We start from the raw sequence: 461,373 nt of genomic DNA, 5'->3' as shown, positions 1-461,373 counted from the left end.
GCGTTTTCGACATCACCCGTTAGATTGAGTATTCTATTTTGGCTAACTTCAATAACGTCAATATTTTGTTTACATTCATTTTGAATATTTATAACTTTGTCATGAGTATGAGTTGTATTACTACTAACCTCATCAATCGTTGCGCTCATTTCAGTAATTGCGGTAGCAAATTGCGCTAAATGGGAGTTCTCTTCATTAATACCTTCAAGCATTTCGCTTGATACTTTTTCCAATTCGCTTGCTAGATTAACAAGCACTCGTCCCGAATCACTACTTCTCCCTAATATAGTCCCAACCCTTGCTTTATAGAGTTCTACGGGGTAATTAAGAATATTTGTCAGCCCTTTCCCTGAATATATAATGCGAGACGGACTATCAAACAATAGTTTAATTTTTTTAGCAGCCTTTGGAAAAGCTACTAATTCTTCGGTAAAAGTTATAAAAACCAACATAAAAGACATTAATAAGGTAATAATTGAGATGATAGAATCAACGTATATCCAGTCAACCAAGCACGCAGATATAATAATTATTGTTGCGAAAAGACGTTTTATGCTGATATTCGCTCTTATATCACTAATTGATTTACCTCGATTTAATTCGTCATAAAGTTGTTGAGCTTTTACTTTCTGATTTTCGGTTGGGCAGGTTCTTACCGATTGGTAACCTTTTATAGCGCCATTTTCATATAAAGGCGTCACATAGGCATCAACCCAATAAAAACCACCATTTTTACATCGATTTTTTACCATACCTCGCCATGAATCACCTTGTTTAAGTTTCTCCCATAAATCAGTAAACGCTGCCTTAGGCATATTAGGGTGGCGCACAATATTATGATGTTGTCCTACTAACTCCTCAAGTGCGTATCCAGCAACCTCACAAAACTCTGAGTTTGCATAAGTAATTCTGCCATCTAGATCGGTAATTGATACTAATTGGACTGTATCAGCAAACCTTACTTCATTATTATTGAAACTATTATTCATTATTATTTAATTCCTGTTGAATTGTAATATCACTAAAAATAACAAGACCATCTCTAAACTATGACTAATCCTAATTGCCATAAATCTTATTAATTAAAGTAAAAGTAGCTCGTTATGTGATTGTATGAATCATTACAATATTTATTTATCTTTGTATTAGTCATGTCATTCTGTTCAGTTAATTTTCAATCTTTTTTGAATCTAATGACATTCGAGTCTGTGTTAATAATTCATATGAAGTGTATGGTTTTGAGATAATGGGAATATCTGAATAATTGCCTTTGGAAATATTAATATAACCATCAAAGCCAGTAGCAAGTATGATGGGAATGTTAATATCCAAAGCCCTAACTTTTTCAATGAGTTGATAACCAGTTGTTTTTGGCATAATTACATCACTAATAATCAAGTCGATATTGTGTGCTGTTAGGCAAAATAGTGCATCTTCACCAGAACTTGTTTGAAAAACGGTATAGCCTTCATTTTCAAGAATAGTTTTTGCTAATAGTCCTAAGGAGAATTCGTCATCAACCACTAAAATATTTTCTTTCCCTTTTAAAGAGATATACTTACTTTTACTCAGTACATTTTTACTCAGTACATTTTTACTCTCTTTAGGTTTGCTTCTTGGTAAGTAAATGTTAATTGAGGTACCCATGTTGGTTTCTGAATAAACGTAAATGCTTCCCTGAGAAGAAGTAATAAAACCATAAACTTGTGATAAACCTAGACCAGTACCTTCATCGCCCTTAGTCGTGTAAAAAGGTTCAAATATCTGGCGTTTAACTTTATCGTTCATTCCACATCCGTTATCCGTGATGGTTAAAGAAACAAAATCTCCCGCGGTTAAATTATATCGTTCAGCTTCAATAGCTGAAAGTGTTACGTTTTGAGTTGATATTGATAATAATCCGCCATTTGACATGGCATGTTTGGCATTAATACATAAATTTAGAATCACATCATCAAACGCACTTATGTCGATTGTACTGCACCATAAATCGTCTGCTAATGTGTAATTTACGGTTACTAATACTGTAAGTGTTTTTGCTATCATTCCTTGAGTAGCCGTTAATAAATCATTAATATTACACACTGTACTTTTCTTACTTTCTTGTTTTGAAAAATCCAACAATTTACGGGTTAACTCACTACCACGCTCACTCGCAGTAATAATTTGCCTACAATATTTAGATAGCTTTGGGTCTTGTCCTAATTTTAGTTCTAATAGTTCGCCAAAACCCGACACAATGCCCAATAGATTATTAAAATCATGAGCAATGCCTCCGGTTAACTTTCCTAACGCATCCATTTTTTGTATACGCTGCAACTTGTTTTGCTGTTCAGTAAATAGGCTTAGATCATGGCAAGTGCCAACATAACGAATATTATTATTTTCATCTGGGGATAGTTCAGCAATGCCTAAGTAAATAGGAAATTCTTGCCCATTTTTTTTAATAGCTATCACTTTACGGCCAATACCTATAATTTGTGCTTCTTTCGTTTGGAGATAATTTTCTAGATAAGTGTCATGTTTAACGGCTGTTGATTTTGGCATTAATAACTTAATATTTTCCCCCAATAGTTCATCAACCGAATAACCAAACATTTTTTCAGTCGCGGCATTTACACTTAAAATAATTCCTTTACTATTGATGGTAATAACAGCGTCAATTATTGCGTTTATAATCTCTCGTTTTTCTGTTTCTTTTTGAGCTAAACGTTTTAGTTGCTGTCGCTCTTGAGTGATGTCTTTAACAATGGAAATAACACCTATAGCAGCTCCAGAATCATCTTTAATGAGTGAGTTATGCCATTCAGTTAAAATAATATTCCCATTTTGTTTAATTAACGAATTAAAGCCATGTTCGCCTCCTTCGTTAACCAGTAAATCAGAACATGTCTTGTTAACTCTTTTTTGTTCATTAATAGGCACTAAGGCTGAGATAAAGTCACACTGTTTTAGCTCATCTTCGGTATAATTTAGCATGCTGATTGCTGATTGATTACACTCAAGTAAATTAAACCCCAAATCCCATTTAAATAACGCTAGGGGTGCTTGTTCACTATATAATTTTAAATGTTGTTGCGCTTCATAATGGGTGTTATGAAGAGTTAGGTGTTTTAATTCACTAGAGATTTTTCCGGAAAAAATCTTTAAAAGATCCTCCCAATATGTATTCTTATTAATATCTTTGGTGAACAATAAAATCAATCCGCCAATAGTTTTCTTATTAATGTCGAAAATTGGCATTCCGATATAACTTTTAATCTTTTTTTCTATAAAGAATGAATCTTTTGGGAATAACGTTTGAACATCTTGATAGACATAACAAGCATTACCATTTATATCTTTTACAATATTTGCACATGGGGTATGTTTAAGGTTATAGGTGAAATTTTCAATTATTTGGTTGTAGCAACAATAGGACACTGTTTTCATTTTCAAGCCATCATCAAAATTATTCAATCCAATAAAAACATGCGCTGCTTCAAATAATTCAGCAATTTTTAGCGTGACATTATCAAAGAAACTAGTGTCATCATCAGAAAATATCAAGTTAGCGGTATCTGATATATTCTTGAGTAAATAATGCTGTTCGGTTACATCGTTCATTGAAACGGTAACGAGTCTTTTAGATCTATATTTAAATTCAGATATATCATAGCTAATCGTTAATTCATTACCCTGATGATTTTCGAACTGGACAATATGATTTTTTAGTGTTTTGTTCTCTTTTAAACGCTCAATGACAAATAAGAATTTATCTTTACCAAGCCATGTGCAATCTTCAAATACACTTTTAGCCATTAAATTATCTTTAGTATCACCTAGCAGAACACAGGCTGTTTGATTGATTTTTTCCCGCATACCCGTTTCTAAATCAATGATTTGTATACCTATAGGGCTAGAGTCAAATACAGCCGAGACTAAGCTGTCATTTTCAGGTGATTTAAACATTGGTTTCACTGTTGATTTGAAAAAGTAATATAAATATGTCAAACACTATCGAGACACCGAACAAGTTATCATCAGTGACTCAAAAAAAACGATTATAAACGATAATTACATGCATGCAATCGATAAAATCGATATTTAGTATTGATGTGGAAAATGATAAGATTAAAAAAATTAATAGATTTGACAGAAATCAATAATTAAATTTAGATACATGCTATAAATGTATTCGTTAATAAACTATTACGTAGCTAATTACTTTAGTATTTTTGAGAATTAAAAGTTGAATAAACTAGAAAAATTACTTACTCCAGCCCAAGTTGGGAAACTGTTAAGCGTATCTCCTATAACTGTTAGGTTCTGGGCTAAAGAGGGGCGTTTAAAGTTTACTACAACCCCAGGAGGTCATCGCCGATTTGAACTCTCTGAAGTAGAAAACTTAGTTGGAAGTAAACTTGTTGCTAAAAAAGATAAAACTATCATCATAGTCGAAGATGACAAACAACATGCCGATTTATTAGTTGAATTTATTGAAGTTCTATATCCAAAGTTTGAGGTTAAAGTTGCCTATAGTGGCTTTGAAGCAGGAAGCATGATAGAAAAGATCAAGCCAAGTATTATCTTTCTTGACTTAGTTATGCCTGATATTGATGGTTTTGCTGTGTGTAAACATATCAGATCAAATGAAGCCTCTAAAAATACTCCCATTATCGCTATGTCCGGCCTTTCTCAACAAGAAAATATAGAAAAGGTTATTGCATCAGGTGCTAATACCTTTTTAATGAAACCAATAAGATTATCAGTATTAAAGCAAGCTGTAGACTCGTTTATAGTAGACTAACTTTTATAAACCTCTACAGCTTTAACAGAATAGATAAAAACAACGCGTTATCCTATTTTTATTGGAGTGAGACAATAAATAATCGATAAGACATTAGTTATAAAAGTCAGACTAGAGCACATCATGTATATTCCCCCCCCCTGAACCACCATTCCGACATATTGAACCACTAAGGTCAATTTTGGGGGAGCAGTAAAACATCTAGATTGGAGCACGGTGAATTTCCTAGAGAAGTACAGAGGGTAATGCTCACTTTTGGCTATCAGTTGACCTAAAGAACAACCAGTAGCTAACGTCAGCAAAGCGCACCAACTTGTCGTTAGGATGTTTTTGAAATATTGAATTTCTAAAGTAAAACTTAATGTTTATGTACTGGACTGATCTAAGGGCAGTAGCTGCCACAAACCCGACCTAAATTATCACTCGAATTAACCTCACCTAAGCGACAGTTAAGAGCGATTGTCAGGCATTCATTCTAATCATGGCAGATTCGCCATAATTAGAATCGCTTATACAAGGTATTCAAACATTACCTAGAAAACAATAGGTCAACAAGCTGTTGACTAATTTAAAAGTGCAACAGCTTGTTGCACAATATATAACAACTAGGAATACCCGATTGTCCAACAGCCTGTTGGACAATCGAATTCGATACAATTAAAGTCCTGACCTAAACTGGTCGAATTCGACCAGTTTAAATTAAAAATCACAAATTTGATCTCAAGTTCCGCTTATGGCTATCAGTTGACCTAAAGATCAACCCATAGTTAATGTCAGGAATGCGCACGAAAAAGTCGTTCGCTTAGCTTTGCATTGGTTGACTTCAAAGTGCCAAACACCAGAAATGGAGTAATCATAAACTCAGTTCAGGTTACCCCCACATAGTAAAGGTTTTACTATTATTTTTAGTAAAGAGTAGTAATAGGTCATATTGAAACATTGGACTTTAGGATGCATACAAGATAATCATGTTGTTCGCTAACTATTCATCAGGAAACAAATGATGGAGATTATCGAAATCTGGAATCTTACTTTTAATGGGTCTGACAGCTAACTCCAACCCAAGACCATTTATGTATTTTTCATATACTCTAAGAGAGCCACTGAACTTTCCATTCTCTATTTGAGAAATAATGGATTTGTTTACATTAGTCTCTTCAGCTAAGACCTTTTGTGTTTTGCCTAGCTCCTTTCTTTTTTGAGCAATGATTTTACCACTTTCAATTCGTGCAAACATAATGCCTCCTTATAACCCCTCTTTACTGTTTACCATATAGTAAACATCCGTTGTCATCAAAGTGTTATTTACTATATAGTAAACTATTGAGGTTGCTAGACTTGTTTCTACTCCCAAACTTTAGATGAAACCTAAAAATGGGTAACTCCATACGATTTATCGTAGTCACTCTAAAGTCGCTCAGTCTTTAGCTAGCTTAGTAAATATCCTATATCTAAACCTACTTATACTTGTATGTATTATTAATACCAAAACGCCTTAACTGTATTAACTGATGAACATTAATTATGGGAACGAATGAAAATGTCTAAAAACATCCAGAATCGAATGAAAAAAGACAAAAGTGGTGAATCCTTAACTCACTGAAAGATAGGAAACAGTAATGAACCATATTATGGCGATGAAAGGAAATTCACATACATGTGAAATTTCTTTCATCCACATAATATGAATCAAGGAAGGTTAGTTAAAAGCTATTTAGCTTCTGTTAGCGTTTATTGGCTTAATATTTCTTTAAAATAAGCTCGGATTGTTTATTTATCATTTTTTTGTCGAAAAGTACTTGGCGTATTACCGAAAAACTTTTTAAAGGCTTTCTTAAAAGCACTGTCAGAAGCATAGCCAACTTCTTCAGATATTATGTTTAACGTTGATTCTGTTTCTTCAATTTTTTGTTTTGCCACTTCCATTCGACAAGTATGCAAATAACGCATGGGAGTTTCGCCAATATAATTATGGAAATGCTCGGAGAAGCGAGACCGAGACATACCGATTGCTTTAGCCAAGCTTTCAACCGTCCAGTTTTTGTCCGACTCTGTATGCATAAGTTGTAATGCTTCCGAAAGAGTTCTGTCACTTAACGCTGAGAAAATATTCTCTTCATTTCCATTAATATTTATATAAACACGCATTATTTGCACGAACAATAACTCGGTAACTCTATCAATCAAAATTTCTCTGCCGAGATTTTTCATTTTTGTTTCTTGCGTAATGAAAGAAAGTGCATTATCTAAAAACGAAAAATGGGTTCTATGTTCTTGTGTTAGATGTATTACATCAGGTAATGCATTTAAAAAATAACTAGGTGTCGAGTTATTAAAATTAAAATAACCACACAGGATATCAATATCTTGACTATGCCCGACTCCCTCAAAAGGGTTAATGCCATCAATCAAACCAGGAACTACCCCTGTAGCATTAACGCGCACTGAAGATGGGTCATCAAAAAGTTGGTGAGCTGTTCCATGAGGCAGAATAATAATATCTCCCCCTTGTAGCTGCTCTTTTTTATCACCTAGCTGCAAATAACATGCTCCACGGATAATTAGGTGGAAATAGGCTCGTTGGTTCTGGTCTAAATCCAGTCCCCATGGGGAAGCAAAGCAGGCATTAAAGTATACACTGCCTTGTAATCGAACACTTTTAAGAATGGAGCTAAGGGAATCCACATAACCTCCGTATTAATACAAAATAACATATTGTAAATACGATATGGCTTTTGACGTCACACAGTCACAATATCGATACGAAATAGCATTTTTTTGGTACACATAAGCACGGAGTATATTTGATTTTTAAGCAATACTTATATGGTAAGTTCCACTATCCAGGAGGATTACTATGAAACTTTCAGTAAAACAAACATTAAGTATATTAGCTTTTTCAGGAATAGCTATGATCAGTATTAATGCAAATGCAGATTTACCTGACCCAGGTGTTGTGTTAACAAAGGGCAATACGGCAATTGTTATTACAGATCCTCAGAACGATTTCTTGAGTCCAGACGGTGTTACTTGGGGATTAGTAGGCAAGAGTGTTACAGAAAATAATACCGTAGAGAATATTCATACATTATTTAAAATCGCGGATAAAAAAGGTATTCCAGTTTTCGTATCTCCACATTATTACTATCCTCAAGAGCATAAATGGGAGCATGGTGGCGCACTTGAAAAAGCAATGCACGGGATGGGAATGTTTGATCGTGTAGGTCAGTTAACAACAAAAGATTTTAAAGATTCTGGTGCTGATTGGCTTAAATTATACAAACCCTATATCAACAATGGTGAAACGGTCATAGCAAGCCCGCATAAAGTTTACGGTCCTGAGACCAATGACATGGTATTGCAATTGAGAAAGCGTGGGATAGACAAAATTATTCTGGCCGGAATGTCTGCCAATTTATGTACCGAAGCGCACATGCGTGAATTTATGGAGCAAGGGTTCGAGGTGCAAGTAGTTTCTGATGCTACAGCTGCTGCGCAGATGCCCGGTTTAGATGGGTATGCTGCGGCAATGACAAATGTTCGAATGATTGCCAACTCTGTACGTACAACGGCTCAGACCACCAAGCAATTAGAAAAAGAATATAAATAGTGGCGGACTTACTGCGTAAACCAGTGGGTAATGCATTATTTTATCTAATACACTTAAATTAATTGGGATAATTGTTATGAATATTAAATCAATCGCACTCAATGTACTACTCCTTACATTCGGCCTAACGTTGAATGTTAATGCACAAAATAATGGTGGAGGAAAGCATTTTGTGCTTAATCTCATTGGCACCGGTCATCAATATCAAAGCACAGTACCAGACATAGATGGCGATGGCGTAGATGATGATGCAATCTGTTTTGATGTTGCTTTAGTCAATATAAAGAACCAACAGATAATCGGCAGTGCAACGGATTGTCTGGCATCAATTACGCCAGGTGACACAGGTCTTGCGTTGGTAGGTACTTCCTATTTCAATTTACCTAGCGGAACTCTAATAACTCGTGGTAATACGACAGTTTCACCTGTGTTACACGATACAATCACACCAAAAGGACAAAAAATGACACACATTACTGGTGCTTCTGGTGAAGGTAATGCAATCATTGGGGGCACAGGCCGTTTTGAATATGCCACCGGTACAGCTCGATTGTCAGGCATGGTGGACATGACAAACTTTAGTGGAGTTGATGGAGACCCAATCAGTTTCGATTGTATCTTTGTTATTGACTTAGATTAGACTTTGCTTGAATTAACTCATCTATACCCAAGCCACATGAATATTCAGGTTACAGCTAGAATTATAAACGCCTTGAGACAAGGCATTGATTGAAGGCAATAGTTATTACTACTGTCGAAATCAATAACGTAGCATAAAGTGTTTATAAGACAGTCCTGCGGGGCATCTGAGAAACTCATGAGTACTAAAAATCGCATCGACAAGTGATTCGGATATCCAATTAGATGCAATAGATAAACCTCGTTACCATAGACAACGTGGTGGCGGGGTTTGGTTTCAATTAAACCTTTATTAGCCTGTTTAATGGACTAATAAAGGTTGTTTGAAATTTACCGATTTAGCCAAAAATAGCTCTCATCAACCCAATAACGTGTTCAACACTCTTACCAGCTTTAACTTGCTTAAGAATGGTATCACGCTTAGTTTGAATGTACTCAGGTACACCCTCTTCAGCTAAAGCTTGATCAACAACTTCTTCTGCTGTTAGCTTGATACGACCGCGACGGCCTGACTTGTAGCTACTTTCAACGCTATTCAACTTCTTATCACGAATACGTAAATAATTAGAGGTAAAAGCAAAGTCTTCATCAGCAAACATAAATAAGTCGACTAAAATTGCGCGAACTTTCCAAAGTTTTAACTCTCGTTCATCTTCAGGTGCATCTTGATGCCACCAAGCAAAAGTTCTTAAAGTGCCGATCATATCCTGCCAGTAATTTTCAAAATCAAAAGCATTAAACTTAGCAATCGAAAGACCTTGGCAAAATACATCTATTTTTGCATTGGTTAAGGCAATAAATTGATCTGGACGTTTCATTGCTAATAAACGAGTAGCTGCTGCCAGCGGTGCTTTTTCACCTGCTTCTTTATCAACAGTGTAATCATTAAATATTTTTTTGTAGCTATCAACAAATTGCTGATATTGCTTTGGTGTTACATCACCAGTATCGGGAATATGGCTTAAGGCTAGATCAAAACTTTCTGGCTGTTGTGCTAATAAAGTATGAAAAACTTTAGCGCCTTTGGTTGAAGCAAACCACTCTACATCAAAGTTATACTGTGTATGGCAATGCTGACTGGTATGTTTACCACTAAAGGCAAGACGCTCTACTTCAGTCATTTCTTTTAAAGGTTTAACTTTTATTCTTTCGATATAATCGAGTAACGCTAATCTTTCTTCCAATGCATGTAACGTTGCTTGTTGTTCAACAAAAAGTGTAAATATTGGCCAAGGAGCGATACGTGCCATTTTAAATTGACTAACACTTGCACCAAGCACAAGTACTTGTTCTAGCTTTTTTAAACTAGGTAGCTGATGCTCTTCTAGCAGCGCCATATTAATTCGATTACGACAGACATCGATTAACTCTTTACACCAACCCAGAAAATCTTCAGGTCTATTTTCCACTTTAACCGCAATAAGGTTTAAGCTTATTTCAGTAATGTATTTTAAAGAATTTTGGTATGAAGCATTTTCGGCATCACTTAGTGCCATTTTTACAGGGGAAGATAACAACTTTCTCATTAGAGAATAAAACTCCAGAATTACATCAGTACAAATAGACGATTGCAGATAGGCGATTAGCAGTAAAATCGCAGTGAAAATTAGATATTCAGAAAAGCAAAAAGCCCGACTCTTTCGAATCGGGCTTCTTTAAATAGAAGTTTAGCAATGTCCTACTCTCACATGGGAACTCCCACACTACCATCGGCGCAACTGCGTTTCACTTCTGAGTTCGGAAAGGGATCAGGTGGGACCACAGCGCTATTGTCGCTAAACAAAAAAGGTACAATCTTAGAAAGCTTTGCTCAATGAGCTATAAATATCGTTTTTAGTTTCAAGTAACACGTAAGTACGTGATTTTACATTTTATGTATTTGTCAGTCTTCACACAATTCACTTCAATAGTCAAAAAACTACTTGGGTGTTGTATGGTTAAGCCTCACGGGTAATTAGTATCAGTTAGCTCAATGCCTCGCAGCACTTACACACCTGACCTATCAACGTTGTAGTCTCCAACGACCCTTTAGGGGACTTAAAGTCCCAGTGAGAACTCATCTCAAAGCCTGCTTCCCGCTTAGATGCTTTCAGCGGTTATCAGTTCCGAACGTAGCTACCGGGCAATGCCATTGGCATGACAACCCGAACACCAGTGGTTCGTCCACTCCGGTCCTCTCGTACTAGGAGCAGCCCTCTTCAATTCTCAAACGCCCACGGCAGATAGGGACCGAACTGTCTCACGACGTTCTAAACCCAGCTCGCGTACCACTTTAAATGGCGAACAGCCATACCCTTGGGACCGACTTCAGCCCCAGGATGTGATGAGCCGACATCGAGGTGCCAAACACCGCCGTCGATATGAACTCTTGGGCGGTATCAGCCTGTTATCCCCGGAGTACCTTTTATCCGTTGAGCGATGGCCCTTCCATACAGAACCACCGGATCACTATGACCTACTTTCGTACCTGCTCGACGTGTCTGTCTCGCAGTTAAGCTGGCTTATGCCATTGCACTAACCGTACGATGTCCGACCGTACTTAGCCAACCTTCGTGCTCCTCCGTTACTCTTTGGGAGGAGACCGCCCCAGTCAAACTACCCACCAGACAGTGTCCCCAAGCCCGATAAGGGCCCTAGGTTAGAACATCACGCATACAAGGGTGGTATTTCAAGATTGGCTCCACCACATCTAGCGACATGGTTTCAAAGCCTCCCACCTATCCTACACATGTAGGAGCAATGTTCACTGTCAAGCTATAGTAAAGGTTCACGGGGTCTTTCCGTCTAGCCGCGGGTATACGGCATCTTAACCGCAAATTCAATTTCACTGAGTCTCGGGTGGAGACAGTGTGGCCATGATTACGCCATTCGTGCAGGTCGGAACTTACCCGACAAGGAATTTCGCTACCTTAGGACCGTTATAGTTACGGCCGCCGTTTACCGGGGCTTCGATCATCAGCTTCGTCCGAGGACTAACCGAATCAATTAACCTTCCGGCACCGGGCAGGCGTCACACCGTATACGTCATCTTTCGATTTTGCACAGTGCTGTGTTTTTAATAAACAGTTCCAGCCACCTGGTTACTTCGACTACTCTTCGCTTACACCGCAAGGGTTTAACGTTGAGCAGCGTACCTTCTCCCGAAGTTACGGTACTATTTTGCCTAGTTCCTTCACCCGAGTTCTCTCAAGCGCCTTAGTATTCTCTACCTAACCACCTGTGTCGGTTTGGGGTACGGTTCCTATATATCTGAAGCTTAGAAGCTTTTCCTGGAAGCATGGCATCAACAACTTCAACTCCGTAGAGTCTCGTCTCGTATCTCAGTGTTAATGAAGACCCGGATTTACCTAAGTCAACCACCTACATACTTTCACACGGACTACCAACGCCGTGCTTGTTTAGCCTACTCCGTCCCTCCTTCGCAATATATAGAAGTACAGAAATATTAATCTGTTTCCCATCGACTACGCGTTTCCGCCTCGCCTTAGGGGCCGACTTACCCTGCCCTGATTAACATGGGACAGGAAACCTTGGTCTTTCGGCGGGGGAGTTTTTCACTCCCCTTATCGTTACTCATGTCAGCATTCGCACTTCTGATACCTCCAGCAAACTTCTCAATTCACCTTCAACGGCTTACAGAACGCTCCCCTACCACTTGAACCTAAGTTCAAATCCGCAGCTTCGGTGACTAGTTTAGCCCCGTTACATCTTCCGCGCAGACCGACTCGACTAGTGAGCTATTACGCTTTCTTTAAAGGATGGCTGCTTCTAAGCCAACCTCCTAGCTGTCTATGCCTTTCCACATCGTTTCCCACTTAACTAGTACTTTGGGACCTTAGCTGGCGGTCTGGGTTGTTTCCCTCTTCACAACGGACGTTAGCACCCGCAGTGTGTCTCCCGCATATCACTCATTGGTATTCGGAGTTTGCAAAGGGTTGGTAAGTCGGGATGACCCCCTAGCCTTAACAGTGCTCTACCCCCAATGGTGTTCGTGCGAGGCTCTACCTAAATAGATTTCGGGGAGAACCAGCTATCTCCCGGCTTGATTAGCCTTTCACTCCGACCCACAAGTCATCACCGCATTTTTCAACATACGTGTGTTCGGTCCTCCAGTTGATGTTACTCAACCTTCAACCTGCCCATGGGTAGATCGCCGGGTTTCGGGTCTATACCCTGCAACTAAACGCGCAGTTAACACTCGCTTTCGCTACGGCTCCCCTAATCGGTTAACCTTGCTACAGAATATAAGTCGCTGACCCATTATACAAAAGGTACGCAGTCACCCGACTAAATCGGGCTCCCACTGCTTGTACGTATGCGGTTTCAGGTTCTATTTCACTCCCCTCACAGGGGTTCTTTTCGCCTTTCCCTCACGGTACTGGTTCACTATCGGTCAGTTAGTAGTATTTAGCCTTGGAGGATGGTCCCCCCATATTCAGACAAAGTTTCACGTGCTCCGTCCTACTCGATTTCACTTAAAGGTTGCTTTTGTATACGGGACTATCACCCTGTATCGTTGTCCTTTCCAGAACATTCTACTAGCACCCTATAAGCTTAAGGGCTGATTCGCGTTCGCTCGCCGCTACTAACGAAATCTCGGTTGATTTCTTTTCCTCGGGGTACTTAGATGTTTCAGTTCTCCCGGTTCGCTTCGTTACGCTATGTATTCACGTAACGATACCTAGCTTATGCTAAGTGGGTTTCCCCATTCGGACATCTTTGGCTATAACGGTTTTTATCACCTCACCAAAGCTTTTCGCAGATTAACACGTCCTTCATCGCCTCTAACTGCCAAGGCATCCACCACATACGCTTAGTCACTTAACCATACAACCCTAAGTAGTCTCATCCGAAGATTTGAAAACGAAGTACACCTCGGAGACTAATCCAAGGCAATTGTAAAGTCTGACATTTTCACGTACTCAATAAATCCTAAGATTTAAGATGAGTTACTTGATAAGAGCTCACAACACACGCTACGAATAGCCTATGTCATTAACAATTCGATAATACATCCTTGGGGGGATGCACTATCACCATTATCACATTCACGATAAGAGAATATGATAACAGCTTGGTATTTATAACGTTACAAACAACAGCGCGACACCGTGTTTACCTTATAAATACCGATATTTATATCAGCTTTCCAGATTGTTAAAGAATTCATTCTTAACACGCATTCGGTTAAAAAAGTGGTTTAAAAAACCAAACTTAAAATGTTCATCGGAACAACTTAAGTTTGGTCTCTTTCTTTATAGAAGAATCTACCAATTACTTTAGTTAAGTAAATTGGTAGGTCTGGGCAGACTTGAACTGCCGACCTCACCCTTATCAGGGGTGCGCTCTAACCAGCTGAGCTACAGACCTATCGTTTCTTCTAATTTGTTATCATGTAATTTGTGTGAACACTCGTGAAATACAATCCGAAAACTGATTTCCATTAAGCAATTTTACTTCAAGATAAGGAGGTGATCCAACCCCAGGTTCCCCTAGGGTTACCTTGTTACGACTTCACCCCAGTCATGAAACACAAAGTGGTGACCGTCCTCCCCGAAGGGTTAAACTAGCCACTTCTTTTGCATCCCACTCCCATGGTGTGACGGGCGGTGTGTACAAGGCCCGGGAACGTATTCACCGTAGCATTCTGATCTACGATTACTAGCGATTCCGACTTCATGGAGTCGAGTTGCAGACTCCAATCCGGACTACGACAAGCTTTGTGGGATTCGCTCCACCTCGCGGTATTGCTGCCCTCTGTACCTGCCATTGTAGCACGTGTGTAGCCCATCCCGTAAGGGCCATGATGACTTGACGTCGTCCCCACCTTCCTCCGGTTTATCACCGGCAGTCTCCTTAGAGTTCCCGCCATAACGCGCTGGCAAATAAGGATAGGGGTTGCGCTCGTTGCGGGACTTAACCCAACATTTCACAACACGAGCTGACGACAGCCATGCAGCACCTGTCACAGAGTTCCCGAAGGCACAAGTCTATCTCTAGTCTCTTCTCTGGATGTCAAGGGATGGTAAGGTTCTTCGCGTTGCATCGAATTAAACCACATGCTCCACCGCTTGTGCGGGCCCCCGTCAATTCATTTGAGTTTTAACCTTGCGGCCGTACTCCCCAGGCGGTCAACTTAGTGCGTTAGCTGCGCCACTCACGGATCAAGTCCACAAACGGCTAGTTGACATCGTTTACGGCGTGGACTACCAGGGTATCTAATCCTGTTCGCTCCCCACGCTTTCGTTCCTCAGCGTCAGTATCTGTCCAGGTGGCCGCCTTCGCCACTGATGTTCCTTCCAATCTCTACGCATTTCACCGCTACACTGGAAATTCCACCACCCTCTACAGTACTCTAGTCTACCAGTTCAAAATGCAGTTCCAAGGTTGAGCCCTGGGCTTTCACATCTTGCTTAATAGACCGCCTACGAACGCTTTACGCCCAGTAATTCCGATTAACGCTTGCACCCCTCGTATTACCGCGGCTGCTGGCACGAAGTTAGCCGGTGCTTCTTCTGTTGTTAACGTCACAGAATGCAGCTATTAACTACACTCCTTTCCTCACAACTGAAAGTGCTTTACAACCCGAAGGCCTTCTTCACACACGCGGCATGGCTGCATCAGGCTTTCGCCCATTGTGCAATATTCCCCACTGCTGCCTCCCGTAGGAGTCTGGGCCGTGTCTCAGTCCCAGTGTGGCTGATCATCCTCTCAAACCAGCTAGAGATCGTCGCCTTGGTGAGCCATTACCTCACCAACTAGCTAATCTCACTTGGGCTAATCAAATGGCGAGAGGTCCGAAGATCCCCCCCTTTGGTCCGTAGACGTTATGCGGTATTAGCAGTCGTTTCCAACTGTTGTCCCCCACCATAAGGCATATTCCCAAGCATTACTCACCCGTCCGCCGCTCGTCAGCAGATAGCAAGCTATCTCTGTTACCGCTCGACTTGCATGTGTTAAGCCTGCCGCCAGCGTTCAATCTGAGCCATGATCAAACTCTTCAATTAAAAATCGTTTGTGATGTATCCGAAGATAACATCTGCTCAATGAATTCTGTCGTGATACCAACTCCCTCTAAAGGAAACTGATATCGCATTACATAGTCGCTACCTATCTAACTAAAGATAAATAACTATATTTATTTGCATGAACAGCATTCATTAAGCGTTTTTTGTTCCTACCTAGTAAAAGATAGAGAACTATGTAAAACAACATAATGTGAGTGCTCACACAAATTGCATGATAACTAATTGTTAAAGAAGAACTTCTCAAGGTAAATTAAGAAGTAGATGAGAGTCGCATTCGCTCTTCACCTTAGCTACATTAAGTAGCGTTGTTCGTTGCTATTGCCCCGAACTGGATGCGTATAATACGCTTCCAAGTTTTGATGTCAACGTTTAATTTAATTTAATTTGAAAACTTATTTTCTAATTAAAAACTTCACGTTAAGTTAACTAATCGACCTTAATAAGGTAATAGGTAACTTATCAAAACGTCCTCTTGGTTAAGGTTTTTGCCTGAACCCCTTGGAACTGGAGCGCATTGTAGAGAGTTTTTAGTTTTGATCAAGTGTTTTTTCACGCAATTATCAACTTTTCGTTCGATCGATTAATTATCAAACAAAAGTATTCCCTAATGAGTCAAATCGGTCAATAAAAGCGCGTAGAAACACATTGTCTGCCTAAAATAAACGCTACATACAAAGGCCACCATCTATTTCTATGACGCGCCCAGTGAAGAATTCATTTTCGAAGATGTATTTTGCTGTGTGGGCAATTTCTTCTGCTTCACCTAAACGCCCAACGGGTTTCATTTTCTCTAACCTGTCTTTCATCTCAGGTTTCATTGCATCTGTCATTGCAGTTCGTATGACTCCTGGTGCAATAGCGCCAACACGAATACCATGTCGACCAAGCTCTCTTGCCCATGTTGTTGTCATTGCTACAACACCCGCTTTTGCAGCAGCATAATTGGTTTGACCTATATTGCCACCACGGGCAATTGAGGACATATTGATAATGACACCTGATTTACCACCTTCAATCATATGAACAGCTGCTTCTCTACCACATAAAAAAACACCTGTTAAATTGACATCAATGACAGATTGAAAGCTTTCTAACGACATTTTCTTACTGACAACACCATCTTTGGCTTTAACAAACATACCATCTCGTAATATTCCGGCATTATTCACTAAGCCATCAATACCGTTAAAGTCTTTATTAATTTGTTGGAACGTTTCTTCAACTTCAATCTCTTTGCTTACATTCGCAAGGTAATACGCTACTTTTATTCCTTCAACGCCAGCTAATTCAATTTGCTTTACGCTTTCTTGAAGTTGCTTTTCATTTAAATCGATCAGTGCGATATTCGCACCCGATTGTGCAAAGCTGGTGGCCATAGTTAAACCTAGGCCTTGACCACCACCGGTGATGACGATTGTTTTATCTTGTAATTTCATTATTATCTACTTTCTGTTTGTTAAATATATTTATGATTCTGTAGGAGTCTTCCTACCTTACACTTTGTTAGATACATTGTTAAAGAAGATTAGTAACTGTAGAAGTTTTCACTGCTGGTATTAAACCTTTAGCTATAAGCAAGCCTTGGCTTTAATTCGAGTAATATAACTCAAGATAATTACGTCAACTTAGCCAGCGGATGTTCTGATTCTGACCACGTAGATTCAAAAAACCAATTAAGTACCTTAGCATCAATTAACTCCACCGATGAATAACGCCATTTAGGGCTATTATCTTTATCGATTAATAAGGCTCTGACTCCCTCTAGGAACTCACCGAAATGACCACATTTCACGGCTAAATTTAGTTCCATACGAAAACAATCAGCCAATGACATGCCCTTCCCTTTGGCTAATTGTGAATAAGCTAGCTGTGCACTTAAGGCGCTTCCATTTCTTAATGATTTTTGTGCGCGGCTAAGCCACTTATCTTCAGTCTCAACACCTAAAATTTCTGCTAAAACCTCTGTTAACTCTTGTTTTTCAACAAACGTACTTATTAACGGTTGATGCTCTTTTAAAGGTGACATTGGTAACTTACTTGCCGAGCTTCGTTCAAACTCTTGTAACAGTTGTGAGGTTTTGTCATGATTTAATGGGATTGTCTCTCCCCAATTAATCATTTTAAGTTGGATTAGCAGATCATCTTTGTGTTGTTGCTCAACGAAATAATCGGCAATTCGACAATATTTGGCATCTGCAGCGTTGATAGATGCTCCTGTTAACGCTAAGAACAAACCACAACCGGAAGGCATTTTATTTAAAAAGTAACTAGCACCCACATCAGGGAATAAACCAATACTGATTTCTGGCATCGCTATACGTGAACTTTCAGTTACCACTCGATGACTTCCAGCAACAAGCATGCCTAGCCCACCACCCATGACAATACCGCTACCCCAAACAATAAAAGGTTTGCTAAAGGTGTGAATTAAAAAATCTAATTGGTATTCTTGAGTAAAATAATCTTCAATTTCTGGTGCAAATTTATTGCCTGCATTTAAATTATCAACTGAATTTCCATTACTGCTATTACTTTTCATAGTACTGTTTTTCATAGCGCTATATAGATGTACGATATCTCCGCCGGCACAAAATGCTTTCTCGCCTTCGCCTTGCAAGAATACTGCAGCGATATTTTGTTGCTGCTGCCATGTAATCAACTGTGGATAAAGCAGCGCTACCATATCGCCACTTAAGGCATTCAGTGATTTAGGAGAATTAAGGGTGATTAAGCCAACCTTTTTACCGTTGTCACAATCAAGCTCTTGAAAAATAACTACATCTGTCATGATTTTTCCTTTATTAATCCTGTTTGATTTTAAATGTCTAATGACTTATTTAGCCAAACAGGTTTACGCTTATTTAGAAAAGCGGTTACGTATTCTCATTTGTCTTCAGGGTTAAATAACTCAATAAAACCCCGAAGTGCGCTCACCACATAAGAGCATGCGCTTAGTTCACGCTTTATGATGCTATTAAAAGAAAAAAGTACTCAATGATGATAATCAATGAGTACTTTTAATAGTTAAATTGAGCTATTGTGCAATCAAATGTGTAATTACAACATTTCTAATGCGATTGCTGTCGCTTCACCGCCACCAATACAAAGAGAAGCAACACCTTTTGACAAACCTTTATTCTTCAATGCATGAATAAGGGTTACCATAATACGCGCTCCACTTGCGCCTAATGGGTGACCTAAGGCACAAGCACCACCATTAACATTAACTTTATTGATATCTAAATCCATTTCTTTAACAGCAAGCATAGTGACCATAGCAAATGCTTCATTGATTTCGAATAAATCAACATCTCTTGCAGTCCAACCTGCTTTATCTAGTAATTTATTCATAGCGCCTACTGGTGCTGCGGTAAATTCTGCCGGTGCTTGTGCATGTGTAGCATGAGCTACAATTTTACAAAGTGGTGTTAAACCACGTTTTTCAGCTTCTGATAATTTCATCATCACAAGCGCTGCTGCGCCATCTGAAATTGAACTTGAATTAGCTGCGGTGATGGTGCCGTCTTTTTTAAATGCTGCGCGTAATGATGGGATCTTATCTGGACGAGCATTTCCTGGCTGTTCATCGGTATCAATAATCGTTTCTTTACGTCGATTAACTACCGTAACGGCTGCAATTTCATTTTTAAAAGCGCCCGAATCAATCGCTTGGTTTGCACGACTCAATGAACGAATCGCGAAATCATCCATCGCTTCACGAGTAAAGCTAGATTCATCGGCAGTATCTTGGGCAAAACACCCCATAGAAATTCCGTCATAGGCATTTTCTAAACCGTCTTGCATCATATGATCTATAACTTGACCATGGCCCATGCGTAAACCTGTTCTTACTTTCGGCAAAATATATGGCGCATTACTCATGCTTTCCATACCACCAGCAACGGCAACATCGATAGATCCTGCAAGTAATGAGTCATGCGCCTGCATAGCCGCTTTCATTCCTGAGCCACATACTTTATTGATTGTGGTACACACAGTAGATAAAGATAATTCAGCAGCAATTGCTGCTTGTCTTGCTGGCGCTTGCTTTAAACCTGCAGGTAAGACACAGCCCATAATGAGTTCATCAACTTGATCATTGGCTAAATTTGCTCGAGTAATAGCGGCTTTTATTGCGGTAGCACCTAAATCTGGCGTAGTTACCGGCGACAAACAACCACCAAAACCACCCATAGGCGTTCTTACAGCGGAAACAATAACAATAGGATCTGATAATGACATTGAACTCTCCAGTTTCTAAATGATGATAAATATAAATAAATTCGAAAAAATTGATAGCTTAGCCTAACCTAACATTTAAGTTTACGTCAACGGAACTTTAGTCTTAGGTTTGGCTAACGTAGATTAGATTGCATAAGACTTGTTGATAGTAAGGAAAATTATATATTCTTTTAACCAAATAAATATAGTTGTAAAACTCTCCTTAAAACTTACCCTTTACGTTAACGTAAACTTAATATAAGATAAATCAATAAATAGTTTTCAAGATTAGATACACGAGTAGATAAATGACCCAAAAAATTAGCCAAGCAAAATACTCTATCAGTGACTTATCAAAAGAATTTGATATCACCACTCGCAGCATCCGTTTTTATGAAGATCAAGGGCTAATCTTTCCGGCACGTAAAGGACAAACAAGAGTTTACAATCAAAGGGATAAGGTTCGTCTGAAGTTAATTCTACGTGGTAAACGACTAGGATTTTCATTAGCAGAAACAGGTCGTTTGTTTGAGCTTTATGATGTTGATAAAACCAGTGCCACCCAATTGAATACCATTATGACTTTAATCAGTGATAAGAAAAAAGATTTAAAACAACAACTTGAAGATATCAACGCGATATTAATTGAACTAGATGACTTAGAGGATAATTGTAAAACTACCCTCAAAGCACTTGAAAACGGTTAATAGCACCGTAAAGATTTATTAATAATATAAGTATAACTAAACCCATTTAATCGTTCTAACTCACCACTGCTAAGCGGGACTGAGTTTCACAAAAAGGATAAAGCATGATTTCAAAATACAGCTCACTTAACTATAACTTAGGCGAAACCGTGGATATGATCCGCGAGACTGTAAACGCTTTTGCCCGTGATGAAATTGCTCCACGCGCTGAACAAATTGATATTGATAATGAATTCCCAGCTGATTTATGGAAAAAATTTGGTGATATGGGTCTTTTAGGTATGACCGTTGAAGAAGAATATGGCGGTTCAGGTTTAGGCTATTTAGAACATATCGTTGCTATGCAAGAGATCAGCAGAGCTTCGGCATCTGTGGGTTTGAGTTATGGCGCGATGTCAAACTTATGTTTAAACCAGTTACGTAAAAATGGCTCTCATGAGCAAAAACTAAAATACTTACCAAAGCTTTGTACTGGTGAACATGTTGGTGCACTAGCAATGAGTGAGCCAAATGCCGGTTCAGATGTTGTAAGCATGAAGCTTCGCGCTGATAAAAAAGGTGATAAGTACATTCTTAATGGTAATAAAATGTGGATAACCAATGGTCCAGATGCTGATGTTTTTGTCATTTATGCCAAAACAGATACCAGTGCAGGTTCAAAAGGTATTACCGCCTTTATTGTTGAACGTGATTACCCTGGATTTTCTCGCCATCAGAAATTAGACAAGTTAGGTATGCGTGGTTCAAATACCTGTGAGTTAGTTTTTCAGGATTGTGAAGTACCAGCAGAAAACATTTTAGGTGCTGAAGGAAAAGGCGTCCGTGTCTTAATGTCAGGACTAGATTACGAGCGTGTTGTTTTATCTGGTGGTTCTTTAGGCATCATGGATGCTTGTATGGATTTAGTCGTACCTTATATTCATGACAGAAAACAATTTGGCCAATCTATTGGTGAGTTTCAATTAGTACAAGGCAAAGTAGCCGATATGTACACTCAAATGAATGCAGCTAAATCTTATGCCTACATGGTTGCTCAAGCGTGTGACCGTGGTGAAACTACTCGAAAAGATTCAGCCGCTGTTATTCTTTATGCCGCTGAATTAGCGACTAAAATGGCACTTGATACCATTCAGTTACTTGGTGGTAATGGTTATATCAATGAATTCCCAGCAGGTCGTTTACTCCGTGACGCCAAATTGTATGAAATTGGTGCTGGAACCTCAGAGATTCGTCGCATGCTGATAGGTCGTGAATTATTCAACGAATCTAACTAGTCATTCATCTGGTTGCTGTACCGCCTAATTAATTCGTCAAAAGTACTCATTGATAACTTTTTTGAAAGTTATCAACTCCATGCTTTTTCCTTTTAATTAAACCCTACAGCTTAAAGTTGAATCACTACTACTTCAGTGACAAAAAAGTAACTTCTGTAATAAGTAATTAAACAAATATTGAGTTAACCAGTAATTGTTTAGTTTGCAGCGGTTTAATTCAAATACAAAGTAAAAAAGCAGAGTTGACGTTAGTCAATGAGCATTTTTAAACGCAGTAGTTGAGTTAAACCGCAATAAAATAAATGATTACTATCAAATAAAAGGCTCTCTCCCGTGGCAAAAATAATAAGTAAGATAAACACTCGCAGCCAAGACTTTCTTGATAATGCTGCTCATATGCAAACCCAAGTTGATGATTTACGAGAAAAACTCGGTGAAATAAAACTTGGCGGTGGCGAACGATCTCGAGAGCGACATATCGGACGTGGTAAGTTATTACCAAGAGATAGAGTCAATGCTTTACTAGACGATGGCTCAGCATTTTTAGAGTTCTCGCAACTTGCCGCTTACCAGGTTTATGATGATAACGTGCCTAGTGCCGGTATTATCACAGGTATAGGCCGAGTGGCTGGTCAAGAGTGTGTTATTGTTGCCAATGATGCCACGGTTAAAGGGGGTACTTATTACCCACTCACAGTAAAGAAACACCTTCGCGCACAATCTATTGCAAAAGAAAACAACCTACCTTGTATTTATTTAGTCGACTCTGGTGGCGCAAACTTACCAAACCAAGATGATGTGTTTCCAGATAAAGAGCACTTTGGTCGAATTTTCTTTAACCAAGCGAATATGTCAGCCAATAACATTCCTCAAATTGCTGTTGTTATGGGCTCTTGTACTGCGGGTGGTGCATATGTTCCTGCAATGGCTGATGAGTCAATTATTGTTAAAGAGCAAGGCACTATATTCCTAGCGGGACCTCCACTAGTTAAAGCAGCGACAGGTGAAGTTGTGAGCGCTGAAGATCTTGGTGGTGCGGATGTACATTGTCGTACTTCAGGTGTTACCGATCATTATGCACAAAACGATCACCATGCTCTTGAAATAGCACGTTCTGCTGTTAAAAACTTAAACCGAGTAAAACCGGTAACAATAGATTTCAAACAAGTTGTTGAACCCGAATATCCAACTGACGATATTTACGGCATTATTCCTAAAGATACTCGTCAGCCTTATGATATACGTGAAGTTATTGCTCGTATTGTTGATGGCAGTGAATTCGACGAATTTAAAGCCCTTTATGGCAATACCTTAGTTTGTGGTTTTGCCAATATTTATGGCTATCCTGTTGGTATTGTCGCCAATAATGGGGTGTTATTTGGTGAGTCTGCTGAAAAAGGTGCACATTTTATTCAACTATGTGCACAACGAAAAATTCCTCTAGTATTCCTACAAAACATCACTGGCTTCATGGTGGGTAAGCAGTACGAATCAGGCGGTATAGCTAAACATGGTGCCAAAATGGTTACCGCTGTAGCTACGGCGCAAGTACCTAAGTTTACCATTTTAATTGGTGGTAGTTTTGGCGCAGGAAACTATGGCATGTGTGGTCGAGCTTATGATCCACGCTTCTTATTTATGTGGCCAAATTCACGTATATCTGTGATGGGTGGCGAGCAAGCAGCTGGCGTTATGGCGCAAGTAACACGTGATAAAAAAGAAAAACTCGGTGAAAGCTGGAGCGAAGCCGAAGAGCAAAGCTTTAAACAACCTATCATCGATAACTATGAACACCAAGGTCATCCTTATTACGCCTCGGCGCGTTTATGGGATGATGGCATTATCGACCCTGCTGACACTAGACAAGTTTTAGGTTTAGCTATTTCAGCCTCATTAAACAAAACAATTGAAGAGACCAAGTTTGGCATCTTCCGTATGTAATACCAGTTTCATTAATTAAGTGGTCTATTTTATACGCAGGAAAAACAACCAAATACAAGGAGTTTATTTTAATAACTAGTTGTTCTAATTATTAAATAAATAACGAAGTAGTTGATTATTTTAACTAGTAGAAATAGTCACATAGTTACTGAGATCGGTATAGCTGTATAAATAAAAGGTGAAACGTACTTATTATGAATACCAACAACGACAAGGTTTTGTTAGAAGTTAATGAGCAAGGTATTGCCACAGTTACTTTGAACAATCCTGATAAACACAATGCTTTTGACGATGCCATCATTAAACAGCTAACTGAGATTTTTAACGACATCAGTAAACGCGATGACATTAGCGTTATGATTTTAGCCTCAAACGGCAAGAGTTTTAGTGCCGGTGCTGACTTAGGTTGGATGAAGCGCATGGCAAGTTATTCGTATGAAGATAACTTGAAAGATGCCAACGCTTTAGCGCAAATGTTAAAAGCGTTAAACTTTTTGCCACAAACAACTATTGCCAAAATTCAAGGCGCCGCTTTTGGCGGTGCTGTTGGTTTAGCGAGCTGTTGTGACATTGTTATCGCGAGCACCAAAGCAAGCTTTTGTTTAAGTGAAGTTAAATTGGGCTTAATACCCGCAACCATTAGCCCTTATGTAGTAGATACCATTGGTTTAAAAGCGAGTCGCCGTTACTTTCAAACTGCCGAACGTTTCTTTAGCGATAAAGCACAGTCACTTGGTTTAGTAGATGAAGTAGTCTCGCCTGAGCTGCTAACTGATGAAGTCAATAGTATGGTCGCCAAGTTATTAGTTAATGGTAGTCAAGCGAGACGACAGGCAAAAAAACTTAGCCAAGATGTCGCCTTTCAACCAATTGATGAAAACTTACTCAGAGACACTAGTGAGCGTATAGCAGCTATTCGCGTATCAACTGAAGGACAAGAAGGTTTAACCGCCTTTTTTGAAAAACGAGCGCCTAATTGGTAAGAGTAAGCGTCAAGTTCTCAGTTGCTAGTGATATTAAGTGATACTAAAAGAATAAAAGGATAAAAAAATGTTCAGTAAAATTTTAATTGCCAACCGTGGTGAAATTGCCTGCCGCATTATTAAAACAGCCAAGAAAATGGGTGTATTAACCGTTGCCGTTTATTCAGATGCCGATAAAGATGCTTTGCATGTTCATATGGCCGATGAAGCCGTTTACATAGGCCCTTCGCCATCACGCGAAAGTTACTTGTTAGGTGATAAAGTTATCGCTGCCGCCAAACAGACAGGCGCTCAAGCAATTCATCCTGGTTATGGATTTTTGTCTGAAAATGCTGGTTTTTGTCGTAACTGTGCCGCTGAGAACATCACTTTTATCGGCCCTCCTGTCGCCGCCATTGAAGCGATGGGTTCAAAGTCTGCCGCTAAAAACATTATGGAAAAAGCCGATGTGCCATTAGTGCCCGGCTATCATGGTGACGATCAGTCACGTGATATTATCAAAAAAGCCGCTGACGACATGGGCTATCCGGTACTACTAAAAGCCACAGCAGGTGGTGGTGGTAAAGGCATGCGCCAAGTGTGGAGCGAAGCAGAATTCGATGAAGGTTTAGCCGCTGCAAAACGTGAAGCGATGTCATCATTTGGTGACGACACTATGTTGGTTGAAAAATACCTAACACAGCCTCGCCATGTTGAGATCCAGGTATTTTGTGATAATCATGAAAATGCTGTTTATTTATTTGAACGTGATTGTTCAGTACAGCGTCGCCATCAAAAAGTCATTGAAGAAGCCCCTGCTTTTAGCATGAGCGAAGAATTACGCGCTCAAATGGGCGAATCAGCAATTAAATCTGCTCAGGCGATAGGTTATCAAGGTGCAGGTACCGTTGAATTTTTACTTGATATCGACGGCTCTTTCTATTTTATGGAAATGAACACCCGCTTACAGGTTGAACACCCAGTTACTGAAATGATCAGTGGACAAGATTTAGTTGAATGGCAATTACGTGTAGCCGCTGGTGAATTACTGCCTAAAACACAAGAGCAACTTGTGCTCAATGGTCATGCTTTTGAAGCGCGAATTTATGCAGAAGATGCTAATAACGACTTTTTACCTGCAACAGGAAAGTTAAGTCTATTAAAAACACCTATTGAGAGCGAACATGTTCGTATAGATACCGGTGTTCGTCAGGGCGATGACGTCAGTGTGTATTATGATCCTATGATTGCTAAATTAATTGTCTGGGATGAAAATCGTGAAAAGGCACTGCAGCGCTTAGCAAAAGCATTGAGTGAGTACCGTATTAATGGTGTCACGACTAATATTGATTTTCTTTATAATTTAGCAACATCTGCTCCTTTTAAAGCCGCAGATATTGATACAGGTTTCATTGAAAAAAATCATGACCTGATTTTTCATAACGATGAAAAACCATTAGTCAATGAGTTGCCTATAGCAGCTTTATTCCTTGTTCTATCTAAAGAAAGCAAGGCAAAACAGCAAGCGCAGCAAAGTAACGACCCACATTCTCCTTGGTACAATGCCAATGCATGGCGCCTAAATGAAGCTAATTTACATACGTTAGTGCTAGCGCACAATGATACCGAGCACACGGTGACAGTTGAACAAAAGCGTCAGGGTAATGATGCCTATTATTCAATTAATATCAATGGTGAAAAGTTTGATTGTCAAGGCGAAATTTTAACTACGCCACACAATGATGACACTATCGTAGCGACTGTTAACGGACATCGTAGCCAAACAACCTTTAATCATTTTGAAAATAACATAAGTCTATATAGGACTAATGGCGTATTTAACTTTACTCATATTCTGCCAGACTGTGGTCAGCATAACGAAGATGATAATCATGGCGGTTTAATCGCGCCAATGAACGGCACTATGGTGAGTGTTTTGGTTAAATCTGGCGAACAGGTTAGTAAAGACCAACCTTTATTGATCATGGAAGCGATGAAAATGGAACATACTATCAAAGCGCCAAGCAACGGTACTATTGATGAGATATTTTTCCAAGTCGGCGACATGGTAGATGGCGGTGCTGAGTTATTAGCGTTCACGGAACAAGAAAGTAGCAGTGAAGAGTCGGAGTAATCATGTTATCAAGCAAATTACCACAGCAGGTTAAAGTTGTTGAAGTTGGTCCTAGAGATGGTCTGCAAAATGAAGCAACGCCCATTGGTGCTAGCGATAAAATTCAGCTGATAGAAAAACTCAGCGATGCTGGCGTTAGTTATATTGAAAGTGGCAGCTTTGTTTCACCTAAATGGGTGCCACAAATGGCAACCTCTACTGAAGTGTTTGAAAAACTCAATCGCAATCAGAAGGTAACCTATGCAGCATTAACACCTAATATGCGTGGTTTTGAAGCAGCAATGGCAGTCAATGCTAATGAAGTCGCTATCTTTGGCGCTGCTTCAGAAAGCTTTAGCCAAAAAAACATAAACTGCTCTATTGAAGAGAGTCTTGAGCGCTTTGCACCTATTATGGAAGCGGCTAAAAAAGCGAATATCAAAGTCCGTGGTTATGTTTCTTGTGTATTGGGTTGTCCTTATGAAGGTGATATAGATCCAGAGCAAGTCGCTTTAGTCGCAGAAAAACTCTTTGCTATGGGTTGTTATGAAATTTCATTAGGTGACACTGTAGGTGTCGGTAATCCAGCAAGCGTAACAAAGATGATACAAGCCGTTAGTGCACGTGTACCAACAGATAAACTAGCGGTTCACTTTCATGATACCTATGGGCAAGCGTTAACTAATATTTACGCTGCATTACAAATGGGTGTCAAGGTAGTCGATAGTGCTATTGCTGGTTTAGGCGGTTGTCCTTATGCTAAAGGTGCTTCAGGTAATGTAGCGACTGAAGATGTAGTTTATATGCTTAACGGTTTAGGTATAGCGACAGACATCGATTTCAAAAAGTTACTGCAAGCAGGTTGGTTTATTAGTGATAAGTTAGGTAAAGCACCTATATCTAAAGTATCAAATGCTTATTTAGCACAAGAGAAAGTTTCAGAAAAGTAGCAATTTCTTCGCACAGAGAGAATGAAGGTAAAGCAGATTAAGATAATGATGAATTATTTTGTTTATTCTTTCTCTCTGTTAAATTTTTATAAAATATCAAACCAAATGAGGAGAATAAAATGGCAGGATTCGACAAAGTAGTGTCAAGCTATGAGGAAGCCATGGCTGGGCTAACAGATAACATGACCGTTATCGCAGGTGGTTTTGGTTTATGTGGTATCCCAGAAAACTTGATCAGTGAAATCAAGCGCAAAGGGACTAAAGGTTTGACCTTAGTTTCGAATAATTGTGGTGTTGATGATTTTGGCTTAGGTGTTTTATTAGCTGATCGACAAATAAAAAAAATTGTTGCCTCTTATGTGGGTGAGAATGCTGAATTTGAACGCCAAATGATGGCGGGAGAACTCGAAGTTGAATTAACACCACAAGGTACGCTTGCAGAAAAGATGCGTGCAGGTGGTGCTGGTATTCCAGCTTTTTACACGGCAACAGGTGTTGGTACGCCTGTAGCTGAGGGCAAAGATGAACGAACATTTAATGGCCGTGAGTATATTTTAGAAGAAGCTATTACCGGTGATTTTGCGATTGTCAAAGCATGGAAAGCCGATAGATACGGTAATTTAGTTTTTAGAAAAACGGCTCGAAACTTTAACCCTATGGCAGCAACTGCTGGCAAGATTACCGTTGTTGAAGTAGAAGAAATAGTTGAAGTGGGTGAGTTAGATCCAGACCAAATCCATACACCTGGTATTTATGTTGATCGCTTAATTCAAGGCACTTTCGAAAAGCGTATTGAACAACGTACTGTTCGTCCATCTTCAGCACAAGGAGCAAAATAATGGCGTTATCAAGAGAACAAATAGCTCAACGTGTTGCCCAAGAACTAAAAGATGGTTATTACGTTAATTTAGGCATAGGTATCCCTACCCTTGTTGCAAACTATGTTCCGCAAGATATTGAAGTGATGTTGCAATCAGAAAATGGTTTACTTGGCATGGGGCAATTTCCAACGGAAGAAGAAATTGACGCCGATCTAATTAATGCCGGTAAGCAAACTGTCACTATGGCAACTGGCGCATCTGTTTTTGACTCTGCAGAGTCTTTTGCGATGATACGAGGTGGCCATGTAGATTTAACTGTTCTGGGCGCCTTTGAAGTCGATGTTAACGGTAATATTGCTTCCTATATGATACCCGGTAAATTGATCAAGGGCATGGGCGGCGCAATGGACTTAGTGGCTGGGGCAGATAATATTATCGTTACCATGACACATGCTTCTAAGCATGGTGTTTCAAAACTACTTAAAAGCTGTTCTTTGCCATTAACGGGTAAAGGTTGCATTAAGAAAGTATTAACTGATTTAGCGTTTATTGAAATTAAAGAAGGTAAGTTTCATTTGCTTGAACGTGCCCCTGGTGTTTCTATTGAAGAAATAATTAAGTTAACTGAAGGCGAACTTGTTGTGACTGGTGACATACCAGAGATGAAGTTTTAATTCTATAGTACTTTGTAACTAAGAAAGACCTTATTTCGTAGTAAAAGCAAAGAGATACCTTTCTCTGAAACATTCAAATAAAGGTAATAGTTATCAAACTATTACCTTTATTCTTTACATGTTTAGTCTCGTATTATTTCCATTCTCATTTTCACTAACTGTTCTCTCGCGCCCATTTAGCTTGCACTTTGGTAACAATTACGTGATACTTATTTTTGACAAAGAAAAGGCAAAGCACGCGAAAACGTGTTACGCAAAACCACCGGTCTAAGGGTAAAGTTTAATTATTTATCTATGACAGCGGAGTCACCTCGTTAACAGGTACATCCCGTGGTTTTTTCTTTTATTAACTCCATTATTAAGGTTTATAAAATGAAAAAATTATTAATAGCTTCCACCATCACAGTTTTAACATTAGCGTCTGCTGTAACAACACCAAAGGCACAAGCTGCTGACATTGCGACAAGTATATGTGAGTACGTAGCGGCCGATGACAAGAAACGCATGCGTTCATTTTTAAAGACAAATAAACTTAAGATTCGTCGTATCTTCGACAATATCCAGTGTAATGGTAAGAACTTATTAGAGTTTGCATCAACCTCTGGCTCAGTAAAAACTGGTTCTTTGATGATTTCAAAATTACCAAAGAAAGTAGTTTCGGCTAACCTAGAGATGCTTCAAACTGGATCGCAACCATTGATAGACGCTGCCAACGCTCGCGTTAGCAGTTAAAAATTATTTAAAGTAGATGTTAATACCTTTTAGCAATAAAAACGGATGAGTAAAAGCTATACTATTTAATAATTCTATGTCATTTTAAAAAATCCAGCTTTGCTGGTTTTTTTTTGTCCTAAATAAAGTAATTAATGAGTTAAGTAGCTAGCGAAGTAAATCAAAAGCACATACACTTAAGTCATTGAAGTCGAGTAATAAATAGATACAATTCTGACGGTTTAAAAATAAAAAAATCATTCTCTATGACACTAAAAAGAAACTATCTGAATAATAAAAACGCTCTGGTGCTAACTGGTGGTGGTGCCCGTGCAGCCTATCAAGTTGGTGTTTTGTCCGCCATTTCAAAGTTCATCCCTAGAAACCATGGTATCCCCTTTTCAATCCTTTCAGGTACTTCTGCTGGAGCTATCAATACCACCTCATTAGCTTGTTATGCATCCTGTTTTCAATTAGGGGTAAAGAAACTGGAATGGGCCTGGAAAAACTTCAATATATCAAGTATCTACCATAGTAGTCCGATCAACGTATTTAGTCATATAAGCCAAGGTATGCTCGCTAGTTTCCAAGCTGATTATGCGAATAAAAATCCTCGTAGTTTACTTAACAACGCCCCTCTTAGAGCATTACTTAACCAAATCCTCGACTTTAATCGCATTGATAATAATATAGCGCGCGGATACTTATCAGCCGTATCAATTACAGCATCAAGTTATAGCAATGGTGACTCTATTAGCTTTTATCAATCCGATGGTTTAGCACTACCTTGGTCTCGCGTTAAAAGACGTGGAGAATTATGCCAGTTAAATACAGAACACTTAATGGCTTCAGCTGCAATTCCAATGGTTTTTCCTTCGGTTAAAATTAAGAACCAACACTTTGGAGATGGTTCAGTACATCAACTTTCTCCATTGAGTCCAGCGATACATTTAGGCGCAAAAAAAATATTTGTGATTGGAGTAGATCAGCCAAAGGAGCCTATGCATACAAGAGAAAACACACCACATCCGCCAAGCTCGGCAACTATTGCGGGTCATCTACTCGATTCCATTTTTTCAGATACCATGCATAGCGATCTTGAACGCATGGCACGAATAAACGAAACGCTTAAATTGATTTCAGCTCAAAATAGAAAAGAAAACGAAGGATTACAGCACATAGATAGTTTTGTTATTAATCCTAGTCATGATTTTAATGAGATTGCTGCTCAGTATTATTATGACCTACCTTTATCTATTCGCTTGTTATTGCGTAGCGCAGGCATAGGAAATGATTCTGAGTCGAGTATTATCAGTTATTTATTATTTGAGAAAAATTTTTGTGGTGAATTAATAAGGTTAGGTTTTGCTGATGCCATGGAGCAAGAACAGGCCATTAGAAGTTTTCTTGATATATGACCATCCTTGATAGATTGTGGAGTGGAGGTTTAACTATTAGCCTAAGAGCATCACCTTAGGGCTTATCTTTTTTAAACAACTCACTTTAGAGCTAACCATTTTAAGAGCAACTCTCACTTATTAAAAGATAGCGCTCTTATTCAGAATATAGTGTCTTTGCAAAGGAAAGTCCTAGTTATTCTATTAATAAACTACTTACCCTCTTGTACATAATGATCTGCTTTTTCAACTCCCCTAGGCTTTCCGCGAATAATCAATGTATCTTGTGCTTGTAAGACAGTGTCTTTCCCAGGTGATTCACATTCAATATCACCTCGGCGTAAAGCAACAACGTTCACTCGCATTTTACCGAGATTTAATGATTCAATGCTTTTACCACAACTAAAAGAATTATCATTTATTAAAATAGCGTGAGCAAATTCAATTCTATCTATAGCTTGTGGGCTCATATCAGTGTGCTCTCCCTGAAAGAAGCCGTGTAAATGGTTATAGTGGTTTTTACGCTCTCTTTGCACACGGCGCATAATGCGAGAAAATGGCACGCCCGTAAGCGATAGCACTTGCGAAACTAACATTAAACTACCCTCTAAGCTTTCAGGTACAACCTCATTAGCGCCCGCAGCTTGTAAAGCATCAAGTTGGTCATCATTACGAGTTCTTACCAGAATAGGGACTTTTTCATTCATACTTCTAACTTTTTGAATCACCTCAAGTGATTGCTTATCATCACCAAAAGCAATGACAACTAACTTAGCTTCAGATAAGTGAGCCGCATTAAGAACTTCAGTTTGCCTAGATGAACCAAAGAGTACTTTCTCACCTGCTTCTCTCGCTTTTTGAGTGCGAAGTGGATCAACATCAATGGCAACAAAATCAATTTCGTCTTGTTTTAAAAATCGACTGACTGTCTGCCCTACTCGGCCAAAACCGCAGATGACAACATGATTCTCTAAAACTTTATTTTCAGGTAATTGTGATAAATCAAGCGATTCTGGTGATTTTTCTTGACTCAAAAATAGTGCCCAAGATCTGGCGTTGTTGATCATAAAAGGAGTAATCGCCATACTGATAACACCTGCGCCAAGCAGCATTGAAGCAACATCTAGTGGCAATATTTGACTTTGGTTTGCTAACGCTATTAGTACAAAACCAAACTCCCCCATTTGCGCCAGCATTAAACCCGATGCCCAAGCATCTTTACTTGATTCTCCCGCTTTAACCGCAAGGATTTTGATTACCATAATTTTGACTAGCATAAAACAGAGCATCAAGCCTAATAAACTAAATGGTGATGATATTAATAAACTCACGTCGAGTTTCATACCAACAGTGATAAAAAATAAGCCGAGTAAAATATCTCGATAAGGCCGAATATCGGCTTCAAGTTGATGCTTATACTCACTCTCACTTAACATCATACCAGCAAGAAAAGCACCTAATGCCATTGATAAACCGAACCATTGGGTGAAAGCTGCGGCTAATAAAGTCACTAATAATGTGGTTAATACAAAGAGTTCATCAGTTCGTACTTGCGCAATAATGTTAAATACTTTTGGGAGCAACCACTTACCAATTAATAATAATAATGCGACAACCACAACCCCTTTCACCATAGCTAGCATTAACGCCCAGACCATAGAACTCTGGCTATCCATAGCCAACATAGGAATAATGATTAATAACGGCACAACAGCGACATCTTGAAACAGTAAAATAGCGACCGATAACTGCCCTGATTTTCGTTTCATGGCACCCGTTTCACTCAGTTGCCTGATAACAATAGCGGTAGAAGAGAGTGCGAGTATACTACCAACAACAAAAGCTTCAGAAAAACTTAAACCAAAAAACAGTCCCGCAATTATAAAGACAAGTAGTGAAATACCGACTTGTAAGCTACCAACAGAGACCACTAAATGGCGCATCGCCATTAATCGTGGTAATGAGAATTCTAGCCCTAAAGTAAAGAGTAAAAATACAATACCCAACTCGGCAAAGTGATCATAATCAACTTGGTCCTGAACTAGATTTAAACCGTGTTGACCAACAAGCATGCCTGCAACTAAGTAAGCTAAAATCGCCGGTAAATTTAGTCGACGAAATAGCCATACCACAAATACAGCACAGGTTAAAATCGCAAGTATTTCAAAATAACCGCTCACATAACTTCCTTTCGTTTGCTTTGATAATTTTTAGAGGTGGTCAATAACAGAACTAAGATTTAGGCTTATTTGCCAAGCGGCAAAATATTGCCGCCAACATTATGACTCAAGAGAAAAACTGATAATCTATTCATAGTTTACCTAGCCTTAAAGTATATTAACAACAAAAATAAATCACATTGCACTCAATGAATATATTTCATTGAAAATTAGTAACATTAACCTGAAAACAAACAAATTATAACTAAGTGGTACGTTTATTGCTTTTATCTTAATAGTTAAAAAATAGCGTCAAAATATGCTCTTAGAGCGATCATATTTATCAATTGACGTTATAAGATAAAGTTAATGAGGTTGTTGTATGCAAACACTAAACGTACTTGATAATAGGTTTTCTCCCTTTAATACCTATAGTACATTAAGCACTGATGCACTTGTTGCTGAAACTTTTACTAATACTATTTTTGATAAACGTCAGATCCTAGCGCTGATGACGCAGCTACAAACTACACTTGATATTGATGAACTATTAAGTATTTTTGCGGTAGAAGCTACCAGATATGTTGATTTTTCTGGGCTGTACTTTAAAAGTCAGAATTTGAATACTGTACTTTTTGGCAGCAGAAAAGCTAAAAAAGAACAATGTTTTGAATTAAAGATTGAAGATAATTTTATTGGTACACTCAGCTATGGTATCAATAGCCCTATCAGCTTAACTAACTTTAAAGTGTTAGAACAACTTCACCTATGCCTGTTACACCCGATTAAAAATGCCATTGCGTATCATACAGCAATGCAACTTGCTATGCAGGACGGTTTAACTGGATTAGGTAATCGCCGATATTTTGACGAACAATTAAAACGTTCAATGCATAACGCTAACCGACATCATAGCTTGGTTGGTTTAGTCTTAGGTGACTTAAATAAATTTAAGGCTATAAATGATACTCATGGCCACATTGCTGGAGATACCGTCTTACAAGAGTTTGCCAATGTACTACGCTTATGTACTCGTGACTCAGATAGCTTATTTAGATTTGGTGGTGATGAATTTGCTATAATCGTCGAAAATGCTAATGATACCGCTTTAGCTATCATTGAAAACCGAATAAACCTAGCTTTAGCTAGTAATGTACAATTAAATAAATACCAACTAGGTTGCAGTATAGGTTCAACGTTTATGAACAGAGCCGATAATGAACTCAGCTTTTTTGAGCGTGCAGACGAAATACTTTACCGTCGTAAGATGCAAGTATCTTCGCACTTAAGTGTTGTCTAAGCTTCTACAGCTAACTACTAATAGATAAGTAATAGAGAAGTAATAGAGAAGTAATCACTTACTTTTAGCGACTAGCGCCTTAAAAGCGATTTTACGGTCGTTTGCGCTAGCATTAACTAATAACCGACAAAAACGGACCGCTTGGGCAAATGATTTCTCATCAATACCACTATTGCCCAAGTGTTGTAAAACCGCGGTAACATAGTGTTCATCTAGTAAAAATATTTTTGCATAATGCGCAATAGCATCAGATAAAGAGGGGTACAAAACACCATCAAAGTTAAAGGTTTCGACTTGTAAATCCTCAAGATCAACCTCCTCAAGTTCAATACCATTAGCCACCAACGGCCAACCTAAATAACTTACCCTCGCCTTTGCTACTTCATACATAAACCAGGCACTTCGGGCAAAACCAGCAAAATTTCCTTGCTCAAACCCACTTGTTGCCAACTCTTGCTCTGTCCAATTAACACCGATAGCAAGATCTTTAGCATAGCGCTTTAATAGCTTTTGCTTTACATAACCTTTGACTGCCAAAATTGTATTTTCTTTGGCTTTATTCGCAAATTGTTGACACTCTCGGCAACTAGGAAGAGAGATTAATGGATGGGAACTAGAGAGTGATAAGTATTTATCACTCTCATAAGCAAAGGCGGAACTATAAGAAGGGAAAATAAAAACAACATGGCTAGGCTCACCACAAAACCAGCAACAATGCCTTTTATCAAAAGGCGTTTCTGTTATAACTATAGGTGCTATCACTGGTTTTGTTAACTTATTATTACCGAGTTTTTCAGACAAACTTTAACGTTTTTTCTGAATTTTATTATTGTATTTACTGTTCGTTCTTGCCGTTTTATTTTTACTTAAACTTTTAATTTTCACATCTTTTTTCGCTAAATTTTGATTCTTTTCTTGGGCTGCACGATACCTGTTTTTACTGTCGCGCTTTACCGTTGCTTCTTGGTATTCACTAGCTTCTAGGCGGTTAAACTCATAACCAGGAGCTACAATACGTTCAAACTTACGTTCAATTAATTGCTCTATGTTTTCTAAAAAGCGCTCATCTTTAGGGCTTACTAAAGAAATTGCCGTACCTGATTTACCCGCTCTACCCGTACGACCAACACGGTGGACATAATCTTCAGGTAAAAATGGTAAGTGAAAATTAACGACAAAAGCAAGATCGGGTATATCGAGTCCTCGAGCTGCAACGTCTGTTGCAACTAATACGCGCACTTTACCTTCACTAAACTGCTCTAATGCTTTATTTCTTGCGCCTTGAGTTTTATCGCCGTGACATAACGCCGCTTTTATTCCGTCAAGCTTTAATTCTTTTGCTAACGTATTTGCACTTTCTTTTGTTCCGGCAAACACCAGTACTTGCTGCCAATTATTAACACCAATAAGCTCTGAAAGTAATTCTCGCTTACGTTCTTCGGTAACCCAATAAACGGCTTGCTTTATTTTACCCGAAGTCGTGTTTTCTTTAGAAACACTGATTGTTTTTGGTGATTTCAATAACTGATTTGCTAACGACTTTACGCGGTCTGAAAAAGTTGCAGAAAACATCAACGTTTGATGCTTATGTTTAACAGCTAGCAATAATTTTTCAATATCCGTTAAAAATCCCATGTCTAACATGCGATCAGCTTCATCAAGTACAAGAAATTTCACTTGTGATAAATCAACATTGCGTAGAGCTAAGTGCTCTAATAAACGACCCGGTGTTGCTACTAACACATCAAGGCCTTGTTTTAGCATCTTTGTTTGTGATGCCATTTTACCGCCACCATAAACCACACCACTTTTTATCGGTAGGTATTGGCTAAACTGTTTGATGTTATCAGCTACTTGATTGGCAAGTTCACGAGTAGGCGTCAATATTAACGCTCGAATTGCTTGTCCTGATGCACTTTTTTCTTCTGCAGAGTTTTCATCTGTAGAAGTAGTCGAACTCTTGGCGGCATGATTGGCTTTAGCAATTGCATCTAAAATAGGTAAGCTAAAAGCAGCTGTTTTACCTGTACCTGTTTGTGCGCTTGCTAAAAGGTCAACGCCTTGGCGAATAACTGGAATTGCTTCTTGTTGAATAGGGGTTAAATTCTTATAACCACACGCCTTAACCGCTTTTAATAAATCCGCTGATAAGCCAATTGAATCAACACTCATATGTCACCTGAACCCTAAATAAACTTGTAAAATACTGAAATAGCATAATTGGCGCGGATTATAATACAAATTGTAGTTAAAAGCAGAACTAGTCTTGAAAAAAATTAGTTTAGATATTTGCTAAGAGGAGTAATTTTCTGGGTGGATAAGTATGAATTATGGCAAAAACATACCTCAATCTATTTAAGGGATTATTTACTGCATTGGCTTTATCAAAATAGAGCGACTACTTAATCTAAGTTATCGCACTAAGTGCGAATGAATAAGGTAAGTAATACCAATTCTATTAAATTTATTCCCAACTCAGAGCTATTATTAGCGAGCTTAGAACAAGTGAAATTGATTAAATATAGTTATTCTATACTTCACCAATTTCGTGATGTTATCAGTTTTCTAATAAGCTCCCGATGGGCGAGTTTAAAAGGCTTATATACTGTGTTATTGATTTTGATAAGGGAATAACCATTCTCTTCTATCAACGCCTTGCTTCTAAGCCTTTTAATTCTCGCTGAGCGGGAAATAACTTAATAGACTTGGTATAATGCGCCATTCTTATCAATTCATTCACAATGAATTGATAATAAGTTTATTGTTATTTTTTGCTGTTTAAAATAAAAGCATCAAACTAGAGATAATGGTTCGGTTTTAGTAATTGGCGCACCAACCCCTGCAGCAACATAAGGAATAACTCGCTCGATAACACCCGCTATATCTAACTTATTGTCGAAATCATTTTGAGCAATATCAATCAAAGCTTCACTTGATGACATGGTAAAAACTATAGTGCCCATAGTAAAATGCAATCGCCAAAATATTTCTTCTGCACTTAATTCAGGGTAAGCAATGTTAACGGCTTTGGTAAAGTTAGTAAAAACATCAGGATATTGAGTTGTTAAAAACCAACGTAAAAAGCCTTGGCTGTCGGTATAACCGCGCCCTAATAATTGCAAAAAGGTACTGGTACCGTTTTCTTTAAATTCATTAAGGTGTAAAAGTGGCCCTATAAAAGCAGAAAACACTTCATGCAAAGTTGGTTTAAGCTCAGCTTGGCAAATGAGTGACAGTGCAGACTCCAATCGAGGAGATAGTTCATCCATATAGCGAGACATAACCGCTTTAATTAACTCTTTTTTAGAGCCAAAATGATAGTTTACTGCCGCTAAATTGACATTAGCCTGACTCGTAATTTCTCTTAGGGACGTACCATTAAAGCCTTTATTGGCAAAAAGTACATCGGCGGCATCTAATATTTTATTTTTGGTACTCATACTTCAACTTCTAACTGCTTGCTGTTTTAATTATTTAATGATTTAGCATATATCCCTTTTACCAATCAAGATGCAGACTTCAGAGTGATGAGTGCATTTGAATGGTTATGGGTATAAACTAAACAACTAGTTTAAACACCTGTTTAAAATAGCGTATTCTTTGTAAATAGGTCAAGCTTTTAACAACCACTTAACCAGATTATTTCAGAATCTATTGTACATCAACTCTATTACAAATCATTACGCTATCTATACAGTAAAATACAGGCTGAGCATTTATCATTAACTCAGTTTCTAGCAAGCAGTGATTTTAAAACTCCCTGTTCTTATTAACTCCCTTATATATCATTGTTTTTGTTTATTATTGTTTTTATATCTCAACCCAGTTTCATGTTGTAGTTTGCTCATTCATTTTGAATGAGCTTTTTTTTGCCCTAAATTTAAGCGCTAAACCAGATTGTTTTCAAAATGCATTGTACATCACTACCATTACAAATCGTTACGGTATCTATACAGTAAAACACAGGGCAAGCATTTATTATTAACTCAGTTTCTAGCAAGCAGTGACTTTAAAACTCCCTGTTCTTATTAACTCCCCTATATATCATTGTTTTTGTTTATTATTGTTTTTATATCTCAACCCAGTTTCATGTTGTAGTTTGCTCATTCATTTTGAATGAGCTTTTTTTTGCCCCAAATTTGAGCTAGTTAATCCTAAGTAACTATTTTCCTTATAAACTTTGTATCAAGCAAACAATTTTATATACTAACCTCACCTAACAACTGCACTTTGATAATGATAATAAAATGAAAAATATTACGAAAACATTTAAGTTTACAGGTCTCGCATTAGTTATTGCCGCTTCTTTAACGGCATGCAATCAAGAGCCAAGCCAACAAGCCTCAGTAGAAAAAGCGGCAAAAATTAGCGCACAAGCAGCATTAACGGCCACAGACGCCCAACAGTTCTTAGATAATGTTGCTAAAGAAATGGTGACGTTAAACTTAGAAGGTTCACGTGCTGCTTGGATTTATGCCAATTTCATCACTGAAGATACCGCATCATTAGCTGCTGAAGCCGATCAAAAATCCACTGATGCTGGTGTAAGATACGCCATGCAAGCTGCAACTTTTGATGACGTAGATGTTAACCCGACACAACGACGCCAATTAAATGTCTTAAAGCAAAGTCTGGTTATGCCAGCGCCACAAGATCCAGAAAAGTCAGCTGAATTAGCGACAATAGGCGCTAAGCTTGGCAGTATTTACGGTAAAGGTAGCTATACCACTAAAGCAGGTGAAAAACTTAGCTTAGGTGATATGACGTCAAAAATGGCTAATTCTCGTGATTATGATGAATTACTTGAAATGTGGACCGGTTGGCGTGAAATCAGCCCAGAAATGAAGCCTCTTTACACTCGTCAAGCTGAGCTTGCTAACGAAGGTGCTAAAGGTTTGGGTTATCAAGATTTAGGCGCGATGTGGCGTTCTAACTACGATATGCCTGCCGATGATTTTGCCAAAGAACTCGATCGCTTATGGGGACAAGTTAAGCCTTTATATGATGATTTACATTGTTATGTAAGAACCGAGTTAGGTGAAACTTACGGTACTGATAAAGTGGCTCAAGACAAACCTATCCCAGCACATTTGTTGGGTAATATGTGGGCTCAGTCTTGGGGTAACATTTATGATTTAGTCGCTCCAGAAGATGCCGATCCTGGTTATGACGTAACTAAGCAACTAGCTGAGCATAACTACGATGAGATAAAAATGGTGAGAGGCGCTGAGAAGTTCTTCACGTCATTAGGCTTTGATGCTTTACCAGAGACTTTTTATACTCGTTCATTGTTTACTAAACCTGCCGATAGAGACGTAACTTGTCACGCCAGCGCATGGGATCTTGATGCTAAAGACGATATTCGCATCAAAATGTGTATACAGAAAACAGGTGAAGAATTTAACGTTATTCACCACGAATTGGGGCACAACTTCTATCAACGTGCTTACAAAGACCAGCCAGTATACTTTCAAAATAGCGCTAATGATGGTTTCCATGAAGCAATCGGCGATACTATTGCCTTATCAGTTACCCCTAAATACTTAAAAGAAATTGGTTTAATTGATACGATTCCTGATGAATCAAAAGATATTGGTTTATTGATGAAACAAGCGCTTGATAAAATCGCTTTCATTCCATTTGGTTTGATGGTAGATCAGTGGCGTTGGAAAGTTTACTCTGGTGAAATTAAGCCTGAAGACTACAATACTTCATGGTGGGAATTACGTGAGAAATACCAAGGTGTTGCAGCGCCTATAGATCGTGATGTTGATTCATTCGACCCTGGTGCTAAATACCACGTACCAGCAGGTGTACCTTATAGCCGTTATTTCTTAGCACATATTCAACAATTTGAATTCCATCGTGCGTTATGTGAAATCTCAGGTAATACTGACCCTATTCACCGCTGTTCAATTTATAACTCAAAAGAAGCAGGTACTGCGCTTAATACCATGTTAGAAATGGGTTCAAGCCAGCCATGGCAGCAAGCTTATAAAGTAATAACGGGTAATGAGCAAATGGATGCTACCGCTATATTAGATTACTTTGCACCATTACATGTTTGGTTGAAAAACAAAAACCAAGGTAAACAATGTGGTTTTTAATGATTAATAATTAAAAAGTCCACATAATAAAAAGCCCCGTTATCATCTGGTATTAACCATTGATAACGGGGCTTTTTTAATGCTATATACCTAAGGCACTGCTGAATAAGTGACTTAACTATGTATGATTAAAGCTTTAGCTCATATGCACTAACATATGACTTGGCTTCTCTAGGAATGATTTCCATAGGTTACAAAAGCGAGCGATAGTGCCGCCGTCTATAACTCGATGATCACCAGACCAGCTCACTTGCATAATACTGCGTGCTTCTACGTCACCTTGCTCATTAAAGCGCGGTAATTTTTGTAACTTGCCTAGTGCAACAATAGCGACTTCTGGTTTATTGATGATAGGTGTTGCCACAGTACCGCCTATTGCACCAATATTAGAAATAGTAATAGAGCCACCTTTTAGATCTTCACTAGCAACACGTCCACTACGCGCATCATTTGTTAAGCGCATAATGTCGTTAGCTAAGTCTAATATTGACTTAGTTTGTACTTGTTTAATATTAGGAACAAGTAAGCCGACTTTAGAATCAACCGCCATACCAATATTATGATCATTAAAATAAGTCAGCTCTGTGCAATCATCATTTACTTTTGAATTTACCACTGGGTATTCTTTGATCGCTAATGACATAGCTTTCATAAAAAATGGCATCATAGTTAATTTAATATCTTGCTTAGCATAAACATCTTTAAGTTCTGTGCGTAAAGCGATAAGTTCAGTGAGGTCAATTTCTTCACAGTAAGTAAAGTGAGGAATAGTACTGACACTATTTTGCATCGCTGTTGCCATTATCTTCTTAATACCGCGAATGGGTTCTACGCTAGTGCCGCCGTTAACAACAGTAGGTATAACACTCGAGCCATTTTGACTATAAGCGACAACATCATCTTTATAGACTCGCCCTTTTTTACCGCTGCCCTCGACTTGATGGATATTAATATCTAGTTCACGCGCTACACGTCTAACCGCTGGGCTTGCTAATGCTTTGCTACCGTCGGTTTTAGTATTGCTAACAGCAGGTTCGCCTTTTACTGATGATGGAGCAACTGATGGTACTGAGATTTCTTTAGTCACAAGCTCAGTCTTTACGTTATCAACTTGTGCGTTAACTTCAGGTTCAGCGGCAACAATATCGTTAGTACTGTCATCACCTTCTGGAGTCATAGCAAAAAGAGGCGAATGCACTTTAGCAATTTCACCTTGTTTATAATAAAGCTTTTCTACAACACCTGAATGCATTGCCGGAATTTGTACTAAGGCTTTATCTGTCATTACATCAGCAATAGGCTGATCTTCAACAATAACTTCGCCTTCTTTAACTAACCATTCGACGAGCTCACACTCAACGATGCCTTCACCAATATCAGGTAATATAAAATCAATACTCATGTTCTGTGTCCTGCTAATAAGGGTTATCGTTAAAAATTAACGCTCTTTATGATTGCTTCATATACTTTTAAGTGATCGCTAACATACTCTTTTTCTAGCGCTAATGGGTATGGCGTATCTAGACCACATACACGAGCAATAGGCGATTCTAAGTGTAAAAAACACTCACTTTGAATAGTGGCGGCTATTTCACTGGCAAATCCAGCCGTTAGTGGTGCTTCTTGACTGATAAGCAAACGACCTGTTTTCATCACAGAATTGCTAATAGTTTCTATATCCCAAGGTAAAATAGTACGTAAGTCTACCACTTCACATGAGATACCATCGTTGCTAGCCATTTGCGCTGCTTTTTCAATTATTTCCATTTGCGCGCCCCAAGCAAGTAAAGTGATATCAGTACCCGTTTGTACTACTTCAGCTTTACCCAAAGGCAATTGATAATCTTCTTCTGGTACTTCGCCAACTGATGCTCGGTATAAACGCTTTGGTTCAAAAAAGATCACCGGATTATCATCACGAATAGACGCAAGCAATAAACCTTTAGCTTGATATGGATTACGTGGAATAACTACTTTTAAACCTGGGGTATGGGCAAAGTAAGCTTCGGGCGATTGACTATGATACAAGCCCCCCGCAATACCACCACCGTATGGGCTACGAATGGTCAATTTACCAACATTGAATTCATTGCCGCTGCGGTAACGAAATTTAGCCGCTTCATTAACTATTTGATCAAAAGCAGGAAAAATATAATCGGCAAATTGGATCTCAGCGATAGCAACACTGCCTTGAGCAGCTAGACCATTAGCAAAACCAATAATCCCCTGCTCTACTAGAGGAGTATTAAAGCAGCGAGCTTTGCCATATTTTTCTTGTAGACCACTTGTGGCACGAAATACGCCACCAAAATGACCAACATCTTCACCAAAACATACCGTGCTTTTATCATCAGCCATGGCAATATCAAGTGCACTATTAATCGCGTGTAATAAATTTATTTGAGCCATGATTAAAGTTTTCCTGCTGCTGTAGTTGGGTAAGCTTCGTGAAAATAAGTGTTGATACCACACATTTGGTCAATATAGATTTGCATCATGATTAAAATTTCCCTGCTGATGTAGTTGGGTAAGCTTCATAGAAGTCAATGTTGATACTACACACTTGGTCAATATAGATTTGAGTCATGATTAAAATTTCCCTGCTGATGTAGTTGGGTAAGCGTCATGGAAGTCAATGTTGATACTACACACTTGGTCAATATAGATTTGAGTCATGATTAAAATTTCCCTGCGGTAAATGGGTAAGCTTCTGGGTATTTATTAACGTGAGCTTTGACTTCATCTAATTGTGCTTGTAACTGTGCTGATGGCACATCATAAACATCAGTTATCATGGTATCTATATGTGGTTTATCAATTTTCTCTGCTACTTTAACTGCCGCTAACACTTCTTCTCGATATTTTTCAAACAATGCAGTTTCTCGTGCTTCATCCCACCACTTTTGGTTTATTAACCAATTTTTCATACGCAAGATAGGATCATGACTTTGCCACTTAGCCTCTTCTTCTTTAGTACGATAACCCGATGGATCATCCGAGGTAGAATGTGCGCCCAGACGATAAGACATTGCTTCTATTAAGACTGGTTTATTTTCTTTTATTGCGTAAGCACGAGCTATTTGTGTTGCTTTAAGTACCGCAAGGATGTCATTTCCATCAATACGGATTGTTTTAATGCCGTAACCGACACCACGAGAAGCAATGCCATTACCTTTAAATTGTTCATCTGAAGGTGTAGAGATAGCATAACCATTGTTTCGACAGAAAAAGATAACCGGTGCTTCTTGTACTGCAGCCATATTTAGACCTGCATGAAAATCACCTTCCGATGCTGCACCTTCACCAAAATAACAAATGGTTACCGCATCAACACCTTGCAATTTTTGCCCATAAGCATAACCAGTCGCTTGCGGAATTTGTGTCGCAAGAGGCGAAGATACCGTCATACAGTTCAGCGCTTTAGAACCATAATGAATCGGCATTTGACGACCTTTCCCTAAATCACCAGCATTACTAAACAGCTGATTCATTAGATCTTTAAGATCAAAACCACGATATATTAAGGCACCTTGTTCACGATATTGCATCATGATCATATCTTGAGGTTTTAGTCCCGCAGCACCACCAACACTCGTCGCTTCTTCGCCTAATGCGGTCATATAAAAACTCAAACGGCCCTGGCGCTGTGAAGCCACCATACGTTCATCTAGTACACGATGAAAGGCAAGGCTATGATAAATTTTGGTCGCCAACGCTTGATCTATATCGGGTAAGTCAGCATTGGGATAAGTGACACCGTCTTGGTCTAAAATTCTCAATTCAGGAATTTCAACACTGGTCCCATCGATAAAAGTAGGTTGATGTACTACTGGTCCATCATCATAAATTTCTGTGCTCATAATGTTCTCTTCTATTACCTTAACGCGCAAGGTGCTGCGGTTAACGTCTGCGAAAGTTGATTAAATATAAAAACTATATTTAACAAATTTTTTTGTTGTAAGTACGCTCTTGTAACTGTGAGTTGTCAATAAATTAAATGGGTATTAGCCAGGCTTATTAATTTTTAGTATAGCCAATTTATACCTAAGTAAGGTATGCCGTAATAACCTGGATAAACTTTACCTTCACGTTAACTTACATTCAATAAACGAAGACAATGAGTTACCGTGTAAGTCACAAGAAGTGAGCAACATTCTTTACAGTGGTATTAGAATAAAAAAATAGAGGGGGTATACAGGAGTTAAAGAGTTATCACCATAATCAGTAATAACTCTTTAATAGCAATGACTTACAAGCCTGCAGCTTTAAATGAATCGCCAACAATAGCTTGTGCCTCACTAATGATGATTTGAAGGTGATCTTCATCAATAAAACTTTCAGCGTAGATTTTATAAATATCTTCAGTGCCAGAAGGACGAGCAGCAAACCAACCGTTATCAGTTACTACTTTTATGCCACCTATAGCGGCATTATTTCCTGGTGCATGTGAAAGTACATGAAGAATCTTATCACCCGCAAGGCTTTGTGCTTTAACATCGTTAGATGATAACGCTGTTAGCACGCGTTTCTGTTCAAATGACGCAACAGCTTCAACTCGGCCATAACATGGTTGACCTAGTGTTTTAGTTAGTTCGAGGTAATACTGATAAGGGTCTTTGCCAGTAACAGCAAGAATCTCTGCCGCTAATAAAGCCAATATAAAACCGTCTTTATCTGTGGTCCACGTACTGCCATCACGAGATAGAAAAGATGCGCCAGCACTTTCTTCACCACCAAAAGCATAACTTGCATCAGCTAAACCATCGACAAACCATTTAAAACCAACGGGCACTTCAGATAACGGGCGAGAGAGTTGAGCGGCTACGCGGTCAATCAATGAACTTGACACTAAGGTTTTGCCTATTTTACAACTTTTTGGCCAATCTCTATGCGTCATTAAATAATGAATAGCGACGGCGAGGTAATGATTGGGATTCATCAAGCCGCCACTTGACGTTACAATACCATGTCGGTCAAAATCAGGATCATTACCCACACTGATATCAAAATCATCTTTCATGGCAATAAGGCCTGCCATGGCATATTTTGACGAGCAATCCATGCGAATTTTACCATCTTTATCTAATGGCATAAAAGCAAAACTGGCATCGACTACTTCATTAACAACAGAAATGTTCAGGTTATATTGCTCAGCAATAACAGGCCAATAAGCGATGCCTGAGCCGCCTAAAGGATCAACACCAATAGTGATGCCTGCTTTTGAAATAGCCTGCATGTCAATTACTTCATTAAGTTGACCAACATAATGACTAATAAAATCTTCTTTGGTGAGCAGAGATGATTTTAGCGCTTCAGGGTAAGATAGCTGTTTAACATCAATTAAGCCTGCGATAATGATTTCATTAGCGCGCTGCTCAATTTTCTTGGTAATACCACCTTCTGCAGGACCACCGTGAGGCGGATTATATTTAATACCACCATCACTCGGTGGATTATGTGAAGGCGTAATGACAATGCCATCAGCAAGTTTTTCAGAAGCTGATTTATTATGACAAATGATTAAACGAGAAATAACGGGTGTCGGCGTAAAGCCCTTTCCCGATAAAGAGTCACTTTGGATAACGACATTAACGCCATTAGCAATAAGTACTGATATTGCGTTAGCAAATGCGGGCTCAGATAACGCATGAGTATCTTTACCTAAAAAGAGTGGCCCATTGATGGCGTTTTGTTGACGATATTCCGCAATAGCCTGACATATAGCGATAATATGCTGCTCATTGAAACTACGCTTATTCGCGCAACCTCGGTGACCAGACGTGCCAAAGCTTACTTGCTCAGCAGCTAAACTTACATCTGGTGTTTGCAAAAAGTAGTCACTAACTAACTGACCAATATTAATTCTATCTTCCGGACGAGCTGGTTTACCCGCAAAAGGGTGGATACTCATGTCATCTTCCTAATTATTACAAGTATTATCCTAAGCTACTTCAATAGTCAGTACTAAAGTAACTCACGAATTTTTTCTACATCACTGTCACTATAACCCAATGAGATTGAGGCTTTAGTTAACATCATTTTTTTACGTGTGGTGTTAGAATTGGTTATGACCCAAAATGGACTTTCTGGTATTTGGCGAGGCTTAGTACTACTGCCACTTTCTGCTAATTTATTTTCACTATTAGCAAAATATAAGCGATCTCTACCACTTATATCTGTTACTACACCAAACTGGTCTGGATGAGCACGATATAATGCGGCAAGAATTAATAAAAACCGTCCCACAGCACCACGCTGCATTGCCAACTCTTCTTTATTGATAAAGTTAAACACTGTTTCATGGCTCTCAGCGGTAACCTTAACAACAGCTTTACTTTTTGGTTCTTTAACCTCAGCAGTTTCAATTTTCACTGCCTTCTCTTCAGACTCAGGAAGAATATTTACTTCAACCACATCTGAAGGTTCATTAACGGTAACGGTTTCAAGTTTGGCTTCGACACCCAAATTTAGCAAACGACGTAAAATGGCAGAAGCACTCTCACCAATAAACTGAGTATTAGTGGCAATATATTGGTAAAGCTCTTCATCTATTTCGATGTTTTTCATTGTTACCCTTAACTTAAATAATTCGCGAAAGATTATATAGGGAAATGACAGTAGGTTGAACTCATTTATACCCATTACTATTCAAAGTTCATCATTTCAGTTGGAATTAACATCACTTCAGGCAAAAAAATTAATTTAAGCATAGGTATTCCATGCTTTGATTATTTAACGGTGATGTTTGCAAATAGTTGTTAAAAACATGACAATATTACCAATGATAGCCAAATAAAAACGAATAACATAATGACAAAAAAACCTGAAATACTAAACTATAAACAAGTTGGTACGGGCAAACACATCGTACTGATACATGGTTTATTTGGTAGTTTAGAAAATCTTAATATGGTGGCAAAACCATTGGCACAAAACTATTGTGTTACCAGTGTCGACGTTAGAAATCATGGTGATTCATTTCATGCTAGCACTATGGAGTACTCCGAATTAGCGCAAGACATCATTAATTTGTTAGACCATTTAAATATTGATACTTGCCTATTATTAGGTCACTCAATGGGCGGTAAAATTGCCGTTCAAGTCGCGTTAGCGCAACCAGAGCGTATTACAAAGTTATTAGTTGCTGATATTGCTCCGGTTAGCTACCCGCCTCATCATTTAAAAATTATAGCCGGTTTGCAAGCGATCGATTTATCTCAAGTAATGAAACGCAAGGATGCTGATACTCAGCTAGCTCCATTTGTCGATAACATCGGTGTTAGGCAATTTTTATTACGTAATTTAGCATTAAATTCACAAGGTAAATTTGCCTTTAAATGCAGTCTTGAAAATATCAGTTTATGCTATCCGCAGATAATGAAAGCGAATCAAATACCTGATAATAGCAAAGCTTATGCTGGACCAACTTTGTTCATCAAAGGAGGTAATTCTGATTATATTCAAACTGAACACAGAACAGCTATCGCTGCACTGTTACCCAACAGCAAAGCAAAAATCATTCAAGGCGCAGGACATTGGCTTCATGCTGAAAAGACTATTGCCTTTAATAAAATTGTCGCGGACTTTATTAAGGCCGAATTTCCATAAAACAAAGAAATTATAACAGCCGACTTCTATATCATTGATAAAGATCAAAATGCTTACTACTAACAATCGCTATTATTATTTACCTAATAGCAATAAATGCTAATGGTATGGCGTAAATCGTGTGTTATAATGCGGCCAATTTTTTTGGCCTTAGTCTTAGTATTAATTGGCCTTAGTGTATAAGAAACAAACAACCACTATGCTAGTAGAACATTTAGAGCTTATTGAGGCAATTGGCCTTAATTTATTTTTCCTTTTTATCTTTGGCTTTATTGGCCTTTCTATTTATGATGTGATGAATAGAAACGATGTACCAAGAATGGGTAAAGTGGTCGTTTATTTTGTTTTATTTTTAGGCTGTGCAGGCTTTATTGCGAAAGGTATTATCCAGTTTATCTGGGAAAGTCAGGGTGTTGGTTAACTCATGGCAAAAGAAATAACTGACTTAACCACTATTGACCTATTTAGTGATGAAAGACGTCCTGGGCGTCCGAAAACGAATCCTAACTCACGTAGCGTACAGATAAAGATTAACAAGCGAAATCAGGTAAAGCGTGACAAAAACAAGGGTTTAAAACGAGTAGAGTTTAAAGTCCATCACAGTTTATTTGAACAATTAGAACAATTAGCTGAAACTCAACAAATGAGTCGTAGCGAATTAATAGAGTCGCTACTAATAGAATCATTAGCAGCACACATTAAGTAATATGAAAGCATAATAAGGTAATATTTCATGGCAATCGTAGGTTTATTCTTTGGCAGTGATACAGGTAACACTGAAGCAATTGGTAAAATGATCCAGAAAAAATTAGGTAAGCAAATGGTTGACGTCAAAGACATCGCCAAGAGCACTAAAGAGGAAATCGCAGAGTTCGATTTGCTTATTTTAGGTATTCCTACCTGGTATTATGGTGAAAACCAATGTGATTGGGATGATTTTTTACCTGATTTAGAAGCAATAGATTTTACTGATAAATTAGTAGCTATCTTTGGCTTAGGCGACCAAGAAGATTACGCCGAATACTTTTGTGATGCTATGGAGCCTTTACGAGATATCGTTGAGAGTAAAGGTGCTATCGTTGTTGGTAACTGGTCAACCGACGGTTACGAATTTGAAGCGTCAAAAGCTCTTGTTGATGAAAACACTTTTATTGGCTTATGTATTGATGAAGACAGACAAAGTGAATTAACTGAAGCACGTGTTGATAAATGGCTTGCTCAATTAAACGATGAAATGTGTTTAGCCGAATTCGCTTAATAACCTTGTTATAATCAAGGTTATAGTTAAAAAAGCCCATTTATTGGGCTTTTTTTTTCACTTTTACAGCCAAAGCGAACAATTTGTTCAAAGAATAAAACTAAAGCTTTTCTCTTCCTCTATAACCCCCTATAATTTTGCTATTGAATTACTTATCACTTTAGAGAGTTAATATGGCTGAACAAAACGAAGAACTTAAAAGAGCTGGATTAAAAATCACCCTGCCTAGAATAAAGATCCTCAGTATTCTTCAACAGCCAAATAATCAGCACATCAGTGCAGAAGATGTTTATAAAATATTATTAGAACAAAATGAAGAAATTGGTTTAGCGACTGTTTATCGAGTATTAAACCAATTTGATGATGCTGGCATTGTTACTCGCCATCACTTTGAAGGCGGTAAATCAGTATTTGAATTAGCCCATAAAGCTCACCATGACCATTTGGTTTGTTTAAAATGTGGCAAAGTTGTTGAGTTTGAAGATAATGTCATTGAACAAAGACAAAGTGATATTGCTGTAGCACATAAAATTAAGCTAACTAACCATAGCTTATACTTATATGGTGAATGTGAAGATCAAGTAGCTTGTGAATCTTTTAGAAAAAAGAATCAATAACAAAAGTTGATCCATTAAGTTGAAGGAATAAGTTGATACTATAATTAACTTAACCTTGCTTGATTTAGTGTTTTGTAAATAGACTAATAAATAAAAACGCTGTGATATAATTATCACAGCGTTTTTTATGTCTTAGTTTTACTCGTTCAAATAGCTAACTGAAATATATGCAAACAGTTAAGATTAAGCTTTTTTCAAATAAGCAGACACCAATACAATACGAGTGCCATTGACCTTACCTTCAATATGTTCAGGATTATCCGTTAAGGTAATACCGCGTACCATGGTACCTTGCTTGGCGGTAAAGTTTGCCCCTTTAACTTTTAAATCTTTAATCAAAGTAACATTATCGCCATCTTGTAATTCTGCACCATTACTATCGCGCGTTGGTCCATTACTGCGCTCTGCAGCAATACCCTGCTCTGCCCACGTTTTCACTTCATCTTCTAAATAAATCATGTCTAAAGCATCTTGAGCCCAACTCTCAGATGAAAGTTTGTGCAGCATACGATAAGACATAACTTGTACTGCTGGCTCTTGATTCCACATGCTATCATTTAAGCAACGCCAGTGATTCAGATCTAATTCACTCTGCCCGTCAATTTGTGATAAACAATTTTGACATAAGTAAATAGATTGCTGAGCACTTAAATCACTCGTTGGCGGTACCGGATAAACTACCAAGGTGTCTGTACTAGTACAAAGTTCGCAGCTATTGTTGCTACGGTTTTTTAATGCTTGTTCTGTAGGCATAGTTTTTCCAAAGATAATCGTTGTTTTAATGGCGTAATTATACTCGCATCATCTTATATTTCTATGAAAAAACTCGCTTTAACGCTTAATTATCCTCGTTTAGCGAATAGCTGTAGACAATGCCTATTCTTCAATGATAAAACTCGCTCATATTAAAAACCTTAAGTAGCAGGCTTACCTATGACCAGCGAAAAACCCCAAAACGAATCTTTTATTCAAAAAATAAAGTCAACTAGTTTGGTTAGCCAAATAATTGTCGCTATTATTTTAGCTAGTTTACTAGCTGTAATATCACCCGAGTCAGCTAAAGCATTTGGTATGCTCGGCAGCTTATTTGTTAACGCCTTAAAAGCAGTTGCCCCTATTCTGGTGTTAGTATTAGTTACCTCAGCGATAGCTAATCAGAAAATGGATAGCAGTGCTGAGTTAAAACCTATTGTTGGCTTATACTTTTTAGGTACCTTAAGTGCCGCTTTGGTTGCCGTATTATTAAGTTTTGCTTTTCCCACAGAGCTTACCTTAGATCTTGCTGGAGCGACTGCAAATCCTCCGCAAAAATTAACCGAAGTATTGGCTACACTCGCTTTTAAAGTGGTTGAAAATCCTGTGACGGCAGTTGCTAGTGGTAACTTTATAGCTGTGCTTGCTTGGGGGTTAGGCTTAGGCTTTTCATTAAAGCATGCAAGTGAATCTAGCAAGGGGATGGTACATGATTTAAGCGAAGCTATTTCAAGTGTTGTGCGTATAGTAATACGTTTTGCTCCACTAGGTATCTTTGGCTTAGTTGCAAATACAATTGCGACTACGGGTTTTAGTGCTTTGGGCGAATATAGTCATTTGGTAGCAGTACTACTTAGTGCCATGTTAATTATCGCCTTGCTAGTTAACCCTTTAATTGTGTTTATCATCACTAAGAAAAATCCTTATCCTTTAGTTTTCACTTGTCTTAAAGAATCTGGTATTACCGCTTTTTTCACCCGTAGCTCAGCCGCAAACATTCCCGTGAATATGGCCTTATGTAAGAAATTAGATTTACATGAAGATACCTACTCAGTTTCGATCCCACTAGGTGCCACCATCAACATGGCCGGTGCAGCAATTACCATTACCGTTTTAACTTTAGCTGCGGCCTACAGCTTAAATATTGAAGTGAGTTTTGCGACAGCAATTTTATTGTCTGTGGTAGCCTCCATTTCAGCTTGTGGTGCTTCTGGTGTGGCTGGTGGCTCACTATTACTTATTCCATTGGCTTGTAGCTTATTTGGTATTAATAATGATGTCGCTATGCAGGTTGTTGCTATTGGCTTTATTATTGGCGTTATTCAAGACTCGGCAGAGACGGCTTTAAATAGCTCTACTGATGTTGTATTTTCAGCGGCAGCATCACACCATATAACTAAAGAGTAAGGTGAGTAAGCTGATATAGCTGGCATAAACAGTTCATATAAAAAAGGCGCATAGTACTCTTGGTACTATGCGCCTTTTTATTTAAACGTTCAGCTTGTCAACTTAGCATGATCTATTTGCATACCTAGCTTAGGGTCACTCTCAATAAATGGTTGGCAAATGAAATGGCCTATCGCCGCTACCAATTCATTGTCGTAATACAAAAATGCAATACGTTTACGTTGCCATGGCGCTATATTTAACTCCTGCAGTACTTTTTTAACAGTACGGGAGTGTTGCCTAAAATGAGGCAAGCATTTGGGGTTTTCATGGCAAAAGCGAACACTGACTTGCTGTCCTAGCATCGGTAAGGAAATGCGAGGCAGATTTGTCCGCGAATCAGTGTTTATCACGACATTCGTATTAAAGCTCAATTCGCCCAAGTTATCCGGTAAAACCAGTACATTATTGCCAAACATCAGAGTATCTTGGAACAAGTCAACTTGCCCTTGCCAATTGCTAATATCACTATATTCCGGCGTTAAAAATAATGTGTTTTTAAAACGTCTAAAAACCTGCTCTGCCACTTTAATTTGAGGGCTTTTATCTTCATCAGCCTGCAGTTGAAGTCTTACTTGATTAACTTGCTCTGTACTTGGCATCAAGCAACCTTGTTGTGCCATAAAAAAACGTATTAGGTTATTAAAGCGTGCTGGTGATAAGGTCGTTAACGCTGAAACATGCAAACCCGAGTCTCCCGTTTTACAAACGGTTAAATCTTGTTCGGCAAGTTCATCTAATAACTCTTGTCCTGCTAAGCAATGGCTAGCACTTCGATTAATAGTGTTATTTATACTAGGCCAACGCTCACGTAACAGTGGTATTATTTTTTGTCTGATAAAGTTACGGTCAAAACAAGTATCAAGATTAGATTCATCTTCCACCCAACTAAGCTGATGATTTTCAGCATAATTCTCTATTTCTTGACGAGCAACGTTCAATAAAGGTCGAACCAATAAATGTTGGTCAAGCTGTGTTTGTACTGACATTGCAGATAAGCCTTTTAAACCAGCACCACGTTTAAGTGCTAGTAAAAAGGTCTCACTTTGATCATCACTGTGATGCCCAGTTAATACGACAGATTTTTTCTCCCTCAAAGACTTAAGGGCATTATATCTGGCATCACGTGCCAGTGCTTCCAATGACTGTTGTGCTTTTGACCGCACATTAACACGCTTAACAATAAGGTTAACTGACAGTTTAATACACTCTTGTTCGGCAAGTTTTTGCCAACGCTCAGCATTACCACTCAGTCCATGGTTAACATGACAGACCGTAATTTCATTATTGATAATTTTATTTTGCTTTAATTGCACTAAAGCATGTAAAAGCACTTGCGAGTCGATACCGCCACTATAGGCAACAATTAACTCAATATTTCCGTGCGTTTCGAAAAGGGTCTTGAGGGTATTTTGAAGAGCTGAAGTTATAATATTCATAGAAAAAAGCCGACAGCAGTTAACTGCTGTCGGCTAGGTTATTTAACAGTAACCAAATGACATTAATCTATCGTAACGTTGTTCGATAAGCTCATCTTTACTTAAGCCTTCTAGCTCCGACAAATCTTTTTTAATTGCTTGTTTAAGGTGTGCAGCCATCACATCCATATCACGATGAGCTCCGCCTAGTGGCTCCTCAACAATGCTATTTATTAAATCTAGCTCTTTGATACGCTGTGCTGTAATACCCATTGCCGCCGCAGCTGTAGGAGCTTTCTCGGCTGTTTTCCATAAAATAGACGCACACCCTTCAGGTGAAATTACTGAATATGTAGCGTATTGCAACATATTCACTCTATCACCAACACCAATGGCTAATGCGCCACCAGAGCCGCCTTCACCAATAACGGTACAAATAATAGGTACAGATAAACGCGCCATCACTTTTAAGTTGCGAGCAATAGCCTCACTTTGACCACGCTCTTCTGCGCCAACACCTGGATAAGCACCAGGAGTGTCAATAAAGGTGATGATAGGCATATTAAAACGTTCTGCCATTTCCATTAGACGTAGCGCTTTGCGATAACCTTCTGGACGAGGCATACCAAAATTACGCTTAACTTTCTCAGCAGTTGAACGACCCTTTTGATGACCAATGATCATCACTGGCTTACCGTCCAAACGTGCTGTACCGCCAACAATAGCATTGTCATTAGCATAAGCGCGATCGCCTGCTAATTCATCAAACTCGGTGAAAATACGCGGTATGTAATCTAGCGAATATGGGCGTTGTGGATGACGAGCTACTCTAGCTGTTTGCCATGCATCTAAGTTCGAAAAAATTTTCTTCGTTTGCTCTTTATTTTTTTCGCGTAATTGAGAGATTTGATCTTCGATATCAAGATCAAGCTCTTGGCCGTTATTTACTAACTGTAGCTCTTCTATTTTTGCATCAAGTTCAGCAATAGGCTGCTCGAAATCTAAAAAGTTTAATGACATGCTTATTTTTACCTAATAAATCTAGTTAATTTTTTAAAATCGTTTTTCACTACTTAACCAAAATACCTTGAGTTTAGTACCTTAAGCAATACTTTACATAAAGTATTCTTGCTCAATATCTTAAGCTAAGCAGTTGTTATTTAAATTCCATGGCGACACGTTCTTCACCAAGCAATGTTTTTAATTCGTATAGTAACATATCGGCTGGCGTTACTCGCCATTGAACGCCTAACTCAAGCATAGCTTGGGCTTCTTCGCGCTGATAAAAAACTCTCACTGGACAGGTGCCTTCTTTAAAAGGTGTTAATACCTGAGTAAACTGTTCGATAAAATCATCTGCTATCAAGCTGTTATCAACTTGAACATCAATGGAACTAAGATAATTTTCTCGCGCATCAGTGATAGTCATTATATCCCGAGCTGTCATTGTATTACCACCAGAATAATCATCAAAGCTGACCTGTCCACTACAAACCAAAATAGCGTCATTTACCAGCATCTCTGCAAAGCGATCATAGTCATCTGGAAAAAGACGAATATCCATACGAGCACTCTTATCATCTAGCGTCACTAATGCCCAGCGACGCCCGCGTTTATTGACCAGGACGCGTACGCCTATCACTAAACCAACAGCAACAGCTTGCCTATCTCGACCCGTTGGTTGCATAACAACTAGGCGGCTCGAAGAATATTTTTTTATTTCAGACAAGTAGCGATTAATGGGATGGCCGGTTAAATAAAGCCCTAAGGTTTCTTTTTCTCCATCTAGCCACTTTTCCTCAGGCCAAGCTCTGACTTCTTTAAAAGTTTGTCTGGAATCAGTTTGTTCATCATTTATTAAACCAAAAAGGTCATTTTGACCTAACGATTCTGCTTTTGCATGTTGCTCTGCTGCTTTAATGGCTTCTGGTAATGTTTCAAAGAGAGCCGCTCGATTAGCGCCCTGCTCTTTTGCTTTCCCTTGTACATACTTAGGGCCAAGACTATCCATAGCACCTGATTTAATTAATTTTTCTAAAACACGTTTATTAGTTTTTTTAAGATCTAGACGTGCACAGAAATCAAATAAGTCTGTGAAAGGGCCGTCTGATTGTCGAGCACTAATAATAGCTTCAATAGGGCCTTCACCAACTCCTTTAACAGCACCAATACCATAAACAATTTGATTATCACTATTAACGGTAAATTTATATTGTCCAGCGTTAACATCGGGTGGCAATAAATCTATTTCCATATTGCCACACTCATCAACTAAAGTGACAATTTTTTCAGTGTTGTCCATATCAGCAGACATTACTGCGGCCATAAACGGTGCAGGGAAATGTGTCTTCATCCATAACGTTTGATAAGACACTAAGGCATAAGCCGCAGAATGCGATTTGTTAAAACCATAACCAGCAAATTTTTCAACCAAATCGAAAATTTTCATGGCAAGTTCGCCATCAACACCACGATCTTTCGCACCCTGTTCAAAACCGGCGCGCTGCTTAGCCATTTCTTCTGGCTTTTTCTTACCCATTGCACGGCGAAGCATATCTGCACCACCGAGTGAGTAACCTGCAAGTACCTGCGCAATTTGCATTACTTGCTCTTGATACAAGATAATGCCGTAGGTTGGCTCAAGCACCGGCTGTAAATCTTCATGCTGCCAAGTGGCGTCAGGATAACTGACTTCTTCACGGCCATGTTTACGTTCAATAAAGTTATCAACCATGCCTGATTGTAATGGCCCAGGACGAAATAACGCCACTAATGCGATAATATCTTCAAAGCAATCAGGTTTTAATTTATCAATTAAAGACTTCATACCGCTAGATTCAAGCTGAAAAACTGCTGTGGTTTTCGAGGCAAGTAATAGCTTAAAGCTTGCTTTATCTTCGAGATCAATTTTGGTGATATCGATTGGCTCTTTGCCGGCTTTTATCAATTTTGCATCAGCCATTTCAATGGCCCATTGCAAAATGGTCAGTGTTCGTAGACCTAAGAAATCGAACTTAACTAAGCCAGCATCTTCTACATCATTTTTATCAAATTGGGTTACTGGATTTTTACCTTCATCATCACAATATAATGGGGCAAAATCGGTAATAGTAGTCGGTGAAATAACAACACCACCCGCATGCTTACCTGCATTACGTGTGGTACCTTCTAAGATACGACACATATCAATGAGATCTTTGACATCACTATCTTGTGCATAAACTTCTGGCAGCTTTGGCTCTTCTTCAAATGCTTTAGCTAAGGTCATGCCAGGGGTAGGCGGTATAAGTTTTGAAATTCTGTCGACAAAACCGTATGGGTGGCCAAGTACACGACCAACATCACGGATAACCGCTTTTGCCGCCATAGTACCAAAAGTAATTATTTGCGAAACCGCATCTCGCCCATAAAGCTCAGCCACGTGATCGATTACTTCATCACGTCTATCCATACAGAAATCGATATCGAAATCAGGCATAGAGACACGCTCAGGGTTTAAGAAGCGCTCAAAAAGTAAATCATATTCAAGTGGATCGAGATCGGTAATATCTAGTGCATAGGCAACTAAGGAACCAGCACCAGAACCACGACCGGGGCCAACGGGGATATTGTTATCTTTACTCCATTGAATGAATTCCATAACAATCAAGAAATAACCGGGGAAGCCCATGTTATTTACCACTTCTAGCTCAATAGCTAAACGTTCATCATAAGGTTTTCTTATTTCGGCAAAATCATCCGCTTGACGGTCGAATAATTGATCAAGTCGTTTTTCTAACCCTTTTTCAGATACTTTGATAAAAAAGTCATTTATCTCCAAACCTTCCGTGGGAAAGTCTGGTAAGACGTATTCACCTAAGGTGACAGTGACATTACAGCGTTTAGCAATTTCGACACTATTGGCTAAGGCTTCAGGGATGTCGCTAAACAGCTCGCACATCTCCTCTTCACTACGTAAATATTGCTCAGAGCTATAACGCTTAGGTCGACGTTTATCATCTAAGGTAAAGCCGTCATGAATAGCAACGCGAATTTCATGGGCATCAAAGTCATTTGGGGAAAGAAACATCACCTCATTAGTTGCAACTACTGGCAGATTTTCTTTTTCGGCTAGCTCAACGGCAAGATGGATATAATTTTCTTCATCATTACGACCTGTTCTGACTAACTCTAGAAAATAACAACGATCGAAATGTTGCTGATAAAAACTCACCATTTCATCAACTAATTCAGTATTCCCTTTTAATAAGGCTTTACCTATATCACCTTCTCGGCCACCAGAAAGTAAGATTAAGCCTTCTTTATATTCAACCAGCCACGACTTATCTATCACAGCTTTATTTTGTATGTGTCCACGCATGTAGGCTTTTGAGATAAGTTCAGTTATATTTTTATAACCTACATTGTTAGTAGTAAGTACAACTATACGTGACAGTTCATCTTCCAACTCATCACTTTTCACCCAAAAATCACAACCTATAATTGGTTTAATTCCTGCGCCATGAGCAGCGTGATAGTACTTAACTAGACCACATAAATTAGTTTGGTCAGTTAAGGCAAGTGCTGGCATATTAAGCTCAACAGCTTTCGCAACTATCGGCTTTACTTTCTTCAAACCATCACACATAGAGTAATCACTATGTACGCGTAAATGAATAAATTTTGGCGGTACAAAAACGCTTGGTTCTGCTTCTGTGGCAATTTCTCCGCTAAGCATATCAGTCATGGTATGTACCTAATACTCTAGCGACAGGCTTAAAGCTTTGTCGATAACAATCCAGTACGCCATGCTCGATAATTTTTTCTAAATGAAGTTTAGTTGGGTAACCTTTGTGCTTGGCGAAACCATATTCAGGATGGAGTTTGTCTAAGGCTATCATTTCATTATCGCGAGCTACTTTAGCAATAATAGACGCAGCACTTATTTCAGTAACTCTAGCGTCACCTTTCACTACCGCTTGGCTAGCAATTTTTAAATTTTGTTGGTTACTTTCACTGGCATTGCATAAGAATGTAGGACAACGATTACCATCAACAAGCACAAAGTCAGGTTCAACATTCAGTCCTTCAACAGCTCGCTGCATCGCAAGCATAGTGGCGTGTAATATATTCAAGGTATCAATTTCTTGTGGAGAAGCACGCCCTAATGACCAAGAGATTGCCTTTTCCTTTATTTCAAGGGATAACAAGTTACGCTTCTTTTCTGATAATTTTTTCGAGTCCATCAATCCTTCAATCGGGTTATCGGGATCTAAAATTACCGCCGCTGTAACCACATCACCAACTAAAGGACCACGACCGACTTCATCAACACCCGCAATGCAATACGCGATAGGGTATTCAAAATCAGGGAAAATTTGCTTACTCGCCATATTATTTACTCGAGATAAGGTATTCTTATCTTATTGGTTAGTTATTATTTGTTATTGCTTAAAAGTTTCGAAGATAAAACATCAAGTACAGCCTTAGCTGCTTGTTTACTCGCATCACATTTTAGTTGTTGATGTATTGCAGTAAAACTATCATTCAATTGGCTTTGATCCTGATATAGACGCTCTTTAACCAAAGGCACAATATTTTCAGGGCAAACATCCTTTTGCAATAATTCAGGGACTAAAGATTTATTTGTTAATAAGTTTGGTAAAGAGAACCATTTCAACTTAACAAACCTACGGCCTAAGAAAAAGGTTATTGGGCTAAATTTATAACAAATAACCATGGGTCGTTTAATTAAAGCAGCTTCTAAGGTTACTGTACCCGAAGCGGTTAATAAACAATCACTGGCAGCCATTACCTGTTGCGTTTGATTAAGCACAATCTCTATATCTAAATCTGGAGCAAGTTCAGCTTTAAGGGCATTAAATTGATTGGCCCGCTGCTCACTGATCATGGGCGCGACAAAGAGTAGTTCACTATCTTGAGCTTGTAATTGTTTAGCACTTTCAAAAAAATCTTCAAGTAAACGTGATAACTCACCACCACGACTACCTGGCATCAATGCCAAGATTTTTTTATCTTGTGCTAAACCAAGCTTGTCTCTGGCTAAAACTTTATCACTTTGCATCGGAATATCATCCGCAAGTGGATGACCAACAAAAGTACAAGGAACATTGTGCTTATCATAAAAAGCTTTTTCGAAAGGCAACAAGGCTAAGACCATATCAGTAGCTTTGGCGATTTTAAAAATACGTTTTTCACGCCAAGCCCAGACTGACGGACTAACATAATGAACCGTTTTAATACCTTTTACTTTAAGTTTTAATTCTAGACCGATATTAAAGTCAGGCGCATCAATACCAATAAACACATCGGGTTTATTGGTAATAAAAAAATCGGTTAAGGTTTTACGGACATGTAATAAACGTCTGATTCGGCCAAGTACTTCGACTAACCCCATGACCGATAACTCGTCCATAGCGAATAGGCTTTCAAAACCTAAGGCTAGCATTTTGGGTCCGCCAATACCGATAAATTTAGCATGCGGATGAGTCTGTCGTAAGGAAGTGATCAGGCCTGCGCCGAGCGTATCGCCTGAATGTTCACCAACAACCATTGCAAAAACAGTTTGTTGGTGAGTGTTTTGATTTTGAGTAGTCATAGACGTTAAAGGTACTTAAAGTTAACTGTACCTATATACCCAAGCCACTTGAAGATACGTGTTTCAGGACGCTTGAGCGATTCATGATCAAGGAGCCTCATTTTATTAAGGGTTATTCCCTTAAAAAAGGAGGCAACGAAGAACATGGTTTGCTCAGACGTCCCCGCAGGGCTGGTTTAGAAACGCTTTATGCTGCGTTATTGATTTCGACAAGGGAACAACCCTTCTCTTCAATCAATGCCTTGCTTAAAGGCTTTCTAATTCCCGCTGAAACCTGCATATTCAGGTAGCTTGGGTATAATAACGGTACTGGTATTAACGGCACATGTTTAACATATTAAGTTTAACGAATGATACCGCGATTAGATTCTTTGATTGAATTACAAAACGCTTGTAATTCTGGAGATTGGGCTGGCATTTCATTGATAGCGCTTAATGCGTCTTCAACAGAAAGCCCTTGTCGGTACAACACCTTGTAAGCACGTTTTATCGTTAGAATGGTTTCTTTATCAAAACCACGACGTTTTAAACCTTCACTGTTTAAGCCAAAAGGTTTAGCCGGTTGACCTGAAGCCATAACATAAGCAGGAACATCTTTAAGTATTAGGGCATTACCAGCAATAAAACTATGTGCGCCAATATGGCAGAATTGATGAACACCTACCATACCACCAATAATAGCGTGGTCACCTACATGGACGTGACCAGCAATAGAAGCATTATTTGCGAAAATGCAATGACTTCCAACAATACAATCGTGGGCCACATGGGTATAGGCCATAAATAAATTATTACTGCCAATTTGAGTAATACTATTATCTTGAATCGTGCCACGATGAACAGTACAAGATTCTCGAAAGGTATTGTTATCACCAATGATCAATTCAGTTGGCTCACCGTCATATTTAATGTCCTGACAGTCTTCACCAATACTTGCAAATTGAAATATACGGTTACCTTTACCGATACGGCTTGGGCCATTAATGACCACATGCGAGCTGATTTCACAGTTATCGCCAATCACAACATTACTGGCAATATAAGTCCATGGACCTATAGACACATTTTTGCCAATAACGGCACCTGGTTCAATAATAGCTTGGGGATGAATCATACGTTTAATCTTCTAATAGGTAAGTAAGCTTTTTGTTCTAAATAATATTTGTAATAGGGGTCTATAAAGGGCGACGTGCACACATAAGGTCAGCACTACAAACCACTTTGCCATCAACTCTAGCTTCACCATAAAACTTCCACATTCCTCGACGTTCTTTGAGAAATTCAACATGTAAGTGCATGGTATCACCTGGTAACACAGGTTTTTTAAATTTTGCTTTATCTATTGAGGCAAATAAATACATTTCATTATCACCACGCCCTTCTGTGCTTTTAAAACCAAGGATACCTGTAGCTTGTGCTAATGCTTCTAAAATTAAAACACCGGGAAAAATGGCTAGTTCAGGAAAATGCCCTGTAAATACAGGCTCATTTATTGTGACATTTTTAATAGCATGTAAGGTTTTACCTGGTTCATGATCTATTACTTTATCAACTAATAACATTGGGTATCTGTGAGGTATTAACGTTTTTATTTCGTTAAGATCGATAGGTTTTTTTACAGTTTCCAAATGAATATTCCTTGTTAGTTAACGCAGTTAGTTAATGGTTAACTAACTAACTGCTTACTATATTTGCGTCAGCTTCATGTTGAGCGACAGAAAGACTTTGGAGTATTTTACGCATTGGCGGGGTTAATAGCTAGTTTTTAGCGAGTAATTTTTCTAACTCTTTCACTCGTTTAGTCAAGCTATCAAGTCGCTTAACTCTGGCATTAGTTTTATTCCATTCTTTATTTTGTACTACTGGCATACCAGAAGAATACACTCCTGCTTGACTGATATTCTTGGTTACCATGGACATGCCAGTAAAAACACAATTATCAGCAATAGTAATATGACCATTAACTCCGACCAGACCGGCAATAGTACAATTCTTACCTATGACAGTGCTACCTGCAATGACGGTACAACCTGCTATGGCGGTATTCTCGCCAACAATAACATTGTGAGCAATTTGAATTTGGTTATCTAAAATTACACCGTCTCTTATTTCGGTATTATCCAGTGCCCCTCGGTCAATAGTAGTACTAGCGCCAATCTCAACATGGTCGCCAATAATGACGCTGCCTAATTGCGGGATTTTATGCCATTTATACTGCCCTTTTACCGGCGCATAACCAAAACCGTCGGAGCCAATAACAGTGCTAGCTTGAATTAAGCAATGATGACCAATCTCTACTCTGTGATAAATAGTAATATTTGCCCAGAGTATCGTTGATTCACCAATTTTAGCCCCATGACCAATAAAGCAACCGGCACCAATACTTACATTATCAGCTAGTTGCACACCTGACTCAATAACTGTATTAGCGCCAACACTTACATTTTCACCGATTAAAACATCATCGGCAATAACAGCATTGGGATGAATCCCACAAGACACTTTTGGCGTACTATCAAGTAAACTAGCTAGCATGGCATACCCCATATAAGGGTTATCCATGACAAGAGCACTGACCTGACAGGCCTCTACGGCATCAGGAGAGACAATCACCGCACTCGCATTAGTTGAGCTAAGTTGTTGCTGATACTTGCTATTGGCAAGAAAAGCCACTTGCCCTGTCCCCGCCTTTGCTAAAGTTGCTAAGCCACTGATTTGAGTCAGTGCTTCGTTTTGCTCATCTAGCGCAGCTGGTACTATCAATTTAGCATCTAGTTTGATAGCAATTTCAGCTAACGTGTAAGTCATAATAATGCCTTTACCGCGATGAGTAATAAATTATTTATCTTAATGATAACTAAGCAGCTTACTTAAGTTTACTTACTTGCTCTACTACAATTTCAGTAAGGCTAGCATCTGGTTTAGCATAAACAACCGCTTGTTGAGAAAGCACTAAGTCATAATCTTGTTTAACAGCAATATTGTCTACCGCTTGACGTACTAAGGCTATGATTTTATTAGTTTCTTGGTTTTGACGTTGACTAGCTTTGTCTTGTAAAGCTTTGCCTTTTACCTGGTATTCTTGAAATAGAGATTTAACTTTTACATTAAGCTCTTCTTTTTCTTTTACACTCATTAATGAACCATCACGCTTGAGTTTTTCTTGGTAATATTTAATGTCTTTTTCAAGCTGGGTAATGATAGCTTTTTCGTCTTTAAATTCAGCTTCTAAGCTTTGCATTAGCGCGGCTGTTTGCGGTATTTTACTCATCACTTCTTGAAAATTAACTACCCCAATTTTTTGATCTGCTGCCATAGCTGAACTTGCTAATAACATACCTGATGCTGCTACGCCCATAACCATAGTTTTAATAACTTTATTCAACGTTGTTCCCCTTTATTTATTATTTGTTACTTGCGATTTTCACAGGTAAATATTTCTGTCGATTAATATAGCAAGATTAATTCATTTAACGCAGCTAAAATCTGCATTTTAAAATGTTTTTCCTATGTTAAAGCTAAAGAATGATAGATCATCACCCTCTTCTTCTCTAACGGATCTAGCGAAACTAAAAATCATTGGTCCCATTGGCGAAAGCCATTGCAGTGAAATACCTGCAGAGCTACGAAAACGTCCCGGATCTGAATAGTCGTCAATTTTAGCAAACTCTTCAGGCGCTAAATTTGAATAACTTGCCATGTTAAATTCTGTATCCCAAACAGTACCTGCGTCCCAAAAAATACTGGTACGTACACTGTTTGAGTAACTTTCGTCTAAGAAAGGTGTTGGTACTATCAACTCTAAGCCTGCAAGCGCCATAGCATTACCACCAACAGAGCTTTGTGATACCGCAATAGAATCATTGTCAGGACCTAAACAACAGCCCCCACCAGGTAGTTGCTTCGGGCTACGATATATAGCACGAGGTCCAACACTGTTATTCTCAAAACCTCTTAAAGAATCTGAGCCACCTGCACTAAAGTTCTCCCAGAAAGGTAATAATTGATCATTGCCATCAACGGTTCCGTAACCATTGGCGTAGCCTAACTGTATACGAGTTAGTACTGACCATTTTTGACTTCGGGTTAATGGGAAATAAAATTTAGCATCATAATTTAGTTTGAAGTATTGCAAATCAGACTTTGGTGACGTCATTTTCGCATTAAATCGTTGTTGTGAACCTGACGTAGGAAAAGTACCACGGTTTAGTGTGCTTCGTGATAAACCAGCATTTAAATCTAACGTTTTAAAGGCTAATTGACCATCGGGGTCATTAGGATCAGCATAGATATCATAAAAGTTTTGAATCTGATCATACGCTTCTAATTGCGATATTTGGTTATACTTCCAACCTACACCAAAATTTAAGCGAAGATATTCATTGACTGGAAAACCCCAGTTAAGACCTAGGCCGAAGGTTTTGTTCTTATATTCAACCAAGTTGGCATTACCAGCATCATATTCACTGTAATAAACTTGTCCACCAAGGGAGACAGCATCAACGGTAAAGTAAGGGTCAGTGTACGAGATAGTGGCATTTTTTTGATAACTGTTTCTGGCAATGTTTAAGCCCAGTTGATTACCCGTGCCTAGGAAGTTGTTTTGTTGTACACCCGCGTTAAGGCTTAACTTTGTTTCTGAACCATAACCTATACCAGCATTAAATGAGCCAGAAGGCTGTTCTTTAACAGTAAAGTCGATATCGACTAAATCATCTTCACCTTCAATTTGTTTAGTTTCAAACTCAACGGTCTCCATATAAGGTAGACGCTGTAACCATGACTTTGAAGATTCAACTACACTGTTAGATAACCAAGCACCTTCCATTTGTCTCATTTCACGGCGTAATACGTTATCAGCAGTAACATGATTACCTGTGAAGTTTATGCGATTTACATAAACACGCTTTCCGGGATCAATCGATATTGATAATTTAACGGTATGGTTTTCGTCATTAACTTCTGGAATGGTTCTCACTTTAGGATAAGCATAACCATAGCGACCTAAAAATTTACTAATAACTTCTTCAGTATAAGTAACTTCTGCACCGTTATATAACTCGTCCGCTTGTAATGGGTTAATAGCACGGATGGTATTTTCAAAACCAGCCATGTCACCGACAAAGTCAACTTCACTAATGTTATAAGTTTCACCTTCACTCACATTAAGGGCGATATAGACCGCTTTTTTATCTGGGGTCATTGATACTTGTGTGGAGTCTACTTTAAAGCGTAAATAGCCGCGATTAAGATAATAACTATTAATCGTTTCCATATCCCCTTGTAACGTTTGTTTCTGATATCTGTCTTGCGCCATAAAATTCCACCAAGGGGAATCATACGTTAGCTCAATTTTATCCAGAATTTCTATATCAGAAAAAACTTCGTTACCAACAATATTTATTTGTTTGATAGCAGCAGAGTCACCCTCAACAAATGAGAACTCTAAATTAACGCGGTTTCGTGGTAAATGGGTTACTTTAGCGGTCACTTTCGCATTGTATTTACCCACACTGTGATAGAAGTTCTCTAAGCCCATCTCTATACCAGAGATGACGGTGCGATCAAGAGTTTCACCGACACGAATATTACTACCATCAAGACTTTCTGTTAGCTGCTCATCTTTAAGATCGCTATTACCATCAAAAATAATTTCGTTTATTGTTTCTCGTTCTCTAACACGATAAACCAAGCGATTACCATCTCGGTAAACTCTAATATCATTAAAGTGACCGGCTTGGTATAAGGCCTTTATAGATTGTGAAATTCGAAAGTCATTGAGTTCGTCACCGACATTGAAAGGTATATGCGTTAACGCGGCCCCTAAAGCAACACGTTGAAGACCTTTAACTTCGATGTCTTCAACTTGAAAGCTTGATGCAGCTTGAGCAATAGGTACTGATGTTCCTAGCGCACCTAATAGTAGGGCTAAGGCAATTTTTTTCATGATCATATATTATAAACTTCGTTACTTCTTTTTATAAAAACGGTTAGCTACACACTCAATATACAGCAGTGACTCTAACATTAGACTGAGTTCAATAAACGACTCATAGCCAATAATATTAAAGTGTTAAGGTATTTACCTTAAAATTAGCCTCTTCGACTTTCTTTATCCATCCGTTGAAATCTCATAAAGCTTGATAGCAATAAGGAGTGTATCCTTTCTTCAAACGATTTAACTTAAAACTTTTATTATCACTTTGTTAAAATTTTTAGTGACTTCTTTGTGCGCTCTTTTTTATAAGCGTAATATTCGCAGAAATAATTATTTACCCAAGAACCCGACTAAAATCATTAAATAAGCCAATAGCCATCAACATCAATAATGCTAAGGCACCAAACTTAAATCCTGCCTCTTGCGTTTTCTCTGGCACTTCTTTACCTGTAAAAAGCTCTATAAGATAATAGAGTAAGTGTCCACCATCAAGTACTGGAAGCGGTAAAAGGTTAATTATTCCCAAATTAATACTAATTAACGCTAAAAAGCCTAGAAAGTATACAAAACCATGACTTGCACTATTACCTGCACCTTGAGCAATACCGATAGGACCGCTTAGGTTTTTTACCGATACATCGCCAGTAATAAGTTTCCCTATCATACTAAATGTTAAACTTGTCAAATTCCAAGTACGCTGTGCGCTTTCTTGGAGAGAATCAATTGGTCCGTAACTTAATTCAACTAATAACGATTTTGGCCATGCATCAACTTTAGGGGCAACACCAATATATCCAATAACCTTTCCTGCTTGTTCAATACTGTTTGGTATCACTAGGGGGGTTAGTATTTCATCATTACGCTTAATAGTGATTGATACTTCTTTACCCGGATACTGTTTTATCTCTTTTGCAAAAGCTACCCAATCGTCCGTTAAGACATCATTAACAGCGATGAGCTTGTCACCCACTAAAAGTCCGCCTAACTCAGCAGGGCTTTTTTCTGCCACAGCCGCCAATTCATTGTGTACTTTAGGTCTATAAGGCGAAATACCTAAGCTAGTTAAAGCCGACGTTTTATCCGGTGAGAATTCCCAATTACTGGTGTCTAAAGTAAAGCTAGATATATACTGGCTATCACTATTTTTAGTTTTAATGGTTATTTCTTGATTACCAATTTGTCCTATTAGCGCAAGGTTAACTTCTTGCCAATTACGTGTTTTATCGCCTGCGATACTAACAATCTCACTATCTTTTGTTAGATTAGCTTCCGCTGCAATTGAGCTTGGACTAATATTTCCGATCATTGGTTTTACACTTGGAACACCAATAAGGAACATTATATACAAAGCAAATAAAGCAAAAATAAAGTTAGCTAAAGGTCCTGCTGCGACAATCGCTATACGCTGGTAAACTGTTTTAGAATTAAAAGTTTTATCTTTATCTTCAGGCTTAACATCATCAATACGCTCATCTAACATTTTGACATAACCACCCAGAGGTATCATCGCCAAAACATATTCAGTGCCATCTTTTCCTGTTTTTCGCCAAAGAGCTCGACCAAAACCGACAGAAAATCGCTCAACTTTTACGCCGTTTTTTCTAGCGACCCAAAAGTGACCATATTCATGTACTGTAACTAGGATACCTAAGGCGATAACAAAAGATGCTAGGTTCCACAAAAAGTCCATCATGTTATTTATTACCCTTTTGCGATAGCGCTTCAGTTTGCAAAAAATCTGCTAACAATGTTTGTGCAAATGAACGCGCTTGCTCATCTAGGGCAATAACCTCATTAATATTATCTACCTTTTGTGAGACAAATTTTTTCACAGAAGTTTCATTTATTTTATAAATATCGGTAAATTTTATTTTTTCGTCTAGAAATGCAGCAACAGCAATTTCATTGGCAGCATTGAGCGCAGTACAAGCAGCTTGACCTTGCTTACACGCTTCAATTGCAAGTTCCAGATTAGGATATCGTTCAAAATCAACGGGTTGAAATTCAAAAGAGGGAGTATTAAAAAAATCTAGCGGTGCTACGCCTGATTCAATACGTTCTGGAAAGCTCAAAGCATGGGCTATTGGAGTACGCATATCTGGATTGCCCATTTGCGCAATTACAGAGCCATCTTTGTACTGTACCATTGAATGTATGGTGCTTTGGGGGTGCAAAACCACTTGAATATCTTCAGCTTCAACATTAAAAAGCCACTTAGCTTCAATAAATTCAAGACCTTTATTCATCATAGTGGCAGAATCAACGGATATTTTTCGTCCCATATCCCAGTTCGGGTGAGCGCACGCCTGTGAAGGTGTCACTGATTCTAGGGTATCAATAGCTCTAGTTCTAAAAGGCCCGCCAGAGCCAGTTAACAATATCTTACTGATGCCATTGGCAAGAAGTTGGCATTCACCTATTTCAGCTTGCTGCTGGGATGGCAAGCACTGGAAGATTGCATTGTGCTCACTGTCGATAGGTAAAAGCTCTGCGCCTGAGGCTTTTACAGCAGCCATAAAAATAGCGCCTGATGTTACTAAGGCTTCTTTATTCGCTAATAACACTCGTTTTCCCGCATTCACTGCGGCGAGCGTCGGTAACAAACCAGAAGCACCGACAATAGACGCCATCACTGTATCTGAATTTTGACACTCGGCAATATCAATTAAAGCTTGTTCACCTGATAAAACAGTAATATTACTAACATTTGCGTCATTTAATTTTTGAGTAAGTAGAGCTGCGTGTTCACTAGAGACGAGTACTACTTGCTGTGGCTTAAATTCAATACATTGTTCGAATATCACATCAACGCTAGTATAAGCAGCTAAACTGATGACTTGGAATCGTTCAGGGTGAAGTCTTACTACATCGAGAGTACTACAACCAATTGAGCCCGTTGAACCTAATATACAAAGTTGACGTTTAGACACGCATTTACCCCAATTAATTTATTAAAATGCTCGAAAATACAGAGATTATCAAGCAAGTAATAGGTAACAAAGAGCAAAAACAGGTGCAGTTGCCGTTAGACTATCTATTCTATCTAAAATACCGCCATGACCGGGTAAGATAGAACCACTATCTTTAACACCCGCTTGACGTTTAAACATACTCTCCGTTAAATCACCTAACACAGAAATTGAGGTGATCAATAAGGTAACTAACAAAGCCGTTATAAACTTATCATTTGACCATTGTAATGAAACCCCCACGATCCCAGTTAAGATAGCTGCACAAACGACACCACCCAGAAATCCTTCAATGGTTTTTCCAGGACTAACATTGGGCATTAGTTTATGTTTACCTAAAGATTTCCCGACAAAGTAGGCACCTACATCAGCACTCCACACTAGCATAAACAAGTACATCAATAACTGCGCACCTTGAAATTCATCTAATACATAATTATTTGTACGTAAAACCATAAAGGCAAGCCATGTAGGTACTAAGGTTAACCAACCAAACATTGCAATTATAAATTTATTATTAGACCAAAAAGCACTCGACTTAGGATATGAAAACATTAATAAAGCAGCAAATAACCACCAAATAACACTTAACCACAACAGTGACGTTATTTCATGTTGTACACCTGTTATGACTAACCAAGTTTCATCTACTGGTAATAAAAACCATAGAGTAGCGATTAAAGCGCTAGTGATTACGACATAACCTAAACGTTGAATGGTATTGACCAAACCCATAAAGCGGGCCCACTCCCATGAACCTATGGCGATAATTGCCATTAGAAGCCCGGCAAAGTAGTTAATGGGCAAATAGAAAATTGCTGAGATTGCAGCTGGTGCTAATATTAAAGCCGTTATAATTCGTTGTTTTAACAAGGGCTACCCTTTTTAGTAATGGACTATATGCTAGTCAGGCAAGCTCTGAGTAAGGTTACTCGGCTTACTATTCTTAATTATATTTTTAGTAAGTTTTCAACTATATTTTTTCGTTTCTTGCTTGTTCGCCTGTTTTGCCAAAACGACGTTCTCGGTGATCAAAGCAGCTCATGGCTTCTAAAAATTGTACTTCATTAAAGTCAGGCCACAGCGTATCGGTAAAATAAAGCTCTGCATAAGCAGCTTGCCACAAGAGAAAATTACTAATGCGATAATCACCACCGGTACGGATAAGTAGATCTAATGTAGGTAGGTTTGCTAAACAGGTATGTTCATTGAGTGTTTCTTCATTAATATCATCAAGGGACATAGTACCTTGTTTGACGTCACTAGCTAATTTTTTAGCCGCTTGAGCGATATCCCAACGACCACCATAATTTGCCGCTATGGATAATACTAATCCAGTATTATCTGCAGTAAGCTGCTCTGATTTAGCAATGTTTTTTTGTAATTTATCAGAAAAACGGCTTAAATCACCAACCACTTGAAAGCGAATATTATGTTTATGTAAACGCTTAACTTCTTTAGTTAGCACATACATAAATAAATCCATCAGTACACTGACTTCTTTTGCCGGTCGCTGCCAATTTTCACTACTAAAAGCAAAGAGTGTTAACGCTTTAACATTAGACTTTCGGGCCGTAGCAACAACCTGTCGTACTGATTCAACGCCAGCCTTGTGTCCTGCAACTCGTCCCTTGCCTTGCAGTTGCGCCCAGCGGCCATTACCATCCATGATGATAGCAACATGTTGAGGGATGCTTTTATTATCAGTTTGTTCAACCAATATGTCGGTATTATCCACTTAACAATTTTCCATTAATTATTTAAGTTTTCGTATTTATAAAACGCTATTAATAAAAAACGCCAGTTGGCTAAACAGCAACAACATGGCGTTTTGTAATAAACGAACTTATATTTCCATTAGTTCCGCTTCTTTTTTCACAAGCACTTCATCCACTTGCTTCACAAATACATCTGTTATCTTTTGAATTGAATCTTCAGCTTGGTGGTGATCATCTTCACTGATTTCTTTTTCTTTTAACAAGCTTTTAAAATCAGAGTTCGCATCACGACGAATATTACGAATAGCAACTTTTCCGCCTTCAGCTTCACCACGAACAACTTTAACAAGGTCTTTACGACGCTCTTCTGTAAGCGGTGGTAATGGAATGCGAATTAACGTGCCATTTGATTGCGGGTTCAAGCCTAAATCAGATTTCATAATAGCTTTTTCAACAGCTGAAATCATACTTTTATCAAAAACTGTAATCGAAAGATTTCGTGCATCTGGCACTGAAACATTACCGACTTGGTTTAATGGAGTATCCATACCATAATATTCAACAACAATATTATCTAATAATGAGGCATGAGCACGACCAGTTCTGATTTTAGTCAAGCTAGTTTTTAAAGCTTCAATGCTTTTACCCATGCGGTCTTGAGCATCTTCAATTATTTCATCTATCACGATAATTTCCTAAATATTAATAAGTTAACTTAAGTCAGGCTTTAAACATCCTGACTTACTCACCCTTAGTTTTGACTTAAGTTTCAGTACGTTTCTTGTGTGAAATCACTGTGCCTTCAGTATTACCCATGATGACAGATTTCAAAGCACCTGGCTTATTCATATTAAACACACGAATAGGGATGTTGTGATCTCGTGCTAAAGTAAAGGCAGCTAAGTCCATTACTTTTAATTCTTTATCAAGCACTTCATCATAACTTAGTTCGCTATAAAGTTCGGCTTCTGGGTTCTTGGCAGGATCTTCTGAGTATACACCGTCAACTTTAGTCGCTTTTAACACGGCATCAGCTTCAATTTCGATACCACGTAAACACGCGGCTGAATCTGTAGTGAAAAATGGATTACCTGTTCCTGCTGAAAAGATTACCACACGGCCAGACTTTAACAAACTAATAGCATTTGCCCAGTTGTAACGTTCACATACGCCCGCTAAATCTATGGCAGACATCAAACGTGTATTTACAAAGGCACGATGAAGAGCATCACGCATTGCTAAGCCGTTCATTACGGTCGCAAGCATACCCATTTGATCGCCAACAACACGGTTCATACCGGCTTCAGCTAAACCTGCGCCACGAAATAAATTTCCACCGCCGATAACTAGACCTACTTGAATACCCATCTCTACCAGCTCTTTTATTTCTTGAGCCATACGGTCAAGTACTTTTGGATCAATACCAAAACCCTCGTCTCCCATCAGCGCTTCACCACTGAGTTTTAATAGAATTCTTCGGTAAGCAGGTTTTGGATTGGTTGTCATAGGGAGAAATTCCTGTCGCGGTTAAAGTAATAAAATTTAAGCACAAAAAAAGCCGAGGTCAAAAGACCGCGGCTATTTTAATACGTTTAGCTCACACACGATAGTCTAAACTGAAAAAACTCTATTTTTATTATGTAAATATTATGAACAGGTGACTTTTCAAGGTTAAAATCCATTTAACTTAAAGTGATTTTATTCTCGGTATGAGTTTTATAGTATAGTCATTCGATGCAAAAAATAATTAAAGTGGAAAAATTGCGATAAAAGGAGCAAAGTGTAGCGTTTTTATTGCTACTTGGCAGGTAAATACATTATCCAACCTTTATACAGTCACTCCACTTTTTGTACTCTGCTCTACCCTTCAACAAATGAACGACTACCAGTGTAATAACGAAAGAATAGCAGACGCTAAATAGTAGGCATAAAAAAACGCCTACCTAGGTAGACGTTTTTTGGTAATTCAAGCTATTTGATTTTGCTAGTAATAAAACTAATCCATCAAATAAAACGAATTAAGCTTTAGCAGCAGCAATTTGTGCTTCAACTTCAGCAGCGAAATCTTCTTCTTTCTTCTCGATACCTTCACCAACTTCTAAACGTACGAAGTTAGAAACAGTGATACCTTTCTCAGTAAGAATTACACCAACAGTTTTCTTAGGTTCCATGATGAAAGCTTGACCAGTTAAAGAAACTTCACCAGTAAACTTCTTCATGCGGCCTGTAACCATCTTCTCAGCGATTTCTTGAGGCTTGCCTTCGTTCATCGCCATTTCGATTTGAATGCGCTTTTCATTGGCAACAACATCAGCTGGAACGTCATCAGGAGTTAAGAACTCAGGTTTGCTTGCAGCAACGTGCATAGCAATGTGCTTAAGTGATTCTGCATCACCTTCACCAGCAACAACAACACCGATAGTAGCGCCATGGCTATAAGATGCTAAATTAGCACCTTCAACGTATTCTACGCGACGAATATTGATGTTTTCACCAATTTTAGTCACAAGCGTAATACGCTTTTCTTCGAATTGTGCTTGAAGCTCTGCGATTGTTACTTTAGAAGCAAGTGCAGCGTCAGCAACTTCGTTAGCAAAACCTAAGAAGTTATCATCTTTTGCTACGAAATCAGTTTGACAGTTAACTTCAACTAAAGCAGCAAGGCCATCAGTAGTTTTAATTAAAATTGCACCTTCAGCAGCTATGTTACCGGCTTTCTTAGCCGCTTTAGCTTGACCGTTCTTACGCATATTTTCAATCGCAAGTTCCATGTCGCCTTCAGCTTCTACTAAAGCATTTTTACAATCCATCATGCCCGCAGCTGTGCGTTCACGAAGTTCTTTAACCATTGCAGCAGTAATTGCCATGAGTTAATTCCTCAGTTTTCTGTTATCCCCATATTTGAATTATCACTAAATCAATTTTGGGCATAAGTATTAAATAAGTTGCCACAAAAGCGTACTTTTGTGGCAATAGAAAATAAACGTATTGTTAACTGAAATTATTCAGCTTCAACAAAACCGTCTTTTTCAGCTTGTACTACGATGTTTTGCTCACGGCCGCTAAGCACAGAGTTAGCAACAGCATCACAATATAAAGTGACAGCACGAATTGCATCATCGTTACCTGGAACAACGTAATCAACGCCATCAGGGTTTGAGTTAGTATCAACAACAGAAATTACTGGGATACCAAGGTTGTTTGCTTCTTTAATAGCAATGTGCTCGTGATCAGCATCAATGATAAATAAAACGTCAGGTAAACCACCCATGTTTTTGATACCACCTAAGCTTTTATCAAGCTTTTCCATTTCACGAGTACGCATTAACGCTTCTTTCTTAGTTAACGCTTCGAAAGTACCGTCAGTGCTTTGAGATTCTAAATCTTTTAAACGTTTGATAGATTGACGAACTGTTTTCCAGTTAGTCAACATACCACCTAACCAGCGGTGGTTAACGTAGAATTGGTCAGACTTAATAGCAGCATCTTTGATTGCATCACTTGCAGCACGTTTAGTACCAACAAATAATACTTTACCTTTTTTCGATGAAACATTGTTTACAAAAGCAAGTGCTTCATTGAACATAGGAACTGTTTGTTCAAGGTTAATGATATGAACTTTATCGCGAGCACCAAAAATGAATTGCTTCATTTTAGGATTCCAGTAACGAGTTTTGTGACCGAAGTGAACACCTGCTTTAAGCATATCGCGCATTGAAACGTTTGACATTTTTCTTTTCCTTTATGGGGTTAAGCGTTCATACACCCAATATACACGACTCCTTTGTTTCGACTTTATAGTCAAAAGCTGAGCACCCCGGTATACCTTTAATAGATGTATGTGAGTTTATAATAATGACTTAATAAGCCAAAAAACTAACAAGTTTCTTGATCGAATAGTCGATTTAAATTGTCACTTAACCAAGCTAAACTATTTATTGTCGTTTATAAAAAAGACAACTCAGATTAACTAAAAATTAAGCGCCGCATTTTATACCATAAAAAGGATCCTTTAGCGAGGTAAAAATCATTTGTCATCAAATGTCGATTTATAGTGGGATAATCGGACAAGGCGAGTTAAAATCATCAGATATATACCCGTTTCACTTAAAGATGCATGATTCAGCTGGCATTAGAAACGCCTTTAGGCAAGACATTGATTGAAGAGAATAGTTATTCTATTGTCGACATCAATAACGCAGCATAAAGCGTTTCTAAACCAGCCCCTTGGGGAAGGCTGAGCAAATCACACTCTGCGTTACATTTCTTTTTAAGGGAATGACCCTTAATAAAAAATGTGCCTTGATTATGAATTGCTCAGACTTCCTGGAACGAGCATCTTCAAGTGAAGCGGGTATAGATATATTTAATTAAAATCATCAACTTTTGTAGAGTAAATAATGGCAGCAGAATTATTTTTCATTTATGACAGTCACTGTCCGTGGAGTTATGCAGCAACTCCCTTAGTGAATGCGGTAAACCAAGCGTTACCAGAAGTGGCTTTGAACTTATGGCATTGTGCCTACTTTTCAGATGCCGACGGCGAGAATATAATAACTAAGCAACAAATAGCTCAAGTTAAAGAATTATCTTCTGTTAATTTTTCACCTGATTATATGAGTAAGTTGGCACAAGGAAAAGATTCTACCTTATGCGCAAATCTCATGACTTGGGCTGTAGGTAAAACACCACAGCAAGCATTAGGATTATTAAATGCTCTACAAACGGCACATTTCTCAGCAGGTAATGACTTAAGTGAGCCAGCAGATTTGAGCGACATCATTGATGAGTTCAAATTATCTGTACCAGCAAAAGTGATTAATAAAACCAAGTTAACCACTGATGCTGCAGCACAAGTACATGAAATTTATGCACTTCAAGATATAATAGGAACTCAAGCTATTCCTGCATTATTATTAGCTATAGATGATGAACTCATCCTACTTAATCACAATTTTTACTTAGAAGATCCTAATGCCATCATTGATGCGATAAAATTAGAGTTAAATAAGTACAGTTAACTTGCTATCTTATTAGCACGTTGCTCATCGATATAGATGAAACCATACCAATGACGTTAATTATGGGTTATAGCTTTCATTGTAAATAAGCAATGATAATAAATCTTCAAAAGCAAGGCGCTTGATTGAGTAATAGCTGACTATTACAATTGAAAGCAACAAGGTTATTGATATTTAGACCACTTACAAATGGTCATTTAGTTAGTGTTATTGGTATTAAAATTAATTGAAAGCTCAGTCGCAAGTAATACTGTGGCTAGCGCAAACTAAAAGAGATTGAACAAGATGGCCATCACCATAAAAAGCCAAGACGAAATAGCCAAAATGCGAATTGCTGGACAATTAGCTGCTGACGTTTTAGAAATGATCGCTCCGCATGTAAAAGCGGGGATTAGCACTGATGAACTTAATACCTTATGTGCCGATTACACAGAAAATGTTCAACATGCTATATCTGCACCACTGAACTATCATCACTTCCCTAAGTCTATTTGTACTTCTGTTAACCATGTTGTTTGCCACGGTATTCCTGATGCAACTGTGTTAGCCGATGGCGATATTATTAATATTGATATCACCGTAATTAAAGATGGTTATCATGGTGATACTAGTAAAATGTTTATTATTGGTGAGCCCTCCGCTGAAGATAATCGCCTCTGTCGTATTACGCAAGAATCACTTTATTTAGCACTCAAGAAAGTTAAACCAGGCGCCACGTTTGGTGAAATTGGCGCAACTATTCAAAAGTTCATTAAAAAATCAGGTCGTTATTCTATTGTTAAAGATTATTGTGGTCATGGTATCGGTAAAGAGTTTCATGAAGAACCACAAATTATGCACTATAAAAATAATGACAAAACTAAAATGGAAGTAGGCATGTGTTTCACCATTGAGCCTATGGTTAACTTAGGCCGCGCCGGTACTACTTTAGACAAAACTGATAACTGGACTGTTTATACAGCCGATGGTAAAAGATCTGCTCAATGGGAACACACTATTGTAGTAACTAAAACCGGTTGTGAGATTTTAACGTTGCGTGAAGAAGAAACGATTGCGCGTATATTACATAATTAGTATCGATATCCGTTAACATTCAAAGTGCGGGAACCATGCATATTGATTGATAATGGGTACAATATATTAAAAACTACAGATTAATCGCTATAGATAAAAGGTAAGCCCTTGACTAGTCATCCCGTATCCGTACATATAGTTCCGTCACACTTTATTAATCAGCTGGCTATTAGTGCTGACTTTTTATCTACTCGAGACATCTGTCAATTAAGCCAATCATTTAATACTTGGTTAAAAGACGTTTTTATTGAAAACGATATAAACGACTTATTATCTGCACGAGCTGTTTTTGTAGATGCTATTTTAAAGAAGCTTTGGTGCCAGCACCATCTTGATGAATTTCAAATCACCCTGATTGCTGTTGGTGGTTATGGTCGCGGGGAGTTACATCCCCAATCTGACGTTGATATATTATTATTAACCCAAGAAGAAGTAGACCTAGAACTTGAAGAAAAAATATCAAGCTTTATTACCCAGCTTTGGGATATAAAACTTGATATTGGTCACAGTGTTCGTTCTATTAAAGAGTGTTTAAAACAAGCGGTAAAAGAAGTAACCGTTGCGACTAATTTAATGGAAATGCGACAGGTTGCCGGTAATGAAACGCTTACCCAACAATTAACGCCTCTATTAAGTGAAGACGTTTTTTGGACCTCTGAGAAATTCTTTATTGCCAAATGTAAAGAACAAGAAGCAAGACATCAGCAATACCGAGGGGCAGCATATACCCTTGAACCAAACTTAAAAGCAAACCCCGGTGGTTTACGTGATATTCAAACTATCGCTTGGGTGGCTAAACGTCACTTTTCAGCCGACTCCTTAGAAGAACTGGTTGAACACGACTACCTCTACCCAAATGAATTTTTTGAGCTATTAGAATCACAAGATTATCTATGGCGCATGCGTTTTGCACTGCACTTCGTTGCTGGTCGTAGCGAAAATCGCCTTTTGTTTGACTATCAAGCTGATGTTGCGAAAATGATGGGCTTTGGTGACGAAGGGAAAGCCCCTGTAGAACGAATGATGAAACGTTTTTTTCGTATCATTGCACGGGTTACTGAATTAAATACTATGCTGTTACAGCATTTTGAACAAGCTATCATTAAGAAACCCGAGCTAAGTAATATTAGTATTATTAACCAAGATTTTGAGCTGGTTGATAAATTAATCAATACCAGAAATGATCGCATATTTATGCGACCAGTCAAAATGATTGAAATGTTTTTGATTATTGCGCAAGAACCCGGCATTAAAGGTATACACTCGCACACCATGAGGTTAATGCGTAATGCACGTAGACGATTAATTTCCGGATTAATCGATTATGCAGAATGTCGCCGAATGTTTATGGCTATTATTCGTCATCCACGTGGTTTGGGTTTAGCATTAACTTTGATGCACAGACATAGCATACTAAGCTCATATTTACCGCTGTGGCGAAATATCGCGGGGCAAATGCAATTTGACCTATTCCATGCATACTCAGTGGATGAACATAGCTACCGAGTCATTAAGAATTTACACCAATTCAGTCAAAAAGAGCATAATCATAAATTTCCGTTATGTAGTAAAATAGTACAAAAAATTCGTAAACCGGAAGTCCTTTACCTTGCTGGATTTTTCCATGATATTGGCAAAGGTCGTGGTGGTGACCATGCTAAATTAGGGGCTGTTGATGCCTTAACTTTTTGCTTGTCACATCAATTAAGCAAACACGACAGTAATATGGTGGCATGGCTTGTTGAGCATCATTTATTAATGTCTGTTACTGCTCAGCGTCGTGATATCAATGACGAGAATGTCATTCGTACTTTTGGTGAAATAGTTCGAGATGAAGCACATTTAAATTACCTCTATTGTTTAACCGTTGCTGATATGCGCGGAACCAACGAAAGTCTTTGGAATAACTGGAAAGCAAACTTGCTTGAAGAGCTTTATTTTAATACCTTAAGTGCATTCCGACATGGTTTAGAAAAACCGGTAGAAGTTCGTTCTAAAATTAGAGAAAATCAACAACAAGCCTTGGCTTTGTTAAACGAAAATAATGTTGATGAGCAAAGTATTAAAGCCTTATGGCGTGAATTTAGAATTGACTATTTTTTACGTTATTCACCAGAGCAAATAGCCCGACAATGTCAGAACATTGTCGAGCACGATAGAGAAAAACCACTGGTACTCATTAGCCCGATACCTTATAGAGGTGGCACGGAAGTATTTATTTTCACAAAAGAAAAAAACAATACCTTTGCCAGTACAGTTTCATTTTTGGTAACAAAAAAATTATCGATTCATGATGCAAAAATTATCACAACAAAAACTGGCTATACAGTAAATACGTTTGTCGTGCTCGACAGTCGTAATAAACCTTTAAGAGAACGTTTCTATACCAAAGAAATGAGTCAAGCGTTGGTTGATAGACTACAGCAAGTGAATATCTGCGAGCTTCCTGAACCAAAGCTAGCGAGACACATGAAAAAATTTAAAGTGCCACTACGCGTTAACTTTATTAAAATACATGCAAAAAATCGAACAATGATAGAGATTATAGCCTTAGATAGACCCGGTTTATTGTCCAACATTAGTCAAGTATTTTTAGAAGCACGGGTTAATATCCACTCAGCCAAAATAACAACCTTTGGTGAAAAAGCTGATGATGTATTCACTATTTCTACCGAAGAAGATGATGCGCTAACCACTCAAGAAAAAGAGGCCTTAGCACTGCGATTAACGCAAGAAATTGATTAACTAACTTACAGCCCTATATCATACAAATAAATAACACTAATAAATAACACTAATAAATTTCAAATAGGAAAGCCTAATGACAGATTTAAAACACTTAGCTAGTGTAATTGAACAAGCCTTTGAAGAAAGAGCCAGTATTTCTCCTGCAACCGTTTCAAGTGAGATTAAAAACGCAGTGCTTGATGCGTTAGCCGCATTAAATAACGGCAGTGCACGCGTAGCAGAAAAAGTAGATGGCAGCTGGCATGTAAACCAATGGCTTAAAAAAGCGGTATTACTTTCTTTTCGTATATGGGATAACCAAGTAATTGATGGTGCAGAAAGTACTTTTTTTGATAAAGTACCGATGAAGTATGAAGGTTATACGCAAGCAATGTTTGAAGCTGACGGTGTTCGTGTAGTCCCTGGCGCAAGTGTTCGTACTGGTAGTTTTATTGGTAAAAATGTTGTGGTAATGCCGAGTTTTGTCAATATTGGCGCTTTTGTCGATGAAGGCTGTATGGTAGATGCTTGGGCAACAGTGGGATCTTGTGCACAAATTGGTAAAAATGTGCATTTATCTGGCGGTGTCGGTATTGGTGGAGTGTTGGAGCCTTTACAAGCTGGACCAACCATCATTGAAGATAATTGTTTTATTGGCGCACGTTCAGAAATCGTTGAAGGCGTTATAGTAGAAGAAGGTGCAGTAATTTCTATGGGCGTCTATATCGGCCAAAGCACTCGTATTTTTGACCGTGAAACAGGTGAGGTACATTATGGACGAGTACCTGCTGGCTCAGTGGTAGTGCCAGGTAATTTACCTTCAGCTTGTGGTACATACAGTTTATATGCTGCAATTATCGTGAAGAAAGTTGACGCAAAAACGCTAGCTAAAGTTGGTATCAACGAATTATTACGCGCAGTATCAGAAGAGTAATAATTAAAAAAATGAATAGCTAAAAATTTGACGCTATTTAATATAATCAAGCTCGTTCAATACTTATTACTAATAAATAAGCATTAAACGAGCTTTTTTATGAACTAAATAAAAATAACTAAAATATTATAGCTCCATTTTAGTTAATATTTTCATAGTATTATAATTTATAACCCTCCCTTATTTATAAAACTTAACTTTCTGGTATAACACTTGCTCTATTGATAATAATTCAATCGCATTATTTATCATTAGGTTTGTTATGAAAGTATTTAAAATAGCAGTCTGCTTACTTTGTTTTCTGGTACTCGGCGCTTGTTCTAATACCGCGCAAGTAGAGCCAAGCAGTGAAAACAACCACTACTTTGCTAAAGAATTTAGCCATAATGAATTTATCACTTACCAAAAAGACTCTGTTAAGAAGTCAGCATCATCAGATCACGAGTTAATGCTTTCATTGCTAAACAGACCCATGCCTGAAGATCAGCGAATGATGTTAGCCTTTGCTCAACGTCAAGCGAATTACTTTCCTGATAGCACTATTATTGGTGTGCAAATAAAGGGTGATAAAAAGAACCAAAATATAAGTACGAGAACAAGATCACAATATGCGCAGACTATTGCCCAGGATATCAATGCAGTGACCATTAGCGCTTTGCCAAAGTAACACTATTGACGGTAATTATGCCTTCGTATTATTTGAATCTAAGTTTAACTAAATCAGCTTATAAACAATTAATTACTGTTCACCTTTGATCTTTATTTCTCACCCTAACCACAACGAATAAACCTACTCATTATTGCCTATAACGATTCCTCATAAAATTTCTAAAACAAACCGTCATAGTTGTAACTAACCTTTAACTATCAGAATACTTTAGTGTTATAATTGCCTTTTATAGCCTTTAATACCAATCGAACTAATTTATTGATCACTTAGCGAGAATTAAAAGGCTTAGAGGCAAGGCATTGATTGAAGAGAATGGTTATTCCCTTGTCAAAATTAATAACGCCGCATGTAAGCCTTTTAAACTCGCCCTTTGGGAGCTCATTAGCAAACTGATAACATTACAAAATGAATGAAATATAGACTAACTATGTTTAACTCATTTTACTTGTTTTAAGCTCGCTAACGTAACTCTAAGCTGACCAATAAATTAGTCCGTTTGGTATAAGGCTTATTGGCACTCACTTTACTATTACCCACTTATATCCAGTTAAACGATAATAGTTTGGTAACAAGGCATATAACATGACTCAAGATGAAATGAAAAACGCAGCCGCCATTAAGGCATTAGAATTCATTGAAAATGATACTATCGTCGGTGTTGGCACTGGCTCAACAGTTAACTTTTTCATTGAAGCTCTAGCCTCGATGAAAGATAAAATAGCAGGTGCTGTTTCTAGCTCAGAAGAGTCAACTAAGCGTTTAAAAGCACACGGTATTGAGGTATTTGATTTAAACAGTGTTGATGTTTTAGATGTATACGTTGACGGTGCCGATGAAATCACTCGTCATATGTCGATGATCAAAGGCGGTGGCGCAGCATTAACCCGTGAAAAAATCGTGGCGGCAGTCGCCAAGAAATTTATTTGCATTGCCGACGATTCCAAACAAGTAAAAGTATTGGGTAACTTTCCTTTGCCTGTTGAAGTAATACCTATGGCGCGGAGTTATGTCGCACGTGAATTAGTTAAATTAGGTGGCGACCCAGTTTACCGTCAAGGTGTGACCACAGATAATGGCAACGTTATCCTTGATGTGTACAATCTCGAAATTCTTGATCCAAAAGCACTAGAAACTCAAATTAACGCTATTGTTGGCGTTGTGACTAATGGTTTGTTTGCACTTCGTGGCGCTGACATATTAGTACTTGGTAGCAAAGATGGAATTCAGGTTATCCAATAATTTGTTAGACACATCTAGTTTTAAGTAAAAAATCAGATTTTCAGCATATTTATTCTATAAAGTGCTCAATAAATCCTTTAGAGTTTATACACTATATGATATGTTAAACCTCTATTTAGATATCTAGCCATCTAAACGAAAGTATATTTAGCCGTTTAATTTTGATAAGTGAAGCCAATTTATGATCATTGCCAACCAAAACTCATTAGCAAAAAGTAAGATTAAAATTTTATTACTTGAAGGCTTGCACCCAAGCTCTCTAGAAGAATTGAAGCTAAAAGGTTATTCAAATATTGAATCACTTAAAACCTCGCTCTCAGAAAGTGAGTTAATTGAAAAAATTGCAAATGTTCACTTTATTGGCATTCGCTCACGTACTCAGTTAACTGAAAAAGTGCTAAGTCATGCGAATAAGTTGGTTGCTATCGGTTGTTTTTGTATTGGCACCAATCAAGTTGATTTAAAAGCAGCTCAAACTCGCGGTATCCCTGTTTTTAATGCTCCATTTTCAAATACTCGTTCAGTTGCTGAGCTTGTTCTTGGTGAAACGTTATTATTACTACGTGGTATTCCTGAGAAAAGTGCAAAAGCTCATCGTGGTGAATGGTTGAAATCAGCGGTTGGCTCAGTAGAAGCCCGTGGCAAAGTACTAGGTATTATTGGTTACGGTCATATTGGCATGCAATTAGGTATTTTAGCTGAAACATTAGGTATGAGAGTACGCTTTTACGACGTAGAAACTAAATTACCTTTAGGTAATGCAAGTCAAGCGCCGTCATTAGATGCATTACTTGGTGAGTCTGACGTAGTGAGCTTACATGTACCTGAAACAGCGCAAACTCAAAATATGATTGCACAAGCTCAATTCGAAGCAATGAAACAAGGCGCTATCTTTATTAATGCTTCTCGAGGAACTGTGGTTGATATCCCTGCTTTAGCACAAGCTTTGGATAGTAAAAAAATTGCAGGGGCTGCAATTGATGTTTTCCCTGTTGAGCCAAAGAGTAATAATGACGAGTTTATCTCAGCGTTACGCGGATTTGATAATGTTATTCTAACGCCACACATTGGTGGTAGTACAAAAGAAGCACAAGCCAATATCGGTTTAGAAGTAGCAACAAAGCTAGCTAAGTATTCTGATAATGGTTCAAGTCTATCTGCGGTTAACTTCCCTGAAGTATCTTTACCTGATCACTCTTTTCCAGGTCAGAAGAATACCAGCCGTTTATTACATATTCACCATAACCAACCAGGTGTTTTGACTCAAATTAACCAAGCATTTGCTGAACACAATATTAATATTGCAGCACAATACTTACAAACCGATGACAAAATTGGCTATGTGGTTATTGATCTTGATTCAGAAGATAGTAGTTTAGCGTTAGAACAGTTAAAACATGTTGATGGCACCATACGCGCTAGAATATTGCATTAATTATTTAAAGATTTAAATCTCCTTTACTTAATAATTTACAACACAAAATAAAGGCCCGTTTATAAAGTTATAAATGGGCCTTTTTGTATGTAAATTTGGTTAACTGCTTCCCCCTAATACATAAGCTAATACTATATTATACCAAACGGATTAATTTATTGGTCAGCTTAGAGTTACATTAGCGAGCTTAAAACAAGCAAAATGAGTTAAACATAGTTAGTCTATATTTCATTCATTTTGTGATGTTATCAGTTTGCTAATGAGCTCCCGAAGGGCGAGTTTAAAAGGCTTACATGCGGCGTTATTGATTTTGACAAGGACGCTGCATGGATGCAGCTTATTAGAGAATGCAGGAGCTTATTCTCCTGAATAACCATTCTTTTCAATCAATGCCTTGCCTCTAAGCCTTTTAATTCTCGCTAAGTGATCAATAAATTAGTCCGATTGGTATTAAATTAAGAATATCCCCGTCACAAATCAGTAATCAGTAATCAGTAATCAGTAATCAGTAATCAGAGGCTTTATCGGTATGTCTTTGCTAGAAAACTTTGATAGTTTTCAATGGCATTAACATTACCTTTATTACGTTGACAGACACCTTTTTGATATTGGAAATTGAAAACATCAAACCATAAATCGAGCATGTGAGCATTAGTAGTTTCACCATGCATATCTAATACTCTAGCCGCAACCTCAGCAGTTGAAAATTGATGTTCAAGCTCAGTTTTTCTAACTGTATAACGAGAGTCCTGACCAACTGGGGATAATTGACTATTGTTCTCACTTTGACAATTACCACTGACTGCTTGAATTGCTGTTTTCACGTCAAATGACACCATTGGAAATCTATCTAAATATGGGCTTTTACGAAACATTTTTTTAGCTTCACGCCAACTACCATCAAGCATAATAAATAATGGCCGTTTACCTTCAGGGCAGATAACATTATTAGTGAATACTTTACGTTCATCATCAGCATACTCTTGCGGAAAAACAACGAGAGGAAACCATTTTTCATCATTAATTACCGCTAATAAATCAGGATTTTCTTGCGTTCTTGACCATAAAAAAGCAAAGGTATCCGGAATTAGATCTGCAATGAGTTTACCAGTATTACTCGGTTTTAATACTTCCGTGTCATACATTAATAACAAAAACCCTGCCGTTGTCTCAACGTTCTCCTTAAGGGGGGATATTTCACAAATACAGAATGGCTTAGCAAGTTGACAGAGTTGACAGCGAATTACCCGCTGTCCTCGTGATTTGTAGGTGGTTGTACTTAGGCTTTTACGATATTGGTGTAATTGATGAACAGCGTGCATGTTTGACAAAATATAAGGATAAAAAGACCCAGCAATTATAACAGTGCTAGGTCAGTGTGTTGATCATTATTCTTGGTATTAACTAACGAGACTAATTAATAGTTACTTTGCTGTAGGGTGTGATTCTTCTTCATAATTTTTTTGTGTCACAGTAAAAACATTAATACGAGCAAGAGGCTCTATTTCAACTTTTAATTGCTCTTCTAGTGCATCAACCTCAGCAATACTTATACATAGTGCCTCAGCCTTCTTCTCTATTATCGCAGATCTTGTTGTCATCTCATGTTCGATATTTTCACCAAAACTTTCCATACGTGTTTCAAAGTTTCGATCGTCACCTTCTGAAGCAACCATTTGTTGACCGATGGCAATTAAGATACTGCCCATTGAATTTAGCACGGCTTTTTCAACCGCAGACTCTATACGCTTGTCAAAGTCTTTTCCGAGTAACCCTTCACTTTCTAGACCTTCGACACCAACAGAAACTCCATGTTCAATAGATAGGTTTGTGGACACTTGTTCTCGAATTAACGTTAGCTCTGTCGTTAAATCTGCTGCGACGGCATTACCCTCACCAAGTAGACCATTAAACGCAAGATTTACACCTTCAATAGCCATATCAACACCTTCAATGGCAACATTTTTAACTTGAGGCACTAAGCGTCGTATTTTTTCATCATACTTTTTCACAAGAGCTTGTTGATCATCAGATAAGTCAATATGCTGGTTGTCGACCAAAAGTTTTTTACCTTCAATTATTTTATACAAACTGAGATTTTTCTCATCATTTCCAGCTTCATCTTGCAAAAATTCAATCGAATTAACGTTGATTGAAAGCCCTGCTGACAAATCAACATTGCATGATTTATTGGCGTAAACAGCCGATGATGCAAAAGATACAGTGAGTGCGCTAGCGATTAATGTTGCGTGAAAATAAGTCATTATTTATCCTTAAGATATTTATTATTGTTTGCTGTTGAGTCATTTATTACGATTAATGAACGTTATTAACTAGGATTACTTTTACAAGTAGTAACGATGACCTATATAAGTAACTACAAATTAGTCATCATCAACCTAGTAATTATTAGCATAACTGTTACAAACATAGTGCCAACTTTACTTATCCATATTTATCAATAAGATAAGTATTTACAGCTAATAAATGAGCAGTTGAAAATAAATGATTTAGTCAAATTAGCTAGTTAATCGTGTTTTATACAAGTTATACCAATTCCATTAAATTTATTCCCACCTCAGAGCTATGTCAGAAGAGTTATAACAAACAAAATTTTTGCTAGTATAGTCATTCTATATCTCACAAATTTGTGCAGTTATTGCTTTTCTGACAAGCTCCCAAGGGCGATTTTAAAAGGCTTACATGCTGTGTTATTGATTTTGACAAGAGAATAACCATTCTCTTCAATCAATGCCTTGCCTTTAAGCCTTTTAATTCTCGCTGAGTGGGAAATAACTTAATAGACTTGGTATTATCAGCTTTGTTGCATTTCAATTAATCGAGACTGACAGCGTTCAAACTCAAAAGCAAGTTGCTGCCCTTGGTAAAGTTCAAATATATCAACTTGGGCGCTAACGATTAATTTGACATTTTGATCGTAAAATTCATCAACTAACGCAATAAACCTTCTCGCTTCATCATCAAGCTGCTGTAACTCTCCCATTAAAACGCCACTGCGTTGATAACTGTCCTCAACCCCTGAAAAAACCGCTGGCACTAACTCACCAGAAAACTTAGGGACGTTGGCAATACATACTGTATCGAAGTCTTTCGCTAGTACCATATAATCTCGCTGGCTTCGAGGGCCAGAGCATAAAGCAAAAAAATCAAAGAAAATAACATTAGCACTTTGCGCTAAATAGCAGAGTTGTCTGTGATTAATCTCTATCTCACCAGAAACCAACATTTCTGCATCAGTCAAGCTTTGAAAACGTTCAATTAACTTTTCATTCCCCTCGTTGGCTAATAAAAAATAATTATTATAGCAGCTGTTTTTTGAAAGTTTAGTGCGGCGGTGATCAACGTCACCATTAATAGAAACAATCTGACAATGTTGATTGATTAAGGCAATCGTAGGTAAGAAACGCTCCCTTTGCAACCCATTACGATAAAGCTGCTCAGGTTGACAATTTGAGGTCGCAACAAGGGTCACCCCTTGTTTAAATAGCGCTGAAAATAGACCACTCAGTAACATGGCATCACCAATATCACTCACATAAAACTCATCAAAACATAACAAATCGATGTTTTGTGCCCACTTGGCAGCAATATGGCTAAGGGGCTCAGACTGCCCAGTTAGTTGGGCCAGTTGCTGATGAACACTTTCCATAAAGTGATGGAAATGAATGCGTTTTTTATTTTTAATGGCTAAGTGCTGATAGAATAAATCCATCAGCATAGTTTTACCTCGACCTACTCTGCCGTGAAAATATAATCCAGGGATATTTTTTTTTAACTTTTCGGGCAAGTGCTGTTGAGCTAACAACTGCTCAGATAACAATATTAAAGCATCGACAGCATGAGTTTGAGCGGTATCAATATCGAGCTGCTTGTTAGTAAGCAGCTCTTGGTAGGCATGTTTCATTACGTTTTTTAATCTAGTAACTAATTAGTTAAATGGCGAGCATTAAAGGTACGGCCTTTCATTTTGCCCTTAGATATTTTTTTCAAGGCTAAGTTCAAAGCCGCTTTAGTAACGGCAACATAGGCCTTATTATCAAGCACTGAAATTTTGCCAACTTGCGAACCTTGCACACCATTATCGCCGGTAAGTGCGCCCAAAATGTCTCCAGCTCTAACTTTTTGCTTTTTACCGCCATCAATTTGAATGGTTGCCATTTTAGCTTGCGGACGTTCATTGGAAAGTACCGCTAATGAAGGCAATGGCTCAGGGGTAATAACAGCTTCAAGGTAGTCTTCTAGTAAGCCAACTTTATAACTTTCTTTGTCACTAAACAGTGAATAAGCGATACCCGTACTGCCTGCTCTACCTGTTCGGCCTATTCTATGCACATGCACTTCACTATCGCGGGCAATGTGATAATTAATAACTAAGTCTAAGCTATCAATATCCAAGCCTCGTGCAGCAACGTCTGTCGCAACAAGAATTGAAGCACTTTTGTTGGCAAAGCGTAATAATGTTTGGTCTCTATCGCGTTGCTCTAAATCGCCGTGTAACGCTAATACGCTAAAACCATCAAAGTGTAAGGCATCAGCGACTTGTTGGGTCTCTTTTTTGGTATTACAAAAAATAGCGGTCGATTCAACTTGATTACCTAGTAACAATAAACGTAACGCGTCTAGGCGATCGTCATCATTACCCACTTTAAAGAATTTTTGACTGATAGTTGATTGGTCTTCACTTGAAGCGATTTTAACCATCACAGGATCTGTCATGATACTTTCGCTAATAGACTTAATTTGGTCAGGAAAGGTAGCACTGAAAAGTAATGTTTGACGATCAAGTGGTGTACGTCCAACAATATTATCAAGTGCGGCTTGGAAGCCCATTTCTAGCATACGGTCAGCTTCATCGAGCACTAATAAGTTTAAGTTATCTAATTGTAAAGTGCCTTTTATAACATGTTCTTCAAGGCGTCCTGGAGTACCAACAATAACATGTGCCCCATGCTCTAAAGAACCAATTTGTGGACCAAAAGGGGTTCCGCCACAAAGTGTCAATATTTTTATATTATGAATACCACGCGCTAGTTTTCTCAACTCTTTCGCAACTTGGTCAGCCAGTTCTCGGGTTGGACAAATAACCATGGATTGAATGCGAAACTTTTTAACTTCTAATTTGTTAAGTAATGCTAAACCAAAAGCAGCCGTTTTACCTGAGCCTGTTTTCGCTTCGCCAATAACATCTTTTCCTTTAAGCAATTCAGGTAAGGTTTTAGCTTGAATAGGTGTCATTTGCTCATAGCCAAGCGACGATAAGTTTTTAACTAAATCCTGTTTTAAGCTCAACGAAGAAAAAGCTAACGATGAAGTAGTTGTATTAGTACTCAAAATAAACGCCTCTGGTTTATAGCGACTTAGTCAAAAACTAAGCCAAAAAATAAGAAAGCTATCAATACAAAGATAAGAAAACTTTCATGAGATAGATAATGCGCGCATAATAACAGTAATTTTTGTACAACCCCAGTATATTCAACCTATGACAACAGTTTCAAAACAGTTATTAGTAGAGCAATGGCGAACTTTACACAACAATCATGAGAATTATGAAAGTTATGCGTTAATAATCAAGCTTGTTGCAACGGCTATCACCCTGTTTGCTTTAACTTTTTCTGTAGCAACTTTTGTTACATTCCTAATATTGGCAACGCTGTGGTTACAAGAAGGTATATGGAAAACCTTTCAGCAGAGAACAGCAAATGCGATAATAGCAATAGAAAACAAATTAGACATTCATAATGATGAACAATCAAACGAATCGATGAAGCCTTATTTAGTGTATAAGCAATGGCAGGAAAATCGCCCCAATACACAGGTGCTCATTGTAGAGTATGTCAGTAATTCGTTGAAACCAACGGTAATGTACCCCTACTTACCATTGATGCTTATAGTCCTTATTTTTTAGTGACTAGCAGCCAAAATAATTTTTAGTTTAGATATCGAGATAAGAACATGAACAGAAAAAAGAAAATGAACAATATTTTGAAAAAGAAAGTAAAAAAAACCAACTCAAAGTTGCATACTAGCAACAAACCAAAATATATATCGAAAGCCGAAAGAGCTAAACTTGCAGAAGAAGATAGCAGCCAAGAACAAGAACAAGAACAAGAGTAGCAGCTAATCAAGAGAGTCGATGACATCACTATTTAGTTTTAATTACCTGTTATAAGCAATAGTTATTCATATCAGATGATAACGTAGCATAGTGATATAAATATGTTATGAAACCACAAATAAAAAAGGGCACATAATATGTGCCCTTTTTGTTGCGCGATTATTCGATGAACCCCTAGGTCACATCTGGTTTACCTTTAATTTTTTCTCGCATACGTTGAATCAATAGGTAGAAGTAAGGTACAAGTAAAGTACCAAATAGTGTGGCTGCAATCATACCAGCCAATACCGTGATACCTAAAGAAACTCGGCTTCCAGCTCCTGCACCCGTTGCAAAAACTAGTGGTAGAACACCTAATATAAACGAGAAGGCTGTCATCAATACCGCACGAAAACGCATTTTAGCGGCATTAAGTGCCGCATTCATTATCGTTTCACCAGCCGCTCTTTGTTCCATGGCAAATTCAACAATCAAAATGGCAGTTTTAGTCGAAAGACCTATTAATAAGACCAAACCAACTTGTGCATAAATATTATTAGCCATGCCTACTGTATAAAGCGCCAACATAGCACCAAACAAGGCTAAAGGTACTGCGGCAATAACTGAGAACGGAATAGTCCAGCTTTCATACTGTGCCACTAAAAATAGGTAAACAAAGATAATAGCAAGACCAAATAATATGGGTGCTAGATTACCCGCTTCTAATTCTTGTTTCGACTGCCCTGACCACTCATAAATATACCCTTGAGGTAATGTACTAGCTAATTCTTCCATCACATCAATAGATTGCCCTGAGGAATATCCTGGAGAAGCATTACCTGTGATGCTAGCACTACGGTATAAGTTAAAGTGACTAATAGTTGTAGGCCCTAAGATAGGCTTAACACTTGCTAGAGTAGTTAGCGGTACCATCTCGTCGTCTTTATTTCGAACGAAGTAATATCGAAGATCTGAAGGTTCAGCTCTATACTGACTTTCTGCCTGAATTGTCACACGGTAAGTACGACCAAACTGACTAAAGTCATTAATATATAAAGAGCCTAACTGTGCTTGTAAAGTCGCAAAAATATCAGACAAAGCGACACCTTGTGCTTTCGCTTTGTTGCGATCTACTTCTAAAAAGTACTGCGGTACATTGGCGCGATAAGTACTAAACACACGTGATAATTCAGGTCGCTGATTGGCTTCATAAATAAGGCCATTCATTACTTGTGCTAATTCGGCAGGATCTCGCCCTTCACTGTCTTGTAATTTAAAATCAAAACCTGAGCTATTACCTAAACCGGGAATAGGTGGCGGATTAAATACCATAATTTGAGCATCTGGCATAGTCCATAATTGCCCCATCAGACGAGGAATTATCTGCTTCAATCCAAGTTCTGGTGTAGTACGTTCTTCCCAATCTTTAAGAAGAATTATGGCAAGACCATTATTCGAACCGGCACCACCAAGTAATGAGAAGCCTGATACGGTGATGATATCCTCAACGGCAGCATCATTTAAAATAGTGGGTGTTATTTTGTCTAATACGGCTTGAGTCCGATTACTTGACGCGGCATCTGGTAACTGAATATCCACAAAAAGATAACCTTGATCTTCCGCAGGTAAAAATGCCGTTGGAACGGCGGTAGTTAACCAACCTGCTCCAATGAAAATTAAACCGACAAAAAGTCCAACTCGAGTAAGTCGCTTGAGCATAAAGCCAACAGTCTTGGTATAACCTCCTGTTGCCTTAGTGATAAGGCGCTCAAATGGCAGTAACCAAGTGATTGGTTTCATTTTTTCTGCGCTTAAAAGCACAGTACATAACGCAGGGCTCAATGTTAGTGCATTTAATGAAGAAATCAGTACTGCGAAAGAAATAGTCACAGAGAATTGCTTGTATAACTCCCCCGTTATACCTGGCATAAAGGCAACAGGCACAAATACAGCCAGTAAAACCAAGGTAGTCGCAATGATAGGACCAGAAACTTGGTCCATTGCTTTAGTTACCGCTTCTTTAATGGGAAGTTGTTCTTCTTTTAATATGCGTTCAACATTTTCAATAACGATAATGGCATCATCAACAACGATACCAATGGCGAGCACTAAACCAAATAACGTAACCGTGTTAATTGAATATCCCATCAAAACCATAAAAGCAAAGGTGCCAATAAGAGATACTGGTATTGCAAGGGTGGGAATAATAGTCGCGCGCCAATTTTGTAGGAATAAAAAGACAACTAAGATAACTAAGACGATTGCTTGAAATAAAGTAACCACAACCTCTTCAATTGAGCGGTCAATAAATTTAGTGGTATCGTAAGGAATGACATATTTTAGACCGTCTGGAAAACGTTGAGAGAGTTCTGCCATTTCAGCTTTGACTAAAGAAGCAACCTCTGTGGCGTTAGCATCAGGTAATTGATAAATAACAAGGAAAGCTGTTTCTTTACCATTTAGTCTTGCTTGTGTTGAATAGTCTTCAGCGCCAAGTTCTAAACGAGCAATGTCATTTAAACGAATAAAATTACCATTGCGCTGAGCTCGTATTATCGTTTGACCAAATTCCTCAGGTGTTTGTAAACGACCCTTTGCTTGGATAGAATACTCAAACTGCTGATTTGGTAACGTGGGGCTAGCACCTAACTTACCTGCAGCTACAATCATATTTTGCTCTTGAAGTGCTTGTTGCACTTCAGTAACGGTAATACTGAGTGATGACATACGTTCTGGGTTTAGCCATGCGCGCATGCTATAAGTCATTTCACCCATCACTTCTGCAGAAGCAACACCCTTAATGCGTCCTAACGGCTCAGTTAGATAATTAGTCGCATAGTTACTTAAGAAAAGCTGATTGATACCTTCTTGTTCAGAAAATAGATTAATACCTAATAACATCGAACTGGATTTTTTCTTAACATCAACCCCTTGGCGTGTTACCTCTGAGGGTAATGAACTCGTTGCCAGTGCGACTCTGTTTTGCACATTAACCTGCGCAATATCGCCATCGGTACCCACTTTAAAAAATACCGTGATTACAGCACTACCATTATTGGAAGCTGAAGATTCAATATACATCATATCTTCAACACCATTGATTTGTTCTTCAATAGGCCTAATGACTGATTCTTCTACAATTTGCGCACTTGCTCCGGGATAGACAGCTGAGATTTGAACCTGGGGCGGTGTTATTTCCGGGTACATGTTTACGGGAAGTACACTCATGGCAATTAAACCAGCAAGTGTAATAACGATAGATATTACAAACGCAAATTTAGGCCGATTGATAAAAGTTTTACTGATCATAAAATCGTCCTTGATTACTTATCAGTTGTAGCACTAGGGCTAATGGTTGGTTCAGTCACTTTTGAAGAGTCCACTGATTTATCATCAATATCTGATATTGTACCGACGATTGGATCAACATGCTTTTCAACGCCTCTAACTTCAACTCCAGAACGAACTTTTTGTAATCCTTCAACGATGACTTTTTCACCAATAGAGACACCCTTTTCTGCAACCCACATGGCATTAATTCTTCTACCTAGCACTACGTGACGTTGTTTTACTGTATTATTTTCATCGACAATTAAAACAAACTTTCCTTGTTGGCCTTCTTGTACTGCCGCTTGTGGAATTAACGCCATTTCTTCTTTACTTTTACTTTCAAGAATCAAGGTAACAAACAAGCCTGGGATAATGATGTTATGAGGATTCGGGAAAACAGTTCTCAGCTCGACTGTTCCCATGCCTTCGGAAATTTTAGTATCAGCAAAATCTAACTTTCCATGCTCTGGATATTCTGAATTGTTAGGTAAGCGCAAAGAGATATCAAATTCACCTCCTTCGTCACTATTCGACCCCTGATGCTCTTGTTGATATGAGACGTAGGTGCTTTCTTCCACTTGAAAACTAACAAAAATAGGATCACTAATAATGAGAGTAGCCAAAGTATTACTCGTAGGGCTAACAATATTTCCCACGTTGTAATTCACTTTACCAATAAGGCCACTAAAAGGGGCTGTGATTGTGGTGTAGCTTAAATCAAGTTCAGCTTGTTCAAGTGCAGCTTGTGCAGACTTAACAGCCGATTTTGCTTGTGACTCTTCTGTTGTTAATCGGTCAAAGTCTGATTGTGAAATGTAACCATCATTAATAAGATCATTTGCTCGCTTTAAATTACGTTTGGCATTTTCTTCACCAGACTCTTTCGAACTTAAATCAGCTTTTGCAGATGATAAGGCCGCTTCATAGGCAGCTGGATCTATTCTTAATAACACTTGACCCTTTTCAACAAAACTCCCCTCACGAAAACGACGTTCAAGTAATTCGCCTTCAACTCGAGCTCGTAAATTAGCTTCTTTAGACGCTTCTGTACGTGCGACAAATTCACGATAGCCGCCAATAGATTGGGATTGGATTGAGTAGACAGAAACTGCAGGTGCTGGAGGTTTAACCTTAACTTCTTCCTTACTACAAGCCGTAAGTGTTAGGGATAAAAGTCCAAAAACTACAAACTTACTCGTTGTTAGGTTAGATCGGGTAGTGTTTTTAAAAAAGCGCTTGAGCATCAAATTATTCCTTTTAAGGTTAATGCTTTATTATGAATTATGTTGATTATTACACAGGCTGTATTCAATACAGTAATTATTTGTACTAATACCAATAGTATTAATTTATTGGTCAGCTTAGAGTTACATTAACGAGCTTAAAACAAGCAAAATAATTTAAACATAGTTAGTCTATATTTAATTTATTTTGTGATGTTATTAGCATGCTAATGAGCTCCCGAAGGGCGAGTTTAAAAGGTTTACAAGCGGCGTTATTGATTTTGACAAGGGAGTAACCATTCTCTTCAATCAATGCCTTACCTGTAAGCCTTTTAATTCTCGCTAAGTTATCAATAAATTATTACCATTGGTATAACTAGAGAATAGTATAAATTATTGACAAAAAAAAAGCTGCGAACAAAGTTCAGCAGCTTTTTTATGATGTACACTTTTTTAGCTTTAAGCTAAGTTCATTTCTTGAACTTTTTCATGAGCAATTTCAGGTGTAGTAGGATCTGGTTTGGTATGTAAGTTGGCTTTTAGTTGACCCTTTCTATGTTTAAGCGCCGCATCTAGTTTTTTTGCTGCACTAGCAATAGCGGGATACATAACTTCATCAGTACCAGTGGCGGAAATACGGCCACCCTCATAAGTTGTAGTTAACTCAACTTGATGTTTATGGTGTTCTTTAGAAATAATTACGTCTAAGGCAATTAGTGTTGGAAAGTGGTTTGCTATTTTAGAGAATTTTTCTTCGATATGCTCTTTGATTGAATCGTTAACTTCTACGTGATGACCAGAAAGATTTATTTTCATAGGTATTCCTTTTTTACTATTACTTAAAGACTAATTTACCTAAATGACATTTTATCAAAATAACAATGTGTCACTTAATAATAGACCTGAGGGCAAGTTTTGCTAAAACAAGTCGGTATGTAAAATATTTATAAAATACTAACACCAACCGATTTCGGAGCATCACAAATCACCTAGCATTAAAAATAGCGCAAAAGCAGCTAAAATACTATTGATCTAAAATAAAGAAATGAAGAAAATGACAACTAATTGTTAGATCGGGGGGCTAGATATTTTTCAGGTTGAAATTTATGTAATGTAAATTGATTTAAATGAAAACAAAGGATAGTGCTTGTTTTAAATATCAACAAGCCTAACCTTTTGATTTTTCATATAAGAACAGAACGATTACCAAGGAATAGTTAACTCGTTAGAAAATAATATGCATAATGCCTAGTGCAAATAATCCAGCCAACACGTCGTCAAACATAATACCAAAGCCGCCAGTTAGTTTTTTATCTGCAACAGATATCGGCCAGGGTTTAGCTATATCAAAAATTCGAAATAAGATAAAGCCGACTAGAACACTCTGCCAACTTACCGGTATCATAAACATAGTTATAAAAAAACCAGCAAATTCATCCCAGACAATTGCACCATGGTCATGAACGCCAACATCGCTTGCCGCTTTACCACAAATATAAATACCTGCGATACAAACAATGAATACAAGTGAACCATAGAGTAATGGTGATAAGCCGCTCATTAATAAAAATAATGGCACCGCCGCAAGTGTACCAAAAGTACCGGGTGCTTTTGGTGCTAGGCCACTACCAAAACCTAATGCTAAAAATTGAACTGGATTAGCGAGGTTAAAGTTAACTTTTGTATTTTTACCCGACATATAATAATTGCTTAATGATTAATGATTAATATATTACAAAGAAGCTATTCGGAAAAATGCTCAAAACCTGCAGTATTAATCGGAACTGGCTTATTATTCAATGTGGTCGAAATAGTCTGCGATGCGTTTAATTGACCAATGCATGTCACAGGTGTACCAGCATGAGACATTGCCGTTTCCATACCCACTTTGTTATCTTCGTTCACTGTAAATAATAGTTCATAATCATCACCGCCTGATAAAGCCAAGGTAATGGCATCATCCGTAAGTAAACTATCTCGCATAATATTAGACAGGGGTAAAGCATCAAGAACAATATTCGCGCCAACATTAGAGGCTTGACATATGTGACCCAAATCGGCAATTAGTCCATCAGAAAGATCAATGGCCGAAGAAGCATATTCTCGAAGTGTTTGCCCCGCTAATACACGCGGTTTGGGATAATCGAGCTTATTTTTTATAATATCGATAAACTGTGGTTCAATATCTACTTTACCGGTTATTTGCTGTAAAGCTAACGCGGCGTCACCGAGTTCACCAGTGACATAAAGCCAATCACCCGATTTAGCACCAGAACGAGATAAATAACTACCTTCAGGGGTAAGACCTTGGGCAGTAATAGTTATACTTAACGGACCTTGTGTGGTATCCCCACCAATGAGCTCTACGTTATAAAACTCACATAATTCAAAGACACCTTCACAAAACTCAATTAACCAAGCTTCATCTATGTTAGGTAACGTTATTGCTAAAGATAACCAACTTGGCTTAGCTCCCATCGCAGCAATATCAGATAAATTAACTGCAACGGCTTTATGACCTATAGCTCGTGGGCTAGTATCAAATGGAAAGTGTACTCCAGCAACTAATGTATCTGTTGTTACCACTATATTTTGATTCTCAATAGGTGATAAAACAGCACAATCGTCCCCAATACCAAGCACAACATCTTTCCGTTTAACTGCTTGTTTAGTGAAGAAATGCTTTATTAACTCGAACTCTTTCATGCTAAGCCTTTAGTTACTAATAGTGTAATACTAGTAACTTATTCTTGAGGGCGAATTAATTTAACGGTTTTATCTAAAACACCGTTAACAAACTTATGACTATCATCCGCTGCAAATGATTTAGCTAACTCTATAGCTTCATTAATCACTACGCGATAAGGTACATCGGTACAGTCTTTTAATTCAAATACTGCCACGCGTAAGATAGCCTTTTCCACTTGGTCAATATCATCAAGGGGACGGTCTACATAAGGAATGATAGCCTCATCTATTGAACCAATATTGGTGGTTACGCCACGCAATAATAATTGAAAATATTCAATATCAAAACGACGTTTACTGTTGTCTGCGATAAAGTTAACTTCAATATCATTTACAGGATTTTTACTAACTTGCCATGAATATACAGCTTGTACAGCTAGTTCACGGGCTTTTCTTCTAGGAGAAGGTTTCACAATATGTTTCCACTTTTCTTAAGTTCAGAAATTAAATTTGAGCTAATACATTAACCATTTCTAATGCACCAAGAGCAGCTTCAGCACCCTTATTGCCAGCTTTAGTACCTGCACGTTCAATGGCTTGTTCAATAGAGTCGGTTGTAATCACACCAAATGAAACTGGAATCTCAGATTCTAAACAAACTTGTGCTAAACCTTTATTAGATTCACCCGCAACAAAATCAAAGTGCGGAGTGCCACCACGAATAACAGCACCGATGGCAATAATTGCATCCGCCTCGCCTTTTTTAGCAATTTTTTTAGCTGCTAGAGGTAACTCATATGCACCAGGTACTCGAACGATAGTAATATCTTCGTCATTAACATTACCATGACGTTTAAGGGCATCAACAGCGCCGTCTAATAAACTATCAACTATAAAGTGATTAAAACGCGATACAACGATAGCAAATTTCTTGCCTTTTGCTTCAAACGAACCTTCAATAATATTCATTTAATAATTCCAATAGGGTGTGTATAAAAAATTGCCGCAATTCTAACAAATAGTTATCGGCATAGGTACTCGTTTATTCTAAAATTAGTCTATATCATCAAATTCATCGAGAAATGCGTCTATTTCAGCTTCTTCAGCTTCATTAATTATGATCGGTGGATTACCATCATAGAGTTTAAAATTCATATTTTGAAAGTATGCATTTTTAATAAACTCATAAGGGTCCTCAGACTCGACTATTAATTGTTCTTGGTCTCGTACTGCCGATCTTTTCTCTAATGCTAATATCCCTAGACGAACAATGTTAGGCCAAAAATCAATGACAGCTAACGGCCAATAAAGACGATCCACATAATCACCTACCTCCTCACGAACAGAGCTTGGGCCTAAACCAGGAACAACTAAATATGGTCCATCGCCAATGCCATAACTTCCGAGGACCTCACCAAACTCTTCTTGTTCACCAGACCAATCAAAATCACTCGCTGGATCATAAAAGCCAAATAAACCAATAGTTGAGTTCAGCACAAACCTACCGGTACTTTTCGCCGCGTCAGTGAACTTTAATTGGAGCACATTATTAATAATGCTCGCAGGTTCATTTAAATTGAGTGCCATATTGTACAAACCAGTACGTAAAAATGGTGGCGTATAAGTGGTGTATACATCTGAAGCAGGTTTAGCTATATATTTGTCAACGTAATCCCAAGTAAACGTCCAAAATGGCCTATTTATAATTTCAAAGGGATCTCTTGGATCGCTGACATCAGCAGATTCATTTACCTCATCTTGAGATTGCTGCTCTGACGTGGTTGAACATCCAGAAAGAATGAGAATCGAAACTAATATAAGAAGTCGAAAATATAGCGTTATAGCTGAGCTCACAGGGCTTAAGTCCTTGCCGTTACATAGAGGTGTAATAAAAACGATGGCACTTTAACATATAATGCACAGTTGAGTGAATAACGTTTGAGTACAGATTTACAATATTTATTACATTAGGTATGACAATAGGTATTGGTGGGGACAATTATTTACTTGGAGCGAGCACGTTGCATGTAAACTGAAAGTAGCATTTCAACTTCTGCTCGTGGTAGTTCGCATTCACTCATAATCTCTTCAATATCAGCTCCCTTTGCCGCTAATTTAAAAGCACGATTATAAAACTTATCCTGTCCTTGGCTTTCTTGCCATTGTGTTATTAGCTGTTGTTGCTCGATAGCTTGGTGCTGTAAACTTTTAATCCGATGTTCTAACTGTTTTGAGACTTGTTCATTTTCAGCAATACGTTTTTCATTATTGCCTGCCATTTCATCAAATTCATGCTGCAACTTACTATTTACTATTTGTAATTCATCCACCTGTAAACAAGTACTTTGCATTTGTACATTAAGTATTTCAATTTTACTCTTAAGTTTATTTATATAAACAAATAAAAATATACTAGTGAGCAACACGAGAAATAAGGCTAGCACAGCAATAATTGGTACGGCTAATAATGACATTAAGAACGTTTGCCTTGAATAAAATTAAACGAAATATTGCATATCTGCATAATTACAAAATAAAAAGTCTGCAAATACAGACTTTCTTCTGTCAAATAATCATAGACATGAAGTAAGGATATAATTAGAACTGTTTAAGCTCATCCCACTCATCATCAGAAAGTAATTTATCTAAGTCGACTAATATAAGTAACTCGCCATCACGATTAGACACTCCTTGAATAAATTGAGCGCTTTCTTCATTGCCAACATTTGGTGCTACATCAATTTCTGATGATTTTAAATAAACAACCTCAGCAACACTATCGACTAGAATACCTATGACTTGTTTTTCTGACTCTATCACTACAACACGGGTATTATCAGTAATATCACATGGTTCAAGACCAAACCGAGATCGGGTATCTATAACGGTGACCACATTGCCGCGTAGATTAATAATACCAAGTACGTAAAGAGGAGCACCGGGAACTGGAGCTATTTCACTATAGCGTAAGACCTCTTGTACTTGCATTACATTAATGCCGTATGTTTCATTTTCTAACTTAAAGGTAACCCACTGTAATACCTCATCATTAGCTTCTACTTTATCACTTGCACTTCGTCTTTCATTTGACATATTACTCGCCTCTCAAATATCTTACTTTAATTCGACTATAAATTAGATAGGGACCATTTACTATTCTTGATAGATATCACTGCCTTTATCAAGCAATTCAATCAAAGCACTTACATCAAGTAAGGCACACATTTTTTCTTTGACTAAGCCCGCTAACCATGGGCGTTTATCGCTAGAATCTAGCCATTTAACTTCATCTTGAGACAATACGACTGTATCAACTAAATGTTCAGCCATCAGTCCCCAAGAGCTATCATTAAGCATGATAATATATTGATAATTTAGTGAGTCTTTTAATGCTTGATCACATTTTTCTGGCATAACCCATAATGCGGTATCCACAACATTAATTTTTTCATCACGATACAGCATCACTCCTTTAAACCAGTCAGGTTTCCCCATTAAACTAGTTGTTTTGTCAACTTTATGAATTCCACCTAATTCGATTAAGGGAACTGCAATGGTTAAACCTGCTACTTTAAAAAACATTGCTTGAAAGTCACCTTGTCGATAACTTTTCGGTGGTGAACTATGCTTTTCTGCACTGTTTTTATCTGTCTCAATCGGTAACAAATCAGTCTTTGAAACAGAACTAACATTTACTTCTTTTTTGACCGTATTTTCTTTCGGTTCATTTACTGTTTTTAATAAGTTTTCTAAAGACTGATTTTCTTTATGCGCTAATGGTCTACTGATTGCTTGTTCAGCAATACTTGGTTGCGATAAGCTTTCAACAACCTCAGGCTCAGTTAGTAGTTCAGATAAATAATTTTTCATTACCTTTTTACTAGCCATTAATGATTTACTCATTTAGCGTTCAACCTCTTTGTGCTGCATGCACTGCTTGACCAAATAATTTAATAAACTTTTATAAGCTAACGTGCCTCTAGAGTTGGCAGCATAATCTGATGGCACTTTTTGCTCAGAGCTCGCATTCCTAAAATTAGTATCCACTGGAATCACTCCAGGCCATATCTTATAAGTATAAACTTCCTGTAACTTTTTAAAGGCCACAATTGAGGCTTTTGTTCTTTTATCAAACATAGTTGGCACTATTGTATATTTAAAGGGAGCATCTTGCTCTCCTTGCATAATTTCCATAGTTCTAATCATGCGGTCTAAACCTTTTAGAGCTAAAAATTCAGTTTGAACCGGAATAATAATTCGGTCGGCGGCGGCCAAGGCATTTACCATAAGCACACCAAGTACAGGTGGACAATCCATCAATACATAATCATAACTATCTGCTACTTTTTGTACTACTTTTTTTAGTACCAAGCCCATACCACCCTTGTTACCTAATGAACGATCTAAAGTAGCTAAGCCCATAGTAGCGGGTAAAATGTCGATATTAGGGTATTGACTTGGGCATAAGGTCTGTAGAATTTGCTCCCTTGATGATACCTGGGTAAATAACTCATAGACACTCAGGTCTAAATCTTCTGACTCAATACCAAAATAATAACTTAATGATGCATGGGGATCAGTATCAATCAATAAGACTCGATGTCCTTGCTCAGCTAAAATACCAGCAAGTGCTATCGTTGTAGTAGTTTTACCAACTCCACCTTTTTGATTTGCAACTGTCCAAACTACCAAGAGCACTACTCACTTATTTTAAATTAACTTCTATGAATCACTTTTGCGATCATTTGCTCTTTATCAATATTTTGTAATCAACGAGAAAGGTTATTCAGGGTTATTATCAATGTCTACATCATTTTCATTTCGAGTTGTGATACGAATACCACCATTTTTTAACCTAATAACCTTGATATCATTTGATCCGTCTAGATCTATTTCATTGGAATCTTGCGCTATCTTTACCTTTTCAATATCTGGTAAAGCGATTGTTGGCGGTTGCAGTAAGTTGGCCTTTTCTAAGCCATACTTTGAAATAGCAACAACTACTTTCCTGTTTTTTGCCCTGCCTTCAGAGGTTAAATTATCTGCACTAGGATAATATTGTCCATATCCTTCAATAGCCATACGAGCGGGATTTAGTCCTAATTTTTCTAAAACTCTCAAAATGGCGGTAGCTCGAAAAACAGACAACTCCCAATTTGAAGAATATATTTCATTATTAATGACTTGATTATCAGTATACCCTCTTACCCGAATGAAATTACTTGCTTGACCAATCACATCATAAATCACTGTCAAAATAGCTTCAGCGGAGAGAGTGGCTGATGATGAACCACTGGGGAAGAGTAAACCACTATTTAATTCAATTTCTAACCAATCACCATCAATTTGTAATTGTGCGAAACCGGATTCAACAAGTTCATATAAAGCCGTATGAAGTTCTTTCTCTAAAGAACTTAAATTACTGCCTACCTTTGCATCAGAGATGTTTGACAAGTTTTTTTCGTTATCGAGTAACTCAGGCCCAGCAATATCTAAGATACCATTGCCATATAATTTGATATTCGTTTTACTGGTATTAACCATTAAAACGCCATCACCATGACCTCTATTTTTAGTTTCTTCTTCCGAAGCTTGGAACACTCGACCAAAGGACTCTGTGATACTTTCAAAAGGCTTTTCGTTTACCATTGCCATTGCGTATAACACCACGAAAAGGGCAAACATCAAGGTCATATAGTCGGCATAAGAGACCAACCAACGGTGAATATTATCATGTTCTACCGCGGCTCTTCTTTTACGCACACGCTTCATTGCTCTAACCTGAAGGCTGATAATTTATTTTCTATTGCATGAGGATTTTCTCCATGAGCAATAGATACTAATCCTTCACAAATCATTTCACGATACATGGTTTGTTCGTGAACTATAGCTCGAATTTTATTCGCTATAGGCAAATAAAATAAATTTGCAAAACCAACACCATATATTGTGGCAATAAAAGCGGTCGCAATTCCCTGCCCTAATAGTGCTGGCTCAGTTAAATTGCTCATTGCATGAATTAAACCAAGCACTGCACCAAGGATGCCGATAGTTGGGCTATAGCCCCCCATTGCTTCGTAAACATTAGCCGAACGTAAATTGTGTTCGCGATAAATATCTAAATCTAATTCTAAAGCAACTCGAAAGTTTTCAAGTTCGATGCCATCAACCAATAAATTTAAACCTTTTTGAGTATAGCTATCCTCAATTTCCAGCGCAGTATCTTCTAGTGCGAGATAGCCTTTCTCTCTTGCTTTTGTTGCCCATATTACTATTTCGCTAATCCCTTGCTCAATATCATATTTTGGAGGGTAAAAAACCCATTTAAGCAGTGATATTGCATGGGTAAATTGCACCATGGAAGATTGCAACATGACCGCACCTAAGGTGCCTCCAAATACAATGATGAATGCAGGAAGTTCAAATAAAGCGGATAAATGACCACCATCTAAGCTAAAGCCTATATAAACAGCTAGAATAGCAATGGTGAGTCCCGCAATACTCAACTTATCCACGACTGATTTCCTTTACCATCGATGCAGCCATAGAGTCCAAAGAGAGAGATAATTCAGATATTCCTGCTTTGTCGATAGCCTGAGGCATACCATAAACTACACAGGACTGCTCGTCCTGAGACCAAATAGTTGCCCCTTTAGCTTTTAACATTCTGGCTCCTTCTTTACCATCAGAGCCCATTCCAGTTAAAATCACTCCTAAAACTTTGCCAGCAAATGTTTTTGCGGCTGAGCCAAAACTAATATCAACACTAGGTTTAAAGGTTATTTTGGGAGAGTCATCATCTAAAATTTTAATCTTTGCTGAATTTTCACTACCGGAAATAAGCATTTGTCGCCCACCTGGGGCTAAGTAAGCACAACCGGGTTTTAAAACATCCCCATCAGCGGCTTCTTTAATCGATATTTTACACAAAGAATTCAAGCGACTAGCAAATGCTGCTGTAAATGCTGCTGGCATATGCTGAACGATTATGATTGGTAAAGGAAAATTCTCTTCAAGTTGAACTAATATCTTTTGTAGGGCTACTGGACCACCTGTTGATGTACCAATTGCCAATAATTTATATTCTTTACCCGAGCTTCGAGTAATAGCAGCCATAACTTTTTTATCTTTAGTTACTAAAGAAGAAGTTGATGCTAATGGCCTATGTTGATCTGCAATTAATCTTGAAGACTTTGGACTAATATTTACTGCCGCTGGCCGAGTACGTGTGCGTTGTTTTGAAAATTCAGATTTTCTCGCTATTTCTACGACTCGTTGGCGTAATAGGCTACCAGCTTCATCACTATTTTTAGCTATCTCACTAAATTTTTTCGGTAAAAAATCCAATGCCCCGGCATCAAGTGCTTCTAAGGTTGCTTTCGCTCCTTGGTGGGTTAGGGATGAAAACATTAATATTGATGTTGGAGATTGAGCCATAATTTTTCTTACGGCTTCAATGCCATTAAGAATTGGCATTTCGATATCCATCGTAATAACATCTGGTTTAAGCAATAAAGCTTTATCTACTGCTTCTTGACCGTTAACGGCCACATCAATAACGTTTAATTTTGGATCTTTATTAAGGATGTCAGTAACTCTGCGTCTAAAAAAACTAGAATCATCAACAACAAGTACCTTGTAGGCCATTTAATCTCTCTGCTTATGCTATTTATATTTACACTAAATATTCACACTATTGCAATATACTTAAGTGATTTACTTGTGATTCACTAATTTCGCAATCTTTTATTAATCGGTGACTTTTTCGCATAAAATTTAAGCATGTTAGCTATATCTAAAATAAGTGCAATACCACCATCACTTGTGATCGTAGCACCTGCCATCCCTGGTGTTCCATGCAATAACCTATCAAGTGGTTTAATAACAACTTCTTCTTGACCAATTAAGCTATCAACTACAAAACCTACTTGCTGATTACCAAGCTGTACTATAACTACGTGACCTTTATCACGAGACGTTTTAACAAAGTCGCGCACTAACCATTGATCTAGATAAAACAGTGGAATCGCTTTCTCACGAACGATAATGGTTAATTGTCCATCAACACTATTTGTATTTGATAAATCTAGATGAAAAATTTCATTGACTGAAGCGAGCGGTAAAGCAAAGGTTTGTTTACCGACAACAACCATCAATGTAGGCAGTATAGCTAAAGTTAATGGCACTTTGATTTCGAGTATAGTACCAACACCCAATTCTGAGTCAATATTGACAGTACCGTTAAGCTGCGTAATTTTGGTTTTGACAACATCCATACCAACACCACGACCAGAAACTTCTGAAATTTCAGTTTTGGTCGAAAATCCTGGGGCAAAAATAAGACTATAGGCTTCTTTATTAGACATTCTAGCTGCAGATTCTTCATCAAGTACACCGCGGTCAATCGCAATATTTTTCAACTTTTCTGCATCCATTCCTGCACCATCATCTTTTATGGTTAACAGTATATGGTCACCTTCTTGCGAGGCTGAAAGAAGTACCGTACCTTCTCTAGGTTTACCCATGGCTTCTCGAGTATCTGGCGCTTCAATACCATGATCTACTGAGTTTCTAACTAAATGCACCAAAGGATCAGCAAGAGCTTCCACTAAGTTTTTATCTAAATCGGTCTCTTCACCTTCCAAAATCAATGAAATATCTTTGTTCAAGCTACGCGCTAAATCACGTACAACACGAGGGAAGCGACCAAAAACTTTTTTAATTGGCTGCATGCGTGTTTGCATTACAGCGCCTTGCAAGTCAGTCGTTACCGCATCTAAATTGGTTACGGCTTTATTTAGATTTTCGTCGTCAGAAACCAGACCTAAACTTGTTAATCTATTTCTTACTAAAACAAGCTCACCGACCATATTCATAATTTGATCAAGTCGTTTAGTATCCACACGAACCGTTGTTTCACCTTGAGGTGCTGGTGTAGCCGCTGCTTTTTTCGCAATAACTTTTGCTGGTTCTTCTTGTGATTTTTTCTGAGCAGGTTTCTTCTGAGCCACTTTTTTAGGAACCGCTGCCTTTGCTTTTACTTCTTTTTCAGGGGAAGGAGTTGGAATACTAACAGGCTTGTTAGTTACCGAACTTTCAACAGCTTTAGGCGCATTACCTTTACCGTGTAATTCATCTAGTAACTTTTCAAATTCAAGGTCATCAATATCATCACTAGAAGTACTTAGAGCGCTGTTAGTGGAAGCTGCAGCGTCAACTGAAAAAGCACCTTGTCCATGTAATTCATCTAATAGTGATTCAAATTCATCGTCTGAAATCTCATCACTTGCCCCATCAGTACTCGGTGTAGGTGCCGAATAAGGAGCCGGTTCACTAAGATTTGGCGATGCCGAAACACTGCCAGAACCATGTAGTTCGTCTAATAATTTTTCAAATTCATCTTCACTCATTTCATCACTTGAGCTTGATTCTTCATTTGTCGGAGTTGATTGTTCAATGACTTCAGTCACAGCTGGCGTACTTACATCAGGGTGACTTAGTCGGGCAAGTTCAGCGAGTAGAGTAGCATCTGCAGGAACAAGTGGTTCCTTATTTTGTACCATCACAAACATGTCATTGACAGTATCTAAGGCAGATAAAATGGTGTCCATAAGCTCTGCATTAACAGAGCGTTTTCCGGTACGCAATAAGTCAAATATATTTTCTGCGCCATGACAGACATCGACTAAGTCGCCAAGGCTTAAAAAACCTGCGCCACCTTTAACAGTATGAAAACCACGGAAAATTGAATTCAGTAATTCAGCATTATCTACATCGTTTTCAAGTTCAACTAGTTCTTCTGAGAGCGATTCTAAGATTTCACCCGCTTCAACTAAAAAGTCCTGTAAAATTTCTTCATCTGCTTCAAAAGACATGCAGTAATTCCCCTTAAAATCCTAAACTTGATAAAAGATCATCAACATCATCTTGATCTTCTACTACATCATCTCTGTTCGCTGCATTTACAATTGGTCCCTCAACAAGGTTTTCACCTACTTTAGGATTACTTGGTCCTTGCGTTTTTTCTGCAGACAGGCCAAAAGCTGTCAGCATATTGATTAAACTTTCTTCAACTTCTCTAACTAACTCAATAACTTTTCGAATAACTTGACCTGTTAAGTCTTGAAAGTCTTGTGCCATTAATACATCTGTCATTAAGCTATGAATATGTTGAGTTTCTTTACCGGTATTTTTTAATAAAGTATCGATATCAATGCATAGCGATTTAAACTCTTTCAAGTCCAACTCGTTATTCATCAACTTTGTCCATGAAGGATTGACAGTTGCCACTTGCTCAGCAATGGTATCAACTACGGGAAATATCGCCTCAACGGCATCCATAGTTTTATTTGCGGCTTCTTCTGTTCTCGTAATAACAAAATTCAATCGCTCTTTCGCATCAGGAATATCTGTAGTAGCAAGATCATTTAACCTAGAATCGACTTGAAAATTGGTCAAAGAGTCGTGAAGCTGGCGAGTTAATTTACCAATTTCTGCAAAAAGTTCGGAATTGATTGGATTTTGAATCTCAGCAATAATCGCATCCGCTGCGTCTTGCTCATCAGACTCCAAAAAAGCAACCAAAGATCTTGCTTGCTCTAATGAAATCCGCCCTGTCATAGCTATACTCATGCAAAGTCCTTAATGGAATATTTGTCAACACCTTAATTTAGCTAACAAATTTACTGTTAACTAAAGCCTTCACATTAAGCTAAGCGTTCAAAAATTTTATCTAGCTTAGTTTTTAATGTTGCGGCTGTAAATGGTTTAACAATATAACCATTAACACCTGCTTGAGCAGCCATAATGATTTGCTCTTTTTTAGCTTCTGCAGTGATAAGTAGAACGGGGATATGTGAGAGATTAGCATCTGCTCTAATCGCTTTAAGTAAATCGATACCTTGCATACCAGGCATATTCCAATCTGTCACAACAAAATCAAAATCACCACCTTGAAGCATGGGTAACGCTGTATTGCCATCATCAGCTTCTTGAATGTTGGTGAAACCTAAATCACGTAACAAATTTTTAACTATACGTCTCATGGTTGAAAAATCATCAACTACAAGTACTTTCATATTTTTATCCAAGACACTCTCCGGCGAAACATTCAAAATTAATTATTTTTTCTAACATTTTCATTTTACCTAATTAGGTATTTTTTATACTCATTATCACTAGCTTATTCACAGTCTAATTAACTTTGCCAAGATTGCATACGTGCTTTTAAACGATGCATCGCTTGACTATGAATTTGACTTACCCGTGATTCACTCACATCGAGTACTTGCCCGATCTCTCGTAAATTCAATTCTTCATCATAATATAAAGACAGTACTAGAGCTTCTCGTTCCGGTAAAGACTTAATGCATTGAGTTAAGCCTTTTTTAAAAGCTATTCGCTCAATACTTTGATATGGATCATCTCCAATATAGTCATCACTTGGCTTAATAGCATCTTCATTAACACCAAGATCATCAATACCAAGTATTTTTCCTGTACTTACTTCACTCAATATCTGATGGTAATCTTTCAGTGAAATATCTAATTTTTCAGCAACTTCAACATCAGAAACATCTCGGCCTAATTGTGCTTCAAGTTGCTTTATCGCTTCACTGATCATCCTGCTATTTTTATGAACAGATCGCGGCGTCCAATCACCTCGGCGTATTTCATCAAGCATAGCGCCACGGATTCTGATACCAGCAAATGTTTCAAAGCTTGCGCCTTTAGTGTTATCAAAATTATTTGCCGCTTCAAATAAACCAATCATTCCTGACTGTATCAAGTCATCAACTTGAACACTTGCTGGCAATCTTGCTAAAAGATGATAAGCAATGCGCTTGACTAAAACAGTTTGTTGTTCAAGAAGAGCTGCTTTATCAATTTGATTATTATAGCTATTCACTTTTACCACGTAATGTTACTCTCACTGAAGTAATGCTAAGTTAGTCAGTTAATTAGCCAGTAACTGTTCAATAAAAAATTCTAAGTGCCCTGATGCTTGTTTAGGTATTGGCCATTGGCTTACCTTTTTTGCTAAATCTATATAAGCTAACGAAGCTGGAGATTGTGGATATGCTTCTACTATAACTTGTTGTTTACGAACTGATTTCCTCATATTTTCATCGTATGGGATCACAGCGACTAATTCTATTGCGACATCAAGAAATCTATCGGTTACTTTAGTTAGCTTTGCAAAAAGCTGCTGTCCTTCTTTCGGACTACGCACCATATTGGCAACAACTTTAAATTTAAATACACCATGATCACGGCTCAGTAACTTCATCAGAGCATAACAGTCTGTAATTGAAGTAGGTTCATCACAAACCACCAACATGACATCTTGCGCGGCACGAGTGAAGCTCAAGACCATATCAGAAATGCCAGCAGCCGTATCAACAATCAATACATCAAACTGTGTTTTCATTTCACTGAAAGCTCGAATGAGACCAGCATGTTCAGATGGCGTTAAATCCACCATTGATTGTGAACCAGAAGTTGCAGGAATAATCTTTATGCCAGCAGGACCTTCAATTATAATGTCATCAAGTTCACACTCTCCTGACAATACATGAGATAGATTACGCTTAACCCTTAACCCTAACATTACATCGACATTTGCAAGACCTAAATCGGCATCGAGAACTAAAACCCGTTTGCCGAGTTGTCCTAGCGCAATAGCTGTATTCAGCGAGGTATTGGTTTTACCAACACCACCTTTTCCGCCTGACACGGCTACTACTTTAACTTGTTGTAAACCTTGCATCTTTCTTAAGCCGCTCGCTTGATCTATCATTTAATTATTACTTCTAATTATATATATTTAGCTATTAGCCAGAGTCTTATAACGTTGCAGCGGGTGCTACAGGCATCGGCCGTAAAACAGTGACATTATTATTTACTGACTTAGTCGCCATCTTATCTGCAAGGGTAACTAATTTCTCAGCATTTGCAACTTTAATATCTTCCGGAACTCTTTGTCCATCAGTAAGATAACCTATTGGTAAACCATTTTGAATCGAAGTTGTAATTATTTCACCAATACTGATACTTTCGTCAAGTTTAGTATAAATACAACCCGATAATGGTACTTTTTTAAAACGATCTACATTTTCTTGCATGACACCTTGCTGCGTATTAGCCGCTAAGACTAAATAATTTCGAATCCTTACGCGAGCATTTGATACTAATGCGGTCAATTGTTCAGCTAAGCGCATGTCTCGTTGTCCCATACCTGCAGTATCGATTAGGATTAATTTCTTCTTCGAATACTGCTGTAATAATATATCTAACGCTTGACTGTCTTTAGCCAGACTCACCTGACAACCAATAATCTTTCCATAGGTTGCTAATTGCTCAAAGCCGGCAATACGGAAAGTATCTGTAGAAATAAGCGCAACTTGATCGCTGCCATGTACTTGGGAAAAGCCTGCTGCAAGTTTGGCAATAGTAGTGGTTTTTCCTACACCGGTAGGGCCGACTAAAGCAACGACTCCGCCACGATTGATTATATCATTCTGTGTAGTATTAATTTGTTGAGAGATAAGTTGTGTTGCTTGTAACCAAGCTTCTTTCTCATGTGATTGCTCAGGAACATATCCTGCAATCTGATCCGCTATTTGTTCATTTAATCCTAAAGCCAGTAATCGATTTACTAATACCGCCCGTTGAGGATCTTTTTGTGCCATATCTTGCCACATTAAACCTGATACTTGATGCTCTAACAATGAACGAATAGAAGCCATTTCTTGCTGCATTTTAGCAAAGTCTTGTGAGGATACTTGAGCATCATCATTCATACCTTTAGCAAGTGGGCTTGAAGATGACATATTATTAGATATATTGGCAGTAATATGATCACTATTATATAGTTCAGCTTCAGTGTTAGCTGTCTGTTGTTGAAGTTCACTAGGCATAGCATCAGAAGTTGAATGACTTAGGCGGTCGGTAAAATTCTTTAACTGCTGCTCAATGCTAGCATCGCCTAAGTTAGTGGGCTCTTGTTGTGAAGCTAATTGTTGAGGGGCTGGCTGTTGCACTTGACGATTAAGTAAAGCTGACAAACTATCCGCAGGTGCTTGCGCAACTCTATTTTCATTAAGATTTGAGGGTGTAGTGTTTACCGGTGTTTGTTGTCCAAGCTTTACTACGTCGTTGCTAATCTCTCTACCACTCGGTGTATTTTCCTGTACTTCAGTTTTATGAGGTTTATTCTCTGAAAACTGAGCAGGAGGTACCGCTTGGTTGTAATCAACTGCAGCCATCAATTCCACCCCTTCAGGGATTTTTTTATTGGACATGATAACCGCATCAACGCCAAGTTCTTCTTTTATCTGCGCTAATGCTGTGCGCATATCTTTGGCAACAAAACGTCTGATTTTCATACCCAACCTCTTATTTAGCTCTACGTTATAACGATGCCCTGCATACGTTTAACTGATTGTTACTGCCCAATAGCACTAACTATTTTAATTTGTTTGTCATCAGGTATCTCCTGATATGAAATTACACGTAGGCTTGGAATAGTATATTTAACAAACTTAGCCAAAACATGTCGTAAAATTCCTGACGTTAATAATATTGGTGTATCACCAGCCATCTCTTGCTGGTTTGACCCTTCAGTTAATGATTGTTGTAAGCGTTCCGCTAACCCTGGTTCAATACCAGCACCATCATCTCCTGCCATTTGCATTGATTGATGCAACATCTGTTCCAATTCAGGAGCCAAAGTTATGACGGGTACTTCTTGTGCTCCACCAACGAGGTCTTGTACGATAAATTTTCTTAAGCTAATTCTCACAGCAGCGGTTAAGACTTCCGCATCTTGACTTTTTGGTCCATATTCAACCAAGGTTTGAACTATAGAGCGCATATCTCGTACAGCAACACCTTCATTCATTAAGCTTTGTAATACTTTAACAACCGTACCTAAACTTAAGGTATCAGGCACAAAGCCTTCAACTAACTTAGGGTAGTTTTTAGCCAGTAAGTCCAATAGGTTTTGCACTTCTTCATGGCCTAATAACTGGGCGGCATTATTTGTTAATATTTGACTTAAATGCGTAGCTAACACCGTTGCAGAATCGACCACAGTATAACCCAATGTTTGCGCTTGTTCACGTTGGTTTTGGTTAATCCACGTTGCATCAAGACCAAAAGCAGGATCTTTCGTTGCTACGCCATCTAACTGACCAAATACTTGTCCCGGATTGATGGCAAGCTCTTGGTCATGTCTAATTTGTGCCGTACCGACAACAACGCCCATTAAAGATATTTGGTAACTATTAGGATCTAAGTCTAAATTATCGCGAATATGCACTGCGGGTACTAAAAAGCCAAATTCTTGTGATAGTTTTTTACGCACACCTTTAATTCGACTTAGTAGCTCGCCACCTTGGGCTTTATCTACCAAAGGAATTAAACGATAGCCAATTTCTAAACCAATAACATCAACATGATTAACATCATCCCAATCGAGTTCTTTTACTTCATCTTCTTTTTGTTGGTGTTGAACTATCTCATCTTGTGCTTGTTTTTCCAGTTCAACTTTCAGATTTACTTTATTCCTAGCGCCAAAAAATGCAGCTGCTGCAATGATCGCAGCAAATAGCAAAAAGACAAAATGAGGCATACCTGGAATGACGCCCATCACAAACATCACACCAGCTGCTACGTAAAGAGACTTTTCTTGACCCAGCTGACTACTTACTTGCTCACCCATGTCTTGCGACGTATTTTGACGAGTGACCACAATTGCAGTACCAATTGATAACAACAAGCCAGGTATTTGAGCGACTAAACCATCACCAATAGTAAGTAAGGTATATATCTCAACAGCACGGCTAAAAGATAAATCATGCTGCACCATACCAATAATCAAGCCACCAACGATATTAATGAATAAGATTAAAATACCGGCAATCGCGTCACCTTTTACAAACTTACTGGCACCATCCATAGAACCATAAAAATCAGCTTCACTTGTTACTTCAGTTCTTCGTTCTTTCGCTTGTTCTTGTGTTATAAAGCCAGCATTTAAATCAGCATCAATTGCCATTTGTTTACCTGGCATTGCATCTAAGGTAAAACGTGCAGTTACTTCAGCGATACGCCCTGCACCCTTCGTCACAACCACGAAGTTAATGATGATCAAGATAAGGAAAACCACTAAACCAACAGCATAATTCCCACCAATAACGACCGAGCCAAATGCTTCAATAACTTTACCCGCAGCTCCAGGTCCTTCATGACCTTCTAATAAAACTACTCGGGTACTCGCCACATTCAGCGCTAACCTTAAGATGGTCGCAACCAGTAAAACGGCAGGGAAAGAGCCAAAATCAAGAGGCTTTAAGGTATAAACGGTAATAAGTAATACAACGAGAGAGAGCGCGATGTTAAAAGAAAATAAAATATCTAATAACCAAGCAGGCATAGGTAAGATAATCATACCTAGTGCGGCCATTACTAATAATGGTGTGCCTAAGCCAGTTAAATGGCGTAATTGGCTTTTATCAAACTGATTAAAATAAGCGGCTAATTGCATTACTACTTCATGATGTTTTTTTGACAGTAACCATGAATTAGCAATTCTTATACCAAAAGCTAGCGTGCATTGAATTTATTAAAGAAGAGCAAACATTATTGGCGTTTAAGTAACCAGATATCTCGATAGTAAATTGAAGGGAATGTCTAATATCTAAAATCATCAGGGATAGGTAACTCTTTAGCAACGGGTGTTGGCTTTTTAGCTTTACCTTTTTTATGTTCGTTGAGTTGAAAAATAAAGGCTAATACTTGAGCAACTGCAGCAAACAATTCTTCGGGAATATCATCGCCAACTTCGGCAGTATAATAGAGTGAACGAGCTAAAGCCGGTGATTGAATTATTTCTATTTGATGCTCTTTAGCAATAGTGCGAATATGCAAAGCCATCTCATCAACGCCCTTTGCAGACAATACTGGAGCACCACCAGCAGCTGCATCATATTTAAGCGCAATAGAAAAGTGAGTGGGGTTGGTAATAACTACATCAGACTCAGGTACGTCTTGCATCATGCGACGTTGCGACATTTCATATTGGGTTCGGCGAATACGCCCCTTAATTTCAGGACTACCTTCTGTTCCCTTATGCTCATCTTTAATTTCTTGTTTGGTCATTTTTAACTGGCGATTGTGATTCCACACTTGGTATGGCGCATCAATAACAACAATGATCCCTATTGAAAGAGCAAGCACTAAGAACATCCACTGCAACATAGTTATGGCATGTTCAAAGTTAGCAGGAATAGTTTCTCGACTTAAGCCAAGAATCTCCTCAAACAAACCACTTAACAGTAAAAAAGCAACAATAAAAACAACAAAGAACTTTAAAACTGATTTAATAAGTTCAACAGCGGCTTGCACGCCAAACATACGTTTAAAGCCCGCCATCGGAGATAACTTGCTTGCCTTTGGCATCATTGCATCCCCTGAAAAACTCATGCCACCAAGTAGTGTATTACCAATAAATGCAGCTAACATTACAATAAAGAAAATCCAAAGCAATGGGGGAATAATTTGATAAACACCATCATTTATTACTTTAAAAAGCGCATTTACATCCATGGCCTCTTCACGACTTAGGCTAAACATATGACTCATCATATTAGCCATTGAATTAGCTAAAGCCTTTCCCATTAATAGCATGGCACAAGCACTACCGACCAAAACAAAAAATGTACCTAAATCTTTAGATCGAGCAATTTGACCTTTTTTACGGGCGTCAGTAAGTTTTTTTGCCGTGGGTTCTTCCGTTTTTTCACCGCTATCAGAATCAGCCATTTACGTCGCCTTACAATCAATAAGATAACAGCTAAAATCCAGTGCGCGTTGCCACTGTAATTCAAAATGAGTAAAGAAATTACCAAAGGTGAGCCACATAATAAGTAAACCGGCCATCATAGTGATAGGGAAACCGATGGCAAAAATATTAAGTTGAGGAGCAGCCCTTGTCATAATACCGAAAGAAAAATTGATTAATAACATCGCTGTTATTGGTGCTAAAGCAAGTGATAAAGCAGTAGCAAACATCCATCCGCCCCATTCGACAACCTCGCGATATTTGATGCTAGACAAGTGTTCTGTGGGGATAGGCAAGGTATCGAAACTAGCGACAATAAATTGTAAATAGGCAAGGTGACCATCCATCACCCAAAATAACAACGAGGATAAAATAAGAAAAAATTGTCCAATGGCAGGTACATTCATTCCACTAGCAGGATCAACTAAAGAAGCGAAACCAAGACCCGATTGCATCGCAATTATTTGACCCGCGAGAGTAAAAGTATTAACCACCATGATAGTAACAAAACCAAGCATTACGCCGATAATCATCTGCTGCCCCAATAAAATTGCGGTATTGAGTGACATTAAATTAGTTACACTAGCGGGAGGGATTGCTGGCATCACAGCAATGGTAATACTGATACATAAAAACACTTTGACTCGGCCAGGAATGGTCTTTGAACTAAAGCCTATCATTGTCATAATCAAAGCCGAAATACGACTAAAAGGCAAAACAAAATCTGCCATATATTGATTAATAATAGTCTCTGTAAATTCCATTAAACTGCTCTAGTAACTAGAATGCCTAAGCACATAACTAAACAATCACGCTGGGAATACTAGCAATCAGCCGGATAGTATAATCCATCACTTTTTGCACTAACCAATGCCCACCAATGATTAACGCAAGCAAGGTGACAATCAATCTTGGTAAAAAACTTAAGGTTTGTTCGTTAATGGATGTAGCGGCTTGAAAAACCGCAACCATTAGACCTACCGCTAAACTCGGCAGGATAATAGCGCAAACTAAAATGATCACAAGTAATAATGCATCACCTAGCATATCTACATAGATTTCTGGTCCCATAACTTACTCTCTTTTACTTAACTAGTTTTGTACTTCATCAAATAAATATAGCTTACCATTTTACTAACTACCCATTCCGTAACTGGTTGCGATGGTACCAATAACCAAGTTCCAACCATCAACCAAAACAAATAACATTAGCTTAAAAGGTAAAGATACGATCATTGGTGAAAGCATCATCATGCCCATCGCCATTAAAATACTGGCAACAACCAAATCAATAATCAAAAAGGGGATAAAAAGGATAAAACCAATCTGAAAAGCAGTTTTTAATTCACTAATAATAAAAGCGGGAATAATTACCGTCATAGGTAAGTCAGTTGGCTCATCAACTGCATCAATGCCCGCCATTGCCGCTAAAGTATCAAGGTCTTTAACGCGTGTCTGCTCTAACATAAAGGCACGTAATGGGATCTTACCCAAGTTAATTGCTTCAGTAGAGGTTAAATTCTCTGATAAATAAGGTTGAATGGCAGTTCTATCTATTTGATTATAAACGGGTGTCATAATAAAGAGCGTCATAAAGAGGGTTAACCCGATAATCACTTGATTAGACGGTGTTTGCTGAAGACCAAAAGCTTGTCGTAAAATAGCCATCACCACGACAATACGGGTAAATGACGTCATCATAATAACCGCGGCTGGTATAAAACTCAGCGCCGTCATAAAAATCAAAATTTGTAAGTTTACTGAATACTCTTGTGAGCCATCAGGGTTGGTTGTCAATGTTAATGCTGATAGAGACAAATCTTCGGCAAATGCACCGAAACTCATGCTGAGCAAGCACAGTGTTAAGATGGTGAATAACGAAATTCTTTTCATGGTTCGTTGGTAATCCCTAAAAAACAACCCGATTTAAAATAGTTGTGCTGACATTTATGAGTAAAGGTAAAAATGCTAAATCCATTCGATACTACGACTTTTTAGCCAATAGGAAAGACATCAAATTTTTTGGCAACTCAGTTGCTTTCATTGTTTGAGTTGCTAACGGCTTTTCTAAGCGCTCAATTAAAGTCACTTGTTGAGCGGTAACCCCTAAAAGTAACTGTTGTTCTCCTGCTTGAATCACAACCACACGCTCTTTAGCACCTAACGATAAACTCGTCACCACTTTTAGTTGGCTAACACCTTGTTGAGTAAGATTAAAACGTTTAAGCACAAAAGCACAAATAATGATTAACGCTAAGACCATTAACAACGACAGTATCATACTGCCAGCATCCATATTTGCCATAACATGGCTACCAACTTTCGGTTTATCATTATTGAGTATTTGAGAGTCAGAAGCTTGTTGAGTTAATCCTTGTTGTGCAGAACTTTTTTCCTGGCTATCTTGCTCAATTGCGCTTTTAACCGTTGTGCTTTGCTGAGTTATACTTTGTAGACTCGCATCTTGCTGAGATATTACGTCATCATTAACAATTTTTTCAGTAACAACACTGCCAACTAATTCACTTTCAGAAGTATTTTCTTGCGCTAAAACAATTAGAGACAGTAAAGAACAACTAAAAGCCAGTAATATGCGTAGTGTTTTTAATATCATGTTGATTTTATATCTCTATTCACTTCATGTTCAATAAATTACTTTATTTTAACTTTTTAATACGTTCAACTTGGCTAACTACATCCGTTAAACGAATACCAAACTTATCGTTAACAACAACCACTTCACCATGGGCAATTAAGGTACCATTAACTAACACATCAAGTGACTCACCAGCAACTCGGTCTAATTCAACTACCGAACCTTGGTTTAATTGTAATAAATTTCTAATACTGATATTGCTTCGACCTACTTCCATCGAAATAGTAACCGGAATATCTAAAATAGCATCAAGCTTACGCTTCTCATCACCGGTAATAGGTGCATCATCTGGTGTTAACTCTTCCAACTCAACTGTTTCAGCACCTGCTTTTGCTTCAGCTTGCTCATCTAGCGCCTCATCCCACATACTTAGATCTTCATCTTTTTCGTTACTCATACCACTGGCCTCAATTTATAATTTTGTTCAAATAGATCAACTTACAAGTCATCTTCTAACAGATGAAGTTCTGCATCACTATCAAGGCGTTTACCACCTTTAGTTAAGATAGTTAGTTCAGATTTAGCTGACTCTGGTCGCCTAATTTTCGATTCAATTTTCAATGCTATATTATCTCGACTACGACCTAATTTAGCTCTAAAGGTTGGTAAGTCTTCAATTAGCACCGTAATATTATCAGGCATTTCAATCGGTATAATATCCCCTGCCTGTAACTCCATCACTTGACTTAATGAGATATCAACCTCAATAAACTTAGTGTTAATGGTAACAGGTACATCCATAATTTCATCACGTAGCGCTTTAGACCAGCGCATATCAGTATCTTCTTTATCACTTTGCACACCTGCATCAAGCAATTCACGGATCGGCTCGAGCATAGAATAAGGTAATGCGATATGGAAATCGCCACCGCCGCCGTCTAATTCAATATGAAAAGAACTGATAACCACCACTTCAGTTGGGCTAACAATATTTGCCATTGACGGGTTAACTTCTGAATCTAAATATTCAAAAGAGACATCCATCACTGGTGACCAAGCTTCCTTATAATCTTCAAAAACAAGCTTTAATAGCATTTGAATAATACGACGCTCTGTCGGCGTGAATTCACGGCCTTCTATTTTAGCGTGATAACGTCCATCACCACCAAAGAAATTATCTACCAAAATAAAAACTAAACGCGCTTCCATGGTGATTAAAGCGGTCCCCTTTAAAGGACGAAATCGCACCATATTTAAGCTGGTAGGTACAAACAGGGTATGTATGTACTCACCAAATTTTATCATTTGGATGCCATTGATAGATACTTCAGCAGTCCGACGCATCATATTAAATAAGCTAATGCGCATATGACGAGCAAAACGTTCATTAACCATTTCCAACGTAGGCATACGACCACGCACAATACGATCTTGTGAAGAGAAATCATAATCAGAGGTGCCATCTCGCGATTGCACGACATCCTCAACTATGTCTTCTTCTTCAACATCATCAACACCATGTAATAGGGCGTCAATTTCGTCTTGGGATAATAAGTCACTCACTCGATAATCTCTTCTTATTTACTTTGTTTAATGTTACTAAAACAATGGCCACTTTGGCCGGTAATTTATCTAATTATTGCATGACAAAACCGGTGAAAAGTACTTTTTCAACCGTTTTATCACCTTCAATATCTGTCATGATTTTTTGTACCGCAGCTAATGACTTCTGCTTTAACGAAACTTTCCCTGCACTCGTCGCCAGATCATCGGCATTAGCTTGTGAGAAAATATCTAGTAAGGTACTTTCTATCAGTGGAATATGCATCTTAGCATTTTCTTCGTTATCACCACCGCGGACAAGTAACTGCACGCGGATCTCAACAAAACGATCTCGAGCTGCACCGGGTACATTAAAACGAAATGGTCTAGGCATTGGTACATACAAAGCTGACCCTAATTGTGCACCTGACTCTACTTTCGTTACTTCTCCTGAATCACTATCTAAAGCGGTATCTAATTCTGCTTGACTTGCACTGTTATCAACGCCGCCCATGAAGAAAAAATAAGCACCGGCACCACCACCAAGTAAAACAACGACAGCAATAATGATAATTATTATTTTTTTCTTTTTACCCGACTTATCCAGCTCTAATTCGCCTTCTTTGCCATTATCTTTTTCGTCTGCCATGAGAACCCTTTAAATTATACAGCCACCAATAATGATAATAATGAGTGACTAATTAATGACATAGTATTTATGAATAGACTATATCCTTGAATAGTCTTTGAGCCAATGTGTTTTCATCAACTTAACTTCATTTTAAGCAATTAAGCGTAGTAATCCACGCCAGTTGCAGAAGAATCGAACAATTGCGTCGATAAAATATGTTCTACATTATTCTCATCTTTTTGAGCATCGTTTGTTAAAACAGAGCCACTATCATTATTTTGCCCTAAGCTTTGCTCATTTTGGTTTTGTTGCTGGTCTTGCTGTTCAACATTAGCGCCCCCCACATCAACACCTTGCTCTGACAACATTTCTTTTAATTTGTGCATATTCTGTTCTAGTGCTTCTTTTGCTTGCTGATTTTGCACAACAAAATTAACGGAGGCTTGCTCACCTTGTAAGTTAACCCGCACTTGCATATTACCAAACTCTGGTGGATCTAAGGTGATATCAAATTGTTGCAGCTTCTGGTTAATGGTAATCAATACTTTATCTTTCACTGCATCAGCAAAGTCTTTCCTAAAGATGGAAATGGTTTCTTGTTGAAGCTGAACATTATTTTTTTGTATTTGTACCGAATCGCTAGCAACATTATGATTGAGTACTTCAGATACTTGATGCTCAAAATAAGCATCATTACTTTGTTTAGTTTGCGTTGCTTGCACCGTTTGAGCTTGTAGCTCAGATATTGTGCGCATAGCAATATTGTCTATCACTTTAGCCGTTGTTTTTACGCCCTGCTCTATCGGCTTTTCTTCTGACAAAAGCATTGGGTCAATATATTCTTCGCTAACATCGTCATTAACTTGTGGCTCACTACTCACTGATTGTGTTTTTTGCTGCGCCTGAACTTGCTGTAATGCCTGTAATTGAGCACTTGTCATCACGGGTTGTTTTTCTTGAGCCGTTACAATCTGTTCTTTGGGGATATTTTCTACGGATGCTGTTTGTCTAGTGCGCTCTGCTACCATTTTCTCAGCGTCAACCTTGCTTAACGGTGATGTTACTGTCTCACGATTACTCGGATTAACTTTTAAAGCATCTGACGAACTATTAACTGTTTTTGTTGAAGCCATATCGCTGTCTTTATTTGATTTAACAGCCAAATCAGCCTCTATTTCACCTTGATTTACTTCAGCTCTAGCAACAGACTGTTTAGCAGAATGGGTCATATCACCAGCGGTTATATTTCCCTTGCCAATAGGCTCAACAGGTAATTGATATAAACCTGTGTCTACTTTTTCTGTTAGTTGGTTTTTATTGGATTGCGCCACTCCAGCAGCCAAGTCGGTAATTTTATTATTCAGTTGAGCATCAGCTAGTTGCGTATTCATTAACTGTTCACTAGTAATGCTTTGGCTTTTAATAGTGTTTTGCTGTGATTGCAACGACAACTGGTAATCTTTTAATACTTGATCACTTGATTGAGGTGTTACAGTATTATTGTTTTTTAACTGCGCCCGCGCGAGTAGCTCATCTTTTGAAAATGCACTTAATTTATGGCCACTTACTGGGTCTGCATTCTCGCTTTGAACTGAGTCTGCTTGGCCATTTACATCCTTATTAACTATATTAGTGCTATTCGTTGCACTTGTACTTTGCCCGAAAGCAACAGTAGATTTATCTTTACTTGACTCAGTTTTCTCACCCGCCTTAGCTAAGGTTTGGTCGCTATTATAAAGTAATGAAATGAATTCCTCTGATTCAGCTAAAGAACCACTCTTTGTTGAGCCGTTTTGATTCGCCTCACTTACCTTTTTCTGTTTTTCATCTACTGAGACTTTTTTACTGATATCACTCACATCTACTGACTCACTAGAGTCACTTTCTTGACGACTATTACTCGCAACCACGTCATCTTTGTCGTTGGCGGCAATGGTTTTACCCTGAGTTGCCGTAGCTTCATGTTCTGTTACTGTCGCTTTTTTTCCACTAGTCGTTTTATTTTCTTCAGGAAGGTGCTGTTCAATTAAGCTTGAAAAGTCAGTATCTTTATTGCTATCAGCAGAAGTGCTAGATGAATCTTTAGTCTTTAAATCAGTATCTTGTGATACAAAGGAAGGTAAAGTATTCACTTGTTGCATAATAATCCCAATAACTTAAATCAATGTAAATTGTATTAATCAGAACAATAACACCGCATATCATTAGCGCAGCGTGTATTACAGTTCTCAGATGTTTTTTTATATATACAGAAAGTAGTGCAAAAATCGCTCCACTTCATCAAGATGTCCAAGTGGATGCTCACTTTCATCGAAGGTTAACGCAGAGGGCGGCGAATATATTGTTGTGTAGCTATTTCATCAAACATTTTTTGCTCAGCTCTGTCTGCTGCTACTGCAATTTTTTTCAAACGCTTATCACGCAATAACTCAACCGCTTTTACTTTTTGTCTTTGCTTCAACCAGAGACTCTTGCTTTGATCTACCAGTGCTTTTGCTTGTCGCGTTGCTATCTCAACTTGTTTAGAAGCAGTATCAAGCTTAGCAATAAAAGCATGGTAATGACTGTATGTAGCGCTATCTAGACCATTTGTTGCTCTTTCACTTAAACGCTTCATATATTCTAAACGATAGTCCGCAACGCCTTGTAAACGACTGAGGTTTTGTTGATATTCATTCTCAGCAATCTTTAACTGATCGGCGCAACGTTGCTCGTTGTCCTGTTCATACTTTAAAATAGTATCAAGTTGCTTCATTGCCATGTTGAGTACTCGTTATATCACTCGTTTAAATTCAATGCTTTTATCAAAAGTTTTAGCGTTATGCTTAATTATGAATTATTGATTATTATGGGCATGTGCTGCAGCAATAATCTCTTTCAGTTGCGCAATACTTTGATCATAAGGAATAACTTCATTAATTTTTTGCTGTAAGAAAAAATTAATGACCGGTAGCACGTTTATAGCCTGATCAATACGAGGATCATTACCTTTGGTATAAGCACCAATGGCAATAAGATCTTTATTTTGCTGATAAAGCGCATACATTTGCTTTAATTGTTTTGCTAATTCTTGATGATCAGCACTAGTAACCATTGGCATTACTCGGGAAATAGAGCCTTCAATGTTTACAGCGGGATAATGTCCTGCATCCGCTAACTCACGAGATAACACAACATGGCCATCTAAAATAGCACGAGCAGCATCAGCGACTGGGTCTTGTAAATCATCGCCTTCCGTTAATACCGTATAAAAAGCAGTGATTGATCCTTGTCCTTCACCACCATTACCTGCACGTTCAACAAGTTGAGGTAGCTTTGAGAATACTGAAGGCGGATAACCTTTAGTCGCTGGTGGTTCACCAACGGCCAAAGCAATTTCTCTTTGTGCTTGTGCATAGCGTGTTAATGAATCAAGTAATAACAAAACATTTAAGCCTTGGTCGCGAAAATACTCACTAATTTGCACCGCGGTCTCACAACCTTTAAGACGCATTAAAGGTGAGTTATCGGCTGGTGCTGCCACAACAACGGCGCGCTTTAGCCCTTCTTCACCTAAAATTTCTTCAATAAATTCTTTTACTTCTCGACCACGTTCACCCACTAACCCAACTACGACCACGTCAGCTGTTGTGCCGCGAGTCATCATGCCCATTAGCACACTTTTACCAACACCTGAACCAGCAAAAAGTCCCATACGCTGACCTTTACCCACACTAATGAAACTATTGATAGAACGAACACCGACATCTAGTACTTCAGTGATGGCTCGTCGTGACAATGGATTAATGGGCTTACTATCATGATGATAATCATTGTCAGCTTTGATAGGTCCTTTACTGTCAAGTGGTTTACCTACGCCATTAATAACACGACCTAATAAGCCCATTGATAAAGGTACTTTAGCCTTACTAGAAATAGGTAATACTCGTGCGCCAGGCATAACACCGCGTAGACTTTCTTCTGGCATTAAATAGGTAATATCTTGAGCGAAGCCCACAACTTCTGCGAGTAAATCGCCATGCGCTGTTTCGACGAGACATTGGCTGCCGACATGCGCTTTAACGCCAACGGCTTCAAGTGTTAAACCTACAACTCGCACTAACCTGCCAGCGACAGGCGCTTTGAAATCATGAATGAATTGTTGATTGTTTTTTAAACGCTCGGTTAAACGTGAACTATCAACCATAGTGTTTATTTACCTTAAAATAAAAAGTGCGATGCTAAAGAATGTAAAACCCAAAATAAGTGATGAGATTATGAATTTTGATGTAAGGCGTCTTGCAAGAAAGGTTCTAGCACTTGCTTTAACCTAGCTTTCATCTGTAAATCAATATTTGAAGTGCTGTTTTCTATTTGGCAACTCCCTTGCGGAAACTGTGGGGCGGGTAGTAAACGCCAGCCCTGCTGCTGAATATGCGCAGCTCCAAACTGAGCTTCTACCAATTTAATATCACTTGGGTTTAAACATATTTGTGTTTGCGCGTCACTGCTAGGTAAACTTTTAATACCCGTGGCAATCGCCGCCATTAAAATGTCAGGGTTAGTTTTTGCTTCGTGTAAAACCACTGCCTCGGTCAATTGCAAAACTAAATTAAGCAATTGCTCTTCGACATTCTTTTCCACACTAGCAAGCGGTTGATGCAATTGTTCAATTAAGCTTTGCCAATTAGCGCTTTGTTGATCAATCTGCTCTTTACCTTGGGCTAAACCTTGTTCAGTACCTTCATCAATCCCTTGTACTTTACCTTCTTCTAACCCCTTAGCTTTACCTTCTTCATAACCTTTAGCAAACCCTTCCTCTTTACCCTGACTAAAACCTTCTTCACTTGCCGCTTGACGAATTTCTTCAATATCTTGCGCAGTTAAAGGTTGAGGCTCTACTTCTTCTGGCTCTGGAGGCTCATATACCCAGTTAGATCTTTTACCTAAAGCGTTTGTTTTTTCTTTCTCTTGGGCGCTAGGTTCATTTTGCACATCGGGCAAAGACCAAACATCTGTCGCTTCGTCAGATGCTTTTATAATACGAATTGGTGGTTTTGACATTGTTGTATCCTTAACTAATCTAAGCGGGTTTGCTGTTATAAGAACTCATCACCGCCACCACCGCCACCAAGCATAATTTCACCTGCGTCAGAGAGTCGTCGGGCAACTGATAAAATTTCTTTTTGCGCCGCTTCAACTTCACTAATACGCACTGGGCCCATCGCTTCTAAGTCATCAGCCATCATTTCTGCAGCACGTTTAGACATGTTGCTCATTATTTTGTCTTTTAATGCTTCATCGGTACCTTTAATTGCTTTCATCAAGGCTTCTTGCTGAACTTCTCGTAGGATAGCCTGCATACCTCGGTCATCAACATCGGCAAGGTTTTCAAAGACAAACATTAAGTCTTGAATTTGTTGGCTCATCTCTTCGTCATTTTCGCGAATTGAGTCCATCAACATACCTTCTACATTAGTATCTAGATAGTTCATGATATCTGCAGCTGCTTTTAAACCGCCCATTTTCGCAGCTTGCGCGCCAGCTTGACCAGCAAACTGTTTCTCCATTATCTCATTCAATTCTTGTAAGGCTGCTGGTTGTACTTCTTCTAAATTGGCAATACGCATCATTAAGTCTAAGCGCACTTTATCGGTAAACTGCCCCATGATTTCTGCAGATTGCTCTGGTTCAAGATACGAAAGCACAATAGTTTGAATTTGAGGATGCTCATTACGAATAATGTTTGCTACTTGTTTAGAGTCCATCCATTTCAATGAATCTAAGCCTTTAGCGCCGCCGCCCATAACAATTTGGTCGATTAAGTTACCGGCTTTATCTTCACCCAACGCCGCGGTTAGTGCTCGACGAACAAACTCTTCACTTTGGAAGCCAATGGTTGAGAAGTTTTGTATTTCGTGGATAAACAATTTATGAACAGCAGTGATTTTTTCTTGAGTAAAATCCTCCATCGCCGCCATAACGGTGCCCACTTGCTGCACTTGCTTTGGTTCAAGGTGCTTTAAAATTTGCGCTGCATCTTCTTCAGATAAACTAAGTAGTAATATTGCTGCTTTTTCAGCACCTTCTAGTTTATCTACATCAAAGCCTGCAGGCGCTGCGGCTAATGCGCCGACTTCTGTTTCATCACTCATCTTCGTTCAACCAACTTTTAACTACTTGCGATGATAATTCTGGCTCATTGGCGACTAACGCTCGAACCGCTTTTAATACATCTTCATCTCGATGAAGATCAGGTAATTGTAAACTGCCATCTGCTGCAAAACCGACTGCGCCAGCGTCAAAATCAGACGTCAACATATCCATGGTTTCATCACCTAAATCAATATGACCATCAAGTGATTTATCACCATAATCATCTGGTGTTTGCTCTGGGTAGATTAAACGTTTCAGCATTGGGCGAACAACGGCTAGAATTAGCACGATAATAACTAAAGCGCCCAAGACTAATTTGAGTACTTTAATAAACCAAGGTTGCTGCCAAATAGGTATCTCAGCTACTACGCCGTAATCTGGACGATTAAAGGGAATGGTTACTACTTCTAAAACATCACCACGCTGCAAATCAAAACCAATACTACCTTGTAATAGACGACGAATACTGGCTGTTTCTCCTGCAGAGCGTGGTGCAAAAGTTGCTGCGGGAGTATTTGCTCCGCCTTCAACGGGAGTTGTTGCAACGCCTGCGACATAATCGAGGGCTACCGATACGCTAACACGTCTTACAACGCCAGCTTGCTGCTTAGTATGGCTGATTGCTTCATCAAGTTCATAGTTTTTAGTCGACTCAGAATGCTTTCTGCTTGGCATGCTTCTCTTTTGTCCACCCGTTGCATCTTCAGGAATAGCAGAGGCAATCGGTGGCTGATTTGTTAAGGCGCCTGGAATTCCGCCTAATGCACCACCAATATTAGTGCTTTCAACGCTCATTTCACTACGCAGCGCGGGTAAATCTGAATTGTAACGACGCTGTGTTTCTTCAACATTGGTAAAGTCCATGGTGATATCAACTTGCGCAGTATAGTTGCCTAAACCAACAACAGGAATAAGAATACTGTCAATTTTCTCCATGTATTCTTGTTCACGTTTTTGTTCAATCTCAAACTCTTTTCTTGAGCGAGATGAAATAGAGTCTTGTGAGCCTGAATTAAGTAAGCGCCCATTTTGATCAGTCACGGTGACACGATTAGGCGTTAAACCTTGTACTGCTGAGGCAACAATATCAACAACAGCATCAACTTCTTCTTCTGAAAGAATTTTACCGCGCTGCATGGTAAGCACTACTGTCGCAGATGGATTTTTTTCTCGACGGGCAAATATATTTTCACGGGGAATAGCCAGGAGTACTTTAGCTCGACTTATGCTTTTTAACTGTTCTATTGTTTTAGCAATTTGCTGCTCTCTGCCAAATTTTAATCTTTCACGCTCTAGTCGCTGACTAACACCAAAGCCCATATCTTTCATTAAAATATCTTCACCTTGTGAAGGCTCGTCTGTTAACCCCTCTCGAGCTAACAATAATTTCACATTTTGATATTCATCTGCAGGGACTGAAATAGTATTGTTTTCTTGTTGATATTCCACTTGATTGGCATCAAGAAAGTCCATGGTAGTAATTAACTGCTTAGTAGGTAATTTTGAAATAACACGGTATTCAGGTTCATTAGCGAGCATAATAACAAATACCGCAATAGCTAAACAAATAGCCAATGCAACCACTATGGTAACCTGTCGTAAAATATCAACACTACCTAATGAGGCAGCGAAACCTGATTTTTGCTCACCTATCCCCGCACCTTCAGCTTCACTGGCGATCATATCGCCACTACTATCAGCTGCAACCATTGCGTTTGTATCAGACACTTTACTTCTCCGCTGTACTGTTTTTTATATCAAGGCATTTTATTGACGCATGATACCTATAATACTATGACTTAAATACAATTATTTAGTTGAGGATAAACCATCAAGAGCAAGGCACTTGAATGAGACATAGCTCGCCTATGGCGATTGAAAGTAACGAGGCTATTGTTGCGTTTAGGCCAACTAAATTAAACTGGCATGCTCATTATTTCTTTATAGGCTTCAACAAATTTGTTTCGTATTTGCACGGTTGCATCCAAAGCGATACCTGATTTAGAAGAAGCAATCATTACTTCAGCAAGCGTAACGTTACTATCGCCCATTTCAAAAGCCCTTTTCTTTTCGCCAGACTCTGTTTGTAAATCATTGACGCTCTTGAGTGCATCGGTAAGCATATCGCCAAAATTACTGGTAGATTCATTGATTTTGCCAACGCTATTGCTTGCAGTACCGTTTATAACATCAACATCAATTGCTGGTGGCTTATTGCCCATGGCCTGTAGCGACATGTTTTGCATTTGGCTGTATAGAGAGTTACTTTTGATATCCATAGGGCGCTCACTTTTGTCAATTATTTAACTTTAAACAATATATAACAGTGAGGTTGCAAGCATAGTGCCAAAAGAAAATATTTAGGCTTTGAAGTGATATTCAGAAGATTATGGGAAGGCTTATAAACTTCCTGGTTATCGTGAATGATAACCAGGAGTAGTCGTAATAGAGTTAATTTAGAAGAATGATAAATATGATTTAGCCGTTAATTAGGCTGGTATTTCAATACCTGAATCACGCATTTTCGCAATTTTATAACGTAGCGTACGTGGACTTATTCCTAAGCGCTCTGCTACGTCTTTTCGACTGCCATGGCAAGCTTGTAAGGTATCTAGAATAATCTGATGCTCTTGCAATTTTAGCTCACTGCCGAGTTTATCATCCTTATTAGTGACCTGTTCAGGCTCTACAACCAATGCTGTATCAAAGTTTTCAATCAGTAAGTCTCCTGCATCAATAATCTGATCGGCATGCAAAATGAGCGCTCTTTGAATAACATTATCTAATTCACGAACATTACCAGGCCAATGATATGCATTAAGTTTACTGCGCGCTGCACCTGAGAATTCAGGGATGCTATCGCCATTTTTTTGACAATGTAGAGAAACTAAATGTTGTGCTAAAACAAAGATATCATCAACTCGCTGAGCTAACGGTAACCAAGAAAGCGGAAAGACATTAAGGCGATAATAAAGATCTTCACGAAAGACTCCATCATTTACGGCAACTTTTAAGTCTCGATTACTGGTAGCAATAACGCGGACATCAAGGCTTATCGTTTTTCGTCCGCCTAAACGCTCTACTTCACGTTCTTGTAATACTCGTAATATTTTAGCTTGTAAGCCCAAATCCATTTCGGTAATTTCATCAAGTAAAATGGTGCCTCCTTGCGCTTGTTCAAACTTTCCTGGACAGGCTTGAATTGCGCCCGTAAAAGCGCCTTTTTCATAACCAAATAATGTGGCTTCAAGCATATTTTCAGGAATGGCTGCACAATTAATCGCAATAAAAGCTTGTGTGCTTCGTTTCGAGTGATTATGAACGTACTGCGCTAACACTTCTTTACCTGAGCCACTTGGACCGAGGATCATCACAGATGCATCTGTGCTAGCGACTTTTTTCGCCAAGGTAAGTAATTCTAATGAACGTTTATCTGCAACAATCGGATCATTTTTATTAACGACTTGTGGCGGAATATATTGGCTGACCATATTAAGCAGCACCTGTGGAGCGAAAGGCTTAGCAATATAGTTACAAGCACCATCTTTCATCGCTTGCACAGCATCATCTATGGTGCCAAAGGCAGTCATCAATAATACCGGTAGATTAGCATGGTGATTTTTTATACTTTTTAATAAAGATAAACCAGACATTCCGCCCATTTGTACATCACTGATAACAATATCCACATGTTGGCTTTTTAACGCCAATAAAGCAGCTTCGCCAGAATCAGCTTCAACGCAGTGGTAATCGGCTAATGAAAGCGTATCGATCAACGCTTCTCGCAGACCCGCATCATCTTCAACAACAAGAATTTTATGTTCAGTCATTAACACTCTCCGATGGACTATTTTTCATCACATTACCCTGCTCTAGCAAAGGTAACTTAATAACAAAGTGTGCGCCTGAATTAGCTTCGTTAAGTAGACTCACTTCACCTTGATGCGCATTTACTACCGATTTAACAACCGCTAAACCAAGGCCCGTTCCTTTACTACTTGAGGTATAAAAAGGCTGAAATATTTTATCGATAACGTCTGCGTCAATACCAGGGCCATTGTCTTTAAAACTTAAATATAAATGGTTGGCTTGACTATAAACTTGAATATTTATCAACGGTTCGCTGATCTTATTACTACTTATCGCTTGTAGGGAGTTATGTAATAAATTTTGAATGGCCCCTGTTAAGGCATTTTTATTGCCGAGCATATGAAGCTCATTATCAGGCAGTTGTACTTTTACTTTTGTATTCGCTTTATCTAGCAGGGCATCCATAGAATTAACCGAATCATTAATGAGCTCTGCTACGTCTACAGAAGTAACCACTTGTTCTTTGCCACTTTTAGAAAATAACAACATATCATTCACTTGCTGCTCTAAATCATGTAAACGCGCATTGAGTTTTCCTTGAAACTTTATCCGATAATTTTCGGCTAATTTATTGTTGGATAAATTTTCGCTATATAAAATGGCGGCAGATAAAGGTGTACGTATTTGATGAGCGAGTGTTGATACCATTTTACCTAACGAAGAGAGGCGTTGCATTTGCGATAGTTTATCTTGCAGTAAACGGGTTTCGGTTAGGTCAGTTATCATGATCAACTGACCAGGCTGTGAGCCTAAGCTAGTAATTTCTAACTTTACCCGGCGACCATCTTTAAGTGATATTTCATGCCAATCATCTTCACGCGGATCGAATGAACGAGCAATAACATTAAACCATGGTTGGCCAAGAATTGGTTCATCAAGTAAGTTTCTAGCAACTTGGTTTATCTTCACCACAATACCATTACCATCCAGCATAACTAAGCCTGTTGGCATCACTTCGATTAGCTGATCTGCTAATAAATTATTACTAAGTGACTGTTTTTCTGACGTTGAGCTATGAAGGTATTTCGTATTGGCGATTTTACGTGGAGAAAAGTTATGTTTTGTACTTTGAGATGCTTGTGCTCTCAATGCCGCTAATTCACCAGGAAACGCTTCATGCGCTAGCAAAGAAGGTTTATTAGCTCCGACAATATTAACTGAATGAAACGCAGCATTAGCGCTCGATTCTCTAATACTAGCATTACTAGGAACTACTGTAGGGTTTGCTTGTGACATAACTTGTGCCATACATAGGTACTCAAAAAAACTATCTAGTACCTATAAAGCATTTACTATGCCACTATTTTTATGTTTAAATTCAATGATTTAAAATAAAAACAGTAGATATCCATTACTATTTTCTGTCAATCTATTGACCTTAACGATCAATCTTAACTATTAACCTTAGTCATATTACTCACTTGGTTTATGTAAATCATATTTACGCATTTTTTCAACTAGCGTAGTTCTACGCATGCCAAGTGTTTCTGCAGCCCTAGCAACCACATAATCATGCTTACTTAACGATTGATTAATTAAAGACACTTCAAGTTCTGCTAAATGTTCTTTTAAGTTTAAACCGTCACTAGGTAATAAGGTCGCGTCAGTAGAGCTTTGCACGCCATTAATATCACTTCCAGCCGTTAATTCACCTTGCTCACTTTCATCATCGTTGTCGTCGTCATCATAATCAAAGCCACCGAAAAGTTCGTTTATTACATCGTGTTCTTGCAACTCTTCAGGGTATTCAGGATTATAAGCTTGTACATCTACATGCTGATATTTATAAGGCAGTTCGGTAACATCAACAATTTGATCACCGTACATAATTAACATACGTTCAATTAAGTTTGATAGTTCTCGAACATTACCCGGCCATGGGTGTTCCATCAACGACTCTATCGCTTTTTCAGTAAAGCGTACCGTTTTATTTTGTTCGTGTTCAAAGCGAGTAAGCAGCTCTTTTAATAACAGTGGAATATCTTCTTTTCGCTCACGTAATGATGGAGTATCTATTGGGAATACATTCAAGCGATAGAATAAATCTTCCCTAAAACTCCCTTCTTTGATCATTTCTTCCAAGTCTTGATGAGTAGCTGCAACAATACGAACGTTAGCTTTAATGCTCTTACTGCCACCTACTCGTTCAAAAGTGCGCTCTTGTAAAACACGCAGCAATTTTACTTGCATAGGTTGCGGCATATCACCTATTTCATCTAAAAATAGTGTACCGCCTTCAGCTAATTCAAAACGACCTTTACGAGTAGAAATAGCACCCGTGAAAGCTCCTTTTTCGTGGCCAAATAATTCACTTTCAAGAAGTTCAGCTGGAATAGCACCACAGTTAACGGGTACAAAGGCTTCTTTTGCTCGGTCAGATAAGTTATGAATATTTCGTGCAATAACCTCTTTACCTGTCCCTGACTCCCCAAGCACTAAAACACTGGCAGGTGTTTTCGCTACTTGCTCAATCAAAAATCGCACTTGTGCCATCGGCTCGCTGCTACCAACCAATGAGCGAAATAAAGCACTAGAACTAAGTTTGTTACCTTTACGCGGTAATTTATTGTGATATTGATGACAATGGTGAATTTGCTCGGTAAGTTGAGCATAATTAAGTGGTGCGGCTAGGGTACCAATGACATTAACGTTAACGACTAACTCATTGGCATCAAGTACATCATGAAGAATAAACGGAACGCTAGGGTTAACTTTAATTAAAGCAGTGCAATCATGACTAACATTACCCGTTAATATTACCGTGAGAATATGACTACAATCAGCTAACTTTTCGATTGCTTGCTCTTGCGAGCAATGGATAAAGTGCTCTCCAACAAAAGCAAGTACCGTACTTAGTTGCTGGCTTCTACCTGCGTCGTTATCAACGACTAATATTTGTTTATGACCTGTTACTACTGAGGTAACTACTGGATTATCAATCATATTTAACTCTTCACGGTTAATGCTAACGTGCTATTTTTAGTCTTGTTTATAGCGTTTTAGGCAATTTTAGCCATTAATTTATTTTAAGCAACAAAAACTTGACGCACACTAGTCATTTTATTGTCATATATCAAAATTTAATAGTAGATGAGGTTGTTTATTCATAAGTGAATTTTATCCATAATGATTAATTAAAGATAAACTAGAAATACGTTACAAATTAACCAGTCTGGTTTGTAATAATACTGTCAAAAAGTTGAAATTTGGTTCTAACATCTATCTTGATTACTTCTCATTCAGTTTGTATAAATATAAAAATGTTAATAATCAATGAATTAAATACAAAATATAATAATTAAAAAATTGGCATAAAAAAAGCATAGATGATTAATGAATGTTAACAACCATATTTTATAAAATAGGAAAGTCAGATGTTGATCATAAACGGTACTGCTGAATTAATGCATGATAATGAAGAATTCACTAAAGGAACCCGTCATGAGTTTAATATGTTCTCAAGGGAGATGCCTTTTGAACAGCAACTTAGCCAAATTGAAGAATATTTAGTCGCTCGTGGTTGGGATAATATTGAAGTCTTGGGTAACGGCGTTATTAATAATGAAGAAGATATAACTCATAACGTATTGCAACAAGCCTATACAAAAGCAAAAGATGAAGGTCTTGCGGTTACCGTAAATAACCAACCCTTAGTTTAGTTCTGTTTCGTTTAGCTTAACTTATTTTAACTGAGTTAAACCTAAAACTATTGTTTCAATTCTACAAGTTTTCTATAATAACGCTATAGTAAACTAGGAGGTGTCTATGACACACGCATCACTTAAAAAGTATCAACAAACCACTAAAAGCACAGCCCAGCAAGCTTCTCCTTATCAGTTAGTGGCTATGTTATTCCAAAAATTATTAGGGAACATAGCTACAGCTAAAGGTGCTATTTCACAAAGTAATTTTGAAAAAAAAGGGACAGAGTTATCTAATGCCATTGCTATTATTGGTGTTTTAGAAGGCTCTCTAGATTTTAAACAAGGCGGTGAAGTCTCGGAAAACTTAGCTGCTCTTTATAGGTTTTGTTCCGAGCAGCTATTAGTTGCCAGTACCAATAATGATCCTGCTAAATTAGAGGAAGTGATTCAAATTCTCTTACCAATAAAAGCTGGTTGGGACTCAATACCGCTTGAAACTCAAGGTCAGGTAAGCTTTTAGTGGGTAACAACACAAAAAAGTCTATTGAGCAAATCAACGATGTGTCGCGACAACTTTTGTCGCGCATACTTGTTATGCAAGCCGACTCAAAAATTCTTCCTCAAGAGCAGGATTTAAAAAACATCAAAATTCAATCTATTGATGACGAAAATAAAGAGTTAACTGAATTAACAGAAAAACGACAAATATTGATGACTAAGTTATTTGAGCAAAATACAGCGGACAGTATTAGCTCAGAATCAGAGGTTTTAGAGGAGATGATAACTCTTGATAGCAAATTAATAGCTAACGCTAAATTATCTAAACAAGCAATAACAGAAAAAATGATTAAAATAAAAAAGAGTAAAAAAGTCACTAAATCCTACCAAAAGTATTAGTACTCATACTATTTACCTCAGCACTATTTACCTAATTTAACAAAGCTATTAGTTCAGAACCTATTGCCAGACCCAAAATTTATATTCGTTACCACTCACATAAACATCACTGCATTTGATCATACTCTATTGATTACCCTGCTATTAATTACTTCGCTATTGAACGCCCTAGTTTGCACAGTTAAAAAAAACACCTCTATACTTAACTTTGTTCCGATTGTTTTAGTCATTAACTACTTAGCAGCAACACTGGACTTTATGATGTCAATTGCCAACCCACTAAGCGCAAGAAGTGATATACCGCGTAACTTTGGTTCAAGAATTGAAGTTAATGGTAAAGAAAAAATTTTAAAGCCAGATTTAGGGGGGATTTTCAAATGACATTGTTGAAAATTAAAAGTTGGGTCTTGAGAATCATCAAGAGAAATTGGAGGCATTACTAGTAAAGTGATAACAAGCAGCTCACCTTCATAAGAAAATAGCCATTTTACTATAAGTGTTTACTCCTTATTAGAATTTAAGACTTTTTTGATAGCTTATTCATTACTTTATTGAAGGTTTATTGATTCTTTTACTCGTTGCAGTTTATGTATTCTTGTTAGTTATCTTTTCTAACAACACCTGGCATATTATCAAGCTGTGCTAACAAGAATGAGCTTGTGGAGTTTAAATTCGCTACAATTAAATCCATAGCGTTATACTGCTTAAACAAACGAGCTTCTAATGAATCCATTCTCCGTTCAAACGCTAAATAGTCATCATCCAATCTGTCTAACTGGCTGGTTCCACTATCAATACGGTTTTGAATAACACCATCAGTGTCAGTATAAAAACCTGTCAATTCTTCAAGCGAGCTCGCAAAACCATTTTCAGAATCAGTACCGACAAAAAATTGTTGCACACCTGCGACATCACTATCAATATATTCGTTCAATGTTTCAGTGTCTAAACTCAATACACCGTACTGATCACTTTCTACACCAAGTTGTGAAAGCGACATACTATTGCCGTTGCCCATATCAAATGCTTGGCTAAATTGTTGACGTAGTTTTCCCATAACACCACGCAGCAATGAGTCTCCGGCAAGTGGACCACTGCCACTTTCACCAGCAGCTCCTAATTGTTTACTAAGCACTTGTAGTTCATTATAACTTTTTACAAAGCCTTCCAAGCCTGACTTTATATTACCATTGTTTTCTTTGAAACTAATTCGGCTAACATCATCATTATCATCAACGTCATGCATTTTTTTGGCGGTAATATCTACGCCATCGATAACGTTTTTAAATTCATTTGTACTGCTCGTTACCACGAGAGTTCCATCGATGGTAATTTGTGCGTCAACGGCTTCATCTATTTGAGTTAAGTTTTTGATATGTAAACTATCATCAGGATCCGAAACATCATAAGCTAACCTTGAAAGACCAACTAAACCATCTACGTTATTATTATCATCAAGATCAGTCACGGTAGTTGTAATTGCGTTAGCTACCCCTGTTTCTTTACTGGTCATTATCAAATGTTGACCGGCATCATCCGTAACAATGGTAGCAATAACTGACTCATTATCGTCACTGTCATTTATCGCATCACGAATATCACTTAACGTATCACTTGCTGAAACGGCTATATTAAAATTAGTCTCTGCAACGGCAATATTTAATGTGCCTTCGCCAACCTGTTCATCTTCAGCCATCGCACCAGACATCAACTTATGCGATTGTGAAAGTACATCCACCTTTACTGAGTAATTACCTATTTGTGCATCTTTGCTAGCACTGAGTCCTACAAAACTATCTGCTCCACTTGCGGTACGTAATTGATAGTTATCGGCATCAGCTAAACTTGAAATAGAAGATTCAACACTCTCTAGTGCAGATTTTAATGCACCAATGGCAGAAATATCAGTAGTCATCTCTGCTTGTTGTTTGTTAGCTCGAGAAATAAAAGGGGCTTTCTCAGCACCAACAATAGCATTAACTATTTCGCTAACCTTTAATCCTGAGCCTATCCCTGTAAACGTTAAGTCAGGCATAAAACCTCCTATATATTTAAGTAAAACTCAATTTAATACTGTGATTAGATAAACAACAAATTAAAAGTAAGCAGCTATACCTTAGCGTCAATAAAACCACCAACCGAATCAGATAATTTAGCCACTAGGGTTAACACTTCTTCTGATGGGTATTGTTTAACCAAGTCACCACTGGTTTTATCAATCACTTTAATGACATCTCGACCTGAATCTTTATCTACCGAAAACTCCAAACCTCGATTCATTTCGCCAACAAAATCCTGCAATTGTTGCGCCACTTTCTCAAGTTGTTTAGGTGATAGCGGTGTTTCATTATCATTATTGATTTGTTCATTGACCGAGGTCTTAGGTTGTTCATTAACACTTTCAACGAGTTTGTTAACGGATGAATCATCGGTTACTTTTGTTGATTCATTCGGTTTCTTAAACTCAGGAGTTAAGCTAGTCAAACTAAGGTCTGTACTACTTTCTATTGCATTCATTAGAGACTCCTTACGTTATTATAACCGCTATTTAAGGTAATAACCTCACCTTGTTTAACAATTAAACAACTACTATTTAGCTACTTTAAAATACGATTTATCTTCTGATATTATTAAACGCAAAAAGGAAGAGGTAAATGGCCCCTTCCTTTAAAACCTTTTAGGCTGGGCCTAATTAATTACTAAGCGTTTAGCCGATTAGACTTAATGCCGCTTGTGGTAATTGGTTAGCCTGCGCTAAAATTGACGTACCTGCTTGTTGCAATATTTGGTTTTTAGTCATTTGCGCTGTTTCCGTGGCAAAATCGGTATCTTGAATACGGCTACGTGACGCTGATACATTTTCTTGGATGTTAGCTAAGTTACTAATGGTATGGCCAAAACGGTTTTGCACCGCACCCAAATCAGCGCGTTGGCTATCAATTGCCGCCAATGCACCATCAATAACGCTAATAGCGCTTTGCGAACCATCCTCTGTCAAAAGACTAACCTCTTCAATAGATGAAAAAGTTGAAGCACCTATTGCTAACGTCGACGCTGCGGCACTAACCGTTGTGTTACCAGTAGTTGTACCAATGGTTAAACTAGCAGTATCGCCTTCAACTGTCGCAGCACTAAAATCGACAGTTCCGGTAATAAATTGTGCGGCCACACTTGCGCTAGTATTATTAGCCGTTGCTGTTACAGTACCCGTAGCTGCATTGGTACCGGCTGAGTCTGCTGCGTCTATAGTAATTGAAGTAACATTTGCAGTTGATGATGTAATATCAGTGACCTCGATGCTAAGCTCACTACCATCGGCCTTAACAATTGAAATTTCATTATTAGCATTGACCGTTGCCGTAATGCCCGCAGTAACCATATTCGCATCAGTGTTTATCATAGCGGCTAAATCGGTTTCATCTTGCGCGGTACTGCCACCGTCGAATGTATAGGCTCCAATATCATTACCATCAATGCTTAAAGTCACTGTATCCGCAGTATCACCCATTGCGGTTATATTTATTAACGCTTCGGTGGAAGCGGTAACACCACTTAGTCCTGATACACTATTTAAGCTCGTTGCAAGGTCGGCAGCTGACATATCATCAGTCAACGCCACAGTCGTTGTAGTACCATTGACCGCCACATCAAGGCTCTCGCCAGTTAAACCAGCAGTGCCTGCGGTAGCGTCTATTGCTCCACCAAAACCGGTGAAACTAATCGCACCAGTTACAGCACTGTTATCTGAACCTATATCAGCAGCAGCGGTACTCGTTAAAGTAAATGAAATTGTTTCATTAGCGTTAGAGCCAACTTGAAAGTTTTTAGAGCCAAAACTACCATCAAGTAATTGTTGACCACCAAATGAGGTAGTCTCTGAAATACGAGTAAGTTCACTACTTAATGCCGTGACTTCTTTTTGCATTGCTGCACGGTCATCATCAGAATTCGAGCCGTTGGCAGATTGCAAGGCCAATTCACGCATACGTTGTAAAATGTCAGTTGATGCTTGCATAGCACCCTCTGCGGTTTGTGCAATTGAAATACCGTCATTAGCATTACGCTGTGCAACACCTAAACCATTTATTTGTGAGGTTAAGCGGTTAGCTATTTGCAAACCAGCCGCATCATCTTTAGCACTGTTAATGCGCATACCCGAAGATAAACGCTCCATTGATTGTTGTAGACCAGCACCTGATTTAGTTAAGTTACGTTGAGCGTTTAGAGATGATGTGTTAGTAATTACTGAAATAGCCATGTTAAAACTCCTGCTTACGAAAAATGTAATGCGTTAATTAATTATAAGATGTGAAACTATCAGTAGTGCATCAAGTTCCCGTTCTACACACCTTAACGGCAGCAGAAAAATTAACTTTAATTTATTTATTAAAATACTTAATAATTAATGTCATGAGAGTGGGATAGCTTACCGTGGCTGGGTTTGGATTCGGGTTTGTACGACTGAACCAGCACCTACAGGGCCGACATCTCCTGTAAGTCATCTATTAATTACCCGCACATCCGACGTAGAGGCGAATTTATTCGCCTTATTATAAATGGGTACCAAAAAATATTGTTTTGCCGTGGTTTTTTTGGCGACTGAAGTCGCCCCTACAGAGCTATCCTTCCTGTAAGTCGTCTATTAATTACTGCACATCCGATGTAGGGGCGAATTTATTCGCTCGAAAATGGATGCAACATGAGACAGGAGTAATTTACACGGATGGTGCTTGGCGACTGAAGTCGCCCCTACAGAGCCTATCCTTTCTGTAAGTCGTCTATTAATTACTGCACATCCAACGTAGAGGCGAATTTATTCGCCTTATTATAAATGGGTACCAAAAAATATTGTTTTGCCGTGGGGTTTTTGGCGACTGAAGTCGCCCCTACAGAGCTATCCTTCCTGTAAGTCGTCTATTCATTTTCATGCAAATATACTGAATCCCATAATGAATAATCACCTACGTTATCAACTAAACCTGCTCGTAATGGATTGGCAACAATATACCGTGATACGGACAATAAACTTTCTTCCGTTCTTATTGCGTGATCATAAAAACCGCGTTGCCATGCAAACCTCTGCCCCTCGTCATGTTGATTTATAAGCCTAGCGCTTCGACCTTTTAATGTTTGAATGACCTTTGATAAATGATTATCCGACGTTAGTTCAAATAACCAATGTAAATGGTCTGGCATAATGACCCAGGTAATAGAGTTGATTTCCTTCTGTTCTACTAGATTTGTCATTTCGTTTATCAAAAAGCGAGCGCATTCGAAGTCATTAAAGAATGGTTGGCGATTTTTAGTGCATGTTATTACATGGTAAATATGATGTTTGAGGGATGTTCTTCCCTTGGTGAGGTTGGTACGCGACATAATCAAAATACTTTTGATGTGTGTGATTTTATTATAGTCAAATAATTGGTGTTTTATTAATAGGCGACTAAAGTCGCCTCTACAGTCTCTCTACGATGCCTTTCCGGTGTAACCCAGCATTGCCAATACTATCAAATGTAGGGGCGAATTTATTCGCCCAAAGATAGATACAACATAATGCAGAGTAATTTACGCGGATGGTTATTAGTGATTAGGCGACAGAAGTCGCCCCTACAAAGTCCCCCCCTAAAAATACAAATTATAAAAACAAAAAAACCGAACTTACGTTCGGTTTTTTAATGTTAACCACATCGATATGGTTAATGATATTACTAACGGTTAGAACTAACCACCAATCAAGCTAATCGCTGCTTGTGGTATTTGATTCGCTTGCGCCAAAATCGAAGTACCTGCTTGTTGCAATATTTGGTTCTTCGTCATAACCGCTGTTTCTACCGCGAAATCTGTATCTTGAATACGGCTACGTGACGCGGATACATTTTCTTGGATGTTAGCTAAGTTACTAATGGTATGGCCAAAACGGTTTTGCACCGCACCTAGACCCGCGCGTTGATTATCAATTGCCGCCAAGGCACCATCAATAACGTTAATAGCGCTTTGCGAACCATCCTCAGTCGAAAGGTCAATCCCTTCAACAGACGAAAAAGTTGAAGCACCTATTGCTAACGTCGACGCTGCGGCACTAACCGTTGTGTTACCAGTAGTTGTACCAATGGTTAAACTAGCAGTATCGCCTTCAACTGTCGCAGCACTAAAATCGACAGTTCCGGTAATAAATTGTGCGGCCACACTTGCGCTAGTATTATTAGCCGTTGCTGTTACAGTACCCGTAGCTGCATTGGTACCGGCTGAGTCTGCTGCGTCTATAGTAATTGAAGTAACATTTGCAGTTGATGATGTAATATCAGTGACCTCGATGCTAAGCTCACTACCATCGGCCTTAACAATTGAAATTTCATTATTAGCATTGACCGTTGCCGTAATGCCCGCAGTAACCATATTCGCATCAGTGTTTATCATAGCGGCTAAATCGGTTTCATCTTGCGCGGTACTGCCACCGTCGAATGTATAGGCTCCAATATCATTACCATCAATGCTTAAAGTCACTGTATCCGCAGTATCACCCATTGCGGTTATATTTATTAACGCTTCGGTGGAAGCGGTAACACCACTTAGTCCTGATACACTATTTAAGCTCGTTGCAAGGTCGGCAGCTGACATATCATCAGTCAACGCCACAGTCGTTGTAGTACCATTGACCGCCACATCAAGGCTCTCGCCAGTTAAACCAGCAGTGCCTGCGGTAGCGTCTATTGCTCCACCAAAACCGGTGAAACTAATCGCACCAGTTACAGCACTGTTATCTGAACCTATATCAGCAGCAGCGGTACTGTTCATGGTTAAAGAAATGGTTTCATTGGCGTTAGCGCCAACTTGGAAATTTTTAGTACCAAAAGTACCGTTTAATAATTTTTGACCACCAAACGAAGTCGTGTCTGAAATTCTGGTTAGTTCATCTTGTAAGGCGGAGACTTCTTTTTGCATTGCTTCACGGTCTTCAGTTGAGTTTGAACCGTTGGCAGATTGCAAGGCCAATTCACGCATACGTTGTAAAATGTCGGTAGAAGCTTGCATTGCCCCTTCTGCGGTTTGCGCCATGGAAATACCGTCATTGGCATTACGCTGCGCTACCGCTAAACCATTTATCTGAGAGGTTAAGCGGTTAGCAATTTGCAAACCAGCCGCATCATCTTTGGCGCTGTTAATACGCATACCAGATGATAAACGCTCCATTGATTGTTGTAGACCAGCACCTGATTTACTTAAATTTCGTTGAGCATTCAACGATGATGTATTTGTTACTACTGATAAAGCCATAATAGTGCTCCTAATGTGTTAACTGTGTTAACTGTGTTAACGCCTGTTTATGTTGTGTTGTAGCGTTGTCCATAAACCGGACGATAACGCTTGGTTATTAGAAACTTGTTAAAGCAAGCCTCTGCTCTTTTACTAATAAAAACAGATCGGGTTAATTTAAGTTAAAGTTAACCGACATAATTTTGTTTTTTATTATTACTAATAGTTAAAGCATAAACAGTGCCACTTTAAAAAATAGTAATGCATTAATTTATATATAATTAAATAACGTTAAGCCCTGCACTTTACTAAACGTTTGCTGTGAAGCCGTTAAAGCAATTTTTGATTGCTCAAACTCCGAAATAGCTTTGGCGAAATCTAAATCTTCAATACTCGATTTACCTTTGCTAATATTTAACTCTACGTCTAAGTGCTTACTCTGCTGGTTTTCTAACGCTTGCAGCCTAATACCCGCATCTGCTCTACGAGAATATATATGGTTCATAGCGGAACTAAGCTGGTCGAGGACTGTATTGTAATCAACTTGATGCTGCTCTTGGTTGGTTGACACTACACCTTGTTCAGCCCAGCTAATGGCATTATTAAGAGTTTCAAAAATACTAATATTTTGTTTTTCGTTAATGACAAAACTATCACCCGGCAATGGGTTGCCGCTTAAGGTAACGTCAATACCGTCAAAGGAAATAGTTTGCCCTGCTACATAAGGTGCGGGAGGAAAAACAACCGCGGGAATGGGAAGAGTGCTATCGGTAACCGTTAAATAGTTAGTTATTGGGTCAAAAGAAAATGTATGAGGCCCAGTACTTACGTTGTAGGTATTTCTATCGACTACATTCGCGCTTTCCACTGCCACACCCGAGGTATTAACAGGAACTGTAGGATAAGTAGCCGTAAAATCACCGATGGCATTATCAATATTTAAAAAAGCGGCATCACCCGTTTGGTTTGTCGGTATTTGAATGTTTTTAGCTACTTGTAGTTCATTTACTCCCTTATCACCATTGTAATCAACCGAACCGTCAACTTGTTGACTAAAGGGTTTTTGCTGGGTCTGGAAACCAGAGAAGATATAATCACCTTTTTCATCTTGGCTATTACCAAGATCAATCAGCTGGTCTAAACCATGTCGCATTTGATCGGCAATAGATTGCAAATCTTCGTTAGACATTCGGCCATTATTTGCCAATAACATATCTTGTTTGAACTTATCTAATAATGTTTCCGCATCAGCAAAAATTACTTCTTGCATGCTATTGTGATTTTCAGCCATGGTAATATTGCGTTTATATTTTTCAATACTCGCTAAATCATCATTGAAACCAGATAGTGTGCCGTAAGAAACCGCATCATCTTTCGCGGTTAGTACACGTTTACCACTTGATAGATGTTCCATTTGATTATTAACATCAGCACTTTTTTGGTTCATGAGAAGAGCACTTTGTAAATAAAATTGAGACGTTGAAACGCGCATGAAAATCCCCTTACCTTACCGCAGCTAAAATAGTGTCAAAAATGGTATTCGCCGTAGAAATAATTTGTGAGGCGGCTTGATAAGCTTGTTGAAACTTTAATAAATTTGCCGCTTCTTCATCAAGGTTTACACCTGATGTAGATTGATTGCGATTATAAGCTTGAGTAAATAAGGCTTGTGCTGTGTCTGCAGTTAATTCTGCATTACTTGCTTTAGCGCCAACAACGGATGTTGATACAGCAAGGCTTTTGCTAAAGGTTTCTTTACCGCCATTGGTTACGCCAACTTCTTGTGTTTTTGCCATAGCAACCGCATGTTTACCATTACCAACACCAAAAGCATCATTAATACTGAATTCTTCTCTGGCATTAGTTCCAGAGCCTACTAGGTTCCCTGAGATTTCAATTTGAAAAGCAGGTGTACCAGGTAACGGTGGTAAATCAACAACTTCACTATCTCCAGCATTATAATTGCCAGAAGTGATTAGTGCAGGGGGTGTAGCTGTATCAAAGACACGATAATCAAATATTCCCGAGCCTGGAGCGCTTTCAACAACATCCACAGTAAGGCCCGTTCCGGTAAAAGATTTGGCGTCTTCGGGGTTCATGACATTGATAATTTCAATCTTGCCATCGCTTACATTGTTTGTTGATGGTGTAACACCTATCGCGGTACTTGCGGCAATGGCATTGCCATCAGTTAACGTGGTTTGCATTAAGGCGGCGCTGTTTTTGGTTGGTATAATAGTGAACTTATCACCAGCAGCAGGCGTACCTGTTTCAACAAATGAGAAACCATAATCTGGAGAAGATGGCTTATGCGTACCACCACTTGGTAAAATAGGAGGCCCTAAATTTTCGCTGCTCCCAGACGTTAAGTTATATAGGGTAAAATTCCCCCCTTCAAAACGGATTTCAAATTCATCTGTAGTTAGTTTAGATACATCGGTAATGGTAATTTCTGCTTGTGTACTACCGCTATTACCTGAATGCGCTAATACCCTGCCTTGCTGTAATTGCGTGCTGTTAATATCAGTAAAGATATTGACACCTTGCAAACCATTCAAATCTAAACCACTAGCTTGACTGTCATTCAACGTAGAAGATATTGCCATGGCTAGACGGTCTATTTCAGTACGCGTTTGGCTTAAATGTTCATCTCTAAATTCAAAGCTTGCCGCTAATGAACCACCTAGGGTAGATCCCTTTAGTGCAACACTGCTGCTACCGCTAACTAATCTTAATTCTGTTTGTTGTGAATCAGGGTCGCCAGCATTTACTTGCAGTGTCATTGGTGTTATACCGGCAACGAGCGTAGTACCTTGCCCAATCATAACCGTCATTACATTATTAGCATCTTTTACTGTGTTTACCTGGGTATAATTACTCAACTCGCCAATAAGCTGATCACGTTTATCAAGTAGGTCATTAGGCTGGCCTCCTTGCTGCGAATGCATTATCGTTTCGTTAATTTTGGCGAGTTCTTGTGATATTTCTGAAATTTTACTGGCGACTTGCTCTATTTCACCGTTGATGGATTTAGTCATTTGATCAAGGTTGTTAGTTAACTGGTTAAAGTCATTACTTAGAGTATTGGCTTGATTAAGTACGATACTACGAAGACCTGAATCATTAGGGTTGTCTGCAACACCGTTTAGCGCTTGGTAGAATTGATCTAACGAGCCAACAACAGCATTACCGGAAGTAGACATAACTTGGTCAAGTTGTGTTAAGCGTGCATGAAGTGAGTCAGCATTACCTAATTTACTTTGATTCGTTATTTGTTCTTTATGTGAAAACTGATCGTAAAGACGCGTAATGTCTTGAATATAAGTACCACCGCCAATGTAGTTATTACCATTATTTAGACCTACCGTTGCATTCTGTTCTGCACGCTGGCGGTTATAGCCATCCGTATTAACGTTGGAAATATTATGACCGGTTGTCGCCAGCTGCTGTTGAGCAGCTAATAAGCCACTCATACCTGATTGGTACAAACTCACTGACATAATATTGTCTCCAATAACAAAGCATACGGGTAAGCAGTCAACCGAATTTCAGCTGTATGCTTGCTATAAATAATGTTTCATGAAAGGTTGCAGCAATAAAAATATTTATGCTCGCCTTATGGCGTAACCCTTCCCTAATGTGCTCAGATAACTTACTAAAATAATTTACCGAGCTGATTTACTTGGCTATTTATTTAGCCAAAAGGTTAGTAACAGTTTTCAACGTGCCTAAAATTTTGTCAGCATATTGAGGATCTGTTGCATAACCTGCTTTCTGTAAACCTTGCAGGAAGTGTTCCACATTGCCTGAGTCTTGCAATGCGTCTTGGTAGCGTTCGCTAGTAGAAAGGAAGTTTATGTAATCATCTACACTATCGGTAAGTGATTGATAGGTTCTAAAAGGCTCTGATTTTTTGATCATAGCGCCCTGTTCAAACTCTAAAGTATCTTTAGTGATTTTATCGCCAGCCCAGCGAGAGTCGGCTTTAATGTTAAATAGGTTATTTGAACTGGCGCCATCTTGATCTTTGATCATTTTTTGTCCCCAACCCGTCTCAAGTGCGGCTTGGGCAATAACAACTTCAAAAGGAACCCCTAAGGTTTTTTGTACTTTTTGCGCCGGTTCGATTAAAGCAGTTACAAAATCTTTGGGTTCATCAAAACTGTGATTTGATAAAGCTGCTGAATTATTGACGCTTTCTGATTGGCCATTAACTTTATTTGTTCTTTTATCCACTTCGCGGATAACAAATTGACTTGCAGCACTGTTCACTTGATTACTAGTAATATTTTGAGGGTGATAGCTGCCCGCAAATGGAATATCAATATCTGGTTTAATTTGATTTTTATCTGCCAACATTTTTTCTATTAAGGAATTATGTTGGTTATCTTTATTGGTTTTACTGTTGTTATCATCGGTAGAATTAGCACTATCCGTTATCTTCAAATTTCCATCACTACGTAGTACTGAACTTGGTTTGAAAGTCCCGTCATCACCACCGAGTTGTCTAACGATTAAATCAGTCAAACCTAATGAACCATTAGAAGATAACTCAACCGCCATTTGTTCATCATGCATATCACGGTAGAACTTAGTTGATTCAGAGTTAAATGGGCTATCAGATTCAAGTACTTCTTGCGCTTTACGCATACTCGACAATAACATTTTCATAAAAATGGCTTCAAACTGCTGGGCCGCTTCTTGTAAAGCTTCCTTTTTGGCCTCGCCATCTCCTGCTCGCGATTGCTCACGAATATCATTTAAACCATTTAGATCAAGGGCATTTCGCGCTTGATCATAATTTTGTTTTTGGCTTGAATTGATATCCATAATTTCACTTACTTAAAATATAATTAATTACTGTTTATACAAGTATCATGCCTATATTATTAACTCAGGACTTTGCGTGACCGTGATCTTCGAAGTATCTAATCGAAAACCTATCAAATTTTGAAACTGGATCCCCGATTAACACACCACGGGGATGACGTCTCTGAAGTCTGTGCATAAGCACGTAAAATATTGACTTTAACTTTTGAACTATTAACAATTGCCAGTTTAGTTATTAGCGCGTTATTTTTAAGCTGTATGACTCAATTTAAAGGAAAAAGCACGGAGTTGACGCTAGTCAAGACTCCATACATCCTGTACTTCACCTTTCAGGTCATCCTTCGGATGTGCAAATTATTTCCCGAAGAATTTGTGAGTACTTTTGACGCCTAAATTAAGCCCTACAGCGACAAGCTCAGCTATATAATGACTAACTCGCCTCGTATCGCACCAGCTTGATCTAATGCTTCTAAAATAGCCATAACATCACCAGGACCTGCGCCTACTTCATTAATTGCGCGCACCAGGGTTTCTAATGTTACGCCCGGTTTAAATACAAACATACGCGCATCAGAATTACTGACATTAATGTCCGATTGATTGGTCACTACTGTTTCACCTTCAGCAAAAGCATTCGGTTGAGAAACATCTTGAATTTCATTGATAGTGACTGTAATTCCCCCATGGGTAATAGCTGCGGCAAGCAATGTAACTTCTGAGCCAATAACAATAGTACCCGTTCGTGAATTGACAATAATTTTTGCTGCTGGAGAAGCGGGTTCAAATTCAAGGTTTTCAAGTACCGATAAAAAGCTGACTCGATCACTAATATCTCTCGGCGCTCTAACTCGTACAGACGTTGCATCAAGTGCTTTGGCCGAACCTTCAATAAGGTCATTAATCGTGTCAGACAACAGTTTCGCGGTAGTAAAATCAGAGTGGCGTAAATTAAAGGTAATATGATCACCAGAGGAAAAAGGTGATTTAACTTCTCGCTCAACAATACCGCCATTGGCGATACGTCCAACGGTAGGAATATTCACTAAGACTTGTGAGCCATCTAAGCCTTGTGCCCCTAAGCCACTGACAATTAAAGAGCCTTGCGCTACGGCATAAGCATTACCATCAATCCCCATTAAGATAGTTTGTATTAACGTACCACCTCGTAAACTTTGTGCACTACCCATACTAGAAACGGTAACATCAATAGTTTGACCTGGCTTGGTAAAGGCACTTAACTCTGCATGAACGGCTACCGCAGCAACGTTTTTTATTTTTGGTTTTAATTTATCTGGCATCGTGATACCAAAGTTACTTAGCATGGTTTTAAAACTTTGTTCGGTAAACGGGCTTTGCTCACCAGTACCCGGTAAGCCTACCACTAAGCCATAACCAATTAATTGGTTTGAGCGTACACCAGCAACATCAGCTAAATCTTTAATGCGCTGAGCATTTGCTGACAACGAAGCCAAGAAGGTGAACAAGATAAATATATTTATTACAGTTTTCATACTTTAGTACCTTAAAAACACCTTAGAAAATATCTTAAAATAAGACCTTTATCTCAGATCTTAAAACAACAGGAGGAATACTTTTACCGTGTGGTTCAACTAAAATGGCCACCAGGTGCTATTGAAAAACTTAACCAACCAACCTTGTTCATTGGAGTCGGCAAAGCTACCCGTACCTGCATATTGAATGCGTGCGTTGGCAACCTTGTTAGATAAAATAGTATTATTGGAATTAATATCTTTTGAGCGAATAACGCCAGTTAAGCGGATATATTCATCGCCATTATTTAACGTTAACCATTTTTCACCACGTATCATTAAATTGCCATTGGGTAACACTCTCAATACATGCACCGAAATATTGCCGCTTAAGCTATTTCCTTGATCCGCTTTGGCGTCACCTTTAAAATTTGAATCTTGGCTGATACCAAACTGTAATGACTCACCATTAATGCTTACGGGAACTCCACCTAAACCGGTTACCGCATCTAAGTTAGTTTCATTTGCTTTTTTCAATTCTGTTTTAGCATTTTTCTTCGCTTGGGTTTTTTCACTCAAAATAACCGAAATAATATCGCCAACACGGTGCGCTTTAGAATCTGAATAAATATTATTAACATAATGTGGTTTAAATAATGAACCAGAAGGAACAATGCGCTCTTCTTCTTCTTCAGGCATTATCGGCGCAAAGTCTGGATCATTGGGTAGTGCTTTACTTAACTCTACGGTATTACTACAAGCGGTAGTAACAGCAATTAATAAGCTGATTGAAAGTAACTTAATTGTATTTAGCCTATTTTTATTTTTCATCACTGCCTTCCATTTTTTAGATTACGAAAATAATGCTACATTTGTTGGTTGATATAACTCAGCATTTCATCAACCGCTGAAATCACTTTCGAATTCATTTCATATACACGCTGGCTTTCAATTAAATTAACCAGCTCTTCCGTGGTATTTACATTGGATGTTTCTAAAGCACCCTGAACTAACATACCGTAACCTTCTAAACCCGGAACCCCTTCTTGTGGTGCTCCACTTACCGCAGTTTCGGTATATAAATTTTGTCCTATCGGTTGAAGGCCTGTAGGGTTAACAAAGTTAATTAAGTTGATTTGGCCAACGACTGCTGGATCAGGTTGTCCTTGTAACGTCACTGAAACTTCACCATCTTGTGAAACAATAATACTCAAGGCATCTTCAGGAATAGTCACTTGCGGTTGGATCATATAACCTGCACCAGGGGTAACCATGTTACCTTCATCATCCATGGTGAATTGACCATTACGACTATAAGCAGAACTACCATCAGGCATTTGAATTTCAAAAAAACCTTCACCTTGAATCATTAAATCAAGGGCGTTATCTGAGGTAATCATGTCACCTTGGGTATGAATTTTTTGTGTTGCGACTACTTTGGTACCAGCACCCAACATTAAGCCAGAAGGCGCTTCAGTATCTTGCGCAGTTCGACCACCTGGTTGATTTATATTTTGATAAAGTAAATCTTCAAATACTGCACGGCTTTTTTTAAAGCCGATAGTACTGGCGTTGGCAAGGTTGTTAGAGATTACCGCAATATCTTTGGTTTGCGCATCTAAGCCTGTTTTACTGATCCATAATGCTGCGTTCATACATCACCTCTGATTGAGTAGTAGCGTTTAGCTGAGTTAATTTTAGTTAAGCTAAACATGACTGATAGATTGCTATGCTTAGAAAGCACGTAATAATGAAGAAGCACTTGAATCAATTTCTTCTGCTGTTTTCATCATTTTTAGTTGCATTTCAAACTGACGCTGTAAGGCAATCATGTCTGTCATTTCATTAATAGGGTTAACATTACTCGACTCGAGTGCGCCACCAAGAACATTGACATTAACATCTGCAATTAATTGGCCACCATTTTTGGCACGAAAAAGACCATCATTACCTTTATCAACAAGTCGAGTGTCTGGGTTAACCAGTTTAATACGACCAACTTCTTCTTGAACACTGCTAGGTGCACCTGCTGGCTGAACCATGATAGTGCCATCGCGAGAGATTTGAATATTGTTAATCGGTAACGGCAGGGTGATTGGTCCATTCTCACCAATCACTAATTCGCCATCATTGGTTTCTAATGCACCCGTTTCTGTTAAACGAAAGTGACCGCCACGAGTATAAGCTTCTTGCCCATCTTCGGCTTGTACGGCAAAAAAACCTTCGCCTTCAATAGCCATATCTAAAGAGCGACCAGTATGGAGAATAGATCCAGAGTCAAAATTTTGGCTAGCACGTTCTGTCATTGAAAAAACACGCGAAGGTAATCCTTCGCCAAATGCTTGCATACTTCGCGCTTGTGCTAAATCAGCTTTAAAGCCTGTCGTTTTAGCATTCGCCAAGTTGTTGGCATTGATTGATAAGGCTTGCATATTTTGTTTAGCGCCACTCATGGCGATATAAAGCAACTTATCCATAATGTATTTCCAAAAAAGTAAAAGGTTATACCTAGCAAATGCAAATAGAGTGCCAGCTATTGTCAAAATTAATCGAGTGATAAAATGTAAATGGATTTTTAAGTGGTTTTGGGTCTATAACAATAAAAAAGCTGCTAATTAAGTATTACGTACTTAATTAGCAGCTTTTTTGGTAGAGCGAAGACTAGCGTTAATTTGCTAGCAAATTAGTTATCTTGCTAATTATCTAATTTGTAAAATAGTTTGGTTCAGCTGGTTATCAACTTCTAAAGCTCTCGAGTTAGCTTGGAAATTACGTTGTGCTGAAATTAAGTCAATTAACTCTGTGGTTAAGTTCACATTCGATTGCTCTAATGCTGAGGAGTTAATGGTACCAAAAGTACCTGAGCCCGCTTCACCCGCAAGGGCTTTCCCTGAAACAAGACTTTCTTTCCAGTTACTGCCACCTGTTTGTGATAAACCTTGCTCGTTGGCAAAATTCACCATAGCAATGCGAGATAAGGGTTGAGAAGTACCATTACTATACGTCGCTCTAACTAAGCCATCAACGCCAATCTCAATACCGGTTAATCGGCCTACCGCTAGACCATCTTGATTTAAAGCGGTTACTTCAAAATTTGAAGCAAACTGAGTAGGTTCATTCGGGTTCGGTCCTGCGGTATCTAAATTAAAGTCAACTTTAACCGTTTGGGTTGGATCAGCACCATTGGGTAAATGGCTAGAAAAATCAACCGTTCGAATACCACCATTAGTTGGCGATGGGGACTGAGAAATAAAATCACCAGACGAGTTATACGTTAAGCGTGCCCCTTTTGTTCCTGTACCACTTTCAGGGGTGGTAGCCGATATTGCTGTGCTTGCAATTGCCAAGCTATTTGTTAGGTTTGTTTCTGATACGGTTTGCGCATTTAAAGCAGCATCTCTTGTGATGATTGCCGCATCTCTCGTTGCAATAACTGCAGCTAATGTTGCATCTTGTGCAGCTGTTGGCACTCCTACTATTGCGTCATATGTTGCCTGTGCTGTAATGACGTTCGCTTCTTCTGTATTTAACGTAGCTTGTGTTGTATTTAAGGTTGTTTGCGACGTTACTACTGAAGCTTGAGCCGTTGCTACATTAGCTTGTGCAGTCACGACAGCAGCCTCCGCTGTTGCTTGCACAGTGGGGTCATCCGCTAAGTCGATAGGTTTTCCATCAACAGACGCAAACATCATCCATTGGTTCGGTGCTACTGCTGGGTCATCTTTAACAAAAAAGTAGGTCATAATGTGACTCTTACCTAATGAATCAAAAATAGTGACTGAAGTTGAGCTATTAAAGGTGAGTGGATCTTCGGGATCAAAATTAGCCGGTGCGCTAGTAATATAGCCAGCACCCGCAGGTAAATTCATTCGTACATCAACTTCACTAGTTTTTGTTGGTGTACCCGATTCCGTAGGTATGCGAATCGGCTCTGCAGTACTTAAACTTACTGAAGCTGATGAGCCATCAGGGTTAACAGGAAAGCCTAAAAGATGCCCCCCCTGCGAGTTAACAACAAAATTATCTGAATTTAACTTAAACTGACCAGCTCGTGTATAAGACGTCTCTAAAGAGCCAAGCTCAGGGACAGTGGCAAAAAATCCATTACCTGTAATAGCTAAATCAAGCGCATTATTGGTAAATTGAATACTACCTTGAGAAAACTGCTGTGCAACATCTGCGGTTAAAACACCATCACCTACTTTCGTTTTACCTGCAGCTAACAATGATGATGCATATACATCAACAAACTCGGCGCGTGACTCTTTAAAACCAACCGTATTTACATTGGCAATGTTATTTGATGAAACATCTAAGTCTTTTTGTGCAGCGTTTAACCCGCTTAATGCGATATTAAATGACATAATTTAATCCTTTTAAAATTCAATATTTTGCTTAACACCTGTACTGCTCGATACTTAAGCTGTCAGGTAAAGTTTATAATTTCTGCTTACTTTTTTATTAAACACTTAAATGTCGCCTTCAGATACTTCAACCACATCTTCTAGTGCCATCGCACTGCCACCATTAAGGTTAAGCACTATTTTCCCACCGCTACCTGCTAACGTAACACTATCAACTTTACGGTAGGTTTGGGCTTCTAATTCAGCTGCTTCACCTTCGACCAAACCTACGATACGAAAACGATAAGCGCCTGCTTCTGCTGGTTCACCTTTAGCCGTTTGCCCATCCCAAGTAAAAGTAAATCCGCCTGCTTTAACATCACCAACAGGCACGGTTTGAATGACTTCACCGGCAACATTCTCAACATAAATCTTCACATTACTGGCAGGTTTATCTGATACCAACTTCCCTTTAACCGCTTCACCTTCTGCCATACCAAATACATTATCTTCCACTAAAACACTGCGTCCAACTAATGATGAAGCTTGTAATGCTTGACTAGAGGTCATTGAACCAGCAAATGAACCAAAAGAATCATTAAGTGTCCTTACGCCATCAGTCGTAGAGAAGGCTGTCATTTGCGAGATCATCTGATTATTATCAACTGGTTTTGTTGGGTCTTGATTCGCAAGCTCTTTAGTGAGTAGGGCAAAAAAGTCAGACTGCGTTAGCATCCCCTCACTGCCATCACTAATTTTAATGTTTGATCGTTCTACACGTTCTTGAGCAGCAGCTCTCATCTCAGGAGTAGTAAGAGTTAGTCGTTGTCTAGCAGCTTCAGCAGCTGCAGTAGCTGCTGCCTGAGCCTCTGCAGAGGCAGTTTTAGTAGTAATCATTGCGTTTACCTTTGACCTAAAATTAAGGCTTCATTAAGTATATTTGTTACTGAGTTAGCCAGTTGCACGTTGTTTTGATATGAACGTGAAGCTAAAATCATCATGTTTTCCATACTTTTACGTTTCTCAGTCAAGGCCACGACTATCTCTGCCCTAACTGTAATGTTTTATTCAACATATTCTTGGCAGACTCTGCTAACTGGACATTCGTTTGATACGACCGAGATGCTGAAATCATGTTAGTCATTTCTTCGATGACATTAACATTCGGTTTGTAGATATAACCATCTTTATCAGCCATAGGATGACTCGGTGCATATTCCACATTCAATGGTTTATCACTTTCAACAATACCCAAAACGTTTACACCAACCCCACTACCATCACTTTTCCCCTGCCCTGCGGCAGCTTCTTGCATGGCAGCGGCAAAAACAGGGTGTCTCGCACGGTAAGTTTTATCGGCACTGCTACTAACACTATCAGCGTTGGCAATATTACTCGCGGTAGTATTTAGGCGGACTGATTGTGCGCTCATACCACTACCGGTAATATCAAATACGTTAAAAAGACTCATAATTATTGACCTCCACTGATAACTTTCTTCATGGCTTTAATTTTTCCATTAAGAAACTGAATGCTTGCTTGATATTCCATTGAGTTTTTTAAATACAAGTTTCGTTCCACTTGTACGTCAACCGTATTACCGTCACCTGTGTCAGGGTTATTAGGCACACGATAATCGACGGAATTATTTAACTCTGTTCGTATATCAAAGTGTTTATCATTGGTGCGAGACATGCCCATTTTCTGCTTATTTGCCGCTTGTGCTAGTGCTTGATTAAAGTCTAGCCCTTTAGCTTTGTAGCCTGGGGTATCTGCGTTGGCAATATTACTGGCAATAACTTCTGCACGTTGAGAGCGAATAAGCATACCCTGTGTATGCAGTTGAAAGCCTTTATCAAAACCTATAGCCATATTAGCCTCACAATGATTAACGATTAGCTAAAAGGAATACAAAATTTGTGCCAGTTAGTAAATCAATAGAGGATACAGCGTTAGGTATGAGATTAGAATGAGAGGGCTAACAGCAAGGAATAATGGCTGTTAGCGGGGTGGAGAGATTGCGTTATTTTTTCTGGTAAACAATACCAGGATTACAGCGTAGCATAGTAAAATCTTGATTTATTCCAGATAAAGACTCAGAAGCGCCTAAAAATAAATAGCCATCGTTATTCAACACGCCATGAATTTGACTAATTATTTGTGTTTTTATCTTTGGGGAAAAATAAATTAATACATTACGACAAAATACGATATCGAAACGGCCCATTAGGCTATAACTATTGAGTAAATTAAGTGGTCTAAAGCTTACCATTTTCTTTACTTCGTCTTTTATTTTCAACATACCGTTATCACCCGGCTCAAAGAAGCGTTTCTTTCGCTCAGCAGATAACCCTCGAGCAAGCGCTAGGCTATCATAGTGACCGTATTTGCAATGCTCCAACATAGTCGTTGATATGTCAGTACCAATAACTTGTACTCCACGTGGGAATGCACCAGGATTTTTTTGTTGATATTCCAACACGGCCATCGCAATGGAATATGGTTCTTGACCAGAAGAACTTGCCGCAGACCAAATTTTAACCGGTGTTTTACGATTGGCAAAATCAGGAAGCAACTTGCTTTGAAGTAACTTAAAAGGGTAGTCATCACGAAACCATAAGGTTTCATTAGTGGTCATAGCATCTATAACCGCGGCACGCATTTGCCGCTCAACAGGAGTTAACGTACGATTGACTAACTCTGTCAATGAACTAAGCTCAAATTTAGCCATTAATGGCGCTAATCGGCTTTTAACTAAATATTGCTTATTTTCGCCGAGTACTATGCCACATTGCTGCTCTAAGAAGGTTCTAAATTGGTTGTAACTTTTTTCATCGAGTTCTCTTGCTGACACTATTGCTTCCTACTTATTTCGTATTTTCCTAAACCCTCCATCAATTGGAGAGTCGTCGTTAACTTTCGATAACAACTATTCAGCTATATACCTGTTCCACTTGAATATGCATGATTCAGCTGGAATTAGAAACGCCTTTAGGCAAGGCATTGATTGAAGAGAATGGTTGCTCCCTTGTCGAAATCAATAACGCAGCATAAAGCGTTTCTAAACCATCCCCTTGGGGAAGGCTGGGCAAATCATGCTCTGCGTTACATTTCTTTTTAAGGGAATAACCCTTAATAAAACATGTGCCTTAATGATGAATCGCTCAGACTTCCTGAAACGAGCATCTTCAAGTTGAGCGGGTATACTCAGAGTTAATCTTCTATTTTTAACCATTTCTTCACAGCAGTTGCTAGCTCATCTGGATGAAATTTTGGAATAAAATCTTCTGCACCAACTTTTTCCACCATCGCATTATTAAATACACCACTTAACGACGTGTGCAAAATAATTGGCATTTTTGACATGCGATCATTACCTTTTACCTCTGCGGTTAAAGTATAACCATCCATTTCAGGCATTTCGATATCAGAGATCATCAACGCCACTTTTTCGGTGATGCAATTTTCACAAGTCGCTTCAATGGCCAGTAATTGCTCTAAAGCATCACGACCATTTTTAGCTAAAACCATATTAATACCTAACGGCTCTAATGCTCTTCTTACCTGATTTCTTGCAACGGTTGAATCATCTGCAATCATCACCAGCTTATCGCCTAAGTTTTCACCGATAGAGACATCGATGATGTCTTCACTCACTTCAGTAGAAACAGGACTAATTTCATTTAAAATTTTCTCAACATCTAATATTGATACCATCTGACCGTCTATTTCAGTCACCGCAGTTAAGTAGCTAGATTTACCTGCACCTTCTGGTGGTGGCATCACGTCTGCCCAACTTAGTGTTACGATTCGTTCAACACCTGCAACAAGAAACCCCTGCACACTGCGATTATATTCGGCAATAATAATATAGCTTTCTGCGGTTTGCTCAATTGCCCGCCCGCCCGTTGACAAACTTAAATCAATCACTGAAATGGTTTGTCCTCGGATATGTGCAACACCCTTTATAAAGCTATCTTGCTTAGGTAACAGAGTTAACCGCGGACATGGCATAACTTCACGCACTTTAAAAACATTAATACCAAATCGTTGTCTGCCATTAAGTTTAAAAAGTAACAATTCTAACCTGTTTTCGCCAACAAGTTGTGTACGCTGGTTTACTGAATCGAGTATGCCTGCCATATGAACCTCATGTAAGACTGTAGTAATTATTATGTTTAACCTAATAAACATATAAGGCACAGTTCTTGAATTGTATTTAATATATAGAGTTGATAATCACACTAAGCGTCTGAAACTTGACGTATGATAGAACTTTATTTCACACTGCTGACCCAAGTTTAGCATAGACGACTATTTGCATTTACTTAACGATAGATAACAAAATATATGCGCTTTACCAAACTTTTTTTAACTTTTATATTCCTAATGCTCATTAAGCAAACAACTACGGTTGCAACTGAGCTAGACAGTGCTTTTATTGAGCGTTTTGCAAAAAATTATTTAACAGAGCAGTTTCCTTCAACTGAAGAAGAAAAGGTGCGTATTTCAGTCGCTCATTTAGACCCTAGAATTACGATTAAACCCTGTAAAATTCCCTTAACTGCAAATATACCTGAAAAGAATGGCGCTATAAATGTAAATGTTAAAATTAGCTGTGATGAATCAATAAAGTGGAAAATATATTTATCGGCAAAAGTTGAAATAACTAAAGCAGTTTTAATTGCAAAAAATACAATTAGTAAAGGAGATAAACTTGACGAAAGTAATGTCGAGCTTGCTTTTATAGCCATTAATAAGATTCGCGGCAACAAACTAACTGATACAAATATTGTTTTTGGTGCTAAAGCGAAAAAGCGAATTGCCAAAGGTAGAGCCATCAGTAAAAGAAGTATTTGTTTAATCTGTAAAGGTGATGTCGTAACTATTATTGTTTCATCCGACAACTTTAGTATCAAAACCCAGGGAGTCGCGTTGAGTTCTGGAAATATTAATGAACAAATAAGAGTCAAAAATACTCGCTCAAAGAAAGTGATCACCCCTCGTGTCAAAGGTATTAACCAAGTCATAATTCATCTATAATCAAGAAATATACACATAGGTAGGGTTAATAAATAATATCGTTGTTAACCGACTCAAAATGTTATTTATAATTTAATCTATTTTTAACTAAAGTTATTACGCCTATGGCCGATAACAAGACAATAGAACTCTTTTGAAATATCATTTCATTGTTAAAGGATGAAATTATGGCTATAAATATCAATAACTTGAATGCTAGCAATCAAGTTCAGCAAGCCCAACAAAATAAAGTAAAGCAGCACTCTGCGCAAACGGCATCGAACAATGCCCAAGTAAAAAGCTCAGGACAAGATTCTGTGTCGATTACTCCGCAAGCAAAGCAACTTAATGAATTACAAAAAAAAGCGGTGGATGCGCCCGTGATTAATCAAAAGAAGATTGATGAGCTGAAAAAAGCAATTAGCTCTGGTGACTATAAAATTAATCCAGAAAAATTAGCAGCGAGTATTGCTAACTTTGAATTTAAGCTTGTTTAACGATAGACTGTAAATACATCATTTATAGTAAAATCAAAGGCAAACTTTATGTCCCTAGGGCCAGATTCTCAAGGATTAACCTCCAATGAACTGCTTGTACAACAACATCAGCAGTTAACTACACTTGCCCAGATCATTGCTAACGAAAAGCATATTTTACAGCAGCATGATCCACAAGCCTTGCTAGCCATCAGCCAAGAAAAAAATACGCTGCTAATTGCAATTCAACAGCTTGACCAAACAATAGGTCAAAATCAGCGTTTTGCTCAAGATAAAGCCGCAGGAAAATTGACTCAAGAACTTGCTGAAATAACCGATTTATTAACTCATTGCCAACAGCAAAACTTAATCAACGGACAAATCATTCAACAGTCTCAACTTGCGGTAGAACGCATGAAAACCAGCTTATTAGAAAACCATAATAAGAGTGCAATTACCTATGACAAGAAAGGTAAAAAGAGCGCTGGACTCTCTAGCCTAGGACTAAAAGCTTAGCGTTAAAAACTAAGACCCTAGAGATAAATATTAATTACTGCTTAAAAAATAAAAAAGGCGTTAATCCTACAGATTAACGCCTTTTTTATGTGTTCTTCTTTAGCATGCTAAATCAAAAGTGTGTCACGTCTTTAATTTCTTTTCTATTTTGGTTTGCTTGATAAATATTGTAAACATCTTCAAAATTTAACTGCAGCTCAGTAGTATAAACGTCACCCACAGGATAGCTTTTAATAACTTTAGCCCCACGAATGATACCTTGTACTGAAGCAGTTAACTGCTGATCTTCAATGAGTAAATCGGCCATAGTGACCTTGCCTGAAACTTGTTGGCCGTATACTTGCTCAGCTAGCTCCGCATAAGCGGCAATTTTTGACGCTTTAATGGCCATCAGCATCCGCTGAGTTTCATGGGTTGATCTTTGCATACTAATGGGGGCAAAGCCTGTTGCATAAAGCACAGGAAAAATTTCTGGTTTTACTGTTTCCCACTGCACATGCTTATCGTAAATAAGGGAGCAGGCACTGATCAAAAAAAGTGCGCTCAAAATAAGGATGGATCTAATCAATGAGTTATTCATAGGTACTCCTTTGATAGTAATCGCTGATAAAATAGCATTATGATGTCACTCTTATAGATAAAAACTGGAATAGTGAAGAGAATACTAATTTTGTATAATCACAGCACGTTCATCGTTATGCAACATAGTATTATCGCGTATAATCATACCGTCTTTCATTTTCACTTTTTCACTATGATTCATTTCATCACCCAAAACCCAAGCAGGGATAAATGACTGAGCGGTAGCAACTACAACCTTTGATTGAATACCTATCATACGGGCATTGACTAAAACGCCATCTTCCTGCTCAACCATAGTGCCAGAGACTACGTAGTCAATTATCTGACGTTCAGGTAATTCCTGCCAGTCTCTACTAAAGACATAATCACCTTTTTTGGTTACACGAATATGCCCTGTAGTTTTAAAGTCTATAACGACCAAACCATGTCGCTGTAGCTCATGCACAAAGCTTTCTGCAAGCTGATTACCAAGCCAGTTAGTCGTTTCAAGATCTTTAAGATCAACAAAAGAAGCTACCGCTACCGGGGTTTTTGCATTAACAAAGCTACTGCTCGTCAGCATTTGATAAGCTAGGCCCTTTACTACATCGTTGATGGCATGTCGTGGTAATTGGTAACTATCAATTTCACCTTTTTCAATATGAGTAGTTTGATAAAACCCCTCATCAGGTGTGGTCTCACACGAGAGTAAAGCTGGCAGAATCAATGGTATAAGCCATTTTTTCATGATATTCCCCTTTAAAACTAAGTACCATATTTAGCCTTAGTCACAGTATGTTAATTTATACATTTATCTATACACAGATGCACATTTTAAGCCAATAATACCTATCAAAGTAAATCTAATGCAATAGTAACAATACGAAGTGATGAGGCATGAAATATGCATCGTATTTTTTATTATAGTTATCACCCCGTATTAATGGGTGTTAGTCCTTACTGTTGAACAATTAATATGACTAGAACCAAGTTAGGAAAATAACCAGACTTATGTATAAATTCATCACAACGTTAGTTTTCATCGTCAGCTTTTCATGCAGTTTCTCTGCTAGCAGTCAATGGTATGAGACCCAAGGTCATGCTCGTACCAATGATATCAGTGTTGAGCTTGCACGTACCAAAGCGATGGAAAACGCACTTAAGAAAGCGCTGCTTGTATCAGGTGCTAGTGTTTCTAGTGTTCAGCAAGTAGTCAATGGCTTACTCACGCAAGATCAAATCAGTATAAGAGCAAGTGGCAGTGTCAACTCTATTGAATTGGTTGATGAAATACATAGCGACAACCTCATTACGGTGACAATTCGAGCCGATATATTTCCTCAAGAGAAAAAGTGTTTTGCAGTAAACTTTAAAAAGTCTCTGTTAATTACACGTAGTCACTTGCTACAAAGAGAACAAGCAAATATAGGAGAAATTTACCTAATTGATAAAGCGGTTATGCGTAAACTGGCCGTGCAACTTAACCAGCAAAGTACCTTTACTAAAACGAGCAGCATACTCAGTAATAAAACTGAATTCTCACGCCTTAATGACAGCTTAGCAAGTGATGAAATATCTCTATTAACTCGTTCTTTGAGTGATAGTACCGATAGCCAATATATAATGTTCAGTGAAATCACTAATGTCTCGTTCGATAAACAAGCAACTAATAGTTGGTCGTTCTGGCAACAAGGTGTATACCCAAGAAATTTTGCTATAACCTTCTATTTATATAATGGTGTTAATGGAGAATTGGTTTGGCAACAACGTTATCAAAATACTGCCCCATGGACCTTTACCAAACGTATAAAGGTTGATGTAGATGGTAATTCTTTTTGGCAAAGTGAATATGGAATAATGGTGGAAAATATTCTTGATAAAGTCATTAAGGATATCGATGAAAACATTATGTGTGAGCCTAGTCGAGGCAAAATCATTCAAGTTGAAGGAAATCAAGTTACGATTAACATAGGTCGAGATCATGGCTTAAAAATCGGTGATGAATTTAGCTTGCTACATCTAACCAATTTTACTAGTAATTCAGGAAAGCCTTATGCTGGCTATAACTTAAGCCCTTACAAGGTTAAAGTAACTAAGCTATCTAGAGAAACAGCAACGGCAACGACACCAGATGGCCGTTTATTTGGTAATATTCAAGTGGATGATTTAGCCGTGCGCTATTAAAAATGATAACCACGCCCCTAATTTACAGTTAAAAAACGGCGACTACGTATTACGAAGTCGCCGTTTTAATTTAAATTAACGTGATTAAATTGACACGATTAAATAAAGGTTATTGCCGCAGATATTGCGGCAACTTGTGCCGTGATACAGTTCTCATCATCAACTAGCGGGCTGTCTGGGTAAACCTCAGTAGTGGTAACATAGGGTGCATCAGTTAATCCCATACATAAACCTAGCTCTCTACCTGCATAATTTATAACGCCAAATTGCTCAATATCAACGCCTATCAATTTACCATTACTATCTTCTGGCGCAATATGAGTTACTTTTGCTACCGCTTGATTGATTGCACCTTGAAAGTCAGCTGCTGGTTTAGTTGAATCTCCAACCAAATAGAAACCATCAGGAATATTCCAGTTTTTTTGCTCAATGGCATCACGTGCAGCAAGCGCAGGTCTAAACTCACTATTATCCGTATCCGTGGTTTCATGTAAATCGATATGCATAGCAATATTAACATCAAGTTCATTAATGAAAGACATTAATGCCGCAGACTCTTGGGCTGGGCTATCAAGGTAGAATGAACGGTTTGGATCAATCGCCTCATTATTCCAACGATTAATAGTTTCATAGCCCCAAGGACTCACACAAGGTACGACTATGATATTGAAGCGTTGGCTAAAGTCCTTGGCACTTGTTTCTAAAAAGCGGATCGCACCTTGAACACCACTGGTTTCGTACCCATGTACCCCGCCAGTAACTAGCACGGTTTTATTCTTACTTTGCCAATTTTTACTTCTCATGGCGTATAAAGGGTATCTACTTTCATCAATAGACAAACTACCGTACTGAATCATGTCAAATGAAGAAGTTACTGACTCAAACTTTGACAGTACTTCATCTTGATAACTACGCTTTATAACTTGCTTGCTAAGCCATAAATCTTTATCTTCATCTGTCCAGGGCTGGCCTTGCGTACCGATCGAATAAATTGAATCACTCATGATGTAACCTTTTTTGTTCTAATAGTTATTTGCGTTATACCCGCCGCCCTTAATTATGGCTCGAACAGTATTTCTGAAGCGAGGATATTCAAGAGGCTTGGGTATATACCCGTTACCATTCAAAGTGCAGGATTTCAGTGGGAATTAACATGACTTTAGGCAAGACAAATAATTTAAGCATAGTCACTCTATGCTTTGATTATTTAACGCCGAATAAAGTCATTTTAAACCCATCGAAGAAGCGCTTGAGCAACATCACTTCATCGTTGCTGTGATTTATAAGGGAATTGCCATTATTTCATCACAGCGCCTTGAATTGATATTACTCAAACACTCTGAAACATGCATCTTGATTGATGACGGGTATAGATATTACAGCCCTGCTATCAGATATAAAAATGCCCGAATAATCGGGCATTTTTTAGTTGTAACTAATTAGAAATAGCAGAACAAAAGCGTTTTACTTAGAGTCAGCTCGACCCATAAATTTACGCTCTTCTGTATTTACTTTAACTTTATCACCCGTTGAAATATGCTCAGGTACTTGAATAGTTAATCCTGTAGAAAGCAGCGCTGGTTTTGTACGAGCACTCGCTGAAGCACCTTTAATAGAAGGGTCAGTTTCTGTAATGAGTAGTTCAACACTGGCAGGTAGAGCAATACCTACTGGTGCATCATCAACGATGATCACAGAAATCCCTTGAGTCTCTTCGTCGATAAATAGAATTTCATCGGCAATTGATTCTTTATTTAGGTTATACGGCGTGTAATCTTCATTATCCATAAAGACATATTCTTCACCATCAATATAAGAAAACATTGATGGACGACGGCTTAAATCAGCAAAATTCAACATATCTTCAGCTTTAAACGTTTCGTCTACTTTACCGCCTGTAACTACATCGTATAAACGCATTCTATATAAACTTCCGCCTGCTCTACCTTGCGGCACTGAACGGGTAATATCTCTAACAATTAGCACTTTACCGTTGTGCTCTATTGCTGCATTTTTCTTTATATCACTAGCCTTTGGCATAAGATGACTTCCTCTGAATTTATTTTAAACAATGTTGTTTTAAACACAATGCAGGGAAAATAGCATGAACCCGTGGATATGAAAATAACTTATAAGCTGAAAACTGCATTTTTTAGACAAAACATCAGACAATACCAAGTTTATTAAGCTATTTCCCACTCAGCGAATATTAAAAGGCTTAGAGACAAGGCATTGATTGAAGAGAATGGTTGTTCAGGAGAGTGTGCTCCTGCATTCTCTAATTAGCTGCATCCATGCAGCGTCCTTATCAAAATCAATAACACAGTATGTAAGCCTTTTAAACTCGCCCTTGGGAGCTTGTCAGAAAAGCAATAACTGCACAAACTTGTTAGATATAGAATGACTATACCAGCACAGATTTTATTTGTTATAACTCTTCTGACATAACTCTGAGGTGGGAATAAATTTAATAGAATTGGTATAAATCAAAATAAAAATGATAACAGCCGTAGTTGAACACCCAAAAAGCAAAAAAGACAAATATATAAACTATATTTGTCTTTTCAATCTATTGAGCTTTTATGCTGCTTACTCGCTATTTAATGACTACTAAAAATCAATAAGTATTTGAGTAAATGCTAGTAACACTACTCGTAAGAACGCTCAAGCCAAGCGATTTGTAATTTTAACTCTTCAATTTCATGGTTTGCGTCGGCTAATTGTTCCACCGCTGATTTTTGAGCATTATCACGGTTATCTACACTAGCATCAGTATTTTTTGACATATTACGTCTTTCCTCATGGGCCATGTTAGCCTCCAAAAAATGTTACCACACCTGTATTATTACACAATAACTTACATATGTAAGCTTTTGCCAAAATATCTGACTAAATATTCCCCTTAAAACTGTAAATAAAGTGGCATAATTGAACATTTATCCTTAGCGCCTACTCAACCGACGTTTCTTTTATGTTGCTATAATACTGCTCAGATTAAAGTAAGATTTTTCTGCAAATTTATTTAGTCTCACTATACTCTATAGTGTTCGACAAGTAGGAATTGACTATGTTAGTAGCACGCTCTAATAAAAAACTATCAGGTCCTTTTACCTGTATTTTATTCATTACTGTGATGCTGTCTGCACGCGCAGGGCAATTAAATATTCAATTTGAAAATGATGGCATTTTTGCCAGCGATGGAAATTATACCAATGGATTTTCATTAGCATGGGAAAGTAAGCCTGAACTAATACAACAACAAAAACAGCATGATAATCTCACGAATATGCCAAAATTCTCTCAACTTCAATATCTTGTTAGATTACCACTAACTCAAACACAAAATGCCTGGGGACTGAAGATATCCCAACGCATGTGGACGCCAAATAATATCACGATTATAATGCTTCAAAGTGATGATAGGCCTTACGCGGGATTATTTGAGATAGAAAGTCACACGGCTGATTATGGCCCGAAATTCGCTCAAAAAAACTGGCTTGCACTTGGCATTACGGGGGTAAAATCTAAAGCCGAATACGTTCAAACAAAAGTTCATGATTTAGTTGGTTCAATTCCCCCACTAGGTTGGCAGTATCAAATAGAAGAAGAAATTACTTTACAGCTGGCCTATGAGGTTGATGCTTTAGTGTTTAGATCTAAACAATATCGCAGTAAATACTTGGACAATAATCAGTGGGAAGTCAGTAGCTATAGTCATTTATCCTTGGGTAATTTCAATACTGAGGCATCATTAGGATTATTGTTCAGATGGGGAGTCGGCTTGCATAATACCTTTGGCCGTTTAAGTAGTCATTTTGGCCACACCGGCAATACCACGCAAGTTGGCAGCAGCAATAACTTTAGCATCTACTCAAGGTTGCAATTTGGCTACCGTTTTAACGACTTAACAATTGAAGGTGATCTACCCTATGAATCAAACCTGGATATCCAACATAATCAAGCTAAAGCAGTGTTAGGGATGCAATGGACCATAGATAATTACGCGATAACTTGGAGTTTGAATAGTTACACTCGAGCCTATAGCCAAGATAACAAGTCTTGGCACAGCTATGGATCGTTAACGTTAAGCTGCGCCATCTAAGTTGCCTGGAACTAAAGCTTGTTTACAAACCTGACCGTTCAACTATTTCACTATCAAAACCATCAATACTTTGCTGATTTTTCTTCACCCAATATTTTTCAATGCCCACTTTATCTTGTTTTTCTGACCATTTAGCCAAATCGTTACGATCTGATTCATAGGAAAAATAGGGCACCGACATGCCACAAGATGCCTGTACTTTAGCGATATCAAGTAAGAAAACCTGCCGAGAGGCAACGCTTGCTGGAAATAACTCAATGTATTCATTCCACTGCGCATCTCCTTTGTGCAGCACTTTAGCACTGCCATAAGCTCGTAAAGTAAGTGGAGAACCTTCAAACGCACAAAACATAACGGTCATACGCGGATTCATTAAAACATGAGCTGCAGATTCATTACCACTACCCGTATGGTTTAACCAAGCAATGGTATTCGAATTAATTACCCGTAAACTATCCCCGCCTTTCGGTGATAAATTCACGGTACCTGTATCTGCGGCAGTACTAACAAAATAAATTTTTTGTGCTGCGATAAATTCAATATGCATTGGTGATAGTTCTGAAAATTGCTGTCCCATGAGATTTATTCCACTCCTTGATGTCAAAAATACAGTTAATGAGTACTGCCGTTTGTTTAGTTATATTTACAAAATACGCATCATTATTAAAGGAAAACTCTCACTTTATACTGATTTACCCCAACGGGTTGTTTAAGCTATCAAGCTATGAATGTTACAAAGCTGCTTTGGATGAGATATGTACGACCCGCTTCTTGATGAATCACTCGGCTTTAATGCGTCCTACCCTAGCAGCTATTGGGCTGATGTCGCAGGAGTAGCCCCTAAAGATGATGGTCAGTTAAATAAAGATATCACTGTTGATGTTGCCATTATAGGCGCCGGATATACTGGCTTATCAACAGCACTGCACTTAGCGCGTGATCACGGTATCAAGGCGACTGTACTAGAAGCCAATCGAACCGCTTGGGGAGCAAGTGGCCGTAACGCTGGTTTTATTTTAAAGTCCTCCGGGCGTAAACCCTATGCAAGCATGCAATCTCAATGGGGAGAAGAGGTTATGCGAGGCATTTACCAAGAGATGTGTGCGGGCGTAGATACTGTCAAAAGTTTAATCGCTGAAGGCATTGATTGCGAGCCACAAGAAAGTGGTTATATTCGTGTAGCTCACAAGCCCGCTATGTTCAAAAGTTTACTTGCCACGGCAGCATTACAAAAAAAGATGTTTGGCTATGATATCCAAGAAATAAGTCGTGAACAGCTACACCAACAGTATATGGCAGATAACAATGCTTATGGTGCAATACGCTATCAAGATGGTTTTGGTATTAACCCATTAAAACTGGCGTGGGGTTATCAAAAACTAGCTCGACAAGCCGGTGTCACCATTCATTGTGATACTTCAGTAGAAAAGTGGCATCAAGAAACCTCTGATAAAAAAGATCAACAAAGCCAAACAACACAAACATTACACACACCATCTGGCATTGTAAAAGCTAAAAAGGTTGTTATTGCGACTAATGGTTATTCAGCCAAAAATTTCCATCCTTTAATTAAGAGCAAGAGCCTACCTGTACTCTCGCAAATAATTGTTACTCAACCACTAACACCTGAGCAATTGGTCGCTTGTAACTTTTTAACAAGCAATGTCATCATGGATACGCGGGCATTGAAATACTATTATCGAAAGTTACCTGATAATCGTATTTTATTTGGCGGTCGAGGGGCGATAACCGGAAAAAATGCAGCAGATCCATACTATGCTAATCGCTTACTCGCGGTATTGAAAACCAGCTTTCCTTCACTCTCAACACTACGCTACGATTATGCTTGGTCAGGCTGGTTATGTATGTCATTAGACGATATGCCTCATGTTTATCAAAATGAACAACAAAGTGTTTTTTATGCCATGGGCTACTGTGGCAGCGGCGTGTCTTTTTCGGTACAAGCTGGTAAGCGTTTAGCTGAAAAGGTGGCTGGAGTTACAGTGCCCAATTTACCCATTTACCAAACGCCATTAGCAACATTTCCCTTCGCACCGTTAAGGCGTATTGGCCAATGGGGCTATTTTCAATACGGTAAAATAAAAGACCGCTGGCTTTAACGTTTCATTTAACTGAATCCCCCTTTTTAAAGTCTTTTCAGTGTTATAACTCTGAATGATAAAACCCTTAACATTAAGTCTTGTTTCACCGAGCAAAGTGTATACAATATACCTAAATTTATTATTGAGTACTTAAACTAGAACGTAAACTAGTACTTGAATACTCAGTAGATATACTTCAAATAACGTTAAATTTTTAAAGGAAAATGATATGTCCATTGGTATTGGCGGCTCTTCAGCCGAAATAGAATTAAATAAATTAACCGATATGACAGCTGATGTAGCCCCTATCTCATTAGGTGAATATCAACAACGTATTAGTAAAGCACAACAGCTAATGCGTGAACAAAACATTAGCGCTTTGTATCTCAATGCAGGGACTAATTTAACCTACTTTACCGGTACTGTTTGGTATTCATCAGAGCGATTAGTGGGGGCTATTTTACCTGCTCAAGGTGATTTAGTTTATATCGCTCCTTGGTTTGAAGTAAGTACGTTATCGGGCTTTATGCAAGTCAAATCTGAAGTGGCTAGCTGGCACGAACATGAATCACCTTACCAGCTAGTTATTGATGTATTAAAGAAAAACAATTGCGCACAAGGCACTTTTGCCATTGATGAGTCCACCGCTTTTTTTGCTGTTGACGGTATGATTAACGCTGCGAAAGATCAACAGCTCTCGTTAGATTTCACCAGCAGTAAAAGTATTACCGCGGGCTGTCGCATGATCAAATCAGCGAGTGAAATAGCCTTGTTACAACGTGCTAAAGACATGACCATGGTTGTGCACCGAGCCGTAGCCAAAATATTGACCGTTGGCATCACAACGTCACAAGTCACTGACTTTATCAATAAAGCACATCGTAAACTTGGTGCGCCTAAGGGCTCATCTTTTTGCATCGTTTTATTTGGCCAAGACACCGCCTACCCTCATGGTGTAAAAGAACCTAAAACTCTCGATACTAACGATATGGTGTTAATCGATACCGGTTGTTTAGTGCAGGGATATAACTCAGATATAACCCGTAGTTATGTCTTTGGTGAAGCAACAGAAAAACAACGCGCTGTATGGTTACATGAAAAAACAGCGCAAGCACAAGGTTTTTCTGCGGCAAAAATTTCCTCTGCTTGTGAAGCGGTAGATATTGCTGCTCGCCACTATCTTGAAACGCAAGGTTACGGTCCTGACTACCAAGTTCCAGGGCTTCCGCACCGTACTGGGCATGGTGTTGGTTTAGACATTCATGAGTGGCCATATTTAGTCAGAGGCGATAAAACAGCATTAGCTGCTGGCATGTGTTTTTCTAATGAGCCTATGTTATGTCTTTATGGTGAGTTCGGTGTGCGCTTAGAAGATCATTTCTATATGACAGAGACAGGTCCCAAATGGTTTAGTGAGCCGGCTCATTCAATCGATGATCCTTTTGGCTATGAAGCATAATACCAATCCGTATAAGTAAGTTAAGTCGTTCTATACCCAAGCCACATGAAGATGCAGGTTTCAGCTGGAATTAGAAACGCCTTTAGGCAAGGCATTGATTGAAGAGAATAGTTATTCTATTGTCGAAATCAATAACGTAGCATAAAGCGTTTATAAACCAGCCCTGTGGGGACGTTTGAGCGACTCACACCATCTCAATAGACTAAAATAATAATAAGTAAAAGAGATACTGATGAAGAATGCTAAACCCCCACTAATTACTGTTTTAAGTTGTAGTTTCGCTTTGGCTGCCTACTTTATTGCGGATTCATCGATGGCAAATGAGACTCCTGCTGCTGTTGTACAGAACAAAGCAACGGCCATTGAACAACTGGCTGGTGTTGAACAGGTACTTAAGCAAGTACACCATTGCAACAACTCGATTACTCTCCGCTCACAAGCATTGTCTCGTGATAAAGTGAGAAAGGCCTGCAAGGAGCTTATCGCCCAAGAGGATAAGTTTCATCAAACTTTCAATACCCGCAATAAACCTGTTCGTGATGATCATAACATTAGCCTACGCGCGAACTTTTATAGTTCAAATGCAGAATACGTAAAATATGCCACTGAACATTTTACTATGCCTACTAATAATGGCGGCATGTACTTAGAAGGCTACCCAGAGAGACCAGGTAACCACGCTGAGTTTGTCGCCTACGAGCGTAATGGGGGTTTATGGAATTTATCCCATGAATATATTCATTATCTCGATGGTCGTTTTAATCGCTATGGTGATTATTGTAACGGTTTACATGATGATCATGCTGGCCCTGAGTTTTGCCCTACACCTAACTCATCATATCCGCACGGCGTTTGGTGGTCCGAAGGGGTTGCTGAATATATTGCTTGGGGTAAAAACAATCCAAAAGCAATAATAGTAGCAAGCAGTAAAACGTATCCGTTAAGTGAACTATTTAACACTAGCTACAATCAAAATAATGGTAGCGATCGTGTTTATCGTTGGGGATATTTAGCAGTACGCTTTATGATGGAAAACCATCGCGATAAAGTCGAAGAGAGCTTGGCATTATCTCGCCGAGGTGATTGGGCTGGATATCAAGCATTAATGCGTTCTTGGTCAACATCAATGGATCAACAATGGTTTACTTGGTTAGACAGTCTTGTTGAAGAAAAAAACAATGCGGGCAAAGCGACTACATAAGATAACTAATACGTATTAAAACCTGTATTAGTAGCTAAGTTCAGAGCTAACGACATAAAATATTGAGAATAAAGGCGCTAATGCAAATAAAGTTAGCGCCTTTGTTGTTGAGTAAAATAGCTTAATGATAGGTAGACAACACACAAAAAAATATATGGTTATAACATTACGAATTGTAATCAATATGATCCTTAATAAAATCTATAAACACTCTTACTTTTGGTGAGATAAGTTCTCGCTTTAAATAAATTGCATAGGTTGAACTCATACTTTCATACGGACTAAATATATTTTGCTCGAGTACCTGTACTAGTGTGCCATTATCAAGTTCATTGATTACTGACCATTTTGGCATTAAAGCAAGGCCCGCATGATTCAAAATCAATTGTTTTTGACCATTTATTGAACGAACAGTTAACCCACTTTTTATCGTTAATTTTGTAGGCTTATCGTTCATAAGATACCAATCACGCCAACCAGCGTATTCATAACGAATACACTCAAAATCAGTCAGATTAAAAGGTGATTTTGGGGTCCCGTGCTCAGTAATGTACTGTGGGCTAGCGCATAACAAAAAATTATTGCTCGTTAATTTAAGAGCAATTAAATTAGAGTCTCGCAGGCGACCCGTTCTGATTGCGACATCGACATTCTCTTCTACTAAATCAACAACTCGACCTGTCATTTCTAATTCTAAGTTTATTTCTGGGTATAATTTAGTAAAAGTAGGAATCATGGGTAAAATACAGCACTCAGCAAAACCAACTGCCATACTGACTTTTAAGTTCCCTTTGGGTTTTTGCTGCAAGTCGTTCACCGCGCATCTTGCTTCATCAAGATCTGAGACTATTTTTTGTGAGTACTTGTAGTAGGTTTGTCCTGCTTCAGTAAGACCAATATTTCGGCTTGTTCTCTTGAGTAATAATACCCCTAGCTCTTTCTCAAGAGCTGTTAACTGTCTTGATATTGATGAAGGTTGCACATCAAATATTCGACTTGCCTTTGAAATACTGCCAGTCTCTACTACACAATTAAAGTAGTGGAGTCGTGTTAACATGCTCATTTGCATTACCTTACCTATGTAATAAGTAGTGAACAGTAATTCATCTTTGCAATAAAAACAAAGGTAGTTTGCTTACAGCATTCTTGATAGCTTATTCCGCAATGATGTAAAATAGCTCAATGAGTAAAGCTATGAGGTAATATCTATGACTAAAAAGCCAGATTGCACTAGTGCGATGAAAAAGCTAATTACTGAAGTAAGGGGTGACTTTCCTTTTAACGTTCCAGAGGCAAATATTTGTGGTATATCCTGTATTGGCTGCCCTAAAAAGCTATTAGAGATTGTTGATACTGAACTTTGTGACTGGGAGTCAAAACTTGATAATCACGTTGTACCCAAATTTGGTGAAATATCACAATTAGGTAAACTTTGTAAAAATGTAAGACGTGGCTTAAAACGCAATGGTCTAGTCGAATAATGAACTTGCTAAAACCTTTAACTGCCTTTATGACGTACCAATGAGAACAAAGTGTATGGCATTTTTGCCCAGCTACTCCATAGAATCTTGATATTTATGCCGACTCTGTGTTCTGAAAGTTAACCTCCACGGTTGGAGTTCCTGTAGACTTTATCGCTACTCTGGACAGTCCCTACATGGTAACTATTGAATTATAACAAACCATTATACAGCACCATACAGCATCACTAATTACATTGAAATTTCATTGCAATAGTGATGCTTTTTACATAAATTAATCTGCTAACTTTTCTACTACGCTATGTGCCGCTACTAAATCACTAATCGCTGTGCCCACAGACTTAAATAACGTTATTTCATCGCTTGATTGGCGCAGCATTGATGGCGTTTTACACATGTCAGCTAATTCGCCTACAATCTCATCCTTGTTAAAAGCATCTTCTGCCATAGGGATAAGTAATTCACCCGCTTCATTTAAGGTATTCGTTAAACTATCAACAAATACCCTAGCGCGTAATATTGTTGTTGTATCGCATTCACGCGCATCAGTCATGTGATTACCTAAGCAATCAATATGACAACCTGCACTCACGCTATTCCCATCAAAAAGAGGTGTTTTTGCCCCCGTTGCACAGCAAATAATATCAGCACTTGCTACCTCAGCATTGACATCAACACTGGTTTTAAACGTAACAGCTGGATACAAAATACTAAAGTCTGCAATCAGTTTGCTAACTTTTTTTGCATTACGTCCCCACAGAGTAACTTGCTTAATATCTCGCACAGTTAAATGCGCTTTTACTAAATAACTTGCTAGATTTCCGGTACCAAATAACATCAGATGTTGGCTATTTTTTCGAGAAAGTAATTGGCTGGCTAATGCTGAAATAGCTGCTGTTCGCCAATACGTAACACTGGTGCCATCAACCAGTGCTAACGGCTCACCTGTTTGGCGTTTAAACAGCATTATTTTCGAAAACAAACCCGGTAAATCATGCTTTTTCGCGTTGTCAGGAAAGTAAGTGAAAGCTTTATTACCAATCACTTCTTCATTCCATGAAGGTAATAAGGCAAACGCATCATGATTTTCACTTTGCTCAGGCGCTAGTGAGTAAACCTGACGCTGAGGCATACTAAATGGGCGACTAAAACTCTGTTTTAGTAAAGGGATCAACTCTTCAAAGTTTAGGTTTTGGTGGACTTGTTCGGCGCTAATAATTTTCATCGAGATCTCATTTTCACTGTTAATGTTGTAAAGTAGTTATACCAATTCAAGTAAGTATGATCACACACAGCGAGACTTAAAAGGCTTAGAGGCAAGGCATTGATTGAAGATAATGGTTCTTCCCTTTTCAAAATTAATAACGTGGCATGTAAGCCTTTTAAACTCGCCCTTTGGGAGTTTGTCAGCAACCTGATAACCGCACATAATTCCCTTAAGATAGAATAACTATACATAAAAAAATTATATTTGTTCTCAAGCTGCTGACAAGCTCTGAGTGGGAGCAAACTTATTTGACTTGGTATCATTGGGTAAAAATTCGCTAGAGTTCAATCAACCCCTTAGGCGATTTAGTCAGTATTTTTAAACCCTCATCAGTTAACACCACATCATCTTCTATGCGTATACCACCCCAACCAGGAATGTAAATACCCGGTTCGATGGTAATAACGCAACCTTTCTCAATAGTCGTATGACAGTCAGGTCCAATGAATGGTTGTTCATGTAACACTAAACCTACTCCATGTCCTAAGCCTTCTCCTGCGTATTTTTTATATTCACTGTTGAGTAATATGTTTGCTGATTGTTGATATAAATGACTGCCTAATACACCTTCATAAACTGCATCAATTGCCGCTTGCTGTGCTGATTGCACCAATTGATAGATATGTTTTTGCTCTGCACTTGCTTGACCAAAAACAAAGGTACGTGTCATATCTGAGCGATAACCATTAACCACAGCGCCAAAATCAATTAAGATGATATCACCAAGCTTTAATTGCTTGTCTGACGGAATACCGTGAGGCAAAGCACTGCGCTCACCAAATAATAAAATGGTGGCAAAAGATACTTCTTCTGAGCCAAGTTTCGCCATTTGATAATCTAGTTCAATGGCCAGTTCTCGCTCAGTAACACCCGCTTTAACTGAATTAAGCATGGCAGCTAAAGCTGTGTCTGCTATTTTTGCTGCTTGCTCAATCGAAGAAATTTCACTGGTCGATTTAATAAATCGTAGTGCTTCAACGGCGCCACTAACAGCTTCTATTTGGCTCAACTTCGTTAATTGGCTGATCTGTTGATGAATCTGTTGCCATTGCATCACACTAATATGTTCACTTTCAAAACTAAGGCTTTGACAATCATCTTGAAATAACAAGTCTTCAATCAGCGAAGCTAAACTTTGATTGGCTCTATCTCGGCAAATAACGTTAAAGTGGCTGGCTTGTGTTTTGGCTTGCTCAAAGTAACGGTAATCAGTCAGTAAATAGTTGCCTTTGCTGGTCAATAAAATGGTCGCTGCATGGCCAGTAAAAGTTGAAAGGTAACTGATATTGATATCACTAAAGATCAACATGGCACTGTGAGACTTGTTTAATATTTTCTCTCGTAATCTTGTTAAGTTCATAATACTCCTTAAATATTTTAGTTCTAATTTTTTAAATATATATTTATTTGATTATCTTAATAAAAAACCATATTTCAACGGATCTTCAGCGTTAATAAACCACTGGCCTTTACCACAGACATAGGCATCGCCTGTTACCTCAGGAATCACCGCATCAAAACCGGCAAAGCATACTGTTTCAATAGCTCGGACACTAAACGAACTCGCTAAAATGCTCTCTATGGTAATCGTTTCATTTAAAACTATTTGCTGTTTGGCATGATGCAAAGCGATACGTCCACTAACCCCACTGCCAGTAGGACTCCTATCTAATTCGCCATCAGCAAAAATACAGACATTGCGTGAATGCACATCTTGATTCGGTGAGTCATCAATAAAAATAACGCCATATAAAAAACTCAATTCTGCGGTCGTTGGATGATTAATTTCAAACTGAGGAATAATGGCTTGTTTGATTTTTCGGCCATACGCTATGAGCTTTTCTTGTTGCTCAGGCACCAATGACAAACCAAGAGAAGAGGCTTGTACATAAGCATAAAAAGCACCACCGTAAGCAATATCAAACTGAACCATGCCAATGCCATCAACCTCAACCTGTTGATCTTTGGCATAAACAAATGAAGGTACGCATTGAAAGCTAACGTGTTTCACTACATTATTGTGGCTATAAGCCATTGCGTAAATCTGTCCACAAGGTACATCGATAACAACTTGAGTAACATCGCCTGTTCTGGCAACTACACCTGACTCTACCGCAGTTTTTGTCAAAGCTATAACTGCATGACCACACATACTGCTATAACCTTCGTTATGAATAAACACAGCACCAAAGTGGCTATCGTCTCGCTCAGCGTCAGTAATAATAGCGCCATACATATCAGCATGCCCCCGAGGCTCAAACATCAATGCTCGACGAAGTTGATCATAGTTTTGCTTACAATCATTTGCTTTTGCCAAAATGGTATTGCCTTTTAATACAGGAAAACCACTGGTGATAATACGCAATGGCTCACCACCGGTATGGCACTCAAGGGAATTAATGGTTAAATAACTTTCTTGCTCAATTTTTGGCTGCCATTGTTCAAATTTTACAGCTGCTTGCGCTATATTTTTTGTCATTGCTGATTCTCATTCCTTAACAATTTACTGAAACACAATGGTACTACTCTATTTTTACTCATAACTTATTCCTTAAGCGACCGATAATGACTGCTCTTTTTGTGCTAACTGCTGTTTTTGTATATCGCTAATAAAGTGCTTATTAAAAAAATAAAAAGCGATACAAGTCACAAAACCTAGACAGGCAATAATGGCCCACATCCATTCAGGACGTGATAATTGGCTGGCAAAATAGCCATATAACCAACCTGAAAGTAAGCCAGCAAATAAATTACCTAATGCCATAGAAACAAAGTAGTAGCCCATGAACATGGCCGCTTTATCTTTAGGGGCAAAGCTTGCCACGTATTCTTGGCTTTTAGGTGCTGAAATCATCTCGCCAACGGCAAATACCATAACCCCACAACACACAAACAATCCGCCAAAGATCAAGCCGTGGGCAAAGCCCTGCATTAACATAGAAACGGATAAAATGGCGGTACCGACAATCAACGCCGGCAAGGCTTTAAACTTATCAACAACGTGGCTGATAGCAATTTGAAAAATAATAATCATTAAAAAATCGATGCTTAAAATAGTCGCGGGATTCATTTGACGATATTGCGTCGACCACTGAATCGCTAAGTTTTTGCTTAATGCTTCTGCACTTGGGTCCGTTACTAACTGCATTTGATTTAGTTGAGCAAAACTATGGATAATTTCATGCTCAGGAATACGTACATCGAGTGCGGAAAACGTGCGTATTACCTCTTGTAAAGCCATAGGACTTTGGCCGATATCGACCTCTCGATAATACTCAGCTAATCGTGAGATTTCCCCCGATAGTATGTCAATATTAACTGACGTTAAAACATCATGTAACCAAGGACTAAGAGAATGAAGAATTGAGACTAAATCTGAACTATCGACAAAATCTCGAATGTAGACAGGTAAGGTAACGAAAATTTGCATATAGACAGTCCAAAACCCTGTCAAAATAAGCAAATAGATCATAAAAGGTTTATTACCAATACGCATTTTTTGTAAATACCATGGCAAACTTACTGGCGCTAACAAGTCATGTTCAGTGACTTTATTGCTATTTGGGGCACTATATTTCGCCACAGTAATATCCCAAACAGCAGCACTGATCACCAGAAAGATAACAATTAACAGCGTACTTTGTGCGCCAATAAAACCCGCATAAAAAGCCACTAACAGCACCAATAAAGGAACGACTAATAAGGCTAAACGGAAATTACCAAGTACCTGCTGCATTTCTTGAAAGACTTGTTTCAGAGTTTTGTTTTTTGCATGACGTTCAGGCTCTTTATAGAAAAATAACGCTGGAATAAAATTTACCGAAATCCAAATACAGGCAAAAATGAACACCCATTGCCAGCCATAATGCTTTTGAATTATCGGCGCTAATACTGGGCCTAGAAAGCCGCCAATATTAACCATCATATAAAAAATACCAAAGCCTAAACCGCGGTTAGTATCATCCGTTGTTCGGCTAATGGTTGCGGTGACTACTGGTTTAAAGATTCCAGCGCCAAGCGCTATCAACATGAATATGCTCATAAAGCTTGTTAAATCTTTGGCGTAACCTAAGAAATAATAACTCGGCGCCATTAAAATAAAAGACAATAAGAACATTTTTCGATAGCCAAATCTGTCTGCTAATGCGCCAGAAATGACAGGAAAAAGATAAAGAAAGAAAGGCACCACGCCCATAATCAAGCCACGCTCAGTATTACCTAAACCTAAGCCGCCTTGAGAACTTGGCGTCATAATATAACTAGCAAGTAGTGTATACATGCCATACCAAGCAAGTCGCTCAAAAATCTCCATGGTATTGGCTACATAAAAGGATCGCTGAAAAGGACTTCGTTTAGTTTGGCTCACTATCTTATCTACCTGTAGTGTAAAATCTGTGACAATAGTTCAGTTCTGCAATTGAACGTAACAATGAACTTTAGCGAAAAAAAAACCAAGAACATAATGTGCACTTGGCTTTAAACTTATCTTTAGTTAATCTCTCAACAAGGTCGGTAACAACTCTGCCGGCATATTTTGATAACAGATAGGACGTCTAAAACGAGTAATGGCTTCACTGCCCACTGACGTTGTTCTGATATTAGTTGATGCTGGGAACGGACCACCGTGATTCATTGAGGCGCACACTTCAACACCTGTAGGCATTTGATTGTAAATCAAGCGTCCTACTTTATGGGCAAGACTTTGACTCAGCACTTTGGCTTCAGCTAAATCACTATTCAAACCATGAATACTGGCGGTTAAATTACCTTTAAGTAATGTTACAAACTCCATCATTTCAGTCGTATCTTCACAGCGAACAACCAAAGCACTAAAGCCAAACACTTCTTCTTGTAATAATGGCGTTTTAGCGAATGTAGCAAGATCGGTGGCAAATAAAGACGCTGAACACTCTTGCTCATTTCCCATAAGGCCTGTTGATAGCAAACTAACACCGCTCAGCGCTTCACGCTCTGCAACAGCATCGTTATAGCTGGCACACATGGCAGGCGTTAACATAACACCAGCAGATTGTTGTGCTAACGCTTCACTTGCTGAGGCGATAAAAGTTTGGTAATTTTCACTTTCTTCACTACCTACGACCACCCAAACCCCAGGGCTGGTACAAAATTGTCCTTGTCCCATCATTAATGAAGCAACTAGGCCTTGTGCTATTTCATTGCCATCTTGTGCCAATTTATTAGGCATAATAAATTGCGGGTTAATACTGCCAAGCTCGCCATAAAAAGGAATAGGCTCAGGGCGTTGATAAATTTGCGCTTGTAAAATCATACCTACACGTTCAGAGCCCGTAAAACCAACAGCCTTCACTAATGGGTGAGTCACAATTTGCGTAGCAATAGCGTAGTTTTTACCTTGAATAAGGGAGAACACTCCACGGTCTAATTCGCAAATATCAATCGCTTTGAGTATTGCTCTTGCGACTAATTCAGCGGTAGCTGGATGTGCGGCGTGCGCTTTCATCACCACAGGACAGCCCGCAGCTAATGCCGATGCGGTGTCACCACCAGCAGTAGAGAAAGCAAGAGGAAAGTTACTTGCTGCAAAAACACCAACGACACCTAAAGGTAAATAACCTAAACGGGTATCTGGCTTTGGTAACGGTTGGCGATCATTGTTTGCTTGCTCAATAACGCCTTGATACTCACCTGCTTCTAATAAATCAGCAAATAAACCAAGTTGGCCAATTGTTCTGCCTCGCTCACCTTGAATACGCATTGCTGGTAAACCTGTTTCACCACAAGCGGTTTCAACAAGTTCATCACCTAAGGCAAGAATTTCAGCCCCAATGGTCCGTAAGAAAGTAGCGCGCTTTTTTGCACTTAACTGGCTATAAGTAATGAACGCTTCATTGGCACGGTTGACCGCGGTGTTTACTTCAAGCATTGTTGCCTCAGCAAACTCAAGATCAATAGCACAATGTGTTTGGGCATTAAATGCTTTAAAGCCACCTTGTGTATTGCCTGACCATTCGCCAGCAATTAAATTCTGTCCTGTTATTGTCATGTTCTTACTCACTTATATTGCTAAGTGCCTTTATTAAATAAAGACACTGGGTGTAATTCGTAGTTAAATTTGTATTTAAATTCTGCTTAAAGTTGTGCTTAAAGTTGTGCTTAAACCTTCACTTAAACAAAGAATACGATGGGAGTTTTCCATGTTTTCACCCTTTGTTAGCTCTGTATTAGTTAGTTTACTTAACGCTAAAGCCAAAAGCATAAGGGTCATCGTCATCAATAGTGATGCAGTTTTTTGCAAAAACTTTCGCCCAACCTTGTATGCTCGGCATTATGGCGGTTATAGGTTTGCCTTGAGTAGCTAACTCCACAACACCTTCAATCTTGCCGGTGAATTGACTACCGATATAACTCTCATGAATAAAAGTATCCCCTAAAGCTAACTCACCTTTGGCAAATAATTGTGCCATTCTCGCGCTAGTTCCCGTGCCGCAAGGAGAGCGGTCAATGGCTTTATCGCCATAAAATACCGCATTGGCTGCGTCTGAGCCTTTGGTTTGCGATTTTCCTGTCCACAAAACGTGGCTAACGCCATTAACACTGGCATCTTCTGGGTGAACACAATCAAGGGTTTTACTTGCCACTTCACGAATAACAGGACTCCACTGTAATATCGCTGCAGCACTCCATTGGTCGATTCCGGGGAAGTTTTCTTGTGGTTCAACAATCACATAAAAATTACCGCCGTAAGAGACATCGACAGTTAACTGACCCAACTCAGGAATATCTAAAGTGATATCTCGGTGTGCTAAGTAGGAGGCAACATTGAATATTTTAACGTTAGAAACTTTGCCATCATTTTCTTGATACTCAATGATAATTTGACCTGCAGGCACATCGATAATGAGCTTACCTGGAATTTTTGGCGTGATAATACCGCTCTCTAATCCTGCGGTAACCGTGCCAATAGTGCCATGGCCACACATAGGTAGGCAGCCAGAAGTTTCAATAAATAGAATCGATGCATCGGCATTATTACTGCAAGGTGGATATAAAAATGCACCAGACATCATATCGTGCCCACGCGGTTCAAACATTAACCCTCGACGTATCCAGTCATAGCGCTCAATGAAATCAAGTCGCTTTTCACTCATAGTTTTACCCACTAAATGGGGGTGACCGCTGGTTACTAATCGAACCGGATTACCACAAGTGTGTGCATCAATACAAAAAAATGTACCCTTAACCATATTGTCCCCAAGCGTTGTAATTTATCTTAATTAACTAACGATGCGCGAGTACTGAAAAAGACTTTCAAGACTCGCGAATTAATGAGAGATCGAAAATTAATCTAAGTTGAATTTGCTTAAATCGATACGATTAGCAACCGCTTCATTATAGATACGTTCAACGTTTGCTCGCTCATCACCAACTAAAGGCATACGTGGGGCACGTGTTAATTCGCTACCACGACCAGCAAGTTGTTCACATAATTTAATGCACTGAACAAGTTTAGGTACGGTATCTAAGCGTAATAAAGGTAAGAACCAGCGCCAAATTTCAAGGGCTTCGGCATAACGTCCTTGCTCTGCTAATTTATAGATAGCAACGGACTCTTTTGGGAAAACATTTGTTAAGCCTGAAATCCAGCCAGTACAACCCAGCATTAAAGATTCAAGGGCAATATCATCTACACCGCCAAAGATAACAAAACGATCATCAAATGCGGAGTACAACTCAGAGATACGACGCGTATCTTCAGTTGCTTCTTTAATTGATACTATGTTGTCTTCTTGTGCCAAGATTTTCATGCCTTCAATGCCAACATCAACACCATAAGTAACAGGGTTGTTGTAAATCATAATAGGTAAACCACAATTACGCGCAATTTGCTGATAATGATTTACCGCTTCGCTTTCATCAGATTTGTAAATCATGCCTGGTAAAACCATTAAGCCATCAATACCTATTGCTTCGCAGGCTTGTGAGAATTCAATCGCAAACTGAGTCGATGTTTCAGCAACACCAGAAAGTACCGGCACACGACCCGCAACAACTTCTTTTACCGCTTTTAAAATAGCGACTTTTTCTTCACGGGTATGTGAAGCATTTTCACCAACAGTTCCTAAAGCAATGATGCCATTAACACCTTCTTTGATAATGGTATCAACCATTTGAGTAGTTGCTTCAAAGTTAATAGATAAATCTTCGTTGTATTGCGTTGTTACTGCTGGGTAAACACCTTGCCAGTTTACGTTCATAATATTCTCTTCATTTTTCGTGATTAAAGACCAATCGCGACACTCCACAATTGGTTTTGATAAACTATTGCTAGTCAGATTTAAATATATTGTATACAATATTTAATTTGTGGCAAGTATAATTTTTGACTTAACCTCAACTCTGCTTAAGAGATAGATAAAACAGTAAATTAATTATTAAGCCGTGCTGAGGTTATTTAATCAAAATGCCAATATACCCGTGATCATTCAAAATGCATGTTTCAGTGGGAGAAAAAACGATTTAGGCAAGGCATTGATTGTAGTGAATGGTTGTTCAGGAGAATATGCTCCTGCATTCTCTAATAAGCTACATCCATGTAGCGTCTTTCTCAAAATCAATAACGACGTATAAATCGTTTTTAGCCCCATCAAAGAAGCGCTTGAGTAATATCATTTTATTGTTGCGCCAAAGAAATAGGGAATAACCCTGATTTAATTGACGCGCCTCAAACTGAAATTGCTCAAGCACTCTGAATCGAGCATTTTGAATGATTACGGGTATAACACTATCGATTTAAACTTTCAGTCATCACAGGGTATTAGTTAAATGAGCACAGTCGTTGATCAAGAAGGGAATAACAAACAACAAACCGTTGCGGTTATCGGTGCTGGAATTATCGGTATAAACTGTGCGTTAGAATTACAAAGCTTAGGCTATCAAGTGACCTTACTTGATAAAGAAGGCATTGGTTTAGGGTGCTCTAAAGCTAATGCTGGTCATTTTGCTACTGAACAAGTCTTTCCACTTGCTGAGTTTTCATTGTTATGGCAAATGCCAAAATTACTGTTTGATCCGCTTGGGCCTGTCGCTTTATCTGCCAAGCACTTCATCAAAGCCATTCCGTGGTTTATGCAGTTTTTTAATAATATGCGCCCAACACTACGTAACAAAAACAAGAAAGCCCTACAAGCACTCAACAAAAATGCCATCCACCATTATACAGCACTACTGAAAGCTGCTGAGGCCGAGCATTTAATTAGCTTAGATGGTTCGTTACTAGTCTTTGAAACCAATGACCGAACTAAAGTTGAGCTTATGTATCAGCATTATTTAGCTGCGGGCATTGCGGTAAAACTTTTAGATAAAAGGCAAACCCTTGAGTTAGAGCCCAATTTAAGTAACAACATCAACTACTCACTATATTTTACTGATGTTGCCCATACAATTGACCCGCTAGCACTGAGCAAAACATTGGCTGAGTTTGCGATGTGTAAAGGCATGACCTTTCAACAAACAGCCGTAACTTCTGTCACTCAGACACAGTCTGGAGTCACCGTAGAGATAGATGAACAACATTTACATGTTGATCACTGCGTTATTGCATGTGGCGCGTGGTCAAAAAAGTTACTCAATGGCTTAAACTATCATTTACCTATCGAAGCTGAGCGAGGATATAGTTTGAGTTTGCCCATTTCAGCAGCAGCCAGCGCCCTTTTGTCTCGGCCCGTTGCTTCTGCCGAACGTCGCTTTATTATTACGCCGATGGGTAAAACATTAAGGTTAGCAGGTACTGTTGAATACGCGGGGCTGAACGCTCCGGCAAATTATAAGCGTGCTGAAATGTTAAAAGGTAATGCCGCTTATATTTTAAAGAGATTGCCTGAAAATGAAGAGAAGCAAGAAGCTTGGATGGGGTGTCGTCCATCACTACCTGACTCTTTACCTGTAATTTGCCAAGCGCCAAATCATGATAAAATTTTTTTTGCTCTTGGGCATCAGCACTTAGGGTTAACCCAAGGAGCAATAACGGGGAAACTTATCGGTCAGTTAGTGACAGGGCATTCACCTGAAATTAATATAGACCCTTTTTGTATCCGCCGCTTTAACTAAGCGATATTGAATAAGTTAACTCTGTTCAGAAAAAGGTATTGTGGTAAATAACCACCCTGCCTTACTAATATTAGCTTTATGCTTTTGTGAATTTTATTATTTTAATTGAGATACAGTTAACTGAGATATCACTAGCCCCAATCAAGTAATCGTTGCTGACCTTCTATTTTCAAAATCTCAGTGATATCTTGCGACATTTCAATAACACCTTTGTAAGTGCCTTCTTTATCTCTAATAGCAAAGTAACGAATATGAATTTTCTTATCTTTAAAGTTAATCCAAAATTCAGCCTTATCTTGGGTACCCTTTTTAAATTCTTCAAGAATTTTCAAAACGTGATCGACTGACTTAGGTGGGTGACAGAACTTAACTTCCCGACCAATAATACCAGCAGAGCGAGGGAACACACGGTTATCACCGCGATTGTAAAAAACTACGATATCATTTTCATCAACATAGGTAAGATCTATTGGCATAAACTGCAACATCAGGTTTAACTGCTCTGTCGAAATATAGCCTTCATCAAGGCGAATACGATCGTCGGTTGAAAAAGGTAAACGGCGTTTACGCCTATCTTCGCCAGGATGCACGTACTCTTCTGCTGGGTAAGGTACTGGCTCTTTAGCTAACATCCAACCAATCTCCATATCCCCTTCTCGCATCTCTTGCCAATCTTCTTCACTTAATAATTCAAGGGCATTTGGAAAAAGTCTGTGCTCTTCTATCTCCATTAGGTGAAATAATTCACGGTCTATACGTTTGACAATTCTGTGACTTTATTAAGTGACTTTGCTTCTATACAGCCCCTTACTTCACGGAATAAATCTCGTATTTCATCGTGAAATGCCCACATTCCTTGGCTAGGTCCTGTCCAACCATGTTTCTCCAAATAAGGGAAAAGCTGGTTTTCTTTTCGAGTAAAGCGCTTTTCAACACCAGATAGTTGATTAAATACATTAAAAAATAATTCAAAATCAACTTGCGCATCTATTGCACATATCTCTGAAAGTAAAGATTGAACCAACAGATTTTCTTCAAAGTAAACTTTTACAGGATGTCCATCAGGTAAAGCAGTTACATATTCTGGCCAAGAACTCATCACTAGACTCTATTAAAAATAAAACAGCATTTTTACAAATTCAAAATATTCATGTTTAGGCATAGATCATAACTTTTCTAATTAGTTGTTATAAAGTAAACAAGCCAGTACTGAGTTGATCAGATCATCGAATAAATTCAAATCATAGTCAGCTATCTTCAAGTTGAGTATTGAAAAGTAACCCCTTTCCTACTTTACACAACTATAATCACCAGCTAACCTTAGGTGTAATTTTGTACTATAAGTTATTGTTGTTAGATTCTTACAAGGACTGGTTATGCTGAATAATAAGATTGTTACCGCCGTTAGCCTTGCTTGCGTACTTGCCGCTGGGCAAAGTGCGTTAGCTTCACAAACAACCGAAGCGGATAAAAAATATTCGCCTCGTGCGAATAATACGCAACCTAATAATGTGTATTGGGGCGATTCTCATCTTCATACCGGTCTATCACTTGATGCTGGCTTATTTGGTAATACCGTTAGTATTGATGATGCCTATCGCTTAGCCCGAGGCGAACAAATTAACTCCGCGAAAGGTATTCCAGTAAAACTTGCCCGCCCGCTAGATTGGTTAATTGTGACTGACCATTCAGATTTAATGGGTATTGCCACGGATATTCAAAATGGTACCGATAATATTTTAGCCATACCCAAGGCTAAAGAATGGCATGAAGGGTTTAAAAAAGGTGGTAAAGCCGCTGGCGAAGCTGCTTTTGATTTAATCGGTAACTTTGCTCAAATGACGTTACCTAAGCAACTGGTGAAAGAATACAGCCCTGGCTCTGCAGTATTTAACCGTATATGGAAAACCATAGTCAATGCCGCAGAAGAGCATAATGAGCCAGGACTCTTTACTGCTTTTATCGGTTTTGAATGGACCTCAGTGCCTAAAGGTTTCAACTTACATCGAAATGTTATTCTTCGTGATAATGCCGATTTAGCTTTAAAAGTTGAGCCTTTAACAACACAACCACCACTCGGTAGTACTGATCCGTTAGCGCTATATCAATGGTTAGAAGATTATGAAAAAAATACTGGCGGTAGAGCTTTTGCATTTTCACATAACGGTAACTTATCAAATGGTTGGATGTTTCCTACCGAAGGAACTTATGCTGGTGGCACCGTTGATAAAAATTATGTAAAACTCCGCGCTAAATGGGAACCGCATTACGAAATTACCCAAATAAAAGGTGATGGTGAAGCACACCCTTATTTATCACCTGAAGATGAATTTGCTGATTATGAAACCTGGGATGTGGGTAATTTAGATATTTCCCAAAAGAAACAACCTGAAATGCTTAAAGGCGAATATGCCCGTGAAGCGCTTAAACAAGGGTTACTGTTAGAGAAAAAATTGGGTTATAACCCCTATAAATTTGGTTTTGGTGGCGCAACAGACAGCCATACCTCATTAGCAACTGCTGATGAAGATAACTTCTTTGGTAAATCTACCAGTGTTGAACCCTCAAAAGATCGTATTAACCATCCATTTGTTTCATCTGATTTAGGTGCATTTGAGGGTTACAAGTTAGTTTCTTCTGGTTATACCGGTATTTGGGCACATGAAAATACCCGTGGCGCATTATTTGATGCCATGGAGCGTAAAGAAACTTACGGTACCACGGGCCCTCGCATGACAGTTCGATTCTTTGGTGGTTGGGATTATAACAAACAAGATTTACAAGCCAATGATCCGGCAAAAGTAGGCTACGCGAAAGGTGTACCAATGGGCGGTGATCTTGTTAAGCAAAAATCTAACAAAGCGCCTTCTTTTATGGTTTATGCTATGAGAGATCCGAAAAGCGCTTACCTTGATCGTATTCAAGTCATCAAAGGCTGGTTAGATAAATCAGGTAAATTACATGAGCGTGTTTATGATGTTGCTGTTTCTGATGGGCGTAACATTGACAGCTCAGGCCGTACTAAAAAGGCAGTAGGTAACACCGTTGATTTAAATACGGCGACTTGGACAAATAGCATTGGTGATGCACAGTTATCTACAGTGTGGACCGATCCTGACTTTGATAAAAATGAGTCGGCATTCTACTACACCCGTGTTATCGAAATCCCAACACCGCGATGGGTGTTATACGATAAAGTAAGGTTAGGTGCTGTATTACCTAAAGAAGCAGAACTTGTTGGTCAAGAACGCGCTTATTCTTCGCCAATTTGGTATTCAGCTAAATAAGAATCAAGCTCTGTGAGTGTGATAACTCCCAGAGCTTTCATCCAATCACTGACAATAGACCATTAATTTTTATTATTTTACATCTACTTTATATTACTACTCATACTATGCTTAAAAAACTGATTACCGAACCACTGGTTCACTTCCTCGTTATTGCTATTTTGTTATTTATTATCTTTGAACAACTTAATGCACAAGATGACAACCCGAATACAATTACCATCAGCCAAGGGCGAATAGAACAAATTAAACAAAACTTTTTAACTCGCTGGAACCGTGCCCCTTTAGCAAAAGAGTTAGAAAATGCAACACTTCACTACGCGGTTAATGAGATGTATATTCGTGAAGCACGCGCATTAAATATGGATAGGGGTGATAAAGTAATTGATAGACGTTTAAGACAAAAAATAGAGTTTTTGATTGAAGATCTTGTTACGACTAAAGAGCCAAACAATACAGAGTTAATGCAATTTTATCAGCAACATATTGAAAACTATCAAACCCAGCAAGTGCTAAGCTTTCAACAAGTTCATTTATCCATTGATGGTAATCACGATGAATTACAACAAAAAATTGTTCTGCAGCAACTATCAATCAAACAAGGTAAAACACCACAAGGCGACCTGAAATTCCTCCCTTACCAAGTAACCAATAAAGATTCTGTGCAAATAGATAGATTATTTGGCAAAAGTTTTAGCAAACAATTAATCCATGCTCCTTTATCTTCATGGTCTGGGCCTATCGAATCTTCACATGGCGTACACTTTGTTTTAATCGAACAAAGAAGTCCTGCGGTCAATAAAGCTTTTGAATCAATAAAATCAACGGTATTATCGGATTGGCAATATAAAAACTTACAAAGCGCCAAAGCAAGCTTTGAGGAACGCCTACTAAAAAGTTATACCATAGCGCAAGAACCTGCAGCTAAGGCGGAGTGATTTGATGATCTTTGCTATGCAGGTAGAAATAAAAAGGCTATTACGTTTTACGTTGCTGTTACCACTTTTGACTTTCTTTTGCAGCCAAGTACTCGCCGATGACATGAGGCCGGCCTCACTAACAATTACCGCAACTAGTGACACAGATTTTGACGTGGTTTGGAAAGTACCACTTCGCAATGGTAAAAAAGAAAAAATTAGCTTTGTATTACCTAAGAATAGTCAGCAGTTAGGTTTAACAAGAAAACATGTCGTTAATAATGCTTATATCGAATATAGCCGATTTCATCGAGCAACGGGGTTATCAGGAATGATGCTCAGCATTGACGGCATTGAAAGATCAAAGGGCGATATACTCGTTCGAATAATAGCAGTGAATAAAGACACCCTAACAACCATACTCAATGTAGATACTCCTGAATACTTGATAAAAAAAGTGGTCTCACTAAGTACCTTTGACACTGCGATTACCTATATAGAAATTGGTATAGAACACATTCTCATTGGTTTAGACCACTTATTATTTGTTGCTTGTTTGGTGTATATCTCAGGTACGCGAAAAAAACTACTCTATACCATTACAGGTTTTACCATAGCTCATTCAATCACACTATTTTTGTCAGCAACAAATGTCATGGTTATCCCAATTGAGCCAGTAGAAGCGGTTATCGCATTAAGTATTATTTTTTTAGCCTGGGAGATAGCCAAAAACAAACAGCACAGTTTAAGCTTACGCTATCCGGTCTTGGTCTCATCGAGTTTTGGCTTACTTCATGGATTTGGTTTTGCGGCAGTACTGAGTGATATAGGGCTACCCGAAACGGAAAAATCATTAGCATTATTGAGTTTTAATATCGGCGTAGAATTAGGTCAGTTAATTTTTGTTTTGGCACTATTTTTATTGGTTAAGTTCGCATCAGTACTTTATAAATGGCTACAACATAAGCCATTAACCTTACCCATGCTGCGTTTACCAATTAGTTACCTTTGCGGTATCACAGCAACCTTTTGGCTAATTGAACGATTAGCGGCCTTTTAACAATCGGCTTTACCAGCTAAGTAAACAAGTAACGGGTTAGTTAATTTATTTTTTAACGCATTAGCTCAAGAAAATGTAACCAATAAAACCAAGCCAACTAACACCTAATAGTATCCAAGGTAAGTAATTGCTACTTTGAGTTTCGGTCAGCTCAGTGGTGTCTTCTGTGAGCAGCTGTTTTTGCTTTACTTGCTGTTTACGGTCTTTATCTCGTTCACGTGACTTTTTACTTTGCTGTTTTTTATATTCTGAAATACCTTTTTCTATCCCTTGGGCAATGAGCTTAGTTTGCTCTTTTGTTTGCCCTTTTTTTTGTGTGCCTTTGGCAACTTTGAGCGCTTGCTCTTGAGTTTCTTGTGATACTTTATTATTCATAGATAAAATCTCTTATAACGTAACTAAACTGGTTAAAAGGTGCCGCTGAAGTTAATGCCGTAATGCCCACTTTTAGCTGTAGGTGAAATGGTAATGCCTGAGTAGGGTTCTGTGAAATATAGGCCTGAAATGATACCTATCGCAGCACCCGCTAGAACATCTTCTAGATAGTGTTTATCGCTTTCAACTCGACTATAACCCACAAAAGTCGCACCGATATAAGCAGGAATACCCCACTTCCAGCCATAACGTTGTTGAATAAAGGTTGCTGCTGCAAAACTATCAGCCGTATGACCTGACGGAAAAGAGTCATCACCAGAGTCGTCTGGTCTGTCTTTATCAACGCCATACTTTAACCCTTCCACCGCCACGCGAGAAACAACGCCTGTTTTTATAAGCTGCCAGCTGCCTTCATAATCATCTTCTATTACCAAGGTTGCGCCAAGGGCCGTTGCAGGTAAAAGTAAGTGGATGATGTCTCCTGATTTTTCTAAAGAAGACTTTGCAAGTACGGGAACTGTAACCAGTAATAAAAATATAAATGAAAGTGTTTTCACCAAACTAACTCATAAAATAACAAATCGTGGCCGTCTTTATACCTAGCAAAATCAATAATTGCAAAGATGATTTGACTGAGAATGACGGGTCAGGAGCGTAATTCACAAAAGACCATGCATAACTATTGTTTGTTTTCCCCCTCAATAAATAGATATATGTAACGGTAGAGTAACAATGACCTCGTCGAGTAAACCCTACCGTTAAACGTATCTAGGTTGACATTTTATTAACATACGCGAAAATGTCAGGGTTCAAAGTGGTACCGTTAACTATAAGCGAATAATTAATATTTAAAAAAGTAATGAAGCAATCCCGACATCTTAGTTGATACATCAACACTTAGATGCTTTTTTAGTGTCGCTATAAACCGTATTACTAATTAATTTAAAAAGAGAGTTATTCTATGAAAAAAACTTTGATAGCCATTGCCTTAGCAACTACCGTTATTGGCGGTTGTGGCATGTTTGACGCGAGTAATGACAACAGTAATAAAAGTACTATGGCCAGTAAAGCCGAACTAGGAAGCTTCGGTGTTGATTTAAGCGCCCGTAATGAAATAGTAAAACCTGGTGATGATTTTTTTATGTATGCTAGTGGTACTTGGTATGACCATTATATAATGCCTGCCGATAAAACACGTTTTGGTGCTTTTACGGGTTTAGCTGAGCGAAGCGAAACACAAGTAAAAGAAATTATTGACGATATTTCTAGCCGTACTGATTTAAACGCCGATGAACAATTAGTGGCTGATTTTTATCAAGCCTATATGGACACTGAAACCGTTAATAAATTAGGCATCAGTCCGATCCAATCGACTTTAGACCAAATTAGCGCAGTAAAAAATACTGAAGACTTAACCAAAATATTTGGTGAAGCATGGTTAACAGGTGCTAAGTCTCCGATTGGCGGTTATATGTGGTTTAACCGTTTAAACCCAAATCAATATGAAATGTCTGTTGGTGCTGGTGGTTTAGGTCTTCCTGATCGTTCTTACTACTTAGAAGAAAGTGAACGATTTGAGAAAACACGGAATGCCTATGTAGAACATATCGTTACTATGTTGAGTTTTGCTGGCATTGAAAACGGTCAAGTACGTGCTGAACAAATTTTAGCGCTAGAAACTAAAATTGCTCAAGGTCATTGGCCACGTGAGAAAAAACGTAATCGCGACCTAACCTTAAACCAAGTACAACGTACCGAATTAGCTAAACAATACCCAGATTTTGACTGGGATACTTACTTCGCTCAATCTGGCTACAAAGTGCCACAGCTTAATATTTCTCAGCCTGAACCAGTTAAAGCAATGATCGCTTTGGTTAATTCAGAGCCATTATCGATTTGGCAAGACTATTTAACCTTCCATACTATTAGTGGTAATGCCGATTTATTATCTGAAGATATTTATGCGGCTAACTTTGCTTTTTATGGCAAAGAGTTAAGTGGTCAGCAAGAGCCTCGTCCACGTTGGAAGCGCGCTATCGGCGAAATGTCTGATACTGAATCTTTAGGTTTTGCTATTGGTAAAGTGTATGTCGCCCGTTTCTTCCCTGAAAGTTCAAAACTACAAATGGCTCAACTCGTTGAAAACTTACGTACTGCACTAGGCCAACGTATCGATGGACTTGATTGGATGGGTGAAGAAACCAAAGTTAACGCTCATGCTAAGCTTGCCGCATTTAATCCTAAAATTGGTTACCCTGATGTATGGCAGGAGTTTGATGGCGTAACCATTTCTAAAAATGACTTGGTTGGTAACATCAAACATCTTCGTCAATTTTTTAATGCTGATAGCGTTGCCAAAGAGTTAAAGAAAACCGACCGTAATCGCTGGGGTATGACACCACAACGTGTAAACGCTTATTACAACAGTTCATTTAATGAAATTGTATTTCCTGCAGCAATTTTACAACCACCATTTTTCGATCCAAATGCCGATGCCGCTGTTAATTACGGTGCAATTGGTGCAGTAATTGGTCATGAAATGGGTCACGGTTTTGATGATCAAGGTTCAAAGTCAGATGCTAATGGTATTCAACGTAACTGGTGGACTGATGAAGATCGTGATGCTTTTGATGCTAAAGCAGACCAACTCGTTGCACAATACAATAAGTATGAGCCTATTCCTGATAACTTTGTTAACGGCCGCAATAGCTTAGGCGAAAATATTGGCGATGTTGGCGGTTTATCTATGGCTTACCATGCTTACCGATTAAGCTTAAATGGCAAAGAGGCACCGGTTATTAACGGTGTTACCGGTGATCAACGTTTCTTCTTAGCTTGGGCACAAGTATGGAAAGAAAAACGCACTGAAAAAAGTATGTTAAACCAGCTTCGTGGTGGTACGCATGCGCCAGGTCGTTTTCGTGCTCAAGCACCGCGTAACCATGATGCATGGTACAAAGCGTTTGACGTAAAACCAGGTGATGCTTTGTATTTAGCAGAAGATGAACGCGTTCGTATTTGGTAGTAATACCAATCGTATTAGTTTACTGATTACTTAGCGAGAATTAAGAGAATAAACAAAAATGCCAGTCAGTTACCTGACTGGCATTTTTTATTGATCGCTATGTTCTATAAAGCAGCTTTATTAAAAATAATGTTATATTCGAATAATGAATTTTTATTCCTATTTAACCTGAACTCTGGATAAGCAGCACTTGCTCAACATTCCTCTTCATCCAATTCTCAGCGTTAAAACGTCGATAAATAGCCAGCTATTCATAAACGTTTTGCCTTGATAATTGAATAAAATGAAACATTGATAAAGCGTATAACTACTTTAATTTTATTACTTTTCATAAGTAACAATCTAAGTTGTTGATTTTACTTAATCATCAAGCACTCATTATCCAGAGTTCAGGTTATTTAAGAAGAATCAAATGAAAATAAATATTCAAAAACAAGGCGCTTGATTGAGCAATAGCGGGCTATTGTGATTGAAAGCAACGACGTTAGTGGATATCTGTACCAATTCCATCAAATTTATTCCCACCTCAGAGCTATGTCAGAAGAGTTATAACAAACAAAATTTGTATAAGTATAGCGATTCTATATTTAACAAATTTGTGCAGATATTGCTTTTCTGACAAGCTCCCATGGGCGAGTTTAAAAGACTTACATGCTGTGTTATTGATTTTGATAAGGGAATAACCATTCTCTTCAATCAATGCCTTGCCTCTAAGCCTTTTAATTATCGCTGAGTGGTAAATAACTTAATGGACTTGGTATCAGACCATTTGAAAGTCACCGTTTTTCCAGATAATTAATATTAGTCAAACTTAAAGCGCGAGACCAATTCATTCAGATGAATGGCTTTATTTCTAAGCTCACTACAAGCAATCGAAGTTTGCTGAACGATATCGCTATTAGCACGTGAAATATCCGCAACCGCTGTAACATGAGGGTTAATCTCACCCACTACATTCGATTGCTCCCCGGTAGCGGTAGCAATTTGTAAGTTCATATCATTCATTATACTGATGCTTTCAGAAATACTCTCTAGGTGCTTGCCTGAATGACCCGCCTCAGTTTGACTCGTAGTGCTGAGTTCTGTGCTTTGGGAAATAGCGGCAACCACTTCTTCTGTTTTTGCTTGCAGCTTTTCAATAATATTTCTAATTTCTTTAGTAGAGTCATGACTGCGTGATGCAAGCGTCCTAACTTCATCAGCAACGACGGCAAAACCTCGACCTTGCTCTCCTGCTCGTGCCGCTTCAATAGCTGCATTTAGCGCCAATAAGTTAGTTTGCTCTGACACACTACGTATTACTTCAACCACAGTATCAATAGAACGTGCATCCTCAGCTAATTGAGCGATCATAGTACTGGTAGATACCAGCTGCTCACTCATATCGGAAACGCTGGCGATAGTTTGTACCACTGAATTATTACCTTGCTGCACTGTTTCATCAGCAGCTTGTGCACTTTGTGCCGCATTATTAGCACTGCCAGCAATTTCTTCTGCCGTCATACCCATTTCATGCATTGCTGTGGCAATTTGCTCAACTCGGCTCACTTGCTCATTTATCTCAGACTCCATCGACTTCGCTTGAGAATCTATTTGTTCAATCGCCACGGCAAGTTCATTACCTGTTTTAGAGACTTGTTGTAATAATTCACTTAAATAGCTGACAAATTGATTATAACCTCTCGCCATAGTACCCGCTTCGTCTTGACGTGAATCATCTAAACGACGCGTTAAATCACCGCCACCTTTACCAATTTCAGCCAACATATCAGCAAGCTGGCCAAAAGGCGCAATTAAACGAGAAATAAGCCAAGTACTAACAAATGCAGAAATCACCGCAATAATAATGCCCATCATCACTAAGGCCCATGTTGCTTGGGTTAATCCTCCAAGAACTTCTTCTTTAGGCACTTCAGCAACCACATACCAACCAATACTGTCTAAATAACGACTCGCAATAAGGGTTTTAGTACCATTAAGGGTAAATTCAGCTGAACTAAATTGAGCTTTAGACAAGAGGTTTTGGCTGTTACTAACACCAATATCAGCTAAATCTTTACCTATTTGTTGAGTATCAGGGTGAAGTTTTATCTTGCCCTGTTGATCAACCAAAAACACCTTACCTGTTTGTGCAATACGGTACTGACTTATGCTGTTAGCCATATTCTCTAGTGATAAACCAACGCCTACAACAGCACTAGGTTTTCCCGAAACTTTCATTAAATAATTAATAAATAAGGTCGGTATATTGGTTTCTTCATCAACATCTAAGCTCAATTCATATTTGTTTCCACTATTGATAAAACCATAAAACCATTGATCTTTACTTTCTTGTGGCGACAAGGTTTTGAAAAGCCCACTCGGTGTGAAGTATTTTCCGGTATTGGCTGAGACTAAAAAGGCACTTATTGTATTAAATTCACTCTGGATATTTTTCAAATAAGCGATCACTTGTTGATGATTTTTTTCCTGTTCACCAGTGGCAATAAACTGCTGAGAGTATAGGTTACTCGACATAGTTTGCGCCACGGTAATAGGTAACAATAGTTGCGCATCAAGATTATTAGCTACCTCACCAAGCGCTGCGGGCAATTCTCGTTCAATGGCAGCCTCCATAATAATGGTCCGGCTTGAGTTAAGGGCAAAAGCACTAACAATCAATATTGATAGCACCACAGCAGTCAAGGTAGTAAGTACAACTTTACGACGAATAGTTAAATTCAGCATAGATAAATATCTTCCTTTGGAGTAGAAGTAGAATAGAAATTGAGGCAATCACAGTACTGAAAAATATCTGACGCTCTATATTTTCAGTTTACTTATACCCAAGCTACTTGATCATGAGTGCCTCAAACGTCCTGAAACACACATCTTCAAGTAGCTTGGGTATCAATAAAGGGCTAAGCCAATTCAACTATAGACCACATCACATCATAATTTTTTAAATTTCCATAAGCACCAACTGGTGATTTCACATTATGAAATGCAGACCGAGTTAACAGGATTTTTAATAAAACATCCCTTCCCCCGAAAAAAAAACAAAAAAAGACCAAGCTGAATTAATACCAAAAGGTATAGCTTGGTCTTTGCTGTCATAACCGTTGGTAATGAAATAACGTTCAGGTATGATTTTTTACCTTACTAATTTTCGTTATTATCCTCAGCAGCCTTGGTTTTATATTTTTCAAACCAAGCAAGGGTATGTTCAATTTTAGTAATCATTCTTGACGGTTTTCCCGCAATACCATGAGGCGAGCCAGGTACTTTGACTAATACAGTATCAATCTTTCTTAATTTAAGCGCTTGATAAAACTGCTCAGTTTGCGCCATTGGTGTACGTAAATCTTCTTCACCTGTCATCAACATAGTCGGTGTTGTAACGTTACCTACTAATGACATTGGAGAACGCTTCCAATAATGTTCAACGTGTTCCCATGGCATTCCTGGGAACTGTGTAGGTATTTGCCCTAAACCACTATCCGCTGTTAGTACTTTACTTAACCAGTTAATAACCGGTTTAACCACTACGGCGGCAGAAAAACGATCGGTTAAGCCAATAGCATAAGCCGTTGCAATACCGCCAGCAGAGCCGCCAGCAATAAACAAATTACCTTCATCAATAAAGCCCAAGCCCAACATAGCGTCGACACCTGAGTTATGATCGGCAAAATCTTCTTTCGAACTGTATTTATACTTCAATAACATGGCAAAACGCTCGCCGTAAGAACTGCTACCGCGATGGTTATCATAAAACACCACATAACCTTGCGCTGCAAAACGTTGAAGTTCCGCAGAGAAATGTGGGCCGTAAGCTAAGTGTGGACCACCATGGATCTCTAAAATAAGGGGATACTTTTTCTTAGGGTCGAAGTTTGGTGGGGTAACGTACCAACCCTGAATAGGCTCATCATCAAATGATGATTTATAATTAATTTCAGTGACTTTACCTAGGTTTTTATGTGCCAATAAGTCTTCATTTAATTGTGTTAGTTTAACAAGTTTTTTACGGGTGTTAATAACTGCAACATCTGCTGGACGTGAACTACTACCTTGCGTAAAGGCCATATAACCTTCACTTGAGGCGGTAAAACCACCACTGATATAAGGACGACCAATGCTACTTCCTACTAGAGTATCCGTTAAGTCTTTAACTTTACCTTTGGTTGAGATAGTCGCCAATTTACGCTTACCAAAATCATCATAAGTCATCGCTAACAACGAGCTTGATAACCATTGTGGGTCTTGGATAGAACGGTCAAAATCACTCGCAATCTCACTCGTTTTTCTAGACTTCCAATCCATAATATTTAATTTGGCATTACGATAAGGGTTCAATGCGTTAGAAGTCGACAAAAAGGCAAGTTTCTCTCCATTTTCAGAAAACACAGGATTAAACTCTTTACCCGGTGTAGAGGTTAACTGCGTTAGCTCACCATCATTTACCATCACTTTAAATAAATCACCTTCAAGTGATTTATATTCCCAATCTGAGATACGATTTGCTGAAAAAACGATAGCATCACTTTTTTTATTCCAAGCAAGCTTTCCTTTATGATGAAAATCCCCTTGAGTGATCTGACGTGGAGTACCACCCTCACTAGGTAAAACAAAAATATGTTTGTAACCTGGTTTAAGCAATCCGCGGCCATCTGCTTGATAATATGCTTGGTCAATAACAACGACAGGTTTTGACCATTTAGCCCCTTTAGGCTTTTTAGGCATTTTGGCAATAACCGTTCTTTTATCGGCAACAAGTTGTGTAAACGCCAGCCATTTTCCATCTGGTGACCAAGTTAAACTGCTCACACCGCCTTGCACTTGGCTAACTAAAGCTGTGCGATTTTGTTTAAGGTAATGCACGTGTATTTGATAACTGCCGGTTAAATTACTGACAAAGGCAATTTTTTCGCCATCAGCTGACCAACGCGGTTGTGAATATTGTTTGTCATCAGAAAAAAGTGGTAACTGCTTTTTACTGTCAACATCAACCAACCATAGGTTTTTGTTTTTATCATCGGTCATAATATTGTTTGAATTTCTGATATAAACAATTTTTTCGCCATCTGGAGATATTTGCGGATCGCTGGCATATTCCAGTGAAAAAATATCTTTAGCTTCAAAGAGGTTACTAGCCCCTGTACTACTAGCAACAGTGGTATTTGCCACCGTTATGAAAGGTGTCGCTAGAACACTAACAGCAAAAGCTAATCGACAAGAAAAGCGAGAAAAAGAACGCATTGGTTTACTCCAATATAAAAGTGAGCGTTAAGGCTGGCTCACCGAATGATAAATAACAATCTATTATTGTATACAAAATATTTTAAATGCACAGGTCATTTACTGGCTTTTGTCTTATATCTTGGTGAGTTAGTCGCAAGTGATAGGTTAAATCTCTTAAAAGAGAATATTAATAGCTAAAATTTCAGTGTGATACACTCTTTATAATTTGCTTATTTATACCCGTTGCCATTCAATATGCTTGTTTCAGTGGGAGAAAAAATCGATTTAGGCAAGGCATTGATTGCAGTGAATGGTTGTTCCATTTTCAAAATCAATAACGATGTATAAATCGTTTTTAGCCCCATCGTAGAAGCGCTTGAGCAATATCATTTTATTGTTGCGACAAGGAAATAGGGAATAACCCTGATTTAATTGACGCGCCTCAAACTGAAACTGCTTAAACACTCTGAATCGAGCATTCTGAAAGGTAATGGGTATAACATTACGACTGATATTATTCCAAGGAAAATTCATGAAAAAATTTATGCTGGCAGTTAGTTTTTCAACGCTGCTACTGGGCTGCTCTGATAATGAAGTAGGTGATGTTTCATTAGGGATGTTTACGCTCAAGGATATTAAACTAAATACCTTAGTTGACCCCATAGTGCCCGGCGTTACTTGTCACATAGCAAGTGTTGAAGCGAACTTGAGCTTATCTGATCCCAGTGATAGTTCAATCGCTTGTCGTCAAACAGGTGAAATCACCTCAACGATGATCGCTCAAATAGATAGAAGTAAGTCTGGCGAAGTAGTCTTTAAAAAATCAAAAAGCATCTTTTTTAAAACCATGAAAGTAAGACGTATTTATGACGCCCAAAATCAAACATTGATGTATTTGTCTTACGCGACCAAAGAAACCTCAGGAAGTTTTAAGCATAGTCTTTCTACCGTTCCTTTATGGGGAACTAAAGCCTATACAGAGCCACAAATCACGTTAAAAAATGACGGGTAAATCCGCTTTGAAAACCGTAACGAAATAAGAAAGTTTAATTGATAAGTGGCTGGCTGCACATAATCATTAGAATAACTATTCACCGATAATGAAATGATCACTGAACTCCACAGTGATCATTATCGCTTATCACAATCAACATAGAAGCCATTTTTGACTTAAACATGCTAATTAAACTAAGCTGAGCTTTATAGCAATTAGCATCAATACAAATCCTGCTACTTTATCAACTTTTTGTTTTTGTCGATTGAAACGAGGCAATATGCTTGGGTGTGATAACAATAAAGCCACACCGCTGTACCAAATAAAATGTGCCAACACTATGATCAAGCCATAACTTATTTGCATTATTATCGGGGTATCTATCGACACCACTTGCGTAAAAATACTTAAGAAGAAAATAGATGTTTTGGGGTTTAATATATTGCAAGTAAAGCCTAAACGTAATGCCATAAAAGGTGACATTTGAGTCGTTGAACTGCTTTGGTCTTTATTTAAACTCTCACGTGTTGTTAATAACTGCCAAGCAATATAAATAAGATAAGCCGCACCTAAATATTTGATTGCTGAAAATAACCATGGCGAATTTGCTATCACTACTGCTAATCCAGCAATAGAATAGCTGGCGTGAATACAAACAGATAAACACATACCTAAGCTCATATATAAACCTGCAAAACGGCCATTGTAGATGCTCGTACGTGTCACCATCACAAAATCAGCGCCGGGTAACATAGCCATAAAAATAGCAATTGTGCTCACCGCTATAATTTCTGCCATATAAGTATTTATTAACAATTCCATATTTACCTCTTACAATTTTAAGTTTGCTCGCAGCAACTCATTTATTACTATGCAACTATGTTAATATATGAGTTATTTTAAACAATACACTTAATTGACAAAGGACTTGTGCTTCATGGACACAAATAAATTAATCCCTTTATTATCTGATATGGCTATTTTTGTTACTGTGATCGAGCAAGGAAACTTTAGTAAGGCGGCAAAAAAACTTGGGGTCACACCTTCAGCAGTGAGCCGTCAGATTAGTAGGTTAGAAGATGCGTTAGGCATCAAGCTATTGCAGCGTACTACAAGGCAACTGGCGTTAACGGAGTCAGGTAAGTTAACCTTTGATTATTGTAAACAGATGGTTGAGTCTGCGGACCAAGCAGTTAATGCCAGTCGCTCTGCAACATCGACGGTTAGTGGGCTGTTGCGAGTATCAGCGCCAAAATCACTTGCGAACAAGGTGTTACGACCACTATTTGTTGAATTTTTAAAATGCTATCCGGACATTCAGTTACACTTAAAAGTAACCGACCGTATTTTAGATCCTATTCATGACGGTGTTGATTTCTTGATTCATATTAATGATTACCCGATTGAAGCCTTAGTAAATATTAAAATTGGTCGCGTTGAACAGGTTTTATGTGCCAGTCCTGAATTCCTACAAAGCCATACACCACCAACACACCCCGATGATTTAAAATATTTATCATGTATTTGTTTAGGCGAAAACATGGTCGATAACCGTTGGCGCTTTATTAATGAAAATCAACAAACAACCGTACAAGTTGCTGGTTCATATCTACTTAACCACAGTGACATGCGTCGAGATGCGATAGAACAGGGTTTTGGTATAGGGCCATTGCCGGATTATATCGCGCAACAGGGTATTAAAACGGGGAAGCTCATTCCATTATTGGAAGGTTGGCAGTTAACAGGGAGTTACCAAGGTGATATTTGTTTACAGTATGTACAAAGTAAATACCTACCTAATAAAAACCGTGTGTTTATCGATTTTATGAAACAAAAGTTACTTATAATCCAGCCTGATTCGTAAGTGGTGGCTAGGATCTGCTTTATTGTTCTTTGAGTAGATCACCTAACTCTATGGCCGCATGGCGCAATGCTGGTTCAAAGGCTAATAATTCATCTAAACTTTTGCGGATCACGGGGGCATGGGTGAAAAGACAGGCAAACAACTTACCATCTTGATCTTTAATAGGCACCGAACAGGCAACCATGCCATCTATAAATTCTTCGTTATCGGTTCCTAACTCATTAGCTTGGATATTTATAAGCTCTTTTTCTAATGATTCTGACTCAATTAACGTATTACGAGCCAGCTTTTCAAGTGATAACTTACCTATAATACGATGACGACGTTCTTTAGGCAGAGAACTTAAATAAAGCTTTCCGCTGGCAGTACACGCTACAGGCGTATGACTACCGACAGGTAAATTAACTCGTAATGGCCAATTAGTTTGAACACGATCGTAATAGATCATTTCGATGCCATCAGGAATTGCGATACCACAGGTTTCACCAATGGTTTCCGCCAGTTTTTTTAGAATGGCCTGACGCAATGCTTTAAATCGGCTGCTATGGAGCACACCTAAAGCAATACTATGCATCCGATCACCAGGAACCAACAAGCCGCGCATATTAATCTGCACATAATTATCAGCTTCAAGTTGCTGTAGTAAACGATGAATACTGGGTTTAGGAATATCAAGTAAAAATGCTAACTCAGCGGGTGACATAGGTCGCTCGGCACGAGAAATTGCCTCGATGATTTCAAGCACCCTAGTGATAGATGAACCTTTCTCTCTTCGCTGAACTGTCATTTTATATCCTTTGATAAATTTCGCGCTAATTATAGGCGAGACGGATGCACTTACGCAAGCATCAAAGGGGTTCCAAAAACTAAAGAAGTAAAGGCTATTCCATCGATAAAAAGGAATAGCCATTAGCTTGCGATAATTATACTAAGGCAGAGTTAATTACATTTCAATTAACTCAACGTTGGCATTGAGAACTCTGCGCCCTCACGAACACCTGCTGAAGGCCAGCGTTGGGTAATTGTTTTGCGCTTGGTGTAGAAGCGAACCGCATCTGGACCGTAAGCATGTAAATCACCGAACAACGAACGCTTCCAGCCACCAAAACTATGGTATGCAACAGGCACGGGTAACGGCACATTGATACCAACCATACCTACTTGAATGTTGTCAGAGAAGTATCGAGCCGCTTCGCCATCACGCGTAAAGATACAAGTACCATTACCGTACTCATGGTCATTAATTAAATCCATAGCTTGCTGCATCGTTTGCACGCGTACCACTTGCAGTACCGGACCAAAGATCTCTTCTTTATAGCTCACCATATCGGCCGTGACATTATCGATTAAGGTGCCACCGACAAAGAAGCCATTATTGTAGCCTTCAACCTCAGGATTGCGACCATCAACGACAATAGTTGCGCCCTGCTCTTGGGCATGATTAATATAACCAACCACTTTGTCACGATGCTGGCTGGTAATAACTGGACCAAAATCGTTAGTGCTATCGCTAAATGCACCTACTTTAAGGCTTGCCATTGCGGCTGTCATTTTAGTAATTAAGGCATCACCGGCAACGTCACCTACTGCAACCGCAACAGACAATGCCATGCAACGCTCACCCGATGAACCAAATGCTGCGCCCAACAATTGATTAACCGCATTATCCATATCAGCATCAGGCATCACGATAGCGTGATTCTTTGCACCACCTAATGCTTGGCAACGTTTGCCATTGGCATTAGCCGTGGCATAAATATATTCGGCAATTGGCGTTGAGCCAACAAAACTAACCGCTTTTACTCGCTGGTCAGATAACAACACATCAACCGCAACTTTATCGCCATTAACAACATTCATTACGCCATCTGGTAATCCAGCTTCTTTTAATAACTGAGCAATAAATAACGTTGAACTTGGATCGCGTTCTGACGGTTTTAATATGAAACAGTTACCACAGGCAATCGCCATTGGGAACATCCACAATGGAACCATCGCTGGAAAGTTAAATGGTGTGATACCGGCAACAACACCTAAGGGTTGAAATTCACTCCATGAATCAATGTTTGGTCCAACATTTTTACTGTGCTCACCTTTTAATAACTCTGGCGCGCCACAAGCATATTCAACGTTCTCGATACCTCGTTGTAATTCACCGGCTGCATCATGCGAGATTTTTCCATGCTCTTCGCCTATCATTTCGCATATTTTATCTGAGTTTGCTTCCAACAACTCTTTAAAACGAAACATCACTCGTGCACGTTTGATAGGTGGAGTATTTCGCCATTGTGGAAAGGCAGCTTGTGCAGCAGTTATTGCTTGCTCTACTGTTTCGACAGAAGCCAAGGCAACTTGTCGAGTCACTTCCCCCGTTGCAGGGTTAAACACATCTTGAGTGCGGGCGGCGTCGGTACAAATTTCACCGTTAATTAAATGTCCAATAATATTCATAAAAAATTCCTAAATAATGTCTAAAATGTTAAAAAGTAATGTTGATCGCAGAAGTTAATCCCATAGCCCCTGGTAAATACTGATAATTTCGTTGATAGATGGCTCAATAGGGTTATTACTCGGTGAGCCTGAAGCTAATGCTTGTTCAGCCATTGTTTGACACACCTCAAAAAACTCATCGCGCTTAATACCAAATTCCTGTGGCGTTGGTACTGCTAATTCTTCATTTAGTGAACGAAGCTCGATTAATAATTTCTGATTGGCAACTTCATTGCTATCTTGCTCAGCTGCAATACCCATCGCCCGAGCACAATCCGCATAACGCGCTGGTGCCGCAGGAATAGAAAAAGCGGTAACACTGGGCAATAACATCGCATTTGAGAGACCATGAGGTACATGAAAAAAGGCACCAATAGGTCGACTCATACCATGCACTAATGCCACCGATGCGTTAGAGAATGCAATACCAGCTAAGGTCGAACCCAGCATCATAGCTTCACGAGCATCTTGATCTTCGCCGCTGTGATAGACCTTTCTCAAATTAGGTCCAATCAATTTAATCGCAGCAATTGCCTGACTATCACTATATGGGTTTGCTTTTTTACTCACATACGCTTCAATTGCATGGGTCAAGGCATCGATTCCAGTATCGGCAGTGGTCCTAGGAGGCAAACTAATGGTTAATTTATAATCCACCAATGCTGCAACGGGCATGAAGCCAATGCCGACACACAGCATCTTTTCGTCGTTTTTTTCATCGGTAATGATGGTAAATTTAGTGACTTCAGATCCAGTCCCCGCCGTAGTAGGTACGGCAATGACAGGTAAGCCTTGCTCTATAACCATACGAGGAAAACGGTAATCTTGCATCACACCACCATGTTTGGCCAAGATAGCAATGGCTTTAGCACTATCGATTGGACTTCCACCACCAAGGGCGATAATACAATCGTAATTACCCTCTCGTGCCTTATCAACACCCGCTTGAATAGATTCAACTGTAGGCTCTGGCACGGTATCGTCGAAGATATGGGCGGGAATATGATGTGCGCCTAAACTGACTTGAATTCGACGAGCGTAGCCCAATCCCACCATCATCTTGTCAGTAATAATCAATGGTCGGGTACAGCCAATACTAACTAATACGTTGGCTATTTCCTGACTTGCGTTTTCACCCACCTGCATAATACGTGGCAGAATAACTTGAGTAGACATACTCACTCCTATATATTTTTTATCATGTGGGTTAGTGGTTTCTTTTATCTCAATGACTTAACCACTTCCCTTCAATTGAATATTTCTAGCGATGGCGAAAAACAGGTGCTCGCTTGGCTATAAACGCATGCATACCTTCTTTCTGCCCTTCGGTAGCGAAGGCTGCTTGGAATAAACGGCGCTCATGACGCATCCCCTCAGTAAGGCTGGTTTCAAAAGCGACATTTACCGCTTCTTTCGCCATACGTACGGCAGGACTGTTATAGCCTGCAATGGTATGTGCAGCTTCTAAAGCCGTTTGTAACAACTCTTTACCTGGAACAACACGCGCCACCAATCCTGCAGCTTTTGCTTCATGAACATCGATTGTTCTACCTGTTAGAACTAGATCCATCGCCAATGACTTACCAACGGCATTGGCCAAGCGTTGTGAGCCTCCAATACCAGGCAAAATACCAAGCTTAATTTCTGGTTGTCCAAACTGAGCGTCTTCAGAGGCAATGATAAAATCACACATCAACGCTAGCTCACAGCCACCGCCCAAAGCATAACCACTCACGGCGGCAATGATCGGTTTGCTGATTGAACGCAATTCATCCCACGGTGCAAAGATATCGTCGCAATAAAATTCGGCGTAGGTCAGGTTTGCCATTTCCTCAATATCTGCCCCGGCGGCAAATGCTCTAGCACTGCCAGTAATAACAATCGCGCCGATATTATCGTCGGCGTCAAAGGTTTTTAAGGTATCAACAACTTCTCTGGCAAGCTGCCTACTTAAAGCATTTAGGCTTTTAGGTCTATGAAGAGTGATCATACCTACCCGTTCACGGCGTTCGACTAATATAGTTTCCATCGCTGCTACTGTCTGTTTCGCGTCTGCTGCAGATTCGGCATTTTCTGTGGTTTCACTACTTTCCTGTTCAGTGTCGACGGACTTAAGTTTAATACTGTCTTTGGTTTTCATAATTCGACTCTCTCTTCTAGGATATTAAGGATTAAATTTGAGAAATAGCTTCGGAATATGTCTCTAGCTTACTATCATCCGAATTTTCTTGGGGTTGGGGTGTCGGCGCATACGCACCGTTTTTGGCCATCAATTCTGCTAATATTGCCTCGCGATGCTCGTTAAGCGCTGGGGACTTGAGCGGTACCTCGGGATCAATTTCTGCTACTGAGCTCATCTTTATTGGGTTACCGGCTGTTCGGATTGCTCTCTCGTTTTCCCCTTTCACTTTAACGATCATGTTGCGGGCTAGAAGTTGTGGATGAGTAAATAATTTATCAATGGTATTTATCGGGGAGCAAGGTACTCCAGCTTCATTGAGGGCATCAATCCAATGCTGCATTGGCTCGTTGAGTGTTATTGCCTCGACATCTTTAACCAGTTGTTTACGGTTTTGCACACGTAAATCGTTGGTTAGAAATTGCGCTTCTAAGGCCAACTGAGGCGAGCCCAAAGCGTCCATCATTAGCAAAAATAACGTATCATTACCGGCACAGATCACGAACTTTCCATCCTGTGCGGCAAAGGTTTCAAAGGGTGCAAGCGATGGATGATTGTCACCTGTACGTGTTGGCACAATCCCCTCCACGTCATATCTTGCTAGTGCAGTTTCCATTAACGCCGCTTGGCAATCTAGCATCCCTATATCCACTCGCGTTCCTTGCGCATCACGTGTTCGACTATAGAGTGCAGACAAGATACCAATCACACCAAAGAGTGCCGCACCTAAGTCACCAAAGCTGGTGCCAACGCGAGCGGGCTCTTCATCTGGCCAGCCGGTCAAACTCATCACCCCGCCCATGGCCTGTACCACCATATCGTAGCCTGGCAATTCACTAAATGGACCGCTGTGACCAAAACCTGAAATAGACGTATAAATAATATGGGGATGCGTTTTTTCAAGACGTTCAGGCCCGTAACCAAGGCGTTCCATCACTCCAGGTCGAAAGTTCTCTACCACCACATCACAACTATCCAACAAGCGCTCTAGTAGTTCACGGTCGCGTGGTGATTTAATATCAAGAGAAATACTTTCTTTACCGCGATTGAAACACATGAAATAAGCTGAATCAACGCCCACGAAAGGCCCAAACGCACGCGTATCATCACCAGTGCCAAATCGTTCAATTTTAATTACCCGTGCGCCAAGATCTGCCAAGACCATTGTGCAATAAGGCCCTGCCAACACTCGAGAGAAATCCAATACGGTAACGCCAGACAAAGGGCCTGGTTTTTCATCTGCTTCACTTACTTGATTCATAATTTTTAATCCAGTGGTTGGCGCTTAAATTAATATACAAAATGATACGTATCGTATCGATATAACTAAACTACATCACAAGTGATAATGAGTCAATACGTATCGATATAAGACCTTAGTCGTACAAGTGTAGTTATGAAGGAGAGTTGGCTGTAAAAATAATTTAGTCAGCAATTAGTGAATTAATAGTGAGTCAAGATGATCAAACAACACTATCTGATAAAAGAAGTTGCCTAAAACCATTGCAGAATATAATGTAAATAATCATCATATTATCTAAAGGATTAAGTGATGATGGCAAGGTTAACCTATGACGCTAAGTGCCCCACAGCGCTTTAGAATATGAAACCTATGTCAGCTTTACGATCGGCAAGTTTACCTTCATGATAGGGAGTATTTTATTCCTCTATATGCTCCGTTCAGTCCTATCTTGAAATTATAAAATATCGACTATCGTATCTTTGTGATCATTAGATTGGGTGATTTTTAATGACAAAAGACCGACCAATTAGAAGAAAAAATGGCAGCTTAACTTATCTAGCAATGAATATTGTCAGAGATTCCATTAATAGTTTACTAATCATCAGTAAAGTGAATATATTCATTGATAACTTATCAAAACTTATGAACATTAGAATTAGTTTTTAGTAAACAGTTAAGGAACTATTAGTTCAAGAGCTTTAATGAGTGATAATGATGAAATTACGCTTTGGGTAAGGTCACACTAAATTGAGCGCCTTGTAACTCAGCTGAGTTTTCAATAATAATCTCGCCGTTGTGCCACTCAACAATTCGCTTAACGATGGCAAGGCCCATTCCGTAGCCTTTCACTTTTTTCTCCGTACTTTCTCCGCGAATAAAAGGTTTAAGAATTTTTTCTCTTTGATCTATCGGGATCCCAGGTCCATTGTCAGCAACCGTTATAACAATATTACTGTCTTGCGCTATTATTTTAACCGCTATTTTTCCTTTGCAATACTGATGGGCGTTTTGTAATAAGTTACTCATCAAAATCATCAAATAGGAGAGGTCACCATCAACGAATACCGCTTGCTTTGGTGCCTCAAAAGTTAGTTGAACATCATCCTGACTTTTGTTTTTAATACAAGTCGCCGTCAGTGCTGAAAAATCAACTGGCGCTTTGTGTATAGTAATTAAGGTTTGGTCTAAACGCGCATAACTCAATAAGCTCTCTACCAAATCGACCATTTCATCAACGTTATCACTAATGCGCTGCTCAAAACGTTTTCGCAAGACAGGGTCATCTTCTTCTTGAATGGTATCAATGCCAAAGCGGATACGTGCAAGCGGTGTGCGTAAATCATGAGAAACGGCACTACTAAGCAGTTTTATGTCAGTCACTAAATCATCGATACGCTGCGCCATGCGATTGAACTCTAATTCTAAATCACGAATATACGAAATAGAGCCAACATCAATACGTTGGTTTAAATTACCTTCACCAAATGACTTGGCCGTTTGACGCAAAGTCATTAACCTTCTCATTAGCGGATAAAGCCAAAGCAACATTAATAACAGTACGGCTAGATAAAATAGACTGGTCAGTAAAATGGGTAAAAATGAGTTATTTTGATGAACCGTTACCGGGGGAGTTGTGAGCACTAAAAGTTCATCCGTAGCTGGCAGATAAAAATGCATGGCGATACTATCATCGGTTTCAAGTAATAACGGCTGCCCTGCTACTAAGTCGGTGAGTAACGGTTGCGGTAGGGGGAAATTCGTTAACGGTTTCAAACGTAATGACAATGTCCCTTCACTCGGCCATTGTTGGATAAATTCTTGACGATTATCAATACCAGAGAGTGCGATTGATAAGTGAGTGCCTACTTGCTCTAACGTATCAATGACACTCTGCTGGCCACTCGTTTCTTGATTAGATTGCGCAGTACTTTGATCGAGGTTTTGGTTGAGGTATTGGTTATAAATACTATCAAACATCCAACCTAAACCTATGGTTGCGATAAGCACCACGGCGACTAATGAAAGTGTCAAATTACGCATTAAGTTTACCTAGTAATATTAAGAGGAAAGCCATTAGGTTTTATTATAAAAAATTAGACCGTTACCAAACATCATTAGCAAATAAATAACCTTTTCCCCAAATCGTTTTGATACGAAAAGGCTCTGATGAATCATCTTTTAGCTTTTTGCGTAATCGTGAAATACGTAAATCAATTGAGCGATCAAAGCCATCATAATCAAAACCACGAAAATGACTGACCAGCTCTTTTCTAGACACAACCTGCCCAGCTTTTGTGGCAAGAAACCATAAAACATCAAATTCATTAGAGGAGACTTTGATCGACTCGCCGTCAAGTGTAACGCTTCGGGCTTGTTCACTAATGACCAAACCACTAAATTTTAATACGCCTTTGGATTCAAGTTGTTCATCCGTTAACTGCTGAACGTTACTTTTATCTGCTGTTCTAGATTTATCTTCTCGACGAAGTAACCCTCGAATACGGGCTAATAATACTCTGGCTCTCACGGGTTTAGTAATATAATCATCGGCCCCCATTTCAAGCCCAAGCACTTCATCAATTTCTTCATCACGTGCGGTGATCATAATAATAGGGTTATCAAAGGTGGCTCGTACTGTTTTACAAACGTCGAGCCCATCCATACCTGGCAACATGCCATCAAGTAAAACAATATCGGGGTTGAGTGATTGAATAAGATCAACTGCATCATCACCGCGATGGCAAGTAGTTACCTTAAATTCACGTCCTATTAAATAATCAGCAATCCACTCAGCGAGATCAATATCATCTTCTACCAATAAAATATGCGGTCTCGCTTGTGCTGTCATTAACGCATTCCTCTACTCAAAATAATAATTACACTTGCCATAGTTTCTATTATTTGAAGCGATGGCAATAGTATGATTAAAAGGTAAAACTAAAAGATACGCCATGACTTTCTTGGCTGACCTTTTTTCTTATGTACCCATGCCATTTTTACTACCGCAGTGGCAACGGATAAACTTTCATTCTGACGCCTTAACGAAAATTCCAAATTGACCTTACTATCAAATGCTTTTTTCATTTCACCCACAGAACTATTTATCCAACAATTGAGTGCTTTAGATTCTCCTGAGGTATATAAGCAATAATTGCCCGGCGTATCAACTTGCCAACTTAACTCAACAGAAACATAACAAGCCTGACCTTGGCGCATAGCAACACATTGCTCAGGACTTACCTTCATGCTGGCTTGAATATCGGTTGCATTCGCCACTGAACTTATTACCAGTAATAACATTAATAAGCATGACGTTTTTATTTGTAAAAGCAGTCTTTGTAACTGCTTTTTAATTTTATTAAGCTTTTTAGCGTGCATAATGATGCTCCCCTAAAAAACGAAAGTGAGTAGAATACCGCCTCTGACACCGTCTTCAACGGTATCTTGGCGAGTAGAAATACTACGATCTGACAGTGCGTTATAACCAACGTAGCTACCGATAACCCAATCGGTTGTTAGCGGATATTCAATGCCAACTTCTGCCGAATAACTGATACCCGCTTTCGTTGATAAGTCATCTTCAACCCAGGTTTTTACGCCATATGGGGTTACTTCTTTTGAACGGTATTGCAACCCTAAGTTAGTGTACAAATTCCAGTTTCTAACCTGCCAGTCATAGCTGTATGAAATAGAAGCCTCGATACCGTCACTGCCTTCACCATTGCGACTAACGGGTGAGTATATCAATTGCAATTGACTGTTTTCATAAAAGCCTGTCATTCTCAGACCTGCACGTTCATCTTCATTACGCGTTTGAATGCCTTCTAAACCTTCAATGCCTCGCGTACTGTATTGATAAAATAAATCAAAAGAATAATCATCACTATTATAGAAGTTTACTCCCCAAGCTGGCATAGAGTACATACCTTGAATTCGTCTAGTACTTATTCCGGGTGATTCCATAAATAGTCCGAGTAACTGTACTCGGTAACTTATCGCTACATCAAACTCTGATTCAGTATCTTCATTCGCAGAAAAAGCATAATCATCACCAAAGCTGCTTATAGCACTGACATCAACATAAAACCCATCACGACGATTATAGATTAGACGATGAACTTTCTCACACTTATCATCACCTTCATCACAGTTTCTAGACTCATGGTTTTCACATTCGCCGAAACAAACAGAGAAGTCTTCATCCTCTGTTGAGTCAGTTGTTGACTCTTTCTGTGCATTCACGGCTTTAGTTGGATTTTCATTATCGACAATAATCTTTGCTGCCGTAGTCTCGGAAGTTTTATTGTTTTGACCCGCATTAGTTGTTTGTTCATTCTTGTCACTGCTAACCACAACAGTATTTTTATTACTTACTTGCTGTGAAGTGGCTTCAGTAGTTTTCTCTTCAAGATTAGGATTTGCGCTAGCAGTAAAAGAAGTCAAAGTGATACTGGAGGCAATTAGGCTAATGACGGCTATTTTTGTTATATTTTTCATATATTCCCTATGAACGTCTGTTTTTGTTAACCGTAATATTAACTAAGCTTTGCAAAAATAGACGTAACACAAATTAAGCTGATGTATCAATTTGTATCATGTTTTAACGCAATAATAACATTGCTTTACATTATGAGGAATCAAGATAATACCAATAGAATGAATCGAGGTTGCAGAATGACATAAAAATAAAGGATCAAAGAAAATGACGAGGCTAGATGCTTATGCTATTTGAGTTAAATGGTATTGATATAGTGGAAAGTAGCGCGGTCTTGTCTAGCAACTAGGAGGAAATCGATTACAGGGAGGATACATTCTAAAAAGAATATTTCAGTCTTCGGGGACTTTTGATCTAACCTACAATAAGGTTAGATCAACATATTAACCCGCTAAAGTAGCGACAATTGATATAACGGCAAGCGCTAATATGAATATTGCTCAAAGGCGGCAATATCTCGTCTTAAACGGCGTTGCTCTTTTATTGCTTCAATTTCACGCCATTTACGTTTTCGATCACTGCCTTTAGCTTTGCCCTTTTTATCAGGTCTTGTTAGTTCATCTTCATCGTCGAAAACATCTGCTTCATGCCAATATTCATTATTCATATTACTCTCCTATCACTAACGTTAAATGGCAATTTAAGGGAGTTAGGTGAAAGTAATATGAAACAAAGATGACATTTTGATGAAAGCGCGACTTAATTAGTGACTGTGACCAATCAAACTAATTCAATCACTTTACTTAGACTTGATTTTTAAGCCTTTCAAAAATGCAGACAATACTTCATCAGAACAATCTTTATAGTGCTTATTATTTACATTTCTGAAAAAAGCGCTTAGCTCATACTTACCTAAACTTAAATCGGCTAATTCAAGCGTAGCAATAACTTCTTCAGCTTTTAAAGACAAGGCTATTTTCACTTTATTAAAGATCATGTTATTGGTTAATTCTTCTTCAACCGGACGCTCTGGTCCATCACTAGGACCTCTTTTAGCTATGATAAGACCATTTAGAAAACTGGCAAATTGCACGTCTTCTAATGGTTGATAAGCAGTATCATCTTTTTCTTTAAAGAAGTTTGTTAGCTGTTCAGCACTAATCTCACACTGACTTAACGCAAAAGTTGTAAGAATAGTTTCATCGGTTAAATCAAAGATATTGCTGATGCGGCGAAGGAGGTCGTTATTAATCATTTAAGAGCCTAAAAGTTGTTTACTTGAGCAGTGAATAAATCATTGCTTGAGAAATATTTCTAAATATTGGCATAGTATAACTGACTATAATACCAATCGTACTAATTTATTGATCACTTAGCGAGAATTAAAAGGCTTAGAGGCAAGGCAGTGATTGCAGAGAATGGTTGCTCCCTTGTCAAAATCAATGACGCTGAATGTAAGCCTTATAAACTCGCCCTTTGGGAGCTCATTAGCAAACTGATAACATCACAAAACAAATGAAATATAGAGTAACTATAGTTAACTCATTTTGCTTGTTTTAAGCTCGCTAATGTAGCTCTAAGTTGCCCAATAAGTTAATACGACTGGTATACATTAGCGTGTTTTGCTTACAAAAATGAAACTTGCCCTTACTACACGTTTAGCTGAGTAGCTAACTTTTTAATATTGATGAAAATTTGTCAAAAGCACAAATTGTAATTATTATTAGTCAGGTAAATGTAACTAATTATAATCATTGCCAATAAAGGAAATTCAATGAACGCAATAGACGCCCCCATGACACAACTTGAAACTCTCACTATGAAGGCCTACGAACTTGGCCTAATTTACGCCCCTCGATTAGTTTTATCGATTCTTACGTTATTGATCGGTTTATGGATAATCAGTGGCATTACTAAGTTAGTAAAAGCTTCAATGGTTCGTTCAAAGGTAGATCCAACCTTAATCCCTTTTATGGGGAGCTTGGTTTCTTGGTTACTTAAATTACTACTATTTATCTCTGTTGCTTCAATGATAGGTGTTGCTACGACTTCATTTATTGCGGTATTAGGTGCGGCTGGCCTAGCCATTGGTTTAGCGCTGCAAGGTAGTTTAGCTAACTTTGCTGGTGGCGTACTTATTATGGTATTTAAACCTTATAAAGTAGGTGATTTGATTGAATCTCAAGGTCATTTAGGTGTTGTTAAAGAAGTACAAATCTTCAATACCATTTTACTTTCGCCACAGTCAAAACGCATTATTATCCCAAATGGTGCAACGTCTAATGGCTCTGTCATTAACTATACGGTTGAAGGTAAAATTCGTGTTGATCTTACTATCGGCGTTTCTTACCTTGCAGATATCGATCAAACTAAAGCCGTATTAATGGATGTTCTACTTAATAATGACAAAGTAATGAAAACACCAGCTCCGTTTGTTGGCGTATCTGAAATGGCTGATAGTTCAGTAAACTTTGCCGTTCGTCCACATTGTTTACCTGAGCATTACTGGGCTGTTTACTTTGAAGTGAATGAAGCAATCAAGAAAACGCTTGATAAGAATGGTATTGCTATTCCGTTCCCTCAACGCGATGTACATTTAATTCAAGCATAATTGCTAGTAATTAATCATTATGTAATCGTTTTTAGTAAACGCTCTGTCGTAAAGTAAAAAACCGTTAATGGCTCGCCATTAACGGTTTTTTTATCTCAGCTCTAATAGATTATTTTTTAGAGGCTGCGTATTTCGTGACATAGTTTAATTTCGAGAGCGGTACCGTCTTTTTCACTGGAAACTCTTCAAACTCTTTTCGTTCAATAATATGGCCCAAGCGACTTTCAATAGCACAAAGCTCTCTGAAGTTATCCTTAGACACTAAAGAAATAGCTTCACCTGATGCTCCCGCTCGACCTGTTCGGCCAATACGGTGAATATAGTCATCTACTTGCGCAGGTAAGTCATAATTAATAACGCGCGAAAGCTCTCCAATATCTAGACCACGTGCCGCAATAGCGGTAGCGACTAAAAATTTTATTTTTCCTGATTTAAAGTCGTTAAGTATTTTTTCACGAATATCTTGCGCTCTACCACTGTGAATACTTTCAGCGACAATACCGCGTTTTTCTAACTGGCTTACTAATTTTGCCGCGCCATGCTTAGTTTCAATGAAAATAAGCGCCTGTTGCCAATTTTGAGTAGTAATTATATGGCTTAATAATGCGGACTTATTTGCTTTATCAACCGTAACCAACCACTGCTCTATTTTAGGTTTAGAGGCTTTATCTGCACCGATAGAAATTTCGACAGGTTTATGAATCGTTCTCTTCGCTAAACCACGAACTTCTTCAGACATAGTGGCAGAAAACAGTAAATTTTGACGGTGCTCAGGTAAACGTTCAATGATTTTATTAATGTCATCGATAAAACCCATATCAAGCATTCTATCGGCTTCATCAAGTACCAACATATCAAGCTCATCAAAATGTAAAACCCTTTGATGTGTCATGTCGAGCAAACGTCCAGGAGTTGCTACTAGAATATCTACTCCCCAAATCAATCGCTGCTTTTGTTCCTGTGCATCAACGCCGCCATACATGGCCATAGAGCTAATATCTAAATATTTAGCATACTGACTAATACTCGCTTCAACTTGGACAGCAAGCTCACGGGTAGGTACAAGAATAAGGGCACGAATACGTTTAGCACGTAGTTTTTTACCTGTTTCTTTGTACTGACTATTAAGCTGCTCTAATAATGGCAAAACAAAACTGGCTGTTTTACCTGTACCAGTTTGCGCTGCGGCAATAATATCTTTGCCCGCTAAAACAACAGGTATTGCTTTTTGTTGAATAGCTGTTGGCTTGGTATAGCCTAGATCAGCAATGGCGTTGAGTATTGGGGTAGATAATTTAAGTGTTGAGAAGGACATAATGTGTATTAGCCATATTAATAATCACACTGCGATGACAATTTGCCTTAGTTTAATATATTGCGGGCAAAATACAGATGATAGGAACGATAATGCGCGGAGTATAGCAGTTATCTATACCCATTCCACTTGAAGATGCATGATTCAGCTGGAATTAGAAACGCCTTTAGGCAAGGCATTGATTGAAGAGAATAGTTATTCTATTGTCGAAATCAATAACGCAGCATAAAGCGTTTCTAAACCAGCCCCTTGGGGAAGAAGACTGAGCGAGCATCTTCAAGTGGAGCGGGTATATAGTGCGTAGAAGCAAGAAGCTACTTGCTTGTGATAAAGCATTAAATACCAAAAAATCATTCTAGAGTATACTTAGAACAAGCGCTATCAGCCGTTAAGACAAATGCATAATTATAGCTATGTATTAAAGATAGGTTATAATAATAGGAGTAAATGTCGAGCTCTGCTCAAGATAATTGGATCTATCTACCCTATGAAAAACACAGAAAATACAACCGATACAACAACAGAAAAAGACATAGCATTAGGCAATGTTTATGTGATGACACATTCTTTTTTTTCCGATGTAGTGAAAATAGGCTGTACCACTGAAGATCCACAAGAATATGCTAAATCACTATCAGCAAAGACTATTGGTGAATACAGCGTTGCTTTTTCATTACAGTGCAACAACCCTTGTAAAGTAAAAAAACAAATAAAGAAATACTTAGACGCGCAAGAATACGTTAATGAGTTTTACCAAGTATCACCTGACGTTGCCAAAAAACTATTAAAAAGAGAGACTTTGGTCATTCCAAGCCTTAGTAGCTTTTAGTTAACCTGAACTCTGGATAAGCAGCACTTGCTCAACATTCCTCTTCATCCAATTCTCAGCGTTAAAACGTCGATAAATAGCCAGCTATTCATAAACGTTTTGCCTTGATAATTGAATAAAATGAAACATTGATAAAGCTTATAACTACGTTAATTTTATTACTTTTTATACGTAACAATCTAAATTGTTGATTTTATTTAAACATCAAGCACTCATTATCCAGAGTTCAGGTTAGTTAATAAAAAAGCATTGCTCTGGATGAACAATGCTTTTAAATGATTATCCTACCGAAAGCACTTAACGATATCAGCTCAGAGAAAAATAGATTAACTAATACTTATTTTAACCATTCTATTGCTGCAAGTGACTGAGTAAATTCACTCAATTCTATTTCTAAACACTCATCATCACCTTGCCAGTTAATACCAACAATAACGCCATCTTCATTAAGGTCTTCAACCCAAAACTCAAACCAATCGGCTAGTGAAATTTCACAAGGAACATATTCACTCCACTCTTCAATACAATGCTGTTGTGCTAATTGTGAGCTTGACCAAAGCGGCATGACTTCGCTGTTTTCAAAGCTAGGTGAGTCAAGTACAACCCAATCTTCGCTTGCTTTATCTTGTAGTGCCCAAATAACTTGGGTAGGTTTAGTTTCTGCCAAAAACGTTTTCAATATATTGTTGCTATCGCTCATAAGATCATAACTTCTCTTTAATTAGATGAGCGGATTATATCGGAGTTACCATCAGAGATCATGTTATACCCAAGCTACTTGAAAATACATGTTTCAGAGCTCGGGTAGGGAACGAATACAAGGCATAATTTTTCATTAATGGTTATTCCCTAATGATGAATAATAACGCTGCAGTCATTTTCTACCCGAACTCCCTTCGGGCAAGGCGATAAGCGACCAACTGTGTCCTTATAAAGTGAGGATGGGTGATAACCACACCATACATTTTAAGCCTAGCATTTGGCACGCTTCTCGTCTTGCTGAAATCGAGAATTTCCAAGTGGTTTGGGTATTTTCCCAAACCATTCAAAATGCCTGTTAGGTGCTAACTGGCTGCATGCCTATAGCAGCGCTGAAATAGAGGTACAGCGACGATGAATTATTGCTAACGCCCGTTTAATGGCAACACAGATTTACAGAGCAAACATCACTTAAAAAATTAAAGGCTTTTTATTTTCTCCCTTGACCTATAAACTTGTCGGCTTTTCGATCTGAGATCCGTTTATGCTATTTAGAATTAATTGCCTTATATTGGCGCTATTTTTAACGCCCTATTCCTCAGCAAACAACGTTAGCCAGTTTAAAAAAAGTTTCTCTACCGAAGTTAAAAAACAACTTAAAGCCTATAACATTCCCGGTGGCGCTTATGCCATAGTGCAAAATGATACTATTATTGCCATGGAAACCATTGGTCATACTGATAAAGCTAAATCTCATCAAGTTGATTACAACACTGTATTTCGTTTAGCCTCAGTTTCTAAAACATTCGCCGCCACAGTAACGACCATGTTAGCGCAAGAAAAACGATTAAACTTATCTGACCCTATAACCAAATATGTACCAAACTTTACCCTAGCCACAGACGGTGCAGCACAAAAGATTCAACTCAAACACTTATTAAGTCACTCTAGTGGTTTGATGCCTAACGCCTACGATAATCTGCTGCATGAAAACTGGACTATGGATAAAATCATTGGTCGTTTTGATCGCATCACCCCTATTTGCCAACCTGAAAAGTGCTATGGTTACCAAAATATAGCCTATGGTCTTTTACAACCGGCGATAGAAGCGAGCCAGAGCAAAAGCTATGCAGCGCTATTACAAGATCGCGTATTCACACCACTCAATATGACAAATGCTTCTTTAGGTATTGATGTATATAAAGAAAAAGAAAATACCGCTAAGCCTCATATTCTAAGAAAACGAGTTAAAACAGGAAAAAAAGATTCTCAAGGTCGAGATATTAGAAAATATGTATGGCGTACTGTAAAAGTAGCACCAGATTATTATAAAGTTGCGCCAGCAGCCGGTGTTAATGCCAGTATAAGTGACTTAGCCAAGTGGTTAATTGCTAATTTAGGGCATAAACCCGAGGTATTATCTCCGTCATTATTAGCCGAATTAACAACCCCAAGAATTAGAACGAAAAAAGACCTACGTCGACGGTTTTGGCGTGGTCACTTAACCGATGCCCATTATGGTTATGGCTGGAGAATTTATCAATTTGAAGGTCACCCCATCATTTACCATTCAGGCTGGGTTGCAGGGTTTCGTGCTGATATAGGTTATTCGCCCGATTTAGATATCGGCTTTGCCATAGTCATTAACGCTGAGTCTAATGCTATCAATAAAATATCCAGTCAGTTTTGGATACAAGCAAGTACCCTATTTGATAAAAAGTTAGCTAAACAAGTTAAAAGCTAATATTCACCATTGGTATGATTGTTTAAGTTTAAAAAAGTGATGTATTACATCACTTTTTTATTTCCACGCTCCCTTAGAATCCAAACAAGTCAAAAACTAGTAAGGAAGACTAACTCGTCTTTTTTATTATATAAGCCAAGGTTGTCTTGTAGTCACTGTAATCCAGTGGTATTTGTTGGATAACGCCATCAACGTCAAGCACTAAGGATGGAAAACCCTGCTGAGTTAATTCTCTTGCCAAAGTTACTTGTTTTGCTAACTCTTTGTTTGTTTCTGACGAGTTAATATCAACAATAAATTGCGCTACATCTAAAGTAGGTGATGTCTGCTCGCTTAACTCTTTCGCCACACTAACTAACACATCCACATCAGATGGATTTAAAGCACGTAAGTAATATGCCTGCTGAATTGCATCTATCATAGCTTTTTGGCAAGACTGTTTGTGTGCTGCAATCGCAGCTCTACAGGCGTTATACGTTGAGCGCCTTGCCGTATTTTCACGCCAAAAATCATAATTAAACTTTGTACCTAATTTTTGCTCTATGGTACGCCAATGATTTTGAATCATCTGCTGTTGATCAATTGGCATTGCGCTGTCTGAATCAGGAGCCAAACCACCTGCAACATATTCCACATCTATCGACTTAGGCAAGTGTTGTTGTAAAAGGTCCCAAACAGGACGATAGCCCCAACACCAGCTGCACATTGGATCGTAAATATAATATAACTTGGTGCTCATATATAGCCTCTCTCTGGTGAAACAAAGTACAAAGAAGTGATTATTTAAATAATATTACACTTAATAAATAAATGTTGGACAGTTTAGCCATAGGTATAAAGTATCTAGCTCTTTATATTAGCTCAATAGCTAATGCCTCATTAATCACTCATGGTAGCTTTGAAACATTAGTCTTTACTGATAACTCAACTGCTCAAGGTAAAGTTATTTAGCTAAAGAAGCTAATTCTAACGTAACGTGATCTATACCCTGCCTAGCAATTTTCTTATTCAATTCAGCCTGTTTAGTACTTAATAAAGAGATGCCCTCTACCGTGATATCAAACGCCTTCCATTCTCCTGTTTTTTTGTTTTTTCGCATTTGAAAAACAATATCAATGGTTGGTGCGCCTTGATCAATAATTTGTGTTTTAACACCAATTATTCTTTTACCTTTAGTTGGTTTTTCAGGTTCAAAAATAACTTGTTGGTTTTTATACTTAGATAAAGCAACAGAGTAAGTTCTTACCAAGTAATGACGCATCGCTTTTACAAATTCAGCACGTTGTTCTTTCGATACCTTTTTCAAATGTTTACCTAAAATACGATATGAAGCGTAACGGTAATCTATCGATGGCATTAATTCTTCTTCTACAATATCGCGCATTAAATGAGGAAACTTTTCAATCGCTTGCTGATTAGCTGAAATACGCGAAAACAAGTTGGTGCCCGCTGTTTTCAATACCACATAAGGTGAGACATTATTTACAGGAGAAACAGAAGCAGTTACTGAACTTGCCGATGCGGTTGCACCAGATGAAGCTGCTAATGCTTCAGAAGTAGTAGAGAGTAATACAAAAGCCATGATGCTTGTTGTTATGAGTGTTCGCATGAGAAGGTGATCCTTAAATATAATATAAGTACTGGAAAATCGGCATTACATACCGACCAAGCGGTTTGTAACTAATAGCGAGATAATATCACCGACCGCTCGGTATGTTAAAGATATTTTAAAGAATAAAAAAGTTTACAAAAGTGTAAATAGGAATAAGCAAGTGAGATGAACATGACTAAGTATTATTAAGTTCAGGTGATTTTTTAAGGGAGAAAATACCTAGGTGAGATTATTTACTTTTTTAACGCCCTAATATAGATACATAATTCAGCGATAACTTGTTGAAATAATTCTTTATTACGTGAACTCTTACTTAAGCTGGTAGCGCCATTTAAGGTAGCAACAATAAAGTACCCTACTTGACTAAATGCTAGATTCTCACGTAAATCACCACTAATTCGCTCAAGAGCATCAACAATCAATTGATTCAATTGTTCTTGCATACATAAGATACGTAAACGAAAGCCCTCATCAACATTTGCCATTTCTTCACAAAGATTATTGAGCGGACAGCCACAAACAACTTCACTGCAAGACATTTCCTCAGTCATTGAAGTTAAAAAATCGCACAAGCCTTCAATAGGATCATCAACAGTCAGCGGTGCCTGCCATACGTTTAAAAACATCGGAGTGTAAACTTCTTCAAATACGGCGTAACCCAGCTCTATTTTACTAGTGAAGTGGTAGTACAACGCACCTTTTGATATTTCACAGCGATTGAGAATAACTGATAAGCTGGTTGCTTTAAAACCATGCTGATGAATTTCATCGGCGGCCACGGTTAAAATATTCTGGCGGGTTTGCTCTGCATCACTCATGGCTACTACTCAATTATTTTACTAAACGGTTTAATCACCTAAATAATAACCAACCGATCGGTATGTTGCAAGCATTGCTTAAAAACACTCCCCCATGATTATTAAGTAGTCCAATCGATAACTAGGTCTATCATCATGAAGTTAATGCGATTTTCGTGACTTAAATACGCTGAACGTCACGTTTTCATTTAATGTAGAAATAGTTATGCTTAATAATTTTACCAATGTCATTTTATTGATTCGTCGTATGAACTCTTTTTGAATAATCCATCAGATTAAGTAAAGTTCATTTACTAAATGATCACTTATGCCACTTTATAGTCTTTAACAACGGTGAATTTTGAACACGTTTTTTGGTCACTGTTGATACGTTATAGTCCTTTCAGTCTGAATAAAACTATAATTAGGGTGTTCAGACCATGTGCCTATTTCATACGAATATTGATACGATATCATTTCGATGGTTACCGCTTTACTTTCGATGTCTTAGGTACGCCTTAGCTTAAAAACGAATACTCAGGGCTTGCCCATAAACGCTATCTATATCGCTTTCGAAAAGCTTTGGCATACATGCTGACAATAACAATTGGAGGTAGTTATGACTAAGTTTTCAGTTTATATCGGTATTGATTGGGCAAATGATAAACACGATGTATGTGTTCAAGTGGCTAATTCAAGTGCACGAAAGTTTGAAGTAATTAAGCACTCACCTAAGTCGATCAATGAATGGATAACCAGCCTTCATAAGCAATACAAAGGACAAATAGCTGTTGCTATTGAACTATCCAAAGGGCCTATCGTTTACGCACTTCAAAAATTTGATTTTATCACTATTCACCCCGTTAACACTTCAATGTTAGCTCAATACCGTAAAGCTTTTTCACCCAGCGGTGCAAAAGACGACCCAACGGACGCAGAGCTTGCTTTAGATTTAATGCTGAGATATCCCAATAAAATTAAAGCATTAAAAATGGACAGTGAATCGGTTAGGAAGTTGACGTATCTAGTCGAACAGCGTCGTAAGTTAGTTGATGATAAAAGGCGGTTCAGCAACCGATTAATCATTACACTTAAAGAATATTACCCTCACTTACTTGATTGGTTTTCACACCGAGGATCGGGGATATTTTGTGATTTCATTACACGTTGGCCCAACCTACAAAAACTTAAAAGAGCTAGGGCTGATACCTTGAAAAAGTTTTTTGGCTCATACCCTGGACGTACTGCGGCATATAGCGTTAAGCGAATTCAATCTATTAGTGAAGCAGAGCCGCTCACTCTCGATAACGCAGTTATCGAGTCGCACCAACTGCTTGCAGTTGCATTAGCTAATCAACTGCTTGTTGCTGTGAAGGTTATTAAGGTCTTTGATAGAGAAATTAGTGAGTTGTTTAATGCTTTGCCGGATGCAGAACTTTATAAATCATTACCAGGTACTGGCCCGTGTTTAGCACCTAGGCTATTAGTGGCTATTGGGGAAAACCGTAGTCGATTCAATAGCGCATCGGAAATTCAAATGTATGCAGGGATAGCACCCGTAACAGTGCGTAGTGGTCAAAAGAGCTGGATTCATTGGCGATATCAGTGTTCTAAATTTACTCGCCAATCATTTATAGAATGGGCTACTAAAAGCATAAGGCAATCTTATTGGGCGGAAATTTATTATCAGCAGCAAAGGGAAAAAGGTAATACCCACCAGGCAGCTGTGCGTTCGCTAGCATTTAAGTGGATACGGATCATATATCGTTGTTGGAAAACTAAAGAGCCATACAATGAAGCCAAGTATTTAAAAGCATTGAGCGATAGGAATTCCCCATTACTTTTTAAAGAAAAAGCTTGTTAAAGGTCTCAGGGCGTAGAGCGGACGTTGCTCATGCTTATCTAAAGGTAACTGATTCAACAAATCGACAATTAACTTCGACATTTTAAAACCTTTGAGGACATCTAAAATACATCGGTATGCCGTTATTTTAACGTTTACATGTACCTTGTTTACTGTAATGGCGAATGTTCTATTTGAAAATTAACAGTATTGATTGAATCATCTGGTAATTTACTAGCACAAATAGATCTCTTCAATAATATGTATTAACCGAATTTACTACCAACTCACTCTTAAATCTAGCGCTTCCCCTATACTCGAAGAACAAGGCCCAATAACGGCATAGTCACCAATAATTCTCATATATTTAGCCTGACTGCTATTTGGCAGAGTTGATAAATCGAGTAAAGTATTAAGGCTATAAGGTTGTCCCTCTGCGACAAATTTATTTACGACAAGCTCATTAACCTCATCGCCATAAATTCCATTATCGTTGAGGTCAATCCAGACTTTCCATGTGGTCGATCGTTCTGTTACCTCGGTATCTCCTTGGATATTGATGATGGTATTGCTGGGATTTGTTAGCTCGATAGGCATTTGGGTATAGTCCCATGCTGTTGAATTATAATTAATGTCGTTGCCACCAATTGAAATCTGGCTGATGTGCTTATCGACGCCAACAGAGTTTATTGAGCAATACTGATCTGTTACCTGAATAAGCCGCTCAAAGGTATCCTGATCATCGGATTGATCAGTTACTGTCAACTTAATTGGGTAGCTTCCTGATTCTGCAAAGATATGCTCAGGGCTTGCTTCTGTTGAGGTTTGACCATCGCCAAAATCCCAAAGCCATTGAACGACTTGACTCGTTGTTCGGCTATCATCGATAAATTGAGTGTGTAATTTAATTTTCTCTGCAGTAAAATGGCTGAGTACCCCTTGGTCAAAAAGTTTTATTTTTACCATTTTAAAAGCCTCAATGACATCTTCTTCAGGTAAGCCAGCAACACCTGCTTGTTGTTTAATACATTCTGCAGCTTCAGTTAGTGTGGTCATCGCACTCCAACAGACCTTGGCTGAATTTAAATACACTTTATAGGTAGGTTCTATGCCCCATTGATTTGATAATAAATAAAACGGATAGGAGATCATGCCAATGCGTAAATAGAAATTATCACCAGCCTCTTCATAATCGAGAAAACTATCAATGGCACCATTTTCAGTTTTTATCTGATCGAGATGACGAGTTAAACCACCATTCTCTTGGCCGTGAATCCAGTTATTTGTATGCCCAGTAAACTCGTATTTTGCCATGACACCTGAGATATCGCCAAAGGCTTCGTGCAAGGTACGAGCATCAGTACTAATTTCATGATCGAATAGATTTAAATCGGACACTCTATTTAAAACACCATGGCCGACCTCGTGGGCAATGGAGTCAAGTGAAACCATAGAGTAAAATAACGGATACGCATCACCAAAGTTAGCATATGCACCATCCCAATAGGCACTTTGGCCATATTGTTCACCATAGTGAACACGGATTCTAATTTTTTCTTCCAGCGGCGGCTCGCCAAGGTATTTAACAAAGCTATCGTAAACGACTGTGCCGTAAAACATGGCGTCATTGAGCGTTGAATATGTCCATACCCCAATTTCATCAGAAATTATATCTTCGGAATGTGTCGGCTGCGTATCACATAAAAAGGAATAAGGAGGGAAAGCATTCTCATTAACGTCGTTAGGAAGCATGTTGCCGGTATTACTCTCCCAAGCCTCATCCTTAGTATTATTCATATTAGCAATGCTGACTAAACCATTATCAAAGATACATAGTCCACCTTGCTCTTCTGTGCGTTGAATTGAAATTTTTCTGCGATCTACGCCATACTCCCAAGTGTGAACTTCATTCCCCCCAGGCCCCGATAATTCAGCATTACCGATGAAATCATGAAAGGAAATAAGGGTACCTTTTGTGGCCTGCCCAATGGTGTTTACTGGCAAAAGCAATAGCGCATTGGTATTTGCAGGTATACTTGTATCTTCTGGAATATCAAGGTGGTAAACCGTTTTACTCGCAGTTTTTAACCATGCATCGCCCTGTTTATTTCCTTGCTCATCTACCCAATAAACCCACACAGACTCAACTTTAGCGGGGTCGCTATAAATAACTTCAGGGGCGGAAATTGTTACGATGCCAGAGAGTTTGCCAATAGCACTATCTTGATCACGAAAAAACGCATTTAATATTTGATTCGTTGGCACTTCAGTAACGGGGTTTAGAGGTTCTTCAATTGCTGGCGGTTTAATCGGAGTAGAATCAGAGCTACCGCCACCACACGAAACAAGAAATAAAGTCAAAAATATACAAATGAGTAGTTTAAATCGAATAAGGCTTAATTGGATGAGATTTGTCAGCAATAAAAGTGATTGAACAAAAGTCATGGGCTATCCATAGTCAAAGGGGAAGGTATATAAAAAGACGTTATAACTCAAACTAATATGAGTTAATTGCAGTTCTCTGCCATTAAGTTTTCATCTTCGAACAAATACGCTATTTCTTCAACCCATTTGGCTAAATTATAGGCTGCATTTTGTTACTAAATGTTTAGTCGAAAAAGAGCGATAACTGTTATTAGTTACAAAATACAACATATATTCTCAATTAATAACTCTATTATCAAATGTATACTTTTTTATAACGATTTGTAATAGTTGGTTATTATAGTTGTATAACAGCAAACTATTTACTTCTTACTTTTCACTAAAACAACCTGATAAGTTAAAGCGTGAACTTGTGATTCCCTCTTAATAGAACATAGAAATAATCAGACTGTTAAGTTAATACAGTGGCAGCTATTAATCTTTCCTACCCAACCAGAAATGTCGACTATTAGCGATCAGTTGACCTAAAGTACAGCCACTAGGGCATGTCAACAATGCGCACTTAACTGTCCTATGATTATAAGAATATATGTCAGATAGATACTAAAGAATTTTCCTAAAAAAATTAAGCTTTAGCGCCTTAGTGCGAAATTTAATGAACTAGAGTAAAAAGTCATATTCGTATTTTTCTTAGATGCTTTATTTCGCAATTAACCAACGACATTACTTAGTTTTAATAAACAATGATTTTCCTTAATCGTCATAATTATCAGGGGTTATGCTTGATTTACATCAAACAAAACTTTCAATTGTTTTGTATGCTTATTTAACTACTTCAAAATAGATAAAGGGAAATGTCATGACAGAAATCAATACAATATTATATGCAACTGATCTTGGTAAACATACAAGACCTGCCTTTCGTATGGCGGTAAGTCTTGCCAAAAGCAATAATGCAAAAATTCATTTTCTCTATGTAATAGAGCCATTGAATACTAATACCGCATCACTGGTTAACTCGTATCTACCTGAAGGGACTATAGAAGATATATACCAGCGCTCAATTGATGAATTGCATGAGAAAGTTAAGAATCGCATTGATAAGTTTTGCTTAGAAGAATTAGACGGTGAAGAATTTCCTGGTGGTAAACCTGTAGCAGATATTATTGAAGGTTCTCCTGCCGCGACCATTGTTAGTTTCGCAGAAGATAACAATGTTGATCTTATTGTAATGGGCAGTCACGCACATAGCGTATTAAATAATCTGTTTATCGGTTCAGTCGCAGATAAAGTAGTGAATAGAACAGCTACTCCGGTATTACTAGTACCACTCAAAAATGATTAGTATTCCGTTATAGTTTTTAATTTTTAATTATGCCGTGTTTAACGGCATAACTAATTAGTTTTGCTAAGGAGTGAATGCCTAACTTGGTTTTCATGTTTCTTCTATGTGCTTCTACCGTTCTAAAACTTATGTTGAGAATTTTAGCTATCTCTTTACTGGTTTTACCTTTAGCGAGATAGGATAAAACCACTTGTTCTCTAGTGGTCAATTTTTCACTTTCATTGGTATTAACCGGATTATCTATTAATAATTTGGCGATAGAGCTACTAAAATGAGTTTTACCATTCGCGACCGCTTTGATGGCGTAATAAATCTCTTCAGAAGTTGTATCCTTTAATAAATACCCCACCGCACCAGCCTGAATTGCACTTTTAACAAATTCGGGATTGCTGTGCATACTCAAAATCAATACTTTTGTCTCGGGTAGTTGTTCGGTGATAATCTCGGTGGCATCAATACCATTCATGGTAGGCATGCTGATATCCATTAGGATCACGTCAGGTTTCAATTCAATTGCTTTGTTAAGTGCATCACTACCATCATCCGTTGAGCCAACAATAATGATGTCATCGTAGAAAGATAAACACGCTTTCAAACCACCTTGCACCATAGGGTGATCGTCAACAATTTGTACCGATACTGGAAGTTCTTTTAAGTTACTCATTGGCCGAACTCAATATCACCGTTATTGTCATTGTTTTTTACTCTCGTTTGATTAAAGTAATTTTCAAAACTTGATTTGGGTATTTTTGCAGTAATTGTTGTGCCCTTTGATGATGAAACAACGCTAAATTCGCCCAAATGGTATTCAACGCGTTCAGCTAAGTTTCTCAGACCAATGCCACAATCATTTATTTCACTCACTGAATTAATATCGAACCCTTTACCATCGTCAGTTATGATTAATGTTAACCAGTTCTTATCAAAGCTTAAGCTAATTTCCACATGTTCTGCTTTTGCATGTTTTTCAATATTGATTAATGACTCTTGTACAATCCGATATAGCGTAGTGTTAATAAAATCGGGCAGTAAATTTCTTGCTCGAGGTTTAAAGACCTTAATACTTACGCCTATCCTGTCAGAAAAGTCAGCCGATAATGTATCAATAGCAGCAGATAAACCTAGCTCATCTAATATTTGTGGGTGCATATGATGAGAAATCCGGCGAATTTCATCAATAGCGATAACTAAATTATCCTCTGCATGCTGAAGAGGTTTTGGCACTTCTTGTACCGCTTTTGAAAGGTGCATTTTGGTTGCTTCTAATGAAAACTTTATTGACACTAAAATTTGAATTATTCCATCATGGAGTTCACGGGCTATATGCCTGTTTTCATCTTCTTGAACATTAACAATGCGTTGTCCTAGCTCAGTAATTTTTTCATCCGTTTGTTTTTTCTGACGTAAATTTACTGTCACGCCAAACAAGAAAATAACAAAGATAGAAGAAAGAGCGAGAATCAAAATAATATTCTTAGTTTTATTAATGTGCTCGTCTATTTCGAATTGTAATTGGCTTAATTGTAAATTGACATTATCAAGGTAAACACCGGTACCTATCATCCATTTCCATTTCTCCAAATAGACAGAGTAACCTATCTTTTCAGATATTTTTTTATTTGATGGTTTGGTCCAAGGATAATGATAAAAGTCACCGCCCGCTTTGGCGTTACTAATAAGAATTTGAATAATTTTATTACCTTTACCATCCTCCAACTCCCACCAGTTTTTCCCAATTCTAAAGGGCTGTTTTGGATGTGATATGGCATTACCTTTATCATCATAAACAAAGAAATAACCATCTTCACCATTGTATGTCATTTTATCTAATATGTTGGTTACCAGCTTTTTGGCGACATCATTATCCAGTTCTGACGTCTGATATAAATGATCAACAGCCAACACTGCCAACGCCGTATAATTTTTTAGCTCTTGCTTTTTTTGTTCAACGAGAAAGTGTTCTAGCGTATCTAAACTCTGACTGGATAATTCTCGGTATTCATTAGTAACCAAAACGTAGGTGATAAGTGCAGTTAACAATACTTGAATAACCGCTATAAAAAGCAGCTTGATGGGTAATATCATACGTTTATTAGTCTTTATCATCGTCATTTACCTATCATTTCAAGTTTTAGCCTTGATAGCTATAACCAGTTGTACCTAGGTATAACTACCTAGTCAAGTTAGGTATTCGTACGAATATTTTGTAATGCATAACCCTGTCATTCTTCTAACTATCAAAATAATTACAAACAAGTCTAATGACTTATTAATAGGATGGGGATGGAAAATGAAAACAATAATTTTAAAACTAGCATTAATTACCGCGATCAGTTTTTCTACGTTTGCTAACGCAGATGACGGGAAAAAATACCGCTGGAAACTAGCTGAAACATGGGGTCCTAATTTCCCAATATTTGGTGACGCTACTAAAAATATGGCTGCAATGGTTAAAAAAATGTCTAACGGTCGCTTGATTATTCAAATTGATTCATCGAATAAACATAAATCTGCATTAGGGATATTTGATTTTGTTAAACAAGGCCAATACCAAATGGGGCACTCTGCTTCGTACTATTGGAAAGGCAAAGACTTCAATACTATGTTTTTCACCACCATGCCTTTTGGTATGACAGCACCTGAACAGTACGCATGGTTCTACTATGGTGGCGGTATGGAACTAATGAAAGAGGTTTATGATAAATACGGAATTATGTCATTTCCTGGCGGTAACACGGGTAATCAAATGGGTGGTTGGTTCAGAAAAGAAATCAATACGGTTGAAGATTTGAAAGGTTTGAAAATGCGCATCCCAGGTTTTGCGGGTGAAGTATTAGCTAAATTAGGCGCTAAACCTACCAACATCCCTTCTGGTGAATTATATACAGCACTTGAACGCAATACCATTGATGCACTGGAGTGGGTTGGACCATCACTTGATTTACGTATGGGCTTTCACAAAATTGCACCTTTTTACTACACGGGTTGGCATGAGCCTGCCACTGAGTTGCAGTTTATGGTAAATGAAAAAGCGTTCAAATCGTTACCTGAAGACTTACAAAATATTTTGACCGTAGCGATGAAAGCAGCAGCATACGATATGTACGCTCAATCTATGCATGAAAGTGGCGTGAACTTAGCTAAATTACAAGATGATTACCCTAACGTTAAAATTCGTTCATTCCCTAAAGCTGTCATGAGTAAAATTCAAGCAGCCAATGCTCAGTTGTTAAGTGAGTTTGCCAATAAAGACCCACTAACTAAAAAGATTTTGCACTCGATTTACGATTATCAAGATCAAATCCGTCCTTGGACAAACTTTTCAGACCGCGCTTATTTAGACAACTTTGATTCAAACTCGAATTAATGATTTTAGGGGCATGGATAGCCCCTTACTTAGCTTCTAATAACGTATTTTTCACATGATTTTCAATCATACGCATGACCTCTCACCTCCTTTGAATAAAGGTTTAATATATGCAGTTTATCCTTAAATTATTTAAAAAAATTATTGATGCCGTAGGTAGTCTCTGCAGCATAATAATGATCCTTATGGTACTTAATGTTTTCTATGATGTTGTTTCTCGCTATTTCTTTAATGACGTTAGCATTGGTATGCAAGAGCTTGAATGGCATCTTTTTGCCGCCATGTTTATGTTCGGTATTGGTTATACCTTAAAAGAAGATGGTCACGTTAGAGTCGATGTCTTTTACGATAGAATGTCTGAACATTCGCAAGCTATCATTAATATACTGGGCGCTATTTTCTTTGCCTTACCAATTACATTGCTTGTTTTATATTATGGATCTGACTATGCCCTTGAAGCGTTTCAAATGGGTGAAGGAAGTCCAGATCCAGGCGGTTTACCTTATCGTTGGATAGTTCGATCCATTATTCCATTTTCATCTGCTTTTCTACTTTTATGTATTTTATACGTAACACTTAAGAATATTTCTCTACTCAATCCCCCTTCTCAAAGCAAGCAAGGACAACCATCATGATAGGTTTAATTCTATTTGCTATTGCCTTAGTTTTTTTGTTTTTCGGTTATTCGGTCGCTTTCACCTTTGCTGGTATTTCGGTAATCGTTGGCGTATTAACCTTAGGAGTCGATTTATTTGCATTTATGCCCTATCGCATTATGAGCATCATGGAAAATACCATTTTAATGGCCATTCCAATGTTTGTATTTATGGGCATAGTTTTACAAAAAACGGGCTTAGCTGAACGCTTACTTGAATCATCAGCAAAACTTTTCGGCACTATTCCTGGTGGCCTTGCTATTTCCACCATTATTGTTGGCGCTTTATTAGCCGCATCCACGGGTGTTGTTGGTGCTAGTGTGGTTGCTATGGGCGTTATTTCTTTACCTGTTATGCTAAAAAACAACTATCACCAACCGACAGCAGCGGGTGTTATTTGTGCTTCAGGTACTTTAGGACAAATTATTCCACCATCCATCATTTTAATTATACTCGGTGATGTTATGGGCGTGCCGGTAGGTGATTTATTTAAAGCGGCTGTTGTTCCTGGATTTTTACTGATTCTTGGATACACAGTTTATATTTTGATTTTAGGAAAATTTAAACCAGAATACTGTCCTGCAATGGTAGTGACTGAAAACAAAAGAGACTTATTGATACAAGCAGCAAAAGATATTGTTCCGCCCCTCATTCTTATTTTATCAGTACTGGGTTCTATCTTTTCAGGTATTGCAACACCAACTGAATCCGCTTCAATAGGCGCTGTTGGCGCTATGGTTTTAGCTAAGTTTTATGGTTCTTTTTCATTTAAAAATATCAATGAAATATCCCTTGAAACAGTCAAAGTTACTTCAATGATTTTTGCCGTGCTAATAGGCGCAACAGCATTTTCTATGGTGTTTAGCTATTCAGGCAGTGAGTATTTAATTGAAGAGTTTTTCTTAGATTTACCTGGCGATAAGTGGACTTTCTTGATAATTGCCATGGTTGCCATATTGGTACTAGGTTTCTTTATCGATTTTATTGAAATTGCATTTTTAGTGGTGCCTATTTTAACGCCAGTCGCTATTGCTTTTAATATTGATTTAGTTTGGTTTGCTGTGCTTATCTCAATGAACCTACAAACTTCATTTTTAACTCCCCCCTTTGGCTTTAGTCTGTTTTACCTCAAAGGTGTTGCCCCTAAAGGTTTCAAAACCACCACAATTTATAAAGGTGTTATTCCCTTTATTTTAATTCAAATTACCGTGCTGTTATTGGTACTACTGTTTCCAGAACAGTTGATCTTTTTTTAACACAATCACTTGTGTCGAAAATATAGGGAAAGCTTGACCATTACTAGGGGATTTATGCAGTACTAGTTAATGGTCATCTGTTAATGGAATAACAACAATAAAACCTGACCTAAAAATAAAATTAATACCTATGGTCATAATTTAATAGAGGAAATAACATGTTAAACAAGAAAAATATTATATTATCTGCTTGTATACTGGCAATGTCTGGTGCAGCAAATGCAGGTTATGAATATAAAATTTCAGATAACGATACCATTACGTTTGGTGGTTATATAAAAGCCGATGTTCGTTATGTAGACGGTAATATTGCCGCCACAAATTACTGGTATGGTAGTGGTACTGTATTACCTGAAAGCAAATCTAATTTTGGTATAGCGGTTAATGAAACCCGTTTCAACACTAAATATGTTCATGGTGATGTCACTGGCTTTATTGAGATGGATTTTTATGGTGATGCTGTTTCTGGTGGGGGAAATGAGATTATTTCTAATTCATCCAATCCTAGATTACGCCATGCATTTATTAAATATAAGAATATTTTAGTTGGCCAAACTTGGACTACCTTTCAAAATACAAGCTCTTTGGCTGAAGCCGCAGATTTTGGTGGTCCATTGGTTGCTTCTGCTTTTATCAGACAAGGACAAGTACGTTATACGATCGGTGGTTTACAAATTGCTTTAGAGAATCCTGAAAGTTTTGGTGGTCAGAGCGGTGATGATAAAGTGCCTGATTTTATCGCTAAATATACCTTTAAGGGTGATTGGGGTAATATTTCTGTTTCCGGCTTAGCGAGGCAATTACAAACAACTGGGGGTGATAGTGAATCAGCCTTTGGTTACGGCATAGCGGGACGCTTAAAAACCATTGGCAAAGATGACTTTCGCTTTCAACTTCATGCAGGTAATGTTGGTCGTTATGTCGGCGTAGCTGCAGCCACTGATTTAGTGGGTGAAGAAGTAGAAGAGTCGACCGCGATCATGGTTGCTTATCGTCACTTTTGGACCGATGATATTCGCAGCTCAGTTTTTTACGGAAATATCACCACTGACTTATCTGACCGAGATAGAAGCCATTGGGGTGTGAATATTTTTAAGAATTATACCAAAGAGTTGTCTTTTGGTTTAGAGTTGGGTAATTTTGAAATGGCAGAGCAAGATGCTGACTCTGATTATGTTCAGTTATCGACTAAATATGTATTCTAAAAATTAATTTTCACTGCGTTTATTAACTTTTTAATGTGCTAAAGGAGACTTTTGTCTCCTTTTTTAGTAAAAAATATTATTAATTGCAGACAACGGATTTAAGCAGAATAACGGACTAATCAACCCTATTGGTCAGTGATTTTTTATAGTCAACTTTACAAGCTTGATATACGCTTTTTGATATTTCGTTACCAAAACACCGAGTGTGCACAAACTCGCCATCTTCTGCATAGACACTTGAGTTATAAAGTATATATTTCATTTTGAGCTTACCGCACACCATTGCAGGGAAGTTTGAAAAGGATTCAAATTTAGCCAGCTTAATCATCATTTGCTCTAAACATGACTTGTCGAATTGAAACTCAGACACATGATGACCTACGTATTCGTCTTCAGTGTAGCCTAATACAGTTAATTCATGTTCGTTAGCATATTTAATTATGCCTTCTGGTGAAACTGTGTGGATGCCAATATTTGCATTTTCAATAAAATCTACCGCATTTTCTATAAGCACTTATTTAGCCACCTTAATTACGTTCTTCAAAGGTAATTATATTCATTATTTGATAATAGGTAAAATATAACGTGAGAATACTCGGTATTCTATTACTAGGTTAGCAAGTTATCCATTTGGTCAACAATATCTATAATTTAGCTAAATAACTACTAATATTTAACGAATAGTTAAGATTTTCGCCTATCGTCGGTAGAATGTAAGGCCAGTTAATAAATACCGACATCAAGGCCGGCAGCCATTGTCATACCAAGTTCTTCGCATTGCTCAATAAACAAAGTTTGCCAATCTCCTCGACACACTAAAGGTGGTTGAATCCAGTTCCAACGTAAGCCAGTACAGATTGTTTCAACGGCACGACAAGTACCAGTGCCATCATTTCCTGCGCGCACATATAACGCACAAGGCAATCCCTGTTTTACTTCCAAACAAGGGTAATAGCAGCGATCAAAAAAGTCCTTCAAAGCACCACTCATATAACCGAGATTTTCAGTGGTCCCCATGATTATTCCATCACAGCTTAATACATCTTCAGGGGTAGCTTCTAATGGTCGTACCCAACGTGTTTGGACTTGTTCAATATCTGGGTGCTGCGCTCCTTTCAAAACCGCTTCAGCCATTAGCTTAGTATTTTCAGAAGGTGCATGCGCTATAATTAACAGTGTTTTCATGGTTATACTCACATTAACTTGAAACGCCCCTTTGGGAATAAAGGTTCAGCGAAACTTAGTCCATACTTTTAGACTACAACTATTTAAAATAAAAATCCTCTTTGCATGGTTATCAACTGTACTAAAATATCTTTTAGGAGATCACGCTGCCAGTCGAGTTAGAGACAGTAACTGCCATTGTAATAGGAGTTGCAATGCACCAATAGCCTTGCGAAAGTGAATAACTTAATTTGGTTTTAAAAATAAAAGATAACAAAACTCTCTGACCGCCAAAGAGTTTTGTTGTTCTAAGGAAGAGATTCCTATGGTTAAATTAAGCTTGTTAACATTTCATCTGAATAACTTGTTAAAGGCTCATTATTCCGTATTTTAGCGACATAATCAGGGTTAGCGATAAAAGGTCTACCAATAGCAATAAGATCAAACTTATCATCATTTATTGCACTACTTGCCGCTTCAGCACTATAACTACCGACACCCACTAACGTTTTGCTGTAATTTTCTCTAACATAACTTGATGCCCGACCACCTAAGTAATCAAATTCCATGCTATCGTCGAATATACCGATATGAAGGAATGCTAAATTTCGTTGCTCTAACTCGGGCAATAAAAGATCAAATACTGCGCGGTCTTTACTATCGCCAGTCATGTTAAAGTAGGCACCGGGTGAAACTCTTAATCCCGTTCTGTCAGCACCAATCTTACTGATTATTTCATCAATCACTTCTAATGGAAATCGCACCATATTCTCACTACTACCACCATATTCATCATTACGACGATTACTATCATGATGTAAAAATTGATCAATAAGATAACCATTAGCGCCATGAATTTCAACACCATCAAAACCTGCTTTGATTGCATTCTCAGCGGCTTGACCATAATCAGCAACTAAAGTTTTCATTTCTTCAACAGTAACCGCTTTTGGTATTTTATAAGTTAACTCTCTCATTCTAGGCACAGTACCTTCAACGCCAATAGCTGAAGGAGCTAATACGGATGCATCGGCGTCTCCATTTCCGTAGAAATATGGGTGAGCTACACGGCCAGTATGCCAAAGTTGAGCAAAAATTTTCCCGCCATTTTTATGTACTGCAGCAGTAACTATTTTCCAGCCTTCAATTTGTGCTGGAGAAAATAAGCCAGGGGTATTGGGAAACCCTTGGCCATCAGGGCGAATAATTACCGCTTCAGAAATGATTAAGCCCGCTTCAGCTCTTCGAGCATAATATTCGGCCATTAACTGTGTCGGCACTAAATTATCATCTGCCATGCAGCGTGTTAAAGGGGCCATTAATATACGATTGCTTAAATTAATAGTGTTGTTTAAAGCATAAGGCTTAAGTAAATTTGCTGTCATGGTGATATTCCTTTTTGAATGTTCGTTCAAGATACCCCTTCTTGAATGTTCGTTCAAGTATTATTTTTGAATGATTGTTCAAATAAGGGTATAATCGAAAAATATAATGTGACTAAGGTGCTAAATAAATGCGTAATGCTGAGTTTGATAGAGAAAAAGTATTGAGATCTGCAATGAATGCTTTTATGAATAAAGGTTATGCAAATACCAGCATGCAAGACCTTAAAAAAGCGACAGGTCTTCATCCAGGTTCTATTTATTGTGCCTTTGAAAATAAACGGGGTTTATTATTAGAAGCGCTTGAACAATACCGGTTAGATAGATCTACTGAATTTGAGAAATTTTTTTCTGCATCACAAAAAACAACCGATAATTTAAAATTATATCTCGATAATGTCGTCACTGAGTGTATCAGTTGTGATAATACTCAAGCCTGTTTAATGACCAAAGCTTTGAATGAAACCGCAGAGCAGGATATTGAAATACAGCAGATAATTAGTAATAACTTATCTATGTTGCAACAAGCCTTTACTGAAAAGTTTGAACAAGCTAAAGAAGAAAAAGGCATCAGCGCGCACAAAGATTGTGAGCACTTAGCGAGATATTTTTTGATGGGGATATACGGTTTAAGAACTTTTGCTCAAACTCACCCTAAGCCTGAAATATTAGAGCAGCTCGCAGAGCAGCTTTATCAAGATGTATTAAGGTAACTTTTAGTGATGTAAACTTAGAATGTAATGGCTGTCATTGAGCGATAGCTAATGTGAGAAGTTTTTTCATGGTTATACTCACGTTAGCTAAAGACGCCTCTCAATAAATAACACCTAAGCATAATGTTTGAATGCCCCTCTACTGAGGTTTTGTCAGTGCTTTTAACTGAATAGATTCTTTAATTGCAATGTATTTAGCAAGTAGAGCCACTATCACTATTGCAAAGATAATCCTCAGCCACAATATTGCTATAACATCTGCACCTAGCAATAAAATCAATAAAGTATCTTCAATCAAACTGTGAGCCAGGCTTAAAAAACTAATAGAGAGCAATACGTCTTTTTTACCAATATGACCCTTTTTTATTTCAGAAATAAGTAAGCCAGCTCCGTAACTCAAACCTAATGTAATGCCTGTTATAGTAATGTTACTGGCATCCTTGGTAATGCTCAGTAATTTGAATATTGGCGATAGTAGCTTTTGCAACAAGCTTTCCACGCCAATTTTTTTCAGAATTCTCAATAATATAATTAGTGCAGAGATAATAAAGAAGATGCTAATCAACATTTGTAATTGATCTAAGCCCCATTGAATTAACGTTTGCTCTTTTATCTCGTGCTGCCATAGCAATACGGCAGCTTGTTGTTGATAATCCATCGCTGTATAGAGCCAGTTCACCAGCGCAGCCAATAGTAATCCCCCACCTATTTTCAAGCTTATTGTAAGTCGCCAGCTAACGCCAACCATTTTAGCAACAGCACCTTCAATGGGAACGGAGTGAGAAATTAAAATTAAAAGTCCAATCACCGATACCTGAGCTACAGATAGCTCAAGTTGTGCTGTAGTATCAACAAACACGACCATTGCTGTAAATATATTGGTTAAAATAGCGGTTGCCCAAACGAGTCCTAACTGCTCTGGAAGCCCAACAAATTTCATAACGGGCGCTAGTATTTCAGCTAACCATTGGGTTCCACCTAGTAAGTCTAGAATTTTTACTACTATAATCGCTGGCACCATTACTTTTAATAACGTCAGGTAAACTTGGCTAACTTCTTGAAATACACTTTTCATAGTTTTAACAAACATAAGTACTGCTCTACTGCTTAGTTTTATGAGTAATATAATAACGGCTCAACTAAGAAATAATTCCAATTAATCATCAGTAAAGTTAATATAAGTTTCTTTTTATCGTAATTATATTAATTATGTTTCTTGATAGACTAGATAAAGCAATTCTCCGTCAATTACAAAGTGACGCGTCAGTGAGCAATGTAAAGCTTGCAGAAATAGTTAACCTATCTGCCCCCGCTTGTTTAAAGCGAGTGAAACGGCTAGAAGATCAAGGTGTCATTAACAAAAGAGTTGCACTGTTGGATCAAACTAAGTTTGGTAGTTGCCTTCATATGATTGTTGAAATTGTGATGCATCAAGATAGGTTAGATTTAAATGAGGCCTTTAGCAAAGCCATAAAAAATTGTGAGCAGGTACATGAATGTTACAAGGTAACGGGTGAAGTAGATTTTGTGTTAGTGGTCGTAGTACCAGATATGCCGAGCTATGAGGTGTTCTGTGAAGAAATATTATACCGGCACCCAAATATGCGTAACTTCAGAACCTTAATTTCAATGAACCGGATAAAATATGACACTAAGGTTTATATTCCGATTGATTGATTTTTTGAAATTTGACGACATGTTTAAGCTGATGTAATTCTTGGCAAAATAGCGCATTTAAGTATATTTATTCAATGGTTAACGCAAAAAACAAACTCGATCAGTTAAGCAAGTCATAAGGGGATCGCAGCTAATGATCCTCTTATTAATTGCCTTAATTCCCCTCGTCACTAACAAAGCACTAATTTATTCTTTTCTTAGTTTGATGATGCCTAGTCGGTGTTGCCGAGTGTCTTGGTGACTGCCTTACTGTTTGCTTCGGTGCTGATCTAGTCACAGGTCGATTATAAACAGCCTGCTTTTTAACTGACGCTCTGTGAACTTGCGTATTCTGAGCTGTTTGCTTCACTTGTTTATGTTTTACTTGTTTATTACTTTGTCGATTATTCATTTGAGCATTTCCCTGATACTTTGCTTGGTATTTATTCGGGTTATGCTGTTTTACCTTATGACTATTATTTGCCACTACCGTTTTTTTATAATGTTTTCTTTGGTTATTGTTGTAGGCATTACTGCGTTTATAATTACTGTTAAGTGCCTTACTGTTACGCGCATTGCTATTGCGGACTTTTGAGTTGTTCACATTTGCGCTTCTAACTACTTTATTATGGTTAATTGCCTTATTTTTATGGCTATTACTTTTATAAACACGATTTTTATGACCGTTTCCTTTATGGGCACTATTTGTATGAATAGTACTTTTATAAGTGTTTGTACTACGAACACTTGGTCGAGACCCATAATATTTCTGCTTTAATCTGCCGCTACTGTAAGCAACCCCGCGTCTATGTTTTGGCTGATGATTCCAACGTTTTGCACTATGACTTGATACAATTTTTTTTCTGGAATGATAACCAGGACGGTTATAGTGCTTAACAACCACATGGCGGTTGTGCCAATGAAAAGCACTAAAATAAAAATGACTACTGATGTGTACGCCATGTCCCCAATAAAAATGTCCATAATGAGCGGCATAATAATTAGGGTTACGCCAATAAACAGGTGGATAATGTGTCCAATGCCAACGACCATAAACTACGCGAGTATCATAATATGGTACGTAAATAACCTCTGGTTGCGCCGGTTCAATGATAATAACTCTCTGCTCTTTTATCACCTTCACATTATCCATATTGGCCAAATTACCCGCTTGGTCCGCCTGTTGTCTCAACGATTGAATACTGGCAAGCACTCTGGCTTCATCTTGTAGAAAAGCGTTACCGAGCTCTTGCATCCAAGTAAGATCTTCACTTAATTTAGTTATCACTCGTGGAAAAGCTAACAGTGCTTTGATGCTGGCATCCCAATCTTTTTTCTTCGCTTTTCTCTCTATTTGTGCAGCCGTTAATTTTGAGTGTTTGTTAAGCCATCGCTCAGCTTCAATGACCTCAATTGGGTAGGTAGATGCAATTAAAATATGGGTAAGTAAAGTATCTGGATACAAGGCGATGGGCGCTAGCGTTTGCGCAAGCTCTGCTTCAGATAACACAAATACTTGCTCTTCTTCTGCGTCTAATGAGGCTGAAAAAGCAGTAGTGGTAAATAGTGTGGTGGATAATAGGAGTCCCCCTATTATCACAAGATGTTTTAATACTGTTGAGTGAAAGTACATAAGCTCACCTTTGTTCATAACTAATCTTATGGTTAGCATACGACTGTTTAGCTGAACAAAGGCTGAACATACTTAAAGCATTATGATAATAGCGGTTTATCCTATTCAAGCTGATTCTTATTGAGTATCCCTTGTTCCACTAACTTATTTTGAATAATGGCGCATTTTTCTTTTAGCATATCTCTTAATAAACGTACTGCAGGAGTAATCGACTGCCTACTTGGGCATACCAGCCATAATTCAGTTTTTCTCGGTTGATAATCAGTCATAACACTTACTACGTTACCCGCAAGTAAATCTTTAGACATATCAAGGCATGATTTCACCGCAATGCCTTTCCCTGCCACACACCATCGCCTCACTAAATCACCATCATTCGATGCTCGATTTCCCTTCATTTTTATTTTAATCACATTGCCTTTATGCTCGAACTTCCAGACATCGTGAACTACATCATGGAGTTGATAAAAAAGTCCGTTATGTGCGCTTAAATTATGCGGATGTTGTGGCGTACCGTTATCTTTAAGGTACTGTGGTGTAGCACAAAGTATGCCTGGCACATTACATATTTTAAAACCATAGAGGTTAGAATCAGTTGGTGAGCCATAGCGTATTGCAACATCAACGGAATCACGGTAAAAATCAATATTACTATCGCTAATATTCAATTTTAAACCAACCTTAGGATGGTTTTGTATCAATTCATCAAGCCAAGGGGCAACCAAGTTACGGCCTAAGTCCGAAGATATTGCAATACGAAGTTCACCATCGACAATTTCTAAATCGTCACGCATATTTTGTTTAGCTTGCTCAAGCATTAACAATGCTTGCTGACATTGAGGAATGTACCTTTCCCCTGCACTAGATATTTTCAACTGCCGTGTTGTTCGGATAAATAAATCAACACCTAATGCAGCTTCAACCCGTTTTATAGCTGCACTTGCTGTTGCGGTTCGCATATCAATACTTGCAGCGGCTTTGGTGATATTTTTAAATTCGGCGACTTTAAGGATGACTTGTAGGTCTTCTAATAACATATTGTCAAATATTTTTTGATAATGATTCAATTATTATGCTGTTTATCTTTACTAAATCAAGTTCTATTATTATCACCGTTAGCAGCACTTAAATTAGCAGCCTAAATTAAACAACCGGAGAATACACATGAAAGCCATTGGTTATAAAAAATCGTTACCCATTAGTGATATTGACTCTTTAGTCGATATTGAAATACCACAGCCAATAGCCACTGGCCGAGATATTTTAGTAAAAATAAGCGCTATTGCTGTTAATCCTGTCGATTATAAAATCAGACAAAACAAACCTTCAGAAACGGATGAATATAAAGTAATCGGTTGGGATGCTGTTGGTGAAATAGTCGCTATGGGTGAAAATGCGACAAAATTTCAGTTAGGTGACAAAGTATATTATGCCGGCGATTTAACTCGTCAAGGAAGTAATGCAGAATACCAATTAGTTGACGAACGCATTGTTGGCCATAAACCTAAAAGCTTAGCTGATGTTGAAGCAGCAGCCCTGCCATTAACAACAATTACCGCTTATGAAATGTTATTTGAACACCTTGCATTGCCTAAGATAATGCCCGATTCATCTGAAAAATCTAACTACGTTATTTTAGTTGTTGGTGCTGCGGGTGGTGTTGGCTCTATTTTAGTCCAGCTCGCCAAAGCGATTACCGGTGCAACCATTATTGCGACTGCATCACGAGAAAGCTCAAAAGCGTGGGTAGAAAAACTCGGGGCTCACCATGTTGTCGATCATACCAAACCACTGAAGCCACAAATTGACGCCCTTAATATAGGCCAAGTTACACATGTTGCTAGCCTTAATGGCACAGAGAGTTATTTCGATACTTATATTGAGTTGCTCGCACCTTTTGGCAAAATTGCCATGATTGATGATCCTCAAAAACCTTTAGACGTAATGAAATTGAAATTTAAAAGCTTGTCATTACATATCGAGTTTATGTTTGCACGCTCAATGTTTAATGCCGTCGATATTGAAGAACAAAGTCATTTATTAAATCACGTGTCCGATTTAATTGACCGTGGATATATTCAAACAACAGTAGGCAAAGAGTTAGGTTTAATTAATGCCGATAATTTAAAGCTTGCCCATGAGGAGTTGGAGTCAGGAAAATCTATCGGAAAAATAGTGTTACAAGGTTTTTAGAGCCATAAATTCAAATACAAAATTATGCCAAAAATGTGTCATGGATGATGCAAAGACACAGCAAAATATAATTTACTTAGAGGAATGAACATGACCCAATTAACCATTGTCGCCAATATCAAAGCCCAACCTGATCAAATTGACTTAGTGAAAGCCGAGCTTTTTAAACTTATTACCATGACCCGCAGTGAGCTAGGCTGTATTAATTATGAATGATACCAAACGGATTAATGTATTGCTCACTTAGCGAGAATTAAAAGGCTTAGAGGCAAGGCATTGATTGAAGAGAATGGTTATTCCCTTGTCAAAATCAATAACGCCGCATGTAAGCCTTTTAAACTCGCCCTTCGGGAGCTCATTAGCAAACTGATAACATCACAAAAAAAATGAAATATAGACTAACTATAGTTAACTCATTTTGCTTGTTTTAAGCTCGCTAATGTAGCTTTAAGCTGACCAATAAATTAGTCCGATTGGTATTTACAAAGATAATGATAATCCCGCTCAGTTTATATTTTATGAAAACTGGGAAACTCGTGAGTTATGGGAAGCACATATGGCCAACGATCATTTGAAAGAGTACATGGAAGCAACGCAAGGTGTGGTTGAATCTTTCACTCTCAACGAAATGACAAACATTAGCTAAGTTAATGGTAAAAGGAGTTGTGCTAAAATAATGGCAACTTTTTTTTCAATAGTTTAATAATTAGATTGAAAAAAAGAAAATGTTTACGCTAACCTTGCAAAAGTGACTTAACAACTACTTCACATTGACTGTGTATTTACTTTTTATTTACGTTTTATTAGTGAAGCTCAAAGTAAATTGCGCGCCACCTAATTCTGTAGAGTTACCAATATGCAATTCACCTTGATAACTTGCTACCAAGTCTCGCACTATCGCCAAACCGACACCATGTCCTACTTCGTATGTATCAGCACGAACGCCACGTTCTAGTATTTGCGTAATTTGCTGTTCTTTAATACCAACGCCATCATCTTCTATACACATGATTAAAGCATCATCTTGTTGGCTAATTGTCAGTATAATAGTGCTTTTTGCCGCTTTATAAGCGTTATCAAGTAAATTGCCCAACAGCTCCAGTAAATCAGCTTCATCGCCTTTGAAGGTGATGTTGCCAGTAAAATTAAGTGTTAATTCTTTATGATCGCCCTGATAAATTTTTGCTAAGGTATTTAATAATTTATCGACAACTGGTTTCACCTCAATCCCTAACAGCCAAGACGAATGCCCCGCACTCTGCGCACGTTTTAGCTGGTGATCAATGGTGGAATTAATACGATTAATTTGCTCTTGATTAACGGCAGAAATTCCCCTTTGAGCTTGCATTACCGCTAGTGGGGTTTTCAAGCTATGAGCGAGATCTGATAAAGCATTTCGATAACGTTGCCTTTGCTTTTGCTCTGTGGCTAATAATTGATTTAATTGAGTGGTGAGTTGAGATAATTCTTTGGGATATAAACTGGTGAGCTTTTCAGCTCTGCCCTGTTCAACCGCTTTAACTTCCTGCTCTAAGGTAGATAAAGGTTTTAACGTCCACATCAACCATACAAGTTGCAGCAATAAAATAATGACCATTAAAATCGCTAAACCAAACCAAAGTTGCTGTTTGAAATCACGAATAAGTTGTGAGAATACTTGTTTGTCTCTAATAATATGTACGGTAATTGGAAAGTTATCGCTCCCTTCGGTAAAGCTGACTGCATAGCTATAAATAAAGTGGGGGAAGCCATTAATTTCAAAACTCGAAAATGTTTTATCTCCCGTTGCCAGTGTCGCTATCTCCCCTGATAATTGCTCATCAGGTATTTTAATAGTAAGTAAGGATTGAGAACTCCATAAAATAGCATTTTCTAGTTTTACATCTGATGTTACCTTACTCTCATACTTAACTGGCCCTGAAATAAAAGCATATAAACCTGAGTCGCTGACATTAAATTGGTTTTCAATTAAAGCTTCAGGCATCACTAAGTTAGCTTGTTCAACTTCTGCAACAGCCAAAATAGAATAGCTATAGGCACTTAATTCATTTTCTATACTACGCACCATATGTTTTTCAAATGAGTTCATGATGATAAACGCTATGGTTGGCAATATAATTACCACCATCGCCAGTAAGCTCACCATTAAACGTAATTTAAGGGAGTTTAGGAAAACATTAAAAAATGGTTTGATAAATGTAAGCAAAAATAAACCTAATCTGGGAAGTTAAGCTAAGTGAATTTAAGTAAACGATAGCCTTGGCCACGCTTCGTTTCAATGAAGTTATATTTACTGTCTGGGTCAAGCTTTTTACGTAAACGTCTGATAAATACTTCAATGACATTAGAGTCTAAATCGAAGTCTTGATCATAAATATGTTCAGTTAAGGTGGTTTTAGAAATCACCTCACCTACATGTAACATTAAATACTTAAACACTTTAAATTCATGAGCACTTAAACTAACGCTTACCTGTTCTACCAGTACTTGAGATGTAGCGATATCCAAACTATAGGGACCATTATTAATCATAGTACTGGCTTTGCCCGCACTACGTCTGATCAACGCATTTAAGCGTGAAGTGAGCTCTTCCACATGAAATGGTTTAGTTAAATAATCATCTGCGCCAGCATCTAGACCAGAAACTTTATCTTGCCAACGATCGCGAGCAGTAAGAATTAGAATAGGAAAATTACGGCCTTTTTCTCTGAGTGCTTTAACTACCGTAGTACCATCAATCTTTGGTAAACCTAAATCTATAACGGCAATATCATAGTCATATTCAAGCCCTTGAAATAAGGCAATCTCTCCATCAGAAGCGACATCTACCGAATAGTTTTGTAAAAGTAATTGTTTTTGAAGCTCTTGTTGTAACGCTTGATCATCTTCAACTAAAAGTAAACGCATTGCTTTTTCCTTTCGAGTGATTGCTCGTTAATTTTTTTCAATCTTACCCGTTTTGGCATTGACCTTTTTCGATACTACTTGCCCATTGGGTTTTACAATCTTTACTTTATAAGCCGTATTATTTTTTTGTTTTTTTACATTCAAAACAGTACCGCCGTAGCGTTTTTTAACGAGTTTTGCCGCCTGCTGTGAGCTAATAGCTTTCTGTTTCTTTTGCGCATTAGCTTGCGTATCTGCCGCCACAGCAGTTGCACTTAAAGCAATTACACTTATGAATAGCGTGAATAAAAGAACTCGTAACATCATCTCAATACCTAATGCAGATAAAACCTATAGAGCACTCAGTGTAAAAGAATGCTTGCCGCAAATAAACCAAGTTTAATCCTATAATACAAAAATCTAACTGAACGGAGTCTGAATACTTCACTGTATTAGAGATCTCACGGATAAAAGTTATCAGTTGACATTTTATTTGTTCAGCTTGAGTTCATTTAACTTACGCTTTAATGGTCTTAAATCGATACAGGAAGGATTTAATGATGAGCAATTTTATCAAGCAGTTAACATTAAAAGTAACATCAAGGTTTTCACCAATACTACTAACGACTTTACAGTTAACACTCATGTTAACTCTTATGATGATTACACTACCAAGCTTTGCGTTAGAAGCCGACAATGCAAATGAGATAGCAGGCACAGCAAGTACAACTGACACAACATATATAACGAATACTAAAGTTGTTCAAAGTTACTCTAGCGGGCAAGTAGCCAGTTCAATAGACAGTGCATCACAAGAACAAGTATTAAAAGATATTAAACAAAGAGTACTACTTGGTGATAGCGACCAAGAAAAGAATAAAGCATTAAACACGACTCGTGAGGATATGATTGACCAAAAGCAACAACAGGCACGTAAACGAAGTACCGCTAAAAACATAGCGGCAATACCAGGGTTGAACCAAAGCAGTAGAAGCTTCAGCGACGGTACTTTTGTTATTTATGAAGGCTATTCACAATTAATTGAAGATCTTGATGCCGATGGATATTTTCAGACTTTTAGTGTGACTTTTGATGCTGATTTACTTACTGGTAATCCTCATGATGAGGCGGTAGTTTATGCTGAATTGTACTTAAGTGAAAATGGCGGTCCTTGGGTTCATTATTACAGTACTGACAATTTTGTTATACATGGTGAGAGTTCAGATGATGAATTTGAGGTATATAGCACCTTAGAACAAGGTTTTAGTGCCAATCATTACGACATCCTCATAGACCTGTATGAGGTGGGCTTCCCGAATATAGTGGCTTCTTACAGTAGTGATGACAGTAATAGCTTATATGGTCTTCCCTTAGAGAGCAGTGACTATGACCTAGAATATGTTGAGTATTACACTGAAGTGCATAGTGATGGTGGCAGCAGTTCTGTCATTATTTTAATTATAATGATGCTTGCTTTATCAATACGCCAGCTCAGATTTAAAGGATAATATCGTTGAGTAGATAGACGTAAGCTAGATAGGTCAATGAAGTAGGAAAATTTATTCCCTACTTTTTACTCTCAAATAAATTCAATATCTATTTTCTAGCCACTAAATGGACCGCGCTAGTTGAACGCTCTAAAAATGCGCCTTCACAGTAAGCAAAGTAATAAAGCCATAATCGTTTAAAGGTTTCGTCATAATCATGTTGAGTCAGCTCTAACCAAGATGCCAAAAAGTTCTCTCTCCAGTGCGCTAACGTTTTAGCGTAATCAAGCCCTATATCATCTAGGGATTCAACAACCAACTCACTGTGATCAGTAATATTTTGAGTCAACACATTAACTGACGGTAAAAATCCACCGGGGAATATATAGCGTTGGATAAAATCAACGTTGTTTTTGTAATAGTCAAAACGTTGATCGGCAATAGTAATTGATTGAATAAGCAACTTACCGCCAACTTTTAATCGGTCATTACACTGCTTAAAGAAACTAGGTAAAAAGTCATAACCAACAGCTTCTATCATTTCAATGGAAACTACTTTATCAAAAACTCCCGTTAAATTTCGGTAATCCTCTTTAAGCAAGGTAATTTTATCTGTTAAGCCCAACTTTTCTATACGAGCTTGTGCATAGGCATATTGTGCATCAGAGATAGTCGTTGTCGTTACACGGCAACCATAATGCTGAGCTGCATATATTGCTAAGCCTCCCCAGCCAGTACCTATTTCCAATAAATGATCATGTTCATTTAGTGATAATCGCTGGCAAATAGTGGCGAGTTTATGCTGTTGAGCCTCATCTAATGAAGCGTCTTCTGTCGGATAAATAGCAGACGAGTACATCATATCCGGGTCTAAAAATCGCGTGTACAACTCATTACCTAAATCATAATGAGCTAAGATATTACGCTTTGAACCTGATTGGGTATTTCTATTTTGCCAATGACTGACGGTATTTTTCAACCTATTCATCCATGACTTGTTTGCTTCCAAGCTATCGGTCTGCTGTTGAGCTTTGGCGAAAATTCTAATAACATTGGTTAAATTGGGACTACTCCATTTACCATCAATAAAAGCCTCAGATGCACCAATACTCCCACCTTTAACAAAGTCACGGTAAACACTCGGATCATGGATATGTATTTTACCTTTAATACTTTGTTCACTAACCGTTTCAGGGAAATGCGAATGAATAGATCCTTCAACAATCTCTAGTTGACCATAGGTAAGCTTCGAGAAAATGTTTAGCACTAAGGTACGACAACGTTTATCTAACCAGTTAGCCGCTTTTAGTACTCGAACCCCTTCAATATTTTCCATTTTTATTCTCCTTCTTAAATTCAAGCTTTCAAAGATAATCCACTAACTCGGTTTTTGATAACCAATAAAAGGCACACGTTTGATGAATAACTTTAATGCTTGCCAATAAATTGTGACTACAACTTTCATTGTCATAACAGGCAATTGCCCCCAAATGCGCAATAAACTGGCTTTAGTGAAGGGTTTTCTCCTCATCACTAAACTTGCATCAAATAACTTACTTACTGTGCCGCTTTCGTCATTAACACGTTTATTTTCAATTTTAACCAGCAACTTATCATTACCATTGCACGGTGGAGTTACCTGCCAAAAGTAAGTCATAGCTAAGTCCATAAAAGGTGAAACTTGAAACATTTTTTTCGTGGTTTTATCACCTTCTTCTTTTAACAAATCTACTAAGTAATAATGGCGTTCATTCCAAGGTGTATTACTGACTTCTGCGAGCATTTGTGTACATTTATCGTCTTGGTCGTAGCAAAAATAAAAATTGGCGGGACTAAAGTAAATACCAAAACACCTAACTTGCACCAACATAACAATTCTTTTTATATCTGCATAACCTGCTAATTCGTGTACCTTATTCTTTATACGGTGACTTAATGAACGGGGATCACCTGCTAGGTTATCTTTTGAATTATCTTTTATACTTTCCTTTAAATAGTCTGTTTCAACAAAACGTAATGGTCGATACCATGAAAAACCAAAAACACCAAAACCACCCTGAGCCTTTTCAACATCAGCAACATCGAGCGCTAGCATAAATAAACGGTAATCAAAGCTGTGCTTTTTGGGGCTAAAGCGTCGATGCATAACATTACCGAGGTAAATATGGCTATTACTAAATGAATTAGGCATGTTCATCAGTTACACCTATATAACAATCAAACCGTTCAGCCACTTCAACGGCGCTTCTTACGCCATCTTCATGAAAACCACTGTGCCAATAAGCACCAGCAAAATGCGTGTGATTAACGCCGCAAATGATATGTCTTTGCTGTTGGGCTTTTATCGAATCGGCCGAAAAAACAGGATGGTGATAAGTGAACTCCCTTAATATTTCTTTGGGGTCTATGTCATCTTTTTGATTTAAGGTAACGCAAAAGGTGTGCTTACTTTGAATACCCTGCAATATATTCATATTGTAAGTAACGCTAGCTGCTGCACTGCGGTTATGGCTGCGATCATGGCTGCTGTTATTACCACGATTATGGTTTAATTGATAATTCCAACTTGCCCAGGCTTTTTTGCGTTTAGGTAATAATTTTTCATCGGTATGCAGAACAACAGTGTTCGCACTATAAGGCATTGCAGATAACACCGACTTTTCATCTTGGCTTGCATCATTTAATAAGGAGAGTGCTTGATCAGAATGACAAGCAATAACCACTTCATCGAACGTTTGACTAGGCATATCTTCAAAATGCAAATGTACTTTATCATTGCTTCGAGTAATGCTGGTAATATTGGCATTAACGTTAATATTATCCTTAAACGGTGCACATAATGGTGTTAAGTAGCTTCGAGAGCCTTTTGGAATGACATACCATTGTGGCCTATCGGCAATATTTAATAAGCCATGATTATGGAAGAATTTAACAAAAAATGTGAATTCGAAATCTTCCATTTGTGCTAATGAGCTAGACCATATTGCTGCGCCCATTGGTAAAATATAATGCTCAGCAAAAAAGTCACTAAAGTTATGTTCAGTTAAGAATGCACCTAATGTTAATCCATCACTATAAATATCTTGCTGATAAATGCTTTTGCATAACTTGTTGAAGCGTAATATTTCTTTAACTAATAACCAAAAGGTCGGTTTGAATATATTTCGTCGTTGGGCAAATAATGTATCTAGATTATGTCCATTGTATTCAAGGCCTGACTGGCAATTGTGAACAGAAAAACTCATTTCAGTGGGTACTTTACCAATACCTATTTCATCCAACAAAGCTAAGAAGTTAGGATAGGTTCTATCATTAAAGACAATAAAACCGGTATCTATTGCAAATTTGTCCCCTGACTTTTCTATATCAACCGTTGCCGTATGGCCGCCAACAGAGTCATTTTTCTCAAATACGGTAACCTTATGCTTTTTTGATAATAAATAAGCGGCAGTTAGTCCGGAAATGCCGGAGCCAATAATGGCAAAATGCTTCATACTTGATCTTCCCTAGTGTGACTCTTACTCGATCTATCATTTTTGGTAATAAGTGATTGCCATAAAAACGAAGGTAAAACAGAAAATAGTTTCATAATAAGCGTTAGTCGCTTGGGGAAATGTAGATATTTTTTTCGCTTTTCAATACCAATCAGCATACGACTCGCGGCTTGTTCGCTGGTCAGCATAAAAGGCATCGCAAAGTCATTTTTATCCGTTAAAGGTGTGCTAACAAAACCAGGGTGCACTAAAGTAACGTCAATATCATGCTCAAGTAGATCAAGCCTCAAACTATTAGCTAAATAGTCCATCCCGGCCTTTGATGCCCCGTAAGCCTCACTGCGAGGAAACGGTAAAATAGTGGCACTTGAACTAACAAAAACGACTTGCCCGCCCTTTTTCACTTTTGGTAAAAAGTATTGTAATAGCGCACCTAAGGAAGAAAGGTTGGTATTGATGATATTAGAAAATAACTCACCATCAAAATTTTTAACATCATCAACATAGCGACAATCACCGGCATTTAAAATCAGTATATCTAATTCTTTAATATCTTGAGCGGCAGCCGCTATTTGTGCCGGCTCAGTGATATCAAATAAACAGGTCTTATAAGAGCGTGACTCCAGAAGGGCCATTTTTCCTGGGTTTCGACCGCAGGCAATCACGTTTTCACCTTGATTGGTGTACTTTTCAAATAACGCCAAGCCAATGCCTGATGTTGCCCCTGTGATTAAAACATTTTGAATGGCCATTAGTTTGCCGCCTTAGTTTTTATCCACTTAGTAAGCTTGCCGAGTATAGGCAGCTGCTCATAAAGCATTGCACCTAAATCAAGGAAGTCTCTATGGTAAATAACCTTATCGCCTTCTCCCTTAATATGTGAGGTGCCAACGACAGTAACCATTTTACCTTTGTTGAGCTTAGGGTGTTGGTAAGTCATGGTCCAAAATAGTGAAGCTTGCGAATCCTGCCAAATCACCTCTTCAATAACGAAATCACACGCAGAAAGGTTTTGATAGAGATTTTCAAAGTACTGATATAAATCATCAAAGCCTTCCACTGTGTGTAGAGGATCAATAAAGGTGACATTTTCATGGTAAATAGTGGCTAATAATTGCAGATTCTCTTTCGATAGCTTTTGATAAACAAGCACAAAATTAGTTAGCCACAAAGGTGCACCTTGTAGGGTGTGATCTAACGTTTTATTTTCCATAACACTACCTTACTGACTAAAACTTTGATGATGAATACCTTAATAACAACACTATGAACGCAATGACCGCATAACCAATTTCTTAACAATGAGTTACCGACCTAGCCTTTCTTTACACCTTATAAAAAGCTAACGCTTTTAACCTAGCCTCTTTGTGCTCAACAATCGCTGGCCAATAAATATTTAGTTCATTATCCTTAATATATTGATGAGGAAAGTGAATCGCCTTATCAGAAATATTGTTAAGCTCTGGTATATATTTACGTATGAAAACGCCCTTTGGATCAAAACGTTCGCTTTGTCTAATAGGATTAAAAATCCTAAAGTAAGGTTGTGCATCACAGCCAGTGCTAGCCGCCCATTGCCAGCCACCATTATTTGAAGCTAAATCGCCGTCAATCAGGTGCTGCATAAAATATTTTTCACCTAATCGCCAATCAATGAGTAAATGTTTGGTTAGAAAGCTCGCCACGACCATACGAAGACGATTATGCATCCAGCCTGTTTGATTGAGCTGCCTCATTGCAGCATCAACAAGTGGGTAGCCAGTTCTGCCTTGGCACCACGCATCAAATAATGCAGCATCGTTATGCCACAACATCTCTTGATAATTTTCTTTATAACATTGGTGTTTACATAATCGTTGTTCATGAAAAAGCAGGTGGCGATAAAACTCTCGCCAAATAATCTCATTCAACCATGAAAATTCTTCACTGTCTGACGCGACTAACAAATCGGGATGTTTGTTAAGTAATAATCGAAGTACAAAACGAGGACTGATAACACCTGCAGCCAAATAAGGTGATATACCCGACGTACCTTTAATCGATGGTATATCACGATTAAGTTTGTAAGTGCTTATTTTTTGTTGGTAAAACTTTGGTAGTATTTGCTGCTCAAAAACAGTTGCTAGCGGCCAGGTACTAGAAATACTTCCCTGATCTTCTTCTTGATTATCAGCCTTGTTAACCGCTGACGATTTAACAGATACTTTGCCTAAATACTCAAAGCCGCCTTGCTGAATATAGGTTAACCAAGCACGCTTAAACGGTGTAAAAACCTTATACATAATACCCGACTGATTCAGGACTTTGCCTTTTGGTACGATTACGTCTGCTTCAAGTAAGGTTAATGGAATACCGCTAGCCTTTAATTCTAAATATAAGGCTTTATCTCGTTGCTGTTCATTAAATTCAACCTCACTATTAGCCACCACTTCAGTAATATTGTGCAGTTGACAATAGCTGTGTAAATACGTTTTTTGCTGGGTAAAATTATCGAGTTCAATCAATTCAAGTTCGATATTTAATAGCGCGAGTTCTTTAACAAGGGCATGGGCGTGACGCTTAATAAAATCTATCTTTATCGGCGACCAATCATGTTGTTGCCATTGTTGTTCACAGATAAAAAAGATAGCTTTCGCTGGTACTGCTGAATCATGTTGACTTAAGGCGTTACGACTCAGGAAATAGTGTAACGCTGGATTGTCGTGTGTTCGAAGGTCATTACGGAGCCAAAGTAGCAAGCGGGATCCTTATGTGCCCGGTTAAAGGCATCACGGAAGAATAATTAAAAATATGGGTGACTGGGTTACTAATTTATTTAGCATCTAAACTAAAGTTAATATAAATCAGTTAGTAAGCGTATCTCAATCTTAATTTATCAGGGTAAGGAGATAAGTACGCTTGCTTTGTTAAATAGTCTTTTGGATGATTAAGTAGATAATGCTTAATTAACGTTAAAGGTGCCATTAACGGAATAAGTCCTTCGCGATAAGCATCAATTTGTTCACATAATTCCTGTCTTTCATTCGCTTGTAAGTGCTTTGAAAAGTATCCTTGAATATGCGCCAGTGTATTAGCATGCTTTTTACGGGTCGCTATAATTTTCAGTGCCGTCATTAATCCTAAAATATATTGCGCCGCCACCTCATCAAGGGGTAAATCAGCTCTTGCTAATAATTGCCCTAACTCTTTATAGGCGATTAAATCGTGGCTCATCACCGTATACTTGTAATGGCTATGAAAGGTGGTTAACTTGTGCTTAGTTAATCCTGATTCAACAATCGTTTGCCAATGTTTATAAGCAAATACTCTGGCAACAAAGTTTTCACGCAGTAGAGGATCGTTTAGACGGCCATTTTCTTCGCAAGGTAATAACGGGTTAGCATCCATAATTTCTTTGGCAAAAGCACCGATACCTTTTGAGGGTAATGAGTTACCTTCGGGGCTATAAATCTTAACTCTTTCCATGCCGCAACTTGGGCTTTTAGCGCAAAAAATATAACCACTTAACGATTTGGTCATGCTGGCTACTTTTTTTCCATACGCTTTTAAGGCCTCGGTAACATCGCCACTGCCATCTTTTTGAGAAACATGAATAACATCATCACGCTTTATTTGACGAATGGTTGGTCTAGGAATAGGTAAACCTACAGCAACTTCTGGGCAAAATGACTTATATGAAACATGTTCTGAAAATTCTTTAATACAAAAATGAGACGGTTTATTACTGGCATCAAACCGAACCTTTTCACCAATTAAACAAGCGCTAATACCAATTTCTATGTCTTTCTTATCCACTGAATAAATCATAATCCTTTCCTTCTAATTTCTGATTTTAACTTTAATTAACGCTTTAACTGTTAAATACTTAGCTAGCTAATATATGAAAGAACCTATTGGGTTAAGCAACTTATTAATACCATGGGTAAAGTGTAGTGCATCATTAGCAACGGTATAACAAAGACAACCATTGCTAGAAATAGGATGATGCTGATGAGAACTGTCAAGCATGATAAAATCCCCCTTAACATACTCACCACTTTCATCATGAAATGATCCCGCTAACAGCACCGTAAGCTCAAAACCTTTATGCGTATGTTCAGGTACGCCTCCACCAGGCTGTATATGTAGTAAACTGCTATGGATTTCATTTTCATTCAACTGAATTCGAGCTCTCGTTAACTTACCAATTTGAGCATGTTTACCCATTTCCATACTATTTAATGCTGCAGGAAGAGTGTAAGTAGTATCATTAAAACTGACTGTTTTTTCTACTTTTGGTACAACAACAGCGATATCAGAAGATTCAACAATATTATCTATCATGTGATCAAAATCTATTGTTGCAATCGCTTCTAGTGCTTCATTGTCATCAATGATGAATCTATCTAAGTATTCTTCTTCAAAACTATTTTCAGCCACTTGTTCAGTAAATTGGGCGATCGTTTGCTGACATACCGGACACATATCTGCATGAATAGCGATACCAGCAGATAAAGATGCAGGTAAATCACCATTTACAAACGCTTGAATAAGCTCAAATTTAGGGTGATGGTTAATCATGTTTTTCTCCTAACTGTACTTTGAGTTTTCCTAGGGCCAAACGTAATCGAGATTTAACTGTCCCTAGTGGTAAATGTAGATGCACAGCTAGCTGCTCTTGAGACATTTCTCTAAAGTAAAAACCTTTAACAACGTCTTGTTGAGCTTGAGGTAACTCTTCTATGACACTTAACAAGTTTGCATGTTCTAAATGGTCATCAAAAATTTCATTTTCGATGCTCATACTTTCAGCGATAGGCCAAATATCATCACTTAGATTATCTTCTTTATTACCTTGAATTTTTCTCAGCATATCGAAAGTAACGTTACGCATTACCGTGTATACCCAAGTGGTTGCAGCCCCCTTGTCTTGATTGTAAAGGTGGGCTTTTCTCCACACATTACTCATAGTGTCTTGCACGACTTCATTGGCTTGTGCTTCATTAGGAAATTTACCACGTGCAATACGTAGAATTTTGGGTGCAAAGAACTGAAACAAATGAGTGAAAGCTTGTTTGTCTCGACTTATAGCAACAGACTCTAGCCATTGGCAGAGTTGTGGGTGATTTATTTTATCTGACATACTAGTAGATTTAGCACTTGTCGGTCTGCTTAGCAAGTTAGTCTGCATTGCTTCGTCCCACTATTTATTTGAACATGTCAGGTTATACGGTCAAATAAGTGTCAGGATCACTTTATATTGAAATTATTTCAAAACTTTTTAAAGAGCAGTTAAAAATTAATTCAAAAACTAATTCAAAATAAAGAACTATTCAAGAATAACGGATTCAACAAACGCTTTTGCTTCTTTAAAACTGTAACTCACAACAAAGGCATTTTTTACATTTAACTCTATAGGTAGTATCTCTAACCACCTCGCTAACACCCAATGGCTATCGTTTAGACCTTTCGTTGGATATAAATCATCAAGCCTTTCGTTCTCTGCAAAGACACTCGCTAACGATGTAGATAATTTTCCTTTAGCCATGTCGACATGAATTTCAGACCAATGCGCAATGCAGCTAACATCACCAAAATGCAAATTATTTTCGTCATGCGCTATGCTCTTAATGACGACCAGAGATTTACACTTAACATCAATTTCTAAAATACCGTCATCACCTTGATCAAAATTAATAATGTCAACCCAACTACCCCACGGCATACTAGTAGAGCTTTCGTTAGCAATTATATTTTTATCTTGAAGCCATAGAACAAAACCTTGACCCGAAGAGGCGGTACTGACCATTTTTAAATAGCGTGGTTCAAATATGCGTAACTTTGTTACCCCGCCTGGCAATAAGAACACGGGTAACGGAAATATTGGTAAGGTAACATTTAAATTTTTCATAAGAATATCACTTGCTGGTTTATAACTATTCATACGTAAAAAATCACTAAACGATCAGTATTATACCAATTCAAGTAAGTTTTTTCCCTCACAGCGAGTTTTAAAAGGCTTAGAGGCAAGGCATTGATTGAAGATAATGGTTTATCCCTTATCAAAAATAATAACGCGGCATGTAAGCCTTTTCAACTCGCCCTTTGGGAGTTTGTCAGCAATCTGATAACTGCACATAATTTTCTTAATATAGAATGACTATACATAAAAAAATTCTATTTGTTCTCAAACCGCTGACAAGCTCTGAGTGGGAATAAACTTATTTGATTTGGTATGACAAAAAAAGCCTCTGAAGACAGAGGCTCATGGTCGGTAATGTTAATCAAACTCTTTGCATGGTAAAAGAAAGAACAATTATCCAACCAAAACTTAGCGCCTAACAACTTGGTAACTAAAAGTTAGGTAACTATTCCATAATCACGGTATCGATTACATGAATAACACCGTTTGTTGTGTAGATATCAGAGATAATTACTTTAGCTCCTCCAATCATCAGCATTCCCGTATCAGCGTCAATACTCACATCAATCATTACATCCGATGCTGTGGTTAATGAACGTCCATTTTTTGCATAAGCATCTGTAGAACTTAAGCTACTTTCACCCACAACATGAGTTAATAAGACTTTAGTAAGCATCTCAGTGTCTGCTAATAAAGCGGTTAAAGCTTCACTGTCAATCTTATCAAAGGCGGCATTAGTTGGAGCAAAAACAGTAAACATAGCATCTTCGTTTGATAAAGTAGTCACTAAATCAGCAGCAGTAAGTGCGGTTACTAGGGTAGAAAAATTATCCGGGTCTGCCAAAGCGACTTCAACAATATTCAATGTTGGCGTACCCATCATTGCAGGAGGCATAATCACATTATCAATTAAGTGAACAACACCATTTGCAGCCATAACATTAGCTGCACTTACCTTAGCGCCATTAATGAAAAGCATGCCATCAGTGAACGATACAGCGGCTTTACTCGCATTCGCCATTTCTGCCATGTTATCCATAGATTGAGCTAAGTTGATAGCGCCATCAGCAAGAACTTCGCCAGCGATTACGTGATATAGCAATATGTTACTTAATTGTTCGCTAGTTAATCCTTCAACTGTGCCAGCAGGTAATTTAGCAAAAGCGGCATTAGTTGGAGCAAAAACAGTATAGTCATTATCAAGGTTAGCTAAGACGGTATCTAGGCCTGTTGATTGCAACGCTGACACTAGTGTCGATAGATCACTGTTGCTACTGGCAATATCAACTAAGCTCATGCTCGGTTTTGGTAATGCCACATCACCAATAATTACCGCATCTATCACATGGATAATGCCGTTGGTTGTATAAATATCTTTCATCACAACATTGGCACCACCAAACAATAGCTTATCTGTGTCCATGTTGATGTTAAGTGCTATTTTATCCATACCCGCTGTATCAACCATATTGCCACTCAAGGCGTAGGCATTAACCGAATTTACAGCAGCATCTGCTATAACATGTTGCAGTAGTACTTTTGTTAAGGCATCGGTATCACCTAACAATGCAGTCAAGGTATCACCTGCAATTAAAGCAAATGCGGCATTAGTCGGAGCAAAAACAGTAAAGGTAGCATCTTCATTTGACAAGGTAGTCACTAAATCAGCAGCACTAAGCGCGGCAACTAAGGTAGAGAAATTATCAGGATCAGCCAGTGCTACTTCGACAATACTCAATGTCGGCTCCATCATTTCTGCGGGTGGGAGTAAAACAGCATCGATAACGTGAATAATACCATTATCAGTCTGAATGTTAGTGGTAATTACTGTGGCGGTATTTACCAATAATTTTTCACCATCGAGTGATAAACCTACGGCATCACCATTCACCATATCAACGGTTGTCCCAGCTAGCGCTATAGCTGCTGCGGCATCAACTTCACCACTAATAACATGATAGGTTAAAATATCTGATAACTTATCAGTATCAGCCAGCAGCGCATCAATGGTACCTTGCCCCAACAAAGCAAAGGCTTTATCCGTTGGCGCAAAAACGGTAAATTTCGCACTGGTATCTGCCAAGGTTGTATCTAGCCCTGTCGCTTGTAAAGCAGCAACTAAAGTAGTGAAACTGCCGTCATTAACAGCAGCATCAACAATCGTAGTTGGTGCAACTACATCTTGTTTGACTTGTTCAATTACGTCATTATCGTCGTCATTGCAACCTTGCAATAAAAACACACTTAATACGGTTACACTTAGTATTTTAAAATATTTCACTTGCTTACCCTCATTAATTAAGTACACCTGAACTTACGTACAAAAAAGAAACAAAGATCAACATTTGTTCACAAATAAACTTATATTTTTAGCAGTGATCTTTTATCAAATTAACGCGTATTAAATAGGTTAATTAAAAAGAATTTCAACAATAATGATGAATGAGTTTTTTATCACTACAAGGAGTATACGATGAAAAGTATTCGTTCGAGAGACTAAGGCTATAAAGAGACTTTTATCTAGCATTACATTGCTTATAAGATATTATAAATCTACAGAGTAAACTTTGCTTTTAAAGTCTTTGAGGAATACATAGAATACATACAGTTTCAGCAAGTTTTCATTGATTGTATAACTGTTTATCAATTTAAATAAATACAAAAAATTAAACCTCCCCTTTTATCTAAGTTGTATAAAGTTGTGCTTATATTGCATTACTTTGCATTACTACTTGGACATTGTTGCACTTGTGTTTGCTTATCAAAAAACAATGTCACCTCAGCAACTTTAACGCCAAGCTTGCTCATCGAGGTCTTATTCATTACCCGAAACTCATCAAGTTGATACATCCAGTCATCCATAGAAACTTGATAGCTTTCATCTTCAACAACTAATGATAATTGGTATTGAAACTGAAATGCGAAACCTTGATGTTTACCAATAGCCATTCCTATCACGTCTTCCGCTTGCCCTTCATAACTACCATCCGTTTTTTTAGATAATTGCCAGTTTCGGTAACTGATTTCACCATCATTAAAATAAAATTTTTCCGCAAGAACGCCTTCATTACCTTGCCATGAGCCCTCTATTTCGACACAAAATCGTCTACTTACTTTATTAGAATAATTCTGCACCATGCCCCAAGCGATTACTCGCCCATCAAAGTAACGTTTAATATCAAATGGTTTATCAACATCTTGATAATCATCTAACGCTGTGGAGCAACTAGAAATAAGACTACAGGTAATGATAATTAATAGAAAAATCTTAACTTTAGTCATAGGTAATACTTCCTAATAATTCACGGCGTAATTCAGGCTCACTGGTATTTTCAGATAGCCAAATAGCAAGAAATATTTGACCAAATTCAGAGGGGGTAATAACGCCAATATATTGCTGATTAAAATAAAAGACACTGCGCCCTTGGTGTATAAGCAAAGATAAGCTGTCACCCTCTTTGATGTCTGGCCACATATTTTTTAGATCAGATACGTAAGTCAGATACTCCTCAGCGGGAATGCCTAAGTGATCCCATTGATCTATGGTTCTGTTGATAAGGTCTTCACTGGAAATATCAGCTAAATAATTAATCGTAAAAAGTACCTTGTCGGTTGCTATATTGATGGGATATTTTCCAGAAGTAGTCAGTAACTGACTTTTATAAAGGTCCCAAAATAAAATAGAAAACGTGGTCTCCCCTATCGATACAAAGGCTTGGGTATCAATAGTGCTTTGTAAATTATTTGGCAATTCCATTTCATCGGAGATGCTATTTGCAAAGACTACACTTTGTGACAAGCAACAAATCAAATAGAAGTACGATAAATAAGAAGAACATAAAGAAAAAGAAAGCTTAAACATAACTCACCTCAGCCTTGACTAGTTTGTCTTTTATATAGAAAAACAAAACAAATAACACTGCCCATATCACACTTAAAAGCAAATACGTTGAGATCATAGATTGACCAAAATCAACCGCCTGAAATTTGTAACCAGCGATATAACTCAAGGGCGCAAATATGGCACCAACGAAGAGTTGTAATGCCTTACGTCCCGATAGAAATCGTAAGCTATGGCATATAGTTGTCGCAAAACAAGCCCAAAGCATCATCAACCAAAACGGAATATGACCGCCATTAACAAAAATAAAAACATTAAATTGCACAAGCAATGAATCAACAAAGATACCAATAAAAGTTATCACCATTATTAGCAGTAATTCGTTTCGTGATTTAGCGATAAAAAAAAGGTGTGAAATCAATAATAAAAGGCTGAAGGGGATAAAGTTATTGCCCCAATAAACTAAGCCAAACCAGGCTAAGTTAAAACCAACCAAATTAAAGACTATTAAGTTAATAAACACGTTGCCAAAGTACCTAACAAAAACTGTATAAAGCAATATACGTTTGAGGTACACATTTAGATTAATAACCACGCGATTAAATTAGCTATAATTCATTTAGCATTTATTTAGCGGCTTGAATGCGATATGTTATCGCAAAAGAATACTCTAACGAGCTCCAACAATTTTCTTCACCAAATTATTCACTCACTATTTACCTAAAAATTTATCCTTTAACAACCAATAACTAACAACAACAACAACAACAACAACAACAACAACAACGGATTTCATCGACCATGAAAGATCTTACCCAAGGCTCAATTCCTAAACATCTGATCTCGATGGCATTACCCATGATGATAGGTATGCTTATTCAAACATTGTATTTTATTGTTGATTTGTATTTTGTGGGTAAATTAGGCTCTGCAGCGCTCGCGGGATTGAGCTTAGCCGGTAATGCGATGTTTTTAATCTTCGCGCTGACACAAATACTCAATGTGAGCACTGCAGCGCTTATCTCTCATGCGGTAGGCGCAAAAGATCAACAAGACGCAAACCTTACCTTCAATCAATCAATGATGTTATCTACTGTCGTTGGCATCATTGTTTGTATCATTGGTTATTTTGGTGCACAAGATTACCTTAATTTAATATCACAAGACTCAGAAACCGTGATGATGGGCTTAACTTACTTACATTGGTTCATTCCCTGTATGGCGCTGCAGTTTATTATGGTCTCTATCAGCTCTGCGCTTCGAGGAACAGGTATTGTTAAACCAACTATGGTGATTCAGACGCTATCTATTTTACTCAATATCATACTCTCACCCATATTGATTACTGGTTGGGGTTCAGGCTACGCCATGGGTATCGCTGGCGCTGGATTTGCCAGCTCACTGTCAGTAATTTTTGCTGTGGTACTTTTATGTTATTACTTTATAACAACAGATAAGTACGTCAGCGTTGATTTCTCTCTTTGGCATATTAACGTGCCTCGCATTAAGAAATTGCTAGCTATTGGTTTACCCGCCGGTGGGGAGTTCTTTTTGATGTTTGTTTATATGGGCGCTATTTATTGGCTAATTAAACCGTTTGGTGCGGAAGCTCAAGCAGCATTTGGTCTTGGTTCACGTGTCATGCAAGCATTATTCTTACCTGCAATGGCTATTGCTTTTGCAGCGCCTGCGATTGCAGGGCAAAACTTTGGCGCACAAAATTACCAAAGGGTGAGAGATACTTTTAGATGGACTGCCATTATGACCTGCTCGTTAATGGCTATTATCTTGTTAATTTGTTTAAGCCAAGCAGAATGGATGCTGACTCACTTTTCTGACGATCGAGAAGTGATTTTGATTAGTGTGGCTTTTTTACAAATGATTTGTTGGAACTTTGTTCCTGCCGGTTTAGTTTTTACTTGCTCGGGTATGTTTCAAGCTCTGGGAAACACCATGCCTGCTTTACTGAGTACCGCAACCCGCTTAATTACTTTTATCTTGCCTGCCCTTTGGTTATCCAAACAAAGTGACTTTCAGATAGAGCAGCTTTGGTATGTTTCTGTCGCTACCGTTTGTTTGCAATCATCGGTGAGTTTTTACTTTCTAAAACGAGAGTTTAAAAAACGTTTACCTAATGATAATTTATCAAACGAATGTTCTGATGAACTTAATAAAAATAAACTTATCACTTAAAGCAGCACTAGCTATCAATTAGCTAGTTGCGGATATGCTTTATTTTGAGCTTGGCGACAGAAAAGTGAAAATTCAGCGATTAACTATTGACCATTAACGATTCCCTTTGTCATTGCTGCAATAACAAAATGAGATGGCCGACAACGAAATAGCTAACCGGCACTGACGAGCTGCAATGGCTGTGGTTTTGACTCTGCTGGTGAAATAACCCACGAGTCAGCTGTTGATTGCCACGAATGAGCTTTTGTTTGTTTCTTTTTATAGCGATCAAACTGAATTTCTTTAGCGCCTAATCGCTTAACATACCCTTTTAGCGTATTAAAATCTTCTTTAGTTATATCTTCATCAGAGTTTGTCATTAAGCCGTCTACATAAACGTTATCACCATTAAAGTTAAAATTGACAATAGCTGAGTAAGGTTGTCCATATTCTTCAACTCGAATTGCTCGCACCATTTTTATTTCGAAAATCCAGCCATCTATTTTAATACAACGAGATAAGGTTTCTGATTCTTTTTCTGATATAGGTTCAGACATAATTGTTTCCTTTAAAAGCAAATGGTTATTGGCTAAAGCCAGTATTTAAACGTAATCCTCACACGAGATCGGTCATAATTTCACATGACTGATTTAACTAATTCTCATAATTAGATGCTTAGCTTAAGCACAAAGTAGACCAACGTGACAAATCATTGTTCTCAATAGATTTAACTGAAAACACCACATCAAGACTGTTGCCGAAAAGCAACACCACAGCAACAGTTACCTTCAGCAATGTGGAATGAAAAAACAATATAAGAAGATTAAACAATGACTTGACTATAAAAAAAAAGAAAACAGGGTGTATCCTAAAAGCAACAGTTAAATGAATTACTCACTGCGATGAGGTAGCTTCAACATAATTTTTATTCATGACAGTCAAGGCAGTACTTCTTTCTCAGGCACCATACAGTTTGTGCAATAAAAGAAAATATAGTTGGATAAATAGCTATGAAACTCGTGATTGAACGAGTAGAAGCGAGCTCGAGTGGATCCATTAGCCGTTTTAATAAGAGTAGTAATTAAATAACCAGTAATTGAGTAACAGAGCCGATTGATATTTCCCACGAAATACTGAAAAAAAGTTAAGGTTGATTAACAGCCTTAACTTTTTTATCTACTTACATTCGTTTTACTCAAGCTGTCTGACTAAGCAATTTTTTTAGTCTGCATTTGGCTATCAAGGTATTCATCTAACGAACCTTGGAAATCAATTAATTTTTTATCTTTAATATCAATAATGCGCGTTGCTAAAGAAGAAACAAACTCACGGTCATGACTAACAAAAATTAATGTACCTTCGAAGTCTTTAAGAGCATTATTTAATGCATCAATCGCTTCGATATCCATGTGGTTAGTCGGCTCATCCATGATTAATACATTGATATCAGCCATCATTAACATACCAAATAACAAACGGTTCTTTTCACCACCTGAACAGTTACGTGCTTTTTTATTCGCATCATCGTCAGTAAATAACATACGACCTAACATACCACGAACACTTAAATCGTTGTGACAAGGTCTACGCCATTGCGACATCCACTCCATTAGCGTTAGGTCATTATCAAAGAATGAACCACTATCTTGCGGGCAATAACCTACAGAAGCATTTTCAGACCATTTAACAACACCTTCAATGTGCTCTAATTCGCTCATTAAACAACGTAATAAGGTAGTTTTACCCACGCCGTTTTCGCCGATAATCGCTAACTTAGCACCGGCTTCTAGTAATAAGTCGCCATTTTCAAACAACATTTCGCCATCAAAACCATGACTTAGGTTTTCAAGTTCTAAAGCTTGACGATGCATTTTTTTGCCTGGAGCAAAAGCAATCTTCGGGGTAATACGACTCGATGATTTAACATCATCAAGTTTAATTTTATCCATTTTCTTAGCACGAGAACTTGCTTGTTTAGCTTTTGAAGCATTAGCACCAAAACGGTTAACAAAGTCTTGTAGTTCAGCAATTTCAGCAACTTTTTTATCATTACCTGCTAATAGCTGTTCACGTAATAAACCAGACTGCGCTAAGAAGAACTCATAGTTACCTGGGTAAACACGTAATTCACCGTAATCAATATCTGCCATATGCGTACATACAGAGTTAAGGAAATGTCTATCATGCGAAATGATAATCATGGTGCATTTACGTTTGTTCAATTCACCTTCTAACCAACTGATGGTATGAATATCCAAGTTGTTGGTAGGCTCATCGAGTAATAAAATATCAGGGTTTGCAAATAATGCTTGTGCAAGTAGCACACGTAGCTTCCAACCTGGCGCAACTTGCTGCATTGAACCGTAGTGAAAAGACTCTTCAATACCCGCTTCTAATAAGATTTCACCAGCACGACTTTCTGCTGTGTAACCGTCCATTTCTGCAAATTGGCTTTCTAAGTCACCAACACGCATACCATCGGCTTCACTCATTTCAGCTTGGGCGTAAATAGCATCTCTTTCTTGCTTTACTTTCCACAAAGGCATATCGCCCATGATCACAGTATCAATTACATTGTGTGTTTCAAAAGCGAATTGATCTTGGCCCAAAGTACTTACTTTGTTACCGGTACTTACTGATACATTGCCAGAGCTTGGCACTAAATCGCCACTAAGTATCTTCATAAATGTAGACTTGCCGCAGCCATTTGCTCCGATCAAACCGTAGCGGTGACCGTTGCCAAATTTAGCCGAAATGTTTTCAAATAACGGCTCTGCGCCAAATTGCATTGTAATGTTCGATGTAGTGATCAAAAGGTATTCCTAGATGTTGCTAACAAGTAATCAACGATTGTTAGTAGCACGGACCTATCTTATAAATAGATAAGTAACCCTGAAAACAACAATCAAGACTCAAAATATTAAGGTCGCATATTATATAGCAAGAGTGGTGTGAACAAAATATAATCTTTGAAATAAAGTGATGTTTTTTTCATCAACAACATGTTTTGGGGTTACTTACTTGCTGCTGAAGCATACAAATTACTTATTTAGATAAAATATCACTCTGCTAGTTATTCAATTAAAACGCAGTCAAAATGGGCAAGATGTAGATGAACTTAAGAGCTAACGCCGTAGACACAGGTCTTGCAGTTGCTTTGACGGTTCTATGATAGATAAATTTCAGGTATTTATTTTTAAGTAGCTACAAAATAGCAGTAAATATTATTAATAAATAATAATTAAGGTTTTACGCTATAAACTACCGTAACTTATCGCCTCTAATGTACTTTTTTCATCTTGCAGAGTTTCTTCTTTAAGCCAAGTAGTAAAAACATTAACCCGTTCTTTTTTCGCCGAATTAGGGTCAAAGACAAAATATCGTTTAAAGGAAATCGGATGTTTAATATTAAACGGAATAACCAACTGCCCTGTAATCACATATTGAGAGAAAAGCGCTTGTGATGCTAAAGTAAAACCATGACCACTGAGTACTGCACTTAACGCCATATCGCCAGAGCTGACCTCTGTCCATTTTTTATGGCATTGATAGTTTTCAACACCTGCTTCCTTAAACCACGTGCGCCAGTCAATGCTGCCTTGATTTTCTAAGCTGACTAACCAGCACTTCAAAACATCTTGTGGCTCTTTAAAGTTATATTCTTTCATCAATTGTGGTGAGCAGGCCGGATACACATGATCTTCAGCAATAAATTCATATGTCATATCATCACTGGTATCTACTTCTTTATTGGTTATAAAGCGAATAGCTAAATCGATATGACCTCTACGGAGATCTTCAAGACCATTTGAGGAAACGACTTTTACTTTGATTTCAGGATGTTTAATAGAAAATTTATACAGCCTTGGCATAAGCCATAAAGATGTAAATGCTTGAGTGGACGTTATGGTTAGGGTACCAGCAACGTCTTCTGTTTGAATACTGTTGAAGCCTTTTAACAGTGTGTCGAATGCTTTATGAGTCGCTATATACAGCTTTTTACCACTTTCGGTTAATTGCATTTTCCTACCGTTACGGACAAACAACTGACTGCCCATAGCGGCTTCTAACTGCCTCATTTGCTGACTAACTGCAGCTTGGGTAACAAACAACTCTTCTGCTGCTTTACTATAACTTTGATGGCGAGCTGCACTTTCAAAGCTTCGTAAGTTATTTAGCTGCTTTAATCTTTTATCCATCTTAACTTCCCTCAGATTAATTGAAGCAATACACAGTAAACCAGATGCATAAGCTCAGCTTATGGATGAGATAAATTCTTATTGTTGGTTTCATTGTGATTTTCTAGGCAATATGGCTTTAAGCAACATAAAGAGGTAAATATTATGAACATAAAAACAGCCACACAAGCCACTAAAGTAGAGAACAAGCAAGTTAACCTAGAAAACTGCTGTAAAAATATAACTAACTCTCTAAGTACTTTCAACTTAATACTTGTTAACATTTCAAATAAGCTAGGGTTATCAAAAGCCATTTATCAAAAATAATAGCAACATAAAATCACAGAAAAATGTTCCGCTAAAAACGAAACTAAAACGATAGGAATATGCTCGTGCCAAAATCTAACTATTTAATTTCTCTACTAGTCTCTTGTGCCTTATTATCACACATGCAAGCGTTTGCTGGTGTGAGTGACATTGCCACTAAGACTGCACAATATGCACAATCAACCTACCAAGATCAAATGCTCGAAAGCTTACGTCAATTAATGACATTTAATACCGTAGCAGTAGAGGGTGTAAGCTCTCCAGATAATCCTGAACATCAAAAATTTAAAGCCGAGTTGGCCAAACAAGCCAAACACTTAGGTTTAGATTATATAGACTATGGTTATGTGGTAGTTATTGGTTTAGGTGATAACGAGCAGCGTGTAGGCATGATCACTCATGGTGATATCCAACCTTTTAATCCGACTAAATGGGCACAATCTCCCCTCACACTTGACCTAACTTCTGAGCCTGGAAAACTTATTGGTAGAGGAACAGAAGATGATAAAGGGCCAATAAGTAATGCCTTGTATGCAATGAAAGCTATCAAAGATTCAAATGTTAAGCTAAATAAGCGTATCGAGTTATATGTTTACATGGCCGAAGAGTCTGATTGGGAGCCATTGCGTCAACACATCAAACTTCACTCTCTGCCACAGGTTAACATCACCCTTGATTCAGAATACCCTGTAGTAACGGCAGAAAAAGGTTATGGCACCATAAGCATGACTTTTCCTAAAGCCAACTATACATCGAACAAAGTTTATATCAATGAATTTACCGGTGGTTTTTTTGGCAGTCAAATTCCAGAAGATGCTCATGTAAGCATAGAGAACGCCAATCACAAACTATTAGCTGAGATAAAGCAGCGAGCTCAATCCCACATTGGCATGAGTTATAACTACCAATGGCAAGGTAAACGCTTAAGTATTAGTGCTCTGGGCAAATCAGCTCATTCTTCTAAGCCTGAATATGGTGTAAATGCCATTACCCACTTAGCAGATTTATTAGCGGTAAATCACTGGCCGAACAATGCCAGCGGAGCCTTGATTAATTTTATCAATGATCACTTAGGCATAGGTTTATACGGCAGTAAATTTGGTGACATCGCCTATAGTGATGACTTTATGGGACCAATGTCGGTGCAACCTACCGTTCTTAAAGCAACAAGCAAAGGTATGGAGTTAAATATCAACATTCGCCGACCTGTTGGCAAAAGCACCAAGCAACTAGAGCGTGAAATTAGTTCGACATTAACTAAGTGGCAACAACAAAACCAAATAACCTTAGTAGATGTTAGCAATGAAATTAATGAGCCTTTTGTACAAAAAAGTGCTCCGCAAATTGACACCTTACTTGACGTATTCTCATTTTATACAAATATAACCGATGCTAAACCGATCTCTATTGGCGGGGGTACTAACTCAAGACTTTTTCCTAATGCAGTCAGCTTTGGTCCTTCGATGCCAGGAACAGTATACACAGGTCATTCAGAACATGAGTATATTACCATGGAGCAATTTGTATTAACCCTGAAAATGTACACAGCAGTGCTGATTGAACTAGCGAAATAAGCTTAGCTGCCATGCTTCAATGATCATGTTAAAGGCTCATATGCGGCGTGATTTATTTCGTTAAAGAAGCTACACGGATGTCGCTTCCTAGAGAATACATACGGCACAGCAAGTACCTTATTGAATGATACTGGAGCAATTATCTAATGCCGATTGTTCTGTGTCGGCATTATCTTCATTTAATATATCCCGAAAACAAAACAAAAAAATAGCAGGTAAAGTAAGTGACCTGTGCTATTTTATCGGGAAATTAAATCGATATGTGGATTTAAGTAAACAATGAAAGCCAACGGTTTGTTAATAATAAAATACATTGATGGTATTAACTCTCGCTAAAAACAGGGAATTCCCTTTGGTCTAAATGTTTCACTTTACTTGGAAAATTAATGATAAAAAGATCGGTTTACGCCATAGTAATCATTAGCACTTTACTCGTTTTAATACTTACTTTAACTGCAATTAATCAACTTTATAGCAGTAAATTAGTAACTTTAGATAGTAAGCTTAAAGAGATTTCTGGTATTGAAGTCGACAAGGCTGGTAGCTTGTGGGGCATTAATGATGGTGGTAATTTAGCGCAAATACATCGTATACAAAGCGATGGTAAAGTGAACAAAACAATCACTATTACTAATGCAAGGAATTTGGACTGGGAAGATATGACCCAAGATGACTTTGGCCATTTTTTCATTGGTGATTTTGGTAATAATGACAACATACGTAAGTGGTTAACTATTTATAAAATTGAAAACCCCATCGATATTAAGGGCACAGAAACTCAAGCTGAAATAATTAAATTCACTTTTCCAGAGCAGTTACACTTCCCACCGAAAGCTTCAGAAAAAAACTTTGATTTAGAGGCCTTTGTTTTTTATAAAAAACACTTATATCTGTTTTCAAAAAATCGTACTGAGCCTTTTGATGGTGATACCAACTTATACAAGATTGGCGACCATGCTGATAATTATCAAGCTGGTTTTATTAGTAATTTTAATACCTGTACCACCCATGAGAAACTCTGCTGGATAACGTCTGCCGCGTTAAGCCCAGATAGAACAAAGTTAGTGTTATTAGATTCAGAGCGATTATGGTTGTTCGAAAACTGGCAAGACGATGATTTCTTCTCTGGTGATGCCTATAAAATTGATTTAGGCATAGTCACCCAAAAGGAAGCAGTAACCTTTACTGATAATAATACCATCATCTTTACCGATGAAGAATTTAGTGGCATAGGTCGAAACTCTTATATGATCAAACTCGACCAAGTCACTAAAGAGAAAATAATTAAAGAGCACACAACAAAGCAAGCCACAGATAGCAAACTGAAAGATGTACCTATAAACTAACTATATTCTAAGCTTGTCCTAACTATGTAGGAAGTATTATGTACCCTTTAAATTATATTGAGCCTGTATTTCGCCCGCCAAGTGAGTGGAAAAGCTTAATATTACAAGTCACTAACGGTTGCTCATGGAATAAATGCACCTTTTGCGATATGTATACCAGCGAAGATAAAAAATTCAAACCCAAGAAAGTTGATGTGATCGAACAAGAAATTCTTAAGATCGCGAATTCTGGTATCTCCACAAGACGTGTATTTCTTGCTGACGGTGATGCGATGATGTTGCCTTTTAATCGCTTGAAAGAAATTCTTGAACTAATCAAATTGCATCTTCCACAAGTTTCACGCGTTTCAAGTTATTGCTTACCACGAAATCTTGGCAATAAAACGGTTGAACAGTTAGCTGAACTCAATTCTTTAGGGCTTAAATTGATGTATATCGGTTGTGAAAGTGGTGACGATGAAGTGCTCGCCCTCATTGAGAAAGGTGAGACTTATCAAAGCTCTTTAATCGCTCTGAATAAGATAAAGCAAGCGGGTATGAAGAGCTCAGTGATGATTCTTAATGGTTTAGGTGGTCCTGAATTATCTCGTCAACATGCCATCAATTCAGCTAAATTGATGAATGAAGCTCAGCCTAATTATTTATCAACGCTCGTCGTTTCTTTCCCTTTAGGTGAACAACGCTTTGCAGAGAAATTTTCTCAAGAATCTTTACAGCCTTTTCGTCAATTAACGCAACATGAATTATTTACTGAAATGGAAGTTCTGTTATCTGAACTCGAATTAGAGCGAACCATTTTTCGCTCAGATCATGCTTCAAACTACTTGGTTCTCAAGGGAGTATTAGGCAATGATAAAGAAGCTTTATTGGGTCAAGTAAGACAAGCTCTACAACAGCCAAATGATGCAAATTTAAGGCAAGAATGGCAAAGAGGTTTGTAAGTCGTCAACATGATTTATTTAATGAGAGCTATTCAATAAGAGCTGTCCAATAAAAACATGGAATAACTCTGACAAAAAAAACGAGCCAAATGGCTCGTTTTTTATTGTTAGTATCGACTGGTTTATAACTAAATAACAGGGAGTGACTGCTCAGACCCAGCGTCGTTCTAATACACCTTATTGCCTAGATGCTAATTTATAAAACACTAATTTATAAAATACTCTTTAATAAATCACTCTTGATGTAACGCTATATATTTCTGTGTCACTTGTCTTAGCCGTTCTTGTTCACTTGGTGAAACAAAGCTGGCTTCAATGGCGTTAAAAGTAAATTGAGCAATTTCAGCTTTATTCATCGGGTGTGCATTATTTACCGCTACAAAATTATCTGTCATATAACCACCAAAATAGGCCGGGTCGTCAGAATTAATTGTGACACAAACCCCTTGACGCAGTAGCGTGACAATATTGTGCTGTTCCATACGGTCAAAAACTTTTAGTTTAATATTAGATAGTGGGCAAACGGTAAGAGGAATACGTTCACTGACAAGCTGCTTTACTAGGCTCGCATCTTCTGAACAACGCACGCCGTGATCAATGCGAGTAATTTTCAGTAAGCTTAGCGCCTCACTAATATTATCTGCAGGTCCTTCTTCACCTGCGTGGGCGACAGTTAAGAATCCTTGTTCAATGGCTTGTTTAAATACTCGCTCGAACTTATTCGCAGGATTGCCAATTTCTGTGGAGTCTAACCCTACTCCGATAATTTTATCTTTGTGAGCTTGTGCTTGTGTTAACGTTTTAAAAGCTGATTCTTCATCTAAATGGCGTAAGAAACACATAATTAGCTTGCTGGTGATCCCTAATTCACTCACACCTTTATTAAGTGCACGATCAATACCATTTACTACCGTATCGAATAAGATGCCGCGTTCTGTATGTGCTTGGGGGTCAAAAAATATCTCTGTGTGCAGCACATTATCTTCTTGGCAGCGGAGTAAATAAGCCCATGTCAGATCAAAAAAGTCTTGTTCATGGACCAGTACATCTGCCCCTTGGAAGTAAATATCTAAAAATGATTGTAGGTTATGGAAATTGTAAGCATCTCTTATTTCTTCAACTGAATTGAAAGGAATATTTATACTATTGCGCTGTGCTAATTCAAGCATTAATTCAGGCTCAAGCGTTCCTTCAATATGGAGGTGGAGTTCTACTTTAGGTAAAGACTGGATAAATTTATTCATGTTGGAGTTCCCAATAATTATAAAAGTTCATTCAGTGCCTTCTTTTGAATGAAAATTATTCGTACAAAGAGAAAGCACTAAAGCACTAAACTCTTCGTAATCAGGATTTATTGGTTCCTGGTAGAGACCCCCAATCCATATCACTGGGGTTATACGAAGTGACGCTAGTTACTGCCATTAAAACAATAATAAGCTATATATTTGATACTGCCTTATTTGATTTAACAAGTCTATAGAATCGACCGACATTATTTGGCTTAACCCTAACGGTTATAACAAGTCCATTAAGTTATTTCCCACTCAGCGAGAACTTAATGGAATTGGTATTAGGCCTTATAACGCGCTAAAAACATTAACACGGTATCATCAGCAATTATTTGCTGCTGTTCAGGTGATGGAAACGTTTGATTCATAAATAATTGTGGCCAAAAAGCACTGGCCTTAATCAAACCTAAAAATTGCTGAGCAGCAAAGTTAGCATCCGATTTTTTGAGTCGACCGTCATTCATCGCCTCATTAATCCAAACATGTAAGCCATCTTTTTGTTGGCCTAGGTGCTCTAAAGTACTCGATGCTAATTCTGGGGAGCGAATACATTCAGAAATAGTTATACGGTTCAAGTTACGAAAGCATTCAGACGCTAACAGTTCAATTTCATTCATAGCAGCAATATGCAACTGCTCATCAAGTGGTTTCTTCGATTCGTATCGAATATTTACCGCTTGGCTAAAGGAGTCACAAAGTTCTTTAACAATATTGTGAAACAAAATTTCTTTACTAGGAAAATGATTATATACGGTACGTTTTGATACTTCGGCTCTTTTGGCCAATGAATCCATGCTAGCGCCGAGAAAACCTTTTTCTTTAAACTCATCTTGTGCAGCCGCTAAAATATCTAAACGCTTTTTTTCCGTTAGGGTTAATGCTTTTTCCATACTACTTAATTATAAAAAATCGGACCATAGGCAAATACTACACTGTTTAGTTTACTTTTCAATAAAAATAGGTAAACTGCACCGAGTAGTTTACATTTTGTATTATTTTGTACTAAATATGTAATTCTAAGGGTCTGTTGACCCTTCGAGATTATTTTTGCAGTTTTTTGTTGAATATTGATACAAGGCAGAGCCTTTGTAATGTGGTTGTTCCACATAAAAAGGCGATAACGCCGTAAAAATGACCAACAAACGCTGTCCGAAGGATTCGACTAAAAGCGTTTTACTCATTGTTGAGTAGTATTTGCTTAGAGTGACTAAGCTACACACTACTCGCCGCGATTAAAATGCTTTTATCTCGAACAAAATTTAACCGCGAAAGTCCAACAGACCATATTGTTATTATGTATTTAGTCCTTCCCTTATAGGTTTTTTATGTCAACATTTCGTTTTATGTTAAATGGTCAACTAAAACCATTTTTTAGTCGCCTCTTATTCGTATCATCCAGCGTACTACTTGCTACAGCACTTACAGGCTGTGAACAAGCACAACAGTCTGCCCCGAAAGGTATGCAACCTGCAGCAGTGTCTGTGATGAGTATGACAACCCAATCAGTTCCTTTTAGTATTGAATTACCTGCCACGTTATCTGGCGCTAAAGAAGTGGAAATTCGTGCTCAAGTATCCGGTATTTTACAAACCCGTAACTTTAGTGAGGGTGATAAAGTCACAGCAGGACAATCATTATTTAGCTTAGACGCTAAAACTTATGCCGCTGAAATGGCCAAAAGCAAAGCAGATTTGAATGCTGCGACGGTCCGTCTGGAACAAGCCCAACGTGAAGTTAATCGCATAAGGCCATTACGTGAGAAAAATTCAATTTCACAACGCGAGTTAGACAATGCCATTTCAAGTGCTGACATTAATTTAGCTGATGTTAAATCAATGCAAGCGGACTTAGAACAAGCGAAATTACGCTTAGATTATACTAAGGTAATATCTCCTGTTACCGGTATTGTTGGCCGTGAATTAGTGTCAGAAGGAACTTATGTTTCAGGCCCTGAAGTATTGTTAACACAATTAACCCAAATTGATCCTATTCGTGTGCGTTTTGGTTTATCTGAACGTGAGCAATTACAAATGCGTAATGATGAAGCTGCAGGCTTACTTACTTTGCCAGAAGAAGGCCATTGGAACACCAGAATTAAATTGTTTGATGGTTCACTCCACCCTCAAGTTGGACAAGTTAACTTCAGCGACATCCGGATAAATAGTCAAACAGGCACAAGTGAATTACAGGCAATTACACCAAATCCAAACTTTTCATTGAGACCCGGACAATTTGTTCGCATCATTTTAGAAGGTGCTGTACGTGAAAATGCCTATGTTGTACCGCAAAGAGCCGTTTTAGATAATGGTCTTGGAAAATTTGTTTATGTTATGGCTAAAAATGACAAAGGTATGACTGTCGCATTACCTGCTCCCGTTGTTGTCGGCGAATGGGTAACTGAGGTTGCAGGTATAGAAAATGGCTGGATAATTCGTGAAGGTTTAAAAACAGGCGACCAAGTCATTATTGATGGCATGGCGCGTATTTTCTTTCCAGGTATGCCGATACGTTTAGCTGATGATCAGTTACCGTCTGCCGCACAGCAATAAGGGGCAGATTAATGTTTTCTCGTTATTTTATTGATCGACCTATCTTTGCTTTTGTCATTTCTATTTTTATTGTTTTAGCTGGATTGGCTGCTATGCGCAGTTTATCTATCGCACAATACCCAGAAATGTCGCCACCCGTTGTACAAGTTACCGCTGTGTATCCTGGTGCATCTGCTGAAGTATTAGAACAAACAGTTGCTACGCCTTTAGAAAATGCAATTACAGGCGTTGAAGGCATGATGTATATGTCCTCAACATCAACCAGTGCTGGTGCAACAACCATCACGGTTACCTTTGAAATAGGTACAGACCCAGACCAAGCTTCCGTTAATGTTAACAACCGTGTTAAACAAGTAGAAGCACGTTTACCTGAAGAAACACGCCGTCAAGGTGTTGTGGTTGCTAAAGGCTCATCAAGCTTTTTACATGTACATGCTTTTTACTCACCTGATGATAGCCGCGAAGCATTATGGACTTCTAATTATGTAACGTTAAACATTATTGATAAAATCAAACGTATTCCTGGCACGACTAGCGTACAAATTTTTGGCGCAAAAGATTATGCCATGCGTATTTGGTTACGTCCTGATGTGATGAGCCAGCTTGGCGTTACTGTTGAAGAGATTAGCAGTGCGGTACGTGAACAAAACTCTCAATACGCTGCCGGTAGAATTGGTGCGACACCGACTTCCGTTAGTCCACAATCATTGGTATACAGTGTAAAAGTACAAGGGCGATTAAGCACGGCAAAAGAGTTTGAAGATATCATTATTCGGGCAAATAACGATGGTAGTTCGCTGCGTTTGAAAGATATTGCGCGCGTCGAATTAGGCTCAAAAGATTATGACTTTGATGGCCGTATCAACGGTAAAAAAGCAGTACTACTGGGTATATTCTTACAACCCGGTGCTAATGCCCTTGATGTTGCCGACGAAGTTAATGCCACCATTGCTGAATTAGAGACCCGTTTCCCTACTGGGCTCGAGCATTTGTTGCCATACGACACCACCCGCTTTGTAAAAGTCTCTATTCGAGAAGTATTGAAAACTCTTGGCGAAGCTATGCTACTGGTATTCTTAGTGGTTTTTATCTTTTTACAAAATTGGCGTGCTACCTTAATTCCTATTATGGCCGTACCAGTTTCTTTGTTAGGCACCTTTGCTGGCCTGTATATGCTGGGTTATTCCATTAATACGTTGACCTTATTTGGTATGGTGTTATCCATTGGTATTGTGGTTGATGATGCAATCGTTGTACTTGAAAACGTAGAACGCATTATGCATGAAGAAGATGTCTCAGTTCGTGACGCAGCTATCAAAGCGATGAAAGAAGTAAGTGGTCCAGTCGTTGCCATTGTACTGGTGTTATGTTCAGTCTTTGTACCTATCGCCTTTTTAGGTGGCTTAACCGGTGAATTATTTCGTCAATTTGCTATCACGATATCAATCTCGGTAAGTTTATCAGGCTTGGTGGCCTTAACCATGACACCTGCCTTATGTGTTTTAGTATTGAAACATGAAGACAAAAAAACCAACTTCTTCTTTAACGGTTTTAATCGCTTTTTCAATAAAGTGACTGGGCACTATGTCACGGGTGTAAGTTTCTTCCTTCGCCGTGGTTTATTAGCCTTGATGCTTGTTCTTGGCATGGTCGTGATCACCGCAAATATGTGGTTAAAAACGCCCAGCTCTTTAGTACCTGATGAAGACCAAGGTTTTTACATTTCTGCGGTATTTTTACCTGATGGTGCCTCATTACAAAGAACCAAAAAAGTAGTCGATGAAGTCATAGCAGCAATAGAATCAAACCCCGCTAATGAAAATGTAATTTCCTTTACTGGTTTTGACTTTCTAGGTGGTGGTTATAAAAATAATGCTGCCACTATTTTTGTCACCCAAAAACATTGGGATGATAGAGAAATAAGCACTCAACAATTGGTAGGTGAGTTGTTTATGAAAACCGCTAATATCAATGAAGCCTTAGTATTAGCTTTTAATCCACCAGCGATACCTGGTTTAGGTAATACCGGTGGTTTTGAGTTCTATCTGCAGAACCGTGGTGACGGTGGTGTCGCTAAGTTAAAACAAAGTATGCAAGCGATGATGGGCGCTGCTCAGCAAAGTCCAATACTTGCTGGGGTGCAAACATTATGGCGTTCAGACTCACCACAGCTGACGGTAGAAATAGATCGTGAACAAGCGCGCGCTATGGATATTCCTATTAACAATGCTTTTAATGCCTTGGCTGGAACCATGGGAACTTATTATCTAAATGACTTCAATAAATTCGGTCGAACATGGCAGGTACTGATGTCGGCAGAGCCCGAGTTTAGAATGAGTCCTAAAGATATATCGCGTATTTACGTTAAAAGTAATGGCGGTGAAATGGTACCTATCTCTGCCTTTGCCGAAATTAATTACAGCAGTGGTCCTGATAGTTTAGACAGATACAATAACTTGTCTGCGGTGAAATTATTAGGTAGTGCAGCGCCAGGGTATAGCTCAGGCCAAGCGATTGCCGAAATAGAGCGGATTGCCAACGAAGTATTACCATCAGACATGAGTTATGAATGGACTGGGACTGCTTACCAAGAAAAAAGAAGTTCTGGCTCTACCGCCATTGCATTAGGCATGGCCGTGATTATGGTATTTTTGATTCTAGCTGCTCTTTATGAGCGTTGGTCTCTGCCGTTATCAGTGCTGTTGGCTTTACCTTTTGGTATATTTGGTGCGTTAGTTTCTGTTTGGATTGCCGGCATGACCAGTGATGTCTATTTCCAAATTGGCTTAGTCACCTTACTTGGTTTAGCCAGTAAAAATGCCATTTTAATTGTTGAATATGCCTTAATGAAAAAACAAGAAGGCTGGACGACTGGTGCTGCGGCATTAGAAGCCGCCCGCTTACGTTTTAGACCCATAATTATGACATCGCTTGCCTTTATTTTAGGTGTTGTTCCCTTAGCGTTAAGCTCAGGTGCCGGTGCAGGTGCTCGTCATAGTGTTGGTACAGGTGTGATGGGTGGCATGATAGCGGCAACATTTTTAGCCATCTTCTTTGTGCCGTTATTCTTTTATTGGTTAACCGAACGTAAGATATCTGAAAATAGAAAACAGCAAGCCATTACCGATGAAATAGCTCAGCACCATGAACATGAGCTAAATTCTAAGTAATAGTTCTTTGACCTGAAGTAGCGCTAAAGCTGAAACTAAAGTAACCGACAAAAAAAGCCCAAAATCCTTAAGAATTTTGGGCTTTTTATTAACTAACTAAATTTATTTAAATGCTGCTAATACCTCATTAAAGCATTTCGACGGTCGCATTATTTCAATAATCTTTTTAGCATCTGCTTTGTAATAACCACCAATATCAACGGAATGCCATTGATCTGTTGTTAAGTCACTGACGATAGCGGCTTCATTTTCAGTTAATGATTGAGCTAATGGTGCAAAGTGGTGTTGAAGTTCAGTATCCTCAGTTTGCTCTGCCAACGCTTTTGCCCAGTAAAGTGCTAAGTAGAAGTGACTGCCACGATTATCTAGCTCTCCGGTTTTACGAGACGGAGATTTGCCATTTTCCAATAACTCAGCAGTTGCTTGATCTAATGTTTTTGCCAGTAGTTTTGCTTTAGCGCTGTCTTGTTTGATACCTAAATCTTCAAGAGAAGCACTTATCGCCAAGAATTCACCAAGAGAATCCCATCGTAAATGATTTTCTTCTATTAGCTGCTTAACATGCTTAGGTGCTGATCCGCCTGCCCCTGTTTCAAATAAACCGCCACCCGCCATTAATGGCACTATGGATAACATTTTGGCACTTGTACCTAACTCTAAGATCGGAAATAAATCGGTTAAGTAATCACGCAGAATATTACCCGTAACAGAGATGGTATCCCCACCACGTAAAATACGCTCTAGCGTATAACGCATCGCTCTAGTTTGTGACATTATTTGAATATCTAATCCGGTCAAATCATGATCTTTCAGGTACAGTTTAACTTTTTTAATCAATTCAGCTTCATGTGGACGGTATTCATCTAACCAGAATACCGCTGGGGTATCAGACAACTTTGCACGGGCAACGGCTAATTTGACCCAATCTTGTATCGGTGCATCTTTTACTTGGCACATCCGCCAAATATCACCCTCTTCAACATCCATGGTTAATAACGTTTTTCCTTCGTCATCAACAATGCGAATACAACCATCCCCCTGTACTTCGAATGTCTTATCATGTGAACCATATTCTTCTGCTTTTTGAGCCATTAATCCTACGTTTGGCACGGTTCCCATGGTTGTAGGATCAAATGCCCCGTGAGTTTTACAAAAGTTAATGATTTCCTGGTAAATTCTTGCAAAAGTACTCTCTGGCATCACCGCCTTAGTATCTTTCAATTTACCATCAGGCCCCCACATTTTTCCGCCCGCTCTAATCATCGCAGGCATTGAAGCATCGACAATAACCTCATTTGGGGTATGTAAGTTTGAAATACCTTTAGCTGAGTCGACCATTGCTAATTCAGGACGTTTTTCATAACAAGCATGTAAGTCGGCCAATATTTCTTCACGCCAAGATTCAGGCAATTGTTTTACTTTTTCATAGATACTGCTGACACCATCATTGGCATTAACACCTAATTTTTCAAAGGTTTCAGCGTGCTTAGCAAACAAATCTTTATAATAAACTTTAACCGCGTGGCCAAACACAATGGGATGCGATACTTTCATCATGGTCGCTTTGACATGGAAGGAGAACATCACCCCGGTTTCTCTCGCATCTTCCATCTCTTGCTCTAAGAATTCACAGAGGATCTTTTTACTCATAAACATACTGTCAATGATTTCACCTGCCTGAAGTGAGGTTTTTTCTTTTAATACCGTCACTGCACCATCATCTTTAGCGACAAACTCAATTTTTACATCACAGGCTTTATCCATAGTCATACACTTTTCACTGGCATAAAAATCGCCTGAATGCATGTGCGATACATGGGTTCTTGATGCTTGACTCCACTTACCCATGGAATGTGGATTTTTTCTGGCAAAAGCTTTCACCGACGGTGGAGCGCGGCGGTCAGAATTACCCTCACGAAGTACTGGATTTACCGCACTGCCTAAGGTTTTTGAATATTTAGCTTCATTTGATCTATCTTCATCTGTTTTTGGCGATTCTGGATAATCAGGAATAGCGTAACCTTGTGCTTGTAATTCACTGATAACGTCTTTTAGTTGAGGAATTGAAGCACTGATATTGGGGAGTTTGATGATATTAGTATCAGGGTGGTGAGTTAAGGCACCTAGTTCGGCTAATGTATCAGGTACTTGTTGATCTGCAGGTAAAATATCGGAGAAGGCAGATAAAACCCTAGACGCAAGAGATATATCTTTTAGTTCAATATCTATGTCTGCAGATGCTGCAAAAGTTTTAATAATCGGCAGTAACGAGCAGGTCGCTAGCAGTGGTGCTTCATCGGTATAGGTGTAAATTATTTTTGAACTCATATTTGTAGCATCCTTTTTATTTAAATTAATTCCAACCGCAACAGTGTTATAACCTACGAAAAATAATGCTTTTCCAATCAATCAGAAAAGGTCCATTATGATAAAGCGAGGCTAAACTTTTACTCTAGAAAAACGTTATAAGAAAATGTATTTTAGAAGACTTATTAAAATCAACTTGAGGTAATGAGTGCCGCATAAATCTCGTTTTAGCCTGATTTTTTAGTGCACAACAATATTAAGAGAAAGTTAGAACCTCAATGTACTACTGTATAGGGTAACGTCGCGTGTTCAAATTAGACAAAAGTCCATTTTTTGTACTATTTTTTTCGAGGTTAGTTCAGTGGAGATTATATTAGTTGAGTTAGTACGTACTGAGGTTTTATCTTCATCACACTAAAAGCTTGGTGTACGCAACGTGAAATACAGTGATAATACGATGTATCAGCCAAGCTAATCAGACATTTAGGAATTCAATCATAAGGAAGCCCTTGAAATAAGGTATTGAATTAACCTTAATACAAGAACTGGAGATGCTCAAATGACAATAAATACGCTAGTTATTTATTTTTACCCTATCCCCTAGTTTGAGGTTTCCTTGAGTAATTTGAACATTAATATATTGCGATTTGCTAAACCCATTAACAAAAACTTCACCTACTTCTTGGTATGAATACAAAGGGTCACCTTCAAGCACACTATTTGTTGCTCGCAATCTATTGATCTGCAGCAGCTGGCCTTTCACAATAGAATTAACTGTACCGACGTAAACTTTGGCAGTTTTTCCTTCAAGCTTTACAATTTCCCCTTGTTTAAGATCACTGGCTGAAACAGAAGCGACGCTCATAACAGAAAGTAAACCCAAAGCGGCTGCTTTTAACGTTTTATTAAACATATTTTTCTCACTATTTATAAAAATTTAATACTAAACGCCGAAAAATCAGTGTTTTCAAGATAGCCTGACAAAGTACTGCTATTGGAAATTTTCACTCGGTAGGTATTAAGTATTTTTAACTAAAAAGGTTATTACATCTATCGAAGGCAATAACTCGTAAATGTACCGGTTGGTACAAGAGGATGCGGAATGTAGCAATCAGTATATTAATGTTCAAGGGGAAACTTTGGCTTTAAAATAGGTGAAAAAAAAATAAAATAGTATGAAAGAATAATCAGCTTTTTTTTCAGTTTAACTTATTGAATCGCAATAAAATGAATTTTTTATTTTTTTAGTGAGATTAGATTGAAATAATATTTTATGGTAATTTAAAGTATAAGTAACAGAATGTTACTTATACTTTATGAGATAATAAAATGAAAATAATTAGCTATTGGTGATTACAATAACTTCCTTCGTCATTGGTGATTTGTAGAGAATAACCTGAATGTAGGCTTTAACGTTTCGTTTATAGCATTTATAAGTTATCAATATTCAAGCTTTGACACCATTCGCTAGCTTTTAAGAACTCTTCCTGTACCACCGTTTGGTCGAGTGAATATTGTTGTAAACTTTCATTTAAATTACCATTCGTCGTTAAGTTTTCATGGCCTAATATATAACTAGTCGTCAGATCCAGTAATTGACCAAGTAACCCAGCATGTTTAACTAACGCACTCTCAATTGGCTGAGCTAATGGCATTGTTTTAACTATTTCAGCCATAGGCATTGACAGCATTACTTCGATTGCACTTAACAACCCAGTGATAAAGGCAAAATCGCTCACTGATTTAAATACGCCTTTATCACTTAAAGCAAACATCATTTTTCCTGTGATAAGTGCTTGTTTACATACTTCATCTGTCGTATCAGACGTAAGTTTAGATAGCGCTAAAATAGATACAAACTGCCTTAACTTATCTTCACCTAAATATGCTGCAGCTTGTTTTAATGAGGTTATTTCTACTCTTGTACCTGTTGCAACATTATTAACCATTTTTAATAAACCAACGGTTAAATTGACATCGTGACTTATTATTTCAGCCACCGTTTCATAATTAAGCGGATAATTAAATGTTTCGCTTAATAGTTGTAACATCTGTGTTTTTACTGGAGCCAGTGCTTGGCCTGCTATGATTTCAGGCTGATGATAAAAATAGCCTTGAAAATAGTTAAATCCAACTTCTACCAGTGTTTGTTTTTGGTGTTTTGTTTCTACTTTTTCAGCAGCTATAGCGACATTAAATAGTTTCATTCGAGTGACAGCAGGCAATAAACGCTTGGTGTTTATTTTGCCTATATCGACTTTCACTATATCAATGTAAGGAAACAATACATCCCAATGTGGTGCTAAGTCATATTCAGTTAACGCAATTTTATAACCCTTGTGGTAATAAAACTTTATTATTTTTAACAATTTCTTAGTAGGTTTTTCATGCCCTACCAATTCAATGACGATAGTGTCTTTATCAAACATTAATGGAAATTTATGAATTAAAGAATTTTCAGTGAAATTAATAAAAGCTAATTTGCCCATACTAATTTTTTGAATATCACCATGAATATGGTTTTGAATAATTAACTTTGAGCTAGCGACATCTTGCTCAATATCAGGAAATTTATTATCCAGACTATCTCTAAATAATAATTCATAGCCTATGGTTTCTAGTTTTTCATTTAAGATAGCTTGTCTAGCTATGTAAGTATTTTTCATTTTATTTTTTATTTTGATAAATTACTTTATAGCCAGATTAGCATTATCGAGTAAAAAAGCTAGCCCAATTTCCCCTTTCGACCTTGCAACTAACTATAGTCCGAGTACATGCTAATACTGATTTACACTTATTCTTTGATTTAGTAATAACAAATATTCTGCGACTAACAAAGTCTAGTAATTTTATTGATTAGCCTAGGATATAATTTGAACACTACTTGTCTAACAAGGACGTCCGTAAAGGACGTAGTTATGTATCATTGAATAGTAATTGAAATAAAAATTTACATTTACACTCTTGATATAATAAATTTATCACTCAATATAGATATGACTAGTCATTTATTTTTGAGGAACGCGTGTACAAATTCATTTTTGCAATACTTATGTTTTTTGCAACCTACTCACATGCTGAGTCGGTCTATAGTATTGCCGATGAAATAAGCTCTAATACCTCAAACCACTTAATATTTGATGCGTTAACTGAAGTCGAAATTGATTCAGAACTAGAATATGATTTATCAATTGCCAACATTGATCATAATAATCGAATTCTCCAACTAACCTATTTATCTAAGTATTCACTTAACAATAACTTCCCATTATTAAATAATAAATTTCAATACTTACGCCCTAGAGCCCCTCCTTTTTTCATCATCTAAATTTCACAACTATAATTACATCAGTCCAAGTATCGATTTCGATGTAATGTCGCCAATTTTTCGTGGAGATTTACTTATGATGGTTACAACCACTTTTCGTCATAAAACTCAGGATTATCAATTGAAATCCTATGTTAATAAAATTGTAGAAAACCTGACTTTTTATACTGATTTGATTAACTGTATACAAGTAACGTTTGAAACTGATAGCTGTAGAAAAGGCAATGCTAAATATGGTTGCCATATATCAATACACTTACTTGGTAAAAAAAACATCGATATAAAAGTAATTTCTAACTATGCAAGAGATGCATTCGATCTGGCATTTAATCAATTAAGTAACAGGTTAAAAAACTCAGTCCGGCATAAAAAAATCGCTGACCATTCGTAGTCATTTTTCCGTTAAAAAAGATAAACTTTTAAAATTATCAGAGGTTATTATGAAAAATTTACAATTATTTGATTTAGATTTAATAGACAACATTATCTCACCAGAAGATTTTAACCAGACTTCTTTGATGTCCCCAGCAACCGATATTTTTACAGACTTTAAAAAACATAAGGCGTTAATTATTGAAGATGAAACCCCCGCAGGTGAAGCATTAAAATTGATGGTAAAGACTCACGTTCGAATGAAAATTGTGATGTCAAAAGACAATGATTTTATGGGGATAATTAGCACTAAAGAATTAAACGAGCAGACAATAGTTACTGCTATTGCCAAAGGAAGTGAACGACATGAAGTATTGGTGAGTGATTTAATGGTGTTAAGAAGTGACTTACATGCATTTGATTTTAATGAGCTAGAAAATGCAACGGTTAATGATGTTGTTAATGTATTAGAGAATTATGGATTACGTCATTGCTTAGTTTTAGACAGAGAACACCACCATATTCGAGGTGTGATCTCTTCTAGTGATATTGCGAGAAAATTACATTTACCTATAGATATTTATTCAAAAACGTCATTCAGCCACGTGTTTAAAGTGATTCATGGATAGGTATTATTGAAACTAGTTTGCTGATTTTATCCCAAGAAACATTAGCATTCAAAGTGTGGTGTTTAAGTTGGAATCAACATCATTTTTAGTAAAAATAATCAAAGCATAGTCATTCTATGCTTTGATTATCTAAGATAATAGAAAGTCATTTATAATCACATAAAAGCTGTTTGCACTTTCATCGAGTTCATTCTGTTCTCCACCTCATCCTAGCTAGCCTATTAATTACTCATAATTATTCACAGGCCGTTATTGTTATTCATCCATAAATTCCGTTAATTAGGCGTATTTTCATACCCCAATATTGATAACCTTGCTATGGTGAGTTATAAATTATAATACAAGGAAGATCATGAAATCTTTAATGAAAGTAACTACGCTTATTGGACTTACCCTCTCCACTTTAGTATCAACTCAACTATCAGCAAAAACCCAAGTAATTCATGCGGGTGAAGTGTTAACAGTGCCTGGAAAAGCGCCATTAACTAAACAAACCATTGTCATTAAAGATGGCGTTATCACCTCACTGAAATCAGGCTTTGTTCCAGTCAATAAAATAGATAAACAAGCACAGTTAATTGATTTAACTAAGAGCTTTGTTATGCCCGGCCTTATGGATATGCATGTGCATTTACAAGGTGAATTAGGTCCTAAAAATGACAGTGAAAAACTCAGGATGTCAGATTCTGACAAGTTAGTGAAAAGTGCCTACTTTGCTAATAAAACCCTACTGGCTGGCTTTACTACCGTTAGAGATTTAGGTGGCAGCCCAGAGCAAAGCTATGCGTTACGCGATGGTATTGCTAAAGGTTACTTACAAGGCCCAAGAATAATAGCCGCAGGGAGTAATGTTGCCGTAACAGGCGGTCATGGTGATGTTGATGGCATGAACCCTGCGTTGTTAGAAATGCATACGGCTAAAACTGTCTGTGATGGTCCTTACGATTGTCGCCGCGCTACCCGCCGTGCGATAAAATTTGGTGCAGATGTTATTAAAATAACCTCTACAGGCGGTGTCTTATCAGACACTGATACTGGTACAGGTCAGCAAATGGCGGATGATGAACTAAGAGAAGTCATTGATTCTGCCCATGCATTAGGTAGAAAAGTAGCCAGTCATGCCCATGCTGCAGCAGGCATAAACGCAGCATTAAGAGCCGGTGTTGATAGCATTGAACATGGCAGTTACGCCAATGAAGAAAGCATTAAACTGTTCAAGAAAACAGGTGCTTACTTAGTACCTACCTTGATGGCTGGCGATACTGTGGTAGCCTTAGCTAAAAATACTAACTTTATGTCGCCAGCGATCAGCGCCAAGGCCATTCGCGTAGGTGGCGATATGATCGAAAACTTTAAACGTTCATACAAGTCAGGTGTAAAAATTGCCTATGGCACTGACAGTGGTGTATCTAAACATGGTGATAATGGTAAAGAAGCAGTACTCATGTTTAACGCCGGTATGACCGCTCAAGATATTTTAAAGTCAGCTACCGTTAATGCTGCTGACTTAATTGGTAAATCTGAGTCGTTAGGCACCATAGAAGCAGGTAAAATCGCCGATATTATTGCCATGGATAACAGTCCATTAAAAGATATGAAAGAATTGCTTGATGTTGATTTTGTTATGAAATCTGGTGTTATCGTTAAACAGCAATAAATTTATTAGCACTTGATTGTTCTAGGGTGAAGTCACCAAATTAAATAATACTAAAGGCATAAAATAGTAAATAGAAAAGCCAGTAACTCTCAACGAATTACTGGCTTTTTATCATAAATGAAGGCGTAAAAACACTTTCAATTTAGCATTTATATTTGATAACTAAAGGTCAGTTTAGCATTACGTTCTTCGCCAGGCATACCACCCAAGAACATTGCTTTGTTATAGTAAACTTCATCGAACAGGTTATTAATGTTCAATTGTAGCTTCCAACTTTCCGCCTGATAACTTACAGCAGAATCAACCACAGTATAACTTTGCACGTAACCATCAGGAATACCAAAGGAGCTCGTATTTGTACTACGATCATCAACATATTTACCCCCCAAACTGAGATCTATTGGGCTAGCAAGTGAAAATATATCTGCGCTATAAGTTACCCAAGTACTGGCCGTTACATAAGGAACGCCCTTTTGACGAGTATCATAACTACTTCGGTTTGGATCTTTCTTATCGCGAGCATCTTGATAAACACCATTGATATTGATCATCCAACGCTCATTCAGATGAGCATTCATATCTAACTCAACACCGGTCGTTTCTTCTTTACCATCAAAAAAACTTTTTGGCACATTCGGCGTTGACACGCCATCATCGTACTCAGGATTTGAATACTGCAAGTTTGTACGAGAACTTTTAAAGAAAACGATAGAAGTTAACATTTGATCATCAAAGGCTTTAATACGCATACCTAAATCATCACTCATCGATTCAGAGTCTAATCGATCAGAGCCATCACCTTTCACACCACCTAACATACTGTAGGCGGTTCGACCTTTTGAGTGATTAATGAAGAAAGAGAGATCATCGGTCGGCATATAAGTCACACCTAAATTGTAGGTAATACCATCATCATTAGTATCTGCTTCAGATGTCGGCGCTGCGGCACTAGCACGATAGCGTGCATCAACACCAAAATGTTCATAGCTTTGTTTAATTTCGTTAAATGCCACGCCTACGCGGGTAGAGAAACCATAACCAAAGTAACCCACATGTTGAACTCCAACACCCCATGCACTAACTTTTTTATTATAGTTACTGGTCATCAAGGGATCATGATCTTCAAATGAACCTTCAGCCCAATTAGGATTACGAATGTCGTAAATATAAGGTAAAGTGCCTTGGTAAGTCACGTCACCCGCTTTATTTGTAAGTACCTTATCGGCATCATATATTGAATGTTGTTTAAAACGGATATCTCTATCTTCATAGTTGGCGTTTAACAATAATTCATTGTCGATGCCAGCAAACTCGAAGTCATAGCGTAAATCTGCAAAATACTGCAAAGACGTTTCATCCGCTTCAACTTTTCGATATTCTTGTCGGCGAGCAGCAAAGGGATAAAGTACATCATCTTCAACTAAAGGTGCGCGAGGATTGGCATTGATAGTGCCACCACGGTTCCAATAAACATAATTATAAGCACCGGTTTGACGCGCAAAGCCAGAAGTATAATCGCGGTACTGTAATTGCTGATTTAAAAAAAGGTTATCGTTGAAAAAGTAATTATGAGTTAACTTAAACCTTAACTCTTCACCTTCATTATCTTTAGCCATGGGTGAAATGATGCCATTATGACCGAATTCATACGGAGTTAAACCATCACTATCAGCTAAAGACCCCGCTAATTGCTGTCGCTGAGCATCACTAAGTTGAATGCCTTTACCTTCAGGGTCGTTAATCAAATCTTGCCAACTTACTTCGCCAGCAGTTTTACCACCCACCGACTCGGCATTATAAATACGAATAGGATGACCAACAGAATCAACGGCAATAGCATCTTTTATATACGAAGCAGATAACATTAAATCTTGGCGTTCATCAAAAACATATTTGAGTGAACTGTAAATCTCATCACGGTCTGTGCCAATATCGCGATAACCATCACTGCGTGCAGACTTTGCTACAATACGATAAGCCAATTTATCCGTTAATCCGCCAGTGCTATCAATACTTAATGCAAATGTATCCCATTGTCCTAGTTCAGCGGTGATCTCATGGCTGCTAATAAACTCAGGTTTTTTTTCAATTAAATTAATGACACCACCGGCACTACCCATGCCATACAAGCCAGTCGCAGGGCCTTTAAGTACCTCGACAGATTCAACATTAGTTAACGAGCGCGTTGGGTTAAAGGTATTGCCAAGCCCTGCTCCACCGTACATACCATCATAAGTATAGTTAGCACCAAGCCCTCGAATAACTATGTTATCACCAATGCCATAATTGTTTCCCGCTTGAGTAACACCACTAATATTACGCACTAAGTCTTGTAGGTTATTAACACCTTGCGCGTTAATTAGCTCTTCATCTACGATCACCACAGCCGCTGGTGTTTCCATTAACGACATATTTGACTTGGTTGCTAAGCCTGAATTCATAACCACTTGGTTTTGTCTTCCATAGACAGTGATAAGTTCTACATCCTTGTTTTTCAATTTTTTTTCTTGCACTGCTTCCGCTGATTTATTTTGCTCGTTAGCAGAAATAAAACCAGAAAAAAGTGCTGATGCACATGCGACAGCAAGTAGTGAAAAACGAAATTGTTGCACCTTTGTAACCCTCATTAGTATAATTGCCAGAACTATAAACGTAATGATAATGATTATCAATAACAAATAAAGGCAAGTTTTTACATCTTCATACTAAATCTTCAGCGGTGTAACAAAATTTACACTAACTCTCTCAGCATTTTTGCGGTCAGTTACTGCATTTATTCTTTATCTTTGTCGGCTTTGACAACATTGATCACCATAATAATTGTTCGGGTAATTACACTTAAGCGCCACTTTTCTATCGCCCGTTAAGTGTAAAAGTACTTTTATCGTTTTTATAATATTTTTCATTTTTATTCACCCCATCCATTAAGATAATACAAGTGTGCGCTCAGCTAGTAGTTCAGTAAATCAAATAAAACTGAATAGTTAATTCTATAAAAATGAAGCACAATCGGTATTACTAAGCATAAACATTCGATGGCTAAGCTAAAATAGTTAAGCCAAGCCACACTTTTTAGTCAATTGCTGACTAAAGATATCTTTTAGCAGGGTTAATTCATTAGTCCTGACATAATTAGGCCTAATCACTAAGGCAATCGTTCGATGTGGGCCTGGCTCATTTAAATGAACAGCCCTAAGTTCAGATTCATTATAGGTCAATTGATCTAATGCCATTTGTGGTACAAGAGTGGTGCCAAGCTTACCTGCAACCATTTGAACTAAGGTATGTAGACTCGCTGAATCAAAATCAGAATCTTGTTTTTTATTTTGTAAACTACATGCTGCTAGTGCGTGTTCTTTTAAGCAATGTCCCTCTTTTAACAACATCAACTTATCAATTTCTAGTTCTTCACTGGTAATTTCTTGCAACTTTTTCGGGCACTCATCTTTATGACAAACCCAATAAAAGTCCTCTTGCCAAAAATTAAAACTCATCAAACCTTCTATAGGAAAAGGTAAGGCAAGTATCGCGGCATCAATTTCTCCCGTTCGTACCTTTTCAACTAAAATGTGTGATTGTTCTTCAATAATTTTCAATTTAAAACTCGGAAATTGTTTTCTCACCTCAGGTAAGACTTTAGGCAAAAGGTATGGACCAATTGTCGGGATCACCCCGATAGACATAGGGCTATAAAAAGGTTGTTTATTGGTTTGCGCTATCAGTAAAAGCTCATCTAATTCCAACTTAACCCTTTTAGCTTTATCGAGTATCAGCTGACCATTATTGGTGATTAAGACCTGTTTATTATTACGTTCAAAAACGGTAACCCCTAACTGTTTTTCAAGTTCAGTTATCGCGGTACTTAATGCCGATTGAGACACATTGCACGCCTCTGCCGCTTTCTTAAAGTGTAATGTTTTTTCAATGGCCAATGCATAGTGCAGTTGTTTTAAAGAGATCATATTTTAATGATTAATTTTATTGAACGTTAAGTTGATTTTAATCAGAAATACTAAATTAGTCATTATCAAAAAATAGAACGTTATCTTCTAGGTAATCAATTATTCAACCGGCCTTCTTTTTTCTATGCTTTATATGAGATTTTTATCACTAAAAGGGTCTGTTGACCTTTCGAGATTATTTTTGCAGCGGTTTGTTGGGTATTTATACAAGGCAGAGCCTTTGTCATGTGGTTGTTCCACATAAAAAGGCGATAACGCCGTAAAAATGTCCAACAAATGCTGTCCAAAGGATTAGGATAAAAGCGTCTTACTCATTGTTGAGTAGTATTTGCTTAGAGTGACTAGGCTACACACTACTCGCCGCGATTAAAACGCTTTTATCTCTAACAAAATTTAACAGCGAAAGATCAGCAGCCCCTAAAATAAGGAATATATAATGTTTAAGAGCACACTCCCTATTGCAGCGGCGATCTCAGTCGCCCTAACTTCAATGGTATTGCCGGCAAAAGCGTTAGCTGCCAATGAAGCAAAAACCAATCAATTTTGGTGGCCAGATCAATTGAGCCTCAGTCCACTTCGTCAACATGGTGCAGAATCCAATCCTTACGGCGAACAATTTAATTATGCCAAAGAGTTTGCAAGCCTCGACTTAGCAATGCTTAAAAAAGATATTCAAACCACACTGACAGATTCAAAAAGTTGGTGGCCTGCTGATTGGGGGCATTATGGTCCGTTAATGATACGCATGGCGTGGCATAGTGCAGGTGTTTACCGTGTTCATGATGGTCGTGGTGGTGCATCTGGCGGTCAACAACGTTTCGCGCCACTTAACAGTTGGCCTGATAATGTTAATTTAGATAAAGCGCGCCGCTTATTATGGCCGGTTAAACAAAAATACGGTCGTAAGATTTCTTGGGCCGATTTAATGGTACTTTCAGGCAATGTTGCCCTTGAGTCAATGGGCTTTAAAACCTTCGGTTTTGCCGGTGGTAGAACTGATGACTGGGAACCAGATTTAGTTTATTGGGGACCAGAGACTGCGATGCTGTCCGACAAACGTCGCGACAAAAAGGGCAAATTAAAAGGCCCACTTGCCGCCGTAGAAATGGGGTTGATTTATGTTAATCCTGAAGGTCCACACGGCAAACCTGATCCATTATTAGCAGCAAACGATATCAGAATGTCATTTGGCCGTATGGCAATGAACGACGAAGAGATTGTTGCATTACTTGCCGGTGGTCATACGTTAGGTAAAGCTCATGGTGCAAAAAAACCTAACGGCTGTGTTGGTGCAGAGCCCGCAGCAGCTGACATTGAAGCACAAGGACTTGGCTGGAAGAACAAATGTGGTACTGGTGTTGGTGCTGACACAATCAGCAGTGGTTTGGAAGGTGCTTGGACAGTTACACCAACCCAGTGGTCTTCTAATTACCTAGATAATTTAATGAACTTTAATTGGGTATTAACTAAAAGTCCTGCAGGCGCAAAACAGTGGATCCCTGATAATAAAGCCGCGGCTAATTTAGTGCCTGACGCGCATATTCCAAACAAACGTCATGCGCCTATTATGTTCACCACTGATATTGCATTGAAGGAAGATCCTCAGTTTCGCAAAATTGTCGAGCGTTTTAGAGCAGATCCAACACAATTTGATCTCGCTTTTGCTAAAGCTTGGTTTAAGTTAACTCATAGAGATATGGGACCTCGTGCAAGATATGTTGGCGCGGAAGTGCCAAGTGAAGTGCTGATGTGGCAAGACCCTATACCAGCAATAAATTACCAACTAATTACCGACAAAGATATCAAACAACTTAAAAAGCAGATTACTAACTCTGGCTTAACCACCTCTGAATTAGTAAGAACAGCTTGGGCAGCGGCTTCGAGTCATCGAGTGACTGATATGCGCGGCGGAGCCAACGGTGCTCGTATCAACCTTGAACCACAAAATAGCTGGGCGGTAAATAACCCCAAAGAGTTGGGTAAAGTACTGGCTAAACTTGAGGGCATTCAAGCTAGATTTAATAAAAAATCGGCTAAAACAAAAGTATCACTCGCTGATGTCATTGTTCTAGGCGGCGCAACCGCAATAGAAAATGCGGCAGCAAAAGCGGGTAATAGAATCACAGTGCCTTTTTCACCTGGTCGTGCTGATGCTAGCCAAGCGCAAACTAACGTTAAGTCATTTAATTACTTAAAACCAAAAGCAGATGGTTTCCGTAACTTTTACACCGATGATAGCTATAGCTCACCTGCAGAAATGTTAGTGGATAAAGCGAACTCTCTTGGTTTAAACGTTCCTGAAATGACCGTACTTATTGGTGGTATGCGAGCGCTTGATGCTAACTATGATGCGTCTTCCTACGGTGTTCTCACCAACAACCCCGGTGTATTAACTAATGATTTCTTTGTTAACTTACTGGATATGAAGACGGTATGGAGTAAAGATAAGTCAAATGCCGGAATATATATAGGTCATGACCGCGCTTCAGGTACAGAAAAGTGGCAAGCAACACCTGTTGATTTAATTTTTGGCTCTAGCTCTGAATTAAGAGCCATTGCAGAAGTATATGCCTCAGACGATGCTGATAAAAAGTTCATTAATGACTTTACTAAAGCATGGGTCAAAGTCATGCAATTAGACCGTTTTGACTTGAAGTAATATTGAATTAATTAACTAACATTTAGCTAGTGCTAGTTAATTTTAGTTACTAAAATCTAGCTTAACGTAAGTAACTAATACGCCTTATAGGTGTATTAGTTACTTTATACTTAACTGCCTACATTACGTATTTATAGCCAACTAATGATTAAACCTTTTCTTTCAACGATGCTGACATTGTTATGTTTTATTGGCCTTAATCAAGGTTACACGCAGTCCTCAACACAGGACATTGCGCTATCTTTCTTTGAACCGCTTCCCCATGTTATGCAAGGAGCTGAACAAGATACCTCAGCATTAATTAACTTAGGTAAAAAATTATACTTTGAAACCGCGCTATCAATAAACCATTCTCAATCATGTAATAGCTGCCATAATCTCAACAATGATGCAGCAGGTGTCGATCACTTGAAGGTATCTATAGGTGCCTTGGGAAGTATCGGTGAACGTAATGCTCCCACTACATGGAATGCTGGTTTACATGTCGCTCAATTTTGGGATGGGCGAGCGAAAACGTTAGCGCAACAAGCTAAGTTTCCTATTTTCAATGTAAAAGAAATGGCGTTGACCTCTGAAAGTCAGGTAATAGAACGCCTTAACAGTAAAGGTTATTTAGCTGATTTTAACAGTGGCTTTCCACAACAATTATCGCCAATAAACCTAGAAAACATTGCCCAAGCACTTGCCGCATTTCAGCGAACATTAATCTCAAAAGATCGGTTTGATGATTACTTAGCAGGCGATAAAGATGCGATCAGTCAAAGTGAAAAAGCAGGCTTACGGGTATTTATAGATAAAGGTTGTGTTGCTTGTCACAATGGCGCAGTCATTGGTGGTCAACTCTTTATGAAAATGGGTATAGTGCATCCATATCCAAATAAGATAGATAAAGGTAAAGCGCAGGTAACGGGGAATCCCGCTGACAATTATTTTTTTAAAGTACCTTCTTTGCGAAACATACTCAACACCGCCCCCTATTTTCATGACGGTGCCGCGGCAACTATAGAGCAAGCAATTGAAGATACCGGTTGGCATCAACTAGGTATTAAACTCAACGAACAAGAAGTTAAATCGATTAAAATCTTTTTTAAGACCCTTAATAATCAAAAAAGAATTTAATACCAATTCCATTAAATTTATTGCCACCTCAGAACTATGTCAGAGAAGCTATAATAAATAAAATTTTTTGCTGACATAGTCATTCTGTATCTAAAAAATTTGTGCCGTTATTGCTTTTATGACGAGCTCCCAAGGGCGAGTTTAATAGGCTTACATACTGCGTTATTGATTTTGACAAGGACGCTGCATGGATGCAGCTTATTAGAGAATGCAGGAGCATATTCTCCTGAATAACCATTCTCTTCGATCAATGCCTTGCCTCTAAGCCTTTTAATTCTCGCTGAGTGGGAAATAACTTAATAGACTTGGTATAACCACGTCATTTTGCTAGATGATTAAATTAGTAATAAAAAAAAGCGAACCGAAGTTCGCTTTTTATTTTTTAAATCGACTAATTACCTAACCTCAAGAAGTATCGCTACCATCAAGGATAAGTCAATTAAGCAGATAAATTACCTATCGTCTGGCATTAAATAAGCGAGGTCATCTTCATCGTCTGCATGAAAATCATAACCACCCTCAAAATCACCATGTAATTCATTCGCAACAGTAATTGGAAGTTCTAATATTTCTTGAATATGAATGGCAACATCAATTTGTTGATTAATGATGCCTTTAAACTCATAGAAATTTAATAAATCTATTTCTTGTAAGTAACTCTTAGTCAGTATCGACAACTGGCCTGTTAGCTTTAAGATACAAAGTTCTAACTTTTCAAGTAAGTCATCTTTACTGGTGCTAGCAAGGAAAGTATTGAATGTTTGATATAACGAACTGGTAAACACTTTTTTATCAGAGTCGATCATTAATAAAGCAATCGCAGTATTAAGAAATCGTTGCAACTCAAACAACAATATATCTTCATCGTTATCAACTAGGATGGAACTGGCACAATAGCTGGCTGCAATGTTTTTATAAACATCTAATAGCTTCGCACTTTTATAACCTTCTTTGAGTAAACTATCATGCATTACTCTAATATCAGAGGTGTCATTAATTGCTATACCATAGCTGGTGATTGAAATGCTTTCAAAGTATGAAGGAGATATTTTCTTCAATTGCGCATATTTAGCCCAACCCGCTCTAAAGCAATAAACAATACCTTGAGTTTTTATAATCTCTTTTGCTTTAACTTCATCTTTATCACAAAGATCTAATAAACCTAAATTGGTGATGCCCAGAACAATTTCACAGCCTTTATTAATTTGATCTGCATAGATAATAGATAAATTATCAGAGGCTATCCTCAAAGACATATCAACTAGTTGTTGTTTGATTTTATGCACTAACTCCGGAGAAAAATAGCCTTCGCTTTCCCCGTCTTTTAAGACCAAAAGTAGAAACGGATGGTTTCTTAACTCTGCAATTCTCATTAATGAATCCTAATTATATAAAACTGTCATAAAGGCTATAGAAAATTACAGCGGTGCAAACATGTCATCGGTATCAATTTCTACCGAAGTCACTCTTTGTTTATTAGCATTATCTTTCAACGCTTTTTCAACATTTTCTAATGTACCATTACTGCTTACCACCATAACTTCACGATAGGCTTCTTCATCTAATGTTTTAATTTTCATTAACAGTTCTTCAATACTGCCTGATGTTTGTTCTTCGTCTTCTTCTATTTCAGAAAAATCATGGCCGACAAACGGTAAAGACAAATATAATAAGCCAAAATCATCTTCTACTATGGCTTTTAAAACTTCTAACTGTTTTTCTTCATCATCAGAGGAAAGAAAAATTTGTGACAATAAACTATGTGCTTCTGTTTGTGCGCAAAATACGTGGTCTTCATCTATATTTTGCCAATAAGAAGGTTCAACATTTAGTAACTGTTTAATTGATTCGGCATCCATTAACCAGGTAGCGATTGAAGGAATGGTGGCATCATGTTCTCGAACAATTTTAGCGACGGTCAAAATATCCATCTCAGTTAATACAGCTAACATTGTTTCATCACCTTGCTCAGAAGCGATTGCCTCTAACGAAGTGCCTGCGCGTCTACCGCTTTGTTGTGCTATTTCGATAATATCAGTAGCCAAAATGAGTGCGTTTTTCGTCACGTTTATTCCTTAAAAGTATTTATACCATGTGAAAAAAATAGACTTGCTAATGCGGTCCACAGTAATTCAATTGTTATTATATTTTCCAATAGAAGATCCAATTTAATCAATTAGGACAATCCAGTTGAAAAGCGAGTGTTGAAAGCTAGTAGTTCTCATCAAAGTCGTCAGAGGCATAGTCATCAGCTTGATCAAAATCGTCTGCTTCTGCTTTTAACGGTGTCGCATCATAGCGATTATAAAAATGAATAATTAACACGGCAGTTTTTAAATCCTGCTCTGCATGCTGCATCAATTCGGTGATACAGGCTCTAGCATCCGCATGTACACCAACGAATGGTTTAACATCCGCCCATGACGGCTCTTCTGCTAAATCGACTAAAGCCAAATTTTTACTATCAATTCGAATTTTTGTCGTTATAGCCATGGCTAATTGATCAACCATCCCTGAAAATAACAATGGGGTAGCTTTTAACTGTTCAAATAAATTAGTTAAGTATATTGATAATAATTCAGGGTTTTCTGGATCAGTTAACGAGTCCATATTTTCTAAATACATAGAAAAATCATCGGTTAAATAATCAGGTATATTTTTGTCAGATTGCAAAGATTTTTCCCTAAGTGCGTCTTTTCAAATTAAGAGTATGGAGTATTTTCCAATTGAAATTTTTCTGATTGAACCTTTACTGGTTGAATCTGGTTATTGACGTCTAGCTCAACGCATTGCGCCAAAAAGAATCAGCAACCTCTCGGGGATCAGTAATTACGGTATAGTTACTTTTCAAATATAAAGCGCGCTTTTTAGGATCTAAAATAGCATCGTAAGCTTCTTTAATTAATTGAAATTTTTCTTCAACTTCACTACCACTGTTTTTATCTGGGTGATATTTATTAGCGAGTTTTCGATAGGCTTTTTTGATATCGATGGTGGTCGCATCTCTACTCAAACCTAACTGTTCAAAATGATCCATATAAACAACTACCTCGTGTCGCAGTTTTACCTTAACGACATCATTAAATTTACTTATGGAACTAACTAATATCAATCGTACTAATTTATTGATCCGATTGGTATAAGGAGGGGTAACGTTAAACGTATTTTAAGCTAATCAAAACATTCTTGCTACTTTTTTCAGTTAGTAAGAATGTTCGCTATCGCTGCTTACACGTATGAAAAAAGGAACGAGCATTCCCCTTTTCCATATCAAACTAATTCAAATTAGCTCAATCTAACGCGCAATCACTTATTATTCGTTTATTGCCGCTGCCATTGATTGCTCGGCAACTTGCTCTAACCAGTTAAGATCAACTGTTTGGTGAGCCTCACAAATAAACCAAGGTTCACGTGAGTCTGGCTCTAACATAACGCCATTTTCGATCAAATTAAGGGCAAATTGAGTGTAAAGATCACTATTGGTTTGTTTCCAATCGCGATAATTTTGCGGTACTTTACTACCAAAATGTACACCAAACATGGCATCAGGGCCGGCAAAACAATGCTCAACGCCAAACTTAGTAAACACCCGTGAAAGTAATGCTTGAATTTTTTGACCTACATTCGCGATAGTTTCAAGGGCATCCGTTTCTTTAAGTACGGTTAACGTGGCTTTGGCTGCACTTAAGGCAACCATGTTTGCTGTATAAGTACCGCCGTGTGTCACGCCATCTTTAGCAAAAGAAATGGTATCCATCACTTCAGCTCGCCCACCAAAAGCAGCAACAGGGTAACCGTTACCCATGGCTTTAGCATAGGTGGTTAAATCGGCGAAAATACCATATAGTGCTTGGGCGCCGCCTTTGGCAACACGAAAACCAGTTTTCACTTCATCCATGATCAACAATGAACCGTTGTTATCACAAACGTCACGTAATTTTTGCATATAGGCTTGTGTTGAAGCAATAGAGCCACAGTTGCCCATGATAGGTTCAATTAATATTGCAGCAATGTCATCGCCATATTGCGTAAATACAGCATCTATCGCATCAAAATCATTCAATGGTACGCTTACTTGATGTTCACGAGTACTTTGTGGAATTCCTCCACCAAAAGGTACGATATCAGGCACTTGTTGCGTATTCACATCCCAATTATCAACATCTGACTTCCACATAACTTCATCGTGCAAACCATGAAAACCGCCTTCAACGACAACAATTTTATTTCGTTTTGTAAAACCACGTGCGGTACGGACTGCCCCAATAACGGCCTCTGTTCCTGAGTTGGAAAAACGCATTTTATCGATATTAGGACAAAGTGATTTCACTAATTCAACCACATCAGAATCAAGACCAGTCGAAAAACCAGAAATTGTACCTACCGTAGTAATGGCGCTAATAACTTCGTTATCAATTCGTTCATCACGATAACCTAGAATAATTGGACCATAAGCTAAGCGAAAATCAACGAAGGTTTGCTCGTCACAGTCAGTAATCGTGCAACCTTTCATACTACTTAAAAATACGGTATTTTCTTCCCCCCAATAACGGTAGCTATCAGCCACGCCTAACGGCATATTATCAATGGCTCTTGTAAACATAGCGTTGCTATTAGGTTTGTTTTTCTTGCTCATGGGGTTCTCCATCTTAATAAAGTGTTTTTAACAATGTCTGTAAATTAAAGTACGTGGGCTATAAATTTAATAGCCGTGGCTTAATTGGCGCAGATAATACAGCGCTAGTGCGATGACAGGAAGTGCTATGGGTGTTTTTTTGGGGGTATAGTGACTAAAAACAATCAATTTTGTCTGAATTACACAAAAGTTCACCGTCGGTGAACTAGAGTAATCAACTTTTTCGAAGGTTATAATAAAAGGTTATTACTGCCCTTCTTGGATTTGTCCAACTACCAGTACTGGTGCAGCATCAAGTTCTTCTGCATCCATCATAGAAGCAATTCGCTCAACAGAGGATAATAGCTGACTTTGCTCCCAAGATTCTAGTGCTTGATAACGTTTGATGAAATGTTCTTGCAGTGGTTTTGGCGCACCTTGCAGTAGCGTTTCTCCCGCCAAAGAAAGGTATAGCTCGACTTTGCGCTTATCTAACTGACTACGCTTACGCATAACCAATTCTTTTGCTTCCAAGCGATCAATGATGCTGGTGACCGTTGCTGGGCTCAAATTAATTTCGTTAGCAACTTGTTTTGCCATTGGTGCATCTAACTGAGCAATCTTGGTCATTACCATGAGCTGAGGCCCGGTTAACCCTGATTTTTTATTCAGTTGTTTAGAGTGTATTCCAATCGCCCGGATAACTTGACGTAATGAAATTAAAAGCTGATCGTATTTTTCCATATTTATCTACTCATTTAGCCCCTGAACATTCAGGGACTATCTAAATCGATTATAAACTAAATGTGCGAGAAATTGAAAACACTACACGAGCATCAGCCGTATCAATATCCATATTGGTGTTTTCAAAGGCTAGGTCAAAATCAAATCCTTTCCAATTTGTCATGTATTCAACACGGTAATGATTGTAAGCATCTGTGCCATCCCAAGCCCAAATAGCTTCATCAGCAGATGTTGAGCGGTCAAAACTCACTTTAATGTTATGTCCAGGTGCCACTTCTACTGTGTGAGCAACCATAGCGATGTAATGACTTACATCTAAACCAAAATAATCCCAGCTGTACCAGAAGTTTAATTCACTATCTCCCATAGATGAGCTGTAACCTAATTTTGCATAAGCTTCTGGGTAATTGTAAGTATCAGACGCAGAGTCACCATGATAGGTGTAATACGCAATACCGGTATCTAGCCCAAATTTGTCATTAAGCTGAAAGTATTGTCCAACATAAGCATCCCATTCGATATTGGTGTCTTCACCAGAACCAAAATCAACGTTTGACGCCCAAGTACCTGCATAAAATCCGCTATCAGCAGCATAATCCAAGCTGCCTTGTAGCGCTGGATCATTACCTGTTTGGCTAACACCATTAAAAGTGTAATCTGAAGCTAGGTTAACCGTTGCAGATACATCTGCTAAAGCAGAGGCAGAAAGAGTTAGTAGACCAGTTGTTACCGCTGCAATTATAATTTTATTCATTATTATTTTTCTCATTAAATTTTTTGATATCTGAAACTAATTTATTAGTTCAATTTTATTAAAATCGATTTTATTTTCTTTCGGTGAACACTCTATCTCGCTGACCACTTTAAATTTGGTCAATAAAATATAACCAAAACAAGTGAAGAACAGTCCAATAACTACGGCGCCAACCCATTGGATTTGTAAGAAATCCAACTTGAATAACAACGTAAGTAAGCTCAGCACAATGATATTGCCCAAAAAGTATTTAACTTTGCCCACGCGGTTGACACTCAAATTCAAATTATCGGTATATAAACGAATCAATGAATCGAGAGAGTTGATCACAAAAGTAACGCCGACAATTGCCATCATAATGTTGTAGAAACCAGCGGTTTCAAGACCGTTAGCACTGTAGTAATACAACACAGTGAACCATATCGCGATTGGAATAGATGGGAATATCAACATAGCGCCCAACACTTGATAAGTACGTAAACCACCAACAAAACGGGCAGTAAACTGACCAATCATAATGCTCCATGCAAACCACCAGTAAAGGTAGAACTCATGATAATCATTTAATGGCAGAACGAATTCGTGAATATTGCCAAAGTAGCCGCCAAGTAAGGCAATCGTACTGGCAAATTCACCGATACTTGAACCTTCTGAAAGAAAAGCACCACCCCACATAAGAGCAATCAAGCCAATAAATAGCCAAGTAGTCGCGAGGCTTAGCAAACGTACATAACGTATGCTGGTACTAGAATAGACAGCTGCAGCGATAACTAAGAAAACAATCAGATAGAAACTACCAATAATTGATTCACCATCGCCAAGTTCAGGTACATACCACGGCAAGTTAGTTAGCAATAAATACGCAGTAAAAGCACAGGTTCCTATGATGACAACATTGTTAATCAGCTTAATTAACGGCAATTGAAAAAATTGCACGCGCGGCTCAATAACACAGAAGTAAAAACAAGTTAGAAAGTAAAAACCCCAGATAAGAAACGCCCAAAAGCCAAATTCAATAGACAAAGCGTTAGTGAAGCTATACTCAGGACTTGCTACTAAATCAGCATAACCTGCAAATTCCGTTAACGGGAACATGATAAGTCCAACATCAAGACCTGATGTGAACAAAATAGCGATAAAGGTAAATGTTTTAACGGGTGTTACACCCACACAACGAATATTTCCCCAGCGATATAACACAAAGGCAATGGCAGCAAAGGTAAATAAGATCCCTGCAGATAACCAAGCGGTCATAACGACCTCCCCATAATGGTTTTAATAGATGTAAACACGTATTACTCCTCTTCTTTTTATAGTTAGAGTACTCGGTATCGCCCACGTAAGACTAAGCGAATAGAGTTATTCACTTAGTCTTACCTAGGTTTCAAATGTCAATTGTCGCAGCCATGATTAGTATCTTGACGGCGATAATTAATGCCTGATGGAGTACTCACGATTAAACTTTTATTGGTTTATTTTTATTAGTTTATTGTTATATTTTTCTTTTTGGCTCGTTAGCACGCTGTTGTTGCTGCCAGTTAGGCGCAATCTTTACGGCAGCCTGAGAAGGCGCTAGTATTTCACGGCCTCGAATAAGATCAGCGGCACGTTCTGCAACCATTATCGTTGGTGCATTAAGATTACCATTTGGAATGGTTGGGAAAATAGACGAGTCAACAACGCGTAATCCCTCAATACCATGTACGCGAGTTTCTGAGTCTACAACGGCTAATTCATCTGTACCCATTTTGCATGAGCACGAAGGATGGTAAGCACTTTCAACAAATTGACGAACAAAGGCATCAATTTCTTCATCACTTTGCACATTGATACCTGGCTGAATTTCTTCACCACGATACTCATCAAGCGCACTTTGGTTGATAATTTCTCGAGTTAAACGCACACAAGCACGGAAACCTTCACGGTCTTCTTCGTGTTCAAGATAATTAAAACGTATTTGTGGATGTGCTTTAGGATCGTTTGATATCGCTTTAATAGAACCGCGACTTTTCGGTTTGTTATGACCTATATGAACTTGAAACCCATGTCCTGCAAAGGCTTCTTTACCATCGTAACGCATTGCTGCAGGTAGAAAATGGTATTGTAAATCTGGCCATTCAACATTAGCTTTAGAACGAATAAAACCACAAGATTCAAAATGATTAGTAGCGCCCAGTCCTTTTTTGGTGAAAAACCAACGGCTGCCAATTAAAAATTTGTTCCACAAGCCAAGTTGGCCATTGAGTGATATTGGTTTTTTACATTTGAACTGGAAGTAAAATTCTAAATGATCTTGTAAGTTTTGACCTACGCCGGGCAAATCATGTTGCACTTCAATACCAGCATCTTCCAAGTCTTTTTTAGCACCGATACCAGAGAGTTGTAAAAGGTGTGGTGAACCAACAGGCCCCGCCGATAAAATCACCTCTTTCTCAACACTCACATCGAAAACTTGCCCTTTGCGTTCATAACGTACGCCAACAGTTTTTTTACCGTCTAATAATACTTTATGGACTAACGCATGAGTGATTACCGTTAAATTACTACGCGCCATTGCTGGGCGAAGGTAAGCATTTGCAGTAGAACAGCGCACACCGTTCTTAACTGTCATGTGCATTGGGCCAAACCCTTCCTGTGCTGCAGCGTTATAATCATCCGTTGCAAAATAACCAGCTTCAACACCTGCATCAACAAACGCTTGATACAGCGGGTTTTTCATTTCATTACCGTTATTAACCCCTAATGGTCCGCTTTTACCACGGTATTCGTTACCATCAAATGCCCAAGTTTCAGCTTTTTTAAAATATGGTAAACAATGAGCATAATCCCAGTTTTGGGCACCACTTTGCTGCCATTCATCAAAATCTCTAGCATGTCCGCGAACATAAACCATGCCGTTAATTGATGATGAGCCACCTAATACTTTGCCTCGTGGGCAATGCATACGACGTTCATCAAGAAATGGCTCAGGTTGGGTTTCAAACTGCCAAGCGTATTTTTTGGTATTCATCGGAATTGACAGTGCGGTTGGCATCTGAATAAAAATACTTTTATCACTACCACCGGTTTCAAGTAACAATACGCGATTATTACTGTCTTCACTTAAACGGTTAGCCAGTACACAGCCTGCAGAGCCTGCACCAACAATAATGTAATCAAATTTTTCGCTTTTCATGTAAAACTCTTATCTGTAACTTATTTACCACTTATCAGACACTTGCATTGATTTTTTTCTTATTATCAATACAGATTTCGAAACGACTTAGGGTTTCGAAAGTGTCTCTCACGAACGAACGAGTCCCTTTTAAAAAGGACTATCAAGTGGCTGAAGACCAACATAAACGGATTTAATTTGAGTGTAATGGTTTAGTGTAACCAGACCATTTTCACGTCCTATACCTGACTGTTTATAACCACCTACAGGCATTTGCGCAGGTGATGCACCAAAGCTGTTTATCCAGCAAATTCCAGCTTCCATTTTATGGATAACACGGTGAGCACAATTAATATCTTGTGTGAATACCGCCGCTGCCAGCCCATAATCAGTAGCATTGGCTCTAGCAACCACTTCATCTTCATCAATAAATATTAATACTGACATTACTGGCCCAAAAATCTCTTCTCGGCAAATTGTCATGCCATCAGTACAATCGGTAAAAATAGTTGGCGCAATAAAATAGCCATTGGGTGCATTGTCTGGCTGCAGTGATGTGCCGCCATGAAGTAGCGTAGCGCCTTCTTTAATACCGACTTTGATATAATCTGATACCAAATCAAAATGCTTTTTCGAGATGAGAGCACCAAAATTTGTCTCGGGATCCATTGGATCTCCAACGATAATGTTTTGGCGAGTACGTTGCAGTAATTTCTCAATAAATTTCGGGTATGCTGATTCTTGTACGAATACGCGCGTACCATTGGTGCAAACTTCACCTTGCGTATAAAAATTACCTAACATGGCAGCAGAAACAGCATTGTCGATATCTGCATCATCAAAAATAATCAATGGTGATTTTCCACCAAGTTCCATAGTGACATCTTTAAGCGTCGTGGCAGCACCTGCCATGACTTTCTTGCCAGTACCAACTTCACCAGTAAAAGAAACTTTAGCGATATCTGGGTGATGACTTAACCAAGAACCCACTTCACCAGCACCTTGAACAACATTAAATACGCCATCTGGAATGCCTGCTTCAGTGAAAATCTCAGCGAGTTTTAATGCGCCTAATGGTGTTTCTTCTGATGGTTTAAAAATCATCGAGTTACCACACGCCAATGCAGGTGCGGCTTTCCAACAAGCTATCTGTAATGGGTAATTCCACGCACCAATACCGGCGCAAATACCTAATGCTTCACGACGAGTGTAATAAAAATCACCATCGACTTGCTGCTGATTACCTTCAATTCCAGGAGCCAAGCCCGCAAAAAACTCGATAGAATCAGCACCTGACTCAACATCAACAACTGAAGCTTCTTGCCATGGTTTACCGGTATCAAGTACTTCAATCTCTGCCAGTTCATCATTACGCTCGCGTAACAAAGCTACCGCTTTGAGTAGAATTCGACTGCGCTGTATAGCGCTCATTGCTGACCAAGTAGCAAAACCACTCTGAGCACTAGTTATTGCTTCTTGTTTAATTTTTCCATCGGCGACTTCAACTTGATAAATTACTTTTCCCGTAGCTGGGTTAATCACATCGAATGTTTCACCACTGTCGTTTGCCATGTAGGCACCATCGACAAAATTTCTATAACGTACTAACGACAATTGATATCTCCGTACTGCTTAAGCAGATCGTCTATAAACTTTTTACATAATTGTTCGGCCTGTTTAAATTCTTCTTCAGGCCTAGGACTTAAAGCGCTTCGCAACCAAAAACCATCAATCATCGCAGCGGTCTGTTTAGAGGCTATAACTGCGAGGTCATCAGTTAATAACTGACGAAAAGAAAAAAGTAGGTTGCTGTATAAGCGCTTGCTGTTGATATGTTGCAGGCGAGCCAATCCAGGCTGATGCATTGACTGCGCCCAGAAGCTAAGCCAGGTTTTTGTTGCCGGCGCTGAACGTTGTAATTGGGTAAAGTTTGCCTCAATGATCATTCTAAGTCGTTCGGTCGCACTTAGACTCTGCTGACCGATACGATCAAGCAGTGCTGATTTCAATTGATCCAGCAAATGTTTAACTGTTGCTTCAACCAATTCCTGCTTACCACCAAAATAATGACTAATGATCCCTGACGATAAGCCAGCAATTCTACTAATGGTAATAATCGTGGTGTTTTGTAAACCGTATTGCGCCACCGATTCTAAAGTAGCGTTGATTAATTGTTGTTTACGTACGGGTTTCATTCCAACTTTTGGCACAAACTTCTCAAAATTATTTTAATTGAACGTTCAATTAATTATAATTGTAATAGTTTGAACAGAAATGATCAACCCACTATTTAGTTAGTACTAAATTCGTACTAATCAGTGCTAAATTGATATTAATTGCGATTAGTTAATGAAAATTTAGACTTGTTAGCCAAAATCAGACAAAAAGTCATAAAATATATATACAATTTTAAATTCGTACACGAACTATATTCATTAAGTCGCTAAGCTTTAAAAGTACAGCAATAACTAATTTAGCTAAAATTAGCTACGATACGCTGTTGAGTAATCAACTGGGGGAACGCTAGAGTACTTTCTTAGTTTCAGTATCAATATGAAGAGTAAGATATAAAATTATTGGAGACAGATGTTATATTTCAACTACGTATTAAGTAGCTGTTAATGTTATAATTTAAGATAAAAACATTCTTGCTATTCATTTATTTCCACATGATAAATCTATTTAGGAGAATGGTTTGACTACGCTCATCAGAATCTGTTGTGCCATGTTCATTTTATGCGTTTAAATGTTTATGCATTGGCAGAAAAGAATGAGCAACCATTACTCCTCTTTTCAATGGTTATGGCAACCAATGAGCTAAATGAAACGTTAAATTTCGATGTGAGTCTTTGTGTTAAAAGAAGACATATCAATTGAATCGTATAAAAAGAATCTATTACTGATATAAATCAAGACATATAAGCTACTGCTGTGTTCAACTTCATCACACCATTTTAGTAAATTATTTTGTCTTTCAACTGAGACAATCAAGTGTGAAATTTTATGAATAAAACAGCAAAAATATTATTGTTAACCTTGGCCGCCTTCTTTTTATTTCTCGGTATAAAAAGTTCTCAACACTCAAAATCGTACGCTGAATTAACAGATATTCAAACAGTTAAAGGCACTATATTTCAATTACATTGCCCGCCAAAAGGCGCTGCTTCATTAAGCATTGCTGACTCTGATCTTACTTATAATTTATCGGTTAAATTTAGAACCGAATATTGTGATGAAAAAAAATCACCCGTACTTTTAGGTAAAGAAATCACCTTACAATCGGTGCAAGTGAATGGTAAATTCCATCAAGTTTATCAAATAGAAGACAATGGCCGCGTAATTCTTCGTCCTGATGATGTATTGTCAGATCAAACAAGTGCCACATTAGGTTTATTTTTCTTAGCCTTTTTAATCACGGCTTTAGTCCTTTATAAAAGTCGTCCCGTTAAAAATAAATAATTTTTGATAACTTATCTGACAATTACTTCGAGCTATACGCCTATTATGCCATCTCTATTAACGGCATAATAAGCGGTGTAATAGTCTCACTCTGTATAGGTGACTTTTCTTATTTACCACTAGAGATTGTTATCTGATACTTGAGATTTCATCGATAAGAGCTGATAACATTCAACAAATTGAATTAAAAAAATAAGATATTTTATATGAATGCTATGAAAAAGATCATCGCTAGCCTTTTTTTAACAATGACACTAACCGCATGTTGTGGCAGTGATGATGTAGTAAAAAAAACAAATAAGTTTATTACTAAGCAAGCAATTGATAAAACAGATCCAGCTTGGAAGACCAAGTTAAGTCAGCCGCCATTACTTACTTTTGCCCCCGGTAAAGATTATTTTTGGGAGCTGCAAACAAACCAAGGTAATATCACCATTAAGCTGTTGGCCGATTCAGCACCTATGCATGTTTCTAGCACTATTTACTTAACTAAACTGGGTTTCTATGATGACTTGATTTTTCATCGTGTTATTCCTGGCTTTATGGCACAAGGCGGTGACCCTACAGGAACAGGTGCAGGCAATCCTGGTTATAAGTATGATGGAGAATTTGAAGGTGAAATAGGTCATAGCGAGGCGGGAACGTTAAGTATGGCAAATGCTGGTCCCGGCACTGATGGCAGCCAATTTTTCTTAACTTTTATCCCAACCCCCTTTTTAGATGGTAAACATACCGTTTTTGGTAAAGTAGTCGCAGATCCAGAAAACAGCTTAGCTAAAATTGAAGCTTTAGGTACTCGCAATGGAAGAACCATGGAAGCGGTTAAAATTAATAAAGCTTCAATTCGTATAACCAACAAAAAATAGACTTGGTTAATCACATGGATGTGATTAGTATTCACCTGAGTATCAGCTCAATTTATACCCGTTACCATGCAAGATGCTTGTTTAAGAGTACTTGAGCAATTTCAATACAAGGCGGGACTTTGTAGTAATGGTTATTCAAGAGAATATGCTCCTGCATTCTCTAATAACACCATCAATGTAGCGTCCTTATAAAGAGGTGCAACGATGTAGTGGTGTTGCTCAAGCGCTTCTTCGATGGGGTTAAAAGCGATTTAAGCGGCGTTATTCATTTGAACAAGGGAATAACCATTGTTTAAAATAAATGCCCTGCCTAAATCACTTTTAACTTCCACTTAAATCATGCACTTTGAAAGGTGACGGGGATGAACAGTTATCTTCAGTTTTAGTTTACCGTCAAAACCTGCCGATATTCATCCATGAAAGTGGCAGTTCTACCATTGGAGCTGTAGCATCGAATAATCTAAATTCACTCACCCTTCCCAAGTATCAATAATTTCTTTAGCCGCTCTCATTGCTTCAATAGCGGCAGGAAATCCACAATAAACACTCGCATGCATAATCACCGCTCTAATCTCTTCTTTAGTTACCCCATTACGTAATGCACCACGAACATGACCTTTTAATTCATTCGGTGCTTTTAGGGCGATTAACATAGAGATAGTCACTAAACTTCGGGTATCTTTTGGTAAGTCATTTCTATTCCAAGTACTTCCCCACGCATTTTCCATGACTAAATCTTGTAAAGGTTGGTCAAATTCAGTGGCATTATTTAAAGCACGATCAACAAATTCATCTCCCATTACTTCACGACGAACTTGCTCACCATTTTTATAATTCTCGTTTTGTTTTTCACTGCTCATTTTTTATTTCCAATAACATCAAGATGCTTTAATAATAAAAAGAATGACAAACAATAAACAGATAAAAAACTATATTGCTAACATAAGCAACCGTGATATTTGATCATCTCTATTTCAAAGTATTATTTATTGCTTGTTAGTCAAAATATTTCACTGAATTAAGGCACATGTTTAGTTAACAGATTAGCGCAATTCCCCCCTGACAATGAATGACTCGGCAGAACACCTCTCTTTGTTAAGCAATATAAGAGATTGAAATAATAAATAAAAATATATATAGTGCACCGAAATTTAAAAGCAACTTTCTGTGTCTTATTCACTATCTTTGCCTAAATTATTTTCTTTTTCTAAAAATTCAATTTAGCCATCAACAATACGATTAAAAGTTTCAGAGCAATATATAAATCCTCGGTAACGGAGAACCACATGTTTTTTCTTAGTGATCACGACACGCTTATCAGCTCAATTGAGGCTATTGGCGCTAGTTTTGCTGTATTTGAGTTCGACCCTCAGTCGGTAGCTTTTGAACTGGTCAGTTGCAATAGTCGCTATGAGGATCTTATGGGATATTCAAGCGCAAAAGCACTTGGTCAGCCACTGACAACAATCTTCCCAAGATACATTCACAACCCATTAAAAGAAGCATTCATTCATTGTAAAAATGAACGCATTGCTTTGGAAACTGAGATTGTGCTTGACTATAAAGGCCAAGAAAGATGCTGGCGTTCAATAGTATCTCCTATCGTAAACTCAGCTGATGAAAAATTTCGAATCATTCAAACCTGTGTTGAAATCACTGAAAAAAAGGTCTTAGAAAAACAGCTAAACCTCTCAATGAAACGATTCGAAGCGGTAGTTAATAACGCTTATGACGGTATAATTACCATTGATGAACAGCAAAATGTGAAGCTTTTTAACGAAGCTGCCCAATCAATGTTTGGCTACAGTGAACAAGAAATAATGGGTCAGCCACTCACCAAGTTATTACCTGAAAAATACCAAGCTAAACATCATGGTTATGTCGAAGGGTTCAAAAGATCACAAGTAGATTCTAGACCCATGCAAACTAGAGCAGCCGTGCAAGGCCTTAGAAAAGACGGCAGTGAATTTGCCATTGAAGTGACCATATCAAAAATTCGTATTGCTGATAATGTTGAATTTACTGCGGTTATCAGAGACATTTCTGAAAAAAATCAATTACTAGAAGAGTTAATCTTATCCTCAAGAAGAGATCCTTTAACGGAACTGTACAACCGCCGATATTTTACCGAATTACTCCATTCAGAAATTACTCGTTCTAGAAGATTCAAACGAGGTTTCTCGCTGTTAATGTTAGATATTGACCATTTTAAGTCAATCAACGATAGGTATGGACATGCCTGTGGAGACGCTGCTTTAATCGCCTTTTCAAAAGCTGTGACCAACAGCATTAGGGAAGTAGATACTATTTGCCGATGGGGTGGAGAAGAGTTTTTGGTACTCTTGCCAGAAATACCAAAAGTAACCGCCATGGTTGTCGCTGAGAAAATCAGAAAAAACATTGAAAACCTTGAAACCATTTATGAAGGTGATTTGATAAAAGTTACTGTATCTATTGGTTTAGAGTACTTTTCTGGCGACGCTATTGAAATGAGCAGCATGATCAATAAAGTAGATCAAATATTGTATAGAGCAAAGGACACCGGAAGAAATAAAATATCCACTGAAATTTAGCGCTTTATACTCGATGTCGTCACTACCCAACTCTTTATTGAAATACAACCCAGTGTGATTTCCTGATAACTTAACAATCAATAAATGTTAATCACACTTTGGCTGGTTGAATGTAACAGGTAACCTAATACGGCGTGTGGCGACATAAGCGATAACAACACAAATCAGTCCCATGGTAATGAGTGTGAAGGGATATCCCACAGACTCGGTAAACACACCGAATAATAAGCCACCTAATGCGCCACCACCAATATTAATGGCGCCCCACAAACTCATGACCCTACCTCTAAAGGCACTTGTCACTGACACCTGGATTAGTGACTGGGTACCGACGCCGCAAACGGTGGCACAAAAACTTAATCCCCCTATGATCACTAAACCTAACTCAAAACTACGGGTATAACTAAAGACTACCAACAATAAACCGGAGCTAATGACTGCTATACGCATTGCTGGTAATAAGCGCCCAGCACTAAAAGATGACAGCAGTAAACCTGCGATAATAGCGCCGATCCCCGCCGCTGAATTCATCCAAGCTAATGCTTCCACGCCGCGCCCGTAAAGTACATCAACCGCTGCAGGTAAAATTTCTAACAATCCCCTACCGAACATAGCAGAGACAGCAATTAACATTAATAAACGCAGAATTAAGTCCGAACGCAGGGCGTAATTCAATCCCGCTTTTATATCCATAAAAAAAGTGAATTGCTTTGCCTCAGCAGTCCTCTGGCTCTCATCAAGTTTTAACAGCAATAATACGATAATTAACGGGATATAACAGGCAGCAACCACGGCAAATGCGACGGCATTGCCCTGATATTTAATCAGGAGTCCGGCAATAACCGGTCCAATAAAACGAGAGGTATTGTATAAAATAGCATTGATTGCCACCGCTTTAGGCATATTAACAGCGCTGACCAATTCAGGTACTAAAGACAGTCGTATCGACTGATAAGCACTATTGGCTATGCCTATTCCTAGGGCAAAAAATAACAACATCATCTCATCAGCTAACTGTTGCCATATCAATAATGACAATAGTAGTGATAACAGCCCCAGTATAATACTGGTAACAACCGCAGCCTGGCGACGGTTAATACGATCTACCATCACCCCAAACAAGGGACCTATAATGACCGATGGGAAGAACATTAAAAAGGCCAACATACCCAACCAGCTTTCAGAATGGGTTTGATCCCACATCATCCAGCCTAGTGTCATACGCTGAATCCAAATACCTTGAGTAGAAAATATACTGCCACACAAATAGGTCAGGTAATTACGTTCTGTAAATATGGAGCGCTGCACTGTCTGTTAATATCCCAATAAAATCGGGCATCATACAGTAAAACCTCTTAAGGAAATATCAAATTAATGTAGGCCTAAACGCGGTGCCTGAGCTGAACACAGCAGCTATATTGAGTCGTTGTGCTATTAAAAATTAAACTTATCAAACCATAAAAAATACTCATAACGAAGACGTCCTCCATGGCTTTACAGCTCTATGTAGTCTCAGTAGCATAGCGGTATGAACTGCACTTAACTGTCCAAGCTAGCAGTTAACTTCTACATAATAAAAGGCACCAACATCATGTCAGATAACATCAATTTAATGACTCAAAAAATTGAAAGTAAATTTAATGAAATAGAAAACGAGATATTTTATGGAAGTCTATTTTCTCAATGGCGAGGCTCCTTTGAAGTAAAAAAGGTCTACCTAAAAAAAGAAAATGACGATATTAAATGTGACCTCGATATTCGTTTAAAAAACTGGCCTGGAGGCGTTTCTATTAAAGTTTACAAACATAAAGCATTGGCAGTGCTTCCTTATGTAAAAGATCAACAAGTTTGCAAAGATCACTTAACGACCCAGCCTAGCCCGTGTAAGTATTGGAAAGATGCCTTCTACTTTTCCAACATGATAGACCTAGATCAAGACCGCTATGTGTTATTAGAAGGTAATGGTATGACTGATGAAGATGCCGATATTTGCTTGAGTAAGCTAAAAACACATATTGAAGAAATCAATGAAATTTTAGCGACCGATTAGCCAAAGAAATTTATACCGCATAAAGAAAACTATTGTTCACAGCTCAAGAGATACCAAAATGAGTAGAAAAAGCGAGACAACCTCCACTCTTTCTACTTTCTTTTTTGGAGGCTACCATCGCAACAAATACCTCCAAAGCAAGCTTACAATTCAAATAAAACATCCGTACGGATTATATACTTAACCCCATCAGTAATAGGTACTGAACTGTGTATACAATGCAATGGGTGCATACCGTGAGGGAAGCATAATATCCCGCCAGCCGGGGTTCGAACATCAACATTTTTAACATTGTCATTCGATGTTGCAGGCTTAGTAGGATCATCAGCATTCACTAAAAATCGCGTTTCACCTCCTTGGAAATCTTCGCTTAAAAATATTAAAAAAGTCATTTGGCTATAACGATCAGGATAAGCATTAGCAATCAACTCGTCATTAATAATGCGGCTACCCGGCCAAGAACCATCAGAATGGGGTTTGAAATAGTCATCGGGATTATAGCGATAGAAACGAAAACGCGCATTGATCCCCAACGCTTTACTGCCACCAAATATAGCCTGTCTATCATCCATTAAATGCGCAATTCGCTGCCAAATAATGCCATCAGTTTGTTCATCAACTATCCAAGTTAAGCTATCATTATGACGAACACTTCGTGGCAAAGAGACAGCGGCATCGGGTAAAAATTCCAACTGTTCACTAATACTAATTAGCTTTTCACACTCATCTTTTGTCAATACATTGAATAATTGAAATGCACCAGGGACCTGAGTCAATTCATGTCGTTCAATATCATTGATATCAATACTATCACTTAAGTTTGCAGGATTTACTTGGTGATTACCCCATGCAGGTAAAGCAGGATGCTCTGCTCCGGGCTCTAAAGCGGCGATAAAAAAGTCAGCGGTTTTATCTATTTTTTGATTCATATTTTACTCTATCATTTATACCAATCGGATCAATTTATTGATCCGATTGGTATTATTTATTTGTTAATAATTCGCAGCTGGGAAAATTGACGATGACCCGCAGCAGTTCCATGAAAGCCGAAGCCACTTTGTTTAGCTCCAACCCAGGGTCCAAGACCGCCAGCACCTTGATTGACAGCGACCATGCCAGCTTCCATTTGCTCTGCAACGGCATTGGCTCCAGCACCACCAAATACTACGGCGCCTAAACCGTATGGACTGGCATTAGCTCGTTCAATCGCCTCAGATAGTTGCTCAAAGCGGCTGATAGCTACCACAGGACCGAAAGTTTCATCTCGCTCTAAAAGCATATCAGGTGTGATGCCAGTTACGACTGTAGGTTGTATATAAGGTAATGCATAATGGTGCTTTCCTAATAAGAATGAAGCACCTTTTGCTTGAGCATCTTCAAGTTGAGACAACACATTAGCATGCTGTTTAGGATTAACAATCGGGCCAATATTGACATTATTCTGATCCCAAGCGCCCGCTTGATAGCGACTCGCTAACGCAACTACTTTCTGCTCAAATTCATCGGCTATACGTTCATCTACATAAATACGCTCAGTAGAAGTACACATCTGACCGGTATTTTCAAAAGAGCTAGCCACCGCAAACTGAACTGCTCTATCAATATCAGCGCTTGCCATAACGATAAGTGGATCATTGCCTCCCAACTCCATCACTAAGCGTTTAAGTCCTGACGCGGCACTTGCCATAATATGCTTTCCAGCAGCTAATGAACCAGTGAAAGCCACCATATTGATGTCGGCATTAACCAAAGCTTTACCGGTTTTTGCATCGCCATGTGCTATTTGTAGTACATTCTCAGGTAGCACTTGGTTTAATGTTTTAACAAAAAGGTCAGCAACTAAGGGCGTTTCTTCTGATGGTTTTAACACTACACTATTACCTGCAATTAGCGCAGGCAGCAATAAGTTATTCGCCATCGCCAATGGATAATTCCAAGGTGAGATAACGGCGACTATGCCTAATGGCCGATATTGCATCTCAGCATTGCTTCCCATTGACTCCGCTTTTAAGGCTTGCGCTATTTCCTGAGTAAAATAGGCCGCATTTTGGACAGTGCCAGCCACCTCGTAACTTGCTCTACGATAATCTTTACCCATTTCTTTACTGATCAATAATGTTAGTTGCTCTTCTACCTCAGCAAGACGCTCGTAGGCTTTCATTACTTTTTGTTGGCGTTCATCAAGAGATAGAGCCGACCATGGCTTTTGTGCTTTTTTTGCACGCAAAACAAGCGCGGGCATGTCTACTGGCTCCGTAAGAGGTACTTCACCCAAAGGCGCTCTATTAATTGGATCATAAGAAATGAGTGTTTGCATAAACTGGCTTCCTAAATTGCACTACAGTGAATATGAGCGTTAACAGTTAACGTTAATGCATCTTGATTGGTAACGGATAGTAGTATTATGCTAGAGTGGTTAATTAAAGCAACCAGTATACTTTTAGTAACCACTAAGTTGAAAATAGAAATAAAATGAAAAATACAATTAAAACAAATAGTAATGTTAAAAAAATAAATTTAGAAAGTTGTGAAGAACCCTGTCTTATTGAGCGGGGCATGCGGGTTTTAGGGGGTAAATGGAAAGCGTCTATCCTCTGGCATCTAAAAGATGGTCCAGTTCGTTTTAACGAACTATCTCGCATGTTAGGTGGCGCAAGTAAGAAAATGGTCGATCAGCGCTTGAAAGAATTGGAATCACAAGGCCTAGTTACCCGTGAAGTGATCAGCGATCGCCCTATTGCCGTCGCTTATGAAATCACCGATTTTGGCCGCACGGCATTAGATATTTTAGAAAAACTCAAAGATTGGACCGAAGACAACGGCCTTTAATCCTTTGATTTAGCATACGTTATAACGATAAGGAGAACGACTAACTCCCCTTATTTTCAATCAACAAACCGACTTACTTGGCTGATCAAACAACTTAACGATGACGGTGGACAAATTTTACTGGTTCTTTGGTTGCCGTTTGTCCTTCACATACCGCCATCACTCTTGCTGGACCACCCGTGCCACCCACATGGTTTAATGCTCCAACCATCAATGAACAGTCACCTTGCTGTTGAGCTAATAATGAAAGATTTGTCAGATTTTCAACAATTAAGATGTCACGTTGATATAAACGAACATGTGCTGGCCACGCGTTGCTCCATTTGTCGTCACTGCCTTTCGCCCCCTGTCCAGAATCAGTACTAAAACTGTCAGCGGCAATACCCGATATCTTGACCTTTTTTTCTTCCATAATTTTGATAATTTCTTCAATAGCTTCTCTGGTAAACCCAGGGTGGTTTAGGCCATTAACATACTGCGACTTATTCCAGTCTTCGGTACCTGAAAAATAAAATTGTTCCCAACCAACACGACCGACTAACCACGCGCCATCGGTAATTTGATCGGCAACGGCTCGAATATCAGCGGCTCTGATTGTCGCTTGTGATTTATCAGAAAAATCGGTGATATTGAGATCTGTGCTTGGTTGACCATCATTTTTATCCAGTTCGGCTTTTACCCTATTAGATACATCAATTAGCACAATATTTCCGGTTAGTTGCTCGCTGTCCAATTGATGTGCTGCTTTACGATTACTAGCAGGAATTGCCCCTTTCTCTGTACTATTTACATCGTTTTGATAGTGATTAGGGGCATTAAAACTGGTGCCGTTATGCTCTTGAATTAAAATAGCCCGACTATTGAAATGGCCCTGGCTAGTTGCCCATTTATCGATAGGATAGAGTATGGCTTGTTGATAAAACCCCGCAATTGGTGTGCTGTTATCAAGAGGCTGATTTAGATCTGGCTTGGTCGCATCGCTTTTGCTTGGTGCAAATGTTGGGATTGGATGGCTAAGATCGATAAACTCCAAACGGTTAGGTTGTGATACCGATGCGCAACCTACATTAAGTAACAGGGTGCAGCCAATAATTAATTTTTTCATTTTATTATTCCTTAAAACATTAAATTCTCTGGCAACATAGTAACCGTCCTTATGATGTGATTAAATATCACCAACTTCATATTACTTGTGACAAAACTTCACCTATGGATAAGTTAAGCTTACTAAAGCTATTTGTTAACGCGGTTGATCATGGTGGTTTTGCGGCGGCTGCAAATCACTTAGGTTTGTCTGCATCGACCGTGAGTAAAGGAATGGCACGCCTTGAAGATAATCTTAGTATTAAACTATTCAACCGCTCTACCCGTCAGGTTCATTTAACTGATTCAGGTTCTCGTTATCTAATCACGGCAAGGCGAATAGTCTTAGAGCTAGAACAATGTGAACAAGACTTAAAACAAACCAATGATCTGCCATGTGGACAGGTTAAAGTAAACTTGCCAGTGTCTTATGGTCGGCTTTATGTGATGCCGTTATTACAGGAGTTTACTCAGTTATATCCAGACATCACCTTGGACGTTTCGTTTAATGATAGTTATGTTGATATTTTAGAACAGGGCATTGATTTAACCATTCGTACCGGTAAACTCGATGACCAACGGCTGGTTGCACGTATGCTGAGCCCAATTGATTTTATTCTTTGTGCCTCACCTGCCTATATTGCTGCTAATGATTTTCCTGCCTGCGCCGCAGAATACTCTCAACATAGTTGGATTCGTTTCAAATACCCTCAGTCTGGACGTTTAATGCCCATCACGGTCGATGAAGGTCATGGGGTTGAGAGTTATGATCCTGGCAGTCAGTATATTGTTAATGATGGTGAAGCTCTGGCTGAGCTATGCGCCCAAGGGCTTGGTTTAACCCAACTACCCCATTTTATTGCCCGCGACTGGCTGAAATCGAAAAGCATTGTCCCTATTTCATCTTTTCTTCGTTCATCAGAAGGCGTTTATTGTGTTTATCCAAAACGCGAGTTTTTACCCACAAAAGTCAAAGTACTCATTGAATATTTACTCATGAAAATTGAACAAAATGGTGAGAATACTTATCACACTTGGGCTGAAACCTTACAACCGGTAGCACATGAAAAAAACGGTGATTAATGATTGTTATCAAGGTAAAATTTAACCATAGAATTGCTACTTTTTCTTAATTTTCAGCTTTAGCCAAGGAATGCCCATTCATGCTCTCGTCAAACCGACTTATTAAAAACACACTCAATCTTGTTCATTTTAGAAAATTAATCATGCTATGCGCATTATTTCCTTTATTAGCGAACGCCACAATTGCCGATGAGGATTTTCTCCAGTGTAAAGTAAACTTAGCTAAACGCGCTGAAACCGCGGGGTTTTCATCCTATATAACCCAAACCGTTATTGATAATATTTCCCCCATTAAGCGAGTGATTGCTTTAGATAAAAAACAACCTGAATTTACCCAAACCTTTGAGCAATATATTAAAGCAAGAGTTACCGATTATCATGTGCGAGTGGGAAAAGAGAAACTAAAGAAAAATAAAAAACTGTTTGATGCCTTAGAGAAAAAATACGGCGTGCCACGCCAATATTTAGTCTCTTTTTGGGGCTTAGAAACAGTCTTTGGCAAGCATAAAGGTAAAATGTCGGTACTTAACTCTTTAGCCACCTTAGCCTGTGATGAACGTCGTAGTGAGTTTTTTACCCTAGAATTATTAAACTTATTCACCTTAATTGAAACCAAGCAAGTTGCTGTTGAACAACTGCAAGGCTCTTGGGCTGGTGCGATGGGCCATATGCAATTTATGCCTACTGCCTTCTTAAAATATGCCGTTGATGGTGATAATGATGGCAAAGTCGACATTTGGAAAAGCGAGGTTGATGCCTTAACAACGGCGGCCAATTACTTAAATAAAATCAGTTGGCAGCCTAAAGAACGCTGGGGCCGAGAAGTTAAATTACCAACAAACTTTGCCTTTGATAAAGTGGCTTTTGATCAATATTACCCACTTGATTATTTTAAAGAATTAGGCGTAAAAAAAACAAATAACCATTCATTATCAACTTATGACATTCAGGCTGAGCTATATCTACCTTCAGGCCATAAAGGACCTGCATTTTTACTCTACCCTAATTTTAATGTGATTATGACGTGGAACCTTTCGAAAAGTTATGCACTGTCAGTAGGCTTATTAGCTAATAAATTAGTTGGCGCTAAAGGCATTGAGTTTTCACACAAAGAGCAAACTAACGTGAAACCTTATAGTGTTGCACAGATGAAAAACCTACAAAGCCAACTCAATTCATTAGGCTTTGAAACAGGTGAGCCTGATGGTATCTGGGGACCTAAAAGTAGACAGGCCATTCGATCATTTCAGCTGCAACATCAACTGATTGCTGATGGATACCCAAATAAAGAAGTTTTTGTCAAAATTAACTTAGTGACTAATAAAACCAGGGATAATATGTCGAACATCAATCAAGAGAGTTGATTGATGTATGCGTTTACGGGGTTAAGTCATTAACTTTTATTGTGCGGTTAGGACTTAGACAAAGGAGCATTAGCTAAATTTTGCGTGTATTTTGCTTCTTTTTCTAATGCTTCTAAATCTTTAATAATGAGTTGATTACGCTTTTTATCAATGACGTCTTCTTTTTTCCAGTGCTGTAATTGTTTATTAATTACTTGCCTTACAGAGCCAGTCATCCGTGCCAACGTTTCATCGTTTAACCCATTCACTAAATGATGCTGGTGCTCTTCTTCTTTAGTACCCGTGTAAAACTTAATTTTATTAATGTGTTCTAAAATAATACGGCTTAAACGTGTGGTTACATCGTGTAAAATTAGACTACTAGCCTGTTGTTCTTTTTCACGCATTTTTTTGGCTATATAAGGCATGAATTGTTGGTTAAATTCCGGATAAGTCCACAACCAATATCGCATCGTTGAAAGTTTGACTGATAATAATTTTACCGTTGTTAAAGGTGAAATAATGACTTCATGGGGTTGATTGTCTAATAGCACCATTAAATCAAAACAATCGCCAGCATAAAGCATGTCTAACGTTGCTTCTCTGCCTGTATCAGGGTTACTTTGTTTAATTTCTATATTACCTTCAATCACAACAAAAAAGCGTTGTGTTAAAATGTCAGAATTAATGTAATCGCCCTTATTCCATTGATTAAGCTGAAATTCTTGTTGAAAATCTTCAATTAATTTTGTCGGTAAATCGGCAAAAAGATTAGCTTGTTTAACTAACGCGGGATTCGCTTTTTGAGGTAATTGAGAAACATCTTTATGCATAAATAAAGTAATTTTAGTTGTAACCTAACTAGGTATTTTATTCTACCGAGTTATGACTATATAGCAAAAGTTAATGTTAGCTTTAATCACCTCACACTCCCATCGCCTTAATACATTGATATTTAACTTTAAAAATTAAACATAGAAACTTACGCATACTGTCATATTTATGACAGAAGCACTTCCTTACCTTGAGTATCATAGCCTCATAAACCAAACATCTAACGGTAAACCATCAATCTTCGTCGGTTTATCTCGGATTGTTTTAGGGGCAAAATTACTTACAAGTAATTGCCATACGGTTCATTTTTTATGAACCCCTTTTTATTAGATTCTTTTATTAGATAACAGGTGATTATTATGACTAAGATTATTGGTATAGATTTAGGTACAACAAATTCATGTGTCGCGGTTATGGAAGGTGGCATTGCCAAAATTATTGAAAATGCAGAAGGTAGCCGCACAACCCCATCAATTGTTGCTTATGCAAATAATGAAACGTTAGCGGGTCAACCCGCAAAAAGACAGTCCGTGACCAATTCTACCAACACATTATTTGCGATTAAGCGATTGATTGGTCGTAAATTTGACGATAAAGAAGTGCAAAAAGACATTAAGTTAGCGCCTTATAAAATAGTAAAAGCGGACAACGGTGATGCGTGGGTTGAGGTCGATGGTAAAGCATTGTCTCCACAAGAAGTGTCAGCACAAATTTTACGTAAATTGAAAAAAGATGCTGAAGCCTATTTAGGTGAAACGGTGACAGATGCGGTTATTACCGTGCCGGCATACTTTAATGATTCGCAGCGTCAAGCAACCAAAGATGCAGGTAAAATTGCAGGACTTAATGTTAAACGTATTATTAATGAACCCACTGCCGCAGCATTAGCCTATGGCGTTGATAAAAATAGTAACGCTGATCAAAAAGTGGTGGTTTACGATTTAGGTGGCGGTACTTTTGATCTTTCAATTATTGAAATATCCAATGTAGACGGTGAAAAACAATTTGAAGTATTAGCAACCAATGGTGATACCTTTTTAGGGGGTGAAGATTTTGATTTACGCTTAATTAATTACCTTGCTGATGAATTCAAAAAAGAAAGTGGTATTGATATTCATCAAGATACTTTAGCGTTGCAACGCATTAAAGAAGCGGCTGAAAAAGCGAAGATCGAGTTATCATCGGCACTACAAACAGAGGTGAATTTACCGTACGTTACGGCTGATGCCAGTGGTCCTAAACACTTAAACGTAAAAGTTACTCGAGCAAAATTAGAATCATTAGTTGATGATTTAGTAAAAAGCACCATCGCACCGTGTGAACAAGCATTAAAAGATGCTGGTTTAAGTAAAGCTGATGTTAGCGAGGTAATTTTGGTGGGTGGTCAAACACGTATGCCAAAAGTGCAAGAAGCCGTTAAAACCTTCTTTTCTAAAGAACCACGAAAAGATGTGAACCCAGATGAAGCGGTTGCAATGGGTGCTGCAATTCAAGCGGGGGTGATGTCAGGCGCTGTAGATGATGTGTTATTACTTGATGTAGCACCACTATCACTCGGCATTGAAACGTTAGGTGGTGTAATGACTAAACTTATTGAAAAAAACACCACTATACCAACCCGCGCTTCTGAAACGTTCTCTACGGCTGAAGACAATCAAGCTGCGGTAACAGTACATGTGTTGCAAGGGCAACGTGAAATGGCAACAGATAATAAATCGTTGGGTCAATTTAACTTAACGGATATTAATCCAGGTCCACGAGGCTCAGTACAAGTTGAAGTTACCTTTGATATTGATGTTAATGGTATTTTGAATGTGTCAGCGAAAGACAAAGCAACAGGCAAGGAGCAAAGCATTAAAATTACCGCCTCAAGTGGCTTAACGGAAGATGAAATTAATCGCATGGTGAAAGAGGCTGAACTGCACGCGAGTGAAGACAAACAAAAGCGTGAGTTAGTTGATCAACGTAACCAAGCAGATCAATTAATTCATACCGTGCAAACGTCAATGACGAGTTTAGCTCAAGATCAACAAACGGAGCTTAAAACATTAATTGAGCAACTGAAAATGGCAGTTAATGGCAGTGATAAAGCTGCAATTGAAATGCGTCAAAGTGCATTACAAGAAGCTTATAGTAAAACCATGCAAACTGAACAAGCGCAATCGCAACAAGCAGCTCAGCATCAAGGTAACGCTGCCAATGATGGCGCTAAGGATGAAGATATAATTGATGCTGATTTTGAAGACGTAAGCAACGGTTAATCATGAAGTGATTACTGATAAGTTAACTTTTAACAAATCTGGCTTATTAATATCATTCTTATAAAGAGTGAAAGTAAAACCCCTAACATTTATTGTTGGGGGTTTTTTATTACTTAACCTGAACTCTGGATAAGCAGCACTTGCTCAACATTCCTCTTCATCCAATTCTCAGCGTTAAAACGTCGATAAATAGCCAGCTATTCATAAACGTTTTGCCTTGATAATTGAATAAAATAAAACATTGATAAAGCGTATAACTACTTTAATTTTATTACTTTTCATACGTAACAATCTAAGTTGTTGATTTTACTTAAACATCAAGCACTCATTATCCAGAGTTCAGGTTACTTAAAAAATCTACGCTTTAAAAACTAAATTTAATAACTCAGTTTTAATAAATAACAAAAATGCAACGTTCTCCGGTGAGATACATTCAGCACTGTTACTTTGAATGTACCTGAATATACTTGAATGGATTCTAAAGCGAGCAAAAGAATGTCGAGACAACAGAAAACTGCATTTTATCCTAGGTTACCTAAATGATTCTTTTGCATAAAAACCCATAAAATAGTAATATTTATCTACTTTTATATTATTAATAATTCTTTATGCCTGTCAATTTACCTGAAATAGTCCCTGCTTCACTTACGCCAATTCAAGGCATTCGCCTAGGTTGGGCTGAGTCAAATATTAAAACACAAAACCGTAAAGATTTACTCGTTATAGAAATCTGTGATGGTAGTGCAGTCTCTGGTGTTTTTACCCAAAACCGTTTTTGCGCTGCGCCAGTAACCTTGTGTAAAAAACATTTAGATGCAGTAAAAAATAATGCTACTACGGGAGGCAATGTGTCAGGCATCAAAGCATTAGTCGTAAATACAGGCAATGCTAACGCAGGAACAGGCGAGCAAGGCATGTTAGATGCACTAACAACCTGCCAACATTTAGCTGAAATTATGGCTATCCCAGTAGAGTCCATATTACCTTTTTCAACAGGCGTAATTTTAGAACATCTGCCTATGGATAAGCTCTTAGCAGGTTTACCACTTGCGGTGACTAATTTAACTACTGACAACTGGGCTGATGCTGCTTCTGCAATTATGACCACGGACATTGCCCCTAAAGCTTATGCGACTCAGGTAAAGGTTGGTGGTGAAAGCATCAATATTACCGGAATATCCAAAGGCGCTGGCATGATCCATCCTAATATGGCGACCATGTTAGGTTATGTAGCAACCGACGCTAATATAACGCAATCGTTATTAGATAGTATGACTAAAGAAATTGCAGACTTATCATTTAACTGCATCTCTGTTGATGGCGATACTTCAACAAATGACTCCTTTATTGTTATTGCTACCGGGAAAAGTAATGCCGTGGCTATCACAAGCCCTAATGATAAAGGTTACCAAGAAGTTTTTGATGCCTTACTTGAAACCTCTCAGTACCTAGCTAAAGCCATCGTTCGTGACGGCGAAGGCGCAACTAAGTTTATAACGGTCACCGTTAAAGGTGCGTTATCTATTGATGAAGCAAAAACTATCGGTTTTTCTATTGGTAAAAGTCCCTTAGTAAAAACAGCAATGTTTGCTTCTGATCCTAATTTAGGCCGTGTACTTGCTGCTATTGGTTATGCTTCACGTGAGTGTGATTCATTAGCTGATTTAGATACCAACCAATTAGAACTTTATTTTGGTGGTTTATTAGTGGCTGAAAAAGGGGGACGTGCCGCAAGTTATAAGGAAGATGAAGGACAAGCGATAATGAACGAAGCAGAAATTGATATTACCGTGCAACTCCATCGAGGCAATGAAGAGTCAACTATTTGGACCTGTGATTTTAGTTATGATTACGTCAAAATTAATGCAGAGTATCGAACTTAACTGCATTGATAGAACAACATTTCACCACTAGTTATGTCGTGTTTTCTCTAACTGTTCAACGGTTAATATTGTCAACTAACTGTTGAACATGGTCATGGCATTCGCCGCATCGAGGGAATGTATCATTGTATTGCATGATTTCAGCATACTCTTCTTCGCCTTCATGAATAGCCTCTTCAATATTATCGATATATAGCTCATTGCAAGTGCACACTAGCGTTGGGTCTTGCAGTTTTCTTTTTTCATTCATAATAATTGGCTTTATCTGAGTAAAATATTTTTAGGTTAAATTTAACTTCAATGATTATACCTATAACCAAGCAAGATGCATGTTTCAGATTGTTGGAATTAAAATAACTGCGTCAGAATCAATTATCTTACCTGCCCCTTTAGCTTTGTGATCTAATACCAGATGAAATATACTTACTTATCTCAGTGTTTCCAAATTATGAAGTTATCGTGTCTATTCAAACAAAAGCCAAACGCCCTAATAATATCCTGTTAGAAGTCATTTTTAATATTGCTGTTCCATCGATTGTTTTAATGAAGTTATCGGGAGATGAATATTTAGGCTCTATGTATGCTTTGATTTTGGCATTATTATTTCCTATTAGTTATGGTTTGTATGACTTTATTAAAAACAAGTCGATGAACTTTATTTCATTACTTGGCTTTTTAAGTACCTTCTTAACCGGTGGCATTGGTTTATTTGAATTAGATGTGGAATGGTTAGCCATTAAGGAAGCAGCAATACCTTCAGCTATAGGGCTAGTAGTACTTATATCAGGCTTTTGGGGCAAACCGCTTATTGCCAAAATTTTATTAAATCCTATGTTATTTAATTTAGATTTAATCTATGAGTCTCTATCAAATAAAAATAAAACAGATAAATTTAAAGCTAAAATTCAGTGGGCAAATCACTTGTTAGCAGCAACATTTGTTTTTTCTGCGACGATGAATTATCTATTAGCAAAATGGATAGTAGTTAGTCCTGCAGGTACCACGCAGTTTAATGAACAGCTTGGAGAAATGACTTTATTAAGTTATCCCGTCATTGCTATACCTTCAACGATAATGTTGATGGCAATCATGTTTTATGTGGTCAAAAGTGTGATGAAGTTAACGGACTTAAAATTAGAGCAAATATTAAACGCTGATAAATAGAGTCCCTTCCCCACAACAACATTACTGGTTTTTAATTAGATAACTTTATTATACTCATGTTACCTCGAAATGCTCGTTTCAGCGAGAATTTAAAGGCTTAGAGGCAAGGCATTGATTGAAGAGTATGGTTATTCCCTTGTCAAAATCAATAACGCCGCATTTAAGCCTTTAAAACTCGCCCTTCGGGGACGCCTGAGCAAATCATGTTTGTCGTTGCTCCTTTTTTTAAGGGAACAACCATTAATAAAAATAAGCGCCTTGATCATGAATTGCTCAGGCGTCCTGAAATAGACATTTTGAAGTATCATGAGTATATACCCGCTCCATTTGAAGATGCATGATTCAGACTTCCTGAAACGAGCATCTTCAAGTGGAACGGGTATAAATGATGAGGTACAATTATCACTCATCACTTAGGCGAGTTATCATCATCAGCGACAACAATAAAACAGAAATAGATCAATCCCCTTCTTCTGAAACCCTCTCAGTATCTGTAGCAAATACGCAACTTAAAGTTGCTACTTTCAACTTGTTTAATTACCTTGAACCGCCAAATGCTTATTATGAATTTGAGCGCATTTATAGTGCTGAGCAATGGGCAAAAAAACAGAAATGGGTTGCTGAGTATCTAAGTGAATTTCAACCTGACATTATTGGTTTTCAAGAAGTTTTTAGTGCCGATTCATTAAAAGAATTAGTTGCCGCACAGGGGTATGCCTATTTTGCAGTGGTTGATCAACCTACTGTTATTGATGACTTTATTTATCGTAGTCCGGTGGTAGCCATCGCCTCTCGTTATCCTATTACTGAGGTGGCTGCAGTAAAAGCAAATACTGAACTAGCGCAAACATTAGGCTTAGCCAATGATTTTTCTTTTAGCCGAAAGGTCATTAGAGCGACTGTTGAACTCCCGCATATGGGCAAGTGTGATTGTTATGTTGTGCACTTTAAATCTAAGCGTTCGATGATTGAAATCGATGAGAAAAAGAACCATTGGTCGCCAGAAAAAACGATTATAGAAAGTCTAAAAGCTAACGTGGCGGGTGGTTGGGGTTCAACCATACAACGCGGCAGTGAAGCGACGTTATTAATGATTGATATGATTGAACGACGCGAGGCTACAGGCAACCCTATGGTATTAATGGGGGATTTTAATAATACCTTAGACGATGGTGTGTTAAGTCATTTGCTGACAAATACTTTACGTTTTGTTTCTGCCATTGACCGTGATGCTTATCTTGCTAAGTATTGTTTAAATGATGCGTGGGATTTACTTCAAACAGCAATCAAGAATGAACAACATGAAGCGAGTAAAGCTGATGAAGATAGTAAAAACACATCAGATATAGTAGAAAAAAATGATACTGCTGATACTAAAAATAGTAGTGCTCGCGAAGAGCAAATTGTGCGTACGCCAACACATTATTTTGGTGCTGATAGCTCGGTACTCGATTACATTTTATTATCGTGTGAATTTGATGCCAGTTACCACGACAGTCTTTATCAAGTCAGCGCTTACGATACTTACGATCGACACTTAATTAATCCTATTTTCGAGCGTGATGGCGAAAGTACAGATCATGGCATTGCGTTAGTGACATTAACGTTAAGATCCTAACACCAGTAAAATATTTAGGGTGAAGTGTTCATATCAAGCTTTAACGTCATTCATTATCTAATGCTTAAAATTGTTGGATATAAGCTAAGCCATTATTGAATTGCTCTATTTTTATTGGCGTAAAACATAACGAGCGCTTTACCTTTCCAGCAGCTAACACCACGCTATCTTGCTGCTCATCATGCCATAAGATTTCACTTGATACAGCGATCTTCAAAACATGCCCTGTCTGCCAATCACAGAATAATAAGCTCGCGATAGGGTTTTCAAGTAGATTACCTAAAGTATTAAAAAAACCATTACCCACATAATCATCAACCAATAATTGTCCGGCTGCATTAATCGAAACAAAGCCAACTTCACCTCCTCGGTGAGAAACATCAACACCTCGGTTCCTAAATTTCTGTCCATCATCAAAACTACTAGCAATAAAGAAAGTATCTGCGCTAGAGATTATCTCTCTATATTTTTGACTAAGTTGATCGAGGCTCACAGTGGTAAATTCACTATAAGATCTATTCGGAGCAAACTCTTTTGGTTGAATATATTTTGGGCAATTACCGTAGCTTTGTAACACCTTAACCTTAATATTTTTTTGATTGATATCAGTAATAACACCATTAATACGGTTACGTCTTTTAGTATCAAATTCAATCCCTACTAGCCCAATATGGTCACCTTCCCTTAGATCCTCAATGATAAAATCGCCTATAGTGCTTTGAGTATTAATCACTAATTCAGTTTCAGTCGGTGATTGAATAAATCCTGGCGCACCAAATAAAACACTGGCATAAGCGTTTGAACAATGATCGGTATAACCTACAAATATCATCGACAGTGACTGAAAAAAATCACGGTGTTGTTGTGGCATAAATTCACGAATAAATTTAGGGCCAATTTCTGCCATACGTTCATCAGTGCCTGCTCGTTGCTGAACAGCTAACTCACCTTGGTGCCAACTAGAGACTATTTCATTGTCCATTACTGTTCCTTAGGCACTAATTAATTCAAGTCTAATACCACCTGGAATAACACACATCATGTGCTGAAAAGGTGATTGTCCTAATGGCTCCGGTGCAAATTCAATATCAACATTATCAAGCGTAGCAAATTGCTGATGTAAATATTGTAAGTGCTCAATATTAGCCACCTTAAGTGCAAAGTGATGTAAACCAATATTGTTTTTACGGTCGAATTCAACTGAATTTTCTGAGTCGTTAACTTGCCATAGTGTCAACATCACAGTGCCATCAGAAATAAAAATTGACGGATATTCTTCTTGTCCACCAACGTGATGAAAATTCATCTGTTCAATGAAGAAAGTAGATGTTTGCTTAATATCTGGCACAGTAAGTCCCAGATGATGAATACCTAACGTATTAGTGGTCGCGATATTAGCATTGGAGTCAGTTGTGGTCTTGCACATAAATAATGGCCTTTCTTTGGTATGATTAATTAAAATTCACACTAGGTGAACAGATCTGTACATAAGCATAGGTGAACAGAACTGTTTACGTCAAGCGAAAAATTGGTATAATTTAACAATAACTACAAAAGCAATGATGAAATCACATGCAACCAAGAAGACAACACCTGATCGATACGGCGTTAACATTATTCAATCAGCAGGGATATCACGCGACCGGTATTGATTTAATTTTGTCTCAAGCCAAGGTATCAAAAGCCACCTTGTATAAACATTTTCGCAGTAAAGATGAATTGATACTTGCCGTATTAGAGCAACGACATCACCAAGTATTATCGATGCTATCGTCTAAGATAGACGATCTAGAAAAAGAGAGTTCTCTTGGCATATTCGCTATATTCGATGCGTTGCACGAGTGGTTTAATAGCGATACTTTTTACGGCTGTAATTTTATTAATGCCAGTGCCGAATATTCTGACGCCCAACATCCAATCTTTTTATTCTCACAAAAACACAAACAACAGGTTGTAGAACTTATTAAAACTAAGTTACCTGCTGGAAATGAAAGTAAAGCAGATCAAATTGACTTATTGATTGAAGGGGCTATCGTGATGGCGCACACCAGGGGCATGAAAAAATCAGCATTAATGGCAAAAGAAATGGCAAAAAAACTGATCCTGCCAAGTGATTGATAAATAATACCTAAATACTGATCAACATAAGGTTTTATAGATAAACAGCTGATTTATATCGTGAAAAACTAATTAAAGCTTCGGTATTAATTTATAAATCCCTTGGCCATCCACCGCAACATAAACATAGCCGTCTGGTCCCTGCTTAATGTTGCGTACTCGTGTAAGTTCATCTTTAACGACTTCCGCCTTAACAGCTTTATTTCCTGCTAAAGTAACCATAACTATCTGGCCAAACTTTAATGAGCCTACCAGTATATTACCCTGCCAATGAGGATATTTATCACTGGTTACAAATGCCATACCTGAAGGTGCTATCGAAGGATCCCAATACCATAACGGTTGTTCCATGCCTTTCTTTTGAGTTAAGTCGGTAATCTCAGTACCTGAGTAGTTAATACCATAACTAATGATTGGCCAACCGTAGTTTTTACCTTTGCCGATAAGATTAACTTCATCACCACCACGTGGACCATGTTCATGAGTCCAAATATCGCCAGTTATTGGGTGTTTAACCATACCTTGAGGATTACGGTGACCATAGGAATAGATAGCCTTTTTAGCTTTATCATTATTAACAAAGGGATTGTCATCAGGTATACGGCCATCATCATGTAATCGATAAACCTTGCCTGCATCGCGTGTAATGTCTTGAGGGTTGACATCTCTTTGACCTCGGTCACCAATAGAGAAATACAAATACCCTTGGTTATCAAAAACTAACCGACTACCAAAATGAACACCTTTTCTACCATAAGCTTGAGCGACATAAATATCTTCTTGGTCGGTTAGCATCTTGTCATTGAGTTTAGCTCGCATTATCGCCGTGCTTTTATTACCTTTGTTATCTTCTTTTGCGTAAGAAAAATATATCCAACCATTGTTGGCATAATCTGGATGTACTGCGATATCAAGTAAACCACCTTGGCTGCCAACCGCTATCTCTGGCAAGTCGGAAATTGTGTCAGCAATGCTTTGTCCTTTTTTTAGCCTCTTTAATTCGCCGTCACGCAGGGTAATTAATAAATCACCATTAGGTAACCACGCCATTCCCCAAGGTATTCCGCTATCAGCAAAGTGTAATTTAGCCGTGATATTTTCATTAAATTGACTAAGGCTGGCCAGTAACGTTTCATTGCTATTTGCAACAAAAGGAACAAGTGTACAACAGGCTATTATGGATAACGTTTTTCGGGCTAACTTTATCTTGAGCTTGATATTACGGAATAGTGACATAGTGGTTATACCAATCGGATTAATCATGATGAGTCGATATTTCATCATAATCAATTTAGCAGTAATTTAAAGCGAAACTTGTTACAAGTAATGTCAACGGAGTAACATAGGCTTTTCTGTGGGTGTGTATTGGTTGAATTATTCGCGTGAAGGATCTTTGACTAACTTTTACTCTGGCTCACCTAATGTCGAAGCGCAAGCCTGCACAAAACAGGCATTATACCCATCGGATTAAATGCCTCTCCTGTGAATCAACTTGTGAAAAGCCTTTATTTTATTCAGCTATATATTTTAAGACTTGGTTACTACTTCTTTGACACCTAAATCTTGCATAGCAATTGAGGTTATCAAGTTGCTAACTCTGAGCGGTAAACCTCTAATAGATTGGTTTTGGGCGTGTAATCCTTCAACTAATGCAGTGCAGCTATCAACTAATGCATCACTATAAGCAAACCCTATCAGGGCAACTAACTTAACCATAGCTACTTCATCAAGCATTTTGCTACTTTCGTCTTGCTGTTCATACACGATATTAACCAATTCGATAGTGCTGACCAGTTTTTCCATTCTAGGGTTTAACCTGAGTAACGCTGCTGCTCTATTACTTGCTGCTCTATCAACAAGTTCCTTGCTGGCAACCAACCCATCCCGAGGTTTTCTGCGAATAACAGGTGCTCTTTTCTTGACAACCTTACGCTCGATTGATTCATTGTAGGTGAACTCGCCATCAACAAATTGACCTATATTGGTTACGCTCAATCGTTCAGCCATTATCGCTGCAGATTTCGAAGTTTTACGAGTAAAATCTCTAAGATCCTCAGCAAAACCATGGGTAGAAATACATTGTGCTAAATCGAGTATTAATGCACTAGTCTTGCCCTTTGACGCACGCAAACACCTGCCGATAATCTGCAAGTACAATCTTAATATCTTGGTCGGTCTAGCTAAAACAACGCAATCAGTGGTGGGATCATCAAAGCCAATCGTTAGCATAGACATATTGATTATTAGCCTAACTTCGTTTGACTTATATCTACGGATGCTTTCATCATTTTCATCAGACGAACGCTGAGAATGAACACGCTCATGTTCAATACCAAGTAAATCAAAAGCCTCAGACAGTGACTCTACATGATTAATAGAGTTAGCAAACAGCATTACTTTACGACCATGAGATAGTGCATCATCAACGGTCTGTTGTGCCACTAAAGAGCAATGTTCCAGTAATATATTATCTAAACCAGAGACACTAAAGTCACCTCGATACATTTTGACAGCACTGTAATCTATCTCTTGAGATAGACTAGGTACTTTGTAAACCGGCTTGGCTAATTCACCCGCTTCAATCAGCATCTTAGTAGTCGTTTCTTCAATCAATTGCATCGACTTATCAATATAAACGCCTAATCTATCAATGGGCGTGGCAGTTAGGCCTATAATTAAGTCAGGAGATAACTCTTCACGCATCGCGATATAAACGCCGCCCATGCATCCCACATGATACTCATCACGTAAAAGCACATCGCACTGTATGTTTAGGTGTTTTCTTCTGCCAAATGACTGCTCCATTACCAAAGTAACATCACCGCCAGCTATATACTTATAACCTGACTTAACAACACTAACAGACAAGCCATTAATAGTGAGGGTGTGCAATAATTGAGGAACCAATGCCGCATTACGTAAACTAATGACGACTTTCTTGTCCGGCATTGCTTGGCACAATTTAAGTATACAGATACTCTTACCGCCCCCCGTAGGTAATGCAATAATGGAGTTAGCTCCAGCGTCAATAGCCTTACGGACGCTGTTAATCTGATAATCTTTTTCTAATACCTTCATGCCATACTACTCGGGCTTAATTCTAGTGTTTATCTGGTAAAATCCAGTAAGTGTTACGTCTTCGTTTTTTACAACGAAACCTCTCTTCAATAAGATTCAGGCCTGATTTAACACAAGTCTTTTCAAGAGGGGGCATCATTATATACCTAAACTACTGCAAGATGCAGAATTGAGCGTGACTAAAGAAGTATTTAACTACAGATCAAGATCAAGATCATAGATAGTTGACTGCTTGAGTTGAGTTTTTTGCTCTTTTTCGCCCAAAAAATAGAGCGTTATTATATATTCAAATTACTTTAAAATGCAGGATTCAGCAGGAATTAGAAAGACATCAAGACAAGGCATTGATTGAATAGAGTGGTTATTGAGGAAAATATGCTCAATATAATTACGTCTGCATTCTCTAATAAGCTGTATTCGTGCCGTGTCCTTCCCGAAACCAATAACATAACATAAAGCATCGAAACTAGCCCTTGGGAGGATACTGAATCAGAGTACAATGGCGTAGATTCAGCTTATCAATTAACAAGAGTACCCTTGCTAATTCCACGAAATTATCTAGGGGTTACTCTTCTTCTGTCTGACTAAAAGAATCAACGAAAGACTGTAATCCTTGTTGCACTAATTCATAGGTTTTATCAATATTAGTAGCAATATCTCCCTCTAATACTTTTAAACTACCAAGTATATCTTTGGCTTCGCTAAAACCTTGCTCAATACCGCCACCAATAATATCAACAAAACTCGCTAACGATTCTTCTGCATCCATTTCCGGGTGCTGCTCTCGATAAGAGCCCAATAACTGAGTGCTAAACGAAACAATACGCTCCGCAGTTGCTTCGGGACTAAAATCAATGCCTGACTCATAAGCATCTTCAACGCTACTTTCAACCCCGCGTTCTTTAAGCGCTTCGTTGATTCCCTGTAAGGCGGTTTTTAACAACAGTGACAGCGGTTGATCACCGACTGTGTTACTAAATTTCAATGTCGACTCTATAATTGCAGCATTAAGTTGTTTTTTATTACTGACAGAAATAGGCTCTTGTACTTCCCCTATTTTTTTCTCATGGGCAAGATCCGATACTTGTTGACCCATGGGTCCATTTTCTTTTTTATCCTGCGCTTTTGCTAAAGATCGAACATCTTGGCTAAAGGTAGCATTGGGTTTAATTGATGAGTCCATAATATCTATCTCTATTTATCAAAGCATTTATTAAAACATATATAAGAGTATCGGCACGGTGAAGTATAACTTAAGCACCAAGTCCTAGAAGTTAGGACAGCTAATTATTTTATTCATTATCGGAAGTATAATCGTCATGTCGCCCGCTCAAATAATAACGTTATTAAGATAAGCCCAATAAACACTAGATTAAGAAATGATAAGCTTGTGATAGTATTTAAGCTACCTGACCACCCACAGTACTATTTTCTCATCAACCTTTGCCTTAAGCCGAGTAACATTTCATGTTCAGCCAGATATCGTCAAAAATTTCAGCTATCCCTACTACCCTCATTACCGGTTTTTTAGGGGTAGGAAAAACGACAGCAATATTGCAATTACTTGCCAATAAACCCAACAATGAAAACTGGGCTGTGCTTGTTAATGAATTTGGCGAAATAGGGATAGATTCTGCATTACTCGCTGGTAGCAGTAATGAACAAGGGGTATTTATTCGTGAAGTACCTGGTGGTTGTATGTGCTGTGCCTCTGGTGTGCCTATGCAAGTCGCGTTAAACCAACTCATTACTAAAGCCAAACCTGACAGACTACTTATAGAGCCGACAGGTTTAGGTCACCCAAAAGAAGTGGTTGAAGTATTAACCAAGGGAAAATTTCAAGAAACAATATCACTGCAGTCAATACTCTGTTTAGTCGATGCTCGAAATCTTATCGATAAGCGCTATACAGAGCATCCATCATTTGTTCAGCAACTCAACGTGGCAGACACCATCTTAGCGGCAAAAGCAGACACCTACTCAGCAAAAGATGAAGAAAACTTAGCGCTATTTATTGCCGAAAATGAGCTAACAGATAAGCCATTACACTTAATGCAGCACGGTAACATTGCCCCTAGTTGGTTAGCGCAACAACCTAAAACAGTAATAGTAACTAAACCAATGATTGGTATTGCGGTCCCCTCTTTACACGAGAGTTCACATACGATTGAACTCGGTTATAAAAAAGAGCGTGAGCAGAGCCAAGCGCTACAAACAAGACTAGCACAAGAGGGATTTATTGAACTCAATAATCATGGTGAGGGTTATTTCAGTAAAGGTTGGATTTTTTCCGACAAGTACCAATTTAACTATAAACAATTATTCGCATTCATAACCGCATTAAAGGCTTCGCGTGCAAAAGGTGTGATACTTACCGAACAAGGGAGTTACGCCTTCAATAAGGCAGGGAGCGATTTTAGCTGCAACAAAGTTACTGATTCAAAAGATAGCCGTATTGAGCTAATTGATACCAATGAAAATGCTTTAAATATTGTTAAAAGCAGAGACTTATTATTGCTAGCGAAAGACGCCATATAGTTTTTAACCACTAAAACTATGATGTAACACTTTATAACAACACTGACTCATAATAGCTATTTATGGCTGGTAATGGCTGGTAATGGCTGGCAATGGCTGGCACCAATGGTGGTGCGACCCTGAACTAAGCAAACCATTACAGGTACTTAGTTCAGCTTTAAATTCTTATTCTGCCTTGCTTACTTAAGCTTTTTTCACAAACTTGGCGGTAACCATCATTTCACCTGCTCCATCTACTTTACAGTCGAGTTGATGATCTTTACCTTCTACTATTCTCCTGATAACAGCTTTAGTACCCACTTTAAGTACTTGAGAGCTACTTTTAATTTTAAGGTCTTTAATCATAGTAACTTTGTCGCCTTCATTCAACAGAGTTCCATTGAAGTCTTTAACGGTAAAAAGTTCTATTTCAGCAAGCTGTTCTGATGGATTCCATTCATGTGCACACTCAGGGCAGATCAACAGGCTTTGATCTTGGTAAATAAATTTGGAATTACATTGGGGGCATGGTGGAAGTGACATAAATTTCTGCTTTAATAATTTTATTTTAATCATATCTCAAATACTAGATTTCATCGACATTCCTTTTGGTAGTGCCAGCTAGCCTACTATGGGATTACTAAGAAGTGTCATTAAGCACTGCATGAACATTAATAACTCAAATACCCTCTACTTAACTGACACCTTAACTAGCACTTTTATGAATGTTCATTGATCCGTATCAACTCCCCGTACGAATAGTTAATCAAGAGATATAAAACAAGAGAAGATCAATAACTTCAAGCCGCTCACACGCTAAAGTAGCACTATTAAGAAGAGACTTAACTACTAAAAAAAAGACGCATAAAGCTTTACCTTTTATTCGTCAATGAGAGCTTACTTATGAGTATTGATAATTCACAACAGCGCATAAATCCTGACAACGTTGCTTTTGGTAATGTTTATATAATGACCCATTCAATTTTCTCAAATGTGATTAAAATTGGTTGCACTTCTGATGATACTGAAGAGTATGCAAAATCACTTTCGGCGAAAGGTCCTGGTGATTATAAATTGTATTTTTCTTTGCCTTGCAATAATCCATGCCAGATTAAAAAACAGTTAAGAAAACATTTCGATGCTGAACAATACGTTAATGAGTTTTATGAAGTTTCTCCAGAAATAGCAAAAAGTGTATTAAAAAGAGAATTGATGAAAATACCTGTTTTAAGCATCCATTAAACGGCTTTAATGCAAACAAAACACCTTAGTTAACTCAATACTGATCCCAATAAGGATCGTTACCAAAGCGTTCAACCAAAAAATCGATCAAACTACGCACTTTAAGCGGTAAGTGTCTGTTCGGCGGGTAAACAGCGTAGGCATGCATACTTTCTATTTTATAATCTGCTAATACTGGAACAAGTTTTTTAGTGGCTAAAGACTGCCAGACAATGAAACTAGGTAAATAGGTGATACCGTGATTTGATTCCGCCAATGACTTAAGAAAATCGCCATTATTGGCAATAATATGCGGCTCAAAATGCACAATATGTTCTTCACCCTCTTTATTCAATAATTTCAGACCGCCTTGGTCTAAATTGCCATATTTAATCACTTTATGGTTTTTCAAATCATTTGGCGTTTTTGGCTCTCCCTGTAATTTTAAGTACTCAGGACTCGCACATAACACATGTTTTATCGGCGCAATTTTTCGAGCTTGCAAGCTCGAATTATCTAACTGGCCAATGCGAAAAGCTAAATCGACGCCCTGCTCAACAATATCTATTTTTTGATCGGAGAAATTAATGTTTAACTTTAAATCGCTATGCTGCTGCAAAAACAAATCAAGTGCCGGTGCCAAGTGAGTCAGCCCAAACGATAACGGCACCGCAATATTTAGTGTGCCCTCTAATGCTCTTTTACTGCTAGAAGTTTGGCTGTTTAATTCATCCACTTCATCAATAATAAGTTTACTGCGTTGGTAATAACGCTGACCTGCTTCGGTAATACTGGACTTTCGAGTGGTACGATTGATTAACTTAATACCCAGTTTTTGCTCTAACAAAGATAAGCGCTTACTTACCGCAGACTTAGCGATATTCATCTGTTCTGCTGCTTTGGTAATACTGCCCGTTTCAACAACACGCAGAAAAATATACATATCTTCAAGTTGTCCCATATCATCTCCAAAATGATCAAGAAAGATTGTTTCCATTTGGTTAACTATGTTTTCAGTTAACTAATGTTTATTCTCATAATGTAAACAATTAATATTTGTTCATCAAGTTTCAATCACAATCTGATGATTGAATAGACTATTTTTTAAGATAAACGTAGAGCATAAAGATGGCTCAAACGACGAACAACAATTTATTGGAGAGCTTTCTATTATGATCAAACATTATCCCTATAAAAGTCTTGGTGGCGCTAATCACGGTTGGCTCAAATCTAAGCATCACTTTAGTTTTGCTAATTACTATAATCCTACCCGCATGGGTTTTGGAAAGTTACGTGTAATCAATGATGACTGGGTTGAGCCAGGTATGGGCTTTCCTTCGCACCCACACCGAAATATGGAAATTATTAGTTTTATTCGTTCAGGTGAAATTACCCATCAAGATAGTACGGGTAATAAAGGCATAACTAAAACAGGTGAAGTGCAAGTGATGAGTGCCGGAAAAGGTATTGTGCATTCAGAATATAACCGCACCAAAGATCCGTTAACCTTTTATCAAATTTGGCTTGAAACCAATAAAAATGACGTGACGCCTCGTTGGGAAAGCAAAAAGTTCCCCACTAAGCAGGCAGCTGTACTTACTTTATTAGCATCAGGTTATCCAGAAGATAAGGATAAAGCCCTTTTTATCAACCAAGAAGCACGCATCTATGGTGGTAAATTAGCTAAAGGTACTCTGATTGAGCAAGACATTAGACATCAAGCTTACATATTAGCCTCTGATGGTATGTTCAAAGTTGAGGACAGCTCCGCAAATATAACGATGAACAAAGGTGATGGTGCCGAAATCAGTCAATCAAGTTCAATACGATTGAGAGCAACTACAGATTGTGAAATTATTATTATCGACACCATAAAATAGACACTAATTGCTGCGATGAATGCAAAATGACTACAAAAAATGACAGTGTTCATTTTTGTTCATCAGGGATGATGAACAAAGGTAGATACTCTTTGAGCAGCAATTCAAGGAACTTTAACCACAGTAACAATCAGTTAACTTACCCTTGAAAAAACTGAGTAAATTAAGGCTTACACAACAGCGAAAATTCCCCATAAACATTACGCATAAAATTCCGATAAAGAGTCACTTTAAACCTAACGAAGCTAGGTTAATAAATAAAATACGGTTAAAATAGACAGAAGTCACACTCAACAGACGTTTTCCCTTGAATCTACTTTCACCGTCACCAATGATAAGCTCCTTCATTAGTCTTGCACTTTTTATTGGCACACTGTTTAGCGCTCCTGCGCAAAGTGATCATGTGCATGAACAAGGCAGCAAGAAAAAAATAATTTGGCTAGTCGAAGACAAACTTGAAAACATAGATCTATTAGCTAAAACCTCTGCGGAAACATCAACTGCTTCTTATATTGAAAATTTAATTATTCAGCAATTAACCCAATACAATATTAAAATAGAGCGAGTGACCGCAAGTCGCATGAATCGAGTACTGCAGACAAAGGAAAATGCCTGTGTAGCCAATAGAGCAAGTACACCAAAGCGTAGGGAATATTCGCTCTTTTCAGATCCTCAAAGCTTTTACCTAACTCATAAACTTTACCGCTTTGATCCAAAATCAGCGTTACCAAAACAATTATTTAATGCTGAGGGAGAAATTAAAGATCTGCCTAAGGTATTTAAGTTATTACCTGAAAAAACCATAGGTCTTGCACAGGATGTTTCCTTTGGTAATTTTCTTGACCAGCAAATACACAAAATAAAACCCGAAAACATCTATTACCGTGGCGGCAATAAGCGTGTTGTCGCACTATCGTCCATGTTATATAAATCACGCGTCGACTTTGTACTTGCCTTACCCGTGGATATAACCCCAAATGAAGCCCAAGAGCAGCTGATAGAACAATATACTATTGCTGGAGCGCCTCCTTATCTCATTGCCCATTTCAACTGTTCAAATAGCCCATTGGGCCAACGTGTTATTAACGATATTAATGACATATTAGCCAAGGTTTATAAAACTAAAGACTATTATCAAGCACACAAAAAATGGTTCTCAGACAAACAACTGGCTGATTTACAAATTTTTCTAGCTGAAAATTTCGCTGAAAAACACTACATCAACCCAACGCAATAAGACTCACTGTGGGCTCCCTCAGCCCTACTCTGTTTACTGAATTCATAGTTAACGTGAGTTTGATGTAGAAGCTAAATAAAGATCGAAACAAAAATCCCATGCAAGCCTACTTATGCCGTTGAGCAAAAATGTGCTTTTGTGAATAAAGATAGAAACAAATGTGGCAGTAAGTTTTATTTATTAAAAAAGTACCAAAAAACACTCCAAATAAAGTTGGAACCTGACTTCAACTGGTATAAGTGAACCTTAATAATCATTCGAAACACATTATGAAATAACTATGTTAACGTCTTCTGCGCATTGCTGACGTTGGCTGTTCTTTAGGTCAACTGATAGCCATAAGCGGAAGTAGAGCAATCATCAACACAGTTCAGGTCATGCCACGGAGGAGAAGTTAGTATTTGGAAATTTATACTGAAAGTTTTTGTATGTTTTGATCTACAGCGGATATGGCTGAACAACCACATTACGTTAACAGCGTCCTGATAGCGGACGTTCCCCCATAAATAAAAATATGAGTCTTTTGATGAAGACTTTTGTAAATGAGTCGTTCAGTCTGAATGTGAACTAAGCCACACAAAGCGGTAATTTATCAGTTAACGCTAACAAATCATCCTTAACCATACGTTTCATATTTAACATAGAAATGTCAGTTTGTTGATAATGACTTGCCATACCCTCAATATTGTGTAAATTTATATATTATTAAGTATCCGATTTGACCAGAATATAACTTTAGCTCATGTAGGACTTACTCAGACCAATCTTTAGGATAAGTTACTTGCAAAATAATTTAATAAATCATGAATGTAGATATACTTAAGCAACGAGCGAAAGCTTTCGATTACGTGTTTGATGCGATAGTAGTAACTGATCTACAAGGCTTCATTATTGATTGGAATAAAGGCTCAGAAACACTTTATGGCTATTCCAAAGAACAGGCTATTGGGCAACCTGTTAATATGCTGCATGTTCCCGGTGATACTGAACATATCACTTCAGAAGTTATATCAGCGGTAGAAAATCAGGGGAAATGGACTGGTGAAATTAGGATGTTACACAAAGATGGACACATTGGCTGGATTGAATCCATGTGTGTACCTATATATGGTGAAAATTATCAGATGGTGGGTGCCTTAGGTATAAATAGAGATATCACAAAACGGAAAAAAGAAACCGAACGACTTGAACACCTCGCACATTATGACCAACTAACAAAAGTCCCAAATCGTTATCTTTTGCTCGACCGGCTGACACATTTAATTACACAGTCTAAACGTAATAATTATAAATTTGCTTTGGTTTTTATTGATGTAGATAAATTCAAACTCATTAACGATACAAAAGGTCATCTTTTTGGTGATCAGGTTTTAATGGAAATAGCTTTACGTCTTAAAAAATCTATTCGAAATTCAGATACAGTCGCCAGATTTGGAGGAGATGAATTTGTTATTTTATTTGAAAGTATTTCTAATAAAAATGATGTTTCTATAATGATTGAAACTCTAACCCAAGAATTAAAAACAGAATTGATTGTTAATGGTATAAACATTGAAATCAATTGTAGTATTGGTATCGCAATATTCCCTGATGATGGCACCACGATAGATACATTAATAGCTACAGCCGATAAAGCCATGTACAAGACTAAAGAGTAGTGAATAAAACGTTCAATTTTTCAAAAAGTCCAGTGACAATGCCCGATTATTCTATAGCTTTTTAGTAACACACGGTAAGTCTGCATACTAGTCTTACCCCATTTTCGTGGACACACTATAATTGTTGTAGAGATACAACAGGAGGTGTTTCATGACAAAATCCAAAAGTTATCAAAGATACCCTGCTGAGTTTAAACGTATGGCGTTACTCAAAGCTTCTGAAGACGGTGTTACTGCTAATAGTGTTTGCGAAGAACTCGGGATCAGTTTTAGGCAACTAAGTCGTTGGCGTGATGAGTTTCGCTTGAAAGGTGATGATGCTTTCAAAGGGAATAAACAAACTAGCAATAATGAATTAACTAAGTTGAAGCAAGAGCTGGCTAAAGTAAAAAAAGAGCGTGATTTTTTAAAAGATGCGGTGGTGTTCTTCGCCAAGGAGTCCGGTTAAAGTTTTGTTGTATTAAGCGGCACCGCAACAGTTATCCCGTAAAAATGATGTGTGCTCTATTGGATATTTCACGTAGTGGTTATTACGCCTGGCTAAGTCGGCCACTATGTAAAACCAAGCAAGAGAATATTCAGTTAACAGAGCAGATATCAAAAGTATTTGAGCAAAGCAGATGTGTATATGGAGCTCCAAGAATCAGGGCTGCGCTTAACGCTGACGGGCAAGCTTGTGGTAAAAACAGAGTGGCTAGGTTAATGCGTGTTTTGCAATTAAAAGGCCGTCCTAAGCGTGTATTTAGACGTTCAGCTAAGTCTAATCCATACGTTGAGCCTGCGCCAAATTTGCTACACCAAAACTTTGTTTCAAAGGCGGTAAATCAAGTTTGGTCATCAGACATAACTTATATACAAACGAAACAAGGTTTTGTTTATTTAGCCGTCGTAATGGACTTGTACTCACGTAAAATTATTGGGTGGTCAATGGATAAAAACATGGGCCGTCACATTGCAATGAACGCGTTAGGCATGGCTGTGGCAGCAAGAAATCCGAGTGATGGCCTCATCATTCATTCTGATAGAGGATCTCAATACATCAGCGATGACTATCAGCAGATGTTAAACGAAAATGGCATCCTATGCAGCATGAGCGCTAGAGGAAACTGCTATGACAATGCTGTTGTAGAAAGTTTTTTCGGGTCACTTAAAAGAGAACGGATTCGTCGGTACAACTACAGAACAAGACAAGAAGCGCAAATAGATGTGTTTGATTATATTGAATGCTTCTATAATAAAAGGAGGCTTCACAGCTATCTAAAGTATAAAAACCCTTCGGACTTTGAAGCTGAAGGAAATATTCTTAATTAGTGTCCATTTTTATGGGGCAAGATCATAGTGCACATTGCGGAAGGTAGAGCTTGCTTCACTAACGACAGTTCCTAGACATAAAGCGGACGTTAGCATTGAGGATTACCTTATGACTTCTGCTCGCTAATAAGCCGACATTTTTAGTTTCGTCGGAAATACTAAATATTGCTACGAAAACGTTAAAATATATTAACTGTAATTACTCAAAATTGACTATATCTCGAAACATAAGCAAACTTAAATATTTGAGATGCTATATGAATATATTCATTTTGAACTTCAAATAATCCTGATCTTTACATTAGTAGCTACTAAATTAGTTCTATCTAATTTAAATATTTGTAATATAATAAATACTCTTGATGTGTATGACTCAACTTTAACTTTGAGTTCATTTATCCTTTTTTATCTTATGCAACTAGTATAAAAAGAAGATAAAAATAGTGATAGTTAAAGTGTTATTAATAAATAACAATTACCAATATTGATTACTTGATATAAGAAATACTAACAATAATTTTATGAACTTGGAAAAATTATGCAATTCCCCTCAATCCAACTTTTAAATTTAATACCAGACACTGTACTTATTGTTAATAAAAAAGCTGAGATTATATGGATAAATAACAATATTACTAATTTGTTAGGTTATTTACCTGATGAACTACTCGGTAAATCAATTGAATGTTTGGTACCAAGTCGCACCAGAGAGAAGCACGTAAACCTTAGAAATTCTTTTATAAACAAACCGAATAAACGTTCAATGAATCAAGGCTCTGGACTTTGGGCTGTTCATAAGAAAAATCATGAAATACCTGTTTGTATCGATTTGAATCATTATGAAGAGTCCGGCGAAAAATTTACTGTGTGCTCTATTCGATTATTAAGTGAACAGGAATTAGTCGCATCAACAATGCAAAAATTACACGAACGTTTAGAGTTTTCGCAATCGTTAGCACATGTTGGTACCTGGGATTGGGATATTACGAATGAAACTTTGGCTTGGACCGATGAAACTTATCGAATATTTGGCGTAAAGCCACAAGAGTTCAAGGCAACTTATGAAGCCTTTCTTTTTTACATACATGCAGATGATAGGCAGGCTGTTATTGATGCTGTAAACGACGCGATAAATAACGATAGCTCATACAGTATAAAACATAGAGTCATTAGGCCTTCTGGCGAAATTAGAGAGGTATTAGAAAAGGGGCAAGTTCTTCGTGATGAAAATGGTAAAGCTAGTCGTATAATTGGTGCGGTATTGGATATCACAGAACTTAATCAGAGCAAAGAAAAATTAGAAAAATTAGCGCATTACGATGAGAAAACCCAATTACCCAACCGAGTGTTATGCCGAAAAGAAATTGAAATAAGAATTTCTCATGCTCTTTTAAACAACAAAAAATTCGCCATTTTATTTATTGATTTGGATCATTTCAAAAATATCAATGACACACAAGGACATCTAGCGGGTGATGAGTTTTTACATGAAATGTCACAAAAATTATTAACTATTATCCCTAAAGGGATGTTTTTAGCAATCCTTGGCGGGGATGAATTCATTATCATTACTGATTATAGTGATGATGAGGAGGAGATTAAAAATAAAGTCACGAGACTTGCTAAACAGCTTATATTATTAATTCCAACCAAGAAGTCTTATGAGAATTTCTCAATCGATATTACCGCTAGCATTGGCATAGCTTTATACCCAAACCACGGAAATAATTTTACTAGTTTATTAAGCTCGGCAGACAATGCCATGTATCAAGTGAAAAATACCGGTAGAAATAATTATGCTATGTATCACCCCGATATAGAGCAGAAAAGATTAAGAGAGCTGCAACTAATTAGTGATATGCGTACAGGTTTAAAAAAAGGCCAATTTACAGTGCACTATCAAGCTAAGCAAAGTTTGAAAACAGATGAGTTGATAGGATGTGAAGCATTAATACGTTGGCAGCATCATACGCTAGGCAATATTCCTCCATTAGAGTTTATATCACTCGCTGAAAGCTCTGGACTTATTATTCCTATTGGTAAGTTTGTTTTAGAGCAATCGTGTTTGTTCATAAAGCAGTGGCAAGCACATTCCGACAAGTCATTAGTTGTCTCGGTAAATGTTTCTGCCCTGCAACTTAAAGACCCTCTGTTTAAAGAAGAGGTATTACAAGTAATTAACAGCGCAGGTATTAGTGGCCATAATATCGAATTAGAATTAACAGAAAGCCTATTGATGGAAAATATAGAAGCTACAATACAAACATTACATGACTTAAAAGAAATAGGCGTATCTATCTCAATTGATGATTTTGGTACTGGTTACTCCTCGTTAAGTTATTTGCAAAAATTACCTGTTGATACCTTAAAGATAGATAAGAGCTTTATTGATTCACTCTCATCTTCAGATGAAGATACTTGGATAGTTATAAATACGATCTCCTTAGCATCAGGCTTGAAACTTAAAACAGTAGCCGAAGGGGTTGAAACGCAAGAGCAAAAGTCTATTTTAGCTGATTTAGGTTGCGACATATTACAGGGCTACTTGTATAGTAAACCAATCCCTAAAAATGAATTTTTTATGAAATTCAAATAATCATACTTATTACTAATAATACTACAATGAATTAGAGATGATTTTAAGAGTAAAGTAACCGAGTGCTTATCATCGTTTTTATTGTCTAAGTAGCCATAAAGTCGAGTTTTCCACAAGATAATTATGGTATGAATGTGACAGAAAAAATCCTTATTATGAAATCGAATAAGGTCTGCTTTCGTATCAAAGTGAACATAAAACAGGGTTATTTTGACCAGTGAATTAGGTCAGGTTTGTGGCTACTGCCCTTAGAGTTATATTTTAGAAGTTAGCTATTTCAAAGTTTAATTAAATTTTTTGAAAGGTATTTGCGGCTCTTAAACGTAATAATTCCAGTTTCCGATTTTATTTAACGGTTTCCAACTTTATTTAGAACCCACATTTGACGCTTTGCATAACATGGCGATGACAACAGTAACAGTCAAAGCGAAGTTACACGCCCCCTGCTAAAACCTTAAAGAGCCTGAAATAATCTGAAATAACCATTAATGTTGTCAAAAAGGGTCTGTTTATATTATAAATGTAGTCAGCCCATGTACTCGTTTAAATAGTGGTACAAATACGAAACCTTTCAGCGCGCTTTAACCTTAGCCCTGTCTTGTTTCAGATAATTGTTTCGATTAAGTGCTTATTAAGTAAGTACAAAATGTAAGGTTCACAACAATGAATACAAAGCTACAGTGTGTTGCTATTTCGGACACTCACGGTATGTACAGCAATCTAGAAATCCCGGATGGTGATGTTCTCATTCATGCTGGAGATATTACTAGGCACGGAAAGTTATCAGAACTTAAGGATTTCAATGAGTGGTTAGGTGAGCAACCTCATCAACACAAAATCATTATCGCGGGTAATCACGACTGGTGTTTTGAGCGTCAAAAAGAAGCCAGCTTAAACATCCTAACCAATGCTGTGTATCTAGAAGATCAATCGATAACAATAGCGGGGCACAAGTTTTACGGCTCGCCATGGCAACCAAGGTTTCAAAACTGGGCTTTTAACTTAACGCGCGGCAAAGAAATACAAAAAAAATGGGATCTGATCAGTAATGATGTTGATGTACTCATTACCCACGGACCTGCGTTTGGCCTGTTAGATAAAATTGATAGCGGTGAAAACACCGGTTGTGAGAATCTATTAACTAAGATTGAAGAAATAAAACCCAAAGTTCATATCTGCGGACATATTCATGAAGGATATGGAGAAGTCATCTGCAAAGGGATTAAGTTTATCAATGCCAGCGTCACTGACGAACGCTACAAACTGACGAATGCCCCCATTGTATTTACAGTCGATTAATTTATCTAAGCCGGCTTAGCGAGTTACAGAAGTCGTGGTGACGTACTTTATTTAATAGTAAAAATAAAAACACCACGTCAAGCGTGGTGTTTTATTAATCCGATTAATATTATGCTTAAGACTACTTAAACACCTTATCTACCGCAATCACTTCGACATTTTTCGCCGGCAGCGTTAACTTGTAGCTTTCAATAACTTTATCGGTAGCTAAAAGCTCTGCAGGTTTTTCACTGTTATATTTCAACGGTGATACTTGTTCAGACAACAAACGTTGCTGCATATCTTTACCATCGCTCGAAATGAAAACATAGTGAATATCATCTGTTTGTAAGTTTTCTTTAATAACACGGTTCACATCGTCTAACGTTAGTTTTGCAAACTCGCCACGTACGTACTTAACAAACTCTTCTGTTTGATAAAACTCACTATCCAAGGCATAACCTAATTGCTGATCTTGGCTAGCAACTAATTGCGGAGCATAGTTAGTTAAGTAATTACGTGTTGCTTGAAAGTCTTTTTCGCTCATGCCATTTTCAATCAAGTTGTCCAATTCAAACAAAGCGGCACGTGTAGCAAAATGCGCGTCATTATTTGAACGTAAAGGACGTAACCAAACTTGGAAAATTTGGCTTGAACGGCCTAAGTTTGAATCCGGCTTAGTTTGGTACATACCACGTGGGAAATATTCAATATAAGAATAATCACCATAGTTCATACCGCGCGCTTGACGAATTTGCTGATACAAGTAGCTGTTAGAACTACGATGCTCACCAAAGTACGAGCGAACTAACCAAAGCGCTGCCCAGTCTTTGTCACTGCGAATAGTATCGATTGGGAAACCAAAAGAAACGGCTGTTGATTGCGCATTCTTTTCAACAATTGTTGCATGATGACCTTTTAGCACAGGCGCCTTAGCAATAGTTAAACGCTTTTCATCCCCAACAGGCAATGCCGTTAAGTCAGTCATTAACTGTGCTTTTAAATCACTCGGCATAGCGCCAGTGATACCCAAGTGTAATTTAGCTTGTGTAAGTTGTGCGCTGTAGAACGCTTTAACATCTTCAAGGGTGATTGCGGCTAAGTCAGATAAATCACCACTGTTAAAGTTTTCATAAACATGGCCCTGATAAAGTTCGCTATAAAGCACTTCTTTACCTAACTCTTCATCATTAGAAGATTTAAGCCCAGACTTAATACCATCGATTAACTCTTTTTTCAGACGCTTAAAGTCATCTTCACGCCAGCCCGGATTCAATAATTGATCACTGATCAATTGATACCACTGTGTCGCATTGTCTTTGTGAACACGACCAGTAAATGACATCATTTCTTTATCTAACTGAGACGAAAAGCTTCCGGCAATCGGATATAAACCTTTCTTAATGTCTTGATAGCTACGCGTTTGTGAACCACCTTGGGTTAACATGCGTGCGGTCAATGCTGCCACGCCCTTTTTACCTACAGGGTCTGCTGCTGCACCCGTATAAAACAGGAAGTTAACATCAATCAACGGCGAGTCATTGGTATTATCCAATACTGAAAACTGTGGAGTGCTAGGTTGAGAGTTTTTCAATTCAATCGCTGCTACCGCGCCATTTAAGTCAACTTCTTGGTCAAAGCCAGCCACTTTATCTAATGCTGATAACGTCACCGTGGTACGGTTTTCATCAATAAAATATTGATTGGCGATACGTTTGATGTCATCGGCCGAAATATTGTCAAAACTATTATAAAGATGGTTAATCGTTTCAGGATCGCGATCAAAGTGCATATAACTGGCAAGTGTTGCCGCAATAGACTCTGAAGAATCTAAGCTATTCACAAAGCTATATTTTAGATTAGATTTTAAGTTATCAAGCTTTTCTGTTGAAACGAGTTCAGTACGCACTTGCGCATAAGTGCGATTTACCGCATCACGTACAGTGGCTAAATCTTTTTCATCATTCACTTTAATAAATACGTGACGTAAACCCGCATCTTTTGTTTCTGGGTTGTAGTTAAACATTTGGCTTGCCAACTGCTTATCTACCACTAACTCTTGATATAAGGCTGAGTTATTTGAAAAGTACAATTCAGAAATCAAATCTAAAGCGGCGCGATCCTTTTTCTTCGGTTGCCAATCAGCGCCTTTATAAGAAACTAATAACCAATGCCCCGGTAAGCCATCAAATTTTTCATGAACATATTTGGCTTCTTCTTGCTTTGGCTCTTGAGCGATATCATTAACAAAATCACCTTTTTTCCAATTGCCCCAATGCTTTTCTACCATCGCCATGGTGGCTTGTGGATCAACATCACCCACAATCACTAAAGAAACATATTCTGGTTTATAAAACTGATTAAAGAATTTTTCACCGTAAGCAATTTGATTAGGCATTGCTTCAACATCTTCAAAAAAGCCCATTGTGGTATGTTTATAGGTATGGGTATCGAATGCTTCTTTACGTACTGCCGCTAATAACTTACGCGTTGGACTAGCGTTGTTTTTTAAGTATTCACCTTTTACCGTTAATGCTTCCGTTTTAAATTGAGCATCAGTGTAAGTAAGGTTTTTAAAGTGATCCGCTTGGATCTCTAATACTTTATCCAAGTGATCTTTAGAAAAGTCTAAATGATAGTTGGTGTAATCGTTGGTCGTGTACGCGCCGTTATCAACACCGGCATTTTTAAATAAATCAGAGTAAACATCTTGCGGAAATTTATCAGATCCCTTAAACATCATGTGTTCAAAGAAATGCGCAAAGCCGGTTTTACCTGCTTCATCTTCATCACGAGAGCCTACCGATACCGGGATTTGCACTGAAACAAGATCTGGATAATCTGTTTTTACCACCAGTACACGTAAACCATTAGATAATTCTTTAAATAAGTACTTTTGGCTAAAGACTTTATTGGCACTATTTTCAGATGACTGCGTTGACGCGTTCTTACCAGTATCAGAAACAGAGTCAGAACTGGTTGCCATACAGGCGGATAACGCTAAACTTGCGGCTATGACAACTGCCAAATATTTCTTTTTCATAGTAGATCCTTATATTATTTATCGCTATATCTTATGCAAATATGACAAATTTTTCATTATTTTTTCGATGATAACAAAAACAATCTTGTAACAAATTGATTACATACTAGTAACAGAGGGGATTAAGTGATAATTATTCAAAAGATCGTTATTAAAAAGTTGCACTGTATAGGATTTAAATCGTGGTTATCCAGACGAGCATTGTCCAGTAAGTGGAGAGGTACATGCAATTGAATAACATCATGCTAGCTGAGCTGACTCAGTGATTTACAGCAAGCAGCTTAATAAGCCGAAGATGATTATTAGGCTGCAAGAAAATTTATATAAACATTAACGCAATTGTTTTAGTTGATTTGCCAGACTTAGCAGGTCAATACCTTTACTAATTTCGAACTGCATAAAGGCTAAAATACTGTGCATCACAATAAGAATACGTTGATAAGCGTGTGGCTTTTGTTTTAGTTCATCTTTAGCCGCATCAAAACCGTGTGAATCATATGTCATCAAAAGTTCGATAGCATGTTCTTCAGGAGTACGCTCTCTGGTTTTAGGTTGGTAACCTAGTTCAGCCACTACTTTTTCGGCAAGCGTCCATACAGACCAAGGGTTTTGACCCGTGATTAATTTTCCATCTTGTGTGACTTTCTCTAAATAGGTTGTACCCGATTGAAATTGAGCGCCTTGTTCAATCAATTTATCTTCAAGTAAAAAAGGAAAAATTTGTTTCGCGTCTGGAATTAAAAAAAGTTCTTCATTGTTGGTAAAGCCACTGACTTTCTTATTTGAAAGCAGCATTTCACCATTGTCTAATACAACGTTTACCAGAGCTGAAGGGCCATGACAGACAGCACTGACTACTTTGTTGTTTTGATACAGTGTTTTGGCAATATTTTGCACATAAGGGTTATCAGGAAAATCAAACATAGTGCCTTTTCCGCCAACAAAATATACCGCCTCATAATCGTTCGGGTTTACCTCTGCCAGTGCAATAGAGTTTGCCACTTTCTGTTGAATAGTATCGTCATTTAAAAAAGCATAATCATAAGCGCCCATATCCTCTCCATCAATTACTACCGGCGGTTTACCTCCCTTTGGGCTAGCAATATCAACACTGAAACCATTAGCAGTAAACACCCAGTAAGCACGGGCTAGTTCAGTATGTTCATAGCCGGTGTCTTGATCTTCCCCCATTTTATCAACGCTAGTAACCACGGCTAATATTTTACCTCTGTATGCTGGAATATCGTGGGTAACGTAGGGTAAGTCACTTACTTGTGTTTGTTTTATCGCAACAAAGTGGGCTTTTTCGGGTAATAAACTTTTAACCCAAGCTTTAGCACCAAATAATGAACCTGCTATCAGGACAATTAAGGTTACTGAGGTAATAGCTATTTTCTTAAGCATGTGTTTTGCTCCTTTAATTTCAATAGAGCTAGCTTAACGACAAGTAAGTGAAATAAATGTGAAACGATGTGGTTTACAGAAAAATCCAGCGGTCGACTTAGGACCTCATTACCTGCTAACTCACAATAACATTGAGTGTTTTAGTTATTGTAAGTTAGTAGTAATTTTTTTGCCTAAAAACGCCTTCAGCAAACTAAACCTATTATCCAATAAACCATTTGGCAATACTACTGATCAGCTTTGGCAAAGCGCCCAAGGGTTCAACAATCAGACTATCCATTGCTATTTTTTCTGGCTCATCTACTTGCTGTAGCTTTTCATTCAAAGCAGTTAAATCACTTGGCGTTAACAACAAAGAAGACTCATTGGGTTGGTATATCGTACCAATCTCATAATATTCACCCGCCTTATTAGTCATTTCAATATGCGATCCTAATATTGCGCTTACGCTATGATTATTAGTAAATTCCACTAAACGGGCGATACTATTTTTGTAGTCTTGCCACGTTTTAACATAGATATAACCCGGATAGAATGTATCTCCAGTTAGCAGCCACTTAGTTTGTGGGTCATACACTGAAATAGCTTCTTCTTGGTGACCAGGGGTTGGAATGATAGTTATACTGCGTCCACCAAGCTCAAAGTTAGTTTGCTGCTCAGGCCATTTTTCAAAATCAAAAAACTCGTTTACTCCAGTGTTATTTGCTGCAACTACGGTAACATTGGCTTGACCGACAAATTGAGAATCAGCACTATAATGATCACTGTGACTATGTGAGTGAATAACTACTATCTCACGCTCTTTGGTTTTTCCGTTGTCGGAATGCTTTTGATTCAGAGATTGTACTGTTTGATACAGTGGAAATTCTTCAGCGCTTTCGGTTGCCCCAGTATCAACAACAAGTATCTTCTCCTTTCCAATTAAGACATAAATAAAAGGTGCTTCATAACTCAGACACTTATTTTGACGTAGTACATAACTTGATTCATCGTATTGAAAGACTTCTATTGCGGGGTCTTGGTTGTTTTTACAATCTTGTGAACCATGAATCCATTGCTTTTGCTGAAGTGCGGCAATCATGTTTGTTGTCGATTCATTAATAGAGCGCTTATCTTCTTCAGCTGTTGCCCCATTACTGAACATAATGATGAGTATGGTAATGACTAACGTGTGTTTCATATAAATTCCTTGCATAAAATGGCGAAATTGAACTTATGTTCAATAGAAATAATTTAAGTCGTTACTATTTCATTGGAAGTTCTATGCCAATCATATAAATTTATTTTTATACTTTATTATCAGTACGTTAATTAATTTCACCTTGACTAATAATTATTTTATGTTCGGTTTTATATTAAGAATGTTCGAATCTATTTAGTTCTGATAGATTCTGATTAGAATGACTATTTAGATTTACAAAGCAACATTATCACCGCCCTATTCCCTAATCATTTTCTATTTATCCTTTTCACTATGAAGCAACATCTAATGAAGTAATAGAGTAAAAGCTCACTTTTTGAACATTAATGTGCAATATTCGAGACTAATTGCTTAGTCATACGTGGCCTTTGCTGTTAGCTACGTATGCTGCGTTGAGATAAAATATGGTCAACTTAAATGATATAACGCTTTTTTAGTAAGTGAGCAAAAGGAATGATAATGGGCAATACGTCAAAAGCCTCACATGAGCAAAAAGGTGATTCTCAACAAAATGAGAATGGGCTAAATGGGGATGAATTTAGTTACCAGCAAAAACATAAGCCGACTTCAGAATTTAATAGCCGAGACGAGTATTTAGAACACGAATTGCAAATAATGGCGCCCAAACGCTGGCGACCAAATTTACCTTTTCGAGATTACCGCTTTGAGATAGAAGATACTATCCCAGCCATGGCAGCGACTATTGGTAAAGTGGTTATGGTGGGCGCAATAGCAGCAACCTTTGCCGGCTCCCTAGGGCTTGATCAAGGCTTTATATTAGAAAACGTCCGCTATGAATTACTTATTGTTTCAATCTTTATCATTCTTTTTTCAGGATTTTTATTACCCACAGCTAACCTAGCAGGTACTCATGGCCCGTTAATTCCACTTATTCCTATTGTGGTGGCCGCAGGGGGACATCCTATGGCGCTTGGACTACTCATTGGTGCCTTGGGTTTGATTTTAGCCATTAGTAAAGGCGGAAGCATGCTGGCAAACCTGACCAGCAAAGGCGTTTGCGGCGGCTTATTACTCTACCTTGGCTTTGTCGGTACCATTTCACAAGTGAATAAATTGTTCGCTTGGGCAGATGGAATAGGCATGGCACACATTGCCTTTATCGTTATATTTTGTACGATAATATTGTATGCATTACTTGAACACTGGGGTAAACGTTGGTTAGCCGTCCCTTTGAGTTGCTTGCTAGGCGGAACACTTGCCTTTGCTATGGGCGCGCCGTTTGAATTTCAAACGGGTCCGGGCCTACCTAACATGAATCCAATGTATTGGTGGGGCGAAAATACTGGCTGGATGCTTGGTTTACCAACATTAGAAAGTTTTGTCGTGGTACTGCCTTTTGCTATTTTAGCGGTAGCAATGTGGTCGCCTGATTTCTTAGGTCATCAGGTATTTCAAAAAATCAATTACCCTGAGCGCACTGAAAAAGTACACATGAACATTGACGATACCATGACAAGTGCGTCTATCCGCCAAACCTTTGGTTCTCTGTTAGGTGGGGCAAACTTCACCTCTTCTTGGGGCACTTATATAGTACCAGCAGCTATCGCAAAGCGACCTATTCCTGCAGGCGCGCTACTCACTGCGTTGTTTTGTATCATAGCTGCCTTATGGGGCTATCCTATGGATTTGGCAATATGGCAACCCGTGCTTTGTGTGGCATTAATAGTGGGGGTATTTATCCCGTTGCTTGAAGCCGGAATGGAAATGACCCGTGAGGGTAAAACAACTCAGTCAGCGGCTATTGTGGTATTTTCTTCAGCATTGGTTAACCCAGCGTTTGGTTGGGCGTTAACTATGTTGCTCGACAACCTTGGTTTGGTTGGCTGTAAAGAACGTAGCTCAGGCTTAAGTAAGATGAGCCGATGGGTTATCCCAAGTATTATGTTTGTTGTGTTAACAGCTGTAATGGCATCGGTAGGAATGTTACCTGGTATTCCTGCACTGATCCCAAGTTTGGGATAATAGCGACTAAGATAAAGGGCGCTAGATGCGCCCTAATTAGATTACTGTGTTCTAAAGTTTATTAAACTGTTGGGTTACTTTAACAATTTGTTCTCTTAACCACTTATGACTCGGATCATTTGTTCTTGATGAATGCCAGTACATCGCTACTTTTATAGGGTCGAGTAAAAAGTTACTGTGTAACTGTTTTAGTTGGTAAATATGACGATATTTATCGACTAACCTTTGTGGCAACAAAGCAATATAGTCACAACACTCTATAACAGGCAGCATCTCCATAATACTAGCAGCCTGCCATGCTATCTTGCGCTGATTTAATATCTCATCTTCTTTTAAACCTTTACCACTTAGATAACCGCCCTTTTGATCAAGCTGAGAATGGGTGACATGCTTTTCCGCTAAAAATTCATCAATACTGATTGAATCACCCGATAATCTTGGGTGATCAATACGGCACATTACACATAAAGTATCTTCCATTATCACTTTAGATCGTAACTGTGGATATTGGTTTGAGTGAGCATCAATAACTAAATCAAAGTGCTGTGATCTCAACATGTTGGTAAAGTCGTGATTATTAAGCGGTTCAATTTTAACACTTGCCAAAGGTGCATGCTGGCTCATTAGTGCTGAAAGCGGAGGTAATATAGTAAAGCCAAAGACACTTAACGATGAAATAACGAATTGTTTTTCACATTTCACAGCACTGAACTTTTTGTACTCAGGCATCATAAAGGCAATATTTTCAACTGAACTTGCTAATGTAGGATATATATCAAGAGAAAACTGAGTTGGTTCAACTCCGCGGCTACCACGTATAAATAAAGTATCTTTAAATACAGCCTGTAACCTGGTTACTCCCTGACTTACCGCCGATTGGCTAATGCCTAAACGTTTTGCTGCTTTTGTATAACTTTTCTCTTCAACAATGGCGACGAATGTAGGTATTAAACTGTAATCTGAATGCTTCATTTCTTAACCTTAATCGAATTAACCATAAGTAATATAAGTTAACTTATATCATATATTAGCCATCTTCTTTTAGTATTTCGTAATATAGCTCCATCAAATTTCACTTGCAGACTTTAGAGATTATTATGAAAAAATCCATTATTACTTTATCACTACTACTCGCTTGTTCTCTATTGAACACGAGCAATGCCGTTACTAACCAAAAAGATCGCTTTGAAGATGTTAGTGTAAATATTCCGACACTTTCTCATGATTATTACCTTGGTAAAGGATCTGGTGCAACGCATTTCTGGCATGGTGACAACAAAGACATGTCATTTACACCAACGGGAGGAAATGATGCTTTTGATGGGGTGTCTAATAAAGTACATCCAGAGCTAACGGCTCACTCTAAAAAAATGAAAAAGGGCATCTTTTCCTATAAAGAGAAATTCTATCAAGTCTATGGCTATGGTTTAACTTCACCCATGATTGTTGACGGTGATAATGGTTTGTTGATCTTAGATCCTGTCGAATCAGTAGACAAAATGAAAAATGTTATGGATGATTTTCGTAAAGTTACCGGTAATAAAAAACCAGTAGCGGCGATTATGTATTCGCATTGGCATCCTGATCATTATGCTGGTGTTCGTGGTATTGAAGGTGCTGAAAAAGCGTTGATTATTGCACACGATACTTTTATGACTAATGTGGTAAAAGGCTCTATGGGTGGTACTGGTCCGGCTCTTGGTTTCCGCGTTGATTACTCATTAGGTACATTGCTTTCTGTCAATGAAAACGGACGTATTAACGGTGGTTTAGGTCCTGATTTTGAAATTAATGAGCATAGTTTAATTGCGCCAAATACCTTAGTTAAAGGTAAAAATGGCCAGCTAGCAATGACAATTGCAGGAGTGAAAGTTGAATTTAAACATGTTCCTTCTGAAGCATCCGACGAAATTACTGCGTACTTCCCTGACTTTAACATGCTGTTTGGCTCAGAAGTTATACAAGGCGAAAGCTTTCCTAACTTGCACACTATTCGTGGTACACAGTATCGTGACCCAAGTGTTTGGTTCCCAGGTGTAGATACCTTACTTGAGTACAACGCTCAAGCAATGATGGTTTCTCATGGACGCCCCGTTGTTGGTAGTAAGCATGTAGATAATACCTTAACGTCTTATCGTGATGCTATTCAATACACCTACGATCAGTCTATTAAAGCGATAAATAACGGGGCGACTCAAGAAGATTTGATCCGCGAAATTAAGCTTCCTAAACACTTAGTAAGCCACCCATGGTTAGGTGACTTTTATGGCTCTATTCGTCATGCCGCTAAACAAATCTTTGTCGGTGAAATGGGATGGTTTGATGGTGACCCAACCACATTAAACCCAACCTATTCGGTTACTGCTTCTCAGCGTTATGTATCTATGGTTGGTGGTAAAGATGAAATGATGAACATGGCTACTAAAGCGTGTGATTCAGGTGATTTTCAGTGGTGTGCTGAACTTGCTACTCATGCGGTTCGTGTTGATTTAGAAGATATGGAACCTCGTTTATTAAAGGCAATCGCTTTACGTGAACTTGCTTATCGTGAAACTAATAACAACTGGCGTAACTGGTACTTAACCTCAGCACAAGAGCTTGATGGCACGATTGATTACTCGAAAAAAATTAATCTACAAGCACCTGATTTAATGGCAGAGTTCGAGCCTTCACAACTTGTTGGCGCTATGCGCTTTAGTTTGAACGCACAACGTAGCCAAGATAAACACTTTACCATTGCTTTTGAATTTGGTGATTACCAAGAAACACACGCACTTGAAATTCGTCGTAGTGTTGCTCAGTTCCATAAAGATTACCAAGGTCAACCAAAAGCAACAGTGAAACTAACCAAGCCTGTATTCTTAGGATTGTTAGTGGGTAAGATCGATTTTGTGCAAGCAGTTAAAGACGGTTACATCCAAATAAGTGGTGATGCAAAATCTGTATCTGAATTCTTTGGATTATTCGACAAACCGGCTGAAAATCCTAAAGTAACTTTACGTTAGAAGCGAAAGCTAAAAACTGAACATACCACGGTGGTGGTATGTTCTTTTTATTTAGGAGAGTAAAGATGAATAAATTTGTATTAATGTCCATTTTACCAATAGTTTTTAGCTGTAATGTCATTGCTTGCAGTGGTGGGGTCGATATGACCGTGCCTCATATACATGATGTAGATGATTTTCTTGTTAGTGTAGAAAAGGCGAAAAGCAATAAACTTAAAGAAATTGATATTTACCAAGTTTTTGCAGGAAAACTTGAAAAAGAAATGGATGAAACACACCTTATTGCCAAAGAGGGTAAGTCGAATCATTCACACCAACAAGTGAACTAGTTAGCAAGAATGGAGGCAGACAGCCTCCTTCTTTTTTTGGGTGTCGTCGCTATCGCGACTAAATATTTAAATTGACTCTGCCCCAATTATTAATGAGGGTAAGCGACAATCCAATCAGAGCTCACATCACCTTGTCTATCAAATTTATATTTAACAGAAGTAAAACCACAGCATTTTACCAGGCCATTAAAGTCAAAAGGTTGTTTTACCCCTGCTTTTGATTCCATGAATGCAGCATCGCTTGGTATAGTAATTTTCTCATGTTCGGCTGAGATTACAAAAGCGGCTTCAGCCAATATTAGATCATTATTATGACGTTTGATAACCTCAGCATTGCCTAAACTGTTGCCATCTAAATCTTTAAACTCAAACTCTTGTGGATGATTAATTTCAATAACATCACCGTCATTAAGTTGATATGTAATTAACATGTTTACCATTGTTTATTTCTCCCAGTTTAATTTGTTTTTTGGTGTCTTAGAAAGGGTTAGGGATTTTACCCACCATAATCTAGTAAGCCAATCTGATGAATATATTACGTTAAAATAACAAACTATTATTGATATGAACACACCTAAAGTCAGATACTTATGTTAATAAAGAGTAAGTCATCACCTTGATAGTGGAATAATAATTAACAGTGCGTGTCCTAGTTAATTTTGAATGGAGCTGCTTGGAGTTTCATTCCCTGTCTGGCGTCGCGGTGGCGACTACACCCAAAGGTGCGTTACACGCCAAAAGCCCCTTTGGAATCCCCGTGGCGCCCTACTCAGCTAAAACTGAAAGTTAAATTTTTGCAGTTATCGATACCTGACGAATGCTCGTCCCTGCGCGACGTCAGTTCCAGCCATCCATGGCTGTCATCGATTAACTGCTGATAAAGATTAAACTTTCAACGCTGAGATGGGAATAGGCAATTGTGGCTATGCTCATTTTCAAAAATAACAGTAGAGTTCTTTAATAGTAAAAAAACACACTGCATCAACGAACTCCAAGCCTGCTTCTTCAAACGCCGGAGTGAGGCACAATATTCACGTATTGCCATCATGGATGATGGCAGAAGGAATGTTGCACATGGATGTGCCTTCATTGCTGTTACGTCGAAGTATTGTACTGAATGCAGGATTACGTTTGATGTAGCAGCTCCGAGGGATTCCAAAGGGAGGCCGGAGGCAGCTTCCCTTTGGGTGTCGTCGCCACCGCGACAATTTTTTTTAGTTAGCTTTAGATATCAATTCTTTAAACCACTCTAATTCACAAACAACGTCTAAGTCTTTATCTTTCAACAAATGCATTTTAGAAGGTAATGTATCTGAAGCTAAAGCTCGCTCAAGCATTGCTCTACACTTATCAAGCTGCAGATTTAAAGCATATGCACACGCTAAGTTATACACCTTTTTGGGATTGAGTCTGTCAAGTTCATTTAAATATTCAAAACTTTTATCTAAAAAATATTTTTTAGCTGTTAAGGTATATAATTTTAAGCAAATTAGCCCTGAGGTGTCTAATATAAATTCATTATTAGGCTTTGCCATATTAGATGAATCAAAATAATTCAAAGCTAATTTAAAGTATTTTTCTTTATCATTACTTACTGTTTTGATTTCACCTAATGTAAAATATGCTTGACCAAATAAACAATATGCATTCCATTCTTTATCATCAATTTTTATAGCTTGCTCTGAAGCTCCTAAAGCTTCAAATATTAAAGTTTCTTTAATTTCAAAGTCTTCTGTAAAATCGGATAAAACTAATAATGCAGAGCACAAGTTGTTATAAGTAAAATAATCATTAGCATTAATCAAGATAGACTTTCGATACTGCTCTATTTCCCTTTCAACATATATTTTTTTAACACCTTTCTCAGAAGTAAAACTTGCTAAATCTTTATAAAAAACCCCAAGATTAAATGGTGCTAAATAAAAATCTTTTTTAACTTCAAGCGCTTTTGAATAATTTTCAATGACTGTTGCTTTAATCTCCTCAAGTTCAAAATCATTAGTATTGCGAATTAAATCATTACATTGACGAAGATAAGCTAATGCTATGTTATCTAGGTCAGTTTCTAATAATTTTGAGTTGTTGTCATATAAATCTATCAACTCTTGATATCTTCCTTCTATTAATAATTTATCTGTATCTAAAAGGCTTTCTTTTAAATATTGCTCACTATCATTCTTTAATTGTTTTTTAATTTTCGCAAATAAATCTCGATGTATAGACTCATGTAGTGGAAAGTCTGTTACATGCTTTAGTTCATCTAATAAATGATCATATGGATTTTCAAATATTTTAGGGGGAAAACAGCCGAGTTCTTGAGCTAACTCTATAAAAAATATATCGGAATCTTCGCCCTGAATATAATGGGCAAAACTTCCATAGTTTTTTAATAAGGAAGTACTTAAATGCTCGGGTTCTTTCTTTGAGCGCCCCGACCAGAACAACCTGTGTTGCCCTGTATATTTTTTCTCTAAAATAGGGAAGAATGCATCAGCATAACCGCTATAACCAACAAATAATGTTGGTGACTGATTTAGTGTAGAAGCAATAAAATTTTCCAAGCTCTCCGCATGTTTAGAAGTCTCTTCATCACTATTTAATAAAGTAAAACCATGACTCTGCCCATGAATATGAACTACTGCTGGTTCAACAATTAAGTTATGCAAATCAAGATCCGCGGTCGTTAAATCATAAGTTGCTGGATAAAGGCCTAATAGTCCGCTGCTCCTTGCCAATAAATTATCAAAATTAAAGGTTAAGACTCTTTGAAAATATCCCTTTTCTATAAGTAAAGCTATTGCAATATGAGTCCAATTAATCTTAGCTTTACTAATATAATCGCTAATCAGTTTACGTCGATCCTCTTTAACGAGAACAGACATACATTTACCGTAATTTTGTCTATCGTCTTTAGAAAGTCCCTTAAGTTCAAGTTCAAAATCTTCATTAATTTTTTCTACAAGCTCTCCTGCCAATGGTATACCCGCTGACTTCGAACAACCGGCTCCTGTAAATAAAACAAATGGTGTATCACTTTCCTTTGATTTTTTAATAAATTGAGCGAGATCTTTAACTGAGTATTTAGACATTGATTTCCCTATCTGATCTGATTTCAAGAATTAATGGTGAAAATCATAACACATGTAAAAACAAAAAAAGCGAGCTTAAGCTCGCTTTTTTATATTCTATATCAAGTAGTTAACTAATACACACAAGTTAGCGCTGTAGGACATAAACAAATTAAGTTACTACTTATTCATCAACTGTACGCTTTGTTTGCGTATTCTCAGATGGGGACGTTTTTTCAGTCTTTTTCAACCATAGTGACATAATCTCGTTTACTCTCCCACTTTGTTCTAAATCAGCCAACGCTTTTCTAATTTTGTTAACAAACTTAATATCCGTATGCTTTCCTATCGCTATGTATAAACCTTGACTCGTATTTGGAACCTCTACTACCCGCTCAATCATATCAGGGTCATAGCCCAAACCTTTTACTCTCCATGCGTTATTGAGTTCACCACCAAGTATGTAATCTACGCGCCCTTTAAACAGCATATGAATAACCTGTTCACGGCTTCCTACAGGATAAATATTGGCTTGGTAGCCTAAACCTTCAACGTAACTTTTATAAGATTTACTTTTATGATCACCCTGCATCACTGAGATAAAAGCATTCTTTAAGCCTCTTTTTTTATTCTCTGCAGATTTGCTTTTTAATTGCCATAAAAAATATCGTTGTCTACTGGTATGAACGGGCACTTTATATAACCAATGAAATTTGTCTTCTCGAAAGGCGTTTCTATTAAGTCCTGTTAAGATGATATTTGGTCTACTTTCGCTATCATGTAAAGCTCTAGACCAGTTAATTTCTTGATAATGTATATCAACATCACTTTCTTTTAAGGCTTCATTTAAAATATCTATTGTTGAGCCTGTAATATTATTATTACTAATCAATACATACGGCGGTATTCGCTCAACATAGGCTAATACTCTATCGCTAGCTTTCCCGTACAATGGCATTAACGCTACAGAATAAAATAAAAACAGAAAAAAAATAGACTTCATAGGACCTTTATTTGGCTATCACAACTTAACAACAATTCAATAATATCAAAATAAAAGTGTACTGACTAAAGCATTGATCTTTTTACTAGTGAATCTGCCTTCATCTACATAAATCTAATTACTTTTCTATGATCGAACTAATAACCAAGCTAATAAAACATGTTCAGACTATAAAGTACTGACACAAAAAAGCGAGCCGAAGCTCGCTTTTTATTGTTCTATATCAACTGGTTAACTAGTCAATATAGCTTTCGATTGGAGGACATGAACAAATTAAGTTTCTGTCTCCGAATACATCATCAATACGGTTAACAGTTGGCCAGAATTTGTTAGCCGTTACTGCTACTACCGGGAATACTGCTTCTTGAATCGAGTAAGGACGATCCCATGGTTCAGTAATATCCGCTAATGTATGTGGTGCATTGTGTAGTGGGTTGTTATCTGATGCCCACTCACCTGATTCAACTTTACGTACTTCATCACGAATACAAACCATTGCTTCGATGAAACGGTCAAGCTCAACTTTAGATTCTGATTCCGTTGGCTCAATCATGAACGTGCCCGCTACTGGGAACGACATAGTTGGAGAATGGAAACCGTAATCCATTAAGCGTTTAGCCATATCAACTTCAGTAACACCTGAAGATGCTTTAAGCGGACGTAAATCAACAATACACTCATGAGCAACACGGCCGTTTTTACCTGAATATAAAATTGGGTAATGTTCGCTTAATTTTTTAGATACGTAGTTAGCGTTAGTAATTGCGTATTTAGTCGCGTCAGTAACACCTTTTTTACCTAACAAGGCAATGTAAAGGTAAGTGATAGGTAAAATACTAGCACTACCGAAAGGAGCTGATGAAACCGCGCCATTACCTTTAGTTGCTTCATCTACGTTAATTAACGCATGATCAGGCAAGAATGGTGCTAAGTGAGACTTAACGCCGATAGGTCCCATACCTGGGCCGCCGCCGCCATGTGGAATAGCGAATGTTTTGTGCAAGTTAAGGTGAGAAACATCAGCACCGATGAAACCTGGAGAAGTTAAACCTACTTGTGCGTTCATGTTCGCGCCATCAAGGTAAACTTGACCGCCATTGTCATGAATGATGTTACAGATTTCTGCAATCGTTGTTTCATATACACCGTGAGTAGACGGGTAAGTGATCATGATACATGCAAGGTTGTCTGCTAACTCTTCAGCTTTCGCTTTTAAGTCGGCCATGTCAACGTTACCTTCTTTATCACAAGCAACGATAACAATTTTCATATCAACCATCATGGCTGATGCTGGGTTGGTACCGTGAGCAGATGCTGGAATTAAACAAATGTTACGATGCGAGTCACCACGGCTTTCGTGATACTTGCTGATAGCGATTAAGCCAGCGTATTCACCTTGAGCACCTGAGTTAGGTTGCATTGACATTTTGTCGTAGCCCGTTAACTCTACTAACCATTTGGCTAGCTCATCAATCATTGCTTTGTAACCTTGTGCTTGGTTAACTGGTGCAAATGGATGCATGTTAGCAAATTCAGGCCATGATACTGGGATCATTTGTGCAGTTGCGTTTAACTTCATCGTACAAGAACCTAAAGAAATCATTGAGTGGTTCAATGCTAAATCTTTGTTTTCAAGTCTTTTGATATAACGAAGCATTTCTGTTTCGCTGTGGTACGAGTTAAATACTGGGTGAGTTAAGATTGCTGACTCACGTACTAATGACGCTGGAATTGATGAGTGACCTGAAGCAACGATTTGGTCATCAAGGTCGCTCACGTTTAGACCGTGACCTTCACCTAATAAGATATCAAAAAGTTGTGCAACGTTTTCACGTGTTGTGGTTTCATCTAATGCGATTGAGATTTGACCGTCAACGTCTGTGCGGAAGTTAGCGTTAGCAGCTAATGCACGAGCAACGATTTCGTCTTTGTTATCAACGTTAAACGTTAATGTGTCGAAGTAGTTAGCATGAACAGCTGTTAAGCCTTTAGTTGCTGTACCTAAACATAAAATGTCAGCTAAACGGTGAATACGGTTAGCAATAGTTTTTAAACCTTGAGGACCGTGGTAAACCGCGTAGAACGCTGCCATGTTGGCTAGTAATACTTGCGCTGTACAAACGTTTGAGTTGGCTTTTTCACGACGTATATGTTGCTCACGTGTTTGCATAGCCATACGTAGTGCGTTTTTACCGCGTGTGTCTTTTGAAACACCGATAATACGACCAGGCAATGAACGTTTGTATTTATCTAATGTTGTGAAGAATGCAGCGTGTGGACCACCGTAACCCATTGGAACACCAAAGCGTTGGCTTGAACCAATTACAGCATCTGCGCCTAATTCACCAGGAGACTTCAATAATACTAAGCTCATGATGTCAGCAGCTACTGCAACAATACCTTTATTGTCATGAATTTTAGCAATCAATTCACTTACATCTGTTACTTGACCTGAGGCGCCAGGGTATTGGATAAGTGCGCCGAAAATGTCGTGTTCTGCAGCATCTGCAGCTGGAGCAACAACAATGTCAAAACCAAACATTTCTGCACGTTGCTTAACAACGTCAATCGTTTGTGGGTAAACATCATCTGAGATAAAGAATAAGTTTGATTTTTTGTTTTTAGAAACACGTTTGGCTAATGCCATTGCTTCTGCTGCTGCTGTACCTTCATCTAATAATGAAGCTGAAGCTAGCTCTAGACCAGTAAGGTCTATACACATTTGTTGGTAGTTTAATAATGACTCTAAACGACCTTGAGCAATTTCTGGCTGGTACGGCGTATACGCTGTATACCAACCTGGATTTTCTAGTACGTTACGTAAAATAACGTTCGGTGTTAAGGTACCGAAGTAACCTAAACCGATATAAGTGTCATTCACTTTATTTAAGCTAGCTACGGCTTTTAAATCTGCCAATGCTTGTACTTCAGTTTTACTTTCTTCAACATTTGGAAGATCGGCAAGACGAATATCGCTTGGTACGATTTCATCAATTAACGCATCAACAGATTCTACACCAAGGTCATTTAACATGGCTTGAGTTTCTGATTCACTAGGGCCAATGTGGCGACGGATAAAATCTTGAGTTTGCTCTAACTCAGCTAATGAGTTAACAATTGTTTTTGAAGTCATAAAAGTTTCACTTAAATAAATTGTACTAATCTAGAATAAAAGAAAGCCTCAAACCTAATGAGTAAGAGGCTTAATATTAAGAACTAATTTTTTTAGCTTAGCTAATCAATGTTTCGGCTGTGTCGCCTAAACTTGATAAGGGAAGCTAAAATTTTTCGTAAACAGTCGGCTTTTAGGCAAGGCGCTAAAATTATGAGTCTATTGAGCTTAGTACACTCTCCCCTAATAAAAGGGATTTAGACGATTAATAAAAGCAACGCAGCATAAACGCTGAATGTGACCGAAAATTAATCTTCGTCGATAGAGTTCTTATAACCTTCTGCATCAAGTAAGTTTTCTAACTCACTTACATCGTCAAGTTTAACTTGAAATAACCAACCTTCACCAAAAGCGTCAGAGTTAAGTAACTCAGGAGCGTCTTCAAGTGCTTCGTTGATTGCAACAACAGTACCTGAAACTGGTGCGTAAATGTCTGAAGCTGCTTTTACTGATTCTGCAACAGCAACATCATCACCAGCGCTGATTGAATCATCAACGTCAGGTAATTCAACAAATACCATATCACCTAAAAGGCCTTGGGCATGTTCACTGATACCAACTGTAGCGATACCGTCGCTGTCAACGCGAACCCATTCGTGTGAAGTTGCATATTTTAATTCTGAAGGAATGTTGCTCATTTTTATTTTTCCTGTTTAAAATTTTAATTTTTTTTGAAATAAAGTAACCACGTTTTCACGTTAAGTTACTCAGTAGAATAATTATTTAGATTAGCTACTCTATAATATAGAACATCTAACTTAATTTTCAATTAGAAAACTTTTTTGCCGTTACGAACGAAACTAGGTTTTGTAACCTGAACTTTAATCAGTTTTTTACGCATTTCAACTTCGATTGTATCGCCTACTTTCACGCTACGTGGAACACGTGCTAAAGCAACACTGTGGCCTAACGTTGGCGAGAACGTGCCAGAAGTAATTTCACCATTGCCAAATTCAGTCACAACAACTTGATGTGAACGAAGCACACCTTTTGCTTCTAGTACTAAACCAACAAGCTTAGGTTGATCACCCGCTGCTTTTTGAGCTGTTAATACGTCACGACCGATAAAGTCACGGTCTGTAGGTTCCCAGCTGATTGTCCACGCCATGTTAGCGGCTAATGGCGAAACAGTTTCATCCATATCTAAACCGTAAAGGTTCATGCCAGCTTCTAAACGTAGTGTATCACGAGCACCTAGACCACAAGGAACTACACCTTCGTCTAATAGTTTTTGCCAAAAATCTTCAGCTGAATTATTTGGTACTATAATTTCGTAACCGTCTTCACCAGTATAACCTGTAGTGGCAATAAATAAATCACCTACTTGCACACCAAAGAAAGGTTTCATGCCTTCAACAGCTTCGATTTGCTCTGCTGTTAATAGTTTAGCTACTTTTGCTTTCGCTTCTGGGCCCTGTACGGCAAGCATGCCAAATTCAGGACGTTCAGTGATAGTGATATCAAAACCTGTAGATTGCTTAGTCATCCAAGCAAGATCTTTTACACGTGTCGCTGAGTTAACAACTAAACGGTAATCAGTATCTGAGAAGAAGTAGATGATTAAATCATCAATCACGCCGCCTTCTTCATTTAACATACCTGTGTATAACGCTTTACCCGGTGTTGCTAACTTAGCAACATCGTTAATTACTAAACGACGTAAGAAAGCTTTTGCATCTGCGCCTTGCACATCAACAATCGTCATGTGTGAAACATCAAACATGCCGGCATCGGTTCTTACTGCGTGATGCTCTTCAATTTGAGAGCCGTAGTTGATAGGCATATCCCAGCCAAAGAAATCAACCATTTTTGCGCCTGAAGCTAAATGCTTTGCATGTAATACTGTTTTATTAGTCATGTGTTCCACCTAAGAATTTTCAAAGTTAACTGATTATAGCTGTCACTTGCTGTTGATTCAACAGAAAAATCCAAATTTATAAAATATAAACCCGAGTTTTATTCAAAATCAGAATTATATTTTCAAAACATCCACCTTACAAAATTAATCTCATTATTGGCTCGGTGATATAGGCATAGAACAAATAAAAGCCAATAAGATTTTATGGTCATTCTTCTTGAAGAGGCGTTTTTTAGGACAATTGAGCGACGAAAGCTCAAGATCTCGTCTTTTAAAAGCTTATTTATTTAAAAAGGATGGCAACAATAATATGTCTTCTCAGGCATTTTCGAAGAGTTAGTTCAGCAACGCTTTATATAAGCTTATTGATTTTGACCTAGCGGTTAGCTAGATGCCGCTTATTGAAAAGTGCAGACCGCCTAGGAAACTATAGGAAGGTATTGATAAGGTAATGCAGTAATATAGCCTGATTTACCGGCGTTATTAACCGGTATAATTAACTCTCGTTGAACTCGCCACTTTCAAGAAAGTTGGGTATAACTATTATTGCTATACCCTGACAAGTACCCTTCTTATAACTTTATCTATTAGCTCATCTATTACTCTTTCAAATAATAGCGTTACAGTGCGTCTTTTTGATAAGCAAGTGCTGGCAAGTCTGCTTTAATGCCTAACGCTTGTGCGATAAGACGGTTTTTAGCTGGGGCAAAGTTATTAAGAATATTCATGCCGACACCACGGATTAATTTAACAGGTGACTGCTGTGGAGCGAAGGCTTGTTTTATTCCAGCCATCGCGGTGATCATTTCAGTGGCTTCACTTTTACGCCAGCGAGAGAACGCTTTAAGATCTGATGTATTAACGAGCTCAGCGTGATTGTCATCATGTTCATTAAGTTTTGCTGTTAAGGTTTGCGCTAAAGCCGCGGCATCAAGTAAACCTAGATTCACGCCCTGCCCTGCAAGCGGATGTATGGTATGAGCAGCATCGCCAATAAGCACTACGCGGTCTTTAACAAAGTCTTGCGCTAACCGCATGGTTAATGGGTAAGTAAAACGCTCACTTTTAAGGGTAATATCCCCTAATTTACCATCACTGGCTGCCGTTAACTCTTTAGCAAATTCAGTGGCATCAAGTGCGATTAAACGTTTTGCATCATCTGGTGAGGTTGAATAGACAATAGAACATAAATTATTTACTGGATCAGCGATGCCCGCTGTTGACGATGCTGATTGTGCAGATCTTAGCGGTAAAAAGGCTAATGGTCCTGTAGGTAAGAACACTTGCCAAGCGGTATTATTATGGCCTTGTGGACATTCTACTGTCGCAACAATAGCGTGGTGGTCATAATCTTTAAAGATCATCGCCATGTTCATTTGCTGGCGTACCCATGAGTTTGCACCGTCAGCGCCAACAACAAGTTTAGCGATAATAGGTGCTGTTGGTGTGCTGCTGCTATTACTTGCAGAGTTATGAGTAGCAGAGTCAGTGGCAAAGGTGGCAAAGACTTCACTGTCACCCTGACTAATACTGGCTAACTTATTATCAGTAAAAAAATGAATATCTTCATCAAGTTCAGCTTGTTGCCATAGTGCGTGGCGAATCACTTTGTTTTCAATGATCCAACCAAGGTTATCTTCTGAGGGAAAACTAGCACTGTCTTTGGCTGAAAAATCGAGCTTACCTAACCCTGCTTTATCCCAAACATGCATGTGTTGATAATCTTGTACTCGGCTGTTTTCAAGAGCAGACCAAACGCCTAAATTAGCAAAGATATTTTTGCTAGCTACATTAATAGCACTCACTCTAACATCTATATTCTCATCAAGTTCAGGCACCGCTAAGGTATCAACCATGGCAATTTTTAGCTGACTAGTTTTACGTAAAGCTAACGCAAGCGTTAAACCCACCATGCCTGCACCGACAATTAATACATCAAATTTTTGCATCTTGTTCTCTTCAAGGTAAACCATGTGTAAATTACACTGGTTTTGTAATACATGATTAAGTTATTTGCCTAGTATTCTGCGGCAATAGTTCGATAATTAATAACCCATGGTCTTCTTAACTAAAGCATTTTTTAACGGCGACATAATATTAAGTGCTTGTAAGCCAATATTTCGGCCAACGACTAATGGCGGTAAATCATTAGCGAATAATGTCACCAATGAATCTGTTAATTGAATAACTTGCTGCTGATCTTTCGCTCTATTCATTTGATAACTATGTAATAAGGCAAAATTACCAATATCTTGTCCTGCTGCTAAGGCGTTTTTAACTAGGTCAGTCATCACCTCAACATCACGTAAGCCTAGGTTAAAACCTTGCCCTGCAATGGGGTGAATTGTATGTGAGGCATTTCCCACCAACGCCATGCGGTGATAGGTTTGCTGTTGTGCTTGTAATAACACCAAGGGATAAGTATCACGTTTACCCACATGGGTGATTGCGCCGAGGTAGCTACCAAATGCGCGCTCTAACTCAACTTTAAAATCATCATCGCTTAAGTGTTTAATTTCTGCTGCTTGCTCTGGCGTCATAGTCCAAACAAGTGAACAACGTGATGCGCCAGCAGCTGAGGATTTTGTCTTTAATGATTTTAACGGCAACATGGCAATGGGGCCAAACGGAGTAAACCGTTCAAAGGCTTTATGATGATGTGCTTTGCTGGTTGAAACATTAGCAATTAAGGCAACTTGCTGATAATCATCACAAGTGACGTCAATATTGGCAAGCTTTCTTACTGGGGAATGAGCACCATCACAACCAAGTAGTAGCTTTGCTGACAAGGTTTCACCTGAATTAAGCGTAACCTTTACCTGCGTTTTGTCAGCTGCACTCTTGTTGCGTTCTTGCCAAGTAATGTCAGCTATTGAGTCAGGGCTAAACCAGTGAATGTTCTTTTTTATCGCTGTGCTATTTGTTGCACTGCTATTTTTGACATTAGTCGTATGGTCACTTAGTGCTTTTAGTTGCGCTTTACCAATAAGTGCCATTTCGATGACATAACCAAGGGCATTAACGTCATATTCCTTTGCCGTTAACCTTGCTTTGGCAAAGTGACCACGATCAGAAATATCAATATCCGTAATGGCACTGGCATCATCTTTTAGATATTGCCATGCACCCAGCTTAGCTAGGTATTTAGCGCTACCGTGAGAGAGTGCTAAAACACGTTCATCAAAAAGGGAGGTCTCAGCTGCTGAACTGGTTTGATTAAAAGCTTGGGCTTCAATAATCGCGATGGATAGTAAACTACCATCGGCTTTAGAAAGTTGACTTAAACTTAACGCCATTAGGCTACCAGATAAGCCGCCGCCTGAGATAATGACATCAAAATGTTGGTTACTGTTTTCCATAGCGTTCATCTTATTATTGATAGTAGTATTGGCATTAATGTTGGTTGTACTATTTTATCGTTAACATATCATTAGTTTACTTAACTTCTGCTCGCACTTTATTGATATAGCTACGTTAATGAATACAATACTAGGCTCTAATCACTAAACAATTAACTGAGCGAATAAAGCAGAACATAAAGCTGTTTATGCTTTCATCAAGGCTTCGATATCTTCAATCGTTTGTGGTGAATTAGCGGTAAGGTTTTCAAATCCCGTTGCAGTTACGGCAATATTGTCTTCAATACGTACACCAATACCACGCCACTTTTCGTCAACGCTATGATCACTTAGTGGGATATATATACCGGGTTCGATAGTCATAACCATGCCAACTTCAAAGGCGCGGAGCTGTTCTCTATCAGTATTAATATGATAATCACCAACATCATGAACATCTAACCCTAACCAGTGACCCAAGCCATGAATAAAGTACTCTTTTACTTTTTTATCGCTAATTAGTTCGGTTAAATCGCCTTCAATTATGCCCAAATCCACTAAACCTTGCGTTAAAAACGCATTGGTTAAGATATTTAATTTGGCAAAAGACATACCGGGCTTAATGGCGTTAATAGCAAGGTTTTTAGCATCTAGCACTAATTGATAAATGGCCTTTTGCTCTGTGGTGAATTGTCCATTAACTGGGAAGGTACGGGTAATATCTGCGGCATAACCCGATAACTCAGCGCCGGCATCAATTAGTAGTAACTCATTATTTTTCAATACATCGCTATTATCGGTGTAATGAAGAATATTGGCGTTATCACCGCCCGCAACAATACTGGCGTAAGCTGGATGCCTTGCACCATGGCGAGCAAATTCATGAAGAATTTCGGCTTCCATTTGGTATTCAAATTTGCCCACTTGGCATTTTTGCATAGCGCGTTGGTGTGCTAAGCCAGATATATGATTCGCTTGGCGCATCAAGGCCAATTCATTTTCGGTTTTAATTAAACGTAACTCTGCAACTATAGGGTCAGCATCCGCAAGGTGTTGTGGTGTTTTAGCTCCCTGACGTATGTTACTTTTCACTTGCTTTAACCAAGTAAAAACTTGGGCAGCAAAATCATGATCACTAAAACCAAATAGCACTTGGCTTTTACCGTCAAGATAATCAGACAGTAGGGTCTCAACATCTGCTACTTCAAAACTTTCATCAACACCATATTCTTGCACAGCTTTGATTTGACCAATGCGTCTGCCCTGCCAAATTTCATGTAAAGCATCTTTAGGTAATGAGAATAAGACAGACTTATTTTGGCCTTGTTCATTTTTAAGTAAAACTAACAAAGCATCAGGTTCATTAAACCCTGTTAAGTAGAAGAAGTTTTTGTTCTGACAAAACGGAAATTCGGTATCGTTACTGCGGGTAAGTTCACTTGCAGCAGCAAACAGTGCAATACTATTATTTGGCATGTTAGCCATGAATGCAGCGCGATGTTTTTCATAGTCACTCAATGGTAATTGGCTCATTGGTGATTTACTTAACGTTACTTTACTTAAAGATGCTTCATTTAAAGGGTTAGTAGTCATGTAATATTCGCGCCTATTCAATGTTGTGCTTATTTTGCTAACAGTAAATTATTGACTGTATTTCGTTAACAGTTATTTGAAAGTACCTTGCAAACTATAAGATTAGTGAATTATCTTTTTATCTTCGTTATTGCTTTCATTATTTGGCGGTGTTGCTAGTTCACTAAAACATAATAAAGCAGAGATTCGAACATATTCCCCAATTTCAAAATACGCTTGCTCAGTATCTTCATCTTCTTCCATGTCATCAGATAAGTTAGCAATTTCGCCAAAATCAGTCAGTACTTCTTTAACTTCGTCAGAAACAACTGGGCTATCTTTTTGCTGTAAACCAAAGCCTAAGTTAAAACCTTGTACCCATACACTTAAGGCATGACCACGTTCAGCTATAGAGTCATCATCATCGGGAAGTAAAAGGTTAAAACTATAACTGTCATCTAAGATGCTGCTCCACAATTCACTATACATTTGCTTGAGTGCTTTTTTTACTGCCGTTGGAAAGCCATCACCCTCATTGAATAAATCATGCAGCATGGCTACATAACCTTGATCTTCAAATTCAAAACCAGCACAAACTAACCCTGTTAATACACCATGAAGTTCACTGGCATGGGACTTCACATCTTCGCTGGTCAAAATGGCTTGCATCGTAGCAAAGTCGATTAAGTTTTTGTCGGTATCGTTATTTGAGGTTATTTCAGTCATGATTTACTTTCTATACTTGCAGGGAGTTATGGGAAGTAATGGTATCACTGCCGAAAATGACAGAAAAGGAAAATAACAGAAAATGACCATAAAGCGCGCTATTTACTTGCATAGGGAGCTCAGCATCGCTATCATTAAAAATAATAAGCTAAAATAGCTTTGATCTTACCTATATTATTAATAATACTTGGAATTTTTTGTAAATGTCGCAACGAACTGTGGAAATCAACATTGTTGATCGCAAGCTAAAAATAGCTTGCCCAATAGGGCAAGAAACTGCCTTATTATCTGCGGCACAAGTATTAAGCGATCGTTTAATAAAAGCCGGCGCTAGCAAAGTAATCAGTACTCCAGAGCAAACCTTAGTGATGACAGCCTTAAATTTGGCTAATGATTTACTAAAAGCTCAACAACAATTAAAAATTGAGCAAGAAGATAATCAACAAAAGATTATGTTATTGCAATCAACTATAGAACAAGCCCTTTCTCATACAAAGAAAAAAATCGCTTAATCATTAGTCGCTTACTCTTTATACCTCCTTTCTGTATTTTATTATTCCCTTCGGTTAGTTAAAGCCTAAAAATAAAACAGAACGAATAAATACTCATCACTCAACGAAAAATTACAAAATAAAGCTTATTCGATGATATTTTTTTCGCTATACTAAGTTTGTCTTCTGGGGTGTTTGTGTGTGAACTATGTCCCTGAGCCGATAAGTTTTACCTAAGGAAGTTGACTATTAACTTTTGCGCAAGCCCGGCTCGTATCGGGAAGCCTACGGTTAGCATGATATTTCCGCCCTGAACACCCGGTGTTCAGGACAAATGTGAACTGCGGCACCTTGGAAGCGACTTTTTTTCAGAAACTTCATTTAGAACATCAATAATATTTATCCTCAGAACAATCAATTATCAACGATATTTCCGCGCACCTCTCGCTCTTTACTTTAATAAAAGTGCACCCTGTGTTCAGTTCAGGACAAATGTGAACTGCGGCAGTCATCTTCTAGGTAAAAGCAACTTTCCCATCTAAATATCCATTTAGAACATCAAGAATATTTCCCCTGAGAACAATCATATATCAGCGATATTTCCGCGCATCCCTCACTCTAGATCCAATAGAATAATTAAAGTCCCTAACTAGCATTGTTCGACTACCACAACCCTTTCGCCTACTTTCATCCTCTATGGCATTGATAGGGATTAGATCGAAAAAGGGGAAAGCTTTCGCTTTCCCCTTTGTTTAATAACTTACACGACACTAACGACAATGCAGTGGTTAAACTGCCTTGTCTAAATGAGATTAACTAAACTACGAATTTATCAGAAACCTGATTAAGCTCTTGAGATAGATATTCAAGCTCTTCAAATTTCTCTCTAGAAACTGAAGAACCTTCACCTATATCTTTTGCAAGACTAGCAATGCCAGTGATGCTTTCAGCTACTTGGCTAGCAACATCTGATTGCTCAGAAGCAGCGGTGGAAACGTGTATATTCATTTCTGTTAGCTCCTTTATTGACTCTGAAGTTGAATCAATAAGGCCTCGAATAGCTGACATTGCATCAGACACCGCGGCTCTTTTCTCTGCAGATTCGCTCATATCTTGAATAGTACGTTGAGAACTGCTTTTCAGGCTATCTAAAATATCTGAAATTTCAACAGTACTTTGTTGAGATCTTTGCGCTAGGGTGCGAACCTCATCGGCAACAACAGCAAATCCTCGTCCTTGCTCACCGGCACGTGCCGCTTCAATCGCAGCATTTAAAGCGAGTAAGTTTGTTTGTTCTGAAATGCCTTGTATTACCCCAAGAACAGAATTGATTGATTCAACATTACCACCAAGCTCTTGTACTGAATGTTCAACATTTTCGAGTAATAAATTGAGTTCGTTCATGCGCTGATTTGAAGAATGCACTTGCGTCAGAACATTTTGCATTTCTATTTCAGCCTTTTCAGCAGAAGTACGCGTTACTTCGGCGCTATTAGCAATTTCTGCTGAGGTTGATGCCATTTCCTCAACAGCGCTAGCCACTTGTGTCGTTTCTTGCATTTGCTGATCTGAAGAATCTTCAAGTCTACGTTGACGTTCTGTTGATTGAACCGCCATCTCAGCTAAATTAACACTGGTTTGCTTGATATTACGAATATCACCACCGAGTGCTTTTAGAAAGCGATTGAAGTTATTCGCAATATCACTTAAAACATCAATAGGACTATCTACTATAGTCTGCGTTAAATTTCCTTCACCTTTTGCTAAGGCTTCCACGGATGATGATAAGTTTTTAAGGGCACTGTAAATGAGTTTAATGGCAAAGGTAACGATAAAACCGACAATTAGCGCAATAATCAATGTAGTTACCAGGCTTTTAGTAATATTGCTACTTTGAGAAGAAGAAATTGTTTCATCAATAGAAGCTATTACAGTATCCATAGAGTCAATATAAAATCCTGTTCCTATCATTAAATCCCATTTATCTATATAAATGGCGTAGCTATATTTAGGAGAAGCTTCAGTTTCATTTAGTTTAGGGAACCAATAAGTATAAAAGCTTCCACCTTGTCTACTTTTATTAACTAAGTCTCGAATAATATATTGACCTTGCTTGTCTTGAAGGTCCCAATAGTTTTTCCCAATACCTGCGGTTTTATTTCCCATCAATACTCTTTCGCCATCATTTTTGTAGGCAAATATATAACCAGAGCCTTGATCGAAAGTCAGGTGAGATAACATTTTTAATGCATCATCATAACCTTCGGTACCTGATTGATTAACATAAGGTTGAATAAGAGATTCTACAGAATCAATAATAGCTTTTAGACGGTCTTTTTCGATCGTTAATATCGTCTTTTCAGTTAACGTAGTGACGTCATCACCAAAACTTTTAAGTGAACTAAATTGAAGATACAACCCCAGCATAGCTACAAATAAAAACGGCAAAAATGCTAGTGCATATATTTGTACTCTAAGTGACTTGAACATAATCCTGCCTAAATTAAATTATTGAAATTCATGAGAATATTGAAATTATACACTAACAGCTTAGTATATAAATACTCTGTTAGTCTAAAATAAAGGATTATTATGTAGAATATTAGAGCGTTAAGGTTATTATTAATTCACCTTAAAACTCTATCATTCTCATTGCCGCTAAATCAGCTATTTACCATAGACCATAGAGGGTAACCACAAGGCAACTTCTGGATACATAATTAACGCCCCAAGACCTAATAATTGCAATATTATAAAGGGTATTACGCCTTTATAAATGTCGGTTAGTTTGATTTCTGGAGGACAAACACCTTTTAAATAGAACAAGGCAAAACCAACAGGTGGTGTTAAAAATGAAGTTTGCAGCGTAACGGCTATCAGCATGACAAACCAAACTAAAACAGGTTGATCTAATCCGTTAACAGCCCCGATGCCAAAGTCTAACGAACTCACTACCGGTGCCAATAAAGGTAATACTATTAAAGTGATTTCTATCCAGTCCAATAAAAAACCTAATAAAAATACGATAACAAGAATAACAAATAACACACCATAGGGACCAAAAGGTAAACCCGTTAACATGCTTGATATAAATTCATCGCCACCTAATTCGCGTAACACCAAGGAAAAAATTGTTGCACCTATAAAAATGGCAAAGATATAAGCCGTCGTTTTATAAGATGCCATCAACACTTCGTGAAATACTTTAAAATTAAGTTTCTTATTCAATGCAGCTAAGATAGTTGCACCTAGTGCGCCAACACCACTCGCCTCGGTCGGTGTGGCAATACCTGCAAAAATAGAACCTAATACCGCAATAATTAATACCAGCGTTGGTAGTATAGCTTTAAAGACTTCTACCAAGACTTTAGCCGTCAATGGGCGGCGATTTTCAGGCGCTGGAGCGACTTCAGGTTTAAAAAATGACAAGCCTAAAATATAAGCGAGATAAACCACACCTAACATTAATCCAGGGAATACTGCGGCAGTGAATAAATCACCAACAGACAGTGCTAATTGATCAGCCATGATCACTAACATAATGCTTGGTGGTATTAAAATGCCTAAACAACCCGCACTACACACTATGCCTGTAGCGAAGGTTTTGGAATAATTTTGCTTCATCATGGCAGGAATAGATAACAAGCCAAGTAATACAACAGATGCACCGATAATGCCTGTAGAGGCAGCTAAAATAATACCTATCAAGGTTACAGTGATACCTAAACCACCACGAACACGACCAAAGAGCTCTTGCATTGCCATCATCATGCGTTCAGCTACGCCTGATTTATCAAGCATTAAGCCCATAAAAATAAACATGGGTAAGGCAACCAGCACCCAGTTTTCCATCAAAGAAAATATCCGGGAAACAGAGAGGCCTAGAACATTTAAATCAAGGCCGGTAAACGTATCCAAATGTAGATCTGACAGATAGCCTATACCACCAAAGAGAATACCAACACCGGCTAGAACATAGGCGATTGGAATACCAGTAAATAGAAAGACAATGAAGGTTAAAAACATGCTGATAACTAGAATTTCATTAATAGCCATGATCACGTCTCCTTTTGAGTTATGGTAATAATATTTCGAAACATACGTGCGAGCACAGCCATAGCTAATAAGATAAAACTTGCAGGGATCGCAGCTTTAATTGCCCATCGAAATGGCATACCTAATGGTGAAGATGAACTTTCGCCCAGCATGTATGAATTGGCGACATAATCGAAACTATTAAACAAAATGACAAAAATGGTTGGAAAGATAAAAAAGACAGCACCGAATATTTCCCATTTCAGCACCGTTTTAGGTTTCAGCATTGAGGCAACAACGTCGACTCTTACTTGTGAGTTAGTTATTTCGGCGTACGATAAACCGAACATGATACCTATTGCGTATAGATGCCATTGAATCTCTTCAAATAAAATCAGTCCATTGTTGAAGCCGTACCGCATGGTTACATTTAGGATAATGACGGCAATTAATAACGCTGAAGACCAACAACAAACGGCAGATACTTTAAGAATAATGGCTTCAAAAATGTCGGCTGTTTTTAACATTGATCGTGCTACTGAGTTGGTAGGCTTAGAAAATGAATCAGTCATAAGATTCTCCTAATTCAATAAAAAACCTAGAACCCGAAGGTTCTAGGTTGTGCAAATAATGGGAGTTACTGCACGTAAGTAAGCTGGTATACCCGTTCTACTTGAAGCTGCTCGTTTCAGGAAGTCTGAGCGATTAATACTTAAGGCACATTTTTTTATTAAGGGTTATTCCCTTAAAAATAAATGTAACGCTGAGTATGATTTGCTCAGCCTTCCCCAAGGGGCTGGTTTAGAAACGATTTATGCTGTGTTATTAATTTAGACAAGGGAACAACCATTCTCTTCAATCAATACCTTGCCTAAAAGCGTTTCTAATTCCAGCTGAATCATGCATCTTCAAATGGAGCGGGTATAAACTTAAAGGCTAGGTTTTGGGCGGGGTAAGAAAGCGTTTGATTCCCATAAATCGTAAGTTTTACGGAACTTAGCTAAGTCATCATGTATTTTCTTAAAGGCTGGATCTGCAGCCGATTGTTCAATAACCACTTCATCCCACTTAGTTTTAAACGTCGATAGCATTTCAGGCGACCAATATTTGTTTATTACGCCATCTTCAATGTTTTGCTTCATGACTGGTGCTTGAATTGCTTCACCGAGCGCAATAGCTTCTAACGTTGCTGATTTACATAAGTGCTCAATAACTGACTGTTGACGTTCACTCATTTTTTTCCAGGTATCTTTATTGATAATGAGTTCCATCATCGTGGCTTGTTGATGCCAACCAGGGAAGTAGTTGTAGTTAAGCAGTTTCTTTACACCAATACGTTGATCAACTACCGGCATTGAAAATTCAGTGGCATCGATAACACCTTTTTCAATGGCAGGGAAGATTTCACCACCAGGTAAACCTACGGTACTAACACCCAATTTTTCCATGACCAGAGCGCCTAAACCGAAGAAACGCATTTTTAAACCAGCTAAGTCTTCAGGTTTGTTAATTTCGTTTTTAAACCAACCTGATGTTTCAGGGGCTAAAACACCACACACTTGCACTTTTACATTAAGGTTATTGTCATCATATAATTCTTGATGCAATTTATTGCCGTTGCCATGATAGAACCAAGCTAAATATTCAGGCGCTTCTGGACCAAAAGGAACCGCTGAAAACAAACGAGCCGCGGGGATTTTTCCGCCCCAGTTACCTGCTGTAGCATAACCGGCTTGTACCTTACCTGTAGATACTGCATCAAGTATTTCTTTCGGGTTAACGAGTTTATTAGGCTCGTAAATTTTCATTTTTAACGTGTTGCCACTTAATGTTTGAATATTGTCAGATACATACTTAATGGTTGAACCTAAGCTTGGTAGTACCGAGTTATAATAAATAGGCGTCTTAAGAAGCATTTTCTTTTCAGCCATAACCGCACCTGAGAAACTGCCTGCAATTAAAGTACTTAATAATAATAAAGGAAATTTTTTCATCGTCTTTCTCCTGTAGTGTTTAGTGAAAAATTAAAGGACGTATTTTGCTGAGAATTGTAAGTAATTTGAGTTTTTGTTGACTTCCGCCATTTCAAAATTGCCGATTTCAACACCAAAAGAAAGTTGCTTAGTGTAATTTTTGAATAGATTAACTGCCACGTGATTATTTTTAACGTTACCTAGATCAGTATCAGTTGTGCCGTAGTAAACTGTTGAACGCATATCTTCAGTCCAATAATGACGATAAGCAGCCATTATTGATGTTGATTGTTCTGCTTCTTCACCGACTAAATCTCGTGCAGTAACTACGCTAACGTAACGGCCAGTTTTGCCACCATGTACTTGGAAACGGAAATCATCTTTGCCGAACGTTTTAATACGACCAGCAACACCAAAACCAGCAGCAGACACAGTATCGCCACCAACGGTATTTAATTGACGGGCTACACCTGAAACGGACACATTACCCCAGTCACCTTTAAAGGTGTATTTAGCAATAACATCTGGTATTGAATCTTGGGTGTTATCACCTTTGTCTGAATATGGGTTTTCTAAAGACAGCTGTAAGCCACCATTTGTATAACGAATCTGACCTTGTCTGATGAATGACTCGGCAACTAAAGGCCCACCGAAATCAGCAGATTCAGGTATAGCACTGGTATTCATAAAGGTGGTCCATGTTTGACCTACAGTGATATTTTTATATTTTATGAACGCGTGACGTAATCTAGGGTGTGAGGAGTTAGAAATAATTTGGTTGCCACCACCACCGTAAAAATCTATTTCAATAAAGCCTGTAACATCACCATGCACATATTTGGCATTAAAACGCGTTTCATTGGCTGTAAATTTGGTTGTTGAAATATCATCTGTAACTGAGGCAGCGCCAATCCAGTAATCATTGCCCGTTGCAGGAGCGCTTACATCACCACTAACAGTACGTATGTCTGCTTTGATGAAGCCACCGAAAGTAATAGAATCTTTATCGCCTAAATCAAACGTATAACCTGCATATGACGGTGCTGATACTATTGCTGCCAACATAAAACCGGATTTTATTATATTTTTCATTATTGTTACCCTTTTTATTGAGACTTGGATGATTTGAATCATCTCGCTTAGTGCTAGGTATACAATATTGAAATTACCGACTACGCGTAATCGGCGAATGTACGTATTTTTTCTACGTGTTTATACTTAGTTTTGCTAAAAACAGGGCAAATACCGTTTAAAAAATCAGCAAAAAAGTAAAATAACGAAATAATTTACTTAAATACTTACTTAAGTCTTAGGTAAATACTTAATCACTTGATGGATTTGATGAGAACACTATGGCTAGTTATGTGACGGAATTGAGCTAAGTTTTAATTTGAGTTAATACGCAGTTAACAGAGCTGCTCGCTAACAAGTTAATAAATCAATAGCTTGTTCAGTTAATAGGGGGAGGAGTGAATAGGTATAGGTATAGGTATAGGTATAGGTATAGGTATAGGTATATAGAATTAGTATGAGTTAACAAGGTAGCGAAAATCCTCGCTATTTTAGCTTGCCATTAATAAATGGCACCTCAACTATTAGTAAAACGACATTAATTTATGAGTAAATCTCAGCTATTACATGCTTTTTGGAAATAAAAAATTAATAAATACACCATTATTAAAGAGTCACATTAAGTATAGACTCAATAATCTGATTAAAAATTGACTGGTATAAATCTACAATTATTACTAATACTTAAGTCAAAATTGACCGTCTATGGTTTTAAAGTAACTAGCATACGTTTTAGCAAACGGATTAATTTCTTCATCAAGTTATCGTTTATTTAGTGCGTTTTTAAATTTACCGCATCATAAATACATGAAAAGCGCATCTCATCAATAAAAGAACAAGTACGAAAAATTGCAGAGCTAGCTATAGTAATAGCAGGAGCGATTAAATTGGCTTTTCACAGAATGCCAATATTGATTAGCAATCGTTAATCGATTACATGGATAAAGTAACACTATTAGAAGCTATTAATGAAAGTCACTCTTTAAAGTGATTGGGTATTATACCCAAACTACCTGAAGATGCAGGTTTCAGCTGGAATTAGAAATGCCTTTAAGCAAGGCATTGATTGAAGAGAATAGTTATTCTATTGTCGAAATCAATAACGCAGCATAAAGCGTTTCTAAACCAGCCCTGCGGGGACGTATGAGCAAACCATGTTCTTCGTTGCCTCCTTTTTTAAGGGAATAACCCTTAATAAAAAGAGCCGCCTTGATCATGAATCGCTCAAGCGTCCTGAAACACGCATCTTCAAGTGGTTTGGGTATAGTCATGCTAAACAACATGACTTGAAAGAAAGGGTTATTAAGTGAATATTAATTTAAAATTACAACTGGTTACTATTGTACCTTTGGTATTAGCACTGGTTGCCGTGCTCATCGTTACACAAGTACAGTATCAGTCCTTATCTGAACAAACCGTTTATGAGTATCGTCATAGCGTGATGAGTCATCGTAAAGATGAATTACGTAATTACGTTGCACTCGCTGAAGGTGCCACAGAACATATTTATAAAAATAAAAACCTAAGTAATGAACAAGCGCAGACGTTAGTTAAGCAAGTATTATCTAACATGCGTTTTGGTAAAGACGGTTACTTTTTTGCTTATAACTTTGATGGAACAGCACTTCTCATACCAGGACAAGAATGGCGCATTGGTAAAAACTGGCTGGATCTTGAAGATAGAAACGGCGTAAAACTGATTCGAGGCCTTATTGAAAATGCAAAAGGTGGTGGTGGTTATCTTAACTATGTTTTTAATCAACCATCAAAAGGCGGCGAAGTTGGTAAAAAAATCGGTTATTCAAGAGAATTAGAAGATTGGCAATGGATGATAGGCACAGGTGTTTATATTGACGACATCGATCAAGAAATTGCCGTGTTAAACGCTTCCATAGGTAAACATATTCGAAATACTTCAGTCATGACCCTTATTATTGGTTTAGTCGCCGTTATCGCCATATTTTTTACCGGCCAATTTATTCGATTCAGTGAAAGAAAATTGGCTAATCGAAAATTACGTGAACTTAATGAGCGGATTTTTCAAACGCAAGAAGAAGAATGTAAACGAGTATCACGAGAGCTACATGACGGCATTAGTCAAACGATTGCTGCTGCTCGATTCTCCTTAGAAACCGCTCAGTTAAAACATCAAAACAATGATGATGCCAGTAATGAAATGGAGCGTTCCATGGAGCTTATTTGCAAAATAATGGGTGATATCCGCGCTATTTCACATCAACTGCATCCTGGATTACTCGAAGATTATGGTTTAGGCGCTGCGCTAGAGGAACTGGGACGAGACTTTTCACAGCGCACTGAGATTCAAGTTGACGTAGAGCGTTTATCACTTCGAAACATCTTATCTACTGAAGTTAAAACCGCCTTATACCGAATTGCTCAAGAATCTTTAACCAATATTGAACGTCATGCCAATGCGTCAAAAGTGAGTATATCCTTGAAGCTAGTGCCAAATTGGTTAGTACTTGAAATTATTGATAATGGCCAAGGTTTTGATTATCAGCGTTACGATAAGAGCCGAGACAAGAAAACTAAAGTTCATCAAGGTATTGGTCTGCGTAATATGAAGGAGAGATTAAGCTTTTACCAAGGAGATTTAACGGTTAAATCAGAACATGGTGGAACCAAAGTTTCAGCCCGCATACCGCAATCACAACTGCGTTTTAACGCAAGTAATGCCAGTGAAAACTAAAATGAAGAGAATATTATGATTAAAGTGCTATTAGTTGACGATCATCCGCTTTTTAGAGAGGGACTGAAACATCGCTTGAGTCTTGATGACTGCATAGAGGTTGTGGGTGAAGCTGAAAATGGCAAACAAGCATTGGAGCTTATTAAGAGTCTTGATTTTGATATTGTTTTAATGGATATCAATATGCCTGAGATGGATGGCATGTATGTACTTGAATTGATTAAAGAGCAAGATTTAGATTGCAAAGTGCTTATGTTAAGTATGCATGACAATAAAGAGTACATTTTAGGTGCTATGCGTCATGGCGCCGATGGCTATATTTTAAAAGACGTGCCAGGTGCTGAATTAATAGAGGCCATTAAAAAAGTCATTTCAGGTAAACATTATTTCAGCTCAGAAGTTACCGAGATCCTGTCAAAAGAGCTCGCTGGAGAACAACGAGGTATTGTTACCAGAAGAGAGCAATTGGTATTAAGGCTGATTTCACAGGGCTTGAACAATAAGCGTATAGCGCAAGAATTAAACGTGAGCGTGCGCACGGTTGAAACACATAAACGTAATATAAAACAAAAACTTGGTATCGACTCAACGGTTGGTCTAATGCGTTACGCCATTGATTATGGTTTAGATCGCTAGGGTTAGCGATCAATTAATTTCTCATGGAGCTTTAGTAATAGTAACTGCTGAAGTGTCATGAGCATTGGTCGAATTAACATACAAACACACTATACTGAACTTCGCAGCAAGACATAGAATCAATGTGTCACTTTTGTCCTCTGCGCTAATGACACTCTTAATCAAATAACAATCCCCCTTGTTCTTGAAAATTTATCCTCATTAAAATTTGAACCATTAATTAATCTGATTGGTATAAATACTGTATTTTGTATGGCTTAACTAATCTTGTTTTTTAACAAATATGAGGATTTTAGTATGCTAGTATTGTTAGATATCCAGTCTAGGTATAGGGAACATACATTTGTATAATCAGAAGAATGAAGAGTTGATAGAGAGCTGGAATAAAACACTTGCTGTCGTTGCTAAACTCGCCTCCGTGCCTGTTGCTTTAGTGATGAAAATAGAAAAACATAATATCATCGTTTTTAGCAAAAATACTGGTACCAGTGATAACCCCTACACTATTGGAAATTCTGAGTGTTTAAACGGCTCAGGGCTTTATTGTGAACAAGTCATTAAGTCACAAAAAAGACTAAACATTCCCAATGCTCTATTTGATGAAAACTGGAATAACAATCCCGATTTAAAACTTAATATGATTGCCTACCTAGGATTGCCCATTCTCGATGATACCGGTAGCCCATTTGGTACCCTTTGTATTTTAGACAACAAAGAACATGTTTTTTCAGAAACAACTATTGGACTATTAGAGGCCATTAAACAAAGCTTTGAAGTACAACTAAAACAACTGCATCAACAACATATTCTCGACGAAAAGCAAAAACTTGAAGAGTTATCAATTTTAATCAGTGGGCTTTCTCATGAAATCAATACTCCCTTAGGTATAGGAATAACGGCCACTAGCATAATTGAGTCAAACATTGAAAATATCCAGCAAAAATTAGCCTCAAAATCTCTCAGTCAAAACACACTAGCATTAGGTCTTAGTACAATTAAAGAAAGCGTAAGTTTACTTAGTAATAGTCTGAATCATACCGCTGAACAAGTCAGTAAATTACAAGATCTTTTAGTGTCTAATGATGTAAAAAATTATCAATTAATTGAGTTATCCTCTCTAGTAAAAAATACCTTTAAGAAACATAAAGATATTCTTAATATCCATAACGTTAAGTACAGAATAAAACATCAGGATAACGATAATACTCAGGCTTTTATTGCACCTAATTTGCTGCAACAAGTTTTACTCATTCTCTGTAAAAATTCTCTAGAACATGGCTTAGTTGGTATAGAAAATCCTTCAATAAGCATTGAATTTGAAAATTATCTTGATCTAATAAAATTGCACTTTAGAGATAATGGCCAAGGAATTGCTAACAGTGAACATATAAAGGTTTTCAATCCTTTCTATACCACAAAGCGTGCAACGGGTAGCAGTGGCATAGGATTAAGTCTTGCCAAAAGAATAGTAACCCAACAGCTGCACGGTGAGATATCAATAATGGACTCATCTTCTGGTGTTCACTTTGTTATAACCCTACCTAAGCTGGCTGACTTTTCCTCTAGTAAATAAGTAGCGTAATCTTTGTGTTATACCAATCGGACTAATTTATTGATCACTTAGCGAGAATTAAAAGGCTTAGAGGCAAGGCATTGATTGAAGAGAATGGTTATTCCCTTGTCAAAATCAATAACGCCGCATGTAAGCCTTTTAAACTCGCCCTTCGGGAGCCCATTAGCAAACTGATAACATCACAAAATGAATGAAATATAGACTAACTATGTTTAACTCATTTTGCTTGTTTTAAGCTCGCTAATGTAACTCTAAGCTGACCAATAAATTAATCCGTTTGGTATTATTTACGACTATCTAATTTTCAAGTTTTACAAAGTCAGGTCGAGGTAAATTATCCAACATACTGTAAAGATAAATAACAATCAGTGTTAACGCTGCAGCAATAAAGAATAACCAAGAACCGCCCAGTTGGTCGAGAATAATACCGCCACCTAATGGCGCTATAGCATAGCCAAATTCATAAAATGAGGCGGCACCAAAATAAGCACCACGTAAATGCTCCGGGGCCAAACGATCAATATGCACGTTCATGGTTGGGAATAAAATAGTTTCCGCTAAGCTCATCACTACAATCGCACCAATCCACCCCCAAAAAAGCGTTAATGGATTTACCGCTAGCCAAATTTGTGAGCACATCAATAACACTAGACCGACCTGTATTCGGCTAATTAAAGATAAACTTGCCATTAACTTCAGTAATAGAAATTGCGTTGAAATGATCACTAACGCATTGGTAAAAATCATCGCTGAAATAAGCTGTAATAAATCAGGGACTTTAGCTCGCGTTAAATATTGTATAAGCGAGCTATCCATTTGTGCATAAATAAACATGCATAAGATATTGGCAAAAATAAGACATTGTAATAACTTATCAGCCATTAATACCTTTAGTATTTGATTACTTGCACCATTTTTCGTTGTGATGTTAGTCTGCGTTTTATTTTGATTGTGAGTCTCAGTAGAGATGCTATTTTTTTTATTATCCAGCGAATCGGCAGCCCTTTGATTAGCTTGCACTGATTTTTCGTTCTCTAACTTACTGTGTTGATGAAAGCCCCACCATAAAAGCACCAATAAAAAGGCAAATGCTGCCGCCGTAATATAAAAACTTGATTGCTCTCCTGTTAAACCTAACCACAGCCCTAACATTGGGCCGACAGCACAACCGACATTAACGACAAAATACAATGACTGCATGGCTAGTTCGCGAGTGCCTTTATCTTTGATGATATCGCCGATTAATGCTGAGGTGAGTGGCCGCCAGAGCGCAGTAGCAATTGAACACAAGGTGATCACCAGCGAATAACCGGCAATGGAATCCACCTCAGCTAATATCGAAAAAGAAATGATATATAAAATACCACTGGCATACATTAACTGATGACGGCCAATTCGATCAGATAACGCGCTACCAACGAAACTCACTAGCACTGAAATAACGGCAGCGCTTGAAAGAATGAGCCCTACATGTGTGGCAGATAATGCAAACTTTTCGTAAAGGATTACCGCTAAAAATGGCCATACCATGTAGTAACTACCACGGGTGATAAATGAACCAAATAACAAGATCCACATTAATCGTGGGAATGCTTTAAAGCGCTTTACTGAAACAACATTAGACATGAACTTCCTTATACCAAACGGCTCAATAATTGAGCTTTCAAGATAAAATTTAAAATCAGCTATTTCAAACCGTGCTTTATCTTGAATACAACCAGTTATATAAACAAAAAACCTTACTTAATTAATTGTATTGCTTTTGGGCCGAGAAAAGCAATACAATTTGTTCGGATAATCTATTTAATATTGCTGAGCAAAAACTATTACTACTCAAGAGATAAAGCACAAAGTACCTACTAACTCAGCCCCTATTGGCGTGTTTGACTCCGGCGTAGGCGGACTTTCTATTGCTAAATGCATAACCGAGCAACTTCCCCATGAAAATATTATCTATATTGCCGACAGTCTTCATGCTCCTTATGGCGAAAAATCTGTAGAATTTATTATCAAGCGTGTTAATTACATTGCCAAGCAACTTATTGATAAGGGTGTAAAAGCCATAGTTATTGCCTGTAATACTGCAACTGTGAATGCCATTGAGCAACTTAGATCGCAAGTGAGTATTCCTATCATTGGGGTTGAACCAGCAATTAAGCCTGCTGCAAAGCAGAGTATCAGTAAAAAAGTGGCTATATTAGCGACACAAGCAACCAGCGAAAATCAGCGTTTTAAAGACTTGATTGACTTACACCATAATGGTGCTGAAGTTCACATTCAACCCTGCCCTGGCCTAGTTGAATTTATTGAACAAGGTAATCAAAATAGTGACGATTGTAATGCCTTGTTAAAACAATATATCAATCCCCTCATTAAAGAAGGTATAGACACGCTAGTACTTGGTTGTACTCATTACCCTTTTGTTCAAAAACAAATAAGCCTCATTGCCGGTCAACAAGTAACAATTATTGAGACAGCCGCACCGGTTACAGTGCAATTAAGCAAGAAATTAGTAGAAAGAGAAATAAGTGCATGTAAAACACAGCAAGGACAATATCAATTTTTTAGCTCGCTTGAAACAAAACAGCAAGAACAAATATTTAGTCAATTGTGGCAGGAACCACTTACTTTACATGCGTTAAAGCCTTAATAAATTTCCCCTTCAATGACTTCGTTTAACTGAAACCTACCCAGAACATTACGCTAGTTCAATAAAATCACAATTAATTAGAGACGTTTAGCCGTCTAGGCGTAAAAAAGCTAGAAAGTTGTTTTCAACAGGTGTAGAATCGCCCCATTATTTTGTATAACTCAAATTTTTCTGAGGATTTATGTCTAGACATTTTTTTACTTCCGAGTCTGTTTCTGAAGGCCATCCGGATAAAATTGCCGATCAAATTTCTGATGCGGTATTAGATGCCATTATTGCCAAAGATAAACATGCTCGTGTGGCCTGTGAAACGATGGTAAAAACCGGTGTTGCTATTATTTCTGGTGAAGTATCAACTAATGCTTGGGTTGATTTAGAGAAACTTACCCGTAATGTGATTAGTGACATAGGCTATACCTCATCAGATGTTGGTTTTGATGGCGCAACTTGTGGCATCATGAATTTGATTGGTCAACAATCACCTGAAATTGCTCAAGGCGTAGATCGTAGCAACCCAGAAGAACAAGGTGCTGGCGATCAAGGTTTAATGTTTGGTTATGCAACCAATGAAACCCCTACATTAATGCCTGCACCATTATACTACTCACACCGTTTAGTTGAACGTCAAGCTGAAGCGCGTAAATCAGGTGTTTTACCTTGGTTACGCCCAGACGCTAAATCACAAGTAACATTTATCTATGAAGATAATAAGCCAGTTGCTATTGATACCGTGGTACTTTCTACGCAGCATAACCCTGATATTAAACAGGAAGATTTAGTTAGTGCTGTAATGGAAAATATTATTAACCATGTATTACCTGCAGAATTATTAACTGAAGATACTAAATACCATATCAACCCAACAGGCCGTTTTGTTATTGGTGGCCCAGTAGGTGATTGTGGTTTAACGGGTCGTAAGATTATTGTTGATACTTATGGTGGTATGGCTCGTCATGGCGGTGGAGCTTTCTCAGGTAAAGATCCATCAAAAGTTGACCGTAGTGCTGCTTATGCTGGACGTTATGTTGCTAAAAATATTGTGGCAGCCGGTCTTGCAGATCGTTGTGAAATTCAAATATCTTATGCCATTGGTGTTGCTGAGCCTACGTCAATTTCAATTGATACCTTCGGCACAGGCAGTATTTCTGAAGAAAGATTAGTTGAAATAGTACGTGAACATTTTGACTTACGTCCTTATGGCATCACTAAAATGTTAGACTTATTACACCCTATGTATCAGCAAACTGCTGCCTATGGTCATTTTGGTCGTGAACCATTTGAAATGACCGTTGGTGATGATACTTTCACAGCCTTTAGCTGGGAAAAAACTGATAAAGCAGACGATTTACGTAAAGCTGCAGGTTTATAGTTAATACCGAATAAAGCTAGGAGAAACTGAGTTATGCACTAAAGCATTACCTAGCCTCTCCTAATGAGTCAAGGAATAGATTTTTCATAAACTCTATTCCTAAAAAAACCAGTTTATCTAGTAGATAAACTGGTTTTTTATTTTAATAGTATCGATTTAAGCCTGTTATACCAATTGGATTAATAAATGAGTCCACTTAGTATTAAATACTGGTGCTAGTTAGCTGCATCAAGTTTTTTACGTAACGATTTGCCCCAAGCCTTAAAGAGGTTTTTTGCATCTTTAGCACGTTCCATCGCTGTATTAGGTTGATAGTCATCACCGATGGCTTGTGTACCTTCAAATATATGAATTAAGCTTCTTGTCTTACCATCACGTAAGTGAACTGATAAATGAAACTCACCAGAGCCTTTCGTTGTTGTTTCAGTATCTTCTTGTGAGGCATATGGCATAAAGCTGATAATTTCTACATCAACAATAAGTACGCCCTTACCTTCTTTGTCTACAATGTCGTAGCGACCTTTATTCTCAGTTAAGCCTTTTTCAACACCTTCTTTAAAACGTGCTTTTAAATGAGCTCGATTGCTATCTGTGACTTTCCACTCGAAACTTTCTTTATCAATCCAAGGGGGTGAAATAATTTTAGTGTGGGAAAGGTCTAAGTCTTGTATATAAACTTTATCATAACCACTTAATGAAATAATTGGGCTAGCAAAGTTCTTATCCACTGAGATCATTTCACCAGCAATGGCTGATTGACCTGCAAGTGCTAAAGAAAATACACTGGCCGCAAGCGTGGTAAGTATAATTTTTTTCATTGTTAATCCTTTTTATTTATATTACTTAAGAAATTACGTGTAATTTCGTAGCTAGTCAAATGAAACCAATAAAAGAGTACAATTTTATACATTTATTCATTGTTTTTTGCCCTTGTCGCCCTTATTTTAGTTTAATAATCATGATTTTCCATTAAGCCCTATTATGCGTAACCCAAGAATTTTTCAACAAAGTCAATTTGCTCTTAACGAAACAGTGCCATTATCTGATGACGCCTTTGGTCATGTAGTGCGCGTTTTACGTCTAAAAGAAGGTGACACTATTACATTATTCAATGGTGAAGAAGCTTTTCAATATACAGCAACACTCTGTAATGTAAGTAAAAAATCAGCTGATGTAAAAGTTACTTCCCAAGAGGAAAACAACAGTGAATCACCGCTTAATATCCATTTAGGGCAAGGTATTTCTCGTGGCGATAGAATGGACTTTACGTTACAAAAATCGGTAGAGCTTGGCGTAAATACCATTACCCCTTTATTCACCGAGCGCTGCGGAGTAAAACTTAATGCCGAACGTCTTGAGAAAAAACGTCAACAGTGGCAAAAAATTGTCATTAGCGCTTGTGAGCAAAGTGGTCGTGCAAGCGTGCCCATTGTTGCAGAGCCGATGTTATTAGCTGATTGGTTAAAACAAGAAACCAGTGCTTTGAAAATTAATTTACACCCAAAAGCACAGCATTCCATCATGAGTTTGCCTATGGAAAATACCCGTGTTCGATTACTCATTGGTCCTGAAGGCGGGTTAAGTGATGAAGAAATCACGCAAGCCAATGACAGTGATTTTCACGATGTACTGCTTGGCCCCAGAGTATTACGCACTGAAACGGCGGCATTAACGGCAATTACTGCATTACAATGTCGCTTTGGTGATTTACACTAAATTTATTATTGTTTTTCTCAACTACAAATTAATAATACCAGTTTCATTAATTAGGTGATCTATTTTATACGCAGAAAAAATGACCAAATATAAGACGTTTATTTTAATAACTAGTTGTTCTAATTATTAAATAAACAACGAAATAGTTGGTTATTTTAACCAGTAGAAATGATCACAAAGTTAGTGAGATTGGTATAACAGCTTATGACAAGAACATACCTTAAATGAAGTTTATTGCGACTTGCAACGACAGCATTAAAAATCAACATTGAACAGGATAAAAAATGACTACAAATAAAGTAATAAAACTCGGCATAGTGATGGATCCTATTTCACAAGTTAAAGTAGCAAAAGATTCATCAATGGCGATGATGCTTGAAGCACAGCAACGTGGCTATGAACTTTACTACATGGAAATGAAAGATTTATATCTTGATCAAGGCCAATGTCGTGCCACAACACATCGAGTTAAAGTGTTTGATGATAGTGAGCATTGGTATGAGTTATCAGACCCTCAAGATATAGCCGTGAGTGAGTTAGATGCAGTATTGATGCGTAAAGATCCTCCTTTTGATACTGAATTTATTTACGCAACTTATCTTCTAGAGCGTGCTGAAGTTGAAGGCACACTCATTGTAAATAAACCGCAAAGTTTACGTGATTGTAATGAAAAACTATTTACGGCTTGGTTTAGCGAATTTACTCCTAAAACATTGGTAACACGTAGTAGTGATAAAATTCGAGAATTTCACAATAAACTACAAGACGTTATTATTAAACCTCTTGATGGCATGGGCGGCGCGTCAATATTTCGAATTAAAGCAGACGATGTTAACGTAGGCGTAATTATCGAAACCTTAACCAACCATGGCGAGCAATATGCGATGGTGCAAGAGTTTATGCCAGAGATTGCTGATGGTGATAAACGTATCCTGATTGTTAATGGTGAACCTATGCCTTACTGCCTAGCGCGTATACCTGCTCAGGGTGAAACTCGTGGTAATTTGGCTGCCGGCGGACGTGGTGTTGCTCGCCCTCTTAGTGTTAGTGATAAAGCGATTGCTGATGCTATTGCTCCTGAATTGAAAAAACGTGGTCTATACTTTGTTGGTCTTGATGTTATTGGTGATAAAGTAACTGAGATCAATGTGACGAGTCCTACGTGTATCCGTGAAATTGAAGCTGCTTATCCAATAAATATCAGTGGTAAGTTAATGGATGCGATTGAAGATAATATCAATAAATAAGGGTTGAATTGCATGGAAAAACAACAAAAATTAGAACAAAGAGCAACGATTAAGAGTGATTTTGATTTAGAACCGTCTCAATCAATGAGTAGCTTAGAGAACCAATTATTGATTGCCATGCCATCTCTGGGTGATCCTTATTTTAATAAAACTGTGACTTATATTTGTGAGCATAATGAAGATGGTGCTATGGGCTTGATCATCAACTTGCCCGTTAATATCACCTTAGCTGATTTGCTCAAGCAAATAGAGCCAGATGAAGGTGACAAAACAGGTAACGTAAATAGTAACAGTGAGTTAACCAAAAGTGATGATGTGAATGATATTACGCTTGTCACTGATATTACTAATAGCTTAGAACAATTAGTGCTCGCAGGTGGCCCTATTGCTCAACAGAGAGGGTTCGTTCTGCATAGTTCACAACCAGGTTGGAGTAGCTCTTTAGTCTTGAGTAAAGAGCTGATGATCACCACCTCAAAAGATATCCTAATGGCACTGGGCACTCAACAGGCCCCTGAACAATTCATTGTTACCTTAGGTTATGCTGGTTGGGGACCCGGTCAACTAGAACAAGAGCTACAGGCTAATTCATGGCTCACCACGCCTGCCGACATTGAGATACTTTTTAAAACACCCATTGAGCAACGTTGGAAAAAGGCTACTGAAAAACTGGGTATTGATCTCGCCCATTTATCTACCGATATTGGGCATGCTTAATCGCAGCCCTTTCAGCGCTAGCGTATAAATTACGACACCAAATGCTTCATGAAATTACACCATAATATTACTAAAAGTAATGACCATATCTCAAGGAAAAAAATGTCGACTAAAACTAAATCACCCATTGGCCAACGCACCGTTATTGGATTCGATTTTGGTAAAAAATATATCGGCGTTGCCGTAGGCCAAGAAATGACAGGTAGTGCCACGCCACTAGGTTCGGTAAAGGCCACCGATGGAATTCCTCATTGGGATAACTTAGCTAAGTATCTAAAAGAATGGCAACCTGATTTCATCGTCGTTGGTTTGCCACTAAATATGGACGGTAGTGAGCAACAACTGACTTTAGATGCTAAGAAATTCGGTAACCGAATCCATGGCCGTTTTGGTATACAAGTTGAGTTTCAAGATGAACGATTAACCACTGCCGATGCCAAAGAGCAACTATTTGCTCGCGGCGGTTTTAAAAATTTGAAAAAAGATAATATTGATGCTGAATCAGCTAGGTTAATTATTGAGAGCTATTTTGAGCAACAGTACACTTAATAACTGTGTTTAAACTGCCCTTACCTATTCAACTTAGCCTTCCCTCAATCTAGTCTCTAGCTAGAGAATAAATTGACTTTTAACTCATTGAGATTACACTAAAAACTAGTCTACATTTCAATGAGATTAATATTCATGTCTACGAAGTTTTTCGGTACTTGCCCTACGTTATTTATGCTGTTTTTCACGCTAATATTCCTCAACGCTTGTGATAACAGTAAACCTGGCCTTGCCCTTGGTACATTAGAGCGAGAGCGCATAGCTCACACAGCAACAGTGAGTGAAATCATCACCGCTTTACCTGTTAGTGCAGGTAGCCAAGTCAGTAAAGGCACTGTACTGGTAAAGCTCGATGATACAATTCAAAAAGCGCTGGTTGCTAAAGCCCAAGCGGAAATGCAACAAGCTAAGGCTAATTTAGAAAAAGTGCACAATGGTGCTCGTGAAGAAGAAGTTGCTGCGGCGTCTGCACAAGTTGCTGGTGCTAAAGCAGCGCTAGTAAAAAGCGAAGCTAATTATCAACGTACTAAAATACTCATTAGAAAAGAATTAGCGAGTCAAGCAACACTTGATAATGCCCTTGCGTCGCGTGATGAAAACACCGCTAAACTTCACAATGCACAAGAAAAGTTATTACAACTTATTAATGGCGCCCGCATTGAAGATTTACAAATTGCCGAGGCTATTTTAGCGACAACCATTGCCGTAATGGATAGTGAAAAGAAAAAACTTAAAGATTTAACCATTACCGCCAAGCGTGATGGTTTATTAGATAACTTACCCTGGAACTTAGGCGAACGAGTGACGCAAGGTAGTCCTGTGGCAATTGTCTTGGCGGGCAACGCTCCTTTTGCGCGTGTTTATGTGCCAGAACCTTACCGTGTAAAAATAAAAGTCGCCGATAGATTAATGGTACACGTTGATGGCTTGAACGCTCCGATTATCGGCACTGTACGGTGGATATCTTCCGAACCCGCGTTTACCCCTTATTATGCGCTAAACCAAGAAGAGCGCGCCAACCTCATGTATTTGGCCGAAATACAACTACCCAATAGTGCAGCAGATTTACCTATGGGTGTCCCAGCGCAAGTTCAAATGCCATGATTATTTCAACCCGAGTCGCGGCCAACAATCAAAATTACAGTCCTGAATTTGCTATAAACGCTAAGAACCTTTGCCGAAACTTCGGTCAATTAGCTGCGATATCGAATTTAGATTTAACCGTCGAAAAACAAACTATTTACGGATTTTTAGGGCCTAATGGTTCAGGTAAAACCACTGCTATTCGATTACTCACTGGCTTATTAAAACCTACCAGTGGTCAGATTAGCGTATTGGATTGTCATTTGCCGCAAGAAGCCAATAAACTGCGCCTACAAATTGGTTATATGACACAAAAATTTTCACTTTATGATGATCTTACTGTCAAAGAGAACTTACAATTTATCAGTAAGATTTACGGCTTGACCGCTAACGAACAAAAGTCACGTTTGAGCGAGTTATTAAGTACTCATCAATTAACCCAACAAAGCCAGCAACTTGCTGGCAGCATGAGTGGCGGTCAAAAACAACGTTTGGCCCTTGCCGCTGCAGTGATACACAAACCTAAACTGCTCTTTTTAGATGAGCCAACATCAGCAGTTGATCCACAAAATCGCCGAGAGTTTTGGGAACAGTTATTTGACCTTTGCGATCAAGGCACCACTATTTTGGTCTCAACTCATTACATGGATGAAGCTGAACGTTGCCACAAATTAGCCATTTTAGAAAACGGTGTTAAAAGAGCAGACGATACACCTCAAGCATTAATGAATAATATGGCGGCACAAGTTGTTGAGATTGCAGCAAGTGACTTACGATATATAAAAGACAAACTGATCCAACTACCGCAAGTCATCTCAGCCGCTCAGTTAGGTACGCATTTACGCGTTTTAGTTAATAAAGCAGAAAGAAATCCGGTAGGGCTATTACAGCGTCAATCCTGTATTAAACCAACAGATCAACTTGCCATTGTTAGGCCTAGCTTGGAAGATGTCTTTGTCAGCTGCACGGGTCAAAGAGAGGCATTGTAATGAAAACATCTTTATTGAGAATTCAAGCAATCGTCACTAAAGAGTTATTGCAACTTAGCCGCGATAGAATGACCTTTGCCATGGTGATCATGATCCCCCTAGTTCAACTATTGTTATTTGCTTTTGCTATTAACACCAATGTACGGAATATTCCCGTTGGCGTAGTTGACCATAGCCAAACATCGCTAAGTCGCATATTACAACAAACAGTTTCTGCAACAGGTATCATAACCTTCACCCACAGCTATCACTCGGTAAAAGCGGCACAAAAAGCGATTGATAGTAACGAAGTGCGCGCGGTACTGATTATCCCACAAGACGTTAGCCAGCGATTGGTTCGTCATCCCAGTGTCGGCTTTGGTTTACCGCCATCAAGTAAACAAGAAACCAGCAGGCCAATTGCACAATGGTTAGTCGATGGCTCAGACACCGTTATAGCGGGTAGTATAAAGAGTTTGCGCAATATGCCACTAGTTGAACTTCTAGATAAACCGGCCAACCGAAATACCCCGACGTTTGAAGTGACCTTACTCTATAATCCAGAACAACGTAGTGTAGTGAACATTGTACCTGGCCTTGTTGCCGTAATACTGACAATGACGATGATAATGTTTACTTCGGCAGCTATTGTCAGAGAGCAAGAGCGCGGGAATATGGAGATGCTCATTACTACACCACTTGCCCCCATCGAATTGATGATTGGTAAAATATTTCCGTATATTTTCATTGGCGCGATTCAAGTCAGCATTATTTTAGGACTCGGTTATTGGCTTTTTAACGTGCCTTTCAATGGTGGATTGGCCCAACTTGCTATTGCTACCTTGCTGTTTATTTGCGCCAGTTTAGTACTTGGATTAGTCATATCAACCATAGCTAAAAATCAATTACAGTCAATGCAAATGACCATTTTCATTTTGCTCCCCTCAATATTATTATCTGGTTTTATGTTTCCTTATGAAGGTATGCCACTGCCTGCGCAATACATTGCAGAGGCGTTACCCGCTACGCATTTTATTCGCTTAATTAGGGGCGTTGTATTACGTGATGTGGATGTTATTGAGATGAACTTTGATATGTTTTGGTTAATTGGTTTTACCTGTTTTGGCTTGCTCGTTGCCGCATTGCGTTTTAAGAAGACACTTGATTAACTACCTTCAAGTTTAAGGATTGCTGGCACCAACCATAATCATTGCACGTTTTGGGGTAAATGCCGTGCCTTTGTTATCAACAAACTTAAAAGGTATGGCGATATTTTTTAGTCCGGCATTTTTGATGATAGAAAAGTGCAAGTGAGGGCCAGTGGAAAATCCTGAGGATCCTGATCGAGCGAGCTTATCACCCAGTGCAACTTTATCCCCTTCTTTCACTATTGCTGTATCCATGAGGATATGGGCATACGATGAAAAAGTACCATCATCATGCAATACCTTAATAACATTCGCTTTATCTAAAAAATAGTTTGTTGTGCCACTCATATGGTAATCATCTTTAACCCAAACGACTGTTCCTGCTCGCACTGCCGTTAAGTAAGTACCAACATCCATTGCAATATCTACTGCATACTTATTGTAATCATTGGTATGCGAAAACTTACCATTAAAACCTTGCGTGATTCGATGCCCTTTAGGTGAGCTAAAAGGGGCATGATATTGGTAATTTTCAGCAACGCTGTTTGGAGCCCCTAGCGCCCACCGGTGATCAAGGCTAAGTATTTTTGTTTTGCTTTCAAGTAGAGCGATACGGCCCCTTGCAGGGATAACTTTACTGATAAGCGTTTGGCTAATTGGGGAAGTAAAACCGACTTCGATAGGTGCATAAAAGTCATTTTTAGCATAGAGAGTATAACCTTGTTTGTTCTTTACATTATACAGTTGAACTTTATAGCTTGGTTTTTTCGGGCTAATAAACTGTACTGTAGAAAAGTCTTGCTCTGTTACTGGCGGTTTATCGCTAAATACCCAGTTACCATTAGCATCTTTATATTTATACATTTGCCCTGCTTGGCAAAGAGTAAAGCACCCAGCTAACAATAATAGAAACCATAATCCCTTCATAGAAACTTTCCTTGTATTATACCAATCAGACTGACTAAATGATCTTTTTGAATGGCCTAAATATCCAATAACATTGTTGCTTTCAATCCCAATATCCAGCTATTGCTCAATCAAGCGCCTTGTTCTTGAAAATTTATCCTCATAAAAAATTGATCCATTAATTAATCTAATTGGTATTACTTATCCTGAACTTAGAGTATTGGATGTTTGGTGAATTAAACTTGAAAAATTAATCATATCAAGCTGTCACATCCTAATAAAGCTATGTTATGGTTTTAATAGTAGAATAAATTAACTCTTCTAATTACACCGTAAACATTATATTAACAGTATTTAAATGCTATTTATGTACACAGTAATAATAGGTAAAGTATTAAGATACAGACATTAGGTTACAAAGGGAATTTATGAAAAACTTAACACGATTAGGCATTATTTTACTGGTTGCAAGCAGCTGTTTATCATTTAATTTAAGTGCCGAAATTTATACTTGGACGGATAAAAACGGTAAGGTTCACTTCAGTGATAAACCAATAAGTGATGCAAAAGTTACTACAATAAAACCGAGAGAAAATAATAATATTTCAAAAACTGTCAGCAGCAACAGTCAATGGCAACAAGACTATAATAAGACTAAGCAAGCTAAAGCAGAAGAAGCCCAAAAAAAGGCTAAGCAAAAGCAAAAAAATACAGGTTATTGCAATCAACTAAAAAGTGAACTTGCCCTGTATCAGCAAGGTGGTCGTCTTTACCTGATGTCGGCTGATGGCGAGCGAAATTATCAAAGTGAAGAACAGCTAACCGCTAAAAAGAAAAAATTTGCTAAGTTAATTAAACAAAACTGCCGTTAGGTTTTTTAGCAAAATATTAGCTCAGAGACTTAACAAAGAAAAAGTCAGCGAGAGAGGTAATCATGACAAGAACATTACCTGTAATCAATATTAAAGCGCAGAGCAGTCACCATGCGCTTTTTCTAATGCTCGTTGCTCTGATTATCACTTTCTCCACCCTAGTATTTAGCCAAGGCTATTGGCGACAATTTCAGTTGGTGTTCACCTTTATCTACCTGTGTTCATTAGTGACCTTTATAACCGGTTTAGCAAAGTACCTAGAGCCTAAATACAGTTTATGCCTTAATCCCAAGAGCATAAAATATCAGCATAGATATGGTCACTGGAAAATTGACTGGCAACAAATTCAACGGATTTCATTAATAAACGAAACCTCAGGGCTAACGAAAATACAATTACCCTATATTGGTATTCGTTTAAAAAACGTATCTACGCTGGCCGATAAAATATCACCACGCTTAGCTAACCGCCTCATTCATGAACAAAAACCGCTAGTCGCTTTTGCAATGAGTCAGGATTTGCTTCCCCTTGGGCAAAGCCTTCTTAATTTCGAGCCTTTTATTTTACCTTCGGGTGAAACGTTGACTGGGCCACTAGCTGCATTCCTACATCACTGTTCCTTATTGAATCAATCCTTGGGCTATCACTTGTTTTTGCCTGAAACAGCCATAGACCGCGACCTTAATGAGTTCTGTACTTTGCTGACGCAATGTATGAGATCTTCTACTGAATACAACTGAGCATAACTGAGCATAATATAGTTCAGTTATAGGAGGTTCAGTTATAGGAGCGATCGGGGCATTTTATCAACAAGTAAATCAATAAAGCATCGCACTTTAGGTGATAAGTGTTTTCGGCTTGGGTAAATTGCGTAGACATCAATGGTTGGCGTAATGTAATCATTAAATAGTATGGCTAGCTTATTATCTTGCAATTCTTTTTCCATGACAAATGCGGGTAATCTACAAATACCATGACCTGCCAGTACCATGGCTAACTCCATACTGGCGCTATTACATAATAATTTAGCTTTTACTTCAACTTGGTTATCAGTGCCATTGCTATGGCTGTAAATCCATTTGTTAGCTTGCTTTAAGTTACTGTAACAAATGCACTGATGCTCACTGAGTTGCTCTGGCGATTGCGGCAGACCAAAGCGCTTCAAATAGTCATGTGATGCCACAGTATAAGCTTTGCAGCTATATATTTTGCGACAAACTAAGCTTGATTCTGCTAGTTTATCTGTGGCTCTAATAACTAAATCAAAGCCATCTTGCACTAAGTCGACATGGCGATCATTTAAATCTAAAACCAAATTGACTTCAGGATACTGGTGCATAAAGGCTGACATCACCTCTTGTAAGTGGTTTTCTGCGAACGACGTCGGACAGCTTATTTTAAGCACGCCTTTAGGCTCTATATGACTTTGCGTTAATAGAGATACTGCATCATGAGCATCGAGCACTAACTGTTGGCATTGTTCATAATACACTTGTCCTTCTGGAGTCAAACTGATTGATCGTGTGGTTCGATTTAATAAACGAACTCCGACCCGTGCTTCAAGTTTATTAAGTGTTTTACTGATATAAGAATTTGAATGACCTGTTGCTATCGCGGCACCAGAAAAACTTCCGCATTCAACTACTTGGGTAAATATCACCATGCCATCAAAGAGTTTAGAGTCGTTATTATGAGTCATATGGAAAAAGTTATTCTCATTAGAGGCTATTAATTACATTCGATTATAGCTATATACTAGCTACATATTAAGTTTTAAGTCTAAATCAAAATGTTTAGGCTAAAGTTGTATACCATTAAACCATCTAATTTATAAATACAATAGGAAGCCATTATTATGAAATTATTAGCCTTTGCAGCCAGCAGCAGTTCAAAATCTATCAACAAACAACTAGCCACGTACGCCGCTTCATTAGTGCCCAATGCTACTGTTGAAATATTAGATATAAATGAATATGAAATGCCATTATTTAGTCAAGATAAAGAAGAGTTATTAGGTCAGCCAGAAGCTGCAAAATCTTTTTTCGCTAAGCTAGGTCAAGCAGATGCTATTATCATTTCATTTGCTGAGCATAACGGTTCATATACTGCAGCTTACAAAAACTTATTTGATTGGACTTCTCGTATAGATCAGAAGTTATTTCAGAACAAACCAATGGTATTACTGGCAACTTCACCAGGTTCTGGTGGCGCTCAAACGGTATTAACTGCCGCGACAGGCTCTGCGCCTTATTTTGCTGGTGATGTGAAAGCTAGTGTATCGATCCCTAGTTTTTTCGATAATTTCGATAGCGAAAAACAAACAATCAGTAACCCAGTTATCCTAGATGAATTAAAGTCTGCTCTTGCCCAATTAAGTTAAACCTAGCAATCGTCCTGATTTAACAGCATAAATAATAACCACCAATCTGTTTTAACAAGGTTGATGGTTACTATTATGGTGTCAAAGGCTGATTTCAATCAAATTCACTTACTGAGAACTAAAAAACATTGGTGGAAGCCTTCCTCAATTGATTCAAGTTATGAGCTATAACATTTTACCTTGTCGATATTGCACTTAGCCCTTGAATAGTGCGACAAGTTAGCATAGATTTAGTTACATTCTGTTTGCTCAATACTCAATGATTATTCTATGACTCCAGTTAGCTATTTCCCGCACAAAAATAATGAAATGTTTGTTGAAAATATTGCTCTTAGCGATATTGCCCAGCATGTACAAACTCCCTTTTATTGCTACTCAAGCACAGCCATTGAAACAAGTTTTCAAGCATATAAAAATGCTTTTAGCAGTCAAGATGCTCTGATTTGTTATGCAGTAAAAGCCAATAGTAACCAAGCGGTACTTGCCACCTTAGCTAAATTAGGCTCAGGTGCAGACGTGGTATCAATGGGTGAAATTCGCCGCGCAATTACGGCAGGCATTCCAGCGGATAAAATTGTCTACTCTGGTGTTGCGAAAACTGAAGAAGAAATTCACTACGCGTTATCGTTAGGTATTTTCCAGTTTAATGTTGAGTCTGAGCCAGAGCTAGAGTTGATATCAAAAGTAGCCACCTCCCTTAACAAAACAGCTGCGATTGCTTTTCGTATTAATCCTGATGTTTGTGCGCAAACCCATGCAAAAATTTCCACAGGGAAAGCAGAAAACAAGTTTGGCGTCCCCATTTCTAAAGCCCGAATTGCCTATAAACGAGCCGCATCATTACCTGGTATAAAAGTGCAAGGTGTTGATGTACATATTGGTTCTCAATTAACTAGTCTGGCTCCTTTTGAAGAAGCGTACCAGCGAATTGCTGAACTAGTTAATGAATTAAGAGCAGATGGTCATGAAATTAGTGTTGTTGATGTTGGCGGTGGTTTAGGTATTACTTATCTTGATGAAATCATCCCGAGCAAGCAAAGCTACGCTGATTTAGTTAAGGCACAACTTGGTCACCTTAATTGCAAAATTATTATTGAGCCGGGTCGTTCATTATTAGGTAATGCGGGCATTCTTGTCTCAAGTGTGGTTTTTATAAAAAATGGCGAAGAACGACAATTTTTGATACTTGATGCGGGTATGAATGACTTGATCAGACCGAGTATGTATGAAGCATATCATCAAATTATTGCCGTGAATAAAGGTGCTAACGAATTAAAAACCTACGACGTGGTAGGCCCTGTTTGTGAAACAGGCGATACTTTTGCTAAAGCAAGACAAGTACATAAATCAGATGCAGGTGATTTGATTGCGATTATGAGCAGTGGTGCATACGGTTCAGTTATGTCATCTAGCTATAATACGAGAATGTTGGCGCCTGAAGTGATGGTGAAGGGTAATGAATTTGCTATAGTAAAAAAACGCCCTAGTTACGAAGAGATTATCAAACAAGATATTATACCAAGCTGGCTGTAATAGTTACTGGTGATTACCCCTTATTATTAGGTAGCTATCATCAAACTTATTGTATCAATGATTTTCCTCTACAGTTTCCACATAAAAAATGGCTTTAATCTTACCGATTGAAAGCCATTTTTACGGATTAACTTTAATTATCAACCAGAAGTAGTTAACACCAACTTGCTTCATTAGTCGGTGCCTTCAACTGCTCTTCAATATTTGCTAATAAGACCCGATAACCTACATTGCCATAAAGTACTTGTCTGCCATTATCAATGATATACGTTGGGCTACCTTTTAAAGTCAACAATTTGGCTTGTTGATAATCGGCCATCAAAGCTGCTATTGCTCTGCCATCATCTATCGATCTTTTTACTTCATCCGCTTTATAGCCAGCTTTTTCAATAAGCCCAAATAATACGGCTAAATGGCTGATATCTTTACCATCAATAAAAAATGCCTGACGAAATAAGAGCGCAAGCTCGATACTAACGTGTGCCCCCAGTGTTAACTCAACCCCCTTTAAAACAAGGTGTGGGTTAGCCGAAGATTTAGGACGAACACTTTTCCACAATTCAGTATTAATAGGCGCATCTGGATACGGGGCCGCTGCCTTTTGAATATGATTAGAAAATCCTGTGAATCCCTCCTTCTCTTGCCACTGGTTAGGAATTTTATTACTCGCATCACCAAATACATCAAGGTAATGATAGCGCCACTCTATTTTGCCCAATAATTTGGCATTTAGCTCTTCATTGCGTCGCTGTGCTATCCATGCCCAAACGCATAAAATATCACTGTAATAGTCAATTACAACAGGGGATGCCATGTTTACTCCACTTTACTTAACTAAAATTAATTTACTTAGTATTTACCAAACTAACACCAAGCATTGCAAATATCATCTAGGGTTGAAGTGATTACTGAAACATTTAGATAGCCTACTCGCTTCAATTGCTCCGCAGAAAAGATAGCACGTGCGCCGGTCGCGCAGTGTAAAAAAATAGGTTGCGCTTCATTGGGATACATTTGAAGCATTTTCATTTCAAGCAAACCACGAGGAATATTGATAGTGCCCTCGGCTGATTTTTCAGCATACTCACTGGGCTCACGTACATCGATGATCACACCATTTTCTTGTTTGGCTAACAACATAGCCTCTTCAACAGTCATGATGGTTAATGATTTTCTCGCTTGTGCTATTACTTCAGGTATCGTTTTTAACATACTCATTCCTCTATCATTTAATTTGGCTAAATTTTGTTGGCTTATTCACTACAGTTGGCACTCTTATCTCTTAAGCCTAATTTTTTTAAAATTGTCATCATTAAACACCATTTAGTGAAAGATGATTGTATTAAGTTAACAGCAATAAAAGCAGTAAACCATAGCCAATTTTGAGAGTAATTAACCGCTAAAAAAAGTGATAGTAAAATCATGGTACCGGCAATTAACCGGAGCGCTTCGTTGATTGTCATAACTATTTCCTTAAAAATTGAAGCTAATATTTCAACTGTTTTTCACATACATAATAAGTAAAAAATAAACATTAGCATTTGCTAATAAACACTATATTAGCCTTTACTAATTTAGAAAACAAGTATAAAGTAAAATACATACCTGCAAGCAGATTATTACGGATAAAATTATGAACACTGAACAACAGAAACTTTTAGAAAATGCGACCGAAGTCGCTGGGATTTTGAAGCAATTATCCAACCCTTACCGGTTAATGATCTTGTGTTGTTTAAGTGAGAACGAACTGACTGTTGGTGATTTAAATCAACGTATTGATCTTTCACAGTCTGCACTTTCACAACATCTGGCCAAATTAAGAGAAAGTAATATAGTAACGACCAGACGAGAGTCGCAGACAATATTCTATCGTATTGCTAACCCCAAAATAGAAGAATTACTGCGTGTATTACATGCAAAATTTTGTAGTGACGAGTAAAGCATTGAAGTTTAAGTTTGGTAATCAAAAAGTGAATTCATAATGACCATTAAAAAGACTTTTACCACGACGTTACTGAGTAAGGTACTTAAGAGTAATGTCCCGCTATTTATTTTGATTTTATCAATACTGGCTGGCTTGATAGCGCTTAACTTAACTCCACGTGAAGAAGAGCCACAAATTGTTGTGCCCATGATCGATGTTATCGTCGATGCCCCAGGGGTTAACGCCAAACAAGTAGAGCGATTAGTTACCACTCCACTTGAAAAACTATTAGCACAAGTAAAAGGCGTAGAGCACGTTTATTCCGTCAGTAATAGCAATCAATCTGTGGTTACACTGCGATTTACTGTCGGTGAAAATCGCGAGCGAGCACTGTTAAATACTTATAACAAATTACACGCTAATACTGAGAAAATTCCTGCCATTGTTAGTAACTGGCGGGTTAAACCTGTTGAAGTAGATGATGTCGCTATTGTCATGTTAGCGTTATACAGCACCGATAGTAGCCAAGTGGATGATTTCGCCTTAAGACGACTTGCACAAGAAATATCTACGTTTTTACAAGCGATTGAAAGTACCAGTGAGGTTACTATTGTTGGAGGTCGCGCCCGCCAAATACAAGTAAATATTAATCCCGAACAAATGACAGCACGACAAGTTACTGTCGATGATATTTTTAATGCTATTAAGGTGTCAAATGTACTTGAAAGCCACGGCAATATTACTCTATCGAATCAATCAATAACGCTCGAAAGTGGTGACACCTATCGCGATATTAACGCGCTAAAGCAAACCCCTATTAGTGTTATTGATGGCAGCGTTATTTTACTAAAAGATATCGCTGATGTGATAGATGGACCCGCAGAACAAACTAGTTATACTTGGCTAGACTATGCTAACAACCATGTAAATGGTGCAACTTCAGACTACCCTATGGTAACCATTAGCATTGCCAAACAACGCGGTAGTAATGCAGTAACTGTTGCCAACGCGGTGCATGAGAAAATAGCACAATTACAATCAGCAATTTTCCCTGCCAATGTCGAAGTACAAGTATTACGTGACTATGGTGCTACAGCTAACGAAAAAGTAAATGATTTAACCACCAGCTTAGCGTTTGCTGTTTTTACCGTGGTAGTATTTATTGGCGTATTTTTAGGTTGGCGATCTGCGTTAGTGGTCGGCTTGGCGGTACCTATTTGTTACGGTATCACCTTATCGCTAGATTTAATTTTTGGTTACACCATTAATCGCGTTACTCTGTTTGCACTGATTCTATCATTAGGTTTATTAGTCGATGACCCGATTACTGGCGTCGATAATATTGAACGGTATTTAGCAAAAATTAAAGGGAAAGCTAATACTAAAAATATCCAAGACGCTATTGTCTCAGCCATCAACGAAATACGCGTGCCTTTGTTAATGTCTACCGTCACTATTGTACTTGCCTTTATTCCACTTGCCTTTATAACCGGCATGATGGGACCTTATATGGCTCCAATGGCTTTTAATGTGCCGCTAAGTGTCATCAGTTCAACCTTGGTCGCTTTTCTAGTTACTCCTTGGTTAGCTGGAAAACTTATTAAAGCTAAACCTGCTTCAACCAACTCCCCTCAGGAAGTGAACCAACAAGGTTTTCAACGCTTATACCGTAAAATATTATCGCCATTGTTAGATAGTCGTGCAAAAGGAAAAGCAATGCTCGGCTTGGTATTAGTGTTATTTTTACTTGCCGCTTTGTTACCTGTTATGCGTTGGGTGCCCCTTAAACTATTACCTTTTGATAATAAAAATGAAGTACAAGTCATTATTGATATGCCCGAAAGTGCCACCCTTGAGCAAACGGCTGCCATGGCAAAAAAAGTGTCCGTCATATTACAAAAAATTCCCGAAGTAACCACCATCGCCAGTTATGTTGGACTGCCCTCACCGATAGACTTTAACGGTATGGTTAGACAGTACTACCAACGTCATGCACCTTATCTCGCTGATTTGCGAGTACTACTGCTTGATAAAAGCCAACGTGAACACCAATCTCATGCCATTGTCTTAAGAATGCGAGAGCACTTAGCACCACTAAATAATGCTCTAGCACAAGACAGCGATATAAAAATACGTGTGGTAGAAGTGCCTCCGGGTCCACCCGTATTAAGTACATTGGTGGCGGAAGTATACGGCAATGAATTTACCCAATATGCAAGTTTACAACAAGCAGCAAGCTTAGTTGAACAGCGTCTAACGTTAGAGCCTTTTGTGGTCGAGATAGACTCTACTGTCGGCGGTGAACAAACACAATTACGCTTTGTTAGTGATAAAACCAAAGCAGCACTGTCTGGCATATCAACGGCAAGTATTAATCAAACCATTGGCGTGGCAACAAAAGGACAAGTTGCTGGTTATTTACACCTTGATAATGAAGCATCTCCCTTAGCTATTAATATAAAATTACCGCTTGAACAACGCCAGTCATTAAGTGATTTACAACGCTTATCTTTGAAAGGGCAAGCAGGAATAGTACAAACCAGCACTCCGCAAGGCATTGATATGGCGCCACAACCTCTAGTGTCTTTAGGAGAGCTTGGCGAGTTTATTAAACACACCCGTGATAAACCGATATTCCATAAAGATTTAAGACCTGTTGTTTATGTCACTGCTGATATATCAGGCAGAACACCTGCAGAGGTAATTGCAGACATTAATAGCGATTTAGTTCAGTACCAACCTGATATCAATAATCAGAATATTGAGCCTAGCGATCAAAAGAACTGGCAAGACCGAAGTTTCTTCGCTAATGGTGGCGGTACTGTTTGGCAGTTACCCGATGATATTGAGCTTTCATTTAGTGGTGAAGGTGAATGGCGCATAACCATCAGAGTATTTCGTGATATGGGACTAGCTTTTGCATTCGCACTAACAGCCATATTTATTGTTCTTCGCATACAAACAGGCTCAGCAGCATTATCAGGCATTATAATGTCAGCCATTCCATTAACGGTTATTGGTATTATGCCAGGGTTCTTTTTATTAAATCAATTTGGCGAACGCCAAGTTGCCGGTGCCCCTGATCCTATTTTATTCACCGCAACAGCAATGATAGGCATGATTGCCCTAGCAGGCATAGTAGTTAGAAACTCCTTAATCTTAATTGAATTTATAAACCAAGCTCAACAGCAAGGAGCCCCAATAAAAGAATCATTAATTCAAGCAGGCACAGTAAGAATGAGACCGGTGTTACTGACCGCAGGGACAACACTGCTGGGGAATTTAATTATCACCTTAGACCCTGTATTTAGTGGACTTGCCATAGCCATAATATTCGGCATTATCTCTTCAACGGTATTTACCTTGCTCGTAGTTCCTATCGTTTATTCCTTAGTTTTTGATGGTAATAAAGCGATAGACAACGAAATAGATCACCAATTAGACGCTCCATTAGATAATACATTGAACGATTCATTAGAAAATAAGGCTTCATCATGAGTACACCTCAAGTTCAAAAAGAGAATACAGCTAAAAAAATTATTATTCCTTTATTAGCACTTATTATATTACTCGTCATGGTGGCTTGGTTAGCAGGGGCTTTTAACAAAAAAGTATCCCCTGGTTTTGAGGCCCCTTCCCCTACATTAGTTAATTCAATTAGTTATGTTGTAAAAAGCAGCACAGAGGCAATATTTGAAGGTGTTGCTGCCAGTATTACCGCAAAGCAAACAACGATTATCTCTTCAAGACTGCTGGCACGTATCGATAAAATTAACGTACGAGCAGGTGATATTGTTAAACGAGGCGACGTATTAATCACCTTAGAAAATAACGATCTATCATCCAGAGTTATTGAAGCCCAAGAACAAGTTAATGCCATGATTGCAAGATACACAGAGGCACATCAAAATTTTCAACGGGCTAAGGAGTTATTTAATAAAAAAATTGCTTCTCAGTTTGATTTAGATAAGAGCAAGGCTGACTATCAAAGCATTAAGGCGGAGCTTACCGCTGCCAAACAAAGCTTAGCTCAAGCGCAAACAACATTAAGCTATGCAACACTGCGCGCGCCAATTAATGGCAAGGTTGTTGATCGTTTTGCTGAGCCGGGTAATACAGCGCAAGCGGGCGAGAAATTATTATCACTATACAATCCTCTTTCTTTACGTGTTGAAGCTCAAGTGCGTGAACAACTTGCACTTACCCTCACTCAAGGACAAAGTATCAAGGTTGAATTACCAACGATAAAGCAAAATATAGTAGGTCTAGTCGAAGAAATAGTACCTGCAGCAAATACTGGATCTCGTAGTTTTTTAATAAAAGTAAGCTTACCCTACCAAGAAAACTTATTACCTGGCATGTATGCTCGCTTATTAATTCCTGCCGGTCAGGCACAAAAGCTTTATCTACCAAAAAATAGTGTATTTCATGTGGGTCAACTCAACTTTGTTCATGTGCTTATTGATGGGCAAAGTCAAAAGCGTTTTGTACGAATAGACACAAAGGTTAAACCAGGCTTTATTTCAATTATCTCGGGTCTTGTTGATGGAGATATCATCGTTACTACCGATTAAAAACTTGAGATAACTTTTCATTGGCAGCGACTGGATATTGAAGATCTTTTTGGTATCAGTGATGATCGAGCATAACCGTTCACCCGCAATTATATAAACCGCAAATAAAGTGCTAATACGTGCTCTTATTAGCTGAAATACGCCGATAATGCAAAACTTGATACAATTTATCCTCTCACACTTAGTTACACGTTGGCTATATAGCCAAAATTTGATAGGATCGCGTAAAATTTAATACATCAAAATTTTAATCATTTAATAATCGATTAATAAACCATTTTTTAAGGATGAACATGAAATCTAAAATAGCCATTGCTGCACTGCTTTTATTACCATTTTCAGGTCAATACGCTCTAGCGGAAGAAGCGGCAACTGAAGAAGCATCTGCTTTCACTATTTCTGCCGAATTAGGTATGTTATTTAAAACAGGTAATACTAAAAGTGGCGATATCAAAGCTGGTTTAAACATCAAACATGAAGAAGGCCGCTGGTTGAACCTATTAGCTTTCAATGCTCTAGCTAAAAAGCTTGAAGAAGAAGATGAAATTACGGGTAAAGATTCATTTGAAAGCACTGATAATAAGTGGGACATCCTAGGTCAAACTAACTACTCACTAGAAGAAGGTGGTAAAAACTACATCTACGGTAACGCTTATTACGAACAAGATAAGTTCAGTGGCTTCTCTTACCAAACTTCTGCCTCTGTTGGTTGGGGTCGTCACTGGTGGGAAACTGAAACCAGCTCACTTTTTGCTGACATTGGTCCAGGTGTAAAATATGACGTTCTTCGCGCTATATCTGCAACAGGTACTGATCCTGCAGTTAAAGAAACGGGTGAATCAGCTGTTATTGTTCAAGCTCAAGCTTTATATACTAAACAAATCAATGACTTTGTTGAATTTAAACAGTATTTTGTTGCTAAGCAAGCATTTGAATCTGATAAAAACAGTGTTTATAAATCAGAAACCTCATTGACTACTAAGTTAATTGACTCATTACAGTTCAAATTCGCTTTTCGTGTTGATTACGATACTGAAGTAGAAGAAGGTTTTGAAAATACTAACACTGAAACATCAGTAACTTTAGTTTATAGCTTCTAAACTGTAAGCAATACCTCAGAGGTTGTTGCTTGTTTACTAATAAAAAAGGCTGTCACTTCATTTTAGAAGGCAGCCTTTTTTTGTGTCTTAATTATTTATTCATCAACTAAAACGTACTTCTCATTCTGCTAAAAACAAAAAACCAGCCACTAAGGCTGGTTTTTATTAGTCAATTAGGAAAACCTAATTGGAACTAGTTACTATTAAAACTGGTTAGACGTATTGTTAGCGCCGCCTGCTTTAAGTGCGTTCTCACCAGCAAAGTATTCTTTGTGATCATCACCCATGTCAGAGCCTGACATGTTTTGATGTTTAACACAGGCGATACCTTGACGAATTTCTTTACGTTGTACACCTTCAACATAACCAAGCATACCCGCATCACCGAAGTACTCTTTAGCCAAGTTATCAACAGACAATGCCGTTGTGTGATAAGTAGGAAGTGTGATTAGGTGATGGAAAATACCGGCTTCACGTGACGTATCAGCTTGGAAAGTACGGATCTTGTCATCAGCTTTAGCAGCTAGTCCACTTGAATCGTAATCTTCATTCATTAAGTCAGCACGAACATAGCTAGATACATCTTCACCAGCTTCAACCATTGCGTCGAATGCTTGTTGACGGAAGTTTAACGTCCAGTTAAATGATGGGCTGTTGTTGTAAACAAGCTTAGCATTTGGAATCACTTTACGTACTTCATTCATCATACCCGCGATATCTTTCACGCTCGGTGTTGCAGTTTCAATCCAAAGAAGGTCAGCGCCGGCTTTAATTGCTTCGATGCTATCAAATACACAACGCTCTTCACCAGTACCTTGACGGAATTGGTATAAACCAGAAGGTAAACGCTTAGGACGTACTAATTTACCGTCACGATTGAAACATACATCGCCTTCAGCCATATCAGCTACGTCAATTTCTTCAACGTCTAGGAAAGAGTTATATATATCGCCTTGATCGCCCGGTTCTTTAACAACAGCGATTTCTTTAGTAAGACCAGCACCTTCAGAATCAGTACGTGAAACGATAATACCGTTGTCGATACCTAGTTCTAGGAAAGCATGACGTAATGCACGAATCTTAGAATGGAAATCAGCGTGAGGAACCGTTACTTTACCGTCTTGATGTCCACATTGCTTTTCATCAGCAACTTGGTTTTCAATTTGAAGAGCACAAGCACCCGCTTCAATCATTTGCTTAGCCATTAAGTAAGTCGCTTCAGCATTACCAAAACCAGCATCAATATCAGCAATAATTGGCACAACATGAGTAACATGGTTATCAATTTGATCTTGGATAGCAGCTTTATCGCCAGCATTTGCTGCGTCTAGTTCACGGAAAAGACCACCTAGTTCACGTGCATCAGCTTGACGTAGGAAGGTATAAAGTTCTTCAACCAAAGAAGCTACAGAAGTTTTCTCATGCATAGATTGATCAGGAAGAGGACCAAATTCGCTACGTAGTGCTGCAACCATCCAACCAGAAAGGTATAAATAACGACGGTCTGTTTTGCCATCAAAATGCTTCTTGATAGAAATCATTTTCTGTTGGCCAACAAAACCATGCCAGCAACCTAGAGATTGAGTGTATTTAGAGCTATCAGCATCATAAGCTTCCATGTCAGCACGCATAATGTCTGCAGTATACTGAGCAATCTCTAAACCAGTTTTGAATTTGTTCTGTGCACGCATTCGAGCTACAGATTCTGGGTTTATAGCATCCCAAGAGCTACCTGCATTTGCTTTAATCGCTTGAACCGCTTCTATTGCACTTTGATAGTTAGACATAACATTCTCCAAAAGTCTTGTTGTAGATAAAATAATATTTATTAGTAAAGGCTGATTAACGTTCTACTTAGAGTAACTAAGCCAGAGGTATAAACCTCCGAATGAATCTCAAAAAAGAAGCTTTCACACCGGACTACAAAAATAATACCCATGTTCTCAGTATTTTTGAAATATATAACCTACATTGCCGTCATTCACAACATGAATGCACATCGTCATTGATCGATCTAATTAGGTACTTCTTATTACTATAATGATAAAATTTCATTGAATTAGCCCCGCATTTAGCTTATATCTACCTGACTTATATTTATTAAGAGAGCCATTAATCACATGAATATTTCTAAAATTGATTTAAATTTGCTTATTTATTTAGACGTATTGCTACGAGAGAAGAATGTTACCCGAGCAGCCAGCCAACTTAACATCACACAACCGGCAATGAGTAACGGCTTAAAACGACTAAGGACTTTATTTAACGATCCTATTTTAGTACGAACTTCTGACGGTATGGTTCCCACAGAGCGGGCTCGAGCGTTAGCACCTAGTATTCGTAAAATATTGCTTGAATTAGAAGAAGCATTGCAAGGTGAAGAGGAATTTAACGAATTAAAGAGCCAACGTGTATTTAGAATAATGGCCAGTGATTATGCCGCATCAACCTTAATTCCCACTCTATTAAGATCTTTAAATAAAGTTGCTCCCAACATTACTCTTGATATCATGACACCCAGTGATGTGACCTTTCATGATGTTGAGGCAGGTAAAATTGATATGGCGATTAATCGCTTTGATGAATTACCGCAATCCTTTCACCAAAAAGCCATTTGGCGTGACTCTTTCTCTTGTTTATTAAGTGCTGATAGCCCATTGGTGAGTAAATTTAACTTAAATGCTTATCTAGGTGCAAAACATGTCTGGGTTTCAAAGACCGGCTTTGGTGTTGGCGTGGGGATGGATCCTAAAGATGTTCAGAAACTCGGTTGGGTTGATGAAGCACTTGCCCGTTTAGGTAAGAAACGTGACATAAAGGTTTTTACTCGTAATTATCATGTTGCTATGCAGTTGGCTTATGAAGATAACTTAATTGCAACGTTGCCGACCAAAGCTGCGCAGTTACACAAGAATGACAGCAACTATACTATTATAAAACCGCCTTTTGAAATCCCTGAAATAGAATTAAAAATGATCTGGAGCCCTTTGCTTCATCACGACGCCAGCCATATTTGGTTTAGACAATTAGTGATTGCCGCGGCCCTAAAATGCCAGGAGAATATGTAACTCACCATGAAGAATGTGCTCTATACCCTTTTCGCTATCAGTATATGTTTGATGCTAGGAAAGCTTGCTAATTATCTATTAGCAGCTTTACCGGCTAGTTTATATGGCATGATTATTTACGCGCTATTTTTACAACTCAATTGGTTTAGTCCCGATAAGATAACCAAAACTAATCAGTGGTTTATTAAGCATATGGGGGTCTGTCTAGTACCTGCAGGCATGGGGATAATCAACCATTTCCAACTCATTCAACAACATGGTATTGCTTTAGTGGTTATTATTTTTAGCTCAACGTTTATCTTACTTACCGTTATTGGCTACTTGAGCGAGCGTTATTTAATAACGCCGGATAATATCAAGAGCAAAGCACCGACAGGCTCAAGATAATGCTGACTACTTTCATTGTTAACAGCCCTATATTGGCAAGCATAGTTTTTACCTTAATCACTATAGCAACTTATCAGTTTGCCTCCGCTTGCCAACAAAAATGGCAATACATTTGGTTAAACCCTATGCTGTTTACTATTAGCATATTGGTTCCTTTCTTACTGTTAATTGATATTAATTACCAAGAATATAGTCAGACAACAGAGATACTTAACCTTTTACTAGAGCCAGCTATTGTTGCCCTCGGCATGCCTCTTTATCAGCAATTTAAGCAGATACGCTTCTATTGGCGAGAAATGACCGCTATTTTAGTCTTAGGTATTACAGTCGTTATTACCGTAAGCTTTTTACTTGCTATGTGGTTAATAAAAGCACCTGAGATTGCCATCGCTTTGTCATTAAAATCTGTCACAACCCCCATAGGTATTACTTTAACAGAACAGTTGTTTGGTGATAGCTCTATCACGGCTTTTGCTATCTTGATTGCTGGTTTATTTGGTGCATTACTGGGACCTCAATGGCTGAGTTTTATTGGCATAAACTCAGCTAAAGCACAGGGGTTAGCCATTGGTAGCGCCAGTCATGTTATTGGCACTGCAGTACTCGTTCGCAAGAGCGCAGAGCATGGCGCATACAGCTCTGTTGCATTGATTCTATCTGCCATACTCACCGCACTGATCAGCCCTTGGTTAATACCTCTATTACAGCGGTTAGTTACCTAGTCCTTTAAAGTAAGCTCAAACACAGGCAATCATCAAACACCATTCACAATATGAATGGTGTTTATCATAAAGTACAATAATGTGTATTAATGTACTAGTGCGTCACTTAAAATTAAAAAATATTAATATTTAACAAGTACTTACTATTTTATGTGCTCTAATTAATGTTTCTCAAGTCCCTTAGTTATTCTAAAGCACTATTGCCAGCAGTGATAATAAACCATAGGATTATCACTAATATGTATTTCTAGCGCTACTTTGACCTAATAATTGTTAAAGTGGTGATTATATAGCAGTGTGTATACCCGCTCTACTTGAAGATGCTCGTTTCAGGGAGTCTGAGCGATTCATAATCAAGGCGAATTTTTTTATTAAGGGTCATTCCCTTAAAAAGAAATGTAACACAGAGTATGATTTGCTCAGCCTTCCCCAAGGGGCTGTTTTAGAAACGCTTTATGCTGCGTTATTGATTTCGACAATAGAATAACTATTCTCTTCAATCAATGCCTTGCCTAAAGGCGTTTCTAATTCCAGCTGAATCATGCATCTTCAAGTGGAACGGGTATAAACAAACATTCTTGACGCTTTAACATAAAGTTTTTGAAAATAAGGTGAAGTAATAATGGTAGCGACAGTAACGATAGAGAACTTAACAGTAAGCCAATGTCTTTTTGATTTTATTGAAAATGAAGCCCTACCTGACACTTCTATTAGCTCAAGTCATTTTTGGCAGCAATTTTCCAGTATAATTCATGATCTGAGCCCAGAAAACAAACAGCTTTTATTAAAACGTGATGCCTTACAAGCAAGCATAAATAGCTACCATCAAGACAATAAGCCACTTGATTTTTCTCACTATAAAAAATTCTTAGCGGATATTAACTACCTTGTACCTCAAGTAGATGATTTTAGTATCAACACCAGTAATGTTGATAACGAATTAGCGTTGATGGCAGGGCCACAACTTGTTGTGCCAATAATGAATGCTCGTTTTGCGCTAAATGCCGTAAATGCTCGTTGGGGAAGTTTATATGACGCACTCTATGGCACTGATGTAATCAGCCATGAAAATGGTGCACAACCAGGAAAAACATATAACCCGGTGCGTGGTAAAAAGGTTATCGCGTTTGCCAAAGGTTATTTAGATCAAGCCATTCCACTGCTCACTGGTAATCATAGCCAAGCAATTAGCTACCACTTAACCGAACACCAATTAATGGTAAGTTTGGCTGACGGTCAGCAAAGTCCTCTGAAAGACCCTTCTGCATTTATAGGCTTTACTGGCAGTATAAATAAGCCAGATTCTCTGATGTTTACTCATAACGGTTTACATTTAAACCTACTGTTTAGCGATGACAGTGCAATAGGCAAGGAAGATGCTGCCGGATTAAGCGATGTAGTACTTGAATCAGCGTTAACGACCATTATGGATTGTGAAGATTCGGTTGCGGCTGTTGATGGTGAAGATAAAGTAATCGCTTACCGAAATTGGTTAGGACTAATGACGGGCAAGTTAAGCGCCAAACTGAATAAAAATGGTAAAACCATAACCCGCACCATGAACAATGATTTGAGTGTTCAAACACTAACTGGCGACACAGTTACCCTCAAAGGTCGTAGCTTGATGTTCGTACGTAATGTTGGCCATTTGATGACAAACAATGCCATTATCGATAGTCAAGGTAATGAAGTACCTGAAGGTATACTCGATGCTATGATCACTTCTTTGATTGCCCTGCATGATTTAAAAGGTAATAGCGCATTTAGCAATAGTAGTGAAGGTTCTATTTACATTGTTAAGCCCAAAATGCACGGACCTGAGGAAGTTGCTTTTGCTAATACATTATTCTCACGTGTAGAAACTGCATTATCATTACCTCAAAACACCGTCAAAATGGGTATAATGGATGAAGAGAGACGTACCAGTGTTAATTTGAAAAACTGTATTTTTGCTGCTAAAGACCGTGTGGTTTTTATCAATACTGGCTTTTTAGATAGAACGGGTGACGAGATTCATACCTCTATGATGGCCGGACCTATGGCAAGAAAAGCAGATATAAAACTAACTCCTTGGATTGGTGCTTATGAAGATAACAATGTAGATGTTGGCCTCGCTTGTGGTTTTAGTCAAAAAGCACAAATAGGTAAAGGCATGTGGCCTATTCCAGATCAAATGGCAAATATGATCGCAACTAAAATCAATCATGTTGAAGCTGGAGCAAACACTGCTTGGGTTCCTTCACCTACCGCTGCTACATTGCACTCGCTGCACTACCATAGAGTGAATGTGTTTGAGTTACAAAAGCAACTTGCTAAACGTCAGCCGGCTAATATAGACGATATTTTAACAATTCCATTAGCAGAACATACTAATTGGACTGAGCAGGAAATTAGTGATGAGTTAGACAATAACTGTCAAGGCATTTTAGGCTATGTAGTTCGCTGGATAGATGATGGCGTAGGCTGCTCTAAAGTTCCGGATATAAACAATGTCGGCTTGATGGAAGATAGAGCCACTTTACGTATTTCTAGCCAACACATCGCTAACTGGCTTACTCATAACATTTGTACTATTGAACAAGTTCAAGCCAGTTTAGAGAAAATGGCAAATATTGTTGATAAACAAAACGCTAGTGATAGTAGTTATCAAGCGATGAGTAATGACTTCACCAATAGCATTGCTTTTAAAGCTGCTGCTGCATTGATATTTTCAGGCGTAGAACAGCCTAATGGTTATACCGAACCTTTACTGCACCAATATCGCTTAGAAAAAAAGCGCCAACTTAGCTAACTTCTAATTATATTAAAATTCAGCAGTTCAAATTGAATTGTGAAAATAATCAACACTGTCGCTATATTGAGTTCAACAATAGCGCCAGTGTTGATTTTCTTTTTTAGGCATCATATTAATCATTGTTGTTGTTATTTGTACTGGTATAAACCAGTCATAAAAAATGATAAAAGTAACTAACTCAAATTTGTTGTTACTCATTAAAATGATTTGAAATATTTAATTGCTTTAACAGTTCTAATATTAAGAATGCTTCTGTTTAATGACTGACGGTTTTTATTTAAAATGTTGCTTTAAAAGGCTTATGCCATCTACCGTATGAAAGAAGCGACTTGTCTCATCTTGCTAGCATAATGATTGAATAGACCTTAAAGTAATAATTGTAACAATTTAGTAAAAATAAATAGCACGATACTTAAACATAGCCAGGCATAGCTACAAGGATATAAGCAATGAATTCATTTAAATTACTATTAGTTAGTTTTACCATCACATTCATAGCCTTGATGACTATTTCCCCTGCCAATGCCAAACATGCAGTTAACGTACAGCATTTAAATGTTAATAATACACTGACGACCAAATTTAATAACAACGATATGATTAACATTGCTGGTAATTATCGTAGTAGTTTTTCAACGGGTTTAATTTTATCTGCTCCAATAGTACTCAGTGATAGAAACTCAAAACTAACAATAGATGTTGTTAATAAGTCCAATGATTTTTTTACTAGCGCAATGGTTTTTAACGATAAACTGCATCAACTCATTTCGTACTTCACTACACCTAATAATGAAACACTTATTGAGCCAACAACTTCAACGCCTGAAAGTGAAGTGATAGAAAAGAAATGTGAGAACACTTTTAGTTTTAATTTTAGCTAAGAGTCCATCACTCCCCTCAAAACGGTCGTTCTGTAGCAGCCTTTAGGGCATTTACCAAGTAGTGTTCATAGTACACACTATTTTGGGCAACCCCGGCAATCATCAATTCTAAAATAATGGGTACTTCCCCCCCCATCCGATAACCCTGCTCTTCATTTTAAAGCTTTTTTTAATAAAAATGTTAACTAAAAATATTCTCAAGGAGTATTTTACGTTACTCTACTTTACTCTTCTTTAATAGCTTATTTACCTATGAAAAAATTGAAAAAAGTGCTCACTGGCTCTTTACTCATCAGTCTGTTGGTTATAGCAACAGCATCAACTTGGCTTTACAGCAAAATTGATGGTGCTTTACCGGTACTCAATGGGGAAAAAACAGTCTTTGGTTTAAAGAAGTCAGCCATCATTGAGCGTGATAAACAAGGCATTGTCACTATTAAAGCCCAAAATCGAAGTGACATTGCTGTAGCGCTTGGTTTTGTTCATGCGCAAGAACGCTTCTTTCAAATGGACTTACTAAGACGAAACTCAGCCGGTGAATTAGCTAGCTTATTTGGTATTCGGGCACTTGATTATGATAAATCAATTCGTAAACATCGCTTTCGAGAAAGAGCAAGAGCCATAGCTGCTCAATTACCTCGCCAAGAACTCGAATTAATTAAGGCGTACACTCGAGGGGTTAATCAAGGGTTAAAATATTTAAACTCATCTCCATTTGAGTACCTCCTATTGCAACAAGAACCCGTTCAATGGAGTGAAGAAGACACCATTTTAACAGTTTTTAGTATGTACATAGACCTGCAATATCATGATGGAAGACGCGAACGTACACTTGGTTTAATGAAAGCAGTTTTATCAGGAGACGTTTACGCATTTTTAGACCCTAAAGGAAGTATATGGGATGCTGCTATTGATGGTAGTCAATTCTCTCAAGCTCCGATGCCCACAGACGCTTGGCCTGCAGCTTCGAGCTTCAATATTGACAACAAAAATCGAAATAACACTAAATTAGCCAATCTTAATAAAGATAAATATCAAGGCGATCATTTACCAGGTTCAAATAGTTGGGCTATTTCTGGGGCTTTAAGTACTACCGGAAGTGCTGTCATTGCAAATGATATGCACCTTGGACTACGTATACCTAATACTTGGTTCCGCGCTTCTTTTGAATACCCAGCCACCACGCCTGATAGGTCAATCACAGCTAAAGATTTGATCAAAGTTACTGGTGCCACTTTACCGGGTACTCCTAATATAGTTATAGGTAGTAATGGTAATATAGCTTGGGGATTTACCAACAGTTATGGTGATTATAGTGATGTTATCCTCTTAACGACTAATCCTGATAATAGCCAATATTTGACACCGTCAGGCTATCAAAACTTTACGACCCACAAACAAATAATTGCTGTTAAAGGTCAAAAAGCACAAGAAATAACTGTCACTGAAACTATTTGGGGCCCAGTTATTGGTAAAAATCATCAAGGAAAATTACTAGCATACCGTTGGGTTGCACATGATAAAGAAGCAATCAATTTAGTAGCAACTGAATTAGAACAAGCACAGAATGTCTCAGAGGCTTTTAATATAGCTGCCCGTTCAGGTATACCTTCTCAAAATATGCTGATTGCCGATAAACACGGTGATATTGGCTGGACAATTATAGGGCCTATCCCCAACAAAAATGGCATGATTGGCGAAACACCTAAATCATGGGCTTCAGGGGAGAACAGCTGGCAGGGTTATTTATCGTCAGCACAGTACCCAAAGATTATTAACCCAGAAAACCATAGACTCTGGACAGCAAACTCCCGTGTCGTTGGTGGCGATATGTATAAAAAGCTTGGTAATGGTGGTTACGCACTCGGCGCTCGCTCAAAACAAGTTAGAAATAACTTATTCGCTCTAAAAGAATTTGATGAACAGTCCCTGCTTAACATTGGCTTAGATGATGAGGCTATTTTTTTACAACGCTGGCAGCAGTTCATTCTTGACGACGTATTGACGAAGAGTGTTGTCGCAAAAGATAAAAGCTTTAAACAAATAAAGAAATTATTAGAAAGCGCCCCCAAATTAAGAGCAAGCGTAGATTCTGTTAGTTATCGCCTAGTTCGAAATTTTAGAATAAACATCAGGGATAGCGTTTTTCTCGAATTAAATAAAAGCTTGAATAAAATTGATGAAGCTTTCAACTTCAAAAGCATTCGCCATCAAATAGAAGTACCTTTATGGCAACTAATTAATGAGCAACCAGAAAACTTTATGATGCTCGGTGAAAGTAGTTGGCAAGATTTATTTATTAAGGCACTAGAAGTAACGATTGCGGACATGACGGTCAACCAAACTTTAGATACTGCCACTTGGGGCCAACAAAATAGTTCGGTAATAAAGCACCCGCTCAGTAGTGCATTACCTTTTCTAAACCATTGGTTGGATATGCCTAGTAAAGCATTAGCAGGTGACAGTTATATGCCAAGAGTACAAGGTAAATCTTTTGGTGCATCAGAACGAATGGTTGTATCTCCTGGTTATGAAAAAAATGGCATCTTTCATATGCCAACTAGCCAATCAGGTCATCCGTGGAGTCCATATTATGGCATGGGCCATAGTGACTGGGAAAATGGTATAGCCTCATCATTTTTACCCGGTAAAACGCTCTACAAGCTGACTTTACTGAGCTATTAAATTACATCCTATTTATACCAATAAACTTACCAATGAGAAATGACGAGGAAAAATGACTATTCTGATTATTTGCTTATTTTTAGCACTACTTTTACCACTGCTTGCAAAAGGCCCTGTAGCTTATGCTATGGCCAAACTAGGTGGATATAATAATAGCCACCCTAGGGAGCAACAAAGCAAGTTAACCGGGTTTGGTGCACGTGCCTTAGCTGCACACCAAAATGCCTTTGAATCGGTTATCCTTTTTGCTCCTGCAATTATTTTAGCACTGGTAACAGGTAATACTCACCAAACAGTGCTCGTATTGGCTATTGTTCATATCGTTTCAAGGGTGCTATATAACATTTTCTATTTATTAAATATCGACCTATTAAGATCAATCGTATGGGGAATTGCTACCTTGTGTAGCTTTGCCATAGTCTATCAATGCATTCCTTAACATGCCCTCAGGAACAAAAAACGTCTAAAGAAACAGTTGACACTATTTAGCTAAGCTAGCTAGAGTAACTACTCAAAGTAGATAATTCACAATAAAAAGGTAAGCAAGTGAGCGAAAAGTTAGATTTAAATGAAATACGCCAAGAAATAACGCTTTTAGATCAAGATTTATTAGCCTTGTTTGCTAAACGTCGCGCGTTAACACTCAATGTGGCAAAGAGTAAAGTACAGCAAATTCGCCCTATTCGTGACCAGCAACGCGAACAAGAGCTTTTAATACGTCTAATTAAGCATGGTAAAACCTTAGGTTTAGATGCTCATTATGTTACCAGTGTATTTCAAACTATTATTGAAGACTCTGTATTAAACCAACAAGCTTTTTTGCAGAGTTTAGCCAACCCTGATATTCAAGTACCAACGGTTAGCGTTGCATTCTTAGGAGATAAAGGTTCATATAGCTTTCTTGCTAGCCATCGATATTTTTCCCGTCGTGCAGAGAAAATTATCGAATCTGGTTGTCAAAGCTTTTACGATATATTACAGCAAGTGGAGTCTGGCCAAGTTGATTACGGTATGCTCCCTATAGAGAATACTAGCTCAGGTAGTATTAACGAAGTTTACGACTTACTACAACATACTAATCTTTCTATCGTAGGTGAAATCACCCAACCGATTGAACATTGTTTATTAACCTCTGTAAATACTAGCTTAGATAAAATCAAAACAATTTATGCGCACGGACAGCCGTTCGCACAATGCAGTAATTTTCTAGATAAGCAGAGCAACATACGCATTGAATATTGTGATAGCACAGCTGATGCTATGGCAAAAGTGGCAGAATTACAAGATGATACGATAGCTGTAATTGGCAGTGAAGAAGGTGGACAACTTTATCAACTTCATGCTCTTGAGCAATCTATTGCTAATCAAACTGAAAACCATTCACGCTTTATATTAGTTGCTCGTAAATCTGTCGATGTAGCGGAACAAATACCAGCCAAAACAGCTATCATTTTATCTACAGGTCAAAAAGCGGGAGCCTTAGTTGAGTGTTTATTAGTACTCAAAGATAAAGGTATTAACATGTGTAAACTCGAGTCTCGCCCTATTCAAGGACGACCTTGGGAAGAAATGTTCTATATTGATGTAGAAGCCAACTTAAAGAGTTTTGCTTTACAAGAAGCAATTAACGACATTACTCCTCACACTAATTTTATCAAGGTATTAGGCTGCTACCCTATCGAGCATATCAGCCCGACGAGTGTCCCTAGCGGTGAGATTTAAATAAAATAACATAATACTAGTGCTATATACAGTTACCGTAACTATTATAGCACTAGCGAGTTTTAGTCGAAAGTGTTATAAATATTAGATAAATTGTATTAATTGGTCAGATGTTATGTTTTTATTTTCTTTAAATTCAAATAAAGCTAACTCCAACGGTGACTCTTCCAAACTTACCGTTTCAAACTCAAAAAACATTGCAAAAAAAAATCAAGGATTCACGCTTGTAGAACTATTGGTGACTATCGTTATAGCAGCCATTATGGTAACAATTGCGGTTCCTAACATGAATGATTTCATCGTAAAAATGCGTGTTGATAATGAAGTAAGTCAACTTAACCGTTTAGTACTATCTGCTCGCAACGGCGCAATATCATTTGAGCAGCCAGCAATTATTTGCCCATTAGTTAATGGGGCATGTACTGCCAACTGGCAAAATGAGCTAACCGCTTTCATCGATCAAGATAATAATGGTGTTTATAATAATGATGGCAATGATGCAAATCTTATAGCTAACGACAAACTTATAAAAATAAAAGCGGCCTCGACTACAGGTGATAGCATTACTTATGCTGGTCAAATTAGTATTAGGTTTGCGCCAACTGGGGCCTTGAGTCCAGCTGTTGCTGGCTCTCTTATTTATTGCCCACAAAGTGATACTAGCCTTGCTCGCGCCATTGTTTTATCTCTCTCTGGACGTTCGTATTTAACGAGTGATGCAGATAATGACGGTAAAGATGAATTCAGAAATGGTGGAAATGTTAGTGATAGCTGCTAAAGCTGATCAATTAACATACAAAGGGAACTAAATAATTTATAGAATGCTATCAAACCGCTTAACCAAACATTTCTCTCATAAAAAATCCCCATCTACTAGGGGATTTTTTATGAGAGACAGCAACGATAACTTATCAAATTACCTTAACAAACCTTTGTCTAATTGCTTAGCTCTTCCATTTGTAAACTTCTTACGCGCTTCCACACACTCTTTAACTTTATATATAACCTTTTGAGTGTTATTTTTTTTAACTTTTCTTCCTTGAAAGACTTTTATTGCCTGAGTTGGTGTAGCAAAAGTATCAGTCACAAAACGGATATCATCACCGCCTCCATGATACTCTACAAAACACTTAACCTGCATAAGTCCACCCACTGCCTGTACATTTTTTTGTTCAGGACTTTTTTCTGCCATTACAGCAAATGATGATATAGCAATAAGTACGGCAATAAAGTATGGATATTTGATAAGTTTGCATTCTTTCATAATTACTTCTCCCAGCAAAAGTTATTAGCCGCACTTTGCTGTCCGACTTCGTTTATCGTTAAATTAGAGCAGTCGGTATCTCTTGACTGAGAACCTTGTGCAGTGGCGGTTAAAACAAAGGTGGTACCGTTATTGGCAATAGTTGCATCAATACTATAATTACCATTTTCAGTCACAAAAGGATCAGCCCCAAGCCCCAAAAGGTTCATATCATTGCTATAACTTCGGCTATCGACAAAGAGTTGCTCTTGCAAGTTTGCAATACGTACTAACTCTCGCTGTGCTTCAGCCCTATTTGAGCGCACAATAAAATCAGTATAAGATGGATAAACAACTGCGGCTAAAATACCAATAATAGCCACAACTATCATTAATTCTATTAAGGTAAAGCCGCTTTGCTTTTGTACTATAGTCTTACTTATAAGCATTATTGAACCTCTGTACTATAAAGGTAAGTACGCACAGTTGCTAAAGAAAAGTCTACCGAAATGACTTTGTCACCAACAATAATATCACCCGTTATAGGATCTACAGTCGTGTCATCATTATCAGTTTCAGGTAACATAATTAACGTCGGCGGCCCTAACCAATCATTATTAATCTTAATTACACGATCATCATTATCACGTACTTCTGTCTGTGTTAGGTTTCTTCTGGTACCTAAGGCGAGGTCTACAGCATATAACTCTCCACTTCCTTTTGGAGGTATACAACTAATAAGAACTGAACTTGACGCTGGTGTGTAAGTAGTAAAGTATGCAACTCCTTTTATAACTAGGGCTGATGCTGTACTTTTTTCACCTGTAGCACGCAAATCGATATACCACCCTGATTCTTCACTGGCTAATTTCTGTAAATCATATTTTGCTGTATCATCGGTAGCTGCATCAAAAGGGTTAGTCGTATAGTTATATAAATCAGTTTTAGCTATAAGATCCATCGCATCTTCATCAGGTCGACTTGGAAAAGTTTTAGTGATGATATTACTGTCCTTAATCATATAAAGGGTATCCGTCGTATCTTTGCCTAACGGAGTAGTCCTATCGCCCGAGCCTAGTAAAATAGCGTCGTATGGGATCTCTTGATGAACAAAAACCTCTGTTGTTACACCATCAGCATCTGTAACTTCAGTCTTAACAATCTCAGAAATGAGTGCTCTGGCAATTGTTGGCTCATAAAAAAAGCGTTGATCATTCACCCCTCCTCCCAAACTTGCTAACTGAGAGATAGAAAAATCACTGGTTTCTTTACCTGGCATATCTACTCGCCAGACATTCCCACCAGTATCTCCAGTATATAAACGATCAATTAAGCCATCTCCAGTACTGTCAAGTAAAGCAATGGGTGATGGAATGCTATGTTCACCAGGAAATGCTGTCGTACCTCCTGTTGGTAAGCCACTCCATAAAAGGCCACCCGTTGCCGCGTCAAGCATGTAAATACCTTGGCCTTTATCATCTGGAGTTGCCACCCCAGTACTATCTTTTTTAGTATCATAACCACCACCAATAAAGAGTACCGGCTTGGCTGTGCTACCAGTTCCAGTAGTAAAATTAAGCGCTGAATAACCAATTTTAGGTTGTGACCAAGATTGGCCAAGTTGAGTAAAGTTTGGTTTGCTGCTGTCTATACGCCACAACAACTTAGGGGCATCAGGCGAAGAAATATCTAGTGCATAATAAGAGCTACCGCCTCGGCGTAAGCCAAAGAAAATCCAAGCAGTATCTCCAGCGCCAATAATTCCATCGCCATTTTTATCATCTTGGTAAATAGAAATCTCACCATCAATGCCGTAAATTTTATTTGCTGATGCGGGACTAGTACGTAACGGTTTAATATTATTGATAAATTCGGTAGGCATAAATGCCCAGCTCTCTGCTACTGATGTATCATTATCTTTAAACATATGCAGAGCACCTGAGTTGGTACCAATAACAATGCGAATATCATCTTCGCCCGAGTAGGTATTTGTATCTTCGTCATATACTCTTCCGCCATAATTGACTACTAGAGGCTTTGAGTGTAATGGGTCACCAAAAACACTTTTTCTCATGTCATCGGTAGCAGTATCTTCGTCTTCATCATCAACATCTAAGCCCGTTGCCCAAGCAAGCATTTCATCTATAGCTGTACTTTGAATTGTAGCATCAGCATCAGTCACCCCAAGTGCTGCAGCTAAACTTGTACTAGCGGCTGTAAAGGCCGCTTCAAGATTAGTACGATTAAAGGTCATTAACGCACTTGCACCGTCGCCATTTTCCATATAGAGTTTTCGGTCACTTGGGATATGGCTATTAAACCAAGTGAGCACGCCACCTTGTCCTACAACATTTCCATCAGCTTCTGTAGACCAAAAACTTCTTGCTGTATCACAAAACGAGCTGCTACCGTCAACGTCACAAATAACATCAACACCATCGCCATTACCATCAGCACCAACGCCTGTTATTTTTTCATTTACGACTTTATATTTTTTTAAATTACCTTGCCAACGTGCTCCCATGCTAGGTTCAAACATTCCATAATAAACCGAGTCAAGGGTTTGATTGTTTAAATAACTGTTTGCCGATACCGAGGCTGAAGTTAAACTATCATTTGCTTCGGGTAAATTATCCAGAATATTCTCTAAGGCGGCGATTAACGATGTCCCTGTATCAGCATCAACATATTGTCCTTTGCCACGCCTTGCCGTTTCTTCTAGTAGACCCCTTGCTGCAATTGCGCCATTACTAAAACCAATGGTATGTGTCACCACTGTCTGTTTTCCAGCGCGATTGAGATTAATATCGTATTCGCTCATCCAGCTAGCTAAGGCTGGTAAATAACTATCATCACTCGTGCGATTACCTGAAGGGTAGGCGCTACCATCAAAAGTATTAGTTTCATCAGTAAGCGCCTCAGTATGAGCGCCAGTAAAAGTTAAACTCTCATAAACCGGGTTTCCATCCGTATCATTAGCTCGTTGCACTGTGGTTACCATCGCGGTAATTTTACTGTCTGCTGCAAAGTCATGTTGCGGCGCACCATCAGTGATAAGAATAATATTGGCAACACTTGAAGCACAGTCTTCAAAAGGAGTTTTATAGACATTATGTCCATCGACTACTTCAGTAATATCTGTCGCCATTGGCGGAATATTTTTACTATAATTATAGTCTCGAACATCGATATCATCATCACCATAATCAACTAACGCGCCAGCAAAATATTGAGATGCTTCATAAACGGACTCACAAAGTGGTGTTGAGCCTTCGGCACTTATCTGATTCGCAATAATATTAAGCAGGTTAGCCCTATTATCATCAGTCATTTCTTTAATGCCAGCAGCAATACGACCACCATTACCGCTAGTATCGTCATCACCATAATTAAAGTTGAAAACCTCTAAGCCAAATTCCACCAATGGGGTGCTATTAATAACATCCCTTATACTGTTTTTTGCAGTCTGCAAACGCTCTTCTAAATGGGAAGCGGTACTTTGACCATGATACCAACGTAAATAGTTAGCTGTATATAAAGTAATTAAGCCATCAGAAGTATACCAGTCAACATTAGTGTGTTGAGCTGGGACTCTATTATCATAATAAATCGGATTTTGGCTTGTACCTTCCCCATCGATAGGATAACCAGATAAGAAGCCAGAAGCATTGTTGCGACTTCCTTCGTTACCCACCACAATTTCACCGTTTTCATCATATTGAAGATAATAAGCATCATTTCGACAATCAATGACTACTGGATCTGCGCCACTATTATTACGAACCTCCTGCCACTCGTTGTCTTGAGAGCGATATTCTCGCATATAATCTGTATATGTCCCATTTTCGGCTAAACTAGCTATGGATGTAAAACAACCATTAAGTGCCCCTGTAAAACGGCGTACGTCACTAGGGGAGTTAGGAATAGTTGTTGTATTATCAGCACCCGCCCTATTAAAATAGAGCATATTATCGTCGTATGCATGAGCTGAATCTGTTGCAATGTAAGGGTTATCAGGGTCATTGATATATGGTTCGCCAAATCGGCTTATTTCTTTCATGCTACCTGAAGTATCAAAAATAATGAGTACTTTAGTTTTTTTATTTGCTTGTCGAACCGCCTCACTTATATAAAGATCTATATCTTCACTTAAGGTTACATTCGATAGTGTAGCAAGTATTAAAGCCAGTATGCCTTTTGCTATAAACTTATTCATTTTAAACTCCCCATAACGTTCACCAATGCCTCGCCGTTATTTTAACAACTGCTGAGCTATCCCTGAATTAACTGTTATTGTACTGTTATTGTTTCGACCATATTGCTTAGTTATTTGTACTCGAAGTATATTACAAGTAAACACCTGCACTGAAGAAGCCGCCCTTGAGTGAGGGCAAGTTTTCTCGAGCAAAAGCGGGTTATCAGCCAAAGATATTGTCGCATTAGTGACATTACCATCTGTATTGCTACTCGTTAAATTGGCTAATACTGGTATAGCATTTGCCAAACGGCTAACTGGCAGAGCAAAAGCATTAGACTCACCAACACCATGCAACACTTCTCGAAAAATAAGTTCGTCCATAGCACCAAAAACTTCTTGCTCAGCAACTACTTTCATTTCACTTGCCCCTGACATTTTCATGTCAGTGGTGGTATTTAGCATGAGTGCAGATGCCACCGCAGTTAAGGCAATCAAAAAAATTAGTGAAACAATTAAAACAACCCCTGCTTGTTTATTTGCTTTAATAGCAAGATAACTGACCCGATAGTGATAGTTCTGATAACCTTTATAAAATGTTGTCATTAGTTTACCTCGCGTTATATAAAGTTATTGTTGAACTAAACAGTAGGCGTCGAAAATTGTCGTTTACTGGCGCTATAGCCAAGTCACCTAATTGATAAGAGTTGGTATTGGTATACTTCATATCTGGTGCAATACTACGCGCCAAAACATATACTTTAACAGCTAAAATTCTTGAGCCACCGGCATTATCCCACAAAGCATCAGTCATATTACCTCCTGATGCAGAGATATAAGAGTTGACCACACCATCTCCATTTGTATCAATACCATACATAAAACGAATAACTTCAATGCCATCAACAATAGGATTAAAAACCATATTCCCATTTGCTAGACGCCCTTGCATCAATACAGGCACAAAATTATTGCCTACTATGTCCTCTCGTACATAATACACATGGTGCTGATACTCCCAGGTACGAGTGTTATTTATTACAGGTAGAGCATTACCTCGAAATATACCTCCAGTGGTATGATTAGTGCGCAAGTAAAATGTGGCAGCCGCGGGAGCTAAATTGGGAGTACCTAGCACTCGCTTAAGCTGAATAACGTCAGAGTTAGGCCTAGTTCTAGTGTTTACAGGAGTAACAAAACACCCCAAAGGATTTGGTGCCACCGCTGTTAGTGTTTGCCCCCATATTGTTCTAAAGTGACCTACCGCAAGAGGGAAAGTAGCATTATTAACCCCTCCCCCTATACAATCATTACCAACAGAACCCGCGGCAGGTATACTTATAAGGTTACTTGTACTAAAACGCCCAGCATAATCACCCCAGAAATCTTGCCTTAATAAGTCGTCTGTTAATACACTTATAGCAAAACGTCCGTTCTCTTGTAATTCACCGTAGGTTGATGTTTCTGCCGTTGTGCTCCGCATCCCAACAAAGACACTTAACACCCCAGCAAACAAGACTAAACCAATAGACAAACTGATCATCAGCTCAACTAAGGTCAGACCTTTTTCGGTATTCATTGATAACTTAGTTCTATTATGCATACTTTTACTACACATACTTATTTTGTTCCTTTTTCATCAACGTCAATGGTGGTCACTTTCTGTTACAGCGCATAATTTATAGGCTATTGAGTTTTCGACATTTACTTCACCGTGTTATATTTAACCGCAAAGTTGCATGGTGCAGGCAATGATGCCATACAGAGTTTAAACTGGTACTGACCTTTATATATAGTTAACTTAATAAAAGTCAGTTCGAATTAAAGGGCCAACAATACTTATTTGCCGTATTAAATATTAAAAATAAATGCCTGAACAACAACTTGCCGTCTGTTTCGACTGTCTGCCACACCACAATTTTGTGCAGCATTATCTGAAGTTGCACTTCTAGCCTGCCAACTCACTATTACGGTATATTCATTTACATCACCAGCATCCTGGATAATACATGCCGCAGCGCCAACTAAGCCTCCGACAGGCCTAGCCCCCTGCATTACGTCTTGCCCCGTCAGGGCACGTCCCCACTCAAATCTATCATTAGCGATCATAGCAGCAGAGAGACAGCCGTCGGCGGTATTGACGGTGTTACAAATAACCCCAACAGCGGGGTCATCATAGTCATTGCGAGCATATGCTCTTAACGTTAAGTTTGCGTTTATTAAAGGAGCATTAGCTCGCATCCTAGCAATAATATCTTGTGCTAAGCTTGAGGCAAGTGAGCGTTGCATCGCATCAAAACTACCTTGTTTAGCCGTTGCTTGCATAGCGACGGCCCCTAAAATGCCAGTTACAAGAATAACTAAGCCGACAAGGACTTCAATAAAGCTCATTCCCCGTTGTTGTTTCTTTCTTTGATAAGATAACTTATTCATTTCATCGTCCATATCTTGTTAATCTGAAAATTATTCAACAATTTTTTTATATAAATAAAGGCAAGTAATGTGTTCTGGCATGAATACAGCTGAAAAAATGAGTCACGGGGGGGGGGGGGATATAACTATAGTTTCTTTTATAAAGCTCAATACTAAGCTTACACAACTTAGAGTTATAGAATTGCGGTATTACTAACATAACTACCCTACCGTTTCCATGGTTATAATTTAGTGATACTGGAGACATAAAACAGAAACAAATACGTTCCTTAAAATGCACAAAACAGCACAACCCATTAAGAGTAGTATCCTAACACTTCATCATTTTTTTTAATGTTTACAGCGACTACTACGGTTCAAGTCTAAAACCAACGACGATACTAAAAGTTAATAATTAACAAAAACATAACGACTAATAAGACAAAAACCGACATCTGTACATTAACATCATGCTCAATAAATTTACTGCACAGTGATAACATAATAAAAAGTTAACATAACAATTTATATTAACTTTTTACAATTCAATTAAGACTAGCGTAATTCAGCTGGGACTGCAAATACTATGCTTTCTTCTTTGCCTGGGTGTTCAATAACTTGATGGCCACCATAGCTTTTTAGCGCTTCAACCACTTGCTTGATTAGCACTGCTGGTGCCGACGCACCTGCGGTTACCCCGACTTTATTAACACCTGTTAACCAGTCCGTTTCAATATTCTCTGCCGTATCGATTAAATATGAGGTGACACCCATTTTACTTGCTAGTTCTTTAAGACGGTTAGAGTTAGAACTATTTTTGGCTCCTACAACCAACATAAGATCAACTTTATCAGCTATTTCACGTACCGCATCTTGACGATTTTGAGTGGCATAGCAAATATCATCTTTACGAGGACCTTCAATCAAAGGAAATTTAGCTTGAAGAGCAGCGATTACGTCCATAGTATCATCTACAGATAGCGTAGTTTGGCTACAAAAATATAATTTTTCTGGATTTTTAACGACTAAACTTGCGACATCTTCAGGTGATTCAACTAAATAAATACCCGCAGAGTCACTACTATACTGGCCCATAGTACCTTCAACTTCAGGATGTCCTGCATGACCTATAAGTATACACTCAATATCTTTACGGCTAACACGGGAAACTTCCATATGAACTTTCGTTACCAGTGGGCAGGTAGCATCAAATACTTTTAATGCTCTCGTTTTAGCTTCTTGTCTTACAGCCTTGGAAACGCCATGAGCACTAAAGATAACCGTATTATCATCAGGTACTTCATCAAGTTCATCAACAAAGATAGCACCGCGGTCTTTTAGACCATCGACTACAAACTTATTATGAACAACTTCATGACGAACATAGATAGGGGCACCAAATAAGTCTAAAGCGCGTTCGACAATACTAATGGCTCTATCAACACCCGCACAAAAACCACGAGGGTTAGCTAAAATAATTTCCATACTTTTCCTTCAAAATAAGCGACAACAATTGCTGTCATGCATTATATCAATGAAACTAAATAATTATATATATATTAACGGAAGTTATTCAGCTGACACAACTGGGTATAAATTAAAGTGGTAAGAATAACTGAAGTGTATTGGAGCGAGGTGAAATGAATAGGGCTAGCTAGCGTTATAGCTTGCCCTATTAAAGGTACTAATAGTTGTAAGAATTATAGACCTAATTTTTTATATTCTTTGGCAACAACTTTACTTGGTAAAGGTATATAACCATCTTTTTCAACAATTTTTTGACCTGTTTTAGATAGAATCATTTTTAAAAATTCAGCTTCCATTGGTGGAAGCGCTTTATTCGGGTGCTTGTTGACATAGACGTATAAATAGCGTGATAACGGGTATTTACCTGAAATTGCATTTTCCATATTAGCTTCAATAAAGACTTGGCCTTTTTTAGCTAATGGTAAAGCTCGCACTCCAGAAGTACGGTAACCTATACCTGAATAGCCAATTCCGTTAAGTGAGGCGGATACCGACTGTACAACTGATGCTGATCCAGGCTGCTCATTCACACTGTTTTTAAAGTCACCTTTACATAGCGCTTTCTTCTTAAAGTAACCGTAGGTGCCAGAAACAGAGTTTCTTCCATATAATTGCACATCTTTACCTGTCCATGCGCCCGATAAACCAAGATCTCCCCAACGGTCAATATCTTTATCAGCACCACACTTACGGTTATTAGAGAATACAGCATCAACTTGCGCAATCGTTAACCCTTCTAATGGATTATCTTTATGAACAAAAACAGCCAAAGCATCTATAGCAACTCGAACTCGAGTAGGTTTATAACCATAGCGCTTTTGAAAAGCTTCTATCTCACGCATTTTCATTTTACGACTCATAGGCCCAAGGTTTGAAGTAGCTTCAGTTAAAGCAGGTGGCGCTGTTGACGAACCAGCAGCCTGAATTTGTACATTTACATTTGGGTAAGTACGCTTAAAATCTTCTGCCCAAAAAGTCATCATGTTCGCTAAGGTATCAGAGCCAACTGAAGATACATTGCCAGAAATACCACTAACTTTTTTATATTCTGGTAATTTTTCATCAAGGGCAAAAGCAGATAAACTAACAAGACTTGATAAACTAATAATACTTATAACTTTTTTAAAACTCATGGTCTCTCCAATAAGAGCTTGAACTGTTTGATTGGTCACACTATACGAAGTGAACATGACAATTATATGTCTATTTTATGACAGAATTATGACGAAACGAGAGGGGTTAATTTTATATTAGTTCTTATGATCACTAGTCAATAATTACCGTGAGGGGTTAGACAAGGTACTCGGATCAAAATAGATTGAGAATTCACTCCCTTGTCCCCAGTGGCTATTAATAATTAGTTCAGCTTGATGGTGATGCAAAACATGCTTAACTATCGCTAGCCCTAAACCTGAGCCACCAGTATCTCTAGATCGAGATCTATCTATACGATAAAAGCGCTCAGTTAATCGATTAACATGCTCAGGTTTAATACCATCGCCATTATCTTTGACCGAGAAAATAGCTTTATTGCCCATTAAACGCCAACTGACTTCGATACACCCTTTAGGCGGAGTATAAGCAATAGCATTAGATAATAAATTGGCACAAGCACTTTTTAATTCAGTTTCAAAACCTAAAACAGATACATCAGTAGAAATATCTAGCATGATTTGGTGCTGTTTTTCCTGATTAAGCCAAGTAACCTCATCAACTAATGTGCGAATTAATTGTGCCATATTGACACATTGTTTTTCATCATCACTATTATTTTCTACTTTAGCTAAATTAAGTAATTGTTCAACTAAACGATCCATCCGAGAAACTTGTCCTTCAATTGTTTGAAATGCTTTTTGCCAATGGGGATCAAATGCTTCTGGTGAAGCTTGAATCATTTCAACATATCCGCGAACAACGGTTAAGGGGGTTTTTAATTCATGTGAGACATTGGCAACAAAATCACGGCGCATGTCCTCTAAACGCTGGAGATTAGATATATCTCTTGCTAAGAGTAATACATGTTCGCTGCCATAGGCCATAAGGCGTATTTCAAGTTGCACGTCAGAGTGAATGGGTGAGACTAATAAACAAGGGTATTCGAAATTCTCATGCGCTAAATAATCTGAGAATTCGGGTGCTCTAAGTAAGTTATCTATACGCTGACCAAAATCATCTGGCCAACGAACCCCCAAAAGCCGTTGTGCTTTTTTATTTCCCCACTCAATGGTCAGCTCTTCAGATAACATTAATGCTGCATCAGGAAGCGCCTCAGCGCCATCTCGAAAACGTCGGATTTTTTCATTTAATTGTTTTTGCTTATTGCGTTGCTGCTTAACTTGTCGATATAAGCCATCATATAAATATCCCCAGACCCCTTTTGCTTGTGGAGGAGATAAAGCTTTCGATTGCCAGATCCAATTAATCAGTTTAAACAAATGGTGATAATGCCAAACCAATAAAAATATACTGGTTGCAAGCATTACTAACAAAACATAATCGAATAACCAGCCTACAAAAGCACTTGCCAGCAATATACCTAGTAAACGATAAATAATACTTATAAATGATAAACGAAAATGCATACTTGCCTAATTACTTTTCAACAGAGAAGCCGTTACAGTTAACTAACTTTTTTTAATTTGCTTGAAAAACGATAACCAGCGCCACGGACAGTCTGCACAAAGTCTTCATGTCCTTCACCAGAGATGGCTTTGCGTAAGCGTCTGATATGAACATCAACAGTTCGATCTTCAACATAAATATTTGTGCCCCAAACATTATCAAGTAATTGTTCTCGTGAATATACTCTTTCTGTATGGGTCATAAAAAAGTGCAATAAGCGAAACTCGGTAGGGCCTAAATCTAAGCTATTACCGTTAATAGCTACACGATGAGCAACAGGATCTAGTTTAAGACCATGAAAATCAACTTCTTCTTCAAGAGATGTAGGGGATACACGACGGATTACCGCCTTAATACGGGCAATTAATTCTTTTGGTGAGAAAGGTTTAGTTACAAAGTCATCAACTCCGGCCTCAAAACCTTTTACTTTATCATCTTCATCACTTCGAGCAGTCAACATAATGATTGGAATATTACGAGTATACTCATTTTGTTTTAGTTTTTTTGCTAACGAAACTCCCGTGCCACCAGGCAACATCCAGTCGAGTAATATTAAATCGGGGTACGGTTCGTGAATTTTAGCTAGGGCTTGTTCTATATCACAAGCTTCAATCGCATTAAAACCATTTTGATCCAATACAAAGCTAATCATCTCCCTGATAGGAGTTTCATCCTCAACAACTAAAATTTTTCTACTCATGATAAACATCCTAATAATATAACTAACTGATGCAATCTACTGTTAATAAACAAACATTAACAAAAATTCACACTTGATGAGTTATTGTGCAGAAGTTAAGTGACAGTTTTATGACAAAAACAAAATTATCAAACAAGCTTAACGTTTTAGCAAGTAAATACCCAAACTACATGAAGTTGCAGGTTTCAGCTGGAATTAGAAACACCTTTAGGCAAGACATTGATTAAAGAGAATGGTTATTCCCTTATTGAAATCAATAACGCGGCATAAAGCGTTTATAAACCAGTCCTATGGGGACGTCTGTGCAAACCATGCACTTCGTTGTCTTCTTTTTTAAGGGCGATACATGGATGTAGTTTCTTAGAGAATGCAGGAGCATATTCTCCTGAATACCCCTTAATAAAAAGAGACGTCTTGAGCATGAATCGCTCAGGCATCCTGAAATACGCATCTTCAAGTCGCTTGGGTATACACAAACAAAGCCGTTAATTCACAAGAAATTAACGGCTTTGTTTGAATTAAAGATTAAATCTCGCGATAAACCTTAGAATTTTTGTTCCATACCAAGGGCAAAATACTGTCCTTTTGTGGCAAGAATGTAATCAACGCCATCATCACCAGCAGTCACTTCATTGCCTTCTCTATCTGTAAACCAAGCATATACTTTAGTATTTTTACCTAGTTTATAATCTGCACCAACACTTATCGAATCAGCGCCTGAAAACTCTTGATATTGAACCTTCGCAAGCACCTTGCCTATCTTATAAGAAACATTGGCCGCATAGCCTGTTTCAGACTTACCTGTATTGACAACTTCAGTATCTACAAACATCGCCCCTAAACGTAAATCACCAAATTTATACATACCCGTTACACGCGTATTTGCTAATGCTTCAGTTCTTGAACTCTCACCTGAATCTACCGGTTTAAATTTAACTGGCATATTTTCATCATGAGCAACGGATAAGAAAAAATCAGTTTTTTTCAAGCTCAAATCACCAAAAAATATCCCAACAGAGTATGGGTCATCGGCTTCGATATCATCGGAAATTATATAACTGGTTAATAGTTGAACATTACTAAAAACAGGTGATTTATAGGTAATTGAATCAGCTACACGGTTTTCACCGATAAATAAGTGCTTTAAATCAGCTTCATAATCATTGAATAAGTCAAATTTTCCTTGTGAAACTTTTAAGGTTGTATCTGAACGACCTACCGTAAGCTCACCAAATCCACCTCTGACACCAACCCACTGATTACGCGCAGTTAGTGTATCTTTACTATCATCATTAACATTAACCTGCCATTCAAGTTTATAAATAGCCGTTAGATCATGGTCTAATTCATATTTACCCTTTACCCCTACTCGAGAAGCATTACTTTTTAGCTCATTAAAAGACTCACCTTTTTCTTCGCTTGCCTGTAATGAAATATTTAATTTGCCATAAAAATTAATAACTTCTTCTTGTTTCTGTGTCTTCTCAGATGCTTTATCGGCCGCAAATGTTGGCATTGATAATAAAGAACAAAGAGTTATTGCAATACAGCTTTTAACCAGTTTCATAAATATCCCTAGATAATTAAATTTTAAATTGTTGAGTAATAGAGCTAATACGAAATATTTTACAACACATACATTACAGTTTTGTTACAGATGTAAGGTTATATTCATAAAAAACACCTATTTTTGTCATAGTATCTATTTTTTTTAAATAATGTTTCAATTGAGTAATAGCTGTTAATCTTTCAGCGTTGTCATTAGTTCTGTCGCTAAATGAATCTACGTAAGGATAAGCAAGATGAGTAAAGAGGACTCAAAACATGGCCTTTTTTTTAAATAATTCTATAAAAAAAATAGCTGTAAATTATATGAAAAAATAATTTGAAATTTTTTATATTTATTTACTAGAATTAACAATAACTTCCTAAACCAAGCCATAAGATAACTGATAATGAAAAGAACCAGCATATCGCGTAAGCTGCTAACAAGAGTACTCTCTGTTTATTTTATTTTAACTATCAGTGTTACTGGCATTCAGATAATTGCAGAATATTTTAATACCAAAAGTCACATAAACAGTGAGCTACTTACTTTGCAAAAAACCATTAGTGGTAGCTTAACCCGTGCGGTATGGGAACTTAATACTCAACAAGCTGTTGATATTTCTGAAGGCTTAATCGCCATACCAATGATAAAAGGGATAACTGTAACTGACGAAGCGAATAATGTTATCACTCAACTGGGTGAGGTATTATCAGCCCCCTCTGAGACCTCGCAAGACACGTTCAGTGAACACCAAAGTATAAGCTCCTTAGCAGAAGGTCTATTCGGTCACTCTTTTCCATTAATATTTGAATTTTCTGGGCGAACAACAACGGTTGGTACTGTCACTTTATTATCAAGTAATGATGTTATTTTTAGCCGTATTGAGGTCGGAATTTACTTTCTAATTGGCAATGCCATTGTAAAAACAACTTTTTTAGTTTTCTTATTTTTATTGGCTTTTTCTAAGTTGTTGACCGAACCTCTACAAGAGCTTACCGATCAAATGAAGCAACTTGATTTACATGATCCCGAAGCTTCTAAATTCCATATTATGAACGACGAGAAAAACGAGCTAAATATCCTTGAAGATGCTTATAACAATTTAATTGATGAACTTGTTGAATTCAAAGATAAACTTTCATTATCCCAACGAGAAACTAATTTAGCTAATGACAAATTAGATGAACAAAATTTATTGCTTGAGCAGGAAGTCGCTAGAAAAACGTCGACATTAAGTAGCACGTTATTACGAATGGAAGTTCAACAAAAAGAAATGCTAGAGCAACAAAACGAATTGAAAGCAGAAAATAATCGTCGCCGAAAAACAGAAAGTACGCTTATGACGACTAACAAAGAGCTAAAGAATTCAATATTAGAATTAAATAAAGCTCAAGATAGATTGTTAGAAGCAGAAAAAATGGCATCGTTAGGCCAACTAAGCGCTGAGGTTTCCCATGAAGTTAATACACCTATTGGTATTAGTATCACTTCAACAAGTTATTTAGCTGATATTATTACTAAACTTCAACAAGACATCAGCGCTCAAAAGCTATCAAAGCGGACAATTGACTGTTTTATAAGTAATGCTCAACACAGCATTACGTTATTATCAAATAACTTGCAAAGGGCTGCTGAGTTAATTACTAGCTTTAAGCAGGTTGCAGTTGATCAAACCAATGATAAAGTTAGATTAATAAATATCTCAAAATATCTTGATGAAATCATCCAGTCAATTCATCCCAAATTAAAAAAAACCAATCATTGTGTCAAAATAAATTGTGACCCACATATAGAAATTTATACTCACCCAGGTGCTATTGCCCAAATAATTATTAATTTAATTATTAATTCTATAATCCATGCATTTCATGATATTAACCGAGGCACAATCACTATAGATGTGACCGTAGAGCAGCAAAGGTTAATAATACTTTACCGAGATAATGGCACTGGCATTAATGAAGAGCAGCTTGATAAATTATTTGACCCTTTTTATACCACTCAAGCAGATAAAGGTGGGACGGGTTTAGGGACTCATATAATTAAAAATTTAGTAGTTGGTACACTTAATGGCTCTATTGACGCTTACTCAGGATCAGAAGGCGGCTTAAGCTATCGCATGACTTTACCCGACATGAGGTATAGCTAAAAGCTGCTGTCTTAACATTAGAATTCAGGTATGATAATCGACAAAATACTCTTATACCCGTTCTACTTCAAGATGCAAGTTCAGGAACACAGAGCAATTTCACTGCTAGGCACACCAATGAAGTCATGGCACTCCCTTACAAATTGGTGTAACAACGAAGTGATGTTGATCTGTGTTCCCCTTGGTGGGTTTTAAAAGACTTTATTCAGCGTTATTCATTTTCAGAAGGGATAACCATTCTTTACTATGAATGCCTTGCCTAAAGTCTTTTAAATTCCCACTGAATCCTGCATCCTGATGTGGAACGGGTATATATCAACCTAGGATTTACTTATGTGGTTTAAAAACCTTTACTTTTTTGCTTTTACTCGCCCTTTTGAATGGTCAGAGCAAGACTTAGAAAAACATTTATCTGAACATCTTTTTACTCCGCTAGGCTCCACAGAAATATCTCATTTTGGCTGGATAAACGCATTAGGAAAACATGGTGATACAAGTGTTCATAGTGCAAACGGTAACTTTCTAATTTGTGCACGCAAAGAAGAAAAAATGCTTCCTGCTTCTGTTATTAAAGATATGATAGAAGAGAAAGTTAATTTACTTGAACAAGAACAAGGCCGTGGTGCTACGAAGAAAGAAAAGGAACAATTCAAAGAAGATATAACTTTTGAGTTACTCCCTCGCGCTTTCTCTCGGATAACAGATACTCATGCTTATATAAGCCCGGTTAATAATATTATCGTTATCAATTCAAGTTCTCGTGGTAAAGCAGAAGATTTATTAGCTTTATTACGTAAAGTACTTGGTACCTTACCTGTTAGCAGTTTGGAACCTGACGTTTGTGCCGATGAAACAATGACTGACTGGCTGAACGAAAAAAGCTTAGGTGGTAAGTTTACTTTAGGCATGGAAGCCGAATTTAATGCTTTAGGCGATGATGGCGCAGTTGTTCGTGTAAAAAATCAAGACCTATTAAGTGAAGAGATTAAATCGCATTTAGATGCCGATAAGTACGTGGTAAAGGTAGCTCTAGAATGGGATGAATCGTTATCATTCATTTTGTGTGATGACTTAGCGATAAAACGAGTGAAGTTTTTTGATGTTATTCACGAACAAAATGATGATATTGATAGTGATGATGTAATTGCTAAGCTTGACGCAGATTTTGCTCTTATGTCAGGTGAGTTAAACCGTTTTATTATCGAACTATTAGCTGAGTTTTCTATGAAGACGACGGACTTATTGGAAAAAGATTAAACGATTACTTTTTATTAAATAAAAATGGCAGCTTACCGCTGCCATTTTTATTACTGTTATATTTATTCATAAGTTTAGTAATAATTAAATAAACATAGCTCTTACGTCTTCACACATGCCTTTAAATTCATCACTATCCATGTAATCAACTTCAGGTAAAATGCCTTTTTTGGTATAATTGTTCAATAATGCTACTTTAGTTGACTCATTTTTAAAGACATTATGATAAATGGCCCCTGCTCTAATGAAATCCAAATAATGCACTTCGCTAGGTAAAATAGTTAAATCACTCCAACTCTCGGCTAATAACGTAAATTCTTCAGAAAACCCCCACTTTCGAGTTATAGCTCCACCTACTCGCCCTGATAACTTAATAATGGCTTGTTGTAAAAAAGTCGGGTTGGCAAAAACATCAGGATGGTTTTCTGCTTCAGTTAAAATAGGTAAAACACCAATATTATGTATTAACGAAGCTAAAGTAATAGTATCTAAAGAGAGTGACGTATGTTTGTTTTCTTTTAGGTATATATTCATCAAGCTAATGGCAACTGATGCTATATCAATAGTTTTAACCCATGCCTTGTTCATATACATAGCCACAACATCATTGTTAGAAACAAAGACTTGTTCAATAGCCATTGCTGTAGCAATACTTTTAATTTGGATTAAGCCAATACGAGTTACAGCTTGTGGTACCGTTTCTACTTTTATACTACGACCCATAAGAGCATTATTGGCAACTTTGAGCATACCTAAAGATAAAGCGGGGTCATGAGCAATGATGTCACTCATTTGATTTAAATTAATATCAGGATCATCAGCAGCACTTCTAACTTTCAATGCTACTTCAGGTAAAGTTGGAAGTACAAGCGTGTCTTGTTTTATTTTTTCAGTCAAAATCTCATATAGAGCATTTTCAGTTGCCATAAATCCACTTTCATTTTTATTGTGATGATTATTTAAAGTAGCACATTTTTTTACAATGTAATTATTTTTATCAATATTTTTCAAGCTAATAGCAATAATAAGTCTGCTTTTTGCCAAAATAAATTGCAAGCTCTCCTTGCCCAAGAAAAAGTAAGTCTTGATCTAGATCACGCTTGGTATGATTTGAAATAGTAGGCATGGACCATATTGAGTATAATTCGCCGCTGATTTTTTCTTACGTTTTCATTCCATCATACATTTGAGTACCCCATGATAAAACCTGAACTTCTCTCTCCTGCCGGTAGTTTAAAAAATATGCGGTATGCTTTTGCTTACGGCGCAGATGCTGTTTATGCTGGCCAGCCTCGTTATTCCTTAAGAGTTAGAAACAATGAATTCAGTTTAGAGAATATTCAAATTGGTATAAATGAAGCACACCAATTAGGTAAAAAGTTCTATCTCGTTAACAATATCGCACCACACAACGGAAAACTAAAAACCTTCCTTAAAGATATTGCACCTATTGTTGCCATGAAGCCAGACGCATTAATTATGTCGGATCCCGGCCTTATTATGTTGGTAAGAGAGAACTTTCCTGACATGGCAATACACTTGTCAGTACAAGCCAATGCAGTCAATTGGGCAACAGTTAAGTTTTGGCAACAACAAGGCGTTGAACGAGTAATACTATCCAGAGAACTTTCCCTTGATGAAATTGAAGATATTCGTTTTCATTGTCCAGAAATGGAATTAGAAGTATTTGTCCATGGCGCGCTTTGCATGGCATATTCTGGTCGCTGTCTACTCTCTGGTTATATCAACAAAAGAGATCCTAACCAAGGAACATGCACTAACTCTTGTCGTTGGAAATATGATATTCATGAAGCTAAGGAAACAGAAACTGGCGATATTATTGCAGTAAAACCTGAGCCTGTTGAAGTTTATATGCCTGAGAAAGAGATCATTATACCTGAGCAAAAACCTATTGATGATGTCATTTTACTGCAAGAACAAGGTCGCCCTGGCGAATATATGCCTGCTTTTGAAGATGAGCATGGCACATATATCATGAATTCAAAAGATCTGCGTGCTGTTGAGCATGTTGAACGCTTGGTTAAAATGGGTGTTCACTCCTTAAAAATTGAAGGCCGAACTAAATCCTTCTATTACTGCGCAAGAACAGCGCAGGTATATGGTAAGGCGATTAATGATGCGATTGCAGATAGAGCATTTAATCCAAGCCTTAATACCGATTTGGAGCATCTAGCGCATCGTGGTTATACTGAAGGTTTTTTAAAGCGACATCGCCCTAGTGATACTCAAAACTATGAGTATGGTTACTCAAAAAGTGACACTCAACAATTTGTTGGGGAAGTGCTAGGACGAAATGAAATAAATGGTCTAATACAAATTGACGTTAAAAATAAGTTTCTTGTTGGTGACCAACTTGAGTTGATGACACCTAAAGGCAACCAGACCTTTACATTAAACAAGATGATCCATAGTAAAACGGGTGAAAGCATTGATGATGCTAAGGGCTCTGGTCATAAGGTAGAAATTGAGCTTGATACTGAATTAGAACTAGATTTTGGTATTATCATGCGTTATTTAGATGAAGGTGGCACTACCCGTCACCCATTCGCACAAAACCAAAAAACTTAGGCGCTTATCAATTGCTAATGTTAAAAGGTCAACAATGATATGGCATTAAAAATATTAGACTCATGCATCAATTGCGATATGTGCGATCCAGAATGCCCCAATGGTGCAATTACCCTTGGCGCTGAGATTTATGAAATAGATGTGGATAAATGCACTGAATGTATCGGTCATTATGAGCAACCAACTTGTGTCAGTGTCTGCCCTATTGATTGTGTTAAACCTGATCTGGACCATGTTGAAGATGAGGATGCATTACTAGCAAAATTTGTTCGATTACATGGATAGTTAGCAATTAGAGTTTGCAAAGGTGTTATGGTGAACTACGAGTAACAAAAATCATTACTCGTAGTTACTACGACTTTTAACGAGTCGGTAATTTAATATCTTTTAAAAATTCATCAACTTCATGGTTATTTTTCAATAACATCGCACGAGTGACAATGTCTTTGGTTAAATGCGGTGCAAATCGTTCAATGAAATCGTACATATAAGCACGTAAGAAACTACCGCGTCTAAAACCAATTTTAGTTGTACTTGCGTTAAATAAGTGACTCGCATCAATGACAACAAGATCACTATCAATACGTTCGTCAATCGCCATTGAAGCAATCACACCAACACCTACCCCCAAACGTACATAAGTTTTTATGACGTCTGCATCTGTGGCAGTAAATGCTATTTTAGGTTTTGCTCCAGCAGCATCAAAAGCAGCATCGAGTTCAGAACGACCAGTAAAACCAAAAACATAAGTGACTAATGAATATTTAGCAATGTCGACAATAGTGATATTTTGTTTTTTAGCCAATGGATGATCAGGTCGAACAATTATACTGCGGTTCCAATGGTAACAAGGGAGCATGACCAAATCGTTATACAAATGCAAAGATTCAGTCGCTATGGCAAAATCTGCTTCACCTTTGGCAGCCGCATCACTAATTTGTGCAGGAGTCCCTTGAGACATATGTAACGAGACTTTGCTATATCTCTTGATAAACCCCTGAATAACATCAGGTAAGGCGTAACGAGCTTGAGTATGTGTGGTAGCAATCCGTAATTTACCTTCATCAGGCTGAGTATGTTCTCGAGCAACCGCTTTAATACCTTCAACTTTCGAAAGTATTTGAGTGGCAATATCAATCACATCTTGGCCAGCTTCAGTTACATGAGTTAGATGCTTACCACTACGACCAAAAATTTGAATACCTAGCTCATCTTCAAGCATTCTTACTTGTTTGGAGATGCCCGGTTGTGAGGTAAACAAGCTATCTGCAGTAGCGGATACATTCAAGTTGTTATTTAATACTTCAACGATATAGCGTAGTTGCTGCAATTTCATATAAATACTCATTAGCATTAAAATGCGTTATTTGTAACGTTCTTATAATAAAATAATATACTTAATCCAACATTTATTCCATTATATTTTTTAGTTTTTGTAAATAAAATCCTCCACTTTGCTATTAATTTCATAAAGATTATTCTTTACTTAGTTATACGCGACTGCAGAACAACTTTTATAGGTCATTTTTAACTTAAATATACAACTAGTCCTATGCTAACCAAAACATTTTTTGTAGACTGCCTAGTAGTTTATTTATTCAAGAGAATCTTAGATGATTGCTATTATTATAGGGTTAATTGTTGCCTTAATTGTAATTGTTGTTGTAGTTAGCTCTATTCAACAACATAAAGAAAAATTAGAAGCAGAAAAACGCATTAAAGTCGCAAAACAAAAAGCAGTTATTGATGAAAGTGAAGACCTTATTTTTAACTTAGCAAATTTACCAAATAACCCAAATATCGTTAAAATATTAAATCGCCGTAGCCTCAATGCAGCTAAAACTATGCAAGAACTTATGCCTGAAGTTAAAGGCATCAAAAAAAGAGTTCAAGAATTACAGTCTCGATTAAAAGCCTCAGAAGATCTTGCTAATAACCAAGCTTCGGTTGAAGAGCATTTTACCTTACCAGACAATGAGCAACAGCTTGTTGGCATATTACAATGCATTAAGAAATTACGTGCGGTACTTAAATCTGAACAAAATAAAGGAGCTCTTGACGCACAAACTTTTACTGCAGAAGATCAACGACTAGCGACCATGCAATTAAAAATCAATATTGAAAGCCTAGTTAAGCGCGGTACTCAAGCTTTTAATAAAGAAATGCTTGGCTCTGCTAGACAATATTTTGAGAAGGCCTTACAAAGTTTAGCGAGTAGCACGGTAAAAAATGATTATGTCACAACAAGGCAATCTGATATTTCTCAACAATTAGAAGAAATTACTGATGCGTTAAAACATACCAATGCTAAAGATGCTGCGAAAAAAGCAAAAAGCGAAGAAAATGAATTGGATTTATTATTTCAACCAAAGAAAAAGTGGTAAATTATTTTTCGTACTTTTATACCATTAGTTTACTTTAACTTTCAAGGTTTAAAGTCCTGTGGAAAAAATCAACAAAATTAACCTGCCCTCCTTTCTTCGCCGTACCTTGAAAGCGTATGCTTTGAAAGCTCATATCAGGCAGTTAGGCTGTGATCTAAGTCGTATTGGTCGTTCAAGGAACTGGCAACTAAAAGCCAATTTTGATCAAATTCAAAGCATCATTGAGTATATTGAACAAAAAGATGAAAAGAGCTGGCTGTGGCTTGCCAAGTTACTCAAAAAAGAATATCAGCATTTAAGTCACGATAACCTTTTAGTCCTAGCGACACGCCTGGAAAGTGTAACTATTACTGCCTTGATGGCACAAACTGACTGTACTTTAGCACAGGCAAGAAAAGTATTAGATGAGTTAGAAGGCTTAGATTAAAGCGCTAAATAAGAAATTAAGTTAAGGTCTACATTAAGAGTAGAATAGACAAAAAAATAGATACCTTAAGGTATCTATTTTTATTTTCTAGCAAGGAATATCTTTACTCAGCTGCTGTTTTAGCTTTTTTCTTTGCTGCTGGTTTTTTGGCTGCTTTCTTTTTAGCCACCTTTTTCTTGGGAATGTCTTCAATCCATTTGCCGTCAATATATTTCGCAGTCCAACCTGTTGCTTTAGGTTTGCCTTCTTCAGTCGCAATCTCGGTCATCACGTACTGCTCTTTCGTTTTACGGCTGTAACGTACTACCGATAAATTTCCTTCATTATCTTCTGCAGGTGCATCAGCTAAATAATAGAATTTTTCTGAAATACGATCTCTGAACCTTTGCAATTCTGCTACTTTTGGCGCTCGAGTTTCTCTTGAGCGAGGAAAAGTGTGCGCAGCTAAAAAGATACCTGCAGCGCCATCACGAAGCACAAAGTGAGCTTCAGACTTTTCACACTCAAGCTCAGGTAATTGCACTGGGTCCTCTTTTGGCGGCGCAGCTTCACCACTGGCGAGTAACTTACGAGTATTTTTACATTCTTCATTGGTACAATCGAAATACTTACCAAAACGGCCAGATTTCAACTCCATCGGCGATTCACAACGGTCACAATCTAAAATTGGTCCATCATAACCTTTAATTTTAAATTCGCCTTTTTCAACTTCAATGCCATCACATACGGGATTATTACCGCAAACATGCAACTTACGTGTTTCGTCAATAAGGTAACTATCCATCGCAGTGCCACATTTATCACAACGACGCATTGCCATGAGCGCTTCAGTTTCAGCATCTTCAGCTAAAATACTCACCGCTTCTTCACCAGCGGTTAAGTTCATAGTCTTTGTACAGCGTTCTTTTGGTGGTAAAGCATATCCAGAACAGCCTAAAAACACACCTGTTTGAGCGGTTCGAATGCCCATTTTACGATTACAGGTAGGGCAATCAATATCCGTTAATACTGGTTCATTGGTTTGCATACCACCATCTTCAGAGGGTTGGTCAGCTTTTGATAATTGTTTGGTAAAGTTTTTATAAAACTCGTCTAAAACCCCTTTCCAATCAGCACTACCACCTGCTATTTCATCAAGTTCTTGTTCCATGTTCGACGTGAATTCGTAGCTCATTAACTTTTCAAAGCTACCAGATAAACTGTTAGTAACAATTTCACCCATTTTTTCAGCATAGAAACGTTTTTTGTCCAACCGAACATAACCACGATCTTGAATCGTAGAAATAATTGACGCATAAGTTGACGGACGACCAATTGAGCGTTTTTCTAATTCTTTAACTAAAGAAGCTTCACCAAAACGTGCTGGTGGCTTAGTAAAATGCTGGCTTGGTTCGATTTTATCTAACGTTAACGCTTCGCCAACTTGTAAATCAGGTAAGTGTGTATCATCACCTTTACTCAGTTGTGGATGAACAATTGTCCAACCATCAAATTGCATCACTCGGCCTTTAGCTTTTAAGTCAAAGCTAGCAGCACTAATAGTTAAAGTACTAACAGTATAACGAGCAGCGGTCATTTGACAGGCAACAAACTGACGCCAAATTAACTCATACAGCTTCTTCGCATCGGCTTCAATACCCTCAAGAAATGCAGCTTCAAGCTTAACATTTGATGGGCGTATGGCTTCATGCGCCTCTTGTGCCCCCGCTTTAGAACCGTAAGTTTTTGCATTTTCTGGTAAGTAATTATCACCAAAACTATCGCTGATGTACTTACGACACATTTCTACCGCATCTTTACTTAAGTTTGTTGAATCGGTACGCATATAAGTTATATGACCGGCTTCGTACAAACGCTGGGCTAAGCCCATAGTACGCTTGACACCATATCCCAGTTTAGTACTGGCGGCTTGCTGTAGCGTTGAGGTAATGAACGGTGCAGATGGTGTACTTTTTGACGGCCTATCTTCACGTTTACTAACAGCATAATCCGCTGGCTTTAATATTGCTAAAGCAGCATTGGTCTCTTTTTCAGTAGTCGGTTTAAACGCTTTGCCATTTTCATGGGTCACATCAAGGGTTAGTACTTCACCTGTCGATGCGTGCGTATCTACGGCAATTTCCCAAAACTCTTTGGGATCAAATGCTTTGATTTCACGTTCTTTTTCAACGACTAATTTTACAGCAACAGATTGAACACGTCCGGCAGATAAACCACGGGCTACTTTTTTCCACAATAATGGACTGACCATAAAGCCAACCACACGATCGAGAAAACGTCTTGCTTGCTGAGCATTAACACCCGGCATACTCAACTCACCCGGTGTAGCAAACGCCTGTTGAATTGATGATTCAGTTATTTCATTGAAGACAACACGACGGAACTTTTCATCTTCCCCACCGATAATCTCTTTTAAATGCCAAGCAATCGCTTCTCCCTCGCGATCCAAATCCGTTGCGAGATAAACAATGTCTGCTTTATCCGCTAACTTTTTAAGCTCAGCAACAACTTTTTCTTTTCCTGGCAGTATTTGATAATCGGCTGCCCAGTTTTTATCTGGGTCAATGCCCATACGATTAACCAGCGCTTGTTTATCACGCTTGGCTTTGTATTTAGCTTTTGCTGCTGGTTCCATTTTACGCACTTCCGCTGGAGACTTGGCAGCAACTTTTTTACCTGTGCTACTGTGCGGAAGATCACGTACATGACCAACACTCGACTTTACAATAAAGTCATTACCTAGATATTTATTAATTGTTTTCGCTTTGGCTGGCGACTCGACAATAACTAGTGATTTTGCCATAAAAATTTCTAATCCTTCGATAAAGACAAATTATTTTTTGCCTTTTTATTCAAACGCTAAATTAATCAAAAAAGTGCGAGCGTACTTGTTCTGACTTTGCTAGCGATAAAAAAAACATTTTATTTAAAGTTATTCTTTGCATAACTATTTATAGGTATATCTATAAATATGCAAACTGACAAGTAATTATTTTACTTCACAGTAATTGCTATTCACCCAGTTACTGGTTTTAGCTATAATGGGCAATAATTAATATTACAGTGCGCTTAGTCACATTTTGCCTACATTTAGCGGCAATCATAATCGACTTTACGATAAAACATAAGAGCATAATGTTAAAAATATTTAAATAGTGAAAGCATAGGGGTCACCTTCCTCAATCGATAACTCATATAAATAATCAAATAGAGACCTTAAATGACAACAATTACATCAACATTTTATAACAAACTAAGCAATTGTTTGTGTCCTCCCGGCAATGGCGTATTTACCGTAAATACCGCTAAAGAGCGTAAAGAGCAATTACACCAAACTATATTCGGACAAGCGGTTGGAGTTGAGGATTTGTGGAAAACGTCATTAAATCAACTGCCAGAAGCGTCTAAAGCAGTTATTTTAGGTGTAGCATCAGATTGTGGTGGTGGTATTTTACGTGGTGCTAACTGGGGTCCTTTATTTTTACGTTCAACTTTACTTGCAACTTACCCCGAATTAACTGCATTTGATTTAGGTGATGTCCGTGTTATTCCACATTTATTATCAGATAAATATTTAAACGAAGCGACGTTAGCTAACTGTAAAAAAGCTTTATATCAAGATGAGCATAGTAAATATGCCATTAGCCCATTAAGCATTACAGAAGATGTGTTACATGACTTTTATGCTGAATTCCCGGAAAAAGGCATTTTCGGCATTGGCGGTGATCACAGTGTTAGTTACCCTTTAACCAAAGCCTATCTGCAAGCTAAAAAGAAACAAGGTAAACGTGCTGCAATAATTCACTTTGATGCTCATACTGATTTATTGGTTGAGCGCTTAGGAATAGATTTATGTTTTGGCTCTTGGTGTACCCATATTTTAGATGACCTGCATGAAAAACATCACCTTATTCAAGTTGGAATTCGCTCAAGTGGCAGACCTCAAAGTCATTGGGAAGAGACTTTTGGTGTGAGACAGCATTGGGCAAAAGATATTAAAGCACATGGTATTGACCAAACAATAGAAAACATTTTTGCTCAACTCGAAGATGAAAATATTGACGAGCTTTATGTAAGTTTTGATATTGATGCCATTGATGACAGTTTTGCCTGTGCAACAGGTACGCCTGAGCCGGATGGTTTAATGCCAGAAGATGCCATGGGCATATTACGCGCCTTAGCTGCTAAGTATCCAATTACGGGTGCTGATATGATGGAGATAGCCCCTTTCACAGATAGTTGTGGGCAAGGGTTAGCAGGACAAGAAAAAACCTTAAAAGTAGGCGCTGAAATTTCAGCATTTTTGATAAGTCAGATGAGTAAATAAACAAAGTTATATAAAAAGCCGCTTTGTAAGCGGCTTTTTATATGTTTTCAATTATTATTGAATATAAATATCTGCAACACGGACAGTAACTTTATCACCTCCCTCAAATGTCAATATGACATCTAACGTCCCCGACTCTATATCTTCGCCAGCTTTAATTGTCGCAAAAAACTGGCTACCGCCATTTCTATTACCTTCCCAGTCTGATGTCCCCGATGTTACAGAACCAACAGACGACTTAAAAGACACTTCAGTACCTGCTGGCATAGGCTGGTTATGCAAGTCAGCCATAGTAATAACAACACTTCCAGACGCCTTAGGTGCTAAAAACAATTTATCATCATTGTCACGGTGCTGCTTAGCTGCAAAGGTATCATCAGTCTTATTTTCACAAAATTCTCTAGAGCTAGCTGAATATGCTGTAAGTTTACTTTCATCTCCTGCGGCAATAACACCACTGTCGAAAGAAGAATTAACACATATATATGGTGTATCCCCAGACATTACAATAACCATTTGTGCTTTGATATCTAACGATGTTTCTGCAGCACAGCCATCGTGTGCAGGAATGGCACATAAAATACCATTATATTTACCATCTTTACCGTCATAAACTCCATTTTGATTAAAATCAACTAGTTCTTCTAGTTCACCACCTGCTTCAGCGCCTGATAGTTGGTTGAATACCCCATCCTCATTATAATCAGCAAAAGCTTCACCAATATCATAAAACCGACCACTGACGTCTTTACCTAGGTAAGAAAAAGGAATATCATCGGCTGAGTCATCAAAACTACCATCACCTAGACAAGGTTTACCGTTACCAGTTTTATTATAAGTGTTATTATAAATTGTAGTACCAAGGAAAGCAGGCAATTCACACACATCAAATCGACCATTACCATTTAAGTCAGGAAAAGACTCCTCACCAATTGTCGTTGCTAAAATAGTGACTCGGCCTCCATAATTTTGTCCCATAACACCTTTATTATTAGCTAAAGGGAGCTTAGGAACTTGATTAGGGTTATTAACATCTCCTAAAATGTGACCTACAGGACGAGGGTATTGACTACGCCAAATAACAGAACATGAACCATCATCACCAGTTGTACAACTAGCATCTAAATTCTCAATGGAGCCACCTTCAGTGGTGAAGTATACTGCCGTTGCTGGGGGTGGGTTGTTAAAAGCATCTCCTAATCTTGCGGTAAGTGTTACTTCAACACCATCATGGTTCCATGCTCTTGGCGCTAAATTACTTGCAGCAATGCTCATACTGTCTTGATCAGGGATACCCGTAGATATTTTTAATTCACCTGATTGAGTTTGAATAACAGGGTCACTATCATCAACACTAGCAAGCACCCTTACAGTTCTAGCTACAGTTCCCGAATTGACTACCGTCTGTACTAAACCTTCATTATTAGTTGTCGCATTAATTGGGTTTAATATAATTCCACCAATAGTACTGCTTAATGAAAAAGTTACATCCTTGCCGCTGAGCGGATTGCTATTTGTATCTAGTACTTTAAAAATTACCGTTGCACTTTCCGGGCGCTCATCACTTCCAGCCCCTTGAATTGCTATATGTTCAGGGGTAGCCGAAACAAATTGAATACTACCAAGGGCTGCAGATAATACTTCAATGGAGCCTGTAGCTGAGAGGTTTTGACCATTAACAACTACGTTTACCGTTATTGGGTCATCGCCAACACAGCCCTTAGCAAAGTAGACACTTTCAGCTTTACCATTTGAAGTAACTATAGGGCTATCTAAAGAAGCGGTAGGAGTTGTTTGTGCTGAACATAACGAGGTAAATGTAAATTCAGCCGATTCCGCATACAATTGGTTTTGTTCATCAACCAAACTTACAGAAATAACACTTGTACCGCCAGCTGAAAGAGGTGATAAACTAACGAGAATCTCTCCTTCAACAAAAGGTTCACCTGCACCTAGTTTCAAAACGATAGAGCCTGCTGCTTGAGTAGTAAAACCAACTGAAACGCTCTCACTGGAAGAGACATTCGCCGTTACTGTTCCTGCGCCAGATACATCGCCACCATTCAACACGATTGTAGCAATACCACCATCTCCTGTTAATGCAGTCCCCGTTTCTGGTGAAAAGCTGCCAAGTGTGGTTGTAAAAGTAACAACTTCACCAATAACAACTTCTCCATCGGCTAATACGGTAACGGAAATTGTCGCTGGGCTTTGTTCGGTTACATTGCTATCCGAAATTGAAATAGAAAGTATAGTAGCTAAGTCAGTACCATCGCCATCCCCGGCACTATTAAAACTAATATTATCTGTAGCACTTTCATAACTGGCGATAACATTAACAGAGCCTTTTACATCGGTTACTTTTACAATAATGGTCGCAATACCATTTGCATCCGTTGTTGCTGTACTTGAAACAGGGTCGAATGTAGCCGAGCCTTCAACGGCTAACGTAAAAGTAACGGTTTTATTAACTACGGCACTACCATTTTCAACAACTGTTGCTGAAACGGTCACATCATTAGCTGCTGACAAATCACCATCAGATTTTACAACAGTTAACGTTACAGCATCAGACGTGCCGCCTCCGCCATCACCTCCACCAGTTAGATCACCATCTCCACCACCGCACGCTACGAGTGTCATCATTGACATCAATAACATGGTAAAACTTAAACGTCGAAATAACTGCATAGAAGCATCCTAATTTTTCTTTTTATAAATAGACCTAATAACTCATATTAACTGATAAATAACAAAAAGGTACTGCTTATCATAAAAAAATCACAATCAATGACTAAGTTAGTGAGTTTTTAGTTATGACTACGCCTAAAACGGTCAAAATAAATTAGTTTTTAATCTACGCGATTATTGCTAACCTAGGCGATTAAAATTATTTGTATAGTAGATACATAATAATCATCACTTAACTTACAACCTAGCTGAAGTAACATAAACCCTATGACAATTGAAAAAACAATGTCCCCACCCTCCAAAAAAAATAGCTTAACCAGCCGCATTGTTATCGGTATGGTTGCAGGTATTTTATTAGGAACTTTCTTGCAGTGGCTTATGCCCAATGGCTCTGACAAAGTTATTAACCTTTATTTATTTGAACTTTCTCTAAAAGGCTTATTTGTAGATGGCATATTAGAAGTGATTGGCCAAGTTTTTATGGCCAGTTTACGTATGTTAGTTGTTCCCTTAGTTTTTGTATCGTTAGTCTGTGGGGTATGCTCCTTAAAAGATACCAGTAAGCTTGGCCGCATAGGTGGCAAAGCGGTAGCCTTATATCTCGCCACTACAGCTATTGCTATAAGCTTTGCTATTTTTGTTGCGCTAATTATTGCTCCGGGCGAAGGCGTTAATATGGTAGCTAACAGTAGCTTTTCAGGTAGAGAAGCTCCTTCTTTAGCACAAGTTATTATCCAAATGTTTCCTACCAATCCTTTCGCATCCTTTGCACAAGGTAATATGCTGCAAGTAATCGTTTTTGCATTACTTTTTGGTATTGCTATCGCTCTTTCAGGTAAAGCTGGTGAACGTGTCGCTTTATTATTTGAAGATTTAAGTGAAGTGATCATGCGTCTGGTCACAATTTTAATGAATATCGCTCCTTATGGTGTATTTGCACTATTGGCAACCTTGTTTACGACTGTGTCATTAACGACTTTTGGTAATTTAATTGAATATTTCTTAGTAGTATTTTTTGTTCTAGTTATTCATGCTTTAGTTACTTACCCTATTATTTTAAAATTATTTACGGGTTTAAATCCGGTAATCTTTTTAAAGAAAATGCGTGACGCTGCTATTTTTGCTTTCTCTACCGCCAGTTCAAATGCCACTATCCCTGTTACTTTAGAAACAGCAACAAAAAAGATGGGTGTAAAAAACTCCATCGCATCATTTACCGTGCCGCTTGGTGCCACCATTAATATGGACGGCACCGCAATCATGCAAGGTGTGGCTACTGTTTTTATCGCGCAAGTTTTTACCCAGGATTTAACCCTAGCCGACTACTTAACCGTTGTGCTTACTGCAACCCTAGCTTCTATAGGCACAGCAGGTGTGCCAGGCGTTGGTTTAATCATGCTAGCCATGGTATTAGAGCAAGTAGGTTTACCTGTTGAAGGCATTGCTCTTATTATTGGTGTCGATAGATTACTGGATATGACACGTACTGCGGTCAATGTTACTGGCGACAGTATGGTGAGTCTTGTGGTTGCTAAAAGTGAAGACCAGTTTGACCATGAAATGTATCTTGACCCACAAGCAGGCCATAACATTGAAGAAATCGACTTTAAGCACCTAAAAGACAATTAATATTTTGTAGAGTGCCTTTTAGGAAGTACTGTAATAGTTAAACAAAAAAGCCTTACTGAGTTAACCCAGTAAGGCTTTTTTATATCACTTGGTTCTTAATTTAATAATTAACTAAATCCGCATCTGATAACTAATGATCAACCAACTACTAACTAGGGAAGATATTATTGCGCTGTATTAGTTTACCTAAAAAGCTTTCAGCTGATAATGAAGCCGCTTTAGAGAATTTTTCAGCCAAACCTTTTTTCACTTCATATTTAATGGCAACGACTTTATGGCTTTTACTTTTACCTTGTAAATAATCATCACTCGTTTGGATACTATCAACTAGGCCAAGTTCTAAGGCTGTTGTACCAAACCAATGCTCGCCCGTTGCAACTTTAACAATATCTAAACTTGGTCTGCGCTCACTAACGAAGTTTTTAAATAGAACGTGAGTTTCTTCTAATTCTTCGATGAATTTTTCTTTACCTTTTTCTGTGTTTTCGCCGAACATAGTTACAGTGCGTTTAAATTCACCAGCAGTAAACTGTTCAAAATCAATGTCATGTTTCTTTAGTAGTTTATTGAAGTTTGGTACTTGGGCAATAACACCAATAGAACCTAAGATAGCAAAAGGTGCAGAGATAATATTATTTGCTACACAAGCCATCATATAACCGCCACTAGCAGCTACTTTATCTACTGATACTGTCAGTGGAATATTGTGCTGACGAATACGATCAAGCTGTGAAGATGCTAAACCATAACCATGTACCATACCGCCACCACTTTCTAAACGAACAAAAACTTCATCTTCAGGTTTCGCCACAGAAAGTATCGCTGACACCTCTTCACGTAAAGAACTAACTTCTTTAGCATCAATACTGCCGTTGAAATCAACCACAAATACATGTGATTTACTAGGTTCTTTATCTTCACCAGCTTTAGCTGATTTTTTATCTGCTTTCGCTTGCTCTTTAGCCAGCTTTTTATCTGCTTTTTCTTTCTCTTTAAATTCATCCTTGCTCAATAATGCATGAATAATATCTTCTTCAGTCTCAGTAAACTGTTCAGATAAGTCGGTGATATCAAGCTCACCTTTTTTGTGCTGCTGTTTCGTCGCTGCACCAGCAATCGCAATAATAATGGCAATAACAGCCAAAACAAAAGTAATGGCTTTCGCTAAAAACAAGCCGTATTCATATAAAAATTCCAAGAGAACTCCTGAGGATTTGATTGTTAAGAATGGATAAAATAATTGCGCCAATTCTACACTATTTTTTTGTCTTGAGAACCATTGATAAAATAGTGTAATAAACAGGTAAAAAAAAGCCCTCTAATGAGGGCTTTTAACTAAGCTTTGATAAGTATTTTACCAGATAAAGCTTTTATCCGTTTTTATTACTCGCCAACAGGAACCAAGTGTTGGTTATCGCTAATCAATATTAGCTTACCACCGGTCTTAGCGAATGCAGCAACCTGAGTTTGCATTTCAATTGTCACTTCCAAATTAGCTTGTGCATCCTCAGCTACACCAGGTGAAACTGCTGGACTAAGAATAGAGCTATGATGGCCTTTTAAGAATCGAACCGCAGCACTTACCGCTGTGGTACCGTTACCTACAGTTTCATCTGCTCCAACTAAGCCTAGCGCTTGAATTAATGGCTCAGTTCCCACTAATGGTAAGTTGGCGTTATAATTTGGAATAACCTGGTCAGATTTGTTCGTCCCACCTGCAGCTTCATCACCAACAATTTCCATTAAATGCACAGGAGTCATTGTTTCTTTCAGACCCGCAGCGTAGTTAATAGGATCTGCCGCATCTATAATAGTTTGCCCGGCAAAATTAAACTCAGCAGCAAAAGCTGGATAAATTGCAGCCACATAACCTTGGTATTCAGCTTCAGTTAAGTCTTCTAGTGCCTTACCTTCAGCAATAGCAGCCGCTTCAACTAAATCGATAAATGTTTGACTTGAAGTTAAGCCAGCCATAACTACTGGAGCAAAAGAAGGTGAGTTCAGTAAAACCCCTGGAATACCGCCACCTGGGAAGGCAAGAGATACACTTGTCATTGCATACGGGTTAACTTCAGATAACTGACCAGTTGCTGGATCAATGATGCCAGAGTTTGCTAACGCCATCACAGGAATACCAGTGATAGCGCCTAATGAATGCCCTAAAAAGCTCACTTTTGTTGCATCAAGTTGCCCAGCTAAATTCACACTATTTAAACTTAAACGCAGTGCTAATAAATCAACTTCACTTTGACGGACATTATCTCTTGCTGTTAAAAGACTAGCTAAGTTCATATAGCTGGTAACATTAGCATTAACATAAGCAGGATCCGAGTCACTGAGAGATGAAGTTGCACTAATTTCATAAACGCCATCAGCATTAAAATCTATTCCTCGAGCACCATGATACGGGTGATCGATTGAAATAGTAGCAATACCTTGACTCGCTAACGTTCCTGAAATGGCAAGAACAGTTTCTTTATAAGAAGTGATGCCATGAGAAAAAATCATTACCGGCCAGCCAGCAGCAGGAACTTGCATTGTTTCTTCTGTAGTAAGCGCTGAACCTTTTTTCATTGCCGCAATAGCATTAATACGGGCAATATCAGGTGTAGTTACAATAACATCGATGGCACTAGCACCTGATTTATATGATTTAACCTGAGGTAGTGGATTATATTTGGTAAGATGGCGCGTTTGATCCAGGTTTACCGCAACAGTATTACCTTCATCATCAATAGGAACGTCGACGGTAAATGTTAGCCCTACTAATTTAGCAGGATTAGCTAATAACTCAGCAGGATCTTTCCCTTGAGCAATAGCTTGCTCAGCAAAAGATTCTTGTGATAACACACCTGAAGCTAATGCTCCACCAACAGTCACAGGGCTATCGCCCATAGCTTCCCAACGGCTAAATAAATCTGGACAGCCTTTAGTTATGTCATCTGCTAGCAGATTACAGCTGCCAGCAGCGCCGTCATAATAGGGTGTTTCTAGGTAATAAGGCGACGATAAAGTCGATTTAGAAACAGCGGCATAACTTGCTACAGTCCCTGCACCAAAATCATTAGGGTCTAAACCAACTAACATTGCTGCATTAGCCCCTGTTGGAGTAATAGCAGATAATATAGGTGTTGTACCTGGAATACCTGATAGCATTAGCGATTTAGTGGCTTGAGAAACATCCCCAATAGACTGTGTAGTCATTGAGAATGAATAAATTATATTATCTTTATTAAGGCCACCGGCAACAGCTACATTTTCAAAGCTGTTGGTTAAGGTTTGTAGTAATAACTGGCTTTCAGTTTTCAGTGGGTTGTCGTTAAGGTCTTGTTTTACCAAGTCATAAGAAATTGAGCCTGCAACCGCCATGCCTTCACTATCTTGAATAGCATCCGTTAAGGCAATCACATAAGCCGTTTTCGCTTTTAAAGGCTTTAACGGTACAATGGCAACATTATTCCCTGATGCTTTAGCAACAAAATCAACACCAAAAGTTAGCTCTGCAACTAATTTACAAGCGGGTCCTCTAGGGATTGCGGCACACTCTGCATCACTTTGGTCTCCGCCCATGATTGCTTCATAAATATGAACAGCACCGGGACTAAAGATACTATCGCCATTTAATGTTCTCCCCTCAGGAAGAGCAACTTCAATAGTAAACGGGTTTACTGTTGACCAACCATCAAGAGCCCCAACAGCTGCTGATGGGTTTAGATAATCAGTAGGAAGTTTTTTTCCGTCTTCATCAACCAAATTTTCAGCGGGTAAATTTAGTGTACCGTCAGTAGTACCTGAAAGTAATAAATCATTTGGAATAGATAAAAGCGGCTCAGCGGCACCGGGATCAAAAACTATACGAGCTAACGACTTAACAGCCGTGCCATTATCTGCGACTTCTTTTTGTACATCTTCGATAGTTTCGCTATCACAGGCACTTAAACCAAGTGCGCTAATAATCGCAAGACTGAGAGCTAGCTTTTTCATATTGAATTCCCCAATGCCGTAATTTTTATTATGTATTTTTTTAAGTTATTTTTATTTCATCGTTCAAATCAAAAATTCAAACTAATGTTTTAATAACTAGTAAGACCAGTTAAAGTTACCCCAAGATGTCGCAAGGTGCTAGTCATTTTTTACTTTTTCGTCGAATATTTTCATGTTAACCAACTTTTCTCTCGTCAATGAAAATGTCAACGCGTAGAATAGGGAAGTAACTTTCTCACTCCTAACGATAAGACCTTAAGATGTTTAATTATTCAACAAAAGATGCCAATTTAAGCAACAAAACCATTCTAGTTACGGGTGCTGGTGCCGGCATTGGCCGCACTGCAGCATTAACCTATGCACAACTTGGTGCTACTGTTATTTTACTTGGTAAAACGGTGAGTAAACTTGAAGCTGTGTATGATGAGATTGTTGCATTAGGGCTTGCTGAACCCGCCATTATCCCCCTTGATTTGAAGGGTGCGACCAAACAAAATTATATTGACATGTCTTCGACAATTTCCAGTCAGTTTGGTCATTTAGATGGGGTATTACTAAATGCTTCTATTTTAGGTGAACTAACACCGTTCACTCAAATGCATGAGCAAGTATTTAATGATGTGATGAAAGTCAATGTAACAGCTCAATGTTTATTAGCTCAAACATTAATACCGACTTTATTGTTAGCACCAAATGCTTCTTTAGTATTTACTTCTTCAGGAGTTGGTAGCCAAGGCAGAGCTTACTGGGGTCAATATAGTATCTCAAAATTTGCCACTGAAGGCATGATGCAAGTAATTGCAGATGAATATGAAGGATCAAATTTACGTACCAACGCGATAAACCCTGGTGCTACAAATACCAACATGCGCTCGTGTGCTTTTCCAGCAGAAGATAAAGACGAACTTGCTACACCAGAAGACATTATGCCTTTATATGTTTATTTAATGTCTGATGATAGTTTAGAAATAAATGGTCAAACGTTAAAGGCTCAATAACCTTTAATGTGATATTTAATCTTTGTGCTAATGCTCATTTTAAAGCTCAAAAAAAAGGCAAGCTATTACAGCTTGCCTTTTTGTTTATTGATTCGAATTTATTACGTAAGTCATATCCGTTTTATTTCTAGGTTGCCTTAGCGTAACTCTCTTCTTAAAATTTTACCTACATTGGTTTTAGGTAATTCTTTTCGAAACTCAACCAGTTTTGGCACTTTGTAATTAGTCAGGTTTTCGCGACAATGTTTGATAAGCGTTTTTTCATCTAAATCATCTGATTTTTTTACCACAAAAATTTTGACAACCTCGCCTGAAACTTCATGGGGTACACCAATGGCCGCAGATTCTAAGACGCCTTCATGCATGGCAAGCACTTCTTCAATTTCATTGGGATAAACATTAAAGCCAGAAACGATTATCATATCTTTTTTACGATCAACGATAGTGAAGAAACCTTTATCATCCATCATGGCAACATCACCTGTAGCAAACCAACCGTCTTTCAATACTTCTTCAGTCGCTTCTACACACTTGTAATAACCTAGCATTACCTGAGGGCCTTTAACCCACATTTCACCTGATTCGCCAATATCAGCTTCACTACCATCTTCACGCATGATTTTAACATCCGTTGAAGCCGCAGGAAGACCTATACTTCCGTCATAAGCGGCAAGATTATAAGGGCTTATCGTCACTAAAGGTGCGCACTCAGTTAAACCATAACCTTCTAACAATCTGGTACCCGTTATTTGCTGCCAACGCTCTGCAACAGGTCGTTGTACAGCCATTCCACCACCAAGTGACATTTTCAACGTGCTGAAGTTTAGTTCACTAAAGCCAGGCGTATTCAATAAGCCGTTAAATAAGGTATTTACACCCGTAATGGCTGTAAATGGGTATTTTGATAATTCTTTTACAAAATTAGGCATATCTCTTGGGTTGGTAATTAATAAATTAGTGCCCCCCATGGTAAAGAACGTTAAACAATTCGCCGTCAAAGCAAAGATATGATAAAGCGGTAACGCTGTTACCACTAGCTCATTGCCCTCTTCTAACAATGGGAAAATAGCAGCTTTAGCTTGCTGTAAGTTTGCCACCATGTTTCGATGCGTTAACATGGCGCCTTTAGATAAACCTGTTGTACCACCGGTATATTGCAAAAATGCGAGATCATCTCCACACAACTCTACCGGCGATAATTTAAGTGCTAAGCCTCGCGATAAAACAGTATTAAAACGTACCGCGTGTGGCAGTTTAAAAGCAGGTACCATTTTTTTAACGTATTTGACCATGCAATTGACAACAGTGCCCTTAACTAGGCCCAATCGATCACCTAAAGATGTCATGATGACATGTTTAACCGCTGTTTTATCAACTACCTTCTCAAGAGTTTGAGCAAAGTTTTCTATAATCAACATTGCTTTAGCATCTGAGTCTTTTAATTGGTGCTCAAGTTCACGGGCTGTATATAAAGGATTTACGTTTACAACAGTAAGCCCTGCTAATAAAGCGCCAAATAATGCTATTGGGTATTGTAAGCAATTAGGCACCATGATGGCGAATTTATCACCTCGCTCTAAACCTAAATCTTGTTGTAAGTATGCTGCAAAGGCGGTTGCTTGAACTGAAAGTTCTGCATAAGAAATAGAAGCGCCCATATTGATGAAAGCTGTTTTGTCACTAAACTGAGTAGAGTATTTTGTGAACATAGCCACAATGGATGGATATTTATCCGCATCTATTTCAAACGGCACATCACTAGGGTAACTTTTTTCTAACCAAATCTTTTCCACAATGGCTTCCTCAATAGGTAATTATGTTGCAACTGACTTAATAATTATTTTATTTGCAGCAACTCTTATTTTAATACCACTGTTTTATCAAATTTTTTAGCAATGCGCCACAAATTTAAACGCTTGTTTTAATTTCACTGAAAAAATGATGAAGAATAGGCAATAACTCTTCCGCTTTTTCCATATGAACGTGATGACCGCCTGACAGCTTGGTAGTTTGTAGGCTATTAACACCTGAAGAGAAGTTTTTCAGCCCCGTGACAACCATTTTCATGCCTTTATCACCATAGATAAGTTGTAAAGGACACTTAATGTCACTAAACAATTGTTGCCCTTGTTTTAGACTTAAGCGATAAGGTGAAACTGACCGTAAACGCGGATCTGAACGCCAACGATATAAAATACTCGCGCTATCAACACCCACTGTATCCATTGACTTAGGTTCAATTTCTATCAATGATCTTTTTACTATTAATTTTGCGTGTTCAACGGTCAAGTCTGAAACATGCAACCGTGCTTTTACAGCCGTTTCTTCAGTAAATGATCGGGTAGTATTAGCTGATTTCATTCGACTTAGCAGACCACGTCGAAGCTGATCCGTCATTTGTTCTTCTGGGGCACAAATAAAACCAAATGAATCGATTAAGGTGAGTGATTTTACTTTTTCAGGAAAAGCTGCGGCAAATGCACTTGCAATCATGGCTCCCATTGAGTGCGCAACAATATCAATTGCTTGCCAATTATTAAGTGAAAATAACGTAACCAAATCACTAACATAATCAAAAAAATGGTAATGAGCACCGACACTTCGATGTTCTGAGTGACCGTGGCCGGGCCAATCTAGCGCAATAATACGCCTATCAGTTAGTAAATCACTTTTCTGCATCATTTGCTGCATTAAAGGTAAGAAGCTTGCGGCATTATCCAAATAACCATGTAAACATAGTACTGGTTCATGGGCTTTATTCCCACAAGCTAATGCGGTAAGCGTTAAGTCATCTAGTTGGTAGCTAAGCTCATAAATTTCGTTGGTATCTGCCATTGGATTGTACCTTTAAGAATGCAACTTTAAGTTAAGCCCTTGATTTAATTATAAGACTTTTTGTTCGTTTTTATTAAGGAGTAGAGCGCAACAACAGCCAGCACGCACCATAACAATACCCAAACTAATTCAGGGACCATTGTCATTGAAGCTAAAGCAGCACCATCACCTAGATCACGACCATCAAATAAATACGTTGGGCTAAACAAACTATTTAATAAAATACTCAAACCAAAGAATTTTAACAATACCTGAAGAGTGTATAATCGGCGCATTTTTATCGTTAGCACAAACATGACAGCTAAGCTTGAGATAATAATTATAGTGAGGAGATCTCTTGCCCAAAAAATAATTGAAACAAGCAGTAAAACGATCATGAAGCCAGAAACAATCTGCGCAGTCCGTTGATGACTATTTGCTAACTTAAAGAGTAACCAGCCCCAAAAGGTGGCTCCAGCATAACCAAAGAAACTAATAATGAAACTTAAACCACCTCGAGTAGTACATAAACCAGCACCATTGGCAAACAATTGAATGCGCATAATTTCGCCACCTGTTAATAGTGCAGCAATGCCATGGCTTATTTCATGAAAGTAACTTTCCAGCCAATTAAGCGGAATAGATACGATAGGAATTTGCCTGATGATAATCGCGGCTACCAGGAGAAAATACAGCTGATATTTTTGCCAAAAACTGGCTGAGCTATTGTGCGAGGTACTTGCCATAATTTGCTTCCAGAATTTGCTACCGTAAGAATTTTATATTATTTACCCGGAAGTTTTTGCCAGGAAACTGTATCGCGAACATATACTGGTTGAGCATGTTCTGCCGAAACGCCCTGCCCTAGCTCTAGTTTTACTTTACCTATTGCTAACATTGCTTCAGCGCTCGGGAAAAGTATATCTGGGCTACCTTCATTAATTTTCAATGCCAACAATTGTTCGCCTGATTTTTCACTTAACTTTTCAGGGTACGCATCCCAACCTGTACCAACCGCATAGAAAGGAGCAACGACAACGTCTGATAGTTGTTGTGCTAAATGCTCAGGCGGGGTAACGGCTTCACCTTTCTGCGCTTGCATAACATTGTTTTCATCAAGTACAAAATAGCCATTATAAACTTCCGACATACGGGCATCTATTGCTGCTAAGACCTGTTTTTGACCATGTTTTATATAAGCTAATTGAGCCATAGCCTGTAAACTTGATACACCAACAACAGGTAGGTTAGCAGAAAACGCTAACCCTTGAGCTACGCCTACACCAATGCGGACACCGGTAAAACTGCCAGGTCCTTGACCAAAAATAAGGCCATCGAGCTCAGCTAACTTTATACCCGCCTCGTGAAGTACTGCATCTATCATCGGCAGTAGATGTAAACTATGCGACTGTGGGCAAAGCTCATAACGAGAAAAGGTTTTACCGTTCACTTGCAACGCAACAGAGCATGCTTCAGTTGAGGCATCAAGAGCCAAATAATTCACTATATTACTTACCTATATAAAGTTGGACAGAGACTTAGCATTAAAGACTCATTAAATTAATATTTGTTCGAATTAAATACTTTTTTCCCGGCGCTAGAAATGAAGCATAGTTTATCTATGTGAATGCATAGCAACAAAGAAAAAGTGAATTTAAGCGAATAAATTAGTTTAAAGGATGTCTACAAGGTCAATTACAAACGTTACTGTTTGACCTGCAAGCGGGTGATTAAAATCAATAGTAACCGAGTCACCATTAATTTCTTTAATCATGCCCGGTAAATCACCACCTGGTTGAGAAAAAGTAATAATATTACCTATTTTTGCTGGCACCTCAGCGGAAAATTTATCAAGACCCATATAATGAATATTGTCTGGGTTTGTCTCACCGAAAGCATCTTTTGCTTCAAGGGTGAACTCTCTTGAATCACCTTTATCCATACCAATCAGCTGAGCTTCGAAAGCCGGTGAGATACTGTTATCGCCCATGATTATTTTTGCTGGTTTATTATTGACTTTAGTACTATCTGCAGCCGAACCATCACTTAATTTCATAGTTATATGAACAAGAATACTTGAGTCACTTTGAATCTGAGCTTGCGTTGAAACGGTCATGATTACTTCTCTACCTTATTTGTTTAATTCTTTTGTATTTTGTTATCACTATTGCTTCAATAATGACTTTCATAACTATTTTATTTCTTGTTTTCTTGACTAGGTTCTTTATTAGCTTCTTTATTATTTCCCTGATTAGAGAAGGATTCAAAAATCATTAGTGCTGCACCAATGAAAATAACTGAGTCGGCAATATTAAAAGCGGCAAAGTGGTAGCCCGCCCAATGAAAATCAAGAAAGTCGATAACGTAACCAAATAAAGCTCTATCGATCAAGTTACCTACGGCGCCGCTTAAAATCAAAGCAAAAGCAATACTTAATAAACGTTGCTGTTTAGGTGTTTTTGCCATCCAAACGAGAAATACAATACTAGCTATACTGGCAATCCCAGTAAAAAACCAGCGTTGCCAACCACCTTGGTCAGCTAAAAAGCTAAAGGCTGCACCAGGGTTATGAACGTACGTGAGGTTGAAAAATGGCAAAACCGACAAAGTTTCACGATAATCAAATGTACCTGCAACCCAATGTTTACTCACCTGATCAATGATTAAGCATAGTAAGGTTAGCCATAACCAACGTAATCCGGTATCACTAAATAATTTTTTCAATGGTGGTAATCTCATATAGCGCAATTAAATAAGCTACTAGCCACTACCTATGAATTGATAGTGGCTAGTAGCCCGATTAGTTACTTAAGTTAGTTAAGTTAGTTAACAAAGTTAAGCAACTTTTAATGCAATCTGACGGTTCGAATTAAGCAAACTGTCTTGTTTCACCTTCACCATCAATATTAGTGATGCAACGACCACATAACGTTGGGTGTTTTTCGCTTTCGCCAATGTCAGTAGTGACATGCCAACAACGCTCACACTTAATACCTTCAGCAGGTGCCACAGTTAACCATAAACCTTCAACCTCAGTTTCAAGGGCATTTTCTGGTGCCGACGTTACTGTTTCAATAGTCG

At 38.2% G+C, this 461,373-nt stretch carries 388 protein-coding genes, 1 tRNA gene, 3 rRNA genes, 1 other RNA gene, 1 pseudogene and 2 riboswitches (2 of these 396 running past the window's edge); of the genes and pseudogenes, 141 read left to right on the top strand and 253 right to left on the bottom strand.

Annotation, left to right across the window (positions count from 1 at the left end):
• Both CPS_RS07205 and CPS_RS07200 read right to left on the bottom strand, forming a co-directional pair.
• Positions 1-989, bottom strand: the 5' portion of a protein-coding gene (locus tag CPS_RS07205) for a methyl-accepting chemotaxis protein (RefSeq protein WP_011042453.1). The gene continues 553 nt to the left of window position 1, outside the view; the window shows 989 of its 1,542 coding nt (coding positions 1-989); the start codon lies at positions 987-989; its stop codon lies beyond the left edge, outside the window.
• A 178-nt stretch (positions 990-1,167) separates the two neighbouring features.
• Positions 1,168-3,951: a PAS domain-containing hybrid sensor histidine kinase/response regulator gene (locus CPS_RS07200; protein WP_011042452.1), complete on the bottom strand. Its 2,784-nt coding sequence runs from the start codon at positions 3,949-3,951 to the stop codon at positions 1,168-1,170.
• A 280-nt stretch (positions 3,952-4,231) separates the two neighbouring features.
• Here CPS_RS07200 and CPS_RS22810 point away from each other — a divergent pair, with 280 nt between their 5' ends.
• Positions 4,232-4,789, top strand: coding sequence for a response regulator (locus CPS_RS22810; protein ID WP_011042451.1), 558 nt, complete (start codon positions 4,232-4,234; stop codon positions 4,787-4,789).
• Positions 4,790-5,771: 982 nt separating this feature from the next.
• Here CPS_RS22810 and CPS_RS07190 read toward each other — a convergent pair.
• Both CPS_RS07190 and CPS_RS07185 read right to left on the bottom strand, forming a co-directional pair.
• On the bottom strand, positions 5,772-6,026 hold the full coding sequence (locus tag CPS_RS07190; protein ID WP_011042450.1) for a helix-turn-helix domain-containing protein: 255 nt from the start codon (positions 6,024-6,026) through the stop codon (positions 5,772-5,774).
• A gap of 533 nt (positions 6,027-6,559) precedes the next feature.
• Positions 6,560-7,474: an AraC family transcriptional regulator gene (locus CPS_RS07185; protein WP_011042449.1), complete on the bottom strand. Its 915-nt coding sequence runs from the start codon at positions 7,472-7,474 to the stop codon at positions 6,560-6,562.
• Between the two features lie 172 nt (positions 7,475-7,646).
• Here CPS_RS07185 and CPS_RS07180 point away from each other — a divergent pair, with 172 nt between their 5' ends.
• Positions 7,647-8,399, top strand: coding sequence for a cysteine hydrolase (locus tag CPS_RS07180; RefSeq protein WP_011042448.1), 753 nt, complete (start codon positions 7,647-7,649; stop codon positions 8,397-8,399).
• 76 nt (positions 8,400-8,475) lie between these two features.
• Positions 8,476-9,039, top strand: a complete 564-nt coding sequence (locus CPS_RS07175) for a hypothetical protein (protein WP_011042447.1) — start codon at positions 8,476-8,478, stop codon at positions 9,037-9,039.
• Positions 9,040-9,376: 337 nt separating this feature from the next.
• On the opposite strand, the gene CPS_RS07170 is transcribed toward CPS_RS07175, so the two are convergent.
• From CPS_RS07170 to CPS_RS07135, 8 genes are all read right to left on the bottom strand, one after another.
• A complete protein-coding gene (locus CPS_RS07170; protein WP_041736779.1) occupies positions 9,377-10,564 on the bottom strand; it encodes a hypothetical protein in 1,188 nt (395 codons plus the stop codon).
• 139 nt (positions 10,565-10,703) lie between these two features.
• Positions 10,704-10,818 (bottom strand): 5S ribosomal RNA (gene rrf, locus CPS_RS07165).
• 153 nt (positions 10,819-10,971) lie between these two features.
• Positions 10,972-13,865, bottom strand: a 23S ribosomal RNA gene (locus CPS_RS07160).
• Positions 13,866-14,331: 466 nt separating this feature from the next.
• Positions 14,332-14,408: transfer RNA gene (locus CPS_RS07155), tRNA-Ile, on the bottom strand.
• A gap of 94 nt (positions 14,409-14,502) precedes the next feature.
• A 16S ribosomal RNA gene (locus CPS_RS07150) occupies positions 14,503-16,045 on the bottom strand.
• The 16S, 23S and 5S rRNA genes sit together here with 1 tRNA gene alongside, the layout of an rRNA operon.
• A 686-nt stretch (positions 16,046-16,731) precedes the next feature.
• Entirely contained in the window at positions 16,732-17,502 is a 771-nt protein-coding gene (locus tag CPS_RS07145) for an SDR family oxidoreductase (RefSeq protein WP_011042444.1), read from the bottom strand.
• A gap of 179 nt (positions 17,503-17,681) precedes the next feature.
• A complete protein-coding gene (locus tag CPS_RS07140) occupies positions 17,682-18,854 on the bottom strand; it encodes an enoyl-CoA hydratase/isomerase family protein (RefSeq protein ID WP_011042443.1) in 1,173 nt (390 codons plus the stop codon).
• Between the two features lie 269 nt (positions 18,855-19,123).
• Positions 19,124-20,308 carry an acetyl-CoA C-acyltransferase gene (locus CPS_RS07135; protein WP_011042441.1) on the bottom strand — a complete coding sequence of 395 codons (1,185 nt, stop codon included), beginning with the start codon at positions 20,306-20,308 and terminating at the stop codon, positions 19,124-19,126.
• A gap of 287 nt (positions 20,309-20,595) precedes the next feature.
• Here CPS_RS07135 and CPS_RS07130 point away from each other — a divergent pair, with 287 nt between their 5' ends.
• From CPS_RS07130 to CPS_RS07085, 10 genes are all read left to right on the top strand, one after another.
• Positions 20,596-20,994, top strand: a complete 399-nt coding sequence (locus CPS_RS07130; RefSeq protein WP_011042440.1) for a MerR family transcriptional regulator — start codon at positions 20,596-20,598, stop codon at positions 20,992-20,994.
• Between the two features lie 104 nt (positions 20,995-21,098).
• The gene (locus CPS_RS07125) at positions 21,099-22,268 is read left to right on the top strand and encodes an isovaleryl-CoA dehydrogenase (protein WP_011042439.1); all 1,170 of its coding nucleotides are present in this window, start codon (positions 21,099-21,101) and stop codon (positions 22,266-22,268) included.
• A gap of 333 nt (positions 22,269-22,601) precedes the next feature.
• The gene (locus CPS_RS07120) at positions 22,602-24,209 is read left to right on the top strand and encodes a carboxyl transferase domain-containing protein (protein ID WP_011042438.1); all 1,608 of its coding nucleotides are present in this window, start codon (positions 22,602-22,604) and stop codon (positions 24,207-24,209) included.
• A gap of 194 nt (positions 24,210-24,403) precedes the next feature.
• Entirely contained in the window at positions 24,404-25,192 is a 789-nt protein-coding gene (locus CPS_RS07115; protein ID WP_011042437.1) for an enoyl-CoA hydratase/isomerase family protein, read from the top strand.
• A 67-nt stretch (positions 25,193-25,259) separates the two neighbouring features.
• The gene (locus CPS_RS07110) at positions 25,260-27,305 is read left to right on the top strand and encodes an acetyl/propionyl/methylcrotonyl-CoA carboxylase subunit alpha (protein ID WP_011042436.1); all 2,046 of its coding nucleotides are present in this window, start codon (positions 25,260-25,262) and stop codon (positions 27,303-27,305) included.
• 2 nt (positions 27,306-27,307) lie between these two features.
• Positions 27,308-28,234, top strand: coding sequence for a hydroxymethylglutaryl-CoA lyase (locus tag CPS_RS07105; protein ID WP_011042435.1), 927 nt, complete (start codon positions 27,308-27,310; stop codon positions 28,232-28,234).
• Between the two features lie 119 nt (positions 28,235-28,353).
• Positions 28,354-29,073, top strand: a complete 720-nt coding sequence (locus CPS_RS07100; RefSeq protein ID WP_011042434.1) for a CoA transferase subunit A — start codon at positions 28,354-28,356, stop codon at positions 29,071-29,073.
• On the top strand, positions 29,073-29,729 hold the full coding sequence (locus CPS_RS07095) for a 3-oxoacid CoA-transferase subunit B (protein WP_011042433.1): 657 nt from the start codon (positions 29,073-29,075) through the stop codon (positions 29,727-29,729). Before CPS_RS07100 ends, CPS_RS07095 begins: the two co-directional genes overlap by 1 nt.
• Before the next feature lie 218 nt (positions 29,730-29,947).
• A riboswitch (cyclic di-GMP riboswitch) is annotated at positions 29,948-30,043 on the top strand.
• A 58-nt stretch (positions 30,044-30,101) separates the two neighbouring features.
• Complete coding sequence (locus CPS_RS07090) at positions 30,102-30,461, top strand: DUF3718 domain-containing protein (protein ID WP_232769080.1); 360 nt, start codon at positions 30,102-30,104, stop codon at positions 30,459-30,461.
• 245 nt (positions 30,462-30,706) lie between these two features.
• Positions 30,707-31,858: a patatin-like phospholipase family protein gene (locus CPS_RS07085; RefSeq protein ID WP_011042430.1), complete on the top strand. Its 1,152-nt coding sequence runs from the start codon at positions 30,707-30,709 to the stop codon at positions 31,856-31,858.
• A 191-nt stretch (positions 31,859-32,049) separates the two neighbouring features.
• Here CPS_RS07085 and CPS_RS07080 read toward each other — a convergent pair whose 3' ends face one another.
• A complete protein-coding gene (locus CPS_RS07080) occupies positions 32,050-34,017 on the bottom strand; it encodes a monovalent cation:proton antiporter family protein (RefSeq protein WP_011042429.1) in 1,968 nt (655 codons plus the stop codon).
• 361 nt (positions 34,018-34,378) lie between these two features.
• Here CPS_RS07080 and CPS_RS07075 point away from each other — a divergent pair, with 361 nt between their 5' ends.
• Positions 34,379-35,296 carry a GGDEF domain-containing protein gene (locus tag CPS_RS07075; protein ID WP_011042428.1) on the top strand — a complete coding sequence of 306 codons (918 nt, stop codon included), beginning with the start codon at positions 34,379-34,381 and terminating at the stop codon, positions 35,294-35,296.
• 54 nt (positions 35,297-35,350) lie between these two features.
• Here CPS_RS07075 and CPS_RS07070 read toward each other — a convergent pair whose 3' ends face one another.
• The 3 genes from CPS_RS07070 to CPS_RS07060 all read right to left on the bottom strand — a co-directional run bounded on the left by CPS_RS07070 (position 35,351) and on the right by CPS_RS07060 (position 38,736).
• Positions 35,351-36,097 carry a hypothetical protein gene (locus CPS_RS07070; RefSeq protein WP_238383597.1) on the bottom strand — a complete coding sequence of 249 codons (747 nt, stop codon included), beginning with the start codon at positions 36,095-36,097 and terminating at the stop codon, positions 35,351-35,353.
• A 3-nt stretch (positions 36,098-36,100) separates the two neighbouring features.
• A complete protein-coding gene (locus CPS_RS07065; protein ID WP_011042426.1) occupies positions 36,101-37,468 on the bottom strand; it encodes a DEAD/DEAH box helicase in 1,368 nt (455 codons plus the stop codon).
• A 620-nt stretch (positions 37,469-38,088) separates the two neighbouring features.
• Positions 38,089-38,736: a TetR/AcrR family transcriptional regulator gene (locus tag CPS_RS07060; RefSeq protein WP_011042422.1), complete on the bottom strand. Its 648-nt coding sequence runs from the start codon at positions 38,734-38,736 to the stop codon at positions 38,089-38,091.
• 807 nt (positions 38,737-39,543) lie between these two features.
• Between CPS_RS07060 and CPS_RS07055 the strand changes: the two genes are divergently transcribed.
• A complete protein-coding gene (locus CPS_RS07055; RefSeq protein ID WP_011042421.1) occupies positions 39,544-41,403 on the top strand; it encodes a M2 family metallopeptidase in 1,860 nt (619 codons plus the stop codon).
• Between the two features lie 136 nt (positions 41,404-41,539).
• Here the strand turns inward: CPS_RS07055 and CPS_RS07050 are convergent, their stop codons facing one another.
• From CPS_RS07050 to seqA, 5 genes are all read right to left on the bottom strand, one after another.
• Positions 41,540-42,805: a dihydrolipoyllysine-residue acetyltransferase gene (locus CPS_RS07050; RefSeq protein WP_011042420.1), complete on the bottom strand. Its 1,266-nt coding sequence runs from the start codon at positions 42,803-42,805 to the stop codon at positions 41,540-41,542.
• 29 nt (positions 42,806-42,834) lie between these two features.
• On the bottom strand, positions 42,835-43,812 hold the full coding sequence (locus CPS_RS07045) for an alpha-ketoacid dehydrogenase subunit beta (protein ID WP_011042419.1): 978 nt from the start codon (positions 43,810-43,812) through the stop codon (positions 42,835-42,837).
• 269 nt (positions 43,813-44,081) lie between these two features.
• Complete coding sequence (locus CPS_RS07040) at positions 44,082-45,263, bottom strand: thiamine pyrophosphate-dependent dehydrogenase E1 component subunit alpha (RefSeq protein WP_011042418.1); 1,182 nt, start codon at positions 45,261-45,263, stop codon at positions 44,082-44,084.
• 389 nt (positions 45,264-45,652) lie between these two features.
• Complete coding sequence (gene pgm / locus CPS_RS07035) at positions 45,653-47,314, bottom strand: phosphoglucomutase (alpha-D-glucose-1,6-bisphosphate-dependent) (protein ID WP_011042417.1); 1,662 nt, start codon at positions 47,312-47,314, stop codon at positions 45,653-45,655.
• Between the two features lie 53 nt (positions 47,315-47,367).
• Positions 47,368-47,970: a replication initiation negative regulator SeqA gene (gene seqA / locus CPS_RS07030; RefSeq protein WP_011042416.1), complete on the bottom strand. Its 603-nt coding sequence runs from the start codon at positions 47,968-47,970 to the stop codon at positions 47,368-47,370.
• A gap of 243 nt (positions 47,971-48,213) precedes the next feature.
• Here seqA and CPS_RS07025 point away from each other — a divergent pair, with 243 nt between their 5' ends.
• The 5 genes from CPS_RS07025 (at position 48,214) to fur (ending at position 50,886) form a co-directional block, all read left to right on the top strand.
• The gene (locus CPS_RS07025) at positions 48,214-49,011 is read left to right on the top strand and encodes an alpha/beta fold hydrolase (RefSeq protein ID WP_011042415.1); all 798 of its coding nucleotides are present in this window, start codon (positions 48,214-48,216) and stop codon (positions 49,009-49,011) included.
• A gap of 199 nt (positions 49,012-49,210) precedes the next feature.
• Entirely contained in the window at positions 49,211-49,432 is a 222-nt protein-coding gene (locus tag CPS_RS07020) for a DUF2788 domain-containing protein (protein WP_011042414.1), read from the top strand.
• A gap of 3 nt (positions 49,433-49,435) precedes the next feature.
• Positions 49,436-49,717, top strand: coding sequence for a LexA regulated protein (gene ybfE, locus CPS_RS07015; RefSeq protein WP_011042413.1), 282 nt, complete (start codon positions 49,436-49,438; stop codon positions 49,715-49,717).
• A 27-nt stretch (positions 49,718-49,744) separates the two neighbouring features.
• The gene (gene fldA / locus CPS_RS07010) at positions 49,745-50,269 is read left to right on the top strand and encodes a flavodoxin FldA (RefSeq protein ID WP_011042412.1); all 525 of its coding nucleotides are present in this window, start codon (positions 49,745-49,747) and stop codon (positions 50,267-50,269) included.
• A gap of 173 nt (positions 50,270-50,442) precedes the next feature.
• Positions 50,443-50,886, top strand: a complete 444-nt coding sequence (fur, locus tag CPS_RS07005; RefSeq protein ID WP_011042411.1) for a ferric iron uptake transcriptional regulator — start codon at positions 50,443-50,445, stop codon at positions 50,884-50,886.
• A 183-nt stretch (positions 50,887-51,069) separates the two neighbouring features.
• On the opposite strand, the gene CPS_RS07000 is transcribed toward fur, so the two are convergent.
• Positions 51,070-51,639 carry a PhnA domain-containing protein gene (locus CPS_RS07000; protein ID WP_011042410.1) on the bottom strand — a complete coding sequence of 190 codons (570 nt, stop codon included), beginning with the start codon at positions 51,637-51,639 and terminating at the stop codon, positions 51,070-51,072.
• A gap of 180 nt (positions 51,640-51,819) precedes the next feature.
• Here CPS_RS07000 and sstT point away from each other — a divergent pair, with 180 nt between their 5' ends.
• Positions 51,820-53,046 carry a serine/threonine transporter SstT gene (gene sstT, locus CPS_RS06995; protein ID WP_011042409.1) on the top strand — a complete coding sequence of 409 codons (1,227 nt, stop codon included), beginning with the start codon at positions 51,820-51,822 and terminating at the stop codon, positions 53,044-53,046.
• An 89-nt stretch (positions 53,047-53,135) separates the two neighbouring features.
• Here sstT and tilS read toward each other — a convergent pair whose 3' ends face one another.
• From tilS to rpsB, 18 genes are all read right to left on the bottom strand, one after another.
• Entirely contained in the window at positions 53,136-54,524 is a 1,389-nt protein-coding gene (gene tilS, locus CPS_RS06990; protein WP_011042408.1) for a tRNA lysidine(34) synthetase TilS, read from the bottom strand.
• 42 nt (positions 54,525-54,566) lie between these two features.
• Positions 54,567-55,523 carry an acetyl-CoA carboxylase carboxyl transferase subunit alpha gene (accA, locus tag CPS_RS06985; protein WP_011042407.1) on the bottom strand — a complete coding sequence of 319 codons (957 nt, stop codon included), beginning with the start codon at positions 55,521-55,523 and terminating at the stop codon, positions 54,567-54,569.
• Between the two features lie 136 nt (positions 55,524-55,659).
• Complete coding sequence (dnaE, locus tag CPS_RS06980) at positions 55,660-59,220, bottom strand: DNA polymerase III subunit alpha (protein ID WP_011042406.1); 3,561 nt, start codon at positions 59,218-59,220, stop codon at positions 55,660-55,662.
• 1 nt (position 59,221) lies between these two features.
• Positions 59,222-59,875 carry a ribonuclease HII gene (rnhB, locus tag CPS_RS06975; protein ID WP_011042405.1) on the bottom strand — a complete coding sequence of 218 codons (654 nt, stop codon included), beginning with the start codon at positions 59,873-59,875 and terminating at the stop codon, positions 59,222-59,224.
• A gap of 44 nt (positions 59,876-59,919) precedes the next feature.
• The gene (gene lpxB / locus CPS_RS06970; protein WP_011042404.1) at positions 59,920-61,101 is read right to left on the bottom strand and encodes a lipid-A-disaccharide synthase; all 1,182 of its coding nucleotides are present in this window, start codon (positions 61,099-61,101) and stop codon (positions 59,920-59,922) included.
• Positions 61,102-61,444: 343 nt separating this feature from the next.
• Entirely contained in the window at positions 61,445-62,215 is a 771-nt protein-coding gene (gene lpxA / locus CPS_RS06965) for an acyl-ACP--UDP-N-acetylglucosamine O-acyltransferase (RefSeq protein WP_011042401.1), read from the bottom strand.
• A 61-nt stretch (positions 62,216-62,276) separates the two neighbouring features.
• Positions 62,277-62,729, bottom strand: a complete 453-nt coding sequence (gene fabZ, locus CPS_RS06960) for a 3-hydroxyacyl-ACP dehydratase FabZ (RefSeq protein ID WP_011042400.1) — start codon at positions 62,727-62,729, stop codon at positions 62,277-62,279.
• Between the two features lie 130 nt (positions 62,730-62,859).
• A complete protein-coding gene (lpxD, locus tag CPS_RS06955) occupies positions 62,860-63,915 on the bottom strand; it encodes a UDP-3-O-(3-hydroxymyristoyl)glucosamine N-acyltransferase (RefSeq protein ID WP_187148307.1) in 1,056 nt (351 codons plus the stop codon).
• A 52-nt stretch (positions 63,916-63,967) separates the two neighbouring features.
• Positions 63,968-64,486 carry an OmpH family outer membrane protein gene (locus CPS_RS06950; protein ID WP_011042398.1) on the bottom strand — a complete coding sequence of 173 codons (519 nt, stop codon included), beginning with the start codon at positions 64,484-64,486 and terminating at the stop codon, positions 63,968-63,970.
• Positions 64,487-64,594: 108 nt separating this feature from the next.
• A complete protein-coding gene (gene bamA / locus CPS_RS06945) occupies positions 64,595-67,048 on the bottom strand; it encodes an outer membrane protein assembly factor BamA (RefSeq protein WP_011042397.1) in 2,454 nt (817 codons plus the stop codon).
• A gap of 325 nt (positions 67,049-67,373) precedes the next feature.
• Positions 67,374-68,732, bottom strand: a complete 1,359-nt coding sequence (gene rseP, locus CPS_RS06940) for a sigma E protease regulator RseP (protein ID WP_011042396.1) — start codon at positions 68,730-68,732, stop codon at positions 67,374-67,376.
• A 1-nt stretch (position 68,733) separates the two neighbouring features.
• Positions 68,734-69,969 carry a 1-deoxy-D-xylulose-5-phosphate reductoisomerase gene (gene ispC / locus CPS_RS06935; RefSeq protein WP_011042395.1) on the bottom strand — a complete coding sequence of 412 codons (1,236 nt, stop codon included), beginning with the start codon at positions 69,967-69,969 and terminating at the stop codon, positions 68,734-68,736.
• 48 nt (positions 69,970-70,017) lie between these two features.
• On the bottom strand, positions 70,018-70,881 hold the full coding sequence (locus tag CPS_RS06930) for a phosphatidate cytidylyltransferase (RefSeq protein ID WP_011042394.1): 864 nt from the start codon (positions 70,879-70,881) through the stop codon (positions 70,018-70,020).
• Positions 70,882-70,981: 100 nt separating this feature from the next.
• Entirely contained in the window at positions 70,982-71,746 is a 765-nt protein-coding gene (uppS, locus tag CPS_RS06925; RefSeq protein ID WP_011042393.1) for a polyprenyl diphosphate synthase, read from the bottom strand.
• A gap of 108 nt (positions 71,747-71,854) precedes the next feature.
• A complete protein-coding gene (gene frr, locus CPS_RS06920; protein WP_011042392.1) occupies positions 71,855-72,412 on the bottom strand; it encodes a ribosome recycling factor in 558 nt (185 codons plus the stop codon).
• A gap of 76 nt (positions 72,413-72,488) precedes the next feature.
• The gene (pyrH, locus tag CPS_RS06915) at positions 72,489-73,232 is read right to left on the bottom strand and encodes a UMP kinase (RefSeq protein ID WP_011042391.1); all 744 of its coding nucleotides are present in this window, start codon (positions 73,230-73,232) and stop codon (positions 72,489-72,491) included.
• Positions 73,233-73,744: 512 nt separating this feature from the next.
• Positions 73,745-74,593, bottom strand: a complete 849-nt coding sequence (gene tsf / locus CPS_RS06910) for a translation elongation factor Ts (RefSeq protein ID WP_011042390.1) — start codon at positions 74,591-74,593, stop codon at positions 73,745-73,747.
• Positions 74,594-74,727: 134 nt separating this feature from the next.
• The gene (rpsB, locus tag CPS_RS06905; RefSeq protein WP_011042389.1) at positions 74,728-75,456 is read right to left on the bottom strand and encodes a 30S ribosomal protein S2; all 729 of its coding nucleotides are present in this window, start codon (positions 75,454-75,456) and stop codon (positions 74,728-74,730) included.
• A 670-nt stretch (positions 75,457-76,126) separates the two neighbouring features.
• Here rpsB and CPS_RS06900 point away from each other — a divergent pair.
• From CPS_RS06900 to serA, 7 genes are all read left to right on the top strand, one after another.
• A complete protein-coding gene (locus CPS_RS06900; protein WP_011042388.1) occupies positions 76,127-76,747 on the top strand; it encodes a hypothetical protein in 621 nt (206 codons plus the stop codon).
• A gap of 285 nt (positions 76,748-77,032) precedes the next feature.
• The gene (gene map, locus CPS_RS06895; protein WP_011042386.1) at positions 77,033-77,821 is read left to right on the top strand and encodes a type I methionyl aminopeptidase; all 789 of its coding nucleotides are present in this window, start codon (positions 77,033-77,035) and stop codon (positions 77,819-77,821) included.
• A 108-nt stretch (positions 77,822-77,929) separates the two neighbouring features.
• Positions 77,930-80,566 carry a [protein-PII] uridylyltransferase gene (gene glnD / locus CPS_RS06890; RefSeq protein ID WP_011042385.1) on the top strand — a complete coding sequence of 879 codons (2,637 nt, stop codon included), beginning with the start codon at positions 77,930-77,932 and terminating at the stop codon, positions 80,564-80,566.
• Between the two features lie 76 nt (positions 80,567-80,642).
• Positions 80,643-81,482: a 2,3,4,5-tetrahydropyridine-2,6-dicarboxylate N-succinyltransferase gene (gene dapD / locus CPS_RS06885; protein ID WP_011042384.1), complete on the top strand. Its 840-nt coding sequence runs from the start codon at positions 80,643-80,645 to the stop codon at positions 81,480-81,482.
• Positions 81,483-81,744: 262 nt separating this feature from the next.
• Positions 81,745-82,149 carry a hypothetical protein gene (locus CPS_RS06880; RefSeq protein WP_011042383.1) on the top strand — a complete coding sequence of 135 codons (405 nt, stop codon included), beginning with the start codon at positions 81,745-81,747 and terminating at the stop codon, positions 82,147-82,149.
• 585 nt (positions 82,150-82,734) lie between these two features.
• The gene (rpiA, locus tag CPS_RS06875) at positions 82,735-83,391 is read left to right on the top strand and encodes a ribose-5-phosphate isomerase RpiA (protein WP_011042381.1); all 657 of its coding nucleotides are present in this window, start codon (positions 82,735-82,737) and stop codon (positions 83,389-83,391) included.
• 181 nt (positions 83,392-83,572) lie between these two features.
• A complete protein-coding gene (gene serA / locus CPS_RS06870) occupies positions 83,573-84,826 on the top strand; it encodes a phosphoglycerate dehydrogenase (protein ID WP_011042380.1) in 1,254 nt (417 codons plus the stop codon).
• A 521-nt stretch (positions 84,827-85,347) separates the two neighbouring features.
• On the opposite strand, the gene CPS_RS06865 is transcribed toward serA, so the two are convergent.
• The 4 genes from CPS_RS06865 to dbpA all read right to left on the bottom strand — a co-directional run bounded on the left by CPS_RS06865 (position 85,348) and on the right by dbpA (position 90,178).
• Entirely contained in the window at positions 85,348-86,148 is an 801-nt protein-coding gene (locus tag CPS_RS06865; RefSeq protein ID WP_011042379.1) for a tRNA-uridine aminocarboxypropyltransferase, read from the bottom strand.
• Positions 86,149-86,250: 102 nt separating this feature from the next.
• Positions 86,251-87,090 carry a DUF2884 family protein gene (locus CPS_RS06860; protein WP_011042378.1) on the bottom strand — a complete coding sequence of 280 codons (840 nt, stop codon included), beginning with the start codon at positions 87,088-87,090 and terminating at the stop codon, positions 86,251-86,253.
• A gap of 551 nt (positions 87,091-87,641) precedes the next feature.
• Positions 87,642-88,751, bottom strand: a complete 1,110-nt coding sequence (gene zapE / locus CPS_RS06855; RefSeq protein ID WP_041736769.1) for a cell division protein ZapE — start codon at positions 88,749-88,751, stop codon at positions 87,642-87,644.
• Between the two features lie 20 nt (positions 88,752-88,771).
• A complete protein-coding gene (gene dbpA, locus CPS_RS06850; RefSeq protein WP_011042376.1) occupies positions 88,772-90,178 on the bottom strand; it encodes an ATP-dependent RNA helicase DbpA in 1,407 nt (468 codons plus the stop codon).
• A 148-nt stretch (positions 90,179-90,326) separates the two neighbouring features.
• On the opposite strand from dbpA, the gene CPS_RS06845 reads away from it, so the two are divergent.
• Together CPS_RS06845 and CPS_RS23230 are read left to right on the top strand one after the other, a co-directional pair.
• Positions 90,327-90,752, top strand: coding sequence for a hypothetical protein (locus CPS_RS06845; protein ID WP_011042375.1), 426 nt, complete (start codon positions 90,327-90,329; stop codon positions 90,750-90,752).
• A gap of 47 nt (positions 90,753-90,799) precedes the next feature.
• Entirely contained in the window at positions 90,800-90,961 is a 162-nt protein-coding gene (locus CPS_RS23230; RefSeq protein ID WP_011042374.1) for a DUF2986 domain-containing protein, read from the top strand.
• A 175-nt stretch (positions 90,962-91,136) separates the two neighbouring features.
• Here the strand turns inward: CPS_RS23230 and CPS_RS06840 are convergent, their stop codons facing one another.
• The 40 genes from CPS_RS06840 to CPS_RS06645 form a co-directional block, all read right to left on the bottom strand.
• Positions 91,137-94,250 carry an efflux RND transporter permease subunit gene (locus CPS_RS06840; protein ID WP_011042373.1) on the bottom strand — a complete coding sequence of 1,038 codons (3,114 nt, stop codon included), beginning with the start codon at positions 94,248-94,250 and terminating at the stop codon, positions 91,137-91,139.
• A 14-nt stretch (positions 94,251-94,264) separates the two neighbouring features.
• Positions 94,265-95,515 (bottom strand): efflux RND transporter periplasmic adaptor subunit, encoded by a 1,251-nt coding sequence (locus CPS_RS06835; RefSeq protein WP_011042372.1) that lies wholly within the window; start codon positions 95,513-95,515, stop codon positions 94,265-94,267.
• Between the two features lie 438 nt (positions 95,516-95,953).
• Entirely contained in the window at positions 95,954-96,310 is a 357-nt protein-coding gene (gene hpf, locus CPS_RS06830) for a ribosome hibernation-promoting factor, HPF/YfiA family (RefSeq protein ID WP_011042371.1), read from the bottom strand.
• A gap of 409 nt (positions 96,311-96,719) precedes the next feature.
• Entirely contained in the window at positions 96,720-97,193 is a 474-nt protein-coding gene (locus CPS_RS06825; RefSeq protein WP_011042370.1) for a phosphatidylglycerophosphatase A family protein, read from the bottom strand.
• 44 nt (positions 97,194-97,237) lie between these two features.
• Positions 97,238-98,200, bottom strand: coding sequence for a thiamine-phosphate kinase (thiL, locus tag CPS_RS06820; RefSeq protein ID WP_011042369.1), 963 nt, complete (start codon positions 98,198-98,200; stop codon positions 97,238-97,240).
• Positions 98,201-98,238: 38 nt separating this feature from the next.
• Complete coding sequence (gene nusB, locus CPS_RS06815; protein ID WP_011042368.1) at positions 98,239-98,655, bottom strand: transcription antitermination factor NusB; 417 nt, start codon at positions 98,653-98,655, stop codon at positions 98,239-98,241.
• 31 nt (positions 98,656-98,686) lie between these two features.
• Entirely contained in the window at positions 98,687-99,151 is a 465-nt protein-coding gene (ribE, locus tag CPS_RS06810; RefSeq protein ID WP_011042367.1) for a 6,7-dimethyl-8-ribityllumazine synthase, read from the bottom strand.
• 84 nt (positions 99,152-99,235) lie between these two features.
• Positions 99,236-100,036, bottom strand: coding sequence for an MlaA family lipoprotein (locus CPS_RS06805; RefSeq protein WP_011042366.1), 801 nt, complete (start codon positions 100,034-100,036; stop codon positions 99,236-99,238).
• Between the two features lie 149 nt (positions 100,037-100,185).
• A complete protein-coding gene (locus tag CPS_RS06800) occupies positions 100,186-100,656 on the bottom strand; it encodes a DUF2802 domain-containing protein (protein WP_011042365.1) in 471 nt (156 codons plus the stop codon).
• Between the two features lie 124 nt (positions 100,657-100,780).
• Positions 100,781-101,275, bottom strand: coding sequence for a chemotaxis protein CheW (locus tag CPS_RS06795; RefSeq protein ID WP_011042364.1), 495 nt, complete (start codon positions 101,273-101,275; stop codon positions 100,781-100,783).
• A 60-nt stretch (positions 101,276-101,335) separates the two neighbouring features.
• A complete protein-coding gene (locus CPS_RS06790; RefSeq protein WP_041736762.1) occupies positions 101,336-102,085 on the bottom strand; it encodes a chemotaxis protein CheW in 750 nt (249 codons plus the stop codon).
• Positions 102,086-102,874, bottom strand: coding sequence for a ParA family protein (locus CPS_RS06785; RefSeq protein ID WP_011042362.1), 789 nt, complete (start codon positions 102,872-102,874; stop codon positions 102,086-102,088). It abuts the gene before it with no gap.
• A gap of 90 nt (positions 102,875-102,964) precedes the next feature.
• The gene (locus CPS_RS06780) at positions 102,965-103,954 is read right to left on the bottom strand and encodes a flagellar motor protein MotB (protein ID WP_011042361.1); all 990 of its coding nucleotides are present in this window, start codon (positions 103,952-103,954) and stop codon (positions 102,965-102,967) included.
• The gene (locus CPS_RS06775; protein ID WP_011042360.1) at positions 103,951-104,697 is read right to left on the bottom strand and encodes a flagellar motor protein; all 747 of its coding nucleotides are present in this window, start codon (positions 104,695-104,697) and stop codon (positions 103,951-103,953) included. Before CPS_RS06775 ends, CPS_RS06780 begins: the two co-directional genes overlap by 4 nt.
• A complete protein-coding gene (locus CPS_RS06770) occupies positions 104,690-105,829 on the bottom strand; it encodes a protein-glutamate methylesterase/protein-glutamine glutaminase (RefSeq protein WP_011042359.1) in 1,140 nt (379 codons plus the stop codon). The genes CPS_RS06775 and CPS_RS06770 overlap by 8 nt, the downstream gene beginning before the upstream one ends.
• Before the next feature lie 83 nt (positions 105,830-105,912).
• Positions 105,913-108,057 carry a chemotaxis protein CheA gene (locus CPS_RS06765; RefSeq protein ID WP_011042358.1) on the bottom strand — a complete coding sequence of 715 codons (2,145 nt, stop codon included), beginning with the start codon at positions 108,055-108,057 and terminating at the stop codon, positions 105,913-105,915.
• Positions 108,058-108,070: 13 nt separating this feature from the next.
• A complete protein-coding gene (locus CPS_RS06760) occupies positions 108,071-108,814 on the bottom strand; it encodes a protein phosphatase CheZ (RefSeq protein ID WP_041736760.1) in 744 nt (247 codons plus the stop codon).
• Positions 108,815-108,888: 74 nt separating this feature from the next.
• Positions 108,889-109,272: a chemotaxis response regulator CheY gene (gene cheY / locus CPS_RS06755; RefSeq protein WP_011042356.1), complete on the bottom strand. Its 384-nt coding sequence runs from the start codon at positions 109,270-109,272 to the stop codon at positions 108,889-108,891.
• A gap of 107 nt (positions 109,273-109,379) precedes the next feature.
• On the bottom strand, positions 109,380-110,099 hold the full coding sequence (locus tag CPS_RS06750) for an RNA polymerase sigma factor FliA (protein WP_011042355.1): 720 nt from the start codon (positions 110,097-110,099) through the stop codon (positions 109,380-109,382).
• Positions 110,100-110,138: 39 nt separating this feature from the next.
• A complete protein-coding gene (locus CPS_RS06745) occupies positions 110,139-110,981 on the bottom strand; it encodes a MinD/ParA family ATP-binding protein (RefSeq protein WP_011042354.1) in 843 nt (280 codons plus the stop codon).
• A gap of 46 nt (positions 110,982-111,027) precedes the next feature.
• Complete coding sequence (gene flhF / locus CPS_RS06740; protein WP_011042353.1) at positions 111,028-112,569, bottom strand: flagellar biosynthesis protein FlhF; 1,542 nt, start codon at positions 112,567-112,569, stop codon at positions 111,028-111,030.
• A 59-nt stretch (positions 112,570-112,628) separates the two neighbouring features.
• Positions 112,629-114,731 (bottom strand): flagellar biosynthesis protein FlhA, encoded by a 2,103-nt coding sequence (gene flhA / locus CPS_RS06735; protein WP_011042352.1) that lies wholly within the window; start codon positions 114,729-114,731, stop codon positions 112,629-112,631.
• 146 nt (positions 114,732-114,877) lie between these two features.
• Complete coding sequence (gene flhB, locus CPS_RS06730; RefSeq protein WP_011042351.1) at positions 114,878-116,008, bottom strand: flagellar biosynthesis protein FlhB; 1,131 nt, start codon at positions 116,006-116,008, stop codon at positions 114,878-114,880.
• Entirely contained in the window at positions 116,009-116,791 is a 783-nt protein-coding gene (gene fliR, locus CPS_RS06725; protein WP_011042350.1) for a flagellar biosynthetic protein FliR, read from the bottom strand.
• Between the two features lie 37 nt (positions 116,792-116,828).
• Complete coding sequence (gene fliQ, locus CPS_RS06720) at positions 116,829-117,098, bottom strand: flagellar biosynthesis protein FliQ (RefSeq protein WP_011042349.1); 270 nt, start codon at positions 117,096-117,098, stop codon at positions 116,829-116,831.
• A 63-nt stretch (positions 117,099-117,161) separates the two neighbouring features.
• Entirely contained in the window at positions 117,162-117,920 is a 759-nt protein-coding gene (gene fliP / locus CPS_RS06715; protein ID WP_011042348.1) for a flagellar type III secretion system pore protein FliP, read from the bottom strand.
• 91 nt (positions 117,921-118,011) lie between these two features.
• Entirely contained in the window at positions 118,012-118,641 is a 630-nt protein-coding gene (gene fliO / locus CPS_RS24055; protein WP_011042347.1) for a flagellar biosynthetic protein FliO, read from the bottom strand.
• A 43-nt stretch (positions 118,642-118,684) separates the two neighbouring features.
• Positions 118,685-119,080, bottom strand: coding sequence for a flagellar motor switch protein FliN (gene fliN / locus CPS_RS06705; protein ID WP_011042346.1), 396 nt, complete (start codon positions 119,078-119,080; stop codon positions 118,685-118,687).
• Positions 119,081-119,121: 41 nt separating this feature from the next.
• Positions 119,122-120,186, bottom strand: coding sequence for a flagellar motor switch protein FliM (gene fliM / locus CPS_RS06700; protein ID WP_011042345.1), 1,065 nt, complete (start codon positions 120,184-120,186; stop codon positions 119,122-119,124).
• 73 nt (positions 120,187-120,259) lie between these two features.
• A complete protein-coding gene (gene fliL / locus CPS_RS06695; protein WP_011042344.1) occupies positions 120,260-120,814 on the bottom strand; it encodes a flagellar basal body-associated protein FliL in 555 nt (184 codons plus the stop codon).
• Between the two features lie 140 nt (positions 120,815-120,954).
• The gene (locus CPS_RS06690; RefSeq protein WP_011042343.1) at positions 120,955-122,937 is read right to left on the bottom strand and encodes a flagellar hook-length control protein FliK; all 1,983 of its coding nucleotides are present in this window, start codon (positions 122,935-122,937) and stop codon (positions 120,955-120,957) included.
• Between the two features lie 176 nt (positions 122,938-123,113).
• Positions 123,114-123,557: a flagellar export protein FliJ gene (gene fliJ, locus CPS_RS06685; protein ID WP_011042342.1), complete on the bottom strand. Its 444-nt coding sequence runs from the start codon at positions 123,555-123,557 to the stop codon at positions 123,114-123,116.
• Between the two features lie 75 nt (positions 123,558-123,632).
• Positions 123,633-124,982, bottom strand: coding sequence for a flagellar protein export ATPase FliI (fliI, locus tag CPS_RS06680; RefSeq protein WP_011042341.1), 1,350 nt, complete (start codon positions 124,980-124,982; stop codon positions 123,633-123,635).
• A 68-nt stretch (positions 124,983-125,050) separates the two neighbouring features.
• On the bottom strand, positions 125,051-125,839 hold the full coding sequence (gene fliH / locus CPS_RS06675; RefSeq protein ID WP_011042340.1) for a flagellar assembly protein FliH: 789 nt from the start codon (positions 125,837-125,839) through the stop codon (positions 125,051-125,053).
• A gap of 35 nt (positions 125,840-125,874) precedes the next feature.
• The gene (fliG, locus tag CPS_RS06670; protein WP_011042339.1) at positions 125,875-126,930 is read right to left on the bottom strand and encodes a flagellar motor switch protein FliG; all 1,056 of its coding nucleotides are present in this window, start codon (positions 126,928-126,930) and stop codon (positions 125,875-125,877) included.
• Positions 126,923-128,614 (bottom strand): flagellar basal-body MS-ring/collar protein FliF, encoded by a 1,692-nt coding sequence (gene fliF, locus CPS_RS06665; RefSeq protein ID WP_011042338.1) that lies wholly within the window; start codon positions 128,612-128,614, stop codon positions 126,923-126,925. Before fliF ends, fliG begins: the two co-directional genes overlap by 8 nt.
• Before the next feature lie 233 nt (positions 128,615-128,847).
• Positions 128,848-129,210, bottom strand: a complete 363-nt coding sequence (gene fliE / locus CPS_RS06660) for a flagellar hook-basal body complex protein FliE (RefSeq protein ID WP_011042337.1) — start codon at positions 129,208-129,210, stop codon at positions 128,848-128,850.
• A 210-nt stretch (positions 129,211-129,420) separates the two neighbouring features.
• The gene (locus tag CPS_RS06655) at positions 129,421-130,761 is read right to left on the bottom strand and encodes a sigma-54-dependent transcriptional regulator (RefSeq protein WP_011042336.1); all 1,341 of its coding nucleotides are present in this window, start codon (positions 130,759-130,761) and stop codon (positions 129,421-129,423) included.
• Entirely contained in the window at positions 130,754-132,037 is a 1,284-nt protein-coding gene (locus CPS_RS06650; RefSeq protein ID WP_238383596.1) for a sensor histidine kinase, read from the bottom strand. The genes CPS_RS06655 and CPS_RS06650 overlap by 8 nt, the downstream gene beginning before the upstream one ends.
• A 177-nt stretch (positions 132,038-132,214) precedes the next feature.
• On the bottom strand, positions 132,215-133,744 hold the full coding sequence (locus CPS_RS06645) for a sigma-54 interaction domain-containing protein (RefSeq protein ID WP_011042334.1): 1,530 nt from the start codon (positions 133,742-133,744) through the stop codon (positions 132,215-132,217).
• A 431-nt stretch (positions 133,745-134,175) separates the two neighbouring features.
• Between CPS_RS06645 and CPS_RS06640 the strand changes: the two genes are divergently transcribed.
• The 4 genes from CPS_RS06640 to CPS_RS06625 all read left to right on the top strand — a co-directional run bounded on the left by CPS_RS06640 (position 134,176) and on the right by CPS_RS06625 (position 135,723).
• Positions 134,176-134,460: a hypothetical protein gene (locus CPS_RS06640; RefSeq protein WP_011042333.1), complete on the top strand. Its 285-nt coding sequence runs from the start codon at positions 134,176-134,178 to the stop codon at positions 134,458-134,460.
• Positions 134,461-134,566: 106 nt separating this feature from the next.
• Positions 134,567-134,965 carry a flagellar export chaperone FliS gene (gene fliS, locus CPS_RS06635; RefSeq protein WP_011042332.1) on the top strand — a complete coding sequence of 133 codons (399 nt, stop codon included), beginning with the start codon at positions 134,567-134,569 and terminating at the stop codon, positions 134,963-134,965.
• Positions 134,965-135,342, top strand: coding sequence for a hypothetical protein (locus CPS_RS06630; protein WP_011042331.1), 378 nt, complete (start codon positions 134,965-134,967; stop codon positions 135,340-135,342). The genes fliS and CPS_RS06630 overlap by 1 nt, the downstream gene beginning before the upstream one ends.
• A gap of 63 nt (positions 135,343-135,405) precedes the next feature.
• Entirely contained in the window at positions 135,406-135,723 is a 318-nt protein-coding gene (locus CPS_RS06625) for a hypothetical protein (protein ID WP_011042330.1), read from the top strand.
• A 217-nt stretch (positions 135,724-135,940) separates the two neighbouring features.
• Here CPS_RS06625 and fliD read toward each other — a convergent pair whose 3' ends face one another.
• The 18 genes from fliD to CPS_RS06535 form a co-directional block, all read right to left on the bottom strand.
• Positions 135,941-137,377 (bottom strand): flagellar filament capping protein FliD, encoded by a 1,437-nt coding sequence (gene fliD / locus CPS_RS06620; RefSeq protein WP_011042328.1) that lies wholly within the window; start codon positions 137,375-137,377, stop codon positions 135,941-135,943.
• A gap of 74 nt (positions 137,378-137,451) precedes the next feature.
• On the bottom strand, positions 137,452-137,859 hold the full coding sequence (locus CPS_RS06615) for a flagellar protein FlaG (RefSeq protein ID WP_011042327.1): 408 nt from the start codon (positions 137,857-137,859) through the stop codon (positions 137,452-137,454).
• A 190-nt stretch (positions 137,860-138,049) separates the two neighbouring features.
• A complete protein-coding gene (locus CPS_RS06610; protein WP_011042326.1) occupies positions 138,050-139,600 on the bottom strand; it encodes a flagellin in 1,551 nt (516 codons plus the stop codon).
• A gap of 656 nt (positions 139,601-140,256) precedes the next feature.
• Positions 140,257-140,718, bottom strand: coding sequence for an REP-associated tyrosine transposase (locus tag CPS_RS06605; RefSeq protein ID WP_011042325.1), 462 nt, complete (start codon positions 140,716-140,718; stop codon positions 140,257-140,259).
• A 345-nt stretch (positions 140,719-141,063) separates the two neighbouring features.
• Positions 141,064-142,617, bottom strand: coding sequence for a flagellin (locus CPS_RS06600; RefSeq protein ID WP_011042324.1), 1,554 nt, complete (start codon positions 142,615-142,617; stop codon positions 141,064-141,066).
• Between the two features lie 250 nt (positions 142,618-142,867).
• The gene (gene flgL / locus CPS_RS06595) at positions 142,868-144,088 is read right to left on the bottom strand and encodes a flagellar hook-associated protein FlgL (protein ID WP_011042323.1); all 1,221 of its coding nucleotides are present in this window, start codon (positions 144,086-144,088) and stop codon (positions 142,868-142,870) included.
• Positions 144,089-144,098: 10 nt separating this feature from the next.
• Entirely contained in the window at positions 144,099-146,096 is a 1,998-nt protein-coding gene (flgK, locus tag CPS_RS06590) for a flagellar hook-associated protein FlgK (protein WP_011042322.1), read from the bottom strand.
• 190 nt (positions 146,097-146,286) lie between these two features.
• Positions 146,287-147,426 (bottom strand): flagellar assembly peptidoglycan hydrolase FlgJ, encoded by a 1,140-nt coding sequence (gene flgJ, locus CPS_RS06585; RefSeq protein ID WP_011042321.1) that lies wholly within the window; start codon positions 147,424-147,426, stop codon positions 146,287-146,289.
• Between the two features lie 419 nt (positions 147,427-147,845).
• Positions 147,846-148,937, bottom strand: a complete 1,092-nt coding sequence (locus tag CPS_RS06580) for a flagellar basal body P-ring protein FlgI (protein ID WP_011042320.1) — start codon at positions 148,935-148,937, stop codon at positions 147,846-147,848.
• 99 nt (positions 148,938-149,036) lie between these two features.
• Positions 149,037-149,747 (bottom strand): flagellar basal body L-ring protein FlgH, encoded by a 711-nt coding sequence (gene flgH / locus CPS_RS06575; protein ID WP_011042319.1) that lies wholly within the window; start codon positions 149,745-149,747, stop codon positions 149,037-149,039.
• A 35-nt stretch (positions 149,748-149,782) separates the two neighbouring features.
• Positions 149,783-150,571 carry a flagellar basal-body rod protein FlgG gene (gene flgG / locus CPS_RS06570; RefSeq protein ID WP_011042318.1) on the bottom strand — a complete coding sequence of 263 codons (789 nt, stop codon included), beginning with the start codon at positions 150,569-150,571 and terminating at the stop codon, positions 149,783-149,785.
• A 78-nt stretch (positions 150,572-150,649) separates the two neighbouring features.
• The gene (gene flgF, locus CPS_RS06565) at positions 150,650-151,393 is read right to left on the bottom strand and encodes a flagellar basal-body rod protein FlgF (RefSeq protein ID WP_011042317.1); all 744 of its coding nucleotides are present in this window, start codon (positions 151,391-151,393) and stop codon (positions 150,650-150,652) included.
• A 222-nt stretch (positions 151,394-151,615) separates the two neighbouring features.
• Positions 151,616-153,280 carry a flagellar hook protein FlgE gene (locus CPS_RS06560; RefSeq protein ID WP_011042316.1) on the bottom strand — a complete coding sequence of 555 codons (1,665 nt, stop codon included), beginning with the start codon at positions 153,278-153,280 and terminating at the stop codon, positions 151,616-151,618.
• A gap of 105 nt (positions 153,281-153,385) precedes the next feature.
• Entirely contained in the window at positions 153,386-154,156 is a 771-nt protein-coding gene (locus CPS_RS06555) for a flagellar hook assembly protein FlgD (protein WP_011042315.1), read from the bottom strand.
• Between the two features lie 142 nt (positions 154,157-154,298).
• The gene (gene flgC / locus CPS_RS06550; RefSeq protein WP_011042314.1) at positions 154,299-154,730 is read right to left on the bottom strand and encodes a flagellar basal body rod protein FlgC; all 432 of its coding nucleotides are present in this window, start codon (positions 154,728-154,730) and stop codon (positions 154,299-154,301) included.
• Positions 154,731-154,732: 2 nt separating this feature from the next.
• Positions 154,733-155,131, bottom strand: coding sequence for a flagellar basal body rod protein FlgB (gene flgB, locus CPS_RS06545; protein ID WP_011042313.1), 399 nt, complete (start codon positions 155,129-155,131; stop codon positions 154,733-154,735).
• A 151-nt stretch (positions 155,132-155,282) separates the two neighbouring features.
• On the bottom strand, positions 155,283-156,113 hold the full coding sequence (locus CPS_RS06540) for a CheR family methyltransferase (protein WP_011042312.1): 831 nt from the start codon (positions 156,111-156,113) through the stop codon (positions 155,283-155,285).
• A 359-nt stretch (positions 156,114-156,472) separates the two neighbouring features.
• Positions 156,473-157,402, bottom strand: coding sequence for a chemotaxis protein (locus CPS_RS06535; protein ID WP_011042310.1), 930 nt, complete (start codon positions 157,400-157,402; stop codon positions 156,473-156,475).
• A 246-nt stretch (positions 157,403-157,648) separates the two neighbouring features.
• Between CPS_RS06535 and flgA the strand changes: the two genes are divergently transcribed.
• The 3 genes from flgA to flgN all read left to right on the top strand — a co-directional run bounded on the left by flgA (position 157,649) and on the right by flgN (position 159,273).
• Complete coding sequence (gene flgA / locus CPS_RS06530; RefSeq protein ID WP_238383595.1) at positions 157,649-158,302, top strand: flagellar basal body P-ring formation chaperone FlgA; 654 nt, start codon at positions 157,649-157,651, stop codon at positions 158,300-158,302.
• Positions 158,303-158,469: 167 nt separating this feature from the next.
• Positions 158,470-158,778 carry a flagellar biosynthesis anti-sigma factor FlgM gene (gene flgM, locus CPS_RS06525; protein WP_011042308.1) on the top strand — a complete coding sequence of 103 codons (309 nt, stop codon included), beginning with the start codon at positions 158,470-158,472 and terminating at the stop codon, positions 158,776-158,778.
• A 48-nt stretch (positions 158,779-158,826) separates the two neighbouring features.
• Positions 158,827-159,273, top strand: coding sequence for a flagellar export chaperone FlgN (gene flgN / locus CPS_RS06520; protein ID WP_011042307.1), 447 nt, complete (start codon positions 158,827-158,829; stop codon positions 159,271-159,273).
• 112 nt (positions 159,274-159,385) lie between these two features.
• Here flgN and CPS_RS06515 read toward each other — a convergent pair whose 3' ends face one another.
• Both CPS_RS06515 and CPS_RS06510 read right to left on the bottom strand, forming a co-directional pair.
• The gene (locus CPS_RS06515; RefSeq protein WP_011042306.1) at positions 159,386-159,853 is read right to left on the bottom strand and encodes an LPP20 family lipoprotein; all 468 of its coding nucleotides are present in this window, start codon (positions 159,851-159,853) and stop codon (positions 159,386-159,388) included.
• Positions 159,854-159,937: 84 nt separating this feature from the next.
• On the bottom strand, positions 159,938-160,582 hold the full coding sequence (locus CPS_RS06510) for a FlgO family outer membrane protein (protein ID WP_011042305.1): 645 nt from the start codon (positions 160,580-160,582) through the stop codon (positions 159,938-159,940).
• 263 nt (positions 160,583-160,845) lie between these two features.
• On the opposite strand from CPS_RS06510, the gene CPS_RS06505 reads away from it, so the two are divergent.
• The gene (locus CPS_RS06505; protein ID WP_011042304.1) at positions 160,846-162,018 is read left to right on the top strand and encodes a flagellar assembly protein T N-terminal domain-containing protein; all 1,173 of its coding nucleotides are present in this window, start codon (positions 160,846-160,848) and stop codon (positions 162,016-162,018) included.
• A gap of 98 nt (positions 162,019-162,116) precedes the next feature.
• Here CPS_RS06505 and CPS_RS06500 read toward each other — a convergent pair whose 3' ends face one another.
• From CPS_RS06500 to CPS_RS23860, 3 genes are all read right to left on the bottom strand, one after another.
• Positions 162,117-163,022 (bottom strand): M14 family metallopeptidase, encoded by a 906-nt coding sequence (locus CPS_RS06500; protein WP_011042303.1) that lies wholly within the window; start codon positions 163,020-163,022, stop codon positions 162,117-162,119.
• A gap of 460 nt (positions 163,023-163,482) precedes the next feature.
• Positions 163,483-164,058: an elongation factor P-like protein EfpL gene (yeiP, locus tag CPS_RS06495; protein ID WP_011042301.1), complete on the bottom strand. Its 576-nt coding sequence runs from the start codon at positions 164,056-164,058 to the stop codon at positions 163,483-163,485.
• Between the two features lie 608 nt (positions 164,059-164,666).
• Positions 164,667-164,804 carry a hypothetical protein gene (locus CPS_RS23860; RefSeq protein ID WP_170235784.1) on the bottom strand — a complete coding sequence of 46 codons (138 nt, stop codon included), beginning with the start codon at positions 164,802-164,804 and terminating at the stop codon, positions 164,667-164,669.
• Positions 164,805-165,085: 281 nt separating this feature from the next.
• On the opposite strand from CPS_RS23860, the gene CPS_RS06490 reads away from it, so the two are divergent.
• On the top strand, positions 165,086-166,120 hold the full coding sequence (locus tag CPS_RS06490) for a lipid A deacylase LpxR family protein (protein WP_011042299.1): 1,035 nt from the start codon (positions 165,086-165,088) through the stop codon (positions 166,118-166,120).
• A 22-nt stretch (positions 166,121-166,142) separates the two neighbouring features.
• Here CPS_RS06490 and CPS_RS06485 read toward each other — a convergent pair whose 3' ends face one another.
• Positions 166,143-166,697 carry a pyridoxamine 5'-phosphate oxidase family protein gene (locus CPS_RS06485; RefSeq protein ID WP_011042298.1) on the bottom strand — a complete coding sequence of 185 codons (555 nt, stop codon included), beginning with the start codon at positions 166,695-166,697 and terminating at the stop codon, positions 166,143-166,145.
• Positions 166,698-166,875: 178 nt separating this feature from the next.
• Between CPS_RS06485 and CPS_RS06480 the strand changes: the two genes are divergently transcribed.
• From CPS_RS06480 to CPS_RS06470, 3 genes are all read left to right on the top strand, one after another.
• A complete protein-coding gene (locus CPS_RS06480) occupies positions 166,876-168,240 on the top strand; it encodes an NAD(P)/FAD-dependent oxidoreductase (RefSeq protein WP_011042297.1) in 1,365 nt (454 codons plus the stop codon).
• Positions 168,241-168,451: 211 nt separating this feature from the next.
• Positions 168,452-169,681, top strand: coding sequence for a M24 family metallopeptidase (locus CPS_RS06475; RefSeq protein ID WP_011042295.1), 1,230 nt, complete (start codon positions 168,452-168,454; stop codon positions 169,679-169,681).
• Between the two features lie 232 nt (positions 169,682-169,913).
• On the top strand, positions 169,914-170,882 hold the full coding sequence (locus CPS_RS06470; RefSeq protein WP_011042294.1) for a collagenase: 969 nt from the start codon (positions 169,914-169,916) through the stop codon (positions 170,880-170,882).
• Positions 170,883-171,048: 166 nt separating this feature from the next.
• Here the strand turns inward: CPS_RS06470 and CPS_RS06465 are convergent, their stop codons facing one another.
• Positions 171,049-171,945 (bottom strand): LysR family transcriptional regulator, encoded by an 897-nt coding sequence (locus CPS_RS06465; protein WP_041737401.1) that lies wholly within the window; start codon positions 171,943-171,945, stop codon positions 171,049-171,051.
• 145 nt (positions 171,946-172,090) lie between these two features.
• Here CPS_RS06465 and CPS_RS06460 point away from each other — a divergent pair, with 145 nt between their 5' ends.
• Positions 172,091-172,363, top strand: a complete 273-nt coding sequence (locus CPS_RS06460) for a hypothetical protein (RefSeq protein ID WP_011042292.1) — start codon at positions 172,091-172,093, stop codon at positions 172,361-172,363.
• A gap of 274 nt (positions 172,364-172,637) precedes the next feature.
• Here the strand turns inward: CPS_RS06460 and CPS_RS06455 are convergent, their stop codons facing one another.
• The 7 genes from CPS_RS06455 to CPS_RS06425 all read right to left on the bottom strand — a co-directional run bounded on the left by CPS_RS06455 (position 172,638) and on the right by CPS_RS06425 (position 181,867).
• Positions 172,638-173,588, bottom strand: a complete 951-nt coding sequence (locus CPS_RS06455) for an ornithine cyclodeaminase family protein (RefSeq protein WP_011042291.1) — start codon at positions 173,586-173,588, stop codon at positions 172,638-172,640.
• A gap of 319 nt (positions 173,589-173,907) precedes the next feature.
• Entirely contained in the window at positions 173,908-174,990 is a 1,083-nt protein-coding gene (locus tag CPS_RS06450) for a M24 family metallopeptidase (RefSeq protein ID WP_011042290.1), read from the bottom strand.
• A gap of 51 nt (positions 174,991-175,041) precedes the next feature.
• Entirely contained in the window at positions 175,042-176,109 is a 1,068-nt protein-coding gene (locus tag CPS_RS06445) for a proline racemase family protein (RefSeq protein WP_011042289.1), read from the bottom strand.
• 72 nt (positions 176,110-176,181) lie between these two features.
• Entirely contained in the window at positions 176,182-177,996 is a 1,815-nt protein-coding gene (locus tag CPS_RS06440; protein ID WP_011042288.1) for an MFS transporter, read from the bottom strand.
• Positions 177,997-178,122: 126 nt separating this feature from the next.
• Positions 178,123-179,655 carry an aldehyde dehydrogenase (NADP(+)) gene (locus CPS_RS06435; RefSeq protein ID WP_011042287.1) on the bottom strand — a complete coding sequence of 511 codons (1,533 nt, stop codon included), beginning with the start codon at positions 179,653-179,655 and terminating at the stop codon, positions 178,123-178,125.
• 187 nt (positions 179,656-179,842) lie between these two features.
• Positions 179,843-180,856, bottom strand: a complete 1,014-nt coding sequence (locus CPS_RS06430; protein WP_041736754.1) for a 4-hydroxyproline epimerase — start codon at positions 180,854-180,856, stop codon at positions 179,843-179,845.
• A gap of 96 nt (positions 180,857-180,952) precedes the next feature.
• Positions 180,953-181,867: a dihydrodipicolinate synthase family protein gene (locus tag CPS_RS06425; protein ID WP_011042285.1), complete on the bottom strand. Its 915-nt coding sequence runs from the start codon at positions 181,865-181,867 to the stop codon at positions 180,953-180,955.
• Between the two features lie 568 nt (positions 181,868-182,435).
• Here CPS_RS06425 and CPS_RS06420 point away from each other — a divergent pair.
• Positions 182,436-183,719: an NAD(P)/FAD-dependent oxidoreductase gene (locus CPS_RS06420; RefSeq protein WP_011042283.1), complete on the top strand. Its 1,284-nt coding sequence runs from the start codon at positions 182,436-182,438 to the stop codon at positions 183,717-183,719.
• 131 nt (positions 183,720-183,850) lie between these two features.
• Here the strand turns inward: CPS_RS06420 and CPS_RS23990 are convergent, their stop codons facing one another.
• Positions 183,851-184,450 (bottom strand): PAS domain-containing protein, encoded by a 600-nt coding sequence (locus CPS_RS23990; protein ID WP_202944304.1) that lies wholly within the window; start codon positions 184,448-184,450, stop codon positions 183,851-183,853.
• Between the two features lie 20 nt (positions 184,451-184,470).
• Positions 184,471-184,818 (bottom strand): hemerythrin domain-containing protein, encoded by a 348-nt coding sequence (locus CPS_RS23985; protein ID WP_202944303.1) that lies wholly within the window; start codon positions 184,816-184,818, stop codon positions 184,471-184,473.
• A gap of 277 nt (positions 184,819-185,095) precedes the next feature.
• On the opposite strand from CPS_RS23985, the gene CPS_RS06410 reads away from it, so the two are divergent.
• The 3 genes from CPS_RS06410 (at position 185,096) to CPS_RS06400 (ending at position 188,983) form a co-directional block, all read left to right on the top strand.
• Complete coding sequence (locus CPS_RS06410) at positions 185,096-187,006, top strand: DUF3604 domain-containing protein (RefSeq protein WP_011042282.1); 1,911 nt, start codon at positions 185,096-185,098, stop codon at positions 187,004-187,006.
• A 107-nt stretch (positions 187,007-187,113) separates the two neighbouring features.
• Positions 187,114-187,944, top strand: a complete 831-nt coding sequence (locus tag CPS_RS06405; RefSeq protein WP_011042281.1) for a peptidyl-prolyl cis-trans isomerase — start codon at positions 187,114-187,116, stop codon at positions 187,942-187,944.
• Between the two features lie 4 nt (positions 187,945-187,948).
• Positions 187,949-188,983: a HupE/UreJ family protein gene (locus CPS_RS06400; RefSeq protein WP_011042280.1), complete on the top strand. Its 1,035-nt coding sequence runs from the start codon at positions 187,949-187,951 to the stop codon at positions 188,981-188,983.
• Between the two features lie 60 nt (positions 188,984-189,043).
• On the opposite strand, the gene CPS_RS06395 is transcribed toward CPS_RS06400, so the two are convergent.
• Positions 189,044-189,358: a DUF2956 domain-containing protein gene (locus CPS_RS06395; protein WP_011042279.1), complete on the bottom strand. Its 315-nt coding sequence runs from the start codon at positions 189,356-189,358 to the stop codon at positions 189,044-189,046.
• 32 nt (positions 189,359-189,390) lie between these two features.
• On the bottom strand, positions 189,391-189,885 hold the full coding sequence (locus tag CPS_RS06390; protein ID WP_138140353.1) for a phosphatase PAP2 family protein: 495 nt from the start codon (positions 189,883-189,885) through the stop codon (positions 189,391-189,393).
• Positions 189,886-190,319: 434 nt separating this feature from the next.
• Here CPS_RS06390 and CPS_RS06385 point away from each other — a divergent pair, with 434 nt between their 5' ends.
• Positions 190,320-192,383 carry a M13 family metallopeptidase gene (locus CPS_RS06385; RefSeq protein WP_011042277.1) on the top strand — a complete coding sequence of 688 codons (2,064 nt, stop codon included), beginning with the start codon at positions 190,320-190,322 and terminating at the stop codon, positions 192,381-192,383.
• Between the two features lie 801 nt (positions 192,384-193,184).
• On the opposite strand, the gene CPS_RS06380 is transcribed toward CPS_RS06385, so the two are convergent.
• Positions 193,185-195,110: a methyl-accepting chemotaxis protein gene (locus CPS_RS06380; protein ID WP_011042276.1), complete on the bottom strand. Its 1,926-nt coding sequence runs from the start codon at positions 195,108-195,110 to the stop codon at positions 193,185-193,187.
• 414 nt (positions 195,111-195,524) lie between these two features.
• The gene (locus CPS_RS06375) at positions 195,525-197,621 is read right to left on the bottom strand and encodes a S9 family peptidase (protein WP_011042275.1); all 2,097 of its coding nucleotides are present in this window, start codon (positions 197,619-197,621) and stop codon (positions 195,525-195,527) included.
• A 514-nt stretch (positions 197,622-198,135) separates the two neighbouring features.
• Between CPS_RS06375 and CPS_RS06370 the strand changes: the two genes are divergently transcribed.
• Positions 198,136-198,615: a CreA family protein gene (locus CPS_RS06370; protein WP_011042273.1), complete on the top strand. Its 480-nt coding sequence runs from the start codon at positions 198,136-198,138 to the stop codon at positions 198,613-198,615.
• A gap of 171 nt (positions 198,616-198,786) precedes the next feature.
• On the opposite strand, the gene CPS_RS06365 is transcribed toward CPS_RS06370, so the two are convergent.
• Entirely contained in the window at positions 198,787-199,419 is a 633-nt protein-coding gene (locus tag CPS_RS06365; protein WP_011042272.1) for a LysE family translocator, read from the bottom strand.
• A 115-nt stretch (positions 199,420-199,534) separates the two neighbouring features.
• On the opposite strand from CPS_RS06365, the gene CPS_RS06360 reads away from it, so the two are divergent.
• A complete protein-coding gene (locus CPS_RS06360; protein WP_011042271.1) occupies positions 199,535-200,461 on the top strand; it encodes a LysR family transcriptional regulator in 927 nt (308 codons plus the stop codon).
• Positions 200,462-200,480: 19 nt separating this feature from the next.
• On the opposite strand, the gene CPS_RS06355 is transcribed toward CPS_RS06360, so the two are convergent.
• The 11 genes from CPS_RS06355 to CPS_RS06305 form a co-directional block, all read right to left on the bottom strand.
• Positions 200,481-201,248, bottom strand: a complete 768-nt coding sequence (locus CPS_RS06355) for an IclR family transcriptional regulator (protein ID WP_011042270.1) — start codon at positions 201,246-201,248, stop codon at positions 200,481-200,483.
• A 167-nt stretch (positions 201,249-201,415) separates the two neighbouring features.
• Positions 201,416-202,912 (bottom strand): CoA-acylating methylmalonate-semialdehyde dehydrogenase, encoded by a 1,497-nt coding sequence (locus CPS_RS06350; protein WP_011042269.1) that lies wholly within the window; start codon positions 202,910-202,912, stop codon positions 201,416-201,418.
• Between the two features lie 54 nt (positions 202,913-202,966).
• The gene (locus CPS_RS06345; RefSeq protein ID WP_011042268.1) at positions 202,967-204,127 is read right to left on the bottom strand and encodes an iron-containing alcohol dehydrogenase; all 1,161 of its coding nucleotides are present in this window, start codon (positions 204,125-204,127) and stop codon (positions 202,967-202,969) included.
• Positions 204,128-204,212: 85 nt separating this feature from the next.
• Positions 204,213-205,091 carry an enoyl-CoA hydratase gene (locus tag CPS_RS06340; protein ID WP_041736747.1) on the bottom strand — a complete coding sequence of 293 codons (879 nt, stop codon included), beginning with the start codon at positions 205,089-205,091 and terminating at the stop codon, positions 204,213-204,215.
• 31 nt (positions 205,092-205,122) lie between these two features.
• Positions 205,123-206,391 carry a CaiB/BaiF CoA transferase family protein gene (locus CPS_RS06335; RefSeq protein ID WP_011042266.1) on the bottom strand — a complete coding sequence of 423 codons (1,269 nt, stop codon included), beginning with the start codon at positions 206,389-206,391 and terminating at the stop codon, positions 205,123-205,125.
• A gap of 702 nt (positions 206,392-207,093) precedes the next feature.
• Positions 207,094-208,413 carry a HAMP domain-containing sensor histidine kinase gene (locus tag CPS_RS06330; protein WP_011042264.1) on the bottom strand — a complete coding sequence of 440 codons (1,320 nt, stop codon included), beginning with the start codon at positions 208,411-208,413 and terminating at the stop codon, positions 207,094-207,096.
• Positions 208,414-208,474: 61 nt separating this feature from the next.
• Positions 208,475-209,221: a response regulator gene (locus CPS_RS06325; protein WP_011042263.1), complete on the bottom strand. Its 747-nt coding sequence runs from the start codon at positions 209,219-209,221 to the stop codon at positions 208,475-208,477.
• Positions 209,222-209,310: 89 nt separating this feature from the next.
• Entirely contained in the window at positions 209,311-209,751 is a 441-nt protein-coding gene (locus CPS_RS06320; RefSeq protein WP_011042261.1) for a DUF3019 domain-containing protein, read from the bottom strand.
• Positions 209,752-209,763: 12 nt separating this feature from the next.
• Entirely contained in the window at positions 209,764-210,870 is a 1,107-nt protein-coding gene (locus CPS_RS06315; RefSeq protein WP_011042260.1) for a MipA/OmpV family protein, read from the bottom strand.
• Positions 210,871-211,292: 422 nt separating this feature from the next.
• The gene (locus CPS_RS06310) at positions 211,293-211,475 is read right to left on the bottom strand and encodes a DUF3545 family protein (RefSeq protein WP_011042259.1); all 183 of its coding nucleotides are present in this window, start codon (positions 211,473-211,475) and stop codon (positions 211,293-211,295) included.
• 132 nt (positions 211,476-211,607) lie between these two features.
• Entirely contained in the window at positions 211,608-212,063 is a 456-nt protein-coding gene (locus CPS_RS06305; RefSeq protein ID WP_011042257.1) for a DUF1456 family protein, read from the bottom strand.
• Between the two features lie 519 nt (positions 212,064-212,582).
• Between CPS_RS06305 and CPS_RS06300 the strand changes: the two genes are divergently transcribed.
• Positions 212,583-213,419 carry a mechanosensitive ion channel family protein gene (locus CPS_RS06300; protein ID WP_011042256.1) on the top strand — a complete coding sequence of 279 codons (837 nt, stop codon included), beginning with the start codon at positions 212,583-212,585 and terminating at the stop codon, positions 213,417-213,419.
• Positions 213,420-213,528: 109 nt separating this feature from the next.
• Here the strand turns inward: CPS_RS06300 and CPS_RS06295 are convergent, their stop codons facing one another.
• Positions 213,529-214,734, bottom strand: a complete 1,206-nt coding sequence (locus CPS_RS06295) for a DEAD/DEAH box helicase (protein WP_011042255.1) — start codon at positions 214,732-214,734, stop codon at positions 213,529-213,531.
• A gap of 487 nt (positions 214,735-215,221) precedes the next feature.
• Here CPS_RS06295 and CPS_RS06290 point away from each other — a divergent pair, with 487 nt between their 5' ends.
• On the top strand, positions 215,222-215,563 hold the full coding sequence (locus CPS_RS06290) for a GIY-YIG nuclease family protein (RefSeq protein WP_041736745.1): 342 nt from the start codon (positions 215,222-215,224) through the stop codon (positions 215,561-215,563).
• A 337-nt stretch (positions 215,564-215,900) separates the two neighbouring features.
• Here CPS_RS06290 and CPS_RS06285 read toward each other — a convergent pair whose 3' ends face one another.
• Entirely contained in the window at positions 215,901-216,263 is a 363-nt protein-coding gene (locus tag CPS_RS06285) for a DUF2750 domain-containing protein (protein WP_011042252.1), read from the bottom strand.
• A 543-nt stretch (positions 216,264-216,806) separates the two neighbouring features.
• Here CPS_RS06285 and CPS_RS06280 point away from each other — a divergent pair.
• Complete coding sequence (locus CPS_RS06280; RefSeq protein WP_011042251.1) at positions 216,807-218,006, top strand: serine hydrolase domain-containing protein; 1,200 nt, start codon at positions 216,807-216,809, stop codon at positions 218,004-218,006.
• Between the two features lie 109 nt (positions 218,007-218,115).
• Here CPS_RS06280 and CPS_RS06275 read toward each other — a convergent pair whose 3' ends face one another.
• From CPS_RS06275 to CPS_RS06265, 3 genes are all read right to left on the bottom strand, one after another.
• Positions 218,116-218,745, bottom strand: a complete 630-nt coding sequence (locus CPS_RS06275; RefSeq protein WP_011042250.1) for a DsbA family protein — start codon at positions 218,743-218,745, stop codon at positions 218,116-218,118.
• A 204-nt stretch (positions 218,746-218,949) separates the two neighbouring features.
• Positions 218,950-219,615, bottom strand: coding sequence for an MlaC/ttg2D family ABC transporter substrate-binding protein (locus CPS_RS06270; protein WP_011042248.1), 666 nt, complete (start codon positions 219,613-219,615; stop codon positions 218,950-218,952).
• Between the two features lie 236 nt (positions 219,616-219,851).
• Complete coding sequence (locus tag CPS_RS06265; RefSeq protein ID WP_011042247.1) at positions 219,852-220,436, bottom strand: TetR/AcrR family transcriptional regulator; 585 nt, start codon at positions 220,434-220,436, stop codon at positions 219,852-219,854.
• A 598-nt stretch (positions 220,437-221,034) separates the two neighbouring features.
• Here CPS_RS06265 and CPS_RS06260 point away from each other — a divergent pair.
• Positions 221,035-222,279, top strand: coding sequence for an IS110-like element ISCps4 family transposase (locus CPS_RS06260; protein ID WP_011042246.1), 1,245 nt, complete (start codon positions 221,035-221,037; stop codon positions 222,277-222,279).
• A gap of 258 nt (positions 222,280-222,537) precedes the next feature.
• On the opposite strand, the gene CPS_RS06255 is transcribed toward CPS_RS06260, so the two are convergent.
• A complete protein-coding gene (locus tag CPS_RS06255) occupies positions 222,538-224,703 on the bottom strand; it encodes a PKD domain-containing protein (RefSeq protein WP_011042245.1) in 2,166 nt (721 codons plus the stop codon).
• Between the two features lie 799 nt (positions 224,704-225,502).
• Here CPS_RS06255 and CPS_RS06250 point away from each other — a divergent pair.
• Positions 225,503-225,988, top strand: coding sequence for a universal stress protein (locus CPS_RS06250; RefSeq protein WP_011042244.1), 486 nt, complete (start codon positions 225,503-225,505; stop codon positions 225,986-225,988).
• Between the two features lie 16 nt (positions 225,989-226,004).
• Here the strand turns inward: CPS_RS06250 and CPS_RS06245 are convergent, their stop codons facing one another.
• Both CPS_RS06245 and CPS_RS06240 read right to left on the bottom strand, forming a co-directional pair.
• Positions 226,005-226,652, bottom strand: coding sequence for a response regulator transcription factor (locus CPS_RS06245; RefSeq protein ID WP_011042243.1), 648 nt, complete (start codon positions 226,650-226,652; stop codon positions 226,005-226,007).
• On the bottom strand, positions 226,649-228,094 hold the full coding sequence (locus tag CPS_RS06240) for a cache domain-containing protein (protein WP_238383594.1): 1,446 nt from the start codon (positions 228,092-228,094) through the stop codon (positions 226,649-226,651). The genes CPS_RS06245 and CPS_RS06240 overlap by 4 nt, the downstream gene beginning before the upstream one ends.
• A 184-nt stretch (positions 228,095-228,278) precedes the next feature.
• Between CPS_RS06240 and CPS_RS06235 the strand changes: the two genes are divergently transcribed.
• From CPS_RS06235 to CPS_RS06220, 4 genes are all read left to right on the top strand, one after another.
• Entirely contained in the window at positions 228,279-229,355 is a 1,077-nt protein-coding gene (locus tag CPS_RS06235) for a TRAP transporter substrate-binding protein (RefSeq protein ID WP_011042241.1), read from the top strand.
• 110 nt (positions 229,356-229,465) lie between these two features.
• Positions 229,466-229,990, top strand: a complete 525-nt coding sequence (locus CPS_RS06230) for a TRAP transporter small permease subunit (protein WP_011042240.1) — start codon at positions 229,466-229,468, stop codon at positions 229,988-229,990.
• Positions 229,987-231,267, top strand: a complete 1,281-nt coding sequence (locus tag CPS_RS06225; RefSeq protein WP_011042239.1) for a TRAP transporter large permease — start codon at positions 229,987-229,989, stop codon at positions 231,265-231,267. The genes CPS_RS06230 and CPS_RS06225 overlap by 4 nt, the downstream gene beginning before the upstream one ends.
• A gap of 158 nt (positions 231,268-231,425) precedes the next feature.
• On the top strand, positions 231,426-232,472 hold the full coding sequence (locus CPS_RS06220; RefSeq protein ID WP_011042238.1) for a DcaP family trimeric outer membrane transporter: 1,047 nt from the start codon (positions 231,426-231,428) through the stop codon (positions 232,470-232,472).
• A gap of 115 nt (positions 232,473-232,587) precedes the next feature.
• Here the strand turns inward: CPS_RS06220 and CPS_RS06215 are convergent, their stop codons facing one another.
• The 3 genes from CPS_RS06215 to CPS_RS06205 all read right to left on the bottom strand — a co-directional run bounded on the left by CPS_RS06215 (position 232,588) and on the right by CPS_RS06205 (position 235,021).
• A complete protein-coding gene (locus tag CPS_RS06215) occupies positions 232,588-232,986 on the bottom strand; it encodes a PAS domain-containing protein (protein WP_011042237.1) in 399 nt (132 codons plus the stop codon).
• Between the two features lie 209 nt (positions 232,987-233,195).
• Entirely contained in the window at positions 233,196-233,657 is a 462-nt protein-coding gene (locus CPS_RS06210; protein WP_011042235.1) for a flavodoxin family protein, read from the bottom strand.
• Between the two features lie 308 nt (positions 233,658-233,965).
• Positions 233,966-235,021 carry an alkene reductase gene (locus tag CPS_RS06205; RefSeq protein ID WP_011042234.1) on the bottom strand — a complete coding sequence of 352 codons (1,056 nt, stop codon included), beginning with the start codon at positions 235,019-235,021 and terminating at the stop codon, positions 233,966-233,968.
• 128 nt (positions 235,022-235,149) lie between these two features.
• On the opposite strand from CPS_RS06205, the gene CPS_RS06200 reads away from it, so the two are divergent.
• Complete coding sequence (locus CPS_RS06200; protein WP_011042233.1) at positions 235,150-235,731, top strand: TetR/AcrR family transcriptional regulator; 582 nt, start codon at positions 235,150-235,152, stop codon at positions 235,729-235,731.
• Between the two features lie 139 nt (positions 235,732-235,870).
• Here CPS_RS06200 and CPS_RS06195 read toward each other — a convergent pair whose 3' ends face one another.
• A complete protein-coding gene (locus tag CPS_RS06195; RefSeq protein WP_011042232.1) occupies positions 235,871-236,821 on the bottom strand; it encodes a nucleoside recognition domain-containing protein in 951 nt (316 codons plus the stop codon).
• 119 nt (positions 236,822-236,940) lie between these two features.
• Here CPS_RS06195 and CPS_RS06190 point away from each other — a divergent pair, with 119 nt between their 5' ends.
• Positions 236,941-237,408, top strand: coding sequence for an Lrp/AsnC family transcriptional regulator (locus tag CPS_RS06190; RefSeq protein ID WP_011042231.1), 468 nt, complete (start codon positions 236,941-236,943; stop codon positions 237,406-237,408).
• Between the two features lie 181 nt (positions 237,409-237,589).
• Here CPS_RS06190 and CPS_RS06185 read toward each other — a convergent pair whose 3' ends face one another.
• Entirely contained in the window at positions 237,590-239,020 is a 1,431-nt protein-coding gene (locus CPS_RS06185) for a DUF3300 domain-containing protein (protein WP_011042230.1), read from the bottom strand.
• 101 nt (positions 239,021-239,121) lie between these two features.
• Positions 239,122-240,057, bottom strand: coding sequence for a LysR family transcriptional regulator (locus tag CPS_RS06180; protein WP_011042229.1), 936 nt, complete (start codon positions 240,055-240,057; stop codon positions 239,122-239,124).
• Between the two features lie 127 nt (positions 240,058-240,184).
• On the opposite strand from CPS_RS06180, the gene CPS_RS06175 reads away from it, so the two are divergent.
• The 3 genes from CPS_RS06175 to CPS_RS24250 all read left to right on the top strand — a co-directional run bounded on the left by CPS_RS06175 (position 240,185) and on the right by CPS_RS24250 (position 241,859).
• Positions 240,185-241,213: a zinc-binding alcohol dehydrogenase family protein gene (locus tag CPS_RS06175; protein ID WP_011042228.1), complete on the top strand. Its 1,029-nt coding sequence runs from the start codon at positions 240,185-240,187 to the stop codon at positions 241,211-241,213.
• Between the two features lie 90 nt (positions 241,214-241,303).
• On the top strand, positions 241,304-241,429 hold the full coding sequence (locus CPS_RS24255; protein WP_011042227.1) for a putative quinol monooxygenase: 126 nt from the start codon (positions 241,304-241,306) through the stop codon (positions 241,427-241,429).
• A 247-nt stretch (positions 241,430-241,676) separates the two neighbouring features.
• On the top strand, positions 241,677-241,859 hold the full coding sequence (locus CPS_RS24250) for an antibiotic biosynthesis monooxygenase (protein ID WP_081428699.1): 183 nt from the start codon (positions 241,677-241,679) through the stop codon (positions 241,857-241,859).
• A 147-nt stretch (positions 241,860-242,006) separates the two neighbouring features.
• On the opposite strand, the gene CPS_RS06165 is transcribed toward CPS_RS24250, so the two are convergent.
• The 3 genes from CPS_RS06165 to CPS_RS06155 all read right to left on the bottom strand — a co-directional run bounded on the left by CPS_RS06165 (position 242,007) and on the right by CPS_RS06155 (position 244,426).
• Positions 242,007-243,359, bottom strand: coding sequence for an ATP-binding protein (locus CPS_RS06165; RefSeq protein ID WP_049757997.1), 1,353 nt, complete (start codon positions 243,357-243,359; stop codon positions 242,007-242,009).
• An 86-nt stretch (positions 243,360-243,445) separates the two neighbouring features.
• Positions 243,446-244,120 carry a response regulator transcription factor gene (locus CPS_RS06160; RefSeq protein ID WP_011042225.1) on the bottom strand — a complete coding sequence of 225 codons (675 nt, stop codon included), beginning with the start codon at positions 244,118-244,120 and terminating at the stop codon, positions 243,446-243,448.
• Between the two features lie 27 nt (positions 244,121-244,147).
• The gene (locus CPS_RS06155) at positions 244,148-244,426 is read right to left on the bottom strand and encodes a PepSY domain-containing protein (RefSeq protein ID WP_011042224.1); all 279 of its coding nucleotides are present in this window, start codon (positions 244,424-244,426) and stop codon (positions 244,148-244,150) included.
• A 230-nt stretch (positions 244,427-244,656) separates the two neighbouring features.
• Between CPS_RS06155 and CPS_RS06150 the strand changes: the two genes are divergently transcribed.
• Complete coding sequence (locus CPS_RS06150; protein WP_011042223.1) at positions 244,657-245,607, top strand: choice-of-anchor H family protein; 951 nt, start codon at positions 244,657-244,659, stop codon at positions 245,605-245,607.
• A gap of 88 nt (positions 245,608-245,695) precedes the next feature.
• Here the strand turns inward: CPS_RS06150 and CPS_RS06145 are convergent, their stop codons facing one another.
• From CPS_RS06145 to CPS_RS06080, 14 genes are all read right to left on the bottom strand, one after another.
• Positions 245,696-246,922, bottom strand: coding sequence for an SAM-dependent methyltransferase (locus CPS_RS06145; protein WP_049757773.1), 1,227 nt, complete (start codon positions 246,920-246,922; stop codon positions 245,696-245,698).
• A 42-nt stretch (positions 246,923-246,964) separates the two neighbouring features.
• A complete protein-coding gene (locus CPS_RS06140; protein WP_011042221.1) occupies positions 246,965-247,783 on the bottom strand; it encodes a DUF1365 domain-containing protein in 819 nt (272 codons plus the stop codon).
• The gene (locus CPS_RS06135; protein ID WP_011042220.1) at positions 247,770-249,080 is read right to left on the bottom strand and encodes an NAD(P)/FAD-dependent oxidoreductase; all 1,311 of its coding nucleotides are present in this window, start codon (positions 249,078-249,080) and stop codon (positions 247,770-247,772) included. Before CPS_RS06135 ends, CPS_RS06140 begins: the two co-directional genes overlap by 14 nt.
• The gene (locus CPS_RS06130) at positions 249,077-249,832 is read right to left on the bottom strand and encodes an SDR family NAD(P)-dependent oxidoreductase (protein ID WP_011042219.1); all 756 of its coding nucleotides are present in this window, start codon (positions 249,830-249,832) and stop codon (positions 249,077-249,079) included. Before CPS_RS06130 ends, CPS_RS06135 begins: the two co-directional genes overlap by 4 nt.
• Positions 249,832-250,293: a nuclear transport factor 2 family protein gene (locus CPS_RS06125; protein ID WP_011042218.1), complete on the bottom strand. Its 462-nt coding sequence runs from the start codon at positions 250,291-250,293 to the stop codon at positions 249,832-249,834. The genes CPS_RS06130 and CPS_RS06125 overlap by 1 nt, the downstream gene beginning before the upstream one ends.
• 112 nt (positions 250,294-250,405) lie before the next feature.
• Positions 250,406-251,818 (bottom strand): cryptochrome/photolyase family protein, encoded by a 1,413-nt coding sequence (locus CPS_RS06120; RefSeq protein ID WP_011042217.1) that lies wholly within the window; start codon positions 251,816-251,818, stop codon positions 250,406-250,408.
• Positions 251,819-251,927: 109 nt separating this feature from the next.
• Positions 251,928-252,887, bottom strand: coding sequence for a YbgA family protein (locus CPS_RS06115; protein WP_011042216.1), 960 nt, complete (start codon positions 252,885-252,887; stop codon positions 251,928-251,930).
• Between the two features lie 66 nt (positions 252,888-252,953).
• Positions 252,954-253,640 (bottom strand): ChrR family anti-sigma-E factor, encoded by a 687-nt coding sequence (locus tag CPS_RS06110; protein ID WP_011042215.1) that lies wholly within the window; start codon positions 253,638-253,640, stop codon positions 252,954-252,956.
• On the bottom strand, positions 253,633-254,250 hold the full coding sequence (locus tag CPS_RS06105; RefSeq protein ID WP_011042214.1) for a sigma-70 family RNA polymerase sigma factor: 618 nt from the start codon (positions 254,248-254,250) through the stop codon (positions 253,633-253,635). Before CPS_RS06105 ends, CPS_RS06110 begins: the two co-directional genes overlap by 8 nt.
• A 138-nt stretch (positions 254,251-254,388) precedes the next feature.
• The gene (locus tag CPS_RS06100) at positions 254,389-254,970 is read right to left on the bottom strand and encodes an LON peptidase substrate-binding domain-containing protein (protein ID WP_011042213.1); all 582 of its coding nucleotides are present in this window, start codon (positions 254,968-254,970) and stop codon (positions 254,389-254,391) included.
• Between the two features lie 457 nt (positions 254,971-255,427).
• The gene (locus CPS_RS06095; protein WP_011042212.1) at positions 255,428-257,263 is read right to left on the bottom strand and encodes a fasciclin domain-containing protein; all 1,836 of its coding nucleotides are present in this window, start codon (positions 257,261-257,263) and stop codon (positions 255,428-255,430) included.
• A gap of 434 nt (positions 257,264-257,697) precedes the next feature.
• Positions 257,698-258,264, bottom strand: a complete 567-nt coding sequence (locus tag CPS_RS06090; protein WP_011042211.1) for a DUF3833 domain-containing protein — start codon at positions 258,262-258,264, stop codon at positions 257,698-257,700.
• The gene (locus tag CPS_RS06085) at positions 258,257-258,844 is read right to left on the bottom strand and encodes a chalcone isomerase family protein (RefSeq protein ID WP_011042210.1); all 588 of its coding nucleotides are present in this window, start codon (positions 258,842-258,844) and stop codon (positions 258,257-258,259) included. The genes CPS_RS06090 and CPS_RS06085 overlap by 8 nt, the downstream gene beginning before the upstream one ends.
• A complete protein-coding gene (locus CPS_RS06080) occupies positions 258,837-259,346 on the bottom strand; it encodes a DUF2878 domain-containing protein (protein ID WP_011042209.1) in 510 nt (169 codons plus the stop codon). Before CPS_RS06080 ends, CPS_RS06085 begins: the two co-directional genes overlap by 8 nt.
• A 278-nt stretch (positions 259,347-259,624) precedes the next feature.
• Here CPS_RS06080 and CPS_RS06075 point away from each other — a divergent pair, with 278 nt between their 5' ends.
• On the top strand, positions 259,625-261,016 hold the full coding sequence (locus CPS_RS06075; RefSeq protein WP_011042208.1) for an MATE family efflux transporter: 1,392 nt from the start codon (positions 259,625-259,627) through the stop codon (positions 261,014-261,016).
• A 152-nt stretch (positions 261,017-261,168) separates the two neighbouring features.
• On the opposite strand, the gene CPS_RS06070 is transcribed toward CPS_RS06075, so the two are convergent.
• From CPS_RS06070 to CPS_RS06060, 3 genes are all read right to left on the bottom strand, one after another.
• Entirely contained in the window at positions 261,169-261,552 is a 384-nt protein-coding gene (locus CPS_RS06070) for a hypothetical protein (RefSeq protein WP_011042205.1), read from the bottom strand.
• Positions 261,553-262,203: 651 nt separating this feature from the next.
• Positions 262,204-263,808, bottom strand: a complete 1,605-nt coding sequence (locus CPS_RS06065) for an ABC-F family ATPase (RefSeq protein ID WP_011042203.1) — start codon at positions 263,806-263,808, stop codon at positions 262,204-262,206.
• A 441-nt stretch (positions 263,809-264,249) separates the two neighbouring features.
• Positions 264,250-265,194: a LysR substrate-binding domain-containing protein gene (locus CPS_RS06060; protein ID WP_041736738.1), complete on the bottom strand. Its 945-nt coding sequence runs from the start codon at positions 265,192-265,194 to the stop codon at positions 264,250-264,252.
• A 144-nt stretch (positions 265,195-265,338) separates the two neighbouring features.
• On the opposite strand from CPS_RS06060, the gene CPS_RS23855 reads away from it, so the two are divergent.
• The 4 genes from CPS_RS23855 (at position 265,339) to CPS_RS06045 (ending at position 269,361) form a co-directional block, all read left to right on the top strand.
• The gene (locus tag CPS_RS23855) at positions 265,339-265,500 is read left to right on the top strand and encodes a hypothetical protein (RefSeq protein ID WP_187148292.1); all 162 of its coding nucleotides are present in this window, start codon (positions 265,339-265,341) and stop codon (positions 265,498-265,500) included.
• Positions 265,501-265,559: 59 nt separating this feature from the next.
• Positions 265,560-267,074 carry a dipeptidase gene (locus tag CPS_RS06055; protein ID WP_011042200.1) on the top strand — a complete coding sequence of 505 codons (1,515 nt, stop codon included), beginning with the start codon at positions 265,560-265,562 and terminating at the stop codon, positions 267,072-267,074.
• 386 nt (positions 267,075-267,460) lie between these two features.
• A complete protein-coding gene (locus CPS_RS06050; protein WP_011042198.1) occupies positions 267,461-268,420 on the top strand; it encodes a hypothetical protein in 960 nt (319 codons plus the stop codon).
• 38 nt (positions 268,421-268,458) lie between these two features.
• Positions 268,459-269,361 carry a radical SAM protein gene (locus CPS_RS06045; RefSeq protein WP_011042197.1) on the top strand — a complete coding sequence of 301 codons (903 nt, stop codon included), beginning with the start codon at positions 268,459-268,461 and terminating at the stop codon, positions 269,359-269,361.
• A gap of 233 nt (positions 269,362-269,594) precedes the next feature.
• Here CPS_RS06045 and CPS_RS06040 read toward each other — a convergent pair whose 3' ends face one another.
• The 3 genes from CPS_RS06040 to CPS_RS24050 all read right to left on the bottom strand — a co-directional run bounded on the left by CPS_RS06040 (position 269,595) and on the right by CPS_RS24050 (position 271,870).
• Positions 269,595-270,605 (bottom strand): adenosine deaminase, encoded by a 1,011-nt coding sequence (locus CPS_RS06040; protein ID WP_011042196.1) that lies wholly within the window; start codon positions 270,603-270,605, stop codon positions 269,595-269,597.
• 77 nt (positions 270,606-270,682) lie between these two features.
• Positions 270,683-270,782, bottom strand: a riboswitch (purine riboswitch).
• A 149-nt stretch (positions 270,783-270,931) separates the two neighbouring features.
• Positions 270,932-271,540, bottom strand: coding sequence for a TetR/AcrR family transcriptional regulator (locus CPS_RS06035; protein ID WP_011042195.1), 609 nt, complete (start codon positions 271,538-271,540; stop codon positions 270,932-270,934).
• A gap of 126 nt (positions 271,541-271,666) precedes the next feature.
• Positions 271,667-271,870 (bottom strand): hypothetical protein, encoded by a 204-nt coding sequence (locus tag CPS_RS24050; protein WP_011042194.1) that lies wholly within the window; start codon positions 271,868-271,870, stop codon positions 271,667-271,669.
• A gap of 105 nt (positions 271,871-271,975) precedes the next feature.
• On the opposite strand from CPS_RS24050, the gene CPS_RS06025 reads away from it, so the two are divergent.
• A complete protein-coding gene (locus CPS_RS06025) occupies positions 271,976-273,199 on the top strand; it encodes an efflux RND transporter periplasmic adaptor subunit (RefSeq protein ID WP_011042193.1) in 1,224 nt (407 codons plus the stop codon).
• An 11-nt stretch (positions 273,200-273,210) separates the two neighbouring features.
• Positions 273,211-276,369 carry an efflux RND transporter permease subunit gene (locus CPS_RS06020; protein WP_011042192.1) on the top strand — a complete coding sequence of 1,053 codons (3,159 nt, stop codon included), beginning with the start codon at positions 273,211-273,213 and terminating at the stop codon, positions 276,367-276,369.
• A gap of 102 nt (positions 276,370-276,471) precedes the next feature.
• On the opposite strand, the gene CPS_RS06015 is transcribed toward CPS_RS06020, so the two are convergent.
• From CPS_RS06015 to CPS_RS06005, 3 genes are all read right to left on the bottom strand, one after another.
• Positions 276,472-278,697, bottom strand: a complete 2,226-nt coding sequence (locus CPS_RS06015; RefSeq protein WP_011042191.1) for an NADP-dependent isocitrate dehydrogenase — start codon at positions 278,695-278,697, stop codon at positions 276,472-276,474.
• 553 nt (positions 278,698-279,250) lie between these two features.
• Positions 279,251-279,589 (bottom strand): hypothetical protein, encoded by a 339-nt coding sequence (locus CPS_RS06010; protein ID WP_011042190.1) that lies wholly within the window; start codon positions 279,587-279,589, stop codon positions 279,251-279,253.
• A gap of 517 nt (positions 279,590-280,106) precedes the next feature.
• On the bottom strand, positions 280,107-281,342 hold the full coding sequence (locus CPS_RS06005; protein WP_011042189.1) for an EAL and HDOD domain-containing protein: 1,236 nt from the start codon (positions 281,340-281,342) through the stop codon (positions 280,107-280,109).
• A 359-nt stretch (positions 281,343-281,701) separates the two neighbouring features.
• Between CPS_RS06005 and CPS_RS06000 the strand changes: the two genes are divergently transcribed.
• From CPS_RS06000 to CPS_RS05985, 4 genes are all read left to right on the top strand, one after another.
• Positions 281,702-282,004 (top strand): hypothetical protein, encoded by a 303-nt coding sequence (locus CPS_RS06000; protein ID WP_011042188.1) that lies wholly within the window; start codon positions 281,702-281,704, stop codon positions 282,002-282,004.
• A 76-nt stretch (positions 282,005-282,080) separates the two neighbouring features.
• The gene (locus CPS_RS05995; protein ID WP_011042187.1) at positions 282,081-282,395 is read left to right on the top strand and encodes an HPF/RaiA family ribosome-associated protein; all 315 of its coding nucleotides are present in this window, start codon (positions 282,081-282,083) and stop codon (positions 282,393-282,395) included.
• Between the two features lie 49 nt (positions 282,396-282,444).
• Positions 282,445-283,005: a CBS domain-containing protein gene (locus CPS_RS05990; RefSeq protein ID WP_011042186.1), complete on the top strand. Its 561-nt coding sequence runs from the start codon at positions 282,445-282,447 to the stop codon at positions 283,003-283,005.
• 364 nt (positions 283,006-283,369) lie between these two features.
• The gene (locus CPS_RS05985; RefSeq protein WP_138140352.1) at positions 283,370-284,662 is read left to right on the top strand and encodes a metal-dependent hydrolase family protein; all 1,293 of its coding nucleotides are present in this window, start codon (positions 283,370-283,372) and stop codon (positions 284,660-284,662) included.
• 149 nt (positions 284,663-284,811) lie between these two features.
• Here the strand turns inward: CPS_RS05985 and CPS_RS05980 are convergent, their stop codons facing one another.
• From CPS_RS05980 to CPS_RS24045, 3 genes and pseudogenes are all read right to left on the bottom strand, one after another.
• The gene (locus CPS_RS05980) at positions 284,812-287,274 is read right to left on the bottom strand and encodes a TonB-dependent receptor (RefSeq protein ID WP_011042184.1); all 2,463 of its coding nucleotides are present in this window, start codon (positions 287,272-287,274) and stop codon (positions 284,812-284,814) included.
• A 441-nt stretch (positions 287,275-287,715) separates the two neighbouring features.
• Positions 287,716-288,624, bottom strand: coding sequence for a hydrogen peroxide-inducible genes activator (locus CPS_RS05975; RefSeq protein ID WP_011042183.1), 909 nt, complete (start codon positions 288,622-288,624; stop codon positions 287,716-287,718).
• 129 nt (positions 288,625-288,753) lie between these two features.
• Positions 288,754-288,978 (bottom strand): annotated as a pseudogene (locus CPS_RS24045) (hypothetical protein).
• Positions 288,979-289,060: 82 nt separating this feature from the next.
• Here CPS_RS24045 and katG point away from each other — a divergent pair.
• Together katG and CPS_RS05965 are read left to right on the top strand one after the other, a co-directional pair.
• Positions 289,061-291,283 carry a catalase/peroxidase HPI gene (gene katG / locus CPS_RS05970; RefSeq protein ID WP_011042181.1) on the top strand — a complete coding sequence of 741 codons (2,223 nt, stop codon included), beginning with the start codon at positions 289,061-289,063 and terminating at the stop codon, positions 291,281-291,283.
• A gap of 144 nt (positions 291,284-291,427) precedes the next feature.
• The gene (locus tag CPS_RS05965; protein WP_011042180.1) at positions 291,428-292,402 is read left to right on the top strand and encodes a cytochrome-c peroxidase; all 975 of its coding nucleotides are present in this window, start codon (positions 291,428-291,430) and stop codon (positions 292,400-292,402) included.
• A 452-nt stretch (positions 292,403-292,854) separates the two neighbouring features.
• On the opposite strand, the gene CPS_RS05960 is transcribed toward CPS_RS05965, so the two are convergent.
• From CPS_RS05960 to betI, 11 genes are all read right to left on the bottom strand, one after another.
• Positions 292,855-293,775: a hypothetical protein gene (locus CPS_RS05960; protein WP_011042179.1), complete on the bottom strand. Its 921-nt coding sequence runs from the start codon at positions 293,773-293,775 to the stop codon at positions 292,855-292,857.
• Between the two features lie 45 nt (positions 293,776-293,820).
• Positions 293,821-294,468, bottom strand: a complete 648-nt coding sequence (locus tag CPS_RS05955) for a hypothetical protein (protein WP_011042178.1) — start codon at positions 294,466-294,468, stop codon at positions 293,821-293,823.
• A 145-nt stretch (positions 294,469-294,613) separates the two neighbouring features.
• The gene (locus CPS_RS05950; RefSeq protein WP_011042177.1) at positions 294,614-295,075 is read right to left on the bottom strand and encodes a hypothetical protein; all 462 of its coding nucleotides are present in this window, start codon (positions 295,073-295,075) and stop codon (positions 294,614-294,616) included.
• A 103-nt stretch (positions 295,076-295,178) separates the two neighbouring features.
• Positions 295,179-295,439: a DnaJ domain-containing protein gene (locus CPS_RS05945; protein ID WP_011042176.1), complete on the bottom strand. Its 261-nt coding sequence runs from the start codon at positions 295,437-295,439 to the stop codon at positions 295,179-295,181.
• A 276-nt stretch (positions 295,440-295,715) separates the two neighbouring features.
• Positions 295,716-297,038, bottom strand: coding sequence for an aspartate aminotransferase family protein (locus tag CPS_RS05940; RefSeq protein ID WP_011042175.1), 1,323 nt, complete (start codon positions 297,036-297,038; stop codon positions 295,716-295,718).
• A 246-nt stretch (positions 297,039-297,284) separates the two neighbouring features.
• Positions 297,285-297,761 carry a MarR family winged helix-turn-helix transcriptional regulator gene (locus tag CPS_RS05935; RefSeq protein ID WP_011042174.1) on the bottom strand — a complete coding sequence of 159 codons (477 nt, stop codon included), beginning with the start codon at positions 297,759-297,761 and terminating at the stop codon, positions 297,285-297,287.
• A gap of 49 nt (positions 297,762-297,810) precedes the next feature.
• Entirely contained in the window at positions 297,811-298,515 is a 705-nt protein-coding gene (locus CPS_RS05930) for a TorF family putative porin (RefSeq protein WP_011042173.1), read from the bottom strand.
• A gap of 36 nt (positions 298,516-298,551) precedes the next feature.
• Positions 298,552-299,769, bottom strand: coding sequence for a choline transporter (locus CPS_RS05925; protein WP_011042172.1), 1,218 nt, complete (start codon positions 299,767-299,769; stop codon positions 298,552-298,554).
• Between the two features lie 238 nt (positions 299,770-300,007).
• A complete protein-coding gene (betA, locus tag CPS_RS05920; RefSeq protein WP_011042171.1) occupies positions 300,008-301,690 on the bottom strand; it encodes a choline dehydrogenase in 1,683 nt (560 codons plus the stop codon).
• A gap of 129 nt (positions 301,691-301,819) precedes the next feature.
• A complete protein-coding gene (gene betB / locus CPS_RS05915) occupies positions 301,820-303,283 on the bottom strand; it encodes a betaine-aldehyde dehydrogenase (RefSeq protein WP_011042170.1) in 1,464 nt (487 codons plus the stop codon).
• A complete protein-coding gene (betI, locus tag CPS_RS05910) occupies positions 303,274-303,879 on the bottom strand; it encodes a transcriptional regulator BetI (protein WP_041736724.1) in 606 nt (201 codons plus the stop codon). Before betI ends, betB begins: the two co-directional genes overlap by 10 nt.
• A gap of 793 nt (positions 303,880-304,672) precedes the next feature.
• On the opposite strand from betI, the gene CPS_RS05905 reads away from it, so the two are divergent.
• A complete protein-coding gene (locus CPS_RS05905; RefSeq protein WP_011042167.1) occupies positions 304,673-305,128 on the top strand; it encodes a hypothetical protein in 456 nt (151 codons plus the stop codon).
• 206 nt (positions 305,129-305,334) lie between these two features.
• Complete coding sequence (locus tag CPS_RS05900; protein WP_011042166.1) at positions 305,335-305,994, top strand: peptidylprolyl isomerase; 660 nt, start codon at positions 305,335-305,337, stop codon at positions 305,992-305,994.
• Positions 305,995-306,464: 470 nt separating this feature from the next.
• Here the strand turns inward: CPS_RS05900 and CPS_RS05895 are convergent, their stop codons facing one another.
• Positions 306,465-306,854, bottom strand: coding sequence for a carboxymuconolactone decarboxylase family protein (locus tag CPS_RS05895; RefSeq protein ID WP_011042163.1), 390 nt, complete (start codon positions 306,852-306,854; stop codon positions 306,465-306,467).
• Positions 306,855-307,280: 426 nt separating this feature from the next.
• Between CPS_RS05895 and CPS_RS05890 the strand changes: the two genes are divergently transcribed.
• Positions 307,281-308,567, top strand: a complete 1,287-nt coding sequence (locus CPS_RS05890; RefSeq protein WP_011042162.1) for a sensor domain-containing diguanylate cyclase — start codon at positions 307,281-307,283, stop codon at positions 308,565-308,567.
• 87 nt (positions 308,568-308,654) lie between these two features.
• On the opposite strand, the gene CPS_RS05885 is transcribed toward CPS_RS05890, so the two are convergent.
• On the bottom strand, positions 308,655-309,875 hold the full coding sequence (locus tag CPS_RS05885) for an MFS transporter (RefSeq protein ID WP_011042161.1): 1,221 nt from the start codon (positions 309,873-309,875) through the stop codon (positions 308,655-308,657).
• A gap of 283 nt (positions 309,876-310,158) precedes the next feature.
• Between CPS_RS05885 and CPS_RS05880 the strand changes: the two genes are divergently transcribed.
• Positions 310,159-310,617 (top strand): hypothetical protein, encoded by a 459-nt coding sequence (locus CPS_RS05880; protein ID WP_011042160.1) that lies wholly within the window; start codon positions 310,159-310,161, stop codon positions 310,615-310,617.
• Positions 310,618-310,760: 143 nt separating this feature from the next.
• On the opposite strand, the gene CPS_RS05875 is transcribed toward CPS_RS05880, so the two are convergent.
• Together CPS_RS05875 and CPS_RS05870 are read right to left on the bottom strand one after the other, a co-directional pair.
• Positions 310,761-311,546: a prolyl hydroxylase family protein gene (locus CPS_RS05875; protein WP_011042159.1), complete on the bottom strand. Its 786-nt coding sequence runs from the start codon at positions 311,544-311,546 to the stop codon at positions 310,761-310,763.
• Positions 311,547-311,602: 56 nt separating this feature from the next.
• Entirely contained in the window at positions 311,603-312,934 is a 1,332-nt protein-coding gene (locus CPS_RS05870) for an aldehyde dehydrogenase family protein (protein ID WP_011042158.1), read from the bottom strand.
• A gap of 155 nt (positions 312,935-313,089) precedes the next feature.
• Between CPS_RS05870 and CPS_RS05865 the strand changes: the two genes are divergently transcribed.
• On the top strand, positions 313,090-313,446 hold the full coding sequence (locus CPS_RS05865; protein WP_011042156.1) for a winged helix-turn-helix transcriptional regulator: 357 nt from the start codon (positions 313,090-313,092) through the stop codon (positions 313,444-313,446).
• 94 nt (positions 313,447-313,540) lie between these two features.
• On the opposite strand, the gene CPS_RS05860 is transcribed toward CPS_RS05865, so the two are convergent.
• A complete protein-coding gene (locus CPS_RS05860; protein WP_011042155.1) occupies positions 313,541-314,551 on the bottom strand; it encodes a cyclase family protein in 1,011 nt (336 codons plus the stop codon).
• 104 nt (positions 314,552-314,655) lie between these two features.
• Between CPS_RS05860 and CPS_RS05855 the strand changes: the two genes are divergently transcribed.
• Complete coding sequence (locus CPS_RS05855; protein WP_011042154.1) at positions 314,656-315,612, top strand: LysR family transcriptional regulator; 957 nt, start codon at positions 314,656-314,658, stop codon at positions 315,610-315,612.
• A gap of 80 nt (positions 315,613-315,692) precedes the next feature.
• On the top strand, positions 315,693-316,976 hold the full coding sequence (locus CPS_RS05850; RefSeq protein WP_011042153.1) for a lytic murein transglycosylase: 1,284 nt from the start codon (positions 315,693-315,695) through the stop codon (positions 316,974-316,976).
• Positions 316,977-317,023: 47 nt separating this feature from the next.
• On the opposite strand, the gene CPS_RS05845 is transcribed toward CPS_RS05850, so the two are convergent.
• Entirely contained in the window at positions 317,024-317,788 is a 765-nt protein-coding gene (locus tag CPS_RS05845) for a Crp/Fnr family transcriptional regulator (protein ID WP_011042152.1), read from the bottom strand.
• 360 nt (positions 317,789-318,148) lie between these two features.
• Between CPS_RS05845 and dnaK the strand changes: the two genes are divergently transcribed.
• Positions 318,149-320,050, top strand: a complete 1,902-nt coding sequence (dnaK, locus tag CPS_RS05840; RefSeq protein WP_011042150.1) for a molecular chaperone DnaK — start codon at positions 318,149-318,151, stop codon at positions 320,048-320,050.
• 608 nt (positions 320,051-320,658) lie between these two features.
• Positions 320,659-321,933, top strand: a complete 1,275-nt coding sequence (argJ, locus tag CPS_RS05835) for a bifunctional glutamate N-acetyltransferase/amino-acid acetyltransferase ArgJ (protein WP_011042149.1) — start codon at positions 320,659-320,661, stop codon at positions 321,931-321,933.
• A 55-nt stretch (positions 321,934-321,988) separates the two neighbouring features.
• Here the strand turns inward: argJ and CPS_RS05830 are convergent, their stop codons facing one another.
• A complete protein-coding gene (locus CPS_RS05830; protein ID WP_011042148.1) occupies positions 321,989-322,183 on the bottom strand; it encodes a (2Fe-2S)-binding protein in 195 nt (64 codons plus the stop codon).
• 209 nt (positions 322,184-322,392) lie between these two features.
• Between CPS_RS05830 and CPS_RS05825 the strand changes: the two genes are divergently transcribed.
• Entirely contained in the window at positions 322,393-323,097 is a 705-nt protein-coding gene (locus tag CPS_RS05825) for a VC0807 family protein (RefSeq protein WP_011042147.1), read from the top strand.
• 385 nt (positions 323,098-323,482) lie between these two features.
• Positions 323,483-324,715: an endonuclease/exonuclease/phosphatase family protein gene (locus CPS_RS05820; RefSeq protein WP_011042145.1), complete on the top strand. Its 1,233-nt coding sequence runs from the start codon at positions 323,483-323,485 to the stop codon at positions 324,713-324,715.
• Between the two features lie 64 nt (positions 324,716-324,779).
• Here the strand turns inward: CPS_RS05820 and CPS_RS05815 are convergent, their stop codons facing one another.
• Positions 324,780-325,697, bottom strand: a complete 918-nt coding sequence (locus CPS_RS05815) for a pyridoxamine 5'-phosphate oxidase family protein (RefSeq protein ID WP_011042144.1) — start codon at positions 325,695-325,697, stop codon at positions 324,780-324,782.
• Between the two features lie 9 nt (positions 325,698-325,706).
• Entirely contained in the window at positions 325,707-326,141 is a 435-nt protein-coding gene (locus tag CPS_RS05810) for a VOC family protein (RefSeq protein WP_011042143.1), read from the bottom strand.
• Between the two features lie 146 nt (positions 326,142-326,287).
• Between CPS_RS05810 and CPS_RS05805 the strand changes: the two genes are divergently transcribed.
• Positions 326,288-326,833 carry a TetR/AcrR family transcriptional regulator gene (locus CPS_RS05805; RefSeq protein ID WP_011042142.1) on the top strand — a complete coding sequence of 182 codons (546 nt, stop codon included), beginning with the start codon at positions 326,288-326,290 and terminating at the stop codon, positions 326,831-326,833.
• Between the two features lie 72 nt (positions 326,834-326,905).
• On the opposite strand, the gene CPS_RS05800 is transcribed toward CPS_RS05805, so the two are convergent.
• The 3 genes from CPS_RS05800 to CPS_RS05790 form a co-directional block, all read right to left on the bottom strand.
• Positions 326,906-328,096 carry a PQQ-dependent sugar dehydrogenase gene (locus CPS_RS05800; protein WP_202944302.1) on the bottom strand — a complete coding sequence of 397 codons (1,191 nt, stop codon included), beginning with the start codon at positions 328,094-328,096 and terminating at the stop codon, positions 326,906-326,908.
• A gap of 264 nt (positions 328,097-328,360) precedes the next feature.
• Entirely contained in the window at positions 328,361-329,911 is a 1,551-nt protein-coding gene (locus tag CPS_RS05795; protein WP_011042139.1) for a DEAD/DEAH box helicase, read from the bottom strand.
• A gap of 565 nt (positions 329,912-330,476) precedes the next feature.
• A complete protein-coding gene (locus CPS_RS05790) occupies positions 330,477-331,094 on the bottom strand; it encodes a DUF5610 domain-containing protein (protein ID WP_011042138.1) in 618 nt (205 codons plus the stop codon).
• A 284-nt stretch (positions 331,095-331,378) separates the two neighbouring features.
• On the opposite strand from CPS_RS05790, the gene CPS_RS05785 reads away from it, so the two are divergent.
• Positions 331,379-332,449 (top strand): CobW family GTP-binding protein, encoded by a 1,071-nt coding sequence (locus CPS_RS05785; protein ID WP_011042137.1) that lies wholly within the window; start codon positions 331,379-331,381, stop codon positions 332,447-332,449.
• 183 nt (positions 332,450-332,632) lie between these two features.
• On the opposite strand, the gene CPS_RS05780 is transcribed toward CPS_RS05785, so the two are convergent.
• On the bottom strand, positions 332,633-332,971 hold the full coding sequence (locus tag CPS_RS05780; RefSeq protein WP_011042135.1) for a zinc ribbon domain-containing protein YjdM: 339 nt from the start codon (positions 332,969-332,971) through the stop codon (positions 332,633-332,635).
• Between the two features lie 360 nt (positions 332,972-333,331).
• On the opposite strand from CPS_RS05780, the gene CPS_RS05775 reads away from it, so the two are divergent.
• Positions 333,332-333,670 (top strand): GIY-YIG nuclease family protein, encoded by a 339-nt coding sequence (locus CPS_RS05775; protein ID WP_011042134.1) that lies wholly within the window; start codon positions 333,332-333,334, stop codon positions 333,668-333,670.
• Positions 333,671-333,704: 34 nt separating this feature from the next.
• Here CPS_RS05775 and CPS_RS05770 read toward each other — a convergent pair whose 3' ends face one another.
• Positions 333,705-334,646 carry a LysR family transcriptional regulator gene (locus CPS_RS05770; protein WP_238383593.1) on the bottom strand — a complete coding sequence of 314 codons (942 nt, stop codon included), beginning with the start codon at positions 334,644-334,646 and terminating at the stop codon, positions 333,705-333,707.
• 175 nt (positions 334,647-334,821) lie between these two features.
• Here CPS_RS05770 and CPS_RS05765 point away from each other — a divergent pair, with 175 nt between their 5' ends.
• The 6 genes from CPS_RS05765 (at position 334,822) to CPS_RS05735 (ending at position 343,630) form a co-directional block, all read left to right on the top strand.
• Positions 334,822-335,529: a pirin family protein gene (locus tag CPS_RS05765; protein ID WP_011042132.1), complete on the top strand. Its 708-nt coding sequence runs from the start codon at positions 334,822-334,824 to the stop codon at positions 335,527-335,529.
• 307 nt (positions 335,530-335,836) lie between these two features.
• Positions 335,837-336,766, top strand: a complete 930-nt coding sequence (locus CPS_RS05760) for a transporter substrate-binding domain-containing protein (RefSeq protein WP_011042131.1) — start codon at positions 335,837-335,839, stop codon at positions 336,764-336,766.
• A gap of 803 nt (positions 336,767-337,569) precedes the next feature.
• Positions 337,570-338,424, top strand: coding sequence for a sensor domain-containing diguanylate cyclase (locus CPS_RS05755; protein ID WP_011042128.1), 855 nt, complete (start codon positions 337,570-337,572; stop codon positions 338,422-338,424).
• Positions 338,425-338,575: 151 nt separating this feature from the next.
• Positions 338,576-339,735, top strand: a protein-coding gene (locus CPS_RS05745; protein WP_085961188.1) for an IS3-like element ISCps2 family transposase whose coding sequence is annotated in 2 segments (ribosomal slippage) — positions 338,576-338,831 and positions 338,831-339,735 — 1,161 coding nt in all. Because the reading frame shifts where the segments join, the coding sequence is not laid out codon by codon here.
• A 538-nt stretch (positions 339,736-340,273) separates the two neighbouring features.
• Entirely contained in the window at positions 340,274-342,331 is a 2,058-nt protein-coding gene (locus tag CPS_RS05740) for a putative bifunctional diguanylate cyclase/phosphodiesterase (RefSeq protein ID WP_011042125.1), read from the top strand.
• 663 nt (positions 342,332-342,994) lie between these two features.
• Positions 342,995-343,630, top strand: coding sequence for a metallophosphatase domain-containing protein (locus tag CPS_RS05735; RefSeq protein ID WP_011042124.1), 636 nt, complete (start codon positions 342,995-342,997; stop codon positions 343,628-343,630).
• A 121-nt stretch (positions 343,631-343,751) separates the two neighbouring features.
• On the opposite strand, the gene CPS_RS05730 is transcribed toward CPS_RS05735, so the two are convergent.
• The 3 genes from CPS_RS05730 to CPS_RS05720 form a co-directional block, all read right to left on the bottom strand.
• Positions 343,752-346,652, bottom strand: coding sequence for a M16 family metallopeptidase (locus tag CPS_RS05730; RefSeq protein ID WP_011042123.1), 2,901 nt, complete (start codon positions 346,650-346,652; stop codon positions 343,752-343,754).
• Between the two features lie 330 nt (positions 346,653-346,982).
• Positions 346,983-348,056, bottom strand: coding sequence for a type 1 glutamine amidotransferase domain-containing protein (locus CPS_RS05725; protein WP_011042122.1), 1,074 nt, complete (start codon positions 348,054-348,056; stop codon positions 346,983-346,985).
• Between the two features lie 202 nt (positions 348,057-348,258).
• The gene (locus CPS_RS05720; RefSeq protein WP_011042121.1) at positions 348,259-349,236 is read right to left on the bottom strand and encodes an MBL fold metallo-hydrolase; all 978 of its coding nucleotides are present in this window, start codon (positions 349,234-349,236) and stop codon (positions 348,259-348,261) included.
• A gap of 480 nt (positions 349,237-349,716) precedes the next feature.
• Between CPS_RS05720 and CPS_RS05715 the strand changes: the two genes are divergently transcribed.
• Positions 349,717-351,240, top strand: a complete 1,524-nt coding sequence (locus CPS_RS05715; protein ID WP_011042120.1) for a DUF3360 family protein — start codon at positions 349,717-349,719, stop codon at positions 351,238-351,240.
• 51 nt (positions 351,241-351,291) lie between these two features.
• On the opposite strand, the gene CPS_RS05710 is transcribed toward CPS_RS05715, so the two are convergent.
• Positions 351,292-352,212, bottom strand: a complete 921-nt coding sequence (locus CPS_RS05710) for a LysR family transcriptional regulator (protein WP_011042119.1) — start codon at positions 352,210-352,212, stop codon at positions 351,292-351,294.
• A 125-nt stretch (positions 352,213-352,337) separates the two neighbouring features.
• Here CPS_RS05710 and CPS_RS05705 point away from each other — a divergent pair, with 125 nt between their 5' ends.
• Together CPS_RS05705 and CPS_RS05700 are read left to right on the top strand one after the other, a co-directional pair.
• Positions 352,338-354,245 carry an alkyl/aryl-sulfatase gene (locus CPS_RS05705; protein ID WP_011042118.1) on the top strand — a complete coding sequence of 636 codons (1,908 nt, stop codon included), beginning with the start codon at positions 352,338-352,340 and terminating at the stop codon, positions 354,243-354,245.
• 65 nt (positions 354,246-354,310) lie between these two features.
• Entirely contained in the window at positions 354,311-354,574 is a 264-nt protein-coding gene (locus tag CPS_RS05700) for a hypothetical protein (RefSeq protein ID WP_011042117.1), read from the top strand.
• Positions 354,575-354,663: 89 nt separating this feature from the next.
• Here CPS_RS05700 and CPS_RS05695 read toward each other — a convergent pair whose 3' ends face one another.
• The 10 genes from CPS_RS05695 to CPS_RS05650 all read right to left on the bottom strand — a co-directional run bounded on the left by CPS_RS05695 (position 354,664) and on the right by CPS_RS05650 (position 369,311).
• Positions 354,664-355,005, bottom strand: coding sequence for a hypothetical protein (locus CPS_RS05695; protein WP_138140243.1), 342 nt, complete (start codon positions 355,003-355,005; stop codon positions 354,664-354,666).
• Positions 355,006-355,788: 783 nt separating this feature from the next.
• Positions 355,789-357,663 carry an SIR2 family protein gene (locus CPS_RS05690; protein ID WP_011042115.1) on the bottom strand — a complete coding sequence of 625 codons (1,875 nt, stop codon included), beginning with the start codon at positions 357,661-357,663 and terminating at the stop codon, positions 355,789-355,791.
• 163 nt (positions 357,664-357,826) lie between these two features.
• Positions 357,827-358,645: a substrate-binding periplasmic protein gene (locus tag CPS_RS05685; RefSeq protein WP_011042114.1), complete on the bottom strand. Its 819-nt coding sequence runs from the start codon at positions 358,643-358,645 to the stop codon at positions 357,827-357,829.
• 235 nt (positions 358,646-358,880) lie between these two features.
• Positions 358,881-361,778 carry an aminomethyl-transferring glycine dehydrogenase gene (gene gcvP, locus CPS_RS05680; RefSeq protein WP_011042113.1) on the bottom strand — a complete coding sequence of 966 codons (2,898 nt, stop codon included), beginning with the start codon at positions 361,776-361,778 and terminating at the stop codon, positions 358,881-358,883.
• 287 nt (positions 361,779-362,065) lie between these two features.
• Positions 362,066-362,455 carry a glycine cleavage system protein GcvH gene (gcvH, locus tag CPS_RS05675; RefSeq protein WP_011042112.1) on the bottom strand — a complete coding sequence of 130 codons (390 nt, stop codon included), beginning with the start codon at positions 362,453-362,455 and terminating at the stop codon, positions 362,066-362,068.
• A gap of 131 nt (positions 362,456-362,586) precedes the next feature.
• Entirely contained in the window at positions 362,587-363,675 is a 1,089-nt protein-coding gene (gene gcvT, locus CPS_RS05670) for a glycine cleavage system aminomethyltransferase GcvT (RefSeq protein ID WP_011042111.1), read from the bottom strand.
• A 620-nt stretch (positions 363,676-364,295) separates the two neighbouring features.
• The gene (locus tag CPS_RS05665) at positions 364,296-365,624 is read right to left on the bottom strand and encodes a UbiH/UbiF/VisC/COQ6 family ubiquinone biosynthesis hydroxylase (protein WP_011042110.1); all 1,329 of its coding nucleotides are present in this window, start codon (positions 365,622-365,624) and stop codon (positions 364,296-364,298) included.
• Positions 365,625-365,720: 96 nt separating this feature from the next.
• Positions 365,721-367,034 (bottom strand): 2-octaprenyl-6-methoxyphenyl hydroxylase, encoded by a 1,314-nt coding sequence (gene ubiH, locus CPS_RS05660; protein ID WP_011042109.1) that lies wholly within the window; start codon positions 367,032-367,034, stop codon positions 365,721-365,723.
• 186 nt (positions 367,035-367,220) lie between these two features.
• The gene (pepP, locus tag CPS_RS05655; RefSeq protein WP_041737369.1) at positions 367,221-368,546 is read right to left on the bottom strand and encodes a Xaa-Pro aminopeptidase; all 1,326 of its coding nucleotides are present in this window, start codon (positions 368,544-368,546) and stop codon (positions 367,221-367,223) included.
• Positions 368,547-368,708: 162 nt separating this feature from the next.
• The gene (locus CPS_RS05650) at positions 368,709-369,311 is read right to left on the bottom strand and encodes a UPF0149 family protein (RefSeq protein WP_011042107.1); all 603 of its coding nucleotides are present in this window, start codon (positions 369,309-369,311) and stop codon (positions 368,709-368,711) included.
• A gap of 203 nt (positions 369,312-369,514) precedes the next feature.
• On the opposite strand from CPS_RS05650, the gene CPS_RS05645 reads away from it, so the two are divergent.
• Together CPS_RS05645 and ssrS are read left to right on the top strand one after the other, a co-directional pair.
• Positions 369,515-369,823 carry a cell division protein ZapA gene (locus tag CPS_RS05645; RefSeq protein ID WP_011042105.1) on the top strand — a complete coding sequence of 103 codons (309 nt, stop codon included), beginning with the start codon at positions 369,515-369,517 and terminating at the stop codon, positions 369,821-369,823.
• A gap of 159 nt (positions 369,824-369,982) precedes the next feature.
• Positions 369,983-370,164, top strand: a non-coding RNA gene (gene ssrS / locus CPS_RS23195) — 6S RNA.
• A gap of 454 nt (positions 370,165-370,618) precedes the next feature.
• Here the strand turns inward: ssrS and CPS_RS05640 are convergent.
• The 5 genes from CPS_RS05640 to CPS_RS05620 all read right to left on the bottom strand — a co-directional run bounded on the left by CPS_RS05640 (position 370,619) and on the right by CPS_RS05620 (position 376,902).
• A complete protein-coding gene (locus CPS_RS05640; RefSeq protein WP_011042104.1) occupies positions 370,619-372,292 on the bottom strand; it encodes a methyl-accepting chemotaxis protein in 1,674 nt (557 codons plus the stop codon).
• A 177-nt stretch (positions 372,293-372,469) separates the two neighbouring features.
• Positions 372,470-373,858, bottom strand: coding sequence for a TRAP transporter large permease (locus CPS_RS05635; RefSeq protein WP_011042103.1), 1,389 nt, complete (start codon positions 373,856-373,858; stop codon positions 372,470-372,472).
• Between the two features lie 2 nt (positions 373,859-373,860).
• The gene (locus tag CPS_RS05630) at positions 373,861-374,409 is read right to left on the bottom strand and encodes a TRAP transporter small permease subunit (RefSeq protein WP_011042102.1); all 549 of its coding nucleotides are present in this window, start codon (positions 374,407-374,409) and stop codon (positions 373,861-373,863) included.
• A gap of 357 nt (positions 374,410-374,766) precedes the next feature.
• Positions 374,767-375,831 (bottom strand): TRAP transporter substrate-binding protein, encoded by a 1,065-nt coding sequence (locus tag CPS_RS05625; protein WP_011042101.1) that lies wholly within the window; start codon positions 375,829-375,831, stop codon positions 374,767-374,769.
• 30 nt (positions 375,832-375,861) lie between these two features.
• Positions 375,862-376,902: a DcaP family trimeric outer membrane transporter gene (locus CPS_RS05620; RefSeq protein WP_011042100.1), complete on the bottom strand. Its 1,041-nt coding sequence runs from the start codon at positions 376,900-376,902 to the stop codon at positions 375,862-375,864.
• Positions 376,903-378,187: 1,285 nt separating this feature from the next.
• Between CPS_RS05620 and CPS_RS05615 the strand changes: the two genes are divergently transcribed.
• From CPS_RS05615 to CPS_RS05605, 3 genes are all read left to right on the top strand, one after another.
• Positions 378,188-379,591 carry a cache domain-containing protein gene (locus tag CPS_RS05615; protein WP_011042098.1) on the top strand — a complete coding sequence of 468 codons (1,404 nt, stop codon included), beginning with the start codon at positions 378,188-378,190 and terminating at the stop codon, positions 379,589-379,591.
• 15 nt (positions 379,592-379,606) lie between these two features.
• Entirely contained in the window at positions 379,607-380,227 is a 621-nt protein-coding gene (locus tag CPS_RS05610; protein ID WP_011042097.1) for a response regulator, read from the top strand.
• Between the two features lie 343 nt (positions 380,228-380,570).
• Positions 380,571-381,800, top strand: a complete 1,230-nt coding sequence (locus CPS_RS05605) for a GAF domain-containing sensor histidine kinase (RefSeq protein WP_238383592.1) — start codon at positions 380,571-380,573, stop codon at positions 381,798-381,800.
• Between the two features lie 297 nt (positions 381,801-382,097).
• On the opposite strand, the gene CPS_RS05600 is transcribed toward CPS_RS05605, so the two are convergent.
• Complete coding sequence (locus CPS_RS05600; RefSeq protein ID WP_011042095.1) at positions 382,098-383,426, bottom strand: MFS transporter; 1,329 nt, start codon at positions 383,424-383,426, stop codon at positions 382,098-382,100.
• 253 nt (positions 383,427-383,679) lie between these two features.
• Between CPS_RS05600 and murI the strand changes: the two genes are divergently transcribed.
• Both murI and metK read left to right on the top strand, forming a co-directional pair.
• The gene (gene murI, locus CPS_RS05595; RefSeq protein ID WP_011042094.1) at positions 383,680-384,450 is read left to right on the top strand and encodes a glutamate racemase; all 771 of its coding nucleotides are present in this window, start codon (positions 383,680-383,682) and stop codon (positions 384,448-384,450) included.
• A gap of 181 nt (positions 384,451-384,631) precedes the next feature.
• The gene (metK, locus tag CPS_RS05590; protein WP_011042093.1) at positions 384,632-385,819 is read left to right on the top strand and encodes a methionine adenosyltransferase; all 1,188 of its coding nucleotides are present in this window, start codon (positions 384,632-384,634) and stop codon (positions 385,817-385,819) included.
• Between the two features lie 215 nt (positions 385,820-386,034).
• Here the strand turns inward: metK and CPS_RS05585 are convergent, their stop codons facing one another.
• A complete protein-coding gene (locus CPS_RS05585; protein WP_011042092.1) occupies positions 386,035-386,637 on the bottom strand; it encodes a DUF3313 family protein in 603 nt (200 codons plus the stop codon).
• Positions 386,638-386,800: 163 nt separating this feature from the next.
• Here CPS_RS05585 and rsmE point away from each other — a divergent pair, with 163 nt between their 5' ends.
• The 7 genes from rsmE (at position 386,801) to CPS_RS05550 (ending at position 393,268) form a co-directional block, all read left to right on the top strand.
• Positions 386,801-387,535 carry a 16S rRNA (uracil(1498)-N(3))-methyltransferase gene (gene rsmE, locus CPS_RS05580; protein ID WP_011042091.1) on the top strand — a complete coding sequence of 245 codons (735 nt, stop codon included), beginning with the start codon at positions 386,801-386,803 and terminating at the stop codon, positions 387,533-387,535.
• A gap of 284 nt (positions 387,536-387,819) precedes the next feature.
• Positions 387,820-388,782, top strand: a complete 963-nt coding sequence (gene gshB, locus CPS_RS05575; protein WP_011042090.1) for a glutathione synthase — start codon at positions 387,820-387,822, stop codon at positions 388,780-388,782.
• 84 nt (positions 388,783-388,866) lie between these two features.
• Complete coding sequence (locus tag CPS_RS05570; protein WP_041737367.1) at positions 388,867-389,499, top strand: YqgE/AlgH family protein; 633 nt, start codon at positions 388,867-388,869, stop codon at positions 389,497-389,499.
• A gap of 102 nt (positions 389,500-389,601) precedes the next feature.
• Entirely contained in the window at positions 389,602-390,048 is a 447-nt protein-coding gene (ruvX, locus tag CPS_RS05565) for a Holliday junction resolvase RuvX (RefSeq protein ID WP_011042088.1), read from the top strand.
• A gap of 135 nt (positions 390,049-390,183) precedes the next feature.
• Positions 390,184-391,152: an HlyD family secretion protein gene (locus CPS_RS05560; protein WP_011042087.1), complete on the top strand. Its 969-nt coding sequence runs from the start codon at positions 390,184-390,186 to the stop codon at positions 391,150-391,152.
• Complete coding sequence (locus CPS_RS05555) at positions 391,149-392,120, top strand: ABC transporter ATP-binding protein (RefSeq protein WP_011042086.1); 972 nt, start codon at positions 391,149-391,151, stop codon at positions 392,118-392,120. The genes CPS_RS05560 and CPS_RS05555 overlap by 4 nt, the downstream gene beginning before the upstream one ends.
• Positions 392,120-393,268: an ABC transporter permease gene (locus CPS_RS05550; RefSeq protein WP_011042085.1), complete on the top strand. Its 1,149-nt coding sequence runs from the start codon at positions 392,120-392,122 to the stop codon at positions 393,266-393,268. Before CPS_RS05555 ends, CPS_RS05550 begins: the two co-directional genes overlap by 1 nt.
• A gap of 12 nt (positions 393,269-393,280) precedes the next feature.
• On the opposite strand, the gene CPS_RS05545 is transcribed toward CPS_RS05550, so the two are convergent.
• On the bottom strand, positions 393,281-394,174 hold the full coding sequence (locus tag CPS_RS05545; protein ID WP_011042084.1) for a peptidoglycan DD-metalloendopeptidase family protein: 894 nt from the start codon (positions 394,172-394,174) through the stop codon (positions 393,281-393,283).
• Positions 394,175-394,581: 407 nt separating this feature from the next.
• On the opposite strand from CPS_RS05545, the gene CPS_RS05540 reads away from it, so the two are divergent.
• Together CPS_RS05540 and CPS_RS05535 are read left to right on the top strand one after the other, a co-directional pair.
• The gene (locus tag CPS_RS05540) at positions 394,582-395,025 is read left to right on the top strand and encodes a DUF4124 domain-containing protein (protein ID WP_011042083.1); all 444 of its coding nucleotides are present in this window, start codon (positions 394,582-394,584) and stop codon (positions 395,023-395,025) included.
• 62 nt (positions 395,026-395,087) lie between these two features.
• Positions 395,088-395,765, top strand: coding sequence for a DUF2982 domain-containing protein (locus CPS_RS05535; RefSeq protein WP_011042082.1), 678 nt, complete (start codon positions 395,088-395,090; stop codon positions 395,763-395,765).
• Between the two features lie 41 nt (positions 395,766-395,806).
• On the opposite strand, the gene CPS_RS05530 is transcribed toward CPS_RS05535, so the two are convergent.
• A complete protein-coding gene (locus CPS_RS05530; RefSeq protein ID WP_041736714.1) occupies positions 395,807-396,724 on the bottom strand; it encodes a LysR family transcriptional regulator in 918 nt (305 codons plus the stop codon).
• Between the two features lie 156 nt (positions 396,725-396,880).
• On the opposite strand from CPS_RS05530, the gene CPS_RS05525 reads away from it, so the two are divergent.
• Positions 396,881-397,405: an NADPH-dependent FMN reductase gene (locus tag CPS_RS05525; protein WP_011042080.1), complete on the top strand. Its 525-nt coding sequence runs from the start codon at positions 396,881-396,883 to the stop codon at positions 397,403-397,405.
• Positions 397,406-397,675: 270 nt separating this feature from the next.
• Positions 397,676-398,938 carry a diaminopimelate decarboxylase gene (gene lysA, locus CPS_RS05520; RefSeq protein WP_011042077.1) on the top strand — a complete coding sequence of 421 codons (1,263 nt, stop codon included), beginning with the start codon at positions 397,676-397,678 and terminating at the stop codon, positions 398,936-398,938.
• A 154-nt stretch (positions 398,939-399,092) separates the two neighbouring features.
• Here the strand turns inward: lysA and CPS_RS05515 are convergent, their stop codons facing one another.
• The 3 genes from CPS_RS05515 to CPS_RS05505 are packed head-to-tail and all read right to left on the bottom strand — an operon-like array spanning position 399,093 to position 400,401.
• A complete protein-coding gene (locus CPS_RS05515; protein WP_011042076.1) occupies positions 399,093-399,752 on the bottom strand; it encodes a DsbA family oxidoreductase in 660 nt (219 codons plus the stop codon).
• A 50-nt stretch (positions 399,753-399,802) separates the two neighbouring features.
• Positions 399,803-400,150, bottom strand: coding sequence for a rhodanese-like domain-containing protein (locus tag CPS_RS05510; protein WP_011042075.1), 348 nt, complete (start codon positions 400,148-400,150; stop codon positions 399,803-399,805).
• A 41-nt stretch (positions 400,151-400,191) separates the two neighbouring features.
• Positions 400,192-400,401 carry a YgaP family membrane protein gene (locus CPS_RS05505; protein ID WP_011042074.1) on the bottom strand — a complete coding sequence of 70 codons (210 nt, stop codon included), beginning with the start codon at positions 400,399-400,401 and terminating at the stop codon, positions 400,192-400,194.
• 170 nt (positions 400,402-400,571) lie between these two features.
• Here CPS_RS05505 and CPS_RS05500 point away from each other — a divergent pair, with 170 nt between their 5' ends.
• The 4 genes from CPS_RS05500 to CPS_RS05485 all read left to right on the top strand — a co-directional run bounded on the left by CPS_RS05500 (position 400,572) and on the right by CPS_RS05485 (position 406,536).
• Positions 400,572-400,877 carry an ArsR/SmtB family transcription factor gene (locus CPS_RS05500; RefSeq protein WP_011042073.1) on the top strand — a complete coding sequence of 102 codons (306 nt, stop codon included), beginning with the start codon at positions 400,572-400,574 and terminating at the stop codon, positions 400,875-400,877.
• Between the two features lie 42 nt (positions 400,878-400,919).
• On the top strand, positions 400,920-404,360 hold the full coding sequence (locus CPS_RS05495; protein ID WP_011042072.1) for an efflux RND transporter permease subunit: 3,441 nt from the start codon (positions 400,920-400,922) through the stop codon (positions 404,358-404,360).
• Positions 404,357-405,436, top strand: a complete 1,080-nt coding sequence (locus CPS_RS05490) for an efflux RND transporter periplasmic adaptor subunit (protein WP_011042071.1) — start codon at positions 404,357-404,359, stop codon at positions 405,434-405,436. The genes CPS_RS05495 and CPS_RS05490 overlap by 4 nt, the downstream gene beginning before the upstream one ends.
• A 293-nt stretch (positions 405,437-405,729) precedes the next feature.
• Positions 405,730-406,536 carry a DUF481 domain-containing protein gene (locus CPS_RS05485; protein WP_011042070.1) on the top strand — a complete coding sequence of 269 codons (807 nt, stop codon included), beginning with the start codon at positions 405,730-405,732 and terminating at the stop codon, positions 406,534-406,536.
• A 203-nt stretch (positions 406,537-406,739) separates the two neighbouring features.
• On the opposite strand, the gene CPS_RS05480 is transcribed toward CPS_RS05485, so the two are convergent.
• Positions 406,740-408,323 (bottom strand): isocitrate lyase, encoded by a 1,584-nt coding sequence (locus CPS_RS05480; protein ID WP_011042069.1) that lies wholly within the window; start codon positions 408,321-408,323, stop codon positions 406,740-406,742.
• A 333-nt stretch (positions 408,324-408,656) separates the two neighbouring features.
• Between CPS_RS05480 and CPS_RS05475 the strand changes: the two genes are divergently transcribed.
• The 9 genes from CPS_RS05475 to CPS_RS05435 all read left to right on the top strand — a co-directional run bounded on the left by CPS_RS05475 (position 408,657) and on the right by CPS_RS05435 (position 419,573).
• Positions 408,657-409,604 carry a LysR family transcriptional regulator gene (locus tag CPS_RS05475; protein ID WP_011042068.1) on the top strand — a complete coding sequence of 316 codons (948 nt, stop codon included), beginning with the start codon at positions 408,657-408,659 and terminating at the stop codon, positions 409,602-409,604.
• Positions 409,605-409,610: 6 nt separating this feature from the next.
• On the top strand, positions 409,611-409,991 hold the full coding sequence (locus CPS_RS05470) for a CidA/LrgA family protein (protein WP_011042067.1): 381 nt from the start codon (positions 409,611-409,613) through the stop codon (positions 409,989-409,991).
• On the top strand, positions 409,991-410,713 hold the full coding sequence (locus CPS_RS05465) for an LrgB family protein (RefSeq protein WP_011042066.1): 723 nt from the start codon (positions 409,991-409,993) through the stop codon (positions 410,711-410,713). Before CPS_RS05470 ends, CPS_RS05465 begins: the two co-directional genes overlap by 1 nt.
• 622 nt (positions 410,714-411,335) lie before the next feature.
• On the top strand, positions 411,336-413,504 hold the full coding sequence (locus tag CPS_RS05460; RefSeq protein WP_011042065.1) for a malate synthase G: 2,169 nt from the start codon (positions 411,336-411,338) through the stop codon (positions 413,502-413,504).
• Between the two features lie 452 nt (positions 413,505-413,956).
• Positions 413,957-414,388 (top strand): hypothetical protein, encoded by a 432-nt coding sequence (locus tag CPS_RS05455; RefSeq protein ID WP_011042062.1) that lies wholly within the window; start codon positions 413,957-413,959, stop codon positions 414,386-414,388.
• A 252-nt stretch (positions 414,389-414,640) separates the two neighbouring features.
• Positions 414,641-417,073 (top strand): penicillin acylase family protein, encoded by a 2,433-nt coding sequence (locus CPS_RS05450; protein WP_011042060.1) that lies wholly within the window; start codon positions 414,641-414,643, stop codon positions 417,071-417,073.
• 52 nt (positions 417,074-417,125) lie between these two features.
• Positions 417,126-417,512 (top strand): MAPEG family protein, encoded by a 387-nt coding sequence (locus tag CPS_RS05445; protein ID WP_011042059.1) that lies wholly within the window; start codon positions 417,126-417,128, stop codon positions 417,510-417,512.
• Between the two features lie 107 nt (positions 417,513-417,619).
• Positions 417,620-418,795 (top strand): prephenate dehydratase, encoded by a 1,176-nt coding sequence (gene pheA, locus CPS_RS05440; RefSeq protein WP_011042058.1) that lies wholly within the window; start codon positions 417,620-417,622, stop codon positions 418,793-418,795.
• 115 nt (positions 418,796-418,910) lie between these two features.
• Positions 418,911-419,573: a GspH/FimT family pseudopilin gene (locus CPS_RS05435; protein WP_041736710.1), complete on the top strand. Its 663-nt coding sequence runs from the start codon at positions 418,911-418,913 to the stop codon at positions 419,571-419,573.
• A gap of 138 nt (positions 419,574-419,711) precedes the next feature.
• On the opposite strand, the gene CPS_RS05430 is transcribed toward CPS_RS05435, so the two are convergent.
• The 11 genes from CPS_RS05430 to CPS_RS05380 form a co-directional block, all read right to left on the bottom strand.
• Complete coding sequence (locus tag CPS_RS05430) at positions 419,712-420,059, bottom strand: TapY2 family type IVa secretion system protein (RefSeq protein ID WP_011042055.1); 348 nt, start codon at positions 420,057-420,059, stop codon at positions 419,712-419,714.
• Positions 420,060-420,061: 2 nt separating this feature from the next.
• On the bottom strand, positions 420,062-420,487 hold the full coding sequence (locus tag CPS_RS05425) for a type IV pilin protein (protein WP_011042054.1): 426 nt from the start codon (positions 420,485-420,487) through the stop codon (positions 420,062-420,064).
• The gene (locus tag CPS_RS05420; RefSeq protein ID WP_011042053.1) at positions 420,487-424,254 is read right to left on the bottom strand and encodes a pilus assembly protein; all 3,768 of its coding nucleotides are present in this window, start codon (positions 424,252-424,254) and stop codon (positions 420,487-420,489) included. Before CPS_RS05420 ends, CPS_RS05425 begins: the two co-directional genes overlap by 1 nt.
• 36 nt (positions 424,255-424,290) lie before the next feature.
• Positions 424,291-424,839, bottom strand: coding sequence for a pilus assembly PilX family protein (locus CPS_RS05415; RefSeq protein WP_011042052.1), 549 nt, complete (start codon positions 424,837-424,839; stop codon positions 424,291-424,293).
• 4 nt (positions 424,840-424,843) lie between these two features.
• Entirely contained in the window at positions 424,844-425,851 is a 1,008-nt protein-coding gene (locus CPS_RS05410) for a PilW family protein (RefSeq protein WP_138140240.1), read from the bottom strand.
• A gap of 233 nt (positions 425,852-426,084) precedes the next feature.
• Positions 426,085-426,666 carry a type IV pilus modification protein PilV gene (pilV, locus tag CPS_RS05405; RefSeq protein ID WP_011042050.1) on the bottom strand — a complete coding sequence of 194 codons (582 nt, stop codon included), beginning with the start codon at positions 426,664-426,666 and terminating at the stop codon, positions 426,085-426,087.
• Between the two features lie 534 nt (positions 426,667-427,200).
• Entirely contained in the window at positions 427,201-428,130 is a 930-nt protein-coding gene (gene ispH, locus CPS_RS05400) for a 4-hydroxy-3-methylbut-2-enyl diphosphate reductase (RefSeq protein WP_011042048.1), read from the bottom strand.
• A gap of 215 nt (positions 428,131-428,345) precedes the next feature.
• Complete coding sequence (locus CPS_RS05395) at positions 428,346-429,305, bottom strand: PstS family phosphate ABC transporter substrate-binding protein (protein ID WP_011042047.1); 960 nt, start codon at positions 429,303-429,305, stop codon at positions 428,346-428,348.
• A gap of 144 nt (positions 429,306-429,449) precedes the next feature.
• Positions 429,450-430,754 carry a phosphate regulon sensor histidine kinase PhoR gene (phoR, locus tag CPS_RS05390; RefSeq protein WP_011042046.1) on the bottom strand — a complete coding sequence of 435 codons (1,305 nt, stop codon included), beginning with the start codon at positions 430,752-430,754 and terminating at the stop codon, positions 429,450-429,452.
• Positions 430,755-430,792: 38 nt separating this feature from the next.
• A complete protein-coding gene (gene phoB / locus CPS_RS05385; protein ID WP_011042045.1) occupies positions 430,793-431,494 on the bottom strand; it encodes a phosphate regulon transcriptional regulator PhoB in 702 nt (233 codons plus the stop codon).
• 544 nt (positions 431,495-432,038) lie between these two features.
• Complete coding sequence (locus CPS_RS05380; protein WP_011042043.1) at positions 432,039-433,061, bottom strand: porin; 1,023 nt, start codon at positions 433,059-433,061, stop codon at positions 432,039-432,041.
• A 388-nt stretch (positions 433,062-433,449) separates the two neighbouring features.
• Here CPS_RS05380 and CPS_RS05375 point away from each other — a divergent pair, with 388 nt between their 5' ends.
• Together CPS_RS05375 and rdgC are read left to right on the top strand one after the other, a co-directional pair.
• On the top strand, positions 433,450-435,192 hold the full coding sequence (locus CPS_RS05375) for a sensor histidine kinase (RefSeq protein ID WP_011042042.1): 1,743 nt from the start codon (positions 433,450-433,452) through the stop codon (positions 435,190-435,192).
• 333 nt (positions 435,193-435,525) lie between these two features.
• Positions 435,526-436,449: a recombination-associated protein RdgC gene (gene rdgC, locus CPS_RS05370; protein ID WP_011042041.1), complete on the top strand. Its 924-nt coding sequence runs from the start codon at positions 435,526-435,528 to the stop codon at positions 436,447-436,449.
• Positions 436,450-436,533: 84 nt separating this feature from the next.
• Here rdgC and CPS_RS05365 read toward each other — a convergent pair whose 3' ends face one another.
• Positions 436,534-437,376: an HDOD domain-containing protein gene (locus CPS_RS05365; protein WP_011042040.1), complete on the bottom strand. Its 843-nt coding sequence runs from the start codon at positions 437,374-437,376 to the stop codon at positions 436,534-436,536.
• A 270-nt stretch (positions 437,377-437,646) separates the two neighbouring features.
• Here CPS_RS05365 and yegQ point away from each other — a divergent pair, with 270 nt between their 5' ends.
• Complete coding sequence (gene yegQ / locus CPS_RS05360) at positions 437,647-439,038, top strand: tRNA 5-hydroxyuridine modification protein YegQ (RefSeq protein WP_011042039.1); 1,392 nt, start codon at positions 437,647-437,649, stop codon at positions 439,036-439,038.
• Positions 439,039-439,077: 39 nt separating this feature from the next.
• Complete coding sequence (locus tag CPS_RS05355; protein WP_011042038.1) at positions 439,078-439,323, top strand: YfhL family 4Fe-4S dicluster ferredoxin; 246 nt, start codon at positions 439,078-439,080, stop codon at positions 439,321-439,323.
• 76 nt (positions 439,324-439,399) lie between these two features.
• Here CPS_RS05355 and cysB read toward each other — a convergent pair whose 3' ends face one another.
• Complete coding sequence (cysB, locus tag CPS_RS05350) at positions 439,400-440,374, bottom strand: HTH-type transcriptional regulator CysB (RefSeq protein ID WP_011042037.1); 975 nt, start codon at positions 440,372-440,374, stop codon at positions 439,400-439,402.
• A 277-nt stretch (positions 440,375-440,651) separates the two neighbouring features.
• Here cysB and CPS_RS05345 point away from each other — a divergent pair, with 277 nt between their 5' ends.
• Together CPS_RS05345 and CPS_RS05340 are read left to right on the top strand one after the other, a co-directional pair.
• The gene (locus CPS_RS05345; protein WP_011042036.1) at positions 440,652-441,422 is read left to right on the top strand and encodes a hypothetical protein; all 771 of its coding nucleotides are present in this window, start codon (positions 440,652-440,654) and stop codon (positions 441,420-441,422) included.
• Positions 441,423-441,480: 58 nt separating this feature from the next.
• Complete coding sequence (locus tag CPS_RS05340; RefSeq protein WP_011042035.1) at positions 441,481-441,849, top strand: ribosome recycling factor family protein; 369 nt, start codon at positions 441,481-441,483, stop codon at positions 441,847-441,849.
• A 103-nt stretch (positions 441,850-441,952) separates the two neighbouring features.
• On the opposite strand, the gene topA is transcribed toward CPS_RS05340, so the two are convergent.
• Positions 441,953-444,652, bottom strand: coding sequence for a type I DNA topoisomerase (topA, locus tag CPS_RS05335; RefSeq protein WP_011042034.1), 2,700 nt, complete (start codon positions 444,650-444,652; stop codon positions 441,953-441,955).
• 417 nt (positions 444,653-445,069) lie between these two features.
• Between topA and CPS_RS05330 the strand changes: the two genes are divergently transcribed.
• On the top strand, positions 445,070-446,176 hold the full coding sequence (locus tag CPS_RS05330; protein ID WP_011042033.1) for an arginase family protein: 1,107 nt from the start codon (positions 445,070-445,072) through the stop codon (positions 446,174-446,176).
• A 54-nt stretch (positions 446,177-446,230) separates the two neighbouring features.
• Here the strand turns inward: CPS_RS05330 and CPS_RS05325 are convergent, their stop codons facing one another.
• Positions 446,231-448,867: a hypothetical protein gene (locus tag CPS_RS05325; protein ID WP_011042032.1), complete on the bottom strand. Its 2,637-nt coding sequence runs from the start codon at positions 448,865-448,867 to the stop codon at positions 446,231-446,233.
• A 285-nt stretch (positions 448,868-449,152) separates the two neighbouring features.
• Here CPS_RS05325 and CPS_RS05320 point away from each other — a divergent pair, with 285 nt between their 5' ends.
• On the top strand, positions 449,153-450,496 hold the full coding sequence (locus CPS_RS05320; RefSeq protein WP_011042031.1) for a dicarboxylate/amino acid:cation symporter: 1,344 nt from the start codon (positions 449,153-449,155) through the stop codon (positions 450,494-450,496).
• 148 nt (positions 450,497-450,644) lie between these two features.
• Here the strand turns inward: CPS_RS05320 and sohB are convergent, their stop codons facing one another.
• Both sohB and CPS_RS05310 read right to left on the bottom strand, forming a co-directional pair.
• Positions 450,645-451,694 (bottom strand): protease SohB, encoded by a 1,050-nt coding sequence (sohB, locus tag CPS_RS05315; protein ID WP_011042030.1) that lies wholly within the window; start codon positions 451,692-451,694, stop codon positions 450,645-450,647.
• Positions 451,695-451,879: 185 nt separating this feature from the next.
• Complete coding sequence (locus CPS_RS05310; protein ID WP_011042029.1) at positions 451,880-454,480, bottom strand: VolA/Pla-1 family phospholipase; 2,601 nt, start codon at positions 454,478-454,480, stop codon at positions 451,880-451,882.
• Positions 454,481-454,740: 260 nt separating this feature from the next.
• Here CPS_RS05310 and CPS_RS05305 point away from each other — a divergent pair, with 260 nt between their 5' ends.
• Entirely contained in the window at positions 454,741-455,478 is a 738-nt protein-coding gene (locus CPS_RS05305; protein ID WP_011042028.1) for a YciK family oxidoreductase, read from the top strand.
• Between the two features lie 137 nt (positions 455,479-455,615).
• Here the strand turns inward: CPS_RS05305 and fadD are convergent, their stop codons facing one another.
• The 7 genes from fadD to ileS form a co-directional block, all read right to left on the bottom strand.
• The gene (gene fadD / locus CPS_RS05300) at positions 455,616-457,271 is read right to left on the bottom strand and encodes a long-chain-fatty-acid--CoA ligase FadD (RefSeq protein ID WP_011042026.1); all 1,656 of its coding nucleotides are present in this window, start codon (positions 457,269-457,271) and stop codon (positions 455,616-455,618) included.
• A 115-nt stretch (positions 457,272-457,386) separates the two neighbouring features.
• Positions 457,387-458,313, bottom strand: coding sequence for an alpha/beta fold hydrolase (locus CPS_RS05295; RefSeq protein ID WP_011042024.1), 927 nt, complete (start codon positions 458,311-458,313; stop codon positions 457,387-457,389).
• Positions 458,314-458,357: 44 nt separating this feature from the next.
• On the bottom strand, positions 458,358-459,038 hold the full coding sequence (locus tag CPS_RS05290) for a M50 family metallopeptidase (RefSeq protein WP_011042023.1): 681 nt from the start codon (positions 459,036-459,038) through the stop codon (positions 458,358-458,360).
• 38 nt (positions 459,039-459,076) lie between these two features.
• Entirely contained in the window at positions 459,077-459,796 is a 720-nt protein-coding gene (gene tsaB / locus CPS_RS05285) for a tRNA (adenosine(37)-N6)-threonylcarbamoyltransferase complex dimerization subunit type 1 TsaB (protein ID WP_011042022.1), read from the bottom strand.
• Positions 459,797-459,964: 168 nt separating this feature from the next.
• Complete coding sequence (fkpB, locus tag CPS_RS05280) at positions 459,965-460,408, bottom strand: FKBP-type peptidyl-prolyl cis-trans isomerase (RefSeq protein WP_011042021.1); 444 nt, start codon at positions 460,406-460,408, stop codon at positions 459,965-459,967.
• An 80-nt stretch (positions 460,409-460,488) separates the two neighbouring features.
• Positions 460,489-461,031, bottom strand: a complete 543-nt coding sequence (lspA, locus tag CPS_RS05275; RefSeq protein ID WP_011042020.1) for a signal peptidase II — start codon at positions 461,029-461,031, stop codon at positions 460,489-460,491.
• A gap of 130 nt (positions 461,032-461,161) precedes the next feature.
• A protein-coding gene (gene ileS / locus CPS_RS05270) for an isoleucine--tRNA ligase (protein WP_011042019.1) crosses the window boundary here: on the bottom strand, positions 461,162-461,373 show its 3' end. The gene runs 2,650 nt beyond the window's last position; 212 of the gene's 2,862 nt are visible here — the last part of the coding sequence; its start codon lies beyond the right edge, outside the window; it ends in the stop codon at positions 461,162-461,164.

Source organism: Colwellia psychrerythraea 34H, assembly GCF_000012325.1.
Lineage (GTDB): Bacteria > Pseudomonadota > Gammaproteobacteria > Enterobacterales > Alteromonadaceae > Colwellia > Colwellia psychrerythraea_A.
This window is presented reverse-complemented; position numbering and strand designations above follow the sequence as displayed.

What these genes read in the sequence shown, in the direction of transcription:
- CPS_RS07200 (WP_011042452.1), bottom strand. Translation starts at nt 3,951, where the DNA reads ATGTTTAAATCACCTGAAAATGACAGCTTAGTCTCGGCTGTATTTGAC.
- CPS_RS07190 (WP_011042450.1), bottom strand. Translation starts at nt 6,026, where the DNA reads ATGTTTGCACGAATTGAAAGTGGTAAAATCATTGCTCAAAAAAGAAAG.
- CPS_RS07180 (WP_011042448.1), top strand. Translation starts at nt 7,647, where the DNA reads ATGAAACTTTCAGTAAAACAAACATTAAGTATATTAGCTTTTTCAGGA.
- CPS_RS07175 (WP_011042447.1), top strand. Translation starts at nt 8,476, where the DNA reads ATGAATATTAAATCAATCGCACTCAATGTACTACTCCTTACATTCGGC.
- CPS_RS07170 (WP_041736779.1), bottom strand. Translation starts at nt 10,564, where the DNA reads ATGAGAAAGTTGTTATCTTCCCCTGTAAAAATGGCACTAAGTGATGCC.
- CPS_RS07145 (WP_011042444.1), bottom strand. Translation starts at nt 17,502, where the DNA reads ATGAAATTACAAGATAAAACAATCGTCATCACCGGTGGTGGTCAAGGC.
- CPS_RS07140 (WP_011042443.1), bottom strand. Translation starts at nt 18,854, where the DNA reads ATGACAGATGTAGTTATTTTTCAAGAGCTTGATTGTGACAACGGTAAA.
- CPS_RS07135 (WP_011042441.1), bottom strand. Translation starts at nt 20,308, where the DNA reads ATGTCATTATCAGATCCTATTGTTATTGTTTCCGCTGTAAGAACGCCT.
- CPS_RS07130 (WP_011042440.1), top strand. Translation starts at nt 20,596, where the DNA reads ATGACCCAAAAAATTAGCCAAGCAAAATACTCTATCAGTGACTTATCA.
- CPS_RS07125 (WP_011042439.1), top strand. Translation starts at nt 21,099, where the DNA reads ATGATTTCAAAATACAGCTCACTTAACTATAACTTAGGCGAAACCGTG.
- CPS_RS07115 (WP_011042437.1), top strand. Translation starts at nt 24,404, where the DNA reads ATGAATACCAACAACGACAAGGTTTTGTTAGAAGTTAATGAGCAAGGT.
- CPS_RS07110 (WP_011042436.1), top strand. Translation starts at nt 25,260, where the DNA reads ATGTTCAGTAAAATTTTAATTGCCAACCGTGGTGAAATTGCCTGCCGC.
- CPS_RS07105 (WP_011042435.1), top strand. Translation starts at nt 27,308, where the DNA reads ATGTTATCAAGCAAATTACCACAGCAGGTTAAAGTTGTTGAAGTTGGT.
- CPS_RS07100 (WP_011042434.1), top strand. Translation starts at nt 28,354, where the DNA reads ATGGCAGGATTCGACAAAGTAGTGTCAAGCTATGAGGAAGCCATGGCT.
- CPS_RS07095 (WP_011042433.1), top strand. Translation starts at nt 29,073, where the DNA reads ATGGCGTTATCAAGAGAACAAATAGCTCAACGTGTTGCCCAAGAACTA.
- CPS_RS07090 (WP_232769080.1), top strand. Translation starts at nt 30,102, where the DNA reads ATGAAAAAATTATTAATAGCTTCCACCATCACAGTTTTAACATTAGCG.
- CPS_RS07085 (WP_011042430.1), top strand. Translation starts at nt 30,707, where the DNA reads ATGACACTAAAAAGAAACTATCTGAATAATAAAAACGCTCTGGTGCTA.
- CPS_RS07075 (WP_011042428.1), top strand. Translation starts at nt 34,379, where the DNA reads ATGCAAACACTAAACGTACTTGATAATAGGTTTTCTCCCTTTAATACC.
- CPS_RS07065 (WP_011042426.1), bottom strand. Translation starts at nt 37,468, where the DNA reads ATGAGTGTTGATTCAATTGGCTTATCAGCGGATTTATTAAAAGCGGTT.
- CPS_RS07060 (WP_011042422.1), bottom strand. Translation starts at nt 38,736, where the DNA reads ATGAGTACCAAAAATAAAATATTAGATGCCGCCGATGTACTTTTTGCC.
- CPS_RS07055 (WP_011042421.1), top strand. Translation starts at nt 39,544, where the DNA reads ATGAAAAATATTACGAAAACATTTAAGTTTACAGGTCTCGCATTAGTT.
- CPS_RS07050 (WP_011042420.1), bottom strand. Translation starts at nt 42,805, where the DNA reads ATGAGTATTGATTTTATATTACCTGATATTGGTGAAGGCATCGTTGAG.
- CPS_RS07045 (WP_011042419.1), bottom strand. Translation starts at nt 43,812, where the DNA reads ATGGCTCAAATAAATTTATTACACGCGATTAATAGTGCACTTGATATT.
- CPS_RS07040 (WP_011042418.1), bottom strand. Translation starts at nt 45,263, where the DNA reads ATGAGCACAGAAATTTATGATGATGGACCAGTAGTACATCAACCTACT.
- pgm (WP_011042417.1), bottom strand. Translation starts at nt 47,314, where the DNA reads ATGAGTATCCACCCTTTTGCGGGTAAACCAGCTCGTCCGGAAGATAGA.
- seqA (WP_011042416.1), bottom strand. Translation starts at nt 47,970, where the DNA reads ATGAAAAACATCGAAATAGATGAAGAGCTTTACCAATATATTGCCACT.
- CPS_RS07025 (WP_011042415.1), top strand. Translation starts at nt 48,214, where the DNA reads ATGACAAAAAAACCTGAAATACTAAACTATAAACAAGTTGGTACGGGC.
- CPS_RS07020 (WP_011042414.1), top strand. Translation starts at nt 49,211, where the DNA reads ATGCTAGTAGAACATTTAGAGCTTATTGAGGCAATTGGCCTTAATTTA.
- ybfE (WP_011042413.1), top strand. Translation starts at nt 49,436, where the DNA reads ATGGCAAAAGAAATAACTGACTTAACCACTATTGACCTATTTAGTGAT.
- fldA (WP_011042412.1), top strand. Translation starts at nt 49,745, where the DNA reads ATGGCAATCGTAGGTTTATTCTTTGGCAGTGATACAGGTAACACTGAA.
- fur (WP_011042411.1), top strand. Translation starts at nt 50,443, where the DNA reads ATGGCTGAACAAAACGAAGAACTTAAAAGAGCTGGATTAAAAATCACC.
- CPS_RS07000 (WP_011042410.1), bottom strand. Translation starts at nt 51,639, where the DNA reads ATGCCTACAGAACAAGCATTAAAAAACCGTAGCAACAATAGCTGCGAA.
- sstT (WP_011042409.1), top strand. Translation starts at nt 51,820, where the DNA reads ATGACCAGCGAAAAACCCCAAAACGAATCTTTTATTCAAAAAATAAAG.
- tilS (WP_011042408.1), bottom strand. Translation starts at nt 54,524, where the DNA reads ATGAATATTATAACTTCAGCTCTTCAAAATACCCTCAAGACCCTTTTC.
- accA (WP_011042407.1), bottom strand. Translation starts at nt 55,523, where the DNA reads ATGTCATTAAACTTTTTAGATTTCGAGCAGCCTATTGCTGAACTTGAT.
- dnaE (WP_011042406.1), bottom strand. Translation starts at nt 59,220, where the DNA reads ATGCTTAGCGGAGAAATTGCCACAGAAGCAGAACCAAGCGTTTTTGTA.
- rnhB (WP_011042405.1), bottom strand. Translation starts at nt 59,875, where the DNA reads ATGGCGAGTAAGCAAATTTTCCCTGATTTTGAATACCCTATCGCGTAT.
- lpxB (WP_011042404.1), bottom strand. Translation starts at nt 61,101, where the DNA reads ATGACTACTCAAAATCAAAACACTCACCAACAAACTGTTTTTGCAATG.
- lpxA (WP_011042401.1), bottom strand. Translation starts at nt 62,215, where the DNA reads ATGATTCATCCCCAAGCTATTATTGAACCAGGTGCCGTTATTGGCAAA.
- bamA (WP_011042397.1), bottom strand. Translation starts at nt 67,048, where the DNA reads ATGAAAAAAATTGCCTTAGCCCTACTATTAGGTGCGCTAGGAACATCA.
- rseP (WP_011042396.1), bottom strand. Translation starts at nt 68,732, where the DNA reads ATGATGGACTTTTTGTGGAACCTAGCATCTTTTGTTATCGCCTTAGGT.
- pyrH (WP_011042391.1), bottom strand. Translation starts at nt 73,232, where the DNA reads ATGACAACCAATCCAAAACCTGCTTACCGAAGAATTCTATTAAAACTC.
- tsf (WP_011042390.1), bottom strand. Translation starts at nt 74,593, where the DNA reads ATGGCAATTACTGCTGCAATGGTTAAAGAACTTCGTGAACGCACAGCT.
- rpsB (WP_011042389.1), bottom strand. Translation starts at nt 75,456, where the DNA reads ATGTCAAACGTTTCAATGCGCGATATGCTTAAAGCAGGTGTTCACTTC.
- CPS_RS06900 (WP_011042388.1), top strand. Translation starts at nt 76,127, where the DNA reads ATGGCAGCAGAATTATTTTTCATTTATGACAGTCACTGTCCGTGGAGT.
- map (WP_011042386.1), top strand. Translation starts at nt 77,033, where the DNA reads ATGGCCATCACCATAAAAAGCCAAGACGAAATAGCCAAAATGCGAATT.
- dapD (WP_011042384.1), top strand. Translation starts at nt 80,643, where the DNA reads ATGACAGATTTAAAACACTTAGCTAGTGTAATTGAACAAGCCTTTGAA.
- CPS_RS06880 (WP_011042383.1), top strand. Translation starts at nt 81,745, where the DNA reads ATGAAAGTATTTAAAATAGCAGTCTGCTTACTTTGTTTTCTGGTACTC.
- rpiA (WP_011042381.1), top strand. Translation starts at nt 82,735, where the DNA reads ATGACTCAAGATGAAATGAAAAACGCAGCCGCCATTAAGGCATTAGAA.
- serA (WP_011042380.1), top strand. Translation starts at nt 83,573, where the DNA reads ATGATCATTGCCAACCAAAACTCATTAGCAAAAAGTAAGATTAAAATT.
- CPS_RS06865 (WP_011042379.1), bottom strand. Translation starts at nt 86,148, where the DNA reads ATGCACGCTGTTCATCAATTACACCAATATCGTAAAAGCCTAAGTACA.
- CPS_RS06860 (WP_011042378.1), bottom strand. Translation starts at nt 87,090, where the DNA reads ATGACTTATTTTCACGCAACATTAATCGCTAGCGCACTCACTGTATCT.
- zapE (WP_041736769.1), bottom strand. Translation starts at nt 88,751, where the DNA reads ATGAAACATGCCTACCAAGAGCTGCTTACTAACAAGCAGCTCGATATT.
- CPS_RS06845 (WP_011042375.1), top strand. Translation starts at nt 90,327, where the DNA reads ATGACAACAGTTTCAAAACAGTTATTAGTAGAGCAATGGCGAACTTTA.
- CPS_RS23230 (WP_011042374.1), top strand. Translation starts at nt 90,800, where the DNA reads ATGAACAGAAAAAAGAAAATGAACAATATTTTGAAAAAGAAAGTAAAA.
- CPS_RS06840 (WP_011042373.1), bottom strand. Translation starts at nt 94,250, where the DNA reads ATGATCAGTAAAACTTTTATCAATCGGCCTAAATTTGCGTTTGTAATA.
- CPS_RS06835 (WP_011042372.1), bottom strand. Translation starts at nt 95,515, where the DNA reads ATGCTCAAGCGCTTTTTTAAAAACACTACCCGATCTAACCTAACAACG.
- hpf (WP_011042371.1), bottom strand. Translation starts at nt 96,310, where the DNA reads ATGAAAATAAATCTTTCTGGTCATCACGTAGAAGTTAACGATTCAATC.
- CPS_RS06825 (WP_011042370.1), bottom strand. Translation starts at nt 97,193, where the DNA reads ATGTCGGGTAAAAATACAAAAGTTAACTTTAACCTCGCTAATCCAGTT.
- thiL (WP_011042369.1), bottom strand. Translation starts at nt 98,200, where the DNA reads ATGAAAGAGTTCGAGTTAATAAAGCATTTCTTCACTAAACAAGCAGTT.
- ribE (WP_011042367.1), bottom strand. Translation starts at nt 99,151, where the DNA reads ATGAATATTATTGAAGGTTCGTTTGAAGCAAAAGGCAAGAAATTTGCT.
- CPS_RS06800 (WP_011042365.1), bottom strand. Translation starts at nt 100,656, where the DNA reads ATGTCATTATTAGCCGTACCAATTATTGCTGTGCTAGCCTTATTTCTC.
- CPS_RS06795 (WP_011042364.1), bottom strand. Translation starts at nt 101,275, where the DNA reads ATGTCAAATGAAAGACGAAGTGCAAGTGATAAAGTAGAAGCTAATGAT.
- CPS_RS06790 (WP_041736762.1), bottom strand. Translation starts at nt 102,085, where the DNA reads ATGAGTAAATCATTAATGGCTAGTAAAAAGGTAATGAAAAATTATTTA.
- CPS_RS06780 (WP_011042361.1), bottom strand. Translation starts at nt 103,954, where the DNA reads ATGAAGCGTGTGCGTAAAAGAAGAGCCGCGGTAGAACATGATAATATT.
- CPS_RS06770 (WP_011042359.1), bottom strand. Translation starts at nt 105,829, where the DNA reads ATGGCCTACAAGGTACTTGTTGTTGATGATTCTAGTTTTTTTAGACGC.
- CPS_RS06765 (WP_011042358.1), bottom strand. Translation starts at nt 108,057, where the DNA reads ATGTCTTTTGAAGCAGATGAAGAAATTTTACAGGACTTTTTAGTTGAA.
- CPS_RS06760 (WP_041736760.1), bottom strand. Translation starts at nt 108,814, where the DNA reads ATGAGTATAGCTATGACAGGGCGGATTTCATTAGAGCAAGCAAGATCT.
- CPS_RS06745 (WP_011042354.1), bottom strand. Translation starts at nt 110,981, where the DNA reads ATGATAGATCAAGCGAGCGGCTTAAGAAAGATGCAAGGTTTACAACAA.
- flhF (WP_011042353.1), bottom strand. Translation starts at nt 112,569, where the DNA reads ATGAAAATCAGACGTTTTGTTGCCAAAGATATGCGCACAGCATTAGCG.
- flhA (WP_011042352.1), bottom strand. Translation starts at nt 114,731, where the DNA reads ATGCAATTAGCCGCTTATTTTAATCAGTTTGATAAAAGCCAATTACGC.
- flhB (WP_011042351.1), bottom strand. Translation starts at nt 116,008, where the DNA reads ATGGCTGATTCTGATAGCGGTGAAAAAACGGAAGAACCCACGGCAAAA.
- fliR (WP_011042350.1), bottom strand. Translation starts at nt 116,791, where the DNA reads ATGGAATTTACAGAGACTATTATTAATCAATATATGGCAGATTTTGTT.
- fliQ (WP_011042349.1), bottom strand. Translation starts at nt 117,098, where the DNA reads ATGGGACCAGAAATCTATGTAGATATGCTAGGTGATGCATTATTACTT.
- fliP (WP_011042348.1), bottom strand. Translation starts at nt 117,920, where the DNA reads ATGAAAAGAATTTCGTTATTCACCATCTTAACACTGTGCTTGCTCAGC.
- fliO (WP_011042347.1), bottom strand. Translation starts at nt 118,641, where the DNA reads ATGATATTAAAAACACTACGCATATTACTGGCTTTTAGTTGTTCTTTA.
- fliN (WP_011042346.1), bottom strand. Translation starts at nt 119,080, where the DNA reads ATGAGTAACGAAAAAGATGAAGATCTAAGTATGTGGGATGAGGCGCTA.
- fliL (WP_011042344.1), bottom strand. Translation starts at nt 120,814, where the DNA reads ATGGCAGACGAAAAAGATAATGGCAAAGAAGGCGAATTAGAGCTGGAT.
- CPS_RS06690 (WP_011042343.1), bottom strand. Translation starts at nt 122,937, where the DNA reads ATGCAACAAGTGAATACTTTACCTTCCTTTGTATCACAAGATACTGAT.
- fliJ (WP_011042342.1), bottom strand. Translation starts at nt 123,557, where the DNA reads ATGGCAATGAAGCAACTTGATACTATTTTAAAGTATGAACAGGACAAC.
- fliI (WP_011042341.1), bottom strand. Translation starts at nt 124,982, where the DNA reads ATGGTTGATAGTTCACGTTTAACCGAGCGTTTAAAAAACAATCAACAA.
- fliH (WP_011042340.1), bottom strand. Translation starts at nt 125,839, where the DNA reads ATGTCAAAACCACCAATTCGTATTATAAAAGCATCTGACGAAGCGACA.
- fliG (WP_011042339.1), bottom strand. Translation starts at nt 126,930, where the DNA reads ATGAGTGATGAAACAGAAGTCGGCGCATTAGCCGCAGCGCCTGCAGGC.
- fliF (WP_011042338.1), bottom strand. Translation starts at nt 128,614, where the DNA reads ATGATCGCCAGTGAAGCTGAAGGTGCGGGGATAGGTGAGCAAAAATCA.
- fliE (WP_011042337.1), bottom strand. Translation starts at nt 129,210, where the DNA reads ATGGATATCAAAAGTAACTCTCTATACAGCCAAATGCAAAACATGTCG.
- CPS_RS06655 (WP_011042336.1), bottom strand. Translation starts at nt 130,761, where the DNA reads ATGACTGAACATAAAATTCTTGTTGTTGAAGATGATGCGGGTCTGCGA.
- CPS_RS06650 (WP_238383596.1), bottom strand. Translation starts at nt 132,037, where the DNA reads ATGTCACAAGCAAACCCTACAGTAGTTCCTAGTAATGCTAGTATTAGA.
- CPS_RS06645 (WP_011042334.1), bottom strand. Translation starts at nt 133,744, where the DNA reads ATGATTGATAATCCAGTAGTTACCTCAGTAGTAACAGGTCATAAACAA.
- CPS_RS06640 (WP_011042333.1), top strand. Translation starts at nt 134,176, where the DNA reads ATGTTGATCATAAACGGTACTGCTGAATTAATGCATGATAATGAAGAA.
- fliS (WP_011042332.1), top strand. Translation starts at nt 134,567, where the DNA reads ATGACACACGCATCACTTAAAAAGTATCAACAAACCACTAAAAGCACA.
- fliD (WP_011042328.1), bottom strand. Translation starts at nt 137,377, where the DNA reads ATGCCTGACTTAACGTTTACAGGGATAGGCTCAGGATTAAAGGTTAGC.
- CPS_RS06615 (WP_011042327.1), bottom strand. Translation starts at nt 137,859, where the DNA reads ATGAATGCAATAGAAAGTAGTACAGACCTTAGTTTGACTAGCTTAACT.
- CPS_RS06610 (WP_011042326.1), bottom strand. Translation starts at nt 139,600, where the DNA reads ATGGCTATTTCAGTAATTACTAACACATCATCTCTAAACGCTCAACGT.
- CPS_RS06605 (WP_011042325.1), bottom strand. Translation starts at nt 140,718, where the DNA reads ATGTCGCGTACCAACCTCACCAAGGGAAGAACATCCCTCAAACATCAT.
- CPS_RS06600 (WP_011042324.1), bottom strand. Translation starts at nt 142,617, where the DNA reads ATGGCTTTATCAGTAGTAACAAATACATCATCGTTGAATGCTCAACGA.
- flgL (WP_011042323.1), bottom strand. Translation starts at nt 144,088, where the DNA reads ATGCGCGTTTCAACGTCTCAATTTTATTTACAAAGTGCTCTTCTCATG.
- flgK (WP_011042322.1), bottom strand. Translation starts at nt 146,096, where the DNA reads ATGTCAGTGAGTTTGTACCAATCAGGTATGAGTGGCTTATTAGCTGCT.
- flgJ (WP_011042321.1), bottom strand. Translation starts at nt 147,426, where the DNA reads ATGGATATCAATTCAAGCCAAAAACAAAATTATGATCAAGCGCGAAAT.
- CPS_RS06580 (WP_011042320.1), bottom strand. Translation starts at nt 148,937, where the DNA reads ATGAAAACTGTAATAAATATATTTATCTTGTTCACCTTCTTGGCTTCG.
- flgH (WP_011042319.1), bottom strand. Translation starts at nt 149,747, where the DNA reads ATGAAAAATAAAAATAGGCTAAATACAATTAAGTTACTTTCAATCAGC.
- flgG (WP_011042318.1), bottom strand. Translation starts at nt 150,571, where the DNA reads ATGAACGCAGCATTATGGATCAGTAAAACAGGCTTAGATGCGCAAACC.
- flgF (WP_011042317.1), bottom strand. Translation starts at nt 151,393, where the DNA reads ATGGATAAGTTGCTTTATATCGCCATGAGTGGCGCTAAACAAAATATG.
- CPS_RS06560 (WP_011042316.1), bottom strand. Translation starts at nt 153,280, where the DNA reads ATGTCATTTAATATCGCATTAAGCGGGTTAAACGCTGCACAAAAAGAC.
- CPS_RS06555 (WP_011042315.1), bottom strand. Translation starts at nt 154,156, where the DNA reads ATGATTACTACTAAAACTGCCTCTGCAGAGGCTCAGGCAGCAGCTACT.
- flgC (WP_011042314.1), bottom strand. Translation starts at nt 154,730, where the DNA reads ATGAGTCTTTTTAACGTATTTGATATTACCGGTAGTGGTATGAGCGCA.
- flgB (WP_011042313.1), bottom strand. Translation starts at nt 155,131, where the DNA reads ATGGCTATAGGTTTTGATAAAGGCTTTCAACTGCATACACAGGGTATG.
- CPS_RS06535 (WP_011042310.1), bottom strand. Translation starts at nt 157,402, where the DNA reads ATGGCAGGCATACTCGATTCAGTAAACCAGCGTACACAACTTGTTGGC.
- flgA (WP_238383595.1), top strand. Translation starts at nt 157,649, where the DNA reads ATGCTCATTAAGCAAACAACTACGGTTGCAACTGAGCTAGACAGTGCT.
- flgM (WP_011042308.1), top strand. Translation starts at nt 158,470, where the DNA reads ATGGCTATAAATATCAATAACTTGAATGCTAGCAATCAAGTTCAGCAA.
- flgN (WP_011042307.1), top strand. Translation starts at nt 158,827, where the DNA reads ATGTCCCTAGGGCCAGATTCTCAAGGATTAACCTCCAATGAACTGCTT.
- CPS_RS06515 (WP_011042306.1), bottom strand. Translation starts at nt 159,853, where the DNA reads ATGAATAACTCATTGATTAGATCCATCCTTATTTTGAGCGCACTTTTT.
- CPS_RS06510 (WP_011042305.1), bottom strand. Translation starts at nt 160,582, where the DNA reads ATGAAAAAATGGCTTATACCATTGATTCTGCCAGCTTTACTCTCGTGT.
- CPS_RS06505 (WP_011042304.1), top strand. Translation starts at nt 160,846, where the DNA reads ATGTATAAATTCATCACAACGTTAGTTTTCATCGTCAGCTTTTCATGC.
- CPS_RS06500 (WP_011042303.1), bottom strand. Translation starts at nt 163,022, where the DNA reads ATGAGTGATTCAATTTATTCGATCGGTACGCAAGGCCAGCCCTGGACA.
- yeiP (WP_011042301.1), bottom strand. Translation starts at nt 164,058, where the DNA reads ATGCCAAAGGCTAGTGATATAAAGAAAAATGCAGCAATAGAGCACAAC.
- CPS_RS23860 (WP_170235784.1), bottom strand. Translation starts at nt 164,804, where the DNA reads ATGTCAAAAAATACTGATGCTAGTGTAGATAACCGTGATAATGCTCAA.
- CPS_RS06490 (WP_011042299.1), top strand. Translation starts at nt 165,086, where the DNA reads ATGTTAGTAGCACGCTCTAATAAAAAACTATCAGGTCCTTTTACCTGT.
- CPS_RS06485 (WP_011042298.1), bottom strand. Translation starts at nt 166,697, where the DNA reads ATGGGACAGCAATTTTCAGAACTATCACCAATGCATATTGAATTTATC.
- CPS_RS06480 (WP_011042297.1), top strand. Translation starts at nt 166,876, where the DNA reads ATGTACGACCCGCTTCTTGATGAATCACTCGGCTTTAATGCGTCCTAC.
- CPS_RS06475 (WP_011042295.1), top strand. Translation starts at nt 168,452, where the DNA reads ATGTCCATTGGTATTGGCGGCTCTTCAGCCGAAATAGAATTAAATAAA.
- CPS_RS06470 (WP_011042294.1), top strand. Translation starts at nt 169,914, where the DNA reads ATGAAGAATGCTAAACCCCCACTAATTACTGTTTTAAGTTGTAGTTTC.
- CPS_RS06465 (WP_041737401.1), bottom strand. Translation starts at nt 171,945, where the DNA reads ATGAGCATGTTAACACGACTCCACTACTTTAATTGTGTAGTAGAGACT.
- CPS_RS06460 (WP_011042292.1), top strand. Translation starts at nt 172,091, where the DNA reads ATGACTAAAAAGCCAGATTGCACTAGTGCGATGAAAAAGCTAATTACT.
- CPS_RS06455 (WP_011042291.1), bottom strand. Translation starts at nt 173,588, where the DNA reads ATGAAAATTATTAGCGCCGAACAAGTCCACCAAAACCTAAACTTTGAA.
- CPS_RS06450 (WP_011042290.1), bottom strand. Translation starts at nt 174,990, where the DNA reads ATGAACTTAACAAGATTACGAGAGAAAATATTAAACAAGTCTCACAGT.
- CPS_RS06445 (WP_011042289.1), bottom strand. Translation starts at nt 176,109, where the DNA reads ATGACAAAAAATATAGCGCAAGCAGCTGTAAAATTTGAACAATGGCAG.
- CPS_RS06435 (WP_011042287.1), bottom strand. Translation starts at nt 179,655, where the DNA reads ATGACAATAACAGGACAGAATTTAATTGCTGGCGAATGGTCAGGCAAT.
- CPS_RS06430 (WP_041736754.1), bottom strand. Translation starts at nt 180,856, where the DNA reads ATGGTTAAGGGTACATTTTTTTGTATTGATGCACACACTTGTGGTAAT.
- CPS_RS06425 (WP_011042285.1), bottom strand. Translation starts at nt 181,867, where the DNA reads ATGAACGTAAACTGGCAAGGTGTTTACCCAGCAGTAACAACGCAATAC.
- CPS_RS06420 (WP_011042283.1), top strand. Translation starts at nt 182,436, where the DNA reads ATGAGCACAGTCGTTGATCAAGAAGGGAATAACAAACAACAAACCGTT.
- CPS_RS23990 (WP_202944304.1), bottom strand. Translation starts at nt 184,450, where the DNA reads ATGGAGATAGAAGAGCACAGACTTTTTCCAAATGCCCTTGAATTATTA.
- CPS_RS23985 (WP_202944303.1), bottom strand. Translation starts at nt 184,818, where the DNA reads ATGAGTTCTTGGCCAGAATATGTAACTGCTTTACCTGATGGACATCCT.
- CPS_RS06410 (WP_011042282.1), top strand. Translation starts at nt 185,096, where the DNA reads ATGCTGAATAATAAGATTGTTACCGCCGTTAGCCTTGCTTGCGTACTT.
- CPS_RS06405 (WP_011042281.1), top strand. Translation starts at nt 187,114, where the DNA reads ATGCTTAAAAAACTGATTACCGAACCACTGGTTCACTTCCTCGTTATT.
- CPS_RS06400 (WP_011042280.1), top strand. Translation starts at nt 187,949, where the DNA reads ATGATCTTTGCTATGCAGGTAGAAATAAAAAGGCTATTACGTTTTACG.
- CPS_RS06395 (WP_011042279.1), bottom strand. Translation starts at nt 189,358, where the DNA reads ATGAATAATAAAGTATCACAAGAAACTCAAGAGCAAGCGCTCAAAGTT.
- CPS_RS06385 (WP_011042277.1), top strand. Translation starts at nt 190,320, where the DNA reads ATGAAAAAAACTTTGATAGCCATTGCCTTAGCAACTACCGTTATTGGC.
- CPS_RS06380 (WP_011042276.1), bottom strand. Translation starts at nt 195,110, where the DNA reads ATGCTGAATTTAACTATTCGTCGTAAAGTTGTACTTACTACCTTGACT.
- CPS_RS06375 (WP_011042275.1), bottom strand. Translation starts at nt 197,621, where the DNA reads ATGCGTTCTTTTTCTCGCTTTTCTTGTCGATTAGCTTTTGCTGTTAGT.
- CPS_RS06370 (WP_011042273.1), top strand. Translation starts at nt 198,136, where the DNA reads ATGAAAAAATTTATGCTGGCAGTTAGTTTTTCAACGCTGCTACTGGGC.
- CPS_RS06365 (WP_011042272.1), bottom strand. Translation starts at nt 199,419, where the DNA reads ATGGAATTGTTAATAAATACTTATATGGCAGAAATTATAGCGGTGAGC.
- CPS_RS06360 (WP_011042271.1), top strand. Translation starts at nt 199,535, where the DNA reads ATGGACACAAATAAATTAATCCCTTTATTATCTGATATGGCTATTTTT.
- CPS_RS06355 (WP_011042270.1), bottom strand. Translation starts at nt 201,248, where the DNA reads ATGACAGTTCAGCGAAGAGAGAAAGGTTCATCTATCACTAGGGTGCTT.
- CPS_RS06350 (WP_011042269.1), bottom strand. Translation starts at nt 202,912, where the DNA reads ATGAATATTATTGGACATTTAATTAACGGTGAAATTTGTACCGACGCC.
- CPS_RS06345 (WP_011042268.1), bottom strand. Translation starts at nt 204,127, where the DNA reads ATGTCTACTCAAGTTATTCTGCCACGTATTATGCAGGTGGGTGAAAAC.
- CPS_RS06340 (WP_041736747.1), bottom strand. Translation starts at nt 205,091, where the DNA reads ATGAAAACCAAAGACAGTATTAAACTTAAGTCCGTCGACACTGAACAG.
- CPS_RS06335 (WP_011042266.1), bottom strand. Translation starts at nt 206,391, where the DNA reads ATGAATCAAGTAAGTGAAGCAGATGAAAAACCAGGCCCTTTGTCTGGC.
- CPS_RS06330 (WP_011042264.1), bottom strand. Translation starts at nt 208,413, where the DNA reads ATGCGTAATTTGACACTTTCATTAGTCGCCGTGGTGCTTATCGCAACC.
- CPS_RS06325 (WP_011042263.1), bottom strand. Translation starts at nt 209,221, where the DNA reads ATGACAGCACAAGCGAGACCGCATATTTTATTGGTAGAAGATGATATT.
- CPS_RS06320 (WP_011042261.1), bottom strand. Translation starts at nt 209,751, where the DNA reads ATGCACGCTAAAAAGCTTAATAAAATTAAAAAGCAGTTACAAAGACTG.
- CPS_RS06315 (WP_011042260.1), bottom strand. Translation starts at nt 210,870, where the DNA reads ATGAAAAATATAACAAAAATAGCCGTCATTAGCCTAATTGCCTCCAGT.
- CPS_RS06310 (WP_011042259.1), bottom strand. Translation starts at nt 211,475, where the DNA reads ATGAATAATGAATATTGGCATGAAGCAGATGTTTTCGACGATGAAGAT.
- CPS_RS06305 (WP_011042257.1), bottom strand. Translation starts at nt 212,063, where the DNA reads ATGATTAATAACGACCTCCTTCGCCGCATCAGCAATATCTTTGATTTA.
- CPS_RS06300 (WP_011042256.1), top strand. Translation starts at nt 212,583, where the DNA reads ATGAACGCAATAGACGCCCCCATGACACAACTTGAAACTCTCACTATG.
- CPS_RS06295 (WP_011042255.1), bottom strand. Translation starts at nt 214,734, where the DNA reads ATGTCCTTCTCAACACTTAAATTATCTACCCCAATACTCAACGCCATT.
- CPS_RS06290 (WP_041736745.1), top strand. Translation starts at nt 215,222, where the DNA reads ATGAAAAACACAGAAAATACAACCGATACAACAACAGAAAAAGACATA.
- CPS_RS06285 (WP_011042252.1), bottom strand. Translation starts at nt 216,263, where the DNA reads ATGAGCGATAGCAACAATATATTGAAAACGTTTTTGGCAGAAACTAAA.
- CPS_RS06280 (WP_011042251.1), top strand. Translation starts at nt 216,807, where the DNA reads ATGCTATTTAGAATTAATTGCCTTATATTGGCGCTATTTTTAACGCCC.
- CPS_RS06275 (WP_011042250.1), bottom strand. Translation starts at nt 218,745, where the DNA reads ATGAGCACCAAGTTATATTATATTTACGATCCAATGTGCAGCTGGTGT.
- CPS_RS06270 (WP_011042248.1), bottom strand. Translation starts at nt 219,615, where the DNA reads ATGCGAACACTCATAACAACAAGCATCATGGCTTTTGTATTACTCTCT.
- CPS_RS06265 (WP_011042247.1), bottom strand. Translation starts at nt 220,436, where the DNA reads ATGAGTGATGCAGAGCAAACCCGCCAGAATATTTTAACCGTGGCCGCC.
- CPS_RS06260 (WP_011042246.1), top strand. Translation starts at nt 221,035, where the DNA reads ATGACTAAGTTTTCAGTTTATATCGGTATTGATTGGGCAAATGATAAA.
- CPS_RS06255 (WP_011042245.1), bottom strand. Translation starts at nt 224,703, where the DNA reads ATGACTTTTGTTCAATCACTTTTATTGCTGACAAATCTCATCCAATTA.
- CPS_RS06250 (WP_011042244.1), top strand. Translation starts at nt 225,503, where the DNA reads ATGACAGAAATCAATACAATATTATATGCAACTGATCTTGGTAAACAT.
- CPS_RS06245 (WP_011042243.1), bottom strand. Translation starts at nt 226,652, where the DNA reads ATGAGTAACTTAAAAGAACTTCCAGTATCGGTACAAATTGTTGACGAT.
- CPS_RS06240 (WP_238383594.1), bottom strand. Translation starts at nt 228,094, where the DNA reads ATGATAAAGACTAATAAACGTATGATATTACCCATCAAGCTGCTTTTT.
- CPS_RS06235 (WP_011042241.1), top strand. Translation starts at nt 228,279, where the DNA reads ATGAAAACAATAATTTTAAAACTAGCATTAATTACCGCGATCAGTTTT.
- CPS_RS06230 (WP_011042240.1), top strand. Translation starts at nt 229,466, where the DNA reads ATGCAGTTTATCCTTAAATTATTTAAAAAAATTATTGATGCCGTAGGT.
- CPS_RS06225 (WP_011042239.1), top strand. Translation starts at nt 229,987, where the DNA reads ATGATAGGTTTAATTCTATTTGCTATTGCCTTAGTTTTTTTGTTTTTC.
- CPS_RS06220 (WP_011042238.1), top strand. Translation starts at nt 231,426, where the DNA reads ATGTTAAACAAGAAAAATATTATATTATCTGCTTGTATACTGGCAATG.
- CPS_RS06210 (WP_011042235.1), bottom strand. Translation starts at nt 233,657, where the DNA reads ATGAAAACACTGTTAATTATAGCGCATGCACCTTCTGAAAATACTAAG.
- CPS_RS06205 (WP_011042234.1), bottom strand. Translation starts at nt 235,021, where the DNA reads ATGACAGCAAATTTACTTAAGCCTTATGCTTTAAACAACACTATTAAT.
- CPS_RS06200 (WP_011042233.1), top strand. Translation starts at nt 235,150, where the DNA reads ATGCGTAATGCTGAGTTTGATAGAGAAAAAGTATTGAGATCTGCAATG.
- CPS_RS06195 (WP_011042232.1), bottom strand. Translation starts at nt 236,821, where the DNA reads ATGTTTGTTAAAACTATGAAAAGTGTATTTCAAGAAGTTAGCCAAGTT.
- CPS_RS06190 (WP_011042231.1), top strand. Translation starts at nt 236,941, where the DNA reads ATGTTTCTTGATAGACTAGATAAAGCAATTCTCCGTCAATTACAAAGT.
- CPS_RS06185 (WP_011042230.1), bottom strand. Translation starts at nt 239,020, where the DNA reads ATGTACTTTCACTCAACAGTATTAAAACATCTTGTGATAATAGGGGGA.
- CPS_RS06180 (WP_011042229.1), bottom strand. Translation starts at nt 240,057, where the DNA reads ATGTTATTAGAAGACCTACAAGTCATCCTTAAAGTCGCCGAATTTAAA.
- CPS_RS06175 (WP_011042228.1), top strand. Translation starts at nt 240,185, where the DNA reads ATGAAAGCCATTGGTTATAAAAAATCGTTACCCATTAGTGATATTGAC.
- CPS_RS24255 (WP_011042227.1), top strand. Translation starts at nt 241,304, where the DNA reads ATGACCCAATTAACCATTGTCGCCAATATCAAAGCCCAACCTGATCAA.
- CPS_RS06165 (WP_049757997.1), bottom strand. Translation starts at nt 243,359, where the DNA reads ATGGTGAGCTTACTGGCGATGGTGGTAATTATATTGCCAACCATAGCG.
- CPS_RS06160 (WP_011042225.1), bottom strand. Translation starts at nt 244,120, where the DNA reads ATGCGTTTACTTTTAGTTGAAGATGATCAAGCGTTACAACAAGAGCTT.
- CPS_RS06155 (WP_011042224.1), bottom strand. Translation starts at nt 244,426, where the DNA reads ATGATGTTACGAGTTCTTTTATTCACGCTATTCATAAGTGTAATTGCT.
- CPS_RS06150 (WP_011042223.1), top strand. Translation starts at nt 244,657, where the DNA reads ATGATGAGCAATTTTATCAAGCAGTTAACATTAAAAGTAACATCAAGG.
- CPS_RS06145 (WP_049757773.1), bottom strand. Translation starts at nt 246,922, where the DNA reads ATGGAAAATATTGAAGGGGTTCGAGTACTAAAAGCGGCTAACTGGTTA.
- CPS_RS06140 (WP_011042221.1), bottom strand. Translation starts at nt 247,783, where the DNA reads ATGAACATGCCTAATTCATTTAGTAATAGCCATATTTACCTCGGTAAT.
- CPS_RS06135 (WP_011042220.1), bottom strand. Translation starts at nt 249,080, where the DNA reads ATGAAGCATTTTGCCATTATTGGCTCCGGCATTTCCGGACTAACTGCC.
- CPS_RS06130 (WP_011042219.1), bottom strand. Translation starts at nt 249,832, where the DNA reads ATGGCCATTCAAAATGTTTTAATCACAGGGGCAACATCAGGCATTGGC.
- CPS_RS06125 (WP_011042218.1), bottom strand. Translation starts at nt 250,293, where the DNA reads ATGGAAAATAAAACGTTAGATCACACCCTACAAGGTGCACCTTTGTGG.
- CPS_RS06115 (WP_011042216.1), bottom strand. Translation starts at nt 252,887, where the DNA reads ATGATTTATTCAGTGGATAAGAAAGACATAGAAATTGGTATTAGCGCT.
- CPS_RS06110 (WP_011042215.1), bottom strand. Translation starts at nt 253,640, where the DNA reads ATGATTAACCATCACCCTAAATTTGAGCTTATTCAAGCGTTTGTAAAT.
- CPS_RS06105 (WP_011042214.1), bottom strand. Translation starts at nt 254,250, where the DNA reads ATGCAGACTAACTTGCTAAGCAGACCGACAAGTGCTAAATCTACTAGT.
- CPS_RS06100 (WP_011042213.1), bottom strand. Translation starts at nt 254,970, where the DNA reads ATGAAAAATTTAAATGTTACCTTACCAATATTTCCGTTACCCGTGTTC.
- CPS_RS06090 (WP_011042211.1), bottom strand. Translation starts at nt 258,264, where the DNA reads ATGACTAAAGTTAAGATTTTTCTATTAATTATCATTACCTGTAGTCTT.
- CPS_RS06085 (WP_011042210.1), bottom strand. Translation starts at nt 258,844, where the DNA reads ATGTTTAAGCTTTCTTTTTCTTTATGTTCTTCTTATTTATCGTACTTC.
- CPS_RS06075 (WP_011042208.1), top strand. Translation starts at nt 259,625, where the DNA reads ATGAAAGATCTTACCCAAGGCTCAATTCCTAAACATCTGATCTCGATG.
- CPS_RS06070 (WP_011042205.1), bottom strand. Translation starts at nt 261,552, where the DNA reads ATGTCTGAACCTATATCAGAAAAAGAATCAGAAACCTTATCTCGTTGT.
- CPS_RS06060 (WP_041736738.1), bottom strand. Translation starts at nt 265,194, where the DNA reads ATGGATAAAAGATTAAAGCAGCTAAATAACTTACGAAGCTTTGAAAGT.
- CPS_RS23855 (WP_187148292.1), top strand. Translation starts at nt 265,339, where the DNA reads ATGAACATAAAAACAGCCACACAAGCCACTAAAGTAGAGAACAAGCAA.
- CPS_RS06055 (WP_011042200.1), top strand. Translation starts at nt 265,560, where the DNA reads ATGCTCGTGCCAAAATCTAACTATTTAATTTCTCTACTAGTCTCTTGT.
- CPS_RS06050 (WP_011042198.1), top strand. Translation starts at nt 267,461, where the DNA reads ATGATAAAAAGATCGGTTTACGCCATAGTAATCATTAGCACTTTACTC.
- CPS_RS06045 (WP_011042197.1), top strand. Translation starts at nt 268,459, where the DNA reads ATGTACCCTTTAAATTATATTGAGCCTGTATTTCGCCCGCCAAGTGAG.
- CPS_RS06040 (WP_011042196.1), bottom strand. Translation starts at nt 270,605, where the DNA reads ATGAATAAATTTATCCAGTCTTTACCTAAAGTAGAACTCCACCTCCAT.
- CPS_RS06035 (WP_011042195.1), bottom strand. Translation starts at nt 271,540, where the DNA reads ATGGAAAAAGCATTAACCCTAACGGAAAAAAAGCGTTTAGATATTTTA.
- CPS_RS06025 (WP_011042193.1), top strand. Translation starts at nt 271,976, where the DNA reads ATGTCAACATTTCGTTTTATGTTAAATGGTCAACTAAAACCATTTTTT.
- CPS_RS06020 (WP_011042192.1), top strand. Translation starts at nt 273,211, where the DNA reads ATGTTTTCTCGTTATTTTATTGATCGACCTATCTTTGCTTTTGTCATT.
- CPS_RS06015 (WP_011042191.1), bottom strand. Translation starts at nt 278,697, where the DNA reads ATGAGTTCAAAAATAATTTACACCTATACCGATGAAGCACCACTGCTA.
- CPS_RS06010 (WP_011042190.1), bottom strand. Translation starts at nt 279,589, where the DNA reads ATGTTTAATAAAACGTTAAAAGCAGCCGCTTTGGGTTTACTTTCTGTT.
- CPS_RS06005 (WP_011042189.1), bottom strand. Translation starts at nt 281,342, where the DNA reads ATGAAAAATACTTACATAGCTAGACAAGCTATCTTAAATGAAAAACTA.
- CPS_RS05995 (WP_011042187.1), top strand. Translation starts at nt 282,081, where the DNA reads ATGATGGTTACAACCACTTTTCGTCATAAAACTCAGGATTATCAATTG.
- CPS_RS05990 (WP_011042186.1), top strand. Translation starts at nt 282,445, where the DNA reads ATGAAAAATTTACAATTATTTGATTTAGATTTAATAGACAACATTATC.
- CPS_RS05985 (WP_138140352.1), top strand. Translation starts at nt 283,370, where the DNA reads ATGAAAGTAACTACGCTTATTGGACTTACCCTCTCCACTTTAGTATCA.
- CPS_RS05975 (WP_011042183.1), bottom strand. Translation starts at nt 288,624, where the DNA reads ATGATCTCTTTAAAACAACTGCACTATGCATTGGCCATTGAAAAAACA.
- katG (WP_011042181.1), top strand. Translation starts at nt 289,061, where the DNA reads ATGTTTAAGAGCACACTCCCTATTGCAGCGGCGATCTCAGTCGCCCTA.
- CPS_RS05965 (WP_011042180.1), top strand. Translation starts at nt 291,428, where the DNA reads ATGATTAAACCTTTTCTTTCAACGATGCTGACATTGTTATGTTTTATT.
- CPS_RS05960 (WP_011042179.1), bottom strand. Translation starts at nt 293,775, where the DNA reads ATGAGAATTGCAGAGTTAAGAAACCATCCGTTTCTACTTTTGGTCTTA.
- CPS_RS05945 (WP_011042176.1), bottom strand. Translation starts at nt 295,439, where the DNA reads ATGGATCATTTTGAACAGTTAGGTTTGAGTAGAGATGCGACCACCATC.
- CPS_RS05940 (WP_011042175.1), bottom strand. Translation starts at nt 297,038, where the DNA reads ATGAGCAAGAAAAACAAACCTAATAGCAACGCTATGTTTACAAGAGCC.
- CPS_RS05935 (WP_011042174.1), bottom strand. Translation starts at nt 297,761, where the DNA reads ATGGAAAAATACGATCAGCTTTTAATTTCATTACGTCAAGTTATCCGG.
- CPS_RS05930 (WP_011042173.1), bottom strand. Translation starts at nt 298,515, where the DNA reads ATGAATAAAATTATAATTGCAGCGGTAACAACTGGTCTACTAACTCTT.
- CPS_RS05925 (WP_011042172.1), bottom strand. Translation starts at nt 299,769, where the DNA reads ATGACCGCTTGGTTATCTGCAGGGATCTTATTTACCTTTGCTGCCATT.
- betA (WP_011042171.1), bottom strand. Translation starts at nt 301,690, where the DNA reads ATGAAAAGCGAAAAATTTGATTACATTATTGTTGGTGCAGGCTCTGCA.
- CPS_RS05905 (WP_011042167.1), top strand. Translation starts at nt 304,673, where the DNA reads ATGAATAAAACAGCAAAAATATTATTGTTAACCTTGGCCGCCTTCTTT.
- CPS_RS05900 (WP_011042166.1), top strand. Translation starts at nt 305,335, where the DNA reads ATGAATGCTATGAAAAAGATCATCGCTAGCCTTTTTTTAACAATGACA.
- CPS_RS05895 (WP_011042163.1), bottom strand. Translation starts at nt 306,854, where the DNA reads ATGAGCAGTGAAAAACAAAACGAGAATTATAAAAATGGTGAGCAAGTT.
- CPS_RS05890 (WP_011042162.1), top strand. Translation starts at nt 307,281, where the DNA reads ATGTTTTTTCTTAGTGATCACGACACGCTTATCAGCTCAATTGAGGCT.
- CPS_RS05880 (WP_011042160.1), top strand. Translation starts at nt 310,159, where the DNA reads ATGTCAGATAACATCAATTTAATGACTCAAAAAATTGAAAGTAAATTT.
- CPS_RS05875 (WP_011042159.1), bottom strand. Translation starts at nt 311,546, where the DNA reads ATGAATCAAAAAATAGATAAAACCGCTGACTTTTTTATCGCCGCTTTA.
- CPS_RS05870 (WP_011042158.1), bottom strand. Translation starts at nt 312,934, where the DNA reads ATGCAAACACTCATTTCTTATGATCCAATTAATAGAGCGCCTTTGGGT.
- CPS_RS05865 (WP_011042156.1), top strand. Translation starts at nt 313,090, where the DNA reads ATGAAAAATACAATTAAAACAAATAGTAATGTTAAAAAAATAAATTTA.
- CPS_RS05860 (WP_011042155.1), bottom strand. Translation starts at nt 314,551, where the DNA reads ATGAAAAAATTAATTATTGGCTGCACCCTGTTACTTAATGTAGGTTGC.
- CPS_RS05855 (WP_011042154.1), top strand. Translation starts at nt 314,656, where the DNA reads ATGGATAAGTTAAGCTTACTAAAGCTATTTGTTAACGCGGTTGATCAT.
- CPS_RS05850 (WP_011042153.1), top strand. Translation starts at nt 315,693, where the DNA reads ATGCTCTCGTCAAACCGACTTATTAAAAACACACTCAATCTTGTTCAT.
- CPS_RS05845 (WP_011042152.1), bottom strand. Translation starts at nt 317,788, where the DNA reads ATGCATAAAGATGTTTCTCAATTACCTCAAAAAGCGAATCCCGCGTTA.
- dnaK (WP_011042150.1), top strand. Translation starts at nt 318,149, where the DNA reads ATGACTAAGATTATTGGTATAGATTTAGGTACAACAAATTCATGTGTC.
- argJ (WP_011042149.1), top strand. Translation starts at nt 320,659, where the DNA reads ATGCCTGTCAATTTACCTGAAATAGTCCCTGCTTCACTTACGCCAATT.
- CPS_RS05830 (WP_011042148.1), bottom strand. Translation starts at nt 322,183, where the DNA reads ATGAATGAAAAAAGAAAACTGCAAGACCCAACGCTAGTGTGCACTTGC.
- CPS_RS05820 (WP_011042145.1), top strand. Translation starts at nt 323,483, where the DNA reads ATGATGAGGTACAATTATCACTCATCACTTAGGCGAGTTATCATCATC.
- CPS_RS05815 (WP_011042144.1), bottom strand. Translation starts at nt 325,697, where the DNA reads ATGGACAATGAAATAGTCTCTAGTTGGCACCAAGGTGAGTTAGCTGTT.
- CPS_RS05810 (WP_011042143.1), bottom strand. Translation starts at nt 326,141, where the DNA reads ATGTGCAAGACCACAACTGACTCCAATGCTAATATCGCGACCACTAAT.
- CPS_RS05805 (WP_011042142.1), top strand. Translation starts at nt 326,288, where the DNA reads ATGCAACCAAGAAGACAACACCTGATCGATACGGCGTTAACATTATTC.
- CPS_RS05800 (WP_202944302.1), bottom strand. Translation starts at nt 328,096, where the DNA reads ATGATTAATCCGATTGGTATAACCACTATGTCACTATTCCGTAATATC.
- CPS_RS05795 (WP_011042139.1), bottom strand. Translation starts at nt 329,911, where the DNA reads ATGAAGGTATTAGAAAAAGATTATCAGATTAACAGCGTCCGTAAGGCT.
- CPS_RS05790 (WP_011042138.1), bottom strand. Translation starts at nt 331,094, where the DNA reads ATGGACTCATCAATTAAACCCAATGCTACCTTTAGCCAAGATGTTCGA.
- CPS_RS05785 (WP_011042137.1), top strand. Translation starts at nt 331,379, where the DNA reads ATGTTCAGCCAGATATCGTCAAAAATTTCAGCTATCCCTACTACCCTC.
- CPS_RS05780 (WP_011042135.1), bottom strand. Translation starts at nt 332,971, where the DNA reads ATGTCACTTCCACCATGCCCCCAATGTAATTCCAAATTTATTTACCAA.
- CPS_RS05775 (WP_011042134.1), top strand. Translation starts at nt 333,332, where the DNA reads ATGAGTATTGATAATTCACAACAGCGCATAAATCCTGACAACGTTGCT.
- CPS_RS05770 (WP_238383593.1), bottom strand. Translation starts at nt 334,646, where the DNA reads ATGGAAACAATCTTTCTTGATCATTTTGGAGATGATATGGGACAACTT.
- CPS_RS05765 (WP_011042132.1), top strand. Translation starts at nt 334,822, where the DNA reads ATGATCAAACATTATCCCTATAAAAGTCTTGGTGGCGCTAATCACGGT.
- CPS_RS05755 (WP_011042128.1), top strand. Translation starts at nt 337,570, where the DNA reads ATGAATGTAGATATACTTAAGCAACGAGCGAAAGCTTTCGATTACGTG.
- CPS_RS05740 (WP_011042125.1), top strand. Translation starts at nt 340,274, where the DNA reads ATGCAATTCCCCTCAATCCAACTTTTAAATTTAATACCAGACACTGTA.
- CPS_RS05735 (WP_011042124.1), top strand. Translation starts at nt 342,995, where the DNA reads ATGAATACAAAGCTACAGTGTGTTGCTATTTCGGACACTCACGGTATG.
- CPS_RS05730 (WP_011042123.1), bottom strand. Translation starts at nt 346,652, where the DNA reads ATGAAAAAGAAATATTTGGCAGTTGTCATAGCCGCAAGTTTAGCGTTA.
- CPS_RS05725 (WP_011042122.1), bottom strand. Translation starts at nt 348,056, where the DNA reads ATGCTTAAGAAAATAGCTATTACCTCAGTAACCTTAATTGTCCTGATA.
- CPS_RS05720 (WP_011042121.1), bottom strand. Translation starts at nt 349,236, where the DNA reads ATGAAACACACGTTAGTCATTACCATACTCATCATTATGTTCAGTAAT.
- CPS_RS05715 (WP_011042120.1), top strand. Translation starts at nt 349,717, where the DNA reads ATGGGCAATACGTCAAAAGCCTCACATGAGCAAAAAGGTGATTCTCAA.
- CPS_RS05710 (WP_011042119.1), bottom strand. Translation starts at nt 352,212, where the DNA reads ATGAAGCATTCAGATTACAGTTTAATACCTACATTCGTCGCCATTGTT.
- CPS_RS05705 (WP_011042118.1), top strand. Translation starts at nt 352,338, where the DNA reads ATGAAAAAATCCATTATTACTTTATCACTACTACTCGCTTGTTCTCTA.
- CPS_RS05700 (WP_011042117.1), top strand. Translation starts at nt 354,311, where the DNA reads ATGAATAAATTTGTATTAATGTCCATTTTACCAATAGTTTTTAGCTGT.
- CPS_RS05695 (WP_138140243.1), bottom strand. Translation starts at nt 355,005, where the DNA reads ATGTTAATTACATATCAACTTAATGACGGTGATGTTATTGAAATTAAT.
- CPS_RS05690 (WP_011042115.1), bottom strand. Translation starts at nt 357,663, where the DNA reads ATGTCTAAATACTCAGTTAAAGATCTCGCTCAATTTATTAAAAAATCA.
- CPS_RS05685 (WP_011042114.1), bottom strand. Translation starts at nt 358,645, where the DNA reads ATGAAGTCTATTTTTTTTCTGTTTTTATTTTATTCTGTAGCGTTAATG.
- gcvP (WP_011042113.1), bottom strand. Translation starts at nt 361,778, where the DNA reads ATGACTTCAAAAACAATTGTTAACTCATTAGCTGAGTTAGAGCAAACT.
- gcvH (WP_011042112.1), bottom strand. Translation starts at nt 362,455, where the DNA reads ATGAGCAACATTCCTTCAGAATTAAAATATGCAACTTCACACGAATGG.
- gcvT (WP_011042111.1), bottom strand. Translation starts at nt 363,675, where the DNA reads ATGACTAATAAAACAGTATTACATGCAAAGCATTTAGCTTCAGGCGCA.
- CPS_RS05665 (WP_011042110.1), bottom strand. Translation starts at nt 365,624, where the DNA reads ATGCAAAAATTTGATGTATTAATTGTCGGTGCAGGCATGGTGGGTTTA.
- ubiH (WP_011042109.1), bottom strand. Translation starts at nt 367,034, where the DNA reads ATGGAAAACAGTAACCAACATTTTGATGTCATTATCTCAGGCGGCGGC.
- pepP (WP_041737369.1), bottom strand. Translation starts at nt 368,546, where the DNA reads ATGAGCCAATTACCATTGAGTGACTATGAAAAACATCGCGCTGCATTC.
- CPS_RS05650 (WP_011042107.1), bottom strand. Translation starts at nt 369,311, where the DNA reads ATGACTGAAATAACCTCAAATAACGATACCGACAAAAACTTAATCGAC.
- CPS_RS05645 (WP_011042105.1), top strand. Translation starts at nt 369,515, where the DNA reads ATGTCGCAACGAACTGTGGAAATCAACATTGTTGATCGCAAGCTAAAA.
- CPS_RS05640 (WP_011042104.1), bottom strand. Translation starts at nt 372,292, where the DNA reads ATGTTCAAGTCACTTAGAGTACAAATATATGCACTAGCATTTTTGCCG.
- CPS_RS05635 (WP_011042103.1), bottom strand. Translation starts at nt 373,858, where the DNA reads ATGGCTATTAATGAAATTCTAGTTATCAGCATGTTTTTAACCTTCATT.
- CPS_RS05630 (WP_011042102.1), bottom strand. Translation starts at nt 374,409, where the DNA reads ATGACTGATTCATTTTCTAAGCCTACCAACTCAGTAGCACGATCAATG.
- CPS_RS05625 (WP_011042101.1), bottom strand. Translation starts at nt 375,831, where the DNA reads ATGAAAAAATTTCCTTTATTATTATTAAGTACTTTAATTGCAGGCAGT.
- CPS_RS05620 (WP_011042100.1), bottom strand. Translation starts at nt 376,902, where the DNA reads ATGAAAAATATAATAAAATCCGGTTTTATGTTGGCAGCAATAGTATCA.
- CPS_RS05610 (WP_011042097.1), top strand. Translation starts at nt 379,607, where the DNA reads ATGATTAAAGTGCTATTAGTTGACGATCATCCGCTTTTTAGAGAGGGA.
- CPS_RS05600 (WP_011042095.1), bottom strand. Translation starts at nt 383,426, where the DNA reads ATGTCTAATGTTGTTTCAGTAAAGCGCTTTAAAGCATTCCCACGATTA.
- metK (WP_011042093.1), top strand. Translation starts at nt 384,632, where the DNA reads ATGTCTAGACATTTTTTTACTTCCGAGTCTGTTTCTGAAGGCCATCCG.
- CPS_RS05585 (WP_011042092.1), bottom strand. Translation starts at nt 386,637, where the DNA reads ATGAAAAAAATTATACTTACCACGCTTGCGGCCAGTGTATTTTCTTTA.
- rsmE (WP_011042091.1), top strand. Translation starts at nt 386,801, where the DNA reads ATGCGTAACCCAAGAATTTTTCAACAAAGTCAATTTGCTCTTAACGAA.
- gshB (WP_011042090.1), top strand. Translation starts at nt 387,820, where the DNA reads ATGACTACAAATAAAGTAATAAAACTCGGCATAGTGATGGATCCTATT.
- CPS_RS05570 (WP_041737367.1), top strand. Translation starts at nt 388,867, where the DNA reads ATGAGTAGCTTAGAGAACCAATTATTGATTGCCATGCCATCTCTGGGT.
- ruvX (WP_011042088.1), top strand. Translation starts at nt 389,602, where the DNA reads ATGTCGACTAAAACTAAATCACCCATTGGCCAACGCACCGTTATTGGA.
- CPS_RS05560 (WP_011042087.1), top strand. Translation starts at nt 390,184, where the DNA reads ATGTCTACGAAGTTTTTCGGTACTTGCCCTACGTTATTTATGCTGTTT.
- CPS_RS05555 (WP_011042086.1), top strand. Translation starts at nt 391,149, where the DNA reads ATGATTATTTCAACCCGAGTCGCGGCCAACAATCAAAATTACAGTCCT.
- CPS_RS05550 (WP_011042085.1), top strand. Translation starts at nt 392,120, where the DNA reads ATGAAAACATCTTTATTGAGAATTCAAGCAATCGTCACTAAAGAGTTA.
- CPS_RS05545 (WP_011042084.1), bottom strand. Translation starts at nt 394,174, where the DNA reads ATGAAGGGATTATGGTTTCTATTATTGTTAGCTGGGTGCTTTACTCTT.
- CPS_RS05540 (WP_011042083.1), top strand. Translation starts at nt 394,582, where the DNA reads ATGAAAAACTTAACACGATTAGGCATTATTTTACTGGTTGCAAGCAGC.
- CPS_RS05535 (WP_011042082.1), top strand. Translation starts at nt 395,088, where the DNA reads ATGACAAGAACATTACCTGTAATCAATATTAAAGCGCAGAGCAGTCAC.
- CPS_RS05530 (WP_041736714.1), bottom strand. Translation starts at nt 396,724, where the DNA reads ATGACTCATAATAACGACTCTAAACTCTTTGATGGCATGGTGATATTT.
- CPS_RS05525 (WP_011042080.1), top strand. Translation starts at nt 396,881, where the DNA reads ATGAAATTATTAGCCTTTGCAGCCAGCAGCAGTTCAAAATCTATCAAC.
- lysA (WP_011042077.1), top strand. Translation starts at nt 397,676, where the DNA reads ATGACTCCAGTTAGCTATTTCCCGCACAAAAATAATGAAATGTTTGTT.
- CPS_RS05515 (WP_011042076.1), bottom strand. Translation starts at nt 399,752, where the DNA reads ATGGCATCCCCTGTTGTAATTGACTATTACAGTGATATTTTATGCGTT.
- CPS_RS05510 (WP_011042075.1), bottom strand. Translation starts at nt 400,150, where the DNA reads ATGTTAAAAACGATACCTGAAGTAATAGCACAAGCGAGAAAATCATTA.
- CPS_RS05505 (WP_011042074.1), bottom strand. Translation starts at nt 400,401, where the DNA reads ATGACAATCAACGAAGCGCTCCGGTTAATTGCCGGTACCATGATTTTA.
- CPS_RS05500 (WP_011042073.1), top strand. Translation starts at nt 400,572, where the DNA reads ATGAACACTGAACAACAGAAACTTTTAGAAAATGCGACCGAAGTCGCT.
- CPS_RS05495 (WP_011042072.1), top strand. Translation starts at nt 400,920, where the DNA reads ATGACCATTAAAAAGACTTTTACCACGACGTTACTGAGTAAGGTACTT.
- CPS_RS05490 (WP_011042071.1), top strand. Translation starts at nt 404,357, where the DNA reads ATGAGTACACCTCAAGTTCAAAAAGAGAATACAGCTAAAAAAATTATT.
- CPS_RS05485 (WP_011042070.1), top strand. Translation starts at nt 405,730, where the DNA reads ATGAAATCTAAAATAGCCATTGCTGCACTGCTTTTATTACCATTTTCA.
- CPS_RS05480 (WP_011042069.1), bottom strand. Translation starts at nt 408,323, where the DNA reads ATGTCTAACTATCAAAGTGCAATAGAAGCGGTTCAAGCGATTAAAGCA.
- CPS_RS05475 (WP_011042068.1), top strand. Translation starts at nt 408,657, where the DNA reads ATGAATATTTCTAAAATTGATTTAAATTTGCTTATTTATTTAGACGTA.
- CPS_RS05470 (WP_011042067.1), top strand. Translation starts at nt 409,611, where the DNA reads ATGAAGAATGTGCTCTATACCCTTTTCGCTATCAGTATATGTTTGATG.
- CPS_RS05465 (WP_011042066.1), top strand. Translation starts at nt 409,991, where the DNA reads ATGCTGACTACTTTCATTGTTAACAGCCCTATATTGGCAAGCATAGTT.
- CPS_RS05460 (WP_011042065.1), top strand. Translation starts at nt 411,336, where the DNA reads ATGGTAGCGACAGTAACGATAGAGAACTTAACAGTAAGCCAATGTCTT.
- CPS_RS05455 (WP_011042062.1), top strand. Translation starts at nt 413,957, where the DNA reads ATGAATTCATTTAAATTACTATTAGTTAGTTTTACCATCACATTCATA.
- CPS_RS05450 (WP_011042060.1), top strand. Translation starts at nt 414,641, where the DNA reads ATGAAAAAATTGAAAAAAGTGCTCACTGGCTCTTTACTCATCAGTCTG.
- CPS_RS05445 (WP_011042059.1), top strand. Translation starts at nt 417,126, where the DNA reads ATGACTATTCTGATTATTTGCTTATTTTTAGCACTACTTTTACCACTG.
- CPS_RS05435 (WP_041736710.1), top strand. Translation starts at nt 418,911, where the DNA reads ATGTTTTTATTTTCTTTAAATTCAAATAAAGCTAACTCCAACGGTGAC.
- CPS_RS05430 (WP_011042055.1), bottom strand. Translation starts at nt 420,059, where the DNA reads ATGAAAGAATGCAAACTTATCAAATATCCATACTTTATTGCCGTACTT.
- CPS_RS05425 (WP_011042054.1), bottom strand. Translation starts at nt 420,487, where the DNA reads ATGCTTATAAGTAAGACTATAGTACAAAAGCAAAGCGGCTTTACCTTA.
- CPS_RS05420 (WP_011042053.1), bottom strand. Translation starts at nt 424,254, where the DNA reads ATGAATAAGTTTATAGCAAAAGGCATACTGGCTTTAATACTTGCTACA.
- CPS_RS05415 (WP_011042052.1), bottom strand. Translation starts at nt 424,839, where the DNA reads ATGACAACATTTTATAAAGGTTATCAGAACTATCACTATCGGGTCAGT.
- CPS_RS05410 (WP_138140240.1), bottom strand. Translation starts at nt 425,851, where the DNA reads ATGTGTAGTAAAAGTATGCATAATAGAACTAAGTTATCAATGAATACC.
- pilV (WP_011042050.1), bottom strand. Translation starts at nt 426,666, where the DNA reads ATGAATAAGTTATCTTATCAAAGAAAGAAACAACAACGGGGAATGAGC.
- ispH (WP_011042048.1), bottom strand. Translation starts at nt 428,130, where the DNA reads ATGGAAATTATTTTAGCTAACCCTCGTGGTTTTTGTGCGGGTGTTGAT.
- CPS_RS05395 (WP_011042047.1), bottom strand. Translation starts at nt 429,305, where the DNA reads ATGAGTTTTAAAAAAGTTATAAGTATTATTAGTTTATCAAGTCTTGTT.
- phoR (WP_011042046.1), bottom strand. Translation starts at nt 430,754, where the DNA reads ATGCATTTTCGTTTATCATTTATAAGTATTATTTATCGTTTACTAGGT.
- phoB (WP_011042045.1), bottom strand. Translation starts at nt 431,494, where the DNA reads ATGAGTAGAAAAATTTTAGTTGTTGAGGATGAAACTCCTATCAGGGAG.
- CPS_RS05380 (WP_011042043.1), bottom strand. Translation starts at nt 433,061, where the DNA reads ATGAAACTGGTTAAAAGCTGTATTGCAATAACTCTTTGTTCTTTATTA.
- CPS_RS05375 (WP_011042042.1), top strand. Translation starts at nt 433,450, where the DNA reads ATGAAAAGAACCAGCATATCGCGTAAGCTGCTAACAAGAGTACTCTCT.
- rdgC (WP_011042041.1), top strand. Translation starts at nt 435,526, where the DNA reads ATGTGGTTTAAAAACCTTTACTTTTTTGCTTTTACTCGCCCTTTTGAA.
- CPS_RS05365 (WP_011042040.1), bottom strand. Translation starts at nt 437,376, where the DNA reads ATGGCAACTGAAAATGCTCTATATGAGATTTTGACTGAAAAAATAAAA.
- yegQ (WP_011042039.1), top strand. Translation starts at nt 437,647, where the DNA reads ATGATAAAACCTGAACTTCTCTCTCCTGCCGGTAGTTTAAAAAATATG.
- CPS_RS05355 (WP_011042038.1), top strand. Translation starts at nt 439,078, where the DNA reads ATGGCATTAAAAATATTAGACTCATGCATCAATTGCGATATGTGCGAT.
- cysB (WP_011042037.1), bottom strand. Translation starts at nt 440,374, where the DNA reads ATGAAATTGCAGCAACTACGCTATATCGTTGAAGTATTAAATAACAAC.
- CPS_RS05345 (WP_011042036.1), top strand. Translation starts at nt 440,652, where the DNA reads ATGATTGCTATTATTATAGGGTTAATTGTTGCCTTAATTGTAATTGTT.
- topA (WP_011042034.1), bottom strand. Translation starts at nt 444,652, where the DNA reads ATGGCAAAATCACTAGTTATTGTCGAGTCGCCAGCCAAAGCGAAAACA.
- CPS_RS05330 (WP_011042033.1), top strand. Translation starts at nt 445,070, where the DNA reads ATGACAACAATTACATCAACATTTTATAACAAACTAAGCAATTGTTTG.
- CPS_RS05325 (WP_011042032.1), bottom strand. Translation starts at nt 448,867, where the DNA reads ATGCAGTTATTTCGACGTTTAAGTTTTACCATGTTATTGATGTCAATG.
- CPS_RS05320 (WP_011042031.1), top strand. Translation starts at nt 449,153, where the DNA reads ATGTCCCCACCCTCCAAAAAAAATAGCTTAACCAGCCGCATTGTTATC.
- CPS_RS05310 (WP_011042029.1), bottom strand. Translation starts at nt 454,480, where the DNA reads ATGAAAAAGCTAGCTCTCAGTCTTGCGATTATTAGCGCACTTGGTTTA.
- CPS_RS05305 (WP_011042028.1), top strand. Translation starts at nt 454,741, where the DNA reads ATGTTTAATTATTCAACAAAAGATGCCAATTTAAGCAACAAAACCATT.
- CPS_RS05295 (WP_011042024.1), bottom strand. Translation starts at nt 458,313, where the DNA reads ATGGCAGATACCAACGAAATTTATGAGCTTAGCTACCAACTAGATGAC.
- CPS_RS05290 (WP_011042023.1), bottom strand. Translation starts at nt 459,038, where the DNA reads ATGGCAAGTACCTCGCACAATAGCTCAGCCAGTTTTTGGCAAAAATAT.
- fkpB (WP_011042021.1), bottom strand. Translation starts at nt 460,408, where the DNA reads ATGACCGTTTCAACGCAAGCTCAGATTCAAAGTGACTCAAGTATTCTT.
- lspA (WP_011042020.1), bottom strand. Translation starts at nt 461,031, where the DNA reads ATGAGATTACCACCATTGAAAAAATTATTTAGTGATACCGGATTACGT.